Origin of the sequence: Amycolatopsis sp. lyj-109 (genome assembly GCF_046548995.1) — a bacterium.
Classification (GTDB): Bacteria; Actinomycetota; Actinomycetes; order Mycobacteriales; family Pseudonocardiaceae; genus Amycolatopsis.
Window position 1 is genome coordinate 56384 of record NZ_JAJPWR010000001.1, and the last position, 454331, is coordinate 510714.

The following is a 454331-nucleotide window of genomic DNA, read 5'->3' on the forward strand; positions in this document are numbered from 1 at the left end:
CCGGCCGTCGTCTCGGTGAACGTCTCGTTGCCGGGTGACGGGCAGAGGACGTGGACGTCGTGCCCGCGGGCGGCCAGCCCGGACGCCAGGCGGGCGGCGAAGTTCGCGGCGCCGTTGACGTCGGGCGGGTAGGTGTCCGCGGTGATCGCGATGCGCAGCGGTCCCTCGCGCCGGATCCGGCGTGCGGGCGCGGCGGGCGACGGCAGTTCGCGGACCAGGAGCACGAGCCCGGCCACGGCGACCACGCCGGGCACGGCCAGGACGGCGAGCTGCCCCGGAGTCAGTTCCCCGTAGGCGAAAACACCGATGAGGACCGCACTGAGCGGGTCGACGACGGTCGTCGCGCCGGCCACGATCGGCGCTGGTCCGCTCGCGTAGGCCTGGTGCAGCAGCCACGCCCCGGCCAGGGTCGCGGCCACGGCTTCGGCGATCACGAGGAGGGCGAACGGTGCGACGGCCGCCGCCCGGATCAGCGCGGAGGTGAACCCGAAGAGCACCGCCGTGCCGAGCGCGGACAGCAGCGACCGGGTCCGGCCGCGGGTGTACCGGGCGGCCGTGGCCAACCCGGCCGCGCCGAGCAGCGCCCACTGCGCGGTGCCGAGATCGGGGGCGCTCACGGCGGCGTTCGTGGCCGTGGCGGACCACGCGACGAACCCCGCGAGCCCGGCGACGCTCATCGCCAGCGCGGCGAGCACGGTCCGGGTGAGCGGGATGCGCGCCAGCAGGACCGTGAGCACCAGCGTGAGCACGCCGACCGGCTGCACGACGGCGAGCGGGGCCATGGTGAGCGCGAGGACGTGCAGCGCGGCACCCAGCCCGGCGAGCCCGATCCCGGCGTACCAGCCGGGGGTGCGCAGGACGGCCCGGATCCCGGACAGCCGGAGCTCGGGACCCGCGGCCGCCCCGCGGACGGCTCGGTGCTGGAGGTGGACGGTGCCGGCGAAGCAGCACGCGCCGGCGGCGGCGAGCCCGATGGCGAGGGTCAGCATGATTTCCTCCCGGAGCGCAGGACGGCGAGGGCCGGCTCGCCGAGCAGGACGAGGTAGCCGACGAACACGAGCCGCTCGGCGAGCCCTTGGAACAGCGGGCCGTCGAAGCCGCGCGACGGCGCGAGCAGCACCGGCAGCTGGCTGAGCAGGAAGACCGCGAGGGCGGCCCACGCCCAGCGGGTGTGCCGCCGCAGCCGGACGGCGAAGCCGCGGTGCGCCGGGTGGTTCGCGGCGCCCCGGGCGAGGAGCCCGGCCGCGGCGGGAAGGCTGACGAACAGCACCAGGCCCGCGAAGCGGTGGACTTCGGCGGAGAACGTCATCGGCGCGCCGGTCGGGATGGTGGGGAAGAAGGCGCAGAGCGTCAGCCCGGCACCCCAGCAGCCCGCCAGCGCGACGACGGGCCGCGTCACCGGCAGCCCGGCCCTGGCCAGGCCGACGACCAGGAAGCCGGTCCCGGTGGCCAGCGTCAGCACGCAGAAGGCGAACCCGGCAGCGGCGGGGGAGAGGGCGTAGTCGCTGATCACCTGCCGGACCGGATCGACGTCGGCGGCCTGGGTGACGTGCAGGACGAGCGCGGTGACCACGGACAGGCCGAAGCACGCGACCGCGGCGGTGGCCCAGGCGCGGGCGTTGCCTTGCGCCGGCGGCGCGGGACGGAGGGTTTCGACGGAGGACACGATTCGAACTTCGGGTCCGCGGATGAAAGAACCTTAAGAACCGCCGCTGGGCCGGTTAAGAATCGCGATCCGCCGGCAGCTGTACGCGGAGCCGGGCGCCGCCGTGGGGTGCCGCGTCGGCGGTCACCTTGCCGGCGTGTGTCGTGACGATCTGCGCGACGATGGCCAGTCCGAGGCCGGAGCCGGGCATGGAGCGGGCGGCGGTGGCCCGGTAGAAGCGCTCGAAGACCTTGGGTCGGTCCGGTTCGTCGATGCCCGGTCCTTCGTCGGTGACGGCCAGCTCGGCGTGTCCGTCCGATGTGGACAGATTGACCCGGACGGTCCCGCCCGGTGGACTCCATTTGGCGGCGTTGTCGAGCAGGTTCAGCACCACGCGGGACAGCCCGCCCGGCTGGCCGGTCAGGCTCGCGGGCGTGGCCGAGACGGCGAAGACGACCTGCGGCCAGCGGGCCCGGGCACGGATGACGGCGCTGTGGACCACGTCGGCCAGGTCCAGGGGCCCGAACGGCTCGGGGTCGGCGTTCTCCGCGGCCAGTTCCACCAGCTCGGTCGTCAGCGTGGTCAGCTCCTCCGCCTGCACCCCGAGATCGTGCAGCAGCCGGGCACGGTCCTCCGCCGAGAGCACCTTGCCGGAGCCGAGCTGCTGCTCGGCGTAGGTGAGCAGTTCGACGTTGGTGCGCAGGCTGGTCAGCGGGGTCCGCAGTTCGTGGCCGGCGTCCTGGACGAGCTGCTGCTGGGCGGCTTTCGACGCAGCGAGCGCGGTGAGCAGGTGGTTGACCGCGGTGGCGAGCCGGGCTATCTCGTCGCGGCCGGCCACCGGGATCGAGCTGTCCAGGTCCTGCGTCTCGGCCACCTTCTCGACGGCCCCGGTGAGCCGGTGGACCGGGCCCAGGCCCGCCCGCGCCACGCCCCAGCCGACCACGCCCGCGAGGGCGGCGCCGGCGAGCCCGATCCAGGTGAGCAGCACGCGGAGGTCGTCGAGCGTCCCTTCGATACCGATGACGCGGCCGGCGACCTGGACCGCGCCGCCGGGCCGGGGCGCGGTGCTCACCCGGTAGACCGTCTCGTCGCCCAACTCGGCGTCGTCGACGTCCTGGCCGCTCCCGCTCGCCGCGACGCGGACGGCGGGCGAGGTCACCGGCCCCAGCCACCCGGCGCCCGCGGTGGCGGACACGACGTGGCCGCCGCCGTCCAGGAACCGGACGACGACGGGCGGCGGCAACCCGGCCAGCCGCAGCAGCCGCCGGATTTCGGTGGGCAGGTCGTCGTCGGACCAGCTGCCCGGCAGCTGGTCGGCGCTGCGCAGGGTGCGCAGCGCTTCCTCGGGTGTCGCGGCCCGTGCCGCCTCGGCCGTGTCGGCGCGCAGCTGGCGGTCCAGGTTCTCGTACATCCGCGCGCGCATCAGCCACCAGCCCGCGAGGGACACGACGACGACGGCGAGCGCGACCCCGAGCGTGGAGAGGACCGCGACCCGCGTGCGCAGGGTGAGCCGGCGCCGGCCCAGGCCGCGCAGCAGCCTCACAGCGGGTCCTCGCGCAGGACGTAGCCGACGCCGCGGACGGTGTGCAGGAGCCGGCCGGCGCCGTCGGCTTCCAGCTTCTTGCGCAGGTAGCCGAGGTAGACGTCGAGGCTGTTGGAGCTGTTGCCGAAGTCGAAGCCCCAGACGTGTTCGAACAGGACGGACCGGGTCAGCACCTGCCGCGGGTGGCGCAGGAAGAGTTCGAGGATGGCGAACTCGGTTCGCGTCAGCCGCACCGGACGGCCCGCGCGCACGACTTCCCGCGTGGCCGGGTCGAGCGCGAGGTCGGCGAAGCGGAGGCCGGCCGGGGCCTCGGGGACGGCTTCGTACCGTGCGCGCCGCAGCAGCGCCCGCACCCGCGCGAGCAGTTCCTGCAGGGAGAACGGCTTGGCGAGGTAGTCGTCGGCGCCGGCGTCCAGGCCGGCGACCCGCGCGGTGACGTCGCCGCGGGCGGTGAGCATCAGCACCGGCACGAGGTTCCCGCCGGCCCGCAGCCGACGGCAGGTTTCCAGGCCGTCGAGCACCGGCATGGTGACGTCGAGGATGACCCCGTCGGGTTCGCGTTCCCGGATGACGTCGAGGGCGGCTTGGCCGTCCTTGGCGATTTCGACGGCATAGCCCTCGAACCGCAGGGTGCGCGACAGGGAGTCGCACACGGCGTCCTCGTCGTCGGCGATCACGATCAGCACCACGCCGATTGTCCGAGGCAGCGGGATCGGTGGCCAGGGATGGCTTTAAGAAACGGCTAAGAACCCGGGCGGCCCCCGCGGAGGGCGCGCCCCCGACGACGCGCCCTCCGCGGGCAGACCGCACGGCCGGGCGGTCCCGGTGGAGGGCGCGACCCCCAACGACGCGCCCGCCACCGGGTCGCCCCGGCATTCCCCCTCTTTCGCCGTGGCCCTAGGGTTCCGGACGCCGTCCTCGTTTCGTCCTCGCGCCGGCATTCGCCGCTTCACCTGCGCGTTCGGAGAACCGGCCGGATTTGACGACCAGGGGGTTGCGATGAGGTTCCGGATTCTCGGGACGCTGGAAGTGCAGGCGTACGGGAGCCGAATCACCCTGGCGAGCCCGCGGCAGCAACGCGCGCTCGCCGTCCTGCTGCTCAACGCGGGCACCGTCGTCCCGGTGGAGCGCATGATCGACGCGCTCTGGGAGGACGAGCCGCCGGTGACGGCCGTGAAGCAGGTCCGCAACTGCGTTTCCGCGTTGCGGGGCCGGCTCGGCGAAGCCGGCGCGATGATCGTCACCGACGGTCCCGGCTACCGGCTGCAGCTCGACCCCGGCGACCTCGACTCCCTCCGCTTCCGCCGGCATGTCGCGGCTGCCCGGGTACTCGCCGGGCAGGCCAAACTCGTCGACGCCGTCGAGGAAATCCGCGCCGCGCTCGCCCTGTGGCGCGGCCCGGCGCTCGACGGGCTGCGGACGACCACGCTCTCCGGCCGGGCCGCGCTGCTCGACGAACAGCGCGCCGAAGCCGTCGAACTCGGTGCCGAATGGCGGCTGCGGCTCGGCGAAACGGGGGAAGTCGTCCGCGAGCTGACCGAGTTCTGCGGCGAGCACCCGACCCGCGAGCTGTCCCACCTGCTCCTCATGCGCGCCCTCGCGAAAGAGGGCCGCTACGCCGAAGCCTCGACGCTGTTCCACGCCCTGCGCCGGCGGCTGGCCGACGAACTCGGCGTCGACCCGAACCCCGACCTGCGTCGGCTCCACGACCAGATCCTCGCCGAGGCCGCGCCCAGCGCCGAAGAGCCGGAGCCCGAGCCGGCGCCGGAAGTCCTCCCGCACCACCAGTTCGACCGGGCGGTCACCGAGCTGGCCGAAGCCGTCACCTGGCAGTGGCGCGCCGAAGCCGAGCTGCGCTCGCTGCACCGGCCGCAGCCGATCATGCTGCGCTGGTCGGCGGTCGCCCGCGCCGGAAAGCCCGCGCCGCGGGGCGACCTCGACGACATCGCGGCGACGTTCACCGCGTTGCCCGTGCGGCAGCTGGTCGTGCTCGGCGATCCCGGCTCCGGCAAGTCGGTGCTCGCCCTGATGCTGACGCTGGAGCTGCTGCGCACCCGCACCCCGGACGCGCCGGTCCCGGTCCTGCTGTCGCTGGCCTCGTGGGACCCGCGGCGGGAGCACCTCGACCGGTGGCTGGCGGCCCGGCTCGCCGAAAACCACCCGGCGCTGCTCACCGCCCGCGAGTACGGGACCGACGCCCCGACCCGGCTCGTCCTCGGCGGTCACGTCGTCCCGGTCCTCGACGGCCTCGACGAGATGCCGGCCGACCTGCGCGTCGTGGCGCTCGACGCACTGGACCAGACCGTGGGCGCCGGGCGTTCGCTGGTGCTGACCTGCCGCTCGGCCGAGTACGAGCAGGTCACGCGCGAGTCCGGCACGGTGCTGGCCGCCGCCACCGTGGTGCGGCTCGAGCCCGTCGCCCGGCAGGAGGCGATCACCTACCTGGCCGCGCGGCAGGGCGAAGACCGCTGGCTACCGGTCGCCGACCGGCTGCGGCGCGATCCGGACGCGGCACTGGCCCGGGTGCTGCGGACGCCGTTGATGGTCGACCTGGCGCGGATCGGCTACGGCCGTCCGCCCGCCGATCCCGCGGAGCTGCTCGCCGCCGGCGACGCCGGAGCCCTCGAAGGGCAGCTGCTCGACTCCTTCGTCCCCAACGCCTACGCGCAGGTGCCGCAGCCGCCGGGGCGGAACCCGAAGACGAGCCCGTCGGGGCGCTACACCGCGGAGCAGGCGACCCGCTGGCTCGGATTCCTGGCCCGGCACCTCGAACGCACACGCAGCCGGGACCTGGCCTGGTGGCAGCTGTACCGCGCGGTGCCGGCCGGCACCCGGTCGGGCCTGGTCGGCGTGCTGATCGCCTTGTTCTTCGTCGTCACCGGCTGGGTCGACGACGGCCCGGTGCTGGCGGCGATCTACGGCCTGTCGTTCGGGGGCGCCGCCTACCTGACGCACCGCTTCGGCCGTCCGCCGGAGCCGCTGCGCACGGAACTGCGCTTCGCCGGCGCGGCCGGGAAGTTCGCCGGCCGCTTCGCGATCGGGGCCGCGGTGGGCGTCCTGCTCGGCCTGGGCTGGTCGCTGGCGGCGGGCCTGGTCGTCTTCCTGGCGCTGGTGTTCGGCCTGGTGTTCGCGGTGCACGTGTGGCTGGCGGAACCGGTCGACGCCAGCCGCGTGGCGAGCCCCCGGACGATCCTGCGCAACGAGCGGACGGGCGCGATCGCGTTGTCCGTGTCGTTCCTGGTGTCCCTGGGGCTGTTCGACGGGATGGCGTTCGCGTTCACGGCGCAGACCCGGTTCCTCCCGGTGCTGGGCGGCCGCTACGACCTGGCACTGGCCATCGCCGGCGGGGTGGCGGGCGCGTCGTTCGGGTTCTTCATGGCCCGCGGCGTCGCGGCGGCGTGCTACGGCGTGGCGGGCGCACTGGCGGGCGGCCAGGTGTTCCCGGCGGCGACCGACCCGGTGGCCCCGGTCGTGGTCGGCGTGTGTTTTGGCATGGGCATCGGCTTGGCGGTCCTGGTGACCCGCGCGTGGGGCAACTACTTCGTCCACCACCTGTGGCTGGCGGCGACGGGCCGCCTGCCGTGGCGCTTGATGCACTTCCTCGACGACGCGCACCGGCGCGGGGTGCTGCGGCAGGCCGGGGGTGTCTACCAGTTCCGTCATGCGCGGGTGCAGGAGAGGCTGGCCGCCGTCACCGGCGACGACTGGCGTCGCGCGTCCGAGGCTCGTTGACAGCGACCAGGGATGCGCCCCAATGTGGCCTTGGTTGCGTCTGACGCACCGAAGGCCGCCTTGGGTGCGTGGGACGCACCGAAGGCCGCCTTGGGGCGCTTTCGGTGCGGAGCGCTTCCCGTCACACGACGGCGAGATCCTCCGGCGGCGCCCACAGCGGTACCCCGTCCACCCGCTCCGGAAGCAGCCAGTGCTGCCGCGCACCGACCTCCTCGGCCACCTCCAGGAACGCCCGGACGCTCGCCGGCGGCGCACCCTCCCGCCAGGCCAGCGACCACGGGTACACCGGCTGCAGCTCCTGCGGCCGGTAGGCCGGAATCCCCAGCTCGGCGTACCGGCGGGCGTAGCTGTCGAACTCGAGCAGGTAAGCGCTGTCCGGCGCCCGGGTCAGGGCGGCGTGGCACGTGTCGAACGTGCCCGGGTTGCCGAGCCAGCGCAGGGCCAGCCCGGTGTGCTGCTCCAACGAACTCAGGTACCGGCCGTGCACGTTGTACAGCGCCGTGCCCGGGGCGTCCGCGAACACCTCGAGGGGACGCTCGTGCACCGACACCGACGGGCGGCGCGGGTCGCCCGGGCGGCCGACCAGGCGGAACGGCTCCAGCCGCAGCAGCTTGTGCTGCCACCCGGCCGGATGCGCCGCCTTCAGCGCGCTCGTGACGCGGATGATCGCGACGTCCAGCTGGTCCTCGAGCAACGCCGTGAGCTGGCGGGCGCTGTCCATCTGGCTCTGGACGAGCCGGATGCCGGGGTGGGCGGTGTGGAACGCGTCCGCGACCACCCGGCCCGTGTCCAGCTCGAAGATGTGGGCGATCCGCAGGTGGTGCGGGGCGGGTTCGCGCAGCATCAGGTCCGCCGTCGCCAGGAGCTGCCGGGCCAGGTGCAGGAACCGGTCGCCGCGCGGGGTCAGGGCCACGTGGCGGCTGTCGCGGACCAGCAGGGCGCCGCCGACGTCGGTTTCGAGCTTGCGGATCTGCTTGGACAGCGTCGGCTGGCTGATGAACAGCTTGGCCGCCGCCCGGCCGAAGTGCAGTTCGTCGGCGACGGTGACGAAGTAGCGCACCAGCCTGAGATCGAGGTCCATGCGGGCCTTCCGCGCGAAGGGTCGGGTGCCGACGATGCCACCACGGCTATGGATCCCGGCGCAACAGGTCTTGGACGCGGTGGCCGCCGATCCGGTTGGCTTGGGGGACAACCGGACGAACTGGAGGATCCGATGGCCGACCCGGGCACCCCCGTCGTGTTCATCCACGGGCTGTGGCTGCACGCCACCTCGTGGACCCCCTGGATCGACCACTTCCGGGCGGCCGGGTACGCGCCCGTCGCGCCCGGCTGGCCGCACGAGCCGGAAACCGTCGAGCTGGCGCGGGCGAACCCGGACGCCGTCGCGGACATCGGCATCGACGACGCCACCGAGCACTTCGCGTCGATCATCGCCAGCCTCGACCGGCCGCCGGTGCTCATCGGGCACTCCTTCGGCGGCCTGATCACCGAGAAGCTGCTGGGGCAGGGAATCGGCCTGGCCGGCGTCGCCATCGATCCCGCGCAGATCAAGGGCGTCCTGCCGCTGCCGCTGGCGCAGTTGCGCGCAGGTCTGCCCGCACTGGGCAACCCCGCCAACCTCCACCGTTCGGTGTCGCTGACCGAGAAGGAGTTCCGGTTCGGCTTCGGCAACGCCCTGACCGACGACGAATCGGCGGAGCTGTACCGGCGCTGGACGATCCCGTCCCCGGCCCGGCCCCTGTTCCAGGCCGCGGCCGCGAACTTCGTCATGCACTCCCAGGCCGCGGTCGACACCCACCGCGCGGACCGTGGCCCGCTCCTGCTGATCTCCGGGACGGCCGACCACACCGTCCCGGACGTCGTCACCCGCTCGACCTTCAAGCAGTACCGGGATTCCACGGCGATCACCGAGCTGAAGCAGTTCGAGGGCCGCGGCCACTCGCTCACCGTCGACAGCGGCTGGCGCGAGGTCGCCGACGCCGTGCTCGGCTGGCTGCGCGAGCAGGGGATCTAGGCACGTGGACCTCGGACTGGACGGCGCGGTCGCCGTCGTCACCGGAGCCAGCCGGGGCATCGGACTGGCCGTCACCCAAGCCCTCGTCGCGGAAGGCGCCCACGTCGTGGCGGGCGCGCGCGTCCCGGGGCCGGACCTGGACGCCCTCGTCCAAGCGGGGAAGGTGCACGCACTCGCCGTCGACCTCGGTACCGCCGACGGCCCGGGCCGGCTGGCCGAGCTGGCCCTGGCCGAGTTCGGCCGCATCGACGTCCTGGTCAACAACGTCGGCGCCGTCACCCCGCGGCCGAACGGCTTCCTGCTGGTCACCGACGACGAGTGGACGCGGTCGGTGACGCTGAACCTGCTGAGCGCGGTCCGGGCCGCCCGGGCCGTGCTGCCGACGATGGTGACCGCGGGCCGGGGGAGCATCGTCACGGTCGCTTCGGTCAACGCGGTCCTGCCCGACCCGGGCGTGATCGACTACAGCGCGGCGAAAGCGGCGCTGGTCAACTTCACGAAGTCGCTGTCGAAGGAGTTCGGGCCCCGCGGCATCCGCGCCAACGCGATCAACCCGGGCCCGGTCGCGACGGACCTGTGGCTCGGTGCCGGCGGCGTGGCCGAAACGCTCGCGGCGACGACGGGTGCGAATCCGGAGGCGGTCGCCGAGGAGGCGGCCGGGCACGTCGTCACCGGCCGGTTCACCCGGCCCGCGGAGGTGGCGAACCTGGTGGCGTTCCTGGCCGGTGACCGGGTGGCGGGCAACATCACCGGCGCGACATTCGCCATCGACGGGGGTTATGCGACGGAAACTCACTGAATCCGGATCCGGATTGAGTAGCGTCCCGGTCGAGTTGAGTAATGCCGATCCCTCAAGTGATCTCCGTGTGTGCCGACAATGGAGCGTGCGGACGAGAGGGGTCGAGGGAACCGTGCTGAAAAAATCCCAGGTGAGGGAAGTTGCGCGCCTGTTCATCGAGGGCGTGGAATCGATGGACGTGCTCACGGACACCCAGCAGCGGCTGGTGGATCTGGTGAAAGAGCACCTCGGTGGCGTCGCCGAAACCGCCACGAAAGATCCGGACGGCGAAGAAACGCTCTCCGCGGAACTGGCGGTCCGGGTCGGCGCCGACGCCGAATTCGCGCGGGGCCTCGCCGAGTTGCTGCGTGAATACCGGCCGCAAGACGTCGACCAGAAGGCGAAGGCACGTGACGGGGATGCCGTCGTGCTGAACGGCAACGGCACCGTGGTGACGCGGTCCTGGTTCACCCGGATCAAGAAGGTCGTCTCCCGGAACAAGAAACTGTCGCTGGTGTTCCTGAGCATCACCGTCACGTGCGGGGGAACCGTGTTCCTGCTGGCCCCGCACGACGACGGCGGCACCGCGACCACGCGGCCGGAGCCGGGCCGCGTCACGTCGGCCCGGTCGACCGTCCCGTCGCCGCCACCGAGCTCCGTCCCGGTCCTGCCCACCGAAGACCTGCCCGCCCTTCCGCCACCCGGCACCGGTGACGACGGGGGCCGGGCACCGGAGGGCGCGCGCCCTCCGGCGACCGGTGGCCGGGTGACAACCGGGCAGGTCCCGGTCACCACCACGCCGAGAACCGGTGCCACGACAGCGCAACCGCGGCTCGCGACGACCACGGACCTGGCGAAAGGGCTGCCGGGGACGGCGGTCAACTTTTACGGTACCGGCTACACCGCCTGCCCCGCCGAGGGCAGCCGCAAGGTCGACGTGCTCTGGGACGGGTACGGCACCGGGAACACCGTCACCGCCGAGCCCGACGGCCGGTTCGCCGTGCGGTTCACCGTTCCGGAGTCCGCCGGCCCCGGCGCGCACTACCTCTACGGCCGGTGCGTCGACGGCGGCGAGTGGTCCCGGAGCACGTTCACCGTCACCCCGCCGCTGGAGGTGACGACCACGCCGGCCCGCGGCCGCGCGGGCAGCTCCGTGCAGGTGCACGGCGCGCAGTATGGCGGTTGTCCCGACTACGGCGACCGGAGCGTCAACGTTCTCTGGGACGGCGCGGCGATCGGAACCGCGGTGCCGATCCGGGCGGACGGCACGTTCACCGCGACCATCACCGTTCCCGCGGCCATGGGCGACCATTACGTCTACGGGCAATGCCGGGACGGCGGCCAATGGGCCAGGACGATATTCACGGTCGGCCCGTAGCCGATTGACCGTGAACGCGATTCCCGGAGTCGCTATGCTGGCTGGTCGTGAGCAGCCCGTGGCCGTTCGTCGGCAGAAGTGACGAGCTCCGGCAGATCGAAAACGCGATGCGGGAACGGGACGGCGTCGTTCTCGTCGGTGATGCGGGAGTGGGAAAAACACGGCTGGCCTACGAAGCGGTCGGCGCCGTCGACACCCGCCGGACGCTGGGACTGTGGTTTCCGGCGACGGCGGCCATGACGTCGATCCCGTTCGGAGCGCTCGCCCAGAGCCTGCCGTCCGTGCCGGAGAGCGTCAGCCCGGCGGAACTGCTCCGTCGGATCGCGGACGCGCTGACCAGCCGGGCGGGTGCCCGCCGTCTGGTGCTCGGGATCGACGACGCGCACTTGCTCGACGAGCTCTCCGCCGCACTGGTCCACCAGCTCGCCCAGGCGGGGCGGGCGTTCGTGCTGGTGACCGTCCGGGCCGGGGAAAGTGTCCCGCCGGCGATCACCGCGCTGTGGAAGGAGGACCGGGCCGCCCGGCTGGAAATCCGGGCCATGATGCACGAAGACGTCCGGGAGGTCCTGGCCGCGGTGCTCGACGGCCCGGTCGACGGCGTGACCAGCCGGCGGATGTTCGAGCACACCCGCGGCAACATGCTGCTGCTGCGGGAACTGGTGAACGCCGGCCGCGAAAGCGGCGCGCTCACCGAGATCGCGGGCGTGTGGCAGTGGACGGGGCCGTGGGTGGTGGCGCCCCGGCTCGCCGAGCTCATCGCCGAGCGGATCGGCAGGCTGGAACCGGACGAGCAGGAGGTCCTCGAGCTCGTCGCCTACGGCGAACCCGTCGGCGCCGACATCCTGGTCGGGCTGACCAGCCAGCGGGCCGTGCTGGCGGCGGAGTCGAAGAACCTGCTGTGGACCCGGCAGGACGGGCGGCGCGTCGACGTGCGAGCCGGGCACCCGCTCTACAGCGAGGTGATCCGCGCGCGGCTGCCGCCGCTGCGGGCCCGCGTCGTCCGGCAGAAGCTCGCCGACGCGGTCGCCGCCACCGGAGCCCGGCGGCGTGACGACTGGATCCGGATCGCGATCTGGCGGCTGGACGCGTCCCTGCCGATCGAGCCGGACGTGCTCACCGCCGCGGCCCGCCAGGCGTTCGCCGCGCTCGAACTCCCCCTCGCGGAGCGGCTCTCCCGCGCGGCACTCGACGCAGGAGCGGGCGTCGCCGGGGGCGAGGTGCTGTGGCGGATCCTCTTCCTCACCGGGCGGCCCGCCGAGGCCGAGGCCGTCATGGCGCAGGTGGCCGGGGCGACGATGTCCGACGCCCAGCGCGGCGACTGGGCGGTCGGCCGGGCCTACAACTTCTTCTGGGGCCTGCACCGGATCGACGCCGCGCACGAGGTGCTGCGGGAAACCCGGGCGGTGATCGGCGACCGAGCGTGGCAGGATGAGATCGACTTCCTGCACTGCGTGTTCGACCTGCTCTCCGGGCAGCCGCGGAAGTCGTTGGAGGCGACCACGCGCCTCGCCACTCGGCCGGACCTCAACCCGCGGGTCGGTGCGCAGCGGCTGCTGTCCGAGGGCATGGCGCTGGTCCAGCTGGGTCGCGCGGCCGAGGCCGCGCAGCGGCTCGACGACCTCGAGGACAAGCTGGCGCTGTGCGCGCAGATCCCCTGGGTCCAGGAGTCGCGGGCGTTGTACCGGTGCTACACCGACCTGTTCGCCGGGCGGCTGGACGAGGCGGGGACGCGTGCCGCGGAGTTCTACGCGCACGCGGTCGACACCCAGTGGGATTTCCCGCTCACCCTTTCCTGCGGCGCCTTGGCGCAGGTCGCGCGCCTGCGCGGCCGGGTCCGCACCGCGGCGAGCTGGGCCCGGGAGGGCCGCGCACTCGCCGCCAAGCAGGTGTCGGCGATGTTCCGGGCCCACGTGATCGGGGAGGCGGCTCACGCCGAGGCCCTCGCGGGAAACCCGGCGGCCGCCGCCGAAGCGCTGGCGCAGGCGGACGAGCTCCGGTCACCCGCCGAAGGACTCCTGCAGCCGTGGACCGAGCTGGCGCGGCCGTGGGTGGCGGCCGCGGCCGGCGACACCGAGCGCGCGGGCGAGCTGGCCCTGTCTGCCGCCGGGTTCTGCCACGCACAGGGTGCGCCCGTGTTCGAAGCGTTCGCCCTGCACGACGCCGCCCGCGTCGGGCGCCCCGGCGACGCCGCGGAGCGCCTGCACGAGCTGGCCGCGGACAGCGAAAGCGAGTTCCCGCGCGTCTTCGCCGACCACGTCGCCGCGATGCTCGGGCCGGACCCCGCGGCGCTCGCCGAGGTCGGGCAGCGGTTCGCCGATCTGGGTGCCGACCTGCTCGCCGCCGAGGCCTGCGCCCAGGCGGCGCGGGCGTTCCGCGCGGCGGGCGAACTCGGGACCGGTCGTCGGCTCCACACCCAGGCGATGCTGACGCTGAGCGGCTGCGAAGTGGCGACGACCCCGCTGGTCGCGGAGATCACCCGGCTGCAGCTGACCGCCCGCGAACGCGAGGTCGCGCGGCTCGCCGCCGAAGGACTTTCCAATCAGGACATCGCGGACCGGCTGGTGCTCTCCGTGCGGACGGTCGGCAACCACCTCTACCGGCTGTACCCGAAGCTCGGGATCACCGACCGGTCCGGGCTCACCGGGTTGTCGTTCCCCCAGGGACCGGATTGCTGATGTCGCCGGGCCGGGCAGGTGGCCGCGCCGGCGCTCGGCCAGGGCTTCCGCGAAGTGGGCTTCGGAGGTCAACCCCGCGGGGGCTGCCATGGAAGTGGGCCCGGCCTACTGCGGGGAATCCCTACAATTGAACCGGCCCGCGCCCACCCCTATGCTCGCCGGCATGCCCGCTTCCTCGTCCGATCGGCCGCAGGCGCTGCTGCGCTGGCCCACGTACGTGATGGGCCAGCTGCACCGCAGCGGCGCCGGCCGGATCGACGCGGCGCTGGCCGGCCACGGGGTCGCCCTGCGCGACTACTACGTCCTGGTCTGCATCGGCGAGTCCGGCCCGCTGTCGCAGCAGCGCGTCGCCGACCGGCTCGGCCTCGACCGCAGCGACCTGGTGAAGGTGCTCGACCGGCTGGAGGCCGCGGGCTGGGTGTCGCGTGAGCGCGACACCGAGGACCGCCGCTGGCACGTCCTCACCCTCACGGAGGACGGCCACGCCACGGTCGGCAAGGTCGAGGAGGTCTCCAGCGCGGTGACCGGCGACCTGCTCGCCCGGCTCAACCCAGGAGAGCGGCGGACGTTGCACCGGCTGCTGCTGAAGGCCTTCGGGGAACCCTCCGCCTAACCCCCCGGATGAGGGTGGTCTTGCCGGTCGATCTTGGCTAGCGTGAGCCCAGCGAGTCTGCACGCGAGGGGGAAGCAGAAGTTGCCGGTAGTTCGACCTGCCGTGGGGTCGGCCGCCCCGGACGGCGAGGTTCGGGCGCGAGCGCCGCCGAGCCGCCGCCTCGTGTCGTCGTCGTCCTCATTCCGAACCACCGAACCACCAGTAGGGGGAACCCATGCGAAGATCCCGTATTCCATTCCTCGCCGCCGTCGTCTGTGCCGGGGCGGTCCTCGTCCCCTCGTCGGCCGACGCCCTCGCCGGCGGGCAGCCGGTCGCCGACGGGGCCGACCGGTTCGCCGTCAAGATCACCACGGACACCGCGGCCTGTTCCGGCGCCCTGATCGCTCCACAGTGGATAGTCACGGCGGCGGCCTGCTTCCCCGGCGCCACCGCGCAGCCGGCCGCACCCGCGAAGCCGACCACCGTCTACGCCGGGCAGGCCGACCTGCGCTCGGCGAACGGCCAGAACCTCCGGGTGTCCACAGTGGTCGCCCGCGCCGACCGCGACGTGGCGCTGGCGAAGCTGACCCACCCGGTCGCCGACGTCACTCCGCTGCGGGTCGGGAGCCGGGTACCCGCCGCGGAGACCGTGCGGATCACCGGGTACGGCCGCACGGCCACCGAATGGGTGCCGAACCGGCTGACGACCGCGTCCTTCTCCCTCGGCGCCGTCACGCCGACGACGGTCGCGGTGACGAGCCCGGCCGGCCAGGACCCCTGCCTCGGCGACGCCGGCGGGCCGCTGCTGCGCACGGACACCGGTGGCGGGCTCGAGCTCGCCGGCGTCCTGAGCCGGTCGTGGCAGCACGGTTGCCTTTCGGTGACCGAGACGCGCCAGGGCGCGGTCGCCGCCCGCACCGACGACCTCGCGGGCTGGATCGCCGACCAGGTCACGCCGCGGGCCGTCCGGTTCGTCAACCACAACTCGAAGCGCTGCCTGGTCGTGCGGGGCGCGGACACCGGCAACGACGCGCCGGCGTTCCAGTTCGACTGCCCGGCCGCCTACGCCGACCAGGCGTGGGACATCGAACCGCAGGCCGCGGGCGGTGTGCTGCTACGCAACCAGGCCACGAAGAAGTGCCTGATCGTCCACGCGGGCGAGGACGCCAACGGCGCACCGCTGCGGCAGTACGAGTGCCTGCCGCAGTTCGGCGACCAGCTGTGGGACATCGTCGGAGTCGACGGCGGCGTCCAGCTGAAGAACCGGGGGACCGGGCGCTGCGCGGTCGTGTTCGGCTCGAACAACACCAACGGGGCCCCCGCCGCCGAGTACGACTGCCTTCCGCAGTTCTCGGACCAGGTCTGGGAAATCGCCCCGGTGCCGGACCCGGTCCAGGTCGTCAACCGCTCCTCGGGCCGCTGCCTGATCGTGCACGGGGCGAACAACGTCGACGACGCGCCGGCGTTCCAGTACGACTGCCTGCCCCAGTTCCAGGACCAGGCGTGGGAGGTCGACCCGCAGGCGTCGGGTGGGGTGCTGGTGCGTAACCACTACACGAAGAAGTGCCTGATCGTCCACGGGGCGAACAATGTCAACGGCGCGCCGCTGCTGCAGTACGAGTGCCTGCCGCAGTTCACCGACCAGCTGTGGGACATCGTCGCGGCCGACGGGCACGTCCAGCTGAAGAACCGGGCGACGGGCCGGTGCGCCGGAGTGCCGAACCCGGGCAACGACGCCGCCCCCGCGCAGTACGACTGCGCCCCGCAGTCCGCTGACCGGGTCTGGGACATCCTCCCGTACCCGGCGACCGGATAACCGTTCCAGCCCGGTCACCAGAATGTCGTGAGTGGTAATTCGGGTTAGAACCCGAATTACCACTCACGACCGGCCGCGGCACAGGTCAGCGGGCCGTCAGTGCCTCGTCAGCGTTCGCCGCGATTCTTGGCTGGTCCGAGAACCGGTGGCGAACCCCGATGGGAGTTGACGGCGCGATGACTTCGCTGGTTGCGGTGTCCACCTACGTGCCGACGACCGTTCCGATCGAAGCGCTGCAGGACGAGCTCGGCCTCGATACCGGGCAGGTGCGCCGGTTCCGGCGGATGTACGGCCTCGACGAGGTCTGCCGCTCGGACGAGTCCGAAGCGGACATGGTGCTCGGTGCGGTCAGCAAGCTCGATTCCCTGCGTGGCCGGGAAGAGCGCGTCCGCTACGTCGTCCGCGCCAAGACGATGCCTGCCTCGAACCCGTACCCCGTCGATCCCATGGTCGACGTGCGGGAGGTGCTCGGGCTCACCCACGCGACCCTGTTCACCCTCACCGACCACGCCTGCGCCTCCGGGCTGCTCGCCGTCGACCTGTGCGGCACGCTGCTGGCCGCCGACGGCGATCCCGACGCGCTCGCCCTCGTCCTCACCGGCGAGAAGGCGTTCACCCACTCCGCGCAGGTCATCCCCGACACCGCGATCATGGGCGAGGCCACCGCCGCGGTGCTCGTCGGCCCGGGCGAGGACTCCGACACCCTGCTCGGCTACGCCACCACCACGCTCGGCGGCCCGGGTGGCGAAGTCATCCTCGACGACGACCAAGCCGCGGAGTTCCGGCAGATCTACCCCGGCGCGGTCGCCGACGTCGCGCGCGAGGCCGTGGCGGCGGCCGGGCTGACCGTCGACGACATCGACCTGGTGCTGCCGCACAACGTCAACAAGATCTCCTGGGTCCGCGCGAGCGCGGCGCTGGGCATTCCGCGCTCCAAGATCTTCCTGCAGAACGTCGGGGTGACCGGGCACTGCTTCTGCGCCGACCCGTTTCTCAACTACCACGCCGCGAACGGCCTCGGGCTCATCGCGCCCGGCGCCCGCTACCTGATGATTTCCGTCGGCCTGGGGTCGACGTTCTCCGCCATGGTCTTCCGGAAATGAGGAGCGCTGCATGAGTGTCGAATTCGAGATCTCCGGGGTCGGCATCGCCGAGCTCGCGGAGCGTTACGGCACCCCGCTCTTCGTCTACGACGGCGACGAACTGGGTGGCCGGCTGCTGGGGCTGCGTGAACAGCTGCACCCGCGGCTGGAGATCTTCTACTCGCTGAAGTCCAATCCGAACATCTCGGTGTGTGCCCTGCTGCACGCCCACGGCGCGCGGGCCGAGGTGTCGTCGATGGCCGAGCTGATCACCGCGCGGCGGGCCGGGGTCGCCGGCGAGGACATCATCTTCCTCGGTCCGGGCAAAAGCACCTCGGAACTGGCCGCCTGCCTGGACGAAGGCGTCTACACCGTCGTCTGCGAGTCGTTCGGGGAACTGAAGATCCTCGACGGCCTCGCGCGGGAACGCGGGATCGAAGCGCGGGTCGCGCTGCGGGTGAACCCGAGTTTCGCGGTCAAGGGCTCGGGTCTCACCATGGGCGGCAAGCCGCGCCAGTTCGGCATCGACGAAGAGCAGCTGCTCGCCGCCACCGACCTCGTGGACCGGCACCCGAACCTGCGGGTGATGGGCGTGCAGGTCTACATGGGCACCCGGATCCTCGACGAGGAGCCGATCGTCGAGAACACGCGGCGCATCTTCGAACTCGCCGAGCGCGTGTCGCGGCAGCTCGGGTTCCCGCTCGAAATGGTCGACGTCGGCGGCGGCCTCGGGGTCGCCTACTTCGACGGCGAGCGGGACCTCGACCGCGATCTGCTCGCCTCGATGCTCAACCCGGTGATCGACGAGTTCGCGCAGCGGCACCCGGCGACGCGGCTGGTCATGGAGCTCGGCCGGTACCTGGCCGCCACGGCCGGGACCTACGTCGTGCGCGTCCGCTACACCAAGACCTCGCTGGGGCAGAACTTCGCCGTCGCCGACGGCGGGACGAACCACCACATGGCCGCCGTCGGGATCGGCTCCTACGTCAAGCGCGACTTCCCGATCCGGCTGCTCAACCGCATCGACGAGCCCGCCACCGAAACCTGGCAGATCACCGGGCCGCTGTGCACGCCCAACGACGTCCTCGCCAAGAAGGCCGCGCTGCCGGCGGTGCGCCCCGGCGACCTGATCGGCGTCACGCGCTCCGGCGCCTACGGTCCGACGGCGTCCCCGGTGCTGTTCCTCAGCCACGGCTATCCGGCCGAGGTCATCGTCCACTGTGGACGTCACTACCTCGTCAGCGAGCGGGACGAGCCCGCGGACCTGTTGCGCCGTCAGCACCTGCACGAGTTCGCCGCGCCGGTCACCGTGGGCGCGGAGCGCTAGGCGATGTACCGCGCGTCCGCGACCACCCTGTCCTCCGCGCCCTCGCCGGGCCTGCAGCCGTTGCCGCTGCGCCTGGCGCTGGCGATCCGGCGCGAGTTCGGTCCCGGGGACCGCGAAATCGACGTTCCCGAGCTGCACCGGTACTTCGCCGACCTCAGCCGGGGGCACGAGATCGGCTTCCGGCCCGACCGGGTGACGCGGGCGCGCGGCAACCCCTTCCTCGCGATGGCGCGCGAGCTGCTCGCCGGACAGCTGTCCGGCGAGCGGATCGACCTGGCGATCGTCGCCCACTCGGCGCCCGAGTTCGACCCCCGGCTGTCGGCGCCGGTGAACCTCACCGCCGTGCTCCCCGGCAACCCGCTGGTGTTTTCCCTGTCGGGACAGGGAAGCCTGGCCCCGTTCACCGCCCTGCGGATCGCCGGCTCCTACGTCCGGCGCCACGGGTTCCGGCGCGCCCTGGTCCTGATCATGGACCAGGGCGTCACGCCGTACGACACGCCGGATCGCCTCGGCGATGCCGCCACGGCGTTGCTGTTCGAGGCCGGCGGGCGCCGGACGGTCCGCGTCGGCTACGAAGCCGACGTGGCGCCGGAAGCCTTTCCGGAGTTCGAGCCGGCGGAGACGGTCGTCGTCGGTCCCGGGCTCGCCCGGTTCCGGCCGGACGCCATCGTCGCGCCGCCCGGGTTCCCGTGCACCGGGCTCTGGGCGCCGCTCGCGGATGGCGCCGCCGGTCCGGTGCTGCTGGCCGACTACGAGCCGCTTCGCCGTGCGCTGGGGATCTGCGTGGTGGCCGGGTCCGATTGACGTCGCCCTAAGATGAGGGTGGTCGTGGTCGGGCTCGAAGCGGGGGACGGACAAGTGCGCGTGGTCATCGGAGAAGACCAGTTCCTGCTCAGGGACGGTCTGGTGCGGCTGCTCGAGGCGCACGAATTCGAGGTCAGCGCGGCGGTGGACAACGGGCCGGACCTGCTGGAAGCGATGCTGCGCGAACGGCCGGACATCGCGATCGTCGACATCCGGCTGCCGCCGTCGTTCACCGACGAAGGCCTGCGCGCCGCGATCGAAGCACGGCGCCGGATCCAGGGCTTCCCGGTACTCGTCCTGTCGCAGTACGTGGAACGGCTGTATGCCGACGAACTCCTCGCGGACGGCGAGGGCTCGGTCGGCTATCTGCTCAAGGACCGCGTGTTCCACGGCGACCAGTTCGTCGACGCCGTCCGCCAGGTCGCCCTCGGAGGCACGGTGATGGACCCGGACGTGGTGACCCGGCTGCTGACGCACAACACCCGCGACGACCGCCTGGAACGGCTCACGCCCCGGGAACGCGAGGTGCTCAAGCTGATGGCCGAAGGCCGGTCCAACAGCAACATCGCGGCCGAGCTGGTGGTTTCCGAGAAGGCCGTTTCCAAGCACATCAACAACATCCTCGCCAAGCTGAACCTGCCGCAGTCGGAGGACGCCAACCGGCGCGTCCTGGCCGTGCTGGCCTACCTGAAGCACTGAGTCGCGTAGGCCGTCGTGAGTGGTAATTCGGGTTCTAACCCGAATTACCACTCACGACGAGCTGCGGCAGACTGCTCACTCGAGGCCGCAGGGGATCTCGATCGTCACCATGGTGGGGCCGCCGAGCGGGCTGAGGATCGTGATGAAGCCGTCGAGCGGGGCGAGCCGCTTCTCGATGCCGCGCAGTCCCGTGCCGCCCTCGGTGTTCGCGCCGCCGCCGCCGTGGTCGCTGACGTTGATCACCAGCCGGCCGGACTCGTAGTGGACGTTGATCGCGCCGCTGTGCGCCCCCGAGTGCTTCATCGCGTTGTTCAGCAGTTCCGACACCGAGAAGTACGCGGCGGTTTCGACCGCCAGTGACGGCCGGCCGGGCAGGTCGATGGTCGTCTCGATGCGCAGCGGGTTTTCGATGGCCAGCGTGCGGATCGCGTCCGCGATGCCGCGGTCGACCAGCACCGGCGGCTGGATGCCGCGGACGAGGTCGCGCAGCTGCTGCAACGCCTTGGCCGAACTGTTCTTCGCCTCGTCCATCAACGAGCGGGCCGCTTCGGGGTGGGAATCGAGCACGCGCATGGCGGCGTCGAGCGTCATCCCCATCGCGACGAGGTGGGTCTGCGCGCCGTCGTGCAGGTCGCGTTCGATGCGGCGCAGCTCGGTCGCCTGCGAACCCACGGCGTCGTCCCGGCTTTCCGCCAGGTGCTGCACGCGGTTGGTCAGCCGGGTCACCTCGGTCGGTGACAGCAGGCCCGCCGCGAGCTTCGCGTGCAGCCTGAGCAGGTGCGGTGCGCTCCACAGCGCGAGCGGGAAGTGCGCCAGGCCGAGGATGGCGGCGAACCAGGCCGTCGGCTGGTCGTCCACCGGGAGCACGACGTACCAGCTGCCGAGCCAGTCGGCCGCCTCGGACCCGACCAGGAACGGCATCGCGAGCCCGCGGAGCCCGTGCGCGACCAGGAGGAGCGGGGTGAGCGTGAGCAGGATGCCGAACGAGCTGTCCACCAGCAGCCACAGCGCGTCGCGCCAGTTCGCGCGGTCGCCGAGCAGGTGGTGGCAGCGGCGCAACGCCGAGCTCCCGGCCGGCTCCGGCAGGTACGGGGAGGCGATCCGCACGCCCGACCACGCTGCCGCCGACGCGCGGACCCGGTCGGTCAGCGAGCGCATCAGCAGCACGGCCGGGGGCAGCATGAACAGCCCCACACCCACGCCGATCAGCGAGCCGGCGGTGACCACGACGACGAACATCACGAGTTCGGTCACCGCCACCACGGCGAGCGCGCCGCCGCGCAGGGTCGCCAGTCCGCCGTCGCGCAGCAGCGAGCGCGTCATCGTGGCGACCGGGCTTCCGCTAGTCATGGCGCCCATTATGCGCAGGTGGAGCCGTTCTCCGCGGTAGTGCTAACCCCCGCAAACTTCCGCTCCCTAGCACCCTCGGAAATCGGCCCGCGCCTTCGTAACGTCATCGCGGTAAAGATCGGACGAAGCGAAGTTGCCGCAGGGGAGCCGCAGATGTACCACCAAGACGACACGGTCGAAGTCGTGCGGCTGCTGTCCGTACGCAAGGCGTACGGCAAGGACCGGGCCCAGGTCCTGGCCCTGGACAACGTGACGGCGGGCTTCACCGCCGGCACCTTCACCGCGGTGATGGGACCGTCGGGTTCGGGCAAGAGCACGCTGCTGCACTGCGCGGCCGGCCTGGACAAGCCGACGTCCGGCTCGGTCGTGCTGGGCGGCACCGATCTCAGCGTGATGCGCGAGGTCGAGTTGACCCGGTTGCGGCGCGACCGGATCGGGTTCGTGTTCCAGGCCTTCAACCTGCTGCCCGCGCTCGACGTCGAGCAGAACGTGACGCTGCCACTGCGGCTGGCGGGACGCCGGGCGGACCCGGCCCTCGTGCGCCGCGTCATCGACCAGGTCGGCCTCGGCAAGCGGCGGCACCACCGGCCCGCGGAACTCTCCGGCGGGCAGCAGCAGCGGGTGGCGATCGCGCGTGCCCTCGTCACCCACCCCGAGGTGATCTTCGCCGACGAGCCGACCGGCGCGCTCGACACGCGGTCGGCCCAGGAAGTGCTTTCCCTGCTGCGCGAAGCGAAGAGCGTGTCGCGGCAGACGATCGTGATGGTCACCCACGACCCGGTCGCCGCCTCCTACGCCGACCGCGTGCTCTTCCTCGCCGACGGCCGCGTCGTCGACGAGCTGCACCAGCCGAACCCGGAAGAGGTGGCCCGGCGGATGACCAACCTCGTCGCCCGCACCGAGCAGCGGCCGCAGGAAGGCCCCTGGCTGAGCGAGCTGACGCGCTGATGCTGACCCTCGTCGTTCGCACCCTGCGCTACCGCACCGGTGGTTTCATCGCCACCCTCGTCTCGGTGTTCGTCGGCACCGCCGTCATGCTCGCCTGCGGCGGCCTGATGGAAACCGGCATCCGGACCGTCATCCCGCCGCAGCGTCTGGCCGCCGCGCCGATCGTGGTGGCCGGCAACCAGTCCTACGACCTGCCCACGGTCGGCCACGGCGAGGACGCCTACCACGAGACCGCGACGCTGTCCGAGCGCGTCCGGCTCGGCGAAGGCCTCGCGGGCACGATCAGCGGGGTGCCCGGCGTCGCCCACGTGGTCCCCGACGTCTCCTTCCACGCCGAGGTGCTCGGCGACTCCGGCGGTCCGTCGGTGCCCGGCACGCAGGCCGGCCACAGCTGGGTCTCCGCGGAACTGGCGCCCTACCGGCTGACTGAAGGCACGGCACCGATCCGCGAGGGCGAAGTCGTGCTCGATTCCGCCACCGCCGCCCGGATCGGCGCGCACGCCGGCGGGAAGACCGACATCGCCGTCCGCGGGGGCGTCCACTCCTACCTGGTCACCGGGATCGCCGACGCCGGCCGCCGGATGGCCTCCGACGCGGTGTTCTTCTCGCCCGCCGAGGCCTCCGGGCTGCGGTCCGCGGCCGGGCAGGTGGACGCGTTCGGTGTCCAGCTCGCCCCCGGTGCCGACGTCGGCGCCGTCAGCGCGCAGATCGCCACCGCGGTGCGCGACCAGCGCGCGGTGACGCTGACCGGCGACGCCCGCGGCTCGGCCGAGTTCGCCAAGGCCGCCGGCGACGGCGAGCTGCTGATCATCCTCGCGGCCGTGTTCGGCGGCCTCGCGGCGCAGGTCGCCATGTTCGTCGTCGCGAGCACCCTGACGCTTTCGGTGCAGCAGCGCCGCCGTGAGGTGGCCATGCTGCGGGCGATCGGCGCAACCCCGCGTCAGCTGAGCCGGATGATCACCGGCGAGGCGATGATCATCGGTGCCCTGGGCACCGCACTGGCGATCTTCCCCGGCGTGCTGCTCGGCGACTGGCTCTTCGGGCGGCTGACCGGGTTCGGCGTCATCCAGCCGGTCCTCAAGTTCGAGCAGGGCTTCTACCCGGTCGTCGCCGCGGCGATCGTGGGCCTGAGCTCGGCGTGGGGTGCCGCGTTCGTCGCCGCCCGGTACGCGGGCCGCACGCGACCCGTCGAAGCCATGCGGGAGACGGCGATCCCCACCCGCTGGCTGACCCCGACGCGGCTGTGGCTCGGCGTGTCGAGCCTGATCGGCGCGGCGGCCCTGGCCTACCTGACGATCACCGTGGTCGACGGCCCCCTGGCCGCGAGTACCGCCGGCCCGGCCGTCACCCTGGTGGCGACCGCCGTCGCACTGTTCGCCCCCGGCCTCACGAAGCTGTTCGTCGCGGTGCTGCGCCGGCCGATCCGCGCGTTCGGCGGCCTGCCCGGCTACCTGGCCTCGCTGAACGCGCGGGCGCGCTGGATGCCGATGGCCGGGGCGGTCACACCGATCATGCTGGCCACCGGGCTCGCGATCTTCATGCTGTACTTCCAGACCACGGAGGTGGCGGTCGCGGAGAAGCAGTACTCCGACTCGCTGCTCGCCGACGCCGTCGTGACGTCGGCGACCGGTGACCTGCCACCCGACCTGGTCGCCAAGGTGCAGCGGACGCCCGGCGTCGCCGGCGCCACGGCGTTCGTGACCAGCAAGGGGTACAACGAAAAACCCTCGGACGCGACACAGGACGAGGACGGCGTGGACCTCACCGGCGTCTCGGCGGACGGCGTGGCGAAGGCGTGGGGGAGCATCGTCGCGAGCGGCAAGCTCGACGCCCTGCACGGGGACACGATCGCCCTGCCCGCGGACTTGGCGCAGCGGCTGGGCGTCGGGGTCGGTGCCAAGATCGCCATGCGGCTGGGCGACGGGTCCCGGGTCACCCTGGACGTCGTCGCGACCCTGCGGACCACGGCGGCCTCGGCCTCCGCATTGATGCCGGCCGACACCCTCTCCCCGCACACCGCCGCCGGCGCGGCCGACCGGATCCTCGTCATGGCACAACCCGGGACGGCGGAAGGCGATCTGCTCGCATCGCTGCGCAGCCAGGTCGGCGACGTCGACGGCGTGCAGGTGGCCGGCCGGGAGGCGCTCACCAAGGCGTTCCTGGCGGAAGTCCAGGCCAATGCCTGGGTCAACTACCTGATCGTCGGGCTGCTCCTCGTGTACGCCGCGATCTCCATGGTGAACACGCTGGTGATGGCGACGGCGGACCGGCGGCGGGAATTCGGGCTGCAGCGGCTCATCGGGTCGACGCGGGGGCAGGTGATGCGCATGATGGCCGTGGAAGCGGGGATCGTGGCCGCCATCGGTGTCCTCCTCGGCACGCTCGTCGCGGCGTCGATGCTGGTGCCCTTCAGCGCGGCCGTTTCGGACAGCCTCGTCCCCTCCGGTCCTTTGTGGATATACCTGGTGATACTCGGGCTGGCCGTCGTGCTGACGGTGGTGGCCACCTGTGCGCCCACGTGGTTCACGTTGCGCACCAGGCCGTCGCCTTCGACGCTCGCCCCTGAATAGGTGACCTCGGGCCGGCCGTGGACCCCCAGCCCACGGCGCTGACGACTCTCCCCCAGATTGTCAGCGCGCGGTCAGCCCGAGGTCACCGCTCCGGCATAGCGTCGGGGCGTGAACACCGAAGAGAACGCCGGGCGCTGGGACGCCATCGTGGTCGGCTCCGGGATCGGCGGCCTCGTCTGCGCCGGATACCTGGTGGCGAGCGGGATGCGCGTGCTCGTGCTCGAACAGCACGACGTCGCGGGCGGCAACAGCCACGTGTTCCGCCGGCGGCGCGCCTACCAGTTCGACGTGGGGGTGCACTACCTCGGCGACTGCGGGCCGGACGGCCTGCTGCCGAGGGTCCTCTCGGGCCTCGGCCTCGCCGACCGGGTGCGCTTCCACCCCATGGACCCCGACGGGTTCGACCGGATCGTCCTGCCCAGCGTCACCGTGGACGTGCCGACCGGCTGGGACCGCTACGCCGACCGGCTGCGGGCCGCGCTGCCCGCCGAGGCGGCCGCCATCACCCGCTACATCGAGGTGTGCGCGGCCGTCGCGCGGGCCTGCCGCCAGTCCGCGTTCGCCGCGGGCCCGGCGGGGAAGGTGCCGGCCGTGATGCTGCGCTGGAGCCGCCGGACACTGGCGCAGTTGTTCGACCACTGCGGGCTTTCGCCCCGGGCGCGCACGATCCTGGCCGCCCAGTCCGGCAACTACGGGTCCGCCCCGGCCGGCACGCTCGTCGTGGCGCACACGATGATGCTCGACGACTACCTGCGCGGTGCCTACTACCCGGAGGGCGGCGGGCAGGTGATCGCCGCGTCGTTCGTCGAGCTCCTGGAGTCGCACGGCGGCACGCTGCTCACCCGCACGCGCGTCGATCGGATCCTGATCGAGCACGGCAAGGTGACCGGCGTCCGGCTGACCGACGGCACGGTGCACCACGCGCCGGTCGTCGTGTCCAATGCGGACTACCGCCGCACCGTGCTGGAACTGTGCGACGGCCGGGAAAACCTGCCCGAGCCCGTGGTGGAGCGCGCGGAGACGGCGACGATGCGCCTGCCGCTGGCCGTCTGCTACGTCGCGCTCGACCGGGAACTCCCGCTCCCCAGCGCGAACATCTGGTACTGGCCCGGCGAAGACGTCGACGCGGCCTACGCCCAGGTGGAGGCGGGCCGGCTCGACGAGCTGCCGTTCGCCTTCCTGTCCTTCGCTTCCCTGAAGGACCCGGTGCCGGGCTCGGCTTGCCCGCCGGGGCACATGAACTTCCAGATCATGACCGCCTGCCCGCCCGGGTACGCGCACTGGGGGCTCGCGGACGGGCCGGCGAACGGGGCCCGGTACCGGCGTGACCCCGGCTATCTCGGTGCGAAGAACCGGCTGACCGAACAGATGCTGGACCTGGCCGAGGCCGCGATCGGGCCGTTCCGCAAGCACCTCGTGCACGCCGAGACGTCGACGCCGCTGACGCAGGAGCGCTACACCCTTTCCACCGGGGGAAGCGCGTACGGCCTGCACACCTGGGGCCGGGTCGGGCAACGGCCCGATATCGATTCGGGTGTCGGCGGTCTCTACCTGACGGGCCAGAGCATCTTGCACGGTGGCGGAATCGTCGGCGTGGCGACCGGGGGCGCGTTGTGCGCCTCGACGATCCTCGGCCGGCCGGTGCTCGCGGACAGGCCCGCCGGGGTGCTGGGGAATCCCGAGCTGCTCCCCGAACGCGAGCCCGGCTGGGACCCGCTGCGCACGTCCCGGGGGTTGCGGCGGCGCGAGGCCCGCGGGCTCGCCCTGCTCGACCGGGTCGTGGCGGGATAAGGAAAGCACCACCGGAAACAAAGAACTCGAGGCCCCGTTCCGGGCCTTTGGGTAAGTGCTGCTGTCTTCACGAAGGGAATGGTGAGCGAAGTGACGGAAACCGTGGCTGGATCGACGGAGGTCCTGGACGACCGCGTCGTCGCGGGGATCTGCGCCGCGCTGGAGTCCGTGCTGGAAGCGGAGGTGACCGACCTCGGCCCGGAGACCCGGCTCGCGGACGCCGGCCTGGACTCCACCGGCGTGCTGGAACTGCTGATGCAGCTGGAAGAAGCGCTGGGCATCGAATTCGACGCCGAAAACCTCGAAATGAGCCACTTCGAGTCGGTGGGATCGCTGGCCCGGTTCGTTTCGGCTGAAATGGCCGCCTGAGCGATGACCACGATCTCGCCGCCGCTCACGGCGACCTGGCTGCGGTGCCACGACACCGCGCGGGCGGAAGGGCTGCGTCCGGCGCTGGCGGTGCTGCACGCGGCCCTGCCGGCCGGGGCATCCGCGTTCGGGGCCGGCGGTGCCGCGGTCCTGCCCGCCGCGTCCGCGGACGGCGACGTGCTCGTGGTCCGGACGGCGGAGCTGCCGGGCGGCCCGGTGGCCCTGGTGCGGACGCACCGGCCCGCGGGCCGGCCCGACCCGATCCTGGCGACCGGGTCGGTATGGCTGCGGCTGGGCCTCTCCGGCGCCCTGCTCGACTCCGGGCTCGCCTACCTGGGCGGGCGGCGCAGCGGCGACACCACCCTGCTGCGCCGCCAGATGGTCCAGGGTGCGGTCGCCGAGGCGCTGACCGGCCAGCTCGAGGTGCGGGCGTTCCTGACCGCGCACGAGCGGGGCCTGTCGCCGGACGCACTGGCCTACCTGCACCGGCGGCTCACCGACACCGACCGCGTCCTGCTGCGCCTGCTGGGCGCCGCCGGTTTCGTCCGGGGTGGCGCGGGCGAGGTCGCGGACGTCTCCGAGCTGCTCGCGGGGGCCTACACACCGGAGGTCGCGGCGTGACGGCGACCGTGCTGGACGAACGGCTCGTGACGCTGCGGGACGCGGCCCGGCAGTGGGGCGCGGAGTTCCGGACCGCGGGCGCGGGGCTCGACACCGCACCCGACGGTGTCGGCGCGCACCTGGACCTGGCCGGCGTCCGTTGCCTCGCCACCATGCTCGTCCCGGCGGAGTTCGGGGGCGCGGGCCTGCGCCTGGGCGCCCACCGCTTCCACGGCATGACGGCGATCGAGCGGGCGGTGGTGCTCGAAGAACTCGCCCGCGGCGACGCCGGCCTGATGCTCGCCAGCCCGGGCGCGTCGATGTCCGGCGTGCTCGTCGACGTCCTGGCCGACCGGGAGCAGAAGGAGTGGTTCTACGGCCGGCTCCTGGAGCGGCCGACCTGGACGTTCTTCGCGCTCACCGAACCGGACCGGGGTTCCGACGCCACCGCGCTGGAGACGGCGCTTTCGGCCCCGGCCGAGGGCAAGCATCGGCTCGACGGCCGCAAGAAGTACGTCGGCAACGCCGCCCGGGCCGCGCTGGGGGTCGTGTTCGCCCGCACCGGGCCCGGCCCGCTGGGCGTGACGGCGGTCCTGGTGGACACGGCGGACCCGGGGTTCCACGCCGAGCCGCTCGAGTCGCTGGGCCTGCGCGCCGCGCGGATCTGCGAGCTGACCCTGGACGGCGTCACCGTGCCCGCCGAGCGCGTGCTCGGCCGGGACCGCTCGCCCGCCCGGCGGGGCATGTGGGCGTGCGTGCAGACCTTCAACCGGCTGCGGCCGGGCGTCGCCGCGATCGCGGTCGGCATCGCCGCGGCCGCCCACGACTACGTGGTGACCGCCGGCGGCCCGCTCGGCCGCGACGGCCGCGACCGGCTCGAGGAGCTGGGCCACCGCATCGACGGCGTGCGCCACCTCGTGCACCTGTCCGCGATCGAGGTCGACGCCGACGGCTCCCGCGGCCACCTCGCCTCGGCGGCGAAGGCCGAAGCGTGCCGGCTGGCCGAGGAGGCCACGCTCGAAGCGTGCGGCTTCTTCGGGCCGCGGGCCCGCTGGGACCACCCGGCGCTGGACAAGCTCGTCCGGGACGCGCGCGGCGTCGAGTTCATGGAAGGCGCCGGCAACATCCAGAAGCTCACCGTCTTCCAGGGCCTGACCACGGGAAAGCTCGGCCGCACCGAGCCGTTCCCCGCCCACACCGGGAAATCGCCGACCGGAGGTGCGTCGTGCGGGTGATCACGAGGCCGGAGGAGTTCGACGTCACGGACCTCTACGTCGACCTCGAACACATCGTGGGCCGCCGGGTGCTGATGAAGTGCGAGGGCTTCAACTTCGCGCGGTCGAGCAAGCTCAAGCCCGCGCTGGAGATGGTGACGCTGGCCGAGCGCGCCGGCGTGCTGCGCCCGGGCTCGACCATCGTCGAGACGTCCTCGGGCAACCTCGGCGTGGCGCTGAGCCTGGTCGCGGCCAGCCGCGGCTACCGGTTCGTCTGCGTGACCGACCCGCGCAGCACGCTGCTCACCCGGCAGCTGATGCAGAACCTCGGCACCGAGGTGCTGGTCGCCCCCGACCCGGCCGCGGGCCTGCGGCTCGTCCGCAGTCTCTGCGCGGAGAACGACGGCTACACCTGGTTGGACCAGTACGTCAACGCGGGCAATTGGATGGCCCACTTCCGCTCGACCGGCCCGGACATCCTGCGCACCGTGCCGGACCTGGACGTGCTCTTCGTCGGGGTCGGCTCGGCCGGCACCCTCACCGGCTGCGCCCGCTACCTGCGCCAGGTCCGGCCGCAGGTGCGGATCGTGGCCGTCGAGTGCGTCGGCCCCGGCCCGCGGGCCGCCCGGCGCAGCACGGCGGTGCGCACCAGCGTCCGGTTCCCGGTCATCGACATGTCCCTTGTGGACGATCTGGTGCGGGTCGACGAGGCGGCCGCGATCCGCGCGTGCCGCCGGCTCGCGCTGAGCGGCTTCCTGCTCGGGGGCGGCTCGGGCATGGTGCTGGCGGGCGCGCTCGGGTGGCTTGAGGACAACGACGCGGCCACGGCGGTGGTGATCTCGCCCGATCTCGGTGACCGCTACCTGGACACGATCTACCAGGACCAGTGGGTCAAGGACAACTACGGCCCGGAAGCGCTGCTCGACGGAGCCGAACACGAAACCCCGTACGCCAAAACACTCTTCGAGGTGCCCAGATGACCGCGGTCGACGCGTTCCTGCCCCTGTCCACCGCACAGACCGACGTCTGGTACGACGAACAGCTCTCCGGTGGCGGCCTCGCCTACGCGATGGCGGACTACCTGGACATCACCGGCCCGCTGGACATCGACGTCTTCCAGGCGGCCCTGCGCGCCCTGGCCGACGAAGCCGAGTGCTTCCGGGCCCGGTTCGTCGAGGTCGAGGGCGAACCGCGGCAGCTCATCGAGCCGCTGACCGAGCTGCCGATCCGGTACCCGGACGTGACCGGGGAAGCCGACCCGGTGGCCGCCGCGCTCGACTGGATGCAGGAGGACATGCGGCACCCGTTCTCCCTGGCGGACTTCCCGCTCTTCCGCGGCGCCCTGATCAAGGTCGGTGCGCGGCGGCACTTCTGGTACCTCACCACGCACCACCTCATCGGCGACGGCTTCAGCGCGGCGATCTGCCACCGCCGGCTCGGCGAGCTGTACAACGCGCTGCTGGCCGGGGAGGACCCCGGGCCCACCGCCCTGCCGCCGTTCCGGCTGCTGCTCGACGCCGACCTCGCCTACCAGGACTCGCCGCACCGCGCCCGGGACAAGGCGTTCTGGGGACGGCACTTCGACACCACGCCCGACCTGGTCAGCTTGTCCGGCAAGGAACCGGCGCCGGCCCGCGGCTTCCTGCGGCGCACCATGGTGCTGCCCCCGGAGACGGCGAAGGCCGTGCGCGAGGCGGCCGCGGGTGCGAAGGTGACGCTGCCGACGTTCTTCATCGCCGCGATGGCGGCCTACACGCAACGGCTTTCGGGCATCAAGGACCTGCTGCTGACCGTTCCGGTCGCGGCGCGCGCGGGCGTGCGCTCGCGGGCGACCCCGGGCATGGTCGCGAACTACCTGCCGCTGCGGATGGTCGTCGAGCCGCAGATGACGATCGCTGCCCTGCTGGGCCAGGCGTCCAGCGAGCTCGCCGCGACGCTGAAGCACCAGCGCTACCACGTCAACCAGATCCGCCGGGACATCGGCGTGCGCAGCGACGAGCGCCGCCCGTTCGGCGGCCCGTTCGTCAACGTGCTCCCGCCCGAGCCCGGCCTGCGGCTCGGCGACTGCCACACGCGCGTGATGAACCTGTCGACCGGGATCACCAACGACCTCTCGCTGACCGTCCTCGACGTCACCGAAGACATCATCGAGATCCACCTCAACGGCAATCCCGACCTCTACGACGCCGAGGGCGTCACCGCGCACCTGGATCGGCTCGCCGGGTTCGTCGGCCGGCTCGCCGAGGCCGGCTCGTCGGCGGTGCTGGGCGGGGTCGACGTCGTCTCGGCGGACGAGCTGGGCGAGCTGCTGGCCTCCGGTGTCGGTACGGCCGGGGCGGTCGGGGCCGATGTCGTGTCGCGGGTGTGCGATTTCGCGCTGGCGTCGCCGGACGCGGCCGCGGTGGCCGACGGCGGCGGGCAGGTTTCCTACCGGTCCCTGGCGGGCCGGGCGAGCGCGCTGTCCCGCCGGCTTCCGGCCCGGGGTGTGGTGGGTGTGCTGGCCGACCCGGGCGTCGGTTTCGTGGCGGCGGTGCTGGGTGTGCTGTGGTCGGGGGCCGCTTTCGTGCCGCTGGACGCCGGGATGCCGGTGGCCCGCTTGGCCGGGTTGCTCGCCGATTCGGGCGCGAACGCCGTGGTGGCAGGCGCCGGGTTCGAGGAGCTGGCGGCATCCGTGGTGGCCGATGGCAGCGCCGAGATCGTCGTGCTCGACGACGCCGAAGACGAGGAGTGGGCACCGGTTTCCCGCGGCGATGCGGGTCTGGACTTGGCTTATGTGATCTTCACGTCGGGGTCGACGGGCCGTCCGAAGGGTGCGATGGTCCACCGCCGGGGGATGGTCAACCACCTGCTGGCGAAGGTCGAGGACCTGGGCCTGGCGTCGTCGGACGTGGTGGTGCAGAACGCGCCGGTGACGTTCGACGTTTCGGTGTGGCAGATGCTGGCGCCCCTGCTCGTCGGCGGCCGGGTCCGGGTGGTTTCCCGCGCGGTCGCCGCCGACCCGGACGCGTTGTTCGGCTTGATCCGGGCCGAGGGCGTTTCGGTGCTGGAGGTCGTGCCGTCGTTGCTGCGGGCGGCGCTGGATTCCTGGGACCTGGCCGAGCAGCCCGATGTCTCGGGGCTGCGGTGGCTGGTGGTGACGGGGGAGGCGTTGCCGCCGGATCTGTGTGCGCGGTGGTCCGCGCGGTTCCCGGACGTGCCGCTGGTCAACGCGTACGGCCCAACCGAGTGTTCGGATGATGTGACGCATGCGGTGATCCGGTCCGGTGTCGAGGTGGTGCCGATCGGTCACGCGGTGCGGAATTCCCGGCTGTACGTGCTGGGCGACGAACTGCGCCCGGTGCCCGCCGGTTCGGTCGGCGAGCTGTTCGTCGGTGGCCTGGTCGTCGGCCGCGGTTACGTGGGCGACCCGGCGCGGACGGCGGCGGTGTTCGTCGCGGATCCCTTCGGCGGCGCCGGTGCCCGGATGTACCGCACCGGCGACCGCGTCCGGATGCGCGAAGACGGTCAGCTGGAGTTCGTGGAGCGCCGCGACTTCCAGGTCAAGATCCGTGGCCACCGCATCGAACTCGGCGAGATCGAAAGCGTCCTGCGGTCCATGCCCGGCGTCCTGGACGCCGTCGTGCGGGTGCTCACCGACGCCGACGGCGGCAAGCGCCTGGCCGGCTACCTGATCGGCGTCGAGGGCGAGGGCCCGATCGACGCCGGTACCGTGCGCAGCACCGCCCAGCAGCTGCTCCCGGACTACATGGTGCCCTCGGCACTGGTCGTGCTCGACGAGCTGCCGCTCACCGAACACGGCAAGGTCGACCGCGAAGCGCTGCCCGCCCCGGACTTCCGGGCCGAGGTCGTCGGGCGCCGGCCCCGCAACACCGTCGAGACGGTCGTCTGCGACATCCTCGCCGAAGTGCTGTCCGTGCCGCGCGTCTACATCGACGACAACTTCTTCGCCCTCGGCGGCGACAGCATCAGCGCCATCCAGGTGGCCGGCCGGGCCCGCACGGCGGGCATCGAGCTGACCCCGCGCGACATCCTCGAGCGCCGGACGCCGGCCGCCATCGCCGAGCAGGTCGCCGTCCGCGAGCCGGGCTCCGAAGTCGTCGTCTCGGACGGCCCGCTGGTCGAGCTGACCGACGACGAGCTGCGGGAACTGGCGCCCGAGGGCGGCCGCATCGAGGACGCCCTGCCGCTGTCCGCGCTGCAGCAGGGCCTGCTGTTCCACTCCGAGTTCGACCCCGACGGCGTCGACGTCTACACCGTGCAGGCCACCGCGGAGCTCGCCGGCGCGCTCGACGTCGACGCGATGCGCGAAGCGTGTGCCGCGTTGCTGCGCCGGTACGCCACGCTGCGCGCGTACTTCCGGCACCGCCGCGGCGGCGACGCCGTGCAGCTGATCGCCGCCGAGGTCGCCCTGCCCTGGACCGAGATCGACCTGTCCACGCTGCCCGAGCCCGAACGCGACGACCGGCTGAACCGGCTGGCGGCCGAGGACCGGGAGCGCCGGTTCGACCTCGCACACCCGCCGCTGGTCCGGTTCACCTTGATCAAGATCGCGGCCGGGCGCTACCGCTTCCTCTGGACCGCCCACCACATCGCCACCGACGGCTGGTCGGTGCCGATCCTCATCCGCGAGCTGGCCACGCTGTACACCCACGGCCCGGCGGCGGCGCTGCCGGAAGTGGCCCCGTTCCGGAACTACCTGGCCTGGCTCGGCCGCCAGGACGAGCGGGAAGCCCGGCAGGCGTGGCGCGAAGTCCTCGACGGCCTCACCGAACCCACGAAGGTGGCGCCGGAGGCCGGCGGCCACCTGAAGGCGGTGCCGGAGTCGGCCGAGGTCGTGCTGACCCGGGACGAGACCGCCGAACTGGTGGCGTGGGCCCGCCGCCACGAGCTGACCCTCAACACCGTCGTGCAGGCCTGCTGGGCGATCCTGGTCGGCCGGCTCACCGGCCGGCGGGACGTCGTGTTCGGCTCGGTCACCTCCGGGCGCCCGGCGGAGCTGCCGGGCGTGGAGACCATGGTCGGCATGTTCATCAACACGGTGCCGGTCCGGGCCGATCTCGACCCGGCGGGCACCCTCGGCGAGCTCCTGGTCGTCCTGCGCGACCAGCAGGCCCGGATGTCGGCCTACCAGCACGTCGGGCTCGCCGAGGTGCAGAACGACGTCCCCGGCCTCGCCGGCACCGGTGAGCTGTTCGACACCGCCATCGTCTTCGAGAACGTACCCGCCGACGGGCCGGAGACCGAGGTCGTCCTGGGCGACGACGTCCGCGTGCTCGACGCCGTCACCGAGGACTCCCGCCACTACCCGCTGAGCCTGGTCGTGAACCCGGGCCCCGAACTGGCCTTCCGCTTCGACTACGCCCCCGAGGCGTTCGACGCCGGGCGCGTCGGCCGGATCACCGGGATGTTCCGGCACCTGCTCGACACCGCCATCGCCGATCCTTCGGTGGCGCTCGGGACGATCGACGTGGTGCCGGCGGCGGAGCTGGAGCGGGGCGCCGGCGCGACCGGGCCGGTGGGCGCCGACGTGGTGGCCCGGGTCTGCGAATTCGCGCTGTCCGCCCCGGAAGCGGCGGCCGTGTCCGACGGCGACGGGTGGGTTTCCTACGGGTCCCTCTCCGGGCGGGCGAGTGCGCTGTCCCGCCGGGTGGGCGGCGGCGTGGTCGGGATCCTGGCCGACCCCGGGGTCGGGTTCGTGACGGCCGTACTGGGCGTGCTGTGGTCCGGGGCGGCGTACGTGCCCCTGGACCCGACGCTCCCGGTGGCCCGGCTGGCGGGGTTGCTGGTGGATTCCGGTGCCGCGTCCATTGTGGTCGGTCCGGGCTTCGCGGACCTGGCGGCGGAAGTCGCCGGCGGCGACCTCGGGATCGTGGTCCTGGATGACGCCGAAGACGAGGACTGGGCGCCGGTCGCGGCGGGTGACGCGGGTCTGGACCTGGGGTACGTGATTTTCACGTCGGGTTCGACGGGCCGTCCGAAGGGTGCGATGGTGCACCGCCGCGGGATGGTGAACCACTTGCTGGCGAAGGTCGAGGATCTCGGGCTGGCGTCGTCGGATGTGGTGGTGCAGAACGCTCCCGTGACCTTCGACGTCTCGGTGTGGCAGATGCTGGCACCGCTGCTGGTCGGTGGCCGGGTCCGGGTGGTGTCGCGGGTCGTGGCGGCGGATCCGGACGCGTTGTTCGGCCTGATCCGGGCCGAAGGGGTTTCGGTGCTGGAAGTCGTGCCGTCGCTGCTGCGGGCGGCCCTGGATTCCTGGGACCTGGCCGAGCAGCCGGATGTCTCGGGGTTGCGCTGGCTGGTTGTGACGGGGGAGGCCCTGCCGCCGGACCTGTGCGCGCGGTGGTTCGCGCGGTTCCCGGACGTGCCGCTGGTGAACGCCTACGGCCCGACGGAGTGTTCCGACGACGTGACGCACGCAGTGATCCGGTCCGGTGTCGAGGTGGTGCCGATCGGCCGGGCGGTGCGGAATTCCCGGCTGTACGTGCTGGGCGACGAACTGCGCCCGGTGCCTCCGGGTGTCATCGGCGAGCTGTTCGTCGGCGGCCTGGTCGTCGGCCGGGGTTACGTGGGAGATCCGGTCAAGACGGCGGTGGTGTTCGTCGCGGATCCCTTCGGCGGCGCCGGTGCCCGGATGTACCGCACCGGCGACCGCGTGCGGATGCGTCCCGACGGTGAGCTGGAGTTCGTGGAACGCCGCGACTTCCAGGTCAAGATCCGGGGTCACCGCATCGAACTCGGCGAGATCGAAGCCTGCCTGGCCGCGCACACGGGCGTCGGCGAAGCGGTCGTCACGGTGCACGGCACGGGCAACGACCGGCGGCTCGTCGCGTACATCTCCGGCGCGGTGACCGCCGAGGAGCTGCGCGAGCACGTGACCGCGCAGCTGCCGGCGTACATGGTCCCGGGTGCGTACCTCGTGCTCGACCGGTTCCCGCTGACCGCGCACGGCAAGATCGACCGCAAGGCACTGCCCGCGCCGGACCGGCACCCCGGCGCGACCGCCCGGGGTCCGCGCACCCCGGTCGAGGCGACGCTGTGCGAGATCTGGGCCGACGTGCTCGGCCTTCCGGAGGTCGGGATCGACGACGACTTCTTCGTCATCGGCGGGCATTCCCTGCTGGCGAACTCGGTCGTGAGCCGGGTCCGGTCGGCGGTGGCCGCCGAACTGTCCATCCGGGACCTCTTCGAGGCGCGGACCGTGAGCCGGCTCGCCGGCCGGCTCGTCTCCGCGGGCCAGGCGGGCGCCGGGTTCCGCAAGCTCGCGCGGCCGGAGAAGATCCCGCTGTCGCACGCGCAGACCCGGATGTGGTTCCTCAACCGGCTGGAAAGCGCCGGGTACACCATCCCGCTGGCCGTCCGGCTCGGCGGGGACCTCGACCCGGCGGCCATGGCGGCCGCGCTCGGCGACGTCGTCGAACGGCACGAGATCCTGCGCACGGTCTTCCCGGACGTCGACGGCGTCCCGTACCAGCGCGTGCTCGCCCCGGACGCCCCCCTCGCCACGGCAACGGTCACCGAGGACGAGCTCACCGCGGCCCTCGAAGCCGAGGCGAGCCGCGCGTTCGACCTCGCCGCCGACCGTCCGCTGCGGGCCACCCTGTACCGCGTCGGGGACGAGCACGTGCTGCTGCTCGTCCTGCACCACATCGCGGGCGACGGCTGGTCGGTGGACGTCCTGGCGCGCGATCTGGCGACCGCGTACGACGCCCGGGTCCGCGGAGCCGAGCCCGGCTGGGCGGACCTGCCCGCGCAGTACGCCGACTACGCGGTCTGGCAGCGCGAGCTGCTCGACGACCGCCAGGCGGCGGACCGGCAGTGGGAATACTGGCGCGACGCCCTCGACGGCCTCCCCGGCGAGCTGCGGCTGCCCACGGACCTCCCCCGCCGGGCAGCCACCGCCTTCCGCGGCGGCTCGGTCGGCTTCGAGGTGCCCCCGACCGTCCACAAAGCACTGATCGCACTCGCTCGCCGCTCCGGCGCCAGCGTCTTCATGGTGGTGCAGGCGGCGGTCGCCGCACTGCTCACCAAGCACGGCGCGGGCACGGACATCCCGCTGGGCAGCCTGGTCGCGGGCCGCTCGGACGAGGTGACGAACAACCTGGTGGGCTTCTTCGTCAACACCCTCGTGCTGCGCACCGACACCGGCCGAAACCCGACGTTCGCCGAACTGGTCGGCCGGGTGCGGGACACCGACCTCGAGGCGTACGCGCACCAGGACCTGCCGTTCGAGCTCCTGCTCGAGCTGGCCCGGCCCGCGCGGTCGCTGTCGCGGCAACCGCTGTTCCAGGTGATGCTGTCGTACTACGAGGTCCCGGACCCGCGGTTCACGATCGGCGGGCTTTCGGTGCGGCCGGAGATCCTTCCGGCAACGGGCGCGAAGTTCAAGTTCGACCTGACGTTCCAGCTCGGCGAGCGCCCGGGCGAAGCGGGGATGGAAGGCAGCATCGAGTACTGCGCGGACCTGTTCACCCCGGAGACGGCGGACCTGCTCGCCGCCCGCCTGAACCGGCTGTTGTCGGCGGTCGCGGAAGATCCGGAGCTGCCGCTGAGCGGGATCGAGCTGGCGCCGCCGGTCGAGCCGGCTGTGGTGTCCGTGGAGCCGGCGGAGCTGCCGGTGCTGCGGAACAGCCGGGGTCCGGCCGCGATCTGGGACGGCGGCCGGGTCAGTCACGCCCAGCTGCGCCGCCGTGTGACCGCGGAGGCCCGGAAGCTGAGGGCTCGCGGCGCGGGTCCGGAGTGGACGGTGTCGATCGCCGCGCGATCGGCGGCGGAACGCGTGGTGCAGGTCCTGGCCGCGCTCGAAGCGGGCGCGGCGTACCGCCTGATCGAGCCGGCCGGCGAGTCCGGCGTGGTGACCGAGGTCGGTCGCGCCCTGGACAGCCCGGTCCCCATGCGCCCCAATGTGGCCTTCGGTGCGTCAGACGCACCGAAGGCCGCCTTGGGTGCGTCAGACGCACCGAAGGCCGCCTTGGGGCGCATGGGGTCCGCCGCGCCGGTGTCTCCCGCGCACGCGGCCGCTCACCTGCCGGACGGCACCATCCTCTCCCGCCGCGCCCTCGCCGAATCCGTCGCCGCACTTCGCGACTCCATTCCGGCGAACAGCCGCGTCGTCGTCCCCGGCCTGCCCGATGTCATCCCCGTCGTGCTCGCCGCGCTGGCCGCCGGCGGATCCGTCCACCTCACCGAAGGCGACGCCACCACACTCGCCCGGCTGCTCGAAGGCGAACTGCCCGCCGTGCTGATCGTCACCGCCCACCAGGTCCGGGCGCTCGCGGCCCGGCACGAAGCCGCCCTCGCCGGCGTCCGGCTGATCGTCACCGGCGAACCGCTCGCCGGCCCGCTCACCGAACGGCTCCACCGCGCCGGCGCGGAAGTCCATACACACCACGGCAACCTCACCGGCGCCGCGGAGCCCGGCCGCCTGCCGGACCCGCCCCGCGCCACGCGCGCCTACGTCCTCGACGAAACGCTGCGGCCCGTCCCGCCGGGCGCGCACGGCGAACTCTGGCTCGCCGGCCCGGCCCTCGCCCGCGGCTACGCGGGACAACCGGGCCGCACCGCCGCGCGGTTCGTCGCGGACCCCTTCGCCGCGGGGGAACGGATGTTCCGCACCGGCGACGTCGTCCGCCGCCGGCTCGACGGCAGCCTCGAACCGGCCGCCGGGAACCTGCCGGCACGCGGGTTCGCCATCCGCGGTGTCGAGGTCGAGTCCGCGCTGCTGCGGCACCCCGGCGTCGCCGCGGCCGAAGTCGTGGTTCGCGACGACCAGCTCGTCGCCTACGTCGTCGGCCGCGGAGACGGCCTGCGCGAACACCTCGCACGGGAACTGCCGGACTTCGCGGTACCGGCGGCGATCGTCGAACTCGAGGCCATCCCGCTCACCGCGGCCGGCGAGCTCGACCACTCGAAGCTGCCCGCACCCCAACGGAAAAACAGCACACCGGCCGAGGAGGTCCTGCGGCTGGCCTTCGCCGAGACGCTCGGCCTGCCCGAGGTCGGCGTCGACGCCGACTTCTTCGCACTGGGCGGCAACAGCCTGCTCTCCGTGCGGCTGGTCGCGCTGGCCCGCAACGCCGGGCTGCGGTTCACCGTGGCGGACGTCCTGACGCACGGGACCGTCGAGCGCCTGGCCGGGCTGGCCGGCACCGGCACCGGCACCGGCGATGGCGGCGATGTGCTCGACCCGTTCGCCCCGGTGCTGCCGATCCGGCCGGACGGCGACCGGGAACCGCTGTTCTGCGTGCACGCGGGACTCGGGCTGAGCCTGCCCTACCTCGGGCTCGTCCAGCACCTCGACCCCGGCCGCCCGATGTACGGGCTGCAGTCGCCGAACATCGGCGGGGACCGCGAACTTCCCGTCAGCGTCGAGGACGTCGCCGAGGAGTACGTCGCCCGGATCCGCGCGATCCAGCCGGCGGGCCCGTACCACCTGCTCGGCTGGTCGTTCGGCGGCCTGCTGGCCCACGAAATCGCCGTGCAGCTGCAGGAAGCGGGGGAGCGGGTCGAAACCCTCTGCGTGCTGGACAGTTTCCCGGTCGACGCGGCGGGCCAGGCCCCGCCGACCCGGCAGGAGCTGCTGGTCAGCTTCCTCGAGCACCTCGGTCACGACGCGGATGCGGCCGCCGAACTGTCCCCCGGGGACGTCATCGACGTCCTGCGCCGCGGCGGGTCGCGGCTGGCCGGGATCGGCGAGGAGCGGATGACCCGCGTGCTCGACGTGATGAGCAACAACGGCGAGCTCGCGCTCCGGTACGAGCCCGCCCGCTTCTCCGGCCGGCTGCTGCTGTTCCTGGCGGCCGACGGGCGCACCGAGGACGACCTCGCCGAGCGGCCCGGCCGCTGGGCACCGTACGTCGACGGGGCGATCGAATCGCACCGCATCGGCTGCGGGCACGAATTCATGATGCACCCGCAAGCCCAGGCCGCCATCGGCCGGATCGTCGCCGCCGCACTGGACGGCTCTTCCGAGGAGGACGAATGACTGTGATTGCCCCGGCGGGAACGCGGCGGCTTTCCGACGCCGTGGTGGAGGTGCTGGCGCTCGCCGGGCGCCGGCTCACCCACCTGCGCAACGTTCCGGGCCGCCTGCTGGCGGTCACCCTGAACCCGCTGATCACCATGCTGGCCATCGGGTACGTGTTCAAGGACGCGGTGATCGTGCCGGGCAGCGGCAGCTACCCGGAGTTCCTGTTCCCCGCCGCGCTGATGCAGGTCGGCCTGGCCGGCATCGCCCCCACCGCCATCGCCGTCGCCACCGACCTCAACGGCGGCCTGACCGACCGGTTCCGTTCGCTGCCGATCGTCCGGCCCGCCGTGCTGATCGGGCACTCCCTCGGTGACCTCGTGGTCGGCCTGATCGCCCTCGCCATCACCGTGGCGTCCGGCCTGCTCGTCGGCGGCCGGGTGCACACCGGGTTCCTGCCGCTGGTCGGCGGGCTCGCCCTGCTCGTCGTGTTCCTCTACGCGATGATCTGGGTCGGCATCCTGCTCGGCCTCACCTTGCGCAACCCCGAGGCGATCGACGGCATCGGCGCGGTGGCGACGCTCGGCCTTTCCTTCCTCTCCAACGCTTTCATGTCGACCGACCGCCTGCCGGTGTGGCTGCGGCCGGTCGCGGAGTGGAACCCGGTCAGCTCGGTGACCACCGCGGTCCGGCGCCTGTGGGGCACGCCCGTCGACGAGACCGGGTTCCCCGCCCAGCACCCCGGCGTGGTCGTGGCGATCACCCTCGTCCTCACGCTGGTGCTCGCCTGCTCTCTGAGCTTCCGCAAGTACCGCACCATCGCTTAGCGCTGCAGGGGGAGATCCTGGACGCCGGCCTGCCGGTCTGCCGCAGCTGGTCGTGAGTGGTAAGTCGGGTCAGACCCGACGGTCACCCCCCCGGCGGCCAACTCGCCAACCGGAACGACCAACTCACCCGCGGGAACGGCCAACTCACCCACACCGCCAGCGAGTTGGCCGTTCCGGTGCGTGAATTGGCCGTTCCGGGCGGTGAGTTGGCCCTAGAACCCGACTTACCACTCACGACCGGGTCAGGTGGCGGTCAGCGTGCCGTCAGCCGGTCCGAACACCATGACAGCAAACCACAGGCCCGACACAGACGGAGATGTGAAGTGACGAGTCCATTCGACGACGAGAACGGCCGGTTCCTCGTTCTGGTCAACGCCGAGGAAGAACGCAGCATCTGGCCCGTGTTCGCCGCGGTGCCGCCGGGGTGGGAGGTCACGCTGGGGGAGAGTTCCCGCGCGGACGCGGTCGCCCACGTCGAGGCCACCTGGACGGACCTGCGCCCGAAGAGCCTGCGGGACGCCGGCTGATGGCGAGCGACGCGCTCGACCGCGAAGCGGCCATCGAAGTCACCGGGCTGCGCAAGGGATTCGGCAGCCACGAAGCCCTGGCCGGCGTCGATCTGCGGGTGCCCGCCGGGTCGGTGCTGGGCCTGCTCGGCCCCAACGGCGCCGGCAAGACCACCACCGTCCGGGTGCTCGCGACGCTGCTGCGCCCGGACGGCGGCACCGCCCGGGTCGCCGGGTTCGACGTGGTCACGCAGGCGAAGCAGGTGCAGCGCCGGATCGGTCTCGTCGGCCAGTACGCCGCGGTCGACGAACTGCTCACCGGGCGGCAGAACCTCCAGCTGCTCGGCACGCTGCTGCACCTCGGCCGGCGCGGAGCCCGGGAACGGGCCACCGAGCTGCTCGAGCGGTTCGACCTGACCGCGGCCGCCGACCGGGCCGTCGGCACCTACTCCGGCGGCATGCGGCGGCGGCTCGACCTGGCGACCTGCCTGATCGGCCGCCCGTCGGTGCTGTTCCTCGACGAGCCGACCACCGGCCTCGACCCGGCGAGCCGCAGCACGCTGTGGGGGATCGTGCGGGGCCTGGTCGACGAGGGCGTCACGGTCCTGCTCACCACGCAGTACCTCGAAGAGGCGGACTACCTCGCCGACCACATCGTCGTGATCGACCACGGCCGCGTGATCGCCGAGGGCACCGCCGACGAGCTGAAGCGCAAGATCGGCGCGGAGCGGCTCGAGGTCGCCGTCGCCGAGGAGAAGTGGCTGCAGCCCGCGGTTTCGGCGCTGTCCGGCGTTTCGGCCTCGGCGGTGACCGTCGACGAACGCAAGCGGAGCATCGCGGTCGAGCTGCCCGACACCGCCGGGGGCATCGCGGCCGCGGCCGCCGCCCTGCGCGACGCCGGCGTCGAGTACACCGACTTCGCCCTGCGCCGACCGACGCTCGACGAAGTGTTCCTCGATCTCACGGGACGTCCTCCGATCGCCTGACCGGCCGCCACCAGCTCGTCCGTCCGCCCAGGACGGCGAGCCGGGGCAGCAGCAGGAACCGGACGATCGTCGTGTCGACGACGAGGACCACCGCGGTCGCCAGGGCGAACTCCCGGACGTCCCCGTGCTCGGTCAGTCCCCAGACCAGCCACATCACCACCGTCACCAGCAGCGCGCCGCCGGATGCCGACCAGGCCCGGCGGCACGCGTGCGCAATGGTGTTGCGCCGGGACATCCCGGCCAGCGTCTCGCTCCGAAGCCGGTGCAGTAGGTAGACCTGCAGGTGGTTCGCCGGCACGAGCAGGGCGACCACCAGCACCATGGGCGCCCAGGCCGGCATCGGATCGACGAGCAGGGCCAGCACGCCCAGCCCGGCGAACACGGCGACGCCGTTCAGCAGGAAGGTCGCCAGGGCCACCACCGGACGCCGGTAGGCGACAAGCGTGGCCAGGCCGAGGACCACCAGCATCGTCGTCACCCCGCAGACGTCCAGGTCGGCGGCCAGGGGCCGGCAGCCCGCGCAGGCGGGGGCGAACACCCGCACCGCCCCGTAGACCGCGACGGTGCCCAGCGTCAGCACGCCGGCCGCGATGGCCGTCGGCCGCACGAACCGGGGCAGGTGGCTGACCTGCAGCGCCGGAGGCAGCGGCGGGAGCGGTCTCGCCGCAGCGTTCAGGGCGGGCAGCAGGCTGAGCGAGGCCGCGGTCGCCACCAGCACCACCACGAGGACGGCGGTCGCCAGCGGCGCCAGGCCCGCGGTGCCGACGACGGCCACCGCGGTCAGCGAGACGGCGAGGGCCCCGCCCGAGACGAGGGCGGCGTTGCCGGCCGTGCTCGCGACGATCCGGGCGGCCCGCGACGCGTCGTTCCCGCTCGCCACCGCTTCCCGGCTCCGGCAGAGGGCGAACAGCATGTGCTGGGCCGCCACCGTGATGACGACGAGCAGCGCCGCGTTCCCGGCGAGCGGTGTCATCGAGGCGGACTCGGAAACCGCGTCCAGCATGGCCGCCGACGTGGCCGTGACGACGCTGATGAACAGCGCCGAAACGAGCAGGAGCAGCCGGGAGAACGGGGCGCTCATCAGGATCGCGATCGGCGCGGCGATCACCGGCCACCAGTTCGCCGCCACGTCGGGGTCGGACAGGGAGCCGCCACCCAGCCGGGGCCCGCCGGCGAGGCCGGGCAGCTCCGCCACGGCGACGAAGACCAGCCACAGCGCGATGACCGCGCTGGGATGCTCGGCACACCAGCAGGAGGTGCGGACGGCAAGGGAAGGCTTCACGATCGGCCCCGTTCGACCCGATGGGCAAGGCGGCGTTCGCGGTGCGTTCCTCTTCCGCGGATACCGGCGAGTCTAGGAGACCGTGACCGCTCGTTCACGGGGTGTGAGACCCGGATTCGCGGTGGTGCTATCCCGTGTGTGGTGGATCACAGCCCCGGTCATCTGATCGTCCGGGCCGGGACGTGGTCCTCGAGCAGGTCCTCGCCGTAGAGGTCCGCCACCCACTGGTCGTGGTAGACGGTGTCGAGGTACCGGTCGCCGAGATCGGGCGCGATCGCGACCGCCGTGCCGACGTCTTCGTGCTGCTCCAGCCAGCTCAGGGCGCCGCTCACGACGGTGCCCGTGGAGCCGCCGAAGCAGAACCCCTCCCGGGTGAGGGCGCGGCAGGTGCGCACGGTGTCGGCTTCCGCCACGTGCACGACGTCGTCGACGTAGGAGGCGTCGAGCATCGGCGGCCGGATCCCGGTGCCCAGCCCGGGAATCATCCGGCGGGCCGGTGGCGTGCCGAAGGTGACCGAGCCGACCGTGTCGATCGCGACCACCCGGGTGCCGGGGCGGTGCTCGCGCAGGTACCGGGCGCACCCCATGAGCGTCCCGGTGGTGCCCGCCCCGATGAAGACGACGTCCGTGTCGGGGAAGGCCCCGGCGATCTGCGGGCCGGTCGTTTCGTAGTGGGCGCGCCAGTTCCCGGCGTTTTCGTACTGGTTGAGCCACACGTGGCCGTGCTCGGCGCACAGCCGCTTCACCAGCTCGATGCGCGCGCCCAGCAAACCGTGCTCCGGGTGCGGCTCGGTGACGATGCGGACCTGGGCGCCGAGCGTCTCCATCAGCTGCCGGGCCCCGAGCGTGCACCGGGAGTCGGTGACGCAGACGAACCGGTAGCCGGAACTGGCGGCGACGAGGCTCAGCGCCACGCCGAGGTTGCCGGACGAGCTCTCCACGAGGGTGGAGCCGGGCCGCAGGTCGCCGCGGCGCTCGGCCGCGGCGACCATCGACCGGGCCGCCTTCACCTTGATCGACCCGGCGAAGTTGAAGCCCTCGCACTTGAGGTAGAGCGGGCGGCCGGCGAACCGGCGGAGGTCGACGAACAGGTCGTCGGTGTTGAAGTCCTGCGGGGCGCTGATTATCGGCACGCGAAACTCCCGCTCATCGCTTGCCGTACCGGTCGAGTTCGAAGAAGAACTCGGGCACGGTCCGCAGGGCACCGGAATCCCGCAGCCGGTCGTGGACGTGCTTGCCGACGGCGAGGTCGAGCACCCCGAGCCCGAACGGCGAGAAGACCAGCGGCCGGTCCTTCGGCAGCGATACCTTCCCGGTCAGCACGTCGTGCAGGGTCCCGGACAGGAAGTCCCGGCCGCCGGTCCGCTGCTCGGCCAGGTGCACCGACGTGTTCGCCTTCAGGCAGTGCTCGACGTCGTCGACGACGTTGGTCGACGCCAGGATCACCTCGGGCGAGAGGTCGCGCAGCGAGACGTGCAGGACCAGCGGGTTGTGGTCGAACCACGCCGGGTCGTGGACGTGCGGCTCGCCGGCGACCGTCGCGAACACGACCAGGTCGCTCCCGCGGATCAGGTCTTCGGCGCTGTCGTGCACGGTGACCGGCGACTGCCCGGCCGCGTCGAGGTAGCCGCGGAACCCTTCGGCGTGCGCGGGGTTCAGGTCGAACACGCCGACGTCGTCGAAGCTCCAGCCGGCGGCGGCGAGGTATGCGTGGACGTACCGCGCGATCAGGCCGGTGCCGACGATGCCGAGGCGGGCGGGCCGGGCCCGGTCCCGGGTCAGCCAGTCGGCGGCGAGCGCGGCCGACGCGGCGGTGCGGGTGGCGCTGATGATGGAGCTTTCCAGGCAGGCCAGCGGATAGCCGGTCTGCCGGTCGTTGAGGACGAGGATCGCCGACGCCCGGGGCAGCCCGCTCGCGACGTTCTCCGGGAAGCTCGAGATCCACTTCAGCCCGTCGACCGCGATGTCCCCGCCGACCGACGCCGGCAGGGCGATGATCCGGGAGGACGGCCGGTCGGGGAAGCGCAGGAAGTACGACGGCGGGTTGACCGTGTCGCCGGCGCCGTGCAGGCGGTAGGCCGACTCGATCAGGTCGATGACCAGTTTCTCCTGTCCGTCGAGGACTTCGTGGACCTGCGCCCCGGAGATCACGGCGAACTCCGGGACGGACGTGCTGCTGCTCATGCTGGAAGCCTTCCTGAGGTGGTCTGCCGCGGCTTGTCGTGAGTGGTAATTCGGGTTAGAACCCGAATTACCACTCACGACCGGTGACGTGCGGTGGAGTCGTCCAGCCGGGGGAGAGGTCTTCGGACGGCTCGGGCGCGCCGTAGCCGGTCCGCACCGGCAGCACGCCGGCCCAGGCGGTGTCGGCCTCGACGTCCTCGGGTTCGTCGTCCGGGCCCTCGGCGCGCATCTTCACGGATGCTTCGGCGAGGTCTAGGGCGAGCACGGAGACCGCGGCGAACTCCTTCGCGTTGACCTCGCGCGCGTGCTCCCACGAGCCGGGCGCGAGGTGGTCGGTGAGCACCTTGAGGCCGTGCATCTTCGCCTCGGCGTCGAGGACCGGCTCGGCCTGGCCGATGACGACAGCGCTGCGGTAGTTCATCGAGTGGTTGTTGACCGAGCGCGAGTAGACGATGCCGTCGAGGAGCGTCACGGTCACGCAGACGTCGAGGCCGTGGGCGGCGGTGCGGAGGCTGGCCGCGCCGGTCGAACCGTGCAGGTAGAGCGTGTCGCCGTCGCGGCCGTAGCCGGTCGGGAGGACCAGCGGCACGCCGTCGCGGACGATCCCGAGGTGGCAGATCAGGCCTTCGTCCAGGACGGCGTGCAGCGCGGAGCGGTCGGTGACGGCGCGGTGCTTCTTGCGGCCGAGCGTGGTGCGGGGCGTGGTCGACAACATGCGACCAGCGTCTCCCGCGGTAGTGGCCTCAGCAAACGGCCACTTCTCGTACACTTGGGAAGTCCACTCTCTCGGGAGGTCCTGTGTCCGACACCGCGCTCCCGGTGAGCCTCGACCGTTCGGCGGTGACCCCGCTGGCGGTGCAATTGGCGGACGCGCTGCGCGAAGCCGCGGCGAGCGGCCACCTGCGCGGCGGCGACCGCCTCCCTTCGACGCGCGCGCTGGCGGGCAGGCTCGGCGTCAGCCGCACGGTGACGTCGGCGGCGTACGAGCAGCTGCACGCCGAGGGCTGGATCGCCGGGCGGCACGGCTCCGGCACGTACGTGACGACCCCGCCGTCGTTCTCGGCTTCCGAGGTCCCGGCGCCTTCGGTCCCGGCGGTGGAGGTCTCTGCGCCCTCGCTGCTCGACCTCGGCCCGGGCACGCCGTGGGCGGACGGCCTGGACCGCGCGGCCTGGCGCCGCGCCTGGCGGGCCGCGGCCGACCCGGACCCCCTGGTCCGCGCCCACCGGGCGGGGCTGCCGGAGTACCGCGCGGCGGTCTCGGAGCACCTGCTGCGCCACCGAGGACTGGCGGCGGGTTCGGTACTGGCCACGGGCGGCACGACGGCGGCGGTCGTCGAGCTGGCCGCGGCGGTGCTGGAGCGCGGGGACGTCGTCGCCGTCGAAGAGCCGGGCTACCAGCGGGCGGTGCAGGCGTTCCTCCGTGCGGGGATGCGGGTGGTGGGTGTGCCGGTGGATGACGAGGGGTTGCGGCCGGAGGCGATTCCGGACGGCGCGCGGGCGGTGTACTGCTCGCCGGCCCACCAGTACCCGATGGGCAGCAGGCTGAGCGCGGCGCGGCGGGTTTCGCTGGTCGAGCGCGCGCGTGCGTCATCGATGCTGGTCATCGAGGACGACTACGACGGCGAGCTGCGGTTCGACGTGGCGCCGCTGCCGATGCTGGCTTCGCTGGCGCCGGACGTCGTGGCGCATTTGGGGACCACGTCGAAGATCCTCACGCCGACGCTGGGGGCGGGGTGGATGGTGGCGCCGGAGGCGATCACTTCGGCGGTGCTGGCGTACCGGGATTTGACGGGAACGCGGCCTTCCCCGGCGGGTCAGCGGGTGTTGTACGAGTTCGCGCGAAACGGTGATTTGGGGCGTCACCTGCGGAAACTGCGCCGGGAGATGGCGGAACGGCGGACGTTGCTGGCGGGGGCGCTGTCGTCGGCCGGGGTTCCGGTGCGGGGCGACGACGCGGGAGCGCACCTGGTGGTGCCGTTTTCGTCGGCTTCGGTGGAGGCGTCGGTGATCGCGGCGGCCGAGCGGCGGGGGATCCGGTTGGACGGGCTGGCTCGGCATTTCGCCGGGACGCCGTCCGCGCACGGGGTCGCGATCGGGTACGCGGGGTGTGCGCGGGAGGCCTTGGTGGCGGCTTTGCCGGTGTTGGTGGGTTTGTTGCGCTGAGGGTTGTCCACAGTTCGGCTGTGGTGTGGACAACGTGGCTCGGCAGGGGCTTTTCGGGCTTTGGCGTCGGTTGCTGCCGATACGCTCAATTCGGTGGGGGTTTCCCCCTGGGAGGGCGGGTTCTGCGGCGAAGTCGTCCGAGCATGGCGTCTGAGGACGCTGTTGGTGAATTCGGGTTCGTGCCGGCCGGAGCGGCCAACTTGCCGGCCGGAGCGGCCAACTTGCCGACCGGAGCGGCCAACTCAGCGGCTGCAACGGCCAACACGCCGGAGAACCCGGGCGAGTTGGCCGTTGGGGGTGTCGTTGGTCGTTACGGGCCATCCGCTCGCCACCGAACCACAGCATCATCCAGGGAGGGCAGGGCGTGTCGCTCGTCCGGCGTTCGCGCCGAAGCGCAACAGGTTTCCCGACGGGTCGCGTACTTTCAGCACGTCTGCCGAGAGCGCGTGGGGATAGCCGGCCGCGGTGAGCCGCTCGGCCAGTGCGCGCATCTCCTTCGCCGTGGGCAGCAGCAGGTCGACGCCGACGAGGTGGGCGGTGTCCTCGGGGGCGGGTTCTCCTCCGTCGGGGCTGAACCGGTTGGTGAGGACGAGCAGGGCCCGATGCTCGGTCACCCCGATCGCGAGGAACATGGTCCCGAGCCTGCCCTGGACCTCGAAGCCGAGCAGGCCGGTGTAGAAGGGCTCGGTGGCCTCGAGTTCGGCGTCGGTCACCTTGAGCTGGACGTGCCCCATCTCGGTCCCCGCAGGCAGTCCCGCGTACGGCTCGTCCGCGCCGGGCTCGTCGGTGAAGTCCTCCGGCTTCAGCGGATCGGCGACGACCGCCGGCCGGCCGCCCTGCCGGCGCCACTCCTCGCGCGGGCGGGCGCAGGTGACCTCCACGCAATGACCGTCCGGGTCCATGACGTAGCACGAGTGCGCGACGCTGTGATCCACCAGCTCGAATTCGGAGTGCCCGGCCGTGTAGTGCTTCACGAACCGGGCCAGGTCGGCGGGCGTCGGCACCTGGGGCGCGAAGTGGCTGAGCCCCGGGCTCGAGGCCGGCGGAAGGCCCGCACCGGGCCGCTCCCGCAGGACGGCGAGCACCCGACCCGGCACTCCCACCCAGGCACCGCCCGGCTCGTGGTGAAGGACCTTCAGGCCGATCGACCGCGTGTAGTAGTCCAGGCTGCGGTCCAGGTCGGCGACCGTCAGTTCGACGGTGCCCAGCGTCAGGTTGGGGGCCGGCCTGCTGGTCGTCATGCTCATTTCTCCTTGTTCTTACCGGCGAAGAGGCGCTCGAACGGTTTGGTCAGGGCAGAAACGGCGGACATGCTCTTGAAGAACATGATCATCTTTATCGGCCGGCCGTCGACGAACATCATGTCGAGGCCCTTCTGCGACGCCGCCGCGGATTTGGCGCCGCGCGGGAACATCGTTTTCTCGTAGCGCGTTATCGCCGTTTCGACGTCGGAACCATCGAGGATCTCGCGCGCCAGATCGGCGCCGTCGATCAGCGCGATGTTGGCGCCTTCGCCCGCGAACGGCGACATGAGGTGCGCGGCGTCGCCGACCAGCGTCACGCCGGGCACCCGCTCCCAGGTCAGACCGGTCGGCAGTGCGTGGATCGGCCGGGGCCGGATGGCGTCGTCGTCGCACTCGCGGATCAGGCCGGTCAGGGCCGGGGCCCAGCCGGGATACTCGCGCAGCAGTCCCGCGCGGACGGATTCCGGGTCGCGCCAATCGATACCGCTGTCGGCGACCCAGTTCTCGGGGACGCGCAGGCCGCAGCCCACCGCGATGGTGTTCCCGCCGTGCCCGCCGATGTACCTGTTGTCCGACAGCATGAAGAAGCTCCCCCGCCCGGTGAGCGCGAGCGCTTCCGGGTGCTTGGCCATCGCGTCGGTCAGGCGCAGCTCGACAATGGTGATCCCGGTGTAGGCGGGCTTCACCGGGGTCAGCAGCGACCGGATCTTCGACCACGCGCCGTCCGCGCCGACGACGAGATCGGCGTGCACCACGGAGCCGTCCGCGAACTCCAGCGCGTGTCCAGCCTCGCCGGGTCGCGCGGCGACGACCTTGCGCCCCCAGACGATCGTGCCCGGCCGCAGCGACTCGACGAGCAGCTGCCGCAATTCCGTTCGATCGATTTCCGGCCGGCCACCGCCACCCGCCGGTTCACGCCGGTCGACATGCACCCGCCCGGTCTTGTCGAGCAGGCGGATGTCCTCACCACCGACATGCGTACGAGCGCGGAACTCCTCGTAAAGTCCGGCTTGCTCGAGCGCGACCTGCCCGGTGTCCTCGTGAATGTCGAGTGAGCCGCCCTGCTGACGAGAATCCGGCGTGATGTCCGCTTCGTAGACGGTGACGGGTATTCCGTTCCGCTGGAGAATTCGCGCGCAGACGAGACCGCTCAGGCCCGCGCCGACAATGGCGATACTGCGAGTGGACATGCCGATTCACCCCTTTCCTCATGGAGCAAGCGCGTTGCCTGGGTGCAGGGCGCCTACTGGGCGAACGGTATTCGTGACGAACCCCGTTCGTCAAGCGGTTGGCGAACAGAGTTCGCGACGAGTACCGTTCGCCGGGTGTCCCAGCGTGATCCCTTCGGCGCCTCCAGAGTTCAGAGCCGCCGCACCAGACCGGCGAAACCGCCGCTGAGCCGTGACGCGATCGTCGAGGAAGCGCTGCGCCAGATCACCTCGGAAGATGACGGCGCCATGAGCCTCCGCAAGATCGCGAAGGCACTCGACACGGGCCCGGCCTCGCTCTACGCCTACGTCAACGACCTGAGCGAACTCCAGGCGCTCGTCCTCGACCGTGCACTGGAAGCAGTCAAGGTCGACGAGGCGGAAGGCTCATGGCGCGACCGGCTCGAACAACTCCTCCGCTCCTACACCGCAGTCCTGATGAGCAGCCCGGCAGTCGCGCTGATGGCCTTCCGGACCACCGCCGTGGGACCCAACGCACTGCGCATCGCCGAAACCCTCCTCGAACTCCTCGCCGAAGCCGGCGTCGACCAGGCAACCGCGGCCTGGGCCATCGACATGCTGACCATGTTCGTCACCGCGGTCGCGGCGGAACACGCGAACGGCTCGGACCCGGCAGCACCGGACGGCCCGGTCACCCAGGCGATCAACCGCGCTCCGGCGAACGAATACCCTCGCATCCACGCCGCCCGGAACGAGATCATGTCCGGCACCGGCGAGGAGAGGTTCGCGTGGTCGATCGACGTCCTCGTCCGCGGCATCCTCTCCCGCGCGCAGCCCTGAGCGGACGCCGCACCCAGGACGTCCACCGTGCCGCCCGGCTGGTCGAGCGAGGACTGGCCGGCTTCCCCGAGTCCGCGAAACCACGCTGAAGCACGACCCCGGGGCGAGCCCACTGGACGCCTCGACTTACCAGACGTGCCACAGCCATCACCGGTTGCGTTCACCGCCCCCACCAGCCCACCCGGCGCACCGGGCTCGGCTGTTCCGCGAGGTCACCGGGTACGGTGGCTCACCATGAGCGAGAAGATCCGGGTGGCGGTCGTGTTCGGTGGGCGCAGCAGCGAGCACACCATCTCGTGCCTGTCCGCCGGCAGTGTCCTCGGTCACCTCGATCCCGAGCGGTTCGAAGCCGTCCCGGTCGGGATCACCCGCGAAGGCCGGTGGGTGCTCGGCTCCGGTGATTCGGCCCAGCTCGCCATCCGTGGCCGGGAACTGCCCTCCGTCGACGACGGCAAGGGGCTCGTCCTCGCCGGGGATCCCTCCAGCCAAGGCCTCGTTGCCGTGGAACCCGGGCGCGAAAGCGAACTGCTGTCCCGGGTCGACGTCGTCTTCCCCGTCCTGCACGGGGCCTTCGGTGAAGACGGCACCATCCAGGGCCTCCTCGAACTCGCCGGCATCCCCTACGTCGGGCCCGGGGTGCTCGCCAGCGCCGCCGCCATGGACAAGGAAACCGCCAAGAAACTCCTTGCCGCCGAAGGGCTTCCGGTCGGGACCTATTCCGCCCTCAAGCGGGGACAGTCCACTTTGGACGAGCAGCGGAAGCGCGAGCTCGGGCTGCCCGTCTTCGTGAAGCCCTCCCGGGCCGGGAGCTCCGTCGGCATCTCGCGCGTCGCCGGATGGGCCGAGCTCGACGCCGCCATCGAACTCGCCCGGGCCACCGATCCCAAGGTCCTCGTGGAGGCCGCCGTCGTGGGGCGGGAGGTCGAATGCGGTGTCCTCGAATTCCCCGACGGCCGCGTCGAAGCTTCGCTGCCCGCCGAGATCCGGGTGCTGTCCGAGGACGAAAACGCCTGGTACGACTTCGAAACCAAGTACCTCGGCGACGACGCCGAACTCGACATCCCCGCCAAGCTCGACGACGCCCTCACCGAAAAGCTCCGCGCGATGGCCGTCGAAGCCTTCCGGGCCCTCGACTGCCAGGGCCTCGCCCGCGTCGACTTCTTCGTCACCGAAGACCACGAGCTGATCATCAACGAGGTCAACACCATGCCGGGCTTCACGACGAAGTCCGCCTACCCGAAGATGTGGGAGGTCACCGGCATGGACTACGCCACGCTGCTGACCACCCTCGTCGAGACGGCGATCGCCCGCGGGACGGGACTGCGCTAGGAGAACCGCAGCGGTCGGGGCGCCAGCTTCGCCGCGACCGTGTCGGAGATCTGCTGCAGCGGCCCGGTCCCGGCGCTGTCCGGCACCGTCAGCGCCGCGTAGACGTCCCGGTCCACCACGTACCACGTCGACGCGCCTTCGCCCGGCACCTGCAGCCACTGCACCTTGTTCACCAGGCGCAACTGCGCCGTCGGCGTCAGCTCCGGCGGCCGGTTCAGGCCGCAGCGCAGCACCAGCGGGTCGTCCGTGCCCCACGCCACCGTGGCGGGCGGCGCCGGGGCGGCCAGCTCGCGCACCTTCAGCGCAGTGCCGTTCGACGTCAGTTCGGAGGGCACCGCACCCAGCAGCGTCGCGCAATCCGGCGACCCCGCAAAAGGCGCCGGCACGGGGACCAGCGGCAGCGGACCCGCGGAGTCCGAGGGGGCAGGCCGGGTCAGCGCGAAGACGGCGACGGCGACTGCCAAGGCCACGGCGAGCGCGGTCGCGGTGACGAGCACCACTCGAGGCGGCGCACCGGTGTCGGAATCAGGCACCGGACCACTACACCACAGTGACATTGCACGGGGGACGACCCCCGGACCCCCGAAATGGGGGTCAGAGGTGGACCACCGGGCAGGTCAGCGTCCGCGTGATGCCCTCGACGTTCTGCACCTTCGCCACCACGAGCTGGCCCAGCTGGTCGACGCTGTCGGCGGCCGCGCGGACGATCACGTCGTACGGTCCGGTGACATCCTCCGAGCTGGTGACACCCGGGATGCTGGAGATCTCGGCAGCCACCGCGGCCGCCTTGCCGACCTCGGTTTGAATGAGGATGTATGCGTGGACCACGGCGCGCCCTTTCGTCGGGATCGATCGGCTCAAGGTAGGAACGTCATCAGCAACGTATCGCCAGCTCACGGAAAAACATAGGGCATCCGACTATCGGTGATCGATCTTTGTCCCGGTAGAGAAAGCAGAGGTGACCGGTGTCACCGAACGACGGAACGGTCGCCGAGACCGGCGAGTTCGCGCTCATCCGAGCCGTCACCGAAGGACGGCGCCAGCCGCCGGGCACGCTGCTCGGCCCGGGCGACGACGCCGCCGTCGTCGCGGCCCCGGACGGCCGCGTGGTCGCCAGCACGGACGTCCTCGTCCAGGGCGTCCACTTCCGCCTGGACTGGTCCTCGCCCGAGTACGTCGGGCGCAAGGCCGTCGCGGTCAACCTGGCCGACATCGCCGCCATGGGTGCCACGCCGACCACCGTCCTGGTCGGGCTCGCCTGCCCGCCCGACACCCCGCGCGAGGTCGTCACCGGGCTGGCCGACGGCATGTGGGCCGAGGCCGAGCGCGCCGGCATCGGCGTCTCCGGCGGCGACATGGTCCGCGCCGACCAGCTCGTGATCAGCGTCACGGCCCTCGGCGACCTCGGCGACCGCGAGCCGGTGACGCGCTCGGGTGCCCGGCCCGGTGACGTCCTCGCCGTGAACGGGCGGCTCGGCTGGGCCGCCGCCGGCCTGGCCGTGCTCGGTCGCGGCTTCCGGTCGCCGGTCGGTGTCGTCAACGCCCAGCGCTGCCCGGAACCGCCCTACGAAGCCGGGCCGCACGCCGCACTGGCCGGGGCCACGGCGATGATCGACGTCTCCGACGGCCTGCTCGCCGACCTGGGCCACATCGGCGAGGCCTCCGGCGTCGGCATCGACGTCCGCACCGGCGACCTCGACATCCCGGCCCGGCTCACCGAGGTCGGCGCCGCCCTCGGCGCGGACCCCCTGGACTGGGTCCTGACCGGCGGGGAGGACCACGCCCTGGTGGCCACGTTCCCGCCGTTCACCGAACTCCCGGACGGCTGGCGCACCATCGGCGTCGTCACCATGGCCGGCTCCGGGATCACCGTCGACGGGAAACCGTTTTCGCGAGAAGGCGGATGGACGCACTGGCGCTGATCTAGGCTCCGGAAGCGTGAGAATCGTTCCAGTTCCCTACGACCACCCCGACGCGGCCAAGCTCATGGCCGCGGTGCAGCAGGTGTACGTCGAGCGCTACGGCAGCCAGGACGCCACCCCGATGAGCCCCGCGGACTTCGATCCGCCGCAGGGCTTGTTCCTCGTCGGCTATCAGGGTGAGGAAGCGGTCGCCTGCGGGGCGTGGCGCGCCCACGACGGCCCCGAGCCCGATTTCCGGCCCGGCGACGCCGAGTTCAAGCGGATGTACGTCGCCGATTCGGCCCGCGGCCGCGGGTTCGCGCGGATGATCCTGTCCGAGCTGGAACGCACGGCGGCGCTGTGCGGCCGCAAGCGCGCGGTCCTGGAGACCGGGACGAAGCAGCCGGAAGCGATCGCGCTCTACACGTCGTCGGGCTACACCGAGGTCCCGCACTTCGGTGTCTACAAGAACGAGCCGGAAAGCCGCTGCTTCGGCAAGGACCTCACCTCGGGGTGAGCTTCAGTAGAGCCGCCGCGTGCGGCCGCAGGGACGCGGAAACGGAGCCGATGGCAGTGCCCGTTTCCCGGTGGGCCCACAGGTCGCGGACCTGCCACGCGCCGGGGATCGACGCGGAGACGGTCGCGGTGGTGCTGCCGGTGTTGAGCAGCACCACCGCGAAACCGCCGCCGCTCAACGGTTTTCCCCACACCTGGTAGCCGGGGCCCGCGGCGAGCTGCCGCCCCTGGCTGCCCGCGAAGTCCTGGTCGACGGCGATCGCTTCGGCGTTGCTCAGCGTCGCGAGGTCGGTGCCGCCCAGCTTCGCCGGGTCGGTGCCGGCGAACAGCGGCGCGTTCAGCACGGCCCAGACACTGAAGTGCGCGCGCGACTCGTCGGCGGTCAGGGTGCCGTTGCCGACCTGGAGCATGTCCGGGTCGTTCCAGCCGCCGGGGGAGCCGCTGTGGACGGCCACGCCGGCCTGCTGGTCGATGGTGGCGAGCACGGAATCCCAGGTCGGGATCAGGTCGTTGGTGGTGCGCCACAGGTTCGCCACCGGCCGCGCCCAGGTCCACGGGCTGGAGACGCCGTATTCGGAGATCGCGTAGACGATCGGGCGGGGCAGCGCGGCCAGCTCGTCGCGCATCTTCTCGAACGCGGCCTTCCGGTCGAGGCCGTCGACGGTGTCGGCGTTGCACCAGTCGTACTTGAGGTAGTCGACACCCCAGCGGTCGAACGTCTCGGCGTCCTGGCGCTCGTGGCCGAGCGAGCCGATGCCGGACGCCGGGTAGGCGTCGTTCGCCATGGCGCAGGTCCGGCTGCCGGGGACAGCGTAGATGCCGAACAGCAGGCCGCGGGAGTGCACGTAGTCGGCGAGGTCGGCGATGCCGTGCGGGAACCGCTTCGGATCCGGCTGCAGCGAGCCGTCGGCGGCCCGGGTGGCTGCCTGCCAGCAGTCGTCGACGACGACGTACTGGTAACCCGCGTCACGCAGGCCGGTGTTGGCGAGCGCGTCGGCGGCTTTGCGCACGACGTCCTCGGTCAGGTCGTAACAGCGGACCTGGTTCCAGCTGTTCCAGCCCATCGGCGGCGTCCCGGCCAGGCCGTTCGCCGACGCGGGGGACGCCGTGGGCAGGCTGAGCAGCCACGTCAGCGCGACGAGGAGGAGCAGGAGCGGGCTGGTTTTCGGCTTCGCGGTGATGCCGTGATCCAATCGCATGGGAAGTGAAACCGCAGTCACCCGGAGGCGGCATGCCGATCTACGCACTCGGTTCGCTCGAGCCGACGATCCACCCCGACGCCTACGTCCACCCGGACGCGACGGTGATCGGCGACGTCCGGATCCGCGCCCACGCGTCGGTGTGGCCCCAGACGGTGCTGCGCGGCGATCACGGCCACATCGAGATCGGCGCGCGCTCGAACGTCCAGGACGGCTGCGTCCTGCACTGCACCAAGCAGCACCCGACGATCCTCGGGCCGTCGTCGGCGATCGGGCACGCGGTGCACGTCGAGGGCGCGACGATCGGCACGGGCTGCCTGATCGCGTCCGGTTCGGTGGTGCTCAACGGCTCGGTGATCGAGGACGGCGGCATGGTCGGCGCGGGCGCGGTGCTCTCGTACGGCTCCCACGTCAAGACCGGCGAGATCGCCCTCGGCGTCCCGGCGAAGACGCGGGAGAACAAGTCGTTCAGCGCGGAGAACATCGCCCTCGTCGTCGATTCGTACGTGCAGCGGGCGCAGCGGTTCCGGACCGAGCTGAGGCGGCTCGACCCGCTCGGGTGACGCCGGCCACGCCCGGTAGGCTGGCGCGCCGTGACCGCACGACCGCTGCAGGACATCGTCGAGGCAGGCTGGGCGCAAGCCCTGGAACCGGTGGCGCCGCAGGTCGCCGCGATGGGGGAGTTCCTCCGCGCGGAGATCGCCGCTGGCCGGACGTACCTGCCGGCGGGTGAACACGTGCTGCGCGCGTTCAAGCAGCCGTTCCACGACGTCCGCGTGCTGATCGTCGGGCAGGACCCGTACCCGACGCCGGGGCACGCGGTCGGCTTGAGCTTTTCCGTGGCGCCGGACGTCCGGCCGATCCCGAAGAGCCTGGTCAACATCTACAAGGAGTACGCCGAGGACCTCGGCCACCCGCTGCCGTCCAACGGCGACCTGACGCCGTGGGCCGACCAGGGCGTGCTGCTGCTCAACCGGTCGCTGACCGTGCAGCCCGGGAAGTCGAACTCGCACCAGGGCAAGGGCTGGGAAGCGGTCACCGAGCAGGCGATCAAGGCGCTCGCGGCCCGGTCGGAGCCGATGGTGGCGATCCTGTGGGGCCGCAACGCCCGCAACCTGCGCCCGATGCTGGGCGAAGTGCCCTGCATCGAGTCCGCGCACCCGAGCCCGCTCTCGGCGCACAACGGCTTCTTCGGGTCGCGCCCGTTCAGCCGGGCCAACCACCTGCTGGAGCAGCAGGGCGCGGCGCCGGTCGACTGGAAACTTCCCTGACGGCCGGTGTCCGGATCCACGTGACGGCTCCGACCAGGGGCAAACCTTTGGAGGAAGCATGAACGTCACTTCGGCCGACGGCACGACCATCCACTTCGAGCGGCGCGGCTCCGGCGCGCCGGTGATCCTGGTCGGCGGCGCGTTCAACGACCGCACGACCGTGGCCGGCCTGGCCGAGGTCCTGGCCGGCGACTTCACGACGATCGCCTACGACCGGCGTGGACGCGGTGACTCCGGCGACTCGGCCGAGTACGCGGTGGAGCGTGAGATCGAGGACCTGGCGGCGCTGATCGCCCAGGTGGGCGGGACGGCGTCGGTGTTCGGCCACTCGTCGGGCGCGATCCTGGCCCTGGAGGCGGCCGCGGCCGGTCTCCCGATCGGCAAGCTGGTGGCGTACGAGCCGCCGTACACGGTCGCGGACCGCACGCCGTCCGCGGACGACCTCGTGGATCGCGTGCGAGCCGCGAACGAGGCGGGCGACCGCGACGAGGCGGTCCGGCTGTTCCTGGTCGAGGGCGCGGGCACCCCGGCGCAGGCGATCGACGGGATGAAGGCGGACCCGGTCTGGGGCTGGTTCACGGCGCTGGCGCACACGCTGCCGTACGACCTGACGATCGTCGGCCCGGGTGGCCGCCTCCCGGCGGACCGGCTGGCGCGGATCTCGGCGCCGACGCTGGTCATCGACGGCAGCGAGAGCCCGTCCTGGTTCGGCGCGACGGCCCGAGCCGTCGCCGAGGCGGTGCCGGGCGCTCGGCACGAGACCCTCGACGGGCAGGACCACGGAGTCCTCCAGTACCCGGAGACCCTCCGCCCGCTCCTGACGGACTTCCTCAAGTAGGCCCCCAGCGCCCCAATGTGGCCTTGGTTGCGTTCAACGCACCGAAGGCCGCCTTGGGTGCGTTGAACGCACCGAAGGCCACATTGGGGCGCTGGAGGTGACCCCACATGAAAATGGCGGGTGCTCCGAGGAGCACCCGCCATTCGAACTCTTCTCGCCTCAGCCGCGAACGACCTTGCCCGCCTTGATGCACGAGGTGCACACGTTCAAGCGCTTGCGCTGGGACACACCCACCTTGGCGTGGACGGTCTGGATGTTCGGGTTCCACCGGCGGTTGGTACGGCGGTGGGAGTGCGAGACCGACTTGCCGAAGCCGGGTCCCTTGCCACAGACGTCGCACACGGCAGCCACGTCGAACTCCTTTGGATCTGGGTCATAGAGATGAGCCCAGACGGACTGGGCAACTCGACCATAGTAACTACTGCATTCCCGCGGTTCCGCACCGGGTCGATACGCTGCCCGGGACCGGTCGGGAGGTTACAGGTGCGGGTGCTGGACGCGGCGGCGGTAACGGCGTGGGCGGCGGGCTGTGTACACAGTCTCGCGAGCCTGCGGCCGGCCATCGACGAGATCAACGTCTACCCCGTCGCCGACTCCGACACCGGCTCCAACATGCTCTTCACGATGACCGGCGCGGCCGCCGAGCTGGAAAGCGCACAACCGGAAACCGCGGCCGACGCGTTGAAGATCCTGGCGCGGGGCGCGGTCGCGTCCGCGAAGGGCAACTCCGGCGTGATCCTCTCCCAGGTCGTGCGCGGGCTCGCCGACCGCGCCGAAGGCGACCTGGACGGCGCGTGGCTGGCGAAGGCACTGGGGCACGCCGACGAGGTCGCCACCGGCGCCGTGAGCCGCCCGGTCGCCGGGACCATCCTGACCGTCCTGCACGCCGTCGCGCTCGCCGTCCGCGGTGACACGAGCCCGCTGCCCGAAATCGCCGCGAAAGCCGCGAAAGAGGCCGCGCACGCGCTGGAGAAGACGCCCGAGCAGCTGCCCGCGCTGGCCAGGGCCGGGGTCGTCGACGCCGGGGCGCGCGGCCTCGTCGCCGTGCTCGACGCGCTGGTCGGCGTGCTCACCGGCGCCCCGCTCGAACAGGAGCACGCCCTCGAAGTCCGCACCGAACTCCCCGCTGCCTACGCCTGGGAGGTCATGTACCTCCTGGACGGCGTCGACGAGGCGAGCCTGCCGACCCTGCGCAAGGAGCTGAGCGGCCTCGGGGACAGCGTCACGGTGGCCGGCGACGGCTCGGGCAGCCACGCCGTGCACGTCCACTGCGCCGACATCGGTGCCGCCATCGAGGCCGGGCTCGCGCTCGGCCGGCCGCGCAGGATCCGGGTCGAACCCCTGCTCACGCCGACGCCGATCGAGCCGGGCGGCGGGATCGACCGCACGGTCGTCGCCGTCGTCCACGGCGGCGCGCTGGCCGAGCTGCTGCGCGCCGAGAGCATCCCGGTGCTGGCCGTGCCCGAGGGCGGGACGCCGAGCGTCGAGGACGTGATCAGCCTGCTCAACGAAGCCGCCGGCCGGCACGTCACGGTGCTGCCGGGCAGCGTCGGGCTCACCGCGGCGGTCGACACTGCGGCCGGGCACGCGATGGCTGCCGACCGGGACGTCGTGGTCATCCCGTGCGTCTCGCCGGTGCAGGTGCTGGCCGCCCTCGCCGTGCACGACGCCGGGCGCCGCACCAACGACGACGTCGTCGCGATGGCCGAAGCGGCCGCCGCGACCAGGCGTGGCGAACTGCGGATCGCGCAGGAGGAGTCGCTAACCTGGGTGGGCCGGGCCCAATCCGGCGACGTGGTCGGCCTGGTCGACGACGAGGTGGTGCTGATCGAGCCCGCGCCCGCGTCCGAGACGAACCTGGTCGCGGCCGCGATGAAGGTGCTGAACCGGATGCTGGCGCTCGGCGGGGAACTGGTGACGGTGCTCAGCGGGGCGGCGGCCCCGCCGGGGGTCGCCGAGGAGCTCGCGGAGCAGCTCCGGGTGGAGCACCCGGAGGTGGAACTGACCAGCTACGCCAGCGGCCAGGCGGACGCCGTGCTGCTGATGGGAGTCGAATAGCCGATGGCCGGACTGCGCGACAAGCTGCCGTTGCTGCTGGGCGCCAAGACGGCGAAGGCGCTCGCCACGTCGTTGGACATCGAGACGGTGAGCGACCTGCTGCGCCACTACCCGCGCCGCTACGCCGAGCGTGGCGAGCTCACCGACATCCACGGCCTCGAGCTGGGCGAGCACGCCACCGTGCTGGCGCGCATCGAAAAGGTGAGCAAGCGGCGGATGAAGGCCCGCAACGGGACCATCATCGACATGGTCATCACCGACGGAAAACGGCGCCTGACCTGTGCGTTCTTCAACCAGGCCTGGCGCGAGAAGGACCTCGTCCCCGGCAAGACCGGCCTGTTCGCCGGCAAGGTGTCCGCCTTCCGCGACACCCTCCAGCTGACCAACCCCGAGTACGAGCTGTTCGACGCCGAGAACGAAGCCGAGGCGATGGACAACTTCCTCGCCGCGATCATCCCGGTCTACCCGGCGGCGCAGGGCATGCCGACCTGGTCGATCGCCAAGTGCGTGCGCCAGGTCCTCGACGTCCTCGAGGTCGACGACGACCCGATGCCCGCCGAGCTGCGGCGGCTGCACAAGCTGGCCGACCTCGACAACGCGCTGCGCGGCATCCACCGCCCGGAGAACTGGGCGCACCTGGAGGCGTCGAAGAAGCGGCTCAAGTGGGACGAGGCCATGGCCGTCCAGCTGATCTTCGCGCAGCGGCGGCATTCCGCGATCTCGCGGCCGGCCAAGGCGAACCCGCACGTCAGCGGCGGCCTGATGGACGCCTTCGACAAGCGGCTGCCCTTCGAGCTGACCGCGGGCCAGCGGGGGATCGGCGACGAGATCGCCGCGGACCTGGCGACCGAACACCCGATGAACCGGCTGCTGCAGGGCGAGGTCGGCTCCGGCAAGACGGTCGTCGCGCTGCGGGCGATGCTGCAGGTCGTCGACAACGGGCGGCAGGCCGCGATGCTGGCGCCGACCGAGGTCCTCGCCTCGCAGCACGCGCGGTCGCTGCGGGAAATGCTCGGCGACCTCGGTCAGGCGGGCGAGCTGGGCGCGGCGGAGAACGCCACCCGCGTGACGCTGCTCACCGGGTCGATGGGCGCGAAGGAGCGCAAGAAGGCGTTGCTGGAGATCGTCAGCGGCGAAGCGGGCATCGTCGTCGGCACGCACGCGCTGATCCAGGACCACGTCGAGTTCGCCGACCTCGGCCTCGCCGTCGTCGACGAGCAGCACCGCTTCGGCGTCGAGCAGCGGGACGCGCTGCGCACCCGCGGCGCCGGCGACACCAGCCCGCACGTCCTCGTCATGACCGCGACGCCGATCCCGCGCACGGTCGCCATGACCGTGTACGGCGACCTGGAGGTCTCCGCGCTGCGGGAGATGCCGGTCGGGCGGTCGCCGATCGCCACCACCGTCGTGCCGGTCGCCGAGAAACCGGCCTGGTTCGAGCGGATCTGGCAGCGTGTCCGCGAAGAGGTCGGCAAGGGGCACCAGGCGTACGTCGTGTGCCCGCGGATCGGCGACGAGCCGCCGTCGGACAAGAGCGACAAGCGGCCGCCGCTCGCGGTCCTGGAAGTCGCCCCCGAGCTGGAGCACGGCCCGTTGCAGGGCCTGAAGATCGGCGTGCTGCACGGCCGGATGCCCCCGGACGACAAGGACGCTGTGATGCGCGCGTTCTCGGCGGGGCAGCTGGATGTCCTGGTGGCCACCACCGTGATCGAGGTCGGCGTGAACGTGCCGAACGCCACCGCGATGGTGATCATGGACGCCGACCGGTTCGGCGTCAGCCAGCTGCACCAGCTGCGCGGCCGCGTCGGCCGGGGCAGCGTGCCGGGGCTGTGCCTGCTGGTCACCGAAACCCTCGACGGCACGGCGACCCGGGAACGGCTGGCGGCGGTCGAGTCCACGACGGACGGCTTCGAGCTGTCGCGCCTCGACCTCGAACTGCGCCGCGAAGGCGACATCCTCGGCGCCGCGCAGTCCGGGAAGCGGTCCACGCTCAAGCTGCTGTCGCTGCTGCGGGACGAGGACGTGATCGCCGCGTCCCGGGCCCTGGCGCAGGAACTCGTCACCCAGGACCCGGAGCTGGCGAAGTACCGCGGCCTGGCGCAGATGGTCGCCGACGTCGTCGACGTCGAGCGCGCGGAGTACCTGGAGAAGAGCTGATCCGCGCGGCCACGGTCGCCGATGCCCCGGCGATCGGCGAGGTCCACGTGGCGTCGTGGCGAGCGGCGTACGCGGGCCTGCTGCCGGACGGCTTCCTCGCGCGCCTCTCGGCCGAAGAACGGGCGGCGTCCTGGGAGCGGCGCATCGGCGAGGGAGCCGGGCAGGTGCTGGTCGTCGAGGAGGACGGCGTCGTCGCGGGCTTCGCCGCCTTCGGGCCTTCGCAGCTGTACGCGCTGTACCTGCTGCCGGAGTTCTGGGGCCGGGGCCTCGGCCGGGCGCTGCACGCCCGCGTCGTCGAAGCGATGTCCGGCGACAGTGCCGTCCTGTGGGTGCTCGCGGCCAACGAGCGGGCGAAGGCCTTCTACGTCCGGCAGGGCTGGGTGGACGACGGCGCGACCGGGACCGAGACGCTCGACGACGTCACCCTGGAAGTGGTGCGGTTCCGCCGGCTGCTGCCGTGAAGACGCCGGCTTTCGCGGCCGCCGCGGCTGCCGCGGCGGCGACTGCGGCATCCCCGGGCGTCACGCCTTCCCGGGAGACGAACAGGCGGTAGAAGACCGGACCGCAGGCCACCCGCACAACCTCGACCGGGTCGGTGCCCGGCGGCACTTCGCCGCGTCCGACGGCCCGCGCGACGATGGCCGCCGAGCGGGCGTGGCGGTCGACGTAGAACTCGCGCAGGGCGTCCGCGGCGCGCGCGGAGAGGAACGCGGCCGAGATCGACGCGGTCGGCAGCTCGCGCTCGCCCGGCGAGGTGAAGTAGTGGACGAGCTCCAGGTTGACCTCGCGCAGGTCGCCTTCGAGGGAACCGGTGTCCGGGGCGGCCCACTCCTGCTCGGTGCCCAGCAGCAGGGCGGCCGCGACCAGGCCCTCGGCGGACTCCCAGCGGCGGTACAGCGTCGTCTTGTGCACGCCGGAGCGTTCGGCGACCGCCTCGACGGTCAGCTCCGCGTACCCGCGTTCGCCGAGCAGCGCGAGGGTGGCGTTCAGCGCGGCGAGGCGGGTCCGCTCGGTGCGGCCGCCCGGACGCTTGGTTCCGGAAATCTTGGTTGCCAACTGCTACTCCTGTTGCGTTAGTGTGCTCAGTATGCCAGGAACCGTCGCAGTTGCCGAGATCGCCGACCTGATCGGTGACGCCGAGGTCGTCGCCATCGGCGAGAACAACCATCACATCCGCGAGTTCGGCGCGCTGCGCGACCGCCTCCTGCGCCACCTCGTCACCGAGCGCGGGTTCACCGTGCTCGGGTTCGAAGGCGGCTTCGCGGAGGGGCACCTGGTCGACGCGTGGCTGCAGGGTGGCCCGGGCGAGGTCGCCGACATCGCCCGGGACGGCTTCACCTTCGGCCTCGGCGACTCGGCCGAGGTGCACGAGATGCTGACCTGGCTGCGCGGCCGCGGCGTCCGGTTCTCCGGCCTCGACGTGCCGAGCTCGGCGGGTTCGCCGGTGCCCTCGCTCGAGGCGCTGCGTTCGGAGGTCCTGCGCGTGGACCCGGCCAACGTGTCCCTTGTGGACAATGCCCGTTCCGCGTGCGAGCCGTACGCGTCGGTGAGCAGCGCGGTCGCGCCCGGGCGTTATGGGGCGATGAGTCCCGAAGCGCGCGACGCGGCGACAACGGCCCTGACCGTCCTGAAAGGACACGTGGAGTCCCTCGGTTACGGTGCCGTCGCCGCGCACCACGCGGAGGGCGCGCTGCGCGTCGATCTGTACCTGCGGGAGCTGGACGCGCTGATGGCGGGCCGCGCGCCCGAGCCGCAGAGTTCGTCGCGGGACACCTACATGGCGGCCACCGTGCGCCTGCTGCGGCGGCAGTTCCCCGGCGAAAAGATCGTGCTGATGATCCACAACGGACACCTCCAGCGCGTCCCGTTCTCGCCGATGCCGGGCATGACGGCGCCGTCGGCGGGGACGCACCTGGCCGCGGAGCTGGGGGACAAGTACTTCGCGCTGGCGCTCACCGCCGTCGCGGGGACGACGACCGGCCTGGCACCCGACCCGGCGTTCCCGCTGGGGTTCCGGATGTTCGAGCAGGCCCTGGACGAACCGGCGGAAGGCAGCGTCGAGGCGCTCTTGGCGGAGCAGGCGCCGTGCGTGGTCGCGCACCCCGCGGCCTCGGCCATCCGGCACGCGCACATGACACCGTCGGTGGACGTCGCGGCCGCGTGGGACGCCGTCGTCTGCCTGGAGAAGCAGGAAACGATTTTCGGGGGCAGTGCCGAACAGGTGTGCCCGTTCGGCTGATTGCCGCAGTGGTCGAGGTGGGCGTTTCCTACCGGTATGGCCGGGCGGAGGCGGGCGTTGATCGTCGCCAACGGCGAGTACGACAACGCGGGGCTGCAGCGGCTGGGCTCGCCCGCGGCGGACGCCGACGCCCTGGCCGGGGTGCTCGCCGACCGGGCGATCAGCGACTTCGAGGTGTGCGTCGTGCGGAACGAGACCGCGCACGTCGTCCAGGCGGAGATCGAGGACCTCTGTCTCGAGGGCAAGCCCGACGACGTCCTGCTGCTGCACTTTTCGTGCCACGGCCTGAAGGACGACGCGGGCGGGCTGTACTTCGCGGCCCGCAACACGCGGCCGGACCGCCTGCGCTCGACGGCGGTGTCCGCGCAGTTCGTGCAGCAGTGCATCCGGCAGAGCCGATCACGCAGCATCGTCCTGCTGCTCGACTGCTGCTACGGCGGGGCGTTCGGGCAGGGCGTCGCGGTCCGGGCCTCGGGCGACGCGAACGTCCTCGACAGCTTCCGCGGCGGCCGCGGCCGGGCGGTCATCACGGCGTCGAACTCGATCGAGTACGCGTTCGAGGGAGCGACCTTGGCCTCGGACGAGCCGGCCCGGCCATCGGTGTTCACGTCGGCACTGGTCGAGGGCCTGCGCACGGGCGAAGCGGACCGCGACGAGGACGGCTGGATCGCGCTGGGCGAGTTGTACGAGTACCTGTTCGACCGCGTCCGCGAGCGCAACCCCAAGCAGACACCGAGCCGCGACATCGAGATGCAGGGCGAGCTGTACCTGGCGAAGAGCCGGCGCCGGCGCATCAAGCCGTCCCCGACCCCGCCTGACCTGGCGGCGGCGATCGGCGCGGAGAACCCGTTCACCAGGCTGGGCGCGGTGGCCGAGCTCCGGCGGCGGTTGTCGAGCTCGAACCTGCCGGTGGCGATGGGGGCGTTCGAGGCGCTTCGGGGGATGGCTGCGACGGACATCGAGCACGTGGCCGCGGCGGCTTCGGACGCGTTGGCGTTCGCGGTGGTCCGGGTGGACGTGCCCTCGGTGCGGTTGTCGGCTGCGGCGGGCTCGCGGGCTACGGCCGGGCTGCGGGTGTCGGGGCCGCCGGTGGCGCGGGAGGTGCGGTTCGAGGCTTCGCACGCGTGGATCGGGGTGGCGGAGGTGCCGGGCGGGGCGGAGCTGTCGGTGGCGGCGGGGGAAGCGGGGGTGCGGCGCGGGAAGGTGGTGGTGAGCGGGCCGACCGGCGAGGTGGTCGTGGCGGTGGAGATCGAGGCCCTGCCCGAGCCCCTGCCGCTGCCGGAGCCGGTCGTGACGCCCGTGCCGGGGCCGGGGCCGGGGCCGGGGCCGGGGCCGGGGCCGGTCGCGGAGCCGGAGCCGATCAAGCGCCCCAATGTGGCCTTCGGTGCGTCAGACGCACCGAAGGCCGCCTTGGGTGCGTCTGACGCAACCAAGGCCGCCTTGGGGCGCACTGCGGAGCGCGAGCCGGACTTCGGGCTCGAGCCGGAGGCGAAGCAGTCTGGGCCGGGGAGCCCTGCGGCACCCGAGGCCGAACCGGCCGCGCCGGTAGCCGCGGGGAAGGGCGAGCCTGCGCAATCGTCCGAACCGCCCACCACCGCGGCGGACACCCGACCCGTGGCCGCGTCCGTACCGGTGGCCGCCGGGCGAAGCACGCAGCCGGGCGCTGTCGATCCCGTCGGCGGGTTCGCCGGGGTGGCGGCGATCACCGGCTCGGTGTTCGCCGTCGTGGGATTGCCGCTGAAGTACCGCTGGGACAGCTACACCCTCGCCGAATACCGCCCCGGCATGGAGTACTACGTGGGGCTCGTGGCCGCCTGTGCGCTGCTCGCCGGGCTGCTGACCCTCGTGCCGCGGACGAGAGCGCGCACCGGACCCGCCCTGCTGGCCGGCGTGGGGCTGGCCGCGCTGTTCGGGCTGGCCCGGTTCGTCGGCGAGAGCATCACCCTGTCCGCGGCCGCGGCCGTGGGGTCGAGCGCCGAGTACACCCTGTCCGCGGCCGCCGGACCGCGCGCCGGGTACACCTTGGCCGCGTTCGCCGGCGATCGGGCCGCCGGGTCTTCGGGCACCGGCCTCGACGCCGGCTTCACCTTCGTTCTCCTCGCGCACATCGCGTGGGTGCTCGCCGGGGCCTGCGCGCTGGTGGCCCTGCACCGGAACCCCGCCGTCGCCCTGCGCGCCGGGCCGGTGCGCGGGTGGGCGGCCTGGGCGGCGATCGGGCTGGGCGTGCTGCTCGGCGCCGGGTGGATCGCACAGCTCGTGGAGCTGTCCACGTACGACTCCGACAACGCCGGCCGCAACGCCGCCTACTACGTCATCGGCGCCCTGCTGGCCGTCCTCGTCCCCGTCGTCGCCGTGGTGCTGAGGCCGCGTGCGGTCGGCTGCGCGGTGCTGGCTGCGGGCGTCGCCGGCCTGGCCGGGGTCCTCGGTCCGACCTTCGCCGCGCTGGTGGACTACAGCTCCCTGACCTATGCGGGTCAGGTGATCGCCGTGTCGGCGCTGGTCCTGCTGGCGATCGACACCGCGGTCCTCGCCCGGCGGAATCAGCCGATCGGGCGACAGTCCTGAGTTGTCGTCCGGGCGCCGCAGGGGTACCACGACGATCATGAGGATGCTTCTCGCGGCGGTGGCCGTGCTCGCCGGGCAGGTCTCGAGCGGTGGGGTGCAGCCCGATCCGCCCAGCTGGGGGCTGGACCGGATCGACCAGCGGACCGGCCTCGACCACGCCTACCACTACGCGAGCGACGCCTCGGGCGTCACGATCTACGTGATCGACAGCGGCGTCGACGCGAAGCACCCCGACTTCCAGGGTCGCGTCGCGCCCGGGCGGGACTTCCTCGACGGCGGCTCCGACACGTCCGACGCCAACGGCCACGGCACCCGCCTCGCCGGCATCGCCGCGGGCAAGGACTACGGCGTCGCGAAGGGCGCGCAGATCGTGCCGGTGCGGGTGCTCGACTCCGGCGGCGGCGGCGCTACCGACCGGATCATCGCGGGGATCGACTGGGTCGCGCAGAACGCCCAGCAGCCCGCGGTCGCCGTCCTGGGCATCGGCGGGGTGCCGAACGACCAGCTCGACGCCGCGGTCAGGCGGCTGGCCACGGTGGTCCCGATCGCCGTGCCCGCGGGCAGCGAGACGGCCGACGCGAGCGGCTTCTCGCCGGGCCGGGTGCCGGAGGCGCTGACCGTCGCGGCCGCCGACGACCAGGACCGCCCGGACAAGACGTCGAACTCGGGCCAGGACGTCGACCTGTACGCCCCGGGCACCGACATCCCGTCCCCGATCGCGGGCGGCACGACCGTGGGCCCGGAATCGGGCACCTCGATGGCGGCGGCGTTCGCGGCCGGCGTGGCGGCGCTGTATCGCGCCCAGCACCCCGGCGACACCCCGGCCCAGGTGGACGACGCCTTGATCCGCGCGGCGACGCCGGACGCGCTGAAGGGGGTGCCGGACGGCACGGCCAACCGGCTGCTTTACGCACCGCCGGGCGGCTGAGACGGCCGGTTGTCCACAATGCAGCCAACGGTGTGCTGAGGCCGGTTTGGTGGCGAGCGGAACGGCCAACACGACACCCGGAACGGCCAACACGACACCCGGAACGGCCAACACGACACCCGGAACGGCCAACACGACACCCGGAACGGCCAACTCGCCGGCCGGAACGGCCAACTCGCCCGGGTTCTCCGTTGAGTTGGCCGTTGCGGTCAGTGAGTTGGCCGCTCCGGTCGGCATGAACCCGAATTCGCCAACAGCGTCCTCGGACGTCCCGAACGACTCTTTCCTGACATCAGACGCCATGAAGAGTCGTTCATGACGTCGCAGCGACCACCTGCCCAGCCCGCCAGGCTCCGCAACGGCGGCGTGAAACGCAGAATGCGCCTTTGCCGGACCCCGAGAGAAGCGCCGGCTGGCGGCCGAGGCCTGGCTCCGGGAAGCTGGCCGCAGAGGAGGTGCGTCATGCCCGGATTCCCGCTCGAGCGACGGTCGCCCTCGTTCGACCTCGCCGAGCTCGTCGGCCGGAAGACCGAGGACGCCAGAGCACGCTGCGAGCGCGACGGCTTCCACGTGCAGGTCGTCGACCTCGACAAGACGGTGGCGGTCACGTTGGAGTACAGCCCGAACCGGATCAGGCTCGTCACGCGCCGAGGCGTCGTCGAGGACTGCCACCGGGGCTGACCGGTGAACCTTCCGGTCCGCATGATGTCCATCACCCGGGACTGAACTCCCGCAGAGCGGGAAGAACCGGGTAACGTGCGTTGACTTACCGATCCAAGAGGGAAGGACCGGGCATGTTCCGCAAGGTTCTGGTGGCCAACCGCGGGGAAATCGCGATCCGGGCATTCCGCGCCGGCTACGAACTGGGCGCGGGTACCGTCGCCGTGTTTCCGCACGAAGACCGCAACTCGCTGCACCGGCTGAAGGCCGACGAGGCGTACGAGATCGGCGAACCCGGTCACCCCGTGCGCGCCTACCTCTCGGTCGACGAGATCGTCGCCGCCGCGAAGAAGGCGAAGGCCGATGCCGTCTACCCCGGCTACGGCTTCCTCTCGGAGAACCCCGATCTCGCGCGCGCGTGCGAAGAAGCGGGCATCACCTTCGTCGGGCCGAGCGCCGACATCCTCGAACTCACCGGTAACAAGGCTCGCGCGGTCAAGGCCGCGCGCGAGGCCGGCGTGCCGGTGCTCGGGTCGTCCGAGCCGTCCAGCGACGTCGACGCCCTGGTCGCGGCGGCCGAGGACCTCGGTTTCCCGGTCTTCGTCAAGGCCGTCGCCGGGGGTGGCGGGCGCGGGATGCGCCGGGTCGAGGACCCCGCCCTGCTGCGCGAGTCCATCGAGGCCGCCGCGCGCGAGGCCGAGTCCGCCTTCGGCGATCCGACCGTCTTCCTCGAGAAGGCCGTCGTCGAGCCGCGGCACATCGAGGTGCAGATCCTCGCCGACGGCGCGGGCAACATCATCCACCTCTACGAGCGCGACTGCTCGGTGCAGCGGCGCCACCAGAAGGTCGTCGAGCTCGCGCCGGCACCGAACCTCGACCCGGAGCTGCGCGACCGCATCTGCGCGGACGCCGTCAAGTTCGCCCGGAAGATCGGCTACCGCAACGCCGGCACCGTCGAGTTCCTGCTCGACAAGCAGGGCAACCACGTCTTCATCGAGATGAACCCGCGCATCCAGGTCGAGCACACGGTCACCGAAGAGGTCACCGACGTCGACCTCGTGCAGTCGCAGCTGCGGATCGCCTCCGGGGAGACCCTCGACGACCTCGGGCTGAGCCAGGACAAGATCTACCTGCGCGGCGCGGCGCTGCAGTGCCGCATCACCACCGAGGACCCGGCCAACGGCTTCCGCCCGGACACCGGGATGATCTCCGCCTACCGCTCGCCGGGCGGCTCCGGCATCCGGCTCGACGGCGGCACCGCCTTCTCCGGCACCGAGATCAGCGCCCACTTCGACTCGCTGCTGGTCAAGCTCACCTGCCGCGGCCGCGACTTCAAGACCGCCGTCGGCCGCGCGCGCCGCGCCGTCGCCGAGTTCCGGATCCGCGGGGTCGCCACGAACATCCCGTTCCTGCAGGCGGTTCTGGACGACGACGACTTCCGCGCCGGGCGCGTCACGACGTCGTTCATCGAGGAGCGCCCGCAGCTGCTCACCGCGCGGCAGTCCGCCGACCGCGGCACGCGGCTGCTGACCTACCTCGCGGACCAGACGGTCAACAAGCCCCACGGCGAGCGCCCGAAGACCCCCGACGCCACGGTCAAGCTACCGAAGGTCGCGAAGGACGCGCAGCCGGCGCCGGGCTCGAAGCAGAAGCTGGCCGAGCTGGGCCCGGCCGGGTTCGCGCAGTGGCTGCGGAAGTCGCCGCACATCGGCGTCACCGACACGACGTTCCGCGACGCGCACCAGTCGCTGCTCGCCACCCGCGTCCGCACGAAGGACCTCCTCGCGGTGGCGCCGGTCGTCGCGAACACCCTGCCGCAGCTGCTTTCCCTGGAGTGCTGGGGTGGCGCGACCTACGACGTCGCGCTGCGGTTCCTCGCCGAGGACCCGTGGGAGCGGCTGGCCCGGCTGCGCGAGGCCGTGCCGAACATCTGCCTCCAGATGCTGCTGCGCGGGCGCAACACCGTCGGGTACACGCCGTACCCGACCGAGGTGACCACCGCCTTCGTCCAGGAGGCGACGAAGACCGGCATCGACATCTTCCGCATCTTCGACGCGCTCAACGACGTCGAGCAGATGCGCCCGGCCATCGAAGCCGTGCGCGAGACCGGGTCCGCCGTCGCCGAGGTGGCGCTCTGCTACACCTCGGACCTGTCCGACCCGGCCGAGAAGCTCTACACGCTCGACTACTACCTCAAGCTGGCCGAGCAGATCGTCGGCGCCGGGGCGCACGTCCTGGCGATCAAGGACATGGCCGGGCTGCTGCGCGCGCCCGCGGCGACCAAGCTGGTCACCGCGCTGCGCAAGGAGTTCGACCTGCCGGTGCACATCCACACCCACGACACCGCGGGCGGCCAGCTGGCCACCTACCTCGCGGCGATCAACGCGGGCGCGGACGCCGTCGACGGAGCGGTGTCGTCGATGGCGGGCACGACGTCGCAGCCGTCGCTGTCCTCGATCGTGGCGGCCACCGACCACTCCGCCCGCACCACCGGGCTCGACCTGCGGGCGATCGGCGACCTCGAGCCGTACTGGGAGAGCGTGCGCAAGATCTACGCGCCCTTCGAGGCCGGGCTCGCGTCGCCGACCGGGCGCGTCTACGACCACGAGATCCCCGGTGGGCAGCTGTCGAACCTGCGCACCCAGGCCATCGCGCTGGGCCTGGGCGACCGGTTCGAGGACATCGAGGCGATGTACGCCGCCGCGGACAAGATCCTCGGCCACCTGGTGAAGGTGACGCCGTCGTCCAAGGTCGTCGGCGACCTCGCGCTGCACCTGGTCGGCGCGGGCGTCTCGCCGGCCGACTTCGAGGCGGAGCCGAACAAGTTCGACATCCCCGACTCGGTGATCGGCTTCCTGCGCGGCGAGCTCGGCGACCCGCCGGGCGGCTGGCCGGAGCCGTTCCGCACCAAGGCCCTGGAAGGCCGGGCCGCCGCGAAGCCGGTCGCCGAACTGTCCGAAGAGGACCGTACGGCTCTTTCCGAGCACCCCCGGCGGACGCTCAACCGGCTGCTGTTCCCCGGGCCGACGAAGGAGTTCGAGGCGCACCGCGAGGCCTACGGCGACACGTCGGTGCTGCCCAGCAAGGACTTCTTCTACGGGCTGCGGCCGGGGGAGGAGTACCCGGTCGACCTCGAGCCGGGCGTGCGGCTGCTCATCGAGCTGGAGGCGATCGGCGAGGCCGACGAGCGCGGCGTGCGCACGGTGATGTCGACGCTGAACGGCCAGCTGCGGCCGATCCAGATCCGCGACCGCTCGATCGCTTCGGACATCCCGGCGACGGAGAAGGCCGAGAAGGGCAACCCGAAGCAGATCGCGGCGCCGTTCGCGGGCGTGGTCACGCTGCAGGTCGCCGAGGGTGCCACGGTCGAGGCCGGGGCGACGGTGGCGACGATCGAGGCGATGAAGATGGAGGCCTCGATCACGGCGTCGGCAGGCGGCAAGGTGGCCCGGCGGGCGATCACTTCGGTCCAGCAGGTCGAAGGCGGTGACCTTCTGCTGGTCCTCGAATGAGCGATACGCTCGGCGGATGCTGATCAACGCGGTACCGCAACGGCAGGGCGCGGTCGGGCCGCGCGCGGCGGAGCTGCCGGACGGCTGTGTGGCCCTGTCCGAGCTGGCCGGGCACGTGCTCGGCCGGCCCGTGCACCACGTCCGGCAGACGCGCGCGGTGTCCGAAGTGGACCGTGGGATCGCCTCCCGCGCGGCGCTGACGGGCGCGAACCGCGCGGCCCAGCTGGCGGCCCTGGAGGCCCCGGGCGGCCCGGTGCTGACGATCGGCGGCGACTGCGGCGTCGAGCTGGTGCCGATCGGCGTCGCGCGGTACCGCTACGGCCCGGGGCTGGGCGTCGTGTGGTTCGACGCCCACCCGGACCTGAACACGGCGGAGTCGTCGCCGTCGGGGGCGTTCCACGGGATGGTGCTGCGCTCGCTGTTCGGCGAGGGCGACCCGGAGTTCGCGGCGGATCCGGCGTTGACGCCCGGGAACGTGGCCCTCGCCGGGACGCGCGTGTTCGACCCGGACGAGCAGGCGGCGGTCTCGCGAGGCTTGGCGGTGACTTCCGTGGACGCCTTGACGGGCGTGGAGAAGCTGTACGTGCACGTGGATCTGGACGTGCTGGACCCGGGCGAGTTCGCGGGGCTGAACTACCCGGAGCCGGACGGCTGGACGATCGAGCGGCTGGTGTCGGAGCTGGACGCCCTGGCCCGGTTCGAGGTGATCGGCGCGGGGATCACGGAGTGCGTGGGGACGCCACGCGAGGTCGAGGTCCTGGAGCCCGTCCTGTCCGCGGTGGGCCGGCTTCTCGTGAGTGGTAATTAGGGTTCTAACCCGAATTACCACTCACGACCGGTAGGCTGAGCGGACCGCCGCCACCGCCGCCTCCTCATCCGCGCCGAGGTCGTGGGCCTGGGCCGCGAACTCGGTGGCCGCGGCGCGCAGGAGGACCTCGCGGTCCGGACGGCCCGAGGGCACCGTCACCACCGTGCCGCGGGCCCGGGCCGTCGCCACCCAGCCCGCCGCCTCCAGCTCGCGGTACGCCCTCGCCACCGTTCCCGAGGCCAGCCCCAGATCCCGCGCCAGCTGGCGGATCGGCGGCAGCCTGGCCCCCTCCGGCAGCGCTCCCGCCGTCACCGCGCGGATCACCTGGTCGTGCACCTGCCGCCACGGCGGCACGCCGTTCTCGGTGTCGACGACGATCTTCACACTGCCGCCGGCCGTCGTTTCGCCGGAGCCGTCACCGCCAGGAACGCCGCCAGACCGGCCACGACCGCCAGGAACGAGCCGAAGTCGCCCACCGGCCAGCCGACCGCCGTGCAGGCGCCGATGCCCAGGCCGACCGCCACCCGTGCGCTGCGGCAGCGCAGCGCGAGGTCGGCACGTGCGGCGCCCACCGCCGGGCGGCGCACCGCCAGCAGCGTGATCGCCGCGCTGACCAGCGCCGTGCCCGCCGCCACCGCCAGCAGCTTCCACTGCGCCGTCAGCCCCAGGTGCAGCAGCGATCCCGCGGCCGCCAGCCCGCCCAGCACCAGGATCCACGCCGGGACGATCCCCAGCAGGGTCCGCGGCGCCAGATCGGCTTCGCGACGCGGTCCGCGGGACGGGCGCTGTGCCAGCAGCTCGGCGACCAGGCCACCCAGGAGCAGCGTGGCGAGGATCGTGCCCACTCCTCCGTTGTCGAGCAGCGGCGGGATCGCGAAGAACAGCCACGGGTACCAGAGCCGGCGCCGTTTGAGGTAGCGGACGGCCAGCTCGACCTCCCCGGCGTCGGGATCGGCCACGCCCCAGCGCTCCAGCAAGCGCTTACCGTGCTTCTTCCCCGGCCAGAGCGCGATCAGGATCGCCAGCCCGACCAGGCCCATGAGCAAAGCGACCCCGAGCACGTTGTCCCACGGCATGCGGCTCCTCCTCAACTTGTATCAACCACACGATACAAGATGCCGGCGTAACCGCAGCGCGACCCGGTCGTTGTCCGTTCGCCCGTTCGTACGCACGTGAAGGTGCAGTCGGCGGTTCACTTGTCAGTTCATCGCAGTCAGGCTGCGAAAAATTGTCACCGCAATGACAAGAAATCGGTTTTCTTTCACGGGTGTGACACGTTTGGCGTTAGTTTTTCGATGTGCCGGTTGTCACCCGGCAACAGGCACGGGTGCCCGGCCGTGGGGTGCCCGCGACCGGAGTCCCGGACCGGAGCGAAGGAGCTGCGATGTCGGTGGAGCGCGGATTCGATCACGCTGCGCCGCCGCCACCCGCCGCACTACCGCGCAAGCTGGCCGACATCCTGCGGCCGGAACTGGCGAGCCTCGCTGCCGAAATCGTCGAAGAGATCCGCGCGACCATCCCGGCCTACGCGCGTCCGCTCGACGGGCCCTACGGCAAGTCGATCCGGGCCGGCGTCGAATACGCGATCACGCTGTTCGTCGCGCAGATCGCCGACCCGACGGTGTCGAAGGAACAGTCCCACGAGGTGCACCACCGGCTGGGGCAGAACGAAATGCGCGAAGGCCGCAGCCTCGACACGCTGCAGTCGGCCTACCGCGTGGGAGCGCGGGTGTCGTGGCGGCGCATCATGCGCGTCGGACGGCGCAGCGGCCTTTCCTCGGCGGTGATGTCCCAGCTGGCCGACGCGATGCTGGCGTTCATGGACGAACTCGCGTCCGTCGCCCTCGACGGCTACCTGGAGGCGAAGGCGCGCACGGCGGGCGCGCTGGACACCTGGCGCCGCAAGCTGCTCCACCTGATCCTGGAGACGCCGCCGGCGTCCCCGAAAGCGATTGCCGAGCTGGCCCAGCTGATCGGCTGGCCGGTGCCGTCCGACGCGACCCCGGTGGCGGTCTGCCCGGCCGGCGGCGTCGCCCCGGCCCGCCGCCACGCCGGCCTCGACGCGGACGTCCTCGCCGAACTCGACACGCCCGACCCGAAACTCGTGGTCCCCGGCGAGCTGAGCGGCGCCCGCCTGGCGGCGCTGCAGGTGGCGCTGCCGGACTGCCGCCTGTCGATCGGCCCGTGCGTCCCGCTGGCCTCGGTCGCGGATTCCCTGCGCTGGGCCCGCAACGCCCTGCAGCTGGCCGACCGCGGCGTCCTGGCGGCGCGCCCGGTGCTGCGCGCGGAGGAGCACCTGGCGACGCTGCTGGTCAACTCCGACACGGGCCTGGTCGGCACGCTGCGGCACCGCCTGTTCGCGCCGCTGGCGGAGATGACGGGCAAGCAGCAGGAGCGGCTCCTGGAGACGCTGCGGGCCTGGCTGGACAGCCAGGGCAACGTGGTGGAGATCGCGGAGCGCCTCGGCGTGCACCCGCAGACGGTCCGCTACCGCATGCGCCAGCTGCAGGCGACGTTCGGTGAGAGCCTGAAGGATCCGGCGGCGCGATTCGAGATGGAGCTGGCGTTGCGGGCCGGTGCTGCTCCGCTGCCGCTGCGGTACCCGGTGAGCGACCTGCTCCCGGTACCGCGAACGGGCGGCTCCCATCCACAGTGGACGCCGCGGTAGCCGCGTGCTCCGCGCGGCGGGGAGGGTGATCGGTGGAGTTGCCGCCGGGGTGGGCCTGGATCGAGGATGCCGACCACTGGGATGCGCCTGAAGAGCTGCAGAAGCCAGTCCCGTCGCTGAACATCAACCTCGCGATCCGGATGTTGTCGCGGGGAAGTCTGGGCAACGAATTCAACGTGCTGGTCGGGCAGTTCATCAGTGAGTCCCAAATGTTCACCATGTGGTTCCGGGAGAGCAAGGGTGGGCACGACCCGCGGGAACTGGGGCGCCACCTCATCGAGGGAAACCGGCGTACGCGCCGGGCCTATGAGGCGTGGCGGAACCTCGACGAGGGGACGGAAGGAACCTGGGAGCACCGGCGCCTCGCCCTGGTGGCGACCCTGCACGCGGTGATCGCCGAAATGCGGGCGGAACGCACCGGCCCATGAGGGCTTGCGTCAACCCGTCAGGTCACCGGGATCGACGGGCTGAACGCCGGGTTCTGCGGCGGATTCGTCACCCTGACGTTGCACGTCATGGTCCACGGATTCCACACCCCGGTCGACTTCTTGTGGACCTCGAGGGTGAAGGTGGCCCGGGCGGCGACCTTGACCGTGGCCGTGCCGGGCGCGCCCGCCGTCAGTGACGGCACCACCGCGCCCGGCTCCTGACCGAACAGCACCTCGAGGGCGCCGCCGGCGGGATAGATCTGCTCGGGCACGGTCAGCCCGGTGGCCGACGGCCCGGAGAGCGTCGCGCCGGTCGCCGCCAGGCCCAGGTCGACGTGGCCGCGGAAGCCGTCGTAGCCGTAGGCGGTCAAGATCGCGTGCGGACCCGCTTCGAACCGCACGACGCCACCCACACCGGCCGGCGTGACCGTGGTGCCCGAGGCGACGGAGTCCGGGGCGTCGAACCGGGCCGTGATGGTCGCGGGTTGCGGGGTGACACCCGGGAGCAGGTCGCAGGTGTTGACCACGGCATCGGTCCGGTAGGTGACGGTCGCGGCGGATGCCGGGCCGGCCACGGACACCGACAGTGCGGCGGCGCACGAAACCGTGGTGAGGATGCGCAGGAACATTTCGACTCCCCTTCGAATTGTCCACAGTGGAGGTTGTGTCAGGTCACCGGCAGATCCGGGGTGAACGCGGTGTTCTGCGCGGGGCTGGTCACCTTGAGGGTGCAGCTCATCGTCCACGGCACCCACGTGTTGTTGGGCGCCCGGTGGAACTGCAGCCCCAGGGAGAACGGCGTGCCCATGCGGAACCCGACCACGCCGGGGTTACCGGCCACGAACGACTGGGCGCCGCCGTAGAAGTCGATCCACCCGGTGAGCGGGGGCCAGAGCAGCTCCGGGATGAGCGCGCCGGTGCTCGAAACGGGTGAGGCGTTCGTCGCGGTCACCGGGATCATCCCGCTGCCGCGGACGCCGTCGTAGCCGAGGGCTCGCATCAGGCTGCGCGTGGCACTCCCGAGGTAGATCGTCCCGGAGATATCGGTGATCGAGAAGGTGCTGCCGGTCGGGACGGCGGCCGGGCCGGTGAACTGCTCCACCGCGGTCACCTGCTGGGGCGCAACGCCCGGGAACGAGCAGAGGTAGGCGACCCCTGGAGGCGAGTTGAACGTCGTGGCCGCCCGCGCCAGCCCGGCGGTTCCGGCGAGGACGAGGACCGTCGCGGCGGCCGTCGTCAGGAAACGGCGGATGTTCATGTGCCCCTCCAGGTGTGCCTCAGTTCGGGTTTTTCGCGACCGCCTTCTTCGCCGCCGAGGCTTCCGAGCCCGGCGGGGGCGGAAGGGTGTCGGGCGGGCACTGGGTGTGGTCGGGCTCCATGCACCCGTTCAGGTTGTACGTGTCGATGAAGGCCTGGTTGCCCCAGCCCGTGCTCATGCCGCTGAGCAGCGGGGTCAGGTCCTGGCCGCCGGCGCCGCAGTCGCGGAAGGGCGGCAGGTAGAAGCCCTTCTCCGGATCGGTGCGGACGTGGCCGGTGGTGAACGGGTCGTAGCGACCGGTGATCTCGAGGGACACCGGCTCCTTCGTCACGCAGTCGGAGCCGACGTCGAGCGGGACGCCGTTGATCTTCGCGCCGCTCAGCCTGCCCATCACCTTCAGCTCGGTACGCAGGTTCGTGTAGCCCTCGTCGTCGGTGAACAGCCCGCCGCCGACCTCGATCATCTTGCTGTTCTGGTAGTCGACCGGCAGGAACTCGACGGTCGCGGTCACCGGCACGAACCCGAAGCCGAGGAACGTCGTGGTCGCCGGCTTGAACACCGCCGACCCGGAGACCCGGGACTCGCCGGTGTCGATGTTCACCGTGAAGAACGCGTTGAGCAGGATGGCGGGGTCGGCGACGACGGTCGCGCCCAGCCTCGCGACGGTCGACCTGGTCATGATGGTGATGAGGCCGAGCGGCACGGTGTATTCGTTCGGCGGAGGCGGTTCGTCGTCCAGCGCGGCCGCCGCGCCGAGAGCGGCCTTTTGCTCGGCACCCGGCTTCGCCGTCGGCTGGACGAGGATCGTGCCCAGCGTCGCCTGCTGGTCGGGATCGAGGGTGCACGCGATCGGGGGCGCCGGCGGCGCCGCGGGGGCGCCGGCCGCGTCGGGCGTTTCGGGCGCGGCGGCGGGAACGGCGGCCAGCGCGAGCTTCGGCGCGGTGACGTCGAAGGTGACGGAGCCGATGGTGTTGATCGCGATCTCCGGCACGGTGCCGGTGGCGGTGAGGGTGACGTCGCCGGTTTCCGGCAGGGGCGTCGGTGCCACGGTGAGAGCGACCGGGATCTGGTCCGAGCGCTCGCCCTGGTGCACGGCGAGGGCGAGCTGCACGGCGCCCTGCAGCGAACCGGCGGTGGCGCCGGCGGGCAGGAGCGACAGCGCGATGTCGCGGGGGAGGCTGAACTGCGTCGAGTACTTGCCGATCGTCGCCGAGGTGCCGGTCTTCGCCAGGGTGGGCAGGGTCGCCGTCGTTTCGACGGTGAGCTTGCGCGAACCGAGCGGATCGGCGAAGGGACAGGTCACCGAGACCGACGTCGTCGCCGTCTTCTCCGGCGGCTCCGCGGGGGCGGGGGCGGCCGAACCGACCCCGGTCAGTGCGCCGTTCGCCGCGGACAGCAGGCCGACGGCCGCCAGCGCGGTCACCGTGACGGAGCGGGGCCGGACTCGACGGGGCATCGGTTTCCCTGGTGTGTTCGGAAGCGGAGACAGAAGATCCCGGTGCGGACCCCGGCGAGGGTCCGCACCGGGAATCCGGTCAGGAGACGGTGATGCTCGGGCTGAACGCGGTGTTCTGCGCCGGGTTGGTGACCTTCAGGGTGCAGCTCATCGTCCACGGCGTCCAGGTGTTGTTCGCCTTCTTGTGGAACTGCAGGTTCGCCGTGACGGTGTTGCCCATCGACAGCGTGTCGGTGCCCGGCGTCGCCGGCGCGGTGTAGGTCGGGACGCTGGACGTCGCGACCTGCGAGATGTTCACCGTGATCGGGCCGCCGGCCGGGTAGATCGTCTGCGGGATGTCGAGCCCGGTGGCCGCAGGCTGCGACAGGGTGCCCGACGCCGCCGTCACCGGCACCGTGGCGGTGCCCTGGATGCCGTCGTAGCCGACCGCGGTGAGCAGCGCGTGGACACCTGCGCTGATCGTCGCGGAGCCGCCCACGTTGACCGGGGTGAGGGTGCCCCCGGCCGCCACGGTGTCGTCCGCGTCGAGGTGCGACGTGACGAGGACCGGCTGCGGCGTGACGCCGGGGAAGGTGCAGGTGTAGGTCAGGGGCGTGGTGCCGCCGGCGGTGTAGGTGACCGTGGCGGCGGCCGCGGTGCCGGCGGTCAGCACCGCGATGGCGCCGACGGCGGTAGCGGTGGTCGCGATTCCGGCGGACAGCCTGCTGAGTCGGGACATACCCATCTCCTTTGATTCAGTACAGTCTCGGCTTTGGCTGATCGATTGCTCGCCGTCGTTGCTCTCCGATCACGTTCGCCCGCCCCCATTGCCCCGAGCGGCGGGACGTGAATTCACCGACGTGCGAGGTGGAGGTCCATCTGCCGGGAATGAGGCTACTCGTGAGTTCATTACGGAACAAGACTTTGTGGCATCGTCAGTCCGCCGCACCGGGGCGGCTCGAGTTTCTTGTTCGCCCCCGCGCAGGACCGGCGGCGCTTTCATCGGATTTTGACAAAGAACCACCACGTGGCCGAACGTCACTGGGAACGGTCTACCATTCACGATCTTGCCGAAGCAATCTGGGATAACGAAACGCGAGAAAGGAGGCTACCGTGCCACTTGCTTCACGTTGTGAACGGGTATCGCTCAGGGGAGCCGTATTGACGGTCTCGGCGGCGATGGCCCTGTCACTCTGTGCGTCGCCGGCGTCCGCGGCCACCGCCGGTGGGGTGCTCGGCTGGGGGAAGCAGGACTTCGCCATCACCGTTCCCCCGACGGCGGCGCTGACCGGGGTCACCGCCGTGTCGGCGGGCTCCACGACCGTGCTCGCGTTGAAGGGCGGGACGGTCCTCGCGTGGGGCGCGAACAACTGGGGCGCCAACGAAGTGCCCGCCGCGGCGTTGTCCGGGGTCAGCCAGATCGCGTCGGGCTGGGGACACGAACTCGCGCTCAAGAACGGCCAGGTTCTGGCCTGGGGCAACGACTGGTACGGCCAGACCGACCTGCCCGCCTCGCTGGCCAGTGGCGTCACCGCGATCGCGACGTCCTATCTGCACAGCCTGGCCCTCAAACAGAACGGTCAGGTGGTGAGCTGGGGCAGCCGGACCGACGTGCCGGCGGCCGCGCAGTCCGGCGTGACTGCGATCGCCGCCGGGTCCGACCACAACCTGGTGATCAAGAACGGTGGCGTGCTGGCGTGGGGGAACAACTCCTACGGCCAGGCGACCGTGCCGGCGGCCCTGTCGTCGGGCGTTACCGCGGTGTCCGCCGGAGCCCAGCACAGCCTGGCCTTGAAGGATGGTCGCGTCTATGCATGGGGCCGCAACAACTACGGTCAGGTGACCGTCCCCGACGCGGCCCTGACGGACGTCGTGGCCATCGATGCCGGTGCCAACCACAACCTGGCCATCAAGGCCGATGGCAGCGTCGTCGCCTGGGGTTCGAACCTGGTCGAGGAGACGGCCTCGTACCTGCTCCCGTGCGGGCCGATCTTCGGCATCTCGGCGGGGGAGAACGACAGCTTCGCGCTGAAGGAAGACCCCAGCGCGCCTTGCTGAGCGGGCGGGTGGCGGGCAGTGTGCGCCCGCCACCCGTCGCGTCAGCTCGCCGCGTTGGGCGTCAGGGTGAGGTTGATCGTGTTGCCCGGCCCCGAAACCAGCGCTCCGAGGGCGAGGTCGGCGACCCAGCAGTTGGTGAACTCCGGGATCGTGTAGTCGGCCGAGACCGTGATCGGCGAGAAGATGTCGATGTCCTTCGCCACCAGGTTCAGCTCGATCGGGGTCTTCGTCTTGCAGGCTCCCGGCACGGTGGGCAGCGGGATGACCGGCGCGAGCAGACCGACCCAGATGTTGCTGATCTCCATGTTGGCCTTGGCGTGCGTGGTCAGCGTGGCGTCGGCCAGGGTGCCGGTGGCCGGGCCGAGCGGAATCACCTTCACCGTCGCCTTGATCTTGAACAGGCCGGAAACCAGGGAGATGTTCGCCTGGGACGGCGGCAGGGTCAGGTTCGCGTTCAGGCCGACTTCGCCGGTCTCGTCGTTGACGAGCAGGTTTCCGACCAGGGAGCCGGGGCCGAGGTTCATGGCACTGCCGGTCTTCTTCACCACCGTGTTGCCGGTCACCGAGAAGGAGACCGGGAACGGGATGATCTCGGCCGACGCCGGGGTCGCGGTGACCACGGTCATCGCCACGGTCGCCGCCGATGTGAGCACGGCCAGTCTCTTCAGCTTCGTTGCCACGGACATGGTTGTCCTCCTCTTGCGTTTTCTCGGCCGTTTCCGGGTGCTCCCGGAAACGGTTACGTGCGGTATTGCGAAGGGCTGGGTCAGCGGGCTTCGAGCTCGGTGATGACCCAGCCGCCGGCGGTGTGCTCCGCGGTCACGGAAAGCTGCGCAGCGGCACTGTCGGTCGCATTGTTGTCGGCCCTGACGGCTGATTGGTCGAGAAATACGAGTAACCGGGCGTGGCCATTCTTGAGCTCCTGAACCGCGCTGGCCGAAACGCGCGAAGTGAGCACGAGTTTCTGCTGCGGTGCCTTTTGCCTGACTTCGGCGAAGAGCTTGTCGTAGGAATCCTTGGCCGACCCGCGCAGCACGGCGGCGGCGGCCTTTTCAGTGACGTCGGTCCGGTCGTAGGAATAGGAGAAGATCCGGTTGACGGCCAGGGTGACGGCGGAGGTGACATCGGCCGTGGCGCCGACGTCGGTGAGCGCCACGTTCGCGGCGGCGGGGTCGGCCGCGGCGAAGCGGGCTTCGAGGGTGAACCAGACACCGGCACCGGTGAGGAGGACGGCGGCGGCGAGCAGGAAAGCGGGCAGCCGCAGCCAGGCGGGCCGGGCCCTGGCCGGGGCTTCGGTGGTGACATCGGGGGTGACGTCGGGCGTGACGTCGGGGGTGACGTCGGGCTCGGCGGCCGGGTCGGTTTCGGCGCCGGCTGACGAGTCTGCCGTGGCTTGTCGTGAGTGGTAATTAGGGTTAGAACCCTCCTTACCACTCACGACAGCCGCGGCAGACTCGCTGTCTTGCGGGGCCTCGACCTCGGCCGGGTCCTCGGCCGCCCGGGCGGCGGGCTGCGCTTCCGTGCGGCTCACCGGGCACCCACCGGCAGCTGGTCGAGCGCGCTGAGCTTCCACCCGTCCGGCGTCCGGCTCAGCGCCGCCGCGAAGCGGTTGCGTTTCACCGCCGGGGCCGTTCCCTGCTTGGCCATCGTGATCTCCACCGAGGCCAGCAGCTTCGCCGTGCCCGCGTGTTCGTCCAGCTCGCTGAGCGCCGCGTCCACCACGCGGCCGGTGGCCACCGTCGCGTTCGCCGCCAGGGTCTTCTTCGTCGTCTCGTCCGTGCGGGCCAGCTGGTCGTGCAGCGGCCCCGTCGAGGCCGCCAGCCACTTGCCCAGACCGCCGTTCACGTCGTGGTAGTCCAGGGTGTTCAGCTCGGCCACCAGCGTGCGGCCGGTGGCCAGGGCGTCGTCGCGCGCCGCCCCGTACGTCACCGTCGTCGCGTGGGCCGCCGCGTACCAGGAATACCCCGACCAGCCCGCGAACACGGCCGCCGCCGCGGTCAGGACCACGGCCGCGTGCTTGAGCTTCACCGCAGCCACAGCATCTCCTCGAGGCTCGTCGCCGTCGCCTGGGTGCCGAGGCCGAGCGGGCCGGTCAGGCCGCCGGGGAGGGCCGGGGCCGGGACCGGCGGGTGCGGTGCGTTCTGCGCGCCGCGCACCGAGCTTTCGTTCCCGTACGGCAGCGTGCAGGCCGCGTCGGTGTTGAACGGCAGCGGGGAAAGGTCGTTGCTCGGCCGGTCCGGCGTCTTCCCGTAGCCCTGGCGGCACGGCGGCGGGTCGTTGAAGTTCAGCACCAGACCCAGCCGCAGCGCGTCGCCGGAGTCGTTGAGCGCCGAACCCACCGACGCCACCGCCTTCGGGGTGTTGACCAGGAACTGCTCCTCCGCCGCGGTGCGGGTGCCGAACACCCGGGCCGTCGTCAGCAGGTTGGCCAGCAGGATCGGCAGGCCCGGGTCGTTCTCCTTGAGCAGCCCGCCGAGCTCGGACGCCGCCGGCGGGGCGGTCGCGATCAGCCGCCGCAGGTCACCGTCGGAGTTCGCCAGTTGCTGGGCGAACACCTTGGCGTTGCTGCTGAACGAACGCCACTCCGCGGCGGAGTCGATCTGGGTGCGCAGGACTGTCGCGCCGTCGTCGATCAGCTTCGACGTCTGCGGCAGGTGGCTGCTCGCCTCCTGGGTGAACGTCGTCGCCGAGTCCATCAGCGTCTGCAGGTCCGGGCCCGCGCCGCGCAGGGCGTCGTCGAGCTCGTTCACCACCGTGCGCAGGTCCTGCGTCGGCACCGACGCGGTGAACGAGTCCAGGTCGGTCAGCAGGTTGTTCACCGGCAGCGGCAGTGTCGTCGACTCGCGCCGGATCACCGAGCTGCTGTCGAGGTAGGGCGCGTCGGCCGTGCGCGGCTGCAGGTCGACGTACTGCTCGCCGACCGCCGAGCGGTTCGCCACCACGGCCCGCGAGTCCGCCGGGATCGGCGGGGCCGCGTCGTCGATCAGCAGGTCCGCCTCCATCCCGGTGACGGTGAGCCGCAGCTCGCCGACCCGGCCGACGGCGACGCCGCGATAGGTCACTTCGCCGTTGGTGAACAGGCCGCCGCCTTCGGCGAGCTCGAGCTTCACCGTGTAGCTGCCGGAGCCGAACAGCCGGCCCAGCCCGGCGTAGTTGGCGCCGACGAACGCGGTCGTGGCCAGCGCGATCACGACGAACAGGATGACCTGGATGTGTACTCTGCGGCTCAGCATCAGCTGCCTCCGGAGACCCGGGTCCCGCTGCTCGGCAGCGGGAGCGTCGGCAGGCCGGGCGGGACACCCTCGCCGGGCGGGGGCAACGGCACCCCGGGTGCCGGGATCATCGAGACGTAGGAGTTGATGTAGTCGCCCTTCACCGCGCCGAGCACCGAATCCGGGAACGGGAACGTCGGCAGCATCTGCAGCGACTGCGGCAGGTCCTTCCCGGCCGCGGCCAGCTGCCCCAGGATCGGGGCGAGCGCGTGCAGGTCGGCGACCATGTCGTCGCGGGTGCGGTCGACGACGTCGGTGGCCACCGTGCCGAGCCGGTCCAGCGACTGCAGCATCGACACCAGCTGCGTGCGCTGCTCGGTGAGCGTCTGCAGCCCCGGCGTCAGGTCGGTCAGCGCCCCGGAGACCTGCTCGTGGCGGTTCGCGAGCGTGGCCGAGAGCCGGTTGAGCCCGTCGAGCGCTTCGGTGATGTCCGAGCGGTGCGCGTCCAGGTCGGTCACCAGGGTGTTCACCCCGGAGAGGAACGACCGGATCTGTTCTTCGTTGCCGTCCATCACCTTCGACAGTTCACGGTTGATCGTCTGCAGCTGCCCGATCCCGCCGCCGTTGAGCAGTAGGGAAAGGGCGCCGAAGATCTCTTCGAACTCGGGGTTGCGGTTGGTCCGGTCCAGGGTGATCGTGGCGCCGTTCGCCAGCCGCGCGGTTCCGGCAGGTTTGGTGTCACCGTCCGGTGGGGCCAGCTCGACGAACTTCTCGCCGAGCAGGCTGGACTGGCGCAGCCGCGCGACCGCATTGGCCGGCAGCACGACGTCGCCGTTGACCTCCAGCACCGTTTCGGCCGTCCAGCCGTCGCTGCCCAGCCGGACTTCGCGCACCCGGCCGACCGGGACGTCCCCGACCTTCACCGCGGCCTGCGGCACGAGGTCGAGCACGTCGGCGAACTGCACGGTCAGCGAGTACGGGTGGGCGCCGACGTCGGCGCCGCCGGGCAGGGGCAGGTCGTAGACGCCCTTGAACTCCCCCGACGAGCAGCCGGCAAGGGTCAGGCAGCCGATCGTCGCGACCGCGAGAATCCGTTTCATCGTCCGCCCCCGCTCGTGTAGACGTCGCCGGTGACCGGCAGCGGCAGTGGCTGGAGGTAGTAGTCGAAGTTGCCGCGGCCGCGCAGCTGCCCGGTGGCCGGGTCGACCGCGTTGAGCACGTTGGTCACCGCGAGCGGGATGTCGTCGAGCGTTTCGGCCAGCGACGCGCGTTGCTCGACGAGGGTCCGCGTGGTCGTCACCAGGTTGTCCACATTGGCCTTGAGCGCGCCGCGGTTGTCCCGGATGAACGCCTGGACGTCGCCGAGCGCGCGGCCGAGGCCTTCGAGGGCCTGTGCCAGCTCGCCGCTGTTGGCGGCGAGGGTGCCGGAGATCTGGGCCAGCTGCTGGTTGACGTTGCTCACCTGGCTGTCGTTCGTGGCGAGCATGGTGGTGAACTGCTGGAGCTCGCTGACGGTGCCGAACAGATCGCTCGAGTTGCCGGCCAGCGTGCGGGCCAGCTGGGCGAAGTTGCGGACGCTGTCGTTGAAGGGGCGGCCGTTGCCCTGCAGGGTCTGCGCGCCGGTCTTCAGCAGGTCCGACAGCGCGCCTTGGGAGTTGGCGCCGTTCGGGCCGAGCGCCTTGGAAATCGTGTCGAGGCTGGCGTAGAGCTGGTCGAGCTCCACCGGGGTGGCCGTCCGCTGGATCGGGATCGACGCGCCGTCCGGCAGCCGCGGTCCGCCGCGGGCCGGCTTGGCGAACTGGAGGTAGCGGTCGGCGACGACGCTGGGGGCGATCACCAGGAGCGTGGTGTCCTCGGCGACGCCGACCGAGCCGTCGATGCTCATGTCGACCTGCACCTGCTCGCCGCGCGGGGTGACCGCGTCGACCTGGCCGATCCGGACGCCGAGCACGCGGACGTCCGAACCGGGGTAGACGCCGACCGCGCGGGTGAAGAACGCCGTGACGTGGTGCTGGCCGGAGCCGGAGAACACCCACCACAGCGCCGCGGACACGACGAGGGCGAGCAGCAGCGCGGCGGCGACGAAACGGCTCGCCAGGACACCGGCGCGGGTGGTGGTCAGCGCGCTCATTTCGCCCCTCCCGGGTTCTTCGGCGGGGTGCAGGGGTCGTGGTTCTCGGGCAGCAGCCCGCAGAGGTAGGCGTCGATCCAGCGGCCGTTGCCGGTCGTGTTGGTGAGCACCCGGAAGTACGGGCCGGCCAGCTGCAGGCCCTTGGTGAGGTTGTCGTTCTGCCGCTTGAGCAGGTCGGTGACCTGGTTGAGCGACTCCAGGGCCGGCTTGAGGGCACCGGCGTTGTCCTGCACCAGCCCGCTGAGCTGGGTGGCCAGCCGTGCCGAGCCGTCCAGCAGGTCGCGGATCGCGTCGCGGCGGCTGTTCAGCTCGGTGAGCAGCAGGTTGCCGTCGCCGATCAGCTTCTCGAAGTCGTCGTTCGAGTTCGCCAGCGTCGTGGTCAGCTTCCGGGCGTTGGCCAGCAGGTCGGCGATCTGGCTGTCGCGGCTGGAGACCGTCTTGGACAGCTGGGACAGCCCGTCGAGTGCGCTGCGGACGTGCTCGGGGGAGTTGCGGAAGGTGTCCGACAACGTGGTGAAGCTGTCCGCGAGCTGCTTGGTGTCGATCGCGCCCACGGTGTCGGCGAGGCCGTTGAAGGCGTCGGTGACGTCGTAGGGCGTGACCGTCCGGGTCCGCGGGATCGGCTGGTCCGGGTTCTGGACGTCCTCGCCGGTGGGGTTGAGCGAGAGGAACTTGCGGCCCAGCAACGTCTTGATCTTGATCTCGGCGGACGTGCGGTCGCCGAGCCAGGCGTTCTTGACCCGGAAGGAGATCAGCACGTGGTCGTCGGCCAGCGCGACCGTGCGGACCTCGCCGACCTTGATGCCGGCGATCCGGACCTCGTCGTCCGGCTGCAGGCCGGCGGCCTCGGAGAACTCGGCCTCGTAGGTGGTGCCGCCGCCGACGATCGGGAGGTTGTCGAAGTTCAACGTCACGGTCAGCAGCGCGGCCAGCGCAATGCTGCCGATCACGCCGAGGACGACCGGGTTGCGTTCCTTGAAGGACTTCACGATTCGCACCTCGGCGTGGGGACGTACACGCCGCGCGGGGGCGTGGTTTCGAGCGTGGCGCGGCAAAGGAAGAAGTTCATCCACGAGCCGTAGGTGGCGGTCCGGCCGATTTCGCCGAACTTCACCGGCAGGTTGGTCAGGAAGCTGTCCACATCGGACTGGTTCTGGGCCAGCGTCCCGGCGACGTTCTTCAGGCCGGCGATGCTGTCCTTCAGCGGCGGGCGGGCCTGCTCGAACAGTCCGGCGGTGGACTCGGTCAGCGCGCCGATGCCGCTGATGGCGTCGCCGATCGCGGCGCGGTCGCCCGCCAGCCCGGACACCAGCTGCCGCAGGGTGGAGACGAGGTTCGCCAGCGCGTCGCCCTTGTCGTTTACGGTGTTCAGGACCGTGTTGAGGTTCCCGATCACCTCGCCGATCACCTTGTCGCGCCCGGCGAGCGTGGTGGTCAGCGAACCGGTGTGCTGCAGCAGGCTTTCGACGGTGCCGCCTTCGCCTTGCAGTACCTGGACGAGCTCGCCGGAGAGCTCGTTGACGTCGTTCGGCGACAGCGCCTGGAACAGCGGTTTGAAGCCGTTGAAGAGGTCGGTGAGGTCGAGTGCGGGTGTCGTGCGGTCCAGCGGGATCTCGGCGCCCTCGGGCAGCTGATCCCGGGTGGCGGTGTTCCCGCGTTCGAGGGCGACGTACCGCTGCCCGACCAGGTTGCGGTACTTGATGACCGCGTGGACGTCGGCGGGGATCCGCCGGCCCTGGTCGAGCGAGAAGCCGACCACCGCCCGGTTGCGGTCGCCGATCTCCAGTGACTCGACCTGGCCGACGCGGACCCCGGAGATGCGCACGTCGTCGCCGACGTTGAGCGAGGTGGCGTCGAGGAACTTGGCTGTGTAGCGCTTGGTGGCGCCGACGCCGGAGTTCGTGATGGAGATGGCCAGCAGTGCCGTCGCCAGCGCGGTGACGGCGATGAAGATGATGCTCTTGATCAGCGGGGCGGCGATGTTCCTCACTTGATCGTCACCTCCGTGCCGCGGTAGAGCGGTCCGACGAGCACGCTGCTCCAGCCCGGGACCGCGCCGGTCGGCACCCCGATCGACGGCGCGACCAACGTGGCCAGCAGCTGCTGTTCCTGCGGCGAGTTCGCGACGCCGAGGTCGCCCTGGCCGCCGGCCAGCAGCGGGTGCCCGGTGGTTCCGGGGGCCGCGGCCGCGGTGCCCACGGTGGGGGCGACGCCGGAGGGGTAGCAGCGCGGCTCGCCGCTGTCGGTGAAGCGCGGGTCGTCCCGGCCCGGCAGGTACTTGCCGCTGTCGGTGGTCACCGCGACCTCGGCGTGCACGCCCGGTTCGTTCGTGCCCGCGCCGAGCACCTTGTCCATGGATTTCCTCAGTGCGTTGAGGGAGCCGATCGTGCAGGCGAAACTGGGGGAGTACTTCGCCGCGATCTCCAGCGGTGCGCGGCTGTCGGCGGCCAGGGAGATGAGGTTGTCCCGGTTGTTGGCCAGGAAGGTGGAAATCTCCTGGGACGACGACGTCACCTGCTGGTACACCCCGGCCAGGTCGGCCTGCTTCTCCTTGACCGTGTTCAGCGTGACCGCGGAGGCGGTGAGCGCGTCCAGCAGGTCGGGCGCGATGTCGCCGTACAGGTGGGAAACCTTGGCCAGATCCCGGAGGTCCGAGGTCAGCTGCGGGAGGTCGGGGTTGAATTCCTTGAGGTAGTCCGCGGCGGTGCCGATCGTCTTGCCGAGCTGCTCGCCGCGTCCTTCCAAGGCCGTCGAAACCGCGGTCAGCGTCGTGGCCAGCTTCTGCGGCTGGACCGCCTGCAGGACCGGCAGCAGGTTGTCGAAGACCCGTTCCAGCTCGACCGCGTTGGCCGAACGGTCCTGCTCGATGACGTCGCCGGCGACCAGGTGCGGGCCCCGCTCGCCGTCCGGGATGGACAGCTGGACGTACCGCTCGCCGAACAGCGTCTTCGGGACCAGGAGTGCGGAGACGTTGCGCGGCAGCATGTCCACTCTGCCCGGTTCGAGAGCAAGCGCTATCTCGGCGCCCTGCGGCGTCGCCCGGACCTCGCGGATCTCGCCGACGAGTACGCCCCGGGCCTTGACCTGACCGCCCGGCGAGAGCTGGTTGCCGATGCGGCTCGCCTTGAGCGTCACCGGCACCGTGCTGACGAAGTCCTTGTCGTAGATCTTGATGGAGAGCGTCACCAGCACGCCCATCACCACGAGGAACAGCACCCCTGCGGTGCGGACCCCGGCCTTGTGGCGGGTTTCGCGTCTCATCCGGCCACCTGCACGGTTGTCGTCGCGCCCCAGATCGCCAGGGACAGGAAGAAGTCGAGGACGCTGATCGCGACGATCGCGGTGCGCACCGCGCGGCCCACCGCGACGCCGACGCCGGCCGGGCCGCCGCTCGCGCGGAAGCCGTAGTAGCAGTGCGCCATGACCACCACGATGCTGAACACCAGGACCTTCCCGAACGACCACAGCACGTCGCCGGGTGGCAGGAACAGCAGGAAGTAGTGGTCGTAGGTGCCCGCGGACTGGCCGAAGAACCACACGGTGACCTGCCGCGAAGCGAGGTAGCTCGACAGCAGCCCGATCGCGTAGAGCGGGATGACGGCGAGGAAGCCGGCGATCACCCGGGTCGTCACCAGGTACGGGACGCTGGGGATGCCCATCACCTCGAGGGCGTCGATCTCCTCGGAGATCCGCATCGCGCCGAGCTGCGCGGTGAAGCCGCAGCCGACGGTGGCGCTCAGGGCGAGCCCGGAGACCAGCGGCGCGATCTCGCGGGTGTTGAAGTAGGCGGAGACGAACCCGGCGAACGCCGACGTCCCGACCTGGTTCAGCGCCGAGTAGCCCTGGAGGCCGACGACCGTGCCGGTGGCCACGGTCATCCCGACCATCACGCCGATCGTGCCGCCGATGACGGCCAGCGCGCCGCTGCCGAAGCTGACCTCCGCCAGCAGGCGGACGACTTCGCGCAGGTAGCGGCGCAGGGCCCGCGGGGTCCAGGCGATCGCGCGGAGGAAGAAGAGGATCTGGTCGCCGAGGGTGTCGAGGAAGCCGAACCGGCGGTCGACGGCCTCGCGTACCCGCGCTGCTCTCGGGAGTTCCGTGGTCGTCACTTCAGCTCCCCTTGGGCGGCACGAGTTGCAGGTAGACGGTGGTGAGGATCAGGTTCAGCACGAACAGCAGCAGGAACGTGATGACCACGGACTGGTTGACCGCGTCGCCGACGCCCTTCGGGCCGCCCTTGGGGTTGAGGCCGCGGTAGGAGGCGACCACCCCGGCGACGAAGCCGAAGATGAGGGCCTTGATCTCGCTGATCCACAGGTCGGGCAGCTGGGCCAAGGCGGAGAAGCTGGCCAGGTAGGCGCCCGGGGTGCCGTGCTGCATGATCACGTTGAAGAAGTAACCGCCGAGCACGCCGACGACGCTGACCATGCCGTTGAGGAAGACCGAGACGCCCATCGCGGCGAGCACTCGCGGCACGATCAGGCGCTGGACCGGCGAGACGCCGAGGACCTCCATCGCGTCGATCTCTTCGCGGATCGTCCGGGAGCCGAGGTCCGCGCACATCGCGCTGCCGCCGGCGCCGGCGATGAGCAGCGCCGTCACGATCGGTGCGGCCTGCTGGATGATGGCCAGCACGCTCGCCGCGCCGGTGAACGACTGGGCGCCGATCTGCGTGGTCAGCGAGCCGATGTGCAGCGCGATCACCGCGCCGAACGGGATCGAGACCAGCGCCGTCGGCAGGATCGACACGCTCGCGATGAACCAGAACTGCTGGATCAGCTCGCGCACCTGGAACGGGCGCCGGAAGGTCAGGCGGACGACGTCGAGGCCGAGCCCGTAAAGCCTTCCGGTTTGCCGCAGCGCGGCCGCCCCCGGGAACGACGGCGTCGTCGTTCGTTCGGCCATTCGTGTGCCTCCAGCGGTTTCGGCGGCACGCCGAATACACCCGAGTTGACCAATGGGAAATGGTCCGAATGGGGTAACAAATTCCGGCCATTCACGGTCTCGGGGGCACCGTGCCGTTTCCTACTGGTCGGTACGCTAACGACGGCCTTGCTGGTAGACAAGAACTTGAGCAGGATCACGCGGTCACGGGCTGGTAACCCCACATTTATTGTGCAGTGCTGACAAACGGACCCGATCTTGTTATCAGCAGATGCGAAGAAACTCGCCTCCCAGCCGCACCCGAGCTTGACGATCCACCCCGTTTTGTCAATTCCCGCGTACCCCGCCGGACGACACGCGTGATCAGGAAGCCGACACGCGTGATCAGGAAGCCGACACGCGTGACTGGGGAGACGACACGCCGCGGGAGCCTGGGCTCCGCCGTGTCGACTCGGCAATCACGCGTGTCGACCTCTCAATCACGCGTGTCGACCCTCGAATCACGTGTGTCGGCCTCTGGGGCACGGTCAGGACTTGAGACCGGCGAGGAGTTCGTAGGAGCGGACGCGGTCGGCGTGGCCGTGGACCATCGTGGTGACCATCAGCTCGTCCGCACCGGTGTCGGCCAGCAACTGTTCGAGTCCCTTTTGGACGGTTTCGGGCGAGCCGACGATGCTGGAGCCGAAGCGCTCGGCCAGGAACGCGCGGTCCATCTCGGAGTACGGGTACTCCGCCGCTTCTTCCGGCGTCGGCAGCGCGATCGGGCGGCCGCGGCGGAGGCTGAGGAACGTCAGCCCGCTGGGGCCGGCCAGGAAGCGGGCGCGTTCGTCCGTTTCGGCGGCGACCACGGACACGCCGAGCATCACGTACGGCTCGTCGAGCACCCCGGGCCGGAAGTTCTCGCGGTACAGCTGCACGGCCGGGACGGTGTTCTCGGCGGCGAAGTGGTGCGCGAAGGAGAACGGCAGCCCGAGCCGTCCGGCGAGCTGGGCGCTGAAGCCGCTCGAACCGAGCAGCCACACCGGCGGCTGGTTGCCTTCGGCCACCACCGCGTTGACCCCGCGAGCCTCCGAATGGGTGAAGTAGCCGATCAGCTCCTGCAGGTGCTCCGGGAAGTTCTCCGCGGACAGCCCGCCCGGGCCGCGCAACGCGAGCGCCGTCCGCTGGTCGGTGCCGGGCGCACGCCCGATGCCCAGGTCGATCCGGCCCGGGTGGAACGCCTCCAGGGTGCCGAACTGCTCGGCGACGACCAGCGGCGCGTGGTTGGGCAGCATGATCCCGCCCGAGCCGACGCGGATCCGCTCGGTGGCGTCGGCGACGTGCCCGATCAGCACGGCCGTGGCCGAGCTGGCGATGCCGGGCATGTTGTGGTGCTCGGCCAGCCAGTAGCGGTGGTAGCCCAGCCGTTCCGCGGCGCGGGCGAGGTCCAGGGTGTTGCGCAGCGTCTCGCCGACGGTGTTCCCCTCCGAAACGGGGGACAGGTCGAGCACGGACAGCGGCACGTCAGGCAATGAGCTCACAACCGGGTTCAACGCCCCGGTGCCGCCATTGCTTCCCGCAGCATCGCCGGATCATCGCCGCGGAACGTCACGACGCCGTCCGGACGCACCAGCAGCGCGTCAGCCGGGGCGTCCGGGCAGGTGGCTGTGACGATCTTCACACCCGGTCCGGCTGCTTCCCGCAGGTCGGCGCGGTCGGCGAAGTCGAACAGCACGGTCCGCGCGGCGCGCATGACCTCGGCCACCCTGGTCGGCTCGCCGCCGACGGTCAGCGGCAGGTCGGGGACGTACGGCAGCTCGTCGGCGTCCCGCAGGAGCTCGCCCAGGTGCCGGGTCGCCTCGGGAAAGGCGGCCAGCTCGCCGAAGAGCGTCCGCAGGGCGTCGCCGTCCTCGCCGGTCAGGCGGTCGAGCAGGGCCTGGACGCGGGTCTGCGTCAACGTCCGCGCCGCCACCGGGTGCCGCTCGGCGTGGTAGCTGTCGAGGAGACTCTCCGGAGCCGAGCCCCGCACGACGGCGGCGAGCTTCCAGCCGAGGTTGACCGCGTCCAGCAACCCGACGTTGAGTGACGACCCACCGGCGGGAAAGAGGTGTGCGGCGTCGCCGGCCAGGAACACGCGGCCGGCCCGGTACTGCGAGGCGAGCCGGGCCGAGCTGACCGTCCGCGACAGCCAGAGCGGCTCCCCCAGCGGCAGATCGGTGCCGAGCACCCGTTTCACGGCGTCGCGGAACTCGTCCAGGGTCGGCTCGCCGGCCGGCTCGGGTGCCACCTCGCGAACGCCGGCGATCACCACGCCGGGTGTCAGCGACGTCACCAGCACGCGTCCGCCGGGACGGCGGTTCCAGCCGCGCGCCAGCCCGGAGCCGAACAGCGGAAGGTTTCCGCGGAAGTGCCCGAGGCGCATCAGCTCGCCGTCGGTGGCGCCCGGGAACCCGATGCCGGCCAGCTCGCGGACGCGGCTGTGCGCGCCGTCGCAGCCGACGACGTACCGCGCGTCCAGGCGGTGCTCGCCGTCCGGGCCGCGCACGGTGTCCAGATCGACGAGTTCGTGCCCCCGCCGGATTTCGGCGCCGAGTTCGAGTGCCCGTTCGGTCAGCAGGGCCTCCATTCGCGGCTGCTGCAGCATCAGTCCGGGCACTGGCGTGTTCAGCGGCACCGGCCCGAACGGGAAGCCGGGGACGGGGCCGGTGAACGCGGCCTCGGCCCGGAACCGGTCCAGGAGCCCCCGGTGGTCGAGCTGCTCGACGATCCGGCCGACGAGCCCGTTCGCCCGCGGCCGCTCGTCCGGCACGGCCCGCCGGTCGAGCACCACCACCTCGGACCCGCCGAGTCGCAGCTCCGCCGCCAGCATCAGGCCCACCGGCCCCGCTCCGATCACCGCGATCTCCATGACGCCCTCCCGACTGTCAGTTCAAACTGACGACCATGTCAGGCTAGACTGACACACCATGGAAGCGGAAGAGCTTTCGGGACGCGTCTCGGAAACGGACCCGGCGGTGGCGTTGCGCGCGGTAGGCGCCCTGCACCGCCTCGCCGAACAGGTCGAAGCGGCGGCCGTCGCGCACGCCCGGGAACGGGGCTGGTCGTGGGAGCAGATCGGGGACGCCCTCGGTGTCGCCCGGCAGTCCGTGCACGCCAAGTACGGGAAGTGAGGGGCTCGTGCTCGACCGGATGATCGCGAAGAGCCCGTTCGCCGCGGTGGTGACGGCGGCCCTGGCGGAGTCCCGCCGCCGCGGCGACCGGCGGCTCGGCACCGAACACCTGCTGCTGGGCCTGCTGCACGACCCGGACAGCGCGCTCGCGCTCGGTACCGGTTTGGCCGAGGCCCGCGCGGCCCTGGACCGCTTGGACCGGGCGGCGCTGGCGGCGCTCGGTATCGAGGTGGAAGGCCTCCGGCCGGCCGAAGTTCCGGCGAGGCGCGGGAAGCTGACCCTGGGCGCGCTGACGTCGGGGGCGCGCGCGGTCGTCAACGAGGCGCTCCGCGGGACGCCGCGGCCGCGTGATCCGGCGCAGCTGTTGCGGGTGCTGGTGACGCTGTCGCCGCCCGATCCCGCGGCCGATCTGCTGGCGGAGCTGGGTGTGGACCGGGATGCCGTTCGCCGTCGGCTGGATTCCCGCACCTGATCGCGCGCTATTGGCTACGGTGGGCGAATCGGAAAGTGAACAACAGGAGGACCGGGTGCCGCGTCCCGAGCGACCCTTGGATCCCGGGGACGATCTGCTGATCGAATTCGCCGCCGATCTCCGGCGGTTGCGTGAGAGCGCCGGAAATCCGACCTACCGCGAGCTCGGGCGGCGGGCGCACTACTCGGCCGGGACGCTGTCGGAGGCCGCCGGCGGGCGGAAACTTCCCAGCCTGGCGGTCACCTTGGCCTACGTCCGGGCCTGCGGCGGGGTGCCGGGGGAATGGGAGGAACGCTGGCACGCCGTCGCCGAAGAGTCGCGCGCCGGGGGTGCCGATTCACCGCCCGAGCCGGAATCCGGGGAAATTCCGCCGTACGTCGGCCTGGCCGCTTTCACCCCCGCCGACGCCGGCCGATTCTTCGGCCGGGAACGGCTCGTCGAAAAAGTTGTCGAACGACTCGGGAGACAGCGTTTTCTCGCCGTCCTCGGCGCGTCCGGCTCGGGGAAGTCGTCCCTGCTGCGGGCCGGCCTGCTGCCTTCGGTGAAGGGGCCGGTCATCCTGCTCACCCCCGGGCACCGGCCGCTGCAGGAGTGCGCGGTCAAGTTGGCCGCCGCCCTCGGCGTCGCGCCCGGTGCCCTGCTCGACGACTTCGCCGCGCACCCGCGCAACCTCGGGCTCGCCGCCCGCCAGCTGACCGAGGGGGGAGAAGAAGCCCTCGTGCTGGTCGTCGACCAGTTCGAGGAGGTCTTCACCCTCTGCCAGGACGATCAGGAGCGGGCCCGCTTCCTCGACGCGCTCGTCACCGCGACCACCGAACCCGGCAGCCGCACCCGGGTCGTCCTCGGCATCCGCACCGACTTCTACAGCCACTGCGCGCGGCACGCCCAGCTCGCCGAGGCCATGCAGGACGCCCAGATCCTGGTCGGCCCGATGACGACCGAGGAACTCCGGCAGGCGATCTCGCGGCCCGCCGTCGACACCGGGTACCGCGTCGAGAGCGCCCTGGTCTCCCGGCTCGTCGCCGACGCCACCGGCCAGCCCGGCGTGCTGCCCCTGCTTTCGCACGCGCTGCTGGAGACGTGGCGGCGGCGCCGCGGCACCACGCTGACCCTCGCCGGGTACGAGTCGACCGGCGGCATCGAGCGGGCGATCGCGCAGACGTCCGAAGGCACCTTCGCCAAGCTCTCCCTGCGTCAGCAGCGGCTGGCGCGCCAGATCTTCCTCCGGATGACCGCACTCGGCGAAGGCACCGAAGACACCAAGCGGCGCATCGGCCGCGCCGAGCTCGACGCCGACGACGCCGACGACACCGACACCGTCCTCGGCGAGCTGGCCGCGGCCCGGCTGGTCACCCTCGACGACACCGGCATCGAGATCGCCCACGAAGCCCTCATCCGCGGCTGGCCGCGGCTGCGCGAGTGGCTCACCGAGGACCGCGAAGGCCTGCGCGTCCACCGGCAGCTCACCGAGGCGACCGGCGCCTGGGAGTCCGTCGACGAAGACCCCGGCTGGCTCTACCGCGGCACCCGGCTGGCCATCGCCCGGGAGTGGGCCGCGCGCCAGGACTCGGCGCTGTCGCGGCGCGAACGGCGGTTCCTCGACGCGAGCCTCGCCGTCGAACACGCCGAGCAGGAACGCGACCGCCGCCGTACCCGCCGGCTGCGTCAGCTGGTCGCCCTGCTCGCGGTGCTGCTGGTCGTCGCCGTGGCCGCCACCGCCTACGCCGTCCGCGCCGAGACCACGGCCACCGAGCAGCGCAACGACGCGCTGGCCCAGAAGGTCGCCGGCCAGGCGCTGGCCATGCGCGCCACCAATCCCGCGCTGGCCGCGCAGCTCGCGCTCGCCGCGTACCGCCTCGACCCCGGGGCCGACGAGCGCAGTGGCCTGCTCGGCATGTTCGGCTCGCCGTACGCGACGCGGCTGACCGGGCACACCGGCCGGGTCAACACCGTCGCCCTCCGCCCCGACGGGCGAGTCATCGCCACCGCCAGCTGGGACGGCACGGCCCGGCTCTGGGACGTCCACGACCCGCACCACCCGGTGCCGCTGGGCGTGCTCGCCGGCCACCGGGGCAACGTGAACAACGTCGCCTTCGCGGCCGACGGCCGGACCGTGGCCACCGCGGGCTTCGACGGCACGGTCCGCGTCTGGGACGTCGCCGATCCGGCGCGGCCGGGGCCCGGCACGACGATCGAGCAGCACGAGGGCAAGGCCTACGCGGTCGCCTTCAGCCCGGCCGGGCCGCTGCTGGCGACCGCCGACGTCAAGGGCACGATCCGGTTCTACGACACGGCCGACCCCGCGCACCCACGGCCGGTGGGGGAGCTGACCGGGCACACCTCCTACGTCAACAACCTCGCCTTCAGCGGCGACGGCCGGCTGCTCGCCTCCGCGTCGGCCGACAAGACCGCGCGCGTCTGGGACGTCGCTTCGCGGACCCAGCTCGGCGTCGTGGCCGGGCACACCGACGTCGTGCACTCGGTCGCGTTCAGTCCCGGCGGGCCCGTCCTCGCCACGGCGAGCCAGGACCAGACGGCGCGGCTGTGGGACATCGCCGACCCGGCCCACCCGGCGCAGCTGGCGTCGCTCACCACGCACAAGGCGACCGTGCGCTCGGTGGCGTTCGCCGCCGGCGGACGCACCCTCGCCACCACCGGCTTCGACCGCACGGCCCGGCTGTGGGACGTCGCCGACCCGCGGCAGCCGCGCGAGCTGCAGTCCCTGCCCGGGCACACCGGCGCCGTCGTCTCCGCGGTGTTCACCGGCGACGGCCGCACCCTGGCCACGGCCAGCGACGACCAGTCCGCCCGGCTCTGGGACCTGCCCGGCCCCGGCATCCCCGCGCACACGGCCCAGACGTGCCACGTCGCCTTCGGTCCCGGCGGCAAGCTGCTGGCCTCCGCCGGGTACGACGAAACCGTCCGGCTGCACGACCTCACCGATCCGCGCGCGCCGCGGGCGCTGGCCACGATCGGCGGCTTCGGCGACGCGGTCTGCGGCGTCGCCGTCAGCCCGGACGGCCGCACCCTGGCCACCGGCAGCTGGGACCACACGATGACGGTGCGGGACATCACCGACCCGGCCCGCCCCGGGCCGCCGGTGGTGTTCAACCGGCTCCACGACGATATCGACGCGGTCGCCTTCAGCCCGGACGGCCGGCTGCTCGCCACCGCGGGCGACGGCCACACGGCCCGGCTGTGGGACCTGACCGACCGCCTGCGGCCGGTCGAGATCGCGAAGCTCGAAGGCCACGACGACGACGTCCACACCCTCGCCTTCAGCCCCGACGGCCGGACGCTCGCCACCGCGGGCTGGGACCACACCGCGCGGCTCTGGGACATCTCGGCGCCCCGGGCCCCGCGGCCGCTCGCCAAGCTGGCGGGGCACACCGACACGATCTTCTCGATCGCCTACAGCCCCGACGGCCGGCACGTCGCCACGGCGAGCGCCGACCGGATGGTCCGCCTCTGGGACGTGCACGACCCGGCGCGGGTGCCGCCCCCGGTGGTCCTGGACGGCCACGCGGACGTCGTCATGTCGGTGTCCTTCAGCGGCGACGGCCGGACGCTGGCGTCCGGCAGCTACGACCGGACGATCCGGCTGTGGGACGTCGGCGCGGCGACGTCGTACGCGGTGCTGCCCGAGCAGCGCGACCGCGTCTACGTCGCGCAGTACGCCCCGAACGGCCATACCCTGGCAGGTGCGGGCGGAGACGGCTCGGTGCGGTTCTGGGAGGGTGATCCGGACCGGGCGGCCGAACGGATCTGCGCGGCGGTGTCGCCCCGGATCACCGACGCCGAGTGGAGTGAGAGCTTCCCCGACCTCGGCTATACCCCGCCCTGCCCCTGACCGGGTTGTTCGGCGTTGTTGTTCGGTGGGTGAGCGCGGACACCGAACAACCGGAATCGACTAGACATGCCCTCGGACGATGTTCGTCCCACGACGTTCATTTCACCGGGGGTCTGAAGGGCTCCTTCGAGGGCACGGGAACCCGCCTCCCGCCCCGCGAAGGGGCCCTTCAGCATTTTCACCGGCCTCGCTCAAGCGCACAGTGGCGTTGGGTGCATCAGCCGCGGCTGGTCGTGAGTGGTATTTAGGGTTAGAACCCTAAATACCACTCACGACCAGCCGCGGCAGGCCTGTAAGCCGGACCCTGGCCCGACTTCGCCAACAGCATGATGTGACGCACCCAACGCCACTGGGCGCTTGAGGTCAGGCGGCCGGGATCCAGTCCGGGTTCGAGGCGAGCACGATCAGCTGCTGCGTCGCGCGGGTCAGCGCCACGTACAGCACCCGGCGGCCGGTCGTCGATTCCGTGATCAGCTCGACCGGCTCCACCAGCACCACCGCGTCGTACTCCAGGCCCTTCGAGTCCAGGCTGCCGACGACCTTGAGCCGCTCGTCCGCCTGCCCGGAGAGCCAGCCCGTGACCTCCGGCACCCGGTCCATCGCCGTGATGACGCCGACCGTCCCCTCCACCGCGCCCAGCAGCTCCTTCACCGCCGCCTGCGTCGCCGCGGCCAGGCCGGCCGCCTCCACCGGGCGGACCTCCGGCTCCAGCCCGGTGCGGCGGACCGCCACCGGCAGCTCGCCCGCCTCCGCGTGCCCGGCCACGACCTTCGCTGCGAGGTCGAAGATCTCCGCCGAGTTCCGGTAGTTCGTGCGCAGCGTGAACCGCCGCCGGGCGGTCTTGACGCCGAACGCCTGGTCCCGCGCCGAAGCCGCTTCCGCGGGGTCCGGCCACGAGCTCTGCACCGGGTCGCCGACCACCGTCCAGCTCGCGTACTTGCCGCGCCGGCCCACCATCCGCCACTGCATCGGCGACAGGTCCTGCGACTCGTCGACGACCACGTGCGAGTACTCGTCGTAGTGCTCCGGCCGCGTCGGCGCCCCGCCCGAGCGGTGCGGCTCGACCTCGATCACCTGGCGCCGCTTGCGCTTCGGCGGCAGCCCGGTCAGGACGCGCAGCTCGTCCAGCAGCGCCACGTCCGCGATCGACCAGCCCCGCGACCGGTCCGCGAAGTCCGCGGCCAGCATCGAGATCTCCTGGCGGTTCAGGACGCCCTTCGCCGCCGACGCCAGCCGCTTCTCGTCGCTCAGCCACTTGAGGATCTGCGCCGGGTACAGCACCGGCCACCAGACGACCAGGAAGCGGTGGAAGTCGATCCGCTCGCCCAGGTCGGTGATCAGCTCGGCCCGGTCGAGCTGCTTGCCGTCGTCCTTCGCGTGCTGCTCGGCCTTCGCCGCCAGCGCGTCCAGCAGCATTTCGGCCGCCCGGATCCGCGACCGGTTCGGCGGCGCGCCCTGCGTGTGGGCCTTGCGGCGGACCTTCTCCAGGTCCCGTGCGTCCAGCTTCAGCACTTCGCCGCGGTAGACGATCCGCATCTCCTCCGGCGCCTCCGGCGGCGTGTCCCGCAGCGCCCGCAGCAGCACCTTCCGCATCCGCAGCGACCCCTTGACGGCGGCGAGCGGCGCCGCGTCCTGCCGCGTCGCCTCCAGGCCGTCGAGGACTTCGCCGAGCGCGCGCAGTTCGACGTTCGTCTCACCCATCGAGGGGAGGACCCGCGAGATGTAGCTGGTGAACACGCCGGAAGGCCCGATCACGAGCACCCCGGCCCCGCCGAGCTGACGCCGGTAGCGGTAGAGCAGGTAGGCGGCGCGGTGCAGCGCGACCGCGGTCTTGCCGGTGCCCGGCCCGCCGGTGATCTCGGTGACGCCGCGCCACGGCGCCCGGATGACCTCGTCCTGCTCCTTCTGGATGGTCGCGACGATGTCGCGCATCTTCTCGCCGCGCGAACGGCCCAGCGCGGCCATCAGCGCACCCTCGCCGACGATCTGCATGTCCTCGGGCACGGCGTCGGCCATCAGGACGTCGTCGTCGACGTCGAGGACGTTCTGGCCCGAGCAGCGGATGACCCGCCGCCGCACGACGTCCATCGGTTCTTCGGCGGTGGCCTGGTAGAACGCCGCCGCGGCCGGCGCGCGCCAGTCCGTCACGAGGTTGTCGAACTCGGCGTCGCGGATGCCGAGCCTGCCGACGTAGGTCCGTTCGCCCTCGCGGTCGTCGAGCCTGCCGAAGACGAGGCCTTCGTACTCGGCGTCGAGCGTCTGCAGCGTCTGGTTGGCGTGGTGGACCATCATGTCGCGCTCGAACAGCATCGACGCCTGCTCGAAGATCGCCTCGCGCTGCGCCCCCTGGCCGATCTCGTAGCCCTTCGTGCGCATCGCCTCGGCCTGGGCCTTCAGTTCGTCCAGACGGGTGTAAACGCGATCGACGTGGGCTTGCTCGATGGCGATCTCGGCCCGTCTGACCCGAGGTTCGGACACGCATGGCTCCTTGACAGCTTTGGGAACGCCTCCGAGGGCGAAGAACGACTCTACGCGGTGGCCCGGGCGGGGACACCCGTGTCCCGGTCATCCGCGCGGTATGCCTTCCCTCCACAATCGGGGGGTGACCAGGATCGTGGCCGGGACGGCGGGCGGACGGCGGCTGAAGGTGCCGCCCAAGGGCACCCGGCCGACGTCGGAACGCGTGCGGGAAGCCCTGTTCAACGCGCTGGAGACGGCGGGCGAGCTGGACGGCGCCCGCGTTCTCGACCTCTACGCCGGCTCCGGCGCGCTCGGCCTCGAAGCCCTCTCGCGCGGCGCGGCGGACGCGCTGTTCGTCGAGTCCGACCGGCGGGCGGTCGACGTCCTGCGCGGCAACGTCGCGGCGCTGGGTCTGGGCGGCACGGTCCGGGCCGGGCAGGTCGAGGCGGTGGTCGCGGCGCCCGCGCCCGCGGCGTTCGACCTCGTGCTGGCCGACCCGCCGTACGCCGTGGACGCGGCCGCGCTCGGGTCCGTCCTGGCGGCGCTGGCCGCGGGCGGCTGGCTGGGTCCGTCGGCCCTGGTGGTGATCGAGCGCGCGGCCCGCGACGGCGAGCCGGACTGGCCGCCGGGCTTCGAGCCGACGCGCGCTAAGAAGTACGGCGACACGGCCGTCTACTGGGCGGAGTACCCGGCTGTGGCGTGAACCACGCGGCGGAGACCGGGTCCGGCACGGTAGCGTCCGCGCCATGCGGCGTGCGGTCTGTCCCGGTTCCTACGATCCGGCCACCAACGGGCACCTCGACATCATCGAACGGGCCAGCGTGCTGTTCGACGAGATCGTCGTCGCGGTGGGGGTGAACAAGAGCAAGAAGGGCCTCTTCGAGCTCGAAGAGCGCCTCGAGATGCTGCGCGAGATCACCGCGAAGCTGCCGAACGTGCGGGTCGGCTCGTGGGAGGGCCTGCTGGTCGACTACTGCCGCGACAACGACATCGTGGCGGTCGCCAAGGGCCTGCGCTCGGTCAGCGACTTCGACTACGAGCTGCAGATGGCCCAGATGAACCGCGAGCTCACCGGGGTCGAAACGCTGCTGATGGCGAACAACCCGGCGTACGGCTTCGTGTCCAGCTCGCTGGTCAAGGAGGTCGCCGCGCTCGGCGGCGACATCGAGCGCTTCGTGCCGCCGATCGTCTTCGAGCGGCTCTCGGCGAAGTTCCCCAAGCTGGGGCGCTGACCCGCCACCGAGGCCGTTTCGGGGCCTTGTCCGGTTCCCGTCGTTCGGCCCCCTCCGTTCGTCGGGACTTCGGCGCGGTGGTGCGGGAGTTCACGTCGGCGTCTCCTGACGATCATCCGATCGGGTTACGGTCCGAAAATGACCAACTACCGATCACGCCTGGTCGCGGTCCTCTTCGCGCTCCTGGCCACGCTGTTCGCCGGGGTCACCGCCGCCGCGGCGGTTTCCCCGGCCTCCCCTGCCGTCGTCGCGCAGAACTCCTGCGGGAACCTGTCCGGCTTCTCGCACACGACGCTCTCGGCGCTGCCGGCCGAAGCGACGACGACGTACAACCTGATCCGGAAGGGCGGGCCGTTCCCGTACCCGAAGAACGACGGCGTCGTCTTCGACAACCGTGAAGGCGTGCTCCCGGCCTGCGCGTCGGGCTACTACCACGAGTACACGGTGCCGACGCCGGGCTCGAGCACCCGCGGCACGCGCCGGATCGTGACCGGCAGCGCCGGCGAGTACTTCTACACCGGCGACCACTACGCCACCTTCAAGGTCATCGACATCGGCGGCGGCACGACGCACGCCTGCGGCGACCTCTCGGGCCTGGTGAAGATCGGCTACTCGCAGCTGTCGTCGGCGGCGAAGACCGTCGTCGACACCGTGCGGAACGGCGCTTCCACCGGGACGACGTACGAAAACCGCGAAGGCGTGCTCCCGGCCTGCGCGTCCGGCTACTACAAACTCTTCGCGGTCGGCACGAACGACCGCGTGATCTCCGGCAAGGCGGGCGAACTGGCCTACACGCCCGACCGCTACGCCACGTTCAAGCGGATCGACCCGAATTCCTGATCCGTGCAACGCGCCGCGCCCCCTCGTCCGTGAGGTACACCAAACGAAGACGAGGAGGCGCGATGCGGGCTGCGGACGACGCAGACTTCCGTGAGTTCACCAGGGCACGTGCCTTGGCACTGAGACGGACGGCGTACCTGCTGTGCGGCGACTGGCACCTCGCGGAGGATCTGGTCCAGAACGCGCTGGTCAAGCTGTACCGGGTCTGGCCGAAGATCACCCGTCGGGGGCCCGTCGACAACTACGCCCGCCAGGTCCTGCTGCGCTGCTGGCTCGACGAGCAGCGGCGGCCGTGGCGGCGTCGCGAACGCCGTGACGGCGTCGTGCCGGACCAGCCGTCGCTCGCGGCCGAGACCGGCATTTCCGGTCCGCTCCTGCGCGCTCTCGGCGAAGTTCCGCCGAAGCAGCGTGCCGCTGTCGTGCTCCGCTACTGCGCCGATCTTCCCGCGGCGGAGGTCGCGGAGGTGCTGCGTTGTTCGGAAGGAACCGTCCGGAGCCAGGCCGCCCGCGGGCTCGAGACCCTCCGGGGCGTGCTCGAGCACAGCGCGGAGAGGAGCGCATGATGAACGACCTCGAAACCCGCCTGCGCGACCTGAACCTGGGGGAGCCGCCGCTCGGCTTCGACCCGGACGAGGTCGCCGACCGGGCGGCCCGGCACACCCGGCGGCGGCGAGTGGGGATCACCGGCACCTTCGCGGTGGCCGCGGCCGTCACGGCGGTGGTGGTGTCCGCCCCCGGCACGACGCCGGTTCCGCCGGCCGGTCCGCCGACCCCGCCGTCGCTCGCCGACCAGGCCCGGATCCGGCAGGCCCTCACCGACGCCGTCACGCGGCTGCTGCCCGGGGTGCGGGGCCTGACGGTCGGCGCGTCCGCGGCCGACGCCATCGGCCCCGGCCGGATGGCGGTGACCGCCACCTTCGCCGACGCGTCCGGGCGGCCCGGGTCGTTCCAGCTGACGGTGTACGGGCGGCTGGCGCCGGGTGCCCACGTGCCGGTGGCCCGGTCCTGCCCGGAACTGAACACGGCCGGGTTGCGCTGCGACCGGATCCCGCAGCCCGCCGGGGCCGTGCTGCTGGTGTCCGAAGCCGCCTACGTCGATGAGGGGACGTTCACGAAGCTGCGCGGCTTCAACGGCGTCCTCGATCGTGCGGATGCCTCGGCGGTGACGCTGGCCGACGCGGCCGACGACGCCGCCGACTCGGTGCAGCTGACCGAGGAGCAGCTCACCCAGGTGATCACCGACCCGGCGTTCGTGCTGCCGTAGGGGAGCCGGCACCGGGCGTGGTCCAGGGGGACACGCCCGGTGCCGGTGGCGTTCACCGCTTCGGCGCCCGATGCGGGCAGACTGGGCACAGCGACAGGGGATTGGAGTTGCCGTGTACCGGGTTTTCGAGGCGCTCGACGAGCTCGTCACCATCGTCGAGGAGGCGCGCGGCGTACCGATGACGGCCAGCTGCGTCGTGCCCCGGGGAGACGTGCTCGAGCTCCTCGACGACGTCCGCGACGCACTGCCGGCGGAGATCGACGACGCCCAGGACGTCCTCGACAAGCGCGACGACCTGATCCACGCGGCCCGCAAAGAAGCGGGCGAAACGGTGGCGGGCGCGAACGCCGAGGCCGAGCGCGCGATCGCCGACGCAACGGACGAGGCGGAGCGCATCCTCGCCGACGTGCGCGCCCGAGCGGAGCAGCTGCTCGCCGACGCGCACGACCAGGCCGACCGCACGGTGGCCGCGGGCCAGGCCGAGTACCAGAATCTCACGGACCGCTCCCGCGCGGAGTCCGAGCGGATGATCCAGGCCGGCCGCGACGCCTACGACCGGGCCATCGAGGACGGCCGCGCGGAGCAGGCCCGGCTGGTGGCCCAGACCGAGGTGGTCCAGGCAGCTCACGCGGAGTCGGCCCGGATCGTGGACGAGGCCCACGCGGAGGCCGACCGCCAGCGAGCGGACTGCGACGCGTACGTGGACGGCAAGCTGGCGGAGTTCTCCGAGCTGCTGGCGACGACGCTGCGGACGGTGGACTCGGGGCGCAACCACCTGCGCTCGCCGGCGAACCTGCCCAGCTCGGGCGGACGGCCGACACTGTACGACTACCAGGTGTGACGAGTCTCTCGGTCGTCACCTCCGCACCGCCCAGCTCAAATGGGGTGGCGGCCGGTGCGTACCCTGGACGGGATGTCCGAGAACAAGACCCCCCAGCTCGACGACCGCAGCCCGTGGGTGATCGACACCCGTGAGCTCGGCCGTCACGCCGGCCTCAGCCGCGCCCTCCAGCGCAGCGTGCCGGTGGAGACGCCGCTCGGCGTCCCCGACGTGATCACCATCGAAGCCGGCTCCGAGCTGGCCCTCGACCTGCTCTTCGAGTCCGTCGTCGAAGGCGTCCTCGTCAGCGGCACCGCGACGGCCGTCGCGAAGGGCGCCTGCGCCCGCTGCCTGGACCCGCTGACCGAAGAGGTCGAGGTCGAAGTCCAGGAGCTGTTCGCCTACCCGGGGTCGGTCACCGAGGAGACGACGGACGAGGACGAGATCCCCCGGCTGATCGACGACCGGATCGACCTCGAGCCCATCGTGCGCGATGCCATCGTGCTGGCCCTGCCGCTGGCGCCGCTGTGCACCGAGGACTGCGCCGGGCTCTGCATCGAGTGCGGCGTCAAGTGGGCCGATCTCGAGCCCGGACACGGGCATGAGAAGATAGATCCTCGGTGGGCCGCACTCGTGGAGCGATTCGACGAGAATGCGGGCGAAAAGCCTGCGCAGGGCCCGGCCGAGCAAGAGCAAGCCTGACGAGCGTCCAGCTCGTTCGGTGAGAAAGTTCGCTCGCACCGCGAGCAGACCGTCATAAGGAGATCTACTCGTGGCCGTCCCGAAGCGGAAGATGTCGCGATCCAACACGCGCTCCCGCCGCAGCCAGTGGAAGGCGGCTCCGGTGCAGCTGGTGCCCTGCTCCAACCGCGCCTGCAAGCAGCCGAAGCTCCAGCACATCGCGTGCCCGTCTTGCGGCCAGCACAACGGCCGCCAGGTCGTCGAGCCCGCCTGATCGGGTAGCCGACATGGGGGGCAAGACGCCCGGGGGACCCGCAGCCGATCCGGCGCCGTTGCTCGAAGCGCTCGGGGTCGCACTCGACCCCGAGCTGCTCCGGCTTTCGCTGACTCACCGTTCGTACGCGTACGAAAACGGGGGGCTGCCGCCGAACGAGCGGCTGGAGTTCCTCGGTGACGCCGTGCTCAGCGTCGTCGTCACCGATCACCTGTACACCACGCATCCCGACCTGCCCGAAGGTCAGCTCGCGAAGCTCCGCGCCAGCGTCGTCAACATGCACGCACTGGCACGGGTGGCGCGCGGGCTCGGCGAGGGCGGGCTCGGGGCGCACCTGCTGCTCGGCAAGGGCGAAGAGCTCACCGGCGGCCGGGACAAGGCGAGCATCCTCGCCGACGGCCTGGAAGCCGTGATCGGCGCCGTGTACCTGGCACACGGCATCGAGATCGCGCGCAAGCTCGTGCACCACCTCTTCGACGGTCTGCTCGCCGAAGCGCCGTTGCGCGGGGCCGGGCTCGACTGGAAGACGAGCCTGCAGGAGCTGACCGCGTCGGCCGGTTTCGGCGTGCCCGAGTACAAGGTCGAAGACACCGGGCCGGACCACCGCAAGGAGTTCACGGCCACGGTGCTCATCGCCGGCCGTCCTCTGGGTCACGGCACCGGGTCGACGAAGAAGGAAGCCGAGCAGAAGGCCGCCGAGACGGCCTGGCGTTCGCTGTCCGCCGAACTCGAGGCGCAGAAGAAGGCCGAACCGGAGTCCTGATCAGCGGGAACCCCCGTTGACGTTTTCCCGGACCGCTCAGTAGCGTGTGGACATCCGCCGCCCGGTGCTCACTGAGAGGTTTGGCGGATGCGTCTGTTCTTCGTTCCCCTGATCGCCGCGGCACTCGTCGTCGTACCCGGCCCTCCGGCGTCGGCGGCGCAGATCCGGGTCACCTCGCTGACGGCGCTGCAGTCCGCGCTGGACAAGGCGAATCCCGGTGACACGATCGCGCTGGCCGACGGGAGTTACTCCGCGGGCTCGACGCTGTCGATCAAGCGGTCCGGCACCGGTTCGGCGCCCGTGACGATCGCCGCGGAACACTCCGGCCAGGCCACCATCACCGGCTCGAAGACGTTCGCCTTCGCCAGCGGCGTCTCGAACGTGGTGCTGCGCGGGTTCAAGTTCCGGGGCGGCGCGTCGCTGACCGTCCCGGCCGGCGCGTCGAACAACCGCCTGACCCGCAACGACTTCCAGCTCACGACCGACGGCAACTGGGTCACGGTCAGCGGCGACGACACCGTGGTCGATCGCAACGTCTTCCAGAACCGCACCACCCAGGGCGTGTTCCTGCAGATCCTCGGGCCGTCCGGCGCCATGGCGAAGCGCGTCCACGTGCACCACAACTACTTCTACAACCACCAGTTCGCCGGTGCGAACGGCGGCGAGTCGATCCGGCTGGGGTTGAGCAACCACCAGTCGTACCCGGCGAACGCGCTGATCGAGAACAACCTCTTCGAGAAGGCCGACGGCGACAGCGAGGCGATCTCCGTCAAGTCGTCCGACAACGTGGTGCGGTACAACACGATCCGGGACAGCAAGGGCTACATCGTGCTGCGCCACGGCAACCGCAGCACCGTCGAGGGCAACGTCCTCTTCGGCTCGGGCATCCGGTTCCACGGCAACGACCACAAGATCGTCGGCAACTACGTCGCGAACTCCGGCGACCGCGCGATCGTCTTCGGCTCCGGTAACGAAGCCGACAGCGGCCCGACGAGCAAGCTCCACGACCGGCCCGACCGGCCCGACCGGGTGACGGTGGCGTACAACACGGTGCTGGGTTCGAAGAGCGTGATCGACGGTGACGGTGGCGACTTCAAGCCGAAGGACTGCGTGGTGGCCGACAACATCGTCAAGGGAACTTCCGGCACGCTCGTCACGCTGCCCAGCGGGTCGACGGTGAAGTACGAAGGCAACATCACGTTCGGCGGGACGGCGGGGGTCCCGTCGCGCGCTGTCGACCCGAAGCTGGTCAAGGACGCGGCCGGGCTGTACCGGCTGGCGGCGGGGAGCCCGGCGATCGACGCGGGCGTGGGGTCGTATTCGTACGCCGCGAAGGACTTCGACCTGCAGGCCCGCTCGGGCACCTTCGACGTCGGCGCGGACGAGTACTTCGCTTCGGGGACGACCCGGGTTCCGCTGACGAAGGCGGACGTGGGCCCCACCGCTCCGTAGCGGCCTTTCCGCGGTGCCTTCGAAAACTGTCGTACCCGGCGGGCACAATGCCCGTATGCCCGAACTTCCCGAGGTCGAAGTCGTCCGCCTGGGCCTGCAGGCGCACGTCGCGGGGCGGACCATCCGCGAGGCGGAGGTCCTGCACCCGCGTGCCATCCGCCGGCACGCCCTGGGCGCGGAGGACTTCACGCAGCGGCTGGCCGGCGCCCGCGTCGAGGCGGCGCGGCGCCGGGGCAAGTACCTGTGGCTGGAGCTGTCCGACAAGGAGGCGCTGCTGGCCCACCTGGGGATGAGCGGGCAGATGCTCGTCCAGCCGGAGGGCGCGCCGGACGAGAAGCACCTGCGGGTGCGCCTGCGCTTCCACGACGACGGGCCGGAGCTGCGCTTCGTCGACCAGCGGACGTTCGGCGGCCTGGCGCTGGACGACCTCAACAACGTCCTGCTCCCGGACACGATCGCGCACATCGCCCGCGATCCGATGGATCCGGAGTTCGACCTCGACACGGCGGTGCGTGCCCTGCGGTCGCGGCGCACCGAGGTCAAGCGGGCGCTGCTCGACCAGACGCTGGTGTCGGGCATCGGCAACATCTACGCGGACGAAGCCCTGTGGCGGGCCCGCCTGCACTGGGCCCGTCCGACGGAGAAGCTGACCATGGCGAAGGGCCGCGAGCTGCTGTCCGCGGCGTCGGACGTGATGAACGCGGCCCTCGGTGCGGGCGGAACGTCGTTCGACGCGCTGTATGTGAACGTCAACGGGCAGTCGGGGTACTTCGACCGGTCGCTGGACGCGTACGGCCAGGAGGGGATGCCGTGCCACCGGTGCGGCACGGCGATCCGGCGGGAGCCGTTCATGAACCGTTCGTCGTTCTCGTGCCCGCGGTGCCAGCCGCGGCCGAGGGCGAACTCGGGTTGATAACGGGGGTTCACCTTTCAGCTAGGATGAATATGCCTGGTAGCTGAGGGAGTGCATCGTGGTCAAGGAGCCCGGAAAGTCGACGCTGGCCGACAAGATCGACCGGCTGTTCCACGTGGTCCGCAGGCCCGATCGGGAGCCGTACAGCAACGAAGAGGTCGCCAAGGCCTGCCGCGAAGCGACGGGCGAGAGCTTTTCGACGACGTACCTGTGGCAGCTGCGCACCGGCCGCCGCGACAACCCGACCAAGCGCCACCTCGAGGCTTTGGCCCAGTTCTTCGGAGTACCCCCGGCCTACTTCTTCGACGACGAGCAGAGCCGGAAGATCGCGGAGGAGCTGGCCTTGCTGGGCGCGCTGCGCGACGCGGGGGTGCGGGATCTGGCGCTGCGCGCGGTGACGTTGTCCTCGGACGGCCTGGACACGATCAGCGACATGATCGACGCGATCGCCCGGAGAGAGGCCGGCCGCGGCGGTCCGAAGAAGGAGAGCTGAGCGTTCGCGCCATCGGGACGGGGCCGGCGGGTGGTGGCCATCGCACGGAGCGATCGGGACAGGGGCTTTCGGAACGAGGGCCGGCGGGCGTGGTGAGCGGTCGCCGGTGCCGGGAACGGGTGCCGGTGCGGACTCCCGCCCTGCCTCCGCGAGTCGGCGTACGGGCGTGCCGGGTATCGTCGCGGGGCGTCGTTCCGGCCGCCGAGCCGCCTGTGGGGGAACCGCGTTCCCCGTTCGTGCGTCGGATTTTCCCCGGCCGCGCAACCACCGGCGTTCTGCCGCGTTGATCCGGCTGGAACCGTTCGGCTGCGGCGTGGTGAAGGAGGGCTGAGGTGGGGCGACCATCGTGGCGGCGGCGACCGGCCCGCTCGCTCTGGCAGCGAGCCCGTCAGGTCGCCGATGGCGTCAGCCTGCCCGAACCGTTCGATGCCGAGGAGTTCGTCGCGGCCCTGGCCGCCGAGCGCGGGCGCCCCATCGAACTGATGCCGGTCAGCGCTCCCGAAGGCGCGCCGTGCGGGTTGCTGATGAGCACCGAACGCGCCGACTACATCCTCTACCCGACCAACACGACCGCCCTGCACCGGCGGCACATCCTGCTGCACGAGGTCGGGCACCTGCTGTGCGGTCACGTCGGCGCCGATGGCCGCACTGTGGGCGCCGACGGTGTCGCCATCGACGCCGCCGCCGGGCGGCAGCTCATGCCGAGCCTCTCGCCCGAGCTGGTCCGGCGCGTGCTCGGGCGCACCACCTACACCGACGTCGAGGAGCGCGAAGCCGAACTCGTCGCGAGCCTGCTCGCGCAGCGCGTCGTCCGGCCCGCCGAGCCACGCGAACCCGCGCCCGGCGTCCCGGACGGTGTGCGGCGCTTCGATTCCGTGTTCGGCCGCCGCACGCCGTGATCGAAACCCTCGCCTACTACCTCTGCACGGCGGGCTTCGCCGGGTTCGGCTACAAGCTGATCGAGGCGCGCGGGAGCCAGCCCGTGCGCACGATGTGGCTCCTCGCCGGCTTCGGCATCTGCATCGCCACCGGGATCGTCGTGCTGACGCCGGCGATGTCGGCCCTCGCCGGCCCGGGCCCGGTGGCCGAATGGATCCTGAACCTGGCCGGCGACGAGCTGAAGCTGGGCGCGATCGGGTTCGCGGTGGCCTTCAGCCAGTCGATGTGGCGCGGCGAAGGCGCCCGGCTCGCACCGCACGCGCTGTTCACCGGAGCGACGATGGTGCTGCTGGCGGTGTGCTTCGCGCTTTCCGAGCCGCGACGCGTGGGCGACGACACGGTCTTCTCGGCCGCCGGCCTGCCGTTCGCCCTGGGCGACAAGGGGCTGTTCCTGCTCTACAGCCTGATCAGCCTCGGTCTGCTGTTCGCGGTGTTCGCCCGCAGCGCGTGGCACGCGGAGCCGGGGCCACTCCGCGCCGGGCTGTGGCTGCTGGTCGTCGGTGTGGGCGCGGCGACCGCGTGGACGTTCTGGGACGTCGACGACGTCGTCCAGCTGGCGCGGACGGCCCGGATCGGCGCCCGCGAGGACCTCCCGTCCTCGATCCTCGCGGCCGTGACGATCGGGTGCGTGGCGGCCGGGGCAACGCTCAGCGCCTGGTCGCCGTCGGTGTCGTCGGTGATCGGCCGGGTACGCGCGTACCGGGCGTACCGCCGCATCGAGCCACTGTGGACGGCGCTGCGCACGGCGGTCCCGGGCATCACCCTCGACCCGGGCCGCAAGCTGGCGGGCGGCGCGGAGTTCGCGCTGTACCGCAGGGTGATCGAAATCCGCGACGGTCACCTGGCGCTGCGAGCCCACTTCGACCCGGACCTCCCGGCCCGCGCGGAGGCGGCGGCCCGCCGGGCGGGAGTCCGCGAGGCCGAGGTGGCGGCGACGGTGGAAGCGCTGACGCTGGCGGCGGCGATCGAAGCGGGTCGAGCGGGCCGTCGCTTCGACCGCGAGCCCGAGCACCGGGCGGAGCCGGACACGGAAGCGGACGTGGCGGCCGAGGCGGCCTGGCTGGTCCAGGTGAGCCGGGCCTGGCGCCGCCGCGACGCGGTGGTGGACCGGGTCCGCGCGGCAGCACTCGGCTAGCGTCGCAAGCCGGTTGACGGCCGGACGAGTGAGGAACCGGGGATCAGCGCGGGTAGCGGGCTCCGTTCACCGTCACCCTCAGCGAGTACAGCGAGCTCGACGCCGTGATGAACAGTTCGTTGCCCCGCGCCCCGCCGAACGTGAAGTTCGAGCAGATCTCCGGGATCCGCAGCTTCCCGATCAGCGTCCCGTCCTCGGCAAAACAGTGCAGCCCGTCGTGCGCCGCGGCCCACACCTGCCCTTCGCTGTCCACCCGGACTCCGTCGAAGCCGCCGCTGTCGCTCGTGGCGAAGATCTCGCCGCCCGTCAGCTTTCCGTTCCCGGCAACGGAGAACACCCGGAGGTGGCTCGGCGTCTGACGCGTGTCCGCGATGTACAGCCGCGACTCGTCCGCCGAAAACGCCAGGCCGTTCGGCCGGCTGAAGTCGTCCGCGACGATCTCCACCGAGCCGTCCGGCGCCGCCCGGTACACGTGGCACGCGCCGATCTCGCTCTCCGCGCGGTACCCCTCGTAATCGCTGTCGATCCCGTAACTCGGGTCGGTGAACCAGATCGACCCGTCCGAGTGCTCGACCACGTCGTTCGGGCTGTTGAGCCGCTTCCCCCGGTACTCCGACGCCAGGACCGTGATCGAGCCGTCGTGCTCGGTGCGCGTCACCCGGCGGGGGCCCTGCTCGCAGCTGATCAACCGTCCCCGGCGGTCCACCGTGTGGCCGTTCGCGTACCCGGACGGCTGACGGAAGACGCCGACCTGGCCGGTCGTCTCGTCCCAGCGCAGCGTGCGGTCGTCGGGGATGTCGCTGAACACCAGGTAGCGGCCCGCCGGGAAGTACGCCGGTCCCTCCGTCCAGCGGCAGCCCGTGTGCAGGCGCTGCGTCCACTCGTCGCCGTTCACGCGCGTGAACCGCTCGTCGAGCACCTGGAAGTCCGTCTTGATCCGGTCCATCGCACACTCCTCAAGTGGTGGACGAAGTAGATCGCATACTGCTCGCCGAACTCCAGCGCGATGCGACCCTCCGCCGTGCACACTACTGCGCAATGCGTGGTACCTTCCCAAGCGTAAGACTGGAGGGTGCAGTGGAGATCAGTCAGCTGCTCAAGGGCGTGCTCGATCTCGCCGTTCTCGCGGTGCTCCGCGACGAAGACGGCTACGGGTACGACGTACTGAGAAGGCTCCGGGCCGCCGGCCTGGACGAGGTGGGGGACGCGTCGGTGTACGGGACGTTGCGCAGGCTGTACAAGGCCGGCCTGCTGACGTCGTACGTCGTGCCCAGCGAAGAGGGCCCCCACCGCAAGTACTACAGCCTGAACGAGCCGGGCCGGGCGCGCCTGGCCGAGTCGGTCAAGACGTGGCAGAACTTCGCATCGACGATGAACGTACTCCTGGGAGACGCAGTGGGAGAGGCAGCATGAGCGACAAGCCGACCGCCGTGCGGGTGTATCTGGCGCGGGTCCGGACCGCGCTCGCCGACCTGCCCGCGAGCGAGATCGAAGAGATCCTCGAGGACGTCCGCCCGCACCTGGCGGAGCTGGAGGCCGAGCTGGGGGAGGGCGCCCGCGTCGAGGCGCTGATCGAACGGCTCGGCTCGCCGGAGAGCTACGCCGCCGAGCTGCGCGCGTCCGGCGGGTACCCGGCGCCGGGGGAGGGTGCCACGCAGGTGTTCACCACCACTGCCGGGCCGAGCCTGGTGAAGCCGCGGATCGCGTTGTGGGGCCTGCTGTTCAGCGCGCTGGCGCTCGCGCTGCTCGCCTTCGGCGCCGCCGTCACCGTCGACCCCGACGTGTTCGCCGGCCTGCTGCTGTTCGCGCCGGTGTTCGTGGTCAGCCTGGTGCTGCTGCTGCGCGGCGGGGTCGAGCCGGTGCTGGCCCTGCCGGAGGTCGCCTGGCTGCGCACCACCATGGCCAAGGGCCGCGAGCAGGAGGACGCCGGCAAGTTCCTGCGCTACCTCGGTTCGCTCAAACCGGCGTGGTGGGTGCTGTGCGCGGTCGCGCTGGTCGCGTTCGGGCTGCTGCTCATGCTGCGGCACCGGGGCGCGGTACTGCTGCTGCCGTTCCTGATCCTCGCGGCCGTCGCGGCCCTGTGGGCGGGCCCGCGGGTGCGCACCGACCGGCGGCTGCTGTGGGTGGCCGTGCCGATCTCGGCGTTCGTCATCGGTGGCGCGCTGGGCGGCTTCGGTGCCGCGATCGACCTCTTCGCCCGCGGCGGCTCCTCGAGCCCGCCGTCGTACTACACGTCGTCCGACAGCTACGGCAACGACCAGCTGACCTACGGCGGCCATGACGTCGGGAACATCTACGCCTTCGACGCCGAGGGCAAGCCGCTGACCGAGGTCTACCTCTACGACGAAGAGGGCCGGCCGATCACGGTGACCCGCTACGGCTGCGAGCGATCGAGCGGCAGCCGGCAGAAGATCGGCGAGGACAACCGGTTCCCTCGGCCGAAGATCGAGCAGGGCGTCACCGACGACCAGGGCAACTACAACGGCTACAACGGCTACCGCGGCGCTTGCCGCGAGCTCGCGGGCGTGCCGTTCAGCGCCGCGATCCCGAAGGTGACGGTGCCGCCGACGACCACGTCGCCGACGTCTTCGTCCGCGCCGGCCTCGCCGACGCCGACGAAGTAGGGGGGACGAACGCCAGGAGCGGCGGTCGGGGCCGCTCCTGGCGCGTTCACCCGTTCCGAACGTGCCCGAAACGCCGGGCGAACGTGAGCGTGCTGAGCTGGGCGGGTGACGCCACCCACGGACAGTTTCGCCCCGCGCACCCGGGTCGTCCACGGGTACGAGCGCGCCTACCGGATGGCCGGGCGCGGGCCGGCCCTGCTCTTCCTGCACGGCATCGGCGACGACTCGTCGACCTGGCTGGACCTGCTGGCCTCACTGTCGGCCGACTTCACGGTGATCGCGCCCGACCTGCTCGGCCACGGCGCTTCGGCCAAGCCGCGCGCGGACTACTCGGTCGCGGCCTACGCGTGCGGCATGCGCGACCTGCTGACCACCCTCGACGTCGACCGGGTGACGGTGGTCGGGCACTCGCTCGGCGGCGGCGTCGCGATGCAGTTCGCCTACCAGTTCCCGGAACGGTGCGAGCGGCTCGTGCTGGTCGGCTCGGGTGGGGTCGGCGCGGGCGTCCACCCGCTGCTGCGCCTGGCCGCGGCGCCGGGAGCGGGGCTGGTGCTGCCGCTGCTGGGGACGCCGCCGGCGGTGGCGGCGCTGCGCGGGTTCGCCGGGCTGCTGCGGGTCTTCGACGACGCTGACCTCGACTACGTGCTGGCCCGCTACGTTCGGCTGGTCGAGCCGAGCACGCGCTCGGCGTTCCTGCGGACGCTGCGCTCGGTCGTCGACTGGCGCGGGCAGGTGGTCAACATGCTGGACCGGTGTTACCTGACCGAGGGCATCCCGACGCTGCTGGTGTGGGGCACGGAGGACACGGTGGTGCCGAGCGGCCACGCGCTGCGCGCGCACCGGGCGATGCCGGGCAGCAGGCTGGTGCTCTTCGAGGGCGCGGGCCACTTCCCGCACCGGTCGGATCCGGAGCGGTTCCTGGAGATCCTGCGGGAGTTCCTGGCCCAGACACCGCCGGCGCGGTACGACCGGGCGCGGTGGGGAAAGCTGCTGCGCGCGGGCCGTCCGGTGGAAGCTCCCGAGCCGGCCGGGATCCCGGATGTGCCGACGGTGTCGTCGGGCACCTGAGCAGCCCCCGTTTTCCACGCTACCGGCGGGCACCGACAGTTCCGGCGCGGTCTCATGCGCCCCAATGTGGCATTGGGTCCGTCCAACGATGCTGTTGGCGAATTCGGTTTCATGCCAACCGGAGCGGCCAACTCGCCCGCCGCAACGGCCAACACGCCGGAGAACCCGGGCGAGTTGGCCGCTCCGGGTGTCGAGTTGGCTGTTGCGGGCGGTGAGTTGGCTGTTGTGGGCGATCCGCTCGCCACCGGAGCGGCCTCAGCGCACCCGCTCGAATTCGCCAACAGCATCGTCCAACGCACCCAATGCCACATTGGGGCGTTTGAAGAGCGGGCCCAGGCACGACGAAGGCCGCCCGCGGGAGGCGGCCTTCGCTCTTGCGATGGATCAGCGGCCGAACGCGCTGCGCGCGGCCAGGTCGGCCAGCAGGGCGCGGCCCTTCTCGGCGGTGCGGGGCTGGGACAGGACGTCGTAGCGGCGGGCCACCAGCTGGCTCTGCGAGATGAACCCGCGCTTGTTCCGGTTCGCCGCGTGGCCCAGCGCGCCGAAGAGCAGGTTGAACCCGAGACCGGCGACGAGGCCGATCGCGATCGGGACCAGGCCGGCGCCCGGGTTCAGCAGGCTGAGCATCACCCCGAGGAACAGGCCGAACATCGCGCCGGACATCGCCGCGCTGCCGAGGACCTTGCCCCATGACATCTTGCCGGCGACTCGCTCGACGAGCATCGGCTCCACGCCCACGATCGTGACGTCGGTGACGGGGAAGTCGGTACCCGCGAGGTGGTCGACCGCGCGCTGTGCCTGCTCGTAGGACTCGTACGAACCGATCGGCCAGCCGGTGGGCAGGGTCGGCAGCTGGGGCCGGGCCTGCTGCTGTCCGATCGTGCTCTGCTGCGTGAATGCTGTGGTCATCGATCTCACCTCTCTTGTCCCGTTCAACGTGCGGGGACCCCGGTTTCCTCCCGGACGAGCGAATTCACAGACTCTTCTCAGCCGGGCAACCCGGACAATCCAGCCACGATCGCAATGGCTCAGAAAAATACCTTTTCTCGGGTTGACCCAGCCTACCTCACCGGGTAGGAAGGACCGGCAAAGGATTCATACCAAACCTTTGGGGCGACGATGGCACGCAGGCGAGGCATGCTCACGCTCGACGAACTCCGGGCGCGCGTGGACGCGGGCACGATCGACACCGTGCTCGTCGCGCTCACCGACATGCAGGGCAGGCTGCAGGGCAAGCGCTGCTCGGCGGAGTACTTCCTGGACGAGGTCGTCGGCCACGCCACCGAGGCCTGCAACTACCTCCTCGCCGTCGACGTCGACATGAACACCGTCGACGGCTACGCGCTCTCCTCCTGGGACAGCGGCTACGGCGACTTCGTGCTGCGCCCCGACTTCGAAACCCTGCGCGAGGTCCCGTGGCAGGAGGGCACCGCGCTGGTGCTGGCCGACGTCGAGCGCGTGCAGGGCGGCCCGGTGTCGGTGTCGCCGCGGCAGATCCTGCGCCGCCAGCTCGACCGGCTCACCGAACGCGGGCTCGCCGCCTTCGTCGGCACCGAGCTCGAGTTCATCGTCTTCGACGACACCTACGAGGCCGCCTGGGACAAGCGCTACCACGGCCTCAAGCCCGCCAACCAGTACAACGTCGACTACTCGATGCTCGGTACCGCGCGGCTCGAACCGCTGCTGCGCCGCATCCGCAACGACATGGCCGGCGCCGGGCTGTACCCGGAGTCCGCCAAGGGCGAGTGCAACCCCGGCCAGCAGGAGATCGCCTTCCGCTACACCGACGCCCTGAGCACGTGCGACAACCACAGCGTCTACAAGAACGGCGCCAAGGAGATCGCCGCGCAGGAGGGCAAGAGCCTCACCTTCATGGCGAAGTACAACGAGCGCGAGGGCAACTCCTGCCACATCCACATCAGCCTGCGCTCGACCGAGGGCCGCGCCGTCCTGGCGGGTGACAGCGAGCACGGCTTCTCGAAACTGATGGAGCACTTCCTGGCCGGCCAGCTCGCCGCGCTGCACGAGCTGACGTACTTCCTCGCGCCCAACATCAACTCCTACAAGCGGTTCGTCCCCGGCAGCTTCGCACCGACCGCGATCGCGTGGGGCACCGACAACCGCACCTGCGCGCTGCGCGTCGTCGGCCACGGCGAATCGCTGCGGGTGGAGAACCGGGTGCCGGGCGGCGACGTCAACCCGTACCTCGCCGTGGCCGCGCTCATCGCCGCCGGCCTGCACGGCATCGAGAACGAGCTGGAGCTGGAGGAGCCGTTCACCGGCAACGCCTACAACTCCGGCCGCGACACCGTGCCGACGACCCTGCCCGAGGCCGCCGAGGCCCTGGCCGGCAGCGACCTGGCGCGCGAGGCCTTCGGCGAGGACGTCGTCGACCACTACCTGAACGCGGCGAAGATCGAGATCGACGCCTACAACGCCGCCGTCACCGACTGGGAGCTCGTCCGTGGCTTCGAGCGCCTTTAAGCCCGTCATCGGGCTGACGTCCTACCTGGAACCCGCGAAGTTCCTGGCCTGGGACACCGAGGCCGCGCTGCTGCACCGGGTCTACGTCGATTGCGTCGTCGCGGCGGGCGGCATTCCGGTGCTGCTGCCCCCGGTGTCCGACGCGCACGACCGGCTGGTGTCCACTGTGGACGGCCTGGTGCTCACCGGCGGCGCCGACATCGAGCCCGCTCGCTACGGCCACGAGCCGCACCCGGCCACCTACGTCCGGCCCGAGCGGGACGCCTTCGAGTTCGGCCTGTTCGCGGCCGCGCGCGAGGCGGGCAAGCCGGTCCTCGGCGTGTGCCGCGGCCTGCAGGTGATCAGCGTCGCCCTCGGCGGCACTCTGACCCAGCACCTGCCGGAGGCCACGGGCACCACCGAGCACCAGCCCGCCCCGGCGACGTTCGGCCGGGGCACGGTCACGCTCGCCGAGGGCAGCCGGGCGGCGGCGATCCTCGGCCCCGAAACCAAGACGCTCTGCTACCACCACCAGGCGATCGACCGGCTCGGCACCGGGCTGGAGCCGGTCGGGTGGGCCGCCGACGGCACGATCGAGGCCGCTGAACTACCTGGTGAGTTCACCCTCGGCGTCCAGTGGCACCCCGAGCAGGACACCGACGACGTCCGGCTGTTCCAGGCTCTCGTCGAAGCGAGCAAGGAGAACCGATGACCACCAGTTTCGACGTCCTGAACCCCGCCACCGAGGAGGTGGTGCGGAGCGTTCCCCTGACCAGCGCCGAAGAGACCGACGCGGCGATCGCCCGCGCCCACGCGGCGTTCCCGGCCTGGCGCGACGTCACCCCCGGCGACCGCGCGCGGCTGCTGCGCCGCTTCGCCGACGCCGTCGAGGCCGACATCGAGCACCTCGCGCGGCTGGAGGTCGAGAACTCCGGGCACACCATCGGCAACGCCCGCTGGGAGGCCGGCAACGTCCGCGACGTCCTCAACTACTACTCCGCCGCCCCGGAACGCCTGATCGGCCAGCAGATCCCGGTGCCGGGCGGCATCAACGTCACCTTCCAGGAGCCCCTGGGCGTGGTCGGCGTGATCGTGCCGTGGAACTTCCCGATGCCGATCGCCGGCTGGGGGTTCGCGCCCGCGCTCGCCGCCGGGAACACCGTCGTCCTCAAGCCCGCCGAGCTGACGCCGCTGACCGCCATCCGGCTGGCCGAGCTGGCGCGCGAGGCGGGCATCCCGGAGGACGTCTTCCAGGTGCTGCCCGGCAAGGGGTCCGTGGTCGGGCAGCGGTTCGTCGACCACCCGGCCGTGCGCAAGGTCGTCTTCACCGGCTCCACCGAGGTCGGCAAGCAGATCATGGCGGGCTGCGCGGTGCAGGTGAAGCGTGTGACGCTGGAGCTCGGCGGCAAGAACGCCAACATCGTCTTCGCCGACTCGGACCTGGAGAAGGCGGCGGCGACCGCGCCCTACGGCGTCTTCGACAACGCGGGCCAGGACTGCTGCGCCCGGTCGCTGATCCTGGTGCAGGCGAGCGCGTACGACCGGTTCATGGAACTGCTGGAGCCCGCGGTGCACGGCGTCGTCGTCGGCGACCCCGCCGACGAGAAGACCGAGATGGGGCCGCTGATCTCGGCCGCGCACCGGGAAAAGGTCGCCTCCTACGTGCCGGACGACGCGCCCGTCGCGATCCGCGGCACCGCGCCCGCGGGCCGTGGCTTCTGGTTCCCGCCGACCGTCCTCACCCCGCCGGACCTGCGCCACCCGGTCGCGGCGGAGGAGGTCTTCGGCCCGGTCGTCGCCGTCGTGCCGTTCACGGACGAGGCCGACGCGATCCGGATGGCCAACGCGACCGAGTACGGGCTGTCCGGGTCGATCTGGACCCGCGACGCCGGCCGCGCGTTCCGGGTTGCGCGCGGCGTCGAATCCGGCAACCTCTCGGTGAACTCGCACTCGTCGGTGCGCTACTGGACGCCGTTCGGCGGCTTCAAGCAGTCCGGCCTCGGCCGCGAGCTCGGCCCGGACGCCGCCGCGGCGTTCACCGAAACCAAGAACGTCTTTCTGAGCACGGAGGAGTAATGGTCCAGCGTTTCGAAGGCCGCGTCGCGGTCATCACCGGCGGCGCCAGCGGCATCGGGCTCGCCTCGGCCCGGCGCCTGGCGAGCGAAGGCGCGAAGGTCGTCATCGCGGACCTCTCGCCGGCCGAGGGCAAGGCGGCCGCCGACGAGATCGGCGGCGCGTTCATCCAGACCGACGTCACCGACGCCGAACAGGTCGAGAACCTGTTCCACAGCACGGTGGAGCAGTTCGGCTCGGTCGACGTCGCCTTCAACAACGCCGGCATCTCGCCGCCGGAGGACGACTCCATCCTGACCACCGGCATCGAGGCGTGGGACCGCGTGCAGCGGGTCAACCTGACGTCGGTGTACCACTGCTGCAAGGCCGTCCTGCCGCACATGCAGCGCCAGGGCCGCGGGTCGATCATCAACACGGCGTCGTTCGTCGCGGTGATGGGCGCGGCGACGTCGCAGATCTCCTACACCGCGTCCAAGGGCGGCGTGCTCGCGATGAGCCGCGAGCTCGGCGTGCAGTTCGCGCGCGAGAACATCCGCGTCAACGCGCTGTGCCCGGGTCCGGTGAACACCCCGCTGCTCAAGGAACTGTTCGCCAAGGACCCGGAACGCGCGGCCCGGCGCCTGGTCCACGTCCCGGTCGGCCGCTTCGCCGAGCCGTCGGAGATCGCGGCCGCGGTGGCGTTCCTGGCCAGCGACGACGCCAGCTTCATCACGGCGTCGCAGTTCCTGGTCGACGGCGGCATCTCCGGCGCGTACGTCACCCCGCTCTAACGCCTGGTCTGTTTCTTGACGTCGTAGACCTCCCGCAGGTAGCGCCAGGCGGCGTTGATCTTCTTGCGCTCTTCGGAGATCTCCTTTTCCCGGCGGCGCAGGATCCGGGTGGCGATCTCGGAGGCGAGGAACGCGCCGGCGGCGAAGGTCAGCGCGCCGACGATCAGGGTGAGGGCGATCACGGTGGTGGTCATGGGACCAGCGTCGGGCGCGTCCGGGCGATTCGTCCCTGCGCAAAGCTAGCGGGTTTCGTTAGTTTTGTGAGGTGACGCACTGGCGCGCCGACGAGTGGGCGGAAGCGGTCCGGACGGGCATCCGTTCCCGCGGGCTCTCCCTGGACGAGGCCGCGCGGCGCATCGGCGTTCCGACGTCGACGCTGCGCAGCTGGATCGAGCACCGGCACGCGCCGAAGGTGACCGTCTTCGACCACTGGGCCGAGATCGCCGAGGTCACCGGGCTCGGGGAGGCCGAGCTGCTGCGCGTCGCCGGGGTCCTGCCCGATTCGCTGGCTTCGCCGGTCCACGTGGCGCAGGCGGCGAAGGCGCTGCGGGAGGGCATCGACCGGGCCGGGCAGTTCCTCCGCCAGGCCACCGCGCTGGTCTACTCCTCGCCCGGCACGCAGGTGGCGAACGCGATCGCGGCGTCACCGATCGACTGGGAGATGCGGATCCGCTCGGCCACCCGCGGCGACGAGGTCCGGGTCACCTACCACCACTACGTCGGGATCGTGCCGCCGCGGGACCTGCCCCACGGCGACGCCGAGGTGCGCCGCATCATCGAGCACGACGTCCTCGGCGAGCTGTGGCGGCCGCTCGGGCTGTACTGGCGGGTCGCCGAGGTGCACGACTGGCACGAGCCGCCGCGGCTGGTCATCCAGGTGCCCGAGCAGGAGGCGACGCGGCCGCCCGCGCCGTCACCGGTGGTCGCCGCGCCGCCGGTGGTCGTGCTGTCGCCGATCTGGGGCTACGGCGAGCTGCTGGCGTCGCTGGTCGCCGACGGCCTCGGGTTCGGCAACGTCGATTTCCGCTACTTCGGCCTCCCGGACACGATGGCCGACCGGGTCCGGATCGCCGCCCGCGAGCTGGCCGAACCCGCACCGCGGCTGGTGCACTCGGTGCCGCCGATCATGCTGCTGCACGGCCTCGCCCTGCCCGACCTGACCGGCCGCCTCCCGGTGGTGGTCCGCTACGGCCCCCGCATGCGCGCCCGCGCCGCCCGCATCTACCGCGAGCCGCTGCTCGAAGCGGGTTTCGCGGACCCGCTGGAAGGCGCGCGCGCGATCGAGGAGGCGATCGCGGTCCCGCCGGGCTGCGCGTACTTCGAGGTGACCATAGCCGACGAGGACGTCTTCGACGGCGACCGCCCCTCGCTCGACCGGCTCAACGACTCGGTGGCGTGGCACGCCGAGCAGATCGTCGAGCAGGTCCTGCTGGGCGCGGGCCTGCCCCCGGTCCCGCTCGGCGGCCCGCTGAAACGCCTGGTCCTGCCCTCGGGCCGGGTCCGCCGCCCGCCGGCTTTGTCCGGCCGGGTGGTCCGCCGGATCGCCGGAGGTCTTGAATGACTCATTCAGGACCTCCGAGGTCCTGAATGAGTCATTCAAGACGGTTCGGTCCGGGGTCGAGGCGGGGTCGAGGATCACTGTGGCGTTGCCCGGGTGAAGTAGACGCCCGCGGGAAGCGCCGGGTACGGTAGCGCCACAACTGCAGATCGGGCCGTCGAGCCGAGGCGGGAGAGCCCTCACGAAGTCGGTGGGGCACCGAAGGAGCAAACTCCCCGGAATCTCTCAGGTACCTGCTACCGCTTCGCGCGAGGCCACTCTGGAAAGCAGGCGCACCCGCGTCTCACCCAAGGTGAAAGCCGTGTCGCACACGGTGAAACTCTCAGGTGCCATGACAGAGGGGGAGTTCCCAGCGCACCGGTGTGCGCCCGGCCCGAGGAGCTCCCGATCACTTCTACGCAGTTCGACGCCCGCCACATCGGCCCGTCCGAGGCCGAACGCGCGAAGATGCTGGCCGAATGCGGTTACAGCAGCCTCGACGCCCTCGTCGGCGCCGCCGTCCCCAGCGCCATCCGCGCCACCCGTGAGCTGGTCCTCCCGCCCGCCGCGTCCGAAGAGGAAGCCACCGCGGAGCTGCGCGCCCTGGCCGCGCGCAACCGGCCGATGACGCAGATGATCGGCCTCGGCTACTCCGACACCGTCACGCCCGGCGTGATCCGCCGGAACGTCCTCGAGAACCCGGCCTGGTACACCGCCTACACGCCCTACCAGCCGGAAATCTCGCAGGGCCGCCTCGAAGCCCTCCTCAACTTCCAGACCATGGTCGCCGACCTGACCGGCCTGGCCACCGCGAACGCCTCGCTGCTGGACGAGTCGACCGCCGTCGCCGAAGCCGTCACGCTCATGCGGCGCGCGTCCAAGTCGAAGTCGAACAAGGTCGTCCTCGACGCCGAGTGCCTGCCGCAGACGATCGCCGTCGTGCGCACCCGCGTCGAGGCCCTCGGCATCGAGGTCGAGGTCCGCGACCTGCTGACCGGCCTGCCCGAGGACTTCTTCGGCGTCGTCGTCCAGTACCCGGGCGCGTCCGGTGTGCTGCGCGGCCGCGGCTTCTACCACGCGATTTCCGAGTCGGCGAAGGCCGCGGGCGCGCTGTTCACCGTCGCCGCCGACCTCCTCGCCCTCACCCTGATCACCGCGCCGGGCGAGTTCGGCGCCGACGTCGCCGCGGGCTCGACCCAGCGCTTCGGCGTCCCGCTCGGCTACGGCGGCCCGCACGCCGGGTACATGTCCGTGCGCGCCGGCCTCGAGCGGTCGCTGCCCGGGCGCCTGGTCGGCGTCTCGGTCGACGCCGACGGCAACCCGGCCTACCGGCTCGCGCTGCAGACGCGGGAGCAGCACATCCGCCGGGAGAAGGCGACGTCGAACATCTGCACCGCGCAGGTCCTGCCGGCCGTGCTGGCCGCGATGTACGCGGTCTACCACGGCCCGGACGGCCTGAAGAAGATCGCCCGGCGCGTCCACGGCCTCGCCGCGGGCTTCGCCGGCGCCCTGCGTGAGAACGGCGTCGAGGTCGTGCACGAGTCGTTCTTCGACACCGTCGTCGCGCGGGTGCCGGGCAAGGCCGCCGAGGTCCACGCGGCCGCCCGCGAAGCCGGGATCAACCTCGGCCACGTCGACGCCGACCACGTCCGCGTCGCCTTCGACGAGGTCAGCACCCCCGCGATCGCCGCGAAGGTTCTCAACGCCTTCAAGGTCGAAGGGGACCTGAAGGACGGCGTCGCCCTGCCGAACGGCCTCGCCCGCGAGAGCGGCCTCATGGGCCACGAGGTCTTCGGCACCCACCGCTCCGAGACGGCCATGCTGCGCTACCTGCGCCGCCTCTCCGACCTGGACTACGCGCTCGACCGCGGCATGATCCCGCTCGGCTCCTGCACGATGAAGCTCAACGCCACCACCGAGATGGAGCCGATCAGCTGGCGCGAGTTCGCCGGTATCCACCCGTTCGCGCCGGCCGAGGACGCTTCCGGGTACCACACGCTCGTGGGGCAGCTCGCGGACTGGCTGGCCGAGGTCACCGGCTACGACAAGGTGTCGCTGCAGCCGAACGCGGGCAGCCAGGGCGAGCTCGCCGGGCTCCTCGCGATCCGCGCCTACCACCGCGCCAACGGCGACGAGGCCCGTGACGTCTGCCTGATCCCGTCGTCCGCGCACGGCACCAACGCCGCGTCCGCGGTGCTCGCCGGGATGCGCGTGGTCGTCGTCAAGTGCACCGACGAGGGCAACGTCGACCTGGCCGACCTGCGGTCCAAAGTGGACACCCACCGGGACACCCTCGCCGCGATCATGGTGACGTACCCGTCGACCCACGGCGTGTACGAGCACGACATCGACGAGCTGGCGAAGATCGTCCACGACGGCGGTGGCCAGGTCTACGTCGACGGCGCGAACCTCAACGCCCTGCTCGGGCTGGCCAAGCCGGGCGAGTTCGGCGGCGACGTCTCGCACCTGAACCTGCACAAGACGTTCTGCATCCCGCACGGCGGCGGTGGCCCCGGCGTCGGCCCGGTCGCGGTGCGCGCGCACCTCGCGCCGTACCTGCCGAACCACCCGCTGCTCGACGCCGCCGGCCCGGCGACCGGCGTCGGCCCGATCAGCGGCGCGCCCTACGGTTCGGCGTCGATCCTGCCGATCTCCTGGGCGTACGTCCGGATGATGGGCGCGCCCGGCCTGACCGCGGCCACGAAGGTCGCCGTGCTGGCCGCCAATTACGTCGCTTCGCGCCTGGCTCCGCACTACCCGGTGCTCTACACCGGCCAGGACGGCCTGGTCGCGCACGAGTGCATCCTCGACCTGCGCCAGATCACCAAGGAGACCGGCGTGACGGTCGACGACGTCGCCAAGCGGCTCATCGACTACGGCTTCCACGCGCCGACCATGTCGTTCCCGGTCGCGGGGACGCTGATGGTCGAGCCGACCGAGTCCGAGGACCTGGGCGAGATCGACCGGTTCATCGCCGCGATGATCGCCATCCGCGCCGAGATCGACGAGGTGGCTGCCGGTCGCTGGGCCGCCGAGGAGTCGCCGCTGCGGGGCGCCCCGCACACCGCGGAGACGCTGGTCGGCGAGTGGGACAAGCGCTACGACCGCGAGGTGGCCGTGTACCCGGCGGGTGTTTCCCGCAAGAACAAGTACTGGCCGCCGGTGCGTCGCATCGACGGCGCCCGCGGCGACCGTAACCTCGTGTGCTCCTGCCCGCCCCTCAGCGAGTACGGCTCGTGAGTGGTAATTCGGGTTAGAACCCTAATTACCACTCACGACCACCTACGGAAGGCGACAATTTTTCCCATGTCTCGCGAAACCTCCCTGCACGGAGTCCACAAGGGACTCGGTGCGCTGTTCACCGACTTCGCCGGCTGGTCGATGCCGGTCCGCTACGCCAGCGAGCTGGCCGAGCACAAGGCCGTCCGCGAGGCGGCCGGGCTGTTCGACCTGTCGCACATGGCCGAAATCCACGTCACCGGCAAGCAGGCGGCGGACGTCCTGGACTTCGCGCTGGTCGGCAACCTGACCGGGGTCAAGCCGGGCCGGGCGCGGTACACGATGATCTGCAACGCCGACGGCGGCGTCCTGGACGACCTGGTCGTCTACCGCCTGGCCGACGAGCACTACCTGGTCGTCGCGAACGCGGGCAACGCGCAGGTCGTCGCGGACGCGCTGGAAGAGCGGGTCGCGGGCTTCGACGCCGTTGTCGACGACCGGTCCGAGACCACCGCGCTGATCGCCGTCCAGGGCCCGAACGCCGCGGCGATCGTCGGTGCCGTGACCGACGCCGACCTGGATGCGCTGAAGTACTACGCCGGCGTCCCGGCGTCGGTGAAGGGCCACGACGTCCTGCTCGCCCGCACCGGCTACACCGGCGAAGACGGCTTCGAGCTGTTCGTCGACGCCGACGCGGCCCCCGCGCTGTGGCGCCTGCTGCTGGAAGCCGGCGAGCCGCACGGGCTCGTCCCGGCCGGCCTGGCCTGCCGCGACACGCTTCGGCTCGAAGCCGGGATGCCGCTGTACGGCAACGAACTCACCGTCGAGCAGAGCCCGTTCGAGGCCGGGCTCGGCCGCGTCGTCAAGTTCGAGAAGCCGGGTGACTTCGTCGGCCGCGCCGCCCTCGAAGAGCGGTCCAAGGCCGACGTCCCGCGCGTGCGGGTCGGGCTCAAAGGCGCCGGCCGTCGCGCCCCGCGGCACGGCTACCCGGTCCTGGCCGATGGCACGGAGACCGGCGAGGTGACCAGCGGCGCGCTGTCGCCGACGCTGGGTTACCCGATCGCCATGGCGTACGTCGATCGGGCGTACGCCGAGCCCGGCACCGAGCTGTCCGTCGACATCCGGGGCAGGATCGAGCCCGTCGAGGTCGTCGCCCTGCCCTTCTACTCCCGCGCGTAAAGGACTCCCAGCTGTGAGCATCCCCGAGAACCTGCAGTACACGAAGGAACACGAGTGGCTGAGCGTCGACGGCGGCGTCGCCACCGTCGGCATCACCGCCTTCGCCGCCGAATCGCTCGGTGACATCGTGTTCGTCCAGCTGCCCGACGCCGGGTCGGCCATCACCGCGGGCGAGGTGTTCGGCGAGGTCGAGTCGACCAAGTCGGTCAGCGAGCTGTACGCGCCGGTCTCCGGCGAGGTCGTCGAGGTGAACGGCACCACATCGGACACCCCCGAGGTCATCAACTCGGACCCGTACACCGAAGGATGGCTCCTGAAGGTGCGTCTGACCGGGGACGTGCCCGAACTGCTCGACGCCGCCGCGTACGCCGCGCTCACCCAGGAGAACTGATGACGACCTTCGACGCGCACCTGTCCGAAGTCGACCCCGAGGTCGCCGCGGCCGTCGCGGACGAGCTCACCCGCCAGCAGTCCACCCTGGAGATGATCGCCTCCGAGAACTTCGCCCCGGTGGGCGTGCTCGAAGCGCAGGGTTCGGTGCTGACCAACAAGTACGCCGAGGGCTACCCCGGCCGCCGTTACTACGGCGGCTGCGAGCACGTCGACGTCGTCGAGCAGCTCGCGATCGACCGCGCGAAGGCCCTGTTCGGTGCCGAGCACGCCAACGTCCAGCCGCACTCCGGCGCCCAGGCCAACGCGGCCGCGATGTTCGCCGTGCTCAAGCCGGGCGACACGATCCTCGGCCTCGACTTGGCGCACGGCGGTCACCTGACGCACGGGATGAAGATCAACTTCTCGGGCAAGCTCTACAACGTCGTCGCCTACCACGTCGACAAAGAGACCGGGATCGTCGACCTCGCCGAGATCGAGCGCCTCGCCGTGGAGCACGAGCCGAAGCTGATCATCGCCGGCTGGTCCGCCTACCCGCGTCAGCTCGACTTCGCCGAGTTCCGCCGGATCGCGGATCTCGTGGGTGCCCGCCTGATGGTGGACATGGCGCACTTCGCCGGGCTGGTCGCGGCCGGGCTGCACCCGTCGCCGGTGCCGCACGCCGACATCGTCACCACGACCACGCACAAGACCCTCGGCGGCCCGCGCGGCGGGCTCATCCTCAGCCGCGAAGAGCTGGCGAAGAAGATCAACTCGGCGGTGTTCCCGGGTCAACAGGGCGGGCCCCTCGAACACGTCATCGCGGCCAAGGCCGTCGCGCTGAAGATCGCCGCGAGCGAGGAGTTCAAGGAGCGCCAGCAGCGGACCCTCGAAGGTTCGCGGATCCTGGCCGAGCGCCTGTCCCGGTCGGACTGCGCCGACGCCGGTGTGCGCGTGCTGACCGGCGGCACCGACGTCCACCTGGTGCTCGTCGACCTCGTCGAGTCCACTCTGGACGGTCAGCAGGCCGAGGACCGGCTGCACGAGGTCGGCATCACGGTCAACCGCAACGCCGTCCCGTTCGACCCGCGCCCGCCGATGATCACCTCCGGCCTGCGGATCGGCACGCCGGCGCTGGCCACCCGCGGTTTCCAGGCCGACGACTTCGCCGAGGTCGCCGACGTCATCGCCGAGGCGCTGAAGGCGGACTTCGACGACGCCGTGCGGGCCACGCTCCGCGACCGCGTCGAGACCCTGGCCAAGAAGCACCCGCTGTACGCGGACCTTTCGCGATGAGCGCCCAGCCCGAAGGCCGGAAGCTGCTGCGTCTCGAGGTGCGCAACAGCGAGACGCCGATCGAGAAGAAGCCGCCGTGGATCAAGACGCGGGTGCGGATGGGGCCGGAGTTCACCGAGCTCAAGGGTCTGGTTCGCCGCGAGGGTTTGCACACGGTCTGTGAAGAGGCTGGTTGTCCCAACATTTACGAATGCTGGGAAGACCGGGAAGCCACCTTCCTGATCGGCGGGGACCAGTGCACCCGGCGGTGTGACTTCTGCCAGATCGACACCGGGAAACCGGCGGCTCTGGACACGTCGGAGCCGCGGAAGGTCGCGGAGTCCGTGCAGGCCATGGGCTTGCGGTACTCGACGGTGACCGGTGTCGCGCGGGACGACCTGCCCGACGGTGGCGCCTGGCTATACGCGGAGACCGTGCGTCAGATCCACGCGATGAATCCCGGTACCGGGGTCGAATTGCTGATTCCGGACTTCAATGCGGATGCTGCGCAGCTGGCGGAGGTGTTCGGGTCGCGGCCGGAGGTGCTTGCGCACAACGTGGAAACAGTTCCGCGGATTTTCAAGCGCATTCGCCCGGGATTCCGCTACGCTCGGTCCCTGGAAGTCATCACGGCCGCCCGTGAGGCCGGTTTGGTGACGAAGTCCAATTTGATTCTCGGGATGGGTGAGACCCCGGACGAGGTGGCGCCGGCGATGCAGGACCTGGTCGATGCCGGGTGCGAGATCTTGACGATCACGCAGTACCTGCGTCCGTCGCCGCGGCACCACCCGGTGGACCGGTGGGTCAAGCCGGAGGAGTTCGTCGAGCACTCTCAGGCCGCGGAGGCGATGGGCTTCGCCGGGGTGATGGCCGGGCCGCTGGTGCGCTCGTCCTACCGCGCCGGACGGCTCTACGCCCAGACCAAGGGTTACCGTGGAGAAGAGCTGCCGGCGAACCTGCAGCACCTCGCCGACCAGGGCCCGGCCGCGCAAGAAGCCAGCTCCTTGCTGGCGCGATAGGAAGGGGCGGATCAATGGCGATCAGCGTCTTCGACCTGTTTTCCATCGGCATCGGCCCGTCGAGCTCCCACACCGTCGGGCCGATGCGGGCGGCACTGACCTTTGTGGACGGACTCGGCGCGGACCTCACCGCGGTGTCCCGCGTCCAGGCCGAGCTGTTCGGCTCGCTCGGCGCGACCGGGTTCGGCCACGGCAGCGACAAAGCCGTCCTGCTCGGGCTGTCCGGTGAACGTCCCGAAGCGATCGACACCGACACCGTGCCGGGCAAGGTCGCGTCGATTCGCGAGTCCGGCAGGCTGGTTTTGGCCGGCACACACGAGATCGCGTTCGACGAGGACAACGACCTCACCATGCACCGGCGCAAGTCGTTGCCCGCGCACCCGAACGGCATGGTCTTCCGCGCGTTCGACGCCGCGGGTTCGCTGCTGCGCGAACGCACGTACTACTCGGTGGGCGGCGGTTTCGTCCGCGACGAGTCGTACGAGACGGACACGGTGTTCGTCGAGGACGCGACACCGGTGCCGTACCCGTTCCGCACCGGCGCGGACCTGCTGGGGCACTGCGCGACGACCGGCCTGCCGATCAGCGAGATCATGCTGGCGAACGAGCTGTCGTGGCGTTCTCGCGAAGAGGTGCGTTCCGGGCTGCTGCGGATCTGGGCGGTCATGGCGGAGTGCGTCCGCAACGGCTGCACCCACGAAGGCGTCCTTCCCGGCGGCCTCAAAGTCCCGCGGCGGGCCCGCGCGCTGCACGAAAAGCTCCTGGCCGAGGACGGCGCGGACGACCCGCTGTACGCGATGGACTGGGTGAGCCTGTACGCCCTGGCGGTCAACGAGGAGAACGCGGCGGGCGGCCGCGTGGTGACGGCCCCGACCAACGGCGCGGCGGGCATCATCCCGGCGGTCCTGCACTACTACCAGCGCTTCATCCGGCACTCGTCGGACGACGGCATCGTGACGTTCCTGCTCACCGCGGGCGCGATCGGCTCGATCCTCAAGCAGACGGGCTCGATCTCGGGCGCGGAGGTCGGCTGCCAGGGCGAGGTCGGCTCGGCCTCGGCGATGGCGGCGGCGGCACTGACGGAGGTGCTGGGCGGTTCCCCGGCCCAGGTGGAGAACGCGGCGGAGATCGGGGTGGAGCACCACCTCGGCCTGACGTGCGACCCGGTGGGCGGCCTGGTCCAGATCCCGTGCATCGAGCGCAACGCGGTAGGGGCTTCGAAGGCGATCCACGCGGCCCGCATGGCGATGCGCGGCGACGGCAGCCACGTGGTGACGCTGGACAAGGCGATCAAGACGATGCGCGAGACGGGCGCGGACATGAGCGTGAAGTACAAGGAGACAGCCCGGGGCGGGCTGGCGGTGAACGTCATCGAGTGCTGACGCCGTAGCTTTCACGTGAAAGCTACGGCGCCGGAACCCCGTCGCTTTCACGTGAAAGCGGCGCGGAGGGGTTCAGTCTTCCGGCTCGACCGCCAGTTTCAAGCCGACCTCGACCAGCGTCCACCCGAGCTGTTGTTTCCTCGTCCCCGCGCGGCGGCGAGGCGTCGCCCGGCCCGGTGGGCGGTTGCGCACGCCGCGGCGCAGCTCGCCCTCCCGTTCGTGGACCAGGTCCTCGGCCATCAGAAAGTGCACCGGATCGCCCCCTGCGTCGATGTTCGGTGTCGGTGGCCCCATCGTCGCCGAGAGTGCTTGCCGGGTGCCACCGGTTTTCCGTACCGCGAACACTCCCTCCAGCAAACACACCCTCCAGCAAACGCGCCCTCCAGCAAACACAGGGTGATGGCCGCCCCGGATCCGCGGCCGCCCGTGGCCGGCCGGACAGCGCCTAGACTCGCGGGATGGAGTCGACCTCGGTGGTGAATGCCGGCGAAGCGCTGTTCCGGCCGGTCCGCACCGGCAATGCCTTCGAGGAGACCGTCGAGCGGCTGCTGCAGGCGATCCGGCTGGGCGTCGTCGGCGCGGGGGAGCGGCTCCCGTCCGAACGCGAGCTCGCCGAACGGCTCGGGGTCAGCCGCGTCACGCTGCGCGAGGCCATCCGGGCGCTCTCCGACGCCGGTTACGTCGAGTCACGGCGGGGGCGCTACGGCGGCACGTTCGTGAACGAAAGCCTGCCCTCTCCGGCCGAGCGGTCACCCAGCGGCAAGGTCGACGCCGTCTCGCTGGAAGACGCGCTGAGCCTCCGCTACGTCCTCGAGACCGGCGCCGCCGAGATGGCCGCCGCGCGGTCGCTGAGCCCGGCCGACCGGCAGCACCTCACCGGCACGCTCGCCGAGGCCGCCGGCGCGGACCTCGACGACTACCGCCGCAAGGACTCCCGGCTGCACCTGGCCATCGCCGAGGTGACCGCGTCGGGCTCGTTGACCACCGCGATGGCCGACGCCCGTACCCGCGTCAACCAGCTGCTCGACCGGATCCCCCTGCTCCCGCCCAACCTCGAGCACTCGAACGCCCAGCACGAGGCGATCGTCGACGCGATACTGGCCGGCGACGCGCCCGCCGCGCGCCGGGCGATGGCGGAGCACATCGAAGGCACGGCCTCGCTGCTGCGCGCGTTCCTGTCCTGAATTTCGACAGTTTCAATCTTCACAGGATTCGAACAGGCTTCCGCAGAACCTTCTCACCCGTCCGGTCGTCATCCGTTCGTGACCTTGCCGACCGAGAACGAAGACCAGCCCGACACCTCGACGTGGCGCCGCGTCCGGCGGATCGCCGGCTGGACGCTCGGCGTCCTCGTCGGCGGCCCGCTGATCGCCTTCTGGATCGTCTACCTCGTGCTCGACGTCCGCAGCCCCCAGGAGGTGCTGGCCGGCCTCCGCAAGACCGTCGTCCTGCAGTACGCGGACGGGTCCGAGCTGCTCAAGGTGATCCCGGCCGACGGCGACCGGACGTTCGTCCCCTACTCGCAGGTGCCCGCGAAGCTGCGGGACGCGATCATCGCCACTGAGGACCCGACCTTCTGGGACAACCAGGGCTTCGACCCGACCGGCATCGGCCGCGCGTTCCTCACCGGCGTCGGCGGCGGGTCCGGGATCACCCAGCAGTACATCAAAAAGTCCACCGGCGACGAAGACGCGACGCTCGGGCGCAAGTTCGCCGAGCTCGTGCTGGCCACGAAGATCACCCAGGAACAGGGCAAGGAACAGATCTTCGAAAGCTACGTCAACATCATCTCCTTCGGCCGCGGCACGTTCGGCCCCGCGGCCGCGATGAACGCCTACTTCGGGAGGAAGCTCGACAACTCGATCACCTGGAGCGAAGCCGCCTTCCTCGCCGGGATGATCCAGTCCCCGTCGGTGCACGACCCCGCCGCGTCCGGCGACGTCCACGCCACCCGGCGCTGGCAGTACGTGCGCGACAAGCTCGTGAGCCGGCGGTACGTCGAGAGCGCCGGGGAGATGTCCTACCCCGCCACCGAGATCCAGCCGCCGTCGGAGACCCGCGCCGGCCGCGTCAGCTACGACGAGTTCCACCTCAAGCAGCAGGTCCTCGCCGAACTGGAACAGGACGGCTTCCCGCTCGGCCGGCTCCAGCAGGGGACCATGACCGTCGAGACGACGCTGGACCGCAGCCGGCAGGACGCCGCGAAGAAAGCCCTGCGGGACAGGCTGAACGGCGAGCCGAAGGAGTTCCGCGGGGCCGTCGTCGCGATCGACCCGGCGACCGGGGCCGTCCGCGCCTACCAGGGCGGTGACCAGGGCGTCCGCGACTACGCGAGCACCCCGCACGCGCTCGGCTCGGCGTTCCACCCGTTCACGTTCACCGCGGCGCTGCTCCACGGCTTCGGCCCGGACCAGCCGATCCCGGCGTTTTCGAAGGTCGAATTCCTCGGCGAGAACTTCCAGTACCCGGAAGTCTGCGGCAAGAAGTGCACCCCGCGCCGGGCGGTCGAAACAAACGCCAACGGCACCTTCGTCGCGCTGGCGAAGAAACTCGGCCCGGAGGCGGTGAGCGAAGCCGCCCGGCGAGCCGGCATCCCGGACGCCGTGGACGGCGTCCCGACGCTGCGCGAGAAGGACGGTTTCCTGATCGGGCCGGGCATCGCGATCGGCCGGTATCCGTTGCGGCCGCTGGACGTCGCGGGCGCCTACGGGACCTTCGCCGCCGGCGGCCGGCGCGCCACCCCGCACCTGGTAGCGAAGGTCCGCGACGAAAGCGGCGCGGTCGTCTGGGAGCACCAGGACACCTCGAGCCCGGCGTTCGGCGACGACGGCACCAGCCGCCGCGTCGCCGCGGAGGTCACCGCGGCGCTGCGCACCGATGACGGCCCGGCGGCGCTGCGCACCGGCGAGGCGGAGCACGGCAACAGCCCGGACTACCAGGACGCCTGGGCCGTCGGCTACACCCCGCAGCTGGCGACGGCGGTCTGGATCGGCACCGACGACGACCGGCGGCTCAAGGACGCGAGCGGCCGCAAGCTGACCGGCGACCTCGTCCCGGCCGACATCTGGCGTGCCTTCACCGCGGCGACCGGCCGCCCGCCGCGGTGAATCAGCGGACCAGGGCCAGCACGAACCCGTCGTGCCCCTTGCCGCCGACGGTCTGGACCGCGGTCGCGTCGATCCGGTCCTCGGCGGCCAGCAGGTCGAACATCTCGCGGGCACCGCGGACGTTCGCGTCGGTGCTACCCGCGTCGGCCACCCGGCCCTGCCGGACGACGTTGTCGACGACGATCGCCGTGCCCGGCCGCGCCAGCACCAGCGAGGCGCGCACGTAGTTCGCGAGGTTGGCCTTGTCGGCGTCGATGAACACGAAGTCGAACGGCCCGGTGAGCGTGGGCAGCGTGTCGAGCGCGGCGCCGACGCGGATGTCGGCGACGTCTTCGCCGAAGCCGGCCCGCGCCAGGTTGGCCTTCGCCACCTCGGCATGCTTCGGCTCGTATTCGCAGGTCACGAGCTTGCCGCCGGGCGGCAGCGCGCGGGCGAGCCAGATGGTGCTGTACCCGCCGAGCGTGCCGATCTCCAGGATCGTGCGCGCCCCGGCGAGCCGGGCCAGCAGGTTGAGCAGCTTGCCCTGGTTGGGCGCGACGGCGATCTGCGGCAGCCCCGCGGCGTCCGCGTCGGCCAGTGCGGCGTCGAGCACCGGGTCGGGGGCGAGCAGCGCGCCGGCGAGGTAGTCGTCGACTTCGGTCCAGGTCTGGTCGGTCATGGCACCTCCACCGCCAATCTAGCCCGGATGGGATCATGCTCGCCGACGACGTTTCCGGCGGGAGGCAGGCATGGACGACTACCGCGTCGTCGCGGACGCCCTCGCCGCCGACATCGAAGCCGGCCGCCTTCGCCCCGGCGACCGCCTCCCGCCGCAGCGCCGCTTCGCGCGGGAGCGCGGGATCGCCGGTTCCACGGCGGCCCGTGTCTACGGTGAGCTCGTCCGGCGCGGCCTGGCCGTCGGCGAGGTCGGCCGCGGCACGTTCGTCCGTGCGGCGAAGCCACCGCCCGAACCCGCGCTCGCCGAGCCCGGCGGCGCCCGCGTCGACCTCGAGCTCAACTTCGCCGTCCTGCCGGCGGAGTCGGCACGGCTGGCGCGGGCACTGGAACCGTTGCTGCGCGAGGACGTCCTGACCGCGGCCCTGCACCCGATCGGCGCGGCGGGCACCCCGGTGGCCCGCGAGGCGGTGGCGGGGCTGCTCGCCCGCGGCGACTGGCGACCGGACCCGGCGACGGTGCTGTTCACCGGCAACGGCAGGCAGGCCCTGGCGGCCTCGATCGCCGCGTTCGTGCCGGTGGGCGAGCGGCTCGCGGTCGAGTCGCTGACGTACCCGGTGGTGAAGGCCCTCGCGTCGCGCCTGGGCGTGGAGCTGGTGCCGATCGAGACCGACGAGTCGGGGCTGGTGCCGGCGGCGCTCGCCGCGGCCGGTCCGGTGCGCGCGCTCTACGTCCAGCCGACGCTGCACAACCCGCTCGGCACGACGATGCCGCCGGCCCGCCGGGCCGAGCTCGCCGAGGTCGCCGGCCGCCTGGACCTGCCGGTGATCGAGGACGGCATCTACACGTTCCTGCGCGACGACGTCCGCCCCTTCGCCGCGTACGCGCCGGAGCGCACGGTGTTCGTCGACAGCCTGTCCAAGCGGATCGCGCCGGGCCTGACGGCGGGATTCCTGGTGTCACCGCCGGCCTGGACGGCGCGGCTGGCGTCGTCGGTGCGTTCGGGTGCCTGGGGCGCGTCCCGGTTCGCCGTCGAGGCGGCGACGCAGTGGATCGTGACGGGCACCTTGGCCGGGATCGAGGCGGCGAAACGCCGTGACGCGGCCGCGCGCGCCGCCGTGGTCGAGGAGAAGCTCCCGGGCCTGCGCGGCGACCCGGCGTCGTACCACCGCTGGTGGGAACTGCCGGAGCGGTGGCGGGCGGAGACGTTCGTCGCGGCGGCGGCCCGCCGGGGGATCGCGCTGTCCCCGGCGGCGGCGTTCGCGGTGCTGCCGGGCCACGCGCCGAACGCGGTGCGGATCGCGGTGTCGGCTCCGCCGGCGGCGACGCTGGCCGCGGCCCTCGACGTCCTGGCCGAGCTGGCGAGCGGCAGCCCGGACGACCTGCTGGCCGACTGACAGCGCCCCAATGTGGCCTTCGGTGCGTCAGACGCACCGAAGGCCACCTTAGGTGCGTCAGACGCACCGAAGGCCGCCTTGGGGCGCACGGCGCTAGGGTGCGTACTTGCCCACGAAGCTGCCGCAGGTCACGGTCCGCCCCGTGAGCCGGGCCTGGATCGCCTTCTCCAGGCCGAGGTAGTCGAACACCGGGGTGTCCGCCGGGATCGACTCCGGGACCGGGCCGCCCGTCGCGAGCATCCGGTACGAATCCGTCTGGAACAGAACCAGGTAGCCGCCTTCGCGGCTCAGCCGGTCCGCCGTCGCGAGCATGCGCTCGGGCGCGTCGCCGACGACCTCCAGCGGCAGCGGCCATTCGAGGGGGAACGGGTTGCGCAGGCCGAACGCGGGGTAGGCGAACGGGCTGTCCGGCAGGATCGCCGTCCGGGCGGCCGGGAAGCGGTCCAGGCAGTCGCGGATCTGCCGGACGAAGGTGAACGTCGACGGGTTCGTGCGGATGCCGGACATCGCCGGGGTGACCGCACCGAGGTCCTCGGTCAGCCGCTCGTGGCCGACGTCGAGGTAGGCCGCCCGGTCGTGCTGGGCGACGACGACCCAGCCGCAGACCGCCATCGCTGCACACCCGGCGGTCGCCGTCACCCAGCGAGGGACCGGCCGCGGCCGGGGCGGGACCAGCTCGCCCAGCAGCAGCACCGTCGTCAGGGCGAGGGTGCCGCAGAGCAGCGTCGGCGTGTCGTTGCCCCAGGACAGGCTGATCATGAACCCGGTGGCGAGCACGAGCAGCCCGGGCCACGGCAGCTTCCGCCGCACCGCCGCGTTCACCGGCACGCTGACCGCGACGATCCACCACAGGACGTCCGCCCAGCGCGTGGACCCGGTGAACCGGCCCTCGGCCACGGTCGAGACCACCGCCGCGCCCCCGGCGAGCACCAGCACCCAGGTGGCCACCCGGCCCGCGACGCCGAGCCGGTCGCCGGGCACCCGGACGGCCAGGAGCACCACGGCGATCGCGGCGAAGAAGCCCAGCTCCCGGACCGGCGGCTTGGTCAGCACTCCGGGGTCGTCGAGCCAGAGTCCGAGCAGCCGCTCGCCGTACGCGGGCAAGCCGCCGGTGAGCTGCTCGACCATCTCCGTGAAGCCGCCGCCGAGGCTCACCCATGTCACGTACGCCAGCCCGGGCGCTCCCAGCGCGAGGAGGTCGAGGACCAGCCGGGCCACGCGGCGCGTGCCCGCCCGCGTCGCCGGGTGCAGCAACAGCCAGAACACGCCGATCACGGGGGCCAGCACGAAGCTCTGCTTGACGAGCACCGCGCAGCCGAGCAGCACCAGCCCGCCCCGGCGGGCGAGGGCGCGATCGCCGCCCAGGCCCACGTCCAGGGCCCAGGCGCCGCACGCGGTGAGGAAGATGCCGTCCACGGTGTGCCAGGCCATCAACGGGAAGGCGTTGAGGTTGATCAGCGACGCGGCCGCGACCAGCGCCGTCATCCCCGGGCCCCACGCCAGGACCCGGCGCCGCGTGACCAGCGTGGCGAACGCGATCGTGGCCACGATGATCTCGATCATGGCCAGGAAGCCGGAGCCGAAGAACAGCGGCATCGGCAGCGCGAAGTCGGCGACGTGCAGCACCGCCGACCCCAGCGGGCGGGCGGAGATGATGTCGGCGTGCGGGACTTCGCCGTGCAGCACGCGCCACGCCTGGGCGAGGATGAAGCCCTGGTCGGAGGGGTGGAAGCCGAAGCGGCCGACGCGGAGTTCGGTGGCCAGCGCGAGCAGCAGCACCCAGCCGGCGTGGATGCTCCAGCGCAGCAGCGGCCGGATCTGCTTCCGGGGCGCCGGCGTCGTGACGGTTTGCGCAGGACTCGCCACGTCCACGCCCCGCCCGCCTTTCCCTCACGATCACGCCCGGGAAGCGATGGTAGCGGCCGGGGCACCTCACCCGCGGGCCGGTGCGAACGCCACCCCGGGAACCCGGGGTGGCGTTCGCGGGACGTCACCCGAGGGTGCGCCGCGCGGTGCCGATCACCGCCGTCTTGTCGTTCACGGCGCTGCGTTGCCCGGTGCTGAATACGCTGAATGCCGGCATTTCGAACTCCCCAGTTTAGGCCCGCACGGGTGTACGGGACTCGCGCGAGGGTAGAAGTACCCTCGCGTGTCTGCCACCGTTTCGGCGGAATTCGCGGGAATCAGGCACGACGGCGCCAGATAAGCCGGGTCACCGTCGCCGCGACCGACGCCGGCGCGGACCGGTGGGGAAGGCCGCGCGCTTCGGGCGCGGACTCCGGCATCGCCCGGTAGGCGAGGTGCGCGGCGAACCGGGCGAGCCGGGGCGCGGCCAGCGTCGCCAGTTCGGCGGCGCGCCCTTCGGGGAGGCTGAGGATTTCCGGCCGCTCTTCGCACGCCCTGACCACCAGCGCCGCGGCGCGTTCCGGGCTGCTGGACGGGATCCCGCGGTAGCCGGTCGGCGCGATCATCGGCGTTCGCACCAGCGGCATCCGCACCGACGTGAACGTGACGCCGTCCGAGAGCGTCTCGCGCCCGGCCGTCAGCCCGAACTCCTCCAGCGCCGCCTTCGAAGCCAGGTAGGCCGAGAAGCGCGGGGTGTCGGTCTGCAGGCCCTGGGTCGTCACGTTGACGACGTGGCCGAACCGGCGCGCGGCCATCGACGGCAGGAAGCCGAGGATCAGCCGCACCGGCCCGAAGTAGTTGATCGCCGTCGTGCGCTCGAAGTCGTGGAACCGCTGCGTGGACAGCGCGACCGAACGCCGGATCGACCGGCCGGCGTTGTTCACCAGCACGTCCACCGCGCCGTGGTCGCCGAGCACGTCCTTGACGAGCGCGTCGACCGCGTCGCCGTCGGTGAGGTCGCACGGGTACGCCGCGGCGGTGCCGCCGGCCGCGAGGATCTCCGCCCGCACCTCTTCGAGTTCGGAAGCGCGGCGGGCCACGAGGATCACCTTCGCGCCCTTGCGCGCCACGGCGAGCGCCGACGCACGCCCGATCCCGGACGACGCGCCGGTGATCAGCACCGTGCGCCCGGCGAGGCCGTGGGTGCGGCGCGCGCGGTCGGGGTCGAGGTGGGCCTGCCAGTACCGGTGGAGCGGCGCCGCGTAGTCGCGCAGCTCCGGGAGTTCGATGCCGCTGCCGAACAACGCGGTCGTGGTGCGCGCGGTGTCGAAGACGACGTCCATGGTCAGGTGCGGCAGCACGGCCAGCGGAATGCCGAGCTCTTCGAGAACCGCCGCGCGGGCGCCCCGGCCGCCGGGCAGCCGATCGATGCCGGCCGCGGCCGCGTGCGCCAGGCGGCCGCCCGCACGCCGCAGTGCGCCCGACGGCCCGGCGGGCAGCACGGCCCGGATCACCGGCCCGCCGGCGGCGCGCGCGAAGGCGTTGTAGACGGAGTCGAGCGACTGCGGGCGCGCGGCGGCGAGGTGGTAGGTCGTCCCCGAAGGCGCGTCCCGGTGCATCAGGTGTTCCATCGCCTCGACGACGTAGTCGACCGGCACCAGGTTCGTCGCGCCCAGATCGGGCGCGGCCAGGGGGAGTCGTCCGGGCAGGGCGGCCAGCCGCGAGATGGCCGGCAGGAAGTAGTAGGGCCCGTCGACCTTGTCCATCTCGCCGGTGCGCGAGTCGCCGACGACGGCCGAGGGCCGGTAGACGCGGAAGGGCAGCGACTGCTCGCGGACGAGCTTTTCGGCCTGGAACTTCGTCGCGTGGTACGGCGAGCCGAAGCGCTGGCCGAGGTCGAAGTCGGCCTCGGTGAACCGCCCGGCGTGGTCGCCGGCGACGGCGATCGACGACACGTGGTGCACCATCCCGGCCCGCGCCGCGGCGGCGAAGGCCAGCAGGTGGCGGGTGCCCTCGACGTTGGCGCGCCGGTTGGCCTCCTCGCCGGCGGTCAGGTCGTAGATCGCGCCGAGGTGGACGACGTGGTCGAGGTGGGGCAGCCCGGCGGGATCGGCGCCGAGCCGGGGTTCGGCGAGGTCGCCGAGCACCGGGTGCAGCTTGTCCGCGCCCGGCCAGTCGCGCGCCAGGCCGGCCAGGCGCTCGCGGGAGGTCTCCCGCACCAGCGCGTACACCGCGGACGTCTCGGGCCGCCGGAGCAGCCGCGCGACCAGGCGTTTCCCGATGAATCCCGTCGCGCCCGTCACGAAGTAGGTCGTCATGGCCGGTCCCTTCAGTCGGGACGGACTCTAACCTACTGATAAGTAGGAACGATAGTTGTCAGTGTCATCCGGGGTCGGACCCCGGACCCCGCCGAAGGGGCTGCGCCCCCTCGGAACCCCCGATCAGGTTTCGTTTTCGTCCGCCGTCGCCACGACGGCGTCCCGCAGAGCGGCCCGCAGCCGTCCGACGTCGAGCGGCCCGAGCACTGCCGCCTCTCCCGGCGGCGCGACCAGCACCACCTTGTCGTTGCTGACGAATACCGTCACGTCCCTGCGCCGGCCGGCCAGATCCCGGCAGCCGATCGACCACTCGCCCCGACTCATGGTCGCTGCCTCACTTCCTTGTCGTGGTCGTGCTCCGTGCGAGGGTGGGAGCGGACCCCGGCGGTGCTATGACGCGTGTTCACCCGATCTGCCTACTCGCGGGTTTTGTCTTGCGCTTCGCGGGTTTTCGGCGTAGTTCCCGGGGTCGTGCCGTAGCCGGTTCGGGAGTAGCGTCCGGTTCAGCAGCCGTCTTGCGGGAGGTATGGATGTCGGAACCGCGGAAGATCGTCATCGTCGGTGCGGGCCTCGGTGGGGCGTCCGCGGCGGCCGCGGTGCGCGAACGCGGTTACAGCGGCGAAATCCTGCTGCTGGGCTCGGATCCGCACCGCCCGTACGAGCTGCCGCCGCTGTCGAAGGGCGTGCTGCTGGGCAACGCCGACGAACCCGACTGGGTGCACGAAGAGAAGTTCTACGCCGAGAAGGACATCAGCTTCAGGGCCGGCGTCACCGCGACCCGGATCGAGCTCGGCGCGCGGCAGGTCCTCGACGACGCGGACGGCGCATACCCCTACGACCGGCTGGTGCTGGCGACCGGCTCACGGCCGCGTCGGCTGCCCGTCCCCGGCGGCGACCTGCCGGGGCTGTACACGCTGCGCACCCTCGACGACGCGCTCAAGCTGCGCTCGGCGTTCGCGGCGGCGGAGCGCGTGGTGATCGTCGGCGCCGGCTGGATCGGCTCGGAGGCGGCCGCGGCGGCCCGGACGCACAACGCGGAGGTGACGGTCGTCGACCCGGTCCCGGTGCCCCTGGCGAACGTGGTCGGCGAGACGGTCGGCGGAGTGTTCCGGGACCTGCACGTCTCGAACGGCGTGCACTACCGCCTGGGCGAGCAGGTCGCGGAGATCACCGGCGGCCCGGACGGCGTCCGCGGCGTCCGCCTCGGCAACGGCGAAGAACTGACGGCGGACGTGGTCCTGATCGCGGTCGGCGCGGCCCCGCGGGTGGAGCTGGCCCACGCGGCCGGCTTGGAACTCTCCGACGACGGCGGCATCGCCGTGGACGCGGGCCTGCGCACGGCGGCGCCCGACGTCTACGCGGTGGGCGACATCGCGGCCCACTTCCACCCGCGGTTCGGCCGCCGCGTCCGCGTGGAGCACTGGGCGAACGCGAAGGACCAGGGCACGCACGTGGCGCAGAACCTGCTGGGGGAGAACGAACCCTTCCTGGCCTCGCCGTACTTCTTCACCGACCAGTACGACCTGGGCTGCGAGTACCGCGGCCTGGCGGACCCGGCCTCGGACGATTTGGTGATCCGCGGCGACCTGGCCGCCCGCGAGTTCACGGCGTTCTGGCTGCGCGAGGGCGAAGTGGCGGCGGCGATGAACGTGAACATGTGGGACGACGGAGACGCGTTGGGGGCGCTGGTCGACGGCCGCGCGAAGGTGACGGCGGAGCAGCTGAAGACGGCGGACCTGGCGTCGCTCACTTGAGCCGGTCTCGCAGCAAGGTGTCGAGCCGTCGCCAGGCCGGGGACGACGCGTTCACCGCACCCTGCACCAGCGCCGGGATCGCCGATCCCTGTTCGTACGCAGGCAGTTCCGGGCCGTAGCGCGCCCGGGTGGCGGCGGCGATCTCCCCGGCCAGTGCGTCGACGCGCGGGTCGTGCGGATCGAGGTCGTGCACCCGGTCGTACTCGAGGACCAGTGAGAGCAGCGCCGGATCGGCCACCATCGCCTCCTGGTCGCGGAAGTTCCTCAGCGCCGTCTCCGGGTGGGTGGCGAACACCAGGGTCCAGAGGTCGTGCTGCAGCGCCACCCAGCGCTCGCTGAACCCGAGGCCCGGCAGCCGGCCGAGGTAGGCCACCACCGCGTCCGGCAGGGGAGACAACCGGCCGGAAGCCAGCTGGTGCAGCCGCGAGCGGGTGGCCTGCAAGCCGGCGATCCGCGCGGCGAGGTCGTCGTCGATCTGCCGCAGTGCCGCCGCGAGCCCGTCGCCGGAGCGGAGCTCGCGGATGCGGGCCAGCGGGACGCCGGCCTCGGCGAGCGTGCGGACCTTGATCAGCTCGACCGCGTCGGAGGCGCGGTAGCGGCGGTAGCCGGACGCGTCGCGGTCCGGCTCGGGGAGCAGGCCTTTCGCGTGGTAGACGCGGATGGTCTTGGTCGTCACCCCGACGTACCCGGCGAGCTGTCCGATGGTGAGCACCCGGCCATCTTCGCACTTGACCTTGCCCCTGGGGCAAGGTTGCATGCTGGTCGCATGACCGACCACGAGACCCTGCGCGCGCTGGCCGACGAGGGCAACGAAACCGCCCTGGACCGGCTCGCCGACCTCGCCGACGCCCGTGGGGACGTCGAAGAGCTGAGCGAGCTGCTGGACGAGGGCTGCGACCGGGCCGGGGCACTGCTCACCCGCCGCGCGGTGGCCGCGAAGGACCTCCTGGAGCTGCAGCGCATCGCCGACGCCGGCCACGAGCCTGCCGCCGACGAGCTGGAACGCCTCCTGTCCGCCCCTCGTGAGTGGTAATTAGGGTTCTAACCCTAATTACCACTCACGAGGGCGGGTGTCGGACGCGTGAGAGTCAGGTAGGCCACCAGCGCCAGCGCGGCGAACCCCGCCATGGTCACGCCCATCGGCACCGCCGTCCCCGAGCCGCCCAGGCCGACCAGCGGCGTCGCCGCCGCGCCCACCACGAACTGCAGGACGCCGAGCAACGCCGAAGCCGCCCCGGCCGAGCGCGCGTGCGAAGCCAGCGCCAGCGAAGTCGCGTTCGGCATCACCAAGCCGATGCTCGACACCAGCAGGAACAGCGACACCAGGAGCAGCGCCAGCGGCGCCCGGAAGAGCACCGAAGCCAGCACGAAGGCGCCACCGGCCACGCCGAGCAGCAGCCCGGACCGCAGCAGTGCCCGCTCGGACACCCGGCCCACCAGCCGCCCGTTGAGCTGGCCGGCCAGGACGATTCCGACGCCGTTCGCGCCGAACACCACGCTGTACGCCTGCGGGCTGAGCCCGTACACGCCCTGCAGCGCGAACGACGAGCCCGAGATGTAGGCGAACATCGACGCGAACAGCAGGCCCGACGCCAGGGCGTATCCCGCGAACGAACGGTCCAGTGCCAGCCGCCCGTAGGTGCGCATCACCTGGCCGAGCCGCAGCGGAGACCGGGAAGCGGACGGTTCCGGCAGGAAGAACACCACCACGGCCAGCAGCAGTGCGCCGAACGCCGTCAGCACGACGAACACCCCGCGCCACGACGTCCAGTTCAGCAGTTGCCCGCCGATCAGCGGCGCCAGGATCGGTGCCAGCCCGCTGACCAGCATCAAGGTCGAGAAGAACTTCGTCATCGCGGTGCCCTCGAACAGGTCCCGGACCGTGGCGCGCGCGATCACGATGCCCGCCGCGGCGCCGAGGGACTGCACGAACCGGGCCGCGACCAGCAGGAGTGCGTCCGGGCTCACCGCGCACAGCACCGAGCCGGCGACGTACAGCACGAGCCCGGCGAGCAGCGGGCCCCGGCGGCCCACCGCGTCCGACAGGGGCCCGAGCACCAGCTGGCCCAGGGCCAGCCCGGCGATGAACGCGCTGAGCGTCAGCTGCACCGTGCTGTCCGCCGCGTGCAGGTCGGTCGCCATCCGCGGCAACGCGGGCAGGTACATGTCGATCGACAGGGGTCCGAACGCCGTGAGGCCGCCGAGGACGAGGACGAACTTCAGCTGCGCCCGCCGGCTCGGCGCGGTACGTTCCGCCGTGATGGTCATGCGCGTCCTTTCGTCCCCTCGTCGGGGAGCAGCGGGGAGAGCCTCGGTGCTATTCCGGCTGTGAGCGGTGACACCCCGTGGTCACCCGGCCATTAACCCACACTGATCCGATCAATTTTGCGACCGATTCGGCGATTGCTCTGGATCGGCGGTCTCGACTGCGATATACATCGGATGTCTGGTCGGTGTGGGTGAAGGGAAACATCCGTGCAGCTTGTGCGTCTCGGGGAGCCGGGAAGTGAGCGTCCGTTCGTGCGGGCCGGCGACGGCACGACCTACGAACTGGGCGGCCTCACCGCCGACATCGACGGTGGCTTCCTCGCCGCGGACGGGATCGCGCGCGCCGCCGCGGCGCTCGCCGCCGGTGAGCTGCCGGCCGCTTCGGAGACCGGCCTGCGCGTCGGCGCGCCGATCGCCCAGCCCGGCAAGGTCGTCTGCATCGGCATGAACTACCGCCGCCACGCGGAGGAGACCGGCGCGACGCCGCCCACCGAGCCCGTCGTCTTCATGAAGGCACCGGACGTCGTGGTCGGGCCCGGTGACGACGTCCTCATCCCGCGCGGGTCGGTCAGCACCGACTGGGAGGTCGAGCTCGGCGTCGTCATCGGCAAGACCGCCCGCTACCTCGAGAGCGTCGACGAGGCCCTGGAGTACGTCGCCGGTTACGTCGTTTCGAACGACGTTTCCGAGCGCGAGCTGCAGTTCCGCGCCGGTCAGTGGGACAAGGGCAAGTCCTGCGAGAACTTCAACCCGCTCGGCCCGGCGCTGATCCCGGCGAGCGAGGTGCCCGACCCGCAGGACCTCGGCCTGCGGCTGTGGATCAACGGCGAGAAGAAGCAGGACTCGTCCACCAAGGACATGATCTTCAGCGTCGCCGAAATCGTCCACCACCTCAGCCAGGTGATGGTGCTGCGGCCGGGCGACCTGATCAACACCGGCACCCCCGAAGGCGTTGCGCTCGGGCAGCCCGACCCGAAGCCGTACCTGCGCGACGGCGACGTGATCGAGCTCGAGATCGACGGCCTCGGGCGGCAGCGCCAGACCGCGAGGCAGGCCTGACCATGGCGAAGATCATCGGCATGGAGGTCCTCGACGTCCGGTTCCCGACGTCGAAGGAGCTCGACGGCTCGGACGCGATGAACCCCGACCCGGACTACTCCGCCGCCTACGTCGTGCTGCACGCCGACGGCGGCCCGGACGGCTACGGCCTCGCGTTCACCATCGGCCGCGGCAACGACGTCCAGGCCGCCGCGATCCGCGCGCTCGCCCCGCACGTGGTCGGCCGCGACGTCCCGGAGGACGCGGCGGCGCTCGGCGACCTGTCCCGCACGCTCGTCGGCGACTCGCAGTTCCGCTGGCTGGGCCCGGAAAAGGGCGTCGCACACATGGCCGTCGGGGCGGTGGTCAACGCCGCGTGGGATCTGGCCGCGCGCCGCGCCGGGCTGCCGGTCTGGCAGTTCGCCGCGCGGATGACACCCGAAGAGCTCGTCTCCCTGGTCGACTTCCGGTACCTCTCCGACGCGCTCACCGAGGCCGAGGCCCTGGACATCCTCCGTCGCGCGGAACCCGGGCGAGCCGAACGCACGAAGCAGCTGGAGGCGAAGGGTTACCGCGGCTACAGCACGTCACCCGGCTGGCTCGGGTACGCCGACGCGAAGCTCGTCCGGCTGGCCGAGCAGGCCGTCGCCGACGGCTTCGAGATGATCAAGCTCAAGGTCGGCGGCAACCTCGAGGACGACGTCCGCCGGATGAAGCTCGCCCGCGAGACCGTCGGCCCGGACATCCGGATCGCCGTCGACGCCAACCAGCGCTGGGACGTCTCCGCCGCGATCGACTGGATGACCGAACTCGCGCCGTACGACCCGTACTGGATCGAGGAACCGACCTCCCCGGACGACGTCCTCGGCCACGCGGCGATCGCGAAAGCCCTTGCGCCCATCAAGGTCGCCACCGGCGAGCACGTCCAGAACCGCGTGGTCTTCAAGCAGCTGCTGCAGGCGGACGCCATTTCGGTGCTGCAGCTGGACGCCGCCCGCGTGGGCGGCTTCAACGAGAACCTGGCGATCCTGCTGCTGGCCACCAAGTTCGGCGTCCCGGTGTGTCCGCACGCCGGCGGCGTCGGGCTCTGCGAGCTCGTCCGGCACCTCTCGATGTTCGACTTCGTGGCGGTGTCCGGCACCGACACCGACCGCACCATCGAGTGGGTCGACCACCTGCACGAGCACTTCACCGACCCGGCCGTCGTCGAGCGCGGCCGGTACCTCGCCCCGACCGCCCCCGGGTTCTCCGCGCGCATGCACGACGCCACGCTGCGCCGGTTCCGGTTCCCGGACGGTCCCGAGTGGACGGAGACCGCACGTGAGTGAATTCGAGGGCCTGGTGGCCGCCGTCACCGGAGGCGCCTCGGGCATCGGCAAGGCCGCCGCGGACCTGCTGGCCGAACGCGGCGCGCAGGTGGCGGTCCTGGATCTGAAGCCGGGCGACGACGGCATCCGCTGCGACGTCTCCTCCGATGCCGAAGTCCGCGCGGCCATCGACGCCGTCGTGGAGCGCTTCGGGCGTCTCGACATCCTCGTCAACAACGCCGGCATCGGCGCGCAGGGCGACGTCACCGCCAACGGCGACGACGAATGGCACCGCGTGTTCGACGTCAACGTCGTCGGCATGGTCCGGCTCGCCCGCGCCGCGGTGCCGCACCTCAGGAACTCGCCGTCCGCGGCGATCGTCAACACCTGCTCCATCGCGGCCTGGGCCGGCCTGCCCAACCGCGCGCTCTACTCGGCCAGCAAGGGCGCGGTGCTCTCGCTGACCCTGGCCATGGCGACCGACCACCTGCCCGATGAGATCCGCGTCAACTGCGTGTGCCCGGGCACGGCGGACACCCCGTGGGTGGGCCGGCTCCTCGACGCCGCCGAAGACCCGGCGGCCGAACGCGCGGCCCTCGCGGCCCGCCAGCCGATGGGCCGGCTGGTCACCGCCGGCGAGGTCGCGAACGCCATCGTGTACCTCGCCAGCCCCCTTTCCGCCTCGACCACCGGCACCGCCCTCGCGGTCGACGGCGGCATGTACGGCCTGCGTCCTCGCGGACCCGTGAACCACGACTAGAAGACTTGATTTCCCGCCGTCATCAAGGAGGATGCTGTGCGCACGAAGGTGATCAAGGTGGCGGCCGTCGCCGCCTGCGGCCTGGTACTGGCCGCCTGCGGGTCCACCAAGGACAACGCCGCGGCACCCGCGGCGGGTGGTGGCAATCCCGGCGGCAAGGTCGGCGCGACGCTGCCCCTGCTGACCTCGCCGTTCTGGCAGGCCTACAACAACTACGTCCCGAAGATGGCCAAGGAAGAGGGCGTCGACGTCCTCCCGACGGTCAACGCCGACAGCGACCCCGCGAAGCTGATCACCGACATCGGCACCTTCCTCAACCAGGGCGTCAAGGGCCTGGTCGTGACGCCGCTGGACTCGGCGGCCATCGTCGCCGGGCTCAAGCAGGCGGAGAACAAGGGCGTGCCGGTGGTCGCGGTCGACGTCGCCCCCGAAAGCGGCAAGGTCGCCATGGTGGTGCGGGCCGACAACAAGGCCTACGGCACCAAGGCCTGCGAAGCGATCGGCGAGAAGGTCAAGTCCGGCAAGGTCGTGCAGATCATGGGCGACCTGGCCTCGGTCAACGGCCGCGACCGCTCGGAAGCCTTCCGCGACTGCATGAAGCAGAAGTACCCGGGCATCCAGGTGCTGGAGATCCCGGCCGAGTGGAAGGCCGACAAGGCGTCCTCCGGTCTGGACAGCATGCTGACCGCGAACCCGGACATCAAGGGCGTCTACATGCAGGCCGGCGGCGTCTACCTGGCCCCGACCGAGCAGGCCCTCAAGCGCAAGAACCTGTTCTTCCCGGTCGGGGACCCGAAGCACATCGTGCTCGTCTCCAACGACGGCATCCCGCAGGAGCTGGCCGCGATCCGGGCCGGCGAGCTGGACGCCACCGTGTCCCAGCCGGCCGACGCGTACGCGAAGTACGGCCTGTACTGGCTGAAGAAGGCCATGGCGGGCGAGACGTTCAAGGCCGGGCCGACCGACCACGGCAGCACCATCGTCGAAATCAGCCCCGGCATCCTCGAGGACCAGCTGCCCGCGCCCGTCATCACCAAGGACAACGTGGACGACAAGGCCCTCTGGGGGAACAACCTGTGACCGCGCTGCCCGCCGGCGAATCCGCCGTCCCGGTGGTCAGCGCTGTAGGTGTCGGAAAGCGCTACGGCCCGACCGTGGCGCTGCACGACGTCAGCCTCACCGTGCACCCCGGCGAGTCGCACGCGCTCGTCGGCCGCAACGGGGCCGGCAAGTCGACGCTCGTCTCCATCCTCACCGGCCTGTCCGCCACGGACACCGGGCACGTCGAGTTCGGCGGCGAGCCGGCCCCTGCACTGTCCAAACAGGACGAGTGGAAGGCGCGCGTCGCCTGCGTGTACCAGCACGCGATGGTCGTCCCGCAGCTCACGGTCGCCGAGAACCTGTTCCTCAACCGGCAGGCGGGCGACGGGTTCTCGATCGGCTGGAAGTCGCTGCGGCGCAAGGCCCGCGAGCTGCTCGACTCGTGGGACGTGCACGTCGACGTCGACACCTCGGCCGGGGACCTCTCGGTCGAGGACCGGCAGTTCGTCGAGATCGCCCGCGCGCTGTCCTACGGCGCCCGGTTCATCGTCCTCGACGAGCCGACCGCGCAGCTGGACAGCCAGGCCATCGAGCGGCTCTTCGAGCGGATGCGCCAGATGCAGGCGGGCGGGGTGACGTTCCTGTTCATCTCGCACCACCTGCACGAGGTGTACGAGGTCTGCCAGGCGGTGACCGTGCTGCGCGACGCGAAGCACGTCCTCACCGCGCCGGTGTCCGAGGTCGGCCGCGCCCTACTGGTCGACGCGATGACCGGCGAGCCGGGCGGCCTGTCGGTGCGCGACGCCGCTTCCCGCGAGGCGCTCGACGACGATGCCGCGGAGATCCTCGCGGTCGACGGGCTCTCCGGCGACGGCTTCCGGGACGTCTCGTTCCGGCTCCGCCGCGGCGAGGTCGTCGGGCTCGCGGGCAGCAACGCCAGCGGCAAGCACCAGGTCGCCGAGACCGTCTACGGCCTGCGGACGCCGTCCGCCGGCACGATCCGCGTCGACGGCTCGCCGCTGCGCCCCGGGGACATCCCGGCGGCGCTGCGGGCCGGGATCGGGTGCGTGCCGCGCGACCGGCACCACGAAGGCCTGGTCCTGGAGCACTCGATCGCGGACAACGCGACGATGTCCATTTTGGACAAGCTGGGCCGCGGCGGGATCGCGTCGCCGCGCACCCGGTTCGCGAGGGCGTCGCAGGCCCTCGCCGACTACGACATCGTGGCCGCGAGCGCCGAGCAGCCGGTGGCGGACCTGTCCGGCGGCAACCAGCAGAAAGTCGTGCTGGCCCGGGCCTTGATCGGCGATCCGCGGGTCGTGGTGCTGATCAACCCCACCGCCGGCGTGGACGTGAAGTCGAAGGAGGCGCTGCTCGCGGTCGTCGACCGGGTGCGCGCCGAGGGCAAGGCGGTGCTGATCGTCAGCGACGAGCTCGACGACCTGCGCCTGAGCGACCGGGTCCTGGTGCTGCGCGCCGGGGCCGTCGTCGCCGAACACCAGGCCGGGTGGTCCGACGGCGACCTCGTGGCCGACATCGAAGGAGTCGTGCTTTCGTGACCGACGTGATGACCTCTCCCCAGACGGAGCTGCCGGCCCCACCTCGGCGCCGGAAAGCCGGCTGGCTGCGTGAACTCGCGCTCCTGCCCGCGCTGGTCGTGGTGTTCCTCATCGGCGGCCTGGTCGACGACACCTTCGTCGGCTGGAGCAACATCGTCAGCATCCTGACCGCGTCGGCCGCGCTGTCGCTGGTCGTGCTCGGCGAGTCGCTGGTGCTGATCACCGGGAAGTTCGACCTGTCGCTCGAATCGACGATGGGCCTGGCACCCGCGCTCGGCGCGATGGTCGTGATCCCGGCGGCGTCGGCGGGCTTCGGCATGGAGCTGCCTGCCGCGGCCGGGCTGCTGGTGATCCCGCTGTGCGGCGCGCTGGTCGGGTTCGTCAACGGCTTCCTGATCGTGAAGCTGAAGCTGAACGCCTTCATCGTCACCCTGGCCATGCTCACCGTGCTCCGCGGCGTGCAGGTCGGCTCGACCAAGGGCAAGACGCTGTTCAACCTGCCGGACTCGTTCACCGACCTGGCGACGACGACGTTCCTCGGCCTGCCGATGTCGGTGTGGCTGGCGGCGCTGCTGTTCGCGGTCGCCGGCTGGGTGCTGCGCTACCACCGCGTCGGCCGCGCGCTGTACGCGATCGGCGGCAACCGCGAAGCCGCGCGGGCGGCGGGCGTGCGCGTCGACCGGATCGCGTGGGCGGTGTTCGTCGTCGCCGGGATCCTGGCCGCGATCGGCGGGCTCGCGTACACCGGTTACGTCGGGGCCCTGGGCGCGAACCAGGGTTCCGGGATGATCCTGCAGGTCTTCGCGGCGGCCGTGATCGGCGGCGTCTCGCTCGACGGCGGCAAGGGCACGCTCGTCGGCGCTCTCACCGGCGTCCTGCTGCTGTCGTCGGTGTCGAGCCTGCTCAACTACGCGCACGTCACGGCGGAGTGGCAGGGGGCGATCTACGGCGCCATCATCCTGGTGGCCCTGATCATCGCCCGGTACGCCGGTGGGAAGCCACAGACCTGACCCCGGTCGCGTGAAGATCCGACGTTCCGAGTCTGCCGCGGCTGTCGTGAGTGGTAATTCGGGTTCTAACCCGAATTACCACTCACGACGGCAGGGAGGTGAGTGTGCGGCTAGGAAGCTTCCGCGGCCGGCTCGGCGTCCGAGTCGGGCACCGTCGGGTCGTCCGCGGTGCCGAGGGCGTTGCGCAGCCACTGCTCCACGCCCGCGACGTGCACGGTCGCCCACGAGCGGGCCACTTCCGGCTCGCGCGCGGCGATGGCCTCGTAGATCGCCGTGTGCTGTTCGCGGGTCTTCGCGACCGCGCCTTCCTGGGTGAGGCCGCGCCAGATCCGGGCGCGAGCGGTCGGCCCGGAGAGGCTGTCGAGCAGCGAGCAGAGCACCGGGTTGCCGGAGCCGTCGGCGATCTTGCGGTGGAACTGCAGGTCGTTGGCGACCAGCGCTTCCACGGTCGGCGAGTCCTCCAGCTCGCTGAGCAGCGTGCCCAGCTCCGCGATGTCCGCGTCGCTCATGTGCTGCGCGGCCAGGGCGGTCGCGGCGGGCTCCAGGATCCGGCGCACGGCCAGGAAGTCGAGCACGGTGTCGTCGCGGTGGAAGTCGACCACGAACGTCATGGCGTCGAGCAGCAGGTTCGGCTCGAGGCTGGTGACGTACGTGCCGTCGCCCTGCCGGACGTCCAGGACCCTGATCAGGCACAACGCCTTGACGGCCTCGCGCAGGGAACTGCGCGACAGCCCGAGCCGCTGGGCCAGCTCGGCCTCCTTCGGCAGCCGGTCGCCCGGCGCCAGCTCGCCGGAGATGATCATGTCCTTGATCTTGTCGATCGCGACATCGGTGACGGGCATCGCGTCCGCCCTCCCCTGCAACAGACCTCGGATGTTTCGGTGTTCCTCCCCAGCGTGCCATGTCCCGGCGAAGGAGGGGCGACGACCCACCAGCGCCCACCGCAACGGGTGGCTCCGCACACCCGGCGCAAGCCCGCGCGTAACGGTCTCGGCCTGTTCCACGTCCTCGAAGTCGACGACTGCACGGCGATGCTGCCGGTGAAGGAGTGACCGCGTTGGAACTCTCCCTGTCCCCGCTGGGTCTCGGCTGCGCGCAGCTGGGCAACCTGTACCACGCGATCAGCGACGAGACGGCGGCCGCGACCGTCCGGCGCGCGTGGGACGAGGGCGTCCGCTACTTCGACACCGCCCCGCACTACGGCCTCGGCCTGTCCGAGACCCGGCTCGGCGCGACGCTGCGCTCGTACCCGCGGGACGAGTACGTGCTCTCGACGAAGGTCGGTCGCGTGCTGGAGCCGAACCCCGAGGGCGCCGGCGCCCTCGACGACCAGGGCTTCGCCGTCCCGGCCGCGTACAAGCGCCGGTGGGACTTCACCCGTGACGGCGTCCTGCGCTCCCTCGACGACAGCCTGACGCGGCTCGGGCTCGACCGCGTCGACATCGTCTACGTCCACGACCCCGACGACCACTTCGAGGAGGCGCTCTCCGGGGCCTTCCCGGCGTTGCGCGAGCTGCGCGAGCAGGGCGTGATCGGCGGGTTCGGCGCCGGGATGAACCAGACGCCGATGCCGGCCGAGTTCGTGCGCCGCACCGACCTGGACGTCCTGCTGGTGGCCGGCCGCTACACCCTGCTCGACCAGCCCGCGCTGGACGAGCTCTTCCCGCTCTGCGCCGAGCGGGGCGTCCGCGTGGTGGTCGGGGGCGCGTTCAACGGCGGCATCCTGGCGACCGCCGAACCGGGCCGGGTCTACGACTACGCCGAAGCGCCGACGGAACTGGTCGAGCGGGCCGGGCGGATCGCCCAGGTCTGCGCTCGGCACGGCGTCGAGCTGCCGGAAGCGGCGCTGGCGCTGCCGATGGCGCATCCGGCGGTGGTGTCGGTGGTCGTCGGCGCGCATGATCCGGACCAGGTCACCGTGAACGCGCGGCGGGCCAGGGCGCTCGTGCCGCCGGCCTTGTGGACCGAGCTGGCCGACGCGGGTCTGCTGCGCGCCGACGTCGTCATCGCCGAAGGAGTCTCATGATCGACGCGCACCACCACCTGTGGGACCCCTCGCGGCGCGAGTACCCGTGGATGGCGGGGGCGGCCATGGACCCGATCCGCCGTCCGTACACCGTCGACGACCTGCGGGCGGTGACCAAGGCGGCGGGTGTGCACGCGACGATCCTGGTCCAGACGGTGTCCTCGGAAGAGGAGACGGCGGAGTTCCTCGCGACCGCGGCCGCGGAGCCGGTGATCGCGGGCGTCGTCGGCTGGGTGGACCTCACGGCCGCGGACATCGCCGACCGGCTGGCCGCGCTCGACGGCCCGCTGGCCGGGATCCGGCACCAGGTGGAGGGCGAGCCGGACGACGACTGGCTGCTGCGCCCGGAGGTGGTGGCCGGCCTGAGCACCGTGGCGGCGGCGGGCTTGGCGTTCGACCTGCTGGTCCGTCCCTCTCAGCTGCCGGCCGCGGCCGAGGTGGCGTTGCGCCTGCCGCAGCTGCGCCTGGTCCTCGACCACGCGGCGAAGCCCCCGATCGCGACGGGGGAGTGGGAGCCGTGGGCGTCCGGCGTGGCCGCGCTGGCGGCGCGCGAGAACGTCGTGTGCAAGCTGTCCGGCCTGGTCACCGAGGCGGACTGGACGGGCTGGGAGGTCGGGCACCTGCGCCGGTACGTCGATCACGTCCTCGACGTGTTCGGCCCGGAACGCCTGCTGTTCGGCTCGGACTGGCCGGTCTGCGAGCTGGCGGCGTCCTACGAGGTGGTCGTCGACGCGGCGATCGCACTGACGGGCTCGCTGTCGGACGCCGAGCGACTGGCCGTCTTCGAGCACAACGCCCGCACGGCGTACGGGCTGGATGCGGGCGGGGCGACCCCCTCCAGGGGGTAAACGAGGTCACCCCGCCCGCTCGCGCGCAGTGGTCTGTCAGAACTCGTCGGCGTGGATCATGCCGCGCAGCCGGGTCAGCGCGCGGTGCTGCGTCACGCGGACGTTGCCCGCGGAGATCCCGAGCGCTTCGGCGGTTTCGGTCGCCGAGAAACCGACGGCGATGCGCAGGGTCAGGATCTCCTGCTGCACCCGGGGCAGGGAGGCGAGCAGCCGGCCGAGACGGGCACCGAGGTCGAGGTGCAGCGCGTGGCTCTCCGGCTCGTTGCCGGCGACCAGCGGACGCTCCGGGAGTTCGGGGACGGGCTCGGAGCGGTCGCGGGCGACGGCGCGGTAGGCGTCGGCGACCTTGTTGGCGGCGATCGCGTGGACCAGGTACAGGAAGGAGCCGCCGCGGTCCTGGTAGTCGGGCAGGGCCTTGAGGACGGCCAGGCAGACTTCCTGGGCGACGTCGTCGGCCGACAGGTAGGAGAGGTCGCGGCCGCCCATGCGTGCGCGGCAGTAGCGGACCACCACCGGCTCGATCATCTGCAGCAGCGAGTGGATCGCGGCCGGGTTCCCTTCGCCCGCGTCCTTGACGAGGGGGTCCAGGTCCTCCTTGGTGAGCCGTCCGCCCGGGCGGGGCAATGACTCGGGAGTGCGATAATCGCGAAGGCTGGAAGCGGATTGTTCGGTGGTACTCGGCGGTGCTGTCATGGTCGTCTCCCCGGCCGACCCTCGACCGTCGCTGCCGGGGGTTCAACACTCCGTAACTGATCCATCGCAGATGCTCCGGTGAAGAAGGGGCTCATCTGCGGTCCGTGCGACGCAGGGTAATCGTAAGCACCTCCAGGCGGGTCAGTCCAGATTTCAACGACCAATACCCCGTTAGCAGTATCGACCGTGATGTTCCCGCGACCCGCGCCCGCACATTGCGATTAATCGGTTTCAGGATGTGCCGAGTTCACTCGTCAGTGGAAGACGAGCACGGAAGTGGCGGTCACGGTCACGGCGAGCGACGCGATCGCGGGCAGTATCCGGTCCGGCGGCCCCGGTTCGGCGGCTCGCAAGGACCGTTCGCGGCGCATCCCGATGGCCGCGAGCAGGGCAGATGTGCCGGCGGCGAGCAAAACGGGGATCAGCGTGCCACCCCAATGGCGCTGGGCGGCGGAGTGCAGGAGCAGTACCGTGCAGGCGGCGGACGCCAGTGCGGTCCGCCGCCAGGCGAGCCCGGTGCGCTCGGCCTGGGCACCAGTGGGGGTGGTCACGGTCGGATCTCGGACGGCGTGGCGGTACTTTTGACGTCACGATAATCGCGAACCGGCGGTATTCGCGTCTGAACCGGCCGCCTGCTCGAGTCCGGCTGTCCGGCTCGCCGGGGAAGCCTGGTGGACGGGGCGTTTTTTCCGGCCGTCACCGTCCGCTGCCTTTCGTGTCACTCACGAGACCATCAGGAGTACGGCCGCGGCGACGATGAGGGCCAGCAGGCCGCCCGTCAGCACCAGGATCATCCGGCTGGGCGGCAGTGGTCCCCCGGCGCGCATCGCGATCTGGACCCGGCGCCACCGCGGGTACGCGGTCGCGGCGAGGACGGCGGCCAGTGCGACGCTCAGCCCGGCGAGCACCGCGCTCGCGGCGGCCGGCGACGGCACCAGCTGGTGCACGGCCACCCCGCCCGCGAGCAACCCCAGGGCAGTGCGGAGCCAGGCGAGGAAGGTGCGTTCGTTGGCCAGCGTGAAGCGGTAGTCCGGTTCGGTGCCGCCCGCGTGGGGCTTGGTGTCGTCCAGCTCGCTGTTGTCCGGGGCCACGTCCGCAGACGCTAGCCGGTGTGGGCGGCCGCGGCCGGTCCGGTGCGGTGCGCGAAGACCCACCAGCGCAGCACGGCGAACCGCACGAACCCGCCGACCAGGCTGGCCAGCAGCAGCGTGCCGGTCTCCTCCCACGACGTCGGCCGGTCGACGACAGCGTCGAGAATGGCGAGCACGGCCGAGCCGTACAGGGCGTAGAAGGCGAAGGTGAGCACGTCCTGCAGGTGCCGCTTCCCGGCGTTGCTGGGGCGTCCGGCGAAGGTGACGCGGCGGTGGAACTCGGTGTTGCCGACCGTGGTGAGCGCGATCGCCACCAAGTTGGCCACCTGGGAGCCGAGCTCGTCGCGCAGCAGGAGGAACAGGGCGGCCTGCAGGCCGGTGGTCACCACGCCGGCCACGACGTACCACGCCGCGTGGGTGCCGAGCTCGTGGTGGCGGTCCGGGTCGGTGGCGAGCAGCCGGTGCTCCGGTGCGCACCTGGTGGTGGCCATGATCCCAACCTACCTCGCATTCACAAACTTGTGAATGTGTTAAACCCGTTGAAGAAATGTGATCCCGGTGACACCGCGGGGTTTCGCCGCCCGGCCGGCCGGGGTAGGTCACCGGCGACACTCTTTCCGACGCGTCAGGAGGGCCAGTGAGTGACCGTGACTCGGCCGAACCGCAGAGCTTGAGCCCCAGCGAGGCGCTGGACGAGGACGAGTTACGAGTGGACTCGCTCGAAGAGGGTATGGAGCCGCCCGAGCACTGGAGTGCGGCGAACCGCCACGGCACCACGCCCCGGGAGATGCGCGAAGGCGAGCCGATGGACCAGCGCCTGGCCGAAGAGGTGCCGGACGCCGAGCCGGAGCCGGTCCCGGAGCGCCCGCTGGCGGCCACCCCGGCGGTGGAACTCGACGAGACGATCGAGGACGCACCACCGGACTTCGAGCCGGTGGTCCCGGAGGACACGGTGCCACGCCGCCATTCGAACCAGGGCCGCCGCGAGACGACGGACTACGCGGGCGAGTCGGTGGCGGACGCCATTCGCGCGGCCCGCCAGGGCTGATCCGCTCAGACTGCACGTCCGTTCGGCCGCCCCTAGCGTGGGGCACGAGTGCATCGGACCGCGACGAAGGGAAGGCCGAAGATGCTGACCGTGACCGAAGCCGCCGCCGAGGCGATCACCGCCCTGACGAGCCAGGGGGAGGGCGACGCCGGGCTCCGCCTGGCGGTTCAAAACGCCGACGGCGAAAGCGCCCAGCTGGCGCTGTCGGTGGCTCCCGAACCGGCAGAGGGCGACAGCGTGCTGGGGACCGAGGAAGGCCCGAAGGTGTTCCTCGAGCCCCAGGCGGCAGCCCTGCTGGACGACAAGGTGCTCGACGTCCAGGAGGACGAAGCGGGCGGCGTGGCGTTCGCCGTGCTGCCCCAGCACACCAGCTGACCGCGGCGGACGGGCCGTTCGCTCCTCGGGTGCGAACGGCCCGTCCGCTCGCGTTACCCCTCCCGCCAAGCACGCACCAGCACGGCCGCGCGGCTCCGCAGCAACTCCGCCGCATGACTGCGGGCGTGGTCCAGCGAAGGCGCGTGGTCGATCAGCGCGCTGCTTCCCACCACCCCCAGCCGCGCCAGTCCCGCCGCATCGAGCTGGATCCGTCCCGCGAGCGCCATCAGCGGCACCCCACGCGGCCGAGCCCGGTCGGCGATCCCCGCCGGGGCCTTGCCGTTCAGGCTCTGCTCGTCCAGCGATCCCTCGCCCGTGATGACCAGATCCGCGCCCTCCAGCGCCGCATCCACCCCGGTCAGTCCCGCGATGAGATCGAAACCGGACTCGACACTCGCACCGAGAGCGATCGCGGCCGCCGCGACCCCCCCACCGGCGCCCGACCCCGGCACCCGCGAGACGTCCGGCGCACCGCCCACCTGCAGCGCGTGCGCCCACCGCCCCAGGCCCTCGTCGAGCAGCGCGACCTCCGACGGCCCGGCCCCCTTCTGCGGCCCGAACACCGCCGCCGCGCCCGCCGGGCCCAGCAGCGGGTTCGTCACGTCGGTCGCGACCGCCACGCGCACGCCGTCCAGCCGCTCCCGCACCGGCGTCAGCTCCGTCGACGCCACCCGCGTCAGCGTCCCGCCGCCCAGGCCGATCGGCGCGCCGAACGCGTCGAGCACGCCGGCGCCCAGCGCCCCCAGCATCCCGGCCCCGCCGTCGGTGCTGGCCGTGCCGCCGACCGTGAGCACGAGCCCCTTCGCGCCGTGGATCAGCGCGTCCGCCAGCAGTTCGCCGACGCCCCAGGTGTGCGCGGCCAGCGCCGTCGCCGGTGAAGGCTCGACGAATTCGATGCCGCACGCGCGCGCGGACTCGACGTACGCGGTGCCGTCCAGCACGGCGTACCGCGCCTGAACCGGCTCCTCGAGCGGCCCGCGAACCGTCAGCCGCACGATCCGCGCGCCCGCCGCTTCCAGGACATCCAGGGTGCCTTCGCCGCCGTCGGCGACCGGGCAGGTGACGATGTCCGCGTCCGGCAGGGCGTCGCGCACGCCGAGCGCGATCGCCTCCGCGGCCTCGACCGCGGTGAGACTGCCCTTGAACTTGTCGGGCGCGATGACGACCCGGGTCACGGCTTCACCTCCGTCAGCGGGGGACGCCCGGCGAGTACCGCCGCGACGTTGCGCGCGGCCAGCACGGCCATCGCGGTGCGGGTCTCGACCGTCGCCGAGCCCAGGTGCGGGCTGAGCACGACGTCGTCCCGGCCGAGCAGCCGCGGTTCGACCTCGGGTTCCTTCTCGAACACGTCGAGCGCGGCGCCGGCGATCTCGCCGGCTTCCAGCGCGTCGGCCAGCGCGGCTTCGTCGACGACCGGGCCGCGGGTCGTGTTCACCAGGTACGCGCCGGGTTTCATGGCGCGCAACGCGGCGGCGTCGATGAGGTGCCGCGTCTCGGGCGTCAGCGGGCAGTGCAGCGAGACGACGTCCGAGCGCGCCAGCAGTTCTCCGAACGACACGTATTCGGCCTCGGTGTCCTTTTTGGACCGTCCGGAGTAGACGACGGACATCCCGAACGCCGACGCCCGGTTCGCCATCGCCCGGCCGATCTGCCCGAACCCGACGATCCCCAGCGTCTTGCCCTGCAGCCCGGAGCCGAGCAGGAAGCCCAGGTGGAACGACCACGGCGTGCCCGAACGCAGCAGCCGTTCGCCTTCGCCGAGGCGCCGCGTGACGGCGAGCAGCAGCCCGAAGGCGAGATCGGCGGTGGCGTCGGTGAGCACGCCCGGCGTGTTCGTGACGACGATGCCGCGCGAAGCCAGCGCCGGGACGTCGACGTTGTCGTACCCGACGGCGACGTTCGCGACCACCTTCAGCCCCGGCCCGGCGGCGTCGGCCAGCGCGCCGTCGAGCCGGTCGTGCAGCATGCCGACCACGGCCGACGCGCCGCCGGCGAACTCGTGCAGTTCCGCGGGCGTCAGCGGACGATCGGCGGGGGAAACCTCCACATCGCCTGCTTCGGCGAGGAGCTTCACCGCGTCGTCGGGAATCCATCGGGTCACCGCGATCTTGGCCACGACGACAGCCTAGGTCACGGCACCGACAATTCAGCCCACACGCGTCAGCCGCACCACCGCGCTCGCGTACCCGCTTCCCGGCAACGAGACGTCCAATCCGTGGCTCAGCAACACAGCGCCGTGGTGCACGACGCCGTCCTGGCCGCGGTACAACCCGGCCGGATCCAGCCCCGCAAGCCGCGGCGGGGTGAACGGCCGCGCGAACTCCGTCGGCCGCCGCCAGAAGAAGACGACTACGTCGTCGCCGAGCACGTACTGCACCGCCGTCAGCGCCGAGACCGCCGGATCCGCCAGCCGGTACTGCGTGCCGTGCTGCACCACCGGCCGGATCTCCTTGTACAGCGCCACGAGCGACGCCGCCTCGGCGAGTTCGTCCGGGGTCCAGCGCGGCAGGTCGCCGCCGAGGCCGAGCACGCCCGCCATCGCCACGTGGAAGCGGAAGCTCAGCGGCGCCTCCCGTCCGGTGCCGGGGTTCGGGCTGTCGGTCACCCAGGCCGACATCGTGCCCGCCGGGTAGAGCTGGCCGTAGCCGTGCTGGATGGTGATCCGGTCGGCGGCGTCGGTGTTGTCCGACGCCCAGATCTCGTCGGTGCGCGCGAGGATGCCCAGGTCGGTCCGCCCGCCGCCGCCCGCGCACCCTTGGATCCGCAGGTTCGGGTGGTCGGCGCGCAGCCGGTCCAGGATCCCGTAGACCGCCCGGACGTGGCCGACCCACAGCCGGTGCGCGTCCGAACCTGCCTCCGGCCAGCCCGCCTCGGTGAACGCGCGGTTCATGTCCCACTTGAGGTAGTCGATGCCGTGCTCGCCGACCAGGCCGTCGAGCCACTTGTGGGCCCAGTCCGCGACGTCGGGGCGGGCGAAGTTCAGCACGAGCTGGTTGCGCAACGTCGTCCGCGAGCGGTTGGCCATGTGCAGCACCCAGTCCGGGTGCGCGCGGTAGAGGTCGCTGTCCGGGTTGACCATTTCCGGCTCGACCCACAGCCCGAACCGCATCCCGTGCGCGTGGACCGCCTCGACCAGCGGCCCCAGCCCGCGCGGGAAACGCTGGTCGTTGGCGGTCCAGTCACCGAGCCCGGCCGAGTCGCCGGTGCGGGCGCCGAACCAGCCGTCGTCCATCACGAACAGTTCCGCCCCCAGCCGGGCGGCCGCCGCGGCAAGCTCGGTCTCGGTCTGCTCGTCGAGGTCCCAGCCGGTCGCTTCCCAGGAGTTGTAGACGACCGGCCGCAGCTCGCTCGCGTGCGGCTGGACGAACTCGCGGACGTACGCGTGCCAGCGCCGGCTGGTGCCGCCGAAGCCGTCGGCCGCGTAGAGCCCGGCGAACACCGGCGTCTCCCACGTCTCGCCGGGCTGCAGCCGCCAGGCGACGTGCTCGTGCCCGAACCCGCCGGTCCACGTGACGCGGCCGGTGTGCGTGTGCTCCACCGTGATCCGCCAGCTCCCGCTCCACGCGAGGGCACTGCTCCAGACCTCGCCGGCGGTCTCGGTCGCGTCGCCCGCGTCGAGCATCACCCACGGGTTGACCTGGTGGCTGGAGGCGCCGCGACGGCTGGTGAGCGTGGTTTCGCCGACCGGCAGCGGTTCGCGCAGCACGCCGTACTCGGCGCTCCACGCGCCGGAGGTCCGGCTCAGCCGCGCGCCGTCGCGCCGCGGGAGCGTCCACGACGCGGAATCCGTGCGCAGCAAGGCGATCGGCTCTTCGGAACCGGTGTGCCGCAGCGACGTCCAGCGCTCGACGACGTCGCCGCGGACGCGGTAGTGCAGGGACAGCTCCAGGGGGTAGTGCCGGTCGGCGAGCCGCACGGTGAGCGTGTCGTCTTCGAGCGTGAAGCCGTCGTAGCGCCACTCGAGCGCCGAAGTGCCGTCGGCGTACCGGACGGCCAGTGCCGCGACGCCGAAGAAGGCGCCGCCCTCGGCCGGGAGTTCCTGCCGGTCGTCGCCGGGCTCGTCGAAGCTGCTGTCGGCCGGGTTGCGGCGCGCGGCGACCTGCGTGGCCTGGTCCAGGGTCAGCGGCGGGCCCCAGTGGACGTGCCGCGGGCGGTCGTCGGCGTCCAGCCGGAAGGCGTACGAGCTCTCGGGGGTGCGCAGCAGCCAGAGCCGGCGCGCGGGGTCGTGTTCGACGAGCGACATGTCCGACAGCGTAGAGCTGACCAGCGCAGAAATAAATTCTTGACGAAGTTAATTAAATCTCTCTACCCTTCCGGCCATGCCTCGCAGTGCACCGGCAAGGGCGCCGATCACCAGCCCCGCGGCCGCGACCGTGTTCACCACGGTCCTGACCGAAGGGCCGGTGTCCCGCGTCGACGTCGCCCGCCGCACGGGGCTCTCGTCCGCCGCGGTCACCAAGGCCGCCCGGCCCTTCATCGAGGCCGGCTACCTCGAAGAACTCGCCTCCGGCGGCCGCACCGCCCCCGGCGCCGGCCGCCCGGCGAACCCCCTCGCGATCCGGCCGGACCGCGAGTACTTCGTCGGCGTCAAGATCACCGGCGACGACCTGATCGGCGTGGTCACCGACCTGCGCGCCGACGTCAGGGCCGGCGCCCACCACACGTTGACCAGCCATGACGTCGACCACGTCGTCCGCGCACTGGCCGACCTCGTCGGTGAGCTGCTCGACGGCACCCTGCGCGACCGCGCCTACTGCCTCGGCGTCGCGGTGTCCGGCGACGTCGACCGAGCGTCCGGCGTCGTCCGGTACTCCCCGTTCCTCGGCTGGCGGGACGTCCCGCTGGCTTCACTTCTGGAGGACGCCACCGGCCTGACGGTGACCCTCGAAAACGACGTCAAGGCCCTCGCCGTCGCCGAGCAGTGGTTCGGCGAAGGCGTGGGCGCGTCGTCGTTCGCCCTGGTCACGGTGGGTACCGGGATCGGCAGCGCACTGGTCGTGAACGGCGGTCTGGTCCGCGGCGCCCACGGGGTCGCCGGGGAGATCGGGCACGTCCCGGTCGCCGACGGCGGCCCGTCCTGCCACTGCGGCGGGCGGGGCTGCGTCGAGGCGATCGCGTCCACCGAGGCGATCCTGACCCGCGCTCGCGACGTCTCCGGAGAACCCGCGCTGACCATGGAAGACGCGGTGGCGCGTGCTCGCGGCGGTGACGAACCGCTGCGCGGGGTGTTCGCCGGGGCCGGGCACGCGATCGGGCTCGGCCTGGCCGCGCTGGTCAACCTGTTCGGCCCGGAACGGGTGGTGGTCTCCGGGGAAGGCGTCGCCACCTACGACTTGTTCGAGGACCAGATCCGCCGGACCTTCGCGGTCCAGGCGTTCGGCAGTGCCGCGCGGTGCCGCCTGGTGATCCGGCCAATGCCGTTCGAGGAGTGGGCGCGAGGCGCGGCCGCCGTCGCCATCCAGCGCCTTTTCGTCGTCGAGAGCGTCTAAGGAGTGAGCCCTGTGACATCCAGACTGAATCGTCGAAGCTTCCTGGTCGGTTCCGTCCTCTTCGCCGGGGGTGCCGCCCTCGCGGGTTGCACTTCGGACCCGTTGAACAAGAACGCCGCCGATTCGGGGGCGAAGACCACGCTTTGAGCTTCGAAGCCAGCGCGTCCGCGGCGTCCCGGACGCGCGCGTCGTTCAGCCACGAAGTGCCGTACTCCGCGCGGGTCGACGACTCGAGGCTCCAGTTGCTCCAGCCCATGAACGGCTTGACGAACGGCGTCCGCGCGCCTGCGGGTGCCGATCGGCAAGAACGCGGGCAGCGGCATCCAGGACGGGCTCTCCGACGTCGAGCGGCAGAGCGTGCTGACGTTCTGGTCGATGGCGTCGTCGCCGCTGTACGTCGGGGGCGACATCTGGTTCCTGGACGCTTCCGCGGTGTCGATCCTGACGAACCCCGAGGTCATCGCGGTCGACCACGCCGGTTCCTACCCGACCCGGGTCGCCGGCGGGAACTTCCAGGTGTGGACGAAGCGCGCGCCGGACGGCCGGTGGTACGCGGCTGTCTACAACCTGGGTTCCACGCCGTCGGACATCACGGTGGACCTGGGGATGCCGGGGGCGCGGCCGGTGCGTGACCTCGTCGCACGTCAGGACCTGGGGCGGTTCCGGGGCACGTGGACGGCGTCCGCCGTGCCGCCCCACGGCTCGCGGCTGATCCGGATCGGCTGACTTTCTTCCCGAAGGGGACTTTTCTCGCTGCGCGGCGAGAAAAGCCCCCTCCGGCCTGCGTGCGTCATCCATTGGGTGGAAGACATCTGGTCGGGCGCGCGGTCGCCGTGCTATGTTCGGTTGCAGAACGAGTGTGCGTGATGCGAACACTCTGGATGACTCGAACTGTGCGGAGGGTGTGATGGCGGAGCTGCTGTCGCTGGAGGAGGCCGTGGCCCGGCTGGTGCACGACGGCGACACCGTCGCGCTCGAAGGGTTCACGCACCTCATCCCGGTCGCGGCCGGGCAGGAGATCATCCGGCAACGCCGCCGGGACCTCACGCTGGTGCGGATGACCCCCGACATCGTCTATGACCAGCTCATCGGCGCCGGCTGTGCGCGCAAGCTGATCTTTTCGTGGGGTGGCAACCCGGGCGTCGGCTCGCTGCACCGCTTCCGTGACGCCGTCCAGCACGACTGGCCGGTGCCGCTGGAGATCGAGGAACACAGCCACGCGGGCATGGCGAACCGGTACGTCGCCGGCGCGTCCGGCCTGCCGTTCGCGGTGCTGCGCGGCTACACCGGCACCGACCTGCCGGCGCAGACCGCCACGATCAAGCCGATCACCTGCCCGTTCACCGGCGAGAAGCTGACGGCGGTCCCGGCGCTGAACCCGGACGTCACGGTCATCCACGCGCAGCGCGCGGACCGCTCCGGCAACGTCCAGATGTGGGGCATCACCGGTGTCCAGAAGGAAGCGGTGCTGGCGGCGAAGCGTTCGATCGTGACGGTCGAGGAGATCGTCGAGGAGCTGGCGCCGCGTCCGGGTGCGGTGGTGCTCCCGGCGTGGGTGGTCACGGCGGTGGCCGAAGTTCCCGGTGGCGCGAAGCCGTCGTACGCGGCGGGGTACTACGAGCGGGACAACGCGGCGTACCAGGCGTGGGACGAGATCGGGCGCGACCGCGGGGAGTTCACGAAGTGGCTGAACGAGCTGACCGGGGTGACGGCATGAGCGCTCAGTACTCCTCCGACGAGATGATGAGCGTCGCGGCGGCTCGTGCCCTCGGCGACGGCACGTCCTGCTTCGTCGGCATCGGCCTGCCGAGCAAGGCGGCGAACCTCGCCCGCCGCGCGCACGCGCCGGGCCTGACGCTGATCTACGAATCCGGCTGCCTCGGCGCGAAGCCGTCCCGCCTGCCGCTGTCCATCGGCGACGGCGAGCTGGCCGACACGGCGGACGCGGTGATCAGCGTGCCGGAGGTGTTCAACTACTGGCTCCAGCCCGGCCGCATCGACGTGGGCTTCCTCGGCGCGGCCCAGCTGGACAAGTTCGGCAACATCAACACGACGGTGATCGGCTCGGACTACCGCGACCCGAAGGTGAGGTTGCCCGGCGCGGGCGGCGCCCCGGAGATCGCGGCCTCGTGCGGCGAGGTGTTCGTCGTCCTGCGCCAGAACCCCCGGGCCTTCGTGGAGAAGGTCGACTTCGTGACGTCGTTCGGCCACGGAACGGGCAAGGGCGACCGCGAGCGCCTGGGCCTTCCCGGCCGCGGCCCGACGCTGGTGGTGACGGACCTGGGCCTGCTGCGCCCCGACCCGGAGACGGCGGAGCTGACGCTGACGGAGCTGCACCCCGGCGTGGACCTCGACCGCGCCATCGCGGCCACGGGGTGGAAACTGAAGGTGGCTGACGATCTCGAGACCACCCCGGCCCCCACGGAGCAGGAGCTGACCCTCCTGCGAGACCTGGAGAAGGCAAGCGCATGACCGACGTCTACATCCTCGATGCGATCCGCACCCCGTTCGGCCGCTACGGCGGCGCGCTGGCCGGCGTCCGCCCCGACGACCTCGCCGCCGGCGTCCTGCGCGCCCTGCAGCAGCGCAACGACCTGGATCCGTCCACAGTGGACGAGGTCGCCCTCGGCGACGCGAACGGCGCGGGCGAGGACAACCGCAACGTCGCCCGCATGGCCGCTCTCCTCGCCGGCTGGCCCACGACCGTCCCGGGCAGCACGGTCAACCGCCTCTGCGGCTCGGGCCTCGACGCGGCCATCCAGGCGAGCCGCGCGATCCAGGTCGGGGACGCCTCCCTCGTCGTCGCCGGCGGCGTCGAGTCCATGACCCGCTCGCCGCTGGTCATGCCGAAGCCGGAGAAGGCGTTCCCCACGGGCAACCAGACCCTGTACAACACCGCGCTCGGCTGGCGCATGGTCAACCCGGCGATGCCGTCGCAGTGGACGATCTCCCTCGGTGAGTCCACCGAACAGCTCGCCGAGCGCTACGGCATCGGCCGCGACGAGCAGGACGCGTTCGCCGCCCGCAGCCACGTCACCGCCGCCAAGGCCTGGGACGAGGGCTTCTACGACGACCTGGTCGTCCCGGTCGAGGGCGTCGACCTGGCCCGGGACGAAGGCATCCGCCCGGACTCCAGTCCCGAGAAGCTCGCCAAGCTGAAGCCCGTGTTCCGCACGGAGAACGGCACCGTCACCGCGGGCAACGCGTCCCCGCTCAACGACGGCGCCTCGGCGCTGCTCCTCGGCGGCGAAGCCGCCGCGAGCCGCTTGAACAAGGCCCCGCTCGCCCGGATCGCCGGGCGCGGTGCGGCGGGCGTCGACCCGGACGTCTTCGGCATCGGCCCGGTGCGCGCGGCGGAGATCGCCCTCGAACGCGCCGGCATCGGCTGGGACGACCTGGCCGCGGTCGAGCTCAACGAGGCCTTCGCCGCGCAGTCGCTGGCCTGCCTGCGCGACTGGAAGGACCTCGACCCGGAGATCGTGAACACCCACGGCGGCGCGATCGCCATCGGGCACCCGCTCGGCGCGTCGGGCGGCCGGATCCTCGGCACCCTGGCGCACGACCTGCACCGCCGCGGCGGTGGCTGGGGTCTGGCTGCCATCTGCATCGGCGTCGGCCAGGGGTTGGCCGTCGTCCTCGAAGGCCGGTAAAGGAGACACCGAAGTGGCCACTCCGACCGAATTCAGGCTGCCGCGCTACGGGGAAGACCCCGACGGCACCCACCCGCCCCTCGACTCCAGCGGGTACCGCTCCACGGCGCTGCGGTACCCGAAGCAGGACCTCGTCCTGCTCCCGCAGATGCTGACCGAGGTCACCGGCCCGCTGCTCGGGCCCGGCCGTCTCGGCGAGCACGACAACGACCTCACCCGGCAGCACGCCGGCGAACCGCAGGGCCAGCGGATCATCGTCACCGGGCGGCTTCTCGACGGCGAGGGCCGTCCGGTGCGCGACTCCCTCGTCGAGATCTGGCAGGCGAACGCGGGCGGCCGCTACCGGCACACCGGCGACCGCTGGCCGTCCCCGCTCGACCCGAACTTCGACGGCGTCGGCCGCACCCTGACCGACAGCGACGGCCGCTACACCTTCACCACCGTCAAGCCCGGCGCCTACCCGTGGAAGAACCACGACAACGCCTGGCGCCCGGCGCACATCCACTTCTCGGTGTTCGGCTCGGCGTTCACCCAGCGGCTGGTCACCCAGATGTACTTCCCGGACGACCCGCTGTTCTCCCAGGACCCGATCTTCAACTCGATCCCGGACGAGAAGGCCCGGCAGCGGATGGTTTCGCGCTACGACCACGACGTCACGCAGGCCGAGTGGGCGCTCGGCTTCCAGTTCGACATCGTGCTGCGCGGGCGCGACGCGTCGGTGTTCGAAGAGGAAGAGGAGGACGAAGACTGATGACCAGGCTGCTGCCCACCCCTTCGCAGACCGTCGGCCCGTACCTGTCGATCGGGCTGCCCTGGCCCGACGGCCCGCACGTCGTGCCCGAGGGCACGCCCGGCGCGTTCTGGATCCGCGGGATCGTCCGCGACGGCAACGGCGACCCGGTCCCGGACGCCATGATCGAGACCTGGCAGGCCGATCCGGACGGCGGCTTCCGCCACCCGGACGACCCGCGCGGCGTGGCGAACGACGACTTCCGCGGCTTCGGCCGCTGCCCGACGGAGACCGACGGCACCTACGGGATCCTCACCGTGCTCCCGGGCGTGGTGCCCGGCGAGGGCGGCACCACGCAGGCCCGGCACATCGACGTCTCGGTGTTCGCGCGCGGCCTGCTCCACCGGGTCGTCACGCGGATCTACTTCGAGGACCAGGACAACGCCGCCGACCCGGTGCTGGCGACGGTCCCGGCGGAGCGGCGCGGCACGCTGATCGCGGCGAAGACCGGTGACGGCTACCGCTTCGACGTGCGGTTGCAGGGAGACGGCGAGACCGTCTTCTTCCGGGTGTGACGCCATGAGCGCCGTGAGGCTGCACCGGGTCGAGGACGGACCCGGCGACGGGCCGGTGGTCGTGGCCGGCGGGTCGCTCGGCAGCGACCTGCGGATGTGGGAACCCCAGGTCGCGCCCCTGGTGGAGCGCGGCTTCCGGGTGGTCCGGTACGACACGCGCGGGCACGGCGCGTCGCCGGTCCCGCCGGGTCCCTACGAGCTCGAAGACCTGGGCGCCGACGTCCTGGCGCTCCTCGACGAACTCGGCGTCGAGCGCGCGCACCACGTCGGCCTGTCGCTCGGCGGCATGACGGGGATGTGGCTCGGCATCCACGCGCCGGACCGGATCGCGAGCCTGGTGCTGTGCTGCACGTCCGCGAAGCTCGGCCCGCCGTCGATGTGGGCCGACCGGGCCCGCACGGTCCGTGCCGAGGGCACCGCGGCGGTGGCCGAGGCGGGCGTGAGCCGCTGGCTGACGCCGGGGTACCTCGAGCGTCACCCGGACCGGGCCGAGTTCCTCCGTGCGATGATCGCGGCGGTCCCGGCCGAGGGCTACGCGGCCTGCTGCGGTGCGATCGAGCGGATGGACCTGCTGGAGCTGCTCCCGAAGATCACCGCGCCCACGCTGGTCGTCGCGGGCGCGGACGACCCGGCCACCGCGCCGGGCGACCACGCGCGGCCGATCGCCGAGGGCATCCCGGGCGCGCGGCTGAAGATCGTGGCCGACGCCGCGCATCTGGGCAATTACGAGCAGCCGGCGGAGTTCGCCCGGCTGATCCTGGACCACTTGGAGCGAGCGTGACGGACCGCCACGAGCAGGGCATGAAGGTGCGGCGCGAGGTACTCGGCGACGAGCACGTCGACCGCGCGGTCGCGGGCACCACGGACTTCAGCCGCCCGTTCCAGGACTACATCACCGAGGGCGCGTGGGGATCGGTGTGGGCCCGCGACGGCCTGGACCGCCGCACGCGCAGCTGCGTGACGCTGGCGGCGCTCACGGCCCTGCAGGCGCACAACGAGCTGGCGATGCACGTCCGGGCGGCGGTCCGCAACGGCCTGACCGCGGCGGAGATCAGCGAGGTCCTGCTGCACACGGCGGTCTACGCGGGGGCACCGGCGGCGAACGCGGCGTTCGCCATCGCCCAGCGCACCCTGGCCGAGCTCGGCGAGCCGAGCGCCGTGCCGAGGGACGCCGGATAGGGTGCCGGGCATGGACGTGACGAGGCCGCCGTTCGACGTCCGGCTGGACAGCGAACCGGCGCACCGCGGTGCCCACCACGTGCAGTCGCTGGAGCGCGGGCTCGCCGTGATCAAGGCATTCCACGCGGGCGCGTCCGAACTGACCTTGAGCGACGTGGCCCGCGCAACGGGCCTCACCCGCGCGGCGGCGAGAAGATTCCTCCTCACCCTGGCCGACCTGGGCTACGTCCGCACCGACGGCAAGTACTTCTCGCTGACGGCCCGGGTCCTGGAGCTGGGCTACGCGTACCTGTCGAGCATGACGCTGCCGGAGGTGGCCCAGCCGCACCTGGAGCACCTGTCCGCGCGGGTGCACGAGTCGAGCTCGGTTTCGGTGCTGGAGGGCACCGACATCGTCTACGTGGCCCGGGTGGCGGTCTCCCGGATCATGACGGTGAGCATCAACGTGGGCACCCGCTTCCCGGCGTACGCGACATCGATGGGCCACATCCTCCTCGCGGGGCTCGGCGAGCAGGAGCGGGAGGCGTATTTCCTGACGGCAAGGTTGGACCGCCTGACGGACCACACGGTGACGACGCCCGGCCACCTGCGCACGGAGCTGGCCAAGGTGGCCGACCAAGGCTGGGCCATGGTGGACCAGGAGCTGGAGGAAGGCCTCCGTTCGGTGGCGGCCCCGATCCGGGACCGCACGGGCCGCGTGGTGGCGGCGGTCAACCTGTCGACCCACGCAAGCCGCACCACGGCGGAGTCGGTGCGGAAGGACCTGGTCCCCCCGCTGCTGGAGACGGCCCGGGCCATCGAAGCGGACCTGGCCATCGGAGCCCCGGATCGCGCCCGTGGCTGAGCGGCGCTCTGCGCTGCCGGTCGAGTCGCTGTTTCGCGCCGAGCCGGTGGCCGTCCCGACCGCAGCCGCGGCCGCGGCTTTCTCATGACCAGCCCTCGGCCGGTCGCCGGGCTCCTGCTCGCCGCCGGTGCCGGCCGTCGCTTCGGCGGGCCGAAGGCCCTCGCCCAGCTCGACGGGGAACCGCTCGTCCTCCGCGCCCTCCGCACGCTCACCGCCGCCGGGTGCGCGCCCGTGCGGGTCGTCGTCGGTGCCGCCGCCGACCAGGTCCGAGCCCTCCTGCCCGACCCCGGCCTGGCCGTCTCGGCCGAAGACTGGGCGACCGGCATGGGTGCCTCCCTCCGCGCCGGCCTGGCCTCCCTCGAAACGACCGAACAACCCGATCAACCCGTCGCCGCGCTGGTCCACCTCGTCGACCTGCCGTGGGTCGGCCCCGGCATCCTCGCCCGGGTCATCGCCCAGGCCACCCCCGAAACCGTCGCCCGCGCGGCCTACGACGGCGTGCCCGGCCACCCCGTGCTGCTCGGTCGCCGCTGGTGGGGCGAGATCGCCCGGACCGCTCTCGGCGACCGCGGTGCCCGGGACTGGCTCGCCACCCGCGCGGACCTCACCTTGATCGAGTGCGGTGACCTCGGCAGCGGCCGGGACGTCGACCGCCCCGGTGATCTGGCGGGCCCCGCCTGAACACCTACGATCGACAGCGTGACGGACTCGCCCGAAGACCTCGCGGCCGCGCTCGATGCGACCGGTTACCTCGCCGATGACGGGCTGGCGACCGCCGGCTTCCTCGCCCTGCGGATGGGTCGCCCGCTGTTCTGCGAGGGCGAGCCCGGCACCGGCAAGACGTCACTCGCCCTGGCCCTGGCCACCGCGCTGGATCGGCCGCTCATCCGCCTCCAGTGCCACGAAGGCATCGACGCCGCCCAGGCCCTCTACGAGTGGGACTTCCCCCGCCAGCTCCTGCACCTGCGCGCGCTCGAGGCGGCCGGCGGCGGCCAGCTCGACGTCGAGGCCGCGGAGCGCTCGCTCTACACCGAGCGGTTCCTGCTGGCCCGGCCGCTCCTGCAGGCCCTGATCAGTGCCCCGTGCGTCCTGCTCATCGACGAGATCGACCGCGCCGACGACGAGTTCGAAGCCTTCCTCCTGCAGCTGCTCGACGAGCACGCCGTCACCATCCCCGAGTACGGCGAAGTCCGCGCCGAGCATCCCCCGTTGGTGATCCTCACCTCGAACCGGACACGCGAGGTGCACGACGCCCTCAAACGCCGTTGCCTCTACCACTGGCTCGAACACCCGGACCTGGTGCGGGAGGTCGAGATCCTGCGCCGTAGGATCCCGCGGGTAAGTGCAGCTCTGGCTCGGCAAATCGCTGAAGCGGTGCATCGGCTCCGTGAAATGGATTTGCTGAAACCACCGGGAGTAGCGGAGTCCCTCGATTGGGGGCGGGCTCTATTAACTCTTCAGCGTGACGAGCTGGACGCGGCGACAGCGGCACGCACGCTCGGAGCCGTCCTGAAATACAGCGAAGACCTCGACCGGGTCAGGGCAAAGCTCGACGCCTTGTTCGCCTGAACCACCCGGTCGGGGGCCGGGTCGAAGCGAGGGAGAACCAGCGGATGAGCGTGGCGGAGACGACGGATACGAGACCGCCGTCCGAAGCGGAGCCGGACCGGCCGGGGCCGGCCGGGCCGGCGACCGCGCAGCAGCGCGGCTGGCGGGGGAGGCTCGCCGCGGTGGCTGCGGTGCTCGGCGGCACCGTGCTGATCGCCGTGCACGCCACCTTCTACGGCCACTGGCTGATCGACGACTCGGCCATCACATTCGCCTACTCGCGCAACCTGGCCGACGGCTTCGGGCCGGTCCTGCAGCCCGGCGCCGCGCCGGTCGAGGGGTACTCCAACCCGACCTGGATGGTCCTGATCGCCCTCGGCAAGCTCGTCGGTCTCTTCGACCACGGGACGCTCTTCGGCGTCAACGACCAGATCCTGTTCCCGAAGGCGCTCGCGCTGCTCTGCTGCGCCGCCATCCTCGTGCTCTTCTATTTCGGCGCGAAGGTGCTCAGCCGCCGCCCGGCCCTGATCACGTTCGTCGCCGGGGCCGCGCTCGCCGCGATCCCGTCCTTCGTCATCTGGTGCTTCTCCGGGCTGGAGAACTCCTTCTACGCCCTCACGGTCGCCGCGATCGCGGTGGTGATCGTGCGGGCGGTCCACAGCGGCCGGCTCCTCGACACCCAGATCGCCATCGGCACCGGGCTGATCTCGATGCTGGCCGCGCTGACCCGGCCCGACGGCATCATCTACGCCGGTGCCTACCCAATCGCCGTCCTGCTGTTCCTCAAGCGGGAGCTGCTCGGCCGCAGCGTCCGCGCGGTCGTCCTCTCCGTCGCCGGCTTCGCCGTGCCGTACGGCGCGTACATGGTGTTCCGCTGGTTCGAGTTCGGCCGCCTGGTCCCGAACACCGCCGTCGCGAAGGGACAGGAGCCGCCGACGATCGAGGACCTCGCCCGCCCCGGCGACATCGTCTCCTACGTGGGCTGGCTGGTCGTCGCCGTCGCGGTCGCGTGCCTGGTGGTGCTGCTGGTCCGGCCGTCGCGCCTGCGCACCGGCCTGATCGCCCTGATGGTGCCGTTCGGGCTCACCGTGGTCGCCTACATCGTGCTCGAGTTCGACTGGATGGGGCAGCTGCGGTTCGCCACCCCGGTCTGGACGCTCGGTGCGTTCGGCGGCGCGATCGTGGTGGTCGAGGCGCTGGCCGCGGCCCGGCTGCGCGGCCGGATCGTGCTCGCCTGCCTGCTGGTGGTGGCGCTGGTCAGCTCGGTGAGCGGGCTCTACGACCAGGGCAAGTCCTACCGTGCCAACGTCAAGACCGCGTTCTGCATCGTCGCCGAGCGCGACGCCCGGACCATCAACGGTCTCGCGGACATCCTGAAGCTGCCAGACTCCGCCCAGGTCGGCCTGATCGACCTCGGCGGGACCTCGCTGGGCAGCCGTATCCGGGTGCTCGACCTGGCCGGCCTCGGCGACAAGCAGGTCGCCGACTACCTGCACGAGTCCGACGTGACGGGCGTCCGCAACTACGTCTTCAACCAGGAGAAGCCCGAGCTGATCACGTTCATCGGTTCGTGGATCACCACGCTGGGGTTCGACAAGGACCCGCGGTTCGAGAGCGAATACGAGACGATCTTCGTCAACCCGCCGATCGGCAACCTGACCGTCGACTCGCGCAACTGGGTCAGCTACCACGTCCGGCGTGACCTGGTCGACGACGCGAAGCTCGCGGAACTCAAGGCGTACACGCAGAAGACGCTTCCGCCGCTGCTGGAGCTCAACAAGACGGCGGGGCTGCGCGGCTGCGCGAACATCCAGCCCGGCTTCAAGGCCGCCGCCTGACCGCTGCACCCGGCGCCCGCCTCGGAGGTCCACAAAGGACCGACGAGTCGGGCGTTTTTTAATTGCGTTGCCGCCCCCGGCGGACTGAGGCATCATTTCTTTCAGCACAGCACGCCACACCGAGAGGAGGAGATCGTGACCCGACGGCAAGACCGGAACCCCTGCGGCGCGATCTCCCGCGTCGTTCGCTGAAATTCCTTTTCTTTCCGAAGAGCTCTTCGCGCCCACCCGCCGCTACCTTGGGTCGGCCGCGGCGAAGAGCGCGGTCTGCGCGCCTGCCCGGGGAGGGGTGCGTGCGCAGACCGCCCTGTCTCGGTAGCTCAGTTGGACAGAGCGCGGCGCTACGAACGCCGAGGTCCGAGGTTCGACTCCTCGCCGGGACACCGCAGTGCACATTCGAAAACGAGCGCACAATGGAGACATGACCACGGTCTCCGATCCGGTAGCGGGGTACGCCGGTTTCGCCGCCGCGTTGCGCGAAGCCGGTGTCGCCTGCGACGCGCACCGTGTGCAGGCGTACCTCACCGCCGTGGCCGAGATCGACGTCGCCGAGCCCACGCAGCTGTACTGGGCCGGGCGGCTGACACTCTGCTCCAGCCCCGACGACCTCCCGTGCTACGAAGAGGCCTTCAGCCAGTGGTTCTCGATCGAGACCACCGCGCCGCGCCGCGCGACCTCGGCCGCACCCAAGAAGGCCAGGATCGCCCCACTGCGGGCGCCCGAAGGCGGGGACGGAGAGGGCGGGGAGGGCCACGACCAGCTGAAAGTCGCCGCCAGCGCGCACGAAGTCCTGCGTCATCGCGACCTCGCCGAGCTCACCACCGCCGAACGCGAACACCTCCGTGAGCTGCTGGCCACCCTGAAGCCCGCGCTCCCGCGGCGCCCGGCCGCCCGGCGGACGCCGTCCCGCCGCGGCCGTCTCGATCCGTCGCGCACGCTGCGGGCCATGCTGGCCAGCGGCGGCGAACCCCGCAAACTCGTCCACGCCCGCCGGGGCAGCAGGCCGCGGCGGGTGGTGCTGCTCATCGACGTCTCGGGTTCGATGAGCCCGTACGCCGACGCCCTGCTGCGGTTCGCCCACGTCCTGACGCGGGCCTCGCCGCTGTCCGTCGAGGTGTTCACGCTCGGCACGCGGCTGACCCGGGTGTCGCGCCAGCTGCGGCAGCGCGACCCGGAACGCGCCATGCTCGCGGCGGGCTCGGCGGTGCCGGACTTCGCCGGCGGGACCCGGCTCGGCGAGACACTCCAGGCGTTCCTCGACCGCTGGGGCCGGCGCGGGGTGGCGCGCCGCGCCGTCGTGACCGTGTTCTCCGACGGCTGGGAACGCGGTGACACCGGTCTGCTCGGCGAGCAGCTCTCGCACCTGCGCCGGCTCGCGCACGCCGTATTCTGGGTGAATCCGCACGCCGGCCGTGCGGGCTACGCTCCGGTCCAGTCGGGCATCGTGGCCGCGCTGCCCCACATCGACCGGCTGCTGGCCGGGCATACCCTGGCCACTTTGGAACAACTGCTCGGGGAGATTTCCGATGCGTGACGTACTGGACGACGTGTTCCGCCGCTGGTCCGCCGGCGAAACCGTCGGGCTCGGCACCGTGGTCGCCACCTTCTCGTCGGCGCCGCGCGCGCCCGGCGCCGCGATGGTCGTCGCCCCGGACGGCACCGTCGCCGGCAGCGTGTCCGGCGGCTGCGTGGAAGGCGCGGTCTACGAGCTCGCGCAAGAGGTCGTCGCCGAGCGCAAGCCGGTGCTGCAGCGCTACGGCGTCACCGACGACGACGCCTTCGCGGTCGGCCTGACCTGCGGCGGGATCATCGACATCTACGTCGAGCACGTCGACCGCGAGTCGATGCCGGAGCTCGGCGACGTCGTCGCGTCGGTGCGCGGCGGCGAGCCGGTCGCGGTCGTCACGGTCATCGAGCACGAACGCGAAGGCCTGGTCGGCGAGCACATGATCGTGTGGCCGGACCGCACCGCGGGCTCGCTCGGGTCGTCGCGGATGGACGACGCCGTGGCCGACGACGCGCGCGGCCTGCTGGCCAGCGGCCGCACCGGCACCCTGCACTACGGCCCGGACGGGCAGCGCCGCGGCGAAGGCATGGCGGTGTTCGTCAACTCCTTCGAGCCGCCGCCCCGGCTGCTGGTCTTCGGCGCGATCGACTTCGCCGCCGCGATGGCCCGCATGGGCGCCTACCTCGGCTACCAGGTCACGGTGTGCGACGCGCGTCCCGTGTTCGCCACCACCAGCCGCTTCCCGGACGCGCACGACGTCGTCGTCGACTGGCCGCACCGCTACCTGCAGGCGGAAGCCGACGCCGGCCGCGTCGACCAGCGCACCGCGATCGCGGTGCTCACCCACGACCCGAAGTTCGACGTGCCGCTGCTCGAGGTCGCGCTGCGCCTGGAAGTCGGGTACGTCGGCGCGATGGGGTCCCGCAAGACGCACGACGACCGGTTCGCGCGGCTGCGCGAGGCCGGGATCACCGAGGCGGAGCTGGAACGGCTGTCGTCGCCGATCGGCCTCGACCTCGGTGCACGCACACCGGAGGAGACGGCCGTGTCGATCGCGGCGGAGATCATCGCGCTGCGCTGGGGAGGCGGCGGCAAGCGCCTGGCCGAGCTTTCGGGACGTATTCACGGCTGAGTACGCCGGCTGGTCCACAAAGTTCACCCGTCCGGACTTCCGCACATGAGGAGTTGTGGGGTGGATCGGCGCGTATCTGCGGAACAGGTAGTTGAACGTGTGACATCAGGGCTTGTCGGCGCGAAGGTCGCGTAGCACGCTCGGGTTTGTGAGCCCGATCACTGTCGGGCAGGCCGTTCCCGAACCGGCTTTTGGAGGCCTGATGCGCATCACCGTCACCGTCGACGGGACGAAGTACACCGACGAAGTCGAACCCCGCACCCTCCTCGTGCACCACCTGCGAGAGCGGCTCGGCAAGGTCGGCACCGTCGTCGGCTGCGACACCAGCAACTGCGGCGCCTGCACCGTCCACCTCGACGGGCACAGCGTGAAATCCTGCTCCGTACTGGCCGTACAGGCCGACGGCTGCGAAGTCACCACCGTCGAAGGCCTCGCCCGCGACGGCAAGCTGCACCCGGTGCAGCAGGCTTTTCACGACAACCACGCCCTGCAGTGCGGGTTCTGCACGCCGGGGATGATCATGCAGTCGATCGACCTGCTGGCCGACAACCCCGACCCGGACGAGCAGGCCGTCCGCGAGGGCCTCGAAGGCAACCTCTGCCGCTGCACCGGCTACCAGAACATCGTCCGCGCGGTCCGCGACGCCGCGAAGCAGATGAGCCCCGGCGCCGGGCCCGAAGCCGAGCGGATCGCCGAGAACAAGCACGTCGGCGTGGGTGGTGACTGATGACCGCCACGATCGAACCGGAGGTCGGCAAGTCCCGCCGCCGCAAGGAGGACGAGCGGCTGATCACCGGCCGCACCCGCTGGACCGACAACATCACGCTGCCGGGCCTGCTGCACATGGCCGTCCTGCGCAGCCCCTTCGCGCACGCCAAGATCGTCTCGATCGACACGTCGGCGGCGAAGACCGCGCCGGGCGTCATCGCGGTGTACACGGCCGAGGACCTCGACCCGGACAGCTCGGTCGGCATGCCCTGCGCGTGGCCGATCACGCCGGACATGAAGGCGCCACGCCGCCCGGTGCTCGCCGCCGGCACGGTCAACTTCGCCGGTGAAGGCGTCGCGGTCGTCGTCGCGCGCTCGTCGGCCGAAGCGCACGACGCGCTCGAGGAAATCGACGTCGACTACGACGAGCTGCCGGTCGTCCTCGACATGGAAGCCGCCATCGCCGACGGCGCCGCGCTGGTCCACGAGGACCTCGGCACCAACACGAGCGCGGTCTGGAAGTTCGACTCCGCCGAGGCCGGCACCGGCGGCAACGTCGAGGACGCGATCAGCTCGTCGGAGGTCGTGCTCAAGCGCCGCTTCCGCCAGCAGCGGCTCGTTCCGGCCTTCATGGAGCCGCGCGCCTGCGTCGTCGACCCGACGGGCACGCAGATCACCATGTGGTCGGCCACGCAGATCCCGCACATCCTGCGCGTGATGTCGGCGCTGACGCTTGGCATCCCCGAGCACAAGCTGCGCGTGATCGCCCCGGACGTCGGCGGCGGCTTCGGCGGCAAGATCGGCGTGCTGCCGGAAGAGATGATGTCGCTGCTGGTCGCGCAGAAGCTCGGCAAGCCGGTCAAGTGGAACGAGACGCGATCGGAGACGATGCTCGCCGCCCACCACGGCCGCGACCAGATCCAGGACATCACCATCTCGGCGACCCGCGACGGCCAGGTGACCGGCCTCAAGGTCGAGCTGCTCGCCAACCTCGGCGCGTACAACGGCCTCGTCGGCCCCGGCGTGCCGATCCTCGGCGCGTTCATGTTCAACGCGATCTACAAGATCCCGGCGTACCACTTCGCGTGCACCAACGTGTACACGACGACGACGCTGACCGACGCCTACCGCGGCGCCGGCCGCCCGGAGGCGACGTTCGCGATCGAGCGGATCATGGACGAGCTCGCCGTCGAGCTCGGCGTGGACCCGTTGGAGCTGCGCGAGAAGAACTGGATCAAGCACGAGGAGTTCCCGTTCACGACCGTGTGCGGGCTGACCTACGACTCCGGCAACTACGAGGCCGCCACCGAGAAGGCCAAGCAGCTCTTCGACTACGACGGCCTGCGCGCCGAGCAGGAGAAGCGCCGCGCGTCGAAGGACAAGGTCCAGCTCGGCATCGGCATTTCGACGTTCACCGAGATGTGCGGGCTCGCGCCGTCGCGGGTGCTCGGCTCGCTGGACTACGGAGCCGGCGGCTGGGAGCACGCGGCGATCCGGATGCTGCCCACCGGCAAGGTCGAGGTCATCACCGGCGCGTCCGCGCACGGCCAGGGCCACGAGACGGCGTGGAGCCAGATCGTCGCCGACCAGCTCGGCGTCGCGTTCGAGGACGTCGAGATCATCCACGGCGACACGCAGTCGTCGCACAAGGGCATGGACACCTACGGCTCGCGGTCGCTGGTCGTCGGCGGCATCGCCGTCGTCAAGGCCGCGGAGAAGGTGATCGCGAAGGCCAAGCCGATCGCGGCCCACCTGCTCGAATGCGCCGAGGACGACCTCGAGTTCGCCGGCGGCAAGTTCACGGTGAAGGGCACCGACACGTCGACCGGCATCGGGGACGTCGCGCTCGCGGTGTTCGCGGCGCACAACCTGCCCGACGGCGTCGAGCCGTCGCTCGACTCGGACGCGACGTTCGACCCGGAGAACTTCTCGTTCCCGCACGGCACGCACCTGTGCGCGGCCGAAGTGGACACCGAGACGGGCCGGATCAAGTTGCGCTCGTACGTCTGCGTCGACGACGTCGGCGTCGCGGTGAACCCGCTGATCGTCGAGGGCCAGGTGCACGGCGGGCTCGCGCAGGGCATCGCGCAGGCGCTGTTCGAGGGCACCGAGCACGACGAAAGCGGCACGCTGACGACCGGCACGTTCGCCGACTACCTGCTGCCGTCGGCGGCCGACCTGCCGTCGTTCACCACCGACCGCACCGAAACGCCGTCGACGACGAACCCGCTCGGCGCCAAGGGCGTCGGCGAGGCGGGCACGATCGCGTCCACCCCGGCGGTGGTCAACGCGGTGATCGACGCCGTGCGGCAGTTCGGCGTCGACGACATCGAGATGCCGCTGACCCCGATGCGGGTCTGGCACGCCATCCAGCACGGCACCACCGACGCGGGCGGCCCCGGCCGCGGCGAAGCGGGCGGCGGGCTCGGTTCCATCGACGCCACCGGAGGTGCGCAGTGATCCCGGCTTCCTTCGACTACGTCCGCCCGTCCACAGTGGACGAAGCGGTGCAGGCGCTGGCGGCGGCGGGCGAGGACGCCAAGGTACTGGCCGGCGGGCAGAGCCTGCTGCCGGTGCTGCGGATGCGGCTCGCCGCGCCGACCACGCTGATCGACCTCGGACGCGTCGCCGAACTGCGCGGCGTCCGCGAGGAGGGCGATGAGCTGGCGATCGGCGCGATGACGACGCACTACGACGTCCAGCGGGACGCCTTGGTGGCCGAGCACGCGGCGTTGCTCAAAAAGGCGACGGACACGGTGGCCGACCCGCAGATCCGCCACCGCGGCACCCTCGGCGGCGCGATCGCCCACGCCGACCCGGCCGGCGACCTGCTGGCGCCGGTGCTCGCGCTGGAGGCATCGCTGGTGGTGGCCGGGCCTTCAGGACGCCGGACGGTGCCGGCCGCGGACTTCTTCCGCGACCTGTTCACCACCGCGCTGGCGCCGGACGAGCTGCTGGTCGAGATCCGCGTGCCCAAGCACACGGGGTGGCGGGCGCACTACGAGAAGTTCAACCGCGTCGCCCAGGCGTGGTCGATGGTGGCGGTCGCGGTCACTGTTCGTACCGAAGCGGGGGTCATCGAGGAGGCTCGGGTCGCCCTGACGAACATGGGCTCGACCCCGGTCCGGGCATCGGGCGTCGAGGCGGCCCTGGTCGGCGTCCAGGCCTCGGCGGACGCGATCGCGGCGGCGGCTTCGCACGCGGCGGAAGGCACGAATCCGCCGGTCGACAGCAACGCCGACGTCGAATACCGCCGTCACCTCGCGCAGGTGCTGACGGGTCGCGCGATCGCGGCGGCGGCCGGAGCCTGAGACGTCCGTTCGTCCCCCTGGCCGCCACCCCGGTGGCGGCTAGGGTGGGCACCGGACACCTCAGGACTGGCAGAGAGGAGGTCGGCCCGTGCGGCTCGACCACGAATTCACCGTCCCGGCTCCGATCGGCGAGGTCTGGCAGGCGGTCGTCGACCCCGAGCGCGTCGCCCCGTGCATGCCGGGCGCCGCGCTGACCAAGGTCGAAGGGGACAAGTTCAGTGGGACGGTGAAGGTCAAGCTGGGGCCGATTTCCTTGCTGTACAAGGGCAATGGCGAGTTTCTCGAGAAGGACGAAGCTGCCCGCAAGGTGACGATCAAGGCATCGGGCAAGGACTCCCGCGGAGCGGGGACGGCGGCGGCAACGGTGACGCTGACGTTGACGGAAACGGACGGCGGCACCCACGGATCGGTGGCGACGGACCTGGCGATCACGGGCAAGCCGGCCCAGTTCGGCCGCGGGTTGATCAGCGAGGTGGGCGGCAAGATCCTGGACACGTTCGCGGGGTGTTTGTCGGGAAAGCTGGCCCCGGCGGACGGGGCGGACGCCCAGGGGACGGCCACGCAGGCCGCTCCGGCCGGGGACGCCCCGGCACAGGCTGCTCCGGCCGCCAACGCCGCGGCGGCGACTTCGGCCGGGACCGCGCCGGCGCAGGGGGCCGCTGCGAAGGCTGGCGCGGCTGGCAACGCCCCGGAACAGGGGACTGCGGCGAAGGGTGCCCCGGTTGGCACCGCCTCGGCGCCGGGGACCGCGGCGGCGGCCGCCGCCGCACCAGTGGCCGAGCCTGCCGTGAAGCCGGTGCCGGATCAGGGCGCACCGGTGGCCAAGCCCCAGCCGGCCAAGCCTCAGCCGACGGCCAAGCCCCAGCCGACGGTCAAGGCGGCGCCGACCACCCCGGAGATCAACACTGAGCCGAAGGCCAAGCCTGCGGACCGGCCGACGCTGCACAGCGTTCCGGCGCCTCCGGAGACCGAGGCGATCGACCTGCTCGACTACGCGGGACAGTCGGTGCTCAAGCGAGTGGTCCCGGTGCTGGTCGCCATCGCCGCGGTGGTCGGTCTGGTGGCGATCGTCCGCGCGCTGCGCAAGTAGCCGCTCGGCTCGGCGTGTCCCCGGTGGTGATCCGTCCGTGGGTCGCTGAGCTGCGTCGATCTACCCTGCGCGGGTCTTCGGCCAGGTGCCTCGGTCGCAATTCCCCCGGACTGGCGACGCGGGTCGCCGGAACGGCTACGCTGGGCTACCTGGTCGGCCGAACTTCGCGCAAGGGGTACGTCACGATGCCGGTTCGTCACGTCTGTGGCCTCGGCTCTTGAGAGCGCAGGCCGCCGTGCGCCGGGAAGCGCTTTCCACCTGGCCGGGCTGGCCTGCGCGATGGGCGATGTGGGGCGGGGCGAAGACCCGCTGGATCGCCTATGCCCTCGGCTGTGAACTGCTCGCCGTCGTCGCGACCGGGACGGCGCTGGCCACCGGGTTCGGCGGGCCCGTGCGCCCGGGGTGGTTCGCCGTGCTCGTCGCCCTGGGGGTGGCGCAGGCCGAGATGTCGCGCCGGATCGAGCGGTTGCGCCGGTGGATGAGCGGCCAGACGCACATCAACGTCACGTCCGTCTGGTACCTCGCCGGTGTCGTCCTGCTGCCGCCCGCGTGGGTGGCGCTGCTGGCCCTCGTGCTCTACACGCATCTGTGGGTGCGCGTGTGGCGTCAGGTCCGTACGCGCCCCGCGCACCGTTTCGTGGCGAGCACGGCTTGGGCGATGCTCTCGTGTTTCGCTGCTTCCTCCGTTCTCGCGGTGCTGGGGTTGCACGGGACGCCGTTGCAGACGCCGCCCGGGTTGTTCGCGCTGTGCCTGGCGGCCGCCGTGTTCGAACTGGTGAACATTGGCCTCGTGGCGGCCGGCATCTACCTCTACACCAGCCAGCGCTCGGCGGCCGACCTGATCGGCACGTGGGAGGACAACGCGTTCGAGCTGGCGACCCTCTGCCTGGGCGGGCTCGCTGCCCTTGCGCTCGTCGAGCAGCCGGTGCTGGTGGTGTTCGTCGTGGCGCCGTTGTTGCTGCTGCACCGCTATTTGCTGTTGAAGCAGCAACTACAGGTCGCGGCCGTCACGGACGAGAAGACCGGCCTGCTCAACACCGCCGGCTGGCACGAATCGGCGATGCGTGAGCACACCCGCGCCCAGCGCCGCGGCGCCGGCGGGGGTTTCGCGGTGCTGATGATCGACCTGGACCACTTCAAACGGATCAACGACACGTACGGGCACTTGACCGGCGACGACGTGCTGGCCGCGGTCGCCGTGGCGATTTCCGGTTCGGTGCGTCAGGGCGACACGGTGGGCCGGTTCGGCGGTGAAGAGTTCGTGGTGCTGCTGCCGGGCATCGGCCGCGCGGACGTGCTGGCGATCGCCGAGCGGGTGCGGGTGGCGGTGGGCGAGCTGAACGTGGTGATTTCGACGAGTGCGGGGACGGTCCGGGTGAGTGGTCTTTCGGTGTCGATCGGGGTCGCGCGGCATCCGGACGCCGGGTCGACCCTCGATGATGTTCTCCGCACCGCTGATGCGGCGCTGTATCGGGCCAAGGAGGCCGGCCGGAACCGGGTCGCGGTGTAGGGAGCGGCGTTCCGGGGGCCGGGGTGCGGCTCGTGGACGCGAGTTCGGGCGGTGCGCCGAGGCTGTTCACGGCCGGGTTGCGGTGTGCGGGCGGCCCGTGGCGAGGTAGGTGCGATGCGCTGCCCGGGGTGGTGGACGGCTGGTCGCAGCGCGGCGAGGAAGTGGCTTGGGGCGCGGGTGGGCCGGGGTTGCTGGTCGCAGCGCGGTGAGGGGCGAGCGGAGAGGCTGCCGCGGCGCGACCCCGACCGGGCGGCGACCGCGACTGGGGCCGCGACCCCGACTGGCCGCGACCCCGACTGGGCCGCGACTGGGGCCGCGACCGGGCCGCGACGCTACCGCGGCTGGGCCGCTGTGATGAAGGGCGCGAAATACGCCGCCACCTTTTTCGTTGCACCTCATATGAGCGGCGCGGATCACGAAACGGACGTTGTGGTCATCGGGGCCGGGCAGGCTGGGTTGTCTGCTGCCTATCACCTGCGGCGGGCCGGGTTTGCCAACCGGAGCGGGTTTGTCGTGCTGGACCACGGGAAGCGGGCCGGGGGTGCCTGGCAGTACCGGTGGTCGTCGCTGGTGCTGGGGAAGGTTCATGGCATTCACGACCTTCCCGGGATGGCTTTCGGCACTCCGGACGTGACGCGTCCCGCCTCCGAAGTCGTCTCCGAATACTTCGCACGCTTCGAAAGCGTCTATGACCTTCCCGTTCTCCGGCCCGTCGACGTCCAGTCCGTGACGCGGGCGGGGGAGCGGCTGGTCGTCTCGAGCCCCGCCGAGTCCTGGGCTGCGCGGGCCGTCATCAATGCCACCGGGACCTGGGACCGGCCCTTCTGGCCGCGCTATCCCGGCCAGGAGACCTTTGCCGGACGGCAGCTGCACACCGCCGACTACACCGGGCCCGAGGACTTCCGCGGCCGGCGTGTCGTCGTGGTCGGCGGTGGGGCGTCCGCCGTTCAGCTGCTCATGGAGTTCGCCCCGCTCGCCCGCGCGACGGCCTGGGTGACGCGCCGGCCGCCCGTGTGGCGCGACGAGCCGTTCAGCGAGGACTGGGGACGCAGTGCCGTCGCCAAGGTCGACGACCGGGTCCGGGCCGGCCTGCCGCCCGAAAGCGTTGTCAGCGTGACCGATCTGGCGGTGACGCCGGAGGTGCGGGCCGCCCGGGCTGCCGGGATTCTCGACCGGCGGCCGATGTTCGAGCGGATCACGCCCGGCGGTGTCGTCTGGCCGGACGGCGAACGGTTCGACGCCGACGTGATCCTGTGGGCCACCGGGTTCCGTGCGGCGATCGACCATCTCGCTCCGCTGCACGTCCGCGAAACCGGTGGGGGCATTCGCATGGACGGCACGCGGGTGGTGCTCGAGCCGCGCCTGCACCTGGTGGGGTACGGGCCCTCGGCGAGCACCGTCGGGGCCAACCGGGCGGGCCGGGCCGCGGTGACCGAGATCCGGAAACTGTTGCGGTGAAGGTAATTGCTGCGGTGAAGGTCTTCGCCGGAAGGTGACGGCGTGGGTAGGAGGAGTCATGTACTCCAAGCTACCGAACATCTGTGCGAACGCCATCGCTGGATCGGGTGATCTTCCCTGGCCGGTTTCCGTTGCGCCACAAGGAAACCGTCACGTCAGCGCCATGCCCGGGACGCGGGCCCGGATGGCCGTCATGGTCGCCTCGTCCGAGACGCCCTGCCAGTCGTACCGCGGCGTGTACGGCGCGGTGAGCGTGCGCACGTCTTCGTCGGTCAATGTGACGTCCAGAGAAGCAATCGCGTCGTCGATCTGCTGAATCGAACCGGCCCCGACCAGCGGAGCCGTGACGACCGGCTGGCGGTGCAGCCAGGCGAGGGCGATGGCCGCGCGGCTCACTCCGTGGGCGGCCGCCACCTTCCCGACCGCCTCCACGATCGCGCGGTTCGACGCCTCCTCCGCCGGTGGATACAGCAGGTCCGCGTAAGCCCCGTCGGTGCCGGCGCGGGCCGTCGACTTCGCGTCGTCCCAAGCGCGGGCCAGGCGGCCGCGGGCCAGGGGGCTCCAGACGATCGTGCCGACGCCCTCGTCCAGGCACAGTGGAATCATCTCGCGTTCTTCCTCGCGGGCCAGCAGGTTGTAGTGGTCCTGCATGGACACGAACCGGGCCCAGCCGTGCTGCTTCTGCAGGTGCAGGGCCTTGGCGAACTCCCAGGCGAACATCGACGACGCACCGAGGTAGCGCACCTTGCCGGCCTTGACCAGGTCGCTGAGTGCTTCGAGAGTCTCTTCCAGCGGCGTCTCGTGGTCGTTGCGGTGGATCTGGTAGAGGTCGACGTAGTCGGCGCCCAGCCGCCGCAGTGAGTGGTCGATCTCGGTCATGATCGCCTTGCGGGACAGTCCTTTCCCGTTCGGGCCGGGGCGCATCGGGTGCCGCAGCTTGGTGGCGATCACGACGTCGTCGCGGTCGGCGAAGTCCTTGAGTGCGCGGCCGAGGATCTCCTCGCTCGACCCGTTCGAGTACATGTTGGCGGTGTCGAAGAAGGTGATGCCCGCCTCGAGGGCGTGCTTGATCAGCGGCCGGGCCTGCTCCTCGCCGAGCGACCAGACGGGGTGGCCGCGATCGGGCTCGCCGTAGCTCATCGCGCCGATCGCGACGGGTGAGACGTCCAGGCCGGTGGCGCCGAGCTTCACGTAACGCATGGGGGTTCTCCTGACGGGCAACTCGCGGAGGATTCTCCGGATGTGATGCCGAAACTAGTGGAGGATTCTCCGCATGTCAACGATGGGGCATGATCGGGGCATGACCGACGGGACGTACGGCACTCAGCGCAAGGCCGCCGCGCGCAACCGGGTCGCGATCATCGAGGCCGCTCACGAGCTGTTCGCGGAGAATCCGCTGGTGCCGCTGAGCGAGGTCGCCAAGCGCGCCGGCGTCGGCGCGGGGACCCTCTACCGGCACTTCCCGACGCGCGAAGACCTCATCCTCGGCGCCTATCAGCACGACATCGAACGGCTGACGACCACCGCCGACGACGTGCTGGCCCGCCATTCGTCCGCGAAGGCCGCCTTCGTCGAGTGGTTCGAGACCCTCTCCGCCTACATCCGCATCAAGCACGGGCTCGGCGACGCGTTGCACGGCGCCGCCGCCCAGGAGCTGGTCAGCGCTTCGTGGGCGCCCACCACCGCGGCGGTCAAGAAGCTCGTCGACGCGTGCGTGGCCGAGGGCACCATCGCGCCCGGGCACGATCCCGCCGACATCATCATGCTCATGAGTTTCCTGTGGCGCGTGGCGAACAACGACGACGGCGCGGCTCAGGGACGGCGGCTGATCGCCGCCGTCTTCCAAGGCCTTCAGGCACCGCCGCAGCGCGGCTGAGAAGCGGCGGTCCCGTGGCGCGGAGCAGTATGCCGCTCATCGGCACACGGTCCGAGCAGCGGGAATCGTGAAAAACTCACCCTCTTGACCGATTCAAGGGCAAGACAAGTCTTGTCAGCCGGATCGTGCCCTCGTTACAGTCCGGGAGTTCGATTAGTTAGGAAACTTTCCTAACAGTTGCACTTCCGTCAACCCGACGCCGCAGCCCACCAGCCACCGCCAGGCCCACAAGGAGCGCGACGTGCCGTCCACCCGCCTACGCCCGTTAGCCCGACTCACCCCGGTGATCGCCGCCGTGGTGCTGTTGCCGTCCGCGATCGCCGCGGCCGCCACCACCGAGGCCGACGATGCCCTGCTGTCGCAGGGAAAACCCGTCGCCACGTCGACCGTCGAAAGCTCGTCCTACGGCGGCGCCAAGGCCGTCGACGGCAGTACCACCACCCGCTGGGCCAGCGCCGAAGGCGCCGACCCGCAGTGGCTGCGGATCGACCTCGGCCAGTCCGCGAGCATCCACCGCGTCGTCCTCAACTGGGAAGCCGCCTACGCGAAGAAGTACCGGATCGAGGTCTCCGACGACGGCACGTCGTTCACCACGGCCGCCACCGTCGACACCGGCGACGGCAAGATCGACGACCTCGGCGGCCTCGCCGCCCGCGGCCGCTTCGTGCGCTTCGTCGGCCTCACCCGCGGCACGAGCTACGGCTACTCCTTCTGGGAGATGCAGGTCTTCGGCAGCACGGACTCCTCCGGCGACACCCAGGCCCCGACCACCCCGGCCGGCCTCGCCGCGGGCACGGCGACGGCGACGAGCGTGCCGCTGACCTGGGGCGCCGCCACCGACAACATCGGCGTCACCGGGTACGACATCCTCCGCAACGGCACCGCCGTCGCCACCAGCGCGACCACGTCCTACACCGACACCGGGCTCACCCCGGCCACGAGCTACACCTACGCGGTCCGCGCCCGCGACGCCGCCGGGAACGCCTCACCCGCGAGCACGCCGATCACGGTCAAGACCGCGGCCGGGAGCACCGGATTCGTCCTCGCCGCGGCCGGCGACATCGCCGAGCGCTGCACCGCGAGCAGCTCCGGCTGCGTCCACCCCAAGACCGCGAAGCTCGTCGAGAACATGAACCCCGCGGCCGTGATCACCATGGGCGACAACCAGTACGACGACGCCCACCTCTCGGACTTCAAGTCCTACTACGACACGACGTGGGGCAAGTTCAAGAGCAAGACCAAGCCGATCCCCGGCAACCACGAAACCTACGACGACACGCCGTACAAGGGCTACGACGACTACTTCGGCGCCATCGCGAAGCCGCAGGGCAAGCGTTACTACAGCTGGGAACTGGGCAACTGGCACTTCATCGCCCTGGACTCCAACGACTTCGCCACCCACGACTTCGCCCCGAGCGAGCAACTGGCCTGGCTGAAGCAGGACCTCGCGAACAACACCAAGGGCTGCGTGGCGGCGTACTACCACCACCCGCGGTGGAGCTCCGGTGACCACGGCGACAACCCGGACAGCATCGAGCTGTGGAAACTGATGGTGGCCAACAAGGTCGACCTCGTCCTCAACGGCCACGACCACGACTACGAGCGGTTCGTGCCGCAGAACGCCGACGGCAAGGCCGACGGAGGAGGTCCGGTCGAGATCGTCGGCGGCAGCGGCGGCGCCAACCTGTACGACCTGAGCCCGGCGCACTCGACGACGGCCAAGTTGCTGAAGACCTACGGTGTCCTGAAGCTGTCGATGACGGACACGTCGTTCCAGACGCAGCTGATCGGCGTCGACAGCAAAGTCCTCGACAGCAGCCCGACCTACACCTGCCACCAGTAGGAGCGGGCATGTACATCGCGGCAAGCCGTACCTCGGACCTGGCGTCGGAGACCGACCGCAAACCGGCGCTGAAACGGGTGTCCGCCAACGTGGTGGCGCTCGGGATGGTCAGCCTGGTCACCGACGTCTCGTCGGAGATGGTCACCGCCGTCCTCCCGCTCTACCTGGTGCTCGGCCTGGGCCTGAACCCGTTGCAGTTCGGGCTGCTCGACGGGCTCTACGCCGGCGCCACCGCGGTCGTGCGGGTGCTCGGCGGGCACCTCGCCGACCGGTGGCGGCGGCTCAAGGCGGTCGCCGGGTTCGGGTACGGCTTGTCCGCGGTGTGCAAGCTCGGCCTGGTGGCGGCCGGTTCGTCGGTCGCGGCCATCGGGGTCGTGCTCGCCGCCGACCGCACCGGCAAGGGGCTGCGCACCGGCCCGCGTGACGCGCTCATCTCGCTCAGCAGCGAGCCGGCCACCCTCGGCCGGTCGTTCGGGGTGCACCGGGCGATGGACACCGTCGGCGCGTTCCTCGGCCCGCTGGTGGCGATGGCGGTGCTCGCACTGAGCCTCGGCAGCTACCCCAGCGTGTTCGTCACCAGCTTCTGCATCGCGGCCATCGCGGTCCTGCTGCTGGCGCTGTTCGTCCGCGACCGGCCCGGCAGCGTCGACCGCGCGGCGGTGTCCGCGCGAGCCGCGTTCGGCCTGCTGAAGCAGCAGGACTTCCGGCGCGTGGCGCTCTGGGCCGCCCTGCTGGGCCTGGTGACGGTCGGCGACTCGTTCGTCTACCTCGTCCTGCAGCGCCGCTGGGAGATCGCGGCGACGTACTTCCCGCTGCTGCCGCTGGGCACCGCCGGGGTCTACCTGCTGCTGGCCGTGCCGCTCGGGAAGCTCGCCGACCGCATCGGCCGCTGGCCGGTGTTCCTGGGCGGGCACGTGGCGCTGTGCCTGGCCCTGGTGTTGCTCTGCGGCCCGCAGGCGGGGCTGTGGCTCGCCGTGGTCGCGCTCGGCCTGCACGGCGTGTTCTACGCGGCCACCGACGGCGTCCTGATGGCCGCCGCCGGCCCGCTCATCCCGGCCGGCCTGCGCGCCACCGGGCTGGCCGTGGTCCAGACGGGCCAGGCCGTGGCCCGGATGCTATCCTCCGTCCTCTTCGGACTGGCGTGGACGCTGTGGGACCTGCGGCCGGCGGTGCTCGTCGCCGCGGTCTGCCTGGCCGTCGTCGCCCTCGCCGCCGCCTTCGCGAAACCGGTGCGCCCGTGAAGAAACTCGTCCTCGCCCTCACCGGCACGGCGCTCCTGATCGCCGCCGCCGTCGCCTACACGGTCAGCGCGCGCCACGGCACGGCGGACGCCGAACCCGCCGCCGCGCTGACCCTGGCACCCGGGCAGCTGCTGTTCCGCGATACCGCCACCGGCCGCATCGGCGCCGTCCCGCTCGGCGAAACTACGGCAAAACCGCAGCTCGGCGCCCTGAAGTGCGACCGGTTCGCGGTGGCGGGGCAGACCGCGGTGTGCTTGGCGGTCCGGCCCGGCACGCTTCCGGCGCTCACGGACGTCCTCGTCCTCGACGACCACCTCGCCGTCCGCCACACCGAGACCCTGCCCGGCACCCCGAGCCGCGCGCGCGTCTCCCCGGACGGCAAGCGCGTCTACTGGACGCTGTTCGTCACCGGCGACTCCTACGCGCAGACCGGCTTTTCGACCCGCGCCGGGCTCTACGAGGTCGAGACCGGCCGGCTGGTCAAGACGATCGAAGAACTGCCGGTGTTCGTCGACGGCAAGCGGTACTTCGCCCACGACGCCAACTACTGGGGCATCACCTTCGCCGCCGACGGCAACCGCTTCTACGCCACCCTCGGCAGCAAGGGCAAGACGTACCTGGTCGACGCCGACTACGGGCGCTACCGGGGCAAGACCCTCCGCGAGAACGTCGAATGCCCGTCGCTGTCGCCGGACGGCAAGCGGGTCGCCTTCAAGAAGAAGGTCGCCGAAGGCGCCTGGCGGCTCGCCGTCCTGGACCTCGGGACGCTGCAGGAGATCGAACTCGCCGAGACCCGCAGTGCCGACGACCAGGCGCTCTGGCAGGACGACCGCACGATCCTGTACGGGCTGGACAACGCCGTCTGGGCGGTCCCGGCGGACGGCTCCGGCACACCGCGGCGGCTGGTCGGCGGGGCGGCGTCGCCGGCCGTCACGGGGTGACGCCGACCGCCGCGAACAGCGTCCGGGCGCAGAGGTCGCGCAGCTCGTCCTGGGTGATCGTCGGCTGGTCGAGCCAGCCGAGGATGACCGTGGCGACGAACGTCAGCCAGCCGCGGACGGCCACCCGGGTCGTCTCGGTGACCGTGGTCAGCGCGCCCAGAGCGGTGAGGATGCGTTCGGCGTTCGCGGCCATCCCTGCCTCGCGGATCTCCCGGATCGCGTCGTCGTCACCGCCGGTGGCGCGGTGCACGATCCGGTAGCCGTCCGGGTGCGTGCGGGCAAACTCGAGGTACACGTCGAGCCCGGCCCGCAGCTGCTCGACGACGGGCAGCGCCGGGTCGGGTGCGCTCATCTCGAGCAGCTGGTCACGCTGGCCGCGGACGATCTCGGCGAAGAAGTCCTTCTTGGTGGGGAAGTAGTGGTACAGCAGGCCGCGCGAGACCTGCGCGATCTCGGCGACCTCCTCGATCGGCACCTCGTCGTACGGCCGCTTCGCGAACAACCCGGCGCCGATCCCGAGGAGCTGCTCGCGCCGCTGCTGCGTGCTCAGCCTCGTCCGCATGGCCCGACCTTACTTGACACGGGTTCAGTAGCGGGGGATCGTGGCCTTATTGGATCCGGGTTCAATAGGGAGCTGCCGTGGACACCAGCGGGATTCCGCACCGGCCGGGCCGCCTGCCGGTGCTCGGTGACGTGCTCGGGTCCAGCCCCGGCACGCCGCTGCAGGACACCGTGCGCCTCGGCAAGCGGCTGGGGCCGGTCTTCACGCGCAAGTTCTTCGGCTTCGAAGCCGTCTTCGTCGCCGGCGCCGACCTGGTCACCGAGCTGAACGACGAGGCGAAGTTCGGCAAGCACGTCGGCCTCGGCGTGGAAAAGCTGCGCGCACTGGGCGGGGACGGCCTGTTCACCGCGCACACGCACGAGCCGAACTGGCGGCTGGCGCACGACATCCTGCAGCCGGCGTTCTCCGCGGAGGCGATGCGCCGCTACCACCCCGTCATGCTGGAGGTCACGCGCGAGCTCGTGGCGGCGTGGGACGCGGCGAGCGGCCCCGTCGACGTCTCCGCCGACATGACCCGGCTGACCCTGGAGACGATCGGCCGGGCCGGCTTCGGCTACCGGTTCGGCTCCTTCGAGCGCGCCGAGCCGCATCCGTTCGTCACGGCGATGATCCGCGCGCTGCGGTACGCGCAGCTGCAGAACGTCAAGCTGCCGTTCGTCAAGCGTGCGATCGCCGGGACGCGGAAACAGAACCAGGCCGACATCGCGCTGATGACCGGCCTGGTCGACGAGGTCATCGAAAGCCGTCGCCAGGACGGCGAGGCGAGCCGCGACCTGCTCGGCCTGATGCTCACCGAAGGCCACCCGGTGACCGGGGAGCGCCTGGACCCGGTGAACATCCGCAACCAGGCGATCACGTTCGTCGTCGCCGGCCACGAGACGACCTCCGGCGCGTTGTCCTTCGCGTTGTACTACCTGACGCGCCACCCCGAGCTGCTGGCGAAGGCCCGCGCCGAGGTCGACGCGGTGTGGGGCGACCGCGAGCCGGCGTTCTCCGACGTCGCGAAGCTGCGTTACGTACGTCGCGTGCTCGACGAGGCACTGCGGCTCTGGCCGACCGCGCCGGGCTATTTCCGTGAAGCGCGCGAAGACGTCGTGCTCGGCGGGAAGTACCGGATGCGCAAGGGTGACTGGGTGATCGTGCCCCTGCCGCTCCTGCACCGCGATCCGGCGGTCTGGCCGGATGCTGAGGTGTTCGACCCGGACCGGTTCGAGCCCGCCGCGGTGAAGAAGCGGCCGGCGCAGGCGTACAAGCCGTTCGGGACGGGCGAGCGCGCCTGCATCGGCCGCCAGTTCGCGCTGCACGAGGCGGTGCTGGCCCTCGGCACGGTGCTGCAGCGCTACGACGTCGAGATCGACCCGGGTTACGAGCTGAAGATCGTCGAGTCGCTGACACTCAAGCCGAGCGGGTTCATGCTGCGGCCGCGAGTGCGCGCGGCCGCCGGAAATGTCGGTGCCCTCGGGTAGAGTAGAAATCGGGGGGCGCCCCGCGGGCCCGCGGTCAGGACGTGAGGTATCGCACCTGACCACCCTTTCCGCGCTCGAACCCCTCTCGCCCGGCCAGGTGCTCGGGCACGCCGACCTCCCACCACGCCCCGGCTTCGGTCCAGCTCGACGGCTGCGTCTTCACCACGACGACCGCCGGACGCTGCTCCGAGACCGCCGCTTCGCGCGCCGAAGCATATGCGGAACGCAGCGAGTCCACTGTGGACGCCGTGAACACCACGCATCCCAGCGATTCCGCATGACGTGCGAAGTCGACCCGCGGCGGCGAAGCGTGCGAAGTCGTGCAGTCGGCGTAGAAGTTGTTGAACGGCTTCCCGCCCTGACCCTCCTGCAGCCGCGCGATCACCGCGTACCCGTCGTTGTCGCAGACGACCGCGACGAACGGGTGACCGGCGAACGCGGCCGAGAACAGCTCCGAGTTCAGCATCAGGTACGAGCCGTCGCCCAGCAGCGTCGTCACCAGGCCCGGGTGGGCGATCGCGGCACCCCACGCGCCGGACAGCTCGTAACCCATGCAGGAAAACCCGTATTCGACGTCCATCGAGACCGAACCGGACCCGCGCCAGCCGCCGATCAGCTCGCCCGGCAGCCCGCCCGACGCCGTCATCACGTAGTCGTCGCCGGCCGAGAGGTCGTTGACCACCCCGACGACCTGCGCGTACGACGGCAGCTCCGCGGCAGGGGAGCGCAGCGAGTCGATGTGCGCGTCCCAGGAAGCCCGCTCGGCCGCGGCACGCGACGTCCATTCCGGGGCCACCCGCCAGCTCTCCAGCTGGGCGGCGAGGTCCGTCAGGCCTGCGTCGGCGTCCCCGACGACCGACAGGGCCCCGTGCTTCACCGCGTCGAACCGGGCCGCGTTGAGCGACACCAGCCGGACGTCCGGGGAGAAGACCGTCCAGGACGCCGTCGTGAAGTCCTGCAGCCGGGTCCCCACCGCGAGCACGACATCGGCGGCCGCCGCGACGACGTTCGCCGACGTCGAGCCGGTGATGCCCAGCGGCCCCGCGTGCAGCGGATGCCCGTGCGGCACCAGCGTCCGGCCCGCCGTCGTCTCCACGATCGGGATGCCGTGCCGTTCGGCGAAGTCCAGCGCGCGCCGCCCGGCACCGGAGTACCGGACGCCGCCGCCGAGCACCAGCAGCGGGCGGCGGGCGGCACGCAGGACCCCGGCCGCCTCGGTGACCGAACGGCGGTCCGGACGCGGGCGCGGCGGCCGGTGCGTCACCGGCTCGAACAGCGCGTCCGGGAAGTCGTAGGTCTCGGCCTGGACGTCCTGCGGCAGCGCCAGGGTCACCGGCCCGGCGTCGGCCGGGTCCGTGAGCACCCGCGCGACCTGCGGCAACGTCGAGATCAGCTGCTCGGGCCGGGTGATCCGGTCGAAGTAGCGCGAGACCGCGCGGAAGGCGTCGTTCACCGTCGCGGTCGCGTCGCCGAACGGCTCGATCTGCTGCAGCACCGGGTCCGGCGCCCGGCTGGTGAACGTGTCGCCCGGCAGCAGCAGCACCGGCAGCCGGTTCGCGTGGGCGACGCCGGCCGCGGTGACCATGTTCAGCGCGCCCGGCCCGATCGACGACGTCACCACGCCGACCTGCCGCCGGTGCGTGGCCTTCGCGTACCCGACCGCGGCCAGCGCCATGCCCTGCTCGGTATGCCCGCGCCAGACCGGGATGTCGCCGCGGTGTTCTTCCAGCGCGGTGCCGAGGCCGAGGACGTTGCCGTGCCCGAAGATCGCGAACACGCCGGGGAACAGCGGAACTTCGCGCCCGTCGAGGGTTTCCGAGCGCTGGGCGAGGATCCAGCGGACCAGCGCCTGAGCCGTCGTCAGCTGCTGTGTTCTGCGGGGGCCAAGCCCCCGCACCCCGGCCGAGGGCTCTGCCCCCGGACCCCTGAAGTTGTTCACTGAACACGCCCTTCGTGACTCGTGACGGGGCACCGCGGATCCAGTTCCTGCGTCGCCCAGGTGTCGCGGACCCAGCCGTGCGCGGGGTCGTCGCAGAACGCCATGGACCGCTCGTCGGCCGGTCCGGCCAAGACGTTCAGGTAGTACATCGGGTAGCCCGGCGCGGCCACACACGGCCCGTGGTAGCCGCGGGGGATGAGGAAGACGTCGTGGTCGCGCACCGCGACGTCCTCGTCGAGCTCGCCGTCGGCGGTGTACGTCCGGTGCAGGCCGAAGCCTTCGCGGGACGGCGTCACGCCGTCGCGGCCGGCGATGCGGAAGTAGTAGATCTCCTCGTTGACGACCTCGCACTCGGTCGCCTCGTCGTGCTTGTGCGGCGGGTACGAGGACCAGTTGCCGCCCGGTGTGATCAGCTCACACGCGTTGAGCTTGTCGGCGTGGTCCCACACCCCGGGCACGCCGAAGTTGGTCACCTGCCGCGTCGCCTGCCCGCCGCCGCGCACCTCGACCGGCACGTTCTCGGCCGGTCCGTACTTCGGGTCGAGACGGCGGGTGCAGCGCGCCATCGGCAACGCGACCTCGAGACCGTCCTTTGTCGACAACTCGACTTCGGCGTCCCGGGGTACGTAGGCGAAGTCCGTGACCCGCGTGAAGACCGAGTCACGGCCGCGGAGCTCGAAGACCTCGCCGTCGACCCGGACGGTCGCGGAACCGGACAGGGGCAGCACGAAGGCCTCGAACTCGCCGGTGTGCAGGATCCGCGTTTCGCCGGGGGCCAGGGAGAGCACCCGCAGGCCGGAGTACCGCCACCCCGCGGTGTCCGGGGTCAGCCGGACCGGGTCGGCGTCGTCGGACAGTGTCCCGAGTGGACGGTGCAGCTTGCTCACTTCGCGGCCTCCAAGACCTTCGCGGCGGCTTCCACGGCAGCGCGGGTGTTTCCGGCGGGCGGGTACAGCGGGGAGCGGCCGGCGACCAGGCCGCGGACGACGCCGCGCCACACTGTCCGGTCCCACGAGGCCGGGTCGGCGGACGCGACGGTGACCGCCCGCGCCGGCGACACCGGGTCGCAGGCCTGCCGGGCCGTGCCCGGGTTCGTGGCCCGGACCTGCAGGAGCTCCTGCCGCCGCTCGTCGGTGAGGATCACAGCAGCTCCTCGATCTCCCCGGCGGTCGGCATGGCGTCGGCGCAGGCCAGCCGGGACGCGACGAGCGCGCCGGCGGCGTTCGCGTACTCCGCGATCCGCACCGGGTCCCAGCCGGACAGCAGGCCGTGGATCAGGGCCCCGCCGAAGCCGTCGCCCGCGCCGAGTCCGCAGACGACCTCGATGCGCTGCGGCGACACCGTCCAGCGACCCTCCGGAGTCGCCACCAGGACACCCTCGGCGCCCTTCTTGATCACCGCCAGGTGCAGCCCGCGCTCCAGCATCCGGTCCGCGGCCGTGTCCGGGTCCGCGGTGCCGACGGCGACCTCGGCTTCGGCGCGGTTGCCGACGGCGACCGTGACGTGGTCGAGCATCCCGCCGATCTCGGCGCGGGCCTGCTCCACCGACGGCCAGAACATCGGCCGGTAGTCCAGGTCCAGGACCGTGTGCGCCCGCCGGCCGCGGGCCTCGAGGATCTTCCGCTGGGTCGCCCGGGCCGGCTCGGCGGAGACGCCGGTGCCGGTGACCCACAGCAGCGGCACCGACTCGACGACGTCCCAGGGCACGTCGTCGTCGGTCAGCGTGAGGTCGGGGGCGATGGGGGAGCGGTAGAACAGCAGCGGCGGATCCGCGGGCGGGTTGAGCTCGCAGAACACCACGGGCGTCTGCAGGTCCGGCGACGTGCCCACGAAGTCCGGCGAGACGCCGAAGCCGTCGAGGGCTTGGCGCACGTAGTCGCCGAAGCCGTCCGGGCCGACCTTGGTGAGCACCGCCGTGCGCCGGCCGAGCCGCGCGGCGGCGACCGCGACGTTGGTCGCGGTCCCGCCGAGCGACTTGGCGAACGTGCTGACCCCGGCCAGCGGTACGCCGCTCTGCTCGGGATAGAGGTCCACCCCGACCCGGCCGATCGTCAGTGCTTCGATAGCCATGCCGCCTCCGCGGGAAAGAGTGCGTCGGCGGGAGTCACGCCTTCTCCACCTGCCGCAGCTCGTGTTCGAGGGCTTCCAGTTCGGCACCGCCCGCCATCTGCCGGGTCAGTTCGCCGATGTCGATCTCGGACTTCTCGTAGTGCCCGAGTGCGGCACCCCGCTTGAGCAGCAGGAACCGGTCGGCGACGGGGTAGGCGTGGTGCGGGTTGTGCGTGATGAGCACGACGCCGAGGCCGCGGTCACGGGCCTGGGCGACGTACTTCAGCACCACTCCGGCCTGCTTGACGCCCAGCGCCGCCGTCGGCTCGTCGAGGATCAGCACCTTCGCGCCGAAGTACACCGCACGCGCGATCGCGACGCACTGGCGTTCACCGCCCGAGAGCGTCCCGACCGGCTGCTCGACGTCCCGCAGGTCGATGCCCATGTCGGACAACGCCTTCTTCGTCGTCTCGCGGCCCTTCTTCCGGTCGAGCATCTTGAACGGGCCGAACCCGGTCGTCGGCTCGGAGCCGAGGAAGAAGTTCCGCCAGACGCTCATCAGCGGCACCACGGCAAGGTCCTGGTACACGGTCGCGATGCCGCGATCCAGGGCCTCTCGCGGCGATGCGAACTTCACGGGCTCGCCCTCGACGAGGAACTCGCCCCGATCGTGCTGGTGCACGCCGGCCAGGATCTTGATCAGCGTGGACTTCCCGGCGCCGTTGTCGCCGAGCACGCAGGTCACTTCGCCCGCATTGACCACAGTGGACACATCGCGCAGGGCGATGACGCTGCCGTAGGTCTTCCCGATGTCCTTGACTTCCAGCAAGCTCATCGGCGTACCCTCTCCGCGCGGCGCCGGAAGGCGTTGTTGACCAGGACCGCGGCCAGCAGCATGACGCCGAGGAACAGCATGAACCAGTCGCTGTTCCACTGCGCGAACACGATGCCCTGGCGGGCCATGCCGAAGATCAGGGCGCCGATCGCCGCGCCCACCGCCGAGCCGAACCCGCCGGTGAGCAGGCAGCCGCCGATCACCGCCGCGATGATGTACTGGAACTCCAGCCCGATGCCCTGGTTCGCCTGCACGCTGGCGAAGCGCAGGATGTTGATCGAGCCGACCAGCCACGCGCCGAGCGCGGTGCCCATGAACAACAGGATCTTCGTGCGCACCACCGGCACGCCGACCGAGCGGGCCGACACCTGCGACCCGCCGACCGCGAAGATCCAGTTGCCGAACCGGGTCCGCACCAGCAGCCACGCGGCGATCGCCGTGACGACGATCCACCAGATGATCGAGGACTGGAACTCGGTGCCGCCGATGTCGAACGTGGAGGCGAACAGCCCGCCGGCCGACTCGTAACCGCTGGTCGAGCGCATGCCCGACACCTGGACGGTGTTGGTGACCAGCCGCGTCACGCCGAGGTTGAGCCCCTGCAACGCCAGGAACGACCCCAGCGTGACGATGAAGCTGGGCAGCCCGGTCTTCATCACCAGCCAGCCGTTGAACGCACCGACGCCGAGCGCGAAGACCAGCGAGGCGGCCAGCGCGAGCCAGACGTTCCAGCCCGCCTGCGTCGCCAGGATCGCGGTGACCAGCGACGTCGACGCCGTCATGACACCGGCGGAGAGGTCGAACTCGCCGCCGACCATGAGCAGCGCGACCACGACGGCCATGATGCCCAGCGTCGAGGAGTCGTCGAGCCAGGTCGCCACGCCCAGGGGGCTGAGGAACTGGCCGGTGACGACGGAGAAGAAGACGAAGACCAGCACGGCTCCGAGGAGCGCGCCGATTTCGGGGCGGACGACCAAGCGGTCCGTCAGCCCTTTCTTGGCGACGCGCTCGTCGGGTTGTGCCTGGATCGCTGCGGTCATCGCGTGCCGCGCTGTGCGTACGGGGCCACCGTGTCGATGTTGGTCTTGTCGACGAAGCCGGGGCCGGTCTGCACCGGGTGGCCGCCGCCGATGGTGTTGCCGTTCTCCTTGTACAGCTTCAGGAACACGATCGGCAGGTAGCCCTGCTCGTACTGCTGCTGGTCGACGGCGAAGAGGATGCTGCCGTCCTTGATGGCCGCGACGACGTCGGCGTTCAGGTCGAACGTGGCCACCTGGGCCTTGGAGCTCGCTTCCTTCGCGGCGGCGACGGCGCGGGCGGCGACCTGCGAGTTGAGTGCCAGCACGGCGTCGATCGACGGGTCGGACTGCAGCGCGCCGCGGATGCGGGCCTGGGCGTCGGTCGGGTTGGAGATGTCGACCTGCAGCGTCGTGACGTTGCCGAAGCTCTGCTTCGCGCCGTCGCAGCGCTGGTTCTGGCCGATGTTGCCGGCCTCGTGGATGACGCACAGCAGCTTCGTCTTGCCGGCCGCCTTGAGCCGCTGGCCGGCGCCCTGGCCCGCGAGGCCCTCGCTCTGCCCGACGTGCGCGATCGCGCCGAACTGGGCGCTGAAGTCCTCGCCGGAGTTGATGGTGACGACCGGGATGCCGGCCTTCACCGCGTTCTGGATCGACGTCTGCAGCGCCTGGGGGTTCGCCATCGAGACGACCAGGCCGCTGACCTTCTGCGCGACCGCGTTGTCGATCAGCCGGGCCTGGTTGCCCGGGTCGCCGTCGGAGAAGTAGTCGACGCCGACGTTCAGGTCCTTGCCCGCCTGCTCGGCGCCGTTCTTCACGACGTTCCAGAAGGCGTCGCCGGCGCTGCCGTGGGTGACCACGGCGATCTTCAGCGGGCCGCCCGCGTTCGGGGCCGCGACGGTCGCGGAGCTGGGGCTGCTGCTTTTCGAGTTGTCGGCCGTCGGGCCGCTGCAGGCGGACAGGACCAGCCCGGCGGCGGCGATCGCCGCTACACCGGCCAGCTTCTTGAGTGAGAACACAGTCGCTCCTTTGGGACCAGGTTTCAGAGGGAGTCGGTGATCTTCGCGAGGTGGGCCAGGCTGCGTTCGGTGTCCCGCCGGGGTAGGTCGTCGGGGCTCTCCGCGCCGAGGGCGGTGTCCTGTTCGAGGACGTACCAGCCGTCGTAGCCGGCGGCCTGGACGGAGCGCACCATCGCCGCCACGTCCACGTCGCCCTCGCCGAGCGGGGTGTACATGCCCCGCCCGACCGCGTCGGTGTAGGCCAGCCGGCCCGCGCGTACCTCGGCCGCCAGGTCTTCCCGGACATCCTTGAGATGCACGTGCCCCACCCGTTCGGGGTACCGCTTCGCCAGCTCCACCGGATCCGTCCCGCCGATCATCAGGTGCCCGGTGTCGAGGCACAACCCGAGATCGGAGTCGGCGAGGAAGCGCTCGACCTCGGCCTGCTGCTCCACGTGCGTCCCGACGTGCGGGTGCAGCACCGTGCGCAGGCCGTGGGCGGCGGCAACATGGCGGATCTTGCCCGCGGTGTCGACGAGCGTCGCCCATTCGGCGTCGCTGAGCTGAGGGCGGTCGTCGTAGCCGTCGAGGCCGGTCGCGGCGGCGAGGACGAGGACGTCACCGCCGCAGGCGGCGAAGAGCGCGGCCGATTCTTCGGCTTCCTTGAGCGCGTTCTCCTGGTCGGCGTGGAGGACGACGGCGAGGAAACCGCCGACGAGCGTGAGGTCGTACCCGGCCAGCAGCTCCCGCAGCTCGGCGGGCTCGCGGGGGAGGTACCCGGGCGGGCCCAGCTCGGTGGCCTGGACGCCGAGGGCCGCCATCTCGCCGAGCACGGTCGCCGCGTCCAGCACCCGGCCCCAGCCCGGTACTTCGCAGACGCCCCAGGAGATCGGGGCGGCGGCCACGCGGATCGTCGCTGTCACAAGGGGCCTCCGTTGGTCCGTTGGAGCGCTCTATTGATTAGAGCGCTCTAATCTTGTAGCGTCCGTCACAGCAAAGTCAAGGCCGAGTTTCCGGTGATCAGGGGAGGTGCGCATGGTGCGTCCGACGATGGAGGACGTCGCCGAACGGGCGGGAGTTTCCCGCGCGCTGGTCTCCCTGGTGATGAACAATTCACCGAAGGTGTCCGACGCGCGACGCTCGGCGGTGCTGCGCGCGGCCGAGGAACTCGGCTACCAGCCGCACGTGATGGCGCGCTCGCTGGCCAGCCGGACGTCCACCGTGCTCGGCGTGATGGTCAACGACCTGCGCAACGCCTTCTTCGCCGACGTCGTCGAGGGGCTCGACGCGGCCGCGCGGGCCGCGGGCTTCGACCTGATCCTCAACACAGGCGGCCGCAGTCCCACCCGCGAGTGGAACGCCCTGCACAACCTGCTTTCCTTCCGCCCGGCGGGGATCATCCTGCTTTCGCCGGTCGTCCCGGCGGCGTCGATCCAGGTCGCCGCCAAGCAGTGTCCGGTCGTGCTCGTCTCGCGGACGATCCGTGCGTCCACAGTGGACACCGTGAACGACGACGGCGAAGCGGGGTCCGCGCTGGCCGTCGACCACCTCGTCGGCCTCGGGCACCGGCGCATCGCCCACCTGGACGGCGGCGGCGCGGCGGGTGCATCCCAACGGCGGCGCGGATTCCAGTCGGCGATGCGGCGGCACGGGCTGGAGCCGATCGTGGTGCGCAGCGAGCACACCGACACCGGCGGAGAGAAGGCGGTGCGCGAGCTGCTGGCGACGTACTCCCGCCTCGACCTGCCGACCGGGCTGGTGGCGGGCAACGACTTCAACGCCGTCGGGGCGATCTCGGCCCTGGAGGAAGCCGGGCTGCGCGTGCCCGAGGACGTCTCGGTCGTCGGGTACGACAACACGTCCTTGGCCGCGCTGCGGCACCTCTCACTGACCACTGTGGACCAGCCGCGCACCGAGATGGGGCGGCTGGCGTTCGAAGCGCTGATCGAGCGCGTCCGCGGGGAACGCACGGAGCCGGTCCGGCACCTGCTGCACCCGTCCTTGGTGGTCCGGGCGACCACTGCCGAATTTTCCGCGACAGGAGGAACTGCACGATGAGGTTGGGACTGGCGGGCACCGGCCGGATCGGTACCGCGCACGCGGAGACGCTGAAGGGCTTCGAGGAGGTCGAATCGGTCGTCGTGGCCGACGTCGACACCGCGCGAGCCGCTTCCGTCGCCGCGAAGCTCGGCGTCGAATCGGCTTCCCTCGACGAGCTGTTCGCCGCGGGGCTGGACGGCCTGGTCGTCACGGCGGCCACGGACGCGCACCCCGGCCTGATCATCGCGGCGGTCGACGCGGGCATCCCGGTGTTCTGCGAGAAGCCGGTGGCCGCGGACATCCCGGGCACCCTGGCGGTGATCGACCGGATCGGCGCGTCGGACATCCCGGTCCAGATCGGCTTCCAGCGCCGCTTCGACGCGGGCTACGCGGCGGCGCGGGCAGCGGTCGCCTCGGGCGAACTGGGCTGGCTGCACACGCTGCGCGCGACGACGTTCGACCCGGCGCCCCCGCCGGCGGAGTACGTGGCCCACTCGGGCGGGCTGTTCCGCGACTGCGGCGTGCACGACTTCGACGTCATCCGCTGGGTGAGCGGCCGCGAGGTCGAGGAGGTCTACGCGATCGGCGCCAACCGCGGCGAGCAGTTCTTCCGCGACGCGGGCGACGTCGACACGGCGGCGGCGACGCTGACCCTGGACGACGGCACGCTGGCGACGGTGTCGCTGACCCGCTACAACGGCGCGGGTTACGACGTGCGCCTGGACGTGCTGGGTTCGGTGTCGGGCGTGGTGGTCGGGCTGGACGACCGGGCGCCACTGCGGTCGGTGGAGCCGGGGGTGGCCCCGCTGCCCGGGCCGGCGTACCCGGGCTTCATGGAGCGTTTCCGCCCGGCGTACACGACGGAACTGCGCGCGTTCCTGGACGTCGTCGCGGGCCGGGCACCGTCTCCGTGTGGCGCGGCGGACGCTTTGGAGGCCTTCTACATCGCGGAGGCTTGCGAGGTCTCGCGCCGCGAACGCCGCCCGGTGAGGCTGGCGGAGGTCCGCCGCTAGCCCCCAGCACGCCGGTTACGGGCGGAGGAGCTTGCGGACCGTGCGTTCCACCAGGGTCACGGCCTTGGGCGCGGGAGTTCGGCGGGGCGAGAGGTAGCGGTGGACGACCGCACGCGGGATTTCGACCAGGGCGAGCACGACCTCCTCGTCCGTGGCGGCGGTGCGCTGCGGCAGGCTCAGGGGGACGAGGTTGCCGCGGGACCTGCGGCTGGGCTGAACGTCTTGAATGACTCATTCCTGGCGTCACACGCCAGGAATGAGTCATTCAAGACGGCGCTCAGTCGAGCTGCAGCTCCGGGGAGTACATCTCGATCCAGTGGTACAGGTCGAGCAGCCGGTCCAGGCCGATCCGGTCGGCCGGGTTCATCGTCGCCGAGTCCACTTCGGACACGCGGTGCGTCCACGAGCGGTCGACCAGGTCGAAGACGGCGTGGCCCGGCTCGGCCAGGACCTCCTTGGCCTGCTGCTGCAGCGCCGCCGCGTAGGCCGGGTCCTGCGTCGACGGGTACGGGCTCTTCACCCGCTGCGCCACCGACGCCGGCAGAACGTGCGAAGTGGCGTGCCGCAGCAGGCTCTTCTCGCGGCCGTCGAACGTCTTCAGGGACCACGGCGTGTTGTACACGTACTCGACCAGCCGGTGGTCGCAGAACGGCACGCGGACCTCCAGGCCCACCGCCATCGACGCGCGGTCCTTGCGGTCCAGGAGCATCCGCACGAACCGGGTCAGGTGCAGGTGGCAGATCGTCCGCATCCGCGCCTCGACCGCCGACTCGCCGTCGAGGTGCTCGACCTCGGAGACCGCGGAAGCGTACTGGTCCCGCAGGTAGGACTCCAGATCCATCTTGCCCATCAGCTCGGGCGTGTAGATCGACGTCCGGTCGGTCATCATCGCGGTGCGGAACGCGATCCACGGGAACATCTCCGCGTTGACCGAAGCCTCGTCGAAGAACCAGCGGTAGCCGCCGAACACCTCGTCGGCCGACTCGCCCGACAGCGCCACCGTCGACTCGCCGCGGATCGCCTTGAACAGCAGGTACAGCGACGTGTCCATGTCGCCGAGCCCGGCCGGGATGTCGCGCGCCCGCAGCACCGCGCGCCGGACCTCGGGGTCGGTCAGCTCGGCCGGGTTCAGCACGACGTCCTGGTGCGCGGAACCGACCAGCGAGGCGACGTCGCGGACGAACGGCGAGTCCGCCGTGTCGCGCATCTCGTCGGGCTTGAAGTTCTCCTCCTGGCCGAAGAAGTCGACGGAGAACGTCCGCAGCCGCTCACCCTGGGAAGCCAGCCGCGCGGCGGCCAAGCCGGTGACGGCGCTCGAGTCGAGGCCGCCCGACAGCAGGACGCAGCGGGGGACGTCGGCGACGAGCTGCCGGTTGACGATGTCGGTCATCAGCTCGCGGACGCGGGCGACCGTCGTCTCCCGGTCGTCGGTGTGCTGCTTCGCGGCCAGCTTCCAGTACGTGCGGGTCCGGATGCCTTCGCGGGACACGGTGACGATGGTGCCTGGCCGGACCTCTTCCATGCCCTTCCACAGCGACCAGCCGGGCCGCTTGGTGAACGCCATCAGCTCGCGCAGCCCGTCCGTGTCGACGACCTTCGCCGCCAGGGGGTTGGCGAGGATCGCCTTGGGCTCCGAGCCGAACAGCACGCCGTCGCGGGTCGGGTAGTAGTAGAACGGCTTGATGCCCATCCGGTCGCGGATCATCACCAGGCGGTCGTCGCGCTCGTCCCAGATCGCGAAGGCGTACATGCCGTTGAGGTGGTCGGCGACCGCGTCGCCCCACTGCAGGTAGCCGTGCAGCACCACTTCGGTGTCGCTGTCGGTCTCCCAGGTGTGGCCCAGCTTCGTCAGCTCTTCCTTCAGCTCGGTGAAGTTGTAGGCCTCACCGCTGTAGACCATCGCGACGTCGCCGCCCGGCGTGTGGACCGTCATCGGCTGACGGCCGCCGGGCAGGTCGATGATGGCCAGCCGCCGGTGGCCGAGCGCGACGTGCCGGCGCACCCAGGTCCCCGAGTCGTCCGGTCCACGGCAGGCCATCGTGCCGGTCATGGCGTCGGCGACGTCCTGGCGGCGGGTGAGGTCGGCGTCGTAGGAAACCCAGCCGGCGATACCGCACATGGAGAACCCCTCTCCCAAGATTTGCTTAGCCGATACAACTATCGGTAACACAGGTGTAACACGACCCGAAGATCTTGTCTGCCCGAATTGCACGTTCCGCACTTGTCCGCTTACGCCGTGTGGTGCTTGTCACTGATCCACTACCTGCAGTGAGAATCAGGCAAACGCTTGCGTGACCGCCGCCACCGGCCGTCAAGGCGGCGTAAATGCGCGTCAGGAACGCGTCAAGGCACCATCAGCCGGCCTCCGGGAGGGGGTCTCAGGGCCGCACAGTGACGTCGTCCCGGTCACCGAACCGGGTGACCCGTCTTGAGAGGTGCCTGTGGCCGACTTGCTCTACGCCGTTCTGCTGATCGGCATTTTCGTGGTGCTGGCGCTGGTGCTGCGCGGCTTGGAAAAGCTGTGAGCGGCGCCGGAACCGTGGCCAACGTCGTCGGCGGACTGCTGGCGCTCGGCCTCCTCGTCTACCTCTTCGTCGCGCTGATCAGGCCGGAGAAATTCTGATGCGCCCCGACGTACTTTCCCCCGCGGAGGGGCCGAAATGACCGACACCACGGCCGGGCTCATCCAGCTCGGCCTGCTCCTCGCCGCCCTCGCCGCGGTCTACAAACCGCTCGGCGACTACCTGGCGCGCGTCTTCTCCACCGAGAAGCACCTCAAGCTCGAGAAGGGCCTCTACCGGCTCTTCCGCGTCGACCCGGACTCCGAGCAGCGGTGGCCGACCTACGCCGCGGGCGTGCTCGGCTTCTCGTTCGTCTCGGTCGTCCTGCTCTACCTGCTGCAGCGCCTGCAGCCGCTCCTGCCGTGGAGCCTGGGCCGCGGCTCGGTGAGCCCGGGCGTCGCGTTCAACACGGCGGTCTCGTTCGTCACCAACACGAACTGGCAGTCCTACGTCCCCGAGACGACGATGGGCCACTTCGTGCAGATGGCCGGGCTGACCGTGCAGAACTTCCTGTCGGCGGCCGTCGGCCTGGCGGTGGCGATCGCGGTGACGCGGGGCTTCGTGCGGGCGAAGACCGACCGGCTCGGCAACTTCTGGGTCGACCTCACCCGCGGCACGGTCCGCGTGCTGCTGCCGATGGCGTTCGTCTTCGCGCTCGTACTGGTCGCGCTCGGCGTGGTCCAGAGCCTCAAGGCGGGCGTCGCCGTCACGAACCCCGACGGCAGCGGAAGCACCATCGCTCTCGCCCCGGCCGCGAGCCAGGAGGCGATCAAGGAACTGGGCACCAACGGCGGCGGCATCTTCAACGCCAACTCCGCGCACCCGTTCGAGAACCCCACCGCCTGGACCAACCTCGTCCAGCTGTTCCTGATCCTGGTGATCCCGGTCAGCCTGACCCGCGCGTTCGGCACGCTGGTCGGCAACACGCGCCAGGGGTACGTCCTGCTGAGCGTGATGAGCCTGCTGTGGGCGGCTTCGCTGGCGCTCATCTGGTTCTCCGAGGCCAAGGCGGACAACCCGGCGGCGCTGGCGGCCGGAGCGGGCATGGAAGGCAAGGAGCAGCGGTTCGGCATCGGCTCGACGTCGATCTTCGCCGACACCACCACCGGGACCTCGACCGGCGCGATCAACGGCGCTCACGACAGCCTGTCCGGGCTCGGCGGCGGGGGCCCGCTGCTGAACATGCTCTACGGCGAGATTTCGCCCGGCGGCGTCGGCACCGGTCTCTACGGGATCCTGGTGATGGCGATCATCGCGATGTTCCTGGCCGGCCTGATGGTCGGGCGCACGCCGGAGTACCTGGGCAAGAAGCTCGGCAAGCGCGAGGTCACCTGCGCGGCGATCGCGATGCTGGCGATGCCGACCGTCGTGCTCCTCGGCTCCGGGATCGCCCTGCTGCTGCCCGGCACGGCGGGCGCGCTGGGCAACAGCGGCGCGCACGGCCTGTCCGAGGTCCTCTACGGCTACGCCTCGACCGGCAACAACAACGGCAGCGCGTTCGGCGGCCTGACCGCGACGAGCGACTGGTTCCAGTCCTCGTTCGCCGTCGCCATGGCGTTCGGCCGGTTCGTGCCGATCCTCGCCGTGCTCTGCCTGGCCGGTTCCCTGGCCGCCCAGCGCAAGGTGCCCGAAACCGCGGGCACCCTGCCCACCACCGGGCCGCTGTTCGCCACCCTGCTCACCGGCACGGTGGTGCTCGTCGCGGCCCTCACGTTCATCCCGGCGCTCGCGCTCGGGCCCATCGCGGAGGCACTCGCATGACCGTCACCGAAGAACGACCGCAGGTGACTCCCGCCGAACCCCGGAGCCGCGTCGGGGCCGGCGTGTTCAGCCCGCGCCAGCTCTGGACGTCGCTGCCGGAAGCGCTGCGGAAGCTGAACCCGAAGCACCAGCTCGGCAACCCGGTGATGTTCGTCGTGTGGGCGGGATCCGCGCTCACCACCGTCTTCGCCGTCACCGACCCGAGCGTGTTCACCATCCTGATCGCCGTCTGGCTGTGGTTCACGGTCCTGTTCGCGAACCTCGCCGAGGCCGTCGCGGAAGGGCGTGGCAAAGCCCAAGCCGAGAGCCTGCGGCGGTCCAAGAAGGAGACCGTCGCCCGCCAGCTCACCTCGGACGGGGAAGAGCAGGTCCCCGGCGTCGAGCTGAAGATCGGCGACCTGGTCGTCGTCGAGGCCGGTCAGGTGATCCCGGGTGACGGCGATGTCGTCGAAGGCATCGCGACCGTCGACGAATCGGCCATCACCGGCGAGTCTGCGCCGGTCATCCGCGAATCCGGCGGCGACCGGAGCGCCGTCACCGGCGGCACGACCGTGCTCTCCGACCGGATCGTCGTGCGGATCACCACCAAGCCGGGCGAGTCCTTCGTGGACCGGATGATCGCGCTGGTGGAAGGCGCTTCCCGGCAGAAGACGCCGAACGAGATCGCGCTGACCATCCTGCTCTCGACGTTGACGATCATCTTCCTGCTCGCCGTCGTGGCACTCCAGCCGATGGCCCGCTACTCCGGGTCCGAGCAGTCGGTGATCGTGCTGACCGCGTTGCTGGTCTGCCTGATCCCGACGACGATCGGCGCACTGCTGAGCGCGATCGGCATCGCGGGCATGGACCGCCTGGTCCAGCGCAACGTCCTGGCGACCAGCGGCCGCGCGGTGGAGGCCGCGGGCGACGTCTCGACGCTGCTGCTCGACAAGACCGGCACGATCACCTTCGGCAACCGCCGCGCCACCGAGCTGATCCCGGTCGGATCGTCCACGCCGGACGAACTCGCCCGCGCCGCCCGGCTGGCCAGCCTGGCCGACGAGACCCCCGAAGGCCGCAGCGTCGTCGAGCTGACGTCGGGGTACGCGACACAGGACGAGCGCGGCGAATTCGTCCCCTTCACCGCGCAGACCCGGATGAGCGGCATCGACATCGGCGACCGGCGGATCCGCAAGGGGGCGGCGAGTGCCGTTCGCGCGTGGATGCGCGACAACGGCGGCGAGTTCCCCGACGAGACCGAGCGCGTGGTCGACGAGATCAGCGCCCAGGGCGGCACCCCGCTGGTCGTCGCCGAAGACACGGTGGTGCGCGGCGTGATCCGGCTGTCCGACGTGGTCAAGCCGGGCATGAAGGAGCGCTTCGCCGAACTGCGCTCGATGGGCATCAAGACGGTGATGATCACCGGCGACAACCCGCTCACCGCGAAGGCCATCGCCGCGGACGCCGGCGTCGACGACTTCCTCGCCGAGGCCAAGCCCGAGGACAAGATGGCGCTGATCAAGCAGGAGCAGGAAGGCGGGCGGCTGGTCGCGATGACCGGCGACGGCACCAACGACGCCCCCGCGCTCGCGCAGGCCGACGTCGGCGTCGCGATGAACACCGGCACCTCGGCCGCCAAGGAAGCCGGGAACATGGTCGACCTCGACAGCGACCCGACCAAGCTGATCGAGATCGTCGAGATCGGCAAGCAGCTGCTGATCACCCGCGGCGCGCTGACCACGTTCAGCGTCGCCAACGACCTGGCCAAGTACTTCGCGATCCTGCCCGCGATGTTCACCGGCATCTACGCCCAGCTGGGCGGCTTGAACATCATGCACCTGGCCACGCCGAAGTCGGCGATCCTGTCCGCGGTCATCTTCAACGCGCTGATCATCGTCGTGCTGATCCCGCTGGCCCTTCGCGGTGTGCGGTACAAGCCGTCGTCGGCCTCGGCCCTGCTGCGCCGCAACCTGCTCGTCTACGGCCTCGGCGGCATCGTCAGCCCCTTCCTCGGGATCTGGCTGATCGACCTGCTCGTCCGCCTCATCCCAGGAATCGGGTGACTTTTCGTGAACACGCTCGTCAAGCAGACCTGGGCCGGGCTGCGCGTCCTGCTCGTGATGACCGTCCTGCTCGGCATCCTCTACCCGTTGGCCGTGTGGGCCGTCGCCCGCATCCCCGGCCTGGAAGGGAACGCCGAAGGCTCGATCGTGACGCAGAACGGCCAGGCCGTGGGTTCGTCGCTGATCGGCGTCGACCCGGTGCCCGCCGACCCGGCGCACGACCCGTGGTTCCACACCCGCCCCTCGGCGGCCACCCCCGACGTGCCGTCCGGCGCGTCCAACAAGGGCCCGTACAACGAGGACCTCGTGAAGAGCATCGGGGAGCGCAAGGACGCCATCGCTAAGCGCGAAGGCGTGTCGCCCGATCAGGTACCGCCGGACGCCGTGACGGCGTCGGGTTCGGGCCTCGACCCGGCGATCAGCGTGGCCTACGCCGACCTGCAGGCAGCCCGGGTCGCCAGGAACACCGGCCTGTCCCTCGAGCGGGTGAAACAGCTGATCGAAGCGAACACCTCCGGCGCCGGGATCGGCGTGCCCGGGGTGACTGTGCTCCCGCTCAACTTGGCCGTGCGAGCTGCGGCCGGAGGGGCACACTGACAGCGTGACCACCGAGAACAGGCCGCGCCGGGGAGAGCTGAGGATCTACCTCGGCGCGGCCCCGGGCGTCGGCAAGACCTTCGCCATGCTCGGCGAAGCGCGCCGGCGCCTGGACCGCGGCACCGACGTCGTCGTCGGGCTGGTCGAGACGCACGGCCGCGAGAAAACGGCCGTGCTGCTGGAGGGCCTCGAAATCGTCCCCCGGCGGCAGGCCGGGCATCGCGGCCGCGACTTCGACGAGATGGACGTCGACGCGATCCTCGCGCGCGCCCCGGAGGTCGTGATCGTCGACGAGCTCGCGCACACCAACGTGCCCGGCTCGCGCAACGCCAAGCGCTGGCAGGACGTCGAAGAGCTCCTGAGCGCGGGCATCGACGTGCTCTCCACGGTCAACGTGCAGCACCTGCAGAGCCTCAACGACGTCGTCGAGCGGATCACCGGCGTCACCCAGCAGGAGACCGTGCCGGACGAGGTCGTCCGCCGCGCCGAACAGCTGGAGCTGGTCGACATCACCCCCGAGGCGCTGCGGCGGCGGCTCGCGCACGGCAACGTCTACCCGGCCGAGCGGATCGACGCCGCGCTCGGCAACTACTTCCGCCCCGGCAACCTCACCGCCCTCCGGGAACTGGCCCTGCTCTGGGTGGCCGACCAGGTCGACGTCGCCCTCCAGCGCTACCGCGCCGAGCAGCGGATCACCGACACGTGGGAGGCGCGCGAACGCGTGGTCGCCTCGATCACCGGCGGCCCGGAGAGCGAGACGCTCATCCGCCGGGCCAGCCGGATCGCCACCCGCGCCGGCGCCGAACTGCAGGTGGTGCACATCCTGCGCGGCGACGGTCTCGCCGGGATCAGCCCGGTCGCGATGGCCCGCTGCCGCAAGCTCGCCGAGGAGGTGGGCGCCACGTTCCACACGGTCGTCGGCGACGACGTGCCGGCCGCCCTGCTCGACTTCGCCCGCGGCGTCAACGCGACCCAGCTCGTCATCGGCACCTCCCGGCGATCCCGCGTGGCCCGGCTGTTCGAAGAGGGCATCGGTGCTTCGGTCGTCCAGCGGTCGGGCCCGATCGACGTGCACATGGTCACCCACTCCGAGGCCGGCGGGCGGCTGCGGACCGGGCTGATCGCGAGCCCGCTGGGGCTTTCGCGGCTGGTGACGGGCTGGGTATTGGGCATCGTGCTGCCGGTGCTGGTCACCCTGGTCGGCGTCTTCCTGCCGAGCGGGCTCGACTTCGCCACCGACGTCATCGCCTACGTCCTGGTCACGGTCGTCGTCGCCCTGGTCGGCGGGCTCGGACCGGCACTGGTCGCGGCCGTGCTCGGCGCCGGGCTGCTCAACTTCTTCTTCACGCCACCGCTGTACACGCTCAACGTGCACACCCCGCAGAACCTCGTGACGCTGATCGCGATGGTCGTGGTTGCGGTGCTGGTCGCCCTGGTCGTCGACCAGGCCGCGCGCCGGGCCGCGCAGGCGGCGCGGGCCCGGACCGAAGCCGCGCTGCTGGCGTCCTACGCCCGGACCGTGCTCACCCACGCGAACCCGATCGAGCGGCTGCTGGCGAAGGTGCGCGAGAACTTCGCCCTGACGTCGGTGACGTTGCTGGAGAAGCAGGACGGGGCGTGGCAGTGCGTGGCGACCGCGGGGGAGCACCCGTGCGCCGACCCGGACGAGGCCGACGCCGACATCGCCGTCACCGCCGACGTCCACCTGACCCTGCGTGGCCGGGCGTTGCCCGCGGCCGACCGGCGCGTGCTGGAAGCCGTGGCCGGGCAGGCGTTCCTGGCCCTGCGCCAGCAGCGGGCCGCGGCCGCGGCGGCGCGTGCCGAGCGCAAGGCCGAGGCGACCGAGCTGCGCACGACGTTGCTCTCGGCCGTCGGGCACGACCTGCGGACGCCGTTGACGTCGATCAAGGCGTCGATCGGCAGCCTGCGTGCCGCGGATCTGGATTTGTCCGAAGAGGACACCGCGGAGCTGATGGAGGCCATCGAGCTCTCCGCCGACCGGCTCGCCGGGCTGATCGACAACCTCCTCGACTCGTCGCGGCTGGCCACCGGTGCGGTCCGCCCGCACCTGCGTCCGGTGGGTTACGACGAGGTCGTCGCGCACGCCTTGTCCACTGTGGACGACTCGGACGAGGTCGTGGTCGCGATCGACGACCAGCTCCCGTCGGTGCTGGCCGACCCCGGCCTGCTGGAACGGGTGGTGGCGAACGTGCTGGACAACGCGCTGCGCCACGGTGTCGACGAAAGCGGCGGTGCACCGGTGTCGGCCCGGGGCAGCGCGCACTCCGGCCAGGTCGAGCTGCGGATCGTCGACCACGGCAAGGGGTTGCGCAAGGGCGCCGCGGACTCGGCGTTCGCGCCGTTCCAGCGGCTCGGCGGCGACCGGGACACGACGCCAGGCGTCGGGCTCGGGCTGTCGGTGGCGAAGGGGTTCACCGAGGCGATGGGTGGCACCATCCGCGCCGAGGACACCCCGGGCGGCGGGCTCACCGTGGTCGTGTCCCTGCCCGCGTTCAGTGTGGAGTTCGAAGAGGAGGGGGTGCGATGAGCGACCTGGGCGCCACCGTGCTGGTGGTGGACGACGAGCCGCAGATCGTGCGGGCACTGCGGATCAACCTGACCGCCCGCGGCTACAAGGTGATCACCGCGCACGACGGCACGGCCGCGCTCAAGGCGGTCGCCGAGGTCAAGCCCGACGTCGTCGTGCTCGACCTCGGCCTGCCCGACCTCGACGGCACGGAGGTGATCGCGGGCCTGCGCGGCTGGACGACGGTCCCGATCATCGTGCTCTCGGCCCGCGGCGACTCGGCGGACAAGGTGGAGGCCCTCGACGCGGGCGCCGACGACTACGTGACGAAGCCGTTCGGCATGGACGAGCTGCTGGCCCGGCTGCGCGCGGCGGTCCGCCGCTCGGCGGTGGCGGGCGCGGACGACGCGGACGCGGTGGTGGACACGGCGTCGTTCAGCGTCGATCTGGCGGCGAAGAAGGTCCGCCGCCACGACGGCGTGGAGGTCCACCTGACGAAGACGGAGTGGGGCGTGCTGGAGCTGCTGGTCCGCAACCGCGGCCGGCTGGTGGCGCAGAAGCAGCTCCTGCACGAGGTGTGGGGCCCGTCGTACGAGACGGAGTCCCACTACCTGCGGGTGTACCTGGCCCAGCTGCGGCGCAAGCTGGAGCGGGAGCCCTCCCGGCCCCGGCACCTGCTGACCGAACCGGGGATGGGGTACCGCTTCGAGGTCTAGTACTACAGGGACAGTTCTTCGGTCGGCGTGGCAGTGGTGGCTGGTCTGCCGGTACAGGAACGGCCAATTCACCGCTCGCAGCAGCCAACTCACACACCGGAACGGCCAACTCGCCGGGCACGCGGGTGAGTTGGCCGCTGCGGTGGGTGAGTTGGCCGTTGCGGTGGGTGAGTTGGCCGTTGGCGCTGATGCGCCGTACCGCTCACGACAGCTGCGGCAGGCCGGCCAGCCGGGTTTTGCCAGGTCGCGCGCACAAGTGTCCCTGTAGTCCTAGCGGTGCCGGTGCCACTGTGCAGGTGACGCACCCCATGTGGCATTGGTGCGCTTGGTCCTACGCCGTAGTGCTGGTGCCGGTCGTGCTCGACGACGGGGCGCCGGCCGAGCTGGAGCCGCCGCCGCCGGCCGTGGTCGTCGGCGCGGGGGTGCTCGACGTGGTGGGGGTGACCGGTGTCGTCGCCGGTGAGGAGGGCGTCGTCGGGGGTGGCGTCGGGTGCTGGCTCGTGACCGGCGGCGGGTTGCCGCCCGTGTCGTTGCGCGGCGGCGGGGGCGCCGGGGACTGGGTGACCACCGTGGTGGTCGTCTTGCCGTCCGGGCTCACCGACACGACGGTCGTCGGTGCGCTCGACGACGTGGGGCTCGACGTGGTCGGAGCTCCGCTGGAGGTCGCCGGGTCGCTCGACGACGGGGTGGCCGGCAGCGTCTGGACGCCGGCCGGGAGGGTGCCCTGGCCACCGGGGCCGCCCGTGCCGCCCGCGGTGGTGGCGGGGCCCGGCCCGGCGAGCTCGGCCACGGCGGCGAACGCGGTCGCGACGACCAGTCCGGCCACCCCGAGCACGATGTACCCGGTGCGGTTCGGTTTGCTGCTCTTGGGCGGCGCGGTGTCGATCCTGGTGATCCGAGAGCTCGAATCCGACCCGGCGGGGCGGGGCATACGGGGCTCCTTGGGGATTTCGGGGAGGCGCGGTGCAGAGGTCGTGGATCGGGCGCTGGTGCTGATGGAGCAGTGCGCCCACAGCGGGGGAGCGACCTCGGCGGGGAGGTTATCACCGGTGTGTGGTCATTCGCCCAGGTAGTGGCCTTGATCCGTTACTGTGCGCGGTCGGTTGACCCGGAAGGGAAGAATGGCGTGAGTGAGGAAGAAACCCACACCCGGCTGACGGCGTGGGTGCGCGGCCGGGTCCAGGGCGTCGGTTTCCGCTGGTGGACGCGCAGCCGTGCGCTGGAACTCGGCCTGGTCGGCAGCGCGAGCAATCTGGCCGACGGCCGTGTCGAGGTGATAGCGGAAGGTAGTCGTGACCACTGTCAGCGGCTGTTAGCCGCGTTACGGTCGGGAGAATCACCCGGAAGTGTGGAGCACGTCGCCGAGCGCTGGTCCGACCCGAAAGGGGGACTCGGCGGCTTCGTCGAGCGGTAGCGGGGCCTTGGTCCGTCCGGGGCCCGTGAGGCTCGTGGTGTTGCTGAGGCCGGTGCGGGTGTGCTAGGCGCGCCGAGGAGGGGGCGCATCCGGCGGACCCCGGAGGCCCCCAGGTAGCCTGGGACGATTGAACCGCCAGTACCCGCGGCCAGAGGGGTCAGCACCACGTGCACCTGAAAAGCCTGACGCTCAAGGGCTTCAAGTCCTTCGCCTCGGCCACCACGCTGCGCTTCGAACCCGGCATCACCTGCGTGGTCGGGCCGAACGGCTCGGGCAAGTCCAACGTGCTGGACGCGCTGCGCTGGGTCATGGGCACCCAGGGCGCCAAGGACCTGCGCGGCGGCAAGATGGAGGACGTCATCTTCGCCGGCACCGCGGGCCGCGCCCCGCTCGGCCGCGCCGAGGTCACCCTCACCATCGACAACGCCGACGGCGCGCTCCCCATCGAGTACTCCGAGGTCTCGATCACCCGCCGGATGTTCCGCGACGGCGCGAGCGAGTACGAGATCAACGGCGACCGCTGCCGCCTGATGGACGTCCAGGAACTGCTGTCCGACTCCGGTATCGGCCGCGAGATGCACGTCATCGTCGGGCAGGGCCAGCTGTCGGCGATCCTCGAGTCCAAGCCCGAAGAGCGCCGCGCCTTCATCGAAGAGGCCGCCGGCGTCCTCAAGCACCGCAAGCGCAAGGAACAGACCCTGCGCAAGCTGGCCAACATGCAGGGCAACCTCGACCGGCTCGGCGACCTCACCACCGAGCTGCGCCGCCAGCTCAAGCCGCTGGGCAAGCAGGCCGAGATCGCCCGCAAGGCCCAGTCGGTCCAGTCCGAACTGCGCGACTCCCGGCTGCGCCTGCTCGCCGACGACCTGGTCACCCAGCGGGACTCGCTCGCGCGCGAAGAGGCCGACGAGAAGACCGCCCGCCAGCGCCGCGCCGAGGTCGAGCAGCACCTCGAGATCGTCTCCGCCGAAGAAGCCGAGCTGGAGGCCTCGCTCGCCGAGGACGCGCCGCTCCTGCAGACCGCCCAGGAAACCTGGTACAAGCTGTCCGCGCTGGCCGAGCGCCTGCGCGGCACCGTCCGGCTCGCGATCGAGCGTCAGCGGCACCTGTCGGCCGACGTCTCGACGTCGACGGGCGGCCGCGACCCCGAAGAGCTCCTCGAAGAGGCCGAGCGCGTCGCCGAGCAGGAAGAAGAGCTCAACGAGGCCGTCATGGAGGCCCGGGAGCTGCTCGCCCAGACGATTTTGCGCCGCGAAGACCTCGAACAACGCGTCCAGGCCGCCGAGCGCGCGCACTGGGCCGCCGTCCGGGCCATCGCCGACCGCCGCGAGGGCATGGCCAAGCTGACCGGCCAGGTCGAGGCGCTGCGCAGCAAGAACGGCGCCACCTCCGACGAGATCGACCGGCTCAGCGTCTCGCTCGAGGAAGCCGCCGAGCGCGCCGAGATCGCCGTCGAAGAACTGGAGATGGCGAAGGCGGAAGGCGGCGTCGAGGAGTCCGACGACGCGGGCCTGATGGACCGCCACGACCGCGCGGTCGAGGCCAACAACGCCGCCAAGGCGCGCGTCGAAGAGCTGGTCAAGGCCGAGCGCGCCGCCGAGCGCGAGATCGCGTCGGAGAAGGCGCGCGTCGAGGCGTTGTCGATGGGGCTCAAGCGCAAGGACGGCGCGGGTGCGCTGCTCGGCGCGTCCCACGAACTGCCGGGCCTGCTCGGCTCGGTCGCCGCGCTTCTCACCGTCGAGCCGGGCTGCGAAGTCGCGCTGGCCGCGGCGCTCGGCCCGGTGGCCGACGCGATCGCCGTCACCGGCGGCGAAGACGCCCTGCGCGCCCTGAAGTACCTGAAGGACACCGACTCCGGCCGGGCGGGCATCCTGCTCGGCGGACCGGAGTCCACTGTGGACACGTATTCGTGGCCGTCGCTGCCGGAAGGCGCGCGCTGGGCCCGCGAGGTCGTCACGGCGCCCGCGCAGCTGCGGCCCGCCGTCGAGCAGGCCCTCGACAAGCTGGCCCTGGTCCGCGACCTCGACGCGGCCCGCCACCTCGTGGCGGTGCACCCGGACGTCCGCGCGGTCACCGCCGAGGGCGACGTCTTCGGCGCCCGCTGGGCGATCGGCGGCTCCGGCAAGCGCGAGAGCGTGATCGAGGTCCAGGCCGCCGTCGACGAGGCGGCGGAGCGGCTCCGCCTGGCCGAACGTTCGCTGGAGCGGTACGCGGCCGAGCTGGAAGGCGCCCGCGCCGAGCAGCAGGCGCGCCGCGAAGAGGTTTCGCAGGCCAAGGACGCCCTCGGCGAGGCCAAGGTCCGCAAGGCCAGGTCGTCGGAGCGGCTCAACCGGATGCAGCAGGCGGCCCGCCAGGCCCAGGCCGAGGTCGAGCGGTTTTCCGGGCAGCGCGCGAAGGTCGAGCAGAGCCGCGTCCAGGCTCTCGCCCAGCTCGCCGAGCTGGAGGAACGCCTGGCCGCCGTCGCCGAGCAGCCCGTCGAGGACGACCCGGACACCGCCGAGCGCGACGCCGCCGTCGAAGAACTGGCTGTCGTGCGGCAGGAGGAGATGGAGGCGCGGCTCGCGCAGCGCACCGCCGAAGAGCGCGCCCGCAGCATCGCGGGCAAGGCCGAAGGCCTCCGCCGGGCCGCGCACGCCGAGCAGCAGGCCCGGGAACGCGCCGAGCGCGCCGCCGCGGCCCGCAAGCGCGGCGCCGAGATCGCCAACGCCGTCGTCAACGGCGGCGAGATCGCGCTGGAGCGCATCGAGCACTCGGTGCAGCGCGCCGCCGCCGAACGCGACCAGGTCCAGGCCCGCCGCCAGAGCCGCGAGCAGGCGCTGACCGGCGTCCGCGCCAAGGTCCGCGAGCTCACCGGCGAGCTGGAGAAGCTGACCGACGCCGTGCACCGCGACGAGGTGCAGCGCGCCGAGCAGCGGCTGCGGCTGGAGACCCTGGAAGCCAAGATCGCCGAGGACTTCGGCATGGGCCTCGAGGACCTCGTCCGCGAATACGGCCCGGACGTCCCGGTCCCGCCGAGCGCCGGCGAGATGGCCGAGTACGAAGCGGCCAAGGAGCGCGGCGAAGACGTCACCCCGCCGCCGCCGATGCCGTACGACCGCGACACCCAGGCCCGCCGCGCCAAGCGCGCCGAGAAGGACCTGTCGTTGCTGGGCAAGGTGAACCCGCTCGCGCTGGAGGAGTTCGCGGCGCTGGAGGAGCGGTACAAGTTCCTCTCCACGCAGCTGGAGGACCTCAAGGACACCCGCAAGGACCTCGAGTCCGTCATCAGGCAGGTCGACGAGAAGATCCTCGAGGTCTTCGCGGGCGCCTACGCGGACGTCGCCCGCGAGTTCGAGACCGTGTTCAGCGTGCTGTTCCCGGGCGGCGAGGGCCGGATGGTGCTCACCGAGCCGGACGACCTGCTCGCCACCGGCGTCGACGTCGAGGCGCGCCCGCCGGGCAAGAAGGTCAAGCGGCTGTCGCTGCTGTCGGGTGGCGAGAAGTCGCTGGTCGCGGTGGGCATGCTGGTCGCGATCTTCCGCGCCCGCCCGTCACCCTTCTACGTCATGGACGAGGTCGAGGCGGCACTCGACGACACCAACATGCGCCGGCTGATCGGGCTGCTGGAGCAGCTGCGCGACTCGTCGCAGCTGATCATCATCACCCACCAGAAGCCGACCATGGAGATCGCCGACGCGCTCTACGGCGTGAGCATGCAGGGCGACGGCATCACGAAGGTGATCTCGCAGCGCCTACGCACGACCGAGGAAGAGCCGGTCGGAGTCAGCTGACGTCGTCTTCGCGCGGCGCGCGGCGATCTTCCGGCCGCACCCGAGGCTCGTACGTGCCGAGGTCGTTGCCGATGTAGTGGGCGTCGTCGATCCGTGGCCGCCGCCCGCGCGGGGTGAGCATGCCGCGCTTGACCCCGCGCTTGCGGTCGGACCGGTCCATGACCAGCGCGATGACGAGCACCACGGCCAGCACCGCGCCGAGACCGATGAAGAACCCCATGTGACCCCCGCTCCCCGCCTCGATGCTACGGCAAAGCGCCCCAAGGCGGCCTTCGGTGCGTGAGACGCAACCAAGGCCGCCTTGGGGCGCTTGTCAGCCGGCGACCCAGAAGGCGTAGTCCGCCGAGTAGCGGACCGCGGTCTGCGCACCTGCCGTGCACGTCCCGGCCGGGGCCACGCCGCCGCGGGTGTTCAGGCGCTGGACGTACGTCACCTTGCCGAAGAGGCCGTCGCCGGTGTTGAGGTTGGCCTTGAGCAGCACCTCCGGGATCGCGTCCTTCCGCGGCGAGGTGGCCGCTGCCGCCGCGCCGACCGTGCTGCCGTCCACTATGGACGTCCAGACCGGGCCCTTGCTGTGCAGCGCCACCGGCTTGCCGTGCCTCGACAGGACCGCCGCGGGCTGGATCAGCGTCCACGTGCCGTTCGTGCAGCCGTAGATCTGCACGCCCTCGGCCGGGTAGCTCGCCAGCGCCCGGTTGCCCGCCGGGACCTTGACCGCGTCCGGCACCTTCGAGGCCGCCGGAGTGGCCGAAGCCGTCGCCGCGCCGCCGAGCACCAGGGCACCGACCGCGAGCGCCACCGTCATCCGCTTCATGGAATCCACCTTCGAAATCCTCCCGCCGCTTCTCGGCGGGCTCCCGCCATCCGACACGGGAGCCCGCCGGAAACGGTTCAGAAGGATCAGGCGGCGGTGACCTCCGCGGTCTCCCCGGCGGCTTCGGCTTCGGCCGCCTTCGGGTCCGGCGTCCGGTGCCGCAGGGACAGCAACCCGCCGACGATCAGCGTGATGACCACGCCCATCAGCGTGTACCACGGGTAGGCGAGCGCCACCTTGTCCCCGGCCGCCTTGCTGAAGTCGACGCCGATCAGGCCGCCGGTCTTCGCGCTGAACTTCACCCCGAGGATGACGAACGCCATCACCACGACCGTGACGACGAACGCGACGATCGCGTCCACCTGCCGGGCCTTCTTGATCAGCAGGCCCAGCAGGAACGAGCCCAGCAGCGCGCCGTAGGTGTAGCCGGTGATGGCCAGGCCGAGCTCGATCACCGAGTTCTTCGTGGTGGAGAACAGCGAAGCGAACACCGCGAACACGACGGCCCAGATCAGTGTCCACATGCGACCGTGCTGCAGCAGCTTCGAGTCCTCCGGCGAGCGTTTGGTGAACCGCTGGTAGAGGTCGGCCACGGTGGACGTCGACAGCGCGTTGAGCGCCGAGGCGAGCGCGCCCATGGTCGAGGCCAGCACCCCCGCGATGAGCAGGCCCGACACACCGGCCGGCAGGTCGTCGATGATGAACCGCGAGAACACGTCGTCCGGGCTCTGCAGCCCCAGCTGCGCCACGGACTTGCGCCCGTTGAACACCCACAGCATCGCCCCGACCAGCAGAAACAGTGCGAACTGGATGGTGACGATGATGCCGCTGCCGATCAGCGCCTTCTGTCCGTCGCGCAGGCTGCGCGTGGCCAGCAGCCGCTGCGCGATCAGCTGGTCGGCGCCGTGCGAGGCCATCGACAGCGCCGCGCCGCCGAGCACCGCCGTCACGAAGGCGTACGGGCTGGTCAGCAGGTTCTTCGTGAAGTCGACGAGCATGAACTTGCCGTCCGCGGACGCCTGCGACGCCCAGTCGGCGGGCAGCTTGTTCAGCAGCACGATCGCGGCCACCGCGGCCCCGCCCAGGTACAGGGACAGCTGGATGACGTCGACCCAGACGACCGCCTTGATCCCGCCGATGTACGCGTAGACCAGCGTCAGCGCGGTGAGGATGACGACGATCACCCAGTAGTCCAGGTGGATGTTGTAGTGCGCCAGGATCACCTTGATGGGGATCGCGCCGGCGAACAGGCGCACGCCTTCGGCGAGCAGCCGCGTGATCACGAACGTGACCGACGCGGTGCCCTGCAGGCCGGAGCCGAACCGCCTCCCGAGGAACTCGTACGCGCTGACGAGGTTGCCCCGGAAGTACCGCGGCAGCAAGACGAACGCCGCGATCGTCCGGCCGATGATGTAGCCGAAGGCCAGCTGCAGGAACAGGAACGCGTTGCCGAAGACCAGCCCGGGCGTGCTGATCACGGTGAGCGTCGAGGTCTCCGTGGCCACCACGGACAGCATCACCGCGCCCCACGGCAGGCTGCGCTCGCCGACGAAGTAGTCGGCCGCCGACCGTTGCTTCCGGCCGACGAGCACGCCGATCAGCGGCATCGCCGCCAGGTAGATCACGATGATGGCGAGGTCAACACCGCGCATGAATCTCTCCTACCGTCATCCGGTCTTCTCCGCGACTCGCAACCGTGTCACGGTGCCCCCCAGCGGGGCGGGAAGGATCAGGGGCCCGCGGCCCGGGACCAGCGCGCCGAGCACGCGCGGCCCGCGCGCGCCGGTCGCCGACGGCACCGTACCGGGCACGCCGCACCAGGTGAGCCAGCCCAGCAACGCGGTCAGGTACGCCTCCTTGCCGGCACCGGGCAGGCCGAGGTCGTCGCTGGTCTTGAGCAGCGCCGAAGGCACGTTGCGGGTCAGCGCCGTCATCAGCGCCGGGTTCGCCACGCCGCCGCCGGAGGCGATGACGGTGGTGACGCCGTGGCGGCGGCACTGGTCGGCCACGGTGACGGCGGTCAGCTCGGTCAGCGTCGCGAGCAGGTCGCCGGGCTCGACCACCTCCAGACCGGCCAGCGCGGTGTCGAGGTAGCCGGCGTTGAAGTGTTCCTTGCCGGTGGACTTCGGCGGTGCGGCGGCGAAGTAGGGGTCGGCCAGCAGCCGGAGGAGCAGGTCGGACCGCACCGATCCGCTGAGGGCGAGCCGGCCGTCGACGTCGCTGCGCCGCCCCGTGACGCGGTGGGCCGCGAGGTCGAGCAGGGCGTTGGCGGGCCCGGTGTCGTAGGCGATCAGCGGCCGGTCTTCGGCGACCACGGTGATGTTCGCGATGCCGCCGAGGTTCAGCGCGGCGACCGGCCGGCCGGTGTCCTCGGCGAGGCCGCGCAGCCACAGCTGGTCGAGCGTGCTCGCCAGGGGCGCGCCGTGCCCGCCCGCGGCGACGTCCCGGGCGCGCAGGTCGGCGCACACCGGCAGTCCGGTGCGTTCGGCGATCCAGGCGGGCTGGCCGAGCTGGAGGGTGCCGCGGACGTGGCCGTCTTCGACCCAGTGGAACACCGTCTGGCCCAGCGACGCGACCAGGTCCGCGCGGTCGCCGGCGAGCTCCTCGGCCCCGCGCCGGGCGGCATCGGCGAATGCCTGGCCGACCCCGGTGTCCAGCCGCGTCAGCTCGCCGGCGGTGCACGGGTTCGGCGGCAGCGCGGCGAGCAGGGCTTCGCGCAGCGGTTCGGGATAGGGGACGTCGAGCTCGCCCAGCGGGGTCAGCACGGCCGTGCCGTCTTCGGCGTGCAGGTCGGCGGCGGCCACGTCGATCCCGTCGATCGACGTGCCCGAAATCAGGCCGATCACCCGGAAACCATGGCTCGCTCTCATCCCCATCCGGAGGGGTTTAGTGGAGCCGCCGGTGTGACGCAACCCACGTGGTGAAGTCTTGGCCCAATCGGGACCCAGGTTGTTGCGAATTGCCTGTGCGGACGGGGTGTCCGGCGCGGGGGAGCGCGGATGAAAGGATGGGCCCGTGTCGAGCACCTGGTTCCTGTTCGTAGTCGTCGCCGTCGTCGTCCTGGTCGCCCTGCTGGTGACCGGCCTGCTGGTCGCGCGCAGGCGGCGGATCAGCCTGGACGCCCAGCGCGAGGTCGAGGCGAAACCGAAGGGCGGTTCGTACGCGGCCAGCGGGGGCATCGCCCTCGCGCCCGGCGGTACCGCCGAGGCTGCCGAGCACCCGGTCGAGGACCGGCCGGAGACCGACGGCCAGCCCGCGGTGGGCGACGACGCGGCGGTGCCGCGCGACTCGGCGCAGCGCACGGTCCGCGACGTCAAGCTGCCGGACGCCGAGCTGCCGGACGCCGAGGTCGTCGCACCGGCCCCGGTCGCCGAGGAGATCGAACCGGCGGCCGGCCGCATGGAGCGGCTGCGCGGCCGCCTGACGAAGTCGCGCTCGATGTTCGGGACGAGCCTGCTGGGCCTGCTCGGCGCCGGCGACCTCGACGAGGACTCCTGGCAGGACGTCGAGGACACGCTGCTGATGGCCGATCTGGGTGCGGCCACGACGACCCAGATCGTCGAGCGCCTGCGTGACGAGCTGTCGCGGCGCGCGGTGCGGTCATCGGCCGAAGCGCGCGAGGTGCTGCACGAGGTGCTGACGGCGCAGCTGTCCACCGACGCCCACCGCGCGGTCCGCGCGCTGCCGCACACCGTCGACGGCAAGAAGCAGCCCGCGGTGGTGCTGGTCGCGGGCGTCAACGGCACGGGCAAGACGACGACCACCGGCAAGCTCGCCCGCGTCCTGGTGGCCCAGGGCGGCACGGTGCTGCTGGGTGCGGCGGACACGTTCCGCGCGGCGGCGGCCGACCAGCTGCAGACGTGGGCCGAGCGCGTGGGCGCCGAGGTCGTCCGCGGCAAGGAAGGCGCGGACCCGGCGGCGGTGGCGTTCGACGCGGTCAAGCGCGGCGTGGACACGGGCGTGGACGCGGTCCTGGTCGACACGGCGGGCCGGTTGCACACGAAGACCGGCCTGATGGACGAGCTGGGCAAGGTCAAGCGCGTCGTGGAGAAGCAGGCCAAGGTCGACGAGGTGCTCCTGGTCCTGGACGCGACGACGGGCCAGAACGGGCTCATGCAGGCCCGGGTGTTCGCCGAGGTCATCGACGTGACGGGCATCGTGCTGACCAAGCTGGACGGCACGGCGAAGGGCGGCATCGTGTTCCAGGTCCAGAAGGAACTGGGCGTCCCGGTGAAGCTGGTCGGGCTGGGCGAAGGCCCGGACGACCTGGCGCCGTTCGAGCCGGGCGCGTTCGTGGACGCCCTCCTGGGCTAGTTCTCCAGGGACGCTTGTGCGCGCGACCTGGCAAAACCCGGCTGGCCAGCCTGCCGCAACAGCCAACTCACCAGCCGCAACGGCCAACTCACCAGCCGCAACGGCCAACTCACCAGCCGCAGCGGCCAACTCACCAGCCGCAGCGGCCAACTCACCTGCGTGTCCGGCGAGTTGGCCGTTCCGGTGTGTGAGTTGGCTGCTGCGAGCGGTGAGTTGGCCGTTCCTGTCCCGGTAGACCAGCCACCACTGCCACGCCGACCGAAGAACTGTCCCTGTAGTACTAGATCCGGAACAGCGGCGTCCCGTCGGGCCTCCGCAGGCCCAGTTGCAGCATCACCGGCGCCGACGGCCGTCCCGCCGGGATGAGGCACGGGGACGTCCCGCGGGCCGTGACCGTGAGCCGGGACCAGCCGATGCCCTGGAGCGTGCGCCGGGCCGGATCCACCACCATCGCCGCGCCGAAGTAGCGGCCGCCCGGGACGGCGATGCGGGCCGTGTGGCCCAGCACCACCGAGAACGCCGTGCCCGTCCGGCTGCCGTCTTCCTGCAACGTCAGGATCACCGGCGTCCGCACCTTCGCGGCGGTGTGGTGCCGAACCATGATTTCGACCGTTCCCGGCGCGGTCTTCGCCGGGCGCGGCCACGTCGGTGGTAGCGGCGAGCCGTCGAGCGCGCGGTCGACGAGCCGATCCAGCAGGTTCGAAGCGGCGCCCTGAGCGAGCCAGGTCAGTGCGCCGCCGGTGTACGGGTCCATGCGGCCCTCCGGCGATATTCGGATGACGGCGGCGGGCGCGCGGGCGCAGAATCCGGGCATGCCCGGTTGACGCACGCGCGCCCCTCCTCGTGAAAGACGCCCTGAAGCCGTCATTCGCTACGAGAGAGGACCCATTGTGACCGCCATTCACGGCGATCGGGTGCGGCTGCGCCCGATCGGCCCATCCGACCGCGTCCGGGTGCACGAAATCCTGGCCACGCCGGAGGTCGCCCGCTGGTGGGGCGACCCGGAGTCGGAGACCGAAGGACTGTACGAGGTCGAAGAGGGCTACACCGTCTACGTCATCGAACTCGACGGAGAAGTCGTCGGCCTGATCCAGAGTTGCGAGGAGCTGGATCCGCAGTACCGCCACGCGGGGATCGACATTTCGGTGCATCCGGGCTTCCACGGCCGCGGCATCGGCACGGACGCGATCCGCGCGTTGGCCCGGCACCTGTTCGAGCAGGGTCACCACCGGTTGACGATCGATCCGGCGGCGTCGAACGAGACGGCGATCCGGGTGTACGCGAAGGTGGGCTTCCGCCCGGTCGGGGTGCTGCGGAACTACGAACGCGCCCCGGACGGCACCTGGCACGACGGGGTGCTGATGGACATGCTGGCCGGAGAGCTCACCTAGCTGTCGAGTTCGGCCGCGAGACCGCCGAGACCCGTTGCGAGGCCGGTGTTGTCTCCCAGCCGCCGACCGAATTCGCGTTGACCTTCGAGCAGGTCGTCCAGCAGCGTCGACTGCCGGGCGAGGATCCGCCGGATCTCCGCGGCGCGCTCGGTGCGGGGCACTTCGGGCATCGGGCCATGGTAGCGGTGCGAGTGCTGGGATGATCACCCAGCGTCAGACCGTGACTGCCGCCTGGGAGAGGCTCGCCCCCAGGGCGTCCGCCACCCGCTGCACCGCCGGGGCGATGTGCGCCACCGCCTCGGCGGTCAGCCGCCCGGACGGCCCGGACACCGACACCGCGGCCGGCACCGGCGCCCCCGGCACCGCCACCGCGACGCACCGCACGCCCAGCTCCTGCTCCGCCTCGTCCAGCGCGTACCCCTGCGAAGCGATCCGCGCCAGTTCCACCGCCAGCGCATCCGCGTCCGTGAACGTGTGCTCCGTGTACGCCGGCATCCCGGTCCGATCCAGCAGCGAACGAACTTCGGAAGCGGGCAGGTGCGCCAGCATCGCCTTGCCCACGCCCGTCCCGTGCGGCAGCAACCGCCGCCCGACCTCGGTGAACATGCGCATCGAATGCTTCGACGGCACCTGGGCCACGTACACGACTTCGTCGCGCTCCAGGACCGCCAGGTTGGCTGTCTCGCCGACCTCCTCGACCAGCTCCGCCAGCAGCGGCCGCGCCCATGCGCCGAACTGCATGCTCGCGTTCTCGCCCAGCCGGATCAGGCGGGCGCCCAGTGCGTAGCGGCGGTTCGTGTTCTGGCGGACGTACCCGAGGTCGACCAGGGTGCGGATCAGCCGGTGGATCGTCGGCATCGGCAGCCCGGACAGCGTCGCCAGCTCGGACAGGCTGGCTTCGCCGCCGGTGTCCGCGAGGTGTTCCAGCAGCTCGAAGGCGCGTTGCAGGGACTGGACGCCGCCGTCGCGACCGTTCTTCTCCGCCGGCACGGTGGCCCTCCTTACGTCGGCGTTGAGCTTCCGCTATGCAGAAACTATAGTCCGTCTGGTAGAAAACCGTAGGGCCGTTTTCCAAAGATCCGAACCCTCGAGGTGTTTCCCCATGTCTTCTGAAGTCCAGGTGCTGGGCGACCCGGTCGAGCGCGGCGACGAGATCCTCACGCCGGAGGCGCTCGCCTTCCTCGCCGGCCTCCACGACGCCTTCGCCGGCCGCCGCGACGAGCTGCTCAAGGCGCGCGGCAAGCGTCGCGAGGAGGCCCGGACCACCGGCCGGCTCGACTTCCTGCCGGAGACCAAGGAGATCCGCGAAGGCGACTGGCAGGTCGCCGGCGCGCCGGCCGCGCTGCGGGATCGCCGCGTCGAGATCACCGGGCCGACCGACCGCAAGATGACCATCAACGCGCTCAACTCCGGCGCGAAGGTGTGGCTGGCCGACCTCGAAGACGCCAACACGCCGCACTGGCAGAACGTGGTCTCCGGCCAGGTCAACCTCTACGACGCCATCCGCGAGACGATCACCCTGGAAAGCGGCGGCAAGAGCTACGCGCTCAAGGACGGCGTCGAGCACGCCACGATCGTGGTCCGCCCGCGCGGCTGGCACCTGCCCGAAAGCCACCTCACCTTCGGCGGCCGCGAGGGCGTCGGCGCGCTCGTCGACTTCGGCCTGCACTTCTTCCACAACGCGGCCGAGCTGCTGAAGCGCGGCAAGGGCCCGTACTACTACCTCCCGAAGATGGAGAGCCACCTCGAAGCGCGGCTCTGGAACGACGTCTTCACCCACGCCGAGAAGACCCTCGGCATCGAGCACGGCACCGTCCGCGCCACCGTGCTGATCGAGACGATCCCGGCCGCCTTCGAGATGGAAGAGATCCTCTACGAGCTGCGCGAGCACGCCTCGGGCCTCAACGCCGGCCGCTGGGACTACCTGTTCAGCGTCATCAAGTACTTCCGCGACGCGGGCGAGAAGTTCGTGCTGCCGGACCGCAACTCCGTCACCATGACCGCGCCGTTCATGCGCGCCTACACCGAGCTGCTGGTGCGCACCTGCCACAAGCGCGGCGCCTTCGCGATCGGCGGCATGGCCGCGTTCATCCCGAGCAAGGACCCCGAGACCAACAAGGGCGCCTTCGAGAAGGTCCACGCGGACAAGTCCCGCGAGGCCGGCGACGGCTTCGACGGCTCCTGGGTCGCGCACCCGGGCATGGTCGAGCTCTGCAAGGAGGAGTTCGACCAGGTCCTCGGCGAGAAGCCGAACCAGCTCGACCGGACCCGTGACGAGGTGAGCGTCACCGCCGATCAGCTGCTCGACGTCGCTTCGACGCCGGGCGGTGCGACGGCGGCCGGCCTGCGCGCCGCGGTCGACGTCGGTGTCCGCTACATCGCGTCCTGGCTGGGCGGCAACGGCGCGGCGGCCATCCACAACCTGATGGAGGACGCCGCCACCGCCGAGATCTCGCGCTCGCAGATCTGGCAGTGGGTCAAGAACGGGACCACTTTGGACAGTGGCGACGTGGTCACGGCCGAGCTGGTGCGCGGCGTGCTGGCCGACGTCCGCGGCGAGCTGGCCGGCGAGCTCAAGCCGGAGCTGCTGGAGCCCGCGGTGGAGCTGTTCGAGCAGGTCGCGCTGGCTGAGGAGTTCCCGGACTTCCTGACGCTGCCCGCGTACGAGCGGATCAAGTAGTGCGTCTTCCCGAAGACGTCTACGCCGCCGCCGACGCGCGCCTGGCCGCGGCCGACGCGCGCGTCGCGGCGGCGTACCCGGGGGAGCGGCCGGGACGGCAGCCCGTGCACACGGTCTACGTCCCGGCTTCGCGGTACAAGACGCGCCTGGTGGCCGACTGGGGCAAGCAGGCGATGCGGGTCTTCATCGAGCACGGCGACCTCCTCGGCGCCGACGCCGACGTCTACGAGCGCGTCCGCGCGAAGCTGCTGACCGAGCCGATCGAGGACCTGCGGATCGACTTCGAGGACGGCTACGGCCGCGTCCCGGACGACGTCGAGGACGCCGCCGCGCGCGCGGCCGGGCAGACCCTGGCGACGACCGGCGGGACACCGTTCTGCGGCATCCGCTTCAAGAGCTTCGAAGCGGCGACGCGCCGACGCGGCATCCGCACACTGGACCTGTTTTTGACGGGCCTGCTTGACCACGGTCCGCTTCCGCCCGGGTTCGTCGTCACGCTGCCGAAGGTGACGGCGGTCGACCAAGTAGCGGTGGCCGCGGAAGTCCTCTCCCGCTTGGAATCGGCGTACGACCTGCCCGAAAACACGCTGCGCTTCGAAGTTCAGATCGAGACATCCCAGTCCATTGTGGACTTGGATGGGACGCTGTCGGTGGCGCGGATCGTCCAGGCCGCCGAGGGCCGGTGCTCGGGACTGCACTACGGGACGTACGACTACAGCGCGGGCCTCGGCATCGCGGCCGCGTACCAGAGCATGGAGCACCCGGCGGCCGACCTGGCCAAGGGCCTGATGCAGGTCGCGGCGGCCGGCACCGGTGTCCGGTTGTCCGACGGCTCGACGAACAAGCTGCCGATCGGCGACGCACTGCCCACGGCGTGGGCGGAGCACCTCCGGCTGGTGCGCCGGTCGTTGGAGCGGGGCTTCTACCAGGGCTGGGACCTGCACCCGCACCAGCTGCCGACCCGCTTCGCGGCGACGTACACGTTCTACCGCGAAGGCTTCCCGGAGGCGGTGGAGCGGTTGCGTGCGTACGCGGACAAGCAGGCCGGGGGAGTGCTGGACGAACCGGCGACCGCGCAGGCGCTGGCGGTGTACCTGCTGCGCGGCCTGGACTGCGGCGCCCTGGACGAAGGCGAGCTGCCGTTCGGGCGGCCGGAGCTGGAGAAGTACGCGCTCCGGCTCGCGTAGGGGTCGTGAGTGGTAATTCGGGTTAGAACCCGAATTACCACTCACGACCAGCTGCGGCAGATCGGCAGGCCGGCGTCCAGGGTTGTCCTGGCAGGCTGTCTTCGGCCGCACCGGGCAAAGATCTCGCCCTGCAGTACTAGCCCCGCAAGCCGTCCAGCACCACCGACAGCAGGTGCCGCGTGCGCATTTCGCGCTCGGCACCGAAGTCGTTGCGCCACAGGAAACCGACCAGCAGCAGGACATCCTCGGCGTCGACGTCTTTGCGCAGCGTGCCCGCGGCCTTCCCGGCGTCGAGCAGCAGCGTGATGGCCGCACAGACCGGTTCGTAGTACGCACCGGACAAATCGGCGCGCGTGGCCGCTTCGACGGCTTGGGCGACACCGTGCTTGATGCGGCCGTACGCCGCCAGGCGCTCGAACCACCGCCGGAGCGCTTCCCCGGGCGCGTGTTCGCGCAGCAGCACGGGCGCCGCGTCGACGAGCTCGTCGAGGTCGTGGCGGTAGACCGCGATCAGGAGTGCTTCCCGGGTGGGGAAGTGCCGGTAGAGCGTGCCCTGGCCGACCCCGGCGGCTTTCGCGATCGACTGCAGCGAGGCGGCACTGGACGCCTTGAGCGCCGTCCGCGCGACCTCCAGGATGCGCTCGCGGTTCTGCTCGGCGTCGGCTCGCATCGGCGTCACCCGGCTCACCCTAGCCAACCGGACAGCTGTCCGCTACCGTTCAAACGGACAGGTGTCCGGTTAGTTCGAGGAGAGTCATGATCGAAAACAAGGTCGTCGTCATCACCGGCGCGAGCAGCGGGATCGGGGCGGCAACGGCCACCCTGCTGGCCGAACGCGGCGCGAAGGTCGTGCTGGGCGCACGCCGCAAGGACCGGCTGGACGCGCTGGCCGAGCGGCTGGGCGCGGTCAGCCTGCCGACCGACGTCCGGCGCCCCGCGGACGTCGCCGCGCTGGTCCGGCTGGCCCGGGAGACGCACGGACGGCTCGACGTCCTGGTCGGCAACGCCGGGGTGGGACCGATCTCCCCGCTCGATTCCCTGCGCGTCGACGACTGGGACGCGATGATCGACGTCAACGTCAAGGGGGTCCTGCACGGCATCGCGGCGGCCCTGCCGGTGTTCCGCGAGCAGGGCTCCGGCCAGTTCGTGCACACCGCCTCGACGGCGGCGTACCGCACGGTGCCGACGATGGCGGTGTACGCGGCCACGAAGACGGCGGTCCGCACGATCTCCGAAGGCCTGCGCCAGGAGGCGGGCCCGGACCTGCGGGTCACCCTCGTGTCCCCGGGCATGATCGCGACCGATTTCGTCGACGGCGTCCCGGAGCCGGCGGTCCGCGACCGGCTGAGCGAAACCCGCGACGCGGTCGCCATCCCGCCGGAGGCGATCGCGCGGGCGATCGCGTTCGCCATCGACCAGCCGGCGGAGGTGGACGTCAACGAGATCGTCGTGCGGCCGACCGCGCAGGCCTAGGTCAACTCCCCCTTCGACCAAGGGATCGTCGCCCCGTGCGCGGCCGTCCCGGAAATAGCCGGGAATCCGCGCGAGGCAGGTCGGGCGCCGGGGAATGCGGGTAGTTCACCCGCACGGAGGCAAGCCATGACCACCACCCCGGACCACCTGCTGGCCGCGGCACGGCCGCTCGTGGTGCGCTACTGCCGCGCCCGCCTGGACCCCGACTCGGCCGACGATGTCGCCCAGGACGTCTGCGTGGCGCTCATCAAGGCCCTGCCGCGGCGGCCGCCGGAGCACCCGTTCCCCGACTTCGTCCGCGGCATCGCCCGGACCGAGGTCGCCGCCGCGCGGAAGGCGGCCGCGCGGCAGGACGAACCGGTCGCCGAACTGCCCGACGAGCCCGATTCGTCGCTGGGGCCCGAGCACCACGCGCTGCGGTGCGAACTCCGGGAGCGGATGGCGAAGCTGCTGCGAGTGCTGTCGCGCAGGCAACGGGAAATCGTCGTGCTGCGCGTGGTCGTCGGCCTGTCCGCGGAGGAGACCGCGGCCGCGGTCGGCTCGACGCCGGGCGCGGTCCGCGTGGCCCAGCACCGGGCGCTCGGCCAGTTGCGCAGGGTCGTGACCAGCTCCTGAGCGCTACCCTGGCCCGGTGAGCGACAGCGAGAATTTCGAAGGACGCGACGTCGGGTCCGGAGTCTCCGTCATCCGCGAAAGCACGGACGTCGTCGGCTCCGGGCCGCGGCTGCACCGGCACCCCTACACCGAAACGTTCGTGATCATCCGCGGGCGGGCGCGGTTCACCGTCGGCGACGAGCAGCGCGACGGCGGCCCGGGGGACGTGCTCGTCGTCCCGGCCGGCACGCCGCACAAGTTCGCCGTGCTCGGCCCCGGCGTCTACGAGGCCGTGCACATCCACGAAAGCGACCACTTCATCACCGAATGGCTCGAGTGACGCCGTTCGCGACGGGATCCGTCGCGAACGGCATCGACGCGGTGCCCTCCTCGGTCAGCAGACCACCTGCCAGCCGGTGGTGTGGGCCTGGTCGTTGACCGTGATCTCCCCGTAGACCCTGGTGCAGTGGGTGTTGGCGCCGGACACGTAGATCCCGCCGGCGTAGGTGGAGTAGGTGCCGGAGTCGTACCAGCGCGTGCTCCAGTCCACGCGCTGGAGGATGATCTCGATGTGGTGGTCGCCGGCGAGGTTGTCGAACGTCTTGGCGCAGAACGTCCCGCTGCCGGCGTAGTCCCTCCGGATGTCGACGTATCCCGGCGTGCCCGGCACGGTGATCTGCACGTACGGCTCACCGTTGCAGGTCGCGAACGGTCCCGCGTACCCGGGCGGTGCGTCCGCCGGGTCGGTGTTCGCGGCGGCGGTTCCCGCCCCGGCCAGTGCGGCGAGCGCGACGATCCCGCTCACCGCGGTCGTGGCCGCGATCCGGCGGGTGAACTTCCGGAAGTTGCTCATGCTTTCTCCCCTTTGAGTGTGCGGTGGGCTACGGCCTGACCTGGTAGACGTTCCCGCCGAGGTTGGCGTCGCCACTCGCTGCCCGGCGCTGGCAGCGCAGGTTGAAGCCGACCCCGCCCTCGACGGTGCCGAGGTAGTGCATGCCCCCGTCGCCCCGGTCGATGTAGACCCAGCTGGTCACGCCGATGCCGTCGATGTAGAGCTGGCACCGCTCGCCGCCGTCGGCGTGGTCGGTGACGGCGATGGAGATCTTCTTGACCGAGGTGGTGGACCACGCCGGCGGATACGGAGCGCACACGGTGCCCGGCCCGGTGGCGTTGGTGCAGGTGAAGGTCGACGGGACCGCGGCCGACGCCGCCGGCGCCATCGCCGTGACCAGGCCGGCGGCGCCGAGCAAGACGGCGAACAAAGACGAAATACTTCGTTTCAAGAATTCTCCTCGGCAGCAGGAAGTTTCGGTATTTCCATTCACGGATCAATGTGATCCGACGGCGAGTCAACCGGCCATTCGGTTGATAAGCAATGGTCAGGGCGTGGTTATCAATTCTTGCGCCCCGATCACTCCTCTGCGAAGCTGGTCCCGGCGGGAGGGGGACCATGGGGCGCCGGGAAAGAAAGCTGGACGTCGACGCGGGTCCGGCACAAAAGTTCGCCGGGGAGTTGCGGGAACTGCGGCAGCGTGCCGGGAGCCCGACCTACCGGGTGATGGCCGGCAGCGCGGGCTATTCCGCGCCCGCGCTGTCACAGGCGGCCGCCGGCGACCGGCTGCCGTCACTCGCGGTGACGCTGGCCTACGTCGCCGCCTGTGGCGGGGATGCCGGCGAGTGGGAGGCGCGCTGGCGGAACGCAGTCGCCCAGCCCGTCGGCGACGGTGCCGAAGACCCGCCGTACCTCGGGCTGGCCCGGTTCGAAGCCGAGGACCACGACCGGTTCTTCGGCCGGGACGACCTCATCGGCGAGCTGGCCGGCCTGGTGAGCGAGAGCCGGGTCGTGGCGCTCGTCGGTGCCTCCGGCAGCGGGAAGTCTTCGGTGCTGCGCGCCGGCCTGCTGCCCCGGCTGCGCGGCGAGGACCCGCCGCGGTTCGGCGCGATCCGGGTGATCACCCCCGGCCCGCACCCCATGGCCGAACTCGCCCGGATCCCGGCGTCGCCAGGTGACACCTTGCTGGTCGTGGACCAGTTCGAGGAGGTGTTCACCCTCTGCCCGGATCCGGCGGAACGCAGCGCCTTCCTCGGTGCGCTGCCGGCCATGACCACCCGGACGGAGCACCCGCTGCGGGTCGTCATCGCGATCAGAGCCGACTTCTACGGGCGCTGCGCGGAAGACCGGGCGCTGGCCGAAGCGGTGAGCCGGGCGCACATCCTGGTCGGCCCGCTCACCGCGGACGAACTGCGGGACGTCGTCGTGAAGCCGGCGGCGGCCGCGGGACTCGTCGTCGAACGCGCGTTGACCAGCCGGTTGATCGAGGAGGTCGTGCACCGGCCGGGCGGTCTGCCGCTGCTGTCGCACGTGCTGCTCGAAACCTGGCGCCGCCGCCGCGGCCGCACGCTGTCCCTCGACGGGTACGCCGCCTCGGGCGGGGTGCACGGCGCGATGGCGCAGACCGCGGACAGCGTCCACGAGAGCTTCACCCCGGAGCAGCAGGTGCTCGCGCGGCGGATCCTGCTGCGCCTCGTCGGGCCGGACGACGGCACCCGGCGGCCCGCCGGCCGCGCCGAGCTCGGCACCACGCCGCTGCCCCACGACGACACCGAGGCCGTCCTCGCCAAGCTGGTCGACGCCCGCTTGATCACGCTCGACGGCGACACGGCCGAGCTGTCCCACGAGGCGCTGATCACCTCGTGGCCGCGGCTGGCGGGCTGGATCGAGGAGAACCGCGAGTGGTTGCGCGTCCACCGCGAGCTGACCGAGGCCGCCCGCCGCTGGGAAGAACTGGACCACGACCACGGCGCGCTGTACCGCGGCACCCGGCTGGCGGTCGTCCGTGAGTGGACCGGGCACGGAGGCCGAGCCGCGGACCTCAACCCCGTCGAGCGCGCGTTCGCCGACGCCAGCATCGACGCGACCGACCGCGAGCGCGCGGCTTCGGCGCGCAGCCAGCGCCGCATCCGGTACCTCGCGATCGGGCTGACGGTGGCGCTGTTCGTGGCCGTCGGGGTCGGGGTGACGGCGATCGGCCAGTACCGGGAGGCCGTGGCCGCCGCCGACGTCTCGCTGTCCCGCCAGCTGGCCGCGGAAGCGCTCGGGCTGGCGGACTCCCGGCCCGGCACGGCGATGCTGCTCGGCGTGGAGGCGTTCCGCGCCGCGCCGACCCCCGAAGCCCGCGGCGCGCTGCTCAGCGTGGCGAACCGCCAGGCCTACCAAGCGGAGTTCACCGGGCACAGCGACGCGATCAGCAAAGTCGCCTTCAGTCCCCGTGACGACACGATCGCCACCGTGAGCAAGGACCGGACGCTCGCGCTGTGGGACCGCGTGCACCACACCCGCCGCGCCGTGTACGCCGACCACGCCGCTTGGCTGCGCGCCGTCGCCTTCGACGGGGACGGCAAGACCCTGGCCACCGGCGGCGACGACGGGAAGGTGGTGCTCTGGGACGTGGCACTCGGCAAGCCCGTGGCCACGCTGACGGGGCAGGCGAAGCGGATCAACGACCTCGCCTTCGGCCCCGACGGGCACACGGTCGCCTCGGCGGGGGCGGACGGCACCGTCATCGTCTGGGACACCGCCCGCCGCGCCGAGCGCTTCCGGCTGACCGGCCACACCGGCGCGGTGCAGACCGTCGCGTACAGCCCCGACGGCCGGACGCTGGCCACCGGGGGCGCCGACGGCACGATCGGTCTCTGGTCGGCCGCCACCGGAACGAAGCTGGGCGTCCTGACCGGGCACACCCGGTCGGTCGACGACGTCGCGTTCAGCCCCGACGGCCGGACGCTCGCTTCGGCGAGCCCGGACCTGAGCGTCCGGCTGTGGGACGTGCCGGGGCACGCCTCGCTGGCCACCTTGACCGGGCACACCGGTGAGGTGCGCACGGTCGCCTTCAGCCCGGACGGGACCACGCTCGCCTCGGCCGGGCACGACTACCAGGTCATCCTCTGGGACGTGCGGACGCGGCAGCCGCGCGCCCACCTGACCGGGCACACCGACAACATCTATTCGGTCGCCTTCCACCCGACGCTTCCGCTGCTGGCCTCCGCCGACGAAGACGGGCGGCTGATCCTCTGGGACACGCTCCGCGTACCGCCGGCCGGCGACACCGGACCGGTCAACGCGGTCGCCTACAGCCCCGACGGGAAGACCCTGGCCACCGGCGGCGAAGACCGGACCGTCCGGCTGCAGCCACCCCACCGCGGTTCCGGCAGCACCGTCGTCACGGGGTTCCGGGGGCCGGTCAACGCGGTCGGGTACAGCCCGGACGGCCGGACCATGGTGGTCGCCGGGGGCACGGCGGTGCAGCGGGCGGGCCGCCTCGACGAGATGCTGACGGTCTGGGACGTCACGGGCCGGCCGGTGCAGGTCGCCGAGCTGATCGGGCACACCGACCGGGTCAAGACCGTGGCCTTCAGCCCGGACGGGCGGTTCCTGGCCAGCGCGGGCAGCGACGAGACCGTGAAGGTGTGGGACCTCCGGAGCCGCCGGGAGGTGCGCAGCATCGACGCGGGCGGCACGCTCAACACCGTCGCGTTCAGCCCGGACGGCCGGACGCTGATGGCGCTCTCCGGCAACAACCGGACCGCGACGCTGTGGAACGTCGCCGACGGCGCCCGGGTGGCGACGCTGACCCACGACGGGGTGGTCAGCAAGGCGGCGTTCAGCCCCGACGGCCGGACGCTCGCCGTGACGTCCATCGACCGCACCGTGACCCTGTGGGACGTGCCGAGCCGGACGCGCACCGCGACGCTGACGCACAGCGAAACGCTGACGGGCGTCGCCTACAGCCACGACGGCAGCCGCCTCGCGACCGGTGACGCGAAGGGCACCACGGTCCTGTGGGACACGGTCACGCGCACCCGCCTGGCCACGCTCACCGGGCACCACGGCGCGGTCACGTCGGTCGCGTTCAGCCCCGATGATCGCGAAGTGGCCAGCAGCAGCCTGACCGGCGAGGTGATCACCTGGACCACCGATCCCGCCGAAGCGACCGCGCAGATCTGCGGCGCCTTGAAGCGCAACCTCACGACGGAGGAGCTGGCGCAGTTCTTCACCCGGGCGCCGGACCACAAGACGTGCGGGTGACCCCTACAGGTCGCCGATCATGCCGCGCAGCTTGGTCAGCGCGCGGTACTGCGTGATGCGGACGTTGCCGGCGGAGATGCCCAGCGCCTCCGCCGTCTCGTTCGCCGACAGGCCCGCGACGATCCGCAGCGACAGGATCTCCTGGTGCAGCGGCGGCAGCAACGCCAGCAGCCGGCCCAGCCGGGCCCCCAGGTCCAGCTCGAGGACGTGGTTCTCCGGCTCGTTGCCGCCCAGGGGCCGGTCCGGCAGCTCCGGCACCGGCTTCGACCGGTCCCTGGCCACCGAGCGGAACGCGTCGGCGACCTTGTTCGCCGCGATCGCGCGCACGAGGTACAGGAACGATCCCCCGCGGTCCTGGTAGTTCGGCAGCACCTTCAGCACCGCCAGGCACACCTCCTGGGCGACGTCGTCGGCCGAAAGGTAGGACAGGTCCCGGCCGCCGATCCGCGCCCGGCAGTAGCGCACCACCGTCGGCTTGATCAGCCGCAGCAGCGCCTGGACCGCGTCCGGGTCGCCGTCGCGCGCCGCCGCCACGACCGGGTCGAGCTGCTCCTTGGCCAGGCCGCCCTCCGGCCTCGGCGAATCCTCCAGCACGGTGTAGCCGTCGACGGCCTCCGCCGCCGCCTCCGCGATCATGGTTTCCACGGGCCCTCCTCGTGTCCGCCACCGGGGCCCCGCCGTCCACAACGGACAGTTTGGTGCCTGGACGGTTCCCGGTCCGACATATGGCCTAATCGAGGCGCTGACCAGCAACGTTGCACGGTACGGGTGGTTGTCCAGCTATTGTCCGATAACCGTTCACGACCCGTCCGGAACAGTCGCCGGGCACCGCCGGAACACTGGACAAATCGTGGACAAATTCCGGGAATTCAGGCCCAGCGAATTCCGTAGGCGAAGCCCGGGGCGAGGTTCCGGAACCGGACGTGCACCTCGCCGGCGTCGTCGGCCGCCAGTGCGGCCCCGGTTCGCGACCGGTCGTCCGCCGGGGAAACCTTTTCCTGACGCACGATCCGCTTCGGCACCCGTTCACCGAATCGGACGTGCAGATCGAAAAGATCGCACGGGTGCCGCGGCACGCAGAGGTAACGCGGTTCTCGCAGGTTCGCCCGGAATCGCAGGCCGACCTCGTGCCGCGCGCCACGGCGCAACGGCTCCGGCAGCCGCAACGCCAGCCCGATCCGGTCACTCGATTCCATCACCCGCCCGGTTAGCACCCCGCCGTGGAACACATCGACACCGAGATCGGACTCGTGTACCGAATCGCCCGATTCGCCGGTGACCGGCAACGTCAGCGCCAGGTCGAGCACGGCGATTTCGTCGGCGTCGGCGATCACCCGCCGGAATTCGAACGCCTCCGGCACCGGTTGGTCGAGAGCCAGCGTGACGCGCAGTTCTTCGGTGTGCCAGCCGCGGCCCGGATACACCCGGGGCGCCGGCACGGCCGCCGCGACGGCCAGCGCGGCGATCTGCTCGATCCCCTCGTCGATCCGCCGCCGGACCGTCCGGTCGTCGCGGTCGAGCGTGATCGCCGCCCAGTGCACCCGCTCCTGGTAGAACGGTTTCCGCGCTCGCTCGTCGAGCGCGAATGCGGCGAGCAGAACGATCTTCAGATCGTCCGGCAACGACTCGACCAGCGGCCGCAACCGATCAGACAGCTTACGCCGCATCTCCACGGTTCCGTCATCTTCGACAATGCCGCAAGTGGAGCGCAATGCGGGGCCGATCCGGTCCGCGAGCGGTGTCGTGAAAATTGCCCTCCCTTTGCGCAGGGCCTTGAGTTCGCCGACTACGTCCGCCGCTCTGAGGCTCACCGTTCCCCTCCCCTTCCACGCACGGAGGTCAATGTTCGCCAGCGCCCCCGCCGATGTCCAGTCGATCACGCTCCGGCAAACGGATCGTTATCCCGCGGTTTCTTTCCCGTCGTGGCGGGAAACGGCGAAACTCCTTGGCGTTCTGTTAACAAGGGCCGCATTGCGCCACAACGATTCCGGCCGGAAACCCACCCGGCCACCGCTGTCGAAGATGTCGAAATGACCAAGGCGGGTTCGCCGCCACGGCCCGCTTTCCGGCCGGAGCACGTTCACCCGGGCGGCGCACCACTCCCCCGGGTGAACGTGACCTGGCCGTTGCCCGGGCACCGGTTGACGGCGACCCGCCGCGGGTACTTGTCGATCATGAGCCCGAGGATGTGGCGCCTGGTGATTTCGGGGTCGCTGCGGCTGTTCCTGATCAGCTCCGTGCCGGCCGCCGTGCACCTATCCGTGCTCATCGGACTGGCGGCGGCGGTGATCGCGTTCGTCGTGCCCGCCCCGCGCGGCCGGCACGACGACCGCGTCGGCCCCGGCCGTTAGCGGCCCTACGCCGCCTGCCACCGGCGGAGCTTCTCGGGGTTCCGCACCGCCCAGATCCGCCGGATCGACGCGCCGGTCACTTCGAACGCCATGACGGCCACGACGGCGCCGTCCCGCCACGCGGTCAGGCCCGGCCGCCCGTTGACGGTGGTCTCCTCGATCGTCAGCGCCGGGATCCGGCCGGTGAGGTCGACGGCGTAGCGCGCGACCCGCTCGCCACCCTCGATCGGGCGGCGGATCGCGCCGGCGAGCCCACCGCCGTCCGCGACGACCGTGGCCTCCGGGTCGAGAATGCCCACCAGCCCTTCGATGTCCCCCGCCTCCCAGGCCAGCTTGAAGGCCCGCACGACCTCCGCGCTGCCCCGGGCGGGCGCCGGCGCACGAGCCGCCCGGACGCGCCGCCGGGCGGAGGTGGCCAGCTGGCGGCAGGCGGCGGACGTCCGGTCGAGGACGTCCCCCACCTCCGCGAACGGGTAGCCGAAGACGTCGTGCAGGACGAAGGCCACGCGCTCGGCGGGCGTCATCGAATCCAGCACGACGAGGAACGCCATCGTGATCGACTCGTCCAGCGTGACGCGGTCGGCCGGATCGCTGATCCACCCGGTCTCGCCGGGCAGCGGCTCGGGGATCCACTCCCCGACGTACCGTTCCCGCCGCACGCGGGCCGAGCCGAGCTGATCGAGGCAGATGCGGCTCGCGACGGTCGTCAGCCACGCACCGGGCGACGCGATCGCGTCCCGTTGCGGCCCGGACAGCGCGTACCACCGGCCGTACGCCTCCTGGACGACGTCCTCGGCGTCGCTCAACGACCCCAGCAGCCGGTAGGCGAGCCCGGTCAGCTGCCGCCGCTCGTGCACAAGATCAGTCACACCACTCATGACGAATCCGGGCGGCGATCTGTGACGTCGCCGCACAGCCGGGCGCTGATCGCGTTCGGCCTCCCCGGCGGCCGGCTGCCGCACCGCCGCGACATCGCCTGACCGGCGCCGGTGCCGGTGCGCTTGTACTTGATCACGCCCGGTGTACTGTTTGCCGGTCCGACCGGCGTGCGTGACCGCGTGAGGTGCCATGACAGTGCGGCGGTACCCAGTGGCGATCTTGCTCGTCTTCGTCACGGCAGCCCTCATCGTGGTCAACGGCTTCGCCTTCTGGGGCGACACCTTCGCCCTCTGGGTCGACGACGCCATGCAGCTCAGCGCCGGGATCGCCGGGGTGGTCTGCGGGATCGTCGTCGCGCGGCGGTTCCGCAAGCACCAGCGCTGGTGGCGGGTCCTGGTCGCGCTCGGTATGGCCGGCTGGTCGCTCGGCCAGTGCGCCTGGTCCTGGTACCAGCTGATCGACGGCCGCGGGCTGCCCTCGCCGTCGCTGGCGGACGTCGGGTACCTGAGCTTCCCGGTGTTCGCGCTCGCCGCCCTGTTCGTGCTCGCCCGGGCGCGGGCCCGGCCGGACCGCGAGCGCTGGCAACCCGCGCAGTGGACCGCGCACTTCGGCGTCGCGGTGGTGCTCGACGGGCTCGTCGTCACCGGCTCGCTGTTCATCCTCACCTGGACCGCGGCGCTCGGGCAGGTGGTCCGGGCCACCGGTCCGGACACGCTGACCTGGACGGTCGCCATCGCCTACCCGCTGTCGGACCTGGTGGTCGTGGTCGTCGCGGTGCTGCTGGTCGTGTTCGACCGAGTGGACCGTCCCTACCGCGCGAACCTGCTGCTGGCCGCCGTCGGGATCGTCGCGCTGGCCTGCTCCGACAGCGTGTTCGCCTACCTGGTCAGCATCGGCGCGCGGAGCAGCATGAAGCCGTGGGCCGACGCGGGGTTCGTGCTCGGCCCGCTGTTCATCGCGTTCGCCCTGCTGGTCACGCCGGGCACCCGACGGCGGGAGGACGCGGGCCAGGCGGTCGGCGTCGACTGGTGGCAGGTGGCGCTGCCGTACCTGCCGGTCACCGCCGTCGCCATGCTGATCACCGTGCAGGTCGTGGCCGGGGCCGGGCCGGACGGCGTCGAGGTGTTCGTCGGCGTGCTGGTGGTGTTCCTGGTGCTCGCCCGGCAGCTGCTTTCCTTGCTGGACAACAGGTTGCTGCTGCGCCGGGTGTACGAGGGCCAGCAGCAGCTGACCCACCAGGCCTACCACGACCCGCTGACCGGGCTGGCCAACCGCGCGCTGTTCGCCGACCGGCTGGACCGGGCTGTCGAGCAGGGCGCCGAGGGCGGGCACGGGCCGCTCGTGCTGATCTTCGTCGACCTGGACGACTTCAAGGAGGTCAACGACCGGTTCGGGCACGCGGGCGGGGACGTCCTGCTGCACGCGGTCGCCCAGCGGCTGCTGAGCTGCGTCCGCGCGGGCGACACCGTCGCGCGCCTGGGCGGTGACGAATTCGCGATCCTGCTGGAGGGCGAGGTCGACGCCCCGCAGGCCGTCGCCGATCGGATCCAGAGCGCGCTGCGGCGGCCGTTCGCGGTGCACGGCACGCTGGTCGGAGTCCGCGCGAGCATGGGCCTGGTGGTGCCGGACCCGGCGGAGCCGTCGGTGACGTCGGACGTGCTGCTGGGCCGCGCGGACACGTCGATGTACGCGGGCAAACGGCTCGGCAAGGACACGACGGTCGTGTACCACCCGTCGCCGGACGGGCCACCCGACTTCCCGTCGGCACTGCGCCGCGCGGACGGCGGTCTCCCGGAGGGTTTCGCGCTGGTGTTCCAGCCGATCGTCCGGCTGGCCGACGAGCAGCCGGTGGCGGTGGAGGCGCTGGCCCGCTGGACGGCGCGGGACGGCACCGCGGTGTCGCCGGAGACGTTCGTCCGCGCCGCGGAAGGCGCCGGTCTCGGCGCGGAACTGGACGCGCTGGTGCTGGACCTGGCCTGCCGGGAGATCACCGCGGCCGGGATCGAGCTCACGGTGCACGTCAACGTGTGCGCGAGCCGGCTCGGCGCCGCCACGCTGGAGCAGAGCGTGGGGTCCGCGCTGGACCGGTACGGCCTGCCGGCCGAACGCCTGATCGTGGAGATCACCGAGACGGTGCCGGTCCCGGACCTGGCGGCGGGCGCGGCCGCGATCCGCCGCCTGCAGGACCTGGGCGTCCGGGTGGCCCTCGACGACTTCGGCGCGGGGTACAGCTCGCTGACCGTGCTGCACGCGCTGCCGGTCGACCTGATCAAGCTGGACCGCGCGCTGACCACGGGCGTCCGCCCGGACCGCGACGCGGCGCTGTGCCGATCGCTGGTCGGGCTGTGCGCCGACTTGGAGGTGGCGGTGGTCGCCGAGGGCATCGAGACGGCCGAGCAGGCCGAACTGGTCACCCGCGCGGGCTGCACCACGGCCCAGGGTTACCGCTTCGGCCGCCCGGCCCCGCTCTCGTCGCTCCGGTTGAGCAGCCTGCCGCGGCCGGTCGTGAGTGGTAATTAGGGTTCTAACCCTAATTACCACTCACGAGGGCTCAGCCGGCCGATACGCCCGGCGGCAGCACGCCGAAGATCGTCGCCGTCGAACCCGCGCCGTTGCGGTTGATCGGGCCGCCGGCGAGGACCCAGGCACCGGTCGTCGGGAGGGCCTTGAGGTTCGCCAGGATCTCCAGGCTGATCCGGTGCCGCCGGTAGACCAGCTTGGACACCGTGTACGTCTCGTCGGTGCCGACGTCCGGGCTGAACGTGTCGGTGCCCGTTCCGCCGCGGCGTCCCAGCCGGCCGGTGTCGATCAGCCACCGCACCGCCGGGATCGAGAACCCCGGCTGGTGCAGCACGCCGTCCGCGCCGGTGTTCGGGAAGGCCGGCGTGCCCCACTTGGCGTCCCAGCCGGTCCACAGCACCACCACCGACTCGTTCGGGATCCGGCCGTGGCGCTTCTCCCACGCCTTGAGGTCGTCGATCGTGACCGCGTAGTCCGGGTTGTGCGCCGTCTTCGCCCGTACATCGATCTTGACGGCGGGCCGGAAGAGGTCCGCCGGGTCCATGTCGTCGGCGAGCGGTTCCCCGGTGTTGAAGTGCCCGGGCGCGCCCCAGTGCGTCCCGGTGTGCTCGCCTTCGCGGACGAACTGCAGGTAGTAGCCGTCTTCGGGGATGGTGGCGATGGTCTCCAGCTCGAAGGCCGGGTCCCCGGGGAAGACGTTGGTCGTGGCGGGGTCGTTGACGTGCGACAGGTTGACCAGGTTCAGCTGGTCCAGCCGCACCGGCGGCGTGGCTTCGGCGGCTTCCGCCGTCCGCCCGGACAGCGCGGCGCCGAACACCCCGGCCAGCCCCGCGGCCAGCACCCTGCGTCTCATCGGCATGAGGGATCACCTTTCACCGGGTCGGGTGAGGCCCCGACTCAGCACGGTCATATCACCCGGGCTGGGCGCGGCCAATGAGTTTGCGCGAAGATGGAGGCCGTGGACGACGACATCGAAGACAACGCGGACAACGGTATCCTCGACCCCGAGGACACTTTGGACGACCGTGACGAACTGGCGGAGGGTTATTCACCGCCGGAACGCGCGCAGGCGACCGAAGGCTGGGGCACCACCGCGCGCGAAACCGCGGAGGGCGAGAGCTGGGCGGGCCGGCTCGCCCGCGAGGCCCCCGACCTGGCCGACGACCTCGACGACGACGGACTGGGCGACTCCGAAGACACCGACGGCGAGCTGATCGACGACGAGGTCGGCGACGTCCGCGCGGGCCGCCTGGTCGCCTCGGACGAAGGCTTCGGCGAAGACACCGACGAAGAGCTGTACGCCTCGGACGCCGGCATCGACGGCGGCGCGGCTTCGGCGGAGGAAGCGGCCGTCCACGTGATCGACCCGTCCCGCCGCTGGTGAGGCGGCGGGCCGGCCCGGTGCGTTCGAGGGAACCGGACCGCCCGCCACCCGCCGGATCGCCAAGGGCCGCCCTGGGGCGGCGGCCATGGCAGGGGAAGACGATCCGGCCCGCGGTCGCGGCACCGGGCCACGAACCGCCCCCTCGGCGATTCGTGGCGGTACCGCCGACGAGATCCACCGTGCCCGACCGGCCTTGCGCGGAACTTTCCCGATCCTTTCCGGCCGTCGGTTACAGTGGGCGGCCGAGCGGACACGGGGAGACGGAGGGGTGGGCTGCCGGTGCGGTTCAGGCTGCTGGGCGAGCTCGACGTCGACGTCGGCGGCCGCCCCGTGGAAATCCGCCGCCCCCGCCAGCGGGGCCTGCTCACCGCGTTGCTGACGGACGTGAACAAGGTCGTGCCCGCGGACGTCCTCGCGGAGCGGATCTGGGGCGAGCAGCTACCCGTCAACCCCCGCAATGCCCTGTACAGCTACGTTTCCCGGCTGCGGACGGCCCTCGGCGAAGCGACGGTCACCCAGCGCTCGGGCGGCTACCTGCTGACGGCGGACCCCGAAGCCGTCGACCTCCACGTCTTCCTGCGCCTCCTCGGCGAGGCCGCGGCCGGCGGCGACGACCGCGCGAAAGCCGGCCTGCTGGAGGCGGCGCTGGCCCTGTGGACCGGCGAGCCGTTCGCCGGCCTCGACACGCCGTGGTTCGCCCAACTGCGGGAAACCCTCGAAAGCCGGCGCCTGGGCGCGCAGCTCGACCTCGCCGACGTCCGGCTCCGCGGCGACCGGGCCGGTGCACTGATCCCCGAGCTGACCGCACTGGCCGAAGCACACCCGCTCGACGAACGGCTTCGCGGCCAGCTGATGCTCGCGCTGTCCCGTGCCGGCCGTCAGGGTGACGCCCTGCGCGAGTTCGACCGGATGCGGCGCCTGCTCGCCGAGGAGCTCGGTGCCGATCCCGGCGCGGCTCTCCGGCAGGTGCACGAGCGGATCCTGCACGGCGATCCGGGCCGGGACCCCGGCGCGGCGAGGCCGGTGCCGCAGCAGCTCCCGGCGGCGCCGGCGTCGTTCGTGGGGCGCGCCGAGCTGCTGGCGGCCCTCGACCGGGCCGGGGAAGCGGCGGGCCCGGTGGTCATCTCGGCCATCGGCGGCGCGGGCGGGATCGGGAAGACGTCGCTGGCGTTGCACTGGGCCGCCGGGAAACTCGCCGAGTTCCCCGACGGGCAGCTCTACGTGAACCTGCGCGGGTTCGACCCGGCCGCCGAGCCGATGCCGGTTTCCGTGGCGGTGCGCGGGTTCCTGCACGCGCTCGGCGTGGAGGGGGCCGCGGTGCCACCGGAACCCGACGCGCAGCTCGCGCTCTACCGCAGCCTGCTCGCCGGAAAGCGCGTGCTGGTCGTGCTCGACAACGCCGCCGGCACGGGCCAGGTCGTCCCGCTGCTGCCCGGCAGCCCGGCCTGCCGGGTGCTCGTGACCAGCCGCCACCGGCTCGGCGGGCTCGTCGCGACGCACGGCGCGCGGCCGATTTCGCTGGACGTCCTCTCCGCGCGAGAAGCCCGGGAACTGCTGGCGCGGCACCTCGACCGGGGCCGGCTCACCGCCGAGGCCGCGACCGTCGACGAGCTCGTCCGGCTCTGCGCCGGGCTGCCGCTCGCGCTGGGGATCGTCGCCGCCCGCGCGGCCACCTCGCCGGAACTGCCGCTGCGGCTGCTGGCCGAGGAGCTGCGGGACCACGCCGCCCGGCTGGACGGGCTCGACACCGGTGAGGCCGGGCTGAGCCTGCGCACGGTGTTCTCCTGGTCCTTGCGCCACCTCACGCCCGAGGCTTCGGCGCTGTTCGGGCTGCTGGCACTGGCTCCCGGACCGGACACCGGCCTGCCCGCCGCGGCCGCGCTGGCCGGCGTCCCGCTCACCGGGGCGCGGAAGGTCCTGCGGGCGCTGGAGAACGCGCACCTGGTCACGCGGACGGCGAGCGGCCGGTACCGGATGCACGACCTGGTCCGGCTGTACGCGTCCGAAGAGGCCGAGCGGATGCTGCCGGAAAGCGCTCGCGACGCCGCGTTGCGGCGGGTGACGGACTTCTACCTCCAGACGTCCTGGCACGGCAACCACGCGCTCGAGCCGCTGGAACGGCCGATCGGGATCGCCCCCGCGCTGCCCGGGGTCGAACCGCTGCGGTTCGACGGCCACGTCGAGGCGCTGCGGTGGTTCACCGAAGAGCACGCCTGCCTGACCGCCACCACCGAGCTGGCGGTCGACCGGTCCTGGCTCACCCAGGTCTGGCAACAGGTCTGGCTGCTGAACGAATTCCGGGCCCGGCAGGGGCTGCTGCCCGAACGGGAGGCCGCCGCCCGGCTGGCCCTCGCCGCGGCCGAACGGCTCGGCGACGTCCCGGCACAGCTCATCGCGCACCGGATCTTCGCCAGCGTCGCCATCTTCGCGGGACACCCGGAAATCGCGCTGGAAACCCTGCCGGACGCGCTGCTGCTGGCCGAGCGGTCCGGGGACCGGCTGCAGGAGGCTCATCTCCGCTACGTGCTCGCCGGCGCGTGGGAGTACCACTCCGCGGACTACCAAGCCGAAATGGAGCAGTGCGAACGCATTCTCGGCCTGATCGAACCGGCCGAGGACCCGCGGCTCTACGTGAAGACACTGGACATGATCGGGTTCTGCCACTTCCAGTGGGACGACCGGCCGGGCGCCCGGAAGTGGCTGAGCCGGGCGGCCGCGGTGGCCAAGGAGCACCACGACATCGCCGGGGAGGCGCACGCCGTCGGCAACCTCGGTTTCGTGGCGCTGCGCGACGGCGAATGGACCACGGCCATCGAACTCCTGGAGCGCTGCGTCGAAGTCCTGAGCGAAATCGGGAACATCCGGCGACGGGCGTTCTTCCTCACCGCGCTCGGCGACTGCTACCGGGCCGCCGGCCGGCCGGACGACGCTCGCCGGGTCCTCCACCAGTCGCTCGACTTCTACCGGTCAAGCCCCGAAGACTCCCATTCCAAGGAAGCCGAAACGGCCCTCCTCGCGCTCGAGGACAGTGCGTACCCGTGACCGCCGACGCGGTGGTCGCCGCCAGGCATCCTGCCGGGCGTCACGCCGGTTGCGCGCCGTCGTACCCGCGGACCGCGGCCAGGTACTCCCCGATCGCGTCGCGGTTGCGCAGCAGGCAGTCCGCCCGCCTGGTCATCCGGTCGCGCTCCGCCTCCAGCGTCGCGATCATCTCCGGCGTCGCGTCCGGGAAGTAGATGGTCCGCGGCTTGTCCAGGCAGGGCAGGATCTGCTTGATGATCCGGGTGGGCAGGCCGGCGTCGAGCAGGCCGCGGACCTGGATCACCCGGTCGACCATCGGCTCGTCGTAGTCGCGGTAGCCGTTCGGGCCGCGACCGGCGATGATCAGGCCCTGCTCCTCGTAGTACCGGAGGAGCCGGCGGGACGTGCCCGTGCGCTCCGAAAGCTCGCCGATCCGCATGTGCCCCACCTCACGTAGACCTTCACATCAATGTGAGGGTTCGAGCATAGCGGCATGACGAACCTCCGCACCCGAACGCTGCCGCTGCTCGCCCTGACCACCGCCGCGTTCGTCACCGTGCTGACCGAGGCGCTGCCCGCCGGCGTGCTGCCCGGGATGAGCGCCGGCCTCGGCGTCGGCGAATCCGCGGCCGGCCAGGCGGTGACGATCTACGCGCTCGGCACCGCGCTCACCGCGATCCCCCTGTCCGCCGCCACCGCGAACTGGTCCCGCAAACGCTTGCTGCTCACCGGGATCGCCGGGTTCGCGCTGGCCAACACCGTCACGACGCTGTCTTCGGACTACGCGCTGACGATGGTGGCGCGGTTCGTCGCCGGGGTGGCCGCGGGCGTCGTCTGGGCGCTGCTCGCCGGCTACGCACGCCGGCTCGCCCCGGACGACCAGGGCCGGGCCATCGCGATCGTGATGGCCGGCATCCCGCTGGCCCTCTCGCTCGGCATCCCGGCCGGGACGTTCCTCGGCGGCCTGCTCGGCTGGCGCTCGGCGTTCGGTGTCATGTCGGCGATCGCGGTCGTGCTGCTCGCCTGGATCGCCACGGCGGTGCCCGATCAGCCCGGGCAGCCGGCCGGCCGGACGCCGGTCCTGCGCACGCTCACCGTCCCCGGCGTCGTGCCCGTGCTCGCCGTGACGCTCGTCTTCGTGCTGGCCCACACCGTGCTCTACACCTACATCGCCGCCTTCCTCGGCCACGCCGGGCTGGGCGGTGCGGTGGACGCCGTCCTGCTGGTGTTCGGGATCGCTTCGCTGGCCGGCATCGGCGTCGTCGGCGCCCGGATCGACCGCGCCCTGCGGGCCCTGACGGTGCTCAGCACGGTCGGCGTCGCGGTGGCCGCGACGCTGCTGGCGGTGTTCGCGGGCAGCCCGGCGCTGGTCTACGTCGCCGTGGCGCTCTGGGGCCTCGGCTGGGGCGGCGTCCCGACGCTGCTGCAGACGGCGGCCGGGAACGCCGGCGGCGCGGCGGCGGACAACGCGCAGGCCATGCTCGTCACGCTGTGGAACGCCGCGATGGCCGCGGGCGGGGTGGCCGGCGGGGTCCTGCTCGACGCGGCCGGGCCGGCGGCTTTCCCCTGGGCACTGCTCATGCTCCTGCTGCCGGTGCTCGCCGTGGTGCTCGGCGCCCGGCGGCACGGGTTCCCCGCGCGGTCCCGAGTGAGTTCTGAGTGAGTCCTGAGTGAGTCCTGAGTGAGTCCTCAGTGGACGAAGGGCCCGGACGCGGCTCGCGCCCGGGCCCTCCAGCTGGGGGTCAGCAGCGGCCGGCGATGGCCCGCAGCAGTTCGGCGTTCGCCGTGTCACCGGACAGCTCCCAGGCGAACACGCCGCCGAGCCCCTGCGACTTCGCGTAACCGGCCTTCGCCGACGCCGTCTCGGGCGTGTCGTAGCTCCACCACTGCGAGCCGCACTTCGCGTACGCCGTGCCGGCGATCCGGCCGTTGGCGGGGCACTTGGTCTTGAGCACCTTGTAGTCCTCGACGCCCGCTTCGTAGGTGCCGGGTGCCGGGCCGGTGGCGGTGCCGCCCGGCTGCTTCTGCGTGACGCCGTCCCAGCCGCGGCCGTAGAACCCGAGGCCCAGCAACATCTTCGACGAAGGAACGCCCTGGTGGCGCAGCTTCTGGATGGCCGCGTCGGCGTAGAAGCCGGCGGTCGGGATGCCGGGGTAGGCGCGCAGCGGCGAGTGCGGTGCGGTCGGCCCGGTCGGGCCGGCACCCGCGACGAAGTAGTCGTAGGTCATCACGTTGTACCAGTCGAGGTACCGGCTCGCGGCGCCGTACTCGGTGGCGTCGATCTTGCCGCCCGTCGAGCCGTCGGCGGTGATCGCGGCGGTCACCAGCTGGCGCCCGAACTTCGCGCGCAGCGCCTTGACCAGCCCGGTGAACGCCTTGGGCCCGCTGGTGTCGCAGGTGTTGCCGCAGGCGTTCGGGTACTCCCAGTCGATGTCGATGCCGTCGAAGACGCCCGCCCAGCGCGGGTCGTTGACCAGGTTATAGCAGGATTCCGCGAACGCGGCGGGGTTCTTCGCCGCTTCGGTGAAGCCGGCCGACCAGGTCCAGCCGCCGAAGGACCACAGCACCTTCAGCTTCGGGTGCAGCTTCTTGAGCTCGAGGATCTGGTTGAAACTGCCGTGCAGGGTGCCGGTGTCGGCCTGGCCGCTGACGCTCGTGGCGGCGTCGTAGGGCATGTCGTGGTCGGCCCACGGGTCGCCGACCGCGCAGCCGCCGCCCGTCACGTTGCCGAACGCGTAGTTGATGTGGGTCAGCTTCGCGGCCGAACCGGACGTTTCGATGTCCTTGACGTGGTAGCCGCGGGCGTAGACGTCCCAGTCGGCGAAGTAGGCCATCACCTTGCCCGGCCCCTGCCCGGCCTCCGCCGGCGGCGCGACGACGGAGGCACCGGCGAGCGCGAGCGCGACGACAGCGATGCGTTTTCTCATGCGGAGCACGGGATTCTCCTCACCGGCCGGACGAGCGTACGCACTGAGGCTAACAGGTCCAGACCACTGCGGACCAGAGTGAATCGGGGTGGTCAGCGGGTTTCGGTGTACCTCCGCAGCCGGGTGCGCATTCACGCGTGCGATGATCGGGCGATGACCGAGTTCGGCTGCGCCCGCTGTTCCGGCGACGATGCCCTGACCGCACTGGCGTTCTGCACGACCCGGCTGAACAAGACCCATCGCCTCGTCGAGCGGTCGCACTTCAGCATCTCACTGCGCCGGTGCCCGGAATGCGGCCAGTCGTTCGCCGCGATCTTCACCGAATTCGTCGACTGGGCAGGCGGCGAAGACGCGCAGTACTTCGACTTCGTCCCGCTCACCACCGCCGAAGTGTCCTCGCTGGCCAAGCAGGGCGCCCGCGTCGATCTCGCCGAACTGGGCGCGCTGGGCAGTGTCCGCCGCCGGCTGTCGTCGAGCTGGCCGACGGGCGGCGAAAAGGAAATCGCCTGGCGGACGGACTCGCTCTCGGTGCGCGAGGGTCACTGACCCCGCAGGCGGAGGATCGCCGCGGCACTGCGGTCGACGTCGGCCTCGGTCGTCGACCAGCCGGACACCGAGATCCGCAGGTACCGGCGGCCACGCCAGGTGGTGCCGCCCAGCCAGCACGTGCCGTCGGCCTGGACCTTCCGGATGACGGCGTCGGTGTCGCCGCCGAAAGACACCAGGACCTGGTTGAGGACGACGTCGTTGGCGATTTCGGCACCGCCGTCGGCGAGTCTTCCGGCGAAGCGGCGCGCCAGCCGGCAACACCGGTCGACGAGTTCGGCGACGCCGTCGCGGCCCAGCTCGCGCAGCGCCGCCCAGACGGCGAACCCGCGGGCGCGGCGCGACGACTCCAGGGTCAGGTCGCCCATGCCGGACACCTCGCCGGCGCCGGTGAGGTAGGCGGCCCGGTAGGAGATCGCCGCGGCGTGGACGTCCGGGCGGGCGCGCGTGCAGTTCGTCCACGAGCCGACTGTAGGCCGGGTCCTCGCCGGAGGTCGCGAATGACTCATTCGAGACGCCGGAGGATGCTGTTGGCGAATTCGGTTTCATGCCAACCGGAGCGGCCAACTCGCCCGCCGCAACGGCCAACACGCCGGAGAACCCGGGCGAGTTGGCCGCTCCGGGTGTCGAGTTGGCTGTTGTGGGCGGTGAGTTGGCTGTTGTGGGCGATCCGCTCGCCACCGGAGCGGCCTCAGCGCACCCGCTCGAATTCGCCAACAACACCGCCGGAGGTCCCGAATGAGTCATTCGCGGCACCGCCCGACGGCGCCGTCACGGGTGAGCTGCCTCGCTAAGCCGCCTTCGGGTGAGCCGCTCGGCGGTTCTCCCGCGCCAGCTCGACCGTCGTCGCGATCCGCCGCTGCCGCGTCTCCGGTCGCTTGGCCTTCGCGATCCACTCCAGGATCATCCGCCGCGACGAAGGCGGGAAGCCCTCGAAACACCGCGAAGCCACCGCATCCGCCTCGAACGCACTCCGCAGATCCGCCGGCACCACCCCGTCCTGGGCCTCGGCCAGCACGTCCCACGCCCCGCTCCGCCGGGCCAGCTCCACCACCGCCTGCCCGGCCGGCGTCATCGACCCGGCGGCGGTCAGCCGAGCCACGCGCTCCCGGTTGACCCGGCTCCACGTACTCGCCGGCTTCCGCGGCGTGAAGCACAGGTACGTGCTCTCCGCGTCGCGCCGCAAGGCCTTGCTGTCGATCCACCCGAAGCACAGCGCCTGCTCCATCGCCTCGTGGATCCGCACCCCCGGCACCGCGCTCCCCTTGCGCCGGATCACCAGCCACACCGCCGCCTCGCCCGGCGCCGCCAGCCACGACCGCCACTCCGCGGCCGACGTGACTTCCAGCACCGCCACACCTTCGATCTTCTCCATGCCCCCATCGTCCACGCCTAAGTGTTCATCTTCTGAGCACTTTCGGCCGGGAACAATCATCGGCCTCCCGGCGTAGCGTCCTGGTATGGAGACCCCGTTGAGCACCGACCGGCTCGTGATCCGGGACTGGACGCCTGCCGACGCGGAAGCCGCGTTCGCCATCTACGGCGCGGAAGACGTCACGCACTGGCTGACCCCGGCCATGGACCGCGTCGGCGACATCGGCGCGATGCGCGCGGTCCTGCATGCCTGGCAGGAAGCGCAGCCGAACCTGCCACCGCCGCGCGGCCGGTGGGCCATCGAACGCAAGGAGGACGGCGTGGTGATCGGCGGCCTCGGCATCCGGCTGCTGCCGCCGTTCGAAGAGGACCTCGAACTGAGCTGGCAGCTGAGCCCCGGCGCCTGGGGCAACGGCTACGCGTCCGAAGCGGCGACCGCGCTGATCGAGTGGGCCTTCACCCAGGACACCGAAGAGCTGTTCGCCGTCGCGCGGCCGAACAACACGCGGGCGATCGCGGTCGCCAAGCGGCTCGGCATGCAGTGGGTCGGCGAGACCGACAAGTACTACAACCTGCGGCTGCAGGTGTACCGGATCCGGCAGACCGACCTCATCGGCTGACCGGCTCCAGCAGGAAGACGCGGATTTCGCGGTGCTCGGCCCGCACGGCGTACCGGTCGTACGCGGGCCAGTACCCCGCGACCGCGTCCCACATCTCCTGGCGCTCGTCCCCGGTCAGGAGCCGACCGGTGACCTCGGCGGTCCGGCCGCCGATTGCGACCGTCGCCGCCGGGTCCGCCAGCAGGTTCGCCGACCAGGCCGGATGGGCCTCGCCACCCCAGTTCGAGCCGATCACGACGTACCCGCCGGCCCGCTCGACGTAGAGCAGCGGCACCTGGCGGGGCTCGCCGCTGCGCCGGCCGATCGTCGTGAGCAGCAGCGTCCGCAACCCGACCACCGCGCCGACGCCGACCCGGCCGCCGCTGATCCGCAGCAGCACCCGGTCGGCGGGCACGAGCGCCCGCCCGAGCACGGCGAACGCCCTGCTCTTGCCGAACCCGGCGAAGACACCCCGCAAACCAGCCACGGCGAGATCCTAAGTGGTTGCCGTCGGGAGTCCTTCGGGGGTATTCGGCGGTCGAGACCCCCGGAGAACTCCCGACGGTGACCACTCAGTCTGGCAGGGTGGGCGGTCATGACCCGCCCCGAAACCGCCGCCGAGGTCTTCGACGCGCTCGGCACCGACTACGAACACGCTTTCCGCACCGCGACCGCGCACCGCGCCGCCCTCACGGACCTGCTCGCGGCCCTGCCGCCGGCGGCGCGGGTGCTCGACCTCGGCGCCGGCACCGGGCGGCCCACCGCGGAACTGCTGGCCGCCGCCGGCCACGACGTCACCGGCTACGACGTCGCCCCGAAGATGGTCGAGATCGCCCGTGACCAGGTGCCGGCCGCCCGGTTCGAACTCGGGGACATGCGCGAACTGTCCTACGCGGACGGGACCTGGGACGCGATCACGGCCTTCTTCTCGATGCTCCAGCTCCCGCGGGCCGAGCAGGAAGCCATGATCGGCCGCCTCGCCGCCTGGCTGAGGCCCGGTGGCCTGCTCGTCTTCGCCACCGTGCCCGCCGACGTCGACGGGGTCGGCATCGTCTTCATGGGCCACGCGGTTCGCGCGTACAGTTTCACCGTCGGCCCCCTCAAGGAACGGCTGCGGGCGGCGGGCTTCGAGATCCTTCGCGAGGACGAGGCCGAGTTCGTGCCCGACCACCCGGACGCGTCCCCGGAGCCGCACGTCTACCTGACCGCGCGCAAGCCGGCCTGAGCCGTCAAGACCTCACGACATCGATCACCCGACGGACATGAATTTTACTCAACTTCGTGCATGTCCCGCGCGGCGGACCCGAGCTAAAGTGAGGGATGGGCATCGAAGCTCTGGCCAGGCCGGTACCTCGCGAACACCGCGAACTCGTGCGCGAGATGCTGGCCAGGCTCCCCGAGTTCGCCGATCGCCTGGCCCGGCTGCTCAGTGAGCAAGACGAGTTCTACCGGCAGGTCGAGGACGTCACCCCGGGCGAGCTGCGGCAGGTCTGCCAGGCCAACCTCGAGCGCGCGCTGACGGCACTGGCCGAAGGCAGCGGCCTCGCCCTCGACGCCGCCCGCAAGACCGGGCTCGCCCAGGCGCGCCAGGGCATCCCGCTGCCGGCCGTGCTGCGGGCGTTCCGGATCGGCGGCACCTTCGTCTACGAAGGACTGCTCGAGCTGGCCGGCCCGGAGTTCATCAACCCGGCCCGGACGATCGAGATCAACTCCTACGTCTGGAAGGCGATCGACCTCTACTCCGACGCGCTGACCACGGCGTACGAGGAGGTCGCGGCCGAGCCGTCGCACGCCAACGCGCGACTGCTGGACGACCTGCTGCGCGGCCGGCTCGCCGGCCAGGCGGACATGGAGGGCGCGGCCCGCGAGCTGGGCCTGCCGACCGCGGGCATGTTCGTCGCCGTGGTCACCGAACGCATCGAGCCGGACGAGCACGACTCCGTCGAGGCGCTGCTGCGGGCGCGGCGCTGGCGGTCGGCGTGGCGCCCCGCCGGCGAGGCGGGCCTGGTCGCGATCGACCGGATCGACGACGTCCGGCGGCTGCGCGAAGTGCTGGGCTCCCTGCCGGTCGCGGCCGGGATGAGCAAGCCGTTCACCGGCTTCCCCGACGTCCCGGACGCCCTGCACCGGGCCCGGATCGCCCGCCGCTCCCTGCCGGCGGCGACCGCGGGCGTGGTGATGTTCGGCGACTCGCCGGTGACGACGCTGGTCGCGGCCGCGACCGGGATGGCCCGCGACGTCGTCCGGTCGGCGTTGGCCGGCGTGCTCGCCCTCCCGGCGGCGGAGCGCAAAGTCCTGCTCGACACGCTGCTGGCGTGGTTCGCCGGCCACGGCTCGGCGAAGGAGGCCGGGGACCGCCTGTTCGTCCACCCCAACACGGTCCGCTACCGGCTGCGCCGCGTGCAGGAGCTGACCAAGCGCGACCTCACCGACCCGGTCGACATCGGCGAGCTGTACGTCGCACTGGAGTCGGTGCGCTTGGATCCCGAGCCGAGTTGATCGTCTTTCGATCGCTACCGATTGACTTTCGATAGGAAGAGCGCGATAGTCGGCACATGGTTACCGAGAAGTGGGCCGTTGCCGCGCTCAGATTCTTCCTCGTGGTGCTGTTCGGCGTCCTCGTCGTGTTCCAGACGCTCTCACTGCCGGGCGGGATCGCCTACCACACGCAGCAGAACCCGCACGACGCTCCGTTGCGCTGGCCGCTGACCGCCATCGCGGTGTTCCTCGTGCTGTGCGTCCAGGTGGTGGTCGTCGCGACCTGGAAGCTGCTGACGCTGGTCAAGAAGGACCGGATCTTCACCACCGCGTCCCTGAAGTGGGTCGACGCGATCGTCTGGGCGGTGGCCGCCGCGTGGCTGGTGGTGGCCGGCATGCTGCTCTTCGTCGGCTTCAACGCGGACGACCCGGGGATGCCGATGCTGCTGTTCCTGGTCACCGTGGCGATCACCGTGGTCGGCTTGCTGATGGTGGTCATGCGCGCCCTGCTGCGGCAAGCGACCACCCTCCGGTCCGACCTGGAAGCGGTCATCTGATGCCGATCGTCGTGCGCATCGACGTCGAACTGGCCAAGCGCAAGATGAGCGTCGGGGAGTTCGCCGAGAAGGTCGGCCTCACGCCGGCCAACGTCGCCGTGCTGAAGAACGGCCGCGCCAAAGCCGTCCGCTTCAGCACGCTGGAAGCGATGTGCCGGGTGCTCGGCTGCCAGCCCGGCGACCTGCTGGAGTGGGTCGAGGACGAGCTTTAGCCCAGGTCGGCGAGCGCCTGCTGATCGGCCGCGGTGAGCGCCGCACCCGGCGCTCGTGCCTCGCGCCCATGGGGGCGGGGCTAAGCCGCGTCGGCCTCGACCAAGCGGGCCAGCTCCAAGAGCGTTTCCTCGAAACCCGGGCCCGCCGTCAGCGCCACCGTCAACGGGCCACCTCGCCGGCCGCGGCCCACCGGCAGCGTCACCGCCGGTTCCGTCCACTGCGGACGGTCCACACCGGCCGAAACCACCACGTCCGGCCGGGCCGGGCGGGACCGGCGGCCGCCCGCGTCGAGGTCCAGCACCACGTTTCCGTGCAACGAAAGCAGGGCTGCGACGTCCGCCACCGCATCTCTCAGCTCGCGGTCGGCGATCGAGTCGGAATGGGCGCCGATCGCCGGGCGGGGCGAGCCGGCGTCACGGGTCAGGCGAGGGACGATCGCTCCGAGGTCGCCCGAGGCGCACGTCAGCACCCGGATGCCGGGCACGCCCGCCAGGGGGTCGGTGAGGCTGATCCCCGCGCTCGCGGCAGCCGCCACGATCCGGGCCCGCCAGCGCGCGGTCGCCGCGATGGCGACCATCGTTGGGTCCTGCGACAAAAGGGTAGTTCTCCTTTGCGGTTCGGCGCGGCGGGCGGGAGGATCGTCCGATGGTGGGCCCATGCCCGTTGTGCCCGGGAACAAACATGTTTGGTCGCTTGGTCCGAACGGCCGTTTCCATGCCACCTTCCGGTCGCACCGGGTGACTGTGACGGCCGGTCACACTTTGACGCGCGACGTGGCGCAGGCCACTATCCGTGCACCTGATTACCGCCGGGTAATTTGTGTGTCCGAAGTACGACCCAGGAGGACCGTTGCGACGAGCTTTGGGCCTGATCTTGCTGGCGCTGGGGGTCTTCGCGGTCGCCGGGGCGGTGCTGTTGCCGACCTACGTCTATCCGAAGCTCGCCAAGGTGCCGCTCGACCAGGATTCGACGTCGGTGCTGGAAGGCACCGCGAGCAAGGTCCTCGCCGTGACCGACAAGGGCGCCGGCCCGGTCACCGAGATCCGTGAGAACGCGAAGCTGACCGCGATCGGCCGCGTCCAGGCGAACTTCGCCCGTCCCGAGATGCACGCGGACACCGACTACGCGGTCTGGCTGCTCGCCGTGCAGGTCAAGGACGACGCCGACGGCACCGTGCTCAGCGCGAGCAAGCGGCAGGTCTGCTTCAACCGGCGCACCTCCGAGGGCTACGACCCGGGTTCGGCCTCCGACCCGAAGTGCACCAAGGAAAGCAGCTACGTCACCGAGCTCAAGGACAAGGCCGACAAGGACGGTGAGAAGCCGCCCGAGCAGAACGTCTACCAGGCCCAGCCCGGCCTGAACTTCAAGTTCCCCTTCAGCACCGAGCAGAAGGACTACCAGGTCTACGACGACAACACCGGCAAGGCCGTCACCGCACGGTTCACCGGGACCGAAGAGGTCAACGGCATCGAGACCTACAAGTTCGTCCAGACCATCCCCGACACCAGGCTCGAGACGAAGTCGGTGCCCGGCTCGCTCGTCGGCTCCCTCGAGTCGAGCGTCGACGCGGACCTGTACTACCGCGGCGTCAACACGATGTGGGTGGAGCCGGTCACCGGGGTCGAGGTGAAGCAGCAGCAACAGCAGCACCAGGAGCTGCGCCCGGCCGTCGGCAACCCGACCGTCGTGTTCGACGGGACCCTGGCCTACAACGCCAAGACGATCGCGCAGATGGTCGACCAGATCGACGAGAACAAGGGCAAGCTGGAGTTCCTGAAGAGCACCGGCCCGCTCTGGCTCGGCATCGGCGGCGGCGTGCTGATCGTCGTGGCGGTCTACCTGCTGATCCGCCGGCGCCCGGCCGCTCCGCCGGCCCCGCCGCGGCGGCGGCAGCGGGTGCCGGTGGGAGCCGACCGCTAGCTCCTGCGCAGAACCAGGACCAGATTCCAAGAGGCTATTTCCCGGAGGCCGGGAATCCGCACGATCCACGTCGCCCAGCTCGGGTGGTACCGCGGATACCCGGCCACCAGATCGGCGAGCGGCGTCGCTTTTCCCCAGCGGAGGGCGGCGCCGACCGAAACCGGGAACAGGCTTTCCCCGAATTTGTTCTTCGGCTGCTTCCCGAATTTTTTCGCATAACGGCTCCGGGCGTAGTAGCCGCCGAGGAAATGCCACGGCGCGGTCTCGTGACCACCCCACGGTGAATACCACGGCGTGAACGACGCGAAGACCGTGCCGCCGGGCTTGGTCACCCGGCACATCTCGTCGAGCATGACCCACGGCTCGGAGACGTGCTCCAGCACGTTCGACGAGTAGCAGATGTCCACGGATCCGCTGCGTACGGGCAGTTCCGTGCCGCTGGCGCGGATCATGTTCTCCCCCGGCTCGCCGCGGGCGGACAGCTCGCCGACGTCCGGGTCGAGGCCGAGGTAGACCGCGCCGGCCGCGCGGAAGGCGTCGGAGAAATAGCCCGGGCCGCCGCCGACGTCGAGCACCGTTCGCCCGGACAGCGGAGCGTGCGAGGCCAATTGCCGCACCGAGTCCGCGGCCAGCGCGGAATAAAAGCCGTCCGGGTCGGTCTGTTCGGTGAGGAATGTCCGGAACAGGGTCACGGAACGGGCCAGTGTGGCGCGATGCGGCTGCGCCGTCGCGACGAGAACCGGATTACCTACCATTGAACCGTCGCTTTCCCGAATACGTTCATCTAGGGTGTACGCACCAGTAACCTAGCACCGTCGTAGAAGTTTGGATAACCCGATGGAACGTCCTCGTGTGCTCCTCCTCAACTGGCGCGACACCGGCCACCCCGAGGGCGGCGGCTCGGAGCGGTACGTCGAGCGGATGGCCGAAGGCCTGGCCAGAGCGGGGTACCGGGTCGAGATCCAGTGCGCGGCCTACCCGGGCGCGACCGCGGGCGAGTGGCGCGACGGCGTCCGCTACCGGCGGCGCGGCAACAAGTTCGGCGTGTACCTGCACGCCCTGCGCGCGATCCGCCGGGCCCGCGCCGATCTCGTGGTGGACGTGCAGAACGGCATGCCGTTCTTCGCCCGGCTGGTCGCCGGCTGCCCGGTGCTGGTGCTCGTGCACCACGTCCACAAGGAACAGTGGATCAGCGCGCTCGGCGAGACGCTGGGCCGGATCGGCTGGTGGATCGAGTCGCGGCTGGCGCCGTGGCTGTTCCGGCGGTGCTCCTACGTCACGGTTTCCGAGGTCACCAAGGCGGAACTGGCGGAACTGGGCATCGGGCGCGAGCGTGTCGCGGTGGTCCCGAACGGCCTCGACGCACCCCCGCCGTGCGCGTCCGAACGGGACAGTGCGCCCACCCTGGTCGCGGTGAGCAGGCTGGTGCCGCACAAGCGGATCGAGCACGCCATCGACGTCGTCGCGCGGCTCGCGCGGCGCTGGCCGTCCCTGCGGCTGGAGGTCGTCGGGCAAGGGCCGTGGGACGAGGTGCTGCGCGCGCACGCGGTTTCGCACGGGGTCGCCGACCGGGTGGTGCTGCACGGCTGGGTCGACGAGCAGGCCAAGCACGAGATCCTCGCCCGCTCGTGGCTGCACCTGTGCCCGTCGGTCAAGGAGGGCTGGGGCATCGTCATCATGGAGGCCGCGGCGCACGGCGTGCCCTCGGTCGCCTACCGCGCCGCCGGCGGCGTCACCGAGTCCATTGTGGAAGGCCGGACCGGCCTGCTGGCCGACGACTTCGACGATTTCACCGCCCAGGTCGACAGCCTGCTCGCCGACGGCCTGCGGCGTGCGGAGATGGGCTTGGCGGGCGCCGAGCGGGCCGGGCAGTACAGCTGGGACGCGAGCATCGGCCAGTTCGAGTCACTGGTGCGGGACGTCGCCGGACGGTCGGTCCCCCGCCCCCGCACCCTGGTCCCGTACCGCGCCCAGCACTCCCCTGCCCGGGCGGCAGCCCCGGTGACGCCGGCTCCGCAAGCGTCTTGAATGACTCATTCAGGACCTCGGAGGTCCTGAATGAGTCATTCAAGACACGGCAGAATCCCGTACCGCGTCCCGGAACTCGCCCAGGAGCCGGGCGGCGGCGGCCGCGTCGAAGTCCTTGCGGCGAGCCCGCACGGTGACCGTGGTCCGGTCACCGGTGGTCGCCGCGCCGAACGCCACGCCTGAACGCCCGCTCGCGGCCGGGTAGAACGCCAGGGTCCGCACGGTGTCCCCGGTGGACACCACCCCGAGGTTCGACACCAGGAACGTCGAGCCGAGCCGGCTCGCCAGCAGCCGGGTGCCCAGCCGGGCGAGGCGGCTGCTGCGGGCCGGGAAGTCCGGCTCCGGCGGCTGGGCCGCCAGTACCGCGGCGACGTCCGCGCCACGGCCCAGCCGCAGCCGGAAGAACGCGCTGTCGTGCACCGGTTCCGGCGCGGCACCCGATCTCCGTGACGCGCCCAGCGCGGCCACCACGCGGGCCGTGCGGGCCCCGTGCGCGCGGTTCCAGCCTTCGGTGGCGCGGGCGGCGGCCGCGACGAATCCCGCGGCCCCCAGCCGCAGGCGCGGCTCGTGGCAGGCCACGAAGACGTCTCCTGCGGCCTCGCGCCCACGCTCGGGCGTGATCCGGCCCGGTGGCGCGAAAAGCGCCTCAGCGAGCCGCTGGAAGGCCGAAAGGGCAAAAGGTTTGCCGCCTACGCGGGCACCGATCCCCCGCGCCCCCGAGGAAACCGGGACGTCGAGCAGGATCCCGAGCAGGGACAGCAGGCCGAGGCCGTCGAGGGCGCCGTGGTGCGCCGCGACGAGGAGAGTGGATTCGGCGACGGCGACGCGCACCAGCGGTGCGCCGCGTTCGTAGGGCGCCGAAGCGAACCGGTCCCGCACGGCGGGCAGGTCGGTGATCCGCTCGATCCCGGGCACCACACCGAGGTGCGGGTACTGCTGGATCGCGGCCGCCAGCCGGGCCCGGAGCTTCTCCGGGTCCGGTGCGGCCGCGCCGAGTTCCGCTTCGAGGAGGATGCTCCAGGAAACGGTGGGGTCGCCGTAGAGCCCGACGACGCGGTGGGCGTGGTCGGAGGCGAGCCGGGTCACGCGTCAGCGGTCCCCGTAGAGCTTCAGCGGGTGGTCGGCAGGGTTGTACTTCACCTGCGCGTTGAGCTTCTGCTGCACCGGAGCCGCGGTGTCCGGGTCGGCAGACGTGATGAGGGCGAAACCCCCCGCTGTCGCCACTCCGCCGCCGATGATGACGGCGACGATCGCGCCGATGAGCGTGCCCACGTGTCACTCCTTCTGTGGCGGGGTAATCCTGCCGCGGCCCAATGTACGCATCGGTAACATGCGACACAACACCGCAACGCACAGCAACGTCAGCGCTACTCCGTTCGCCAGCAGAACGGGCGCCCACGAGATCGCTTTCACCGCCGGCACACCCGGGGTCCGGTACAGCGTCAGCCAGTCACCCGACCACACCTGCGTCGTGCCGGCGAGCAACTGCGGGTCGACGTAGCCGGGTGTCCCGTGTTCGACGAGGATCCAGCCGATGCCCGCGTCGGTGAGCTCCCGCGCGGACGTCGCGGCGCGGACGTCGCCGATCCTCGGGTCCTCACCGGCGATCCGCTCGGCGCCGACCTGGAGCGTGTCGTCCATCAGCACGGGTTTCGGCAGGGCGCGCGGCGCCGGGTCGAGCTGGGTGCGGCCGTCGTTCCACGCGAACCCGCGGAACGCCGAGAGCGGCAGCGCCAGCACGTCGCCGGGCCGGTCACCGAGCTTTTCGGACACTGCCGCCCAGTCGGCCGGGTACTGCGCGGTGCCGAGCCGTCCCCAGCCGCCCCACGCGAGGTCCGGCATGGTCAGCAGCGGGAAGACGGCGGCCGCCGTCACCAGGGCGGCGCGTCCCCGCGCGGTGTTCAGCTTCGCCGCGGCGGCTTCGACGGCCAGCGCGAAGCCCAGTGCGAGCGGCAGGGCCCACCACGCCACCCATTTCTGGGCGTCCCGCAGCAGTCCCGCGCCGGGCACGTACCGCGTCGCGGCGGTGAGCACCGCGTCCCCGCCCGGCAACGTCGCCAGTGCGGCCAGCAAGACGCCCAGGACGCCGAGCGCGGTCAAGGAGCGGGCCGGTGCCTTCCCCCACCTTTGCGCGAGCGGCCGGAGGCCGGCGACCGCGAGGGCGACGACGATGAGCGTCAACACGGGCACCAGCGGGATCGCGCGGCTGCCGGGCACGGTTTCGGCGTTCCAGATGCCCCCGAGCCCCAGCACGCTCAGCAGCGCGGGGCCCCAGCTTTCGGCCCGGGCGCTGAACGCCGCCACGCCGGCCGGGTCGGAGAACGCGCCGCCGGCGTTGAGGAACGTCGGGACCAGCCAGGGCAGGTTGAGCACGATGGCGAGCGGGATCGTCTGCCAGAGCCGCCGCGAACCGGCGGCCACGACCATGACGGCGGCCGCGAGCACGCCGCCCGGCGGGGTCAGCACGGCCGGCGCGCAGGCGAGCACCAGCCTCGGCAGGGCACGCGGTTCGTGCGCCCGCGCGGCGAGTCCGGCGCCGGCGATCCACGGCAGGGCCGCGTACGTCAGGAGCAGCGGCCAGTGCCCGATGAACAGCCGTTCGGCGAGGTACGGCGTCCAGGCGTAGGCCGTCGCCGCGACGAGCCGGGTGCCGGTGTGTTCGGTGGGGACGAGCCGTCCCGCGCCGAGGGCGGCGAAGAAGACGGCCAGGAGCAGGACGAGCTTCTGGACGATGTCGCCGGGCAGCACGGTGGTGGCGAGCGCGACGGCGGCGTCGGCGGGGACGGACCGCGGCAGCGTGCTGCCGGCTCCGAAGGCGTCCGGCACGAAGTACTGCCGTGGCGCGAACACCATGTCGTAGCTCAGGACGAACCCGCGGCCGAGCAGGGGCGCGCAGACGGCGACCGCCAGCGCGGCGGACAGCACGGGGAGCGCCAAGCGCCTGCTCGGTGCCTCCACGGCCCTTCCTTTCCGTTGCGTGCGCGGTTATGGTCCCTGGTCATTACCCACCGGTAACGGGAGCCCGTCGTTGAGCGTAGACACCGAAGTCCCGGCCCGGACGGGCAACCGGGTCGCGGCGATCCTCGTCTCGCTCGCGCTCGCGGGCAACAACGCGGCCAGCTACGTGCTGAGCCTGGCGGCCGCGCGGATCCTCGCGCCGGCGGCGTTCGGCGAGCTGAGCTCGCTGCTGGCGGTGCTGGTGATCGGCGTCGTCCCGGCGATGGGCCTGCAGACGGTGGTGGCGCTGCGGGTGGCGCGCTCGCCTTCGCTGTCCCAGGGTTCGCTGTTCGCGCTCGGGCTGGTGACGAGCGCGATCGTCGCGACGACGGCGTTGACCCTGAGCCCGTTGCTGGTGCTGTTGCTGCACCTGGGTTCGCTGGCCCCGGCGCTGCTGGTGACGGCCGCGCTCGGGCCGTTGACGCTGCTGGGCGTGTTCCACGGCCTGCTGCAGGGCAGCCACCGGTTCGCCGTGCTCTCCGGCCTGATCGCGCTGGAGGGGGTGGGCAAGGTCGGCGGTTCGCTGGCCGGGCTGGTCGTCTCGGGGTCCCCGACCGGAGCGCTGGCCGGGGCGGCGATCGGTTCGCTGGCGGTGGTGGTGGCGGGCTGGCAGCTCTGCGGCCGCCCGCGTCCCCGCTGGGCCGATCGGCACGGCGGCGAGGTCTTCCACACGGCACAGGCGATGCTGGCCCTGGTGCTGCTGGTGAACCTGGACCTGGTCCTGGCCCGCCACACGCTGCCGGCCGGGCAGGCGGGCGAGTACGCGCTGGGCGCGATCGTCACGAAGATCGCGTACTGGCTGCCGCAGGCGGTGGGAGTGCTGGTGTTGCCGCGGTTCGCGGTGTCCGACGGCCGGCGCCGGGTGCTGCCGGTGGCGCTGCTGGTGTGCGGCGGCCTGGACGCGGTGGTGCTGCTGGTGTCGCTGGTCATGGGCCCGTCGCTGCTCGCGGTGATCGGCGGCGCGCGGTATGCGGGGAGCACGATGCCGGTGTGGCCGTTCGCGCTGGCGGGCTCGATGCTGGCGCTGGTCCAGATCCTGCTGTACGCCCGCCTGGCGGACGGCGACCGCCGCGTGACGGTCCTGATGTGGTCGGCGGTCGCCGTGGAGGCCCTGCTGATCACGACCTGGCTGCACGGCTCACCCACCCAGGTGGTCACCGCGGCCGCCTGCACCGCCGGCGCCCTCGCCGCGGCAGGCGCCCTCCTGGAGTTCCGCCCCCGCCGTCTTGAATGACTCATTCAGGGCGCCGGAGGTCCTGAATGAGTCATTCAAGACGTCCGGAGCGGGCAGCTACGGGGTGGGCTCGGTGGGGTTTTCCTTGCGGGTGAACCAGTCCACGCACGTGGCCACCATCGCGGCCGCGGCCAGCAGCAACGCCGCCTGGGTCACCGGGCCGTAGGCCCAGTCCTGGCCGTGGCCCAGGATGCGGCCCGTCACCGACGTCGCCGCCGCCACGGCCATGCCGCCGAACGCCAGGAACCTGGGCGCGCGCTCCGAGAACTGGCGGGCCAGCAGGCACGCGATCAGCAGCACCACCGGCAACATCCCGCCCAGCGCCACCAGCAACCCGATCAGCACCACCGGCACCAGGGCTCCGCCGCCCGGCGCGATCGTGAACCGGCGCCGGCGGGCCGGCCACGCCACGCCCACCAGCAACAGCAGCACCGCCGCCGCGCCGACCAGCAAGCTCAAGCGGTAATTCGCGTCCGGCGTGAACGACAGCGACACCACGCCGCCCGCGCCCGCCGGGACGATCCACGCCTGCTGCCAGCCGTCCACCCGGGTGCGCGTCAGCTGCTGTCCGTCCAAAGTGGCCGTCCAGCCCGCGTTCGCGTTCTCCGGGACCGCCAGCACCGCTTCCGCGCCCGGCCCCACCGTCACCGACCGCGACGCCGCGTCCCAGTCGCCCACCTGCACCGCGCGGTGCACCGGCGGTGCCGAAGTGACGGCCGGACGCAGCCACAGATCCTGGACCACGAACGACTCCGACCGGTCCGTCCGCAGCTCGTGGCCGCCGGCCGGCAACGCGATGCCGCCCTCCGAGTCCCGGCACATCCCCAGGGACAGGGGCCGGTGCGCGGTGATGTCGGACAGCTTGCCCTGCACCGTCGTCCGGTAGTCGAGCCCGTCCAGGTGGACGTTCGGCCCCGACCCGCACGGCACCGTGAACGCCGGGTCCGGCCCCGGGAGCAGGCCGTCGCTGCCGGACAGCGACAGGCTGCCGATGCCGACCACCGCGCGCGCCGCGGGATCGTCGTCGTCGCCCGGCAGCACGATCTGCAGCTGGTCGGTGTCCAGGGGCTCGAACGACGCCGAGCCGCCCGCGTCGAGCTCCACCGTCCGCGTCCCCGACCGGCCCACCAGCTGCAGCTGCCGGGGCACCCGGGCCCCACTGGCCGGCGCAACCTCGAGGTGCAGCCCCGTAATCCGCTTCGGCGACGGCCACCCGAGGGTCAGCGTCGGCCGCAGGTCGGTGACGTCGGGGCGCCACGTCGTGCCCGGATCGCCGTCCACGGCCGCGAAACCGGCGGCCGCCGGGTCACCGCCCAGCTGGGACGTCGACGCCACGGTGACCCCCGGCAATGACACCGGGTTGCGCCCGCCGCCCGCCGGCAGCACCGAGCCGCCGACCAGGTACGTCTGCTCGGCCGACGTGCTGAACAACCGCCGGATCCCGTCGGGCTCCTCGCCGTCACGGGCGGCGGTGGCGTCGCACCGCACGGCATCGCTCAGCGGCAGGCAGGCGTACCGCGGCTGCAGGCCGCGCGTGAACGCGAACCCGGGCGCGGGCCCGGCCGGCAGGTCCGCGGGCACCTCCAGGGCACGTTGCGGTTCGGTGCCGGGGATCGTCAGCTCCGCGATGCCGACGTTCCCGTCCTGCCGCCCCACCACCAGGGACAGCAGCGTGATCCGGACCTTGCGGGTGAGACCGGAGGCGACGGAGTACTCGTGCGGCCCGGCGCCGCGGATCACCGGCTGGTCGACCGAGCCGTTGTCGGTCGTGATCCGGATCCGGGTGGCCGGCCAGCCCACCCGGAGGTCGTCCACCATCTCCAGGTTCACCGAGTTCACCAGCCGCGGGGTGTCCAGTTCGACCTCGAGCCACTGGCCGATCGGCCCGGTGAACGACGACGAGTGCCACGCCGTGCGCGGGTCGCCGTCGATCGCCGCGAACGGCTGGTGCGAGGGATCGGACCCGCCGAAGGCGTCGGCGAACGACGCCGCCGTCGACGCCGTCACCGAGCGGATCCCCCGGTACGCGGCCACAGTCTGGTGCTCCTGGCCCGGGAACGGCAGCAGGTCGCCCGCCGCGCGCTGCTGGCGGTAGGCCTCGCCCGCGGTCAGCGTCTGGCTGAGGTTGTCGCGGACGCCGCCGACGTTCCGCTCGGCCCGGCGCAGGCCGTCGGTCACCAGCCGGGGGCCGCCGGGCGACCCGCCGTCGCCGGTGAGCACGGTCGGCGTCGCCGGGTCGAGCTGGCCCGAGTCGATCAGCGGCAGCAGGTTCTCCGGGCCGCCGCTCACCGTCGGGACGTCCGTTGCGGACGTCGCGGTGGCCAGCGGGACCGGCTTCCGCACCTCGTAGACTTCGAGGGGGCCGAACGCGGCCGCCTTGGCGATGCCCGGCGACCCGGCCAGCCCGGCGCGCAGGGTCGCGATGGGCGGGGCCGCGCTCCGTTCGCGGTCGATGTCGTTGCGCAGCAGCAGGAACCGGTACCCGGACCGCGCGAGCAGCGCGGCCAGCCCGGGATCACCGCGGCCGTCGGCGAGCGCCGCGTCCACCGAGTCCATCAGCCGCGTGTTCCCTTCGGACCCCAGTGGCACCTGGTTGCGGACCGCCCACGGGCTCCGCGCGATCGCCTGCGCGGGCTCGTCGACCGTGCGGCCCCAGTCGTACTCGCCGAAGCCGGTCGCCGGCAGCAGCAGCGTCCGCGCGTTCGGATCGGCCTTCGCGACGTATCCCATCGCGTCGTACCAGTAGCCGGGCACCGTGTCCCAGCCCGGGCCGGAGCGCAGGTTCAGCAGCCACGCCGGCGCGGCCATCACCAGCACCAGCAGCAGGCCCAGCGCGGGCCGCAGGAACCGGCGCGCGGACGTCACCCGGACCGGGCTGGAGATGCCGTGCACGAACGCCAGCATCAGCGGCAGCCGCAGCACCGGCTCGAACTTGTGCACGTTGCGCAGCGGCGCAAGCGGCCCGTCGAGCAGGTGCCGGACCTGTTCGGCCAGCGGGCTGTCGAGCGTGCCGACGTAGCCGATGGTCAGCAGCGTCAGCCCGGTGACCACGCCGAGCACGAGGAACCGCCGGTCCGGCAGGCCGCGCCGGGTCAGCCCGAACAGGCCGACGCCGGCGACCAGCCCGGTGGCGAGCATCAGCACCGGGTTGTCGATCAGTGACCAGCCGCCCGGCCACCACGGCGTGCCCTGCACGACGTAGGCGACCCACTGGTTGGTGCCGCGCAGCACCTCGAACAGCGACATCGGCGCGGTGGTGTTGGTCGCGGACTCGATGTAGTCCAGGAACGGCAGGCTGTATTCGCCGAGCAGCAGCAGCGGCAGGATCCACCACAGCGTCGCGCCGACCACGAAGACGAACCACCACAGGACGAGCTCGACGTGCGCCCGCGTCCAGCGGCGGGTAAGCAGCCACAGTCCCGGCAGGACCAGCGCCATCACGACCATCGCGCCGTTGACGCCGCCCATGCACAACACGGCCAGCGCGGACAGCCCGGCGGCCCGCCGCGGCGAGCCGATCGCCCCGGCCCGCACGAGCGGCACCAGCACCCACGGCAGCAGCACCGCGGGCAGCATTTCCGCGGACAGGCCCCCGATTTCGGTCAGCATGCGGGGCGCGAGCGCGTACCCGAGCGCGCCGATCAGCCGGGTGCGCTCGGTGCCGATCTTCATCGCCCGCGCGAGCAGCAGGGCGCCGCCGAACGCGGCCGACAGCAGGACCGCGCCCCACAGCCGTTGCGCGATCCACGCGGGCACGCCGGCGGCCTGGCACAGGGCGAAGAACGGGCCCATCGGGAAGAGGTAGCCGTACGCCTGGTTCTGCAGCTCCCCCGCGGTCGCCTCCGGGTTCCAGAGGTGCAGGGCGCGCCCCAGGAAGGCGATCGGGTCGACGGCGAGGTCCAGTTTGGTGTCGAACGTCGTCTTCCCCGGCATCTGCAGGAATGACAACGTGGTCAGGGCCAGCACGATCCAGGTGCTCGGGCGCCGGAGGAACGCACCCGGCGAAAACCTCCGGCCGCGCTCCGCGGGCGGGGCGTCGTCCCGGGTCCGTTCGCGGGTGCTGGTTACCATCCGGTAGATACTAAGCCGAAACCTGGCTACCATGTGCCGACCATTTTCCCCGGCCCCCGACTTCCCTGGGCAGGTGCGCCATCACTACCGAACTGACGCCCGCCGGCTTCGCCGACGCGTGGACCCTGGCCGAGCCGGTCAAGGGCTGGATGACGCGCGCGCAGGGCGAGGCGCTGTGGCAGGCCGCGTGCCGCCTCGAAAAGGGTGACGTCATCCTGGAAATCGGCAGCCACCAGGGCCGATCGACGATCATCCTGGGCGCCGCCGCCCGCACGGTGGGGGCCACGGTGATCGCCGTCGACCCCTTCGTGGACGGCCGGCTGTTCGGCGGATCGCCGACGCGGCAGCTGTTCGAGCGCAACATCCGGCGGGCCGGGCTGGACGACGTCGTCGAGCTCGTCGCCGGTTACAGCACGAAACTGCGCCCTGACTGGGATCGGCCCATACAGCTGCTTTACATCGACGGCAAGCACGACTACTGGACCTACACCGACGACCTGCGCTGGTCGGCGCACTTGCCGCCGGGGGCGGAAATCCTGGTCCACGACTGCTTTTCCTCCATCGGCGTCACGCTCGGCACGATCGTGAAGGTCCTCTTCGGACGGCGTTACACCTACCTGGACCGCGCCACGTCGCTGGCGCGGTTCCGGCTGGCGCCACCGTCCACGGCGGACCGGCTGCGCGTGCTGGCCCAGCTGCCGTGGTTCGTGCGCAACGTCGGGATCAAGGTGCTGCTGCGGCTGCGGTTGCGGCCGGTGGCCCGGCTGCTCGGCCACAACAGCCCGTACGACCCCTACTGACGTCGTGAGTGGTAATTAGGGTTCTAACCCTAATTACCACTCACGACGGGTTTGCCGACCTCGACCCTCGGGACGCACACGGGCGCACCCGGGCTCGACAACTGCACACCGATGTGGTCGAACAGGCCGTCCACCGGCAGGTACAGCGAGTGCAGACCGGCCTGGAACCACACCGGCGTCCGCTCGACCAGCCCTTCACCGCCGTCACGGGTGAAGTAGTCGATCTTCAGCAGGTGCCGGCCGAGCATCGGTTTGTCGAGCGGGATGCTGAGTGGCGTCTCGCCGACCGTGTACCCGCAGTCCGGCACCGGTCCCGGCACGCCGCGGGACTCCGCGGCCACGCCGGTGATCAGGTGGGGCGTGCCGGTGGCGTCGAGCAGGTGCATCTGGTTCGTCGGCTGGTCGAAGTGCGTGCCGGGCACCAGGCCGGCCACCCGGGACGCCTGCGAGTCGGCGCCGAACCACTCGTGCACCACATCGGACGGCACGAACGTGTCGTAGAACACCAGATCCGGATCCTCCGCGACGGCCGCGCGCACATTTCCGAGGTATTGCCCGGAATGGTCGAAGCGCAGCGCCGGGGCAAGCCGGGAAAAGCCGAGCACGGAACTGGCGAGCAGAAGCACGCACGCGATTAGGGCGATCGGCCGCTCGCGATTGCCGCCGGATGGCGCAATTCCGTCCGGCGGCAGGAAAGCGAACGCTCCGCACAGGGCGGCCACGAAGGCCAGCTCGGCGAGGTACCGCGGGTCGTCACCGGCGGCCGGGCCGACTTCGCGCAGCCGCGTCAGGGCCAGCAGCCCGACGTCCACGGCGAACAGCAGCCCGAGCAGTGCCCACGCCCGCCAGGCCCGGCGGCCGCCGACGCGCGCGCCGGCCACCACCAGCGCCAGGGCCGCGGCGAACAGCAGGACCACGACCGCGAACGGCGACGGCGCCCAGGTCGCGCCCGGACCGGGCCCCGACCACGGGCCGCCGGCCAGCCCGGGCAGGAAGGTGTCGCCGAGCATCCGGCCGGTCAGGTCGGCGACGGTGCCGGCGGTCATCGGCGGGCCGCCGGGCGCCACCTGGCTCGACGTCAGCGCGAGGTAGCCCACGACGAACGCGGCGAGCAGCGCCGCGTGTCCCGCCCAGTAGCGCCACCGGTCCCGGAACGACTGCCCGAGCAGGACGGTCACCCCGGCCAGCAGCACCGGGACCACCACCGCCTTTTCGTAGAACGCGAACCCGAAGAGCGTCCACGCGAACGTGCCGATCCACCACCGGCCACCTTCGCGCAGGTAGCGGACGTGCCAGTACAAGGCTCCGGCGGCCGCCAGCACCACCGGGACGATCTGGGAGCCGTACGCCCACCACAGCGGCGGGACCAGCAGCAGCGTCGATGCGGTGAACACGGTGAACGGGACGAGGATCGCCCAACGACGGCCGAAGCAGCGCACCAGCAGGCACCAGAACACCACCGTCGCCACGGCCCGCATCAGCAGCAGCGGCGCCATCATGAGCGGGAAGTTCAGCGGCGCCCACCACGTCATCACCGCCGCGAGGAAGAACCCGCCGGGCATCAGGTGCCCGTGGTAGTCCTGGAAGAGGTAGCCGAGGTCGAACGGCCCGGCGAAGGCGGCCCGGTAGGTCATCACGAAGTCGTCCTGGGCGAAGTTCCCGTGCAGCGCCGCCCACGTGTGCAGCGCGAGCGGGAGCACCCCGGCGACGAACGCGGCGAAGACCAGCGCGGACGGTCTTCGGGTCACCCGTGGCGCGGGCTTTTCGATCTGCACCAACACGGGCGTCCTCACTTCTTGCAGGCGGGCGGCTGGCACATGAGCTTGCTCAGTGCCTGGTAGAAGACGTCGGAGATGTTGCGCGGGTCCGGCGTGGTGAAGGACTCGCCGCCGGTCGCGGCCGAGATCTGCTTCAGCTCGCTGGAATCGATGTCCGGGCCGATGCCGATCCCGATCACCGGCAGCGGTTTCCGCGGGTCCTGCAGCCGGCCCAGCTCGGCGAGCAGGCCGGGCAGCCCGATCGAGTCGCTGTCCTCGTTGCGGCCGTCGGTCAGCACGACCACGATGTTGATCCGGCCGAGCTGCCAGCTCTGCCGGGCGTTCTGGTACGCGGCGAGGATCGAGTCGTACAGCCCGGTCGCGCCGCCGGGCTTCGGTTTGACCGCCTGCAGCGTCCCCACCGCGCCCGCGGCCAGCTGCTCGGCGATCGACCGCATCGGCAGCAGTTCCTTGTAGTCCTTGTTCCCGTCCAGCTTGGTCGAGAACAGCCAGAGACCGATCTCGCTGGTCGGCTTGAACAGCCCGAGCCCCTGCGTCGCCGCTTCGAGCGTCAGCGACATCCGGCTGCGGCCGGTACCGGGCACCGTGGCGGCCATCGAGCCGGACACGTCGAGCAGCACCTGGACGCGGGCGCTGAGGTTCGCCCCGGCCCAGGCCTGGAGCACGCCGTACATCGCCTCGGGCGCGGGTGGCCCGGCCGGGCGTGGCGTGGCGTCCGTGCGGGTGTCCCGCTGCCGGTCGCCGAGCAGCTGCCCGGACGGCGTCCGGAACCCGCCGTCCGCGAACGCCTTGGTGGCGGTCTGGTCGAGCAGCAGCCGCAGGAACCGCTCGGCCGCCGCGCGCGAGGCCTCCGAAGCCCGCGGCAGCACGACGTACGGGTAGTCGAAGCTCGGCACCCCGGCGGCGGGGTAGGCGGCGACGAGCTTGCGGGCCAGCACCGACTGCTCCGACGCCGGCCACGCGGTGTACGGCTGCTTCACCGCCGAAAGCTTGCGGATCTCCTCGGTGAACGCCGCGGCCGGGTCGGGCGCGCCTTTGGTCAGCTGCTGCAGGCCGATCAGCGCGCCGATGGCGGCCGGGTCCCGGCCCGGGTCGGGCAGCCCGACCGGGCTCCCGGCGAGGACATCCGCCCAGGACGGCGACTTCGCGGGCCAGCCGGCCTGCTTCGCGACGTCGTCGGTCAGCGCCAGCACCACCGGCGAGCTCGCCACTGGCTGGCCGGACTCGGGGAGGTTCCACGCGCCGCCGTCGCGGGCCTGCAACAGCCAGGTGCTCGACTCCGGCACCCAGATGTCCGGGCCGTTCGCGCCGTTGGCCTCCAGCGCCGTCGCGGTGGCCGTCGACGGGCTCGCGGTGACCTCGACGGAGTAGCAGTCCCGCTCGGGGACGGTCCGGGCGAGTTCCGTCAGCACCGGCGCGATGTCCGGCGCCGCCGTCAGGTGCACCGGGGTGGTGGTGTCGCAGCCGCTGCCGGCCAGCCGGTTCCTCAGGTAGTCGACCCCGGCCCACGCGAGCAGCGCGACCACGAGCAGCGCGCTCAGGACGACGACCCGTGCGTCGATCCGCCGGGCCCGCGCCGGGTGTGCCGCCATGCACGTCCTTCCCTGGTGAGGTGCTGGCAGCTTGCCAGCCGGGTGAGCGGGAAGCCAGTACCGGAAGCGGAACGTCACCATCGGCGCGTGAGCGACCGGTGAAGGAATGGCGTGCTGCGGCCGTTTTGGTGATTGACCGTGCGGTGACGCGTTTTGTGCTTGACCGCCGTCCCACACGGGTAATTGCACGATGGCGAATTCCGGAACGGAGGCCGAGCCCGTGCGCACCATGTACGACGCGGTGACGGCCGCGAACATCCCCGCGGACGCCCGGATGGTCGCCGGCTACATCGACCGGATCAGGCTGCCGCCCTGGACACCTGCCGACTGGGCGCGGTTTCCCGACGCGGTCAAGGTCACCATCGTCAAGAAGGCCTCGACGAACGATGGGCACGTCCTCGACGTCGAGCCCGGCGACGCCACCCCGGCCGAGGCGCCGGGCTGGGTCCGGCTGCGCCGCGCGGCGGGCGCGGACCCGACGATCTACTGCAACCTGTCGACCTGGCCGTCGGTGCGCTCGGCGTTTTCGTCCGCCGGCGTCGCCGAACCGCACTACTGGATCGCGCAGTACAACGGCGATCCCGCCATCCCGGCCGGTGCGGTCGCCAAGCAGTACCGCGGGAACGTCCCGCCGGGCTACGACGTGTCGTCCGTCGCCGACTACTGGCCCGGCGTGGACGGCCCTTCGAGTGGAGTGGAGATCATGGAGCGCATCACCGTGACCCCGCCGAACGCCGCGGAGAACGCGGTGCGGGTGTTCCTGTCCGGCGGCCCCGGCGCGGCGGTCATCGTCCGCCCGCGCCTCGGCGGCGACGGCTTCGCGAAGCCGATGTGGGTGGGCGACATCTACGCCTGGGGCAACGACCACCAGGGCGTCGGCCACAACCCTGCCCAGACGGGCGGCTACAACTCGAAGCTGACGTCGCACCGGCGCTACGACCTGCCGGGCGCGGTGTGGGCCGACATCAACTACAGCGCGGCCGAACCCTTCGAGATCGACATCGTCGGGTAGGTCCCGGCTCACGCGGGCGGCAGCGCGCGGCACAGCGCGTCGAGGGCCGCGGGGTAGGCGTGCTCGGACGGTGTCGCGTAGCCGACGACCAGGCCGTCCATTGTGGACATCGTGCTGTCCGGGTGGCGGAAGGCGGCCAGACCGTCCAGCGCCAGTCCCTGCCAGGCCGCGGCCTTCAGCGCGGCTTTCTCGGTGCCCGGCGGGAGCCGCAGCACGGCGTGCAGGCCGGCGGCGATCCCGGCCGGCGTCACGTGCGGTGCCCGCTCGGCGAGCGTCGTCACGAGCCGGTCGCGCCGGCGGCGGTAGCGCTGGCGCATCCGGCGGATGTGCCGGTCGTACGCGCCCGCGTTCAGGAACTCGGCCAGGGTGAGCTGGTCGAGCACGCCCGCCCACGCCTCACGCTCGCCCTTCACGGCGAGCACGGGGTCGACGAGGTGCCCGGGCAGCACCAGCCAGCCCAGGCGCAGCGCGGGCGAGAGGCTCTTGCTGACCGAGCCGAGGTAGACGACGTGCTCGGGGTCGAGGCCCTGGACCGCGCCGACCGGCTTGCGGTCGTAGCGGAACTCGCCGTCGTAGTCGTCTTCGAGGAGCACGCCGCCGGTCGCGCGGACGTGCCCGACGACGGCGGTGCGGCGGTCGTGGTGCAGCGGGCCGCCGGTCGGGAACTGGTGCGCCGGCGTCAGCAGCACGGCCGGGACGTCCAGGTCCTCGACGCGCGCGCCGTGGTCGTCCAGGGCCAGGGGGATCGTTTTCACGTCAGCGGCAGCGAAGATCGACCGGTGGAACCCGAGGCCGTAGGACTCGACGGCGAGCGGTCCCCGCAGCACGGCCGGGAACAGCAGCCGCAGGGCGTGGGCGAACCCCGAGCACACCACGATCCGCTCCGGTGTCGTCCGCACGCCACGGGCCCGCGCGAGGTACCGGGCGAGGGCGTCCCGCAGTTCCGGGCGCCCGCGCGGATCGCCCGGCCCGAAGGCGTCGTGAGGCGCGACGCTCAGCGCGCGGCGCGCGGCGGCGAGCCAGTCGGTGCGCGGGAACGACGTCGCGTCCGGCTGTCCCTGCCGGAGGTTGTACGCCGGTTTCGGCGCACCCGGGGCCGGTTTCGGGGTCCGGAGGGGTGCGAGGGGCTCGGCGCGTTCGGCGACGCGGGTGCCGGAGCCTTGGACGGCGGTGAGCCAGCCTTCGGCGACGAGCTCGGCGTAGGCGTCGGCGACGGTGTTGCGGGCCAGCCCGAGGTCGGCGGCCAGCGACCGGTAGGGCGGCAGCCGGGTGCCCGGGGCGAGCCGTCCGGCGCGGACGGCGTCCCGCAGGGCGGCGATGAGCGCCGCTCGTTTGCCGCCGGGTCCGGTCAGCTCCAGGTGCAGGTCGGCGCCGAGCCGCTCGCCGGAATTGACCCACTCTTTTGCCACGGAAATGCACCCTACACGCGGGTCAAAGCGACCCTAGATTTCTGGTCATGACGAACTCCCGCATCAACTTCGCCAAGACCGCCCCGAAGGCCTTCAAGGCCCTGATCGGCTTCGACGCCGCCGCCCGCGCCGGGCTCGACCCCGCGCTGGTGGAGCTGGTCCAGATCCGCGCGTCGCAGCTCAACCACTGCGCGTACTGCCTGCACATGCACACCTCGGACGCCCGCAAGGCAGGCGAATGCGAGGAGCGGCTGCACATGGTCGCGGTGTGGCGCGAGGCCGGTCACTTCTTCAGCGAGAAGGAGCAGGCCGCGCTGGCGCTGACCGAAGCCGTCACGCTGATCGCGGGCGGCGTCCCCGACGACGTCTACGCCCGCGCCGCCGGGCAGTTCGGCGAAGAGGAACTGGCCCAGCTGCTCGCGCTGATCTTCACGATCAACACGTGGAACCGCATCGCCATCACGACGGCGAAGGTGCCGGGCACGGACGAGCGGGTGGCCCGGTGACCCGCCGCCCACGCACGGTGCTGGCCCTGCTGGCGTTCGCGCAGCTCATCATTTCCCTCGACTACAACATCGTGTACGTGGCGCTGCCGGACATCGGCCGCGACCTCGGCTTCGGCGCCCAGAGCCTGCAGTGGGTGGTGAGCGCCTACGCCGTGGCGTTCGGCGGGGCGCTCCTGCTGGGCGGGCGGGCCTGCGACCTGTTCGGCCCGCGCCGGGTCTTCGCGCTGGGGTGCGCGCTCTACGCGGGTTCGTCGCTGGCCGGCGGGCTGGCCGGGGACCCCGGTCTGCTCGTCGCGGCCCGCGCCGGCCAGGGCCTGGGCGGCGCGCTGCTCTTCCCGGCGACGCTCACCCTGGTCAGCACGTCGTTCCCGGCCGGCCGGGAACGCAACCGCGCGTTCGCGGTGTGGGGCACGGCGGGCGGCAGCGGCATGATCCTCGGCTCGCTGCTGGGCGGGGTGCTGACGCAGGCGTTCGGCTGGGCGGCGGTGTTCTTCGTGAACGTCCCGCTGGCGGTGGCCGCGGCGTTGCTCGCCTTCCCGCTGCTGGTAGCGGATCCGGCGCGGGAGCCGGGCCGCCGGTTCGACCTCGCCGGCGCCCTGACCTCGACGCTCGGCACGACACTGGTGGTGTTCGCCCTGGTCGAAGGCCCGGAGCTGGGCTGGGCTCCCGTTTCGGGTGTCGCCGTGGCCGGCTTCGCACTGCTGGGTGCGTTCGCCGCGATCGAACGCCGAAGCCGCGACCCGCTGCTGCCACTGCGGTTGCTGCGCGACCGCAACCTCGGGACCGGCGTGGTGGTGGCGTTCCTGTACATGGGCACGTTCGGCACGCTGCTGTACTTCCTGACCGGGTACTTCCAGGGCGTGCACGGCTACGGCGCACTGGCGACGGGCCTGGCGTTCGGCGTCCCGATGGTGGCGATCGCGGCGGGTTCCCAGGCCGCGGGCCGGCTGGCGACGCGCTGCGGAACCCGCGCGACGCTGGTGGTTTCCCTGGTCGTCGGCGGCGCCGGGGCGGTGGCACTGGGGCTGTCGATGACGCTGGAGGCGTCCTACCTGGCGGTGGTCCCGGCGTTGGTGGTGCTGGGGCTGGGCCAGGGAGCGGGCTACCCGCTGATGTTCGGCGCGGCGGCCGCCGGGATCCCGGCGGCGGACCAGGGCGTGGCGTCCGGAGTGGCGTCGACGGCGCAGCAGGTCGGCGGCTCGGTGGGGTTGGCGGTGTTCGTCGCGGTGGCCAACGCGGGGACGCGGGGGTTGTCGGGCGAGGCGTTGCGATCGGCCACAGTGGACGGTCTGCGGACGGCGGTGCTGTTGGCGGCGGCCGGGATCGCGGTGACGGCGGTGGCCGCGCTGCGGTTCCGCGGCCCACGGCAAGTCGCGGCCGTCCCGGTCCCGGCCTGAAGCGCCCCAATGTGGCCTTCGGTGCGTCTGACGCACCCAAGGCGGCCTTCGGTGCGTCAGACGCAACCAAGGCCGCCTTGGGGCGCTTGGGCGGTGGCGTGCTGTCAGTCCGCGAGGGCCAGCAGGTCCTCCTCCACGACCGGCTCCTCGGCCGGCCGCTTCCGGGCCGCCAGACCGCTGGCCGCGACCAGCAGGCCCAGCACCGCGATGCCGGTGACCACGCTCAACGCCGGCGTCAGCCCGGTCAGCAGCGCCGCCGGTGAGGCCTCGCGGCCGCCGTTGGCGGTCAGGACCGCCGTCACCACCGCCAGGCCGATTGCGCCGCCCACCTGCAGTGACGTGTTCAGCAGACCGCCGGCCAGGCCCTGCTCGTCGTCCGAAATCCCGGCCGTGGCCTGGATGTTCAGCGACGAGAACGCCAGGGTGAAGCCGATGCCCAGCAGGATCATGCTCGGCAGCACGGCGCCCGCGTAGCCCGAGTGCTCGTCGATGCGCAGGAACAGCGCGTAGCCGATGACGTGTGCGACCACGCCGGCGAAGATCGTGCGGGGCGTGCCCAGCCGGTCGATCAGCGGCTCGATGCGCGGGGAACCGAACGCCACGATCAGCGCCGCCGGCAGGAAGCCCAGCGCCGTCTGCAGCGCCGACCAGCCCAGCACCCGCTGCAGGTACAGCATCACGACGAACTGGAAGCCGATGTACGCGCCGAAGAACAGCGCGCCGCCGAGGTTGGCCCTGGCCAGCGGGCCCGAACGCAGGATGCCGAGGCGCAGCAACGGGTGGCGGCTGCGCTTCTCGATGACCACGAACGTCACCAGCAGGGCGAGGGCGACGGCGAACGTGATCAGCGTGCGCGGGGCCGCCCAGCCGATCTCCGGCGCCTCGACCACGCCGAACACCAGCAGCAGCGAGCCGGCCGCGCCGGTGATGGCGCCCGGGAAGTCGTAACCGCGGCCTTCCTCGGCGCGGTACGACGGGATCAGCTTCCACGCCGCCACCAGCGCGACCAGCGCGATCGGGGCGGGCAGCAGGAACGTCCAGCGCCAGCCGACCTCGGTCAGCAGGCCGGAGAACACGAGACCCGCGGAGTAGCCGCTGGCGCCGAACACGGCGAAGATGCTGATCGCCTTGTTGCGGGCCGGGCCTTCCTGGAACGTCGTGGTGATGATGGACAACGCGGCCGGCGCGGTGAAGGCCGCCGCCAGGCCCTTGATGAACCGGCTCGCGATGAGCAGCGCGCCGTCGTCGACGAGGCCGCCGAGCAGCGAAGCCAGCGCGAACACGGCGACGGCGACGAGGAACACGCGGCGGCGGCCGAGCAGGTCGGCGGTGCGGCCGCCGAGCAGCAGCAGCCCGCCGTAGCCGAGGACGTAGCCGCTGACGACCCATTGCAGCGCGTTGGTGGACAGGCCGAGGTCGGCCTGGATGGCCGGGAGCGCGACCCCGACCATCGACACGTCGAGCGCGTCGAGGCCGATGACGATCGAAACGGTGAGCAGGACACCCCAGAGACGTGCATCCCACCGGGTCGAGGTGGTGGACAAGGACACGGAAGAGCTCATGGCGGCGACATTACATGCGCACGCATCTAATGTCCAAGCATTTAATGTCTTTGCATCTGATGCCCATGCATGCTAAGTTGGTCGCCGTGAGCGACGTCGCCGAGAAGGAACTGGTCCAGGAGTGGCACGACCTGCTGGGCCGCTACTCGGCCGTGTTCAGCACGCTCGAGTGCCGGCTGCAGGAGCGCCACGGCATCGGCGCGAACGAGTTCGAAGCCCTGGAACGGCTTGCGACCTGCGACTTCAAGTGCCGTTCGGCCGACCTGACCGGCGCCATCCACCTCAGCCAGAGCGCCACGTCGAGGCTGGTCGCCCGCCTGGAGAAGGAGGGCCTGGTCGAGCGCGCGCTGTGCGAAGTCGACCGGCGCGGCATCTTCGTCACGCTCACCGACGCCGGCCGGGAGAAGTACCTCGCGGCGAAGCAGACGCACCGCGAGGTGCTCCGGGAAACCCTGCGCTAGCTAGCCGACCGGCCCTTCGATGGCCTTGACCTGGATCTGCCGCTGACCACCCGCGGCACCGGTCACCGTCAGGGTCAGCTGGTCGCCCGGGTGATGGGTGTCCATCACGTTCGTCAACGACGTCGCCGAGCCGGTCGGCTTGCCGTCGATGGCCGTGATCACGTCGCCGGCCGCGAGGCCGCCCTTCTGCGCCGGACCGCGCTGGACGACCTCGCGGACCTTGGCCCCACCCTGGCCGTCGGACACCGAGACCCCGATGAACGCCGTCTTGCCGATGTGGATCTTGTCGGACGCCTGCCCCGCGACGATCCGGTGGGCGATGTCGACGGCCTGGTTGATCGGGATCGCGAAGCCCTGCCCGGCGCCACCGCTGCGGCGCCCGTTCAGCTGGTAGCCGGTGGACGCGGCGGTGTTGACGCCGATGACCTGGGCGTTCGCGTTGACGAGCGGGCCGCCGGAGTCACCCGATTCGATGTTCGCCCGGACCTGGATGAGCCCGATGAGCTGCTCGGACGACCCGCTGGACTCGTCCGAGGCGGTGATCGACTGGTCCAGCGCCGTCACCGTGCCGGGCGCGGGCACCGGGTCGCCGCCGCGGCCGCCGGCGTTGCCCAGACCGAGGATCTGGTCGCCGACCTGGGTCCTGGACGAGTCGCCGATGGACGCCGTGGGCAGCCCGGACGCGCCCTGCAGCTGCAGGACCGCCACGTCCTCGGTGCGGTCGTAGCCGACGACCTCGGCCTTGTAGGTGTCGCCGGTGCCGATGCTGGTGACCTTGATGCTGGTCGCGCCGGCGACGACGTGGTTGTTGGTCAGCACCTCGCCGTCGGCGGTGAGCACGATGCCGGTGCCCGCCGCGGCCGCGCCCTGCAGGCCCAGCTCGGTGTTGATGTTCACGATGGCCGGGTTGACCTTCGCCGACACGGCGTCGACGTCGAGCACCGCCTTGGCCTCGCTGGGCTGCCCGGAGAAGCCGAAGTTCTGGTTGCCGCCCGCGGTGGGCGCGTTCGCCCCGGAGATCAGGTGCCCGATCCCGAGCCCGGCGACCACGGCCAGGGCGATCGCGACGATCGTGACGGTCAGCGTGCGCAGGGGGTGACGCCGGCGCGGCGGTGGCTGGTAGGCGGGCGGCGGGTAGGCGTAGATCGGTTGCGTGTACGGCGAATACGGGCGTCCCCACTGGTCACGGGCCTGGCCGTACTGCTCGTCGTACCGCTGCTGCTGGTCGTACCGCTGATCCGGGGCCGGCCGGAAGTAGCCCTGGTCCTGCGGATACCCGTCCTGGCCGTAGTACTCCGGCGGGTACCCGCCCTGGCCGTGGCCGTACGGGTACTCGCCGCCGTGTGGGCGTCCTCGGTCGTACTCGCTCATGCACAGCTCCAGCTCTCGACAAGCCTCCGGCTCGTACCAGGAAACGCCCCATTCCTGAGAATTTCCTGGTGCATTTCCATGGACTTGCTGTGGATTACCCGCTGGAGTGCCGGGAGCGACCCGGCGTGACCGGGGTTACGCCGGGACCGCCGCCTCCCGGATCGTGGCCGTCTTGGCCGGATTGGTAACTACCGCCGAATTCGTTCCATGCCGGGGTCGACCAGTGGCTCGGCGGCCACGGTGGCCGCGACCCGGCGGCCGAAGTACTCGATCTCCACCCCGCTGCCGATCTCCGCCGACGCCGGGAGCCACGCGTAGGCGATCGGCCGCCCGACGGTGTACCCGTACGCGGCACTCGTGACGTACCCCGAAGCCACGCCGTCGACGAACACCGGTTCCTTGCCCAGCACGACCGTGCGGCCGTCGTCGATCGTCAGGCACCGCAGCCGCCGCGACGCCGTTTCCTCGCTTCGCCCCTCGATGGCGTCCCGCCCGAGGAACGGACCCTTCGCCGGCCGCACGGCGAAGGCCAGCCCGGCCTCGTACGGGTCGTGCTCGGTCGTCATGTCCGTGCCCCACAGCCGGTAGCCCTTCTCCAGCCGCAGGCTGTTGAACGCCGCTCGCCCGGCCGCGACGACGCCCAGTGACTGCCCGGCCGCCCACAGCGCGTCCCACAGCCGCAGGCCGTTGTCCGCGCTCGTGTAGATCTCCCAGCCGAGTTCGCCCACATAGGACAGTCGCATCGCGACCACCGGCACCCCGGCGATCCGCGCCTTCCGCGCCCGGAAGTACTTGAGCCCCTGGTGCGAAAAGTCCTCGCGCGACAGCGGCTGCACCAGGTCCCGCGCCAGCGGGCCCCAGACGCCGATGCAGCACGTCCCGCCGGTGGTGTCCCGGACCTGCACCCCCGCAGGCGCGTGCTTGACGAAGTGGTCGACGTCGATGGTGCCGTTGATGCCGACCTGGAAGACCTCGGGCTCGAGCCGCGCGACCGTGACGTCACTCCGCACACCGCCCGCGGCGTCGAGCATCAGCGTGTACGTCACCGAACCCACCGACTTGTCCAGCTGGTTGGTCGTCAGCGACTGCAGGAACTCCAGTGACCCCGGCCCGCTGATCTCGACCCGCTTCAGCGGCGTCATGTCGTACAGCGCGACGCCGTTGCGCGTGTGCCACGCCTCGGCCGCGGCGATCGGCGAGTGGAACTGCGCCGACCACCCGTCCCGCGCCGGCGGGAGCGCGTCGTGGGGCAGCTTCTTCAGCAGCGGCGCGTTGGCCTCGAACCAGTGCGGCCGCTCCCAGCCGCCCGCCTCCAGGAACACCGCGCCCAGCTCGCGCTGCCGCACGTGGAACGGCGTCACCCGCAGGTCACGCGGCGAAAGCTTGGGCTGCAGCGGGTGCAGGATGTCGTAGACCTCGACGAAGTTCTGCTGCGCCGTTTCGCTCACGTACGAGGGCGCGAGCTGGACCTGCTCGAAGCGGTGGACGTCGATGTCGTGCACGTCCACTTCGGAATGGCCGTCGACGAGCAGCTGGGCGACCGCCTTCGCGATGCCCGCCGAGTGCGTCACCCAGATCGCTTCGGCCAGCCAGAACCCGCGGACGTCGGCGGACTCGCCGACCAGCGACTGGCCGTCCGGGGTGAAGGAGAAGATGCCGTTGAAGCCCTCCTCGACCTTGGTCTGCCGCAGTGCGGGCAGCAGCAGCTTGCTCTCTTCCCACGACGGCGCGAAGTCGTCTTCGGTGAACGGCAGCATCGACGGCATGGCCGTCTCGGTCACCGACGGATCCAAACCGGACTCGTCGACCGGCATCGGCCGGTGGGCGTAGGAACCGATGCCGAGCCGGTCGACGTGCTCGCGGAAGTACAGGTCCTGGTCCTGGTGGCGCAGGATCGGCAGGCTCGCCTCGACGTCTTCGGTGTTGCGGCCGACGAGCTCGGCGACCTGCCCGGTCTTGACGTACTGGTGGGCCAGCGGCAACAGCGGGACGTCCATGCCCACCATCGCGCCGATCTCGCGGCCCCAGAACCCGGCGCACGAGACGACGACGTCGGCCGGGAAGTCGCCCTGGCCGGTCCGGACACCGGTGACGCGGCCGCCTTCCTGCAGAACGTCGGTCACCTTCGTGGACCCGATGAACCGGGCGCCGCGCGATCCCGCCCGCTCGGCCAGCACCTCGACGGCCTTGGCGGCCCGCGCCAGACCATCGGTCGGCACGTGCAGGGCGCCGAAGATCCGCGAACCGTCCAGGAGCGGCCACCGCTCGACGCATTCGGCGGCGTCGATCAGCTGTCCGGGCACGCCCCACGACGTCGCCCAGCCGTGCTTGCGCCTGAGGTCCTCCCAGCGGGCCGGGGTGGTCGCCACCTCCATGCCGCCGACCTGGAGGAAGCAGTCCAGCTCCACGAACTTCTCGACGGTGTAGCGCGCGAAGTCCGTCATCGCTTTGGAGGCGTTGGTCTGGAAGACGAGCCCGGGCGCGTGGGACGTCGACCCGCCGGTGCGCGGCAGCGGGCCCCGGTCGAGCACGGTGACGTCGGCCCAGCCGCGGGCGGTCAGCTCGTCGGCGAGGTTCGCGCCGACGATGCCGGCGCCGATGATCACGACCTTCGGTGCACTCATGGCGGAACTCCTTCTACCGGAACACAACAGTGCTGTTGCCGTTGAGCAGGACGCGGCGTTCGCAGTGCCAGCGCACCGCGCGGGAAAGGGCGAGGGCCTCGGCGTCGCGGCCGACGGTCACGAGCTCGCGCGGCGAGTACGTGTGGTCGACGCGCTGGACCTCCTGCTCGATGATCGGGCCCTCGTCGAGGTCGGGCGTGACGTAGTGCGCGGTCGCGCCGACGTACTTGACGCCGCGGTCGTAGGCCTGGTGGTAGGGCTTGGCGCCCTTGAAGCCGGGCAGGAACGAGTGGTGGATGTTGATCGCACGGCCTTCGAGCTTCTGGCACAGCTCGTTGGACAGCACCTGCATGTACCGGGCGAGCACGATCAGGTCCGCTTCGTACTCGCCGACCAGGTCGAGCAGCCGCTGCTCGGCCTCCGGCTTGGTCTCCAGCGTGACCGGGACGTGCACGAACGGCACACCGGCGGCCTCGGCCATCGCCCGCAGGTCCTCGTGGTTCGAGACGACCACCGCGATTTCGGCGCCGAGGCCGCCCGCACGCCAGCGGAACAGCAGGTCGTTGAGGCAGTGCCCGAACTTCGAGACCATGACCAGGATCCGCGGCGGCGTCCCGTCGGAGAAACCGAACTCCATGCCGAAGTCGCCGGCAACCGGGGCGAACGCGCGGGTCAGATCGTCCACTGTGGTCGGTTCGGTGCAGGTGAACGACGTGCGCAGGAAGAGCGAGCCGCGGACGTCGTCGTCGAACTGCTGGTGCTCGACGATGTCGCAGCCCTGCCCGACCAGGAACGTCGTGACGGCGTGCACGATGCCCGAGCGTTCCGGGCACTTGAGCGTCAGGGTGAAGGTCACGAGACGTACTCCAAGCTCGCGTCGGCCAGCCAGGCCGTGAAGTAGTCCGAAAAGGACTGGCGGACGAGGATCGTGTAGCCGTCTTCCCGGACCATGAGGACGATCCCGGTCCGCGCGAGGAGCGTCTGGACGCAGCTACCCGGCGGTAACACCTCCAGGTCGATCGAGCACCCGTGCGCCAACACGTCGGCCGCATGCGCCCCGGTCAGCCGCACGACATTGCGCTGCGCCGACACGTCCACCACAACAGGGGCACTTTCACGTGAAAGTGCCCCTTCCAGCTCGGCCTGGCGGCCGGGTTCGGCGAGCACGAGGTACTCGTCGGGGCCCATCCAGAGGATGTCGACGTCGTTGCCGCTGGTGAAGGTGCATGGGCCGGGCAAAGCGACGCCGAGGAGCGTGTCGCCCTCCCGGAGGCGGACGGTGAGCTGGGTGCGGAACGGTTCGTCGACCGCGTCAACCGTCACGGCGGGCTCCTTCCTTGTCGAAGAGGACGGATTCGGTCACGGTCACCGGTACGACCTGGTCGCCGACCGGCACGTACAGCGTTTCGCCGATCCGCTCGCGCCCGGACCGCACGAGGGCCAGCGCAAAGGTGCGGCCGAGGGCGGCGCTGTCGTAGCCGGAGGTGACGTGGCCGAGCATCCGCACCGGCGGTTCCGGCACGACCTCCGACTCGATGATCTGCGACCCTTCGGGCAGCAGCACCGAAGGATCGACCGGGAGCAAACCAACCAGGTGCTTGCGGTCCGGCCGGGTGTTCTCGGCGCGGGCGAAGCTGCGTTTGCCGATGAAATCGGCCTTCTTCTTCGACACCGCCCAGGACATGCCGAGGTCCTGCGGGGTGACCGTGCCGTCGGTGTCCTGGCCGATGATCGGGTAGCCCTTCTCGGCGCGCAGGACGTGCATGGTCTCGGTGCCGTACGGCGTGGCGCCCTGGTCCACTATGGACTGCCAGAGCGCGGGCCCGTGCCACGAAGGAACATTGATCTCATAGGCCAGCTCGCCGGAGAAGCTGATCCGGCAGACGCGCGCCTGGAGTCCGGCGACCTCGGCGTCCTGCCAGGTCATGAACCCGAAGGCGTCGTTCGAGACGTCCAGGCCCGGCGCCAGGCGGCTGAGGACCTCCCGCGATCGCGGGCCGACCAGCGGGATCGTGGCCCAGTGCTCGGTCACCGACGTCGCGAAGACCCGCAGGTGCGGCCATTCCGTCTGGAGCCACTCCTCCATCCACTCGAGGATCTTCGCCGCGTTGCCGGTGGTCGTGGTGACCAGGAACCGCTCCTCGCCGACGCGGATCACCGTGCCGTCGTCGATCACCATGCCGTCGACGCCGCACATCACGCCGTAGCGGATCCGGCCGACACGCAGGTTGCTCATCATGTTCGTGTAGAGCATGTCGAGGAACCAGCCGGCGTCCGGGCCCTGGACGTCGATCTTGCCCAGCGTCGACCCGTCCATCACGGCGACGTCGTTGCGGGCCGCGCGGCATTCGCGCCGGACGGCGTCGGCCATCGACTCGCCCGGCCGCGGGTAGTACCACGGCCGCTTCCACTGGCCGACGTTCTCGAACTCGGCGCCGTGCCCGACGTGCCACGGGTGGATCGTCGTGACGCGCACGGGATCGTGCAGCTCACCGCGGTTACGCCCGGCCAGCGCGGCGAACGACACCGGCGTGTACGGCGGCCGGAACGTCGTCGGACGCCGGGTCGCGAGGTCGACGCCGAGGGCTTCGGCGGTGATGCCGGCGGCGAGCATGCCGGACGTCCTGCCCTGGTCGTGCGCGGTGCCGATGGTCGTGTAGCGCTTGACGTGCTCCAGCGAGCGCAGCCCGGCGCCGGTGGCGCGCAGGACGTCCGACACGGTCGCGTCGCGCTGCTGGTCCACGAACCGGGTGTCCACTTCGGACTCCGGAGCGGGGACCTGCCAGAGCAGCTTGGTCTCCGGCAGCCCTTCACCCGCGGCCGCGCCGACGACGCGCACGTTCGGCAGGTCGCCGTCCGGGACGTACGCACCCAGCCCGGCGTCGTACCGGAGAGTGCCGCGTGCCTGGCTGTAGAGGTGCACGACCGGGTTCCAGCCGCCGGACACGAGCAGCAGGTCGCACTCGACGCGCTCCCCCTGCATTTCGCCCAGTTTCGCCACGTGCGCGGCCGTGATGTGGGAGTCGCCGTCGGTGCCGATGACGCCGTAGCCCTCGCGGGCGTCGACGATCCGCACGATCTCGGCCCCGGCCTCGGCCAGTTCGGAGGCGGCGTCGAGCGCGGAGTCGTTCGTGGTGAACACGACCACGCGCCGCCCGGCCAGGACGCCGTAGCGGTTCAGGTACGTGCGGGCGGCACCGGCGAGCATGATGCCGGGGCGGTCGTTGTCCGGGAAGACGATCGGCCGCTCGTGGGCACCGGTGGCGATGACGATCCGCTTCGCCCGGATCCGCCAGACCCGCTGCCGCGAGATCCGCTCAGGGGCCGCGGGTTCGCCCCGGCGTTCCAGCGCGAGCACGAACCCGTCGTCGTAGACACCGAACGCCGTGGTCCGCGAAAGGAACCGGACTCCTTCGGGCGCCTCACCGTCGGGTTGATCGTCGACCAGGAGCACTCGCCCTTCGGCCGAGGCAGCGGCGGCGCGTCCGGCGGGTCCGGCCCCGATGACCAGGACATCGCAGTGGGCGTGCTTGGCGTCGTACCGCGCCGGGTCGGGCTCGGCGGCCAGGCGGCCCTGACCGCGCAGGCCGCGGGCCTCCAAGCCCTCGTACAGCTCGACGGTCGTCGCGCTCAGCATCGGCTCGGGGAACGGCTTTTCGATCTGCACCAGGGCGTTCGAGTCCTCGACACCCGCCGCGACGATCCCGCGCGGCCGGCCGTACTTGATGCTGGTCGCGACCTGGTGGATGCCGTTGGCGAGCAACGCCGAAGCCAGGGTGTCGCCGAGGAAACCGGTCAGCTCGCGGCCGTCGAAGGTGAACTTGAGCGGGACACCGGACAATCGGGTCATGAGATCACCGGCCGGGGTTCGTCGAGGCGGTAGACCGCCAGGAGGTCGTGGGTGCGGGTGTCGCGTACGGCGTTGAACCAGCGTCGGCAACCCGCGGAGTGGCTCCACCGCTCGGCGAACGGGCCGCTCGGGTTCTCGCGGAAGAAGACGAACTTCGCCCATTCCTCATCGGACAGTGCGGCCGGGTCTTCGGGGTAGGCGACGTGCGCTTGGCCGCCGTAGTGGAACTCGGCTTCCTCGCGTGGCCCGCACCACGGGCAAGGGATCAGTTGCACGGCAACTCCTGCTTTTGAATGACTCAGTGGGCCACGGCGGCAGCGCCGTGCTCGTCGACGAGGGCACCGGTGGTGAACCGGTCGAGGGCGAAGGGCTCGGCGTACTCGTGCGGCTTGCCGCGCGCGATCGTCGCCGCGAAGACGTCGCCGACGCCGGGGGTGGCCTTGAAGCCGCCGGTCCCCCAGCCGCAGTTGAGGAACAGGTTCTCCACCGGTGTCAGGCCGATGATCGGCGAGGCGTCCGGGCTGGTGTCGACGATCCCCGCCCACGTCCGCAGCAGGTGTGCCCGCGCGAACACCGGGAACAACTCCAGCGCGGCGGCCATCTGCTGCTCGATGATGTGGAACGAGCCGCGCTGGCCGTACCCGTTGTAGCTGTCGATCCCCGCACCCATCACGAGTTCGCCTTTGTGCGCCTGGGAAACGTAGACGTGCACGGCGTTCGACATGACGACCGTCGGGTGGATCGGTTCGAGCAGCTCGGACACCAGCGCCTGCAGCGGGTGCGACGTCAGCGGCAGGTCGAGCCCGACCATGCGGGCCAGCACCGACGTGTGCCCGGCCGCGCACAGCGCCACCTTGCCCGCCGCGATCCGCCCTCGGGACGTCTCGACGCCGGTGACCCGGCCGTCCACTGTGGATATTCCGGTGACCTCGCAGTTCTGGATCAGGTCGACGCCCATCGCGTGCGCCGCGCGGGCGAAGCCCCAGGCCACGTAGTCGTGCTTCGCGATGCCCGCGCGCGGCTGGAAGGTCGCGCCGAGCACCGGGTAGCGGACGTCCGGGGAGGTGTTGACGATCGGGCAGATCTCCTTGACGCCGTCGGCGTCCACCCACTCGGCGTCGATGCCGTTGAGCTTGTTGGCCTCGACGCGGCGGACGCTGTCCCGGACGTCCTGCAGGCTGTGCGCCAGGTTCAGCACCCCGCGCTGGCTGAACAGGATCGGGTAGCCGAGGTCCTCTTCGAGGCCTTCCCACAGCTTGAGCGAGTGCTCGTAGATGCCGGAGCTCTCGTCCCAGAGGTAGTTGGAGCGGATGATCGTGGTGTTGCGGGCCATGTTGCCGCCGGCGAGCCAGCCCTTCTCCAGCACGGCAACGTTCGTGATGCCCTGTTTGGCCAGGTAGTAGGCGGTGGCCAGGCCGTGCCCGCCGCCACCGACCACGACCACGTCGTAGGCCTTCTTCGGCTCGGGGTTGTCCCAGAGGAAGTCCGGGTGCTCCGGCAGGTCGGTCATCGGGTTTCCTCCGAGGGGTACAGCGGGAACGCTTCGGCGAGCGCGGTGACGCGGGCCCGCAGCTTCTCGACGTCGTAGCCGGGCCGGAGCGCCTCGGCGATGACGTCGGCGGCTTCGCGGAACTCGGCGTCCCCGAACCCGCGGGTGGCCAGCGCCGGCGTGCCGATCCGCAGGCCGGACGTCACCATCGGCGGCCGCGGGTCGAACGGGACGGCGTTGCGGTTCACCGTGATGCCGACCTCGTGGAGCCGGTCCTCGGCCTGCTTGCCGTCGAGTTCGGAGTTCCGCAGGTCGGCGAGCACGAGGTGGACGTCGGTGCCGCCAGTCAGGACGTCGACCCCGCCGTCCAGCAGCCGCTCGGCCAGGATCTTCGCGCCGCTGAGCGTGCGCTGCTGGCGTTCGGCGAACTCGGGTTCGGCCGCCATCTTGAACGCCACGGCCTTGGCCGCGATGACGTGTTCGAGCGGTCCGCCCTGCTGACCGGGGAAGACGGCGGAGTTGACCTTCTTGGCCAGGCCTGCGTCGTCGGTGAGGATCACGCCGCCGCGCGGGCCGCCGAGGGTCTTGTGCGTGGTCGTCGTCGTGACGTGCGCGTGCGGCACCGGCGACGGGTGCAGCCCCGCGGCGACCAGGCCGGCAAAGTGGGCCATGTCGACCATCAGGTACGCGCCGACCTCGTCGGCGATCTCGCGGAAGCGGGCGAAGTCGAGCTGCCGCGGGTAGGCCGACCAACCGGCGATGATCACCTTCGGCCGGTGCTCCTTCGCGAGCCGTTCGACCTCGGCCATGTCGACCCGATAGTCCTTTTCGGACACTTCGTACGCGGCGACGTCGTAGAGCAGGCCGGAGAAGTTGATCCGCATGCCGTGCGTCAGGTGGCCGCCGTGGGCCAGCGACAGGCCGAGGAGCTTGTCACCGGGCTTGAGCAGCGCGGCCATGGCGGCGGCGTTCGCCTGGGCGCCCGAATGCGGCTGGACGTTGGCGAACCCCGCGCCGAAGAGGGCCTTGACCCGGTCGATGGCCAGCTGTTCGAGGACGTCGACGTGCTCGCAGCCGCCGTAGTAGCGCCGGCCGGGGTAGCCCTCGGCGTACTTGTTGGTCAGCACCGAGCCCTGGGCCTGCAGGACGGAGAGCGGCGCGAAGTTCTCGGAGGCGATCATCTCCAGCGTCGTCTGCTGGCGGCGCAGTTCCGCGCCGATCGCCGCCGCGACCACCGGGTCGTAGTCGGCCAGGGAGCGGTTGAGCACTGGATCGATCGTCGCGGTCATCGCGAAACCTTCCGTGGTCGACTTCTGATATATCAATCGTCGATGTAGGCTAAGCGGCGTGCATCCCCAGGTCAATCCCCCCTCGCTGGCGGAACAGGCGTACCTCTTCATCCGCGACCGCCTGGTCATGCTGGACATCCCGCCGGGCTCCCCCCTCAACGAGGAGGAGCTCGGCAGCACGCTCGGCATGGGCCGGACGCCGATCCGCGAAGCGCTGAAGCGGCTGGAGTCCGAACGGCTGGTCGTCGCCTACCCGCGGCGCGGGACGTTCGCCACCGACGTCAACATCTCCGACCTCGCGCACATCTCCGAGGTCCGGCGCACGCTGGAGCCGATGGCGACGGCCGCCGCGGCCGGGCGCGCGACCGAGGCCGACCGGTCGGCGCTGACCGAGCTGCGCGCGCAGCTCGACGCGGGCGTCCCGGGGCGGGACAACGCCGAGCTGCTGCGCACCGACCTCGCCCTGCACCGGGCGATCTACCGGTGCGTGCACAACCCGTTCCTTGAGGACACGCTGATCCGGTACGACAACCTGGCCACCCGGATCTGGTGCGTGTTCGTGCCCCGGCTGTCCGGGATGGCCGGCCACGTCGACGAGCACGTCCCGCTCCTCACCGCGATCATCGAGGGCGACGCCGAGAAGGCGGCCGCGTTGACGCATGCGCACGTCACCGGCTTCGAGGCCGCCATCCGGGCGTTGATCTAGCCGCAAGCCGTCGTGAGTGGTAATTCGGGTTCTAACCCGAATTACCACTCACGACAGGCGGGCGCGGACCCAGTCGTGGAAGGCGCCGATGTGGTGCTCGCTGGGCACGAGCACGCCGCCGTTGGCGTAGGAGCGCGAGTCCATCGCGAGCTGGCAGCGTTCGCAGGCCTCGAAGTCCTGCAGGTTGACGCGGTGGAACAGCTCCACCGACCGCGTCAGGTCCCGGCCGGATTCGACGACCTCGGGCAGGTACAGCCAGTCGCAGCGGACCAGCGTCCGATCCGGGGCCAGCGGGAACATCCGGTGGATGATGACGTGGTCGGGGACGAGGTTGACGAAGACGCCGGGCTTGATCGTGATCGCGTAGTACTTGCGGTCCTGGGCCTCGGACACGCCGGGGAGCCGGTCGACGCCTTCGCTGCCGTCGACGGTGAAGCCCTTGATCTCGCCGCCGAACTCGGCGCCGTGGCCGACGTAGTACTGCGCGGCGTAGCCGTCGGCGAACTCCGGGAGCACCTCGGTGAGCTCCGGGTGGATCGTCGCGCAGTGGTAGCACTCCATGAAGTTCTCGATGATCTGTTTCCAGTTGGCCTTCACGTCGTACTCGATGCGCTTGCCGAGCGCGAGGCCGTCGATGCCGTAGGCGTCGATCTCGGTCGGGCCGCCGAGGCGTTCGGTGACGGCCCCGATCACGGTCTCCTCGAACGACGGCGGCTCGTCGGCCAGGCAGACCCAGGCGTAGCCGAGCCACTCGCGCAGGTGCAGCCGCGTGAGGCCGAACGCGGTGCGGTCGACGTCCGGCATGCCGGTGAGGTTGGGCGCGGCGATCAGCTTGCCGTCGAGGCCGTACGTCCAGGCGTGGTACGGGCACTGGAAGGCACGCTTGACCGTGCCGCTCTCCGACGTGCACAACCGGGCACCGCGGTGGCGGCAGACGTTGAGGAACGCGGTGAGCTTCCCGTCCCGGCCCCGCGAGACGAGCACGCTCTCCTTGCCGATCTGCACGGTCTCGAACGCCCCGGGCCCGGCGAGGTCGGCGCTGCGCACGGCGCAGAACCAGTCCGCCTCGAAGATCTTCGCCTGCTCCAGCGCGAAGATCGCCGGATCGGTGTAGGAGCTGCCCGGCAAGGTGGCGAGCAGGCTCGGCGGGAGATCGATTGCGGTCACCGGCGTGGTCCTCTCCGCGGATCAGTACGGGAGTTGCGCAGAACGCGTCTTGTTGCTCACTCCGCACCAGAGTGACGCCCGCCCAACCCCCTGTCAACCCACGTTTTCCCAGTACTCACCACAGGTTTCACCCACACGGCGTGATTGAAGGGTCAACTCGCGTGATTGAAGGGTCGACACGCGTGATTGGGAGGTCGACACGGCCCCGGGCACCCGACCCGCCGTGTCGACCCTTCAATCACGCGTGTCGACCCTTCAATCACGCGTGTCGACTCCTCAATCACGCGTGTCGACCGTTCGGTCACACGGCGGGGCCGTCGATGGCTCGGCGGAAGAGGGTTTCGATCTCCTTGCGGGTGGGGCGGGGGTCGGCCAGGGCCGCCTGCATCAGGAGGCCGCAGAACAGGCCGGCCAGGAGACGGCCGGTGAGGGGGTCGGTGCGGGAGCCGAAGAACGCGATCAGGGCGTCGTCCCAGGCCGCGCTCGCCTTGCGCAGCGCCGGGCGGTGCAGCGCCGCGACGTACAGGTCGTACTCGACGACGGTGTCCCGGTACTGCTCGTTGATGTAACCCATCACCAGGTCGGCGAGGGCGGCGGCGAAGTCGGCGTCCGGCGGGAGCCCGGACTCCCACTCCTTCAGCGCGTGGACGTTCTTCTCGGCCGCCCCGTGCAGGGCGACCTCCAGGAGGTCGTCCAGCGTCGCGAAGTGGTAGGTCGTCGAGCCGAGCGGGACGCCGGCCGCGGCCGCCACCGATCGGTGCGTGACCCCGTCGATCCCCCGCTGGGCGACCACTTCGATCGCCGCCTTGGCGATCCGCGCGCGCCGCTCGGGGTCGTTCGGACCGCGGCGCCGCGTTGCGCCGGGTTCGCTCTTCACCATCGAGCCCCCTTATGGACATCTGTACACACTTCGCGTACAAATGTACGCACTCTGGACGCGAAGCAGCCACTACCGATCCGGGAAGGGCCGCATGAAGGACCTCTACATCGACGGAATCTGGCTGGACGCAGCCACCGGGACGCGCTCCGACGTGCTGAACCCCGCCACCGGCGAAGTGCTCGTGACCGTCGCCGAAGCGGGAAAAGCCGAGGTCGACGCCGCCGTGAGAGCCGCGAGAACGGCCTTCGACGGAGGTCCGTGGCGCCAGGCGACCGCCACCGAACGTGGCGCCCTGCTCCGCACGGTGGCCGACCTGCTGGTCCGCGACCGCGAGGAACTGGCCCGCACCGAGAGCCTCGACACCGGCAAGACCCTCGGTGAAGGCCGCATCGACATCGACGACGTGACGAACGTCTTCCGCTACTACGCCGACCTCGCGGGCAAGGACGCCGGACGCCTGGTCGACGCCGGCAGCGCGACCGTCGTGAGCCGGATCGTGCACGAGCCGGTCGGCGTCTGCGCGCTCATCGCGCCGTGGAACTACCCCCTGCTCCAGATGGCCTGGAAGGTCGCGCCCGCCCTCGCCGCGGGCAACACCGTGGTGCTCAAGCCCAGCGAGGTCACCCCGCTGACCACGATCAAGCTCGTCGCCCTGCTGGAAGAGGCCGGTGCCCCGCCCGGCGTCGTCAACCTGCTGCTCGGCGACGGCCGCACCGGCGCGGCGATGGTCGAACACCCGGCCGTCGACCTGGTCTCCTTCACCGGTGGTTACGCGACCGGCGAGAAGATCATGACGGCCGCCGCGAAGGGCGTCCGCCGGGTCGCCCTCGAGCTCGGCGGCAAGAACCCGAACGTCGTCTTCGCGGACGCCGGCTACGAAACGGCGCTCGACTACGCCCTGATGGCGGCGTTCGTCCATTCCGGACAGGTCTGCTCAGCGGGCGCCCGGCTGATCGTCCAAGATGGAATCCATGACCGGTTCGTCGCGGACCTCGCCGCGCGCGCCGACCGGATCCGGGTCGGCAACGGCCTCGATCCCGCGACCGAGACGGGCCCGCTCGTCTCGGCGCAGCACCGCGCCAAGGTCGAGGGCTACATCCAAGGCGCCATCGAAGCCGGCGCAACGCTCCGGGCGGGCGGCAAGCGGCCCGAAGGACCGGAGTACGAAAGCGGTTTCTTCCTGCGCCCGACCGTGTTTTCCGGGTGCACCCGGGACATGGCGATCGTCCGGGAAGAGGTCTTCGGCCCGGTTGTCACCGTGGAACGCTTCACCGAAGAGGCCGACGCGATCGCGCTGGCCAACGACACCGAGTACGGGCTCGCCGGAGCCGTGTGGACGTCGGACGCGTCCCGCGCCCAGCGCGTCGCCGGGGCCCTGCGCCACGGCACCGTGTGGATCAACGACTACCACCCCTACCTGCCCCAGGCGGAGTGGGGTGGTTTCGGCAAATCGGGCATCGGCCGCGAACTCGGGCCGTCCGGACTGGCCGAGTACCAGGAGAGCAAGCACATCTACCAGAACATCGATCCCGTTCCGCAGCACTGGTTCAAGGGCTGATCCCACCCCCACCACGTAAGGACGCTGCCATGACCACGCAGGAAAAACCGGCGGGCGGGGGGCCTGCTCCGGACGACAGCTCCGAACTCGAGAAGTTCGGCTACCGCCAGGAACTCGAGCGCTCGCTCGGATCGTTCTCCAGCTTCGCCGCCGGCTTCAGCTACATCTCCATCCTGACCGGCGTGTTCCAGCTCTTCTTCTTCGGCTTCGCTTCGGGCGGCCCCGCGTTCATCTGGACGTGGCCGCTGGTCTTCCTCGGCCAGCTCGCCGTCGCCCTGTGCTTCTCCGAGCTCGCCGGGCAGTTCCCGCTCGCCGGGTCGGTGTACCAGTGGGCCAAGCAGATCGCGAAACCCGCGACGTCGTGGCTGGCCGGCTGGATCATGATCATCGGCGCGATCGTGACGGCGGCGGCCGTCGCGGTCGCCTACCAGATCATCCTGCCGCAGGTCTCGACCGCGTTCCAGCTCGTCGGCAGCGACGCCGACGCCGGCCTGACGTCGACGCCGGGTGGCGCGCAGAACGCGATCATCCTGGCCCTGGTGCTGGTCGTGTTCGCCACGATCGTGAACATCATCGGCGTCAAGCTGATGGCGAAGATCAACAACTTCGGCGTCGCGGTGGAACTGTCCGCGGTCATCCTGCTGATCATCGCGCTGGCCGTGCACATCAAGCGCGGCCCGCAGGTGGTCTTCGAGACACACGGCACCGGCGAGGGTCACTCACTCGGGTACCTCGGGGCGTTCCTCGTGGCGTCGCTGATGAGCGCGTACGTCTTCTACGGCTTCGACACGGCGGGCTCGCTCGCCGAGGAAACCACCCAGCCGCGCAAGCACGCACCGCGCGCGATCCTGCGGGCGATCACCGCGTCGTTCATCGTCGGCGGCTTGGTGATGCTGGTCGGCATGATGGCCGTCGGCAACATCAACGCCGAGGAGCTGAGCACGTCCGGCATGCCCTACCTGCTGAAGAGCACGCTCGGCGAGGGACTCGGTGACGCGTTCCTGATCTGCTCGGCGATCGCGATCACCGTGTGCTGCCTCGCCGTGCAGACCGCGGCGATCCGGATGGCGTGGGCGATGGCGCGCGACGGCAGGCTGCCGTTCAGCAAGGCGATGGCGAAGGTTTCGCCGCGGTCCAAGACCCCGGTCCTGCCCGCCCTGATCACCGGTGGGCTCACCGTCGTCGTCCTGCTGATCAACCTCGGCAACCAGCGGGCGTTCTTCATCCTGACCTCGACCGCGATCATCCTGTTCTACATCCCCTACCTGATGGTCACCGGCCCGATGCTGGTGCGCCGCCTGCGCGGGCACTGGCCGCGGCCGGAGCACGGCCCGTACTTCAAGCTGGGCCGCTGGGGCACGCTGGTGAACCTGGTCGCGGTGGTCTACGGCGCGGGCATGACGGTCAACCTGATCTGGCCGCGGCCCGAGGTCTACGGCTCCGACCACTGGTACTTCCAGTGGGGCGCGGTGATCGTCACCGCGCTGATCGTGATCATCGGCGCGATAATGCTGTACGTCCGGCGACGCACCTGGGGCTCGGCCCACACCAGCCCCGAACACATGCCCGATGCGACCCCGGATTCCCTGCCCGGCTGAGGAGGACGCATGAGTACCGGAACCTACGACTTCGTCATCGTCGGCGGTGGTTCGGCGGGCTGCGCGCTGGCGAACCGGCTGTCGGCCGACCCCTCGAACAAGGTTCTCGTCCTGGAAGCCGGCCGGTCCGACTGGAAGTGGGACGTCTTCATCCACATGCCGGCCGCGCTGACCTTCCCGATCGGGTCGAAGTTCTACGACTGGGGCTACCGCAGCGAGCCCGAGCCGTACCTGAACCGCCGTCGCGTCTACCACGCGCGCGGCAAGGTGCTCGGCGGGTCGTCCAGCATCAACGGGATGATCTTCCAGCGCGGGAACCCGATGGACTACGAACGCTGGGGCGCCGATCCCGGCATGTCCACTTGGGACTACGCGCACTGCCTGCCGTACTTCAACCGGATGGAGAACTGCCTGGCGGACCCGCCGGACGGCAAGTGGCGCGGGCACGACGGGCCCCTCGAACTGGAGCGGGGCCCGGCCTCCAACCCGTTGTTCCAGGCGTTCTTCGACGCCGCCGAGGAAGCGGGCTACCCGCGCACCGACGACGTCAACGGCTACCGGCAGGAGGGCTTCGCGGCGTTCGACCGGAACGTCCGGAAAGGACGGCGGCTGTCGGCGGCCGGGGCTTATCTGCACCCGGTGCTGGACCGGCCCAACCTCACGGTGAAGACCAGCGCGTTCGTGTCGCACATCCTCTTCGACGGCACCCGCGCGATCGGCGTCGAGTATGCGCAGGGCCGCGGTGTGCCGGGCGAGGTCTACGGCAAGGAAATCATCCTCTGCGGCGGCGCGATCAACACCCCGCAGCTGCTGCAGCTCTCCGGCGTCGGGAACGCGGCGGAACTGGAGAAGCTCGGCATCGACGTCGTCAAGGACCTGCCGGGCGTCGGCGAGAACCTCCAGGATCACCTGGAGGTGTACATCCAGTACGCCTGCAAGCAGCCGGTGTCGATGCAGCCGTCGCTGGCCAAGTGGAAGCGGCCCTACATCGGCGCGCAGTGGCTGTTCCTGCGGTCCGGGCCGGCCGCGACGAACCACTTCGAGGGCGGCGGGTTCGTCCGGTCCAACGACGAGGTGAAGTACCCGAACCTGATGTTCCACTTCCTGCCGGTGGCGATCCGCTACGACGGTTCGGCGCCCACGGAAGGGCACGGCTACCAGGTGCACGTCGGCCCGATGTACGCCGACACCCGCGGCTCGGTGAAGATCACCTCCACCGACCCGCGGCAGCACCCGGCCATCAAGTTCAACTACCTGTCGACCGAGACCGACCGCCGCGAATGGGTCGAAGCGGTACGGGTGGCGCGGAAGATCCTCAACCAGTCCGCGCTGGAGCCGTACAACGGCGGGGAGATCTCGCCGGGGCCGTCCGTGGAAACCGACGAAGAAATTCTCGATTGGGTGGCGAAGGACGCGGAAACCGCGCTGCACCCGTCGTGCACGACCAAGATGGGCGTGGACGAGAAGTCGGTCGTCGACCCGCAGAGCATGCGGGTGCACGGCACCGAGGGCCTGCGCGTCGTCGACGCGTCGGTCATGCCCTACATCACCAACGGCAACATCTACGCCCCGGTGATGATGACCGCCGAGAAGGCCGCCGACCTGATCCTCGGCAACACCCCGCTGGCCCCGATCAAGCTGCCGTTCTACCGGCACGGGGAAACCGCCTCGAAGTAACCGAGCCGTACCCGGGCCGTCACTTTCACGTGAAAGTGACGGCCCGGGCCTTCGGCGTGCCTGGGTACCCGTTACCAGGTAACGAAAACTACCGGGGCGTACCCCCTTGACGACGCTCTTCGCGGGACTCAGACTTTGTTGCGGATCACAGTTGATGTTCCCCTATGCGCAACAGTCTCGGAGGACCCATGATTCGCGCGTGCACGGTGGACGAGCTGCCCCCCGGTGAGTCCGTCCGGATCCCCGGACCGCCCGCCATCGCGGTGTTCCACACCGAGCAGGGCGAGCTGTACGCCATCGGCGACACGTGCACCCACCAGGACGCCTCCCTGGCCGACGGCTGGCTCGAAGGCTGTTTCGTCGAGTGTCCGCTGCACGCGGCGCTGTTCGACCTGCGCACGGGCATGCCGACCTGCCTGCCGGCGAAGGACCCGGTACCCACGTACGCCGTAGTCGTCGACGAAGGGGTCATCTACGTCCAGGGCGTGGCCGACGAGGACGCCGCGTGAGGCGCATCGCGGTCGTCGGCGCGTCGCTCGCCGGGGTCCGCGCGGCGCAGGAGCTGCGCGCGCAGGGGTACGACGGCGGGATCGTGCTGATCGGGGACGAGGCCCACCTGCCCTACGACCGGCCGCCGCTGTCGAAGGGCTTTCTCGCCGGGACGGCGTCGCGGGAGTCGCTGGACCTGCTCGACACCGGCGACCTGGCGTCACTGGCCCTGGACTTCCGGCTCGGCGTCCGGGCGACGGCGCTGGAACCGGCCGACCGGCGCGTGCTGCTGTCGGACGGCACGTCGGTGCACGCGGACGGCGTCGTGATCGCCACCGGCGGCCGGGCTCGCACGTTGCCGGGCTTCGAGGGCGCCTTCGTGTTGCGGACAGTCGACGACGCGCTCGCGTTGCGCGCCGCGTTGGTCCCCGGGGCCCGCGTGGTCGTCGTCGGGGCCGGGTTCATCGGGGCCGAGGTGGCCTCGACCTGTCGTTCGCTGGGCCTCGACGTGGTCGTTTTGGAGGCTTTGGCCGCGCCGCTGGAACCGGTGCTGGGCCCTTCGCTGGCCGCGGTCTGCGCCCGGCTGCACCTCGACCACGGCACGGACCTGCGCTGCGGCGTCCAGGTGACGGGCCTTTCCCCGGAGGGCGTCTCGCTGGCGTCCGGTTCGGTTGTCCCGGCCGACGTGGTCGTGACGGGCGTCGGGATGACCCCGGCGACCGAGTGGCTGGCGGGCTCGGGTTTGAAGGTCGGCAACGGCGTCCACACGGACGCGGGGCTGGTGACTTCGCTGCCTCAGGTGGTCGCGGTCGGCGACGTGGCCCGCTACGGCGGACGGCGGCACGAGCACTGGACGAACGCGTCGGAGCAGGCGCCGGTGGCGGTGGCCAACCTCCTGGCCGGGCACACCACCCGCACGTACTCGCCCAGCGGATACGTCTGGTCGGACCAGTATTCGGGGAGGTTGCAGCTGGCCGGGCACCCCCGCCCGGACGACACGCTTTCGTTCGTGGACGGCGACCCTTCGTCGGCTTCGTTCGTGGCGACGTTCTCCCGCGACGGCGTGACGGTCGGGGTCTTCGCGCTGAACAACGCGAAGCTGTTCAACCGCCTGCGCCGCCAGGCCCTGCGCCGCCCGGAGTTTCAACCGGCGGTTCAAGGATAACCTTCAGGGGCATGGAGCTGACTCTGGACGAGCTGCGGGCGTTGACGGGCTGGGCCGCGGCCTGCGCCGAGCGGGTGTTGCCCCTGATCCCGGACGACCCCCGCCCGGCCGCGGCGATCACCGCGGCGCGGGAGTTCGCCTCGGGCGGCCCGCGCACCAAGGTCCTGCGCACGGCGGCGTGGGCAGCGCTGGCGGCGGCCGGCGAGACTTCCGCCCCAGCCGCCTCCGCCGCCGCCCGCGCAGCGGTCGGCGCGGCAGGAGCCGCCTACCTGCACCCGTTGGAGTCGCCGCACCAGGTGAAGCACATCGTCGGCCCGGCTCAGCAGGCAGCGTTGGCCCGCGAACTGGCCGGCGGCTCCGCGGAAACGGAGATCGAGTGGGCCCTCACCCAGGCCCCACCCGAAGTCCGCACCCTCCTGCACCGCTTCCCACCGGGCAAACCGGGCAAAACCCGCCTCGGCGACCTTCACCGCAGGCTGGAGTCCGCCCTCCGCACTGGTGCGTGAAGGGGCATCACCCGTGTCTGCAGAGGCATCTCGCGTGATTGCAGGGTCATCTCGCGTGATTGCAGGGTCATCTCGCGTGATTGGAAGGTCATCTCGCGTGATTGGAAGGGCATCACGCGTGATGCCCGGCGGATCACGGGCTACAGCGAGAGGTCGTCGAGGTCCGACTCGAGGCGGGCTCGCCAGGTCCAGCGGCGTTCCGTCGTGTCCGCGCCCTCGCCGGACGGCGGGCCCAGCGGCAGCGTCGGGTCCGTCACCCCGAACGTCACCCGGTAGGCCAGCACCGACGCGGCCGTCCGGATCCACGCGTCACCCGACGTGCCGGCCGGCGGCGCCACCCCCAGTGCGTGGCCGAACCAGGTCGGCAGCAGCGCGTTCGAGCCCAGCGCGTCCGTGATCCGGGTCCGGAGGCGAACCTGCAGGTCGTGCCACGCGCGCTCGGCCCGCTCCAGCTGCGGGACCACCCGCGCCTCGACCGCGTCCGCCTCGCGCAGGGCCAGCCGAGCCTGGTCCGCCGCCGAGACGGCCGCCGGGATCTCCTCGTCCAGCAACGTCCGGCGTCGCGTCGACAACGCCCGCAACGACGACTCCGCGTCCCCTCGGGCCCGGGACGCCCGGTCCGTCGACGCCAGGACGCGCACCACCTCCAGCAGGTCGCCGTCGCACCGGGACAACGCCGACCGCACCGAGTCCAGGTGCGCGATCTCCTCCTCGTACCGCGCGCGCTGCTCCTTCGTGACCAGTTCCTTGTGCAGGTCGTCCCAGCGCGCCGCCTCCGCCGCGAGCGCCCGGGTCTCCGGGCCGACGTCGTCGAGGTTCACCTGCGGGACCCCGTCGGACACGCGGACCGCCCGCTCCAGGGCCTGGACCTGCTGCTGCAGCCGGTCCAGCCGTCGGCCGAGCAGGTCGAGGCGGTCCTCCTGGCGGGTCGCGCCGCCGGTTTCGAGCCGCTCGGTCAGGTCGGCGACGTCCTGACCCAAGCTGTCATCGGCCTCGCGGAGCGCGTCGACCGCCGCGAACAGCTCGTCGAGGTCGCGGCGGGTCGGGTCGGGGGCGTCCGGGTAGTCGTACTCCTGCGTGAACTCCGGGTCGTCGCCGTAGGTCGCGTAGCCGTGGCTCATGGGGTCCGGCTTTCCCGCCACAGCAGCGCGATCGTGCCCGCGACGCCCAGCGCCGTCAGGATCGTGAGGACGACGGCCGCGGACCACGGGAGCAAGGCGCCGGCCAGCACCAACGCCGTCACGCTGCCCGCCCACGCCGCCCGCGTCCGTTCGCGGATCACCGCCCCCGCCCGGCGAACCGGCGCGAAGCCGATCCACAGCCCCGCCCCGAACAGCGGCACCAAGGCCAGCAGCCACCCCGGCGAAAGCACTTCGAACAGCACCAGCGCCGCGGCGGCCAGCGGCACCAGCACCGGCGCGGCCGCGAACCAGACGACCGCGCGCTGCGTCGCCGCGTGCCGGGACTCGAGTTCGGCGTCGGCGAGCCGCCGCCGGGCTTCGTCGAACGCCAGCTCGGCGTCGAGCAGCCGGTGGGCCGTCGCCACGAGCTCGTCCATCGCCTCGACGTCTCCGGGCGGGGTCGCGAGCCCGTCCCGCAGGTCCTGCTTGAGCCGGGCGACGCGCCCCTCCGCCAGGTCGCGGTCGTGCTGGGCCGGTGTCGTCACGCGACCACTTTAAGTGCCACCACCGTCACCATCGGCCAACGCGGCCGGTGAGTCGTCAGAGCTCGTCAGAGCTCGTCAGAGCTCGTCAAAGGTCCCCGAGGGCGGTGACCGGCGACTCCACGCAGTCGGCGACGAACCGCAGGAACCCGCCCGCCGTGCCGCCGTCGCAGACGCGGTGGTCGAAGGCCAGCGTCAGCTCGCAGATCTTCCGCGCCACCAGGGCGCCGTCGACGACCCACGGCCGGTCGATGATCCGGCCGATGCCGAGGATGGCCGCCTCGGGGTGGTTGATGATCGCAGCCGAGCCGTCGACGCCGAAGACGCCGTAGTTGTTGACCGTGAAGGTGCCACCGGTGAGGTCGGCGGGCGCGAGCTTGCCCTCCCGCGCGGTGCGGGCGCGGTCGCCGATCGCCGCCGACAGGTCCCGCGTGGACAGCGCCCCGGCGTCGCGCACCACCGGCACGACCAGCCCGCGGTCGGTCTGCGCGGCGAACCCGAGGTGGATTTCGTCCAGCACCACGATCTCGTCGCCCTCGACGCGCGAGTTCAGCTCCGGGAACTTGCGCAGCCCCGCGACGGTGAACCGCGCGATCAGCCCGAGCAGGCTGACCGGCCGGTCCGTCTTGGCGTTCAGCGCGGCCCGCGCGGCGACCAGCCCGGTCGCGTCGACGTCCACCCAGACCGTGGCCTCGGGGATCTCGCGCCGGGACGTCGCCAGCTTGTCGGCGACGGCCTTGCGCACGCCGGTCAGCGGGATGCGCTTGCCCTTCGCGACGGGCTTCTTCAGCGCCGCCTCGACGTCGGCGCGGCGGATGATGCCGTCCGGACCGCCGGGGGTGAGCTTCGCGAGGTCGATCCCGTTGTCCGCGGCCAGCTTCCGGACGAACGGCGAGATCACTCCGGGCGTCGGCTTCGGCCGCGCGGGCGCGGTGGCGCTCACCGGCCGCCGCGCGCGCTTGCGCCGGGTCGTCTGCGCGGTGCCGTAGCCGATGAGGACGTTGCCGCTGCCGGAAGAAGTCGTCACCCCCGGCTCGGCGAACCCGCCGACGCTCAGCAGCGGCGCGCCGACCGGCAGCAGCTGGCCCGGTTCGCCGTGCAGCGCGGACACCACGCCGGCGAACGGCACCGGCACCTCGACAGCCGCCTTCGCCGTCTCGACCTCGACGACGATCTGGTCGACGCCGACGGTGTCGCCGACCTTGACCCGCCAGTCCACGATCGCCGCCTCGGTCAGGCCTTCGCCGAGGTCCGGCAGCAGGAAGTCAGGCACCGGCCACCACCGGCGTGTCGGCCCACTGCAGGCGCGCGATCGTGTCGAGGATCCGGTCGACGTCCGGCAGCTGGTGGCGCTCGAGCTTCGGCGCCGGGTACGGGATGTCGAGCCCGGTGACCCGCAGGACGGGTGCGTGGAGCTGGTGGAAGCACTGTTCGGTGACGCGCGCGACGACCTCGGCGCCGTACCCGCCGAAGCCGGCGGCCTCGTGCACGACGACCGCGCGCCCGGTGCGGCGCACGGAAGCCGTCACGGTCTCGTCGTCGAACGGCGCCAGCGAGCGCAGGTCGACGACCTCGATGTCCCAGCCCTCGGCCTTCGCCGCTTCGGCGGTTTCCATGGCGGTGGCGACCATCGGGCCGTACGCGATGAGCGTGACGTCCTTGCCGTGCCGCCGGACCACGGCCTGGTCCATGGCCGGGCCGCTGCGCGTGAAACTGACTTCTTCACTCGACCAGTAGCGGCACTTCGGTTCGAGGAAGATGACCGGGTCGGGCGACTCGATGGCGTCGCGGAGCAGGTCGTAGGCGTCCTGCGCGGTGCCCGGCGTGACGACGCGCAGGCCCGGCGTGTGCGTGTAGTAGGCCTCGCTGGAGTCGCAGTGGTGCTCGACGCCGCCGATGCCGCCGGCGTAGGGCACCCGGATGACCATCGGCATTTCCAGCGCGCCGCGGGTCCGGTTGCGCAGCTTCGCCACGTGCGAGGTGATCTGCTCGAACGCCGGGTAGGCGAAGGCGTCGAACTGCATCTCGACGACCGGCCGGAACCCGCCCATCGCCATCCCGACGGCGAACCCGACGATGCCGGATTCCGCCAGCGGGGTGTCGAAGCAGCGGTCCTCGCCGAAGTCGGCGGTGATGCCGTCGGTGACGCGGAAGACGCCGCCGAGCGTGCCGACGTCCTCGCCGAACACGAGGACCCGGTCGTCGTCCTTGAGGGCGTCCCGCAGGGCCGCGTTGAGGGCCTGCGCCATGGTGGTCGTCATCAGGCCTCCAGTTCGGCTTCGAGCGTGGCGCGCTGGGCTTCCAGCTGGCGGGTCGGTACGGCGTAGACGTGGTCGAACAGGGACAGCGGGTCGAGCTCGGGCTCGGCGTTCAAGGTGTCGCGGACGGACTGGGCGAACACCTCGGCGTCGGCCGCGAACCGCTCGATTTCGCTGTCACTCAGGCTTTTCCGGCTCTTCAGGTAGGTCTCGAGCCGCTTGAGCGGGTCGGCCTCGCGCCACTTCGCGACTTCTTCGGCGTCGCGGTAGCGGGTGGCGTCGTCGGCGTTGGTGTGGGCGTCGATGCGGTAGGTGTGGGCCTCGACGAGGACCGGCCCCTTGCCTTCGCGCGCGTGCCGCACCGCGTCGTCGAGGACGGCCAGGACGGCGACGGCGTCGTTGCCGTCGACCTGCTCCGAACGCATGCCGTAGCCGATGCCCTTGTACGCCAGCGCGGCGGCGGCGCTCTGCTTCTCGAACGGCACCGAGATGGCGAAGCGGTTGTTCTGCACGAAGAACACGACGGGCGCCTTGAAGACGGCGGCGAAGTTGAGCGCCTCGTGGAAGTCGCCTTCGCTGGTGGCGCCGTCCCCGATGAGGGCGAGCGCGACGCCGTCTTCGCCACGTCGCTGCATCGCGTGCGCCAGCCCGACGGCGTGCAGAGTCTGCGTGGCGAGCGGAGTGCACTGCGGCGCCACGCGCGTCTCGACCGGGTTGTAGCCGCAGTGCGCGTCGCCGCGAAGGAGCGTCAGCACTTCGCCGGGTTCGAGGCCGCGGGCGACGAGGGCGACGGAGTCGCGGTAGGTCGGGAAGAGCCAGTCCTGGGCTTCCACGGCGAGGGCCGCGGCGACCTGGCAGGCCTCCTGGCCCGCGCTGGAGGGGTAGACGGCGAGGCGGCCCTGCTTGGTGAGCGCGGTCGCCTGCACGTCGAACCGGCGGCCGAGGACCATCAGCCGATAGGCCTCCTTGAGCCGTTCACCCGTGGGTTCGCCGTACCCGCCGTGCTCGCCGGCCCGGCTCCCGTCTTCGGCGACGAACCGCACGGGAGCAGCGGACGGCAGCAGGGTTTTCGCAGCCATGACGCGCACCACCTCTCCCAGACATATGATGCTGAAATGGTGGTTCTCGGCGGCGTTGTGTTCAAGGGTTGGCGAAAATGAGCGACAAACGGCCTTCTTCGACGGTTTCTGATGACCAAACGTCCACACGTGTCCTGGCTCACGGGGGTCTCACGGGACGAACGGTCCCGGCCCTGGACGACGTCGACCGGGCGATGCTGGCGGAACTGTCCGCGGACGGCCGCCTGGCGGTACGCGCGCTGGCGGAGCGCCTGCACATTTCGCGGACGAACGCGTACGCGCGGCTGGAGCGGCTGATGGCGGAGGGGGTGATCACGGGCTTCGGCGCCCGGATCGACCCGCGCCGGGCGGGCCTGGGCACGTCGGCGTACATCATGGTGACGGTGGAGCAGACGTCCTGGCGCACGATGGCGACGGACCTGCACGAGATCCCGTACGTCGACCACGTGGCGTTGGTCGGCGGCGACTTCGACATCCTGCTGCTGGTCCGGACGCCGGACAACTCGACGCTGCGGGACGTGGTGCTGGAGCGGCTGCAGGCGCTGGAAGGGGTGCGGTCGACGCGGACGTGGCTGATCTTCGAGGAGCTACCGGGCTCAGTCCTGAACTGAGGCGCGCTCAGTCGAAGTCGTCGTAGTCGGGCCGCTGCGTCCACTCCGGCGGCGTGTACGGGACACCGTCCAGCGTGCAGCCGACGAATCGGACGTCCTCACTCAACGTAACGCCCTTGAAATCGGTGTTCCCGCTGAACTCGACGTTGAGGAACCACCCGTCCCTGGCGAAGGTCACCTCGACGAACCGGGCATCACGCCCGAAGTCGACCCCGGGCAGGTACGCCGCGTCGGCGAAGCTCGCGCGCGCGAAATCGGCACGGCCCGCGAACGCAGCCTCGCTGAAGATGACCTTGCCCGCGAACTTCGTCTTCTCGAACCGCGCATCCCCCTGGAACCGGGCGCAGCGAAACACCGTCGCTCCGAAGAATCCCGCCTCGTCGAACCTCGCGTCGGCGAGGAACGTGACATCGTCGAACCGTGTGCTGTCCGAGAACTCGGCCTCCACGAACCAGGCTTCGCCCTCGAAAACCGCAGCGTCGAACCTCGTGCTGCCTCGGAACTTGATGCCCAGCAGCGAAGTCTGCCCGAGGAATCTGGCGCGCGCGAAGTTCGCGTTCCGCAGCGAACAGTCGTGGAACTTCAGGTCGATCAGTACGGCGCCGCCGAGGTCGAGATCGAGATCCGCCCAGAACCGCGCCCGGTCGCCCCCCCTCCTGCGCCAGGTGATCGGTGAGGATCTGCTGCGCGGTCATCCGCACTTCCCGTTCTTCCCGGCAGGCGCGATCGGGTTTCTCGTCGGCGTCCTCGACCGGAGGCTCGTACGGCATGCGCAGGTAAGCGCAGATCACGTTCACGATGGTCTGCCGGTGAGCAGGATTGTCCTGCGCCAGCCGCTCAAGCGCGTAGAGACCGGCCAACCGGACCGGCGCCTTTTCCGCGCCGAGTTGCTCGACCGCCTTGAGGTAGAGGTCGCTGATACGCCTCTCCGCGGCGTCGTGGCGGGCATCTTCGTTGGCTTGCTCGCGCAGGAGCAGGTCGTGGCGTTTCGTGGCGGCCTCCTGCTCGGCCGTTTGCTGCCGCCGCGCAGCAAGCAGCAACGCGATGAACCCACCCGCACCGAGGACGATCGTGCCGACGGTCCGCACGCTGTCCAGCCGCGCCTTGTCCGCATCGGTCCCTTCGCCGTACAGCGACAGCAACAGCCAGCACGTCGCCGCGGCGACGACGATCAGCACGACCGCCGTAGCAGCGATCGTCCGGTTCGAGAGCAGCCGGTTTCCCCCATGACCATCCGCCATCTTTCCAGGATCCCAGTCTTCGCGTCCCGCCCCGGAAGTTCACCCGGCCGGCCCTAGCCGAACGTCCAGCTCAAGACCGTCTGCCCCTCCTCGGTGCCCCCGCCGGCCGCGCGGTAGGTCGCCTTCGCCGGGGCGTTGTCCCCCTCCGTGACGACCCACATGCCATAACATCCGCGCTCGCGAGCCAGTCCCGCGAGCGCCGTTACCAACGACCGGCCGATGCCCTGCCCGCGGAAGCCGTCGTCGACGCCCAGTTCGTACAGGAACATCTCCGTGCCCTTGTCCGGATGGGTCATCTCGACCCCGGTCACCATGCCCGCCGGCACTTCGTCCACATACGCGACCAGCAGGTGGTGGCCTTCGGCAGCGAGGAAGCGCTCGGCGGCGTCCGGGCGCGGGGGATCGTCGAACAGGTGCCCGGCCGCCAGGAGCGGATCCAGCGAGACGACACGGCGGATGTCCATGGGGCAAAACCCTTGCCCGTCAGTGCCCTTGACCGCAACAGCATTACGGGTTAAGAGTGGCTCCGCCACCGAGCGACTCTTAGTTTATGTCGAGAATTAACAGGCCCTCCAAACAATCGAAACCCTTGACTGCCTCCCCGTCGCCCGGTGAGGATCGGCCGGTCCGCCGTTCATCGCAGAATGGACCAGACCCATGGCCAGTAGATCCCGCGCGTGGTCTCGTGCGCGCCGAAGTTCGCTCGTCACGCTGATGAGCCTGAGCCTGCTGGGCGGGATCGCCCAGGCGACGCCGGCCCAAGCCGACACCCCCGCTCAGCCCGTCATCGGCCAGCCCGCCAAGGACAAGGACGGCTGCGCCCGGATCGAGAAGAGCCTGCCGACCCTCGCGGACTGGCCGAAGGTCGACAGCCGGTTCAAGGGGAAGGCCGGCGACGAGCAGCGGATCGCCGAAATCCTCAAGGGCATGACCCTGGAGGAAAAAGTCGGGCAGATGACGCAGCCCGAGATCGCCGCCATCACCCCCGACGAGGTCCGCCAGTACGCCATCGGCTCGGTCCTCAACGGCGGTGGCTCGTGGCCGGGCGGGAAGAAGTACGCCACCCAGCAGGACTGGCTGAACCTCGCCGACTCCTATTGGGACGCCTCGAAGACCAGCCGCACGAAGGTCCCCGTCATCTGGGGCATCGACGCCGTGCACGGCAACAACAACGTCTACGGCGCCACCGTCTTCCCGCACAACATCGGCCTCGGCGCCGCGCACGACCCGTGCCTGGTCCGCGACGTAGCCGGCGCCACCGCCCGGCAGATCCGCGCCACCGGCCAGGACTGGGCCTTCTCGCCCACCCTCGCCGTCGTCCAGGACGACCGCTGGGGCCGCACCTACGAAGGCTTCTCCGAGGACCCGCGCATCACGCGCTCCTACGGCTTCGAGGCCATCAACGGCCTCCAGGACGGCGCCACCAAGCGCATCGGCTACAACGGCGTGATCGCCACCGCCAAGCACTTCATCGGCGACGGCGGCACGATCAACGGCCAGGACCAGGGCGTCAACCCCTCGTCCGAAGCGGACATGATCAACATCCACGGCCAGGGCTACTACGGCGCGCTCGCCGCCGGCTCGCAGACCGTGATGGTGTCGTTCAACAGCTGGACCAACGCCGACCTCGGCATCACCGAGGGCAAGCTGCACGGCAGCGACAAGGCGCTGAACCAGATCCTCAAGGGCAAGATCGGCTTCGACGGCCTGGTCGTGTCCGACTGGAACGGCATCGGCCAGGTCACCGGCTGCACGAACTCCTCGTGCCCGCAGGCGATCAACGCCGGCATCGACATCGTGATGGTGCCGAACGACTGGAAGGCGTTCATCACCAACACCGTCGCCCAGGTGCAGAACGGCCAGATCCCGATGGCGCGGATCGACGACGCCGTCACCCGCATCCTGCGCGTCAAGCTGCGTGACGGCCTGTTCGAGTCGCAGAAGCCGTCCGACCGCTCCTACGCCAACTCCGACGAGGCGCTGAAGGACAACTGGCTGGCCCGCGACGCCGTCCGCGAATCGCAGACGCTGCTGAAGAACAACGGCAACGTGCTGCCGCTCAAGCCGGCGTCGAAGGTGCTAGTGGTCGGCAAGAGCGCCGACAACATCGCGAACCAGACCGGCGGCTGGACGCTCAGCTGGCAGGGCACCGGCAACACCAACGCCGACTTCCCGAACGCGACGTCGATCCTGACCGGCATCAAGCAGAACCTCGGCGACGCCAACGTCACCTTTGACGCCACCGGCACCGTCGACCCGAAGGGCTTCGACGCGGTCATCGCGGTCATCGGCGAGACGCCGTACGCCGAGGGCGTCGGCGACCTGACCCGCAAGTCGCTCGAAGCGGCGCGGCTCTACCCCGAAGACCTGGCCGTGCTGGACAAGGTCAGCGGCAAGGGCACCCCGGTCGTCACCGTCTACGTCGGCGGCCGCCCGCTGTACATGAACAAGGAGATCAACCGCTCCGACGCGTTCGTGGCGGCCTGGCTGCCCGGCACCGAGGGCGGCGGCGTCGCGGACATGCTGGTCAAGGGCAAGGACGGCACCGGCTACCAGGGCACGCTGAGCTACTCGTGGCCGAAGAGCGCGTGCCAGTCGCCGCTCAACCCGTGGTCGCCGGGCTACGACCCGCTGTTCAAGCTCGGCTACGGCCTCAAGTCCGGGCAGCGCGTCACGGTCGGGCAGCTGGACGAGACCTCCGGGCCGGCGTCCTGCACGTCGACCGGTGGCGGCGGGACCGCGACCGAGGACCTGGCGATCTTCGACCGCACCGACGTGCCGCCGTACACCAGCCAGATCGGCTCGGCGGAGAACTGGGGCGGCACGGTGATCGGCCCGGACGGCACGGCGGCGCACAGCGAGATCAACGTCGTCCCGACGGACGTCAACGTGCAGGGCGACGGCCTGAAGGCGACCTGGACGGGCGCCGGCGCGGCCCAGCTCTACATGCAGAACACGGCGGGCACCAACGATCTGCGCGGCTACCTCAACGCCGACGCGGCCCTGGAGTTCGACACGACCGTGCAGCAGGCACCGGCCAACCGGACGGTGATCAGCATGCACTGCGTCTACCCGTGCTTCTCCGAGGTGAACGCGACGAAGCTGTTCACCGACCTGGCGGGCGGCCCGAAGACGACGGTGAAGATCCCGGTGTCCTGCTTCGACAACGGGCTGGACTTCGAGCACATCAACACGCCGTTCCTGGTGTACACGGACGGGACGTTCCAGGCTTCGTTCGCGAACGTGCGGTGGGTGCCGAAGGGCGCGAAGGATCCTGATGCGAGAACCTGTTCGAGTTTGACCTGACGGCGACCGGGCCGGGAGCGGAATCCGCTCCCGGCCCGGTTCATTTCTGGCCGCAAATCACAACGCCCAGTGCTGACCAGAAGTCAGCGCGCTTGTCAACAAATGTAGTCAGAGCGGATCCTCACACGGCACACTGTGCGGATCAGTGGCTTAGAATGGAGCCACACACGAAACTGCATCCCGGTCGGTAGTCCGGGTCGCTGCCCGGTGGCAAGTTCCCCGGCCGCGCAACCTCCCTGCTTGACGGTGGGGCCCCGGTGTGTTCCGAGTACACGACTATGCACTGGGAGCACTGTGTCCAAGACACGTATCGTCATCGCCGGCGCCGGGCCGGCCGGCTTGACTCTGGCCCACTACCTGCACCGTCACGATTTTCAGGTGGCCGTCTACGAGCGCGACAACGGCTTGTCGGCACGCGAGGCCGGGTACCGCGTGCACATCAATTCGACCGGAACCTCTGCCTTGCACGCTGCCTTGGAACCGCGGTTGTGGGAGTTGTTCCTGGCGACCTGCGGCATGCCCGACGATGACATGCTGCTCGTCGACGAACAGCTCAACCTGCGCCCGCCCCGCGACAAGGCCGCGTCCACGGGCACCGGAGTGCCCACCGAGATCCCCGAACACCTCGCGGTGTGCCGTTCCACTCTGCGGCGAATCCTCTTCCTCGGCCTCGAAGAGGTCGTGCACTTCGGCGCGAAGGTCACCGGCTACCGGAGCAACCCGGACTCGACGGTCACCGTGCTGCTGGAGGACGGTGGCACGGCTGAAGCCGATGTACTCATCGCCGCGGACGGCATCAACTCCGCCGTGCGAGCCCAGCGGCTGCCGCAGGTCCGGGTCGCCGACCTCGGTGCCCGATCGATCGCCGCCAAAATCCCGCTCACCGAAGAGAGCAAGGCAAAGCTTCCGGCTCAGCTGTACAACGCGTTCTCCATGGCCTACGACAGCGACTACACCGGCCTCACCCTGGGGCCCCTGGAACGCACCGACCCGCACTCGCCTCTGGTCGCCCGGCAGGGCCCGGAATTCCAGCAGGAAGCCCGGGAAAACTATGCGCTGAGCATCTTCAACTCGACGGTGGGACACATGCTCCCCGACGCCGACCTGTTCAGCGCCGGCCCGGACAAGCTGAAAGCCTACGTGCTGCAACGGCTGGCCACCTGGCACCCGGCCCTGGTGGAGATCGTCCGGCTCTGGGACACCGCGACCGTGCAAGCCCTCGCCGTCCGCAGCTGTGTGCCGATCGCCGCGTGGGAACCGTCGAAGGTGACCGTCATGGGTGACGCCATCCACGCGATGAGCCCGGCGCTCGGCATCGGCGCCAACACCGCACTGCGAGACGCCCACGTCCTCGGCAACCACCTGCTGGCCGCGGCCGACGGCCACACGACGCCGCTGGACGCGATCGCCGCCTACGAGCAATCGATGCGCGAGTACGCCTACCACGCGCTGCGGAAGTCGGCGTTCGTCGGTCAAAAGGTGGTCGGCCACAGCCCGCTGCCCGAGTAGTCCGAGCGGTGGTCCAGCCCGCACTTCGGGGTCGCGGGCGGCCGCCTGACCGCCGCTTTCACGTGAAAGCGGCGGTCCCCAAGGTATGAAGATCCGGTCAGGATGCGGTGCCGACGGTGTCAGGACGCCTACCCTCGACGCCGTGTGCGCACGTGTACTGGTCGCGGAGGACGACGAGAAGCAGGCCGAGGTCCTCCGGCTCTACCTCGAAAGCGAAGGCCACACCGTGGTGCTGGCCCCGGACGGCCGGGCGGCGCTCGACGAGGCCCGGCGCGACCGGCCCGACCTGCTGGTCCTCGACGTGATGATGCCGAAGGTCGACGGCCTCGACGTCTGCCGGATCCTGCGGCGGGAGTCCGACGTCGCCGTGCTGATGCTGACCGCTCGCGCCACCGAGGACGACCTGCTGCTCGGTCTCGACCTCGGCGCCGACGACTACCTGACCAAGCCGTACAGCCCGCGCGAGCTGATGGCCCGGGTCCGGACGCTGCTGCGGCGCACCGCCGGCCGCCGCGAGCCGCCCGACACCGCGTTGCGCGCCGGCGGGCTGCGGCTCGACCCGGTGCGGCACGAGGTGTCGGTCGGCGGCCGCCCGGTCGAGACGACGCCGGGCGAGTTCCAGCTGCTGGAGACGCTGATCCGGCAGCCGGGCCGGGTGTTCACCCGCCGCCAGCTGCTCGAACTCACCCGCGGCGACGACCGGTTCGTCAGCACCCGGATCATCGACGTCCACGTGCTCAACCTGCGCAAGAAGCTCGAACCCGATCCGCAGAAGCCCGTCTACCTGCGGACCGTCTTCGGCGTCGGCTACAAGCTCACCCCCGAAGATGGGGCGTAGCTTCCCGAGACGGCACTTCCCGAGACGGCGCAGTCTCGTCGTCCGGCTCACCGCCGTCTCGCTGCTCATCGCGCTCGCCTCCATCACGGCGACCGCGTGGCTCGCCGTGCAGACCACCACCCGAGCGATCCAGCAGGAGCAGGGCCAGGCCCTCTCCGGCGACGCGACGATCTACACCGAGCTGCTCGGCTTCGCCGCGGCGAACCACACCTGGGACCAGGTCGGCCCCCGGCTGCGGGCGCTGTCGGAGCAGACCGGCCGCCGGGTCGTGCTGACCACCCTCGACCGGCGCGTGCTCGGCGACTCCGGCGGCGCGCCGGTCACCCTGCCGGTCAAGGCGACCGCGTCGGTCGATCCGCTGCACGTCGACCCGGTGCTGCTGCCCGAGGCCGGGACGAGCGGCATCGACCCGCGCGCGGCGGGCCCGTTCAAGCTGCCGCCGCCGGAGCGCGAGAATCTCACCGCGCTGGCCAGGAAGGCCGCCGCCTGCCTCGCCTCGCTCGGCCTGCCCGGCCAGGTGCGCGACTCGCCGAGCGGGCGTCCGCTGCTCACCGGGATCGACCCGCTGTCCGCCCGCTACTACGCGGGCAAGTGCCTGCTCTTCGAGCTGGCCGAAGCGACGCCGACCGAGCAGGCCGCGCTCACCAGCCTGAACGAGGCCGTCAACCGCTGCCTGCAGAGCCAGGGCGGTGAGGAGGTGAAACTGGGCCTCGACCTGGAAGCCCTCGGTGTCAGCGACCAGCGGCCGCTGCTGGGCTGCCTCGACGCGGCCCGGCGCGAGCAGCTCGCGCCGTACGTCGCGCCGCCCGCGTTGCTGTTCACCCTCGGCCCGGGCGGCTCGCCGCTGCCGACGTTCACGCTGTCGCGGGAGAACCTCACCCGGATCCTCGCGGTGACCGGCGGCGTGCTGGTGCTGGCCGTCGCGCTGACCGCGCTCGTCGCACGCCGGTTGTCCCGCCCCCTGCGGGCCCTGACCGAGGCCGCGCAGCAGGACCGGCCGGCGCCGGTGAAGTCCCGCGACGAGGTCGGCTACCTCGCCGCCGCGTTCAACGACCTCACGGCGCGGCGCGAACGCATCGAGGAGCAGCGGAAGGCGATGGTCAGCGACATCGCCCACGAGCTGCGCAACCCGCTCAACGTCATCCGCGGCCGGCTGGAGGCCGCCGAAGACGGGCACCTGCCGTTCGACCGGGCCCTGAGCGCGTCACTGCTCGAAGAGACCGTGCTGCTGCAGCACATCGTCGACGACCTGCAGGACCTCGCGGCGGCCGACGCGGGGCAGTTGCGCCTGCACCCGGAGCGCCTCGACGCGGCGGAGCTGGCCGGCCACGTCGCCGCGGCGCTCGCCGACCGCGCCGCCGCGGCCGGGGTCACGCTCGCCGTGGACGCCACCGGCGACGGCGCGCTGGAGGCGGACCCGGTGCGGCTGCGCCAGGTCGTCGGCAACCTGGTGACGAACGCGATCCGGCACACGCCGGCCGGCGGCCGGACGACGATCCGCGTCTCGTCCACTGTGGACGAGGTGACGCTCGCCGTGGCGGACACCGGAACCGGCATCGCCGCCGAGGACCTGCCCCACGTTTTCGACCGGTTCTGGCGGGCCGAGAAGTCCCGCAGCCGCCAGACCGGCGGCAGCGGGCTCGGCCTCGCCATCGTGCGCCACCTCGTGCAGGCCCACGGGGGCACGGTCACCGTCGAGTCCGAAGTGGACGCCGGATCGACGTTCACCGTCCGGCTGCCGAAGCCGGATCGCCGTGGTGAGGACACCGCAGCGCAGGACGTGCAGCCGCCGGGCCCCGTCGCGGAGGAAGGTGACGCCCGTGCGCAAAGGGGCATCACACGTGATTGAAGGGGCATCTCGCGTGATCAGAGGGGCATCACGCTGATGCCCGCCCAATCACACGTGATGCCCGCTCAATCACGCGTGATGCCCCTCCAGACACGCGTGATGCCCCTTCCGTCACACGGTTACAGGGGCAGGCCGGCGTAGTTTTCGGCGAGTTCGGTCTTCGCGGCGGTCGACGTCACCGTGCGGTGGAGCTGGGAGAGCTGGAGCTGGGCGTCGAAGTCGTCGCCGTGGCGGTGCAGCATCGACGTCATCCACCACGAGAAGTGCGTGCAGCGCCAGACGCGTCGCAACGCCGTCTCCGAATACGCGTCGACGAGCCGGTCGTCGCCGCCGAACGACGCCGTCAGCGCCCGGGACAGCAGCGCGACGTCCGCCACCGCGAGGTTCAGGCCCTTCGCCCCGGTCGGCGGCACGATGTGCGCCGCGTCCCCGGCCAGGTAAAGGTTCCCGTGCCGCATCGGGGTCGTCACGAAGCTCCGCATCGGGAGCACGCTCTTCTCCGTGATCGTCCCGGTTTCCAGCGTCCACCCCGCGACGCCGAGCCGTTCGGACAGCGCCGTCCAGATCCGGTCGTCGCTCCACTCGGCGATGTCCTCGTCCGGCGTCACCTGCAGGTAGAACCGGCTCACCCGCGGCGAGCGCATGCTGTGCATCGCGAACCCGTCCGGGTGCCAGGCGTAGATCAGCTCGTCCGTCGACGGCGCGACGTCGGCCAGCACGCCCAGCCACGCGAACGGGTAAGCCCGCTCCCAGACCTGCGGCTCCGGAACCGACGCCCGGCTCGGCCCGTGGAAGCCGTCGCAGCCGACGACGACGTCCGCGTCGATCCGCCGGGCCGTACCCGAATCGTCCACAAAGGTCACCGACGGCTGCCCGGTGACGTCGTGCAGCGTGACGTCCGTGGCCGAGTAATAGGCCTGGCGGCCGGCCTTTTCCCGCGCGGCCATCAGGTCCTTGGTCACCTCGGTCTGCCCGTAGACCGTCACGGACCGGCCGATGAGGCCGGTGAAGTCGATGTGGTGCCGGTGCTCCGGCCACTGCAGGTGGATGCCGCGGTGTTCCATGCCCTCGACGTCGAGCCGGGCACCGAGGCCGACGTCCCGCAGGAGTTCCACCGTCCCCGCCTCGAGGATGCCGGCGCGGATGCGCGCCTGGACGTACTCCGGCGTCTGCCGTTCGAGCAGCACGGAGTCGATGCCTTCGAGCCCGAGCAGGTGGGACAGCAGCAGCCCGGCCGGGCCGGCGCCGACGATGACGACCTGGGTGCGCACGGCGAACGTCCTTTCCCGCGACAGAGCCCCGAGCATGGCCGGGCGACCCCGCCCACCACTACGGCATTCTCATTCAGTGAGAGGAATTCCCCATCGCCCGCGAGATCCCGCGCGCCGCGGCCCGCAGTGCCGGGATCTGCGTCCGCGCGGCCCGGTCGTTGGGCACGATCACCGACAGCGCCGCGACGACGTCCCCGCCCGGCCCCCGCAGCGGCACGGCGATCCCCGTGGTCTCTTCGTCGATGAAGCCGGCGCAGAACGCGTAGCCGTTCCGCCGGACGTCGGCGAGGAACCGGCGCAGCCGCGCGGGCTCGGTCAGCGTCGTGCGGCGGAAGGCCTCGAGCGGACCGGCCAGCACCCGTTCCTGCAGGTCGGCCGGTGCGTGGGCGAGCAGCACCAGCCCGGACGACGACGCGTGCAGCGGCAACCGACCGGCCACCCGCGTCACGTTGACGACCGCACCCGGCGCCGAGAGCCGCTCGACGAACAGCACCTCGCGGTCGTCGAGCACCGCGAGCTGGGTGTGGTGCCCGACGACGGCGTGCAGGTCCTCCATGAAGGGCATCGCCGCTTCGCGCAGCCCCAGCGTCGGCGAGGCGCGGGACGCCAGTTCCCACAGCCGGACGCCCACGCGGATCTTCCGGTCGGGGTCACGCCCCAGCCAGCCGTGCCCGACCAGCTCCTCGACCAGCCGCGACGCCGTCGCGACGTGCAGGTTCGCCCCCCGCGCGATATCGGTGACGCGCAATGCCGGCGCGTCCGGCCCGAACGTCTCGAAGATGCGGACCACGCGCGAGAGCACGGACTCGCCCAGCGCCGGTTTGGCCACGTCAGCAGTGTGCCCTACCCGGGCGGCGGGGCACACCACCGACGGTCACGGCAGGGCGTTCAGGAACGGCTCGTGGCTGTTCTGGAACTCCCAGCCGTAGTACTTGTCCCAGTTGATCGACCACGTCATCAGCCCGCGCAGGGCCGGCGACGTCCCGCCGCGCAGCGCGTACGAGCCGCAGCCACCGCCCTTGACCAGGCAGTTCACCGCTGTTTGGACGTCGGAGGGTGACGTGTAGCCGTTGCCCGCGCTGACGGCCGCGGGCAGGCCGATCGCGATCTGGTCCGGGCGCAGGCCGGGGAAGAACTGCCCGGTGTTCGCCACGCTGAAGCCGGCTTTGAGCATGTCGGTCATCGCGATGGGGAACTCGGGGCCGCCCATGGTGTGGTACTGGTTGTCGAGCCCCATGACCGGGCCGGAGTTGTAGTCCTGGACGTGCAGCACGGTGAGCGAGTCCCGCAGCGCGTGGATCACCGGCAGGTAGGCGCCGGTCCGCGCGTCACCGGCGCCCGAGCCGCCGTAGAACTGGTAGCCGACCTGCACGAAGAAGGTCTCCGGCGCCATCGTGAGCACGAACCCCGAGCCGTATTTGGCCTTGAGCGTCTTCAGCGCGGAGATCAGGTTGACGACGACGGGCGTGGTCGGGTTGCGGAAGTCGGTGTCCCCGGCGTTGAGCGACAGCGAGTGGCCTCAGCACCTTCTTGCCCTGCGCTTGGTTGGCCTTGATCGCGGCGACGAAGTCGGCGTCGCTCTCGACGTTCCGGCATTCGGCGACGGGGCACCGGGTGAACCGGATGTCCCCGGAGGTGACGGAGGTGGGCTCGCCGAAGGCGAGATCGATGATGTCCCAGGCGGCGGGCACGTCGGCCATCCGGACGTAGCCGGAGCCGTTGGCGAAGCCGGCGTGCAGGTAGCCGACGAGGGCGTGCTTGGGCAGGCCGGTGTCGACGCAGCCACTGGTGCTCGCCGAGACGGTCGCGCTCTTCGGCGACTCACCGGCACTGTTGTAGGCGGCGACGGAGTAACTGTGGGTGGTGCAGGCGGCGAGCCCGCTGACGGTGGCACTCGTTCCGGTGACGGTGGCGACGGCGGTGGCGCCTTCGTAGACGCGGTACCCGGTGACGCTGCCGGCGCTCGCACCCCAGCTCAGGGCGATGGAGTTGCCGGTGACCGCGGTTGTTTGCGGAGTGCCCGGGGCGGTGGGGGTGCCGGGGGTGTTGCCCCCGGGCCCGTCGAGGACGACGTCGTCGGCGTAGTAGGTACCGGCGCCGTACCAGCCGTGGAGGTAGAGCTGGGCGGAGGTCTGGTTGCCGCTGGTTGTAGGCGCCGGAGTTACCGGACCACGTCGAGGGTCCGCCGGTGATGCCGAGGTAGACGGGGTTCCCGCGCACCCAGGCGGAGACGGTGTAGGTGGTGTTGGGCTGAACGGAGACGGTCTGCGCGCACTGGGCGTAGTCGGCAGCCCCGGCCCCCAGCCTGTCGTGAGTGGCAATCAGGGTTCTGGCGAACGGTCTTTTGCCCACCCACGTTGTCGGTAGGGCCAACTCACCGCCCGGAACGGCCAACTCACGCACCGGAACGGCCAACTCGCCGGCGGTGTGGGTGAGTTGGCCGTTCCCGTTGGTGAGTTGGCCGCCGGGGGCTGCCTGGGTGCGTTCCCGGCCGGCGCAGACAGAGCCCCTCCCGGTCGTGAGTGGTAATTAGGGTTCTAACCCGAATTACCACTCACGACGGCCGCGGCAGACACCGCACGCGCCCCCACCAGCCGAGTCCGGGCTGCCCGCGGCCGATCGATCACCTGGACACTCCGCCACCCCACCGGCACCTGATCCGCCAGCAACTCCGCCCGCCACTTCCCCACCCGCCGCACGTGCCGCGCGAACGACCGCGCCCGCACCACTCGCCCCCGGCTGCGCTGCCCCGCCAGAGCGTCCGCCGCCGGCACGTCGAGGAACAGCAGCCGCACCGGCCGCCCGCTCACCGCCCCCACCAGCGCGAGCAGCGCCCGGGTCGACGCCCGCGTCGAAGGCTCGTGGACCACGATCGGGCCGTCCTCGCCGATCGCGCGTCCGACTATCCGCAGCCGGTGCCACGCGTGCACCAGCGGCCGGTACCAGCGGTACGGCAGCGCCGCCGGGACCATCGCCCCCAGCCTCTCGCGCACCTGGTCGGAGTCCAGCACCGGCAGCCCGGCGGCGGCGTGGCGGAGCATGGTCGTCTTGCCCGCTCCCGGCAACCCCGCCACGACGAGCAGGTCACGTCGGCCGAGCTCGATGACAGTGGGCTCGCTCATGCCCCGCCAACGTCCCAGCGAAGGTAATGGTTCCTTTACCTTAACCTCACGCACAGTGACGGACAACCATCCGTGCACCGAAGACCACCCGGCCGGAGCCCCGGTGGTCACCCGCGGTGCCCCGCGTCACCCCATCGCCTGAAAACCCATGCGCGACAAGGCATCCGACGCCGGAACCGCTTCGGGTGAAGATCGCCCGCAGCCCTTCCCGGCGCCCGGAAAATCCCTATCTTCTGAAAGGGACGCTCAGTGAGAACAGGGGAAACTCGTCATGACCCAGTCGCTGGAACTCCCGGTCCAGGAATTCTGTCTCGATTGGACGCTCACGGGCGACGAAGGCGCCCGGGTCGGGATCGCCCTCTCCGGACAGGTGTCCCTGCTGGACAACAACCGGTTCTACAAGATCGACGGCGTCGTCTACGTCACCGAGGGCGACGCCGACATCCGCGCGGTCGGCAACCCGCGGATCTCCGTGCGCCGCAACGGCGTCGAGAAGACCGGACGCCAGTGGGGCTGGGAAATGTGCTCGGCGCGCAAGAGCCTCGGCGCGCTGAACACGATGGAGGGCTACTTCGTCCGCACCGGGTATTGGGCGCCCGCCGACCGCGCCATCCAGCTGAGCCTGTGCGCCGAAAGCGGGTGGAGCCGGCGCAAGAGCTACAGCCCGCACGTCACCGTCCGGATGGTCGACTGACCACTGTGGACGCCCGGCGCCGCGCCGCCGCGACGACCAGCCCGGCCGCGACCGCGCCCGCCACCGCACACCCGGCCCCGAACCCCGGCGACGGCTCGTGCACCCGCAGCACCGACACGCACAGCCACACCGCCGTGCCGAACAGCAGGCCCAGCACGGGGCCGCCGACCGCCGCGCCCCGCCAGCGATGGCCGTTGCGGATCGTCCGCAGCCCCGATTCGAGGTAGGCGAGGGCGAACAACGCCAGGATGAGACTGCCCGCGCCCATGGCGCTGGCCAGCGGGTGCTGGCTGGTGAGCAGGGTGAACGTCTGCGTGGACGTACCAGTTCGTACATCGGCGGTGACGGCGCCCCCGACGATCCACCGGGCGATCGCCGGCAGGGTGAGTTCGGCGGTGAAGCCGTTGCCGTCGGGCTTCGCGTCGGCCGAGGCGGACCCCAGCGGAATCCCGGCGGCGGACAGGTCGAGCGTCACCGGGCCGGGATTGCCGGGACCCGTGAAGACCAGGGGCTTGCTGAGATCCACCTCGACGGGTGCCGAAACGGAGGCGCCCCCGAGTTTCACCGCGGCCGACGCCGGGTGCGGCAGCAGCGCGGGGTTGAGCAGCGCGAGCACGACGAGCACGATCGCGGCCGCCGCGGCGGCCAGGCGCAGCCAAAGGACCGCCGCCGACGACGAGGTGGCGGGCGGCTCCGGGTCCGGTGGCAGGCTCGGCGGCGGGCTGCTCGGCGCCCCCACCAGCGTGGCCCCGGGCCGCGCCACCGGCCTCGTCCTGGCCTCCGCCGGCGGCGCCGGTGCGGTCGCCGAATTCAGGCCCGCGATCATCCGGGGCGTCAGATGCAGCACGGGCACGCCGGACCGCTCCAGCCACCCCGGCCCGTACACCACGGACGCCGCCGCGGCGAGGTCCGCCGCGAACGACTCCGCCTCCCGGTAGCGCGCGTCCAGCTCGCGGGCCAGGCTGCGCATCACCACCACCGCGATCGGCGCCGGCACCCCCGCGATCGGCATCGGGTCGGTGAACATGTGCTGGCGCATCATGCTGATCGCGCCGCGGGTGTTGTCGAACGGCAGGCGGCCCGACAGCAGCTCGTAGAGCACGGTCCCCGCCGCGTACACGTCGGCCGCCGGGCTCAGCGCGTTGCCCATCGCCTGTTCGGGGGCGATGTACGCCGGTGTTCCCAGGATCTCGCCACCGTGCGTCACCAACGTGGCGCCCTCGCTGATCACCCGGGCGATGCCGAAGTCGGCCACCTTGACCACGCCCTGCAGGTTGAACAGCAGGTTCCGCGGCTTGACGTCGAGGTGCAGCACGCCCGCCCGGTGCGCCGCGTGCAGCCCGGCCAGCATCGCCAGCCCGATCGCGCACGCCTGCTCGCCGCTGACACCGCCGCCGTGGAAGCGGCTGTGCACCGTTCCGCCGTCGAGCCGCTCCATCACCAGCAGGTGCTCGCGGCCGGTGCGGACGTAGTCGTACACCGGGACGATGTGCGGGTGGTCCAGGCTGGCGAGCACCCGCGCCTCGCGGTCGAAGAGCTCGCTGCTCGCCGCGTGGTTCAGCACGTCCCACGGCAACTGCTTGATCGCGACGCTGCGGCCCAGCGTCCGGTGCACGCCGGCGAACACGACACCCATGCCGCCCTCGCCGATCGACGCCCCGATGTCGTACTGCGGCAGGGCGGCGACCAGTTCGGCCGGTGCGCTCATCGGGTGAATTCCTGCGTGGACGGGATCGGGAGCTGCACCGTGGCGTCACCCTGGGTCACCGCGGGCGGCGCCGGGTGCGGGGTCAGGTAGCCGAGCAGGAAGGCGATCGCCGCCGCCCCGAGCACCACCGGGATCTCGATCGCCGGCTCCGGCGGGACCAAGCGCAGCACCGACAGGCTGATCACCGCGACCAGGCCGGTGCCGAACCCGGCGGGCAGGAACCGCACGCCGCGGCGCCAGCGGTTGGGCGCCAGCCGGTGCCGGGCCAGCGCGAGCAGCGCGGTCAGCCAGGCGAGGACGGTCAGCACGAGCATCGCCAGGCCGAAGACGCCGTAGACCGACCAGAAGGAGCCGCGGACGTCGGCGACCGTCGTCGCCTCGCCGAGTGTCCCGCGCCCGGCGTCGAGCAACTCGACCGACGACGGCAGCAGCCCGGTCGCCTGCCCGGCCAGGTCGCCGAGGTCGAGGACGAAGGTCCGGGACACCGAGCCGCGGGCCGGCACCTCGAAGGGCGCGGTCGTGTCGTAGGCGAAGAACGTCAGCGCGAGCGCGACGCCCGAGAGCCGCACGCTGCGGACCTTCACCGGCGCGGTGCCGGGGTTGGTCGCCACGATCTTCAGCTCGACCTGGTTCGCCGGATCGATCGGGACCGTGGCGTCCTCGATCGGCCGCTGGTCGATCGACACCTCCAGCCGCAGCGACGCGGACTCCGCGGAGGCGGGCGGCGCGCCCAGCAGTACCGAGCACAAACCCAACGCAACCCCCGCCGCGATGACACGTCCCATTGGGCATCCCCTACTTGCATTATCGACTGGCCTGGAATGCTACAGCGAGCACACACCGGGGAGGGACGTCCCAATGCGATTCGTGGTTCGGCTGTTTTTCGGCGCCGTGGCCGGAACGTTGCTTCTGCTGACGGCGGCCGGCACCGCCAATGCACAATACACATCGTCGGTTGGTTTGAAACCGTCGAGCGGCCGGGCGGGGAGTTCCTTCACAATTTCCTGGAATTTCTACCCGTGCAAAGGGCCGGTCACCTTTTACTGGAACGGCACGCCGATGTGGTCGGCGGACGCGACCCTCACGCAGACGAGCGGCACCGTCGCGGCGGCCGTGCCGGCCGGTGCCCAGCCCGGCACGTACCCGGTCACCGGCACGTGCACCAACGCCCGCACCGGCGGCCCGCTTAGCGCGGGCAGCCGGTTCACCGTGACCGCCACCCCCACCACCACACCCCCGCCGCCGACCACCACCACGCCACCCCCGCCGGTGACCACGCGGTCGACCCGGCCGGGCACCACCACGACCCCGGCCACCCCGACCACCACCACCCCGCCGGCCACCACGAGCACGCCGCCGCCGACGACGACCACGCCGGTCACGCCCGGCACCCCCACGACGTCCAGCACCACGCCGAAGCCCGGCGAACTGGTGCTCGACCGGCCGAGCATCAAGCCCGGCGAGACGCTCTCAGCGTCCGGGCAGGGCTGCCGGCCGAGCCGGATGGTGACGCTGATGTCGGACGGCACCGAGGTCGGCACCGCCTACACCGACAGTTCCGGCGCCTTCACCGCGCCGGTCGAGTTCACCCGCATCGAGGCCGGGCGGCACACCGTGATCGCCGAGTGCGGCGTGCGGCTGACCGGCGCCGTCGACCAGGTCGTGACCCGCTCGTCCGGCGGGCAGACCGGCACGCTGGTCGTCCTCGTGTTCTTCGTCCTCGCGAGCATCACGGTGATCCGCTTCCGGTGAGCCCCGGTTGACATGCACCCGTCCGGCTGCCTAGCGTCAAAAGGCAGCCGGACGGCTGCATGTCTACGGAAGGCGCAATGGACGAGGTCTTCAAGGCGCTGGCCGACTCCAGCCGCCGTCAGCTACTGGACGCGCTCAACGTGCGCAACGGCCAGACCTTGCGCGAACTCTGCGCAGGGCTGGACATGGCCCGCCAGTCGGTGAGCAAGCACCTCGCCGTGCTCGAGGCGGCCGGGCTGATCACGACCACGTGGCGCGGCCGGGAGAAGCTGCACCACCTCGACGCCGCGCCGATCAACGCGATCGCCGAGCGCTGGATGACCCGCTACGACCGGCGGCGGGCCGGCGCACTGGCCGATCTCAAACGAGCACTGGAGTCCGCACCGATGAACGATTTCGCCTACACCACCTACATCGACACGACGCCGGAGAAACTCTGGCAAGCGCTTACCGATCCGGCCTTCACGAGCCGGTATTGGGGCGTCTCCTTCGAAACCGATTGGAAAAAGGGCTCGCCGATGACGTGGGCCGAGCGGGATGCAAAAACGATCGACCCCGAACAGGTCGTGCTCGAATCGGAACCACATCGACGGCTGTCATACACCTGGCACACTTTCACGGCGGATTGGGCGAAGGCCAACGGCATCGACGAGGAAACGCAGGCGAAACTGCAGCGAGAAAGCCGGAGCAAAGTCACGTTCACCATCGAGCCACACGGGGAAATGGTGAAGCTGACCGTGCTCCACGACGGTTTCGACCCCGGCAGCACGACGTTGGAGATGTGCAGCCAGGGCTGGCCCGCGCTGCTGTCCAGCCTGAAGACGCTGCTGGAGACCGGTTCCCCCTTGCGGTGACTCCGACCAAGCGGTCGAATTTCCCGAACCCGACAGATCTGGCACGCAGATACGTCTGATTCCTCCCCCTTTTGTGGGCGCCCGGCTGAAGTCCGGGTGAATTTCGCTCGTTCGACAGGATCCGATGCGGTTTTCCGGGCGTTAGGCTCGCATAATCCGTGACCGGTGATGGTCCGATCGAGTGACGGGAGTGCGTGTGCCGGGGTCAGTGCGAACCCGCTGGATCGTGGTGGCCGTGGTCGTGGCCACCGCGGCGGGCGCCGTCGTGGCGTTCTGGCCGGACAGCGCGGCCGCCGTCGACCCCGAGATCGCGGTCTCGCGCTCGGCGTGCGGCACCGGCTGGACGGATCCGAAGCCGGGGCCGCAGACGTTCCGGCTGCACAACACCGGGTCGGTGACGGCCGAGGTCGACCTGATCGACCCGGCGACCGGCGTGATCTACGGCGAGGTCGAGGGCCTCGGCGCGGCGACGACCCGGCCGCTGCAGGTGAACCTGGGCAACGGCAGCTACGCGTTCCGCTGCCTGCCCGAGGACGCCGGCGCGATCGTCGGGCCCGCCGTGCGGATCACCGGCGGCGCCGAGCGCACCGGGCCGGGCGTCACGCCGGTGACGCACGACGACCTGCTCGGGCCGCTCAAGGCCTACCAGCAGCACGTCCGGACGGGCCTCGGCGAGCTGGTCGCGAACACCGGCGCGCTGAAGAACACCGTCCACGGCGGCGACCGCGCGGCGAGCCAGGCGGCGTGGCTGACCGCCCACCTGACCTACGAGCGGCTGGGCGCGGCCTACGACGCGTTCGGCGACTCCGACGGCGCCATCAACGGCACCGCCGACGGCCTGCCGGGCGGCCCGGCCGATCCGGGTTTCACCGGCTTCCACCGCCTGGAACAGGGCCTGTGGCACGGCGAGGACCTGGGCGTGCTCGCCGTCGTCGCCGACCAGCTCGACACCGACGCCCGCGCGTTGCAGACGTCCTTCGCCGACAGCCAGGTCGACGGGAACGACCTCGGGCTGCGCGCGCACGAGATCATGGAGAACACGCTGCAGTTCGAACTCACCGGCCGCACCGACTACGGCAGCGGCACGAACCTGGCCACGTCCCGCGCGAACCTCGACGGCACCCGCGCGGTCCTGGACGTCCTGCGGCCGCTGCTGACGCCGCGCTACCCGGATCTGTCCAAGGTGGACAGCTGGCTGGACCGCACGCAGAAGGCGCTGGACGCGGCCCACCGCCCGGACGGCACGTGGACCCGGCCGGCCGAGCTGAGCCGGGACCGGCGGCAGAAGCTGAACGCCGATGTCAGCGAGCTGACGGAACTGCTGGCCCCGATCGCGGCGATCGCCGAGCCGAGGAGGGTCTCGTGACCGGCCTGCCTCGCGAGAACCGGACCGGCCTGCGCGCCGCGGGCTCGCCGCACGAGAACGTGACCGGCCTCCCCCGCCGTTCCTTCCTGCGCCGGGCCGCGATGGGCGCGGGCCTCACCGTGGCCGCCGGAGCGGGGCTCGGCGCCTCCTCCGCGACCGTCACCGACGGCAGCTCGCCGGTGCCCTTCCACGGCCCCCACCAGGCGGCCATCCTCCGCAAGCCGCCGGCCCAGACCATCGTCGCCTCCTTCGACGTCGTCGCCGAGTCCAAGGCCGAACTCACCGAACTCTTCCGCGCCATCACCGACCGGGCCCGGTTCCTCACCACCGGTGGAGCGCCCGCCGCGCTCGGGATCACCGCGCCGCCCGCCGACTCCGGCGTCCTGGGACCGGTCGTGCCCGGCAGCGACCTCGGCGTCATCCTCGGTGTCGGCGCGAGCCTCTTCGACGACCGGTACGGGCTCGCGAAACTCAAGCCCGCCAAGCTGAAGCCGATGGCGACGTTCCCGAACGACGCCCTCGACCCCGCCCAGTGCCACGGCGACCTCAGCCTGATCCTGTCGGCGAACGACACCGACACCGTCCTGCACGCGCTGCGGGACATCGCGCGCGCCACCCGCGGCGGCATGCAGCTGCGGTGGAAACTCAACGGCTTCGCCTCCCCGCCGCGCCCGGAAGGCACGCCCCGCAACCTGATGGGCTTCAAGGACGGCACCGCCAACCCCACCGGCTCCGAAGTGGACAGTCTGGTGTGGACGACCGGCGAACCCGCCTGGACCGCCGGCGGCAGCTACCAGGTCGTCCGGCTGATCCGGATGCTCGTCGAGTTCTGGGACCGGGTTTCGCTGGCCGAGCAGGAGAACATGTTCGGCCGCCGCCGCGACACCGGCGCCCCGCTCGACGGTACCGCGGAGACCGACGTCCCCCGGTACGCCGACGACCCGGTCGGCACCGTCATCCCGCTGACCAGCCACATCCGGAAGGCGAACCCGCGCACCCCGGAGACCGACGCCGGCCGGATCCTGCGCCGGGCGGTCAATTACGACCGCGGCATCGACAGCAACGGCAACCTGGACATGGGCCTGCTGTTCGTCTGCTACCAGCAGGACCTGGAGCGCCAGTTCGAGGCCGTCCAGACGCGGCTGGCCGACGAACCCCTGACCGACTACATCTCCCCGTTCGGCGGCGGCTACTTCTTCGCGCTGCCGGGCGTCACCGGCCCGGACGACCACTTCGGGCGCTCCCTGCTCGCGTAAGCGATCCACCACGAAAGGAATCCACAGTGGACACCAGAACCCGCCGGCGACGGCGCGGCCTGCTCGGCGCCGGGGCGATCGCCTCGGTGGCCGCGCTGGCCGTCGTCACCGGCTCCGCGGCGACCACCGCGGACGCCCAGCCGCTGAACCTGTTCCCCGCGCACTGGCTCCCGACGTCGACGCCGATCAAGCACGTCGTCGTCATCTTCGGCGAGAACATCTCGTTCGACCACTACTTCGGCACCTACCCGGACGCGGCCGACACCGACGGCACCCCGTTCACCGCCGCGCACGGCACCCCGAAGGTCAACGGCCTGGACCACAAGCTGCTGACCGACAACCCCAACGCCTACGACCCGAAGCGGCTCACGCCCCAGCAGGCGCTGACCTGCGACCAGAACCACAACTACGGCGCCGAGCAGGCCGCCTTCAACGGCGGCAAGATGGACAAGTTCGTCGAGGAGACCGAGACCGACAAGTGCACCGGGCAGCCGATCCTGTTCGGCGAGCCCGGCCTGGTCATGGACTACTACGACGGCAACACCGTCACCGGCATGTGGAACTACGCCCAGCACTACGCGATGAGCGACAACTCGTTCAACACCGTGTTCGGCCCGTCGACCCCGGGCGCGCTCAACCTCATTTCGGGGCAGACGCACGGCGGCCAGGCGGTCGACCCGGTGACGCACCAGCCGGTCAGCGACGCCTACGCGGTCCAGTCGCCGGACTCCAGCGGCGTCGGCACGATCATCAACGACCCGGACCCGGCGTGGGACGACTGCTCGGGCAAGAACCACACGAGCAAGGACAACCTGGCCACCATGCAGGGCCGCAACATCGGTGACCTGCTCAACCAGCGCCGCGTCACCTGGGGCTGGTTCCAGGGCGGCTTCCGCCCGACCGGCTCGGCCAACGGGTACGCGGTCTGCGGCCAGACCCACAAGAACATCGGCGGCAACGCGGTCGTCGACTACAGCCCGCACCACGAGCCGTTCCAGTACTACCCGTCGACGTCGAACCCGAAGCACCTCCCGCCGTCCTCGGTGCAGGCGATCGGCCAGACCGACCGCGCGAACCACCAGTACGACATCTCCGACTTCAACGACTCGCTCGCGGCCGGCTCGATGCCCGCGGTGAGCTTCCTGAAGGCCCCGGAGTACCAGGACGGCCACGCGGGTTACTCGGACCCGCTGGACGAGCAGCAGTTCGTGGTCGGTGAGATCAACAAGATCCAGCAGTCACCGGACTGGAAGTCCACGGCGATCGTGCTGGCCTACGACGACTCCGACGGCTGGTACGACCACCAGAAGCCGCCGATCCTCAACGGCTCGCACGACGCTTCGCAGGACCAGGCGATCTGCACGGCCAAGCCGACGACGATAGGCACCTACGCGGACCGCTGCGGCTACGGGCCGCGCCTGCCGCTGCTGGTGGTTTCGCCCTTCAGCAAGGTCAACCACGTCGACCACACCCTGACGGACCAGACGTCGGTGCTGAAGTTCATCGAGGACAACTGGTTCACCGGCCGGATCGGCGACTCGTCGTTCGATTCCCGAGCCGGCTCGCTCAACGGAATGTTCGACTTCTGGTGGCCGAAGGCCCGCAAGGTCACCCTCGACCCGAAGACCGGCGCCGTCGTCAAGTAGCCGCACCTCAAGTGCCCTGCCGCAGCTGTCGTGAGTGGTAATTCGGGTTAGAACCCTACTTACCACTCACGACCAGCCGCGGCAGGCTTCGTCAGCGCGCGTCGAGGTCCCAGGTGAGGGTGACGACGGTGCCAGTATCGCCGGAGGTGATGTCCGCCTGGTCGGCGCTCGCCCGCAGCAGCAGCAAGCCCCGGCCCCGCAGCGACACCGGGCGGGTGTCCGGCACCGGCGTCCGCCACTGGCCGTGGTCGGTGATCACCACTTCGAGCCGGCCGAGGTGCAGCGCCGCGTCGACGTCGACCACGCCGGGCTCCGCGTCGTCGTAGGCGTGGTCGGCCACGTTCGCCAGTGCCTCGTAACTGGCCAGCACGATGTCACCCGCGCGGTCGTCGTCGACCCCCGCCGCCAGTACCCATGCCATCAGGTCGTGGCGGACGCGGCGGAGGGCACCGGGCGTCGCGGGGACACCGTGGCGGCGGAACGGTTCCGGCATCCGTGGCCGCCTCATCGGAGTGCTTCGTCGACGGTCGGGTGGACGCCGATCCACGTGTCGAGCCCGGTCGTCTTCAGCGGGCCCGACGTCACCGGGGAATCGCTCACCACGCACAACGCGCGCTCGGCCAGCCTGCGGTGGGCCGCCGCGAGCACCTGCAGCCCCGCCGAGCAGAAGAACGTCACCTCGCGCAGATCGACCACCAGCTTCTCCGGCCCGCGGGCCAGCACCACGTCGACGACTTCCCCGAACTCCGGCGCGCTGACCAGGTCGATCTCCCCCGCCACGGCCAGCACCGCGGCCCGTCCCCGCCAGTCGAGCGTCACCGCCAGGTCGGTGGCGGGCAGATCCGGCGTCGAAGGGGTCACGGCCACCCATCGTGCCGCACTCCCCGCCAAACGGCTACCGGTGCGGGAGCTTCACCACCGTGACCCAGAAGTCGTCGATCTTCCGGACCACCTCGACGAACTTCTCGAAGTCGACCGGCTTGGTGACGTAGGCGTTGGCGTGCAGTTCGTAGCTGCGCAGGATGTCCTCCTCCGCTTCGGACGTGGTCAGCACGACCACCGGGATCGTGCGGAGCCCGGGATCCTGCTTGATCTCGCCGAGCAGTTCCCGGCCGTCCTTGCGGGGCAGGTTGAGGTCGAGCAGGATCAGCCCCGGCCGCGGCGCCTGCGCGAACGGCCCTTCGCGCTTCAGGAACCGCAGCGCTTCGACGCCGTCCTCCGCGATGTGCAGCGGGTTGCGGATCTTGTGGTACGCGAACGCTTCCCGGGTCATCAGCACGTCACCGGGGTCGTCCTCGACGAGCAGGATGTCGATCGGGACGGACGCCTCGGTCATGCGACCCCCTCCTCATCGTTGGCCGGAGCTTCGAGAGCCGGGGCATCGCGGCCCGGCAGGGTGAAGCGGAACGTGGTGTCCGCGGCCTCGGTGTCGAGCCAGATCCGGCCGCCGTGGTACTCGACGATCCGGCGGCACAGGGCCAGGCCGATCCCGGTGCCCGGGTACGCGGAGCGCGTGTGCAGCCGCTGGAACAGCGCGAACACGCGTTCGGCGTACTCCGCGTCGATGCCGATCCCGTTGTCCGCCACGGAGAACACCCAGTCGTCGCCGTCGCGCTCGGCGGTGACCCGCACCTCCGGCGGCGACTCGCCCTTGAACTTCAGCGCGTTGCCGATGAGGTTCTGGAACACCGCCGTCACCAGCGCCGGTTCGACGCGCACCTCCGGCAGGTCGCCGCGGCCGACCTTGCCGCCGCTGAGCGAGAGCGCGACTTCCAGGTTCGCGACCGCGTCGTCGACCAGCGCGCCCGCGTCGGTCACGACGTGCTCGCCCGGGTTCCGGCCGACCCGCGAGAACGCCAGCAGGTCGTTGATCAGCACCTGCATCCGCTTCGCGCCGTCGACGGCGTACTCGATGTACTGCTCGCCGCGCTCGTCGAGCAGGCCCTGGTAGCGGCGCTGGAGCAGCTGGCAGAAGCTGGCCACCTTCCGCAGCGGTTCCTGCAGGTCGTGCGAAGCGACGTAGGCGAACTGCTCCAGGTCGGCGTTGGACCGCTCCAGCTCGCGCGTCCGCCGGTCCAGCATGGCGTTGGACTGCTCCGCCTCCCGCGTGCGCCGGTCCAGCAGGGCGTGTGCCTGCTCGAGCTCGGCGACCTCGTCGAGGATGCGCTGCCGCATCGCCTCGACGTCGGCGCCGAGCTGGGCGATCTCGCGCGGCCCGCTCCCGTGCACCGGGCGGTGGATGTCCTGGTCGGCGACCCGGCGGACCTCGCCGGCCAGCCGCAGGATCGGCCGGGTGATGATCTGCCGCAGGCCGAAGAACAGCAGCGCGAACAGCAGCAGGACGAGCACGGCGACGACCACGAACATCGCGTTGAGGAAGCTCGCCGCCGCGTTCAGCTCGGCCCGGCCGGTATCGCGGATCGCGGCCAGGTGGTCGAGCTGGGCATCGAGTGCCTTGCGGACGTCGACGAACAGCGTCCGGCCGCGCTCGACCTCGGCCGCGGTGACCGGCGGCGCGCCCGGGGCGATGGTGGGCGCGGCCGAGGATTGCCAGGCGGTGGCCGTCCGCACCACGGCGTCGAGGTCGTCGCCGATCTGCGTGCCCGGGACCGCACCGAGCTGCCGCAACTGCGTGACGGCGTCGGCCTGCGCACGCATGCCGTCGGTGTAGGGCGTCAGGAACTCCGGCTGACGGCCGAGCTGGTAGCCGCGGACCCCGCTTTCCTGGTTCAGCAGCGCGGTCGACAGCTGGATCGCGGCCAGGCGCTGCGGCCCGATCACGTCGAGCAGGCGGTTGCGGGCGCCGGTGAGGTTGTTCAGCGCGATCCCGCCGGCGACCAGCGCGACGAGCAGCAGCACGGTCTCGGCGACGGCCAGCAGGGCCAGCCAGCGGCGGGTCGGCCAGCCTCGTGACTCAGCGCTCATCGGCCTCGGCTTCCGGGTCGTGGGCTTCCGGGTCGTGGCTGAGCAGGGCGAGCGCCACGTCGTCGTCGAGCGGGCCGGAGTTGAGCCGTTCGGCGCGGGCGATCAGCTCGTCGAGCAGGGCCCGGTCGTGGATCCCGGTGTCGCGCTTGATGTCGAGCACCAGTGCGGCCATCCGCTCGTGGCCCAGCCGTTCGGACCCGGCGCCGACGCGGCCCTCGAACACGCCGTCGGTGTACAGCAGCAGCGACCACCCCGGCTCCAGCGGCACTTCCAGCGCGTCCCACTTGGCGCCCTCGACGACGCCGAGCGGGACGCCGAGGCGTTCCCCGGAGAGCAGGTGCCCGTCGCCGGGGGTGAGCAGCAGCGGCGGCAGGTGCCCGGCCAGTGACAGGCGCAGGGATCTTCGGTCCGGCGCGACGACGACCATGCAGACGGTGGCGAACAGCGGCTCGATCCGCTCGTGCACCAGTACCCGTTCGACCATGCTCAGCACGTCGGCCATCGGCAGGCCGGCCATCACGAGCGAGCGCCACGCGATCCGTAGCGCGACGCCGAGCGCGGCCTCGTCCGGGCCGTGGCCGCAGACGTCGCCGATCATCATGTGCACCGTGCCGTCGGCGAGCTCGATCGCGTCGTAGAAGTCGCCACCGAGCAGGGAACCGTTGCGGCCGGGCCGGTAGCGGGCGGCGAGGTCGAGGTGGGGGTCGCGCAGCAGCGGGCTGGGCAGCAGGCCGCGTTCGAGCCGTGCGTTCTCCCGCGCGAGCAGCTGCTGCTGGAGGAACTGCTGCTCGACCTGCTCGGCGCGCTTGCGTTCGCGGGCGAAGCGCAGCGCCTTCACCAGCAGCGGGCCGTCGACCTGGTCCTTGACGAGGTAGTCCTGCGCGCCGGCGGCGACCGCGGCGACGCCGGTGGCCTGGTCGTGCTGCCCGGTCAGGACGACCACCGCGACGCCCGGCGCGTGCTGCCCGAGCTTGGTCAGCCCGCCCAAGCCCATCGCGTCGGGCAGCTGCAGGTCCAGCACGACGCAGTCGGCGGTGAGCGGGCCGCTGAGCGCGGCGGTCAGCGTCTCGACGCGTTCGAGCACGTACGGCACGGCCGTGTCCGCCAGCATCTCTTCGACCAGCAAGGCGTCACCGTCGTCGTCCTCGATCAGCAGCACCCGCAGGCGGGTGCGGGGATCCCACGATGAGTCGAGCGCGGCGGTCACCGGCGTCTCCCGTTCGGCTGCTCTTCCAGACGATCAACCCTAGCGGCACCGGCGGTGGCCGCCTACGGCCGTGCAACGGCCCCACCGGGGTAGCGTTTTATAGCACCCCGGTGTGACACGTGGTGGATAACGGTTCGGATGACGCTCAGAACAGAGGACGGCCGCTGTTCTTCGCGGTGACGTACGCCTGCCAGTCGCGGGTGACCTGGTCGGCGTAACTCGTCGCGAAGGCCCGCGTCTCGGCCTGCAGCCCGGAGACGGACGTGATCGCCCCGTCGATGGCCGCGTCCGCCGAGTAGCCGAGCCCGGTCCCGGCGATGTCCTGGTCGGCGCGGGCGTGCGCGGCGGCGAGGAGCCGGGCGACGTCCCGCACGGTGTCGTCCCAGATCGCCGACGTCGTCAGGTCGCCGATCTCGAGGTCCTCGGCGAACGGGGACTTCTCCTTGACCAGCACCGGCGTGCTGCCGACGCTCGCCCAGCCGGCGAGCGGGTCCGACCGGTTGGCGAGCCAGCGCAGGGCCAGGGCCGGGCGCTGCCCGCCGGTGAGGGTGGTGGCGTTCGGCGCGAGCGGCTTCGGTGCCGGGTCGACCTCCTGCTTGAGCTCGAGGATCCGGTCGTCCGACGCCGCGGCCGTGTCGCCCTCGACGAGCACGTACCAGCGGAACCGGCCCAGGCTGCCGGTGCCCGCGCCGGTCCGGCGGCGGACGTCCTTGACGACAGCCTCGGCCGCCGTCAGGGGTTCGCCCGCGGTGGTCCGGTAGGCGGCGATCGCGGCGGCCAGCTGGGTGCGCGTCGCCTCCGGCACGGCCTGCAGCTGCGGGTCGGACTTGAAGTGGCCGCCGGTGGTCCACTTCGCGAGCAGGTCGGCCCGCTTGTCCCCGGCGGCGTCGTCGATCAGGTCCCCGACGAGGTCCGAGGTGTTGCCGGACGTCAGCCGCCAGCTCGCTTCGTCGTCGGTGCCGTGGAACTTCGCGATCCACTGGGCGTATTCGGCGACGAACGTGTCGACGTCGGTGGCGATCCGGCTCGCGCTGCGGCCGCCGGCCCGGCCGGCGAGCACGATCGACACGGCTTCGCGGCGCAGTTCCCACGTCCACGACCCGCGCCAGGCGTCGTCGGTGTCGGTGAGCGCGAACTGCGCCACGTTGTCGGCCCCGCGGTCGGCGCCGGTGTTCTCCAGGTGCGCGTCGCCGGTCAGCCACACGTCGCCGCCGGCGGTGGCGTACGCGGAGGGCGACAGTTCGCCGAGGTCGCGGTAGTAGAGCGGCGAGGTGCCCCGGAAGAACGTCCACGCGCTCGACGCCAGCGCCTGCGTCCGCAGCGTCAGCTCGTCATCGGTCACGCCGCCGTTGACCACGTGCAGCGCGTGGTCCCGGTCGTAGACCACCGCCACCGGGTCCCGGCTCAGCCCGGCCGCCTCCCCGGGCGCCGCGGTGGCGAGCAGCGTGACAACGACCAGAGTCCCCACCGCGGTTCGACGCATTCCCCCACGTATACCCGCAAGAGGTGAGCGGCAGTCAACGTCAGGGCGAACTGCCGATCAGCGGTTCCGGCCGCCGCGGGGGTGCTGCCACGAGCTGATCACCGAGCTGACGTACTCGCGCCACTGGTCCTCCGGCGACGCCGAGGTCGGCGTCGGCTCGGCCCGCGCGGGCTTGCGTCCGGCCCCGGCGGGCGCGCTCGTGGTCTCGACCGTGGTGTGCCGGACTTCGGCGGTGAGCGGCGGCGCGACGGCGGAGGCGCTCATGGTCTCGACGGCTTCACTGGAGGGCGGCGGCACGATCGGGGCGGGTGCGCCGGGCGGTGGCACGGCCGTCCCGCCCACCTGGTGCGGCTGGAGCAGCACGACGGCCGCCAGCCCGAGCCCGACGGCCGCGCCCGCGGCGAGGATGAACGGCTTCGCGCGGCGGGATCGGTCGGCGGGCGGCGCGTCCTGGGGCCGGCCGTCTTCAGCTTCGTCGGCCGGCTCGGCGTCGAGCACGGCCAGCGGATCAGGGGCGGGTTCGGGTTCGGTGGCCGCTGCCTCTTCGGCGAGCTTCGCGTCGAGTTCACCGCGGATCATCAACGGCTTCGTCTGCGAGAGGTTCACCAGTTCGGCGACCGAGGGGAGTTCGCCCTCACCGCCCGTGCGTGCCATCGAAAGCCTCCACCCTGTCCGGCGTCACCTGGAGGAACCATGCCCGAGCCGCGAGAGCTGCTCCGCTTCGCCGTGGTCGGACTGGCTGCGTCCGGGGCCACCCTACTGGGCGACTACAGAACGCGGGTGGCGGTGGCGGTGGGTGGTCCTGTCAACGCCACCAGTCGGCGTCGCCGAGAGTGACGAAACCGAGCTTCTCGTAGAGCGGCCGCCCGGACCGCGAGGCGGACAGCGTGACGGGCAGGTCGCCGAAGTGCCGTAGCACCGCGTACATCAGCGCGCGCCCGACGCCCTTCGAGCGGTGTTCGGGCCGGGTGGTCACCCAGTAGACGCCGCCGACGCCGCCGTGGGCCATGGTCACGCAGGCACCCTGGGTGCCCTTGCGGAAGAACTCGGTGCCCTGGCCGAGGAGTTCCGGCGGGAGGACGGTGGCCGGCCGGTAGGGCTGGTATTCCTCCAGCGGGAACCCGTGGACGACGAGGTCTTCGACGGCGGCCAGCTCGGCCGGTGTTCCGGCGCGCTCGACGCCGTCGGGTTCGGGGACCGGGCCGGGCTCGCGGGCCATCACCGGGAGCTGCCCGGCAGTCATCCCGAGGGTGCGCAGGTCGAGCACGCGGAACGGGTCTTCGACGACGACGGCCCGCCCTTCGTCCCGGCGCGCCCGGGCGAGTCCGGTCAGCTCGTCCACGGCGTCACCGCCGGGGTCGGCGGTCCGCAGCATGATCCGGTAGCGGCGGCCGTCGATCACGGTGAAGGCGGGGCGGTCGAGGACGTGGTCGCCGCGGGCCCGGGCGAGGGTGCTCCACAGGGCGACGGCGTTGTCGGAGGCCTGCCGCAGGCGCTCGGTGAGCAGTCCGGTCATGCCCGGCAGCCTAGAGCGGGCGTGGGTGGCCGGCCCAGGCCGATTCGGACCGGTCCACTCGGCTTTTCCTCAGTCGCGATCAAGGTCACGGAGAACGCCAAGGCCGGCTCGCCTCGACGCGCTGCCCCGGATCGACCAGCTGCTCGGCAGCTTCGTCCGGACCGACCCGCGGCTGGTGTGGTCACCGCCGGCGGGAGCGTCGTCCTAACCGGCGCCGAGGCAGACGAACGGGCGCCGGAACGGATCGACGGCGATCGCGTCGGCCAGAGCGAGCGCCGGGCTGTCCCGGACGGCCAGCGCCCGGTAGTAGTCGTCCATCGCGGCCGCCGAGGCGAGGTCGCCGACGCGGGACAGCGGCGCGATCACCGTCCGGGAGCCGCTGGCCAGCAGCGCGCTGGCGAAGCCGAGGGCCTCGTCGCCGGGCCGGATCCGGTTCATGGCCAGCTCGCACGCGGCGAACACGACCTGCCGCGGCGGTTGTTTCAACCCGGCCATCTCGTGGCCGAACAGGGCGCCGTCGGCGAGCTCGAGCCGCGAGAACAGCGCGTTCTCCGGCTCGTGCGCACCGTGCGCGGCGAAGTGCGCGAGCTTGGCGCCGTCCATCGCCCGCAGCACGGACTTCACGGTGGCCTTCGCACCGGTCATCGTCGTCGCGGTGCGGTAATGCGTGGTGAGCTTCTCGAGCTCACCACGGGCCCCGGCCAGCCCGGGCCCGCGGACGAGCACGATCTTGCGGGCCCGCGACGACTTCGTCAGCTCGGCGGCGAGCCAGGCGGTCGCCGACGGCGCGACGACGGTCGGCCGGCCCCGCAGGCCGGGCAGCACGCCCCACGGCACGGCGTAGAGCGGCCCGGTCGGGACGACGATCAGTTCGCGGTCGCCGATGCTGTCGGCCAGGGGCTGGATGAGCTGGGTGTCGAGCTTGTCGGCCTGCTTGTGCGCCGAAGTCATGACGACCTCGGCCAGCCGTTCGGGCAGGTTGTCGGGAGCAAGGGCATCGAGGTCGACGTTGAGCACGCGCGCGGACTCGGCGGCGGCCTCGGCGGACCCGAGCCGCACGAGCCGGCACTCACCCCCGGCCACGACGACGGCGACGAGCTCGTCCCCGGAAGCGGCAAAGCTGACCATGGCCCGCTCACCGAGCCGCGCGACGACCTCGGCGAGCCCGGCAACCGGCCGCGGCCGGCCCCACCGCCCGGTGTGCCAGCCGAGCCGCTGGGCTTCCCGCAGCCGTTCGTTGTACTTCGCCCGCAGCCCGGCGATGGGGTGCCCGTCGTGCTGGGCTTCCTGGATGGCCTGCCCGAGCCCCCGCACCTCGGCCACGCGCGCGGCGAGCTCCGGATCGGTCCCGGCGGAGAGCGGTTCGTAGCGGTAGGTCTGGGCGCGGGTCCGTTCGAGCCAGACGAACAGCCGCCGAGCATCGTTGCGGTCGAGCACGAGCTTGACGGCGAGATCGGCCAGCTCCTGCCCGTGCAGAGCGGTCCCGGAGACGAGGTCGAGCCCACCCATCCGATCCCGGACGGCGTCGAGTTCGGTGAGCCCGGACCGGATCTCGGTGAGCGCCTTGGCCCGGTCACCTTGGGCAACGGCGAGCTCGGCCCGGCAGAGCCGGCGGAGCATCCGGTAGTCGATGGGGGTCAGCTGGCCGGGTCGGGGGACTTTCTGGAGGGTTTCGACGGCCCGCTTGAGGTTGCCCCGGCGGATGTCCAGCCGGACGGCCAGCATGCGCGCGGTGGCGGCTTGCTCGGTCAGGCGGGGAACGGGCAGCGTCTCGGCGGTCCGGATCGCCCGATGGGGCAATGCCGCCGGAATCTCGCCGGACCGCAGAGCCTCTCGGACGTCCGCCTGCAGGCCGATGATCTTCGCGTTCCCGACACAGGTCTGACAGCCCACCTTGAGCATCCGGCGCCGGGCCGAGCCCGCCATCTGCCGGGCGAGCCCCAGATCGTCCGCCATCAGCGCGGCCTCCGCGCGGTGCAGCTCGATGTAGGCCAGCTCGCGGGAGACACTCGGCTGCGACTGCATCGTCGTCATGAGGTCGTCGAGGTGTTCCCCCGCCTCACCCGCCAGGCCCGCGGCCAGCAGTGCCTCGGCCTGCTCCAGCCTGAGTTGTGACGGCACGACGAGATCGAGAGCCCGATACGAGCGCTCGCTGACCTCGTACAGGCGGAGCGCCTCCGGCACGTCGCCGGTCCGCAGGGCCAGGGTACCGAGGAACCGGCGCCCGTCCGCCGCGTCGGCGCGCAACTCGAACTTCTCGGCGAGCTCGATCGCGCGGTTGAGATCCTCGCGAGCTTGAGCGACGTTGCCCAGCTTCGTGTGAACCCACCCTCGGGCAGCCAGGGTCTGGACCAGACCGACCATGCGAGGCTCGGGTTCGGGCGTGTGGTCGAGCCAGTACCGCCGATGCTCCATCGACGTCCCGAAGTACCCGAGGCTCTCCTCGTTGCGGCCGACACTCATCAGCCGGGCCCCGTAGTTGTGCTCCAGCGCTGCGCTCAGCTCGGCGCGCACGACCGGATCGACCACCCCGTTGATCAGCAGGCGGACGTCGTTCAGTCCGGCCAGGCCGGCCTTGAAGTCTCCGGTGATCTCCGACGTCAGTGCCACGAGCGTGCTGGAAAGTCGGATCCGCGTGACCATCCAGTCCGTGTGGTACTCGGATTCGACCGGATACATCGCGTCCAGCAGGCCCATCCCCTTGCGGAGGAGACGGACACCTTCGTGAAAACGCCCGAGGCACGAGACGTCCGAAGCGGTCTGCTGGAGTTTGCGGACCCTGTCGATGGTCTCGGACGGGTCCAGCTTTGTCACAGGCACTCTCCTATGACAGCACAGGCGAAAGCAGAACGGAGCCCGCCTACCGGTCAAAGATCGGCAGGCGGGCAGTCACAGCTTGGTGAAGCTCAGTTGACCTTCTGGTAGCACGGCGGTGCGCAGTTCGGCGTCACGACCGGCCCATCCTTCAGGTGGTCGTGGTCGATGTGCACCCAGCCGAACTCGTCGGGCTCCGGATGCGGGACCACGGGGCCGGCCTTCTCGACCGGCTCCGGGGTCTCGTCCGGCTTGACATCCGTGGGCGTCGACATGGTCGATCTCCTCTCCCCTGGGGATCTTCACGGGGACGCTGCCGTGACGGTGAGTCCCCCTGACGCGAGGCCCTCTCCCCGCGAACGGCCCAATAGTTTCACATCGGAGCAATGATCGGGAGAGTTTTTGCTACGCAAAGTCAGCCTGATGCGTGTGAGCAGGGCCGATGTCGCCACCTGAACGTCCTAACGAGTGAAAGCTGTAACGACGTCCACTACGGACGTGCATTCCCGCACGTCAGAGACCGCCGACCCGCCCGTGTTGCTCCGGGTACGGAATGTGATCACCGAGCCGGCGGGGCGGGCCGGAATGTCCCGTGTGGACGGCTAGGCCGTCGCCGCCGCGTGGACCGCTCGGATCAGACGGGCGTTCTCGGGGGCCGCTCCGCCAGGGAAGGCGAAGCGGCGGCGGTTGTAGCCGTACGCGAGGCCGCTGCGGGGGTCGGCGAAGGCCTGGGAACCGGCCGCGCCGCTGTGGCCGAAGGCGCCCTGGCCCAGCACCGGGTACTCGTCCGAGACGATCGCGAAACCGAGGCCGAACGCGTTGTGGTTGAGGGTGGCGAGGTCGTCGCCGATCGAGTGGATCTGGGCGAATTCCGCCGCCGTGTCCGGACGTAGGAGCCGCCCCGGGCCGCTGATCGCCGCCGCGTACATGCCGGCCAGGCCGCGCGCCGACGCGACGCCGCCCACCGAAGCCGGGCTCAGCTGCCGGACCAGCTTGAGGTTCGGCAGCTCCCAGAGCTCGGGCGCCTTCGGGTGGTTGTGGTTGAAAGCGATCCCGGTGAGGCTCTCCGGCACGGTCGCGTTCACCTCCAGCTCCGCTTGCTGCTCCGGCGTCGGCAGCATCGGCTGCGTGGTCAGGAAGCGCGGCTCCAGCTCCTCGGGCAGCCCCAGGTAGAAGTCCAGGCCGAACGGCTTCCGGACGCGCTCCTCGTAGTGCTCCTGGATGCTGCGGCCGGTAACGCGCCGGACGACCTCGCCGGTCAGCGCGCCGATCACCAGCGCGTGGTAGCCGAACGCCGTGCCGGGCCGCCAGTACGGCCGCTGCGGGGCGAGCCGCTCGGCGATGACGCGGTCGTCCGCGAGCTCTTCGCCGGTGAACCCGCCGTCGGCGCCCACGACGCCGGCGCGGTGCGCCAGGAGGTCCCGCAGGGTGATCCCGCCCTTGCCCGCGGCGCCGAACTCCGGCCAGTAGTGGGCGACCCGCTGGTCGAGGTCGAGCACGCCGTCCTGGACGAGCAGCGCGACCACCAGGTGCGCGGCGCCCTTGGTCGAGGAGAACACGCCGGTCAGCGAGTCGCCGGTGATGACGGGCCCGGTCCACAGGTCGACGACCCGCTCGCCGTCGACGTGCGCGACGAGCTGGGCGGCGTAGTCACCGCCTTCCTCGGCCGCGACGGCGGCGAACTCCTCCCGGACGGACTCGAACCCGTCGGCGACGGTCCCCTGGACGTGCTCGGACGACATGGCGGCTCCTCTGTGATCGCGACGTCTGCACCAGAAACCACGCCACGAGATGCCGCGATATTCCGTCACGTACGACCGCGCGGACGGGATGTTCCCCGGCCATGGGGCAACCGGAGCGCGAAGCCGCGGAATCCCACCACGGCCCGCCCCGGCCGGGTCACGCCCGGATCGGCCGTGATCACCGCGCTGCTCGCGTTGCCGGGCGCGGCGGTGTTCGCGACGACGTCGTGGGGCAGATCGCCCCGCCGATCGCCTACTTCGACAACGGCACCTCCGGACCGCGGTAGAGAACCCGCCGCGTGGGTATCAGTCCGATCATGAAGCTGACCTCCACCGTGCTCGGTACGCCGGACCCTCGCGCGCTCGCCGAGTTCTACTCGAAGCTCCTCGGCTGGCCGATCCGCACCGACGAACCGGAGTGGGTGACGCTGCGCCCGGACGACGGCAGCGCGGGGCTGTCGTTCCAGCTGGAGACCGGGCACGTCCCGCCGGTGTGGCCGCCGGCTGACGGTGCTCAGCAGATGCAGCTGCACCTCGACATCGAAGTCGACGACCTGCAGGAGGCAACAGCGGCGGCGACCGCGGCGGGCGCGGTGGTCGCCGCGTTCCAGCCACAGGACAACGTCCGTGTCTGCTTCGATCCGGCCGGGCACCCGTTCTGCCTCTGGACGCGCACGGGGTGACGCCCCGCGTTCGATCGATCACAGGATCCGCTATGTTCGGCTGAGGTCCTGTTCTCGGCGAACGGAGTTGAGTCCTGTGGGGGTGCACCGGATCTGGCACCACGGACTGGTCCCCACCGAGGGGAAACGCCCCCTGGACGCCTTGCGCAGCAGGCTGATCAGCCGCCAGCGGCAGCACGACGACTACACGGTGACCGATCTCGGTTCGTCCGACGACGGCGGTTCGCGCCGGTGCGATCTCAAGTTCGCGTACGAAGGCAGCGAAGGCCGCTACTCCGTTCAGGTATTGCTTTCGCTGTGCTACCGCGCCGGCGAAGACCGGGTGACGTGGTTGCTGGCCGCGGCGTGCACGCGACCGTGGCGCAGCTGCCACGAAGCGCCGGCGCAGCGGATCGGGCTGGAGGAGCTGGGCGCCAGCGGCAGCGACGAAATCCCGATCGAAACGCCGGTGCTGGCGATGCGTGGCTGGTCGCGCAAGGAATGCGACCATCTCGCCGACCTGCTGGGCGAGGCATTGGTGGCGCCGTGGCGGTCTTCGGCGGTGCTGGTGCTCACCGAGCCGCCGACGGTGCCGGTCGAGGGCTGGCCCGGCATGGTCAACGTCTTCGACGTCGACGACCGCTTCCGCCACACCCTCAACCGGCACCTGCCGCTCGGGTGCGCGGTGCCGCAGGGCGCACGGCTGTACGTGCCGCCGTGCGACCAGCTCCCCGATGTCGTCGTCAGCGAGAGCCCGGTGTCCGGCGAGGCGCTCGAAGGCGCGATCACCCGGCTCATCCAGACCCGCGGCCGGACGCCCCTGCCCGAGGAGTGGGCGGACGTGCCGAGCGTGCGGACCTGGTACGGGGCCGATCCGTTCGCGTCGTCCGAGCGCGAGCCCGACGCCGAGCTGGTCGAAAAGCTCGGCCGCGCCGAGCGGGAGCTGGCCGAAGCGCGGGGCGTGATCACGATCCTGCGAAAGAAGGCCAAGACCCACGCCGAGGAACGGGACCGGCACGCCTGCGACGTGAAGACGCTGCGCCGCCGCCTCGAGGACGCGTGCGCCACCGACGTCGCCTGCCTGCGCGACCAGCTCGCGCAGCTCCAGGCGGAGGTGGACGACTATGCGCGGGCGTTCGAGGAGACGGAGGCCGAGCGCGACGAGCTCAGGCGGGTCAACGGCCTGCTGGCGGGCCGGCTTGCCCGCCACCACGACGCCGACGACGAGGTCGCCGCCGCCGAACGCCCGCCCGAGGACTTCCCCAGCTTCGCCGAGCTGATCGGCGCCGCGGAGTCCTCGCTCAAACACCTGGCGATCACGGCCGAACCGGCGCCGGCCGCGATCCTCGACCACCACCCCAAGGCCGCCGCCTGGCGCCGCAAGGCCTGGGACGCGCTGCGCACCCTCGACGCCTACGCGGGCGCCCGGACGTCCTTGCTCGACGCGGGCCAGGATCCGGGCCCCGAGCTGTCGGACGTGCTCGCGTTCGCCCGCACCGGCCAGCCGGGTTCGCTGATCAGCGCGAACATCATCGCGCTGGCCGAGTCGGACACGGTGACCACGAACGAGCGGCTGCGCCAGGCCCGCACGTTCCGCGTCGATCCCCGGACCAACCCGACGGGCCGCGACTACTTCGGCGCACACATCGCCCTGGAGCGCTTCAAGTCGCCGGCACCGCGCCTGCACTTCCTCGACGACACCGACCGGACGGGCACGGTGTACGTCGGGTACCTCGGCGCCCACCTGCCGACGTCGAAGACGAACTGAGCGAGAATCGCGCGCATGACGGAGATCGCGCACAAGCACTTGGCCTACTGCTGGATCGCCCGCGGCGACCGGGTGCTGTTCCTCCGCCGCGCGCCCGATGTCTTCCTCGCGGGCCGGTGGGAGCTGCCCGGCGGCACGGCCGAGCCAGGCGAGCGCTTCGAGGACACAGCGACGCGCGAAGCGGCGGAGGAGACCGGGTTGACGGTCCGCGTCGCGGACGAGCTGGCGCGCGACGCGTGGCCGGATGTGGCGGGGCAACCCTTGCGCATCCACGCTTTCGTTTACACGGTGGAAGAAGAGGGCGGGGGCGAGGTCGTGCTCAATCCGGAGGAGCACGACGACTTCGCCTGGCTGACGCGGGCGGAGGCTCGGGAACTGCCGCTGCCGGACCACTTCCGGCGGTTGCTCGATCGATAGGGACTTTCCTTGGCGCAGCACCGGATTGCGGTGCCGCGGAGGTCTTCGGGTCGTGGTCATGCCTTCGACGCTACCCGAACAGGTGTGCGAACGTCATCGCTGGAACGGGTGAACTCCGACAACCCTTCGAGCAGCGATTTTCTTTGTGGCACAAGGGAAATCCGGCCAGGGAGCCCCCGAATTCCACATTACCGGAAGGGACCGACAAAACTAGCGATGCGCCAGGTACCTCAGCAGCACGCTGGCGCCGTCGGTGAGCACGGAAGCCAGCTCCAGCTCCGCCGGATCGACCGCCGCGCCAAGGGATGCCCGGCTCGACGTTCCCGCCACCAGGAACGGCGCCACCGTCAGCCGGAACTCGTCGACCAACCCCGCCTCGATCAACGAGCCGAACAGCCGAGGCCCGCCCTCGCAATCGATGCGGCCCAGCCCCTCCGCCACCAGCGTCGACACCACGCGCTCGGCCGGCACCTCCAGCTCCCCCAGCACGAACACCCGGGCACCGTGAGCCGCCCACGCCTCGCGCAACGCCGGGGGCGCGGCCGAGGACGTGAAGACCAGCGTCGGAACCGCCGCCTTGGTGAGCACCGGGGCGTCCGCCGGCAGGGAACGGCCCGTCGTCACCACCGCCACCGGGGCGATCGGGGCCAGGCCGAACCGGCGGCGGCGGTCGGCCGTGGCGGCGTCGGGGCGCATTCCCTCGAAACCTTCCGCCATGGCTGTGCCCGCGCCCACCAGGACGACGTCCGCCAGGTCGTTGCCGAGCCGGTAGACGATCCGGTCCGCCGGGGTCGACAGCGCCCCCGAACGGCCTTCGACCGCGATCGCGCCGTCCGTGCTCGACACGAAGTTCACCGCCAGCCAGCGAGGGTTCGCCGGGTAGCTGTAGAGCTGCTCGAGGTCGCTCTCGGCGAGGTCGCGCGCGGACGGCCAGACCTCACGGATCACTCCCATCGGACCGCCTTCGCCGGCGGCCGGGTGCCCGCGATGCTCGCCGCCATCTCGGCCACGTGGCGGACCTGGCGGGCGTGCTTCGTGCGGATGATCGCCACCCCGGCCGATGCCGCGAGAGCGGCCCGCGCCAGCCCGCCGGGCGTTCCGTCGCCGGCCACCGAAGCCAGCACGGGCACCTCGCCGGATGGCATCGGCGCTCCGAACTCCCCGATGTCCACGACAACGGACAGACCGGTCACGGAAGGGATCGCAGGAGCCGCGTACCCCGCGTCGTACCGGGCGGCGACGTCGGCCAGGTCCGTGCGCGCCACGATCAGGTCGGCGCCCGCTTCGCAGCAGGCCGCGGCGACCGACGGGTCCGCGGTGTCCACCCCGATGACGAGGCCGGGAAAAGTCTCCCGCGCCTGCTCGACCAGGGATTCGGCGCCCGCGCCGGCGAAACTCACGAGATCGGCGCCCTCGGCGACGGCAGAGCGGGCCGCGGGGAGCGATTCGACCGCGGCCAGCACCAGCGCGCGGTCACTGCTCAACCGGCGGCCTCGGAACACGAGGTCGGGGGTCTTCATCGCACTCTCCCTGCTGGACGTCCTTCGCGATCATAAGCGAGGGCCGGCGGGTGAGCGTTCTTCGCCATCAGGTGGCGGGGCATCGTCGCCGGGCCACCCGACCCTTGACGGCTGTGACATCCGGAGAACCGGAGAACCGCTCCTCAGGAGGCGATGGCCTCGTTGATCGCCAGCAGCTCCTGGCAGGTGCGCGTGGCGGTGAACTCGATGACGTCGTAGCGAGCGAGCCGCTGGACCACGAACGGGTCGCTGGCGAGCACGGCGTCGAGCTTGCCGCGCAGCACCGGGCGCGTGAGGATCACCTGGTCGGCCGCGCCGTTGCCCTTTCCGGAAACGAGGAAGAGTCCCTTCGTGAATTGTTTGCGCAACCAGTCCGAATGGTCGGGCAGCGCGTAGTCGACTTCTGTTTCGGGCGCTGTATAGGTCAGCAGTGCGATGTACATGTTTGCAGAGTAGAACGCTCACGCCCGCACCGCATCCGCCTGGCGAGTGGCACCGGACACGCCTTTCGTTAATATTCCGTCAAGAACCAGGGAATTCCTTTACCGGCGCTTTTTCGACATACTCGCCGATTGCCGTACGCCCGTCGTCGTACGTCGCGGTGCCGCCACCGGGCCGACGCGACGCCCCAGGCCGCGGCGCGAGACTCCACGGTATGAACACATTGACCCGGATCCGGTCCCACGGTCGACGAGCCGAGCGCATCGCCTACGCCGTCGGCGCGGCCCTGTTCCTCAGCGGCATCGCGCACGCTCTCGTGCTCATCGCCACCGGCGGCTCGTGGCTGGGCCCGCTGTCGATGCGCAAGGCCGTCACCTTCGGCCTGTCGTTCGGGTTGACGCTCGCGTCGGTCGCCTGGGCGTCGTCGTTCCTCACCATGCGGCCCCGGCTGCGCAACGTCCTGCTCGGCGCGTTCACCGTGGCGAGCGTCGCCGAGGTCGCGCTGGTCACCATGCAGGTGTGGCGCGGGGTGCCGTCGCACTTCGACTTCGAGACGTCGTTCGACAGCTTCGTCTCGATGACGCTGGCCGCGGGCGGCGGCGTGCTCGTCCTGACCGTCATCGGCTTCACGGCCACCGCGCTCGTCGAACCGGGCCCGGCCGCACCGAGTCTGCGCCTGGCCGTCCGCGCCGGCCTGGTCGTGCTGCTGGTCGCGCTGGCCACCGGTGCGGTGATGATCGGCCGCGGGGTCGTCGCGGCCCGCGGCGGCGATCCCCAGCTGGCCTACACGACGGCCGGCGCTCTCAAGCCGCTGCACGCGGTCGCCATGCACGCGATCCTGGTGCTGCCCGCGCTGGCCTGGATCCTGCGCTTCACCGGTCATTCCGAAGCGCACCGGCTGCGGGTCGTCCAGACGGCCGTCGCCGCCGACGCCGTGCTCACCGCCGTCATCGGCGTCGAGTCCTTCACCGGCATCGACCCGCTGGCCGCGCCGCTGCCGCTCATGCTCCTGTCCGCCTTGGCCGCGGCCGTACTGGCGGGCACCGGAATACACGCGTTGTCCGGCATTGAACCGGCCGTCCGATTCGCACGTGTCCTCAACGGGAAGGCAAGGGGCCGGTAATGCGGCGGACGGAGAACACGCGTGCGGCATGGTATGACCACCACCCACGGCCTTTTCCAGCAGAACAAGGCCCACAGCCCGTCGTTCTTCTCCGTGGCGAGGGCGATGGGCCAGCACGCCGACGACCTCGCGGACTTCTGCATCCCGTGCAACCCGTACTTCCCGACCGACGAGATGTTCGGCGAGCTCGAACGGAACCTCCGCACGATCCTCAAGTTCTACCCGAGTGACTCCGCCGCGATCACCGCGCAGTTGGCGAGCGTGCTGCGGCTCAACCCGTCGACGATCTCGCTGGCCAACGGCTCGACCGAGCTGATCACCTGGATCGACCAGCTGCTGGTCGATTCCAGCGTCGCCGTGCCGATCCCGACGTTCGGCCGGTGGACCGACCAGCCGATGGAGACCGGCAAGCGCGTCGACATGTTTCTGCTCAAGGAGGCCGACAACTTCGAGCTGCGGGTGGACGAGTACATCGAGTTCATCAAGCGGCGCGGCTCCCGGGTCGCGGTGCTGTGCAACCCGAACAACCCCGACGGCGGGTACCTGCCGCGCCGCGAGGTGATCCGGTTCATGGACGCCCTCGAGGACCTCGACCTGGTGGTGATCGACGAGTCGTTCATCGACTTCGTCGAGGTCGAGCGGAACCCGTCGGTGGCCGCCGAAGCCGTCGTCCGGCCGAACGTGATCGTGCTGAAGAGCCTCGGCAAGAACTTCGGGCTGCACGGGATCCGGTTCGGCTACCAGGTCTCGAACCCGGCGCTGACCCGCAAGCTGTCGGCCGCGCTGCCGAAGTGGAACCTGAACTCGCTCGCCGAGACCGTCATCTTCATGCTCGCCGAGCGCCGCGCGGAGTACGAGGACAGCCTCAAGAAGCTCGCGCTCGACCGGTTCATGATGCAGTCGCAGCTCGGGCAGTTCCCGGAGCTGACGGTCTTCCCCTCGCAGGCGAACTTCCTGCTCGTCAAGCTGCCCGCGTCGGTCGACGGCGCCGAGCTGTGCGACTACCTGCTCGCCGAGCACCACCTGCTGGTGCGCCAGTGCGGCAACAAGATCGGCATGACCAGCCAGTTCATGCGCTTCGGGGTGCGGCCGGACACCGAAGTCGAGCGGCTGGTCGAGGGACTGCGCGGCGTGGAGCGGCTCGGCGGCGGGCGGCACACGACGCCGACCATCGAGCTGGTCTCGCACGCCCGCGAGCCGGAACGGTCGATCAGCTGAGCACCTGGGCGATGGCCGACTTCCAGGCGAACAGCCGGCCGTTCGCGGAGCTCGACCGCGCCGGTCGCACCCGGCGGCTGCGCCGGCTCGCCGAAGCGGCTTTGACGGCCTACGCCGTGCCGGTGGCTCGCCTGACCCCGCTGGCCCACGGGCACAACACGTCGTTCCGCGTCGACGGCGCCGACGGCCACCGGTACGTGCTGCGGGTGCAGCGGCCGGACGGCCCCGGCGTCGCGCAGGTCCGGGCCGAGATGGCCTGGCTGGCCACCCTGCGCCGCGAAACCGACCTCGTCGTCCCGCAGCCGGTGCCGACGCGCGCGCGGGACCTGGTCACCGTGGTCGCCGACCCGGCCGTGCCCGAGCCGCGCACCTGCGTGCTCTGCCACTGGGTCGAGGGCCGGTTCGTCGACGAGCGGCTCAGCGCGCCGCAGCTGTACGCGGTGGGCGAGTTCACCGCGCGGCTGCACCTGCACGGCGCGCGGATGAACGGGCTCGACCGCCGCCGCGTCGACGACCTGACCGAGTTCGGCCGAACGCAGGTGGACGGCTTCTCCACGACGGTCGTCGACCGGGCCGTCACGGCGGCCGGCGGTGACGAACGGATCCGCAAGGCGGTGGCGCGCGTGCGCGCGGTGCGGGCCGAGCTGGGCTTCGGCTCCGACGTCTTCGGCCTGGTGCACGGCGACCTGCACCAGGACAACTACCTGCTGCACCGCGGCCGCGTGCACGCGATCGACTTCGACGACTGCGGGTACGGGCACTACGCCTACGACCTCGCCGTCGCCTGCGCCGCCCTCGCGCACCTGGCCCACCGCGAAGAGCTGAAGGAGGCGCTCCTGGACGGCTACCGGTCGGTCCGCCCGGCCGCGGCGACGACGGACTCAGGCGTGCTGGCCGCCTTCGCCGCGCTCCGGCGGGTCCAGCTCCGCCTTCGCTGAACCCCGCCGAAGGGGCACTTTCACGTGAAAGTGCCGCGTTACAAGCTGGCGTTACAATTGCTACATGGCCGGACGATCGAGCAACGCCACCAGCACTCGCGACCGCCTGCTCATGGCCGCCGGCCAGCTCCTGCACGAAGCCGGCGACGGGCCGGTGTCGACACGGGCGATCTGCGAGCGCGCCGGCGTCCAGGCCCCCACGCTGTACCACCACTTCGGCAGCAAGCAGGGCCTGCTCGACGCGGTCGTCAACTACGGCTTCACCCAGTACGTCCAGGCTCCGGAGCCGGGCGGCGACCCGGTGGACCGGATCCGCGCGGGCTGGGACCGGCACGTCGAGTACGGCTTGGAGCACCCCGCGTTCTACGTGCTGCTCTACGGCCAGATCGAGCCGGGCGCCCCGTGCAACCTCACGTCGAGCGCCGAGGCGATGCTGCTGGAACTCTTCACGCCGCTGGCGCGCGACGGCCGCCTGCGCGTCGAGCCGGCGGAGGCCGCACGGCAGCTCGCGGCGGCCAACAGCGGCGTGACGCTCAGCCTGATCGCCCAGCCTGAGGAAAGCCGGGACCTGGCGATGTCCGCGCAGGTGAGGGAATCGGTCCTGGCCGGACTGCTCGCCGACCGCCCCGCCGAAGGAACGTCCGTGAGCGCCCTCGCGGTCGCTTTGTCGACCGCGCTCGAGGACGACGACCGCGCCTTGACCCCGACCGAACGCCTGCTGCTGCGGGAGTGGCTGCACCGCCTGGCCAGCTGACCGCTATATTTGTTACATTGCCGGGTATGACAAATGTACCGAGCAGGTTCGGCGTGTTCCTGGCCCCGCACCGCAACGACGTGACCCGCAAGGAACAGGCGATCGCGGCGGACGGGCTGGGGTACGGCGTGGTCTGGCTGGGCACCGGCCGCAACTCGGTCGGCGACCTCGCGTTCGTCGAGGAAATCCTCGCCGCCACCGAGCGGATCACCGTGGCGACGGCGATCGTCAACATGTGGGTCGACGAACCGGAGACGCTCGCCGCGTCCTACCACCGGCTCGCGGGCCGCTACGGAAAGCGTTTGCTGCTCGGCATCGGCATCGGCCACCCGGAGTCGGTCACCGGGTACCGCAGCCCGTACGCCAAGATCGTCGACTACCTCGACCGGCTCGACGCGGCCGGCGTCCCGGTCGAGGCCCGGGTGCTCGCCGCGCTCGGCGACCGCGTGCTGAAGCTGGCCGCCGAGCGCACCGCCGGCGCGCACCCGTACCTCGTGCCGGCCACGCACACCCGGCACGCGCGAGCGATCCTGGGCGCGGGCAAGCTGCTGGCGCCGGAGCACAAGGTGGTCCTGGACGACGATCCGGTGGCCGCCCGCGCCATCGGACGGCCGTACGTCCAGACCCCGTACCTCGGCCTGAGCAACTACGTGAACAACCTGCTGCGCCACGGGTACACCGAGGCCGACGTCACCGGCGGCGGCACCGACCGGCTGATCGACGACCTCGTCCTGCACGGCACCCCGGAGACCGTCGCCAAGGGCCTGCTGTCCCATGTGGACGCCGGTGCCGACCACGTGGCGGTGCAGGTGCTCGGCCCGTCCCCCGAGGCGGAACTGGCCGGCCAGCGGCGGCTGGCCGAGCTGCTGCTCTGATCAGCCGGGCGCGGGCAGCAGGACGTTCAGGGCCGCGACGAGCGTGCGCTCCTCGTAGGCGAAGTGACTGTCCAGTGCGGACTGCAGCCGGTCGAACTCCGCGCGGAGCCGGACCGGGTCGGTTTCCACCTCGACGAGCCGCTCGATCTCCTCCTGCAGCCGGGCCACGACGATGTGCTCTTCGTCGAGCTTCGCCAGTGTGGGCGCGAGGGCGGGGAACCGCTCGGCCAGCAAGGGGAAGATGTTCCTGGCTTCGCCGGTGTGGTGCCGGGTGAGCGCCGTGCAGAGCCCGGCGCAGCGCAGGCGCAGTGCTCGCGGGGTACCGCAGTCCAGCTCGGCGCGCACTTCCTTCAGCTCGCCGCGCAGCCAATCGTGCATCTCGACGAGCCAGTCGCCCATGCGGCGGGCGGTGTCGACCCGGTGCAGCTCGACGACGGGCAGGATCCGGGTCGTGCGCGCCTGGTAGTCCGCGAAACCGGATTCCCGCTCGATCACCTCGGCGAACAGCTTGTCGCGGTCCGGCGGGAGGGCGGCCATCGCCTCGTACTCTTCGGTGTCCGTTTCCACCAGGACGAGCGGGTTGCGCCGGATGTTGTGGTACCAGGCCGGGTGCTTCGGCGCGCCCATCGCCGAGGCGACGACGACCAGCCGGCCGTCGATGTCCAAGGCCCCCAAGGGAACGCGGTGCTTCCGGCCCGTGCGGGCGCCGGTCGTGGTGAGCATGATCAAGCTGGGTGATCCTTTCCGATGAAGAAATCACCGGAGGCCGAGAGGGCGACACGAAGGGCACAGCTCCGCCAGGGGAAAGGCAGAACGTGTCGATCTCAAGGGGGCTGAGTAGCCACTACCTCCGTGTGTCGGCCCATCCGGGGCACGCTCACACGTTACCAATCGGGTCGGCGGCCGGCCATCCCTTAACTGCATAGCTCAGCGGGCGGCGTCCGCGGCTTTCCGGGCGGCGGTGGCGGCCGCGTCGGCTTCGTCGAAGGCCGCTTTCGCCGTCTCGAACTCCGTCTTCGCCCGTTCGGCGCGTTCCTCGGCTTCCGCCAGGCGCTCGCGCAGGTCGTCGACGCGGGCGGCGGCCTGCTCGGCCGCGCGTTCGGTGCGGACCAGGTCGCGTTCGGCCACCGCGCGTTCCTTGTCCCGCTCGGCGGCTTCCTTGCGCAGGCGCTCGCGTTCCGCGCGAGCCTGGACCCGCTCCTCTTCTTCACGCCGGTGGTCGCGCTTCGGCCGGGCCGGCTCGGCCTTGTCCACCAGCTTCTGCGGGCGCTTCCCGGTGGCGGGCGGGACGCTCGCGGCGAGGCTGAACCACTGGTCGGTGTCCTGGTGCGCCACCGACGTCAGCCGCCCGGCGAGCGCCAGCGCGGCGGTGTCCGGCTCGGCCGCGACGGCCTCCAGGGTCGCTTCCACCTCGCGGGTCACCGGGTCGCTCATCGACGGCAGCTCGTGGAGGATCCGCCGCACCAGCTCGCCGCGGCGCCGGGTCAGCGCGCGCAGCTCGTCACCGGCCAGCCGGGTGTGCGCGTCCCGCAGTTCGGCGCCGAGCTCGGCCAGTTCGCGCAGCTGGTCGGAGTCGTCCCTGGCCAGGCCGTTGACGATCGCCGCGGCCGTGGTCGGTTTGCGAAGCTGCTGGATCCGCTTCGCGAGCTCGGCGTCTCCACCGGCCTTCGCGGCCTTGACCGCCGCGTTGCGCGCGCTGACGAACTCCGCGAGGTCACCCCCGTAGAGCTCGCCGGCCACCGTGTCGAAGTCCATCGCGGTCCAGCGAACCACATCGGACTGGTGCGGGCACCCGGTGAGGAGTCATCATCGGGGGATGTTCTTCGATCTGGGTGTCCGGGACTTCCTCGACCGCGCGGAAACGGTGTATCCGGACCGCGTCGCGGTGGTCGACGAGCCGGACCAGCCCGCGCCGAGCTGGGGTTCGCTCACCTACCGCGAGGTGGCGCGCCGGGCCCGCGCGCAGGCCGCCCACCTCGACGCACTGGGCGTGCCGGCCGGCGGGCGCGTCGCGATGGTGTCGCACAACGCCGCGCGGCTGCTCGTGTCGTTCTTCGGCGTGTCCGCCTGGGGCCGGGTCCTGGTCCCGGTCAACTTCCGGCTGGCTCCCGCCGAGGTCAAGTACATAGTGGAGCACTCCGGGGCGGAGGTGCTGATCGTCGACCCGGAGCTGGCGCACCTGCTGGACACGGTGACGGCGAAGCACGTGTTCGTCCTCGGCCGCGACGACGACGCCATCTGGGGCGGCGGCGGAACGCCCCGGCCGTGGGACGGCGACGAGTCGGCCACCGCCACCATCAACTACACGTCGGGAACGACGGCCCGGCCGAAGGGCGTGCAGCTCACCCACCGCAACATCTGGCTGAACGCCGCCGTCTTCGGCCTGCACACGACGTTGAGCGACAACGACGTCCTGCTGCACACCCTGCCGATGTTCCACTGCAACGGCTGGGGCATGCCGTACGCGGTGACCGGCCTCGGCGGGCGGCACATCGTGCTCCGGAAGGTCGACGGCACCGAGATCCTGCGCCGCATCGACGAGCACGGCGTCACCATCCTCTGCGCGGCCCCCGCGGTGGTCACCGCGGCGCTGGACGGCGCCGCGAAGTGGGACGGCGAGATCCCGGGCCGCGACCGCGTCCGGATCGTCGTGGCCGGCGCACCGCCGCCGACTCGCACGATCGAGCGGGTCCGGGCCGAGCTGGGCTGGGAGTTCATCCAGATCTACGGGCTCACCGAGACCGCGCCGCTGCTGACGGTCAACCGGATGCGCAGCGAGTGGGCGGACCTCGACCCGCACGAGCAGGCGCGGCTGCTGGGCCGCGCGGGAACGCCGGCGCTGGGCGTCCGGATCGCTGTCGACACCGACGGTGAGGTGCTCGCCCAGTCGAACCACAACCTGGACGGCTACTGGGAGAACCCGGCGGAGACGGCCCGGGTCCAGGAGGGCAATTGGTTCCACACCGGCGACGGCGGTGCGTTCGAGGACGGCTACCTGACGATCGCGGACCGCAAGAAGGACGTGATCATCTCCGGCGGCGAGAACGTGTCGTCGATCGAGGTGGAGGACGCGCTGAACTCGCACCCGGCGATCCGCGAGGCCGCGGTGATCGGCATCCCCGACGAGAAGTGGGGCGAGCTGGTGACGGCGCTGGTCGTGGTCGAGGGCGAGGTCACGGCCGAGGAGCTGATCCGGCACTGCCGGGAGTACCTGGCCGGGTACAAGTGCCCGAAGCGGATCGAATTCCTGGACGCGCTGCCCCGGACGGCCACCGGCAAGATCCAGAAGTTCAAGCTCCGGGAGCCGTTCTGGAAAGGGCAGTCGAGGCAGGTCAACTAACGGACCAGCCGGAAGAACGTCCGCACCTCGTCGGCGAACAGTTCAGGCTGCTCGTACGCCGCGAAGTGGCCGCCCCGCCCGAGCTCGTGCCAATGCCGGATGTCGGTGTACCGCTTGGCCGCCCAGCGGCGTGACGGGCGTGGCATCTCCGCGGGGAAGATCGAGCAGCCCACCGGGACGTCGACCGTGTCCTCCGTCGCCTCCGAGAACCACTTCTGGACCTTGCGGATGCTCTCCCAGTACAGCCGCGCCGACGATGCGGCCGTGCCGGTGAGCCAGTACAGCGTGATGTCGTCCAGCAGCTCGTCGCGGGTGAACGGGAAGCCGTCGGACCAGGCATGGAACTTTTCCACCAGCCAGCCGCACAGGCCCGCCGGGGAGTCGAGCAGGCTGTAGCCGATCGTCTGCGGGCGGGTCGACTGCACCACCGAATATCCGTCTTCCCAGCGCTGGGCGTGTTCCAGCGCGTCCAGCGCTGCCCGCTCGGACGGCGTCAGGTCGTCGAAGGTCGCCGGGTCCGGGGCCGCGATCGGCGGGTTCAGGTGGATGCCCGCCAGGTGCGCCGCGTCCTGCTGGGCCAGCGACGTCGTGATCGACGTCCCCCAGTCGCCGCCCTGCGCGCCGTAGCGCGAGTAACCCAGGCGGCCCATCAACGACGCCCACGCCGCCGCGATCCGCTCGATCCCCCAGCCCGGCGCCGACGGCTTGTCGCTGAAGCCGTAGCCCGGCAGCGACGGGATCACCAGGTGGAACTCCTCGGAAAGCGGCTCGATCACCTTCGAGAACTCGAGGAACGAGCCGGGCCAGCCGTGCGTGAGGAGCAGCGGCAACGCGGCCGGATCCGGGGAGCGCACGTGCAGGAAGTGGATGCCCAGTCCGTCGATTTCGGTGCGGTACTGCGGAAACCGGTTCAGCCGCGCTTCCGTGCGGCGCCAGTCGTACTCCGCCGCCCAGTACTCGCACAGCGGACGCAGATACTCCAGCGGCGTGCCCTGGCTCCAGTCCGCCACGGGTCCGGCTTCGGGCCAGCGCGTCCGGCGCAGCCGCGCGCGCAGGTCATCGAGATCGGCGTCGGGGACGTCGATCCGGAACGGGGTGATCACGCCGGCGCGTAGGTCAGCTGCACGACGCCGTTGCCGAAGGTCGCCGATTTCTCGAGCACCAGAGGGAACGACGGCCCGTCCTCGGGGAACAACCGTTTTCCCCGGCCCACGACGATCGGGTACAGCAGCAGGTTCAGCTCGTCGATCAGCCCTTCGGACAGCAGCCACCGCACTGTCGTCGTGCTGCCGCTGGTCATGATGTCCCCGCCGGGCCCGGCCTTCAGCGTCCGGACCGCCTCGGCCGGGTCGCCGGTGAGCAGCGTCGAGTTGTTCCAGCCGACTTCGGACAACGTGGTCGAAAGCACGTATTTGCGCACGTTGTTCATGAACTCGGCACCTTCGTCCTCCTCGGCGGTCCGGCCGGGCCACGCCTCGGCGAATCCTTGGTAGGTGACGCGCCCGAGCAGCATCGCGTCGGCGGCGGCCATTCCGCTGCCGACCGCCTGGCCGATTTCGTCGCTCCAGTACCGCAACGACCACTTGTCCGGCGCTTCGACCACGCCGTCCAGCGAGATGAACAGGTTCGAGACGATCTTGCGCATGGGCCCACTATAGACCGGCGGAACGTCAAGACCGTCCACTCGCGACAGTCACACTGTCCGCCTCCGCCCGGGCCCGCTCCTCCTCGGTCGCCGGTTCCAGGCGCGCCGGAACGTCCTTGTGGTGTGGCGTGCCCGCGATCGGGTCGCGGTCCAGCGCGTCCGTCAGGAGGTTGATCCGCGGGCCGCTGACCACCCGGCGGCCGTCGGCGGCCGGGTAGGCCATGCCGTAGCCGTGCGGCAACGCGAGCTGGCCCGGCCGCAGCGCGGGATCGGCCTCGGCGCGGACGACCACCCGCCCCGCCGCCGTCACGACGGCCACCCAGTCCCCCGGCGAAGCACCGATCGACGCCAGTTCCTCGGGACGAGCGCGCAGGGCGCCGTCCGGATCGGTGCGGCGCCAGCGCGGGTCACGCAGGATCTGGTTCGCGTTGTGCGCCCGCCGCTGCCCGTTGAGCAGCGAAAACGGGTATTCCGGGTCGGGCTGTTCGGCGGCCGGGTCCAGCGCGGCCAGCCAGTCCAGCAGCTCCGGGACGGCCAGCCGGACGCGCTCGCGGCGCAGCAGGCTCCACACTTCGTCCTGTTCGTGCGCCGAAAACGGCGTCGGACCGGCCAGGACGCGCTCGAAGAGCTCTTCTCCGAGCCGCGGCGGGGTGGCCGAGCTGCCCAGCGCACGCTGCACCGGCACGGTCATCGTCTTCGCCGCACGGTGGCAGCCCGCCCACAGCGGCGCGATCGACGCCGCGCCGTCGGGCAGCGACGCGCCGAGAGTGCGGTAGAGCAGCACCGGCAGGATCGCCCCGCGCTCGGGCATCGCCTGGATCAGGGCGCCGAGCCCGGCCTGCAGCTCCGAGCGCGGCCTGGCGGCCAGTTCGGCGAGGACGTCGGACGCCGGCAGCACGCCGAGCGCGTCGAACAGCCGCGCGTAGATCTCGGCCTCGACGAGCGTGCCCGGCAGCGGGTCCAGCAACGGCCGCCGCAGCTGGAAGTAGTTCGTCGGCCATTCGAAGGTGAAGAGGGTGAACTCCCACTTCTCGTGCTGGGACGCCGCGGGCAGCACGTAGTCGGCCAGCGCGGCCGTCTCGGTGTAGGCGACGTCGACCACCACGGACAGCTCCGCCGCCCGGAGCGCGCGTTCGACGTCCCGCGTCCCCGCGAAGGTGTTCGCCGGGTTCGACGATTCCACCCACACCGCGCGGACGCGGTTCGGGTGGTCGGCGAGGACCTCCTCGGCGAAGGTGTTCGCCGGCAGCAGGCCGCCGATGTACTCGAAGCCGGTGATCTCGGAGCGCTGCCCGGTCGTCGCGCCCCACAGCGGCAGCAGCCACGAGTGCAGGTTGTTCGTACCGCGCCGGCCGAAGTGCCCGGTGAGCAGGTACAGCAGCTTTTCCAGGTAGCTGTTGAGCGTCGAGTGCCGGCCCTGCTGGATGCCGAGCTCGACGCGCACGGTCATCGCCTTGGCCGCGCACATCAGGTCGACGGCCCGCTCGACGTCCACACGGGACACTTCGGCGTGCGCGATCCACGCGTCCACCGGCACTTTCGCCAGCACGGCGGCGACTTCGTCGAACCCTTCGGTCCGCGCGGCGAGAAATTCCTCGTCGGCAGCACCCCGTTCGAGGAGCAGCGCCAGGATCGCGCCCAGCAGGTAGGCGTCGGTGCCCGGGCGCAGCGGGAGGTGCAGGTCGGCCAGCTCCGCGGTCTCGGTGCGCCGCGGGTCGATCACGATCATCCGGCGGTCCGGGTCGTTCCTGAGCGTGTTGAGCGCCTGCCGGGCGTTGCTGAACCCGTGCGCCTGCCAGGGGTTGCAGCCGAGCACGACGAGCAGGTCGCAGTGCTCGACGTCTTCGGCGGTGTGCACGGTGGTCGAGCCGAACAGGTGCCCGTTGACCCAGAAGTCACCGCTCTTCTCCTGCGACAGCGCGTTGAAGTGCCGTGTCGAGTTCATCCACTTCAGCAGCGACGCGCCGTACGCGCCGCCGGAGTGGTTGCCCTGGCCACCGCCGCCGACGTAGGCGAACGAGCCGGGCCGCCCGGCTTCGGTGTCGGCGTCCCGGATCGCGTGCAGTTTCGCGGCGATCTCGGTGAGCGCGGTGTCCCAGCCGATCGGTTCGTGGGTGCCGTCCGGACGGCGGCGCAGCGGCGTCGTCAGACGGTCTTCGTGGTCGCCGTACCAGGTCAGGCGCTGCGCCTTCTGGCACAGGTAGCCGCCCGAGCGCGGGTGCGCCTTGTCGCCGCGGACGCGGGTGATCTTCCGGCCCTCGAGCTGCACCTCCAGCCCGCAGTTGAGGTAGCAGAGGCTGCACGCGGTGCGCTGCCACTCGCCGGTCATATCAGCTCCAATGCACGTCCGAGCGTCGTGAGGCGTGCTTCGAGCGTTTCGCCGGCCGGGTAGAGCCGGACGGTGTCGATGCCGGTGTCGCGCCAGACGCGCAACCGTTCGCGCACCATCTCTTCGGTGCCGATCAGCGTCGTGCCGAGCACCATTTCGTCGGTGACGAGCGCGGTGGCGCCGTCGCGGTCACCGGCCTGCCAGCGCGCACGGACCTCGGCGGCGACGTCCGCCCAGCCCTGGCGGCTGTAGGCGTTGTTGTAGAAGTTCGTCGTGGCCGAGCCCATCCCGCCGAGGCTGAAGGCCAGTTCCTTCTTGCGGCTGCCGACTAAGGTGCGCAGCTCGTCTTCGTTGTCCGCGAAGGCGACTTCGGCGCCCTGGCAGACGTCGATGTCCTTGCGCCGCCTGCCTGCCTTCGCGAGTCCGGCGTCGAGATGCGCGAAGTAGGCGTCGGCGCCTTCGGGCACGAAGCTGGTGCCGAGCCAGCCGTCCGCAACCTCGCCGGTGAGCTCCAGGAGCATCGGCGACAGCGTCGCGAGGTAGATCGGGATGTCCGGGTTCGGCGCGGTGGACAGCCGCATCGGGCGCGCTTCGCCGGGCAACGGGATCTCGAAAGCCTTGCCGGAGAACGAGATCTTCTCCCCCGCGAAGGCCTGACGGATGATCTCGACGGTCTCGCGCATGCGCGTCAGCGGCTTCGCGAACGGGACGCCGTGCAGGCCCTCGACGACCTGCGGCCCGGACGGCCCGAGACCGAGCGCGAACCGGCCGCCGGACAGGTCGGCGAGGGTGAGCGCGGCCTGCGCGATGGCGACCGGCGTGCGCGTGCCCAGCTGGATGATCCCGGACCCGAGCCGGATCCGGTCGGTGCGGGCGGCGAGGTAGCCGAGCGCGGACGGCGCGTCCGAGCCCCAGGCTTCGGCCACCCAGCAGACGTCGAGGCCGAGTTTCTCCGCTTCCAGCACGAAGTCCAGCGTCGTGCGGGTGTCCGTGGAGAACTCGACGGTCGTCGCGGTCCTCATCGGTTTTCGATCCGGGCCTTGATCGCGGCGAGGTTGCCCGTCATCGCCGTCTCGAACTCCCGCATGCGGACGAAGACGATCTTCTGTTCCTTCTCCGGCATCCGGTCGATGGCGAACGACAGCCCGGACCGGCCGGGGCCCATCCGCATCCACTGGCTCAGGCGCGTGCCGCCGTTGTCGGGAGCGAGGGTGAACTTCCAGACCGCGGTGGGCTCTTCGGGGTCCTGCACGGCCCACGCGAACACGCGCGGCGCTTCGCACTCCACGACGTACGAGGTCGTCTCCCACTCGCCGAACGCGTCGTGCTTGCTGCGGCCGAGGAACTTGCGGCCCTCTTCGCACCACTCGACGGACTGGAGTTCCGGGCTCATCTCGGGCATCAGGGAGATGTCCGAGATGAGCGGCCAGACGTCCTCGGGTGCGGCGTCGATCCAGGTCGAGACTTCGGCCGTCGGCAGGTCGGCGTACCGCGCACCTGTCCACTCCATCGTGGTCGCACTCCCTTCAGGGTCGCTGACCACGATAGTTGCGTAGATGGACTTAGCCTGTCAATCACTCCTGCCGAGCGAAGCGCTCCTCGACGTCCGGACGCTGCGCCAGCCGGAGCGGGAAACCGGGGCCGCGGCGCATCCGCGTGTCGTCCGGCGTCATCGGTTCCCGACACTGCGCGCAGACGGTTTCGGCGTGCGTGTCGTGCCCGCAGGCGAGGTGGTGCACGGTGATCGGCGGCCCGGCCTCGCTCGCGAGCCACTTGTCGCCCCAGCGGGTCATCGCGAGCAGCACCGGGAAGAAGTCACGGCCCTTCTCGGTGAGCACGTAGTCGTAGCGCACCGGCTCGGTCTGGTAGGGCACCTTTTCCAGCAGCCCCTCCTCGACCAGCCGCTTGAGCCGGTCGGCGAGGGTGTTGCGCGCGATGCCGAGCGCCTGCTGGAACTCGTCGAAGCGGCGCACGCCGTAGAAGGCGTCCCGCAGCACCAGCGGCGTCCACCAGTCGCCGAGCAGGTCCATGGTGCGCGCGATCGAGCACGGCCACTGCGCGAACGATGTCCGTTTCATGCAGCGAGCGTACCCCGTTCCGGAAAAGGACTCAGCAGGTCAGCCGGGGCTGTTTCGCGTTCGGCGGGCGGCTCGTCGACGTTGCCGGCCTGGTTGTACACAGTCCGGCGGGGGTGTGGACAACCGGGCCGGCGGCGGGACTGATGCCCGGTTTCCGTCGGGCCGCCTCGATACGCTGGAAGCGGGGGCAGCCCCCGGGAGGGCGGGCCGTGCCGGGCGGGTGCGGCAGCCGGCATCGTCCCGAGGTCAGACGAGGTGCCCGGTGGTCACGTCGACGTGGCCGGGGACCTCGTCGTGCACGTCGCCGACCGTGAGCGTCCCGGCCGGTTCGACGAGCAGCACGCTCGCCCCCGCCTTCGACGACGGCTTGTGGAAGGTGCCCTTCGGGACGACGAAGACCTGCCCGCGGCCGAGCGTGACGACACGTTCGCCCGGGTCGCGCAGGCCGATCTCGATCTCGCCGTCGAGGACGAGGAAGAACTCGTCGGTGTGCTCGTGGACGTGCCAGACGTGCTCGCCGTCGAACCGCGCGAGGCGGATGTCGTAGTCGTTGACGCGGGTGACGATCCGCGGGCTCCAGGCGGCGTCGAAGCTCGCCAGGACTTCGTTGAGGTCGATCGGGTTCATGCGCTTCATGGTGACCCTGGCTTCCGTGGCCGGGGAGTGCTAGGAATCGCACATGCCGCAAGAATTCTCGCACCGGGTCGTCGCGATCGTCACCGAGGAGTCGAACCCGTTCGAGATGGGCGTGGCCACCGAGCTGTTCGGCCTCCGCCGCCCCGAACTCGACCGGCCCTGGTACGACTTCGCGCTCTGCGCGGCGACGCCGTCGGTCCGGATGAACCTCGGCATGTTCACGCTGTCCGACGTGGCCGGTATCGAGGCGGCCGACACGGCGGACACCCTGATCGTCCCGGCCCGCCCGGACACCGACGTCCCGACGGCCCCGGCGATCACCGCGGCGATCCGCCGGGCAGCCGACCGCGGCGCCCGCCTGGTGAGCTTCTGCACGGGGGCGTTCGCCCTCGCCGAAGCAGGCGTGCTCGACGACAGGCGGGCGACCACCCACTGGCAGTGGGCCGCCTCGCTGGCCGCGAAGTTCCCCCGGGTGCACTGGGAACCGGACGTGCTGTTCATCGACGAGGGGAACGTCCTGACGGCGGCGGGCAGCGCGGCTTCGCTGGACCTGGGCCTGCACATCATCCACCGCGACCACGGCGCCGAGGTGGTCAACGCGGTGAGCCGCCGCCTGGTGTTCACCGGCCACCGCGACGGCGGCCAGCGGCAGTTCATCGCGCGCCCGGTGCCGGCGGTCCCGGAGACGTCACTGGCCCCGGTCCTGGCGTGGGCGTTGGAGCGCCTGGACCAGCCCCTGACGGTGCCGGACCTGGCCACCCGTGCGGCGACCAGCCCGGCGACGCTGCACCGGAAGTTCCGCGCTGAGCTGGGGACGACGCCGCTGGCGTGGCTGACGACGGAACGGGTGAGTTTGGCCTGCCGCATGATCGAGCGGGGCGAGCTGCGATTGGACCGGGTGGCTGCTTCGAGCGGCTTCGGGACGGCGGCGAACCTGCGGGCGCAGCTACGGCGGCACACCGGCCTCAGCCCGAGCGCTTACCGCCGCCGCTTCGGCCCGGCTGCGTAACGTCTCAACAGCTCGCGGGCTTCTTCGCGGCAGAGATCGCTGATCAGGGCCAGCAACCGCGCGGCTGAGACGCGAACGTGAGCCGGGGCTTGGTCGTCGTGGGCGATCTCGCGAGCAACGACCGCGGCCGCCTCCCGGTGGTCGCGGTGCAGGCGCGCGGCGGCCCAGGCGCTCCGGCACCGGACGACCGGGCCAAGGGTTTCGTCTCGTGCCATCTCGAGGAGGCCGAGTGCAGCTTCTTCGGGTTGGAACACACCGATCGCCTTCCAGGTCTGCACCCGGGCGAGCGCGTCTTCCCCGGCCAGGAACCGGCGCAACACACCGAGCACGTCGCCGCGCAGATCCGGTCTGCACGACCCCAGCCGCCGGGCGGCTTCCCGGCGCGCGGCAAGCGGAAGTGCCGCGTCCCTCATCAACGCTTCCAAGGCCGCCGTCCCGAGCTCATGTCCTCGTTGCCCCAGCCGGGCGAGGTGCCGGGCGGCCCGCCAGCGCAGTCCCGGGTGGCAGTTCGCGGCGGTCGCGGCCGTCTGATACAGAGCCGCGGCGGCGGCGCGGTCTTGGCCGCTGTACCCGGACAGCCAGTTCGCTGCCTTCAAGCGCAGTGAGAGCGGCTCGCGCTGATCGTCGCGCAGTGCCCGAACGTCGTCCAGGCGTCGCAGACCGCGCAGGATGCCTAGCCGGAGCCGGCCGGCGATCCGCCCGTCGGTCAGGAGATCCTCCAGATCCCTCCGGCTCTGCCCGGGCAGCTCGGAGGTCAGCTCGATGACGACGAACCCTGCTTGGGCCCGGTCACGCCCAGCGCGACCAGGATCGGCCAGCACAGCACGCGCGTCGGCGAGAACACGGTCACGCCAGCGCGGATCGAGCAACGCCAGCTCATGCCGCGCGCGACGGGTGGCACCCCGGCCGCGACCCAGTTCCTCGAGTTCCCGCACGGCTTTCGGTTCGAGCGCAGGCGCGATCCGGCTCAGCGCCACCGCCGCTTCGATCCGGGCTGCCGGGGCCGTTTCCGGGGCGGCTAGACGATCGAGGAGTGCTCGCTCGGCTTCCTCGGCCAGCAGCGCGTCGCTCCACCGGTTCACGCGATCCGACCAGGTCTTCGGCGAGACCAGGCGGTCCCGCACCAGCTCGCGGCCGACGGACCGGCGGTCCTTGCCGGTGAGATCACGCAGCACGCCGGCGCGAACCTTGCCCGAAGTGGCCGTCGGGTCGTGCGCCAGCGCCAGCCCTAGCCGGGTCATCCCGGCCTCGGGGGTGAAGTGGTCGAGCACCCGCAGCGCCTCACCCCGTTCCCCCGGTGTCAACTCCGACGCCCCGGCCAACCGCAGCAACGTCCGGCGCGCGAACTCGCCCGCCGGGCTGCCGAACGCCGCGAGCTGACCGGCCGCGTCGCAGCGTTGGTCGATCGGCTTCCGCTCGTCCACCATCGTCGCGTGGAAGTCCGCGGCGGACGCGGTGACGGTGCGCGGGTCCACGGTGCTCAGCCTCGTCATCGCCCTGGTTCGCCAGGCGGCATCGGCGAACGGGTCTTCCGCCTGCGACCGCAGTTCGGTGCACACGCCGGGGACTTCGACCGTGGCCATTTCCGCGAGCAAGACCGCCGATTGCTGCCGGTGGCGGCAATCCGTATCACGATCGAGCATGACCGCGCGCAGGTCATCCACCACATCAGCGCCGGCCTCGACGGCACTGCGGACACCGCGAATCCAGGCGATCTGCTCCATTTTCGTCCGAAGGCCGAGTACCGTCGCCACGGCATCCGCCGGCGGGATGATGCCGTTTCTCAGCAGGAGGACCGCAGCATCGCACCGCGATTCGGCGTCCACCGCACAATCGACGGCGATCTTCCTCAGCACCGCAAACACATCTTCGTCGTCCAACGCGCCCAAAGCAGCCATCGCTTCCGCGGCGCTGCAGACCCGGTCAGGGCGGCTCTCGGGGGAAAGCACCATGCCTCGCAGCGCATCGGACACGAGACGGCGCGTCGCCGCGCCGGCACGGCTGGCTTGGCGTCCCAGTGTCATGAGCCAGCTGCCGCTGAGGACAGCGTCCCGGATCAGTCCCACCATTCCTCGCGCGGCCACGGCGTGGTAACGGTGGTGCATCGACGTCACGATCAGAACCGCGTCATACCGCTGGCGACCGCTGAGCGCACCGTCGCCGATCACCCGTTCCAGCTGCCGCGCCAGCTTCTCCGGATCAGGAACCTCCCAGCGGTACGACGGGAGACCTTCGCCCCACGCCTCGACGCCCGCCCGTCCGAGCGGCAACCTGCTCATCTCGGCGGAAGCCCGCTGATCCATTTCCGGGAGGAAGCTATCCAGTTGCCGCCACGCTGCCAACCGGGTCCTCAGCGGGAGCGACGCAGCTGTGAGCCGAACGAGCCGGTCGACTGCTTCGGCGTGGAATTCCGGTCCGAGGGAAGCCAATTCGCAGGCCGCGGTCAGTTGAGTTTCCGGGGTCGATTCCGGCCGGTTCAGTGCGGAGCGGAGCCTCGCCACGGCTGATGCCTTGTGAGGAGCCCCCAGCCGGGCGAGGTATCCGAGAGCGCTCATGGCGAGTCCGTCGTATCCCTGCGAATGGTTCGCGACCCGGGTGAGCGCCTCCGCAGCGTCCGGCCACTGGTCAGGTCCCAAGTCGATCAACCTGCTGCCCACCATGAGCAGGAATCCCGGCATCACGGCAGGATCGTCCAGTGCGGAACGGGCCAGCGCCACCGCCCGGACGCGGAACTCGGGTCCGCAGTCGGCGAGCACCGAACCGAGGTACGCCTGGTCCAAGGTGCACCCGGCCGGACCGGTCGCCAATTCGACCACGAGTTCGCCGGCTCGCGCGCGGTATTGCGGGCCGAGCTGCGACAGCACCCGGGCGCTGTCCACTCGGCCGGTGTGGTGCAGCCGGGGGTCGGCGATCCGCTGTTCCAGTGCGGCGGCAGCTTCCGCGGAGTACTCCGGTCCCAGCGACGACAGGCCGCGCGCGGCCTCCTCGATCGCGAGCAGCAGCAGCCATGGACGACGTTGGAGCACAGCCCGGAACACCGCCACACAACGTTCGTGGCATCCGACGTCGATATCCAGCAGGCTGCGTGCAGCGGTCGCGAGGTCCAGGTCGGTCGCGCTCGGGTTCTCCAGCACCGCGGTCAGCGTGTCGACCGCGCAGGCCCGGGGCTCCGGACCCAGCCCGGCCATGACGACGGCGGCGTCGCCGAGCTGCGACGCAGTGGCAGCCGGGCTGTCCATTACTGCCATCAAGCCGTTCACGGCCGCTTCGCGCTCGTCGTCACCGCACTGCGACAACGCTTCAGCCGCGTTGAGCCGGGCCTGCACGTCGATGGCGGCGCCCCGCACGGCCGTCCGGAGTGACGCCACCGCCTCTTCGCGAGCGTCGTTGTCGAGCCGGGTCCCCAGCGCCACGGCGGCCTCGACGCGCGATGGCCACGGCACACCGCCATCCCGCATGAGGGACTGCAACCAGCCCACCAGACCGGGGTGGTGCGCGGCCCTGCTGACCTCGGCGAGGATTTCCCCGCCGGGGTACTGCGTGGTCGCGGCCCACGCACGCGCCGTGGCCAGGAAAGCGTCCACGACGTGCGTTCCCGCCGGCACGTGCCAAGCGAGCAGGCGCGCGGCAAGCAGGTGCTTCTGGGGTCCGCCGTCGTGGAGGTGCCGGATCAGGCGGTCCGCCTCCGCCGGGCGCAACCGCGTGTAGTGCACCATGACGCGCCGAGCGTAGCGACCACGTTCTTCGGGCTCGGCCGCGTGCAGCAACTCGACGATCTCCTGATGTGCCGGGTCGAAGCTCTCTGGAAGTTGCCGCGCCTTCGCACTGGCTGCGAGGTGTTCGGCGAAGCTGTGGTGGAGAAAGCCGAGGTCGTCACCGCGGCGGAGAAAGGGCCCCACCGCAGCCAGGTGTTCGACGAGCTGCTCACGCCAGCCGGTCTCGGCGCCCAGTCCGGGCAGCTCGGCGCCCACCCAGCGGCAGGCCGCGGTCACCAGGGACGTGTCCTCTTCCAGCCGGACCCGGCCGAGGTACTCCAGGAGCGTCCCGCAACACGAGTCGAACGGCCCCGCCTGCATGGGGTGCGCAGATCTCAAATAGTCCAGGTACGTCTCGTACAGCTCGTACTGGTTGTCCGGCAGCGGGCGGTCGACGTATTCGTCGAAGATGATTGCCGCGATCGTGGCCAGCAACGGGACCCGGACCAGCTCATCCAGGTGTGCGTCGCGGATCTGGCGCAAGAACGTCTTGGCGTCGCCGCCGCCTTCCGCGAACCAGTTCCCGGCGAACCTGCGGAACGCCTCCTCATCGAACGGCAGCAGTTCGTAGCGCGCCGCGCCGATGCGCTGGAACGGAGCCAGCGTGGCGCCTTCGATCGGCCGGGTGGTGAGGACGACGCGATACGCCGCGGCGGCGTCCGACGCCCACGTGGCGAGCACGGTGACCAGCAGGTCCCGGATGGTCGTGTCGGCCACCTCGTCCAGTCCGTCGACGAGCAGCAACCACCGACAGCCGGCGACCCGCCCGGCCAGATCGTCCGGCCGCAGCGGATGGGCGAGCATCGCGCCGTACTCGCCACGGACGGTTTCCGCCAGTGCCTCGAAAAAGGGCAGTTCGAGCCGGGTCGCCAGCGCCCGTGCGGTCAACCTCAGCGGAACGACGGGTTCGCTCAGAGGAGCGGAGCCACCGGCGCCCTCCCACTGGCGGGCCACGTCGGCGGCCAGCCGCAGGGACAGGGTGGACTTCCCCTGTCCCGGCCCGCCGGTCACCAGCATGTGCTCACTGCTGTCGAGCGCTTCCGGCATGCTCCGTGACGGTGGCCGCACGGTAATCCGCGCCGCCGGTGGGCCTGGAACGTCGATGAGCCGTCCCGCGCTGTCGAGAACGGGAAGCGGACGTGCCTGATCGGACGGTGGCAACTCGGTCCCGGTCGTCACGTCCTGGCGGACGTAGACCGTCGACAGCGAGGTACGACGTGCTCCGCGCAGCCGATACGGCATGGTATCGGCGTTGCGGACCTGCGCGCGCAGCAAGGAAACGATCTTCGGGGGCAGCTCGGGGAGGACCGACCAGTCCGTCGGCGGAACGGCTGGATCGGTGGTCTGTGCCTCGTTCGCGATGCCGACGTACATGTCGCCGTGGACCGCCCCGATCTGCAGCGCGGAACCGGCGACCTTGCCGGAGATCAGGTTGGCTGTCTCCGGCCGCACTTCCTCTGCCACACACCCTCCTCCTGCCGGGCCGGCACCCTCCCGCGCGGAATCGCCTCGCAGCGTATCCCGCGGGACCGGCCACACGAGCGGCCGACAATCCCGCATACGCGAGAAAGAACCGCGCAACCGGCGTTCAGGTGAACGAGCGCGCGGAAGCCACTCGCTCGGCCGAACCATATTCGGTGATGACGGACAGCGTCACCCCAGCGATGCGAGCGCCTCGGCCAGCGCGTCCCGCTGCAGCCGGGCCGGATAGGTCTGCGGGTCGGCCGCGGCCAGGACGTTCAGCCCCTCCACCAACGCCACCAGGCTCTTCGTCGCCAGCTCGAGCCGCTCGTCCGTCCACTCAGGACGGCAGGACGCCACCAACCGGTTGACTCGCGCCAAGAACGAACGGTTCGCCGCGCGGTGGCGTTCGGCCAGGTCGTCGTCGGCCAGGGCCGCCGCCAGGAAGCCCACCCAGACCCGGGATTCCTCGTGGTGGCCGTGCGGGAGGTCCGCCGCCTGGCCGAGCACTGCCGCGAGCGCGTCGGACGGCCGGACGCACGCCGCTTCCGCCGCGTCCGCGCGGACCGCCGTGCGCTCGTACAGCAGGTCGCGTGCGTGCAGCAGCAACGCCTTCTTCGTCGGGAACGCGTGCATCACCAGGCCGGTCGTGCAGCCGGCGCGCTCGGCGACCGCGCGCAGCGTCAGCCCCGGCAGGCCTTCGTCGGCGAGGACCTGCCAGGTCGCGTTCGACAGCAGGTCGCGCTGGGCCTGGACGTCGCGCTGCTTGGGCATGGCCCGGAAGCGTAACAGATGCTACGGTAACGCCTGTTACGGAAAAGGGAGTGCGCCTTGACGATCGACTGCACGCTGACGATCACCCAGGTGACCTGGGAAAATCCCGACGCCGTCCGTCTGCGCGAAGCCCAGCGGACCGAGCTCGACGCCCGCTACGGCACCGACGACCACGAACCCGGCGCGGTCCCCACCGCCGAGACCGTCGCCGTGTTCCTGCTCGCGCGCGACACCGGCGGCGCCGCCGTGGGCTGCGGCGGACTGCGGCTGCTCGGACCCGGGTCGGGCGAGGTCAAGCGCATGTACGTCGAGCCGGCGGCCCGCGGCACCGGCGTCGCGGCCGCCCTGCTGCGCGCCCTCGAAAACCACGCGCGGAACCTCGGCATCACGCGACTGCTGCTGGAAACCGGCACCGGGCAGCCGGACGCGATCCGGTTCTACCAGCGCGAAGGCTACGCACCGATCGAGGCGTACGGGCCGTACCGCGACGAACCGCTGTCACGCTGCTTCGCCCGCGACCTGTGATCGGTTTTCCGATGGCCGGCCCAGGCTGAGCTATTGGCGGCCGGGTGCGCACCGGGCCTACGGTCGACGTACCGTTCCCTCCACCAACCGGAGTTTCCCTTGCGCATCAAGCAGATCGGTGTCGTGCTGGCCACGGCCGCCGTCCTGGCGGTTCCGGCCGCGCCCGCCCAAGCGGCGTCGAGGATCATCCCGCTCGACCTCTCCGCCGGGCAGCAGCCCGAGAACATCGCCCTGGAACCCGACGGCTCCGCCGACCTCACCTTCGCCTACACCGGCGAAATCGGCCGGGTCACGCCCGGCGGGCAGGTCGGTGTCATCGCCCGGATCCCCACCCCCGCCGACGGCGACGTCCCGGTGGTGCACCGGAAACTGTTCCTCGGCGGGCTCGTCCGCGCTCCGGGCGGCGACCTCTACGTGGCTGTTTCGACCGGCACGGCGGCGACCGGCCTCTACCGCGTCCGCCCCGGAACCGCACCGGTGCAGGTGGCCGCGCTGCCGCCGGCCGGCTTCCAGAACGGCGTCGCCCGCGATCCCGCCAGCGGAGACGTCTTCGTCGCCGACTCGTTCGGCTCGGTCGTCCGGCGGGTCTCCCCGCGCACCGGCAAGGTCACCGACTGGGCCACCGGCGACCTGCTCGCCCCGGCCGGCGGCTTCGGCGCGAACGGCGTCAAGGTCCACGAGGGCGCGGTCTGGGTGTCCAACCTGGACCGCGGCACGCTGGTCCGGTTCCCGCTCAGCGGAGCACCCGGCCGGGTCGTCGCCTCGGGTCTCGGGCCGGTCGACGACTTCGCGTTCCACGGCGGGAACGTCGTCGCGGCCGTCAACCAGGAGAACCGGGTCGTCACGGTCGGCCGCGACGGAGTCCGGACCATCTTGTCCACTTCGGATGGATTGGCCAACCCGACCTCGGTGGCCGTCCGCGGTGACACCCTGTATGTGGCCGACAGCGCGTACTTCGGCGGGACGCCCAACCTGTTGCGCGCCCGGTTGAAATGACCGTGCATCCGCACGCGGATTGTGCACGCGCTTCCTGTGAGCTCCGGGAAACGGTTGCTGGGAACCAAATCCACCGGTAAGTTGGCGGACCCCGGTGTTCGTCATCGGTCACCGGGGTTCGCGCTGCTCGGCGAAGCGGGGAGGCTGCCGCCGAGAGAGCGCTTTCCGGCGGTAGGGGTCACCGCCGGGTGCAGGAGGGAACAGTGCCTTGGTGTTGCGGGGAACGGTCATGGCCGAGCACGTGACCGAGCCGTACGTGGTCGGCCTGGAAGCCATCGCGGGCGAGCTGCTGCGCGGAAAGTGGTGCGTCTACCTGCACGAATGGCTCGGCGACGACCTCGACCTGCCCACCTGGCAGGCGGAAGTGGCCACCCACGCCGAGCACGCCGGCGTCGAGGTGTGCTTCGTCGAGATCCCGCGCAAGGACATGACACTGGTCGCGAACGTACGCGCACTGCCCAGCTTCGAGCAGGTGACCGAGTCCGTGGCGGCTCTCGAACACTACCGGGGTCTCGACGCGGGAAGCCGGAGCGTCGTCAGCCGCCGGTCAGCCCAGTGACACGAGCGCGATCGCCGCACCCGCGCCGAGCAGGCCGGCGATGGCCGCCACCGACACCGCGCGGCTGAACACCACCGGCCAGAACTCCGCCTCGGCGGGGATCCGCTAGAGCGCGACGAACCGGACGGCGAAGCCGAGCCCGGTCCGCGGAGGCCGGGGAACTCGGCGAGCACGACCAGCGCGGCCGTCCCGCTCAGGCTGACCCCGGCGGCCGACGCGGCGGCGCCCGTCATCCGGTCGGACAGGTGCAGCACCGCCGCGCCGAGCAGGTTCGCCAGCCGCGTCTCATGCATTACTCATGCATAACCCAGTGACCCGGGCCACGCGAAATTGACTTCAACCTTGCTGGAACTTTTACCGTCAGCACCATGACCGATCTCCGCACCGCACCACCGCCGATCCCGCGCACCGTCTGGATCGCCTCCGGGGTGATGGCCCTCGGCGGCTTCCTGGGCAACATGGACGCTTCGATCGTCGCCGTCGGCCTCGAATCCATGCGGGACAGCCTCGGCGTCGCGCTCGTCGAAATCCAATGGGTCGCGACGGCGTACCTGCTGGGCCTCTCGGCCGCACTCCCGCTCACACCGTGGCTCGGGCGCAAGTTCGGCGCCGGACGGCTCTGGCTCGCCGCGCTGACCGCGTTCCTGCTGACGTCGGTGGCCTGCGCACTCGCGCCGGACGTGGGCTCGCTGATCGGCTTCCGGGCCGTGCAGGGCATGGCCGCCGGCGTCATGGTCACCGCCGGGCAGACCGTGATCGGGCTGGCCGTCGGCCCGGAACGGCTGGGCCGCACCATGGGCACGCTGGCGCTCGTCGTCGGGCTCGCGCCGGTCGTCGGGCCGAGCGTCGGCGGCTTCCTGCTCGCGCACTTCTCGTGGCCGGTGCTGTTCTGGCTCAACCTCCCGATCGGACTGATCGCGTTCGGCCTGGCGCTGCGGTACGTCCCGCGCGGCGACCGCCGGCAGCCGCCGCCGATGGACTGGCGCGGCCTCGCGATGGTGTCGCTCGGCCTGCCGCTGCTGGTGTACGCGCTGACCGAACTCGGCACGCCCGGCTCGCTCAACGTCGTCCTCGCGGCCATCGGTGCCGCCGCGATGGGCCTGTTCACCTGGTGGTCGCTGCGTACCCCGCACCCGGTGCTGCAGCTGCGGCTCGCCGCGCGGCCGGTGATGGGCGCCGCGCTCGCGTCCGTGCTGCTCGGCGGCGCCGGGATGTTCGGCGCCGTCCTGCTGCTCCCGCTGTGGTTCCAGCTCCGGCTCGGGGCCGGGCCCGCCGAAGCTGGAGTCATGCTCGCGCCGATGGGGCTGGCCACGGCGGTGTTCGTGTTCGTGGCCGGGCGGCTGACCGACCGCTACGGCGGCGGGACCGTCGCGCTCACCGGGTCGCTGGTGGTGCTGGCGAGCACCGTGCCGATGCCGTGGCTCGGCCCGGAGTCGCCGACGTGGCTGATCCAGGCCCTGCTCCTGGTCCGCGGCGCCGGGCTCGGGCTGTCGATCATGCCCGCGTCGACGGCGGCGTACGCGTCGGTCGGCGCCGGCGAGCTCGGCCACGCCACCGCGCTGGTGAACATCGTGATGCGCGTGGGCGGCGCACTCGGCGGCGCGCTGTGCGTGATCGTGCTGTCGCAGGGCCTGCCGGCCGGGCCGGCGACCGGGTTCGGCTGGGCCTTCGGCGTGCTGGCGGCGTTGTGCGTGCTGAGCTCGATGGCCACGGCGTGGCTCCGGCGGGCCGAGCGCCCGTCCACAGTGGACGCCAAGGGGTGATCCACCTGGGAAGCTGGCAGGATCATCGGATCGGTGATTTGCTGGAGTGGATCAAATACTGTCGGTAAGGGGAGGACTGGCGATGGTGGGGGTGCACAAGCGGCTGTTGACGGCCGTGGCAGCGACAACGATCTTGGGGAGCTTGCTGGCGGCGACACCCGCCTCGGCGGCGGAGTCCGTCGAGTGGCAGCCGTGCGCCGACGCGCCCGGCGTCGACTGCGGCACGGTGACCGTGCCGGTGGACTGGGCGCATCCGGACCGGGGCACCGTGACCGTCGCGCTCGCCCGGCGCAAGGCCACGGACCCGCAGGCCCGGATCGGCTCGATCCTGATGAACCCGGGCGGCCCGGGCGGATCGGGCACCGAGGAGGTCAAGAGCGGCTGGTCGCTCTCGCCCGAGATCACCCGGCGCTTCGACACCGTGGGGTTCGACCCGCGCGGCGTCGGCGCCGGCACCCAGATCAAGTGCGGACTCGACGAGCTGATCGCCGACTACCCGCCGATGCCGCGCAACCAGGCCGAGTTCGAGCAGCTCGCGACGTACAACCGGAATCTCGGCGAGAGCTGCAACCGGCTCACCGGACCGCTGGCGGAGCTCGGCGACACCAAGAGCGTCGCGCGGGACATGGACGTCATCCGCGTAGCGCTCGGCGAGCAAAAGCTGACCTACTACGGCGTTTCCTACGGCACGCTGATGGGCCAGCAGTACGCGGAACTGTTCCCGGACAAGGTCCGCGCGCTCGTACTGGACAGCAACATGGACCATTCGCAGTTCACCGCGTGGGACTTCATCATGAGCGAAACCCGATCGCTGCAGGCGGAGTTCGGCGAGTTCGCCGCGTGGTGCGACCGGACGCCGAGCTGCGCGCTGCACGGGCGGGACGTCTCCAAGGTGACGCGCGGCCTGCAGGACAAGGCCGAGCGCGGCGAGCTGACGGACCCGCGAAGCGGTGAGCCGATCACACCGCTGACGCTCGCCTCGATCATCCAGAGCAACTCCTACGGCCCGAGCTGGGATCGGCTCGCGTCGGTGCTCAAGTCCTTCGCGGACGGCACCGGGGCTTCGGCGCGGCTGCGCGCGGAAATCCCGGTCAACTACGTCATCCCCAGCATCTTCTGCGACGACTGGCGCCTGCCCGTGCACAACTTCGCCGAGCTCGAGACCTACCGCCGCGCGGCCGCGGCGTTCGCCCCGGACGTCAAGGTCAACTCGCTGGGCTGGGCGTCGGTCGCCGGCTGCATCGGCTGGCCGAACCGCGCCGGCAACCCGCAGCACCCACCGCAGGTGCACGGCGCACCACCGCTGCTGATGCTGAGCAGCCGCCACGACCCGGCGACGCCGTACGCGTGGTCGCAGACGGTCGCCCGCCAGACGGGCAGCACACTGCTCACCTACGACGGCTGGGGCCACGGCGCCTACTTCAAGAACAGCCAGTGCGTGACCAAGGCGGCCGACGAGTACCTGATCACCGGCAAGCTCCCGGCCCCGGGCACCCACTGCGCGGCGGTCGAGCCGGGGACGGCGGCTCTGATCGCCCGGCCGCCTTCCACGATCGGTTTCTGACGCTTCCCTTGCCCTGCCTGGGCTTCAGAAACTACCTCGACCTGCGCCGCCAAAGGCCCGTCACTGCCGCCAGTGCCCGGGCTCCCGGCGACGGAGCCTGAGCCGCCGCCTCCGGGCCGATCCGGCGGCGCATGCGGTACGCGAGTTCGAGCACTTCCAAATCCTCAGGGCGGCGGCGGCCACGGACATCCGGCCGCAGCATCAGCTCGCTCACCGTCACGGGCCTGCCACTGGCACGGTGCGCCGTGCGCGCCATCAGGAACCTCCGCTGCTTTCGCCGACCGGGCTCCGCGATTCTATGAATTCGATTCGGGTTCGTCACCTTACTCGTGAGTTGTGTCCGGTGCGTGTCCGCCGGGCGTTAGCCTCGATTCATGATCACCATTGGGGGCCTCACCGAAGACGACCGCACTGCCTGGGAAAACCTGTTCGCCGGCTACAACACGTTCTACGGCCGGACCCTCGCTCCGGAACTCGTGGACCGGGCGTGGCGGGAGTTCGCGAGCGGGGAACGGATGCACGCCCTGGGTGCGCGGGCCGACGGGCGGCTCGTCGGCATCGTCCACTTCTTCACGCACGTCAGCACCACCTCTGCCGACGTCTGCTACCTGCAGGATCTCTTCACCGACGCCGATGCCCGCGGGCGCGGGGTCGGCCGGTCGCTCATCGAAGCCGTTGCCGGATGGGCGCGGGCGCGGGGGTGCGTGCGCGTCTACTGGCACACCCGGACGTCGAACACGACCGCGCGGCGGCTCTACGACCAGGTTGCGCTCGACAAGGGTTTCATGCAGTACCAGATTCCGCTCGGCACCTGATCCTCAACGACGGTGCCGGCCGCCGCCGCATCCTTGGTGCCCTCCGAATGGCATGCCGGCGGGTCGGCGGCCGGCCGACATTGCCGGCCAGTCCGGGTTTTCCGGGCGACCGCGAGACCACAAGGGAATGTCCGGGACCTCGTGGCGGACCGGCGCCGCCTGCTCCGGCGGCTTCGGCTTCGCCTTGATCGGCGCCTTCACCTTGTCGACGACCTTCACGGCCCGCGCCAGAGTTCCGCGATGAGCCGCCGGGCTGACGGAATTCGATTCGGGATCGACGGCCACCGGAGAAATCGGCGTCGGCGACTCGGGTAGGGCTACGGATTCCGGATTCGCAGCGGGCGCGGACCTGGCCGGAGGTACGACGACGTCCGCCGGCAACGGAACCAGGGCCACCGCCGGGGGTTCCAAACCGGCCGGGGGCCAGGCCGCACCCACGTCGCGTGAAGGCGGCATCGACACCGCCGCGCTGACTCCGCCCGTCAGCGCCAGCGCTCCCGCGACCACGGACAACACCCGCAATCGCGTCAGCGATCGCAGGACCTGCGATTTCTCCCGGTGGCGCGCCTGCGGGAGCACGAGGGTGTCCTCGTCGCGGTAACGGTCGCGCGGTGCGTCGGACCGGCCCAGCAGCTCGGCGACGGTCACCTGCTCTCGGCGCGGAGCCCTACGTGCCATCAAAACCCTCCACCTGGGCTGTCCGGACGGGCGGCAACGCGTCCGGACGGCCGATCATAGGAACGCTTCAACTCCGTGTAAAGACTCGTTCACCCGAGCCGGCCGCCACCGTCCACATGCAGCACCGGACCCACGGCGACCGGGTTCGCCCCGCGGCAAGCCAGACCACTCAGTGCACGCCGGCGGCAAGCGCTTTCAACGACGATTCCTCGCCCGGGATACGCGAACGGTCCGGACGCCGCGCTCCGCCAATGCCGCCGGATTGCGTCCGGCCAGGATTATTTCCGCGTCCAAAGCGGATCCGCCGCGCGATACTCGAACCGCCGCCCACGATGACAGAGCACGGCCGCCGGGCTGCTCGCCCGTACCGCGGCCAGGCACCGGCCGGAACCGGTCAGCACGCGCCGACCGAGACCACGAGCGCGGATGCGCCGGCCGGAGCCCCTGGAAGCGGGCGAAGCGGACGTCAGGCCACGGCTGGGCCGCTGGAGCGGGGCTGTCAAGGTGCCGGGGCGGCAAGGAGGTCGTCATGGGATTCGCTCGTCCGGCGGTTTCCTCGGACATGACGTACTGCAGGCTCACCGCGCCCGGTGTCCTGTCGGACAAACTGTCCCCAGCGTCCCGTTAAGTCCTGGTGAATCTGACAGATTTCCTACGAAGGTTTTGTGCCATCCAGACGAACTTCTCCATCCAGGGCCGATTTGGCTGTGGCATTCGCCAAAGTTTGGTTCCATCGGATAGCTTGCTCCTACCGGTCAGTACCGGTGGGTGAGGCCGATCGGGTGAGGCGATCAGCGACAGATCGAGGGAAGCGGGGACGACCATGCCCAAGCACCGGCCACGTCGCAGGAGCGCGCGTTCGGTCCGCCGGACCGCCGCCGCGCTCGCGGGTGGGGCGCTCGTCGTGCTGCCCGGGCTGACCACGGGCCTGCCGGCGCCCGTCGTGGTGGCCAACGCCGGGGACAGCGCGCCGGATCAGGCCATCGCCGCCGCACCGCAGCAGCAGCCGAACATCGTCATGCCGGCGATCGCGGTCGACGGCAGCCTGCCCCAGCCGCCGCTGCCCGAGCCGCTGGTCGTGCCCGGCGGGCGCGCCGGCTCCGCGGGCATCTCCGGGTCGCTCGGCATCCCGGGGAGCATGCTCAGGGCGTACAAGAACGCCGCGGAGATCCTGGCCAAGGAACAGCCGAACTGCCACCTCGACTGGGCGCTGATCGCGAGCATCGGCCGGATCGAGTCGAACCACGCCCGCGGCGGGTACGTCAACGCCATCGGTGACACGCTGGAGCCGATCCTCGGCCCGGTGCTCAACGGCGCGGGCGCGTTCGCCGCGATCCGGGACACCGACGGCGGCAAGTACGACGGCGACACCGTGTGGGACCGCGCGGTCGGCCCGACCCAGTTCATCCCGTCGACCTGGAAGGGCTACGCCTCGGACGGCAACGGCGACGGCGTGTCGAACCCGAACAACATCTACGACGAGACGCTGGCCACCGCGCGCTACCTGTGCTCGGGCGGTCTGGACCTCTCCACCGACGCGGGGCAGCGCATCGCCGTGCGCCGCTACAACAACTCGCAGTCCTATGTGGACACCGTGCTGGCGTGGGCCGCGGCCTACCGTGGCGGGGTGGCCCAGCTGCCCGACAGCCAGGTGCCGATCGGCGCGCCCCCCGCCCCGGACGCCGCCGCGGCCGGCGCCCCGGTCGGCGTCCCGGCACCGCCGGCGCCGGTCGTCACCCCGCCGGGCACGCCGACGACGCCCACCACGCCGACTTCGACGACCCCGACCTCGACGACCCCCACCTCCACGACGCCGACCACCACACCGACGTCCACGGACCCGGCCACACCGCCGTCGACGCCCACCACGCCGGAGCCGACGCCCACGCCGACCAGCACCTCCGCGGCGCCGTCGTCGACGGCGGCCGCCAACACCCCGGCCGACTCGGAGACCACGTCCACCTCGACCACCCCGGCCGGGTGAGCCCGGTGGAACCGTTCCTGGTGCACATCCGCTGCGACACCGACGGCTACACCCACGCCGTCACCGAAGAGGAGTTCGCGGCGGGGCGGCACGAGGGGCGGTTCCGGGCGGTGTGCGGGCACGTCGTGCTGGCGGCGCCGATGATCGAGGAGCCCGGCCGGTTCGACCCGGTCTGCCGGGACGTCCTGCGCGCGGCCCCGCCGGCCTCGTCGGTGCCCCAGCAGGAGCGACGCCGGCTGCGGTGGCGCAGCCGGCGCTAGTACTACAGGGACACTTGTGTGCGTGACCTGGGGAAAGTCACCGTTTGCCGTGGCTGGTGGTCGTGAGTGGTAATTCGGGTTCTAACCCGAATTACCACTCACGACCGCGTTACTTGACGTCCGCGTCCGCGACCACGAACAGCTCGGAGTGCGGCTTGGCGTTGCCGAAGGCTCCGTGCGGCCAGGACTTGCGGTTGAAGTTGATGCCGACCTGCCCGGTGAACTCGTCCCGGAAGTTCTGGTCGACCGAGAGCTTCCCGTCCGGCCCGAGGTTCAGCAGGTTGACCTTGTGGTCACCGTCGAGCCCGGACCGCGCGACGAAGTAGTTCGACACCGCGAGGTGCTGCGGCGACGTCGTTTCGTGGTAGAAACCGTCGCTGCCGAGCACGAAGTTGTCGTAGGCGCCCCAGTGCGGGCCCGCCCCCGGTGTGCCGGGGTTGATCGGAGCCGCGCCGACGACGGTCGGCAGGTCGCCGCCCCCGCCCTGCTGCGCCTTCGCCTTGGTGTCGATCCGGCCCTGGATGTCCTCGATCTTGTCGCCGGCGCTGACCAGCTTCTGGATGTCGAGGACGTAGACGCCGCCGGTGGTGCCGGGATCGTCCGCGGACAGCGCGCCCTTCTGCCGTCCCTGGATGGCCCGGTAGAGGTAGCGGTCGTCCGGGCTGGTCTGGATCCAGCCGCCGTTGGAGCTGCCGCCGTTGGAGTCGTTGTTGGGGTAAATCGCCTTGCCGGCGGCGCCGTCGTCGAACACCTCGATCCAGTGCGGCTCGGCCGCGGTGATGTCCGGCGTGTAGAACACGGCCCCGCCCTGCATGGTCTGGGCGAACGCGCCCTTGTGCCCCGGCAGGTTCGTCACCGTGGTCTCCATGACCGCCCGGCTTTCGGCGTGCAGCGGGTCGGCCGGATCGGCGCGCGGGCCGTCCTGCAGGTACGACACCGACTTCAGCTTCGGGTGGTTGCGGTCGGAGATGTCCCAGGTCCGCACGGTCGGCCGGCGCAGGTACGGCGACGGCTGCTTCACCGGGTCGAGGATGATGTTGCGCGGTTCGGCGTAGTCGCTGGTGACGAGCGTGTTCAGGTCCTCACGAGCCTGGATGCCGTGCGGGTTGGCGCACGTCGGCTTACCCAGCTGCGGCAGGTTGTCGCACAGCTTGGCGTTGTCGCCCTGCGGGGTCGCCGCCGGGGACTCCGACAGCACCTCGGCGTTCTGCCCGAAATGGACGACCTCGCCGGGGCTGCCGGCGAAGCCGTTGCCGACCTGGGTGGAGCCGTCGGCGTAGGCGTGCGGGCCGGGCACGACCGGGCCGCCCATGTACGTGCCGTACGCGGTGCCGTCCTTGAGCACCCAGTAGGCGTCCGGGACGCTTCCGCCGAGGGTGTTCGTCGGCAGGCTGACGCCCTTGAGCTTCAGCTGCGGCAGCGCGCTGACGTCGAAGGCGTACGTCGCCGCGGCGAACAGCGCCCCGGCATAGATCGTGTCGCCCTTGTGCCACACGTACTGCATGTGGTGCGGCTCGTTCTCGACCAGCGGGCCGACGGTCGCGGTGTTGACGACCTTGCCGTAGGTCGGCGAACCCTGCGTCGCGTCGATCACGGCGAGGAAGTCCGGCCCCGGCAGGGCATTCTTCAGCTTGTTGAGGCCACCGCCCAGCGTGCCCGGCAGATTCTTGACGTCCTTCACGAGCGTGTCGGCGATGTTCTCGTCGCCGGCCCAGACGAGCAGCCACTTCTTGGGTGTGCCGCTCTCCGAGCGCGCAAGGTCCTTCGTCACCAGGTGGTTCTGCACCCAGTACTGCTTGCCGTCGGACGCGGTCTTCGCGTCGGTGACGGTCTGGACGTCGGCGTAGGCGCTCGTGGACGAGCCGGTGTAAGTCACCGCGGTGACGGCGAGCGTTGCCGCCGCGGCCCCCAGCGCCACTTTTCGCCATCGAAGCGATTTCAACAGCATTGATTCTCCCATTTTTTGAGAACAGACTTCTTCCCGCTGTTTCAGCGCACGCCAAAACAGCGGGAAGACCGGATTCGCCGCGCACACCCGGAAACCGCCGCGCGCAGCCGTATGCCGCCGGAAGGCGGGAGCGTCAGAAAGTCCTACAGAGCGCGCTGGCCTGGTGGCGCAGATCAACGTGACGGCGCTGCACCAGACGGACCAAATCGGACATGGGCCAAATGGTCCCGTGCACTGGTCCGGCCGTCAATCCGTGATCAAAGAATGAGATGTAGCCCGAGTGGGTGAATTCCTCCCGGTCTGGCTTGCGGATCCGGCGTCCGGTCATGACTTGCCACGGCCGAACGAAGCCGTTCGAACGCTCCCCGCCGCGTTACTGGATCAACAGGTAACGTCGGCGACATGGGACTCAAGATCGCCGTGATCGGGGCTGGCGGAGGTGGGCGGGTACGTCGGTGGCCGTCTCGCCGCGGCCGGGCATGACGTCGGCTTCGTGGCGCGCGGTGCACACCTCGCGGCGCTGAGGCGGGACGGCCTGGCCGTGACGAGCGTGGCGGGGGATTTCACGGTCGCTCCGGTGCGGGCCACCGACGACCCGGGGGAACTCGGCGAAGCCGATTTCGTCCTGCTGGCAGTCAAAACGTGGCAGCTCGAACCCGCGATCACCGCGGTGAAGCCGCTGAACGGCCGCGAGACCGCGGTCGTCACGACCCAGAACGGAGTCGACGCGCCAGGACAGGTGGCCGACGTCATCGGCCGGAGCGCGGTCCTGCCGGGCGCCGTGGAAGTCATCGCCTTCCTCGACGGACCCGGCCGGGTCCGTCAGCTCGGCGGGTAACGGGGAAGCTCACGTTCGCCGCATGGGACGGCCGAGCCGGCGCGTGGGCAGGCTGCGTGACGCCCTGCAGGAGTCGGGGTTGACCGCGGTGGTGGCCACTGACGGCTGGGCCGCGCTGTGGGAGAAGTTCCTCGCGCTCGCGTCGTTCGGCGCGATCGGCACGGTCACCGACGCCCCTACGGGTGTGCTGCGCGCCCGCGGGGCCACGCCTTGCTCCCGACCCTCGAACTGCACCACATGTGGCGTGGATGTTCCAGCAGCGCCTGGCCGGGCACAGTGTCGCGAGCATCGCGCGACACCTCAACGAGCGCGACGTTCCGTGCCCGTCGAGCGCCGACCCGGACCGCAACCGCCATCGAACTCGCGTGGCCTGGACCCTGCGCACGGTCGCAGTGATCCTGGCGAACCGAACCGTTTTCGCAACCGACGACCTTCGCCGGGACACCGGAAGCCGTTCGGCACTGGGCCGGGCCCCGGCCCAGGGTGGACGGAAGCGAAATCCGGCGACCCTCGGAGTCGTCCCATGAAGACCGGTGTCATGCCCGTCGGACGCCTCAGCGCGAACCAGATGCGCTCCGTCCTGCTCGCGGCCACGGCTCCCCCGCCACTGCGGATCACCCGCCGAACGACCCCGGAACAGAGGTCCGGCGACTCTAGGCGCCGCGCGCGGGACGAACCACGGTAGGGGCATGACACTGATCCAGCACAGGCCTGATCATCAGCTCAAGACCGCTGTCACCGATGAGCTCGCCTGGACCCCCAGCGTCAACGCCGAAGGAATCGGAGTGACCGTCGACGGCGGTGTCTTGACGCTGGCCGGACATGTCGGCACCTACCCCGAGAAGGAAGAGGCGCTGCGCGCGGCGGCCCGGGTTCACGGCGTGACCAGGTCCGTGGACCGGATCCTCATCCGGCACGGCCACGGCGTTCCGGCGGATGTGGATCTCGCCCGGGAAGCCATGGCCGTGTTCGACCGTCGCACGGTCGTCGTGCCGAAGGACTCGGTGCAGGTCGACGTGCGCGATCAAGTGATCACGCTGCGCGGCTCGGTGGACTGGCACTACCAGCGCGAAGCCGCCCACCGGGCGGTTGCCGCGCTCCCCGGGATCAGCGGGGTGCGAAACCTGATCACGCTGAGGCACACGACGGGGGTCTCGCCGGCCGGGATCAAGGCACAGATCACCGCAGCGCTGGCTCGGCACGCTCCGGGGTTCGCCCAGCACGTCGAGGTCGGCGTCGACGACGGCCAGGTCACCCTCACCGGCCAGGTCCTCACCCCCGCCGAACGCCGCTCGGCCGAGCAGACCGCGTGGTTCGCCCCCGGCGTGACCGCGGTCGACAACCAGGTGAAGCTCTCCGGCTGAGCCGTCCTAGGACTCCGCAGTGCTCTGTACGAAAAGGACAGAGCACTGTGGACCCGGGCTGCTCGCCGGACCCGTGCCGGGGCACCACTGACCGGAGTAGAATCGAAGGTGTCCGAGAGCATTTCGCACGCAGGCGGTCAAGCCCACGTCGTTCTCGGGCCCAGTCCGGCCGGTGCCACCGGCCGGGGACGGGAGCACCGGCATGAAGTCGGTCCCGCACACCACCTATGCCATGCGCTTCGCCCAGGCAGCCGACGAACTCCGCCACCACGCGCCCCGGCTGCGGCTGAAGCCGGAAGCACCCACCACCGGGTGGGTCGACGGCGCCTGGTGGCCCCATTCGCTGGACCTGAGCGCCGAACTGCCGTCACTACTGCCGGCGCTGACCGCCCGGCTGGGCCGGATCGAACGGGTCACCTACCACCTCGCGGGTTGGCCACCCATCCCCCGCCGCCTGCGCTCCGGGGACGAGCACGGCGACATCCGGCTCGAGGGATTCCGGTCGCAGCACCCCGCCACCCTGACCGTGATCGGTGCCTGGCACCGGCTGACGCTGCTCGTGATTCCCCCGGCCGCCGATCCGGACCTCGCGCACCACGCGCTGATGACCGCGGCGCGCCGGGGCAACGACGACTCCGTCGACACGCTGCTCACCACCCTCGAAGAGGACACGGCCATGCGTCGCTGGGAGGTGGAAGGCGGCCGGATCCCCCTCCAGGCGGAACCGGTCGACGCGTAGCGCCTCAGTCCGCTTCGCCGCCGGACGCCGGTGGCGTGGCGGCGAGGCGGGCGTGCAGGCGTTCCCGGACCTCGTCCGGGGTGTAGGCCCGGCGCCGTCGTTCCTGACGCGCGATCACCACCCCGGTCGCGGCGACCCCGACCAGCCCGGCCAGTCCCACTGTCTTCCACCAGCGCATCGGCCCAGGCTACAGCCGTGCCGGGGACCGAGCTCGATCTCGACGAAGCCGTGGCCATGACGCGCACCGGCGACCTGTGGCTGTTCCGGGGCCGCTCCGCGGCCGACCGCACGATCCGCGTCGTCACGAACAGCCCGGTCAACCACGTCGGCATGGCCGCGGTGATCGAGGACCTGCCGCCGCTGATGTGGCACGCGGAGCTGGGGCGGAGCCTGCCGGACGTGTGGACGGGCACCCACCACCGCGGCGCCCAACTGCACGACCTGCGCCAAGCCGTGCTCGTCTGGACCGAGCGGTACCACCAGCGGGTCTGGCTGCGCCAGCTCGACCACCCGATCACCGCGGACCTGGAAGACGCCGCCCTGCGCACGATCGCCCGGCTCGACGGCACACCGTTCCCGTCGACCGCGCGCCTCGCGTCCCGGTGGCTCGGCGGACGGCTGCCGTCCAGAAAGCGGGACACCGCCCGGGACACCGGCCTCGAGTCCGGTTACTGCGCTGAGATCGTCGCGCTGACCTACGAAGCCATGGGCCTGCTGCCGCCGGGCCGCCGACCGAACTGGTACGACCCGGGCCGCTTCTGGAGCGGCGACCACCTCGACCTGACCAGCGGTGCCACCCTGAGTGCCGAAATCGCCGTGCGCCTGCCGGGCTGAACTCGGTGGTCCATCGTGGACGTCACCGGCGGACCTCGTCCGGCAGGCGGGGTTCGCGGTGCAGCAGTTCGAGCGCCTCGGTGCCGTCGACCGCCGGGAACTTCCGGTAGCTGTTGCGGACCGCGTGCAGCCAGGGCAGCGGACGCAGGCAGACGAACTGGTCGACCTCGCGGGCGAGCCGATCGAGGACCGGTGCCTGGGCGACCGGAACGGCCAGCACGATCCGGCGCACCTGGCGGGCGCGCAGGACACCGACAGCCGTGTGCGCGGTCATGCCGCTGGCGGCGCCGTCGTCGACGAGCACGACCGTCCGGCCGGCGATCACGGAACCGCATGGCGCACTCCCGGGAGTCGAAGGCCGGTCTCCAGCCTCGCGGCAACCGGGTCCCGGGCGCGAGGGCCGTTGGTCACCGAGGGGCGGACCGTTCGGCACCTTTCCCGCGGGTTTCCGCTCCGCCGAGTGATCCATCGTCCACAGAGGACGGTCAGCGGGGCCTGCTAGCCGCCGACGGAGCCAGCACGACCGCGGGCGTGAGAGCCCGGTCCGCCAAGGCACGGGCGACGTCGCTGAGCCGGACGTTGTTCCGCCTGGCGTAGCCCCGCAAGGCCACGAACGCCGCCTCCATGCTCAACTGCCCGCTGACGGCCAGCACGCCCTTGGCCTGCTCGATGATCACCCGGCTGTTCAACGCCGTCTGCAACTGCTCGGACAGGATCTCCCCCTGGCGGAAAGCCCGCTCGTGCAGGATGCCGATCGTCGCGGTGTCGGCCAGCCCCTGCGCCAGCGCCACATCGTCCGCCGACAACTCACCCGCGGAGTGCCCGAAGAGGTTCAACGCCCCGATCGTCTGCCTGCGCAACCGCAGGGGCACCGCGTGCACCGACGCGAACCCGTCCCTGGCCGCCTCGGCCGCGAACCGCGGCCACCGCCCCGCCGCCGCGGCGATGTCGGCCACCAGGACCGGTGTGCTGGTGGTGAAGCACTCGATGCACGGACCCTCGTCGATGTCGAGCTGGAACAACTCCAGCAGCCGCGCCTGCTCGGTAGAAGACGCCAGCAACTGCAGACCGCCCCGCTCGTCGACCAGCGTCAGCCCGGCCGCCGCGACGTCGAGCAGCTCCACGCACCGCTCCACCAGCGTGTGCAGCAGATCGGCGACGTCGTAGTCGTCGACCAGCGTGTCCGCCAGCGCCACGAACGCCCGGGTCACCTGTCGTTCACGGTCGGCCATACCCACCATCTCCCGGTTCCTCAGCTGCCTTCATGGTGACCCTCACCGGAACTCCTCGTCCAATCGCACCCGCCGGGCCACGATGTCGCCCGCGACCTCCAGCAGAGAACGGCCGTGCCCGAACGCGTAGGCGCGCAACCGGGCCAACGCGGCCGTGGCAGGCAGGTCCAGGTAGGCGATCAGCATCCCGGTGGCCTGGTGCACCTCCCGGTACCGCATTCCCGCGCCCTCCATCCACCGCCCGTCCCCGTCGAGCCAGCGGTCACCGCCGTCCCGCAGCCCCGACAGGGCGAGCGCGGCGATGTCGGCCACCTGCAACGCCGTCGACAGCTCGGCGGCGTCGAGCGAGCCCGGGGTCGCACGATAGGTGTCCAGGGTCGCCACCACCCGCACCGCCCCGATCTGGACCGGGAAGGTGAACAACGCGGCCACCGGCTGCGCCGCGGCCTCGGCGGCGAACACCGGCCACGCCGGCGGCGGCCCGGCGGCCAGATCCGGCACCAGGACCGGCCCGCCTGCGGCGTAGGCCTCCAAACACGGACCTTCACCGAGGGAAAACTGCAGCTCGGCCAGCGCCGTGCTCACCGCGTCACTGGCGTAGACGACCTCGCGGTGCCCCGCGTCGACCATCACCGAGACCGCCGCGCCGTCCACCGGCAGCAAACGCACACACGCCCGGCACACCCGGCCCACGACGTCGACCCCGCTACCGGTCCCGCCCTCACCCAGCGCGGCCAGCACGCTCGCGCGCAGGACCTCGACCTCAGCCACCGCGTTCCCACATCCAGTTCCGTCCGGGCCGGTGTCCGTGATCGCCACACCAACTCGGACCCGACCGGGTCCGGATCAGCACCGCTGCCGCGGCTGCGTGCACCGATCGTACCCGCGGCTTCGGACCGGACCACGCCATCACGGCTACGCGAGGCGGCGAGGTGCCGGTGCAGTGCGGTCAGCGCCCGATACCCGGCTCACGCCGTCGACCATCACCATGGTGGGCCTCTCCGTTCGGTCAGCTTCGCGCGGTCAGGTACGGACCGGGATCGCTGCCGGCCTTCGCACCGCTGTCGAGCCAGCGGAGAAACCCCCGGCGGTCCCGCCGTTCGATCTCGTCGAGAAAGTCCTGGCGACGCTGGACGACCAGCCGACGCGCCGGCTCATCGGTGGCCAGCAGCAGGACGAAGTAGCTGCGCCGCCAAGCCACGCACAGCTCCTCGGTCGCCATGTCGGCCACCGGCACGGACGACGCGGGCAGCGTGGCCGCCGCCAGGACGTCGTGGGGGTTCGGCACTGCGGCCGACGCATCCCGCAACCCTGGCCGGGCGCGGCGCCCGGCCCATACCCCGCCAACGGCGAGCAGCATCAGAACGGCCGCGGTGAAGCCACCGCCGAACGCGGCCAGCAGGCCGGCGATCACCAGGCAAGCCGAGACGAACGCCGCTGCGGCGGCAACGCCCATCGGCACGTTGGGCCCGCTCACCCCGACCTGCCGCCCACGTCGCCACCGGGGCTCGCCGAATGCGACGAGAACCCCGGCTCCCGCTCCCACCAGGCTCCAGCCGATCAGGGCGTCCGCGGAAGGATGCAGTGCACCGACCGCGGCCAGGAAACTGCCGGGGACGACCAGGACGATTCCTGCCCCGCGTGCCACCATCGTGCGCCTCGCCGTCCGGCCGGGCGCCGAGCCGGACGGCCCACGCCACGGAAACCACGACCGCCGAGGTCCGGAGCGTCATCCTTACTATAGCCCCGCGGCCAGGAAACGAGACCGCACTGGAGCCTGCGCAGCGGTATGATCAGGGGGACAGCGCCCGAGCGCCCAGACCCTGCTCTTACGACGACCGGCAGCGTGGCCGAATCCGGCCATCCATTGCCAGGAGCAGGACCATGACCGCCGCGAAAACCACCCCGCGCTACCCGCCCGGACCGAAGCCCATCCTCGCCGAGGAGCATTCCCGGAGTGAGCTGATCACCATCCGGATCTTCCTGCTCGCCCCGTTCGTCGCTCTGGTGTCGGTCGTGGTCCTCGTGTGGGGCTGGGGATTGAGCTGGCTCGACATCGGCATCGCGACGGGGTTCTACGTCGTGACGACCTTGGGCGTGACCGTCGGGTACCACCGTTACTTCACCCACGGCGCGTTCACCGCCACCCGCGCGTTGCGGATCGCCCTCGCGGTCGCGGGGGGCCTGGCCGCGCAGGGCCCGGTGATCGGCCGGGTCGCCGACCACCGCCGGCACCACGCGTTCTCCGACCGCGAAGGCGACCCGCACTCCCCCTGGCTCTACGGCACCTCACCACTGGCGCTGGCCCACGGGTTCTGGCACGCGCACCTGGGTTGGCTGTTCGGCCGTGACAAGACCAACGTCGCCCGGTTCGCGCCGGATCTGGCCGCCGACCCCGACATCCGCACCGTCGACCGGCTCTTCCCGCTCTGGGTCGCCGCCACCGTCCTGGCACCCGCCGCGCTCGGCGGCCTGATCGGCGGCTCCTGGTGGGCCGCGCTGACCGCGTTCCTCTGGGCCGGGCTGGCGCGGGTTTCCCGGCAGCACCACGTCACCTGGTCGGTCAACTCGATCTGCCACATGATCGGCGCCCGCCCGTTCAGCAGCCGCGACCGCTCCGCCAACTTCTGGCCACTGGCGATCCTGTCGATGGGCGAATCCTGGCACAACTCCCACCACGCCGACCCCACCTGCGCCCGCCACGGCGTGCTCCGCGGACAGATCGACATTTCCGCCCGCGTCATCCGGATCTTCGAGAAACTCGGCTGGGCCACCAAGGTCCGCTGGCCCACCCCCCAGCGCCTCGCCAGGATGTCGGTCCGCTCCGAAGCAGGGGTGCACTGATCTCGTGCCCGCCCCAGATTCTTCTCCGGTGCCGTACGGGCTTCGTGTCGCGGCCGCGGTCTCCTGGCGCCTGCTGGTCGTGGCGGCGGCACTGACGGTCCTCGGATTCGTGGCCACCCGGCTGGCCTCGGTGCTGGTCCCGGTCGCGGTGGCGCTGCTGCTGGCCGGCCTGTTCTCGCCCGCGGTGTCATGGCTGGCGGGCAAGAGGGTCCCGCGCGGGCTGGCCACCGCGATCGTGCTCGTCGGGGGAATCGCCCTGGCCGGCGGCGTGGTGACGTTCGTGGTCATCACCGTCACCGTGGGCATGCCCGGGCTGATCGACCAGGTCACCGCGAGCCTGACCGACCTGCACACCTGGCTGCGCACCGGCCCGCTGCACCTGAGCCAAGGCCAGCTCGACCAGATGCTCGGCAACCTGACCGCCATGCTCGACCGGAACAAGTCCGCGATCGCCTCGGGCGCCCTCACCACCGCGGTCACCGTCGGGGAACTGCTCGCCGAGGCCCTGCTCGCGGTCTTCTGCCTGATCTTCTTCCTCGCCCAAGGCCGGACGATCTGGACGTTCGTGGTCCGCGCCGTCCCGGCCCGCCTGCGCGACCGCGTCGACGTCGCCGGGCGCAGCGGATTCACCACCCTGGCGCACTACATCCGCGGCACCGCCGCCGTCGCCTTCGTCGACGCCGCCGGCATCGGCCTCGGCCTCGTGATCATCGGAGTCCCCCTGGCGGCGCCCTTGGCCACGCTCGTGTTCCTCGGCGCGTTCGTCCCCGTGATCGGCTCGGTGATCGCGGGAGGGATCGCCGTCCTCGTGGCGCTGGTGGCCAACGGCGTCTGGGCGGCCGTCATCGTGCTCGCCGTCGTGGTCGGCGTCATGCAGGTCGAAAGCCATGTCCTGCAACCATTGCTGCTCGGGCGGGCGGTCCGGCTGCACCCGCTGGCCGTCGTCCTCGCCATCGGGCTGGTCACCGCGGGCATCGTCGGTGCCCTGCTCGCCGTGCCGCTCCTGGCCGTCTTCAGCTCGGGCGTGCGAAGCCTGACCGCCCGGCCGGAGAACCACTCACCTGGGCGAACCGCGCCCGGCGCTTCCCGTTCTAGTCTGGAAGACCGCGCCCCGGACCCCGGCGCCCCATGACGGTGTACCTGGTGCACCGCGAGCGAAGGCGGGTGCACCGGTGGATGGCGAGCAGACCGATCGGCAGGTGGTGGGCGGAAGGCCGAACGCGTACCGGGCCTGGCCCACGCGCCACGGCGGTGGCTACCCGTCCGGCTGGATCGTCCACTACCGCAGCCGCATTGGCCCGACCGGACCGGCGTCGTACGCGGCACCGGCGTGGCGCGAACACTTCGGAACCGTCGCGGGGCACAGCCTGCGCGACGAGCACACCAGCACCACCTGGGTGCCCGTCCGCCCGCAGGGGGCGGCCGCCGACGAGCCTGCCGGTCTCGTGCGAGCCACCGACATCCTCGACGCCCACCCACCGGGCTTCGGCGAACGTGCCCGGAACTGAACCGCCCGGTTCTCCTCGGTGGAAGGCGCCGGAAAATGCCGGAACTCCTCGGCCTGCGGCAAAATACCGCCCAGCCGAAGAGACGATGACCGGGTGGTCAGCGGGTCTCCGCCACCGGCCATCTCGGCGCTGCCATAGCCGCTGCCCGTGAGGCGTGGATGGCCAGTACTTCGTGCGCCCGGGTGAGCTCAAGCGGTCGCCAAGTCGCACGCGTCGTGGAAACCAGCCGCAGGTCGGTGTCCGGCGCGGCCCGGCGATGTGCGTCGAGCAGCACCCCCAGCCCGACGGAGTTCAGGAACCGGACGAGCGACAAGTCCACGACGATCCGCCGCGGAGTCCGGCTCAACGCCGCGTCCAGCGCCTGGCGGAGCATGGGCGCGGTGCCGAGATCGACGTCGCCGTCCACGGCGACGACCAGCGTCCGGCCGTGCCTCTCCACGGTGATCGTCAGGTCCTGGTACCGGTGGGCCGGCGGCTCGCGGTCCCCGGACGAGCGCTCGCGGAGACGCGGGATGGCGGAGATGATGGACTTCACGGTCGGATCTCCTTGAGGGTGGTATCAGGGCTCGAGTCAATGCAGTACATCGAGGACAGTCACAGTCCAGCGCGCCCGTCCTGATGCCGGATGGAGTCCCCACCCTTGTGGTGGTCCGCCCGGCCGTAAACACTTTCGAGCACGCTCTCCAGTTTGTGCGTGGCACCCCGGCACGCATCGGCGACCGAGCCCGCGTGATGGCTGACCGCCACCGGCCGCCGCCCGGCAGGCCGGGCCTCGAGCAAGCAGCGCCGGCCCAGCCCCTCGCCGGCGTTGGTTTCCTCGCTGAAATGGACTTCCAGCCGCGTGATGTGGTCACTGAACCGCGACAGCTTGGTGGCGAGCTCCACCTCGAAGTGCCGGATCAGCTGTTCGCTGCCGTGCAGGGTCCGGTCCGTGCTGATCTGGATCAGCATGCGTTTGTGTCCTTTCCACGGCCTGCCGGCTCGGGTCCCCCGCGAAGCGGGGTCCTGATGTCCCTTCGGCCTTCGGTCATCGTGCTGGCCACCGTCTTCACCTTCCCAGGGTCATCCGTCGTCTTCTTGGGGGCCGAAGGAACCTTTCTGCGGCACACAGTCCACCCACGACACAAGCCGTCGCCATGCGGGGTATCGTGGACGGTGTCGAGAGCATCTCGTACGTGAGTGACCAAGCCCGCGTCGTCCTCGACTCCAAAAAGGTTGGGCTATGACCCCCGAAACTCCGTTCGTCTCCCGTTACGAACGACGGGTGAAGATTGCGCAAGATGTCGTTCAAGACCGGACGGCACTCGACGACAAAGCCGCATTCGAACTCGCCGTGCACCTGGTGCATGTACTCGACACGGTGCCTGAGAAAACACGCTGACCGGTTCACCGGCCGCTTCGCCGCGCGTTCCCCGACGGGTGACCAACGGCCCTTCTCCGGCGAAGCTGGACCAGCGACACTCGAAGGATCCGACCGAGGGACGGAGCCAGGCCGTGCGCGTGCGACTTTCGCTGCCGGAAAAGGACGACCTCACCATCGGTGTAGAGGAGGAATTCGTCCTCGCCGACCCGGTCACCGGTGCGGTGTCGCTCGCGGCGCCCCGGATGCTGGAACTGCTCGACGGCGAACCCGCGGTCATGCCGGAGTTCCTGCGCTTCCAGATCGAAACCGCCACCGGTATCCACACCGGCCTCGACGAGATCCGGGCGGAACTGCTCGGGCTGCGCGGGCTCGTGGCGGACGCCGCCAGCCGCGTCGGCTGCCTGGTGCTGGCGTCCGGGACACCGCCGTGCGGTGACCTGCCGGGGCTGCCCGGCGTCACCGGCGAACCCCGGTACCACGAGCTGGCCGCGCGGTTCCCCGCACTCGTCCGGGACGCCGGCACGTGCGCCTGCCACGTGCACGTCGGCATCCCGTCCCCGGCGCTGGGTGTCCGGATCCTGGCCGGGCTGCGCCCCTGGCTCGCCCCGCTCCTCGCGATCAGCGCGAACTCACCGATCGCCGACGGCGCCGACTCCGGATGGGCCACCAGGCGGTACCCCCTGTGGTCGCGCTGGCCCACCGCGCAACCCCCACTGGACTGGCCGGACACGGCCGCCTACACCGCGAGCATCGAGGACGCGGTACGCCGTGGCGAAGCGATCGACGCCCACGCCGTCTACTTCTACGCCCGGCTCTCACCGAAGCACCCGACGGTCGAGATCCGGATCGCGGACGTCGGCTTGACCGCCGAAGACGCCGTGCTGCTCGCCGGCCTGATCCGCGCCCTCGTCGTCACCATCCTCGCCGAAGCCCGGGCCGGCCTCACGCCCCGGCCGGTCCGGACTTCGCTGATCAACGCGTCGCTCACCGCCGCAGCCCACAACGGCTACTCCGGCCGCGGCATCGACCCCTTCACCGGCGAAGCCCTCGCCCAGCACCTGATGGTCGACCGGCTCCTGGAATACCTCCGGCCGGCATTGCGAGCCAGCGGAGACCTCGCGACGATCGACCGGCGGCTCACTGCGGTCCGGGCCGGACTGACCGGCGCAGCCCGCCAGCGCGCGCTGTTCGCCGAGGCAGCATCCCCAGCCGCGTTCGTGGCAGAGCTGGCATCGGCCACCCTCGCCGGGACCGGCAGGCCCGGCCACCCGAGCCCGCCACCAGCGCCACACCCGGCCGCCGTCCACGACATCTGAGTCGTATGAGGCGACCCGGCACCCGAGCCATCACCTCGGCGGCCTGGCCGGCCGTTGCGAGGCGACTTCGGTGCTGCGGACACCCGGATCACGGCGACCACGCGCGCTGCTCCCCCGACACGGGAGCGGCGACAGCAGCTGCGCGAGAACTGTGGATGACGAGGATTTCGTGCAGCCGGACGATTTGCAGTGGCCGCCACGTCGACCGAGTCGTCGCCACGATGCGCAGATCGGTCTGTGCTCCGGCCCGCCGGTGGCAGGCGAGCAGCACCTCGAGTCCGGCCGAATTCAGGAAACAGACCTGCGAAAGATCCACCACGAGCCGACGCGGGGCCCGGCGAAGGATCAGATCGAGGACCCGCCCGACCTCGGGTGCGGTGTACAGGTCGAACTCGCCGTCCAGCGCCAGGATCGCGGTCCGGCCGATCAGCTCCTCCGACAGCTTCAGCCCCGACGGGGGCGACGGTGTTCCGTGCCGACCGAACATGAGCGGCACCAACGGTTCCGGTGCGGGAATGCGGTGACGACGTGTGGTCAGCGTGCTGAGCTTCATGAGGTCGCTCCGGGCGTCGCCGTCCGGCTCTCACCACATCGGACACTGCACGGGTCCGCTACGGATATCCGGTCATCGGCTGTCGGTCGTCGCAAGAGCGGGGACTCGGCACTTCGGCGCTGTCCTCCGGAGCATACCGCGCCCGAGGACCCCATGATCCTGATCGTTCGGCCCAACTTCGTTTTCCGACCCGCATCCCCTTGACCGCATCCGGCGGTTCAACCGCAGCCGCCTGTCGACAGCCAGGCAGCCGACCACGGGCCCCGCGGTGCTGTCCGACAAGAATGCCGTGGCCGGGTACTCCTCTCGCACCTGCGGGCAGCGGACTCCACCGGCGAGCTCACCAGTGGCCTTCATGACGAAATCGTTCATTTCCGGACGCGCATCGCCGTGGTCACGCTTTTTCCGGTCCGCCGGTACAGACACAGCCGCGGTTGAACGCGCCCGCCTGCGTTGCCGTACAGAATCGGCGCGCGATCGTGTCGTGCGATTCAACGGAATGGGGACACACCGCACAGGCGATCGGCCCCGGATCGGCGATTTCCGCGACAGCGACGGCCGGTTCGACATCGATCCTCGACATACCGGATTCTCCTTTGCAGCTGCTGACCATGCGGGCGCGGGCCGATGAGCAGACGAGAAGGTCAGGACTCGCTGGAATTCCGGCTTCGGGTCCCGGCTCCACCGAATGCGCCGAGGTCCGGGGCGATACCTCCACCTTACGCCCGCGCCGGCGGGCCATGAACCCGGCAGAGGTCGCGAACGCGCACCGGTTCGTGGCCGTCCACCCGGACCACGGTGATCAGCTGCCGATCGGGCCGCGGTGGGCCGGCCACACACCAGCATCGCTCGCAATCGGCCTATGCACTGCCGTCCTTTGACAGGCGCTCGGGCAAACGGTGTACAGATGCGCTGCCGGCGGCGCCGACCTCGACTTCCGGGCGTATGTTGGAGGCTGCCGCCCCAGATCCCGGCAGCTCCCCGATCGACGTCGTGTAGCCCGTGACTCAAGGCCGTGCTTCGACCGGTCGGGTGACCGAGCGCATCGAGGGCTGGGGACATGACACGAATCGGGATCATCATCGGGAGCACCAGACCGGGGCGCCGGGCCGAGCAGGTCGCGCTCTGGGTCTTCGCACTCGCCACCGGACGCACGGATGCCACGTTCGAGGTCGTGGACATCGCAGAATACGATCTTCCGCATCTCGACGAGGCCGTGCCCGCCGCGATGGGCAACCCCTACGATCACCCGCACACGAAGGTGTGGTCGGCGACGATTTCTTCGTTCGACGGTTTCGTGTTCGTGACGCCGGAATACAACCATTCCGTTCCGGGGGCGTTGAAGAACGCGATCGACTTCCTGTTCGAGGAATGGAACGACAAGTCCGCCGGATTCGTGAGCTATGGCATCCACGGCGGCGTCCGCGCGGCCGAACACCTGCGGCTGGTAGCTGGGGAGCTCAAGATCGCCGACGTCCGCACCCAGGTCGTACTCTCGCTGCGCGCCGACTTCGGCGACGACGGTGCGGTCCTTCCCGCCGCTCACCACGAGCGGGACGCGAGCCGGATGCTGGACGAGGTCATCGCCTGGGGCAAGTCCTTGAAGTCCCTTCGGGAGCCTTCGGCTCGGCCGGAAAACGGACGCCAGGCCGCAGCGACGCGCTGAATCGCGTGCCGTCACGGTCCATGTTCCCTTCCGAGTCCGAGAGGAAGTCCCGTGCGCGTACTCGTGGTGGAACACGATGCCGTGATCGCCGAAGACCTGACCCGCGACCTGCGACGGCACGGGCACGAGGTCAAGAGCGTGGACAGCGGCGCGCAGGCCCTGAAACTGTTCCGCGGAGCCGATATGGTGCTCCTGGACTTCGCTCTGAACGATCTCGATGGACTCGAGGTCTGCCGGGGTATCCGCACGGCGGGCGACACGCACATGATCGCCGTCACCGCGCCCTGCACCGAACTGGATCGTGTCCTCGGCCTGCAGGCCGGCCTGGACGACTACCTCATGCGGCCGTTCGGACTCCGCGAACTGCTCGCCAGGATGGACGCGGTCACCCGGCGTGTCCGCCCCCGTCCGTTACCCGTATTGGTCATTTCCCGTGGCCCGTTGCGGATCGACGTCGGCAAACGCGAAGTCAGGCTCCACGATGAACCGGTGGAACTGACCCGCAAGGAATTCCAGCTGCTTCACCTCCTGGCGTCCCACCACGACGCCGTGGTGTCGCGCAAGCGGATCATGTCCGAGGTGTGGCATGAGGACCGGATGAGGTCCAGCCGAACCATCGACACCCACGTGAACACCTTGCGCCAGAAACTCGGGGCCGGCACCTGGATCGTCACCGTACGAGGCGTGGGATTCCGGCTCGGTTGCGGCTGAGCGCGTCGGCCTGATCGATTGCGGATATCCGATTGTAACTCGGAAATCGTGCGCGACCGGACCTCATGCGTCACTGTTTGTATTCTTATGACCTGGATTTTGATAATTGACGAGGATTTGACACGTCCTCACCCTGGCCTGACGCGGAACTCCTTGACTCCTGGTTGTCAGCCGAACAAGACTGACCCAGGTCGAAGTCTATTGAACTGCTCTCTTCAAGAAAGATCAAGCCCACGAAAGAGTGAGACGCATGAACGTCCCCGTGATCATTGTGGGCGCCGGCCCGGCCGGACTGATGCTGGCCGGTGAGCTACGGCTCGCGCAGGTCGAGGTCATGGTGCTCGAAAAGCTTTCCGAACCGACCGGGGAATCGCGAGGTCTGGGGTTCACCGCACGCACCATGGAGGTTTTCGACCAACGGGGGCTACTCCCCCGGTTCGGCGACATCGAGACCAGCTCCTACGGGCACTTCGGCGGTTTGCCTGTCGATTTCAGCCTGCTCGACGGCGCGCATTTCGCCGCGAAGACGGTGCCGCAGGCACGAACCGAAGAAGTGATCGCGGAATGGGCGGCAGAACTCGGCGCCGACATCCGGCGAGGGTGTGAGGTCACCGGTTTCACCGACGACGGCGAAGGCGTCGACGTCGCCGTAACGACTCCGGACGGCCCGCTGCGGCTGCGCGCGTCGTACCTGGTGGGCTGCGACGGCGGACGCAGCACCGTGCGCAAGCTCGCCGGGTTCGACTTCCCCGGTACCGCGGCGACCCGCGAGATGTTCATCGCCGACGTGAAGGGCTGCGAGATCCGGCCGCGGGTGATCGGCGAGACCGTGCCGGGCGGCATGGCCATGGGTGGTCCGATCGGTGACGGCATCACCCGCATCGTCGCCTGTGAACGAGGGGCCCCGCCGCGCAAGCGCACCGCGCCGCCCGCGTTCGCCGAAGTGGCCGGCGCTTGGCAGCGCCTCACCGGTGAGGACATCCACGCCGGCACACCGCAGTGGATCAGCGCCTTCGGGGACGCCACCCGCCAGGTCACCGAATACCGCCGCGGCCGCGTGCTCCTCGCCGGCGACGCCGCACACATCCACCTCCCGGCCGGCGGCCAGGGCATGAACGCGAGCATCCAGGACTCGGTGAACCTCGGCTGGAAGCTCGGCGCCGTGGTCCGCGGCTGGGCCCCGCCCGGCCTGCTGGACAGCTACCACGGCGAACGACACCCCGTCGGCGTGCGGCTGCTGATGAACACCCAGGCACAGGGCCTGCTCTTCCTCACCGGCGACGAGGCTCAGCCACTGCGCGCGGTGCTGGCGGAGCTGATCGAACTCGAGAGCGTCAGCCGGCATTTGGCGGGCATGGTCACCGGCCTGGACATCCGCTATGCCGTCGGGCCGGGAACGCATCGGCTGCTCGGAAGCCGGATGCCGCACGAGGAACTCGACGCGGTCACGGTGAAGACGAGCACGACCGAGCTGCTGCGGACGGGTCGCGGTGTCCTGCTCGACCTGGCCGACGACGAGGTGCTGCGCCGGACAGCGGCGGCCTGGTCGGACCGGGTGGACCGCGTGACGGCGAAACCGGTGACCAAGACCGAAACCGGAGCGCTCCTGGCCGCCGAAGCAGTCCTGCTCCGGCCCGACGGGCACATCGCCTGGATCACGCCCGGGAGCGACCGGGGACTCACCGAAGCGCTCGAGCGCTGGTTCGGCTCGCCGACCACAACACAGACAACACCGCCAACGCAGGCAATGCGAGTACCCGTCACGGCAGGTACCGGCTCTGGGAAGGAAACCCGATGAACAGCACCTTGATCGTGGCCAAGATGGAGGCGGGGTCCACCGACGGCGTCGCCAAGCTCTTCGGCGAGTTCGACGAGACCGAAATGCCCGGGCTCATGGGCACGCGGCGGCGACAGCTCTTCCACTACCGCGGCCTCTATTTCCACCTGCAGGACTTCGACGAAGGTGCCACGGAGGGCGGCGAAGCCATCGAGGCGGCCCGGACGCATCCGCTGTTCGTCGGGATCAGCGCGTCTCTGCGCGAGTTCATCGATCCTTACGACCCCAACTGGAAGCGTCCGGCCGACGCCATGGCGGAGCGCTTCTACAAGTGGGAAGACTCAGCATGACCAACGGTGCCGGACGCCGGGTGGTCATCACCGGGATGGGGGTGATGGCACCGGGTGGCATCGGCGTCAAGGAGTTCTGGAGCCTGCTGACCGAAGGCCGGACGGCGACCCGGCGGATCACGTTCTTCGACCCTTCACCGTTCCGTTCCCAGGTCGCCGCCGAGATCGACTTCGACCCCGTGGCGCTCGGCCTCGGCCAGCAGGAGATCCGCCGGATGGACCGGGCCATCCAGCTCGGCGTGGTCGCCGCGCGGGAGGCGATGGCCGGCAGCGGGCTCGACGTGGCCGACCTCGACCCGACACGCACCGGCGTGAGCCTCGGCAGTGCGCTCGGTGCCACCATCGGCCTCGAGAACGAATATCGAGTGGTCAGTGACGACGGCCGGTTGACACTGGTCGACCACGAATACGCGGTGCCGCACCTGTTCGACTACCTCGTACCGAGTTCGTTCGCGGCCGAACTGGCCTGGCTGTTCGGCGCGGAAGGACCGGCGACGCTGGTGTCGACCGGCTGCACGTCGGGCATCGACTCCGTCGGCTACGCCTGCGACCTGATCCGCGAAGGCTCCGCCGACGTGATGATCACCGGCGCGACGGACGCCCCGATCTCGCCGATCTCCATGGCGGCCTTCGACGCGATCAAGGCGACCACCCCGCGCAACGACGATCCGGCCGGCGCGTCGAGGCCGTTCGACCTCAACCGCAAGGGTTTCGTCCTCGGCGAGGGCGCGGCGATCTTCGTCCTGGAGGAACGGGAACACGCGCGGCGACGCGGCGTGCACATCCACGCCGAAGTCGCCGGGTACGCCTCGCGCTGCAACGCCTTCCACATGACCGGCCTGCGCCCGGACGGGCGCGAGATGGCCGAAGCCATCCGCGTCGCACTGGACGAAGCACGGATGGACGCCGGGAGGGTCGGCTACATCAACGCACACGGCTCCGGGACCAAGCAGAACGACCGGCACGAGACCGCCGCGTTCAAGCTGAGCCTCGGGCACCACGCCTACGAGGTCCCGGTCAGTTCGATCAAGTCGATGGTCGGGCATTCGCTCGGTGCCATCGGCTCCATCGAGATCGCGGCGTCCGTGCTGGCCATCGAAGAGGGCATCGTGCCGCCGACGGCGAACCTGCACGACCCCGACCCGGAATGCGACCTCGACTACACGCCGCTCGTCGCGCGGGAACAACGCACGGACGTCGCGCTCACCGTGGGCAGCGGCTTCGGCGGATTCCAGAGCGCCATGGTGCTCGCCGCGCACGACCGGCAAAGCCGATGACCGCCGTCGTCACCGGCCTCGGCGTGACCGCCCCCAACGGCCTCGGCATCGACGCCTACTGGGCCGCGACGCTGCGGGGCGAGAGTGGCATCGGCCGCATCGCGCGGTTCGACGCGAGTCCGTACCCGGTGAAGCTCGCCGGTGAGGTACCCGGGTTCGTGGCGGAAGAGCACCTGCCGAACCGGCTGGTCCCCCAGACCGACCGCACCACCCAGCTGACCCTGACCGCCACCGAGTGGGCGCTGAACGACGCCGCCGTGGTGCCCGGAGACCTGCCGGAATTCGGCATGGGGGTGGTCACCGCGGCCACCGCCGGCGGGTTCGAATTCGGCCACCGCGAGCTGGAGAAGATGTGGCGCCAGGGCAACCGGCACGTCAGCGCCTACCAGTCCATCGCCTGGTTCTACGCGGTCGACACCGGGCAGATTTCGATCCGGCACGGCATGCGGGGGCCGAGCGGCGTGCTGGTCGGCGAGCAGGCCGGCGGCCTCGACGCGGTCGCCCAGGCCCGTCGCCAGCTCCGCAAGGGCTCGGACCTCATCGTTTCCGGCGGAGTGGACGGCGCCCACTGTTCGTGGGGGCTGGTCGCGCAGTGGGCGGGCGGCAGGCTCACCGAGAGCACCGACCCGGACCGGGCTTACCTGCCGTTCGACGCGGACGCGTCCGGGTACGTGTCGGGCGAAGGCGGCGCGATCCTGGTGATCGAGAACGCCGAGAGCGCTCGACGCCGCGGGAAGACCGGCTCGTACGGTGAGATCGCCGGCTGCGCGGCCACCTTCGACCCGCGGCCCGGCAGTGCCCGGGAGCCCGGCCTGCGCCGGGCGATCGAGCTGGCCCTCGCCGACGCCGGGACGAGCGCCGCCGATGTCGACGTCGTCTTCGCGGACGCGGCCGGGGCCCCCGATCTGGACCGTGCCGAAGCCGACGCGATCACCGCGGTGTTCGGCCCCGGCGGGGTCCCGGTCACCGCACCGAAGACGATGACCGGCCGGTTGTACGGCGGCGGCGGACCGTTGGACCTGGCCACCGCGCTGCTGTCCATCCGGGACGGTGTGCTCCCGCCGACGGTCAACGTCGCGGTCGCGCCCGCCTACGAGATCGATCTCGTGCGCGGCGCCCCCCGGCGGGCAACGGTGGACGTCGCGCTCGTCCTCGCCCGCGGGCGCGGCGGGTTCAACTCCGCAGTCGTTCTGCGCGCGACGTGAACAGCAAGGGGAATCTCCGATGAACAACCCGGAACAGACAATGACCATCGACGAGCTCAAGCAGATCCTGCGTGAAGGCTCGGGACAGGACGAGAACGTCGACCTCGACGGTGACATCATCGATGTCGACTTCGCCGACCTCGGCTACGACTCGATCGCCTTGATGGAGACGGGCGGCCGCATCGAACGGGAACGCGGGATCCAGCTCGACGAAGACGGGGTGACCGAGGCCAAGACGCCGCGGAGTTTCCTGGTCGTCGTCAACGAGAGCCTGGGCCAAGTGGACCAGCGATGACCGGTCACGGAGAATTCGCCGAAGAACGCGAATGGACCCAGTGCCCGGCGTGCCGCGCCCTGATCTACGGGAAACGGCTGACCCGCAGTTTGCAGGTCTGCCCGGAATGCGGTGCGCACCACCGCATCGCCGCGCACGAACGGATCGCGCAACTGCTCGACGACGGCTCGATCGAGCTGGTCGAGCCCGTGGTCGCCGACTTCGACCCGCTGGACTTCAGCGACACGAAGCCCTACGTCGAACGGCTTGCCGCGGCACGCCGCAAGACCGGACTCGACGAGGCCGTGGTGCTCGCGCGGGGAACCGTCGACGGGAACCCGGTGGTCGTCGCGGCGATGGACTTCCGCTTCCTGGGCGGCAGCCTCGGCAGCGCGGTCGGCGAGCTCATCACGATCGCGGCGGAAATCGCCCTTGCCGGGCGCATTCCGCTCCTGCTCGTCACGGCGTCCGGAGGCGCGCGGATGCAGGAGGGCGTCCTCTCGCTGATGCAGATGGTCAAGACGAGCCAGGCGCTCGGCCGGCTCGACGAGGCCGGGGTGCTGACCATCTCGGTGATCACCGACCCGACCTACGGCGGAGTAGCGGCCTCGTTCGCCACCCTGACCGACTTCGTGCTCGCCGAACCGAAGGCGCGGATGGGCTTCGCCGGCCCCAGGGTCATCCAGCAGACCATCAAACAGACGCTGCCACCCGGCTTCCAGACTGCGGAATTCCTCCTGGCACACGGGCTCATCGACGCCATCCGGCCGCGCGAGGAGTTGCGGGCGACGCTGGCACGGCTGCTTTCGCTCGGCGGCGGGCGTGACATCCCCGCGCAGGAACGGCCCGCTGAAGCCGCGGACGGGGTCATCCGGAATCCCGGCCGGCTCGCCGACGCCGACGCGTGGGAGAACGTCCAGAAGGCACGCGACGTCGGACGGCCGACCACATTGGACTACCTGAGCCGGGTCTTCGAGGACTTCGAAGAGATGCACGGCGACCGCCTCGGCGGAGACTGCGGCGCCATCGTCGGCGGCCCGGCGCGGCTCGACGGCCGGGCGGTGATGGTGATCGGCCACCAGAAGGGCCGGACCATCGCCGAACTGAGCCTGCGCAACTACGGCATGCCCACCCCGGACGGCTACCGCAAGGCCGCCCGGCTGATGCGGACGGCCGCCAAGCTCGGCCTGCCGGTGATCACCTTCGTCGACACCCCCGGCGCCCATCCCGGCATCGAGGCCGAGGAACAGGGGCAGGCCATCGCCATCGCGGAGAACATCCGCCTGATGGCCGCCCTGCCGGTGCCGGTGATCACGCTGGTGAGCGGAGAAGGCGGCAGTGGTGGTGCGCTCGCGCTGGCCGTGGCCGACGAAGTCCTGATCTGCGCCAACGGGTGCTACTCGGTGATCACCCCGGAGGGGTGTGCCGCGATCCTGTGGAACGACCCTGGCATGGCTCCCGCCGCCGCGGCGGCGTTGCGCGTCGACGCGAAACAGCTACTGCGGATGGGGGTCGTGGACGGCGTGGTGCCCGAACCCGACGGCGGCAACCAGGCCGACCATCTGGTGGCCGCCCAGCGCGTCCACAAGGCATTGGCCGGGACGCTGCGCCGTCTGTCCGAAAAGGATGGTGCGGCGCTGGTGGCCGAGCGGCGGACCCGCTTCCGGTCCTTCGGCGCCGTCGACGTGACCGGTAGTGAATCGGAGAGGCACAGGCAGCGATGACCGGACAACCGGAAGACGACCTCGAGCGGACGGTCGACGCCGCACGGGTCGCGACACCCGAAAACGTCGTTCCCGACACGGAAGCCGAAGAGCTCAGCGAGCTGCTCGAACAGACTCGCGAGGCCACCGTGCAGCTGCTGTCGGACTTCGAGACCGCCCCGCAGAGCCTGCAGGTGCGAGCCGGCGCGGTGTCCGTCGACGTGACCTGGGAAGACAAGCCGACCCTCGTGACGACGATCGCCGCGCCGGCGGCCGAGCCCGAGGCCGACGGGGCTCCGGACGTCCGGTACCTGACCGCGCCCGCGGTCGGCGTGTTCTACCCGGCGCCGAAGCCCGGTGCGTCCCCGTTCGTCGGCGTCGGCGACTCGGTGACCGTCGGCCAGCAGGTCGCGATCATCGAGGCGATGAAGCTGATGATCCCGCTCGAAGCGGACAAGGACGGCCGGGTCGTCGAAGTCCTGAAGGAGAACGGCGAACCTGTCGAGTACGGCGAACGGGTGTTCACCCTCGCCGGAGCCGAAGACCAATGAGATGCGGGGAGCCATGTTCGGCAAGGTCCTGATCGCCAACCGGGGCGAGATCGCGCTGCGCGTGGCGCGGGCGTGCCGGGAACTGGGGATCCGCGTGGTCGCCGTCTATTCGACGGAGGACCGTGACTCGGCTGTGGTGTCCTACGCGGACGAGGCGATCCAGATCGGGCCGGCGCCCGCCAAGCTCAGCTACCTGAACGTCCCGGGGATCGTGGAAGCGGCGCGGGCGACGGGGGCGGACGCCATCCATCCCGGGTACGGCTTCCTCTCCGAAGATCCCGACTTCGCCGAGGTGTGCCGGGACAACGGCATCGTCTTCATCGGCCCGCCGCCGGACGTGATCGCCAAGCTCGGGGACAAGACCTCCGCGCGGGAACTGATGGCCGCCGCCGGGCTGCCCATGCTGCCCGGCAGCGTGGATCCGCTCACCTCGGCCGAACAGGCACAGCAGGTCGCGGACGACATCGGCTACCCGGTCATCATCAAGGCCGCGGCCGGGGGCGGTGGCCGCGGGATGTGCGTCGTCGAGGAGCACGGCGCGTTCGCCCGCGCCTACGCCGAGACGAAGGCCGGCGCCCAAGCCCTGTTCGGGGACTCCCGGGTCTTCGTCGAGCGCTACCTGCGGGTCGCCCGGCACGTCGAGATCCAGGTGCTGGCCGACCGGTTCGGCACCACCATCCACCTCGGCGAGCGGGACTGCTCGGTCCAGCGACGCCACCAGAAACTGCTGGAGGAGAGCCCCGCGCCGCGGCTGCCGCCCGGGTTGGCCACCCGGATGGGCGAGGCCGCGGTGCGCGGTGCCCGCGCCGTGGGCTACGTCGGCGCGGGCACCTTCGAGTTCCTGCTCGCCCCGGACGGCGGATTCTCCTTCATGGAGGTCAACTGCCGGATCCAGGTCGAGCATCCGGTCACCGAGATGGTCACCGGGGTCGACCTGGTCCAAGAGCAGTTCAGGATCGCCGCCGGGCAGCCGCTGTCGCTTCGGCAGGAGGACGTCGTGCTGCGCGGCGCGGCGATCGAATGCCGGATCAACGTCGAAGATCCCGAACGGGACTTCGCCCCCACCCCGGGTGTGCTGGAGGAGTTCTTCCCGCCGGGCGGCCCGTTCGTCCGGGTCGACACCCACGGGTACCCCGGCTACCGGGTCCCCGCGTCCTACGACTCCCTGCTCGCGAAGCTCGTCGTCTGGGCGCCGACGCGCGACCAGGCGAGAGCTCGGATGGACCGCGCACTCGCCGAGTTCCGCGTCCGCGGCCCCGGCATCCGCACGACCATCGGGTTCCTGCGCGAGGTTCTCCAGAACCCGAACTTCGCGGCGGGCGAACACTGCACGTCCCTCGTCGGCGACATGCTCCGGCCACCGGTGTCCCTTGTGGACACCATGACGGCCCCCTGAACCATCCAACGCAAGGAGTCTGACATGTCGGATCCAGGACAACTGGTCGCACTGGTCACCGGAGGCACCAGCGGAATCGGCCTCGCCGTCACCGAGCTGCTCGCCGGGCAGGGGCACAAGGTGTTCCTCTGCGCTCGCGACGCCGACAACGTCGCCCTGACGGTCAAGCGGCTGCGTGAAGAAGGCCGGGAGGTGCAGGGAACGTCCTGTGACATCCGGTCGGCCGACGACGTGCGCGCTTGCGTCGACGCCGCCGTCGAGACGTACGGCACCGTTGACATCTTGGTGAACAACGCCGGCCGCAGCGGCGGCGGGATCACCGCGGACCTCGACCCGCAGCTGTGGTTCGACGTCGTCGACACCAACCTCAACGGCACCTTCCGGATGACGCACGCGGTGCTCAACGCCGGTGGCATGAAGGGGAAGACCCGCGGCCGGATCGTCAACATCGCCTCCACCGCCGGGAAACAGGGTGTGGTGTTCGGCGCTCCGTACTCGGCGTCCAAGCACGGCGTGGTCGGGTTCACCAAGGCGCTCGGCAACGAACTGGCCAAGAGCGGGATCACCGTGAACGCGGTCTGCCCCGGCTACGTCGAGACGCCGATGGCGCAGCAGATCCGGCAGCGCTTCGCCACGCACTTCAAGACCACGGAGGAGGACATCCTCCAGCAGTTCCAGGCGAAGATCCCGATGGGTCGCTACTCCAGCCCGGAAGAAGTAGCGGGCCTGGTGGGCTACCTCGTTTCGGACAGCGCCGCATCGATGACCGCACAGGCGATCAACGTCTGCGGAGGCCTCGGCAACTTCTGAGCGTCACCCCGAACACCCACAGCTAGGAGAGGAACATGGCGCAACCGAGCACCCGCGAGGTGGAACACCAGATCAAGGTGCACGCACCCGCCGGGCAGATCTACCGGTTCATCGCGGAGGTGGCCAACTGGCCACGGATCTTCCCGCCGAGCGTGCACGTCGAGTACCTCGAACGCGGGGACGCCGAGGAGCGGATTCAGATCTGGGCCACCGCGAACGGCGAGCCGAAGACGTGGACGTCCCGCCGGACCCTCGACCCGGCGGCGCGCCGGATCGACTTCCGGCAGGAGAAGTCCCAGAACCCGCTCGCGGCGATGGGCGGGGCGTGGGTGATCGAACCACTGTCGGACGAGGAATCCCTGGTCCGTCTCCTGCACGACTACCGCGCCATCGATGACGACCCGGAGAAGCTGGAGTGGATCGCCAAGGCGGTGGACCGCAACAGCCAGGCCGAACTCGCCGCGCTGAAGGCCAACGCGGAACTGGCGACCGACACCCCCGACCTGCTGCTGACCTTCACCGACACCGTCCAGGTCGGCGGTTCCGCCAAGGACGTCTACGACTTCATCAACGAGGCGAACCTGTGGGCCGAGCGGCTGCCGCACGTGGCCAAGGTCAAGATGACCGAAGACGCGCCGGGCCTGCAGTTGCTCGAAATGGACACCCGGACGAAGGACGGCTCGACGCACACCACCAGGTCCGTGCGCGTGACCTTCCCGCACGACAGGATCGCCTACAAGCAGATCGAACTGCCGCCGCTGATGACGGTCCACACCGGAGAGTGGGCGTTCGCGGAGAACCCCGGCGGGGTCCTGGTGTCGTCCCGCCACACCGTGGCGATCAACGAGCCGAACATCACGAAGATCCTCGGTGCCGACGCCGGCGTGCCCGAGGCCAGGGAGTTCGTGCGTGACGTGCTGGGCAAGAACAGCCTGACCACCATGGGACGTGCCAAGGAGTACGCCGAAAGCCGGGCCTGATGACCGCTTCCTACGACGAGACCGATGTCCTGGTCGTCGGCGCGGGCCCGGCCGGGCTGCTGCTCGCCGGTGAGCTGCGCCTCGGCGGGGTCACCGTGGTCGTGGTCGACCGGCTCCTCGAGCCGACCGGAGAATCCCGTGCCTCCCAGCTGAACGCGCGAACCCTGGAGATCTTCGACCAGCGGGGCCTGCTGCCGAGGCTGGGTGAGCTGCAAGCGGAAGGAGCCGGGCACTTCGGCGGGCTCCCGCTGGACGTGAGCCGGGTGCCCAGCCGGCACGCGGGATACTGGAAAATACCCCAGTTCCGCACCGAAATGATGCTGGGCGACTGGGCGGCCGAACTGGGCGCCGACATCCGGCGCGGGCACGAGCTGCTCGGCATGAGCACGCACCCGCACCACGTCGAGGCCGAGATCGGCGGCGCGGCGGGCACCGGACGGATCCGGGCGAAGTTCCTGGTCGGCTGCGATGGTGAACACAGCGCCGTCCGGCGGCTGGCCGGGTTCGATTTCCCCGGCACCCCGGCCACCCGGGAGCTGGTCCGGGCGGACGTCGAGGGCATCGACATCCCCGCTCGGCGGTTCGAGCGGTTCGACAACGGCCTGGCCATTTCGGGTCGCCGCGGCGACGGCGTCACCCGGGTGATGTTCCACGCTTTCGGCGACACACCCGGCGAGGGGAGTTCGACGCCCGATTTCGGCGACGTGGTCGAAGGCTGGGCCAAGATCACCGGCGAAGACATCGGCGACGGGAAACCGTTGTGGGTGGACAGCTTCGACGACACGAGCCGGCAGGCCGCGCGGTACCGCAAGGACCGGGTCCTGCTGGCGGGCGACGCCGCGCACGTCCAGCTGCCCGCCGGCGGGCAGGCGCTCAACCTGGCGCTGCAGGACGTGATGAACCTCGGCTGGAAGCTGGTCGCGCAGGTCCGCGGCCGCGCTCCCGCCGGGCTGCTCGACACCTACCACGACGAGCGTCATCCGGTCGGTGTCCGGATCCTGGCCAACGTCCAGGCCCAGGCGCACCTGCTCCTGGGCGGTCCCGAGGCCGGTGGAGCGCGGGGCGTGTTCGGCGAACTGCTCGAACTCGACGAAGCGCGGACCCACCTCGCCGTCACCCTCAGCGGACTGGACGTCCGCTATCCGACCGGTCCGGGCGACCATCCCCTGCTCGGCACCAGGATGCCGCACTGCGAACTGGAAACCACCGGAGGACCGTCCAGCACCACAGCCCTGTTGCACAACGGGGGCGGCGTGCTGCTGAGCCTGTCCACCCAGGCTGCCGCGCAATCGGGCCTGCGGGCGATCGCGGCCAACCGGGCCGACCGGATCAGCGTCGTGACGGCACGCGCCGCGCCGGACTCACCACTGGCCGGCGTGGGCGCCGTTCTGCTGCGGCCCGACGGCCACGTCGCCTGGATCGACGGTGGGGCCACCGAACTGCACAACGCCCTCTACCGCTGGTTCGGCGGACCTGCCCTGCATTGACCGACTTTCCCAAGAGGAGTGGAACGCATGAGCAAACTCAGCAACAGGACCGCACTGGTCACGGGTTCGAGCCGCGGTATCGGCCGCGGCATCGCCGAGCGGCTCGGCCGCGACGGTGCACTCGTCGCCGTGCACTACGCGAGCAACGGAGAGGCAGCAGACCAGACCGTCAAGACCATCATCGCCGAAGGCGGGAACGCGTTCACCGTGCAGGCCGAGCTGGGCGTGCCCGGCGACGTCGACACGCTGTTCGACGCGCTGCGCGCCGGGCTCGAGCAGCACGCCGGCAAGGTCGAGCTGGACATCCTGGTGAACTGCGCGGGCATCATGGGCGGCGTGGCGCCCGAGGACATCACCCCGGAGATCTTCGACCGCCTGGTCGCGGTGAACGCCAAGGCTCCGCTGTTCATCGTCCAGCGGATGCTGTCGATCATGCCGGACGGCGGGCGCATCATCAACGTCTCCTCCGGGCTGACCAGGGTGGCGAACCCGCAGGAGATCGCGTACGCGATGACCAAGGGCGCGATCGAGATGATCGGCCTGCACTACGCCCGCCACCTCGGCCCGCGCGGTATCACGGTCAACAGCGTCGCGCCCGGCGTCACCAACAACGGCCACCCGGCGTTCGACAACCCGGAAGCCCTCGAGCAGATGTCGAAGCTGTCCGCGTTCGGGCGCGTCGGCGAGCCGCGGGACATCGCCGACGTGGTGGCGTTCCTGGCCTCCGACGACGCCCGCTGGATCACCGGCGCCTTCATCGACGCCAGCGGCGGCTCACTGCTCGGCTGACCAGTGACCGGCGGCGGCCTGTGCAAGAACAGTGAAGGCGGCGCCTGTGCAGTCTGCCGCGGCTCGTCGTGAGTGGTAATTAGGGTTAGAACCCTAATTACCACTCACGAGAACTTGCACCGAACTCAGGGAACGGTGGAACTTGAGTACGAAACCCCCGGCGACGCGCTGGCACCTCGGTCTCTGGGCGCTCGTCTTCGTCCTCTCCGGCAACATGCTGCTCGACGCCCTCGAGGTGTCGGTGGTGATCGTGGCGCTGCCCTCGATCAGCCACGGCGCCGGGCTCACCGTCGCGGGGGCGCACTGGCTGATGAGCGGGTTCGCGCTCGGCTTCGGCGGGCTCCTGCTGTTCGGCGGCCGGGTGGTCGTCCTGCTCGGCAGACGCCGCGTGTACCTCGCCGCGTTGCTCGTGTTCGCGGCCGCGTCCCTGCTGGCCGGCTTGATCGGCACCCCCGAGGTGCTGATCGCCACCCGGTTCGTCAAGGGCTTCTGTGCCGCGCTGACGGCGCCGACCGGGATCGCGATCATCGGCGCGACGTTCCGGGAGGGCCCGGACCGCAACCGGGCCGTGTCGATCTATTCCCTCTTCGGCGCCGCCGGCTTCTCCGCGGGCCTGCTGCTGTCCGGCCTGTTCACCCAGCTGGACTGGCGATGGGTGTTCCTTTCCCCCGCGCCACTGGCAGTCGTCCTCTTCGCGTTCGGAATGCGGTTCATCCCGGGTGACGTCCGCGACGACCACGTCCGTCGGCACTACGACGTCGCCGGTGCCACCTGCCTGCTGGGCGCGGTGACCCTGCTGGTGTACGCCTCGGTCACCGCCGGAGTGCGAGGCTGGACCGATCTCCGCGTCCTGGCCGCTTTCGGGCTCTTCGCGGTCCTCCTTGCGATCTTCGTGCTCATCGAGCAGCGGACGGCGTGGGCGCTGGTTCGGTTCGGGCCGCTCCTGCGCCCGCGGCTGATCCGGTCGGCCCTCGGCGCCGCGGCCCTCAACGGTTCGTTCTGGGGTTTCCTGTTCGTGTGCACCTTCCAGCTGCAGGACCGGCTGGGGTGGACGCCGTGGGCCACGGCGCTCGCCATCCTGCCGTCCAGCCTGCTGCTCGCGCTCTCCGCGCCCTTCGCGGGTCGGATGATCGGCCGGTTCGGCCCCGCCAAGCCGATCGCGCTGGGCGCCGCCGCGGCACCCCTCGGCTACGCCGGGTACCTCTGGTCGGCCGGATCGCCGTCGTACCTCGGCACCGTTCTGCCCGCGATGGTGCTGGTGGGCCTGGGGTTCGTCCTCGCTTTCGCGGCGCTGCACGTCCAAGCGACTTCCGGCGTGGCCGCCCCCGAACTCAACCAGACCACCGGTGTCTACCAGACGTCGGTCCAGATCGGCGGCGCCGTGATCCTGGCGCTGGTGGCCGGGCAGTCCCATGTGGACACCGCACTGGTGCTCGTCACCGCGGTGGGCACGACGGGTTTCCTCATCGCGCTTACCGGCATCTCCTCGGCGGTGCCGCGCCCGAACCGACCGAGAGACAGGACGAGCACATGACCGCCACCGAAGACCAGACAGCGACGCTGCGCGCGCTCACCGACCGCGCCGAGATCACCGCGTTGTTCGACCGCTTCTTCGTCACCCTCGACACCCACGACGAGGCCACGCACGACGACGACTGGTACCGGACGATCTTCACCGAGGACGTCCGGCTCCGGTTCCCGATCGGCGGCCACGAGGGCGTGGCGGGCTGCGCGGACCTGGAAACCAAGGCCAAGGGAAACTGGGAGCGAACCCACCACGTCGGTGCCAACTACGTCATGGACATCGACGGCGACCACGCCACCCTGCGAGCCCAGGTGCTCGCGACCCACGTCCATTTTCCGTCGGGTGACAGACCACGACCGCATTTCGCCATGGGCGGCTACTACGACGCCGAGGCGGTACGGACCGGCGACGGCTGGCGGTTCCGGCTGCTCGCGTTGCACGTGGCGTGGACGAGCGGTGAGCCGTTGACCCCGGACCTGGGCAAAGCCGAAGTACTACACTGAAATCCGAGAGTTTCGCCCACCCGAAAATCGTCGCAAAGACGGGATCTTCGATGAAGCCGGCCGGCTCGATCCGGAACGTGGAAATAGTCCTCGACCCCGCGTGCGGGTGGTCCTTCCTCACCTACACGAGGTTCGAACGCGCCGCCGCCCGCTACCGCGCCCTGGGTGGCGAGGTGGCGGTGACCTTCCGGCCCTTCCAGCTCGACCCGGACGCCGTCGACGACGGCGAGCCGTTGCTCGACGTGCTGCGCCGCAAGTTCGGCGAGAACGCGGCCCGGGACACCGTCGGCTTCACCGCTCTCGCGGCGAAAGACGGGCTCGAGGTGAACTACGACCGTGCCGTGCACAGCAACACCTTCGAGGCACACCGGCTCATCGCCACGGCGGCCCGGCAGGGCCTGGCCGAGCGGATGGTCGACCGGCTGTTCCGCGCGCACTACACCGACGGCCTCGATATCGGCGCCGCTGACACACTGGCGACGCTGGCGGCGGAAATCGGTGTCAAGCGAAGCGAATCCGAAGCCGGGGCCGACGAAGTCCGCGCCGAGCTCGACAGTGTGCGCAAGAGCGGCGTTCGGGGAGTTCCGGTGTTCCGGTTCGAGGGCGGCCCGGAGTTCTCCGGTGCACAGGAGGAAGACGTCCTGCTCGGGGCACTGAACCAGGGCGTCGGCCGCCGAGCACCGGAGATCAACCGCGGGTGAAGAACTCCGCCAGCGGGGCGGGGAATGCCCCGGCCTCGGCCGCGGCCTTGGTGAAGCCGGCACCCAGTTCGGTCAGGCGCCGCACCCCGGCCGCGCCCAAGTGCTCATACGGGTGACGGTCGAGGCGGTCGGTCTCTTTCTCCAGATGGCGGCGCAGGCTGAGTCCCGCACCGGTCAGCGCACCTTCCGCGGTCAGGAGACGGCGTCGGCGGAGCCGGTCTTCCGCGGCGGTCCAGTCCTCCTGCGTCCAGCCGCGCTTGGTCATCACCATTTCCTTCGCCATGCCGTCGCTGCTCGCCGAATGGGAGACCAGCGACTCCAGCCCGTCGAGTTCGGCGTTGACCAGCACCGCGAAGTGGGTGTCGCCGCGGTGCTCTCGCAGCAGCGTGGCCGCGTGCCACAGCGCGAGGTGCGGGGAGTCCGGTACGACCAGGTCGGCGTGCGCGGCGTAGAGCGGATGCGCCGGACGCACACAGCCTTCGGTGGCGCGCAACGCCAGTTCGGCCGCCTCCGCCAGTTCCGGTGAACCGAGGGTCTCTTCGCTGAGGAAGCTCCGCATCGTGGCGTCCACGGCGCGAAGCCGTGCGGCGAGGACGACCTCGGGCGGCGCCAGGCTCCAGGCGTGCGGCACGTGCTGGGCGATGAGTTCGTGGGCGAAGCCGTAGAACGTGGCGGTCACGACGCCTGGACCCACCGGGCCGAGTGGCGCCGCCCGGCCGAGGAAATACGCGGCCATCGGATCGCCGATGCCGAGGTCGGCCAGGTCCTTGCCGAGCTCCGGGGAGAAGTAGATCGTGGAGTGGAGTGCGTTGAGGTAGTTGTGGCATCGGCGTCCGGCTCGTGGGCTCGTCATATCGGGAAAGTACCCGCCGACGGGCCGGAGAATGATTTTTCGGCCGTTTCCCGTGTCACTCCGGAATGACTTGACCGGGAATTGTCGAACCTGACCGGGACCTGACCGGGGCAACGGGGTTTGCGCTCCTCTCACAGACCTAGAATTGACTTCGTGGCAAGAGCATGGGAATCGAGATGAGCGACGCCGGGTTCGCCGCGGCGTACCGTGGCGCACCACCGTGGGAGATCGGCCGCCCCCAGCCCGCTGTCGTGGCCTTGGCCGGCCGCGGCGGGTTCGCCGGGCGGGTGCTCGACGTCGGCTGCGGAACCGGCGAGAACACGTTGTACCTGGCCGGTCTCGGCCACCCGGTGCTCGGGATCGACGGGACGCCGGCCGCGATCGAACGGGCCAGGTCGAAGGCATCCCAACGTGGCTCGACCGCGGAGTTCGCCGTGGCCGACGCGTTCGGCCTGGCCGCCCTGCACCGGCGGTTCGACGTCGCACTCGACTCGGCGTTCCTGCACGTCCTGTCCGGCAGCCGCGCCCGCCGGGCCTACATCGACCAGCTCGCCGCCGTCGTGATCCCGGGCGGGCGAGTACACCTGCTCGAAATCAGTGAGGCCGACGTCAAGTTGGTCCCGAGCATGACTCGCGCCGAGATCACCGGCGCCTTCGGCGAAGGATGGTCCGCCCCGGAGATCTCGACGGAGAGCTACGCGGTCACCACCGGCGACATCCCGGCGTGGCTGGTCACCGTGCGACGAGAGGGCGAGCATGACGAATGAAGCGACCATCCCGCGGTTCCGGAAGCCCTACGACACCGGCCACCTCGACGAGACCGTCCGCACCCGCGGCTCGGCGATTCTGGTCGACGCCTTTCCCGCAGAGCTCCGCGCCCGCGCCTGCGACGAGACAGATCAATGGCTCGATGAGCACGGCGACACCGATGGTGACGCCGTCGCCGGCATCTCACGCGGGCCGAAGGCGCTTCGCCTGCAGGCCCTGCTCAGCAAGCTCCACTGCGCACCGGAACTGATCACCCAGCCGGACGTCCTCGCGTGGGCACGGCGGATGCTGGCGCCACGGGGCACCCGGGTCCTGCTCAACGCGGCCGAGTACCTGGAACGCGAACCGGACGAATCGGCCGGTCAGGAGACCCAGGGCCAGCACCGTGGCACGGACCTGTGGCCGCCGGTCGCGCCCGCGATCCATCCGGTGGCGGTGCACGCGATCGTCGCGCTCGTCCCCTTCACCGCGGGCAACGGCGGGGTCTGGCTGGCGATGGACAGCCATCGGCTGTCCGCGGGCGAGCGACCGGATCCACGTTCGCTGGTCCGGGTGCTGATGGAGCCGGGCGACGCGGTCCTCTTCAGATCCGATGTGATCCACGGCGCCGGAGCGAACGTGAGCGGCGAGCGGCGCCGGGCACTGTCGGTCGGCTACCAGGTGGACTGGCTCCGGCCCGCCGAGAACAACACGCTCAACGTCTCACCGCGCACGGCCGCCGGGCTGCCGGAAGAGGTTCAGGAGCTGCTGGGATACGGCACCGACACCGTGTTGGGCCGCTACGAGGCGGGAGCGGCCAAGGCCGCGCTCACCCGGCCGCGGCGTGGTGCTCGACCAGCCGCTGCAGCAGCCGGTTGAGCTCCCCGCGTTCGACGGCCGACAACGGCGCCAGCAGGGCGTCCTGTGCGTCGCTCACCAGGTCGCCGAGCTCGGCCATGGCCCGCGAACCGTCGGCGGTGATCCGGATCGTGTTGCGGCGGCGATCGGCTTCGTCGGGCTCCCGCACCGCGAGGCCCTCCCGCTCGAGTTCGTTGAGCACGGAGACGAGGTCGCCGCGGTCGATCCCGAGCTTGCGGCTGAGCCCCGCCTGGCTGTTCGGGCCGAACTCCGCCAGGCCGGCGAGCACCGCGAACTTCGTCCGCAGACCCGGACGGCCGAGCCGCTCGGCGACGAACCGGTTCCCCCGGCCCGCGACGTTGTTCAGCAGCCAGGTCGTCAGTCCCCACAAGCGTTGCGAGGGAGCCCCCTGGCCGGTTTCTTCAGCGCTCACGAGACCACTCTAGCAACTAATCGTTGGAAACCCAACGATGTGCTATCGTTGGAACTCCAACATATGAACGGCCGATGAGGCGGGAGGCAGCGCCGTGAGTCCGCGAACGCGCACCATCGAGCCGGTGGAAACGCCGGACGGCCCGGAGCACCCACCGGTGGCGAAGCCGGACCCCGCGGCGACGCCGATCCCGGCTTCGGTGTGGCGGCTGGCGGCGGTACTCGCGTTCGGCGCGGTGATGGCCGGGCTCGACACCTCGCTGGCCAATGTCGGGCTGGACACCATCGGACGGCAACTCGGCGCGTCGCTCGGCGCGACCCAATGGATCACCAGCGCGTACCTGCTCGCCCTGGCCGGCGCCCTTCCGGCCTGCGGCTGGCTGAGCCGGCGGCTGGGTGCCGGCCGCCTGTGGCTCGGCTCGCTCGTCGCGTTCACCCTCGCTTCGGGCCTGTGCGCGATCGCGCCGGACGTCGGATTCCTGATCGGTTTCCGGGTGCTCCAGGGCATCGCGGGTGGCCTGCTGATGCCCGCCGGGATGACCATCCTCGGCCAGGCCGCGGGGTCGGCCCGGATGGGACGCGTCATGGCCGTCTCCACCGTGCCCGCGATCCTCGCCCCGGCCTTCGGTCCCGTGATCGGCGCCTTCCTCATCGGGCAGCTGTCGTGGCACTGGCTCTTCCTGATCAACCTGCCCATCGGCGTGCTCGGCCTGGTCTTCGGGCTGAAGACGGTTCCCCGCGGCGACCGCACGACCGGCGACCCGCTCGACGTGCCCGGCCTCCTCCTCGTCGTCACCGGCCTGCCCCTGCTGATCTACGCGATCACCCGGATCGCCGAACGCGGCACGCTGTTCGACGTCACCGCGCTCGTCACCCTGATCGCCGGAGCCGCCGCGCTCGGCTGGTTCGTCCGCCGGTCCCTGCGCCGAACGAACCCGCTGCTGAACCTACGCCTGATCACCAACCGGGTGTACGCCGCGGCCAGTGTCGCGGTGCTCTTCGGCGGGACCGCCCTGTTCGGCGGGATGATCGTGATGCCCCTGTACTTCCAGCTGCAGCGTGGCCTGGGCATCGTCGACACCGGCCTGCTGCTGATGGCGTTCAGCCTCGGCGCCGCCATGATGTTCCCGATCGCGGGCCGCCTCACCGACCGCTACGGCGGGGGACTGGTGAGCTCGGCCGGGCTGGTCGTGACCGTGGCGAGCACCGTGCCCATGGCCCTTTTCCCCGCCGACATCAGTCTGGTCACCATCGAAATCCTCCAGGTCGTCCGCGGCATCGGGATGGCACTCGCGGGCACTCCGGCCGTCTCGGCCGCGTTCGCCACCGTCGAGCGTCATCAAATGCCCGACGCCTCCTCCCAGATCAACATCCTGTCCCGCGTCGGCGGCGCGCTCGGCAGCGCCCTGTTCGTCGTCATCCTGACCAACGGCATCTCCTCGGACGAGGTGGGCGCAGCGACCACCACCGCGTTCCACACGGTGTTCTGGTGGATGGCCGCAGCAGCGATAGCGGCACTCGCCGGTGCCGGCTGGCTCATCGCCGAGGAACGCCGGCACACCGCACGGACCTCGCACGAAACCCCTACACCTCCAGTGAAAGGTCAGTAATGTCAACGGAAAACCTCCGCCTCGCGGTGATCATCGGCAGTGTCCGGGAAGGACGTTTCGGCCCTACCGCCGCCAGCTGGTTCGCCGCTGAAGCCCGCCAGCGCACCGATCTGGACGTCGACGTCATCGATCTCGCGGACGAGCCGCTACCGCATGTTCTCTCCGCGGCGCCCGCGCCCGAGACCGTGCAGACGCTGGAAACACTGACCCCGCGACTGGCGGCAGCGGACGCTTTCGTCGTCGTGACGCCCGAGTACAACCACAGTTTCCCGGCGTCGCTCAAGAACGCGATCGACTGGCACATGAAGCAATGGCAGGCGAAGCCGGTCGGTTTCGTTTCGTACGGTGGGTTCGCCGGTGGTTTGCGGGCGGTGGAACACCTTCGCCAGGTGTTCGCCGAACTGCACGCGGTCACCGTGCGGGACACCGTCAGCTTCCACAACGTCTGGGAACTGTTCGGCAAGGACGGCCTGCCGAAGGACGCCACTGGCTGCAACGCCGCCGCGAAGACCATGCTCGACCAGCTGGCCTGGTGGGGAACGGCCCTGCGCGAGGCGCGGGAGAAGCACCCCTACCAAAGCTGACCGCGTTCCAGCCGCTGCAAGGGGACGTCTCGACGAGGTCGTCCCGCTCGACGATCTCGATGTTCAGGTTCCGAGCCGACTCGGGGATGTAGTGACACCTGATCGCCGCGTTTGCCCCAGTCCCCGGTGACGTCGCAGTCAACTTGACACCTCAAGATATAGCACGGAGAATCACTTCTCTTGGCTACCGGACTGCATCAGAAGACCAAATACCGGCCGTCATTTTCGATTCTGACGTAGCTTTACTTTCGTGGCCGGACGAGATCATGACGACCAGGTGGCAAGATCCTTTCGAGCCGGTTTCCGTCGCGAACCTCATCCGGGCGGCGATTCGTTGCCGCATCAGCATCACGGCGGCTGCCGGCCGGATGAAGGAGCTCGGATGTCGCGTGCCCGGCTTGAAGACCGTGCTGCCTCCCTTGCTCGCGCACGTCCCGAGGCACGGAGCCGACAGACCGTGAAGGAACCCTGTCACGGCGAGCGCGACGCGCTCAGGCCCCTGGGCGACCCGTGGCCAATCCCAGGACCCACGGGGCCGCCGTGATCGTCACCTGGCGGCGCCGGCCACCTCGGGATCGAACCGTGAAGATCCGTCCTTCCCGGACAGTCACTGGCGCAGCAGTGGCAGGAGCTGGTCGCCCTGGCGCTCGATCTCCGGCAGATACGGGGTGTCCGACAGCACGAAGTGACTGATCCCGAGCGCCCGGTACTTGCGCAGCGATCTGGCGACGTCTTCGGCCGACCCCACGAGCCACGTCGTTCCGGCGCCGGCGCCACCGAACCGGCCTGGCGCGGTGTAGAGGTTGTCGTCCAGCACATCGCCCCGCGCGGCCAGGTCGAACAGCCGCTGCTGCCCGGTGGCAGCAGACCAGTCGGAGGTACGGGCGATCGAGCCGTTCGCCATCCGTTCGACCTTGGCCTCGGCGTCCGCCCAGGCCCGGTCCGTGGTATCCCGCACCACCGTCGTGACGCGAAGCCCGTACTCCAGCGGCGCGTGCTCACGCCCCAGCTTCTCGCCGAGCTCCTCCAGCCGCTCGATCCGTTCAGCGACGCCGTCGAGCGGCTCGCCCCAGAAGAGCTGAACGTCCGCCTCGCTGGCCGCGACCTCCTCGGCCGCCGCGGACGCACCGCCGAAGTAGAGCCGCGGGTGCCGGCGGCCGTCCCGGACGACCGGCCGCTGCGCCAGCGTGGAGCCGGTCACGCCGAAGTACTCGCCCTGGTAGGTGACGTCCTGTCCGGTCCAGAGCTTCCGCACGATCCTCAGGAACTCCTTGGTGCGGGCGTAGCGCTGGGACTGGTCGCCTTCGCCGTCACCGTAGGCGGCGAGGTCGTCCTTGCCCGACACGATGTTCACCAGGACCCGGCCCTGCGTGAGGTGGTCCAGGGTCGCGGCCGCGGACGCGAAGTGCGCCGGCTGCCAATAGCCCGGCCGGACCGCGATGAGCGGCTGGAACGTGCTCGTCCGCGCGGCCAGCGCGGCGGCGACGGTGAACGTGTCGGGCCGGCCCCAGCCGGTGCCGAGCAGCGCGCCGCCCCACCCGTGCGCTTCCAGCGCCTCGGCGTGGCGGGTCAGGGTGGCCAGGCTGTTGTGGTCGTCGGCGACGTCGTCACCGCGGTGGCCGGGTTCGGCCTGATTCGGGATGTACCAAAGGAATTCGATGCCCCGGACGGTAGGTGCCACGGCGGGTTCCGCCAACTCGTCCCACGGTTCAGGAATGATTGAACTCTGAACTATCTACTCGATAGCCTCCGGCGAAACGACAGACCTTCACCTCAGGAGTTGCTCCATGACCACGTCCACCACCGAGATCCCCGGCTACCTCAGCGGCACCTGGGCCATCGACCCGGTTCACTCCACCGTGACATTCACGGTGCGCCACCTCGGCGTCTCCAAGGTGCGCGGCCGGTTCGACACCTTCGACGGCACGATCGTCACCGGTGAGACCGTCCTCGGGTCCTCGGTGACCGCCACCATCCAGGCCACCGGCGTCAACACCAACAACGAGCAGCGGGACGGGCACATCCGCAGCGCCGACTTCCTCGACGCCGAGCAGCACCCGGTGCTGACGTTCACCTCCACCGGCATCCGCGCCGACGGTGGTGACTTCCTCATCGACGGCGACCTCACGCTGCACGGCGTGACCAAGCCGGTGACCCTGACGGCCGAGATCGGCGGCTTCGGCGACGGCGCCACCCCGGACAGCAAGGTGGTCGGCGTGTCGGCCAAGACGGAGATCAGCCGCGCCGCCTTCGAGGTCGGCGCCACCATCCCGGGCGCGGTCGTGTCGGACAAGATCACGATCGACCTGGACATCGAGGCCGTCCTGCAGCCGTGACAGCACACCTCGCCGTCGGTCAGTCCTCAATGGACGCCGTCGGGCACGGGAAGCCGTGCGTGCCCGGTCCGGCCTCGGCGCGGGTGCCGTCGGGCAGGACGATGTCGGCGGTGGTCCCGGGCGGGACGGTGACGTCGACGGAGAACCGCTCGCGCTCGATTCGCCAGGCCACTTCGATGGTGCCGTAAGGGCTTTCGTACCGCGCCTCGGCCCAGGTGATCCCCCCACCGGGCCGGGGCGCGACGGTGAACCGGCGGTAGGCCGGGATCCGGCGGTTCAGCCGGATCCCGGCGACGGTGCCGTGCAGGAACTCCACGACGCTGGCCCGCGTCGGCAGGTTCAGCGCGAGCCGCGTGGACCCGTCGGCGCCGATCCCGTCCCAGGTCTCCCAGAACGTCGTGCCGCCCCGCTCGGGCACCGACAGCCACGACGGCGTGCCGCGCTGGAACAGCAGCTCGTAGGCCAGGCCGAGGTGGCCCGTCGCGGCGAGGGTCGGCAGCAGCAGGTGCGTCGAGGGCAGGCCGGTGCCCGGGCGCGTCCCGGCGTCGCGGATCAGGGTCGCCAGCCGGGTCGCGGTGAACCCGCGCAGCGCCTCGGGCACCAGGTCGAACGCGAGCGCGCGCAGGTGCGTGGCCTGCGTCGGCTCCGTCAGCGTGCCGTCCGGGCGGATGAACTCCGCCTGCCACGCCGCGCGCACGTCCGCCGCGAGCCGCCGGTAGCGCCGGGCGTCGTCGTCACGGCCGAGCACCGCGGCGATCCGCGCCAGCAGCCGCGCCGAGCGCTGGAAGTACGCCGTGGCGAACACCGCGTGGTCGCGCGCGCTCATCTCTTCGACCACCGCGGCCGTGAACTCGTCGAGATCGGTGATCTCGGCCAGGTTGCGCCGGCCCAGCGTCACCAGCGGCTTGGGCGGGCCGGGCTCGAGGTGCTCGCCGAAGTGGTACCCGGTGTCCCACAGGAACTCCTCGTGCGGCGCCGGCTCCGGGCGCGCCGCCCGCCGGGCCGGGTGCCGGTTCTCGCGCGCGACCCGCACCACCCGCTCGACCCAGGCGGTCATCGACGGGTACTGCCGCGCGAGCAGTTCCTCGTCGCCGTAGGCGCGCCAGATCTCCCACGGCACCGAGACCGCCGAGTCACCCCAGCCGGCCTGCCCGTGCGGGATCGCGAACCGGGCGTCGCGGCTGCCCGGCCCGAGCGGGTCCGGGGCGTAGTTCCGGACCGTGCCGTCCGGCCACTGGTCGGCGGCCAGGTCGGCGAGCCACTTCACACTCAGCCCGGAGACGTCGTGCAGCAGCCGTGCGCCGCGCACGTTGAACCCCCAGTCGGTCCAGCCCGAGGTCTCCCGGGCGATCTCCGCCGTGGGGACGTCGCACTCCTGGTTGCGGTAGGTCCAGAACGCGATCTCGTGCAGCCGGTTCACCCGCTCGTCGCTGCACCGGAACCACCCGGTACGCGGCAGGTCCGAGCTGACGGCGACCGCCGTCACGTCGTCGGGGCCCAGCCTGCCGGGGTGGCCGTCGATCCGCAGGTACCGGAAGCCGTGCCGGGTGTGCCGCGGCTCGAAGACGTCGCCGGCCGCGCCCGCGGAGACGACGCGGTCGCCCTGGATCCCGCGCGGCGGGTCATACCAGCGCAGCGTCGCCGTCGCGCCCGTGGTGTCGACGTCCCCGTCGGGGCGCAGAGCTTCGGCGTGGGTCAGCCGCAGTTCGGTGCCGCGCGGGCCGAGGTTCGCCAGCCGCACCCAGCCGCCGAGGTTCTGCCCGAAGTCGACGATGTGCCGGCCCGGCCGGGTGCGGGTGACCGACACCGGCAGCAGTTCCTGCACGCGGCGCACTTGTGGCGCCGGCGAGGACACGAGCCGCGCCGCGACCGGCGGCCGCACGACGACCGGCGCCCACTCCCCCGGCGGGACCCCCGGCCGGGTCCAGCCGGTGAGGTCGTCACGCAAATCCGCCTCGACGCCGTCGAAGAAGTCCGCGCCCTGCACCGCCCCGGCCGCCGACCGCCAGCCGGGCCCGGTGCCGGCCACGGCCGTCGTCCCGTCCGCGTAGTCGATGTGCAGCTGGGCCAGCAGCGCCGTGCGGTCGCCGAACCCGTCGGGCAGCCGGTGGTAGGAGGTGCGGCCGCGGTACCAGCCGTCGCTCAGCGTCGCGCCGAACACGGCCTCGCCCGGCCGCAGGTGACCGGTGACGTCGTGGGCCTGGACGTGCAGGCGGGTGCGGTACGCAGTCAGCCCCGGCGCCAGTTCCGCGTCACCGACGCGCTCGCCGCCGAGGAACAGCTCGTAGAGCCCGTGCGCGGTCGCGTACACGCGGGCGCGGGCGACCGGGCCGGTGACCGTGAACGTCGTGCGCAGGTGGTAGGCGGGCCGGAAGCCGGGCGGCGGGACCTCGGCCTCCGCCGGCCCGATCCAGGAGGCGGACCAGTCCGTCGGCGCCAGCAGCCCGGTCTCCCACGACAGTGGCGCCGACCAGTCGCTCACCCCCAGGTCCGTGCGCACCCGCACGGCCAGGCGCACGGGTTCGCGCGACACCGGTGCGGGCCCGCCGTGCGGGCGGAACAGGCTCCGGTCCGTTTCGACCCACCCGGTGTCCCACGCCCGGCCGCCGGCGTCCCCGCGGATCCGGTAGGCCCGCTGCTCGCGGGCACCGTCCGGGAGGCGCCAGCTGACCCGCGGCGCGGGTACGGTGACGCCGATCGGCACGGCTCGGTGCTCGACTCGCAGATCGCTGGGCGCGTTCACCCGATCCCCTTTCCACATCCGGTGGTGGCGCCCATGCTCACACGGGCCCGGGTGGTAACAGCAATGTGCCTTCTTCCCGGCGGGACGGCCGCCGCCTAGATTCCCCTTCGTGGCAACAGGCGATCAGCACGCGAGCAATCCACTGTGGACGAAGGGGCGGCCCCGGCGGTGAAGTTCTACGGGTTGGCACCCATCCGCTACCTGGACTCGGCGGACGACGACGAACACATCGCGACGCGCAAGAGCTTCGAGTTCACCGTGGCCACGGCCGTGCGGCTGGAAGAGCTGGGCTTCGACGGTTTCGGCGTCGGCGAACGCCACCACTGGCCGTTCCTGTCCAGCGCGCCGCCGGTGGTGCTGGCGCACATCGCGGCGCTGACCACGCGCATCCGGCTGTTCACCGGTGTGACAGTACTGTCGGTGCTGGACCCGGTCCGGGCCGCCGAGGACTACGCGACGGTCGACCACCTCAGCCGTGGCCGGCTGGAGCTGATCGTCGGCAAGGGCGCCGGGCCGGGCGGAGAGCTGTTCGGGCTGCGGCCGGACGAGCAGCGGCACGCGCTGGCCGACAACTTCCGGCTCCTGCACGAACTCTGGACCGCGAACGACGTGTCCTGGGCCGCCGTCCGGCGCCCGCGCCTCGACGGCGTCACCACGCTGCCGCGGCCGCACGCCGGCCGCCGGCCGCGGATCTGGCACGGCAGTTCGTCGTCACTCGACTCGGTCGCGCTGGCCGCCGAGTACGGCGACCCGGTGGTGTTCTCCAACGCCGCCGCCACCAGTGAGAGTGCCCGCCCCCTGGTGGCGCACTACCGCGCGGAGTGGGCCAGGCACGGCCGGCCCGCCGACCAGCTCTTCACCGGCGCCGGCACCCCGGGGTTCCTGGTGGCCAAGACGTCCCAGGCCGCGATCGAAACCTACCGGCCGGTGTACGAGCGGTACGCCGCGCTGCAGCGCGGGTTCGGCGGGCGGCCGTCACACCCGACGGTCGAGGAGTTCGTCGAGTACTCCCCCGCGCTCGTCGGCAGCCCCGAGCAGGTGATCGACAAAGTGCACCGGCAGCACGAGGTCTTCGGGCACTCGGTCGCGGTGTTCAGCGTCGACCCGGACGGCCTGGCCGAGGACAGCCACTGGACCTCCCTCGACCTGTTCGCCTCCGAGGTGGCACCGGTCCTGCGCACCGCGTTGCCGGACCCGCCGGCCTGACAGTGCGTGGGACGCCTTGCCCGAGCCGCCCGGCCGTGTGAAGCTGCCGACTCCCCTGGGGAAAGGGAGCACGATGGCTGCAGCGGCCGGTCTGCCCGACGACGTCGATCCCGGCGCGTGCGCGGCGTTCCGCACCGCGCTCGACCGCGTCGGCAGCAAGTGGGGCATCGCGATCATCGTCGTCACCAGCGGCGGGCCGGTCCGGTTCGCCGATCTGCACCGCGCCGTGCCCGGGATCAGCAGGCGGATGCTGACCCTCACCCTGCGCACGCTCGAACGCGACGGGCTGCTGGTGCGCACCGTGTACCCGACGGTGCCGCCGCAGGTGGAATACGCGGCAACGGACCTGGCGAAGGATCTGTTCGCGTCGACCCGCGCGCTGTCGGACTGGGCCGAGCACAACCACGAACGCCTCGAGGCCGCCCGCCAGACCTACGACACCGACGAAACCGCGCGCCAGTACTAATGAACCTTGTTCAGCCGTCGAGGTCGCGATGGACCACGCGGTCGGCAGGCTCCCCACCGCCGTTCCCCTCTGACAGCACGAAGGCCGCTTCCCGGCACGGAAGCGGCCTTCGTCGGTTCAGTGGTGGTGGCCGCCCGAAGACGCCGCCGGCGAGTGGCCGACGTCGCGTCCCCGTGCGGGCGGCCGGATGCCGTAGCGATGCGACCGGCGAGCCGGACGAACTCACCGGTTCCGTACCGAGGCGGCTCAGCGACAACAGACCCGGCCCGCCGCCGCCCACGATCGTGCGAGTCTTCGTCCCGTTGCCATGCACCGAAAACGAGAAGGCGTGCATGAACTGTCGACCATGCCCGAAATCTGAACTCCGTTCGGAATTCAGACCGGGATCGCGTTCAGCTGCCTGTCCCAGTCGGGGTACTTCGCGAGCTTCGCGCGGTGCAGGCCGACGATCTTCGCGCCGGTGTCCGGGTCTGCGTCGTCGGTGAACCGCACCGCCGAGAGCCGCGCCAGGCTCGGCAGGATGACGTCGTCTCCGGCCAGGTGCACCGGGTCGTGCATGTACCGCTCCAACGCAGCGAGGTCCGCCACGCCGACGCAGTAGGCGTGCGTGAATCCGTCGGCCGGATCGCCGAGGTCCCGCCCCACCGTGCCGAACGCGGCGGACTCGACACCCGCCGTCCGCCGCATGGCTTGGAGGACGGCTTCGCGTTCGTCGCCGGTGACGTCGTCGCGGAAGCGGAACCGCAGCAGGTTGACGATCATGAGGGCCTCCCGGGTGAACTCGTGAGTTCAAATTAGCGTACTCACGAGACCGTTGTAAACTACGGTCATGACCAATGCGCGCGGCCGGATCGACAAGCGGGAGGCGATCCTCGAGGCCGCGTTCGCCGGCTTCGCCCGGGTGGGCTACGACGCGGCGAACGTCCAGGAGATAGCCGCCGAAGCCGGCGTGGCAAAACCCACGGTCTACAACCACTTCCAGGACAAAGAGACCCTCTTCCGCGCCGCGCTCGCCGCCGCCGCGGCGCAGGTCGCGGCGGCCAACCTCGCGGCGGTCGGACGCATCACCCCGGGCGAAGACCCACGGCGGACTCTCACCCGCGCGGCCCGCACCTTGGCCCGCCGTTGCTGCGATGAGCAGTCCCGCGCCTTGCGCGCGCTCACCTACGCGCAGCTGAGCCGCTTCCCGGAGCTGCTGACGGAGGTCCACGCGGTCACCGCCGGACGGCTGGGTGACGCACTGGCGGATCGCCTCGCCCGGCTGATGGTCGGCGGACAGCTGCGCCACTGCGACCCCGCACTCGTCGCGGAGCAGTTCCTCGCCTTGCTGACCGGCCCGCTCGAACGCCGCTCCCAGCTCGGCACACGTCCTCTTCCAGCGGCCGAAATCGACGCGGTCGCCGACCAAGCCGCCGAAACGATCATGCGCACCTTCGCCGCCTGAGCCTCCTCAGTTCCCGGCTACCGGGTGCGCCACCGCAGCACGTTCCGTTCCGGCTCCGCCCGTTGCCGGCGCATTCGATGAACGAGGTGATCGTCTCGGACGGCAGCGCGCGCAGGTCCCGGTAGGACAGTTCGATCGGTGCCTCGGCCGGCGCGCCGCGCAGCCCGGAGCCGAACAGCTTCAGCCGCCAGGTCGCGGCGTCCAGCACCGGCGTCGACGTGTGATCACGGACGAAGAACCGGTCGACCGGGGTGAGGTAGCTCTGGCCGCGCACGGCTTCCCAGCGCGTCTCGGCATTGGTCCCGTAGACGTCGAATAGCTCCGGCGGCAACGGTTTCACGATCGGCCCGCCGGCCTCCGCGGCCACGCCCGGCGCGGAGGTTCCCGCGGCCAGTGCCAGGCCGCCGGCCGCGGTCTGCCGCAGCAGGTCACGCCGGTTCAGTCCCGGCATCCGCGCCCGGCCGTCCCGCCACTGCGCCACGCGGGTCCGGTCGTAGGCCGTCTCGTCGTTCAACGCCGTCATGCGGGCATTCTCGGGGCCCGGTTCCCGGACGGCCGGCCTTTTGCCGGGCTTTCAAGCGACAGCGGAGCCGTGGTCCGGCGGGACACGCACCGTCGCGAATTCGGTTCGCCGCCGGAGGACGAAGCCCAAGGACTGGTAGAGCCGGATCGCGGGTGTGTTGGTCGCGACGGTGTGCAGCAGCGGAGTCTCGCTCCTCGCCCGGATGCCCGCCGCGACCCCGCGGACGAGCCGAGTGGCCAGGCCCTGTCCCCGGTATGCCGGGTCGGTGCAGACCGCGCTGATCTCGGTCCAGCCGGGCGGGTGCAGCCGCTCGCCGGCCATGGCCACCAGCGCGCCGTCACGACGGATGCCCAGGTAGGTGCCGAGTTCTATGGTTCGGCTCCGGAAGGGGCCGGGTTGGGTGCGGTCGACCAGTTCGAGCATTTCCGGCACGTCGGCGGGCCCCAACCGGATCGCTTCGGGGTCCACCGCGGCCGAGACTCCGGCGTCGACGAGCTGGACTCCGGCCAGCTTGCCGACCCGCTCCCATCCGGGTGGCAGGAGGGCGGCGCCGTCGACCGGGACGACCGCGCCGGGGCCGGCGAGCTCGGCGATGTCCTGCCACACCCGCTCGTCCGCGTCGTCGGGGATCGCGAGGAACGGGGCGACGTCCTCCGGGTAGCGCAGGACCTGCCCGTGCCGCTCCGCGAACCGGGCGTGCGGGCCGGTCAATGATGTCCACATAGGATTGTCCAATACGGACTTTGCCACCATCCGGACACCTCGACATCGGGGAACATGGTCGGACTTCATCGTCGCCCGCGCGATCGTCGCGGTCAACGAGAGCCTGGTGGCTCCCACATCCTGAACCTGTTCACGATATGGGAGTCCTGGCCGGAGCGTGGACACGCCCGCCGGGGCGAACACATGCTTGGCCCCTCCGGCCGGTTCGACCGGAATTCGATCTTCCTGGAGAAACCATGTCCTCAAGACGTCTGGGCGGCATCGCGACAGCGACGTCACTGGCTCTCGCCCTCACCGCGTGCGGAGCTTCCGACGCCGGGACGAGCGGCCCCGCCGGCAACCCCGTCAGTGGCGGCACACTCACCTACGCGATCAACACCGACGCGGACTGCCTCGACCCGCACCAGAGCCCGGCCGACGTCGCCGGTTTCTTCGCCCGGCCGATCCTCGACTCCTTGGTCGCCCTCGACGCCCAGGGCAAGGTCCTGCCCTGGCTGGCGAAGGCGTGGACGGTGTCTCCCGACGGCAAGACCTACACGTTCCAGCTGCGCGACGGCGTGACGTTCAGCAACGGCGAGCCCTTCGACGCCGCCGCGGTCAAGGCGAACTTCGACCACGTCGTCAACCCGAAGACGCAGTCCAAGCTCGCCGCCGGGACCATCTCGACCTACACCGGTGCCCGCGTGGTGGACGCGCACACGGTCGAGATCGGTCTGTCCCGGCCCAGTTCCGCATTCCTGCCCGCCGTGGCCACCGCCTACCTCGGAATCGAGGCACCCAGCACCCTCACCCAGGATCCGAAGGCGTTGTGCAGCAAGATCGTCGGCACCGGGCCGTTCGTCAGCACCGAGGGGTACACGCCGCAGAAGGGCATCGACTACACCCGCCGCGCGGACTACAAGTGGCCCGCCGGCACGGCCAAGCACCAGGGACCCGCCTACCTCGACGGTCTCAAGATCCAGGTCGTCACGGAGAACTCCTCCCGGCTCGGCGCGCTGACCAGCGGCCAGGTCGACGCGATCGCGAGCGTCCCGCCGGTCAACGTCGCACAGCTCAAGGCGAACCCCGGCTTCACAATCCAGACCGCACAGGCACCCGGCGGCAACTACAGCTACTACCCCAACACCCAGAGCGGCCCCTTCACCGACCTCCGCGTCCGCCAGGCGTTCCGGTCGGGCATCGACTGGGACACCATCGTCTCGAAGCTCTACTTCGGCGTCTTCCAGCCGGCCAAGGGACCACTGGCACCGTCCACAGTGGCCTATGACAAGTCCGTGGAACCCAGCTACGCCTACGATGCCGCGAAGGCGAACCAGCTGCTCGACCAGGCAGGCTGGACCGGCCGCGACGCGGCGGGCTACCGCACCAAGGACGGTACCCGGTTGACGCTGGTCCACCCGTTCCTCAAGGCCTACGTCCGGGAGCAGCGCGACGTCCTCGCCGACCAGCTGCAGGCCGCGGCGAAACAGCTCGGCATCGAGATCAAGAACGAAAACGTCGACTACGGCGGGTTCCTGAAGCTGTCGGGGCGGGCACGGGCTACGACCTGGGCGACTTCAGCTGGCAGCGAGCGTCGCCGGACGCGCTGCGGACTCTGTTCGGCAGTGCGAACATCGCGACCCCGCAGACCGGGTTCGGCACGAACCTGGGCCGCTACCGCAATGACGGCGTCGACAAGGACCTCGACGACGCGTTGACCGCGGGGAGCGCGCAGCAGCAGGCCGACCTCTACGCCAAGGCCCAGCAACAGGTCACGGCGGACGCGGCGGTGTTCCCGGTGTACGTGTTCAACTACGTGGTCGGGGCGGCGACGAAGGTCCAGGGAATCACGTTCGAGCCGCAGGCGTTCCCGACGTTCTACGACACCTGGCTGGCGCCGTGACCGCGGTCCTCCCCCGGCCGGCGCGGGTCGCGAACGCCCGGGGCCGTTCGACGGCCCGCGCCCTCGGCCGCCGCGTGGCCGGCTCGGTCCTGGTCCTCTGGGGTGCGATCACGCTGGCGTTCCTGGCGCTGCACCTGATTCCGGGGAACACGGTCGACGCCATCGCCGGGGGTACCACGCAGATCTCACCCGAACTGCGGGCGCAGATCGTCGCGGAGTACTCCCTCGACCGGCCGCTGGTCGTGCAGTACCTGCAGTACCTCGGCAAGCTGGTCCGAGGCGACCTCGGCGATTCCTACGCACTGCGGATGCCGGTGACGAAGGCGATCGGCCAGCAGCTCGGCTCCACCGTGCAACTGCTGCTGACCGCCATCGCCTTCGCTCTGATCGTCTCGGTGGTCATCGCGGTGCTGACGGCGCACCGGCCCCGGTGGGTGCGCGGTACGTTCGCCGGCCTGGAGGTCGTCGGGGTGGCGGTCCCGTCGTTCTGGCTCGGCATCCTGCTGCTGACGGTGTTCTCCTTCCAGCTGCACTGGTTCCCGGCCGTCGGTTCCGCGGGATTCGCCGCGCTCGTCCTGCCCGCGCTCACGCTGTCGGTCGCCCCGATCGGCATGCTCACCCAGGTTCTCCGGCAGAGCCTGGAGCGCGTCCTGGACGAGCCGTTCGTGGTGACGGCGCGCTCGCGCGGAATCAGCGAGGCCGCCGTCCGGGTGCGGCACGTGCTGCGCCACGCCGTCCTGCCGGTGATCACCCTGGCCGGCTGGCTGGCCGGCACGATGATCGGCAGCGCGGTGGTGGTCGAACAGGTCTTCTCCCGGCAGGGACTCGGGCGGCTGACCGTCAACGCCGTCGATCACAAGGACATGCCGCTGGTGCTCGGGGTCGTGCTGGTCGCCGCCGTGTTCTACGTCGTGGTCAACATCGCGATCGACGTGGTCTATCGGCTCGTCGACCCGCGCCTGCGCAGTGAGGACACGGCCCGATGAGCCTGCTCGATCGAGTCACGGTCATGACGACCCGGCGAACCTGGCGACCGGGACTCGTCCTGAGTGCCGCGTTCCTCGTCGTGGTCGTCCTGGCCGCGCTGGTCCCCCAGCTGTTCACCCACCTCGACCCGGACGCGGCCGACCCGGCCGCCACTTTGCTCGGCCCCGGCGCCGGGCACCCGCTCGGCACCGACCAGAACGGCCGGGACCTGCTGGCCCGCATCGTCTTCGGGACCCGGCCCTCACTGCTGATCGGGCTCGGCGCCTCGGCACTGGGCCTGGCCGCGGGCACCGTCCTGGGCGTGCTCGCCGCCCGGGGCGGGCGAGTCGGCGACGAGGTCGTCAGCAGGCTGCTCGACGTGCTGCTCTCGATTCCCGGGCTGCTGCTGGTCATCCTCGTGGTGGCGGTGCTCGGCGCGGGTACGGGCACCTCGATCGTCGGGCTCGCGGTGATCGTCGCCCCGGCCTACGCGCGGCTGGTGCGCGGGGAAATCCTGCGGATCCGGGGCTCGGCGTTCGTCGAGGCCGCTCACGCCCTCGGCTGGCCGAAGTGGCAGGTCGTGCTGCGCCACCTGCTGCCGAACGCGGTCGGCCCGGTGCTGGTGCTGGCGACGCTCAGCGTCGGCGCCACCATCGCGGCCGGCGCGTCCCTGAGCTTCCTCGGACTCGGGCCGCAGCCACCGACCGCCGAATGGGGGGCGATGCTGGCGGCGAGCCGGGACTACTACGCGGTGGCCTGGTGGCCCGCCGTGTTCCCCGGGCTCGCCCTCACCGCGACCGTGCTCGCGACCACCGTCACCGGGCAGTACCTGCAACGACGACTGGAAGGCCGGTCCGCCCGATGACCCCATCCGATACGGCACTCGTCGACGTCCACGACCTGCACGTCACTTTCCGGCGTGGTCACCACCCGGTGCCGGCCGTCCGGGGGGTGTCCTTCACGATCCGGCCCGGGGAGTGCGTCGCGATCGTCGGCGAATCCGGGTCGGGCAAGAGCGCCACCGCCCGTGCCCTGATCGGGCTGGCCGGGGTGCACGCCGACGTCGAAGCGGATCGCCTCGAGGTCGACTCGACCGACATCCGCGGCCTTCCGGAACGACGCTGGCGGACGTTGCGCGGACGGCGGGTCGGCTTCGTTCTCCAGGACGCGCTCGTCTCGCTGGACCCGCTGCGCAAGGTCGGCGCCGAGGTCGCGGAGCCCTTGCGCGAACACCGGGTGGTCCCGGCCGCCGACGTGGCGGACCGGGCGGTGGAACTCCTGCGCACCGTCGGTGTCCCCGAGCCGGAAGCGCGGGCCGCACAGTACCCGCACCAGCTCTCGGGCGGACTGCGCCAGCGCGCCCTGATCGCCTCGGCAATCGCGGCCGAGCCGGCCCTGCTCATCGCGGACGAGCCGACGACCGCGCTCGACGTGACCGTCCAGGCGCAGATCCTGGCGCTGCTGGCCGAGCGGAAGGCCGCCGGGACCGCCCTGCTGCTCATCAGCCACGACCTGGCCGTGGTGGCCCAGCTCGCCGACCACCTCCTCGTGATGAAGGACGGCGAATTCGTCGAGCAAGGCACGGCCGCCGACGTGCTCGACAACCCCCGGCACCCCTACACCCGGCGGCTGCTGGCCGCCGTTCCGGTCGCGCACGCTCGCGGCACCCGGCTGTCGGTGGCCGAGGGGCAGCCGGTCGCGCAGCCGCGGGCCCCGATCGGCAACGACGTCGTGCTCGAGGCCAAGGACCTGGTCAAGACGTTTCCCCTGCCCGGGCACGCGGTGCTCACGGCCGTGCGGGACGTTTCGTTCCGGGTGCGCGCCGGGGAAACCCTCGGCATCGTCGGCGAATCCGGCTCGGGCAAGACGACCGCCGGCCGGTTGCTGCTCGGCCTCGCCCGGCCCGACGCGGGCTCCGTCGAGGTCGACGGCACGTCCTGGCTGGACATCCACGGCGCCGCCGCGCGGGCCCTGCGGCGGCGCATCCAGGTCATCTACCAGGACCCGCTGAGCTCATTCGACCCGCGCTACCCGGTGCGGCGCATCGTCGAAGAACCCCTCGCCGTCACCGGCCTGCCGCGCCGCCGCCGGAGCGAACGCGTCCGCGAACTGCTCGACCAGGTCGGGCTCGACGCCGGAATCCTCGACCGGCGCCCGCACGAGCTGTCCGGCGGGCAACGTCAGCGGGTGGCGATCGCCCGGGCACTGGCGCCCGAACCGCGGGTGATCGTGTGCGACGAACCGGTGTCCGCGCTCGACGTGTCCATCCAGGCCCAGGTGCTGGACCTGCTCGCCGACCTGCAGGCCCGGCTGGGCATCGCCTACGTGTTCATCTCCCACCACCTCGGCGTGATCTACCACGTCAGCGACCGGGTGCTGGTCATGAAAGACGGGCAGATCGTCGAGTCCGGTGAGGTCGAACAGATCTTCCGCGAGCCGGAACACCCCTACACGCGACAGCTGCTCGCCGCGGTGCCGAAACTCGACAGCGCCGCGCTCCGGCCCCGGGAGGCCCGCCGTGCCAGTGCGTGACGCCGACGTCGTGGTGATCGGTGGCGGCGCCATGGGGTCCGCCGCCGCCTGGCAGCTCGCCGCGCGCGGGGCGGACGTCGTGCTCCTGGAACGGTTCGCCCCGGGGCACACCCGCGGCGCGTCACACGGCGCCTCCCGGATCTTCCGGCTCGCCTACCCCGACTCCGTCTACATCGGACTGGCCCGGCAGGCGGAAGCGCTGTGGCGCGAACTGGAAGACGTCTCGCGCACCGACCTGCTCACCATCACCGGCGGGGTCAGCCACGGCCGGGGCCCGGAGCTCGGCCGGGTCGCCCCCGCACTGGAGGCCGCCGGACTGGCCGCGGAACGGCTTTCGCACGAGGAAGCCGTCGAACGCTGGCCCGGCCTGCGGTTCGAGGGGGAAATCCTGCACCTGCCGCACACCGGGCGGCTGCACGCCGACAAGGCGGTGTCCGCACTGCAGACCACCGCCGCCAAGCTCGGCGCCGTCGTCCGCCACGAAACACCGGTCACCGGCATCGAAACCCACGGCGAGCAGGACGTCTCGGTGCACACGATCGAACGCAGTTACCGGGCCCGCACCGTCGTCGTGGCCGCCGGGGCCTGGACGCACACGCTGCTCGACGGGCTCGTCCCGCTCCCGCCGCTGCGGGTGACGCAGGAACAGCCGGCGCACTTCGCGAGCATCCGCGCCGACCTGACCTGGCCCGCCTTCAGCCACCACTTCGACCCGGCCGGAACCGGGTACCCGAGCGGCACCTACGGGCTCGCCACCCCCGGCGAAGGCGTCAAGGTCGGGTTCCACGGGGTGGGGCCCGAGGTGCACCCCGACCGCCGGGACTTCACGCCGGAACCCGGTCAGCTGCAAGCGTTGCGCGCGTACGTGCACGAATGGCTCCCCGGCCTCGACCCGGACGGCTGCGCGCCGATCAGCTGCACCTACACGACCACCCCGACGTCGGACTTCGTCCTCGATCGGCACGGCCCGATCGTCGTCGCCGCCGGGTTCTCCGGGCACGGCTTCAAGTTCACCCCCGTCATCGGGCGGATCCTGGCCGACCTCGCCACGACCGGGCAACGCCCCGACACCCGGTTCGCGTGGGCAGGCACGCCGTGACCCGCCCCACCGCCATCGTCACCGGCGCCGCGAGCGGAATCGGCAGGGCGACCGCGGAACTGTTCGCACAGCGCGGGTACGGCGTCGTGGCCGTCGATGTGGACGAGGCCGGGCTATCGGCGCTGCCGGACGTCGTGGCGCTGGCCGGTGATGTTTCCGCCGAGTCGACCAACACCGCCGCTGTGGCGCTGGCCGTCGAGACGTTCGGGCGGTTGGACGCGGTGGTCCTCAACGCCGGTGTCGGCGGTACCCCGCCGCTGGAGGACGACTCCGCGGTCGAGCGGTTCGACCGCATCCTCGCCGTCGATGTGCGCGGTGTCGTACTGGGGATCCGGGCGGCCGTGCCGGCGCTGCGTGAATCGGGCGGGGGCGCCATCGTCGCGACGGCGTCGGTCTCCGGCCTGCGCGGCGATCCCGGCACCTGGGCCTACAACGCGGCGAAAGCCGCCGTCGTGAACCTGGTGCGGGCCACCGCGATCGACTACGCCCACCAGGGCATCCGGATCAACGCCGTCGCACCGGGGCTCACCACCACCGACCTCACCGCCGGTGCCCCCGCCGGCCTCGCCGCCCGGATCCCGCTCGGCCGCTGGGCGTCGCCGCGCGAACAAGCCGAGGTCATCTGGTTCCTGGCGTCACCGGCCGCGTCCTACGTCACCGGCGTGACCGTGCCAGTCGACGGCGGACTCGACGCAAGCACCGGAATCCTTCCCCCACCGGCAGAGCAGGAGAAGCGGCGTGCCTGACGTCCCCCGGTCGGTGCTCGACCTCGTCCCGGTCAGCTCCGGGTCCGACGTGGCCGAAGCCGTACGCAACACCGTCGACCTCGCCCGGGCGGCCGAGCGCTTCGGCTACCACCGGCGCGCCTGGACGAACTCGCCGGGGCCGAGTACGCCTCCGACGCCGCGATCTTCACCGGGACGCCGGCGCAGCTCGCCAACGCTGCGTGGACTGCTCGGTCTCGACCGCACCGCCGGCCGTTACGCCGCCTGAGGAGGCACCGAATGAGCAAGCCCCTGAAGCAGATCCATCTGGCGGCGGGGTTCCCCGGGGTCAACAACACGACGATCTGGAGCCACCCCGACGCCGGCAGCCAGATCGACTTCAGCTCTTTCGCGCACGTCGCACAGACCGCCGAGCGGGCGAAGTTCGACTTCTTCTTCCTTGCCGAGGGCCTGCGGCTGCGCGAGCAGCACGGCGAGATCTACGACCTCGACGTCGTCGGCCGCCCGGACACCTTCACCGTGCTCGCCGCGCTGGCCGCGGTCACCGACCGGCTCGGGCTCGCGGGCACGATCAACTCCACGTTCAACGAACCCTACGAAGTGGCCCGGCAGTTCGCCTCGCTCGACCACCTCTCCGCCGGGCGCGCCGCGTGGAACGTCGTGACGTCCTGGGACGCCTTCACCGGCGAAAACTTCCGGCGCGGCGGCTTCCTGCCGAAAGACCAGCGCTACGAACGTGCCCGGCAATTCCTCGAAGCCGCCGGAAGGTTGTTCGGCTCCTGGCGGGGCGACGAGATCGTCGCGGACCAGGACTCCGGCGTCTTCCTCGGCGACCCGCACGCCGGAACCTTCGAACACCACGACGCGCAGTTCACGATTTCCGGCCGCTTCACCGTCCCGCGAAGTCCCCAAGGCCGCCCGGTGATCCTGCAGGCCGGCGACTCCGACGAGGGCCGCGAATTCGCCGCAGCCGCCGCCGACGCGATCTTCAGCCGCCACGCCACCCGCGAAACGGGCCAAGCGTTCTACGCCGACGTCAAAGGCCGCCTGGCCCGCCACGGACGGACACCGGAGCAGCTCGTCGTGCTCCCGGCGGCGACGTTCGTCCTCGCCGACTCCGATGCCGACGCCACCGAGCTCGCCCGCGATGTCCGCCGCGCCCAGGTGAGCGGGCAGACCGCGATCAAACTCCTCGAACAGCTGTGGAACCGCGACCTGTCGGCCTATGACCCCGAAGGCCCGCTCCCCACGGTCGACCCGCTTGTCGGCGAAACGATCGCACCCGGCCGGGCCAGCGTCCGGCAGTACCGCGACCCGCTCGCCACCGCCCGTGCGTGGCGGGAGCTGGCCGAGGCCAAGAACCTCTCCATCCGGGACCTGATCACCGAGGTCACCGAACGCCACACCTTCGTCGGCTCCCCGGACACGATCGCCACGTCGATCAACGACCTGGTCCAAACCGACGCGGCGGACGGCTTCATCCTCGCGCCCTACCTCACCCCGGGCGGCCTGGACGAGTTCGCGGCCAAGGTGGTGCCGCTGCTGCAGGAACGTGGCGTGTTCCGGACCGAGTACACCGGCACCACCCTGCGTGCCCACCTCGGGATCGAACCGTGAAGATCCGTCCTTCCCGGACAGTCACTGGCGCAGCAGTGGCAGAAGCTGATCGCCCTGACGCTCGATCTCCGGCAGATACGGGGTGTCCGACAGCACGAAGTGGCTGATCCCGAGCGCCCGGTACTTGTCGTCCAGCACATCGCCCCGCGCGGCCAGGTCGAACAGCCGCTGCTGCCCGGTGGCAGCAGACCAGTCGGAGGTGCGGGCGATCGAGCCGTTCGCCATCCGTTCGACCTTGGCCTCGGCGTCCGCCCAGGCCCGGTCCGTGCTATCCCGCACCACCGTCGTGACGCGCAGCCCGTACTCCAGCGGCGCGTGCTCACGCCCCAGCTTCTCACCGAGCTCCTCCAGCCGCTCGATCCGTTCAGCGACGCCGTCGAGCGGCTCGCCCCAGAAGAGCTGAACGTCCGCCTCGGTGGCCGCGGACGCACCGCCGAAGTACCTCTGCCCGCATGCCGCGCCATCGCGGATACGGCGATCCGGATGCGCCGGCCCCACCTGGCGCGGGGCCGGCCGTGTGCCGTGGGTCAGGAGAGGGGGTGCAGCCAGTGGGCCTCCAGTTCCCCCTCGACCAGGCCCGCGATGGCGGCGAAGTACGTCTGCATGAACGGCTGCGAAACGTGCGCCAGCAGGTGGGCGCCGGAGGACCAGCGCTCGTAGAAGGCGAAGGCGCCCGGCTGGTCCGGCGTGGTGTGCACCACGTACTGCTCGCATCCGTCCTCCTTGCGGGTGAGGCCGATGATCGCCTGGATCTCGCCCAGCATCCGGCCCTCCCCGCCCGCCTTGGCCCGGGCGTATCCATATACCGCGACCGGCATGTCCGAGGCGAGGACGGCGGCGGGGATGAGGCCGTCGGGTGTCGTGTCGTCAGTGCTCATCAGGTCCTACTCCGTCATGGTCGGTTCCGCCGGTGCTGACGCCCGGCTTCCGGAGTGTAAAAGTTGACGTTAACGTCAAAGGCAAGTCGGATGACAACCCGGGACGGCCCGGCAGCAACCGGGACCCAGCGGCATGTGGAGCAGAGGGAGCGACGGGATGCGTATCGGCGAGGTGGCATCGGCCGCGGGAGTGAGCACGCGGGCGCTGCGCTACTACGAGCAGCAGCAGCTCATCGCGTCGAGCCGCAGCGCAGGCGGGCAGCGCCTCTACACCCCGGACACGGTCGAGCGAGTGCGGTGGATCCAGCTCCTCTACGCTGCCGGGCTGAGCAGCCGGACGATCGTGGAGTTCCTGCCGTGCGTGCACACCGGTATCGCCGGCCCGGAAATGATCGCCCGGCTTCGTGCGGAGCGGGACCGCCTCGACGATCACATTCGGGACCTTGCCACCACGCGAGCCCGACTGGACTCTGTCCTCGCCGCCGCCGAGTTCGGCGCGACCCGGCCGGCCGGCGAGGCCGCGGGGGTCTGAGGCTCGACCAGCACGCGCACGCCTTGGCCCGGTGCCCAGGCCGAGGAGTGGCTGTTCTCGGACTTCAGCTGGGCGGAGTTCGGCACCGAGGCGCATGTGACGCGCACGCTGGGCCGGTTCGAGGGCCGCGTTGACGCCGACCGGCCCTTGGGGACTCCTTGGAGGAGTTCACGGCCTCCGAGTTCCACTTTCCGGTCCGCGACCGGGACCTGTGCCGCTACAGCGACTGGCTCCTGCTCTCCTGCGTTGTGCTGCCCTGGATCGTCGAGCAGTACGACGCCGCGCTGGTGCCCGCCGGCTGACAGGCCCGCTTCGGTCGGCCGCCGACTCGTCCTCGTCCTCCTCCAGCTCCGGCGCATCCGGGTCGCGCAGCGGGCGCAGGGCGCCGGCGGCCGGGGTGGAGGCGGTGAAGCCGTAGCGGCCGAGCAGGTTCAGGTGCGGTATTTGAGCGGGGACAGGCGGCCGATCACCGCCACTACACCTGCGGGGACCACCTCAGCGCCTGCGCGACATGCCTCACCACGCGCACCGAGCGGGCGACCTTCACCGCCGCGCCGATGTAGCGGGAGGCTCCCCCGGTGACCGCGCCCATGGCGTCCTGCGCGGCAGCGCCCCAATTGCCCTGGACGGCGTTGCCGATCGGCTCAACGCATGAGGTGGGCGTGGGAGCCAGCCCAGCTCCACAGCGCCTCGAGCTGCTCGCCGGCACTTCGGCCCAGCCCCGTCAGCGAGTACTCCACGTGCATCGGTACCACGGGGTAAACTGTGCGTTCGACCAAACCATACCGCTCGAGCCGCCTCAATGTCTGCGCAAGCACCTTGGTGCTGACGTTGGTGAGCCTGCGCCGCAATTCCCCGAATCGCAACGGTTCGTCCTCAAGCGCCGAGATGACGAGAGCTGTCCACTTGGTGCCCAAGAGGTCGGACAGCACGCGGCACGGACAATCAATCGCGCACGCACCGGAGCCGGGCGCGTGCAAATGACTCCTGGCCGTCAAACGACGCAAGGATTCTGCCACCTCAGCTCACCCAGGCTTCCACTTCGTCCGCGCTCACGGGAAAGTTGGCGGCCAGGAGGTCATAACTGTCCTCGGTGACCACCACATCGTCCTCGATGCGCACCCCCAGTCCACGGATTTCGGGCGGCACCGTGAGATCGTCCCGGTGGAAGTAGCGACCGGGCTCCACTCTCAAGGCCATACCCTCCGCCAGCCGGCCGGCCCGGTAGCTCCCCGGTCGCGCGGCAGCGCAGTCGTGCACGTCCAGACCCAGGAAGTGGCCAGCCCCGCAGACGATGAACCGGCGATACTGCTGACCATCGGCCGACAGCGCTTCACCGGCCGAAACCGGAAGCAGTCCCCAGGCTTCAAGCCCCGACGCCAGAACTCGCATCGCGGCTTGTTCGAGAGCGCCGTAGGCCTGCCAGGGCCGCGCGCTGGGCCGCGCGGGCCGGGTCGTACACCTCCCGCAGGGCCTCGGTGAACTTCGAGCTCGACACCGGCGTCCAGTACCAGGACGTCCTGTTCGTTGACCGGTCCAGCGCAGTGCGTCCAATGGAGAACCGGCGACCGCGGGCCCGCGGGACTCCCTGGCTCCTTCCCAGCGGACAGTACAGTCCACTCAGGACAAAACATCTCAATCACCTGCACCACACCACGATCGGCTACGGCCGGTCCAAACCGGCGCCGGGTTTAGGGGCTTCCCTGAGGATGTGGCGAACGGTCCGCCTCCTCGTCTCAATAGATAAGGTCGGCGATTTCCTTTCGGGCGTCGTGCGTTTGGTAAGCGGTGGAGATGTTGGTGACGTTGGCCGCGATCTCGGTGTCGGCAAGGACGCGCACGACGGCTTCGCGGATCTGGACAGGACTGGGGTTGGCGGTGTCGAGGTTGGCACCGACGTGGTGGAACGCGACTCGGGCAGCGGTCATCGGCTTGTCCTCGGTTGCGCCGGCAACGACGACCGGAACTCCGGCGGCCAGGGCTTGTTGGGTTGCACCGAATCCACCGTTGGTGACCAGCAGTGCGCATTTGGGCAGCAATTCGCTGAACGGCACGAAGGGGGTGACCCGGGCGTTGTCGGGCACGGTGGTCCCGATCGCGTCGTCCTCACGACCGGTGGCGGCGACGACGAGGACGTCACTGTCGGCCAAGGCGCGCAGAGTCGGTTCGATCAGTTCGGTTAGATCCCGGTTGGCGACGGTGCCTTGGGTGACGGCAACGACCGGGCGTTCGCCATCCAGGTCGGCCCACCACTCGGGTGGTGTCCACTGTGCGGATGGCGCAGCGGCGAGAATGCCCGCGTAGAGAACGTTGGAGGGCAAGTCGCTGCGCGGGAAGTCGAAAGCGTGCACGCTGAGCGAGACGAAGATGTCCGGGACGGTGACAATGCCGTCGACGAAAGATGGCACGGCCTGATCTGCCCCGAGAGAGCGGAGAATTTTCTCGATGTGCAGACGAGTCGGTTCGGTCGCCGCAACGAGACCGGCGTTAGCCGCGACATTACCGGCGTGCGGGTCTTGTCCAGGCTCGGCAGGTACCGGTCCGAACGCGGTGGTGTCGATGCTGGAAACCGACAGAGGGTTGGCTCCCACGGCGATCCACCGCGCCGGGCGTCGGCCAGGTGCGCCCAGCGCGACCGGCCAAGCACCGAGGAACACCGAGTTGGTGATCAGCACACGGGTTGGATCTTCGTCGAGCAGGCGTTGCAGGGTGGCGTGCTGGTCGGCAATGGGGTCAGCGAACAGCCGACTCCACTGGAAGTTGAGCAGTTCCGGCCCTGGCGTAAGTGCGGCACCCTCACTCAGCAGGGCGGACAGCCCATGCTCGTCGAGATCGCACGCGCCGCCGACCGCCACGAATCGAGCACCGGTCGCGGTTACGGCCGGCCCGAACATGGTGTTCGTGACCACAACCACCTCGTGTCCGCGGGCAAGCAGATCGCGGGCGAGTTCCAGAATGGGATTGAGCTCTCCGGGAACGCCCGGGGCGGCGAGGATGACTGAAGACATGATGGTCCATTTCGTGCGTGGCGAGAGGCATCGGGCGGTCGCACGTCGGCGAGCCGGTAATTAACCGTAACACAGTCTGGCCAATACGGTACAGTTGGCCTGGTAGAACCGACGTCGATGCTGACGAAGCCACCCCAGGAGCCTTGATGCCCCGCAACTATGACTCTCCGATTCGCGACGCCCGGCGCGCCGAGACCCGCCAGCGGGTCGTGCAAGTCGCGGGGCAGCTGTTCGCCGACCTCGGGTATACCGCGACAACCCTGCGAATGGTGGCCCGCGATGCGCGCGTGTCCCTGGAGCGGGTCACCGCGGTCGGCGGCAAACCGGCACTGCTGCTGGCCGCGTTCGAAGACGCCATCAACGACGGGGAACCCCTCGGCCTGATCCAGCGCAGCGATATCGCCCCGGCCTGGGCAGGCGACAGTCTCGGTGAGATCCTCGCCGCGCTGGTCACCTACGTCGCTTCGAGCAACGAACGGGTCGACGCTCTTACCGCGGCTTGGAGCGAGGCCCGCCGAGCCGACCCTGAATTGGCCTCGGCATACCACCGGCGGATGAACGACATGCGAACGGCCGGCCGTGATTTCGTGACCGAACTGGTGAATCGTGGCCTGGTCGACCCACATGTCAACCCGACCGCAATCGCCGACGAGTTCTGGGCTGCCGCCCACCCGACTCAGTACGACCTGCTCGTCAACCTCGCCGGCTGGTCACCCGAACGATTCCGCACCTGGCTGCTCGAACGCACCATCCGGCTGATCCCCCCACCAGAGATACCCGACGGCGCCGCCGCCACCTGACACCGGGTGTACATTTCGCGGTTGCTGCCGCGGACGTCTGCGCTTCCTCGTCGGTCAACACTTCGGTGATCCGGTGCGCTAGATCCGTGACTGCGCGGCATTCGCCGGGTGAACGGAGAACCGGAGGTCGACTCCGATGAACGGCAACACCGGCAGCTCCACGCCGGGCGGGATGACGTAAAGGTCCGCGGGCACGCAGGATTCCAATGCGACGCGAAGCCGATTTGCGGAAAGAACGTGAACGCGTCGCCGGGGAACTGCATGACGTGGTCACCCATCACGTGACGGCCATGGTCATGCAAGCGGGCGCTGCGCAGTACTCAAGACGGTGACCGGGCCAGGCTCGACACGGGCTGAAGTTGATCGGCTCCACCCGCCGCCGCGGTCTCGCCGATCTGCGGGAGCTGTTGAACGTCCTCACCCCCGCGCACGATGCGCTTTCGCGGCACAGGAACCGACCACTGGAGCGGCTCGGCGATCTCGTCGACCAGACCCGACCAGACCCGGGCAGCCGGGCAGCCGGACGAGTGCGTCGGAGCGCACCTGATCACGAAGGTGCTTCCGGCCTCGTCCGGCTCGCCGTCTACCGGGTGGTCCAAGAAGGACTGGCCAATGCCCGCAAGCACGCGCCGGGCTGCCGCATCAACGTGCGGGTACGGCGCCCGGACGGAGACGAGCTCGTCGTGGGGGTGGCCACGGAGGCAAGCCCCCGCGGCGGCCCACCACCGGATGAGCGGCACCGGCCCGGGCCGGCCGGGGCCTCGCCGGGCTCGATCGCCGCGTCTCGTTGGTCGGCAGCAGGCCGGTCGCACGTCGTCGCGAGGACGGCAAGTTCATGCTGAAGGCCCATCTCCCGCTCTGGGCGGGCCTGAGTTCCTGGCTAGGTCGCGATGTCGTCGAGGTACTGCAAGACCGCAAGGACCCGGCGGTGGACGTTGTCGCCCGGCGGAAGGTCTCGCTTGGCGAAGATCCGGTTGATGTACTTGCTGACGGCGCGTTCGGTGATGTCGAGCTCGACGCCGATGGCGGAGTTCGACAGGCCGCGGGCCATCAGGCCCAGGACCTCGCGCTCCCGGGGCGTCAGCTCGGCTTGGGGTGCGGTCTTGGCGAGCCGGTCGAAGACCGCGCGGACGACCTGTGGATCCAGGACCGTGCCGCCCGCCGCGACGGCGCGGAGGTCGGTCATGAATTGCCGGACGTCGCTGACGCGGTCCTTGAGGAGGTAGCCCACGCCGCCGTGGGAGTCGGCGAGCAGTTCCCGCACGTAGGTGCGTTCGATGTACTGGGAGAGGATCAGGATCGGCGTTCCCGGGCGGCGCCGGCGGGCTTCGATCGCCGCGCGCAGGCCTTCGTCGCGGTAGGTCGGCGGCAGCCTGATGTCGACGACGGCGACGTCGGGCCGCTCCTTCTCGAGCGCGTCGAGCAGCGCGTCCGGGTTGTCGACGGCGGATACCACGGTCCAGTCCATTTCCTCGAGCAGGCGGGTCAGGCCTTCACGCAGGAGCAGGAGGTCTTCGGCGATCACGACACGCATGGAAGCTCCACTCGCAGGAGGGTGGGTCCGCCGGGCGGACTGGTGATCGACAGGGCGCCGTCGAACGCGGCCGCGCGGCGGCGCAGGCCGGCCAGGCCGCTGCCGCGCAGTTCGTCGGCGCCGCCTCGGCCGTCGTCGTACACTTCGACACAGACATGGTCGTGGTCGCGGTCGGTGCGGACGGCGACCCGGGCTTCGCCGGCGTTGCTGTGTTTGGCGACGTTGGCCAGCGCCTCGGCGACCACGAAGTAGACGGTGGATTCGAGCGCGGCCGGGAGCCGGCCGGCGACGTCGACGGTGGCCGAGACCGACCCGATCACCGGCGTCGTCCGCTCCACCAGCGACTCGATCCCGCCGGTCAGGCCGCGGTCCACCAGGATCGGCGGGTACACGCCGTGCACCAGGTCCCGCAGCTCCTGCAACGCCTCGCCGACTTCGGAGCGGGCCTCGGTGAGCAGCTTCCGGTGGTGTTCCGGCAGCTCGTCGAGCTTGATGTCGAGCAGGCCGAGCAGCATGCCCGCCGACACCAGCCGCGCCTGCGCGCCGTCGTGCAAGTCGCGTTCGATCCGGCGCAGCTCGGCAGCCTGTACCTCCAGCGCGTCGGCCCGGGAGGTGGTCAGCACCTCGACGCGGCGGGTCAACCGCAGGAACCGAGGGCCGTCGAGCACCGCGTGGCCCACCGCGGCGTGCCAGCGTGGGAGGCCGTAGCCGCACGCGACGGCCAGCAGGACCAGCGGGAGTCCGCACAGCGCGCCGACGAGCGAGCTGGCGGTGTCGGTGATCGGGACGAACACCACCGGCGCCGACGCCAGGCGCCACCACAGCGGCGTGCTGACCACGACGGCCGCCGTCAGCCACGTCACGACGGTCAACGCCAGCACTCCCGGCCCGAGCACCGCCTGGACGGCCAGCCAGCGCACCCGCCGGCCGGCACCTTCACGCCGGTCGGCGGGTGCACTGCCCTCCATGCGGTCCTGGTGCTCGATGAGGGCGTCCCCGCCCGGCCGGGGATCCCGGCCGAGCACCAGCCAGACCGGCCACCGCACCAGCTGCCCGCCGGCGCGCAGCCCGGTCAGTGCGTTGCGGAGGATGAGACCCCGCCCTTGGTGGTCCACCGGTTTCGTCCTTCCTTGTCCGAATCGGCGGCTAATACTGCAGGGCGAGATCTTTGTTCGGTGCGGCCGAAGACAGCCGGCCAGGACAATCCTGGACGCCGGCCTACCGGTCTGCCGCAGCTGGTCGTGAGTGGTAATTAGGGGTTGGAACCGAATTACCACTCACGACCACCAGCCACGGCAGACGGTGACCTTGTTTCCCCAGGTCACGCACACAAGTGTCCCTGTAGTACTAATGGTTGCCGTACGGTCGCGCCGTGTCCAGCGTCCGGTGGACGGTGTCGGCGAGACCGGTCAGCGTGTCCTGGTCCGCCGTGCTGTTCACGGCGAGGGTGATGAGGATCCCGGACTCCGGGACGTAGGTGTGCAGCACCTGGAACCCGAGCGTCTCGCCCCGGTACGCCCAGACGGGACGGCCGGTGCCGGTGTCGATGCGCTGGGCGACACCGAGCCCGAAGCCCACCGGGTCCTGCTGGGTGACGGTCCGGATCGGTTCGCTGGTGGTCACGGAGACCAGCGACTGGAGTTCGCGCTGCTGCGCCGGTGGCAGCAACCGGCCCCCGTAGAGCGCCTTGGCCCAGGTGGAGAGGTCCGGCAGCGAGCCGACCAGGCCACCGGCCCCTTGGGCCCAGGACAACGCGAGTGCGGGCACGGGCTTGCCGAGCAACGTGGGCAGCGCGGACACCCCGGAGTACCCCGCCGGCATCCTCCGGGCGGTGTCGCCCGGGCACGCCGGCGGCAGGCAGGTGTCGTGCATCTTCAACGGGCCGAGGACGCGACGGTGCAGCTGGGAGTCGTAGCTGTCGTGCGTCACCCGTTCGATGATCAGCTGCGCGAGAACGTAGTTCGTGTTCGAGTAGTTGTAGGTCTTGGGTCCCAGCTGTCCGCCGACGAAGGACACCAGCCGCTGGGGCGTGAACACGGTGGCCGGGTCGGCCAGGATGGCTTCGCCGAACGCGTCCTGCTGGGCGTAGTCGGGGATACCGCTGGTCATCGACAGCAGCTGGGTGATGGTGACGTCGCGCCACGCCGGATACCCGTGCAGCCACTTCCCCAGCTTGTCGTGGACGGACAGCCGCCCCTCGGCCTCCAGCTGGAGCAGGAGCACGGAGGTGAACGCCTTGGTGTTGCTGCCGATCTGCCACAGCGCGTCGGCCGGCACCGGCCTGCCGGTGCTGACGTTCACCGACATCGCCGGACGCCGGTCCGGATAGGTCACCCGCAACGCCACAGCGGACATCCGGTCCTGCGCGCGGTGGGCGTCCAGATAACCCTGGAGGGTGTTGTGCAGTGTGTCGTCCAGTCCCACGGCGGGCTGCTGGGCGGCGGTGGCGGACTGCGCGGTGGAGCTGTAGGCGAGCGCTCCAACAGCCAGCGCCGCGAGCACGACCACCACCGGGATCCGCCGGCCGAATGCCTTCTTCATCATCGTCATCCCCTGTGCCGTTCCAACTTGACCGTGATCACGTTAGAAGCGGCTGCCGTACCGGGAAATCACCCCAGCACCCCGAATTCCCGACATGCCAGCATGTCACCCAGGCCGCCGCGCGCGTCAAGGTGCCTGGCGTTCGCCGAAGCCCAGCGCACGTCGGTGTCGGCGCGGACCACCAGTGTCCTGGGCACCAGGTCGCCGATCCGCCGGCGTCGTTCGGTCGCCACGATGCTCATCACAGCGACCAGCCCCAGCAGCAACCCGTCGACCGTGAGCAGCACCCACCGGATCAGGAAGGCACGGCCCTTCGGCCGGCCGCCGCGCGGGGTTTCGATCCGCAGGCCCATCACCAGCATTCCCGGAGTGACTCCGCCTCGACGCAGCGGCACCCAGATCTGGATCAGGACGTCGCCCGGCGTACGCGACCACGATGAACGTGATCGCGGGGGACCAGAGGATCACCTTCGGCGGCACCAGGCCCCACTGCAGCAAGGGAATGACGACGAGCCCGGCCAGGAGCGCAGCGAGAAACCCCATGCCGACAGCGAGAGCCCAGTCCAGCACGGCATGGACGACGCGCCGCCCCGCCAGCCCCAGCCGATTCTTCACCGCGCTACCCGGCATCCGGCATCCGGCATCGGCTCGACGCTGAGCTCCGGTGAGCTGGACATCGCGGTGATGCGCCAGTTCCCGGGCTTCCCGGTGGTGCGGCAGGCCGGCGTCGAGCACCGGTTGCTCCTGCGTGAGCCGATCTTCGTCGGCGTTTCGGCCGAGCACCCGCTGGCCGCTCGCGGGAAATCGGCTTGGCCGACCTCGCCGCGGAAAAGTGGGTGATGCCCGACGCCGACGACAGCGGGATGAACACCTATCTCGCCCGCACCTGCGCGTCCGCGGGCTTCGACCAGCGCATCGCGCACCTCACCGGCGAATCTCACGTCGGCACGCCCCTGTACCGGGAACTGGTTCTGGCGTGGCGGGTGGACTCGCCGGTCGCTCCTCTCGTCCCCGAATTGTGCGCGATGATCGCGGACCGCTACCTGACACTCGTCGACAAAGCACCGTTCTACCTCAGCTGGTGGCACGAAGGAGGAGCCGGTTTCGCGCTGCCCTGAAAGGCGCTTGCCAGGCGCCCGTTCTCGACGCCGCGAAGCGGATGAACCTCCGGGCCAAGTCAGTAGCGTCCACAGTGGTCACTCTCTCTTGGAGAGTCGTGACCCTTGCGGGTAACTACACCCTTGAACGTAGCTTGGAGACCACCGGGGACAGACCCGCACTTGAGGAGATCTGATGACCAGTGTCTGCGAGACGGGGCGGCACCGGACCCACGACGTCTACGAAGCCCAGTGCCCGTGCCGGGCCATGCTCGACCTCTTGGCGAACAAGTGGTCCGCGCTGGCCATCGGCGCGCTCGAAGACGGTCCCCTGCGCTTCGGTGAGCTTCGGCGGCGGCTGCAGGGCGTGAGCCCCAAGGTGCTCACGCAATCCCTGCGACGGCTGGAAGAACACGGGATCCTGAACCGCGTGGTCTATCCGTCCGTGCCGTTGCACGTCGAGTATTCCCTGACCGAACTGGGGATGAGCGCCGCCGTTCCCCTCGGAGCGGTCCGCGACTGGGTCGAGCGGAACATCGACCGGACCCCCGCGCCAACTCGGTCGAACGCGACCGAAGTGGCCGGTCTCTCCGAGTTCGGCCGGCAATCGGACGGGATCAAGGATTTCGGAACCCCGGCCGAACCGGCTGCGGTGGTCGCCGATCCGCCGTTGTCTCGCGGCGGATGATCGGCCGGGAAGCCCTTCCCCGGGGAAAGGGCAGGGAGCCGGGCAGCGGTGTCATCGTCCGGGACGAACGATGGCGCCGCTGCCCGGTCACCGAAACCGTCATCGGTCCGCATCGAGGTTCCGGGTTTCCACCGGCCGCGAAGCGCGCAGCATCTCGTCCATGTTCTCGTCGACCCAGTTCCTCAGGTCTCGCAACAACCCCCCGGCACCGCGTCCGACGTCGGTCAGCGAGTACTCGACACGAAGGGGAATGTCCGGGTAGACGACCCGGTTCACGAGCCCGAACTCCTCGAGTCTCCGCAGTGTCCGGGTGAGCACCTTCGGACTAACGCCCCCCAGCCGGCGTTGCAGCTCGCCGAACCGGAGGGAGCCGTCCTCCAGCACCCCGATCGCCAACGCCGACCACTTGTTCGCGAACAAGCTGACCAGGGTGCGGTGACGAGCTTCCCCATCCACACTGCCGACGGCTGCTTCGCAAGTGCTACTCATGACATTCTCCCGAATTTCGTGGACAACGTGGGAGCACAGCCACTAACGTGACGCTACAAGCAGCAATGTCACACTGTGGGCCGCGGTGACCGGTGCCGTCAGGGCGGTCGCGATGATGTGAATCTCCCTCTTCGGCGACAATAAGAAAATTCTCGCAGCCGGGCGTCCTCCGAAGTGAGTATCCGGCCATACCCCTCTGGTGGTAGGGACCGCTGGCGCAGGGAGGACGTCCACCGTTTCGACTACCGTGACGGGGTGCGCACCAAGCTTCCCGCTCCCCTGCTCGACGGCCTGATCACCCTCGCTCTCGTGGCCCTCACCGTCGCCAATGTCGCCGCCCGCCCGGGCACGGGCTGGGTCGTCTACCTCCTCGGGATCCTGACGGTCGCCCCCCTCGTCCTGCGTCAGGTCGCACCGGTCGTCGTCATGGTGCTGATCGCCTGCGCGGTGACCGCTTACTCCGTTTTGGAATCTGCGGAACTCCCCAACGCGGGCCTCGGCCTGCTGCTCGCGGTCTTCAGCGTGGGGACCACGCGCTCCACCTCGGTCGCCGGCGCGATGTGGCTCCTGTCCACTTTCTGTTTCGTCCCCTCGTTCCTGACGCCCTCCGGTGACCTGACGCTGCCCAAGCTGATCGAAACCTCGGTGGTGCTGCTCGGTGCCTGGGCGCTCGGGGAAAGCACCAAGCGCTGGGCGCGGCGCGTGCGGCAGGAGGCCGAGAACGCGCGCCGCGCCGCGGCCGACGAACGCGTCCGGATTGCCCGGGAGCTGCACGACGTCGTCGCGCACCACATGTCGGTCATCTCGCTGCAGGCCGGCTTGGCGAGCTACGTGTTCGACAGCGACAGGCCGACGGCCCGGGCGGCCGTCACCACCGTCGAGAAGGCCAGCCGTGAAGGGCTGCTGGAGATGCGACGGCTGCTGGACGTGCTCCGGCTCGACGACGAAGACGACAAGGTCGACCTCTTCCCGCAACCGGGTCTCGAAGAAGTCCAGGGGCTGGTCGACCGGGTCCGGGCGGCGGGCCTGGCCGTGGACCTCGTCGTGACCGGCCGGCCGAGACCCGTGCCGCCCGGGGTCGCGATCTCGGCCTACCGGATCGTCCAGGAGTCGCTGACCAACGTCATCAAGCACGCGGGCCCGGCGTCGGCGCACGTGGAGATCGGCTACCGCGGCCGGTACCTCGACGTCCGGATCGCGGACGACGGCACCGGTTCCCGAGTCGAAAGTGGACCGTCGTCGTACGGCATCCACGGTATGCGCGAGCGCACCGACCTCTATGGAGGTACCTTCGACGCCGGACCTCTGCCCGACGGCGGCTTCGCTGTCGTGGCGTGCTTGCCGATCGAGGAGAACGCATGACGATCCGGGTACTGGTCGCCGACGACCAGCCGCTGGTCCGCGCGGGGCTGATCTCTCTCCTCAACGCCGCGCCGGGGATCGAGGTCGTGGCCGACGCGGCGAACGGCGTCGACGCGGTGGCCCTGACCGCCGGCAGCCGGCCGGACGTCGTGCTCATGGACGTGCGGATGCCCGGCCTGGACGGGATCTCCGCGACCCGCCAGATCCTGAGCCGGGACGACGAACGGCCACCGCGGATCATCATCCTCACCACCTTCGATGTCTCGGAGTACGTCTACACCTCGCTGCGCGAGGGAGCAGCAGGCTTCCTGCTCAAGGACACACCCGCGGACCGGATCATCGCCGCCGTCTACTCCGTCGCGGCCGGTGACGTCCTGCTGTCGCCGCGGATCACACGCCGTCTGATCGAAACCTTCGCTCGGCACCACCAGCCGTCGAAGTACCGGCGTGACCACCTGGCCGCGTTGACGAGTCGGGAGACGGAGGTGCTGCACCTCGTGGGCCACGGGCTCAGCAACGCCGAAATCGCGGACCGGCTCACGCTCAGCGCGGAGACGGTGAAGACCCACGTCAAAAGGATCATGGGCAAGCTGGAGCTCAGCAGCCGCGCCCAAGCCGTGGTGGCGGCCTACGAGTCCGGCTTGGTCGTACCCTCGACAGACTGAAGAGCACGAGACCCCACCCAGGTCCACAACGCGGCGAGCGGCTCCGCGGCGCTCTGCCCCAGCTCCGTCAGCGCATACTCGACACGCATCGGGACCACGGGACAAACCGTGCGATCGACGAGCCCGTACCGCTCGAGCCGCCGCAGCGTCTGCGCCAGCACCTTGGGACTGACGTTCGCCAGGCGGCGCCGCAACTCGCCGAACCGCAACGGCTCGTCCAGGAGAACTCCGATGAGCAGCACCGTCCACTTCGTTCCGAACAACTCGAACAACGCACGACACGGGCAGTCGGGCGCACACGCACCATGCGTACTTCGCTGCCGGGTGTCACCGACGCCGGCCAAGAACCCTCCCCACGATGGTCACGTGTGGACCCGGATGCCATGGTCGCCCGGTTCCGGTGCGCGCGAGAAGGCGTCCGACCGCCAAAAACCGCAACGAAGCTGCCACCAGCTGCGCCATCGTCGACCTGGGCAACGGGTCGCGGGCGGCCGTCGCACTCACCGGCGGTGGCCGGCAGCTGATCGCCGCGGGGAAGGCCATCCAGCTGCTCGAACGCACGGCTCCCGGGCGGTCAGCACGCCGACACCGGCCGAGACCACCGCCGGCACCGCGAAACCCCACGGCGGCAGCAGGGTCTTCCCGTCCGGGCGAGTGCTCACCGTGAGCCACGTCGAAACCGCCGCAGCCACCGCGACGTGTGAAGCCGGCCAGGCGGCAGGTCGCGACCGCGGAGCCGGGCACGACCACCCCGCCGATCTTCCCGAGCACCGTCGGGATCGACAGCCACGGTTCCAGCACCGAGTTCCCGCTCAGCGTCCGGATCCAGCCGAGATCGACCCCGGCGACGACGCTGCGCAGACGGAAGGTGACGACCACAATGGACACCGACGCCGCGAACACGGCGAAACCTCGGCGAGACCGTTGGCCTGCGGGTCGACGTGGTCCTGCCCTCACCCGGATCCACTGTGGAGTCCAGAGAAAGTATATGGGCCGGACGTACGGTGGCGGCCAGAGCGGCAGAGGCCGCCGAAAGGAGAAACCATGGATCGCAGGAGCCTGCTCAAAATCGGTGCCGGGGCGGCGGTCACCGTCGCCGGATCCGTGCTGCTGAGCCCATCGGCGGCCGCGGCGGCGACATCGGATCTGCCACCCGTGCCCGGGATGCTCGGGGACCGGCGGGCAAACGAACTCTGGTACCAGCTCGACGAAATCTCGCTGTACAACCCGACGCAGGAAACAGCGGACGCCATCGGCGCGTTCTTCGGGTACATCGGCGGGGAGCAGGCCAGCTACACGAAATGGTTCGAATTCGTCCAGGAACCCGGCTACCCGCAGAACTACGCCGAGTACCTGAAGCCCGTCGAGCAGCCGCTGAGGACGCTCTCGAAGCTCCAGCTCGACAACTTCGACCGCTACTACTGCAATGACCACGCGGGGCTGATCGGGGCTTTCGCCGCGTTCGGGCAGGGTGTGCTCTTCGACCCGCGGCGGGCGGACGACGAAGCCGAGGTGCACGCCATGGACGGTGATCCGACCCACGGCTACCACCGCTGGCACGGGATCCTGCGGGGGAACATGGTCCTGGGCATCGACCGCGCCCGGTGGGCGCGGCTCAACCCCGTGCTCGGGTTCGCTTGGGCCCTGCAGTCCGCTGCGAAGCCGGACCACCGGAGCCCCAACCCCGGGCCGGCCCCGGCGCAGGTTCGCGAGTTCGCCCGGTACTGGCTGCCGCGCGACACGGCCACCCTCGACGTCGACTTCCAGACCTGGCCCTACCCGCCCGAGATCGGCTGAAGCACCCGCTCGTAGGCCGCGCACAACGCGGGACCCGGCGCGATCCCCAGCCGTTCGTCGAGGATCCGCCGGGCCCGGTGGTACGCCGCCACCGCCTCGGCCGGGCGGCCACTCGCGCACAACGCCGTCATCAGCAACGCCCACGCGCGCTCGCGCAACGGGTGGTCGTGCACCAGGCCGGTGGCGTCCGGCACCGCGCTCAAGTGGTCGCCGGCCGCCACATCGGCCTCGATCCGGCCTTCCAGCACCGCCAGCCGCAGCTCCTCGAACCGCGCCTCCTCGCCCGAGCGAAGGGATTCGGCGACGTCGGCGAGCACCGGCCCGCGCCAGAGGCCCAAGGCGACGCGAAACAGCCGGGCCGCCTGCACGGCATCACCCGCCCGGAGCGCGGCGTCACCGGCCGAGGCAAGCCGTTCGAACTCCTCGGCGTCGACCGTGCCGCCCGGCTCCAGCAGGTAGCCGCCGCCGGCGCGGACGAGCCGAGCGGGCAACGCCCGGCGGAGCCGGGAAGCGTAAGTGCACAGCTGCGCGTCCACAGTGGCCGGCCGGACGTCCTCCCACAACAGCGAAATCAGCCGTTCGTCGGGCACCACCCGGCCACGGGCCAGCAGCAACACCGCCAGCAGCGTCCGCGGCTTGCGGCCGCCGAGCACGACCGGGCGGCCGTCCGCGCGGCACACCGTCAGCGGCCCCAGGATCCGGAACTCCGTCTCCCTGGTCACTCGCGAGACCCATTGCCGCGTTCCCACAGCACCAGCACGGCGGTGACGAGGGCGAAGCCGACGAGGAAGTCTTCGACCGGGATCTGGAAGCCGGTGACGATGGTGATCGTGAGCCAGTACGCGAGCCGGCGGAAGAGGCCCGTCCGCAGCACGGCCGGTTCGAGTGCCACCACGACGACCACGGCGGCGACCGCGGGCACGGTGTACCCCCGAGGGATCATCGCCGGAACCGGCGCCGCAGCGCGGTGAGCGCGATCGGGACGATCTCGTAGGTCAGGATCCCGCACACCGGCACGACCACGAAAAAGAGTGATCAGCACGCAGGCCACCAGCACGACGAGGTACTCCCCCCCCCCGGCCCATCTCAGATCGCCTCCGCGCGGAGATCGGCCGTCGTGGGAAGCCAGTTGCCGTGGTTGCCGTGCGGGACGCGGACGGGGAGCCGGATCTCCGCGACGATGACGAGCGAGGCGGCGTCGAGGATCACAAGCTTGCTGAAGCCGGTATCCCGCTCGTAGGCGAATCCCATGAGGACACCGTCGTCTTCGGCCGCGTCGGCGCCGCGGGGAACGAAGACGACTTCGCCGCCCTCGATGTGCTTTCCGAGGCTGCGCCGGACACTCGTCCCGGCGCGCAGGTCGTGGCGGATGACCGCACCACCGAACACGCCCGACGCACTCTCGACCGCCACCGAGTAGCCGTAGCGGTGGCGGCCGCCGACGCGGCGCTCGTCGATGCGCGGGAACTCCTGTTCCCGGTCGTCGAGCACGGTCATGGCGGCCCGTCCGGTGCGCAGGTCGAGCCGCCAGCGGCACAGCCGGGGCCGGCCTCCCCCGGGCCCGTGCGGATCGCCGACGAACACCTCGGCGTGCTGCACGGCGTCGAGCACCACCACGTCCTCCTCGTCGTAGGCGCCCAGGGTGTGGAAGACGAAACAGGGGTCGATCCCGAACCACCGCACGCCGGTGGACCCGCCGCGGCGCGGCAGCACACCGATCCGGGCCGGTCGGCCGGGATCCCAGCTGTAGGGCAGGTCGTGGTTACGGCTTCGGCGGGTCCGGGGGGTGTCCCGGAGGATCAGCGCCCACAGGAGAGGGTCCGGCACACGCACGCGTCCGGCGACCGCCGCGAGGACCGCCCCGCCCGGGCGCCGCAGCGGGGCGGGCACCGTCGCGGCGACGGCTTTCCGCGCGTCGAAGGTGACGGGCAGGTCGAGGAGGACGACATGGCGCCGGGTGAGCGCGAAGTCGTGCATCAACGGGTTTCCGCCGACCTCGACGTCAGCCGAGTGCCGGACCCGGCCCGCGGGGTCGAGCACCGAGTAGCGCACCGTGCCGGGGAAGCCGAAGTGGTGGGACACCGCGTGGAGCTCGCCGGTCGCCGGATCGAGCTTCGGGTGCGCGCTGAAGCCGCCCGGCGGTGGTCCGCCGAAGTCGTGGCCGCCCAGCGTTTCCAGTTCGGCGCCCAGACGGTAGCACGAGATGCCGGCCTCGACGAGCGCGAGCGTGTGCCCCGCGTGCGCGATCACGTGGGTGTTGGCGCCGAGCCCCGGCGCGCCGGTGGCGCTCCGGTGCGGCGGAGCGGGTGAGCCGAGGGCCGCGGCCGCACCCGGTGACCGGACCCAGCGGTTGCGGTACCACTCGGCCCGGCCGTCGCGCAGGCGCACGCCGTGCACCATGCCGTCGCCCAGGAACCAGTGGTAGGAGGCGGGATCGACGGTGCCGATCGGGTTTGGTCCGTTGCGGACGTAACGGCCGTCGAGGAACTCCGGGATCCGGCCGGTCACCTCGAGGTCGAACAACGTTTCCTCGTGCCGGACCGGCGCGAAGTTCCCGGCCAGGTAGCGGTTGGCCGGCGTCATCCGGCTTCTCGGATCACGGCCCACGGGTCTTTGCCCGGGCGCAGGGTCATGCCGAGCCGGGGCGGGTTCGCGGCGCGGCCGTGCGGAATGAGCTGGTGGTTCCGCAGGAGCGTGCTGAGGGTGACGCAGGCTTCGGAGTACGCGAGGTCGGCTCCCGCGCACGCCCGGGCGCCGGCGCCGAACGGCCGGACGCCCGACGCATCGCGGATCAGCCCTCGGGCGCTGGCGGGTACCTCGAACCGCTCGGGGCGGAACCGTTCCGGTTCCGGTCCCACCGCCCGGTCTCGGTTCACCACGTACGGACTCCAGACGACCAGCGCGCCGGCGGGAACGTCCCGGCCCGCGACGACGTCGGCGCGCACGGCCCGCCGCATGCTCAGCCAGACGACCGGGTAGAGCCGCATCGCCTCGTGGACGACCGCCCGCGTGTACGGCAGCCTCGGCACGTCGTCGAACGACGCGATCCGTCCGGAAAGGACGGTCAGCGCCTCGGCCCGGACGGCCGCGGCGACCGCCGGGTCGTGCATCGTCAGGTGCAAGGCCCACGTCAGCGTGTCGGCCAGCGTCCCGTGTCCCGCGAACAGCAGGCCGACCAGCTCGTCGCGGAGGTCGCGCGGCGACATCTTCTCCCGGACGGCGTTGTCGACGATCATGCTCGGTAGCCCCTGGGAGAGGGCCCGTTCGACGAACGCCTCGACGCGGCTCATCGCGGCCCGGAAACGACGGTTGCCCGGGACGATCGCCCGCGCCCGCCGCGGCGTCGAGGCCAAGGTCACGACGTGTTCGCTGATGGTGTCGAAGGCGGCGAGCAGGGCGTCGACGTCGTGCGGCTCGTCCACCTCGAACAACGTCCGGCAGGCGATCCGCAGGCACAGGCGCCGCATCTCCTGCGCGAGGTTCGTCGCGGACGCCGACTCCGCGCGGGCGGCCCAGTGCTCGACGACGTCTTCGAGGGAGCGCTCGACCGCCGCCGCGTGGGCGGGACGCCTGCTGTGGTGGAAGAGCGGTTGCACGACCCGCCGGCGCCGGCGCCAGTCGTCACCACCGCGAGAGACCGTGAGGCTCTGCCCGAGGAACGGCCGGGCCGCGGCGTACATCGGCGCGTCCTTGCTGTAGCCGCCTGTGTTCGTGAGCACGTGGTCGACGGATTCCGCCGTGCTGACGACGATCAGCGTGGCACCGAAGAAATCGAACCGGGCGGTGCCACCGGGTCGGCGGGCGATCATGCGGAACACCCGCAGCGGGATCTTCGAGCGAATTGACGAGAGCACGGCCGTTCTCAGTTCCGACGCGACTAGTACTACAGGGACACTTATGTGAGTGACCTGGGAAACAAGGTCACCGTTTGCCGTGGCTGCTGGTCGTGAGTGGTAATTCGGGTTCTAACCCGAATTACCACTCACGACCACCAGCCACGGCAAACGGTGACCTTGTTCCCCAGGTCAAGCACACAAGTGTCCCTGTAGTACTAGGGCTCCGGCTGCGAGCGGAACGCGTCCAGCACCCGGCGCTCCCGTTTGGTCGGCCGCCCCGCGCCGCGGTCACGGCGGGCGACCGGGCCCGCCGTCTCCGGTGGCGGCTTCGGCGTCCGGTCCACATAGCACGTCGCCGCGTCCGGGGCGCCCACGCGCTTCTGGATCACCCGGACCACGTCGAGGATCTTCGTCGTCCCGCCGAAGCGCAGGCGGACCTCGTCGCCCGGGACGACCGTGGTGGCCGGCTTGGCCGGTTTGTCGTTGACGCGCACGTGGCCGCCTCGGCAGGCCGCCGCGGCGTCCGGGCGGGTCTTCGTCAGCCGGACCGCCCAGAGCCAGCGGTCCACTCGGGTGGACTCCACAGTCGTCCATCATGGCCCATTCAGCGGCACGGCCCCGCGACCCCGCCAGGTTACTCGTGAGTACGTGTCGACTTGTCTGCACCACAGAGCTATAACTTGTTCTAAATACCTCAACGGTGAGGAACAACACATGAGTGGCGAACCCGTGTGGAGAACAACTTCTGGCTCCGTATCCCGTCGTCTATTCATTGCTGGAACTGGTTCTATCTTGGCGAGTGCTGTGCTTGCCGGCCGAGCGGCCGCTGCACCGTCGCAGCCGGCCGCGATTTCCGACGGCGCCCGCGTGTCCGCGCTGGTGATCGGGTCGGGTTACGGCGGCTCGGTCGCCGCCCTCCGGCTCGCCCAGGCCGGCGTCGACGTGCAGATGATCGAGATGGGCATGGCCTGGGACACCCCGGGCGCGGACGGCAAGATCTTCTGCACCACGCCCAATCCCGACCAGCGGTCGTTCTGGTTGCGCACCAGGACGAAGCAGCCGCTGTCCAACTTCCTCGGGTTCCCGATCGACAAGGACATCCCGCGCTACACGGGCATCCTCGACGCCGAGGAGTTCAGCGGGATCACCGTGTACCAGGGCCGCGGCGTCGGCGGCGGCTCGCTCGTCAACGGCGGCATGGCCGTCACGCCGAAGCGGGAGAACTTCGGCGCGATCCTCCCGACGGTCGACGCGAACGAGATGTACGACGTCTACTACCCGCGCGCCAACGCCGGGCTCGGGGTCGCCAGTATCCGCCCGGCCTGGTTCGAGAGCACCGACTGGTACCAGTTCGCCCGCGTCGGCCGGAAACAGGCTCAGCGGTCCGGTTTCCCGTTCGTGTTCGTACCGGACGTGTACGACTGGGACTACATGGAACGGGAGGCGGCGGGCACCGCCACGAAGTCGGCGCTGGCCGGGGAAATCCTGTTCGGCAACAACTACGGCAAGAAGTCGCTGCAGAAGACCTACCTGCCGAAGATCGCCGCGACCGGCCGGGTCGCCATCTCGCCGCTGCACCGCGTGACGCAGGTGGTGCCGGCGTCCGGCGGCGGCTACACCGTGACCATCGAGCAGCTCACCACCGCGGGCGCGGTGTCCACCATCAAGACCGTCACCGCTGACACGGTCTTCTTCGCCGCCGGCAGCGTCGGCACGAGCAAGCTGCTGGTGAAGCTGAAGGCGACCGGCGCGCTGCCGAACCTGAACGGCGAGATCGGGAAGGGCTGGGGCGACAACGGGAACGTGATGGTCGGGCGCGCCAACCAGATCTGGGACCCGACCGGAGCCTCCCAGTCGACCATCCCGTGCGGCGGCATCGACAACTGGGCCGCGGGCGGCGCCTTCGCGGAAGTCGCGCCGCTGCCGACCGGGATCGAGACGTGGGCGTCGTTCTACCTGTCGATCACGAAGAACCCGAACCGGGCGCAGTTCACCTGGAACCCGGCGACGCGCGCGGTGGACCTGAACTGGCAGACGGCGTGGAAGCAGCCGGGCATCGACATGGCGAAGACCATCTTCGACAAGATCAACTCGACCGAGGGCACGATCTACCGGACCGACCTCTTCGGCACGTACAAGACCTGGGGCGACCATCTCACCTACCACCCGCTCGGCGGCGCGGTGCTCGGCAAGGCGACCGACAACTACGGCAGGCTCGCCGGCCACCCGGGCCTGTACGCGATCGACGGCTCGCTGATCCCGGGCAACACCAGCGTCAACCCGTTCGTCACCATCACCGCACTGGCGGAACGCAACATCGAAAAGATCATCGCCACGGACTTCTAGCCCCTGCCGCAGCCGGTCGTGAGTGGTAATTCGGGTTAGAACCCGAATTACCACTCACGAGGGCCGCGGAAGAATGCAGGCGGTGTCGAGGCCGAGGACGTGGTTGAGGCGTCCGAAGGCCAGCCACGCGCCGAGGCTCATGCTGAGCTCGACGATCTCCTGCTGCGTGTACGACGCGGACATCCGCTTCCAGAACTCGTCGTCCAGGTTGTGGTGGTCGGTCGCGTACCGCTCGGCGTACTCCGCCGCGAGCCGCGTGCGGTCGTCGAAGCGGTCCGTCGTGCGCCAGTCGAGGACGGCGTCGGCGAACTCCTCCTCGACCTTCTGGCCGTCGCGTTCGGTGCGCCAGTCGAGGCAGAAGACGCAGCCGTTGAGCTGCGCGATCCGCAGCCGCGCGGCTTCGAACTCCCGCAGCCCCAGCGTGGTGTGCTCGTACACCGCGAGCGAGAACTTCGACGCGGCGATCCCGATGCCGGGCACCAGCTCGCCCCAGACGTACCCGATCGGGTCCTTGCCCGCGGGGATGTCGATGTTCACGGACGGCTCCTTCCGAGCTTGCCTGCTGCCGGGCGCAGCGGGACGTCGAGTGCGTCGTAGAGGCCGGGTTCCGCCGCGGCCAGCCAGTCGATCGCGCCGACCAGGCGGCCGACGGCGGTGGCGTTGCCGCCCGCCGACCGGTTCTCGCCTTCGTCGGTCGCCTCGACGGTGACCTCGATGCGCGGCCGGCCTTCGATGATCACGCGGTGCGCGCCGTCGCCGCTGGGCGGCGCCGGCCAGTCCGGTGCGCACGACGGGTGGATGCGCGTCACGTGCTCGATGACGATCCGGGGCTCGCCGTCGACGATGCCCTGCACCTCGAACCGCACCGCGCCCTGCGTGCCCCGCTCGAACTCGCCCATCGTCCGCGTGGTCACGGTTTCCTCGAGCGGACGCCGATCGAGCGTCTCGCGCAGCTCGGTCACCTCGACGCCGAGGCCGCGCGCGATCAGCCGGACCTGCCCGCCCCACACCATCGACGGCACGCCGGTCATCAGCATCGGCGGGTCGTAGTCCATCGGCTGACCCATCCCGACCAGGTACCGGACGGAGTCGGGCTGCTCGTAGGTCGAGTAGTCGAAGATCTCCTGGCAGCGGACGACGTCGACGTCCGTGCCGAGCCCGCTGATCAGCAGCGGCAGCACGTCGTTGCCCCAGCCGGGGTCGACGCCGGAGACGAACAGCGAGCCGCCGCCCTCCTTGACCGCCGCCAGCACCGGATCCCGCAGTTCCGGGGGCGCGTTCCGCTGGTCGTAGAGGGGGTAGAGGGCCGGAGTCACGACCACCGCGCCCGCCCCGACCGCCCGCACGATGTCGGCGAGCGCGGCGTCGAACCGGACGTCGCCCGAAGCGGCGTACACGATCGCGCGCGGATTCGCGGCCAGGACGGCGTCGATGTCGTCCGTCGCGGCGACGCCCAGCGGGCCGGTTCCGGCCAGCTCGCCCGCGTCCTTGCCGACCTTCGCCGGGTCGTGGACGAGCACCGCGGTGAGCTTCAGCGCCGGGTGGGCGTCGACGGCCCGGATTGCCGCACGGCCGACGTTGCCCGTGCCCCACACCACTGTGGAGATCATGGCCCGAGTTTTCGCCGGTGGTTCCGCGCGCCGGTAGGAAATCGTTCCGGCCAGCGGACCGCGCTGGCGTTGGTAACATGCTCAGCGCCCGAACGTCGTAATCGGAGGCCCGCGATGACGATCGACCCGAAGCCCCGCAGCCGCACGGTGACCGACGGAATCGAGGCCGCGCCCGCCAGAGGCATGCTGCGCGCGGTCGGGATGGGCGACGGCGACTGGAAGAAACCGATCATCGGCGTCGCCAGCTCGTGGAACGAGATCACGCCGTGCAACCTGTCGCTCGATCGGCTGGCCCAGGCGGCCAAGGAAGGCGTGCACGCCGGCGGCGGCTACCCGCTGCAGTTCGGCACCATTTCGGTGTCCGACGGCATCTCCATGGGCCACGACGGCATGCACTTCTCGCTGGTCTCCCGCGAGGTCATCGCCGACTCGGTCGAGACGGTGATGCAGGCCGAGCGGCTCGACGGCTCGATCCTGCTGGCCGGCTGCGACAAGTCCCTGCCGGGCATGCTGATGGCCGCCGCGCGCCTCGACCTGGCGTCGGTGTTCCTCTACGCGGGCACGATCGCCCCCGGCTGGGTGAAGCTCACCGACGGCACCGAGAAGGACGTCAGCATCATCGACGCCTTCGAGGCGGTCGGCGCGTGCCGGGCGGGCCGGCTCGGGACCGATGACCTGGACCGGATCGAGCGCGCCATCTGCCCTGGCGAGGGCGCCTGCGGCGGGATGTACACCGCGAACACGATGGCGTCGGCAGCCGAAGCCATGGGGATGAGCATGCCGGGCTCGGCCGCGCCGCCGTCCGCGGACCGCCGCCGCGACCACTACGCCCACCTGTCCGGGGAAGCCGTCGTCAACCTGCTCGAACGCGGCATCACCGCGCGCGACATCCTCACGCGCGAGGCGTTCGAGAACGCCATCACCGTCGTGATGGCTCTCGGTGGTTCGACCAATGCCGTGCTGCACCTGCTGGCCATCGCGCACGAGGCGAAGGTTTCGCTGACCCTCGACGACTTCAACACTGTCGGCGACCGCGTCCCGCACCTGGGCGACCTGAAGCCGTTCGGCAAGTACGTCATGCAGGACATCGACCGCCACGGTGGCATCCCGGTGCTGATGAAGGCGCTGCTGGACGCGGGCCTGATCCACGGCGACGCGCTGACCGTCACCGGGCGCACGGTGGCCGAGAACCTCGCCGAGCTGGACCCCGACCCCATCGACGGCGAGGTCCTGCGGCCCCTGGACAACCCGCTGCACCCGACCGGCGGCATCACCATCCTGCGTGGCTCGCTCGCGCCGGAGGGCGCGGTGGTGAAGTCCGCGGGCTTCGACACGGCCGGCTTCGAGGGCCCGGCGCGCGTGTTCGAGCGCGAGCAGGAGGCGATGGCGGCGCTGAACGAAGGCCGCATCGAAGCCGGTGACGTCGTGGTCATCCGCTACGAAGGCCCCAAGGGCGGCCCCGGCATGCGGGAGATGCTGGCGATCACCGCCGCGATCAAGGGCGCCGGCCTGGGCAAGGACGTGCTGCTGCTGACCGACGGCCGGTTCTCCGGCGGCACCACCGGCCTGTGCATCGGCCACGTCGCGCCGGAGGCGGTCGACGGCGGGCCGCTCGCCTTCGTCCGCACGGGCGACCGGATCGCCGTCGACATCAAGGCGCGCAGCATCGACCTGCTGGTCGACGCCGCCGAGCTGGCCCGGCGCCGGGAAGGCTGGGAGCCGTTGCCGACCAAGTTCCCGGAAGGGGTGCTCGGCAAGTACGTCAAGCTGGTGCGGTCGTCGTCCTACGGGGCTGTCACGAGCTGAGCGAGGGCGCGCTTGTCCACCTTGCCGACGTCGGTGAGCGGCAGCGCGTCGACGAAGTCCACGGCCGCCGGGACGTAGTGCTCCTGGCCGAAGGCGTCCCGCGCGTGCGCCTTCAGCTCGGCTGCCGTGACTTCGCTCGATGCGACGACGACAGCGCGCAGCCGGTCGCCGTGGCCGAAGACGGCCGCGTTCCGCACCGCCGGGTGCGTCTCCAGCGCGTGTTCGACGACGGTCGTCGGGACCTTCGTGCCGTGCTCGCCGACCACGACGACGTCGTCGGCACGGTCGAGAAGGTAGAGGTAACCCTCGTCGTCGAAGCGCCCGAGGTCACCGGTGCGCAGCCAGCCGGCGCCGATCTCCGGGCCGCCGAGATAACCGTCCATCATGGACAGTCCGCGCACCTCGACCTCGCCGTCATCGGTGAGGCGGGCCTCCATGCCCGGCACGATCCGGCCGACCGACCCCAGCCGGTCCGGGTGGTCGATCAGCTCGGCGGCGGAGATGCTCGCGATCATCGGCGCCTCGGTGAGGCCGTAGCCCTGGCCGACGACCGGGCCGAATACGTCGAGGGCCTGGGCGAGCCGGTGCGGCGGCAGTGGTGCGGCACCGAGGGAGAGCGACCGGACGCTGCTGAGGTCGGTGCTCGTCCGCGCCGGGTGGTCGAGGAGCGCGGCCAGCCGCGGCGGGGTCAGGGAGAGCGTGTCGATCCGGTGCGCCTGGATCGCGTCAAGGACGGCTCCTGCGTCGAAGCCGTCGTGGATGACGAGGGTGTCCAGCCGCAGCAGCGCGCCGAGCACGGTCGCGTTGCCGGTCATGTGCGTCATCGGGGCGACCAGCAGCGTGCGGCCCGGGCCGTCGGGTGACGGCGTGAAGATGTAGGCCATGCCGTCGTAGATGCCGCTGTGGCGGATGAGCTTGGGGGTGCCGGTGGTGCCGCCGGTGGGGAAGAGCAGGCGGACGGTCTCCGGCGGGCTCAGGGGCGCAGGTTCGCCATCGAGGTCGTCCAGAGTGCGGACGTCGCCCGCCGGCCAGGCGTGCGGGCGGTCGGTGACGACGGTGGCGCCGTTCGCCGCGGCGAGCCGGTCCGCGGTCGGCGCCGAGGCGGGGACCATGAGCACGGTCGCGCCGCGCAGGAGGGCCGCGAGCTGGACGAGGACCGTCTCGGGCCGGTTGCGCAGGTCGACGGCGACGGTTGCCGCGGTTTCGCCCAGTCCGCCGTGGAGGCGGCGCAAGCGGACGCGGGCCTGGTGGTAGGTGGTGCCGCCGTCTTGGACGAAGAGCGTGCGATCACGGCCGTCGTCGAGCGCGGCGAGGACCTTCGTCAGGAAGAAGCTCACGCTCCGGGACGGTACTGTGCCGATAGCAACTCAGTCCTGGTAGGAAAGCTTCGTCATTTCCTCGTCGAAGTCGAACCAGCCGGTCTCGTCGCCGGCCGGGATGACGTCGTAGGTGCGGTCGAGGAAGGCCGCGATCTCCTTGGCGGGCGCTTCGAGCACCGCGGCGCCGTCGGGCGAGGTCAGCTCCACGACGACGAGCGCGGGGTCGCCGGCCGGTCCGATGCGCACGTCGCCGTCGCCGCAGCGGGCGAGCAGGCCGTCGGCGAGCAGGTCACGGCCGAAGAGCCACCGGACCGCGCTCGGGCCGGCGTGCAGCACCACGGCGACCGCGTACGGGTCACGGGTGTCGTACTCCAGCTCGGCCGGCACCGGTCGCGGCCCGGCCCCGAAGGTGCGGAGGGCGAAGTCGATGCGGGCGCTGGTCACGCTGTGCGGGTCGGTCATCGGACCCCTTTGCTACTCGTCGGTTAACTTCGGCTGGTTCCAGGGATAACCCATAGTCAGTTCAACGCCCA

General features: G+C 71.2%; 430 protein-coding genes, 1 tRNA gene, 2 pseudogenes and 1 riboswitch (1 of these 434 cut by a window edge). Of the genes and pseudogenes, 246 read left to right on the forward strand and 187 right to left on the reverse strand.

Annotated features, from left to right (window positions below):
• The 4 genes in view from ACLJQF_RS00260 to ACLJQF_RS00275 are tightly spaced (at most 55 nt apart) and all read right to left on the reverse strand, a layout consistent with a single transcriptional unit that may run on beyond the window.
• Positions 1-989: the beginning of a glycosyltransferase gene (locus ACLJQF_RS00260; RefSeq protein WP_410606137.1), read on the reverse strand. Its footprint begins 1009 nt before the window's first position; the window shows 989 of its 1998 coding nt (coding positions 1-989); it begins with the start codon at positions 987-989; its stop codon lies beyond the left edge, outside the window.
• Positions 983-1666: a DUF998 domain-containing protein gene (locus tag ACLJQF_RS00265; RefSeq protein ID WP_410606138.1), complete on the reverse strand. Its 684-nt coding sequence runs from the start codon at positions 1664-1666 to the stop codon at positions 983-985. The genes ACLJQF_RS00260 and ACLJQF_RS00265 overlap by 7 nt, the downstream gene beginning before the upstream one ends.
• A 55-nt stretch (positions 1667-1721) precedes the next feature.
• On the reverse strand, positions 1722-3188 hold the full coding sequence (locus ACLJQF_RS00270; protein ID WP_410606139.1) for a sensor histidine kinase: 1467 nt from the start codon (positions 3186-3188) through the stop codon (positions 1722-1724).
• On the reverse strand, positions 3185-3874 hold the full coding sequence (locus tag ACLJQF_RS00275; protein WP_410606140.1) for a response regulator transcription factor: 690 nt from the start codon (positions 3872-3874) through the stop codon (positions 3185-3187). The genes ACLJQF_RS00270 and ACLJQF_RS00275 overlap by 4 nt, the downstream gene beginning before the upstream one ends.
• A gap of 313 nt (positions 3875-4187) precedes the next feature.
• On the opposite strand from ACLJQF_RS00275, the gene ACLJQF_RS00280 reads away from it, so the two are divergent.
• A complete protein-coding gene (locus tag ACLJQF_RS00280; protein WP_410606141.1) occupies positions 4188-6920 on the forward strand; it encodes a BTAD domain-containing putative transcriptional regulator in 2733 nt (910 codons plus the stop codon).
• Between the two features lie 121 nt (positions 6921-7041).
• Here ACLJQF_RS00280 and ACLJQF_RS00285 read toward each other — a convergent pair whose 3' ends face one another.
• Positions 7042-8001 carry a LysR family transcriptional regulator gene (locus ACLJQF_RS00285; protein ID WP_410606142.1) on the reverse strand — a complete coding sequence of 320 codons (960 nt, stop codon included), beginning with the start codon at positions 7999-8001 and terminating at the stop codon, positions 7042-7044.
• A 132-nt stretch (positions 8002-8133) separates the two neighbouring features.
• On the opposite strand from ACLJQF_RS00285, the gene ACLJQF_RS00290 reads away from it, so the two are divergent.
• From ACLJQF_RS00290 to ACLJQF_RS00335, 10 genes are all read left to right on the forward strand, one after another.
• Positions 8134-8934, forward strand: coding sequence for an alpha/beta hydrolase (locus ACLJQF_RS00290; RefSeq protein WP_410606143.1), 801 nt, complete (start codon positions 8134-8136; stop codon positions 8932-8934).
• Positions 8935-8938: 4 nt separating this feature from the next.
• Positions 8939-9733 carry an SDR family NAD(P)-dependent oxidoreductase gene (locus ACLJQF_RS00295; protein ID WP_410606144.1) on the forward strand — a complete coding sequence of 265 codons (795 nt, stop codon included), beginning with the start codon at positions 8939-8941 and terminating at the stop codon, positions 9731-9733.
• Positions 9734-9863: 130 nt separating this feature from the next.
• On the forward strand, positions 9864-11090 hold the full coding sequence (locus ACLJQF_RS00300; RefSeq protein WP_410606145.1) for a hypothetical protein: 1227 nt from the start codon (positions 9864-9866) through the stop codon (positions 11088-11090).
• Between the two features lie 47 nt (positions 11091-11137).
• A complete protein-coding gene (locus ACLJQF_RS00305; RefSeq protein WP_410606146.1) occupies positions 11138-13765 on the forward strand; it encodes a LuxR C-terminal-related transcriptional regulator in 2628 nt (875 codons plus the stop codon).
• Between the two features lie 163 nt (positions 13766-13928).
• Complete coding sequence (locus ACLJQF_RS00310) at positions 13929-14378, forward strand: MarR family winged helix-turn-helix transcriptional regulator (protein WP_410606147.1); 450 nt, start codon at positions 13929-13931, stop codon at positions 14376-14378.
• A 214-nt stretch (positions 14379-14592) separates the two neighbouring features.
• Positions 14593-16173 (forward strand): RICIN domain-containing protein, encoded by a 1581-nt coding sequence (locus ACLJQF_RS00315; protein ID WP_410606148.1) that lies wholly within the window; start codon positions 14593-14595, stop codon positions 16171-16173.
• 176 nt (positions 16174-16349) lie between these two features.
• Entirely contained in the window at positions 16350-17276 is a 927-nt protein-coding gene (locus ACLJQF_RS00320) for a 3-oxoacyl-[acyl-carrier-protein] synthase III C-terminal domain-containing protein (RefSeq protein ID WP_410606149.1), read from the forward strand.
• Positions 17277-17286: 10 nt separating this feature from the next.
• Positions 17287-18582 (forward strand): type III PLP-dependent enzyme, encoded by a 1296-nt coding sequence (locus tag ACLJQF_RS00325; protein WP_410606150.1) that lies wholly within the window; start codon positions 17287-17289, stop codon positions 18580-18582.
• Positions 18583-18585: 3 nt separating this feature from the next.
• Positions 18586-19386, forward strand: coding sequence for a hypothetical protein (locus ACLJQF_RS00330; protein ID WP_410606151.1), 801 nt, complete (start codon positions 18586-18588; stop codon positions 19384-19386).
• Positions 19387-19440: 54 nt separating this feature from the next.
• Entirely contained in the window at positions 19441-20085 is a 645-nt protein-coding gene (locus tag ACLJQF_RS00335; protein ID WP_410606794.1) for a LuxR C-terminal-related transcriptional regulator, read from the forward strand.
• A 75-nt stretch (positions 20086-20160) separates the two neighbouring features.
• On the opposite strand, the gene ACLJQF_RS00340 is transcribed toward ACLJQF_RS00335, so the two are convergent.
• Positions 20161-21435, reverse strand: coding sequence for a sensor histidine kinase (locus ACLJQF_RS00340; protein WP_410606152.1), 1275 nt, complete (start codon positions 21433-21435; stop codon positions 20161-20163).
• A 153-nt stretch (positions 21436-21588) separates the two neighbouring features.
• Between ACLJQF_RS00340 and ACLJQF_RS00345 the strand changes: the two genes are divergently transcribed.
• From ACLJQF_RS00345 to ACLJQF_RS00395, 11 genes are all read left to right on the forward strand, one after another.
• Positions 21589-22383, forward strand: coding sequence for an ABC transporter ATP-binding protein (locus ACLJQF_RS00345; RefSeq protein WP_410606153.1), 795 nt, complete (start codon positions 21589-21591; stop codon positions 22381-22383).
• Complete coding sequence (locus ACLJQF_RS00350; RefSeq protein ID WP_410606154.1) at positions 22383-24953, forward strand: FtsX-like permease family protein; 2571 nt, start codon at positions 22383-22385, stop codon at positions 24951-24953. Before ACLJQF_RS00345 ends, ACLJQF_RS00350 begins: the two co-directional genes overlap by 1 nt.
• A 108-nt stretch (positions 24954-25061) precedes the next feature.
• Positions 25062-26744: a phytoene desaturase family protein gene (locus ACLJQF_RS00355; RefSeq protein ID WP_410606155.1), complete on the forward strand. Its 1683-nt coding sequence runs from the start codon at positions 25062-25064 to the stop codon at positions 26742-26744.
• A 90-nt stretch (positions 26745-26834) separates the two neighbouring features.
• Entirely contained in the window at positions 26835-27113 is a 279-nt protein-coding gene (locus tag ACLJQF_RS00360) for an acyl carrier protein (protein WP_410606156.1), read from the forward strand.
• A gap of 3 nt (positions 27114-27116) precedes the next feature.
• Complete coding sequence (locus ACLJQF_RS00365; protein WP_410606157.1) at positions 27117-27734, forward strand: DUF2786 domain-containing protein; 618 nt, start codon at positions 27117-27119, stop codon at positions 27732-27734.
• The gene (locus tag ACLJQF_RS00370; protein WP_410606158.1) at positions 27731-28948 is read left to right on the forward strand and encodes an acyl-CoA dehydrogenase family protein; all 1218 of its coding nucleotides are present in this window, start codon (positions 27731-27733) and stop codon (positions 28946-28948) included. Before ACLJQF_RS00365 ends, ACLJQF_RS00370 begins: the two co-directional genes overlap by 4 nt.
• Positions 28939-29907: a pyridoxal-phosphate dependent enzyme gene (locus ACLJQF_RS00375; protein ID WP_410606159.1), complete on the forward strand. Its 969-nt coding sequence runs from the start codon at positions 28939-28941 to the stop codon at positions 29905-29907. The genes ACLJQF_RS00370 and ACLJQF_RS00375 overlap by 10 nt, the downstream gene beginning before the upstream one ends.
• Entirely contained in the window at positions 29904-39911 is a 10008-nt protein-coding gene (locus ACLJQF_RS00380; RefSeq protein WP_410606160.1) for an amino acid adenylation domain-containing protein, read from the forward strand. Before ACLJQF_RS00375 ends, ACLJQF_RS00380 begins: the two co-directional genes overlap by 4 nt.
• Complete coding sequence (locus ACLJQF_RS00385) at positions 39908-40720, forward strand: ABC transporter permease (protein ID WP_410606161.1); 813 nt, start codon at positions 39908-39910, stop codon at positions 40718-40720. Before ACLJQF_RS00380 ends, ACLJQF_RS00385 begins: the two co-directional genes overlap by 4 nt.
• Positions 40721-41043: 323 nt before the next feature.
• Positions 41044-41247, forward strand: a complete 204-nt coding sequence (locus ACLJQF_RS00390) for an MbtH family protein (protein ID WP_285991114.1) — start codon at positions 41044-41046, stop codon at positions 41245-41247.
• Complete coding sequence (locus ACLJQF_RS00395) at positions 41247-42212, forward strand: ATP-binding cassette domain-containing protein (RefSeq protein WP_410606162.1); 966 nt, start codon at positions 41247-41249, stop codon at positions 42210-42212. The genes ACLJQF_RS00390 and ACLJQF_RS00395 overlap by 1 nt, the downstream gene beginning before the upstream one ends.
• On the opposite strand, the gene ACLJQF_RS00400 is transcribed toward ACLJQF_RS00395, so the two are convergent.
• The 4 genes from ACLJQF_RS00400 to ACLJQF_RS00415 form a co-directional block, all read right to left on the reverse strand.
• A complete protein-coding gene (locus ACLJQF_RS00400; RefSeq protein ID WP_410606163.1) occupies positions 42187-43494 on the reverse strand; it encodes an MMPL family transporter in 1308 nt (435 codons plus the stop codon). The genes ACLJQF_RS00395 and ACLJQF_RS00400 overlap by 26 nt on opposite strands.
• Positions 43495-43652: 158 nt before the next feature.
• Entirely contained in the window at positions 43653-44627 is a 975-nt protein-coding gene (gene sbnA, locus ACLJQF_RS00405; protein ID WP_410606164.1) for a 2,3-diaminopropionate biosynthesis protein SbnA, read from the reverse strand.
• A 13-nt stretch (positions 44628-44640) separates the two neighbouring features.
• Positions 44641-45678 carry a 2,3-diaminopropionate biosynthesis protein SbnB gene (sbnB, locus tag ACLJQF_RS00410; RefSeq protein ID WP_410606165.1) on the reverse strand — a complete coding sequence of 346 codons (1038 nt, stop codon included), beginning with the start codon at positions 45676-45678 and terminating at the stop codon, positions 44641-44643.
• A gap of 67 nt (positions 45679-45745) precedes the next feature.
• Positions 45746-46393 carry a pyridoxamine 5'-phosphate oxidase family protein gene (locus ACLJQF_RS00415; RefSeq protein WP_410606166.1) on the reverse strand — a complete coding sequence of 216 codons (648 nt, stop codon included), beginning with the start codon at positions 46391-46393 and terminating at the stop codon, positions 45746-45748.
• Between the two features lie 83 nt (positions 46394-46476).
• Here ACLJQF_RS00415 and ACLJQF_RS00420 point away from each other — a divergent pair, with 83 nt between their 5' ends.
• Positions 46477-47841, forward strand: coding sequence for a PLP-dependent aminotransferase family protein (locus ACLJQF_RS00420; protein WP_410606167.1), 1365 nt, complete (start codon positions 46477-46479; stop codon positions 47839-47841).
• A 344-nt stretch (positions 47842-48185) separates the two neighbouring features.
• On the opposite strand, the gene ACLJQF_RS00425 is transcribed toward ACLJQF_RS00420, so the two are convergent.
• Together ACLJQF_RS00425 and ACLJQF_RS00430 are read right to left on the reverse strand one after the other, a co-directional pair.
• Positions 48186-49082: a VOC family protein gene (locus tag ACLJQF_RS00425; protein WP_410606168.1), complete on the reverse strand. Its 897-nt coding sequence runs from the start codon at positions 49080-49082 to the stop codon at positions 48186-48188.
• A 2-nt stretch (positions 49083-49084) separates the two neighbouring features.
• Positions 49085-50275, reverse strand: a complete 1191-nt coding sequence (locus ACLJQF_RS00430; protein WP_410606169.1) for an FAD-dependent oxidoreductase — start codon at positions 50273-50275, stop codon at positions 49085-49087.
• A 135-nt stretch (positions 50276-50410) separates the two neighbouring features.
• Between ACLJQF_RS00430 and ACLJQF_RS00435 the strand changes: the two genes are divergently transcribed.
• Together ACLJQF_RS00435 and ACLJQF_RS00440 are read left to right on the forward strand one after the other, a co-directional pair.
• Positions 50411-51094, forward strand: coding sequence for a TetR/AcrR family transcriptional regulator (locus ACLJQF_RS00435; RefSeq protein WP_410606170.1), 684 nt, complete (start codon positions 50411-50413; stop codon positions 51092-51094).
• 234 nt (positions 51095-51328) lie between these two features.
• Positions 51329-52423 (forward strand): D-alanine--D-alanine ligase family protein, encoded by a 1095-nt coding sequence (locus ACLJQF_RS00440; RefSeq protein ID WP_410606171.1) that lies wholly within the window; start codon positions 51329-51331, stop codon positions 52421-52423.
• On the opposite strand, the gene ACLJQF_RS00445 is transcribed toward ACLJQF_RS00440, so the two are convergent.
• Both ACLJQF_RS00445 and ACLJQF_RS00450 read right to left on the reverse strand, forming a co-directional pair.
• Positions 52420-52956: a DUF3515 domain-containing protein gene (locus tag ACLJQF_RS00445; protein ID WP_410606172.1), complete on the reverse strand. Its 537-nt coding sequence runs from the start codon at positions 52954-52956 to the stop codon at positions 52420-52422. The genes ACLJQF_RS00440 and ACLJQF_RS00445 overlap by 4 nt on opposite strands.
• Before the next feature lie 61 nt (positions 52957-53017).
• Positions 53018-53251 carry an Lrp/AsnC family transcriptional regulator gene (locus ACLJQF_RS00450; RefSeq protein WP_125306405.1) on the reverse strand — a complete coding sequence of 78 codons (234 nt, stop codon included), beginning with the start codon at positions 53249-53251 and terminating at the stop codon, positions 53018-53020.
• A gap of 137 nt (positions 53252-53388) precedes the next feature.
• Between ACLJQF_RS00450 and ACLJQF_RS00455 the strand changes: the two genes are divergently transcribed.
• Both ACLJQF_RS00455 and ACLJQF_RS00460 read left to right on the forward strand, forming a co-directional pair.
• Positions 53389-54345, forward strand: coding sequence for a thiamine-phosphate kinase (locus ACLJQF_RS00455; RefSeq protein ID WP_410606173.1), 957 nt, complete (start codon positions 53389-53391; stop codon positions 54343-54345).
• Positions 54346-54361: 16 nt separating this feature from the next.
• Complete coding sequence (locus ACLJQF_RS00460; protein WP_410606174.1) at positions 54362-54841, forward strand: GNAT family N-acetyltransferase; 480 nt, start codon at positions 54362-54364, stop codon at positions 54839-54841.
• On the opposite strand, the gene ACLJQF_RS00465 is transcribed toward ACLJQF_RS00460, so the two are convergent.
• Entirely contained in the window at positions 54828-56039 is a 1212-nt protein-coding gene (locus ACLJQF_RS00465) for a glycoside hydrolase family 27 protein (protein WP_410606175.1), read from the reverse strand. The genes ACLJQF_RS00460 and ACLJQF_RS00465 overlap by 14 nt on opposite strands.
• 32 nt (positions 56040-56071) lie before the next feature.
• On the opposite strand from ACLJQF_RS00465, the gene ACLJQF_RS00470 reads away from it, so the two are divergent.
• Genes ACLJQF_RS00470 through ACLJQF_RS00480 form a run of 3 tightly spaced genes read left to right on the forward strand, consistent with a single transcriptional unit; the run spans position 56072 to position 58148 of the window.
• Positions 56072-56602: a gamma carbonic anhydrase family protein gene (locus ACLJQF_RS00470; RefSeq protein ID WP_410606176.1), complete on the forward strand. Its 531-nt coding sequence runs from the start codon at positions 56072-56074 to the stop codon at positions 56600-56602.
• Positions 56603-56632: 30 nt separating this feature from the next.
• Positions 56633-57310, forward strand: coding sequence for a uracil-DNA glycosylase (locus ACLJQF_RS00475; protein ID WP_410606177.1), 678 nt, complete (start codon positions 56633-56635; stop codon positions 57308-57310).
• A 58-nt stretch (positions 57311-57368) separates the two neighbouring features.
• On the forward strand, positions 57369-58148 hold the full coding sequence (locus tag ACLJQF_RS00480) for an alpha/beta fold hydrolase (RefSeq protein ID WP_410606178.1): 780 nt from the start codon (positions 57369-57371) through the stop codon (positions 58146-58148).
• Between the two features lie 159 nt (positions 58149-58307).
• On the opposite strand, the gene rpmB is transcribed toward ACLJQF_RS00480, so the two are convergent.
• On the reverse strand, positions 58308-58499 hold the full coding sequence (gene rpmB, locus ACLJQF_RS00485) for a 50S ribosomal protein L28 (protein WP_003091970.1): 192 nt from the start codon (positions 58497-58499) through the stop codon (positions 58308-58310).
• Positions 58500-58631: 132 nt separating this feature from the next.
• On the opposite strand from rpmB, the gene ACLJQF_RS00490 reads away from it, so the two are divergent.
• Genes ACLJQF_RS00490 through ACLJQF_RS00500 form a run of 3 tightly spaced genes read left to right on the forward strand, consistent with a single transcriptional unit; the run spans position 58632 to position 62824 of the window.
• Positions 58632-60206, forward strand: coding sequence for a DAK2 domain-containing protein (locus ACLJQF_RS00490; RefSeq protein WP_410606179.1), 1575 nt, complete (start codon positions 58632-58634; stop codon positions 60204-60206).
• Between the two features lie 3 nt (positions 60207-60209).
• Positions 60210-62363 carry an ATP-dependent DNA helicase RecG gene (recG, locus tag ACLJQF_RS00495; RefSeq protein WP_410606180.1) on the forward strand — a complete coding sequence of 718 codons (2154 nt, stop codon included), beginning with the start codon at positions 60210-60212 and terminating at the stop codon, positions 62361-62363.
• Positions 62364-62410: 47 nt separating this feature from the next.
• Complete coding sequence (locus ACLJQF_RS00500; protein ID WP_410606181.1) at positions 62411-62824, forward strand: GNAT family N-acetyltransferase; 414 nt, start codon at positions 62411-62413, stop codon at positions 62822-62824.
• Here ACLJQF_RS00500 and ACLJQF_RS00505 read toward each other — a convergent pair.
• The gene (locus tag ACLJQF_RS00505) at positions 62784-63419 is read right to left on the reverse strand and encodes a TetR/AcrR family transcriptional regulator (RefSeq protein ID WP_410606182.1); all 636 of its coding nucleotides are present in this window, start codon (positions 63417-63419) and stop codon (positions 62784-62786) included. The genes ACLJQF_RS00500 and ACLJQF_RS00505 overlap by 41 nt on opposite strands.
• Before the next feature lie 31 nt (positions 63420-63450).
• Between ACLJQF_RS00505 and ACLJQF_RS00510 the strand changes: the two genes are divergently transcribed.
• The 6 genes from ACLJQF_RS00510 (at position 63451) to ACLJQF_RS00535 (ending at position 73075) form a co-directional block, all read left to right on the forward strand.
• Positions 63451-64602: an erythromycin esterase family protein gene (locus ACLJQF_RS00510; protein WP_410606183.1), complete on the forward strand. Its 1152-nt coding sequence runs from the start codon at positions 63451-63453 to the stop codon at positions 64600-64602.
• A gap of 36 nt (positions 64603-64638) precedes the next feature.
• Complete coding sequence (locus tag ACLJQF_RS00515; protein WP_410606184.1) at positions 64639-67167, forward strand: caspase, EACC1-associated type; 2529 nt, start codon at positions 64639-64641, stop codon at positions 67165-67167.
• A 43-nt stretch (positions 67168-67210) separates the two neighbouring features.
• Positions 67211-68095, forward strand: a complete 885-nt coding sequence (locus tag ACLJQF_RS00520) for a S8 family peptidase (protein WP_410606795.1) — start codon at positions 67211-67213, stop codon at positions 68093-68095.
• Positions 68096-68557: 462 nt separating this feature from the next.
• Positions 68558-68776: a hypothetical protein gene (locus ACLJQF_RS00525; protein WP_410606185.1), complete on the forward strand. Its 219-nt coding sequence runs from the start codon at positions 68558-68560 to the stop codon at positions 68774-68776.
• Between the two features lie 113 nt (positions 68777-68889).
• Positions 68890-72267, forward strand: a complete 3378-nt coding sequence (locus tag ACLJQF_RS00530; RefSeq protein WP_410606186.1) for a pyruvate carboxylase — start codon at positions 68890-68892, stop codon at positions 72265-72267.
• 16 nt (positions 72268-72283) lie between these two features.
• Positions 72284-73075: an arginase family protein gene (locus ACLJQF_RS00535; RefSeq protein ID WP_410606187.1), complete on the forward strand. Its 792-nt coding sequence runs from the start codon at positions 72284-72286 to the stop codon at positions 73073-73075.
• 21 nt (positions 73076-73096) lie between these two features.
• On the opposite strand, the gene ACLJQF_RS00540 is transcribed toward ACLJQF_RS00535, so the two are convergent.
• Positions 73097-73459 carry a GntR family transcriptional regulator gene (locus ACLJQF_RS00540; protein ID WP_410606188.1) on the reverse strand — a complete coding sequence of 121 codons (363 nt, stop codon included), beginning with the start codon at positions 73457-73459 and terminating at the stop codon, positions 73097-73099.
• Positions 73456-74151 (reverse strand): hypothetical protein, encoded by a 696-nt coding sequence (locus tag ACLJQF_RS00545; RefSeq protein ID WP_410606189.1) that lies wholly within the window; start codon positions 74149-74151, stop codon positions 73456-73458. Before ACLJQF_RS00545 ends, ACLJQF_RS00540 begins: the two co-directional genes overlap by 4 nt.
• A gap of 308 nt (positions 74152-74459) precedes the next feature.
• Here ACLJQF_RS00545 and ACLJQF_RS00550 point away from each other — a divergent pair, with 308 nt between their 5' ends.
• Positions 74460-75743 (forward strand): PucR family transcriptional regulator, encoded by a 1284-nt coding sequence (locus ACLJQF_RS00550; protein ID WP_410606190.1) that lies wholly within the window; start codon positions 74460-74462, stop codon positions 75741-75743.
• 32 nt (positions 75744-75775) lie between these two features.
• Positions 75776-76171, forward strand: a complete 396-nt coding sequence (locus ACLJQF_RS00555) for a hypothetical protein (protein ID WP_410606191.1) — start codon at positions 75776-75778, stop codon at positions 76169-76171.
• A 17-nt stretch (positions 76172-76188) separates the two neighbouring features.
• Here the strand turns inward: ACLJQF_RS00555 and ACLJQF_RS00560 are convergent, their stop codons facing one another.
• The 4 genes from ACLJQF_RS00560 to ACLJQF_RS00575 all read right to left on the reverse strand — a co-directional run bounded on the left by ACLJQF_RS00560 (position 76189) and on the right by ACLJQF_RS00575 (position 79603).
• Complete coding sequence (locus ACLJQF_RS00560) at positions 76189-76800, reverse strand: DUF6801 domain-containing protein (protein ID WP_410606192.1); 612 nt, start codon at positions 76798-76800, stop codon at positions 76189-76191.
• 38 nt (positions 76801-76838) lie between these two features.
• Positions 76839-77429 carry a DUF6801 domain-containing protein gene (locus ACLJQF_RS00565; RefSeq protein WP_410606193.1) on the reverse strand — a complete coding sequence of 197 codons (591 nt, stop codon included), beginning with the start codon at positions 77427-77429 and terminating at the stop codon, positions 76839-76841.
• A gap of 19 nt (positions 77430-77448) precedes the next feature.
• Entirely contained in the window at positions 77449-78885 is a 1437-nt protein-coding gene (locus tag ACLJQF_RS00570) for a DUF6801 domain-containing protein (protein WP_410606194.1), read from the reverse strand.
• A 79-nt stretch (positions 78886-78964) separates the two neighbouring features.
• Positions 78965-79603 (reverse strand): DUF6801 domain-containing protein, encoded by a 639-nt coding sequence (locus tag ACLJQF_RS00575; protein WP_410606195.1) that lies wholly within the window; start codon positions 79601-79603, stop codon positions 78965-78967.
• Positions 79604-80025: 422 nt separating this feature from the next.
• On the opposite strand from ACLJQF_RS00575, the gene ACLJQF_RS00580 reads away from it, so the two are divergent.
• A complete protein-coding gene (locus ACLJQF_RS00580; protein ID WP_410606196.1) occupies positions 80026-80922 on the forward strand; it encodes an RCC1 domain-containing protein in 897 nt (298 codons plus the stop codon).
• Positions 80923-80963: 41 nt separating this feature from the next.
• On the opposite strand, the gene ACLJQF_RS00585 is transcribed toward ACLJQF_RS00580, so the two are convergent.
• The 13 genes from ACLJQF_RS00585 to ACLJQF_RS00645 form a co-directional block, all read right to left on the reverse strand.
• On the reverse strand, positions 80964-81608 hold the full coding sequence (locus tag ACLJQF_RS00585; RefSeq protein WP_410606197.1) for a hypothetical protein: 645 nt from the start codon (positions 81606-81608) through the stop codon (positions 80964-80966).
• Between the two features lie 80 nt (positions 81609-81688).
• A complete protein-coding gene (locus ACLJQF_RS00590; RefSeq protein ID WP_410606198.1) occupies positions 81689-82453 on the reverse strand; it encodes a hypothetical protein in 765 nt (254 codons plus the stop codon).
• On the reverse strand, positions 82450-82959 hold the full coding sequence (locus ACLJQF_RS00595) for a hypothetical protein (protein ID WP_410606199.1): 510 nt from the start codon (positions 82957-82959) through the stop codon (positions 82450-82452). Before ACLJQF_RS00595 ends, ACLJQF_RS00590 begins: the two co-directional genes overlap by 4 nt.
• Positions 82947-84155: an MCE family protein gene (locus ACLJQF_RS00600; RefSeq protein ID WP_410606200.1), complete on the reverse strand. Its 1209-nt coding sequence runs from the start codon at positions 84153-84155 to the stop codon at positions 82947-82949. Before ACLJQF_RS00600 ends, ACLJQF_RS00595 begins: the two co-directional genes overlap by 13 nt.
• The gene (locus tag ACLJQF_RS00605; RefSeq protein ID WP_410606201.1) at positions 84155-85234 is read right to left on the reverse strand and encodes an MCE family protein; all 1080 of its coding nucleotides are present in this window, start codon (positions 85232-85234) and stop codon (positions 84155-84157) included. Before ACLJQF_RS00605 ends, ACLJQF_RS00600 begins: the two co-directional genes overlap by 1 nt.
• On the reverse strand, positions 85231-86265 hold the full coding sequence (locus ACLJQF_RS00610) for an MCE family protein (protein ID WP_410606202.1): 1035 nt from the start codon (positions 86263-86265) through the stop codon (positions 85231-85233). Before ACLJQF_RS00610 ends, ACLJQF_RS00605 begins: the two co-directional genes overlap by 4 nt.
• The gene (locus ACLJQF_RS00615) at positions 86262-87254 is read right to left on the reverse strand and encodes an MCE family protein (protein WP_410606203.1); all 993 of its coding nucleotides are present in this window, start codon (positions 87252-87254) and stop codon (positions 86262-86264) included. Before ACLJQF_RS00615 ends, ACLJQF_RS00610 begins: the two co-directional genes overlap by 4 nt.
• Positions 87251-88255 (reverse strand): MCE family protein, encoded by a 1005-nt coding sequence (locus ACLJQF_RS00620; protein ID WP_410606204.1) that lies wholly within the window; start codon positions 88253-88255, stop codon positions 87251-87253. The genes ACLJQF_RS00615 and ACLJQF_RS00620 overlap by 4 nt, the downstream gene beginning before the upstream one ends.
• The gene (locus ACLJQF_RS00625; RefSeq protein WP_410606205.1) at positions 88252-89526 is read right to left on the reverse strand and encodes an MCE family protein; all 1275 of its coding nucleotides are present in this window, start codon (positions 89524-89526) and stop codon (positions 88252-88254) included. The genes ACLJQF_RS00620 and ACLJQF_RS00625 overlap by 4 nt, the downstream gene beginning before the upstream one ends.
• Positions 89523-90374 carry an MlaE family ABC transporter permease gene (locus ACLJQF_RS00630; RefSeq protein ID WP_410606206.1) on the reverse strand — a complete coding sequence of 284 codons (852 nt, stop codon included), beginning with the start codon at positions 90372-90374 and terminating at the stop codon, positions 89523-89525. Before ACLJQF_RS00630 ends, ACLJQF_RS00625 begins: the two co-directional genes overlap by 4 nt.
• A gap of 1 nt (position 90375) precedes the next feature.
• Positions 90376-91170 (reverse strand): MlaE family ABC transporter permease, encoded by a 795-nt coding sequence (locus tag ACLJQF_RS00635; RefSeq protein WP_410606207.1) that lies wholly within the window; start codon positions 91168-91170, stop codon positions 90376-90378.
• A 506-nt stretch (positions 91171-91676) separates the two neighbouring features.
• Entirely contained in the window at positions 91677-92669 is a 993-nt protein-coding gene (locus ACLJQF_RS00640) for an LLM class flavin-dependent oxidoreductase (protein ID WP_410606208.1), read from the reverse strand.
• 8 nt (positions 92670-92677) lie between these two features.
• Positions 92678-94036, reverse strand: a complete 1359-nt coding sequence (locus tag ACLJQF_RS00645; protein ID WP_410606209.1) for an FAD-dependent monooxygenase — start codon at positions 94034-94036, stop codon at positions 92678-92680.
• Between the two features lie 58 nt (positions 94037-94094).
• On the opposite strand from ACLJQF_RS00645, the gene ACLJQF_RS00650 reads away from it, so the two are divergent.
• From ACLJQF_RS00650 to ACLJQF_RS00660, 3 genes are all read left to right on the forward strand, one after another.
• Positions 94095-94298 (forward strand): helix-turn-helix domain-containing protein, encoded by a 204-nt coding sequence (locus ACLJQF_RS00650; protein WP_013223678.1) that lies wholly within the window; start codon positions 94095-94097, stop codon positions 94296-94298.
• Positions 94299-94305: 7 nt separating this feature from the next.
• Positions 94306-94770 carry a Clp protease N-terminal domain-containing protein gene (locus ACLJQF_RS00655; RefSeq protein ID WP_410606210.1) on the forward strand — a complete coding sequence of 155 codons (465 nt, stop codon included), beginning with the start codon at positions 94306-94308 and terminating at the stop codon, positions 94768-94770.
• Positions 94771-94846: 76 nt separating this feature from the next.
• A complete protein-coding gene (locus tag ACLJQF_RS00660; protein WP_410606796.1) occupies positions 94847-98620 on the forward strand; it encodes a hypothetical protein in 3774 nt (1257 codons plus the stop codon).
• 363 nt (positions 98621-98983) lie between these two features.
• On the opposite strand, the gene ACLJQF_RS00665 is transcribed toward ACLJQF_RS00660, so the two are convergent.
• The gene (locus ACLJQF_RS00665; RefSeq protein ID WP_410606211.1) at positions 98984-101098 is read right to left on the reverse strand and encodes a HelD family protein; all 2115 of its coding nucleotides are present in this window, start codon (positions 101096-101098) and stop codon (positions 98984-98986) included.
• Between the two features lie 124 nt (positions 101099-101222).
• Between ACLJQF_RS00665 and rsmD the strand changes: the two genes are divergently transcribed.
• From rsmD to ACLJQF_RS00735, 14 genes are all read left to right on the forward strand, one after another.
• Positions 101223-101783 carry a 16S rRNA (guanine(966)-N(2))-methyltransferase RsmD gene (gene rsmD, locus ACLJQF_RS00670; RefSeq protein WP_410606212.1) on the forward strand — a complete coding sequence of 187 codons (561 nt, stop codon included), beginning with the start codon at positions 101223-101225 and terminating at the stop codon, positions 101781-101783.
• A gap of 43 nt (positions 101784-101826) precedes the next feature.
• Positions 101827-102312 carry a pantetheine-phosphate adenylyltransferase gene (coaD, locus tag ACLJQF_RS00675; RefSeq protein WP_410606213.1) on the forward strand — a complete coding sequence of 162 codons (486 nt, stop codon included), beginning with the start codon at positions 101827-101829 and terminating at the stop codon, positions 102310-102312.
• 138 nt (positions 102313-102450) lie between these two features.
• Entirely contained in the window at positions 102451-103152 is a 702-nt protein-coding gene (locus tag ACLJQF_RS00680) for a ribonuclease domain-containing protein (RefSeq protein WP_410606214.1), read from the forward strand.
• A 62-nt stretch (positions 103153-103214) separates the two neighbouring features.
• Positions 103215-103715: a SigE family RNA polymerase sigma factor gene (locus ACLJQF_RS00685; protein ID WP_410606215.1), complete on the forward strand. Its 501-nt coding sequence runs from the start codon at positions 103215-103217 to the stop codon at positions 103713-103715.
• Positions 103715-104416 carry a hypothetical protein gene (locus tag ACLJQF_RS00690; RefSeq protein WP_410606216.1) on the forward strand — a complete coding sequence of 234 codons (702 nt, stop codon included), beginning with the start codon at positions 103715-103717 and terminating at the stop codon, positions 104414-104416. The genes ACLJQF_RS00685 and ACLJQF_RS00690 overlap by 1 nt, the downstream gene beginning before the upstream one ends.
• A gap of 112 nt (positions 104417-104528) precedes the next feature.
• On the forward strand, positions 104529-105257 hold the full coding sequence (locus ACLJQF_RS00695) for a DivIVA domain-containing protein (RefSeq protein ID WP_410606217.1): 729 nt from the start codon (positions 104529-104531) through the stop codon (positions 105255-105257).
• A 72-nt stretch (positions 105258-105329) separates the two neighbouring features.
• On the forward strand, positions 105330-105938 hold the full coding sequence (locus ACLJQF_RS00700) for a YceD family protein (RefSeq protein WP_410606218.1): 609 nt from the start codon (positions 105330-105332) through the stop codon (positions 105936-105938).
• Between the two features lie 70 nt (positions 105939-106008).
• Positions 106009-106191, forward strand: a complete 183-nt coding sequence (gene rpmF / locus ACLJQF_RS00705; RefSeq protein ID WP_013223689.1) for a 50S ribosomal protein L32 — start codon at positions 106009-106011, stop codon at positions 106189-106191.
• A gap of 13 nt (positions 106192-106204) precedes the next feature.
• Positions 106205-106954 carry a ribonuclease III gene (gene rnc, locus ACLJQF_RS00710; protein WP_410606219.1) on the forward strand — a complete coding sequence of 250 codons (750 nt, stop codon included), beginning with the start codon at positions 106205-106207 and terminating at the stop codon, positions 106952-106954.
• 87 nt (positions 106955-107041) lie between these two features.
• Positions 107042-108406, forward strand: coding sequence for a polysaccharide lyase 6 family protein (locus ACLJQF_RS00715; RefSeq protein WP_410606220.1), 1365 nt, complete (start codon positions 107042-107044; stop codon positions 108404-108406).
• Positions 108407-108461: 55 nt separating this feature from the next.
• Entirely contained in the window at positions 108462-109319 is an 858-nt protein-coding gene (mutM, locus tag ACLJQF_RS00720; RefSeq protein ID WP_410606221.1) for a bifunctional DNA-formamidopyrimidine glycosylase/DNA-(apurinic or apyrimidinic site) lyase, read from the forward strand.
• A gap of 58 nt (positions 109320-109377) precedes the next feature.
• A complete protein-coding gene (locus tag ACLJQF_RS00725; RefSeq protein ID WP_013223693.1) occupies positions 109378-109812 on the forward strand; it encodes a helix-turn-helix domain-containing protein in 435 nt (144 codons plus the stop codon).
• 332 nt (positions 109813-110144) lie between these two features.
• Positions 110145-110711: a hypothetical protein gene (locus ACLJQF_RS00730; protein WP_410606222.1), complete on the forward strand. Its 567-nt coding sequence runs from the start codon at positions 110145-110147 to the stop codon at positions 110709-110711.
• Positions 110708-111886, forward strand: a complete 1179-nt coding sequence (locus ACLJQF_RS00735; protein WP_410606223.1) for an MAB_1171c family putative transporter — start codon at positions 110708-110710, stop codon at positions 111884-111886. Before ACLJQF_RS00730 ends, ACLJQF_RS00735 begins: the two co-directional genes overlap by 4 nt.
• 43 nt (positions 111887-111929) lie before the next feature.
• On the opposite strand, the gene ACLJQF_RS00740 is transcribed toward ACLJQF_RS00735, so the two are convergent.
• Positions 111930-112832 carry an SMP-30/gluconolactonase/LRE family protein gene (locus ACLJQF_RS00740; protein WP_410606224.1) on the reverse strand — a complete coding sequence of 301 codons (903 nt, stop codon included), beginning with the start codon at positions 112830-112832 and terminating at the stop codon, positions 111930-111932.
• Positions 112833-112963: 131 nt separating this feature from the next.
• On the opposite strand from ACLJQF_RS00740, the gene ACLJQF_RS00745 reads away from it, so the two are divergent.
• The 3 genes from ACLJQF_RS00745 to ACLJQF_RS00755 all read left to right on the forward strand — a co-directional run bounded on the left by ACLJQF_RS00745 (position 112964) and on the right by ACLJQF_RS00755 (position 115578).
• Positions 112964-113299, forward strand: a complete 336-nt coding sequence (locus ACLJQF_RS00745) for a PadR family transcriptional regulator (RefSeq protein WP_410606225.1) — start codon at positions 112964-112966, stop codon at positions 113297-113299.
• On the forward strand, positions 113296-114510 hold the full coding sequence (locus ACLJQF_RS00750) for a DUF1700 domain-containing protein (RefSeq protein WP_410606226.1): 1215 nt from the start codon (positions 113296-113298) through the stop codon (positions 114508-114510). The genes ACLJQF_RS00745 and ACLJQF_RS00750 overlap by 4 nt, the downstream gene beginning before the upstream one ends.
• Before the next feature lie 105 nt (positions 114511-114615).
• Entirely contained in the window at positions 114616-115578 is a 963-nt protein-coding gene (locus ACLJQF_RS00755) for an alpha/beta fold hydrolase (RefSeq protein WP_410606227.1), read from the forward strand.
• 384 nt (positions 115579-115962) lie between these two features.
• On the opposite strand, the gene ACLJQF_RS00760 is transcribed toward ACLJQF_RS00755, so the two are convergent.
• Complete coding sequence (locus ACLJQF_RS00760) at positions 115963-116487, reverse strand: general stress protein (protein WP_410606228.1); 525 nt, start codon at positions 116485-116487, stop codon at positions 115963-115965.
• 210 nt (positions 116488-116697) lie between these two features.
• Between ACLJQF_RS00760 and ACLJQF_RS00765 the strand changes: the two genes are divergently transcribed.
• The 4 genes from ACLJQF_RS00765 to ACLJQF_RS00780 are packed head-to-tail and all read left to right on the forward strand — an operon-like array spanning position 116698 to position 120884.
• Positions 116698-118062, forward strand: coding sequence for a glutamine synthetase family protein (locus ACLJQF_RS00765; RefSeq protein ID WP_410606229.1), 1365 nt, complete (start codon positions 116698-116700; stop codon positions 118060-118062).
• The gene (locus ACLJQF_RS00770; protein WP_410606230.1) at positions 118043-118753 is read left to right on the forward strand and encodes a gamma-glutamyl-gamma-aminobutyrate hydrolase family protein; all 711 of its coding nucleotides are present in this window, start codon (positions 118043-118045) and stop codon (positions 118751-118753) included. The genes ACLJQF_RS00765 and ACLJQF_RS00770 overlap by 20 nt, the downstream gene beginning before the upstream one ends.
• Positions 118750-120117 (forward strand): aldehyde dehydrogenase family protein, encoded by a 1368-nt coding sequence (locus tag ACLJQF_RS00775; RefSeq protein ID WP_410606231.1) that lies wholly within the window; start codon positions 118750-118752, stop codon positions 120115-120117. The genes ACLJQF_RS00770 and ACLJQF_RS00775 overlap by 4 nt, the downstream gene beginning before the upstream one ends.
• Positions 120117-120884 carry a 3-oxoacyl-ACP reductase gene (locus tag ACLJQF_RS00780; RefSeq protein WP_410606232.1) on the forward strand — a complete coding sequence of 256 codons (768 nt, stop codon included), beginning with the start codon at positions 120117-120119 and terminating at the stop codon, positions 120882-120884. The genes ACLJQF_RS00775 and ACLJQF_RS00780 overlap by 1 nt, the downstream gene beginning before the upstream one ends.
• Here ACLJQF_RS00780 and ACLJQF_RS00785 read toward each other — a convergent pair.
• Positions 120881-121078 carry a hypothetical protein gene (locus tag ACLJQF_RS00785; RefSeq protein WP_410606233.1) on the reverse strand — a complete coding sequence of 66 codons (198 nt, stop codon included), beginning with the start codon at positions 121076-121078 and terminating at the stop codon, positions 120881-120883. The two genes, ACLJQF_RS00780 and ACLJQF_RS00785, sit on opposite strands and share 4 nt — an antisense overlap.
• 71 nt (positions 121079-121149) lie before the next feature.
• Here ACLJQF_RS00785 and ACLJQF_RS00790 point away from each other — a divergent pair, with 71 nt between their 5' ends.
• The 7 genes from ACLJQF_RS00790 (at position 121150) to ACLJQF_RS00820 (ending at position 130864) form a co-directional block, all read left to right on the forward strand.
• Complete coding sequence (locus tag ACLJQF_RS00790; protein WP_410606234.1) at positions 121150-122445, forward strand: helix-turn-helix domain-containing protein; 1296 nt, start codon at positions 121150-121152, stop codon at positions 122443-122445.
• Positions 122446-122600: 155 nt separating this feature from the next.
• Positions 122601-122694, forward strand: a riboswitch (glycine riboswitch).
• A 135-nt stretch (positions 122695-122829) separates the two neighbouring features.
• A complete protein-coding gene (gene gcvP, locus ACLJQF_RS00795; RefSeq protein ID WP_410606797.1) occupies positions 122830-125661 on the forward strand; it encodes an aminomethyl-transferring glycine dehydrogenase in 2832 nt (943 codons plus the stop codon).
• A gap of 66 nt (positions 125662-125727) precedes the next feature.
• Positions 125728-126819: a glycine cleavage system aminomethyltransferase GcvT gene (gene gcvT, locus ACLJQF_RS00800; RefSeq protein WP_410606235.1), complete on the forward strand. Its 1092-nt coding sequence runs from the start codon at positions 125728-125730 to the stop codon at positions 126817-126819.
• Between the two features lie 13 nt (positions 126820-126832).
• Positions 126833-127210 carry a glycine cleavage system protein GcvH gene (gene gcvH / locus ACLJQF_RS00805; protein ID WP_410606236.1) on the forward strand — a complete coding sequence of 126 codons (378 nt, stop codon included), beginning with the start codon at positions 126833-126835 and terminating at the stop codon, positions 127208-127210.
• Positions 127210-128484, forward strand: a complete 1275-nt coding sequence (glyA, locus tag ACLJQF_RS00810) for a serine hydroxymethyltransferase (RefSeq protein ID WP_410606237.1) — start codon at positions 127210-127212, stop codon at positions 128482-128484. The genes gcvH and glyA (ACLJQF_RS00810) overlap by 1 nt, the downstream gene beginning before the upstream one ends.
• Positions 128481-129482, forward strand: a complete 1002-nt coding sequence (lipA, locus tag ACLJQF_RS00815; protein ID WP_410606238.1) for a lipoyl synthase — start codon at positions 128481-128483, stop codon at positions 129480-129482. Before glyA (ACLJQF_RS00810) ends, lipA begins: the two co-directional genes overlap by 4 nt.
• Before the next feature lie 14 nt (positions 129483-129496).
• Positions 129497-130864, forward strand: a complete 1368-nt coding sequence (locus tag ACLJQF_RS00820) for an L-serine ammonia-lyase (protein WP_410606239.1) — start codon at positions 129497-129499, stop codon at positions 130862-130864.
• 72 nt (positions 130865-130936) lie between these two features.
• Here ACLJQF_RS00820 and ACLJQF_RS00825 read toward each other — a convergent pair whose 3' ends face one another.
• On the reverse strand, positions 130937-131158 hold the full coding sequence (locus ACLJQF_RS00825; protein WP_410606240.1) for a hypothetical protein: 222 nt from the start codon (positions 131156-131158) through the stop codon (positions 130937-130939).
• Between the two features lie 164 nt (positions 131159-131322).
• Between ACLJQF_RS00825 and ACLJQF_RS00830 the strand changes: the two genes are divergently transcribed.
• On the forward strand, positions 131323-132048 hold the full coding sequence (locus ACLJQF_RS00830) for a FadR/GntR family transcriptional regulator (RefSeq protein WP_410606241.1): 726 nt from the start codon (positions 131323-131325) through the stop codon (positions 132046-132048).
• 78 nt (positions 132049-132126) lie between these two features.
• Positions 132127-133971 carry a transglycosylase domain-containing protein gene (locus tag ACLJQF_RS00835; RefSeq protein ID WP_410606242.1) on the forward strand — a complete coding sequence of 615 codons (1845 nt, stop codon included), beginning with the start codon at positions 132127-132129 and terminating at the stop codon, positions 133969-133971.
• Position 133972: 1 nt separating this feature from the next.
• On the opposite strand, the gene ACLJQF_RS00840 is transcribed toward ACLJQF_RS00835, so the two are convergent.
• A complete protein-coding gene (locus ACLJQF_RS00840) occupies positions 133973-134629 on the reverse strand; it encodes an O-methyltransferase (protein ID WP_410606243.1) in 657 nt (218 codons plus the stop codon).
• Between the two features lie 70 nt (positions 134630-134699).
• On the opposite strand from ACLJQF_RS00840, the gene ACLJQF_RS00845 reads away from it, so the two are divergent.
• A complete protein-coding gene (locus ACLJQF_RS00845) occupies positions 134700-136022 on the forward strand; it encodes a PLP-dependent aminotransferase family protein (RefSeq protein WP_410606244.1) in 1323 nt (440 codons plus the stop codon).
• 93 nt (positions 136023-136115) lie between these two features.
• Here ACLJQF_RS00845 and ACLJQF_RS00850 read toward each other — a convergent pair whose 3' ends face one another.
• From ACLJQF_RS00850 to ACLJQF_RS00860, 3 genes are all read right to left on the reverse strand, one after another.
• Positions 136116-137894, reverse strand: coding sequence for a hypothetical protein (locus tag ACLJQF_RS00850; protein ID WP_410606245.1), 1779 nt, complete (start codon positions 137892-137894; stop codon positions 136116-136118).
• 311 nt (positions 137895-138205) lie between these two features.
• Complete coding sequence (locus ACLJQF_RS00855) at positions 138206-140185, reverse strand: SDR family oxidoreductase (protein ID WP_410606246.1); 1980 nt, start codon at positions 140183-140185, stop codon at positions 138206-138208.
• A gap of 123 nt (positions 140186-140308) precedes the next feature.
• Complete coding sequence (locus ACLJQF_RS00860; RefSeq protein WP_410606247.1) at positions 140309-140509, reverse strand: hypothetical protein; 201 nt, start codon at positions 140507-140509, stop codon at positions 140309-140311.
• 206 nt (positions 140510-140715) lie between these two features.
• Between ACLJQF_RS00860 and ACLJQF_RS00865 the strand changes: the two genes are divergently transcribed.
• Entirely contained in the window at positions 140716-141939 is a 1224-nt protein-coding gene (locus tag ACLJQF_RS00865) for an NAD(P)/FAD-dependent oxidoreductase (protein WP_410606248.1), read from the forward strand.
• On the opposite strand, the gene ACLJQF_RS00870 is transcribed toward ACLJQF_RS00865, so the two are convergent.
• Entirely contained in the window at positions 141932-142651 is a 720-nt protein-coding gene (locus tag ACLJQF_RS00870) for a MerR family transcriptional regulator (RefSeq protein ID WP_410606249.1), read from the reverse strand. The genes ACLJQF_RS00865 and ACLJQF_RS00870 overlap by 8 nt on opposite strands.
• A 54-nt stretch (positions 142652-142705) precedes the next feature.
• Here ACLJQF_RS00870 and ACLJQF_RS00875 point away from each other — a divergent pair, with 54 nt between their 5' ends.
• A complete protein-coding gene (locus ACLJQF_RS00875; RefSeq protein WP_410606250.1) occupies positions 142706-142972 on the forward strand; it encodes a hypothetical protein in 267 nt (88 codons plus the stop codon).
• Between the two features lie 14 nt (positions 142973-142986).
• Here ACLJQF_RS00875 and ACLJQF_RS00880 read toward each other — a convergent pair whose 3' ends face one another.
• The gene (locus ACLJQF_RS00880; protein ID WP_410606251.1) at positions 142987-144207 is read right to left on the reverse strand and encodes a multidrug effflux MFS transporter; all 1221 of its coding nucleotides are present in this window, start codon (positions 144205-144207) and stop codon (positions 142987-142989) included.
• 207 nt (positions 144208-144414) lie between these two features.
• On the opposite strand from ACLJQF_RS00880, the gene ACLJQF_RS00885 reads away from it, so the two are divergent.
• From ACLJQF_RS00885 to ACLJQF_RS00910, 6 genes are read left to right on the forward strand one after another with little or no spacing between them, the layout of a single operon-like run.
• Complete coding sequence (locus tag ACLJQF_RS00885; protein WP_410606252.1) at positions 144415-145266, forward strand: fumarylacetoacetate hydrolase family protein; 852 nt, start codon at positions 144415-144417, stop codon at positions 145264-145266.
• Between the two features lie 2 nt (positions 145267-145268).
• Positions 145269-146573 carry an enolase C-terminal domain-like protein gene (locus ACLJQF_RS00890; protein ID WP_410606253.1) on the forward strand — a complete coding sequence of 435 codons (1305 nt, stop codon included), beginning with the start codon at positions 145269-145271 and terminating at the stop codon, positions 146571-146573.
• Positions 146566-147312, forward strand: coding sequence for an SDR family NAD(P)-dependent oxidoreductase (locus ACLJQF_RS00895; protein WP_410606254.1), 747 nt, complete (start codon positions 146566-146568; stop codon positions 147310-147312). Before ACLJQF_RS00890 ends, ACLJQF_RS00895 begins: the two co-directional genes overlap by 8 nt.
• Before the next feature lie 36 nt (positions 147313-147348).
• Positions 147349-148392, forward strand: coding sequence for a sugar ABC transporter substrate-binding protein (locus ACLJQF_RS00900; protein WP_410606255.1), 1044 nt, complete (start codon positions 147349-147351; stop codon positions 148390-148392).
• Positions 148389-149912, forward strand: coding sequence for a sugar ABC transporter ATP-binding protein (locus tag ACLJQF_RS00905; RefSeq protein ID WP_410606256.1), 1524 nt, complete (start codon positions 148389-148391; stop codon positions 149910-149912). Before ACLJQF_RS00900 ends, ACLJQF_RS00905 begins: the two co-directional genes overlap by 4 nt.
• Entirely contained in the window at positions 149909-150922 is a 1014-nt protein-coding gene (locus tag ACLJQF_RS00910) for an ABC transporter permease (protein WP_410606257.1), read from the forward strand. Before ACLJQF_RS00905 ends, ACLJQF_RS00910 begins: the two co-directional genes overlap by 4 nt.
• A gap of 110 nt (positions 150923-151032) precedes the next feature.
• Here ACLJQF_RS00910 and ACLJQF_RS00915 read toward each other — a convergent pair whose 3' ends face one another.
• A complete protein-coding gene (locus tag ACLJQF_RS00915) occupies positions 151033-151764 on the reverse strand; it encodes a FadR/GntR family transcriptional regulator (protein ID WP_410606258.1) in 732 nt (243 codons plus the stop codon).
• Between the two features lie 215 nt (positions 151765-151979).
• On the opposite strand from ACLJQF_RS00915, the gene ACLJQF_RS00920 reads away from it, so the two are divergent.
• The gene (locus ACLJQF_RS00920) at positions 151980-152948 is read left to right on the forward strand and encodes an aldo/keto reductase (RefSeq protein WP_410606259.1); all 969 of its coding nucleotides are present in this window, start codon (positions 151980-151982) and stop codon (positions 152946-152948) included.
• A complete protein-coding gene (locus ACLJQF_RS00925; protein ID WP_410606260.1) occupies positions 152945-153796 on the forward strand; it encodes an amidohydrolase family protein in 852 nt (283 codons plus the stop codon). The genes ACLJQF_RS00920 and ACLJQF_RS00925 overlap by 4 nt, the downstream gene beginning before the upstream one ends.
• Before the next feature lie 36 nt (positions 153797-153832).
• Here ACLJQF_RS00925 and shbA (ACLJQF_RS00930) read toward each other — a convergent pair whose 3' ends face one another.
• The 4 genes from shbA (ACLJQF_RS00930) to ACLJQF_RS00945 all read right to left on the reverse strand — a co-directional run bounded on the left by shbA (ACLJQF_RS00930) (position 153833) and on the right by ACLJQF_RS00945 (position 156071).
• On the reverse strand, positions 153833-154420 hold the full coding sequence (gene shbA, locus ACLJQF_RS00930) for an RNA polymerase sigma factor ShbA (RefSeq protein WP_410606261.1): 588 nt from the start codon (positions 154418-154420) through the stop codon (positions 153833-153835).
• 323 nt (positions 154421-154743) lie between these two features.
• Complete coding sequence (locus tag ACLJQF_RS00935) at positions 154744-155040, reverse strand: DUF202 domain-containing protein (RefSeq protein ID WP_410606262.1); 297 nt, start codon at positions 155038-155040, stop codon at positions 154744-154746.
• Positions 155041-155211: 171 nt separating this feature from the next.
• Positions 155212-155580, reverse strand: a complete 369-nt coding sequence (locus ACLJQF_RS00940; protein WP_410606263.1) for a YidH family protein — start codon at positions 155578-155580, stop codon at positions 155212-155214.
• 11 nt (positions 155581-155591) lie between these two features.
• Positions 155592-156071, reverse strand: coding sequence for a GtrA family protein (locus tag ACLJQF_RS00945; RefSeq protein ID WP_410606264.1), 480 nt, complete (start codon positions 156069-156071; stop codon positions 155592-155594).
• Positions 156072-156217: 146 nt separating this feature from the next.
• Here ACLJQF_RS00945 and ACLJQF_RS00950 point away from each other — a divergent pair, with 146 nt between their 5' ends.
• Together ACLJQF_RS00950 and ACLJQF_RS00955 are read left to right on the forward strand one after the other, a co-directional pair.
• The gene (locus ACLJQF_RS00950; protein WP_410606265.1) at positions 156218-156628 is read left to right on the forward strand and encodes a hypothetical protein; all 411 of its coding nucleotides are present in this window, start codon (positions 156218-156220) and stop codon (positions 156626-156628) included.
• A gap of 81 nt (positions 156629-156709) precedes the next feature.
• Positions 156710-157003: an iron-sulfur cluster biosynthesis family protein gene (locus ACLJQF_RS00955; protein ID WP_410606266.1), complete on the forward strand. Its 294-nt coding sequence runs from the start codon at positions 156710-156712 to the stop codon at positions 157001-157003.
• A gap of 53 nt (positions 157004-157056) precedes the next feature.
• On the opposite strand, the gene ACLJQF_RS00960 is transcribed toward ACLJQF_RS00955, so the two are convergent.
• Genes ACLJQF_RS00960 through ACLJQF_RS00970 form a run of 3 tightly spaced genes read right to left on the reverse strand, consistent with a single transcriptional unit; the run spans position 157057 to position 161246 of the window.
• Positions 157057-158178, reverse strand: a complete 1122-nt coding sequence (locus tag ACLJQF_RS00960; RefSeq protein WP_410606267.1) for a glycerate kinase — start codon at positions 158176-158178, stop codon at positions 157057-157059.
• Complete coding sequence (locus ACLJQF_RS00965) at positions 158175-159119, reverse strand: 2-hydroxyacid dehydrogenase (protein WP_410606268.1); 945 nt, start codon at positions 159117-159119, stop codon at positions 158175-158177. Before ACLJQF_RS00965 ends, ACLJQF_RS00960 begins: the two co-directional genes overlap by 4 nt.
• Before the next feature lie 30 nt (positions 159120-159149).
• Positions 159150-161246, reverse strand: coding sequence for an alpha-galactosidase (locus tag ACLJQF_RS00970; RefSeq protein WP_410606269.1), 2097 nt, complete (start codon positions 161244-161246; stop codon positions 159150-159152).
• A gap of 76 nt (positions 161247-161322) precedes the next feature.
• Here ACLJQF_RS00970 and ACLJQF_RS00975 point away from each other — a divergent pair, with 76 nt between their 5' ends.
• The 22 genes from ACLJQF_RS00975 to ACLJQF_RS01080 all read left to right on the forward strand — a co-directional run bounded on the left by ACLJQF_RS00975 (position 161323) and on the right by ACLJQF_RS01080 (position 183572).
• Positions 161323-162492, forward strand: coding sequence for an ROK family protein (locus ACLJQF_RS00975; RefSeq protein WP_410606270.1), 1170 nt, complete (start codon positions 161323-161325; stop codon positions 162490-162492).
• Positions 162493-162783: 291 nt separating this feature from the next.
• Positions 162784-163218, forward strand: a complete 435-nt coding sequence (locus ACLJQF_RS00980) for an alpha-galactosidase (RefSeq protein WP_410606271.1) — start codon at positions 162784-162786, stop codon at positions 163216-163218.
• 181 nt (positions 163219-163399) lie between these two features.
• The gene (locus ACLJQF_RS00985) at positions 163400-164209 is read left to right on the forward strand and encodes a CoA transferase subunit A (RefSeq protein ID WP_410606272.1); all 810 of its coding nucleotides are present in this window, start codon (positions 163400-163402) and stop codon (positions 164207-164209) included.
• Complete coding sequence (locus ACLJQF_RS00990) at positions 164206-164964, forward strand: CoA-transferase subunit beta (protein ID WP_410606273.1); 759 nt, start codon at positions 164206-164208, stop codon at positions 164962-164964. The genes ACLJQF_RS00985 and ACLJQF_RS00990 overlap by 4 nt, the downstream gene beginning before the upstream one ends.
• Positions 164961-166142 carry a thiolase family protein gene (locus ACLJQF_RS00995; protein WP_410606274.1) on the forward strand — a complete coding sequence of 394 codons (1182 nt, stop codon included), beginning with the start codon at positions 164961-164963 and terminating at the stop codon, positions 166140-166142. Before ACLJQF_RS00990 ends, ACLJQF_RS00995 begins: the two co-directional genes overlap by 4 nt.
• A 13-nt stretch (positions 166143-166155) precedes the next feature.
• The gene (gene pcaH / locus ACLJQF_RS01000; RefSeq protein WP_410606275.1) at positions 166156-166893 is read left to right on the forward strand and encodes a protocatechuate 3,4-dioxygenase subunit beta; all 738 of its coding nucleotides are present in this window, start codon (positions 166156-166158) and stop codon (positions 166891-166893) included.
• Complete coding sequence (gene pcaG / locus ACLJQF_RS01005; RefSeq protein WP_410606276.1) at positions 166893-167447, forward strand: protocatechuate 3,4-dioxygenase subunit alpha; 555 nt, start codon at positions 166893-166895, stop codon at positions 167445-167447. Before pcaH ends, pcaG begins: the two co-directional genes overlap by 1 nt.
• Positions 167448-167451: 4 nt before the next feature.
• Positions 167452-168228, forward strand: a complete 777-nt coding sequence (gene pcaD, locus ACLJQF_RS01010; RefSeq protein WP_410606277.1) for a 3-oxoadipate enol-lactonase — start codon at positions 167452-167454, stop codon at positions 168226-168228.
• The gene (gene pcaC, locus ACLJQF_RS01015) at positions 168225-168626 is read left to right on the forward strand and encodes a 4-carboxymuconolactone decarboxylase (RefSeq protein ID WP_410606278.1); all 402 of its coding nucleotides are present in this window, start codon (positions 168225-168227) and stop codon (positions 168624-168626) included. Before pcaD ends, pcaC begins: the two co-directional genes overlap by 4 nt.
• Before the next feature lie 10 nt (positions 168627-168636).
• Positions 168637-169470 carry an IclR family transcriptional regulator C-terminal domain-containing protein gene (locus ACLJQF_RS01020; RefSeq protein ID WP_410606279.1) on the forward strand — a complete coding sequence of 278 codons (834 nt, stop codon included), beginning with the start codon at positions 168637-168639 and terminating at the stop codon, positions 169468-169470.
• An 84-nt stretch (positions 169471-169554) separates the two neighbouring features.
• Positions 169555-170151, forward strand: a complete 597-nt coding sequence (locus ACLJQF_RS01025; RefSeq protein ID WP_410606280.1) for an NTP transferase domain-containing protein — start codon at positions 169555-169557, stop codon at positions 170149-170151.
• Positions 170152-170169: 18 nt separating this feature from the next.
• Entirely contained in the window at positions 170170-171039 is an 870-nt protein-coding gene (locus ACLJQF_RS01030; protein ID WP_410606281.1) for an AAA family ATPase, read from the forward strand.
• A 44-nt stretch (positions 171040-171083) separates the two neighbouring features.
• Positions 171084-172856 (forward strand): hypothetical protein, encoded by a 1773-nt coding sequence (locus ACLJQF_RS01035; protein WP_410606282.1) that lies wholly within the window; start codon positions 171084-171086, stop codon positions 172854-172856.
• A 309-nt stretch (positions 172857-173165) separates the two neighbouring features.
• Positions 173166-173239 (forward strand) — tRNA-Arg (locus tag ACLJQF_RS01040).
• Positions 173240-173277: 38 nt separating this feature from the next.
• Complete coding sequence (locus ACLJQF_RS01045; RefSeq protein ID WP_410606283.1) at positions 173278-174390, forward strand: vWA domain-containing protein; 1113 nt, start codon at positions 173278-173280, stop codon at positions 174388-174390.
• Positions 174383-175495, forward strand: a complete 1113-nt coding sequence (locus tag ACLJQF_RS01050) for an XdhC family protein (RefSeq protein ID WP_410606284.1) — start codon at positions 174383-174385, stop codon at positions 175493-175495. The genes ACLJQF_RS01045 and ACLJQF_RS01050 overlap by 8 nt, the downstream gene beginning before the upstream one ends.
• A 202-nt stretch (positions 175496-175697) precedes the next feature.
• The gene (locus tag ACLJQF_RS01055) at positions 175698-176222 is read left to right on the forward strand and encodes a (2Fe-2S)-binding protein (protein WP_410606285.1); all 525 of its coding nucleotides are present in this window, start codon (positions 175698-175700) and stop codon (positions 176220-176222) included.
• Positions 176222-178663 carry a xanthine dehydrogenase family protein molybdopterin-binding subunit gene (locus ACLJQF_RS01060; protein WP_410606286.1) on the forward strand — a complete coding sequence of 814 codons (2442 nt, stop codon included), beginning with the start codon at positions 176222-176224 and terminating at the stop codon, positions 178661-178663. The genes ACLJQF_RS01055 and ACLJQF_RS01060 overlap by 1 nt, the downstream gene beginning before the upstream one ends.
• Positions 178660-179514, forward strand: coding sequence for an FAD binding domain-containing protein (locus ACLJQF_RS01065; protein ID WP_410606287.1), 855 nt, complete (start codon positions 178660-178662; stop codon positions 179512-179514). The genes ACLJQF_RS01060 and ACLJQF_RS01065 overlap by 4 nt, the downstream gene beginning before the upstream one ends.
• Positions 179515-179602: 88 nt before the next feature.
• Positions 179603-180604, forward strand: a complete 1002-nt coding sequence (locus ACLJQF_RS01070) for an SRPBCC domain-containing protein (RefSeq protein WP_410606288.1) — start codon at positions 179603-179605, stop codon at positions 180602-180604.
• 286 nt (positions 180605-180890) lie between these two features.
• Positions 180891-182114, forward strand: coding sequence for a diguanylate cyclase (locus ACLJQF_RS01075; RefSeq protein WP_410606798.1), 1224 nt, complete (start codon positions 180891-180893; stop codon positions 182112-182114).
• 399 nt (positions 182115-182513) lie between these two features.
• Positions 182514-183572 carry an NAD(P)-binding domain-containing protein gene (locus ACLJQF_RS01080; RefSeq protein ID WP_410606799.1) on the forward strand — a complete coding sequence of 353 codons (1059 nt, stop codon included), beginning with the start codon at positions 182514-182516 and terminating at the stop codon, positions 183570-183572.
• Between the two features lie 150 nt (positions 183573-183722).
• Here ACLJQF_RS01080 and ACLJQF_RS01085 read toward each other — a convergent pair whose 3' ends face one another.
• Complete coding sequence (locus ACLJQF_RS01085) at positions 183723-184772, reverse strand: aldo/keto reductase (protein ID WP_410606289.1); 1050 nt, start codon at positions 184770-184772, stop codon at positions 183723-183725.
• Between the two features lie 100 nt (positions 184773-184872).
• Between ACLJQF_RS01085 and ACLJQF_RS01090 the strand changes: the two genes are divergently transcribed.
• The 4 genes from ACLJQF_RS01090 to ACLJQF_RS01105 all read left to right on the forward strand — a co-directional run bounded on the left by ACLJQF_RS01090 (position 184873) and on the right by ACLJQF_RS01105 (position 189473).
• Positions 184873-185448, forward strand: a complete 576-nt coding sequence (locus tag ACLJQF_RS01090; RefSeq protein ID WP_410606290.1) for a TetR/AcrR family transcriptional regulator — start codon at positions 184873-184875, stop codon at positions 185446-185448.
• A gap of 283 nt (positions 185449-185731) precedes the next feature.
• Positions 185732-187291 (forward strand): discoidin domain-containing protein, encoded by a 1560-nt coding sequence (locus tag ACLJQF_RS01095; protein WP_410606800.1) that lies wholly within the window; start codon positions 185732-185734, stop codon positions 187289-187291.
• Positions 187292-187299: 8 nt separating this feature from the next.
• Complete coding sequence (locus tag ACLJQF_RS01100; RefSeq protein ID WP_410606291.1) at positions 187300-188532, forward strand: MFS transporter; 1233 nt, start codon at positions 187300-187302, stop codon at positions 188530-188532.
• On the forward strand, positions 188529-189473 hold the full coding sequence (locus tag ACLJQF_RS01105; RefSeq protein ID WP_410606292.1) for a TolB family protein: 945 nt from the start codon (positions 188529-188531) through the stop codon (positions 189471-189473). The genes ACLJQF_RS01100 and ACLJQF_RS01105 overlap by 4 nt, the downstream gene beginning before the upstream one ends.
• On the opposite strand, the gene ACLJQF_RS01110 is transcribed toward ACLJQF_RS01105, so the two are convergent.
• Positions 189463-190035, reverse strand: coding sequence for a TetR/AcrR family transcriptional regulator (locus ACLJQF_RS01110; protein ID WP_410606293.1), 573 nt, complete (start codon positions 190033-190035; stop codon positions 189463-189465). The two genes, ACLJQF_RS01105 and ACLJQF_RS01110, sit on opposite strands and share 11 nt — an antisense overlap.
• Positions 190036-190112: 77 nt before the next feature.
• Between ACLJQF_RS01110 and ACLJQF_RS01115 the strand changes: the two genes are divergently transcribed.
• Positions 190113-191501: a cytochrome P450 gene (locus ACLJQF_RS01115; RefSeq protein WP_410606294.1), complete on the forward strand. Its 1389-nt coding sequence runs from the start codon at positions 190113-190115 to the stop codon at positions 191499-191501.
• A gap of 34 nt (positions 191502-191535) precedes the next feature.
• Here the strand turns inward: ACLJQF_RS01115 and iolD are convergent, their stop codons facing one another.
• The 8 genes from iolD to ACLJQF_RS01155 are packed head-to-tail and all read right to left on the reverse strand — an operon-like array spanning position 191536 to position 199261.
• A complete protein-coding gene (gene iolD / locus ACLJQF_RS01120; RefSeq protein WP_410606295.1) occupies positions 191536-193398 on the reverse strand; it encodes a 3D-(3,5/4)-trihydroxycyclohexane-1,2-dione acylhydrolase (decyclizing) in 1863 nt (620 codons plus the stop codon).
• A gap of 38 nt (positions 193399-193436) precedes the next feature.
• Positions 193437-194327: a 5-deoxy-glucuronate isomerase gene (iolB, locus tag ACLJQF_RS01125; protein ID WP_410606296.1), complete on the reverse strand. Its 891-nt coding sequence runs from the start codon at positions 194325-194327 to the stop codon at positions 193437-193439.
• The gene (locus ACLJQF_RS01130; RefSeq protein WP_410606297.1) at positions 194324-194584 is read right to left on the reverse strand and encodes a hypothetical protein; all 261 of its coding nucleotides are present in this window, start codon (positions 194582-194584) and stop codon (positions 194324-194326) included. Before ACLJQF_RS01130 ends, iolB begins: the two co-directional genes overlap by 4 nt.
• Complete coding sequence (gene iolC, locus ACLJQF_RS01135; RefSeq protein ID WP_410606298.1) at positions 194581-195510, reverse strand: 5-dehydro-2-deoxygluconokinase; 930 nt, start codon at positions 195508-195510, stop codon at positions 194581-194583. The genes ACLJQF_RS01130 and iolC overlap by 4 nt, the downstream gene beginning before the upstream one ends.
• 34 nt (positions 195511-195544) lie before the next feature.
• Positions 195545-196324: an ATP-binding cassette domain-containing protein gene (locus tag ACLJQF_RS01140; protein ID WP_086837966.1), complete on the reverse strand. Its 780-nt coding sequence runs from the start codon at positions 196322-196324 to the stop codon at positions 195545-195547.
• Positions 196321-197364 carry an ABC transporter permease gene (locus tag ACLJQF_RS01145; RefSeq protein ID WP_410606299.1) on the reverse strand — a complete coding sequence of 348 codons (1044 nt, stop codon included), beginning with the start codon at positions 197362-197364 and terminating at the stop codon, positions 196321-196323. Before ACLJQF_RS01145 ends, ACLJQF_RS01140 begins: the two co-directional genes overlap by 4 nt.
• Positions 197361-198359, reverse strand: a complete 999-nt coding sequence (locus ACLJQF_RS01150) for a sugar ABC transporter substrate-binding protein (protein ID WP_410606300.1) — start codon at positions 198357-198359, stop codon at positions 197361-197363. Before ACLJQF_RS01150 ends, ACLJQF_RS01145 begins: the two co-directional genes overlap by 4 nt.
• A gap of 23 nt (positions 198360-198382) precedes the next feature.
• Positions 198383-199261: a TIM barrel protein gene (locus ACLJQF_RS01155; RefSeq protein ID WP_410606301.1), complete on the reverse strand. Its 879-nt coding sequence runs from the start codon at positions 199259-199261 to the stop codon at positions 198383-198385.
• Between the two features lie 112 nt (positions 199262-199373).
• Here ACLJQF_RS01155 and ACLJQF_RS01160 point away from each other — a divergent pair, with 112 nt between their 5' ends.
• The gene (locus tag ACLJQF_RS01160) at positions 199374-200396 is read left to right on the forward strand and encodes a LacI family DNA-binding transcriptional regulator (protein ID WP_410606302.1); all 1023 of its coding nucleotides are present in this window, start codon (positions 199374-199376) and stop codon (positions 200394-200396) included.
• On the forward strand, positions 200393-201391 hold the full coding sequence (locus ACLJQF_RS01165; protein WP_410606303.1) for a Gfo/Idh/MocA family oxidoreductase: 999 nt from the start codon (positions 200393-200395) through the stop codon (positions 201389-201391). The genes ACLJQF_RS01160 and ACLJQF_RS01165 overlap by 4 nt, the downstream gene beginning before the upstream one ends.
• A gap of 15 nt (positions 201392-201406) precedes the next feature.
• Here ACLJQF_RS01165 and ACLJQF_RS01170 read toward each other — a convergent pair whose 3' ends face one another.
• Together ACLJQF_RS01170 and asnB are read right to left on the reverse strand one after the other, a co-directional pair.
• Positions 201407-201529, reverse strand: a complete 123-nt coding sequence (locus ACLJQF_RS01170; protein ID WP_410606304.1) for a hypothetical protein — start codon at positions 201527-201529, stop codon at positions 201407-201409.
• Between the two features lie 139 nt (positions 201530-201668).
• Complete coding sequence (gene asnB / locus ACLJQF_RS01175; RefSeq protein WP_410606305.1) at positions 201669-203510, reverse strand: asparagine synthase (glutamine-hydrolyzing); 1842 nt, start codon at positions 203508-203510, stop codon at positions 201669-201671.
• Between the two features lie 402 nt (positions 203511-203912).
• Here asnB and kdpF point away from each other — a divergent pair, with 402 nt between their 5' ends.
• The 6 genes from kdpF to ACLJQF_RS01205 are packed head-to-tail and all read left to right on the forward strand — an operon-like array spanning position 203913 to position 211595.
• A complete protein-coding gene (kdpF, locus tag ACLJQF_RS01180) occupies positions 203913-204014 on the forward strand; it encodes a K(+)-transporting ATPase subunit F (protein WP_247062298.1) in 102 nt (33 codons plus the stop codon).
• Between the two features lie 37 nt (positions 204015-204051).
• Positions 204052-205713 carry a potassium-transporting ATPase subunit KdpA gene (gene kdpA, locus ACLJQF_RS01185; protein WP_410606306.1) on the forward strand — a complete coding sequence of 554 codons (1662 nt, stop codon included), beginning with the start codon at positions 204052-204054 and terminating at the stop codon, positions 205711-205713.
• Complete coding sequence (gene kdpB / locus ACLJQF_RS01190; protein ID WP_410606307.1) at positions 205710-207755, forward strand: potassium-transporting ATPase subunit KdpB; 2046 nt, start codon at positions 205710-205712, stop codon at positions 207753-207755. Before kdpA ends, kdpB begins: the two co-directional genes overlap by 4 nt.
• A gap of 6 nt (positions 207756-207761) precedes the next feature.
• Positions 207762-208352, forward strand: coding sequence for a potassium-transporting ATPase subunit C (locus tag ACLJQF_RS01195; RefSeq protein WP_410606308.1), 591 nt, complete (start codon positions 207762-207764; stop codon positions 208350-208352).
• A 4-nt stretch (positions 208353-208356) separates the two neighbouring features.
• Positions 208357-210900 carry a DUF4118 domain-containing protein gene (locus ACLJQF_RS01200; RefSeq protein WP_410606309.1) on the forward strand — a complete coding sequence of 848 codons (2544 nt, stop codon included), beginning with the start codon at positions 208357-208359 and terminating at the stop codon, positions 210898-210900.
• Positions 210897-211595: a response regulator gene (locus tag ACLJQF_RS01205; protein WP_410606310.1), complete on the forward strand. Its 699-nt coding sequence runs from the start codon at positions 210897-210899 to the stop codon at positions 211593-211595. Before ACLJQF_RS01200 ends, ACLJQF_RS01205 begins: the two co-directional genes overlap by 4 nt.
• A 331-nt stretch (positions 211596-211926) precedes the next feature.
• Here the strand turns inward: ACLJQF_RS01205 and ACLJQF_RS01210 are convergent, their stop codons facing one another.
• Positions 211927-212526, reverse strand: coding sequence for a hypothetical protein (locus ACLJQF_RS01210; protein WP_410606311.1), 600 nt, complete (start codon positions 212524-212526; stop codon positions 211927-211929).
• Between the two features lie 195 nt (positions 212527-212721).
• Here ACLJQF_RS01210 and ACLJQF_RS01215 point away from each other — a divergent pair, with 195 nt between their 5' ends.
• Entirely contained in the window at positions 212722-213009 is a 288-nt protein-coding gene (locus ACLJQF_RS01215) for an acylphosphatase (RefSeq protein WP_285989192.1), read from the forward strand.
• Positions 213010-213176: 167 nt separating this feature from the next.
• Positions 213177-216779, forward strand: coding sequence for a chromosome segregation protein SMC (smc, locus tag ACLJQF_RS01220; protein WP_410606312.1), 3603 nt, complete (start codon positions 213177-213179; stop codon positions 216777-216779).
• On the opposite strand, the gene ACLJQF_RS01225 is transcribed toward smc, so the two are convergent.
• The 4 genes from ACLJQF_RS01225 to ACLJQF_RS01240 form a co-directional block, all read right to left on the reverse strand.
• A complete protein-coding gene (locus ACLJQF_RS01225) occupies positions 216772-216999 on the reverse strand; it encodes a hypothetical protein (RefSeq protein WP_410606313.1) in 228 nt (75 codons plus the stop codon). The two genes, smc and ACLJQF_RS01225, sit on opposite strands and share 8 nt — an antisense overlap.
• 93 nt (positions 217000-217092) lie before the next feature.
• Entirely contained in the window at positions 217093-217593 is a 501-nt protein-coding gene (locus tag ACLJQF_RS01230) for a DUF3455 domain-containing protein (protein ID WP_410606314.1), read from the reverse strand.
• An 86-nt stretch (positions 217594-217679) separates the two neighbouring features.
• A complete protein-coding gene (locus ACLJQF_RS01235; RefSeq protein WP_410606315.1) occupies positions 217680-219245 on the reverse strand; it encodes a sodium:solute symporter in 1566 nt (521 codons plus the stop codon).
• A gap of 15 nt (positions 219246-219260) precedes the next feature.
• The gene (locus tag ACLJQF_RS01240) at positions 219261-220469 is read right to left on the reverse strand and encodes an anhydro-N-acetylmuramic acid kinase (RefSeq protein ID WP_410606316.1); all 1209 of its coding nucleotides are present in this window, start codon (positions 220467-220469) and stop codon (positions 219261-219263) included.
• A 139-nt stretch (positions 220470-220608) separates the two neighbouring features.
• Here ACLJQF_RS01240 and ftsY point away from each other — a divergent pair, with 139 nt between their 5' ends.
• Positions 220609-221907 carry a signal recognition particle-docking protein FtsY gene (ftsY, locus tag ACLJQF_RS01245; protein WP_410606317.1) on the forward strand — a complete coding sequence of 433 codons (1299 nt, stop codon included), beginning with the start codon at positions 220609-220611 and terminating at the stop codon, positions 221905-221907.
• Between the two features lie 280 nt (positions 221908-222187).
• Here the strand turns inward: ftsY and ACLJQF_RS01250 are convergent, their stop codons facing one another.
• Complete coding sequence (locus ACLJQF_RS01250) at positions 222188-222661, reverse strand: hypothetical protein (RefSeq protein WP_410606318.1); 474 nt, start codon at positions 222659-222661, stop codon at positions 222188-222190.
• Positions 222662-222797: 136 nt separating this feature from the next.
• Here ACLJQF_RS01250 and ACLJQF_RS01255 point away from each other — a divergent pair, with 136 nt between their 5' ends.
• The gene (locus ACLJQF_RS01255) at positions 222798-223298 is read left to right on the forward strand and encodes a GNAT family N-acetyltransferase (RefSeq protein WP_410606319.1); all 501 of its coding nucleotides are present in this window, start codon (positions 222798-222800) and stop codon (positions 223296-223298) included.
• Here the strand turns inward: ACLJQF_RS01255 and ACLJQF_RS01260 are convergent.
• Both ACLJQF_RS01260 and ACLJQF_RS01265 read right to left on the reverse strand, forming a co-directional pair.
• On the reverse strand, positions 223295-223468 hold the full coding sequence (locus ACLJQF_RS01260) for a hypothetical protein (RefSeq protein WP_410606320.1): 174 nt from the start codon (positions 223466-223468) through the stop codon (positions 223295-223297). The two genes, ACLJQF_RS01255 and ACLJQF_RS01260, sit on opposite strands and share 4 nt — an antisense overlap.
• 43 nt (positions 223469-223511) lie before the next feature.
• Positions 223512-224288, reverse strand: a complete 777-nt coding sequence (locus ACLJQF_RS01265; protein WP_410606321.1) for an IclR family transcriptional regulator — start codon at positions 224286-224288, stop codon at positions 223512-223514.
• Between the two features lie 112 nt (positions 224289-224400).
• On the opposite strand from ACLJQF_RS01265, the gene aceB reads away from it, so the two are divergent.
• The gene (gene aceB, locus ACLJQF_RS01270) at positions 224401-225978 is read left to right on the forward strand and encodes a malate synthase A (protein ID WP_410606322.1); all 1578 of its coding nucleotides are present in this window, start codon (positions 224401-224403) and stop codon (positions 225976-225978) included.
• Positions 225978-227165, forward strand: a complete 1188-nt coding sequence (locus tag ACLJQF_RS01275) for a DUF6986 family protein (RefSeq protein WP_410606323.1) — start codon at positions 225978-225980, stop codon at positions 227163-227165. Before aceB ends, ACLJQF_RS01275 begins: the two co-directional genes overlap by 1 nt.
• Positions 227166-227301: 136 nt before the next feature.
• Here ACLJQF_RS01275 and ACLJQF_RS01280 read toward each other — a convergent pair whose 3' ends face one another.
• Positions 227302-227835: a TetR/AcrR family transcriptional regulator gene (locus ACLJQF_RS01280; protein ID WP_410606801.1), complete on the reverse strand. Its 534-nt coding sequence runs from the start codon at positions 227833-227835 to the stop codon at positions 227302-227304.
• A gap of 86 nt (positions 227836-227921) precedes the next feature.
• On the opposite strand from ACLJQF_RS01280, the gene ACLJQF_RS01285 reads away from it, so the two are divergent.
• The 3 genes from ACLJQF_RS01285 to ACLJQF_RS01295 all read left to right on the forward strand — a co-directional run bounded on the left by ACLJQF_RS01285 (position 227922) and on the right by ACLJQF_RS01295 (position 229572).
• Positions 227922-228638 (forward strand): SDR family oxidoreductase, encoded by a 717-nt coding sequence (locus tag ACLJQF_RS01285; RefSeq protein ID WP_410606324.1) that lies wholly within the window; start codon positions 227922-227924, stop codon positions 228636-228638.
• A 126-nt stretch (positions 228639-228764) separates the two neighbouring features.
• Positions 228765-229253 (forward strand): sigma-70 family RNA polymerase sigma factor, encoded by a 489-nt coding sequence (locus ACLJQF_RS01290; protein ID WP_410606325.1) that lies wholly within the window; start codon positions 228765-228767, stop codon positions 229251-229253.
• 16 nt (positions 229254-229269) lie between these two features.
• On the forward strand, positions 229270-229572 hold the full coding sequence (locus ACLJQF_RS01295) for a cupin domain-containing protein (RefSeq protein WP_086852478.1): 303 nt from the start codon (positions 229270-229272) through the stop codon (positions 229570-229572).
• 54 nt (positions 229573-229626) lie between these two features.
• Here ACLJQF_RS01295 and ACLJQF_RS01300 read toward each other — a convergent pair whose 3' ends face one another.
• Both ACLJQF_RS01300 and ACLJQF_RS01305 read right to left on the reverse strand, forming a co-directional pair.
• Entirely contained in the window at positions 229627-230085 is a 459-nt protein-coding gene (locus ACLJQF_RS01300) for a hypothetical protein (protein ID WP_410606326.1), read from the reverse strand.
• A gap of 28 nt (positions 230086-230113) precedes the next feature.
• Positions 230114-230515, reverse strand: a complete 402-nt coding sequence (locus ACLJQF_RS01305; protein WP_410606327.1) for a hypothetical protein — start codon at positions 230513-230515, stop codon at positions 230114-230116.
• Between the two features lie 167 nt (positions 230516-230682).
• Between ACLJQF_RS01305 and ACLJQF_RS01310 the strand changes: the two genes are divergently transcribed.
• Positions 230683-234318 (forward strand): helix-turn-helix domain-containing protein, encoded by a 3636-nt coding sequence (locus tag ACLJQF_RS01310; protein WP_410606328.1) that lies wholly within the window; start codon positions 230683-230685, stop codon positions 234316-234318.
• A 3-nt stretch (positions 234319-234321) separates the two neighbouring features.
• Here ACLJQF_RS01310 and shbA (ACLJQF_RS01315) read toward each other — a convergent pair whose 3' ends face one another.
• Both shbA (ACLJQF_RS01315) and ACLJQF_RS01320 read right to left on the reverse strand, forming a co-directional pair.
• Positions 234322-234954, reverse strand: a complete 633-nt coding sequence (gene shbA / locus ACLJQF_RS01315) for an RNA polymerase sigma factor ShbA (protein WP_410606802.1) — start codon at positions 234952-234954, stop codon at positions 234322-234324.
• Positions 234955-235187: 233 nt separating this feature from the next.
• Positions 235188-235985: a hypothetical protein gene (locus ACLJQF_RS01320; RefSeq protein ID WP_410606803.1), complete on the reverse strand. Its 798-nt coding sequence runs from the start codon at positions 235983-235985 to the stop codon at positions 235188-235190.
• Between the two features lie 507 nt (positions 235986-236492).
• On the opposite strand from ACLJQF_RS01320, the gene ACLJQF_RS01325 reads away from it, so the two are divergent.
• Positions 236493-236669, forward strand: a complete 177-nt coding sequence (locus ACLJQF_RS01325) for a hypothetical protein (RefSeq protein ID WP_410606329.1) — start codon at positions 236493-236495, stop codon at positions 236667-236669.
• Positions 236670-236674: 5 nt separating this feature from the next.
• Here ACLJQF_RS01325 and sigJ read toward each other — a convergent pair whose 3' ends face one another.
• Positions 236675-237547, reverse strand: a complete 873-nt coding sequence (gene sigJ, locus ACLJQF_RS01330) for an RNA polymerase sigma factor SigJ (RefSeq protein ID WP_410606330.1) — start codon at positions 237545-237547, stop codon at positions 236675-236677.
• 190 nt (positions 237548-237737) lie between these two features.
• Here sigJ and ACLJQF_RS01335 point away from each other — a divergent pair, with 190 nt between their 5' ends.
• Entirely contained in the window at positions 237738-240068 is a 2331-nt protein-coding gene (locus ACLJQF_RS01335; RefSeq protein WP_410606331.1) for a putative bifunctional diguanylate cyclase/phosphodiesterase, read from the forward strand.
• Between the two features lie 31 nt (positions 240069-240099).
• Here ACLJQF_RS01335 and ACLJQF_RS01340 read toward each other — a convergent pair whose 3' ends face one another.
• A complete protein-coding gene (locus tag ACLJQF_RS01340; RefSeq protein ID WP_410606332.1) occupies positions 240100-240927 on the reverse strand; it encodes a cyclase family protein in 828 nt (275 codons plus the stop codon).
• 99 nt (positions 240928-241026) lie between these two features.
• Between ACLJQF_RS01340 and ACLJQF_RS01345 the strand changes: the two genes are divergently transcribed.
• Together ACLJQF_RS01345 and ACLJQF_RS01350 are read left to right on the forward strand one after the other, a co-directional pair.
• On the forward strand, positions 241027-241452 hold the full coding sequence (locus ACLJQF_RS01345) for a DUF5709 domain-containing protein (protein WP_410606333.1): 426 nt from the start codon (positions 241027-241029) through the stop codon (positions 241450-241452).
• A 279-nt stretch (positions 241453-241731) separates the two neighbouring features.
• Positions 241732-244494, forward strand: a complete 2763-nt coding sequence (locus ACLJQF_RS01350; RefSeq protein WP_410606334.1) for a BTAD domain-containing putative transcriptional regulator — start codon at positions 241732-241734, stop codon at positions 244492-244494.
• Positions 244495-244534: 40 nt separating this feature from the next.
• Here ACLJQF_RS01350 and ACLJQF_RS01355 read toward each other — a convergent pair whose 3' ends face one another.
• Positions 244535-244912, reverse strand: a complete 378-nt coding sequence (locus ACLJQF_RS01355; protein ID WP_410606335.1) for a MerR family transcriptional regulator — start codon at positions 244910-244912, stop codon at positions 244535-244537.
• A 54-nt stretch (positions 244913-244966) separates the two neighbouring features.
• Here ACLJQF_RS01355 and ACLJQF_RS01360 point away from each other — a divergent pair, with 54 nt between their 5' ends.
• Positions 244967-246136, forward strand: coding sequence for an MFS transporter (locus tag ACLJQF_RS01360; RefSeq protein ID WP_410606336.1), 1170 nt, complete (start codon positions 244967-244969; stop codon positions 246134-246136).
• 79 nt (positions 246137-246215) lie between these two features.
• Here the strand turns inward: ACLJQF_RS01360 and ACLJQF_RS01365 are convergent, their stop codons facing one another.
• Positions 246216-247400 (reverse strand): glycoside hydrolase family 18 protein, encoded by a 1185-nt coding sequence (locus ACLJQF_RS01365; protein ID WP_410606337.1) that lies wholly within the window; start codon positions 247398-247400, stop codon positions 246216-246218.
• A gap of 153 nt (positions 247401-247553) precedes the next feature.
• Here ACLJQF_RS01365 and ACLJQF_RS01370 point away from each other — a divergent pair, with 153 nt between their 5' ends.
• Positions 247554-247946 (forward strand): hypothetical protein, encoded by a 393-nt coding sequence (locus ACLJQF_RS01370; protein ID WP_410606338.1) that lies wholly within the window; start codon positions 247554-247556, stop codon positions 247944-247946.
• Here ACLJQF_RS01370 and ACLJQF_RS01375 read toward each other — a convergent pair.
• Together ACLJQF_RS01375 and ACLJQF_RS01380 are read right to left on the reverse strand one after the other, a co-directional pair.
• Positions 247940-248389, reverse strand: a pseudogene (locus ACLJQF_RS01375) (aspartate aminotransferase family protein); the annotation flags it as partial. The gene ACLJQF_RS01370 and the pseudogene ACLJQF_RS01375 sit on opposite strands and share 7 nt — an antisense overlap.
• Before the next feature lie 347 nt (positions 248390-248736).
• On the reverse strand, positions 248737-249321 hold the full coding sequence (locus tag ACLJQF_RS01380; protein ID WP_410606339.1) for a YdeI/OmpD-associated family protein: 585 nt from the start codon (positions 249319-249321) through the stop codon (positions 248737-248739).
• An 85-nt stretch (positions 249322-249406) separates the two neighbouring features.
• Between ACLJQF_RS01380 and ACLJQF_RS01385 the strand changes: the two genes are divergently transcribed.
• Positions 249407-249940 carry a GNAT family N-acetyltransferase gene (locus tag ACLJQF_RS01385; RefSeq protein WP_410606340.1) on the forward strand — a complete coding sequence of 178 codons (534 nt, stop codon included), beginning with the start codon at positions 249407-249409 and terminating at the stop codon, positions 249938-249940.
• On the opposite strand, the gene ACLJQF_RS01390 is transcribed toward ACLJQF_RS01385, so the two are convergent.
• Positions 249930-250397 (reverse strand): nitroreductase family deazaflavin-dependent oxidoreductase, encoded by a 468-nt coding sequence (locus ACLJQF_RS01390; protein ID WP_410606804.1) that lies wholly within the window; start codon positions 250395-250397, stop codon positions 249930-249932. The two genes, ACLJQF_RS01385 and ACLJQF_RS01390, sit on opposite strands and share 11 nt — an antisense overlap.
• 117 nt (positions 250398-250514) lie before the next feature.
• On the opposite strand from ACLJQF_RS01390, the gene ACLJQF_RS01395 reads away from it, so the two are divergent.
• The 4 genes from ACLJQF_RS01395 (at position 250515) to ACLJQF_RS01410 (ending at position 253166) form a co-directional block, all read left to right on the forward strand.
• Entirely contained in the window at positions 250515-251144 is a 630-nt protein-coding gene (locus tag ACLJQF_RS01395; protein ID WP_410606341.1) for a class I SAM-dependent methyltransferase, read from the forward strand.
• A gap of 95 nt (positions 251145-251239) precedes the next feature.
• On the forward strand, positions 251240-252418 hold the full coding sequence (locus tag ACLJQF_RS01400) for a PucR family transcriptional regulator (protein WP_410606342.1): 1179 nt from the start codon (positions 251240-251242) through the stop codon (positions 252416-252418).
• Between the two features lie 56 nt (positions 252419-252474).
• On the forward strand, positions 252475-252954 hold the full coding sequence (locus ACLJQF_RS01405; protein ID WP_410606343.1) for a DUF2975 domain-containing protein: 480 nt from the start codon (positions 252475-252477) through the stop codon (positions 252952-252954).
• Positions 252954-253166 (forward strand): helix-turn-helix domain-containing protein, encoded by a 213-nt coding sequence (locus ACLJQF_RS01410; RefSeq protein WP_160695080.1) that lies wholly within the window; start codon positions 252954-252956, stop codon positions 253164-253166. The genes ACLJQF_RS01405 and ACLJQF_RS01410 overlap by 1 nt, the downstream gene beginning before the upstream one ends.
• Positions 253167-253246: 80 nt before the next feature.
• Here the strand turns inward: ACLJQF_RS01410 and ACLJQF_RS01415 are convergent, their stop codons facing one another.
• The gene (locus tag ACLJQF_RS01415; RefSeq protein ID WP_410606344.1) at positions 253247-253744 is read right to left on the reverse strand and encodes a hypothetical protein; all 498 of its coding nucleotides are present in this window, start codon (positions 253742-253744) and stop codon (positions 253247-253249) included.
• A 272-nt stretch (positions 253745-254016) separates the two neighbouring features.
• On the opposite strand from ACLJQF_RS01415, the gene ACLJQF_RS01420 reads away from it, so the two are divergent.
• Positions 254017-255087, forward strand: coding sequence for a DUF3068 domain-containing protein (locus ACLJQF_RS01420; RefSeq protein ID WP_410606345.1), 1071 nt, complete (start codon positions 254017-254019; stop codon positions 255085-255087).
• Here the strand turns inward: ACLJQF_RS01420 and ACLJQF_RS01425 are convergent.
• Positions 255084-255779: a class I SAM-dependent methyltransferase gene (locus ACLJQF_RS01425; protein WP_410606346.1), complete on the reverse strand. Its 696-nt coding sequence runs from the start codon at positions 255777-255779 to the stop codon at positions 255084-255086. The genes ACLJQF_RS01420 and ACLJQF_RS01425 overlap by 4 nt on opposite strands.
• A 160-nt stretch (positions 255780-255939) precedes the next feature.
• Between ACLJQF_RS01425 and ACLJQF_RS01430 the strand changes: the two genes are divergently transcribed.
• Entirely contained in the window at positions 255940-257115 is a 1176-nt protein-coding gene (locus tag ACLJQF_RS01430) for a glycosyltransferase family 4 protein (RefSeq protein WP_410606805.1), read from the forward strand.
• A gap of 39 nt (positions 257116-257154) precedes the next feature.
• Here the strand turns inward: ACLJQF_RS01430 and ACLJQF_RS01435 are convergent, their stop codons facing one another.
• Genes ACLJQF_RS01435 through ACLJQF_RS01445 form a run of 3 tightly spaced genes read right to left on the reverse strand, consistent with a single transcriptional unit; the run spans position 257155 to position 260073 of the window.
• The gene (locus tag ACLJQF_RS01435; protein ID WP_410606347.1) at positions 257155-258201 is read right to left on the reverse strand and encodes a hypothetical protein; all 1047 of its coding nucleotides are present in this window, start codon (positions 258199-258201) and stop codon (positions 257155-257157) included.
• A gap of 3 nt (positions 258202-258204) precedes the next feature.
• On the reverse strand, positions 258205-258387 hold the full coding sequence (locus ACLJQF_RS01440) for a hypothetical protein (protein ID WP_410606348.1): 183 nt from the start codon (positions 258385-258387) through the stop codon (positions 258205-258207).
• 3 nt (positions 258388-258390) lie between these two features.
• Positions 258391-260073 (reverse strand): hypothetical protein, encoded by a 1683-nt coding sequence (locus tag ACLJQF_RS01445; RefSeq protein ID WP_410606349.1) that lies wholly within the window; start codon positions 260071-260073, stop codon positions 258391-258393.
• Positions 260074-260143: 70 nt separating this feature from the next.
• Here ACLJQF_RS01445 and ACLJQF_RS01450 point away from each other — a divergent pair, with 70 nt between their 5' ends.
• Entirely contained in the window at positions 260144-261346 is a 1203-nt protein-coding gene (locus ACLJQF_RS01450) for a polysaccharide biosynthesis protein (protein WP_410606350.1), read from the forward strand.
• Positions 261347-261403: 57 nt separating this feature from the next.
• Here ACLJQF_RS01450 and ACLJQF_RS01455 read toward each other — a convergent pair whose 3' ends face one another.
• Positions 261404-265417, reverse strand: coding sequence for an alpha-(1->3)-arabinofuranosyltransferase family protein (locus ACLJQF_RS01455; RefSeq protein ID WP_410606351.1), 4014 nt, complete (start codon positions 265415-265417; stop codon positions 261404-261406).
• Positions 265418-265566: 149 nt separating this feature from the next.
• On the opposite strand from ACLJQF_RS01455, the gene ACLJQF_RS01460 reads away from it, so the two are divergent.
• Complete coding sequence (locus ACLJQF_RS01460) at positions 265567-266217, forward strand: class I SAM-dependent methyltransferase (RefSeq protein WP_410606352.1); 651 nt, start codon at positions 265567-265569, stop codon at positions 266215-266217.
• A 29-nt stretch (positions 266218-266246) separates the two neighbouring features.
• On the opposite strand, the gene ACLJQF_RS01465 is transcribed toward ACLJQF_RS01460, so the two are convergent.
• Positions 266247-267995, reverse strand: coding sequence for a hypothetical protein (locus tag ACLJQF_RS01465; RefSeq protein WP_410606806.1), 1749 nt, complete (start codon positions 267993-267995; stop codon positions 266247-266249).
• Positions 267996-268006: 11 nt separating this feature from the next.
• Positions 268007-269587: a substrate-binding and VWA domain-containing protein gene (locus tag ACLJQF_RS01470; protein WP_410606353.1), complete on the reverse strand. Its 1581-nt coding sequence runs from the start codon at positions 269585-269587 to the stop codon at positions 268007-268009.
• A 220-nt stretch (positions 269588-269807) separates the two neighbouring features.
• Here ACLJQF_RS01470 and ACLJQF_RS01475 point away from each other — a divergent pair, with 220 nt between their 5' ends.
• On the forward strand, positions 269808-270599 hold the full coding sequence (locus tag ACLJQF_RS01475; RefSeq protein WP_410606807.1) for a hypothetical protein: 792 nt from the start codon (positions 269808-269810) through the stop codon (positions 270597-270599).
• 8 nt (positions 270600-270607) lie between these two features.
• Here the strand turns inward: ACLJQF_RS01475 and ACLJQF_RS01480 are convergent, their stop codons facing one another.
• Positions 270608-272008 (reverse strand): PLP-dependent aminotransferase family protein, encoded by a 1401-nt coding sequence (locus ACLJQF_RS01480; protein ID WP_410606354.1) that lies wholly within the window; start codon positions 272006-272008, stop codon positions 270608-270610.
• A 47-nt stretch (positions 272009-272055) separates the two neighbouring features.
• Here ACLJQF_RS01480 and ACLJQF_RS01485 point away from each other — a divergent pair, with 47 nt between their 5' ends.
• Both ACLJQF_RS01485 and ACLJQF_RS01490 read left to right on the forward strand, forming a co-directional pair.
• The gene (locus ACLJQF_RS01485; RefSeq protein ID WP_410606355.1) at positions 272056-272514 is read left to right on the forward strand and encodes a carboxymuconolactone decarboxylase family protein; all 459 of its coding nucleotides are present in this window, start codon (positions 272056-272058) and stop codon (positions 272512-272514) included.
• Entirely contained in the window at positions 272511-273911 is a 1401-nt protein-coding gene (locus ACLJQF_RS01490) for an MFS transporter (protein ID WP_410606356.1), read from the forward strand. The genes ACLJQF_RS01485 and ACLJQF_RS01490 overlap by 4 nt, the downstream gene beginning before the upstream one ends.
• Before the next feature lie 104 nt (positions 273912-274015).
• Here the strand turns inward: ACLJQF_RS01490 and ACLJQF_RS01495 are convergent, their stop codons facing one another.
• Positions 274016-275473, reverse strand: a complete 1458-nt coding sequence (locus ACLJQF_RS01495) for an MFS transporter (protein WP_410606357.1) — start codon at positions 275471-275473, stop codon at positions 274016-274018.
• Between the two features lie 86 nt (positions 275474-275559).
• Here ACLJQF_RS01495 and ACLJQF_RS01500 point away from each other — a divergent pair, with 86 nt between their 5' ends.
• Complete coding sequence (locus ACLJQF_RS01500) at positions 275560-275934, forward strand: MarR family winged helix-turn-helix transcriptional regulator (protein WP_410606358.1); 375 nt, start codon at positions 275560-275562, stop codon at positions 275932-275934.
• Here ACLJQF_RS01500 and ACLJQF_RS01505 read toward each other — a convergent pair whose 3' ends face one another.
• The 8 genes from ACLJQF_RS01505 to glyA (ACLJQF_RS01540) all read right to left on the reverse strand — a co-directional run bounded on the left by ACLJQF_RS01505 (position 275935) and on the right by glyA (ACLJQF_RS01540) (position 286557).
• Positions 275935-277305, reverse strand: coding sequence for a S1C family serine protease (locus ACLJQF_RS01505; RefSeq protein ID WP_410606359.1), 1371 nt, complete (start codon positions 277303-277305; stop codon positions 275935-275937).
• A 188-nt stretch (positions 277306-277493) separates the two neighbouring features.
• Positions 277494-279929, reverse strand: a complete 2436-nt coding sequence (locus ACLJQF_RS01510) for a GcvT family protein (protein WP_410606360.1) — start codon at positions 279927-279929, stop codon at positions 277494-277496.
• 13 nt (positions 279930-279942) lie between these two features.
• Positions 279943-280785: a formyltetrahydrofolate deformylase gene (gene purU, locus ACLJQF_RS01515; protein WP_410606361.1), complete on the reverse strand. Its 843-nt coding sequence runs from the start codon at positions 280783-280785 to the stop codon at positions 279943-279945.
• A complete protein-coding gene (locus ACLJQF_RS01520; protein WP_410606362.1) occupies positions 280782-281252 on the reverse strand; it encodes a sarcosine oxidase subunit gamma in 471 nt (156 codons plus the stop codon). Before ACLJQF_RS01520 ends, purU begins: the two co-directional genes overlap by 4 nt.
• Positions 281242-283779, reverse strand: coding sequence for a 2Fe-2S iron-sulfur cluster-binding protein (locus ACLJQF_RS01525; protein WP_410606363.1), 2538 nt, complete (start codon positions 283777-283779; stop codon positions 281242-281244). The genes ACLJQF_RS01520 and ACLJQF_RS01525 overlap by 11 nt, the downstream gene beginning before the upstream one ends.
• Positions 283776-284054, reverse strand: a complete 279-nt coding sequence (locus tag ACLJQF_RS01530; protein WP_410606364.1) for a sarcosine oxidase subunit delta — start codon at positions 284052-284054, stop codon at positions 283776-283778. Before ACLJQF_RS01530 ends, ACLJQF_RS01525 begins: the two co-directional genes overlap by 4 nt.
• 23 nt (positions 284055-284077) lie before the next feature.
• On the reverse strand, positions 284078-285289 hold the full coding sequence (locus ACLJQF_RS01535) for a sarcosine oxidase subunit beta family protein (protein WP_410606365.1): 1212 nt from the start codon (positions 285287-285289) through the stop codon (positions 284078-284080).
• A complete protein-coding gene (gene glyA / locus ACLJQF_RS01540) occupies positions 285286-286557 on the reverse strand; it encodes a serine hydroxymethyltransferase (protein ID WP_410606366.1) in 1272 nt (423 codons plus the stop codon). Before glyA (ACLJQF_RS01540) ends, ACLJQF_RS01535 begins: the two co-directional genes overlap by 4 nt.
• Positions 286558-286615: 58 nt before the next feature.
• On the opposite strand from glyA (ACLJQF_RS01540), the gene ACLJQF_RS01545 reads away from it, so the two are divergent.
• Positions 286616-287263 carry a GntR family transcriptional regulator gene (locus ACLJQF_RS01545; protein WP_410606367.1) on the forward strand — a complete coding sequence of 216 codons (648 nt, stop codon included), beginning with the start codon at positions 286616-286618 and terminating at the stop codon, positions 287261-287263.
• Between the two features lie 48 nt (positions 287264-287311).
• Here ACLJQF_RS01545 and ACLJQF_RS01550 read toward each other — a convergent pair whose 3' ends face one another.
• Together ACLJQF_RS01550 and ACLJQF_RS01555 are read right to left on the reverse strand one after the other, a co-directional pair.
• A complete protein-coding gene (locus ACLJQF_RS01550; RefSeq protein WP_410606368.1) occupies positions 287312-288430 on the reverse strand; it encodes an aromatic ring-hydroxylating oxygenase subunit alpha in 1119 nt (372 codons plus the stop codon).
• A gap of 301 nt (positions 288431-288731) precedes the next feature.
• A complete protein-coding gene (locus ACLJQF_RS01555) occupies positions 288732-289310 on the reverse strand; it encodes a TetR/AcrR family transcriptional regulator (protein WP_410606369.1) in 579 nt (192 codons plus the stop codon).
• 91 nt (positions 289311-289401) lie between these two features.
• Here ACLJQF_RS01555 and ACLJQF_RS01560 point away from each other — a divergent pair, with 91 nt between their 5' ends.
• From ACLJQF_RS01560 to ACLJQF_RS01585, 6 genes are all read left to right on the forward strand, one after another.
• Positions 289402-290868 (forward strand): aldehyde dehydrogenase family protein, encoded by a 1467-nt coding sequence (locus ACLJQF_RS01560; RefSeq protein WP_410606370.1) that lies wholly within the window; start codon positions 289402-289404, stop codon positions 290866-290868.
• A 29-nt stretch (positions 290869-290897) separates the two neighbouring features.
• Entirely contained in the window at positions 290898-292466 is a 1569-nt protein-coding gene (locus ACLJQF_RS01565) for an amino acid permease (protein ID WP_410606371.1), read from the forward strand.
• A 9-nt stretch (positions 292467-292475) separates the two neighbouring features.
• Positions 292476-294143 carry a choline dehydrogenase gene (betA, locus tag ACLJQF_RS01570; protein WP_410606372.1) on the forward strand — a complete coding sequence of 556 codons (1668 nt, stop codon included), beginning with the start codon at positions 292476-292478 and terminating at the stop codon, positions 294141-294143.
• A 188-nt stretch (positions 294144-294331) separates the two neighbouring features.
• Positions 294332-294652 (forward strand): bifunctional 3-phenylpropionate/cinnamic acid dioxygenase ferredoxin subunit, encoded by a 321-nt coding sequence (locus ACLJQF_RS01575; protein WP_410606373.1) that lies wholly within the window; start codon positions 294332-294334, stop codon positions 294650-294652.
• Complete coding sequence (locus tag ACLJQF_RS01580) at positions 294649-295797, forward strand: NAD(P)/FAD-dependent oxidoreductase (protein ID WP_410606374.1); 1149 nt, start codon at positions 294649-294651, stop codon at positions 295795-295797. The genes ACLJQF_RS01575 and ACLJQF_RS01580 overlap by 4 nt, the downstream gene beginning before the upstream one ends.
• An 11-nt stretch (positions 295798-295808) precedes the next feature.
• Positions 295809-296303: a putative immunity protein gene (locus ACLJQF_RS01585; RefSeq protein ID WP_410606375.1), complete on the forward strand. Its 495-nt coding sequence runs from the start codon at positions 295809-295811 to the stop codon at positions 296301-296303.
• A gap of 140 nt (positions 296304-296443) precedes the next feature.
• Here the strand turns inward: ACLJQF_RS01585 and ACLJQF_RS01590 are convergent, their stop codons facing one another.
• The 5 genes from ACLJQF_RS01590 to pdhA form a co-directional block, all read right to left on the reverse strand.
• The gene (locus tag ACLJQF_RS01590) at positions 296444-297424 is read right to left on the reverse strand and encodes a hypothetical protein (protein WP_410606376.1); all 981 of its coding nucleotides are present in this window, start codon (positions 297422-297424) and stop codon (positions 296444-296446) included.
• Positions 297421-297969 carry a hypothetical protein gene (locus ACLJQF_RS01595; RefSeq protein WP_410606377.1) on the reverse strand — a complete coding sequence of 183 codons (549 nt, stop codon included), beginning with the start codon at positions 297967-297969 and terminating at the stop codon, positions 297421-297423. Before ACLJQF_RS01595 ends, ACLJQF_RS01590 begins: the two co-directional genes overlap by 4 nt.
• Positions 297970-298054: 85 nt before the next feature.
• Positions 298055-299239, reverse strand: coding sequence for a dihydrolipoamide acetyltransferase family protein (locus tag ACLJQF_RS01600; RefSeq protein ID WP_410606378.1), 1185 nt, complete (start codon positions 299237-299239; stop codon positions 298055-298057).
• Positions 299232-300227: an alpha-ketoacid dehydrogenase subunit beta gene (locus ACLJQF_RS01605; RefSeq protein ID WP_410606379.1), complete on the reverse strand. Its 996-nt coding sequence runs from the start codon at positions 300225-300227 to the stop codon at positions 299232-299234. Before ACLJQF_RS01605 ends, ACLJQF_RS01600 begins: the two co-directional genes overlap by 8 nt.
• Positions 300227-301303, reverse strand: coding sequence for a pyruvate dehydrogenase (acetyl-transferring) E1 component subunit alpha (gene pdhA / locus ACLJQF_RS01610; protein WP_410606380.1), 1077 nt, complete (start codon positions 301301-301303; stop codon positions 300227-300229). Before pdhA ends, ACLJQF_RS01605 begins: the two co-directional genes overlap by 1 nt.
• A gap of 134 nt (positions 301304-301437) precedes the next feature.
• On the opposite strand from pdhA, the gene ACLJQF_RS01615 reads away from it, so the two are divergent.
• Positions 301438-301914, forward strand: coding sequence for an Lrp/AsnC family transcriptional regulator (locus ACLJQF_RS01615; protein ID WP_410606808.1), 477 nt, complete (start codon positions 301438-301440; stop codon positions 301912-301914).
• Between the two features lie 7 nt (positions 301915-301921).
• On the opposite strand, the gene ACLJQF_RS01620 is transcribed toward ACLJQF_RS01615, so the two are convergent.
• A complete protein-coding gene (locus tag ACLJQF_RS01620; RefSeq protein ID WP_410606381.1) occupies positions 301922-302362 on the reverse strand; it encodes a pentapeptide repeat-containing protein in 441 nt (146 codons plus the stop codon).
• Between the two features lie 58 nt (positions 302363-302420).
• Here ACLJQF_RS01620 and ACLJQF_RS01625 point away from each other — a divergent pair, with 58 nt between their 5' ends.
• Positions 302421-303212: a hypothetical protein gene (locus ACLJQF_RS01625; RefSeq protein WP_410606382.1), complete on the forward strand. Its 792-nt coding sequence runs from the start codon at positions 302421-302423 to the stop codon at positions 303210-303212.
• On the opposite strand, the gene ACLJQF_RS01630 is transcribed toward ACLJQF_RS01625, so the two are convergent.
• Positions 303209-303619: a GNAT family N-acetyltransferase gene (locus ACLJQF_RS01630; RefSeq protein ID WP_410606383.1), complete on the reverse strand. Its 411-nt coding sequence runs from the start codon at positions 303617-303619 to the stop codon at positions 303209-303211. The genes ACLJQF_RS01625 and ACLJQF_RS01630 overlap by 4 nt on opposite strands.
• Positions 303620-303869: 250 nt before the next feature.
• Here ACLJQF_RS01630 and ACLJQF_RS01635 point away from each other — a divergent pair, with 250 nt between their 5' ends.
• The 4 genes from ACLJQF_RS01635 (at position 303870) to ACLJQF_RS01650 (ending at position 310657) form a co-directional block, all read left to right on the forward strand.
• Complete coding sequence (locus tag ACLJQF_RS01635; RefSeq protein WP_410606809.1) at positions 303870-306461, forward strand: glycoside hydrolase family 3 protein; 2592 nt, start codon at positions 303870-303872, stop codon at positions 306459-306461.
• Between the two features lie 294 nt (positions 306462-306755).
• Complete coding sequence (locus ACLJQF_RS01640) at positions 306756-307970, forward strand: FAD-dependent oxidoreductase (RefSeq protein ID WP_410606384.1); 1215 nt, start codon at positions 306756-306758, stop codon at positions 307968-307970.
• Positions 307971-308112: 142 nt separating this feature from the next.
• Positions 308113-308808, forward strand: a complete 696-nt coding sequence (locus tag ACLJQF_RS01645; protein WP_410606385.1) for a response regulator transcription factor — start codon at positions 308113-308115, stop codon at positions 308806-308808.
• Positions 308798-310657 carry a sensor histidine kinase gene (locus ACLJQF_RS01650; RefSeq protein WP_410606386.1) on the forward strand — a complete coding sequence of 620 codons (1860 nt, stop codon included), beginning with the start codon at positions 308798-308800 and terminating at the stop codon, positions 310655-310657. The genes ACLJQF_RS01645 and ACLJQF_RS01650 overlap by 11 nt, the downstream gene beginning before the upstream one ends.
• A gap of 119 nt (positions 310658-310776) precedes the next feature.
• On the opposite strand, the gene ACLJQF_RS01655 is transcribed toward ACLJQF_RS01650, so the two are convergent.
• The 5 genes from ACLJQF_RS01655 to ACLJQF_RS01675 all read right to left on the reverse strand — a co-directional run bounded on the left by ACLJQF_RS01655 (position 310777) and on the right by ACLJQF_RS01675 (position 315050).
• Entirely contained in the window at positions 310777-311928 is a 1152-nt protein-coding gene (locus ACLJQF_RS01655) for a 4-hydroxybenzoate 3-monooxygenase (protein ID WP_410606387.1), read from the reverse strand.
• A gap of 73 nt (positions 311929-312001) precedes the next feature.
• Entirely contained in the window at positions 312002-312757 is a 756-nt protein-coding gene (locus ACLJQF_RS01660; RefSeq protein WP_410606388.1) for an IclR family transcriptional regulator, read from the reverse strand.
• Between the two features lie 45 nt (positions 312758-312802).
• Entirely contained in the window at positions 312803-313321 is a 519-nt protein-coding gene (locus ACLJQF_RS01665) for a hypothetical protein (protein ID WP_410606389.1), read from the reverse strand.
• The gene (locus tag ACLJQF_RS01670) at positions 313257-314249 is read right to left on the reverse strand and encodes a fibronectin type III domain-containing protein (protein ID WP_410606390.1); all 993 of its coding nucleotides are present in this window, start codon (positions 314247-314249) and stop codon (positions 313257-313259) included. Before ACLJQF_RS01670 ends, ACLJQF_RS01665 begins: the two co-directional genes overlap by 65 nt.
• 216 nt (positions 314250-314465) lie before the next feature.
• Positions 314466-315050: an AAA family ATPase gene (locus ACLJQF_RS01675; protein WP_410606391.1), complete on the reverse strand. Its 585-nt coding sequence runs from the start codon at positions 315048-315050 to the stop codon at positions 314466-314468.
• 271 nt (positions 315051-315321) lie between these two features.
• Here ACLJQF_RS01675 and ACLJQF_RS01680 point away from each other — a divergent pair, with 271 nt between their 5' ends.
• Positions 315322-315744, forward strand: coding sequence for a hypothetical protein (locus ACLJQF_RS01680; RefSeq protein WP_410606392.1), 423 nt, complete (start codon positions 315322-315324; stop codon positions 315742-315744).
• Here the strand turns inward: ACLJQF_RS01680 and ACLJQF_RS01685 are convergent.
• The 3 genes from ACLJQF_RS01685 to ACLJQF_RS01695 form a co-directional block, all read right to left on the reverse strand.
• A complete protein-coding gene (locus ACLJQF_RS01685; protein ID WP_410606393.1) occupies positions 315722-317452 on the reverse strand; it encodes a serine/threonine-protein kinase in 1731 nt (576 codons plus the stop codon). The genes ACLJQF_RS01680 and ACLJQF_RS01685 overlap by 23 nt on opposite strands.
• Positions 317449-318237 carry a hypothetical protein gene (locus ACLJQF_RS01690; RefSeq protein WP_410606394.1) on the reverse strand — a complete coding sequence of 263 codons (789 nt, stop codon included), beginning with the start codon at positions 318235-318237 and terminating at the stop codon, positions 317449-317451. The genes ACLJQF_RS01685 and ACLJQF_RS01690 overlap by 4 nt, the downstream gene beginning before the upstream one ends.
• 255 nt (positions 318238-318492) lie before the next feature.
• Positions 318493-318981 (reverse strand): hypothetical protein, encoded by a 489-nt coding sequence (locus tag ACLJQF_RS01695; RefSeq protein WP_410606395.1) that lies wholly within the window; start codon positions 318979-318981, stop codon positions 318493-318495.
• Here ACLJQF_RS01695 and ACLJQF_RS01700 point away from each other — a divergent pair.
• The 5 genes from ACLJQF_RS01700 to ACLJQF_RS01720 all read left to right on the forward strand — a co-directional run bounded on the left by ACLJQF_RS01700 (position 318968) and on the right by ACLJQF_RS01720 (position 324326).
• Positions 318968-319204 carry a hypothetical protein gene (locus ACLJQF_RS01700; RefSeq protein ID WP_410606396.1) on the forward strand — a complete coding sequence of 79 codons (237 nt, stop codon included), beginning with the start codon at positions 318968-318970 and terminating at the stop codon, positions 319202-319204. The genes ACLJQF_RS01695 and ACLJQF_RS01700 overlap by 14 nt on opposite strands.
• 77 nt (positions 319205-319281) lie before the next feature.
• Positions 319282-320058: an ArsR/SmtB family transcription factor gene (locus ACLJQF_RS01705; RefSeq protein WP_410606397.1), complete on the forward strand. Its 777-nt coding sequence runs from the start codon at positions 319282-319284 to the stop codon at positions 320056-320058.
• Between the two features lie 208 nt (positions 320059-320266).
• Positions 320267-321424, forward strand: a complete 1158-nt coding sequence (locus ACLJQF_RS01710) for an EfeM/EfeO family lipoprotein (RefSeq protein ID WP_410606810.1) — start codon at positions 320267-320269, stop codon at positions 321422-321424.
• Between the two features lie 101 nt (positions 321425-321525).
• Positions 321526-322680, forward strand: a complete 1155-nt coding sequence (locus ACLJQF_RS01715) for a Dyp-type peroxidase (RefSeq protein WP_410606811.1) — start codon at positions 321526-321528, stop codon at positions 322678-322680.
• Positions 322681-322706: 26 nt separating this feature from the next.
• A complete protein-coding gene (locus ACLJQF_RS01720) occupies positions 322707-324326 on the forward strand; it encodes a phospholipase C (RefSeq protein ID WP_410606398.1) in 1620 nt (539 codons plus the stop codon).
• A 91-nt stretch (positions 324327-324417) separates the two neighbouring features.
• On the opposite strand, the gene ACLJQF_RS01725 is transcribed toward ACLJQF_RS01720, so the two are convergent.
• The 11 genes from ACLJQF_RS01725 to ACLJQF_RS01775 all read right to left on the reverse strand — a co-directional run bounded on the left by ACLJQF_RS01725 (position 324418) and on the right by ACLJQF_RS01775 (position 336013).
• Entirely contained in the window at positions 324418-324819 is a 402-nt protein-coding gene (locus tag ACLJQF_RS01725; RefSeq protein WP_410606399.1) for an ATP-binding protein, read from the reverse strand.
• Between the two features lie 11 nt (positions 324820-324830).
• The gene (locus ACLJQF_RS01730) at positions 324831-325187 is read right to left on the reverse strand and encodes an STAS domain-containing protein (protein WP_410606400.1); all 357 of its coding nucleotides are present in this window, start codon (positions 325185-325187) and stop codon (positions 324831-324833) included.
• A gap of 34 nt (positions 325188-325221) precedes the next feature.
• Positions 325222-325662 (reverse strand): response regulator, encoded by a 441-nt coding sequence (locus tag ACLJQF_RS01735; RefSeq protein ID WP_410606401.1) that lies wholly within the window; start codon positions 325660-325662, stop codon positions 325222-325224.
• On the reverse strand, positions 325659-327251 hold the full coding sequence (locus tag ACLJQF_RS01740) for a sensor histidine kinase (RefSeq protein ID WP_410606402.1): 1593 nt from the start codon (positions 327249-327251) through the stop codon (positions 325659-325661). Before ACLJQF_RS01740 ends, ACLJQF_RS01735 begins: the two co-directional genes overlap by 4 nt.
• A complete protein-coding gene (locus tag ACLJQF_RS01745) occupies positions 327241-328458 on the reverse strand; it encodes a PP2C family protein-serine/threonine phosphatase (RefSeq protein ID WP_410606403.1) in 1218 nt (405 codons plus the stop codon). Before ACLJQF_RS01745 ends, ACLJQF_RS01740 begins: the two co-directional genes overlap by 11 nt.
• A gap of 145 nt (positions 328459-328603) precedes the next feature.
• Entirely contained in the window at positions 328604-329941 is a 1338-nt protein-coding gene (locus ACLJQF_RS01750) for a DUF2252 family protein (RefSeq protein WP_410606404.1), read from the reverse strand.
• 57 nt (positions 329942-329998) lie between these two features.
• A complete protein-coding gene (locus tag ACLJQF_RS01755; protein WP_410606405.1) occupies positions 329999-330595 on the reverse strand; it encodes a hypothetical protein in 597 nt (198 codons plus the stop codon).
• A 151-nt stretch (positions 330596-330746) separates the two neighbouring features.
• On the reverse strand, positions 330747-331457 hold the full coding sequence (locus ACLJQF_RS01760) for a GNAT family N-acetyltransferase (protein ID WP_410606406.1): 711 nt from the start codon (positions 331455-331457) through the stop codon (positions 330747-330749).
• A 204-nt stretch (positions 331458-331661) separates the two neighbouring features.
• Positions 331662-334271 (reverse strand): CHAT domain-containing protein, encoded by a 2610-nt coding sequence (locus ACLJQF_RS01765; RefSeq protein ID WP_410606407.1) that lies wholly within the window; start codon positions 334269-334271, stop codon positions 331662-331664.
• Between the two features lie 92 nt (positions 334272-334363).
• Positions 334364-334546, reverse strand: a complete 183-nt coding sequence (locus tag ACLJQF_RS01770; protein WP_410606408.1) for a hypothetical protein — start codon at positions 334544-334546, stop codon at positions 334364-334366.
• Between the two features lie 327 nt (positions 334547-334873).
• Complete coding sequence (locus tag ACLJQF_RS01775; RefSeq protein WP_410606409.1) at positions 334874-336013, reverse strand: serine hydrolase domain-containing protein; 1140 nt, start codon at positions 336011-336013, stop codon at positions 334874-334876.
• 101 nt (positions 336014-336114) lie between these two features.
• Here ACLJQF_RS01775 and ACLJQF_RS01780 point away from each other — a divergent pair, with 101 nt between their 5' ends.
• The 4 genes from ACLJQF_RS01780 to ACLJQF_RS01795 all read left to right on the forward strand — a co-directional run bounded on the left by ACLJQF_RS01780 (position 336115) and on the right by ACLJQF_RS01795 (position 338860).
• Positions 336115-336300 (forward strand): hypothetical protein, encoded by a 186-nt coding sequence (locus ACLJQF_RS01780; RefSeq protein ID WP_410606410.1) that lies wholly within the window; start codon positions 336115-336117, stop codon positions 336298-336300.
• 30 nt (positions 336301-336330) lie between these two features.
• Positions 336331-336696, forward strand: a complete 366-nt coding sequence (locus ACLJQF_RS01785; RefSeq protein ID WP_410606411.1) for a VOC family protein — start codon at positions 336331-336333, stop codon at positions 336694-336696.
• 76 nt (positions 336697-336772) lie between these two features.
• Positions 336773-338443 (forward strand): hypothetical protein, encoded by a 1671-nt coding sequence (locus ACLJQF_RS01790; RefSeq protein ID WP_410606412.1) that lies wholly within the window; start codon positions 336773-336775, stop codon positions 338441-338443.
• A gap of 15 nt (positions 338444-338458) precedes the next feature.
• Positions 338459-338860, forward strand: coding sequence for an NUDIX hydrolase (locus ACLJQF_RS01795; protein WP_410606413.1), 402 nt, complete (start codon positions 338459-338461; stop codon positions 338858-338860).
• A 210-nt stretch (positions 338861-339070) separates the two neighbouring features.
• On the opposite strand, the gene ACLJQF_RS01800 is transcribed toward ACLJQF_RS01795, so the two are convergent.
• From ACLJQF_RS01800 to ACLJQF_RS01810, 3 genes are all read right to left on the reverse strand, one after another.
• Positions 339071-339808, reverse strand: coding sequence for a dihydrofolate reductase family protein (locus tag ACLJQF_RS01800; RefSeq protein WP_410606812.1), 738 nt, complete (start codon positions 339806-339808; stop codon positions 339071-339073).
• Positions 339805-340380 (reverse strand): dihydropteroate synthase, encoded by a 576-nt coding sequence (locus tag ACLJQF_RS01805; RefSeq protein WP_410606414.1) that lies wholly within the window; start codon positions 340378-340380, stop codon positions 339805-339807. Before ACLJQF_RS01805 ends, ACLJQF_RS01800 begins: the two co-directional genes overlap by 4 nt.
• A gap of 143 nt (positions 340381-340523) precedes the next feature.
• Complete coding sequence (locus ACLJQF_RS01810; protein ID WP_410606415.1) at positions 340524-340823, reverse strand: YciI family protein; 300 nt, start codon at positions 340821-340823, stop codon at positions 340524-340526.
• Positions 340824-341035: 212 nt separating this feature from the next.
• Between ACLJQF_RS01810 and ACLJQF_RS01815 the strand changes: the two genes are divergently transcribed.
• The 5 genes from ACLJQF_RS01815 to ACLJQF_RS01835 all read left to right on the forward strand — a co-directional run bounded on the left by ACLJQF_RS01815 (position 341036) and on the right by ACLJQF_RS01835 (position 345729).
• Entirely contained in the window at positions 341036-341944 is a 909-nt protein-coding gene (locus ACLJQF_RS01815; RefSeq protein WP_410606416.1) for a hypothetical protein, read from the forward strand.
• Between the two features lie 33 nt (positions 341945-341977).
• Positions 341978-343162, forward strand: coding sequence for a pyridoxal phosphate-dependent aminotransferase (locus ACLJQF_RS01820; RefSeq protein ID WP_410606417.1), 1185 nt, complete (start codon positions 341978-341980; stop codon positions 343160-343162).
• An 11-nt stretch (positions 343163-343173) separates the two neighbouring features.
• A complete protein-coding gene (locus tag ACLJQF_RS01825; protein ID WP_410606418.1) occupies positions 343174-344100 on the forward strand; it encodes a phosphotransferase enzyme family protein in 927 nt (308 codons plus the stop codon).
• 64 nt (positions 344101-344164) lie between these two features.
• A complete protein-coding gene (locus ACLJQF_RS01830) occupies positions 344165-344854 on the forward strand; it encodes a TetR/AcrR family transcriptional regulator (protein ID WP_410606419.1) in 690 nt (229 codons plus the stop codon).
• A 26-nt stretch (positions 344855-344880) separates the two neighbouring features.
• Positions 344881-345729 carry an LLM class F420-dependent oxidoreductase gene (locus ACLJQF_RS01835; RefSeq protein WP_410606420.1) on the forward strand — a complete coding sequence of 283 codons (849 nt, stop codon included), beginning with the start codon at positions 344881-344883 and terminating at the stop codon, positions 345727-345729.
• Here ACLJQF_RS01835 and ACLJQF_RS01840 read toward each other — a convergent pair whose 3' ends face one another.
• The 3 genes and pseudogenes from ACLJQF_RS01840 to ACLJQF_RS01850 all read right to left on the reverse strand — a co-directional run bounded on the left by ACLJQF_RS01840 (position 345730) and on the right by ACLJQF_RS01850 (position 347484).
• Positions 345730-346128, reverse strand: coding sequence for a hemerythrin domain-containing protein (locus ACLJQF_RS01840; RefSeq protein WP_410606813.1), 399 nt, complete (start codon positions 346126-346128; stop codon positions 345730-345732).
• A 36-nt stretch (positions 346129-346164) separates the two neighbouring features.
• Positions 346165-346461 (reverse strand): annotated as a pseudogene (locus ACLJQF_RS01845) (nitroreductase/quinone reductase family protein); the annotation flags it as partial.
• A 195-nt stretch (positions 346462-346656) separates the two neighbouring features.
• Positions 346657-347484, reverse strand: a complete 828-nt coding sequence (locus ACLJQF_RS01850; RefSeq protein WP_410606421.1) for a hypothetical protein — start codon at positions 347482-347484, stop codon at positions 346657-346659.
• 61 nt (positions 347485-347545) lie between these two features.
• On the opposite strand from ACLJQF_RS01850, the gene ACLJQF_RS01855 reads away from it, so the two are divergent.
• Positions 347546-349069: an AMP-binding protein gene (locus ACLJQF_RS01855; protein WP_410606422.1), complete on the forward strand. Its 1524-nt coding sequence runs from the start codon at positions 347546-347548 to the stop codon at positions 349067-349069.
• On the opposite strand, the gene ACLJQF_RS01860 is transcribed toward ACLJQF_RS01855, so the two are convergent.
• From ACLJQF_RS01860 to ACLJQF_RS01890, 7 genes are all read right to left on the reverse strand, one after another.
• Entirely contained in the window at positions 349066-350172 is a 1107-nt protein-coding gene (locus ACLJQF_RS01860; protein ID WP_410606423.1) for an epoxide hydrolase family protein, read from the reverse strand. The two genes, ACLJQF_RS01855 and ACLJQF_RS01860, sit on opposite strands and share 4 nt — an antisense overlap.
• Positions 350169-350714 carry a dihydrofolate reductase family protein gene (locus tag ACLJQF_RS01865; protein ID WP_410606424.1) on the reverse strand — a complete coding sequence of 182 codons (546 nt, stop codon included), beginning with the start codon at positions 350712-350714 and terminating at the stop codon, positions 350169-350171. The genes ACLJQF_RS01860 and ACLJQF_RS01865 overlap by 4 nt, the downstream gene beginning before the upstream one ends.
• A gap of 25 nt (positions 350715-350739) precedes the next feature.
• Entirely contained in the window at positions 350740-353043 is a 2304-nt protein-coding gene (locus ACLJQF_RS01870; RefSeq protein WP_410606425.1) for a molybdopterin-dependent oxidoreductase, read from the reverse strand.
• On the reverse strand, positions 353040-354065 hold the full coding sequence (locus tag ACLJQF_RS01875) for an LLM class flavin-dependent oxidoreductase (RefSeq protein ID WP_410606426.1): 1026 nt from the start codon (positions 354063-354065) through the stop codon (positions 353040-353042). The genes ACLJQF_RS01870 and ACLJQF_RS01875 overlap by 4 nt, the downstream gene beginning before the upstream one ends.
• Complete coding sequence (locus ACLJQF_RS01880; RefSeq protein ID WP_410606427.1) at positions 354062-354553, reverse strand: SRPBCC family protein; 492 nt, start codon at positions 354551-354553, stop codon at positions 354062-354064. Before ACLJQF_RS01880 ends, ACLJQF_RS01875 begins: the two co-directional genes overlap by 4 nt.
• 64 nt (positions 354554-354617) lie before the next feature.
• Positions 354618-355121, reverse strand: a complete 504-nt coding sequence (locus ACLJQF_RS01885; RefSeq protein ID WP_410606428.1) for a winged helix-turn-helix transcriptional regulator — start codon at positions 355119-355121, stop codon at positions 354618-354620.
• Between the two features lie 246 nt (positions 355122-355367).
• Positions 355368-355757, reverse strand: a complete 390-nt coding sequence (locus ACLJQF_RS01890; protein ID WP_410606429.1) for a cupin domain-containing protein — start codon at positions 355755-355757, stop codon at positions 355368-355370.
• Positions 355758-355800: 43 nt separating this feature from the next.
• Here ACLJQF_RS01890 and ACLJQF_RS01895 point away from each other — a divergent pair, with 43 nt between their 5' ends.
• Positions 355801-356766 (forward strand): helix-turn-helix domain-containing protein, encoded by a 966-nt coding sequence (locus ACLJQF_RS01895; RefSeq protein WP_410606430.1) that lies wholly within the window; start codon positions 355801-355803, stop codon positions 356764-356766.
• Here the strand turns inward: ACLJQF_RS01895 and ACLJQF_RS01900 are convergent.
• Positions 356736-361985 (reverse strand): hypothetical protein, encoded by a 5250-nt coding sequence (locus ACLJQF_RS01900; protein ID WP_410606431.1) that lies wholly within the window; start codon positions 361983-361985, stop codon positions 356736-356738. The two genes, ACLJQF_RS01895 and ACLJQF_RS01900, sit on opposite strands and share 31 nt — an antisense overlap.
• A 189-nt stretch (positions 361986-362174) precedes the next feature.
• Positions 362175-362756: a TetR/AcrR family transcriptional regulator gene (locus ACLJQF_RS01905; protein ID WP_410606432.1), complete on the reverse strand. Its 582-nt coding sequence runs from the start codon at positions 362754-362756 to the stop codon at positions 362175-362177.
• Between the two features lie 57 nt (positions 362757-362813).
• Here ACLJQF_RS01905 and ACLJQF_RS01910 point away from each other — a divergent pair, with 57 nt between their 5' ends.
• The 6 genes from ACLJQF_RS01910 to ACLJQF_RS01935 all read left to right on the forward strand — a co-directional run bounded on the left by ACLJQF_RS01910 (position 362814) and on the right by ACLJQF_RS01935 (position 368978).
• Entirely contained in the window at positions 362814-363281 is a 468-nt protein-coding gene (locus ACLJQF_RS01910; protein WP_410606433.1) for a GNAT family N-acetyltransferase, read from the forward strand.
• A 99-nt stretch (positions 363282-363380) separates the two neighbouring features.
• Positions 363381-364277, forward strand: coding sequence for a hypothetical protein (locus tag ACLJQF_RS01915; protein WP_410606434.1), 897 nt, complete (start codon positions 363381-363383; stop codon positions 364275-364277).
• A gap of 229 nt (positions 364278-364506) precedes the next feature.
• Positions 364507-364836 (forward strand): hypothetical protein, encoded by a 330-nt coding sequence (locus ACLJQF_RS01920; RefSeq protein ID WP_410606435.1) that lies wholly within the window; start codon positions 364507-364509, stop codon positions 364834-364836.
• Positions 364837-365204: 368 nt separating this feature from the next.
• Positions 365205-366599 carry an MDR family MFS transporter gene (locus ACLJQF_RS01925; protein ID WP_410606436.1) on the forward strand — a complete coding sequence of 465 codons (1395 nt, stop codon included), beginning with the start codon at positions 365205-365207 and terminating at the stop codon, positions 366597-366599.
• Positions 366600-366681: 82 nt separating this feature from the next.
• Positions 366682-368163, forward strand: a complete 1482-nt coding sequence (locus ACLJQF_RS01930; protein ID WP_410606437.1) for an alpha/beta hydrolase — start codon at positions 366682-366684, stop codon at positions 368161-368163.
• Positions 368164-368537: 374 nt separating this feature from the next.
• On the forward strand, positions 368538-368978 hold the full coding sequence (locus ACLJQF_RS01935) for a GNAT family N-acetyltransferase (protein ID WP_410606438.1): 441 nt from the start codon (positions 368538-368540) through the stop codon (positions 368976-368978).
• 3 nt (positions 368979-368981) lie between these two features.
• Here ACLJQF_RS01935 and ACLJQF_RS01940 read toward each other — a convergent pair whose 3' ends face one another.
• Entirely contained in the window at positions 368982-369557 is a 576-nt protein-coding gene (locus ACLJQF_RS01940) for a hypothetical protein (RefSeq protein ID WP_410606439.1), read from the reverse strand.
• Between the two features lie 922 nt (positions 369558-370479).
• On the opposite strand from ACLJQF_RS01940, the gene ACLJQF_RS01945 reads away from it, so the two are divergent.
• Complete coding sequence (locus ACLJQF_RS01945; RefSeq protein ID WP_410606440.1) at positions 370480-371640, forward strand: lytic transglycosylase domain-containing protein; 1161 nt, start codon at positions 370480-370482, stop codon at positions 371638-371640.
• Positions 371637-371900 carry a hypothetical protein gene (locus tag ACLJQF_RS01950; protein WP_410606441.1) on the forward strand — a complete coding sequence of 88 codons (264 nt, stop codon included), beginning with the start codon at positions 371637-371639 and terminating at the stop codon, positions 371898-371900. The genes ACLJQF_RS01945 and ACLJQF_RS01950 overlap by 4 nt, the downstream gene beginning before the upstream one ends.
• Positions 371901-372009: 109 nt before the next feature.
• Here the strand turns inward: ACLJQF_RS01950 and ACLJQF_RS01955 are convergent, their stop codons facing one another.
• Positions 372010-373848, reverse strand: a complete 1839-nt coding sequence (locus ACLJQF_RS01955; protein WP_410606442.1) for a hypothetical protein — start codon at positions 373846-373848, stop codon at positions 372010-372012.
• A 439-nt stretch (positions 373849-374287) separates the two neighbouring features.
• Here ACLJQF_RS01955 and ACLJQF_RS01960 point away from each other — a divergent pair, with 439 nt between their 5' ends.
• From ACLJQF_RS01960 to ACLJQF_RS01975, 4 genes are all read left to right on the forward strand, one after another.
• Positions 374288-374686, forward strand: a complete 399-nt coding sequence (locus ACLJQF_RS01960) for a ketopantoate reductase family protein (RefSeq protein ID WP_410606443.1) — start codon at positions 374288-374290, stop codon at positions 374684-374686.
• A 248-nt stretch (positions 374687-374934) separates the two neighbouring features.
• The gene (locus tag ACLJQF_RS01965) at positions 374935-375213 is read left to right on the forward strand and encodes a recombinase family protein (RefSeq protein ID WP_410606444.1); all 279 of its coding nucleotides are present in this window, start codon (positions 374935-374937) and stop codon (positions 375211-375213) included.
• Between the two features lie 162 nt (positions 375214-375375).
• On the forward strand, positions 375376-376050 hold the full coding sequence (locus ACLJQF_RS01970) for a BON domain-containing protein (protein WP_410606445.1): 675 nt from the start codon (positions 375376-375378) through the stop codon (positions 376048-376050).
• Between the two features lie 202 nt (positions 376051-376252).
• The gene (locus ACLJQF_RS01975) at positions 376253-376789 is read left to right on the forward strand and encodes a DUF5994 family protein (RefSeq protein ID WP_410606446.1); all 537 of its coding nucleotides are present in this window, start codon (positions 376253-376255) and stop codon (positions 376787-376789) included.
• A gap of 4 nt (positions 376790-376793) precedes the next feature.
• Here ACLJQF_RS01975 and ACLJQF_RS01980 read toward each other — a convergent pair whose 3' ends face one another.
• Complete coding sequence (locus tag ACLJQF_RS01980) at positions 376794-376967, reverse strand: hypothetical protein (protein WP_410606447.1); 174 nt, start codon at positions 376965-376967, stop codon at positions 376794-376796.
• A 17-nt stretch (positions 376968-376984) separates the two neighbouring features.
• Between ACLJQF_RS01980 and ACLJQF_RS01985 the strand changes: the two genes are divergently transcribed.
• Positions 376985-377623, forward strand: a complete 639-nt coding sequence (locus ACLJQF_RS01985) for a hypothetical protein (RefSeq protein WP_410606448.1) — start codon at positions 376985-376987, stop codon at positions 377621-377623.
• Between the two features lie 22 nt (positions 377624-377645).
• On the opposite strand, the gene ACLJQF_RS01990 is transcribed toward ACLJQF_RS01985, so the two are convergent.
• The 4 genes from ACLJQF_RS01990 to ACLJQF_RS02005 form a co-directional block, all read right to left on the reverse strand.
• Positions 377646-377948 (reverse strand): hypothetical protein, encoded by a 303-nt coding sequence (locus ACLJQF_RS01990; RefSeq protein WP_410606449.1) that lies wholly within the window; start codon positions 377946-377948, stop codon positions 377646-377648.
• Between the two features lie 160 nt (positions 377949-378108).
• Positions 378109-378855: a GAF and ANTAR domain-containing protein gene (locus ACLJQF_RS01995; RefSeq protein ID WP_410606450.1), complete on the reverse strand. Its 747-nt coding sequence runs from the start codon at positions 378853-378855 to the stop codon at positions 378109-378111.
• Between the two features lie 42 nt (positions 378856-378897).
• Positions 378898-379626 (reverse strand): GAF domain-containing protein, encoded by a 729-nt coding sequence (locus tag ACLJQF_RS02000; protein WP_410606451.1) that lies wholly within the window; start codon positions 379624-379626, stop codon positions 378898-378900.
• Positions 379627-379864: 238 nt separating this feature from the next.
• Positions 379865-380506, reverse strand: coding sequence for a hypothetical protein (locus tag ACLJQF_RS02005; RefSeq protein WP_410606452.1), 642 nt, complete (start codon positions 380504-380506; stop codon positions 379865-379867).
• Positions 380507-380739: 233 nt separating this feature from the next.
• Here ACLJQF_RS02005 and ACLJQF_RS02010 point away from each other — a divergent pair, with 233 nt between their 5' ends.
• The 3 genes from ACLJQF_RS02010 to ACLJQF_RS02020 are packed head-to-tail and all read left to right on the forward strand — an operon-like array spanning position 380740 to position 383207.
• A complete protein-coding gene (locus tag ACLJQF_RS02010) occupies positions 380740-381699 on the forward strand; it encodes an acyl-CoA desaturase (RefSeq protein ID WP_410606453.1) in 960 nt (319 codons plus the stop codon).
• A gap of 28 nt (positions 381700-381727) precedes the next feature.
• Positions 381728-382831, forward strand: coding sequence for an AI-2E family transporter (locus tag ACLJQF_RS02015; RefSeq protein WP_410606454.1), 1104 nt, complete (start codon positions 381728-381730; stop codon positions 382829-382831).
• Positions 382832-382871: 40 nt separating this feature from the next.
• Positions 382872-383207 carry a hypothetical protein gene (locus ACLJQF_RS02020; RefSeq protein ID WP_410606455.1) on the forward strand — a complete coding sequence of 112 codons (336 nt, stop codon included), beginning with the start codon at positions 382872-382874 and terminating at the stop codon, positions 383205-383207.
• A gap of 97 nt (positions 383208-383304) precedes the next feature.
• On the opposite strand, the gene ACLJQF_RS02025 is transcribed toward ACLJQF_RS02020, so the two are convergent.
• Both ACLJQF_RS02025 and ACLJQF_RS02030 read right to left on the reverse strand, forming a co-directional pair.
• Complete coding sequence (locus ACLJQF_RS02025) at positions 383305-383742, reverse strand: STAS domain-containing protein (protein WP_410606456.1); 438 nt, start codon at positions 383740-383742, stop codon at positions 383305-383307.
• A gap of 59 nt (positions 383743-383801) precedes the next feature.
• Positions 383802-384158, reverse strand: a complete 357-nt coding sequence (locus ACLJQF_RS02030; protein WP_410606457.1) for an HPF/RaiA family ribosome-associated protein — start codon at positions 384156-384158, stop codon at positions 383802-383804.
• Between the two features lie 271 nt (positions 384159-384429).
• On the opposite strand from ACLJQF_RS02030, the gene ACLJQF_RS02035 reads away from it, so the two are divergent.
• Positions 384430-384588, forward strand: a complete 159-nt coding sequence (locus ACLJQF_RS02035) for a DUF6307 family protein (protein ID WP_410606458.1) — start codon at positions 384430-384432, stop codon at positions 384586-384588.
• 113 nt (positions 384589-384701) lie between these two features.
• A complete protein-coding gene (locus ACLJQF_RS02040) occupies positions 384702-385886 on the forward strand; it encodes a YbdK family carboxylate-amine ligase (RefSeq protein ID WP_410606459.1) in 1185 nt (394 codons plus the stop codon).
• A gap of 88 nt (positions 385887-385974) precedes the next feature.
• On the opposite strand, the gene ACLJQF_RS02045 is transcribed toward ACLJQF_RS02040, so the two are convergent.
• Together ACLJQF_RS02045 and ACLJQF_RS02050 are read right to left on the reverse strand one after the other, a co-directional pair.
• Positions 385975-386373: an STAS domain-containing protein gene (locus tag ACLJQF_RS02045; protein WP_410606460.1), complete on the reverse strand. Its 399-nt coding sequence runs from the start codon at positions 386371-386373 to the stop codon at positions 385975-385977.
• 460 nt (positions 386374-386833) lie between these two features.
• On the reverse strand, positions 386834-387022 hold the full coding sequence (locus tag ACLJQF_RS02050; RefSeq protein ID WP_410606461.1) for an RGCVC family protein: 189 nt from the start codon (positions 387020-387022) through the stop codon (positions 386834-386836).
• 477 nt (positions 387023-387499) lie between these two features.
• Between ACLJQF_RS02050 and ACLJQF_RS02055 the strand changes: the two genes are divergently transcribed.
• The 17 genes from ACLJQF_RS02055 (at position 387500) to ACLJQF_RS02135 (ending at position 404144) form a co-directional block, all read left to right on the forward strand.
• Positions 387500-388105, forward strand: coding sequence for an NADPH-dependent FMN reductase (locus tag ACLJQF_RS02055; protein ID WP_410606462.1), 606 nt, complete (start codon positions 387500-387502; stop codon positions 388103-388105).
• A gap of 51 nt (positions 388106-388156) precedes the next feature.
• On the forward strand, positions 388157-388816 hold the full coding sequence (locus ACLJQF_RS02060; protein ID WP_410606463.1) for a response regulator transcription factor: 660 nt from the start codon (positions 388157-388159) through the stop codon (positions 388814-388816).
• Positions 388817-389066: 250 nt separating this feature from the next.
• On the forward strand, positions 389067-390614 hold the full coding sequence (locus ACLJQF_RS02065; protein ID WP_410606464.1) for an FAD-dependent monooxygenase: 1548 nt from the start codon (positions 389067-389069) through the stop codon (positions 390612-390614).
• Positions 390611-390943 carry a TcmI family type II polyketide cyclase gene (locus ACLJQF_RS02070; protein WP_410606465.1) on the forward strand — a complete coding sequence of 111 codons (333 nt, stop codon included), beginning with the start codon at positions 390611-390613 and terminating at the stop codon, positions 390941-390943. Before ACLJQF_RS02065 ends, ACLJQF_RS02070 begins: the two co-directional genes overlap by 4 nt.
• The gene (locus tag ACLJQF_RS02075) at positions 390940-392220 is read left to right on the forward strand and encodes a beta-ketoacyl-[acyl-carrier-protein] synthase family protein (protein WP_410606466.1); all 1281 of its coding nucleotides are present in this window, start codon (positions 390940-390942) and stop codon (positions 392218-392220) included. Before ACLJQF_RS02070 ends, ACLJQF_RS02075 begins: the two co-directional genes overlap by 4 nt.
• Positions 392217-393425 (forward strand): ketosynthase chain-length factor, encoded by a 1209-nt coding sequence (locus ACLJQF_RS02080; RefSeq protein ID WP_410606467.1) that lies wholly within the window; start codon positions 392217-392219, stop codon positions 393423-393425. The genes ACLJQF_RS02075 and ACLJQF_RS02080 overlap by 4 nt, the downstream gene beginning before the upstream one ends.
• Before the next feature lie 19 nt (positions 393426-393444).
• Positions 393445-393720, forward strand: a complete 276-nt coding sequence (locus ACLJQF_RS02085) for an acyl carrier protein (RefSeq protein ID WP_410606468.1) — start codon at positions 393445-393447, stop codon at positions 393718-393720.
• Positions 393717-395423, forward strand: coding sequence for an acetyl-CoA carboxylase, carboxyltransferase subunit beta (gene accD / locus ACLJQF_RS02090; protein WP_410606469.1), 1707 nt, complete (start codon positions 393717-393719; stop codon positions 395421-395423). The genes ACLJQF_RS02085 and accD overlap by 4 nt, the downstream gene beginning before the upstream one ends.
• Positions 395420-395953 carry an acetyl-CoA carboxylase biotin carboxyl carrier protein gene (locus ACLJQF_RS02095; protein ID WP_410606470.1) on the forward strand — a complete coding sequence of 178 codons (534 nt, stop codon included), beginning with the start codon at positions 395420-395422 and terminating at the stop codon, positions 395951-395953. The genes accD and ACLJQF_RS02095 overlap by 4 nt, the downstream gene beginning before the upstream one ends.
• A 13-nt stretch (positions 395954-395966) precedes the next feature.
• The gene (gene accC, locus ACLJQF_RS02100; protein ID WP_410606471.1) at positions 395967-397349 is read left to right on the forward strand and encodes an acetyl-CoA carboxylase biotin carboxylase subunit; all 1383 of its coding nucleotides are present in this window, start codon (positions 395967-395969) and stop codon (positions 397347-397349) included.
• Positions 397350-397373: 24 nt separating this feature from the next.
• Entirely contained in the window at positions 397374-398159 is a 786-nt protein-coding gene (fabG, locus tag ACLJQF_RS02105) for a 3-oxoacyl-ACP reductase FabG (RefSeq protein WP_410606472.1), read from the forward strand.
• A 35-nt stretch (positions 398160-398194) separates the two neighbouring features.
• Positions 398195-399139 (forward strand): aromatase/cyclase, encoded by a 945-nt coding sequence (locus ACLJQF_RS02110; protein ID WP_410606473.1) that lies wholly within the window; start codon positions 398195-398197, stop codon positions 399137-399139.
• The gene (locus ACLJQF_RS02115; RefSeq protein WP_410606474.1) at positions 399139-400626 is read left to right on the forward strand and encodes an FAD-dependent monooxygenase; all 1488 of its coding nucleotides are present in this window, start codon (positions 399139-399141) and stop codon (positions 400624-400626) included. The genes ACLJQF_RS02110 and ACLJQF_RS02115 overlap by 1 nt, the downstream gene beginning before the upstream one ends.
• A 27-nt stretch (positions 400627-400653) precedes the next feature.
• Positions 400654-401415, forward strand: a complete 762-nt coding sequence (locus ACLJQF_RS02120) for an SDR family oxidoreductase (RefSeq protein ID WP_410606475.1) — start codon at positions 400654-400656, stop codon at positions 401413-401415.
• Between the two features lie 142 nt (positions 401416-401557).
• Positions 401558-402949, forward strand: a complete 1392-nt coding sequence (locus ACLJQF_RS02125; protein ID WP_410606476.1) for an MFS transporter — start codon at positions 401558-401560, stop codon at positions 402947-402949.
• On the forward strand, positions 402946-403443 hold the full coding sequence (locus ACLJQF_RS02130) for a nuclear transport factor 2 family protein (RefSeq protein WP_410606477.1): 498 nt from the start codon (positions 402946-402948) through the stop codon (positions 403441-403443). The genes ACLJQF_RS02125 and ACLJQF_RS02130 overlap by 4 nt, the downstream gene beginning before the upstream one ends.
• 50 nt (positions 403444-403493) lie before the next feature.
• Positions 403494-404144, forward strand: coding sequence for a DsbA family oxidoreductase (locus tag ACLJQF_RS02135; RefSeq protein ID WP_410606478.1), 651 nt, complete (start codon positions 403494-403496; stop codon positions 404142-404144).
• Here ACLJQF_RS02135 and ACLJQF_RS02140 read toward each other — a convergent pair.
• Positions 404131-404997, reverse strand: a complete 867-nt coding sequence (locus ACLJQF_RS02140; RefSeq protein WP_410606479.1) for an SCO6745 family protein — start codon at positions 404995-404997, stop codon at positions 404131-404133. The two genes, ACLJQF_RS02135 and ACLJQF_RS02140, sit on opposite strands and share 14 nt — an antisense overlap.
• Before the next feature lie 176 nt (positions 404998-405173).
• On the opposite strand from ACLJQF_RS02140, the gene ACLJQF_RS02145 reads away from it, so the two are divergent.
• Together ACLJQF_RS02145 and ACLJQF_RS02150 are read left to right on the forward strand one after the other, a co-directional pair.
• Positions 405174-405764: a class I SAM-dependent methyltransferase gene (locus ACLJQF_RS02145; protein ID WP_410606480.1), complete on the forward strand. Its 591-nt coding sequence runs from the start codon at positions 405174-405176 to the stop codon at positions 405762-405764.
• Positions 405754-406623: a phytanoyl-CoA dioxygenase family protein gene (locus tag ACLJQF_RS02150; protein WP_410606481.1), complete on the forward strand. Its 870-nt coding sequence runs from the start codon at positions 405754-405756 to the stop codon at positions 406621-406623. Before ACLJQF_RS02145 ends, ACLJQF_RS02150 begins: the two co-directional genes overlap by 11 nt.
• Here ACLJQF_RS02150 and ACLJQF_RS02155 read toward each other — a convergent pair.
• Positions 406574-407035, reverse strand: coding sequence for a MarR family winged helix-turn-helix transcriptional regulator (locus ACLJQF_RS02155; RefSeq protein ID WP_410606482.1), 462 nt, complete (start codon positions 407033-407035; stop codon positions 406574-406576). The two genes, ACLJQF_RS02150 and ACLJQF_RS02155, sit on opposite strands and share 50 nt — an antisense overlap.
• Positions 407036-407129: 94 nt before the next feature.
• Here ACLJQF_RS02155 and ACLJQF_RS02160 point away from each other — a divergent pair, with 94 nt between their 5' ends.
• Positions 407130-408644, forward strand: a complete 1515-nt coding sequence (locus tag ACLJQF_RS02160) for a DHA2 family efflux MFS transporter permease subunit (protein WP_410606483.1) — start codon at positions 407130-407132, stop codon at positions 408642-408644.
• Positions 408644-409228 (forward strand): NADPH-dependent FMN reductase, encoded by a 585-nt coding sequence (locus ACLJQF_RS02165; protein ID WP_410606484.1) that lies wholly within the window; start codon positions 408644-408646, stop codon positions 409226-409228. The genes ACLJQF_RS02160 and ACLJQF_RS02165 overlap by 1 nt, the downstream gene beginning before the upstream one ends.
• A 607-nt stretch (positions 409229-409835) precedes the next feature.
• Here ACLJQF_RS02165 and ACLJQF_RS02170 read toward each other — a convergent pair.
• Entirely contained in the window at positions 409836-410909 is a 1074-nt protein-coding gene (locus ACLJQF_RS02170; protein ID WP_410606485.1) for an LLM class flavin-dependent oxidoreductase, read from the reverse strand.
• 106 nt (positions 410910-411015) lie between these two features.
• Here ACLJQF_RS02170 and ACLJQF_RS02175 point away from each other — a divergent pair, with 106 nt between their 5' ends.
• On the forward strand, positions 411016-411564 hold the full coding sequence (locus ACLJQF_RS02175) for a YceI family protein (protein WP_410606486.1): 549 nt from the start codon (positions 411016-411018) through the stop codon (positions 411562-411564).
• 19 nt (positions 411565-411583) lie between these two features.
• Here ACLJQF_RS02175 and ACLJQF_RS02180 read toward each other — a convergent pair whose 3' ends face one another.
• Positions 411584-414307, reverse strand: a complete 2724-nt coding sequence (locus ACLJQF_RS02180; RefSeq protein ID WP_410606487.1) for a family 78 glycoside hydrolase catalytic domain — start codon at positions 414305-414307, stop codon at positions 411584-411586.
• Positions 414308-414451: 144 nt separating this feature from the next.
• On the opposite strand from ACLJQF_RS02180, the gene ACLJQF_RS02185 reads away from it, so the two are divergent.
• On the forward strand, positions 414452-415513 hold the full coding sequence (locus ACLJQF_RS02185) for an LLM class flavin-dependent oxidoreductase (protein WP_410606488.1): 1062 nt from the start codon (positions 414452-414454) through the stop codon (positions 415511-415513).
• 73 nt (positions 415514-415586) lie between these two features.
• On the forward strand, positions 415587-415979 hold the full coding sequence (locus ACLJQF_RS02190) for a winged helix-turn-helix transcriptional regulator (RefSeq protein WP_410606489.1): 393 nt from the start codon (positions 415587-415589) through the stop codon (positions 415977-415979).
• A 375-nt stretch (positions 415980-416354) separates the two neighbouring features.
• Here the strand turns inward: ACLJQF_RS02190 and ACLJQF_RS02195 are convergent, their stop codons facing one another.
• Positions 416355-416741, reverse strand: coding sequence for a Dabb family protein (locus tag ACLJQF_RS02195; RefSeq protein WP_410606490.1), 387 nt, complete (start codon positions 416739-416741; stop codon positions 416355-416357).
• 67 nt (positions 416742-416808) lie between these two features.
• Here ACLJQF_RS02195 and ACLJQF_RS02200 point away from each other — a divergent pair, with 67 nt between their 5' ends.
• Positions 416809-417423 (forward strand): TetR/AcrR family transcriptional regulator, encoded by a 615-nt coding sequence (locus tag ACLJQF_RS02200; protein ID WP_410606491.1) that lies wholly within the window; start codon positions 416809-416811, stop codon positions 417421-417423.
• Here the strand turns inward: ACLJQF_RS02200 and ACLJQF_RS02205 are convergent.
• Positions 417401-417946: a molybdopterin-dependent oxidoreductase gene (locus ACLJQF_RS02205; RefSeq protein WP_410606492.1), complete on the reverse strand. Its 546-nt coding sequence runs from the start codon at positions 417944-417946 to the stop codon at positions 417401-417403. The two genes, ACLJQF_RS02200 and ACLJQF_RS02205, sit on opposite strands and share 23 nt — an antisense overlap.
• 51 nt (positions 417947-417997) lie before the next feature.
• Positions 417998-418669 (reverse strand): GNAT family N-acetyltransferase, encoded by a 672-nt coding sequence (locus tag ACLJQF_RS02210; protein ID WP_410606493.1) that lies wholly within the window; start codon positions 418667-418669, stop codon positions 417998-418000.
• Positions 418670-418905: 236 nt separating this feature from the next.
• Here ACLJQF_RS02210 and ACLJQF_RS02215 point away from each other — a divergent pair, with 236 nt between their 5' ends.
• From ACLJQF_RS02215 to ACLJQF_RS02255, 9 genes are read left to right on the forward strand one after another with little or no spacing between them, the layout of a single operon-like run.
• A complete protein-coding gene (locus ACLJQF_RS02215; protein ID WP_410606494.1) occupies positions 418906-420366 on the forward strand; it encodes an ABC transporter substrate-binding protein in 1461 nt (486 codons plus the stop codon).
• The gene (locus ACLJQF_RS02220) at positions 420363-420551 is read left to right on the forward strand and encodes a hypothetical protein (protein WP_410606495.1); all 189 of its coding nucleotides are present in this window, start codon (positions 420363-420365) and stop codon (positions 420549-420551) included. Before ACLJQF_RS02215 ends, ACLJQF_RS02220 begins: the two co-directional genes overlap by 4 nt.
• Positions 420548-421537 carry an ABC transporter permease gene (locus tag ACLJQF_RS02225; RefSeq protein WP_410606496.1) on the forward strand — a complete coding sequence of 330 codons (990 nt, stop codon included), beginning with the start codon at positions 420548-420550 and terminating at the stop codon, positions 421535-421537. Before ACLJQF_RS02220 ends, ACLJQF_RS02225 begins: the two co-directional genes overlap by 4 nt.
• A 23-nt stretch (positions 421538-421560) precedes the next feature.
• Positions 421561-422382 carry an ABC transporter permease gene (locus tag ACLJQF_RS02230; protein WP_410606497.1) on the forward strand — a complete coding sequence of 274 codons (822 nt, stop codon included), beginning with the start codon at positions 421561-421563 and terminating at the stop codon, positions 422380-422382.
• Positions 422379-424049, forward strand: a complete 1671-nt coding sequence (locus ACLJQF_RS02235) for a dipeptide ABC transporter ATP-binding protein (protein WP_410606498.1) — start codon at positions 422379-422381, stop codon at positions 424047-424049. The genes ACLJQF_RS02230 and ACLJQF_RS02235 overlap by 4 nt, the downstream gene beginning before the upstream one ends.
• A complete protein-coding gene (locus ACLJQF_RS02240) occupies positions 424036-425148 on the forward strand; it encodes an FAD-dependent oxidoreductase (RefSeq protein WP_410606499.1) in 1113 nt (370 codons plus the stop codon). The genes ACLJQF_RS02235 and ACLJQF_RS02240 overlap by 14 nt, the downstream gene beginning before the upstream one ends.
• A complete protein-coding gene (locus tag ACLJQF_RS02245; RefSeq protein WP_410606500.1) occupies positions 425145-425894 on the forward strand; it encodes an SDR family NAD(P)-dependent oxidoreductase in 750 nt (249 codons plus the stop codon). The genes ACLJQF_RS02240 and ACLJQF_RS02245 overlap by 4 nt, the downstream gene beginning before the upstream one ends.
• Entirely contained in the window at positions 425887-426141 is a 255-nt protein-coding gene (locus ACLJQF_RS02250; protein ID WP_410606501.1) for a hypothetical protein, read from the forward strand. Before ACLJQF_RS02245 ends, ACLJQF_RS02250 begins: the two co-directional genes overlap by 8 nt.
• Before the next feature lie 11 nt (positions 426142-426152).
• The gene (locus ACLJQF_RS02255) at positions 426153-427490 is read left to right on the forward strand and encodes an NtaA/DmoA family FMN-dependent monooxygenase (RefSeq protein ID WP_410606502.1); all 1338 of its coding nucleotides are present in this window, start codon (positions 426153-426155) and stop codon (positions 427488-427490) included.
• Positions 427491-427511: 21 nt separating this feature from the next.
• On the opposite strand, the gene ACLJQF_RS02260 is transcribed toward ACLJQF_RS02255, so the two are convergent.
• Positions 427512-427988, reverse strand: coding sequence for an LLM class flavin-dependent oxidoreductase (locus ACLJQF_RS02260; protein WP_410606503.1), 477 nt, complete (start codon positions 427986-427988; stop codon positions 427512-427514).
• Between the two features lie 29 nt (positions 427989-428017).
• Positions 428018-428368: a putative quinol monooxygenase gene (locus ACLJQF_RS02265; RefSeq protein ID WP_410606504.1), complete on the reverse strand. Its 351-nt coding sequence runs from the start codon at positions 428366-428368 to the stop codon at positions 428018-428020.
• Positions 428369-428525: 157 nt separating this feature from the next.
• On the opposite strand from ACLJQF_RS02265, the gene ACLJQF_RS02270 reads away from it, so the two are divergent.
• Together ACLJQF_RS02270 and ACLJQF_RS02275 are read left to right on the forward strand one after the other, a co-directional pair.
• Complete coding sequence (locus tag ACLJQF_RS02270) at positions 428526-428900, forward strand: MerR family transcriptional regulator (protein ID WP_410606505.1); 375 nt, start codon at positions 428526-428528, stop codon at positions 428898-428900.
• A gap of 158 nt (positions 428901-429058) precedes the next feature.
• A complete protein-coding gene (locus ACLJQF_RS02275; RefSeq protein ID WP_410606506.1) occupies positions 429059-429202 on the forward strand; it encodes a hypothetical protein in 144 nt (47 codons plus the stop codon).
• 342 nt (positions 429203-429544) lie between these two features.
• Here ACLJQF_RS02275 and ACLJQF_RS02280 read toward each other — a convergent pair whose 3' ends face one another.
• The 3 genes from ACLJQF_RS02280 to ACLJQF_RS02290 form a co-directional block, all read right to left on the reverse strand.
• Positions 429545-429832: a winged helix-turn-helix transcriptional regulator gene (locus ACLJQF_RS02280; protein WP_410606507.1), complete on the reverse strand. Its 288-nt coding sequence runs from the start codon at positions 429830-429832 to the stop codon at positions 429545-429547.
• Positions 429833-429920: 88 nt separating this feature from the next.
• Positions 429921-430292 (reverse strand): M24 family metallopeptidase, encoded by a 372-nt coding sequence (locus tag ACLJQF_RS02285; protein ID WP_410606508.1) that lies wholly within the window; start codon positions 430290-430292, stop codon positions 429921-429923.
• A 344-nt stretch (positions 430293-430636) separates the two neighbouring features.
• Positions 430637-431908, reverse strand: a complete 1272-nt coding sequence (locus ACLJQF_RS02290; protein ID WP_410606509.1) for a nucleotide disphospho-sugar-binding domain-containing protein — start codon at positions 431906-431908, stop codon at positions 430637-430639.
• 146 nt (positions 431909-432054) lie between these two features.
• Here ACLJQF_RS02290 and ACLJQF_RS02295 point away from each other — a divergent pair, with 146 nt between their 5' ends.
• Together ACLJQF_RS02295 and ACLJQF_RS02300 are read left to right on the forward strand one after the other, a co-directional pair.
• Positions 432055-432708, forward strand: a complete 654-nt coding sequence (locus tag ACLJQF_RS02295; RefSeq protein WP_410606510.1) for a TetR/AcrR family transcriptional regulator — start codon at positions 432055-432057, stop codon at positions 432706-432708.
• Between the two features lie 206 nt (positions 432709-432914).
• Positions 432915-433040: a histidine kinase gene (locus ACLJQF_RS02300; protein ID WP_410606511.1), complete on the forward strand. Its 126-nt coding sequence runs from the start codon at positions 432915-432917 to the stop codon at positions 433038-433040.
• A gap of 548 nt (positions 433041-433588) precedes the next feature.
• Here the strand turns inward: ACLJQF_RS02300 and ACLJQF_RS02305 are convergent.
• From ACLJQF_RS02305 to ACLJQF_RS02320, 4 genes are all read right to left on the reverse strand, one after another.
• Positions 433589-434242, reverse strand: coding sequence for a response regulator (locus ACLJQF_RS02305; protein WP_410606512.1), 654 nt, complete (start codon positions 434240-434242; stop codon positions 433589-433591).
• Positions 434230-435357, reverse strand: coding sequence for a histidine kinase (locus tag ACLJQF_RS02310; RefSeq protein WP_410606513.1), 1128 nt, complete (start codon positions 435355-435357; stop codon positions 434230-434232). Before ACLJQF_RS02310 ends, ACLJQF_RS02305 begins: the two co-directional genes overlap by 13 nt.
• Before the next feature lie 232 nt (positions 435358-435589).
• On the reverse strand, positions 435590-436783 hold the full coding sequence (locus tag ACLJQF_RS02315) for a serine hydrolase domain-containing protein (RefSeq protein WP_410606514.1): 1194 nt from the start codon (positions 436781-436783) through the stop codon (positions 435590-435592).
• A gap of 68 nt (positions 436784-436851) precedes the next feature.
• On the reverse strand, positions 436852-437145 hold the full coding sequence (locus ACLJQF_RS02320; protein ID WP_410606515.1) for a hypothetical protein: 294 nt from the start codon (positions 437143-437145) through the stop codon (positions 436852-436854).
• 211 nt (positions 437146-437356) lie between these two features.
• Between ACLJQF_RS02320 and ACLJQF_RS02325 the strand changes: the two genes are divergently transcribed.
• From ACLJQF_RS02325 to ACLJQF_RS02335, 3 genes are all read left to right on the forward strand, one after another.
• Positions 437357-437623 (forward strand): LysR substrate-binding domain-containing protein, encoded by a 267-nt coding sequence (locus ACLJQF_RS02325; protein ID WP_410606516.1) that lies wholly within the window; start codon positions 437357-437359, stop codon positions 437621-437623.
• Positions 437593-437901 carry a hypothetical protein gene (locus ACLJQF_RS02330; RefSeq protein WP_410606517.1) on the forward strand — a complete coding sequence of 103 codons (309 nt, stop codon included), beginning with the start codon at positions 437593-437595 and terminating at the stop codon, positions 437899-437901. Before ACLJQF_RS02325 ends, ACLJQF_RS02330 begins: the two co-directional genes overlap by 31 nt.
• Before the next feature lie 175 nt (positions 437902-438076).
• Positions 438077-438568, forward strand: a complete 492-nt coding sequence (locus ACLJQF_RS02335; protein WP_410606518.1) for a winged helix-turn-helix transcriptional regulator — start codon at positions 438077-438079, stop codon at positions 438566-438568.
• A gap of 99 nt (positions 438569-438667) precedes the next feature.
• Here ACLJQF_RS02335 and ACLJQF_RS02340 read toward each other — a convergent pair whose 3' ends face one another.
• Entirely contained in the window at positions 438668-439057 is a 390-nt protein-coding gene (locus ACLJQF_RS02340; protein WP_410606519.1) for a winged helix-turn-helix transcriptional regulator, read from the reverse strand.
• 255 nt (positions 439058-439312) lie between these two features.
• Here ACLJQF_RS02340 and ACLJQF_RS02345 point away from each other — a divergent pair, with 255 nt between their 5' ends.
• Positions 439313-440419 carry a sensor histidine kinase gene (locus ACLJQF_RS02345; RefSeq protein WP_410606520.1) on the forward strand — a complete coding sequence of 369 codons (1107 nt, stop codon included), beginning with the start codon at positions 439313-439315 and terminating at the stop codon, positions 440417-440419.
• Positions 440416-441084: a response regulator gene (locus ACLJQF_RS02350; RefSeq protein WP_410606521.1), complete on the forward strand. Its 669-nt coding sequence runs from the start codon at positions 440416-440418 to the stop codon at positions 441082-441084. The genes ACLJQF_RS02345 and ACLJQF_RS02350 overlap by 4 nt, the downstream gene beginning before the upstream one ends.
• Here ACLJQF_RS02350 and ACLJQF_RS02355 read toward each other — a convergent pair.
• Together ACLJQF_RS02355 and ACLJQF_RS02360 are read right to left on the reverse strand one after the other, a co-directional pair.
• A complete protein-coding gene (locus ACLJQF_RS02355; RefSeq protein WP_410606522.1) occupies positions 441048-441347 on the reverse strand; it encodes a winged helix-turn-helix transcriptional regulator in 300 nt (99 codons plus the stop codon). The genes ACLJQF_RS02350 and ACLJQF_RS02355 overlap by 37 nt on opposite strands.
• A 64-nt stretch (positions 441348-441411) precedes the next feature.
• Positions 441412-441987 (reverse strand): hypothetical protein, encoded by a 576-nt coding sequence (locus ACLJQF_RS02360; protein WP_410606523.1) that lies wholly within the window; start codon positions 441985-441987, stop codon positions 441412-441414.
• Positions 441988-442128: 141 nt separating this feature from the next.
• On the opposite strand from ACLJQF_RS02360, the gene ACLJQF_RS02365 reads away from it, so the two are divergent.
• On the forward strand, positions 442129-442881 hold the full coding sequence (locus tag ACLJQF_RS02365; protein ID WP_410606524.1) for a hypothetical protein: 753 nt from the start codon (positions 442129-442131) through the stop codon (positions 442879-442881).
• On the opposite strand, the gene ACLJQF_RS02370 is transcribed toward ACLJQF_RS02365, so the two are convergent.
• From ACLJQF_RS02370 to ACLJQF_RS02390, 5 genes are all read right to left on the reverse strand, one after another.
• Positions 442860-443603: an AfsR/SARP family transcriptional regulator gene (locus ACLJQF_RS02370; protein ID WP_410606525.1), complete on the reverse strand. Its 744-nt coding sequence runs from the start codon at positions 443601-443603 to the stop codon at positions 442860-442862. The genes ACLJQF_RS02365 and ACLJQF_RS02370 overlap by 22 nt on opposite strands.
• Positions 443600-443824, reverse strand: a complete 225-nt coding sequence (locus ACLJQF_RS02375; RefSeq protein WP_410606526.1) for a hypothetical protein — start codon at positions 443822-443824, stop codon at positions 443600-443602. The genes ACLJQF_RS02370 and ACLJQF_RS02375 overlap by 4 nt, the downstream gene beginning before the upstream one ends.
• A 143-nt stretch (positions 443825-443967) precedes the next feature.
• The gene (locus tag ACLJQF_RS02380; protein WP_410606527.1) at positions 443968-445464 is read right to left on the reverse strand and encodes a carotenoid oxygenase family protein; all 1497 of its coding nucleotides are present in this window, start codon (positions 445462-445464) and stop codon (positions 443968-443970) included.
• Entirely contained in the window at positions 445461-446735 is a 1275-nt protein-coding gene (locus tag ACLJQF_RS02385) for a cytochrome P450 (RefSeq protein WP_410606528.1), read from the reverse strand. The genes ACLJQF_RS02380 and ACLJQF_RS02385 overlap by 4 nt, the downstream gene beginning before the upstream one ends.
• Before the next feature lie 197 nt (positions 446736-446932).
• Entirely contained in the window at positions 446933-447301 is a 369-nt protein-coding gene (locus ACLJQF_RS02390) for an RNA-binding S4 domain-containing protein (RefSeq protein ID WP_410606529.1), read from the reverse strand.
• A gap of 208 nt (positions 447302-447509) precedes the next feature.
• Between ACLJQF_RS02390 and ACLJQF_RS02395 the strand changes: the two genes are divergently transcribed.
• Positions 447510-449063 carry a GMC oxidoreductase gene (locus ACLJQF_RS02395; RefSeq protein ID WP_410606530.1) on the forward strand — a complete coding sequence of 518 codons (1554 nt, stop codon included), beginning with the start codon at positions 447510-447512 and terminating at the stop codon, positions 449061-449063.
• 54 nt (positions 449064-449117) lie between these two features.
• Here ACLJQF_RS02395 and ACLJQF_RS02400 read toward each other — a convergent pair whose 3' ends face one another.
• On the reverse strand, positions 449118-449600 hold the full coding sequence (locus ACLJQF_RS02400; protein WP_410606531.1) for a carboxymuconolactone decarboxylase family protein: 483 nt from the start codon (positions 449598-449600) through the stop codon (positions 449118-449120).
• Entirely contained in the window at positions 449597-450673 is a 1077-nt protein-coding gene (locus ACLJQF_RS02405; RefSeq protein ID WP_410606532.1) for a dihydrodipicolinate reductase, read from the reverse strand. Before ACLJQF_RS02405 ends, ACLJQF_RS02400 begins: the two co-directional genes overlap by 4 nt.
• A 114-nt stretch (positions 450674-450787) precedes the next feature.
• Here ACLJQF_RS02405 and ilvD point away from each other — a divergent pair, with 114 nt between their 5' ends.
• The gene (gene ilvD, locus ACLJQF_RS02410; protein ID WP_410606533.1) at positions 450788-452479 is read left to right on the forward strand and encodes a dihydroxy-acid dehydratase; all 1692 of its coding nucleotides are present in this window, start codon (positions 450788-450790) and stop codon (positions 452477-452479) included.
• Here ilvD and ACLJQF_RS02415 read toward each other — a convergent pair.
• Positions 452458-453816: a class I adenylate-forming enzyme family protein gene (locus ACLJQF_RS02415; RefSeq protein WP_410606534.1), complete on the reverse strand. Its 1359-nt coding sequence runs from the start codon at positions 453814-453816 to the stop codon at positions 452458-452460. The genes ilvD and ACLJQF_RS02415 overlap by 22 nt on opposite strands.
• Before the next feature lie 30 nt (positions 453817-453846).
• Complete coding sequence (locus ACLJQF_RS02420) at positions 453847-454260, reverse strand: SsgA family sporulation/cell division regulator (RefSeq protein WP_410606535.1); 414 nt, start codon at positions 454258-454260, stop codon at positions 453847-453849.
• Positions 454261-454331: the final 71 nt, after the last annotated feature.

Coding starts and splice junctions, on each gene's coding strand:
- ACLJQF_RS00280 (WP_410606141.1), top strand. CDS start 4,188: ATGAGGTTCCGGATTCTCGGGACGCTGGAAGTGCAGGCGTACGGGAGC.
- ACLJQF_RS00285 (WP_410606142.1), bottom strand. CDS start 8,001: ATGGACCTCGATCTCAGGCTGGTGCGCTACTTCGTCACCGTCGCCGAC.
- ACLJQF_RS00290 (WP_410606143.1), top strand. CDS start 8,134: ATGGCCGACCCGGGCACCCCCGTCGTGTTCATCCACGGGCTGTGGCTG.
- ACLJQF_RS00310 (WP_410606147.1), top strand. CDS start 13,929: ATGCCCGCTTCCTCGTCCGATCGGCCGCAGGCGCTGCTGCGCTGGCCC.
- ACLJQF_RS00315 (WP_410606148.1), top strand. CDS start 14,593: ATGCGAAGATCCCGTATTCCATTCCTCGCCGCCGTCGTCTGTGCCGGG.
- ACLJQF_RS00320 (WP_410606149.1), top strand. CDS start 16,350: ATGACTTCGCTGGTTGCGGTGTCCACCTACGTGCCGACGACCGTTCCG.
- ACLJQF_RS00325 (WP_410606150.1), top strand. CDS start 17,287: ATGAGTGTCGAATTCGAGATCTCCGGGGTCGGCATCGCCGAGCTCGCG.
- ACLJQF_RS00330 (WP_410606151.1), top strand. CDS start 18,586: ATGTACCGCGCGTCCGCGACCACCCTGTCCTCCGCGCCCTCGCCGGGC.
- ACLJQF_RS00340 (WP_410606152.1), bottom strand. CDS start 21,435: ATGACTAGCGGAAGCCCGGTCGCCACGATGACGCGCTCGCTGCTGCGC.
- ACLJQF_RS00345 (WP_410606153.1), top strand. CDS start 21,589: ATGTACCACCAAGACGACACGGTCGAAGTCGTGCGGCTGCTGTCCGTA.
- ACLJQF_RS00350 (WP_410606154.1), top strand. CDS start 22,383: ATGCTGACCCTCGTCGTTCGCACCCTGCGCTACCGCACCGGTGGTTTC.
- ACLJQF_RS00365 (WP_410606157.1), top strand. CDS start 27,117: ATGACCACGATCTCGCCGCCGCTCACGGCGACCTGGCTGCGGTGCCAC.
- ACLJQF_RS00380 (WP_410606160.1), top strand. CDS start 29,904: ATGACCGCGGTCGACGCGTTCCTGCCCCTGTCCACCGCACAGACCGAC.
- ACLJQF_RS00385 (WP_410606161.1), top strand. CDS start 39,908: ATGACTGTGATTGCCCCGGCGGGAACGCGGCGGCTTTCCGACGCCGTG.
- ACLJQF_RS00395 (WP_410606162.1), top strand. CDS start 41,247: ATGGCGAGCGACGCGCTCGACCGCGAAGCGGCCATCGAAGTCACCGGG.
- sbnB (WP_410606165.1), bottom strand. CDS start 45,678: ATGAGCAGCAGCACGTCCGTCCCGGAGTTCGCCGTGATCTCCGGGGCG.
- ACLJQF_RS00415 (WP_410606166.1), bottom strand. CDS start 46,393: ATGTTGTCGACCACGCCCCGCACCACGCTCGGCCGCAAGAAGCACCGC.
- ACLJQF_RS00425 (WP_410606168.1), bottom strand. CDS start 49,082: ATGACGACCAGCAGGCCGGCCCCCAACCTGACGCTGGGCACCGTCGAA.
- ACLJQF_RS00430 (WP_410606169.1), bottom strand. CDS start 50,275: ATGTCCACTCGCAGTATCGCCATTGTCGGCGCGGGCCTGAGCGGTCTC.
- ACLJQF_RS00440 (WP_410606171.1), top strand. CDS start 51,329: ATGAGCGAGAAGATCCGGGTGGCGGTCGTGTTCGGTGGGCGCAGCAGC.
- ACLJQF_RS00465 (WP_410606175.1), bottom strand. CDS start 56,039: ATGCGATTGGATCACGGCATCACCGCGAAGCCGAAAACCAGCCCGCTC.
- ACLJQF_RS00470 (WP_410606176.1), top strand. CDS start 56,072: ATGCCGATCTACGCACTCGGTTCGCTCGAGCCGACGATCCACCCCGAC.
- ACLJQF_RS00480 (WP_410606178.1), top strand. CDS start 57,369: ATGAACGTCACTTCGGCCGACGGCACGACCATCCACTTCGAGCGGCGC.
- recG (WP_410606180.1), top strand. CDS start 60,210: ATGGCCGGACTGCGCGACAAGCTGCCGTTGCTGCTGGGCGCCAAGACG.
- ACLJQF_RS00510 (WP_410606183.1), top strand. CDS start 63,451: ATGCCAGGAACCGTCGCAGTTGCCGAGATCGCCGACCTGATCGGTGAC.
- ACLJQF_RS00515 (WP_410606184.1), top strand. CDS start 64,639: ATGGCCGGGCGGAGGCGGGCGTTGATCGTCGCCAACGGCGAGTACGAC.
- ACLJQF_RS00520 (WP_410606795.1), top strand. CDS start 67,211: ATGCTTCTCGCGGCGGTGGCCGTGCTCGCCGGGCAGGTCTCGAGCGGT.
- ACLJQF_RS00525 (WP_410606185.1), top strand. CDS start 68,558: ATGCCCGGATTCCCGCTCGAGCGACGGTCGCCCTCGTTCGACCTCGCC.
- ACLJQF_RS00530 (WP_410606186.1), top strand. CDS start 68,890: ATGTTCCGCAAGGTTCTGGTGGCCAACCGCGGGGAAATCGCGATCCGG.
- ACLJQF_RS00535 (WP_410606187.1), top strand. CDS start 72,284: ATGCTGATCAACGCGGTACCGCAACGGCAGGGCGCGGTCGGGCCGCGC.
- ACLJQF_RS00545 (WP_410606189.1), bottom strand. CDS start 74,151: ATGCCGTGGGACAACGTGCTCGGGGTCGCTTTGCTCATGGGCCTGGTC.
- ACLJQF_RS00550 (WP_410606190.1), top strand. CDS start 74,460: ATGTCGGTGGAGCGCGGATTCGATCACGCTGCGCCGCCGCCACCCGCC.
- ACLJQF_RS00560 (WP_410606192.1), bottom strand. CDS start 76,800: ATGTTCCTGCGCATCCTCACCACGGTTTCGTGCGCCGCCGCACTGTCG.
- ACLJQF_RS00565 (WP_410606193.1), bottom strand. CDS start 77,429: ATGAACATCCGCCGTTTCCTGACGACGGCCGCCGCGACGGTCCTCGTC.
- ACLJQF_RS00570 (WP_410606194.1), bottom strand. CDS start 78,885: ATGCCCCGTCGAGTCCGGCCCCGCTCCGTCACGGTGACCGCGCTGGCG.
- ACLJQF_RS00575 (WP_410606195.1), bottom strand. CDS start 79,603: ATGTCCCGACTCAGCAGGCTGTCCGCCGGAATCGCGACCACCGCTACC.
- ACLJQF_RS00585 (WP_410606197.1), bottom strand. CDS start 81,608: ATGTCCGTGGCAACGAAGCTGAAGAGACTGGCCGTGCTCACATCGGCG.
- ACLJQF_RS00600 (WP_410606200.1), bottom strand. CDS start 84,155: ATGCTGAGCCGCAGAGTACACATCCAGGTCATCCTGTTCGTCGTGATC.
- ACLJQF_RS00605 (WP_410606201.1), bottom strand. CDS start 85,234: ATGAAACGGATTCTCGCGGTCGCGACGATCGGCTGCCTGACCCTTGCC.
- ACLJQF_RS00610 (WP_410606202.1), bottom strand. CDS start 86,265: ATGAGCGCGCTGACCACCACCCGCGCCGGTGTCCTGGCGAGCCGTTTC.
- ACLJQF_RS00625 (WP_410606205.1), bottom strand. CDS start 89,526: ATGAGACGCGAAACCCGCCACAAGGCCGGGGTCCGCACCGCAGGGGTG.
- ACLJQF_RS00635 (WP_410606207.1), bottom strand. CDS start 91,170: ATGGCCGAACGAACGACGACGCCGTCGTTCCCGGGGGCGGCCGCGCTG.
- ACLJQF_RS00645 (WP_410606209.1), bottom strand. CDS start 94,036: ATGGAGATCGCGGTGATCGGAGCGGGGCCGGTGGGCCTGATGCTGGCG.
- ACLJQF_RS00650 (WP_013223678.1), top strand. CDS start 94,095: ATGGAAGCGGAAGAGCTTTCGGGACGCGTCTCGGAAACGGACCCGGCG.
- coaD (WP_410606213.1), top strand. CDS start 101,827: ATGCGGCGTGCGGTCTGTCCCGGTTCCTACGATCCGGCCACCAACGGG.
- ACLJQF_RS00680 (WP_410606214.1), top strand. CDS start 102,451: ATGACCAACTACCGATCACGCCTGGTCGCGGTCCTCTTCGCGCTCCTG.
- ACLJQF_RS00685 (WP_410606215.1), top strand. CDS start 103,215: ATGCGGGCTGCGGACGACGCAGACTTCCGTGAGTTCACCAGGGCACGT.
- ACLJQF_RS00690 (WP_410606216.1), top strand. CDS start 103,715: ATGAACGACCTCGAAACCCGCCTGCGCGACCTGAACCTGGGGGAGCCG.
- ACLJQF_RS00700 (WP_410606218.1), top strand. CDS start 105,330: ATGTCCGAGAACAAGACCCCCCAGCTCGACGACCGCAGCCCGTGGGTG.
- rnc (WP_410606219.1), top strand. CDS start 106,205: ATGGGGGGCAAGACGCCCGGGGGACCCGCAGCCGATCCGGCGCCGTTG.
- ACLJQF_RS00715 (WP_410606220.1), top strand. CDS start 107,042: ATGCGTCTGTTCTTCGTTCCCCTGATCGCCGCGGCACTCGTCGTCGTA.
- mutM (WP_410606221.1), top strand. CDS start 108,462: ATGCCCGAACTTCCCGAGGTCGAAGTCGTCCGCCTGGGCCTGCAGGCG.
- ACLJQF_RS00740 (WP_410606224.1), bottom strand. CDS start 112,832: ATGGACCGGATCAAGACGGACTTCCAGGTGCTCGACGAGCGGTTCACG.
- ACLJQF_RS00750 (WP_410606226.1), top strand. CDS start 113,296: ATGAGCGACAAGCCGACCGCCGTGCGGGTGTATCTGGCGCGGGTCCGG.
- ACLJQF_RS00760 (WP_410606228.1), bottom strand. CDS start 116,487: ATGACCACAGCATTCACGCAGCAGAGCACGATCGGACAGCAGCAGGCC.
- ACLJQF_RS00765 (WP_410606229.1), top strand. CDS start 116,698: ATGGCACGCAGGCGAGGCATGCTCACGCTCGACGAACTCCGGGCGCGC.
- ACLJQF_RS00775 (WP_410606231.1), top strand. CDS start 118,750: ATGACCACCAGTTTCGACGTCCTGAACCCCGCCACCGAGGAGGTGGTG.
- ACLJQF_RS00780 (WP_410606232.1), top strand. CDS start 120,117: ATGGTCCAGCGTTTCGAAGGCCGCGTCGCGGTCATCACCGGCGGCGCC.
- ACLJQF_RS00785 (WP_410606233.1), bottom strand. CDS start 121,078: ATGACCACCACCGTGATCGCCCTCACCCTGATCGTCGGCGCGCTGACC.
- gcvT (WP_410606235.1), top strand. CDS start 125,728: ATGTCTCGCGAAACCTCCCTGCACGGAGTCCACAAGGGACTCGGTGCG.
- glyA (WP_410606237.1), top strand. CDS start 127,210: ATGACGACCTTCGACGCGCACCTGTCCGAAGTCGACCCCGAGGTCGCC.
- lipA (WP_410606238.1), top strand. CDS start 128,481: ATGAGCGCCCAGCCCGAAGGCCGGAAGCTGCTGCGTCTCGAGGTGCGC.
- ACLJQF_RS00820 (WP_410606239.1), top strand. CDS start 129,497: ATGGCGATCAGCGTCTTCGACCTGTTTTCCATCGGCATCGGCCCGTCG.
- ACLJQF_RS00825 (WP_410606240.1), bottom strand. CDS start 131,158: ATGGGGCCACCGACACCGAACATCGACGCAGGGGGCGATCCGGTGCAC.
- ACLJQF_RS00830 (WP_410606241.1), top strand. CDS start 131,323: ATGGAGTCGACCTCGGTGGTGAATGCCGGCGAAGCGCTGTTCCGGCCG.
- ACLJQF_RS00840 (WP_410606243.1), bottom strand. CDS start 134,629: ATGACCGACCAGACCTGGACCGAAGTCGACGACTACCTCGCCGGCGCG.
- ACLJQF_RS00845 (WP_410606244.1), top strand. CDS start 134,700: ATGGACGACTACCGCGTCGTCGCGGACGCCCTCGCCGCCGACATCGAA.
- ACLJQF_RS00855 (WP_410606246.1), bottom strand. CDS start 140,185: ATGACGACCTACTTCGTGACGGGCGCGACGGGATTCATCGGGAAACGC.
- ACLJQF_RS00860 (WP_410606247.1), bottom strand. CDS start 140,509: ATGAGTCGGGGCGAGTGGTCGATCGGCTGCCGGGATCTGGCCGGCCGG.
- ACLJQF_RS00865 (WP_410606248.1), top strand. CDS start 140,716: ATGTCGGAACCGCGGAAGATCGTCATCGTCGGTGCGGGCCTCGGTGGG.
- ACLJQF_RS00875 (WP_410606250.1), top strand. CDS start 142,706: ATGACCGACCACGAGACCCTGCGCGCGCTGGCCGACGAGGGCAACGAA.
- ACLJQF_RS00880 (WP_410606251.1), bottom strand. CDS start 144,207: ATGACCATCACGGCGGAACGTACCGCGCCGAGCCGGCGGGCGCAGCTG.
- ACLJQF_RS00890 (WP_410606253.1), top strand. CDS start 145,269: ATGGCGAAGATCATCGGCATGGAGGTCCTCGACGTCCGGTTCCCGACG.
- ACLJQF_RS00915 (WP_410606258.1), bottom strand. CDS start 151,764: ATGCCCGTCACCGATGTCGCGATCGACAAGATCAAGGACATGATCATC.
- ACLJQF_RS00925 (WP_410606260.1), top strand. CDS start 152,945: ATGATCGACGCGCACCACCACCTGTGGGACCCCTCGCGGCGCGAGTAC.
- ACLJQF_RS00945 (WP_410606264.1), bottom strand. CDS start 156,071: ATGGCCACCACCAGGTGCGCACCGGAGCACCGGCTGCTCGCCACCGAC.
- ACLJQF_RS00955 (WP_410606266.1), top strand. CDS start 156,710: ATGCTGACCGTGACCGAAGCCGCCGCCGAGGCGATCACCGCCCTGACG.
- ACLJQF_RS00970 (WP_410606269.1), bottom strand. CDS start 161,246: ATGTCGCTCGTCGAACACGACCCCGCGCGCCGGCTCTGGCTGCTGCGC.
- ACLJQF_RS00975 (WP_410606270.1), top strand. CDS start 161,323: ATGCCTCGCAGTGCACCGGCAAGGGCGCCGATCACCAGCCCCGCGGCC.
- ACLJQF_RS00985 (WP_410606272.1), top strand. CDS start 163,400: ATGGCGGAGCTGCTGTCGCTGGAGGAGGCCGTGGCCCGGCTGGTGCAC.
- ACLJQF_RS00990 (WP_410606273.1), top strand. CDS start 164,206: ATGAGCGCTCAGTACTCCTCCGACGAGATGATGAGCGTCGCGGCGGCT.
- ACLJQF_RS00995 (WP_410606274.1), top strand. CDS start 164,961: ATGACCGACGTCTACATCCTCGATGCGATCCGCACCCCGTTCGGCCGC.
- pcaG (WP_410606276.1), top strand. CDS start 166,893: ATGACCAGGCTGCTGCCCACCCCTTCGCAGACCGTCGGCCCGTACCTG.
- pcaD (WP_410606277.1), top strand. CDS start 167,452: ATGAGCGCCGTGAGGCTGCACCGGGTCGAGGACGGACCCGGCGACGGG.
- ACLJQF_RS01020 (WP_410606279.1), top strand. CDS start 168,637: ATGGACGTGACGAGGCCGCCGTTCGACGTCCGGCTGGACAGCGAACCG.
- ACLJQF_RS01025 (WP_410606280.1), top strand. CDS start 169,555: ATGACCAGCCCTCGGCCGGTCGCCGGGCTCCTGCTCGCCGCCGGTGCC.
- ACLJQF_RS01035 (WP_410606282.1), top strand. CDS start 171,084: ATGAGCGTGGCGGAGACGACGGATACGAGACCGCCGTCCGAAGCGGAG.
- ACLJQF_RS01045 (WP_410606283.1), top strand. CDS start 173,278: ATGACCACGGTCTCCGATCCGGTAGCGGGGTACGCCGGTTTCGCCGCC.
- ACLJQF_RS01050 (WP_410606284.1), top strand. CDS start 174,383: ATGCGTGACGTACTGGACGACGTGTTCCGCCGCTGGTCCGCCGGCGAA.
- ACLJQF_RS01055 (WP_410606285.1), top strand. CDS start 175,698: ATGCGCATCACCGTCACCGTCGACGGGACGAAGTACACCGACGAAGTC.
- ACLJQF_RS01060 (WP_410606286.1), top strand. CDS start 176,222: ATGACCGCCACGATCGAACCGGAGGTCGGCAAGTCCCGCCGCCGCAAG.
- ACLJQF_RS01075 (WP_410606798.1), top strand. CDS start 180,891: ATGTGGGGCGGGGCGAAGACCCGCTGGATCGCCTATGCCCTCGGCTGT.
- ACLJQF_RS01080 (WP_410606799.1), top strand. CDS start 182,514: ATGAGCGGCGCGGATCACGAAACGGACGTTGTGGTCATCGGGGCCGGG.
- ACLJQF_RS01085 (WP_410606289.1), bottom strand. CDS start 184,772: ATGCGTTACGTGAAGCTCGGCGCCACCGGCCTGGACGTCTCACCCGTC.
- ACLJQF_RS01090 (WP_410606290.1), top strand. CDS start 184,873: ATGACCGACGGGACGTACGGCACTCAGCGCAAGGCCGCCGCGCGCAAC.
- ACLJQF_RS01100 (WP_410606291.1), top strand. CDS start 187,300: ATGTACATCGCGGCAAGCCGTACCTCGGACCTGGCGTCGGAGACCGAC.
- ACLJQF_RS01110 (WP_410606293.1), bottom strand. CDS start 190,035: ATGCGGACGAGGCTGAGCACGCAGCAGCGGCGCGAGCAGCTCCTCGGG.
- iolC (WP_410606298.1), bottom strand. CDS start 195,510: ATGGCTATCGAAGCACTGACGATCGGCCGGGTCGGGGTGGACCTCTAT.
- ACLJQF_RS01140 (WP_086837966.1), bottom strand. CDS start 196,324: ATGAGCTTGCTGGAAGTCAAGGACATCGGGAAGACCTACGGCAGCGTC.
- ACLJQF_RS01145 (WP_410606299.1), bottom strand. CDS start 197,364: ATGACCGCAGCGATCCAGGCACAACCCGACGAGCGCGTCGCCAAGAAA.
- ACLJQF_RS01160 (WP_410606302.1), top strand. CDS start 199,374: ATGGTGCGTCCGACGATGGAGGACGTCGCCGAACGGGCGGGAGTTTCC.
- ACLJQF_RS01165 (WP_410606303.1), top strand. CDS start 200,393: ATGAGGTTGGGACTGGCGGGCACCGGCCGGATCGGTACCGCGCACGCG.
- asnB (WP_410606305.1), bottom strand. CDS start 203,510: ATGTGCGGTATCGCCGGCTGGGTTTCCTACGACGCCGACCTCACCCGC.
- kdpA (WP_410606306.1), top strand. CDS start 204,052: ATGACCGACACCACGGCCGGGCTCATCCAGCTCGGCCTGCTCCTCGCC.
- kdpB (WP_410606307.1), top strand. CDS start 205,710: ATGACCGTCACCGAAGAACGACCGCAGGTGACTCCCGCCGAACCCCGG.
- ACLJQF_RS01205 (WP_410606310.1), top strand. CDS start 210,897: ATGAGCGACCTGGGCGCCACCGTGCTGGTGGTGGACGACGAGCCGCAG.
- ACLJQF_RS01210 (WP_410606311.1), bottom strand. CDS start 212,526: ATGCCCCGCCCCGCCGGGTCGGATTCGAGCTCTCGGATCACCAGGATC.
- ACLJQF_RS01225 (WP_410606313.1), bottom strand. CDS start 216,999: ATGGGGTTCTTCATCGGTCTCGGCGCGGTGCTGGCCGTGGTGCTCGTC.
- ACLJQF_RS01230 (WP_410606314.1), bottom strand. CDS start 217,593: ATGAAGCGGATGACGGTGGCGCTCGCGGTCGGTGCCCTGGTGCTCGGC.
- ACLJQF_RS01235 (WP_410606315.1), bottom strand. CDS start 219,245: ATGCGCGGTGTTGACCTCGCCATCATCGTGATCTACCTGGCGGCGATG.
- ACLJQF_RS01240 (WP_410606316.1), bottom strand. CDS start 220,469: ATGGGGATGAGAGCGAGCCATGGTTTCCGGGTGATCGGCCTGATTTCG.
- ACLJQF_RS01250 (WP_410606318.1), bottom strand. CDS start 222,661: ATGGACCCGTACACCGGCGGCGCACTGACCTGGCTCGCTCAGGGCGCC.
- ACLJQF_RS01260 (WP_410606320.1), bottom strand. CDS start 223,468: ATGCCCGAAGTGCCCCGCACCGAGCGCGCCGCGGAGATCCGGCGGATC.
- aceB (WP_410606322.1), top strand. CDS start 224,401: ATGTCTTCTGAAGTCCAGGTGCTGGGCGACCCGGTCGAGCGCGGCGAC.
- ACLJQF_RS01280 (WP_410606801.1), bottom strand. CDS start 227,835: ATGCGAGCCGACGCCGAGCAGAACCGCGAGCGCATCCTGGAGGTCGCG.
- ACLJQF_RS01285 (WP_410606324.1), top strand. CDS start 227,922: ATGATCGAAAACAAGGTCGTCGTCATCACCGGCGCGAGCAGCGGGATC.
- ACLJQF_RS01290 (WP_410606325.1), top strand. CDS start 228,765: ATGACCACCACCCCGGACCACCTGCTGGCCGCGGCACGGCCGCTCGTG.
- ACLJQF_RS01300 (WP_410606326.1), bottom strand. CDS start 230,085: ATGAGCAACTTCCGGAAGTTCACCCGCCGGATCGCGGCCACGACCGCG.
- ACLJQF_RS01310 (WP_410606328.1), top strand. CDS start 230,683: ATGGGGCGCCGGGAAAGAAAGCTGGACGTCGACGCGGGTCCGGCACAA.
- shbA (WP_410606802.1), bottom strand. CDS start 234,954: ATGATCGCGGAGGCGGCGGCGGAGGCCGTCGACGGCTACACCGTGCTG.
- ACLJQF_RS01320 (WP_410606803.1), bottom strand. CDS start 235,985: ATGCGGCGTAAGCTGTCTGATCGGTTGCGGCCGCTGGTCGAGTCGTTG.
- ACLJQF_RS01325 (WP_410606329.1), top strand. CDS start 236,493: ATGAGCCCGAGGATGTGGCGCCTGGTGATTTCGGGGTCGCTGCGGCTG.
- sigJ (WP_410606330.1), bottom strand. CDS start 237,547: ATGAGTGGTGTGACTGATCTTGTGCACGAGCGGCGGCAGCTGACCGGG.
- ACLJQF_RS01335 (WP_410606331.1), top strand. CDS start 237,738: ATGACAGTGCGGCGGTACCCAGTGGCGATCTTGCTCGTCTTCGTCACG.
- ACLJQF_RS01340 (WP_410606332.1), bottom strand. CDS start 240,927: ATGCCGATGAGACGCAGGGTGCTGGCCGCGGGGCTGGCCGGGGTGTTC.
- ACLJQF_RS01355 (WP_410606335.1), bottom strand. CDS start 244,912: ATGCGGATCGGCGAGCTTTCGGAGCGCACGGGCACGTCCCGCCGGCTC.
- ACLJQF_RS01360 (WP_410606336.1), top strand. CDS start 244,967: ATGACGAACCTCCGCACCCGAACGCTGCCGCTGCTCGCCCTGACCACC.
- ACLJQF_RS01365 (WP_410606337.1), bottom strand. CDS start 247,400: ATGAGAAAACGCATCGCTGTCGTCGCGCTCGCGCTCGCCGGTGCCTCC.
- ACLJQF_RS01370 (WP_410606338.1), top strand. CDS start 247,554: ATGACCGAGTTCGGCTGCGCCCGCTGTTCCGGCGACGATGCCCTGACC.
- ACLJQF_RS01380 (WP_410606339.1), bottom strand. CDS start 249,321: ATGGAGAAGATCGAAGGTGTGGCGGTGCTGGAAGTCACGTCGGCCGCG.
- ACLJQF_RS01385 (WP_410606340.1), top strand. CDS start 249,407: ATGGAGACCCCGTTGAGCACCGACCGGCTCGTGATCCGGGACTGGACG.
- ACLJQF_RS01395 (WP_410606341.1), top strand. CDS start 250,515: ATGACCCGCCCCGAAACCGCCGCCGAGGTCTTCGACGCGCTCGGCACC.
- ACLJQF_RS01400 (WP_410606342.1), top strand. CDS start 251,240: ATGGGCATCGAAGCTCTGGCCAGGCCGGTACCTCGCGAACACCGCGAA.
- ACLJQF_RS01405 (WP_410606343.1), top strand. CDS start 252,475: ATGGTTACCGAGAAGTGGGCCGTTGCCGCGCTCAGATTCTTCCTCGTG.
- ACLJQF_RS01410 (WP_160695080.1), top strand. CDS start 252,954: ATGCCGATCGTCGTGCGCATCGACGTCGAACTGGCCAAGCGCAAGATG.
- ACLJQF_RS01415 (WP_410606344.1), bottom strand. CDS start 253,744: ATGGTCGCCATCGCGGCGACCGCGCGCTGGCGGGCCCGGATCGTGGCG.
- ACLJQF_RS01455 (WP_410606351.1), bottom strand. CDS start 265,417: ATGGTAACCAGCACCCGCGAACGGACCCGGGACGACGCCCCGCCCGCG.
- ACLJQF_RS01460 (WP_410606352.1), top strand. CDS start 265,567: ATGACGCGCGCGCAGGGCGAGGCGCTGTGGCAGGCCGCGTGCCGCCTC.
- ACLJQF_RS01470 (WP_410606353.1), bottom strand. CDS start 269,587: ATGGCGGCACACCCGGCGCGGGCCCGGCGGATCGACGCACGGGTCGTC.
- ACLJQF_RS01485 (WP_410606355.1), top strand. CDS start 272,056: ATGACGAACTCCCGCATCAACTTCGCCAAGACCGCCCCGAAGGCCTTC.
- ACLJQF_RS01495 (WP_410606357.1), bottom strand. CDS start 275,473: ATGAGCTCTTCCGTGTCCTTGTCCACCACCTCGACCCGGTGGGATGCA.
- ACLJQF_RS01505 (WP_410606359.1), bottom strand. CDS start 277,305: ATGAGCGAGTACGACCGAGGACGCCCACACGGCGGCGAGTACCCGTAC.
- ACLJQF_RS01510 (WP_410606360.1), bottom strand. CDS start 279,929: ATGAGTGCACCGAAGGTCGTGATCATCGGCGCCGGCATCGTCGGCGCG.
- ACLJQF_RS01525 (WP_410606363.1), bottom strand. CDS start 283,779: ATGACCCGATTGTCCGGTGTCCCGCTCAAGTTCACCTTCGACGGCCGC.
- ACLJQF_RS01535 (WP_410606365.1), bottom strand. CDS start 285,289: ATGACCGACCTGCCGGAGCACCCGGACTTCCTCTGGGACAACCCCGAG.
- glyA (WP_410606366.1), bottom strand. CDS start 286,557: ATGACCGCGACGATCGATCCAGTGCTCAACCGCTCCCTGGCCGACTAC.
- ACLJQF_RS01555 (WP_410606369.1), bottom strand. CDS start 289,310: ATGGTGAAGAGCGAACCCGGCGCAACGCGGCGCCGCGGTCCGAACGAC.
- ACLJQF_RS01560 (WP_410606370.1), top strand. CDS start 289,402: ATGAAGGACCTCTACATCGACGGAATCTGGCTGGACGCAGCCACCGGG.
- ACLJQF_RS01565 (WP_410606371.1), top strand. CDS start 290,898: ATGACCACGCAGGAAAAACCGGCGGGCGGGGGGCCTGCTCCGGACGAC.
- betA (WP_410606372.1), top strand. CDS start 292,476: ATGAGTACCGGAACCTACGACTTCGTCATCGTCGGCGGTGGTTCGGCG.
- ACLJQF_RS01575 (WP_410606373.1), top strand. CDS start 294,332: ATGATTCGCGCGTGCACGGTGGACGAGCTGCCCCCCGGTGAGTCCGTC.
- ACLJQF_RS01585 (WP_410606375.1), top strand. CDS start 295,809: ATGGAGCTGACTCTGGACGAGCTGCGGGCGTTGACGGGCTGGGCCGCG.
- ACLJQF_RS01590 (WP_410606376.1), bottom strand. CDS start 297,424: ATGAGCCACGGCTACGCGACCTACGGCGACGACCCGGAGTTCACGCAG.
- ACLJQF_RS01605 (WP_410606379.1), bottom strand. CDS start 300,227: ATGACGACCACCATGGCGCAGGCCCTCAACGCGGCCCTGCGGGACGCC.
- pdhA (WP_410606380.1), bottom strand. CDS start 301,303: ATGGCTGCGAAAACCCTGCTGCCGTCCGCTGCTCCCGTGCGGTTCGTC.
- ACLJQF_RS01625 (WP_410606382.1), top strand. CDS start 302,421: ATGCCCAGCAGCGAAGTCTGCCCGAGGAATCTGGCGCGCGCGAAGTTC.
- ACLJQF_RS01630 (WP_410606383.1), bottom strand. CDS start 303,619: ATGGACATCCGCCGTGTCGTCTCGCTGGATCCGCTCCTGGCGGCCGGG.
- ACLJQF_RS01635 (WP_410606809.1), top strand. CDS start 303,870: ATGAGCCTGAGCCTGCTGGGCGGGATCGCCCAGGCGACGCCGGCCCAA.
- ACLJQF_RS01650 (WP_410606386.1), top strand. CDS start 308,798: ATGGGGCGTAGCTTCCCGAGACGGCACTTCCCGAGACGGCGCAGTCTC.
- ACLJQF_RS01665 (WP_410606389.1), bottom strand. CDS start 313,321: ATGGCGCCGGAGACCTTCTTCGTGCAGGTCGGCTACCAGTTCTACGGC.
- ACLJQF_RS01675 (WP_410606391.1), bottom strand. CDS start 315,050: ATGAGCGAGCCCACTGTCATCGAGCTCGGCCGACGTGACCTGCTCGTC.
- ACLJQF_RS01680 (WP_410606392.1), top strand. CDS start 315,322: ATGACCCAGTCGCTGGAACTCCCGGTCCAGGAATTCTGTCTCGATTGG.
- ACLJQF_RS01685 (WP_410606393.1), bottom strand. CDS start 317,452: ATGAGCGCACCGGCCGAACTGGTCGCCGCCCTGCCGCAGTACGACATC.
- ACLJQF_RS01690 (WP_410606394.1), bottom strand. CDS start 318,237: ATGGGACGTGTCATCGCGGCGGGGGTTGCGTTGGGTTTGTGCTCGGTA.
- ACLJQF_RS01700 (WP_410606396.1), top strand. CDS start 318,968: ATGTCGGACGGCACCGAGGTCGGCACCGCCTACACCGACAGTTCCGGC.
- ACLJQF_RS01705 (WP_410606397.1), top strand. CDS start 319,282: ATGGACGAGGTCTTCAAGGCGCTGGCCGACTCCAGCCGCCGTCAGCTA.
- ACLJQF_RS01715 (WP_410606811.1), top strand. CDS start 321,526: ATGGGCGCGGGCCTCACCGTGGCCGCCGGAGCGGGGCTCGGCGCCTCC.
- ACLJQF_RS01725 (WP_410606399.1), bottom strand. CDS start 324,819: ATGCCGGAACCGTTCCGCCGCCACGGTGTCCCCGCGACGCCCGGTGCC.
- ACLJQF_RS01735 (WP_410606401.1), bottom strand. CDS start 325,662: ATGACCGAGGCGTCCGTCCCGATCGACATCCTGCTCGTCGAGGACGAC.
- ACLJQF_RS01740 (WP_410606402.1), bottom strand. CDS start 327,251: ATGAGCGCTGAGTCACGAGGCTGGCCGACCCGCCGCTGGCTGGCCCTG.
- ACLJQF_RS01750 (WP_410606404.1), bottom strand. CDS start 329,941: ATGCGTCGAACCGCGGTGGGGACTCTGGTCGTTGTCACGCTGCTCGCC.
- ACLJQF_RS01755 (WP_410606405.1), bottom strand. CDS start 330,595: ATGGCACGCACGGGCGGTGAGGGCGAACTCCCCTCGGTCGCCGAACTG.
- ACLJQF_RS01760 (WP_410606406.1), bottom strand. CDS start 331,457: ATGACCGGACTGCTCACCGAGCGCCTGCGGCAGGCCTCCGACAACGCC.
- ACLJQF_RS01770 (WP_410606408.1), bottom strand. CDS start 334,546: ATGTCGACGCCCACGGATGTCAAGCCGGACGAGACCCCGGAGCCGGTC.
- ACLJQF_RS01775 (WP_410606409.1), bottom strand. CDS start 336,013: ATGTCGTCCGAGCACGTCCAGGGGACCGTCGCCGACGGGTTCGAGTCC.
- ACLJQF_RS01780 (WP_410606410.1), top strand. CDS start 336,115: ATGGGGCAACCGGAGCGCGAAGCCGCGGAATCCCACCACGGCCCGCCC.
- ACLJQF_RS01785 (WP_410606411.1), top strand. CDS start 336,331: ATGAAGCTGACCTCCACCGTGCTCGGTACGCCGGACCCTCGCGCGCTC.
- ACLJQF_RS01795 (WP_410606413.1), top strand. CDS start 338,459: ATGACGGAGATCGCGCACAAGCACTTGGCCTACTGCTGGATCGCCCGC.
- ACLJQF_RS01805 (WP_410606414.1), bottom strand. CDS start 340,380: ATGAAGACCCCCGACCTCGTGTTCCGAGGCCGCCGGTTGAGCAGTGAC.
- ACLJQF_RS01810 (WP_410606415.1), bottom strand. CDS start 340,823: ATGTACATCGCACTGCTGACCTATACAGCGCCCGAAACAGAAGTCGAC.
- ACLJQF_RS01815 (WP_410606416.1), top strand. CDS start 341,036: ATGAACACATTGACCCGGATCCGGTCCCACGGTCGACGAGCCGAGCGC.
- ACLJQF_RS01820 (WP_410606417.1), top strand. CDS start 341,978: ATGACCACCACCCACGGCCTTTTCCAGCAGAACAAGGCCCACAGCCCG.
- ACLJQF_RS01825 (WP_410606418.1), top strand. CDS start 343,174: ATGGCCGACTTCCAGGCGAACAGCCGGCCGTTCGCGGAGCTCGACCGC.
- ACLJQF_RS01830 (WP_410606419.1), top strand. CDS start 344,165: ATGGCCGGACGATCGAGCAACGCCACCAGCACTCGCGACCGCCTGCTC.
- ACLJQF_RS01835 (WP_410606420.1), top strand. CDS start 344,881: ATGACAAATGTACCGAGCAGGTTCGGCGTGTTCCTGGCCCCGCACCGC.
- ACLJQF_RS01840 (WP_410606813.1), bottom strand. CDS start 346,128: ATGGGCGACTGGCTCGTCGAGATGCACGATTGGCTGCGCGGCGAGCTG.
- ACLJQF_RS01850 (WP_410606421.1), bottom strand. CDS start 347,484: ATGGACTTCGACACGGTGGCCGGCGAGCTCTACGGGGGTGACCTCGCG.
- ACLJQF_RS01855 (WP_410606422.1), top strand. CDS start 347,546: ATGTTCTTCGATCTGGGTGTCCGGGACTTCCTCGACCGCGCGGAAACG.
- ACLJQF_RS01865 (WP_410606424.1), bottom strand. CDS start 350,714: ATGCGCAAGATCGTCTCGAACCTGTTCATCTCGCTGGACGGCGTGGTC.
- ACLJQF_RS01870 (WP_410606425.1), bottom strand. CDS start 353,043: ATGACCGGCGAGTGGCAGCGCACCGCGTGCAGCCTCTGCTACCTCAAC.
- ACLJQF_RS01875 (WP_410606426.1), bottom strand. CDS start 354,065: ATGAGGACCGCGACGACCGTCGAGTTCTCCACGGACACCCGCACGACG.
- ACLJQF_RS01880 (WP_410606427.1), bottom strand. CDS start 354,553: ATGGAGTGGACAGGTGCGCGGTACGCCGACCTGCCGACGGCCGAAGTC.
- ACLJQF_RS01885 (WP_410606428.1), bottom strand. CDS start 355,121: ATGAAACGGACATCGTTCGCGCAGTGGCCGTGCTCGATCGCGCGCACC.
- ACLJQF_RS01890 (WP_410606429.1), bottom strand. CDS start 355,757: ATGAAGCGCATGAACCCGATCGACCTCAACGAAGTCCTGGCGAGCTTC.
- ACLJQF_RS01895 (WP_410606430.1), top strand. CDS start 355,801: ATGCCGCAAGAATTCTCGCACCGGGTCGTCGCGATCGTCACCGAGGAG.
- ACLJQF_RS01905 (WP_410606432.1), bottom strand. CDS start 362,756: ATGCCCAAGCAGCGCGACGTCCAGGCCCAGCGCGACCTGCTGTCGAAC.
- ACLJQF_RS01920 (WP_410606435.1), top strand. CDS start 364,507: ATGGCCGAGCACGTGACCGAGCCGTACGTGGTCGGCCTGGAAGCCATC.
- ACLJQF_RS01925 (WP_410606436.1), top strand. CDS start 365,205: ATGACCGATCTCCGCACCGCACCACCGCCGATCCCGCGCACCGTCTGG.
- ACLJQF_RS01930 (WP_410606437.1), top strand. CDS start 366,682: ATGGTGGGGGTGCACAAGCGGCTGTTGACGGCCGTGGCAGCGACAACG.
- ACLJQF_RS01935 (WP_410606438.1), top strand. CDS start 368,538: ATGATCACCATTGGGGGCCTCACCGAAGACGACCGCACTGCCTGGGAA.
- ACLJQF_RS01945 (WP_410606440.1), top strand. CDS start 370,480: ATGCCCAAGCACCGGCCACGTCGCAGGAGCGCGCGTTCGGTCCGCCGG.
- ACLJQF_RS01955 (WP_410606442.1), bottom strand. CDS start 373,848: ATGCTGTTGAAATCGCTTCGATGGCGAAAAGTGGCGCTGGGGGCCGCG.
- ACLJQF_RS01965 (WP_410606444.1), top strand. CDS start 374,935: ATGTTCCAGCAGCGCCTGGCCGGGCACAGTGTCGCGAGCATCGCGCGA.
- ACLJQF_RS01970 (WP_410606445.1), top strand. CDS start 375,376: ATGACACTGATCCAGCACAGGCCTGATCATCAGCTCAAGACCGCTGTC.
- ACLJQF_RS01975 (WP_410606446.1), top strand. CDS start 376,253: ATGAAGTCGGTCCCGCACACCACCTATGCCATGCGCTTCGCCCAGGCA.
- ACLJQF_RS01980 (WP_410606447.1), bottom strand. CDS start 376,967: ATGCGCTGGTGGAAGACAGTGGGACTGGCCGGGCTGGTCGGGGTCGCC.
- ACLJQF_RS01995 (WP_410606450.1), bottom strand. CDS start 378,855: ATGGCCGACCGTGAACGACAGGTGACCCGGGCGTTCGTGGCGCTGGCG.
- ACLJQF_RS02005 (WP_410606452.1), bottom strand. CDS start 380,506: ATGGTGGCACGCGGGGCAGGAATCGTCCTGGTCGTCCCCGGCAGTTTC.
- ACLJQF_RS02010 (WP_410606453.1), top strand. CDS start 380,740: ATGACCGCCGCGAAAACCACCCCGCGCTACCCGCCCGGACCGAAGCCC.
- ACLJQF_RS02030 (WP_410606457.1), bottom strand. CDS start 384,158: ATGCTGATCCAGATCAGCACGGACCGGACCCTGCACGGCAGCGAACAG.
- ACLJQF_RS02035 (WP_410606458.1), top strand. CDS start 384,430: ATGACCCCCGAAACTCCGTTCGTCTCCCGTTACGAACGACGGGTGAAG.
- ACLJQF_RS02045 (WP_410606460.1), bottom strand. CDS start 386,373: ATGTTCGGTCGGCACGGAACACCGTCGCCCCCGTCGGGGCTGAAGCTG.
- ACLJQF_RS02050 (WP_410606461.1), bottom strand. CDS start 387,022: ATGTCGAGGATCGATGTCGAACCGGCCGTCGCTGTCGCGGAAATCGCC.
- ACLJQF_RS02055 (WP_410606462.1), top strand. CDS start 387,500: ATGACACGAATCGGGATCATCATCGGGAGCACCAGACCGGGGCGCCGG.
- ACLJQF_RS02065 (WP_410606464.1), top strand. CDS start 389,067: ATGAACGTCCCCGTGATCATTGTGGGCGCCGGCCCGGCCGGACTGATG.
- ACLJQF_RS02070 (WP_410606465.1), top strand. CDS start 390,611: ATGAACAGCACCTTGATCGTGGCCAAGATGGAGGCGGGGTCCACCGAC.
- ACLJQF_RS02075 (WP_410606466.1), top strand. CDS start 390,940: ATGACCAACGGTGCCGGACGCCGGGTGGTCATCACCGGGATGGGGGTG.
- ACLJQF_RS02080 (WP_410606467.1), top strand. CDS start 392,217: ATGACCGCCGTCGTCACCGGCCTCGGCGTGACCGCCCCCAACGGCCTC.
- ACLJQF_RS02085 (WP_410606468.1), top strand. CDS start 393,445: ATGAACAACCCGGAACAGACAATGACCATCGACGAGCTCAAGCAGATC.
- accD (WP_410606469.1), top strand. CDS start 393,717: ATGACCGGTCACGGAGAATTCGCCGAAGAACGCGAATGGACCCAGTGC.
- ACLJQF_RS02095 (WP_410606470.1), top strand. CDS start 395,420: ATGACCGGACAACCGGAAGACGACCTCGAGCGGACGGTCGACGCCGCA.
- accC (WP_410606471.1), top strand. CDS start 395,967: ATGTTCGGCAAGGTCCTGATCGCCAACCGGGGCGAGATCGCGCTGCGC.
- fabG (WP_410606472.1), top strand. CDS start 397,374: ATGTCGGATCCAGGACAACTGGTCGCACTGGTCACCGGAGGCACCAGC.
- ACLJQF_RS02110 (WP_410606473.1), top strand. CDS start 398,195: ATGGCGCAACCGAGCACCCGCGAGGTGGAACACCAGATCAAGGTGCAC.
- ACLJQF_RS02115 (WP_410606474.1), top strand. CDS start 399,139: ATGACCGCTTCCTACGACGAGACCGATGTCCTGGTCGTCGGCGCGGGC.
- ACLJQF_RS02120 (WP_410606475.1), top strand. CDS start 400,654: ATGAGCAAACTCAGCAACAGGACCGCACTGGTCACGGGTTCGAGCCGC.
- ACLJQF_RS02130 (WP_410606477.1), top strand. CDS start 402,946: ATGACCGCCACCGAAGACCAGACAGCGACGCTGCGCGCGCTCACCGAC.
- ACLJQF_RS02135 (WP_410606478.1), top strand. CDS start 403,494: ATGAAGCCGGCCGGCTCGATCCGGAACGTGGAAATAGTCCTCGACCCC.
- ACLJQF_RS02140 (WP_410606479.1), bottom strand. CDS start 404,997: ATGACGAGCCCACGAGCCGGACGCCGATGCCACAACTACCTCAACGCA.
- ACLJQF_RS02145 (WP_410606480.1), top strand. CDS start 405,174: ATGAGCGACGCCGGGTTCGCCGCGGCGTACCGTGGCGCACCACCGTGG.
- ACLJQF_RS02150 (WP_410606481.1), top strand. CDS start 405,754: ATGACGAATGAAGCGACCATCCCGCGGTTCCGGAAGCCCTACGACACC.
- ACLJQF_RS02165 (WP_410606484.1), top strand. CDS start 408,644: ATGTCAACGGAAAACCTCCGCCTCGCGGTGATCATCGGCAGTGTCCGG.
- ACLJQF_RS02175 (WP_410606486.1), top strand. CDS start 411,016: ATGACCACGTCCACCACCGAGATCCCCGGCTACCTCAGCGGCACCTGG.
- ACLJQF_RS02190 (WP_410606489.1), top strand. CDS start 415,587: ATGGCTGCAGCGGCCGGTCTGCCCGACGACGTCGATCCCGGCGCGTGC.
- ACLJQF_RS02195 (WP_410606490.1), bottom strand. CDS start 416,741: ATGATCGTCAACCTGCTGCGGTTCCGCTTCCGCGACGACGTCACCGGC.
- ACLJQF_RS02200 (WP_410606491.1), top strand. CDS start 416,809: ATGACCAATGCGCGCGGCCGGATCGACAAGCGGGAGGCGATCCTCGAG.
- ACLJQF_RS02205 (WP_410606492.1), bottom strand. CDS start 417,946: ATGACGGCGTTGAACGACGAGACGGCCTACGACCGGACCCGCGTGGCG.
- ACLJQF_RS02210 (WP_410606493.1), bottom strand. CDS start 418,669: ATGTGGACATCATTGACCGGCCCGCACGCCCGGTTCGCGGAGCGGCAC.
- ACLJQF_RS02215 (WP_410606494.1), top strand. CDS start 418,906: ATGTCCTCAAGACGTCTGGGCGGCATCGCGACAGCGACGTCACTGGCT.
- ACLJQF_RS02230 (WP_410606497.1), top strand. CDS start 421,561: ATGACGACCCGGCGAACCTGGCGACCGGGACTCGTCCTGAGTGCCGCG.
- ACLJQF_RS02235 (WP_410606498.1), top strand. CDS start 422,379: ATGACCCCATCCGATACGGCACTCGTCGACGTCCACGACCTGCACGTC.
- ACLJQF_RS02255 (WP_410606502.1), top strand. CDS start 426,153: ATGAGCAAGCCCCTGAAGCAGATCCATCTGGCGGCGGGGTTCCCCGGG.
- ACLJQF_RS02265 (WP_410606504.1), bottom strand. CDS start 428,368: ATGAGCACTGACGACACGACACCCGACGGCCTCATCCCCGCCGCCGTC.
- ACLJQF_RS02270 (WP_410606505.1), top strand. CDS start 428,526: ATGCGTATCGGCGAGGTGGCATCGGCCGCGGGAGTGAGCACGCGGGCG.
- ACLJQF_RS02285 (WP_410606508.1), bottom strand. CDS start 430,292: ATGCGAGTTCTGGCGTCGGGGCTTGAAGCCTGGGGACTGCTTCCGGTT.
- ACLJQF_RS02290 (WP_410606509.1), bottom strand. CDS start 431,908: ATGTCTTCAGTCATCCTCGCCGCCCCGGGCGTTCCCGGAGAGCTCAAT.
- ACLJQF_RS02295 (WP_410606510.1), top strand. CDS start 432,055: ATGCCCCGCAACTATGACTCTCCGATTCGCGACGCCCGGCGCGCCGAG.
- ACLJQF_RS02300 (WP_410606511.1), top strand. CDS start 432,915: ATGCGACGCGAAGCCGATTTGCGGAAAGAACGTGAACGCGTCGCCGGG.
- ACLJQF_RS02305 (WP_410606512.1), bottom strand. CDS start 434,242: ATGCGTGTCGTGATCGCCGAAGACCTCCTGCTCCTGCGTGAAGGCCTG.
- ACLJQF_RS02315 (WP_410606514.1), bottom strand. CDS start 436,783: ATGAAGAAGGCATTCGGCCGGCGGATCCCGGTGGTGGTCGTGCTCGCG.
- ACLJQF_RS02320 (WP_410606515.1), bottom strand. CDS start 437,145: ATGCTGGTGATGGGCCTGCGGATCGAAACCCCGCGCGGCGGCCGGCCG.
- ACLJQF_RS02325 (WP_410606516.1), top strand. CDS start 437,357: ATGGACGACGCGCCGCCCCGCCAGCCCCAGCCGATTCTTCACCGCGCT.
- ACLJQF_RS02335 (WP_410606518.1), top strand. CDS start 438,077: ATGACCAGTGTCTGCGAGACGGGGCGGCACCGGACCCACGACGTCTAC.
- ACLJQF_RS02340 (WP_410606519.1), bottom strand. CDS start 439,057: ATGAGTAGCACTTGCGAAGCAGCCGTCGGCAGTGTGGATGGGGAAGCT.
- ACLJQF_RS02350 (WP_410606521.1), top strand. CDS start 440,416: ATGACGATCCGGGTACTGGTCGCCGACGACCAGCCGCTGGTCCGCGCG.
- ACLJQF_RS02365 (WP_410606524.1), top strand. CDS start 442,129: ATGGATCGCAGGAGCCTGCTCAAAATCGGTGCCGGGGCGGCGGTCACC.
- ACLJQF_RS02375 (WP_410606526.1), bottom strand. CDS start 443,824: ATGATCCCTCGGGGGTACACCGTGCCCGCGGTCGCCGCCGTGGTCGTC.
- ACLJQF_RS02380 (WP_410606527.1), bottom strand. CDS start 445,464: ATGACGCCGGCCAACCGCTACCTGGCCGGGAACTTCGCGCCGGTCCGG.
- ACLJQF_RS02405 (WP_410606532.1), bottom strand. CDS start 450,673: ATGATCTCCACAGTGGTGTGGGGCACGGGCAACGTCGGCCGTGCGGCA.
- ilvD (WP_410606533.1), top strand. CDS start 450,788: ATGACGATCGACCCGAAGCCCCGCAGCCGCACGGTGACCGACGGAATC.
- ACLJQF_RS02420 (WP_410606535.1), bottom strand. CDS start 454,260: ATGACCGACCCGCACAGCGTGACCAGCGCCCGCATCGACTTCGCCCTC.